This is a genomic window from Actinosynnema sp. NPDC091369, from assembly GCF_044757065.1.
Taxonomy (GTDB): domain Bacteria; phylum Actinomycetota; class Actinomycetes; order Mycobacteriales; family Pseudonocardiaceae; genus Actinosynnema.
The window spans coordinates 284,484-713,954 of record NZ_JBIVUG010000005.1 but is presented as its reverse complement, the minus strand read 5'-3'; the positions used below and the strand labels follow the sequence as shown (position 1 = coordinate 713,954).

The window sequence follows — 429,471 nt, the reverse complement described above, 5'->3', positions numbered from 1 at the left end:
TTCGGGGAATGCGGCGCGTTGGTGCGCGGCGGTCCGGCGTGGGGCGGGATCGGGCCGCCCTGCGGACGGGTGTGCGACGGATTCGACCCCGCGTGGGACGGACCCGTGTGGGGCGGTCCGGCATGCGAAGGACCCGCGTGCGGCGGGTTCGTGTGTGTCGGGCCGGTGTTCGGCGAACCTGCGTGCCGTGGTCCACCCTGGGGCGGACCGGCATGCGGCGGACCGGCGTGGGGCGAGCCGGGATGCGGCGGGCCTGCGTGCGACGGACCACTGTGCGAAGGGCCTGCGTGCGGCGGGCCTGCGTGCGAAGGGCCGGTGTTCGAGGGGCCGGTGTTGGATGGGCTTGTGCCCGAGGGTCGGTGTGAGGGTGTGACGTTCTCGGGACCGCGTGCGGCCGGGATGCCGGAGCCGAGGTCGCCCCGGCTGCCGGGAGTCCCGGTCCAGCCCGCGCCGCCGCCCGGACGACCACCGCCAGTACCGCCGCCGGGTGCGCCGCCACCCGGCGCGCCACCCCCGCCGGGCATGCCGCCGCCGGCCGGCGGAGGAGTGCCGCCCGCGCCCGGACCGGCAGAAGGACTGCTGCCGGTGGGGTTGTTGCCGGTGTGGGGCTGGTCGGGGCGGGACGGGGCCTGGGGAGCCGCAGCCGTGGCCGCGGAGGTCTGGTCGACCCGATGAGAAGGAGCAGCCGGACTCGGCGCGCCACCACTGGGGCTGCCGCCACCGTGCGAACCGACGCCACCCGTGCCGCCACCGCCAGTGCCGCCACCGCCAGTGCCACCGCCACCAGTCCCGCTGCTGCCAGTGCCAGGGCTGCCGGCGTTGCCGTGACCGCCCGGCGCGGGCTGACCGCCAGGACCACCCCGGTGCTCGCCGAGAGGTGCGTTGCCGCCCGGTGCGGGCTGGCCCCCGGGTCCGCCCCGGTGTTCACCGAGAGGCGTGTTGCCGCCCGGTGCGGGCTGGCCGCCGGGGCCGCCCCGGTGTTCCCCGAGGGGTGAGTTGCCGGTGGGCCTGGAGCTTGGAGTGTTGCCGCCGGGTGCGGTGGTGCCCCGGGGTGGCTCGCTGTCCGGGCTGTTCGGGTCGCGGCCCGGGCGGGGTGCGGACGGTGGCAGGTCGGTCGGGTCGCCGCGGCCCGGGCGGGAGGTCGGGGGTGCGTCGGTGGCGGCGCTGCCAGAGGTGGAGGTGGTGTCGGTGGGGCGGTTGGACGGGGTGTCGCCGTCCGGGTTCGTGTCCGGAGTGCTCGAAGTGTCCGAAGTGGACGAGTTGCCGGTTCCGGGGGTTTTGCCGCCGGACGGGGTGTCGATGTCGGCCTTCCCGGTCTGCAGGAAGCCGCCCTTCTTGACGTTGCTCGGGTCCAGCACGTCCAGACCGGTCACCTTGCCGGCCAGCTTGCCGACCACCTTCATGATCTTCTCGAAGACCTCCACCAGACGCTTCAGCATCGGCGAGACCTTCTTGATCGTGCTCAACAGGTCCTGGATGATCTTCGCGATCTTCGCGGCCCACTTCGAGATCGCCGTCACGGCCTGAGCCACGATCACCGGCGTCCCGAACCCCAGCGAGAACACCGCCTCCAACACCCACGCGATCAGCTTGCCCACCAGATCGGCGATCAGGTCGCGCACCATCTCGCGCACGAACCCCACCACCATGCCCATCAAGCCGACCACGGTCCCGACGGTCCCCGCGGCCGACGCCGCACCCGTCAGAGCGTCACCGTGGACCTTCGAGTTGGTCAGGTAGGACTCCGCAGCCGAACCCGTCCACCCCGCCGTGCCCCGCTGGACCCCTGCGTTGTACTCCTCCGCGATCTTGCCCAGCTCGGTCGCGACGTTGTTCCACGTCGTGGAGTACGACTCGATCACGGGAGGGTTGCCGGCCAGCCAGTCCAGCATGTCCTTCAGCGGCTGCATGTGTTCCATGAGGAACGACGCCGCCGACGACATCAACGTCCCGAACGGGTCGATCGCCATCGCCGCCGCGTCCGCGGCCAACCCGACCATCCCCAGGCCCGCCTCGACCCAGTTCCCGTCCTTGATCCCGTTGAACGTGTCCATCGCCGACTCCGCGATGGAGATCCCCGTCGCCCAACCGTTGTCACCCGTACCGGCGTTGAAGAACGAACCCGACTCCGCCGGCGGCGCAGCCACCAGCGGGTTTTCCCCCGCCATCCGTCATCCTCCCCGCGACATCTGTCCGACAGATGATGACGCATTGGAGCCCCGCTCGGTTCCGTAACGCTGGATCAGCGTGTCGGAGCTCGGTGTCCTTCGTCCGATTCGGACCGCTGACCTGCGCTGATCCGCGACGCGTCAGCGGCGGGCCGGGTCGGGGACCTGGGCCACCACGTCCTCGGGCGCGGACAGGCGCCAGGCTTCGAAGACCAATTCGGACAATTCGTCGGCCTCGATGCCCGCCAGGTAGACGACCACCCAGCCGAAGCCGCCGGACGTGAACTGCTCCTCGAACACGTCGGGCCGCTCGGCGACCAGCGCCTGCTGCTCGGACAGCAACTGCTTCAGGCCGACGGTCTGCGTGCGCGGCCAGTAATAGCCGAACTTCCGGCCCCGCACGCTGAACGAGCTGTAGTCCCTGCCCTCCGCGCGCTCGACGTCGACGAGCGCGTTCACCATGCGAAAGAAGTCGTCACTGCCCACTGCCACCGCGTGCCCCCACAGAAGTCTCACCCGGAGTGTAGTGCGGCACGGACTTGAGCGAGACCACCGCCGCGACCACGCCCAACGCGGCCAGCACGGCGAACACGGCCGGGTACCCGCCCAACTGCCCCGCGAGCGCGGCGGCGGCCCAGGGGGCGACGGCCGAGGTGACGGACAGCGGGGCGTGGAGGATGCCGCTGAGCCGGCCGTAGTGCGCGGTGCCCCAGCGGTCGGACACGGCGGTGGCCTGGATCAGCGTGAAGATGCCCCGCACCACGCCCGCCAAAACGGCGGCGCCGACGAGGGCGAACGCCGGGCCGGGCACCAGTCCCAACAGGAGGGTGGTGACCGCCGCCGCCAGCAGGACGCCCGCGGTCCTGTTCCGCACGCCGGCCCTCGTGATCAGCGGGCCGTAGCCGAGGCGGCCGAGGACCTGGCCGACACCGCCCAGGCCGAGCGCCCACGCGGCCGTCGTCGTGGACAGGCCGCGTTCGGCGAACAACGGCACCAGGGCGACCACGATCGCGTACACGGCCAGCGCGCCGAGGCTCATCGCCGTCACGAGCAGCACGAACGGCCGGCTGCGGGCGATCGCGGTCGGACCGCGCGTGTCCGCGTCGGCGGGTTGCCCGGGCCACGGCAGCCGCAGGCCGAACAGGTGCGCGGGCACCGTGATCACGGCCAGCAGCCCGGCGAGCACCAGGTACGTCTGCCGCCAGTCCAGGTGCGCGGCCAGCCCCGCGGTGAGCGGGGCGAACACGGTGCTCGCCAGCCCGCCCGCCAGCGTGACGACGGTCAGCGCGGCCACCCGCCGCTCGGGGGCGTGCCAGCGGGTCAGGGCGGCGAACGCCGGCTGGTACAGCACCCCGGCCATCGCCACGCCGACCAGCACCCACCCCGCGTAGAACCACGGCAGCGACCGCGCCGACGCGACCACCGCCAGCGCACCGACGGACAGCAGCGAACCGGTCGTCATCACCACCCGGGGCCCGTGCCGGTCGAGCAGCCGGCCGACGGGCACGCCGACCACCGCGTTGACCAGTTGCGCGACCGAGAACGCGCCGATGACCGCCGTGCCGGACCAGCCGGTGCCCGCACCGATGGCGGGCGCCAGCACCGGGAAGCCGTAGAACAGCACGCCCCAGCCGGTGATCTGGGTCAGGCACAGCACCACCAGCACGCGGCGGGGGGCCGGGGGGGCCCCCCCCCCCCCCCCGCCCGCCCCGGGCCGGCCCCGCCCCCCCGCCCGGGGGGGGGGGGGGGGGCCCCCCCCCCCCCCCCCCCCCGGGGGCGCGCCCGGGGGCCCCCCCCCCCCCCCCCGCCCCGCGCCAGGTCAGGCCCGGGCACCCGGGCCGGTGAGCGTCAGGTCGGCCACCTGCGGGGTGGCGCAGCAGCCGCCGGAGGACGCGGGCTCCACGTCGAACACGCCGGACCCGCCGCAGACGCCGGTCTCGGGCAGCGTGAGCTCGACCTCGGTCGCGGACTCGTGGTCGCCGGCGATCTCGGCGACGACGCTGCGCACCTGCTCGTAGCCGGTCAGCGCGAGGAACGTGGGCGCGCGCCCGTAGCTCTTCATACCCACCAGGTACACGCCGGGCTCGGGCTGCCGCAATTCATTTGCGCCGTGCGGGTAGACGGTTCCGCAGGAGTGGACGTTCGGGTCGACCAGCGGCGCGAGCCGGGTCGGCGCCTGGAGCACCGGGTCCAGGTCCAGCCGCACCTCCGACAGCCACGAGTGGTCCGGCCGGAAGCCGGTCAGCGCCACGACCTCGTCCACCGGGTCGAGCCGGTGCCCGTCCTCCGACACCAGCACCAGGCGCTCGCCGGCGCGCTCGACCGCCGCGGTGCGGAAGCCGGTGACCACCTCGACGTGCCCGGCCTTGACCGCGGCCCGCGCGCGCAGCCCGAGCGCGCCCCGCGCCGGCAGCTGGTCCGCCTCGCCGCCGCCGAACACCGCGCCCACCGCGCCGCGGCGCAGCAGCCACGTGACCTTCGTGCCGGGGTGCCGCTCGGCCAGGTCCGTCAACGCGACCAGGGCGGTCAGCGCGGAGTGGCCGCTGCCCGCGACGGCGATCCGCTTGCCCGCGTACCGCTCCGGCTCGGCCACGACGTCCGGCACGCGGTAGCCGATCCGGTCCGCGGCCTCCCGCTCACCGGCGGCGGGCAGGCCGTCGCCGCCCAGCGGGTTCGGCACGCCCCACGTGCCCGACGCGTCGATCACGGCCCGCGCGGTGATCCGCTCGCCGCCCTCGACGTGCACGGTCAGCGGCTCGCTGTCGCGGCCCGCGTCCACGACCCGGTCCCGTCCCCGGCGCGCCACGCCGACCACGCGGGCGTTCACCCGCACGTGGTCGCCCAGCGCCTCGGCCAGCGGCACCAGGTACTCGGCCGCCCACTGCTCGCCGGTCGGGTAGCCGTCGGGGTCCGGTGCGCTCCACCCGGTGGGCTCCAGCAGGCGGCGGGCGGCCGGGTCGACCAGCTCCGACCACTGCGAGAACAGCCGCACGTGCCGCCACTGGGCCACCGCCGCCCCCGCCTGCGGGCCCGCTTCCAGCACCAACGGCCGCAACCCGCGTTCCAGCAGGCGGGCAGCCGCCGCCAACCCGACCGGCCCGGCGCCGACCACGACCACGGAGAGCTCGTCCACCACAGACCTCTTTCATCGGTGTTCCTCGATCGAACGTCGAGCAATGTATCGAGGAACATAGATTGATGCAACCATCGGTGTTTGTCGATAGTCTGGGTGTCATGACGACGACGCTGCCTGCGGTGGGCCTCGCGCCCGAGGACGCCTCGACCTACGCCGAGTGGTTCGCCTGCCTGGCCGACCCGACCCGCGTGCGCCTGCTGCACACCGTCGCCACCCACCCCGGCGAGCTCACCGTCGGCGCGCTGACCGAGGCCGTCGGCATCAGCCAGTCGACCTGCTCCCACCACCTGCGCAAACTCGCCGACGTGGGGTTCGTCCGGCTGCGCAAGGAGGGCACCGCGACCCTGGTCTCGGTCAACCAGGCGTGCTGCACCGGCCTGCCGCACGCCGCCGACGCGGTCATGGGCACCATCGTGACGCGGCCGTGCTGCCCGGCCGACCTGCCCGCCGACGTCACCGTCCGCGCCCTCGGCGAGGACGACTGGGCCGACGTCCGCCGCATCTACGCCGAGGGCATCGCGACCGGCAACGCCACCTTCGAGACCGAGACGCCCAGCCGCCGCACGCTGGAGTCCAAGTGGCTGCCCGGGCACCGCTGGGTCGCCGTGGTCGACGGCCGGGTCGCGGGCTGGGCCGCCGCCACGCCCGTGTCGACCCGCGAGTGCTACTCCGGCGTGGCCGAGACCTCGGTCTACGTCGGCGAGGGCTTCCGCGGCCGAGGCGTGGGCAAGTCCCTGCTCCACCGGCAGGTCACCGCGGCCGACGAGGGCGGCCTGTGGACGTTGCAGACCGCGATCTTCCCGGAGAACCGCGCCAGCATCGCCCTGCACCACTCGGCCGGCTACCGGACCGTGGGCGTTCGCGAGCGCATCGCCCAGCACCACGGCGTGTGGCGCGACACGGTCATGCTGGAGCGCCGCGCGTCCGCCGGCTCCGCCTGCTGAGCGCGCACGAGCTGAGTGCGCACGATCGGGGCCGCCGATGTGCGGCCCCCGGTGGCGCGGGTGACACTGGGCGTGCCGTGGTCCGTCTACAAGGGACGGTCGCATGCCGTTGCGCGCCGAGTCCGGGTTCCCCGAGCTGATCCGACCCATGCTGGCCTCGCCCGGGCAGCTCCCGACGGGCCCCGGGTGGGCGTTCGAGTTCAAGTGGGACGGTGTCCGCGCGGTCACCTACGTGCGTGGCGGGCGGGTGCGGACGATGACCCGCAACGACCTGGAGGTGTCCGCGACCTACCCGGAAGTGCGGGCGCTGTCCACACTTCCGGGTGACCACGAGGTCGTGCTGGACGGGGAGATCGTCGCCCTCGGCGCGCAGCGGCAGCCGGACTTCGGCCGGTTGCATTCCCGCATGCACGTCGCCCGACCCGGTGACGAGCTGCCGGCCCGCGTGCCGGTCGCGTACTACGTGTTCGACCTGCTGCACGTGGACGGCCGGTCGCTGCTCGGCGCGCCGTACTCGCGGCGGCGGGAGGAGCTGGCCGCGCTCGGGCTGGGCGACGTGCCGGGGGTGCGCGTGCCGCCGTCGTTCACCGAGGTGGACGGTGAGGACGTGCTCGCGGTGGCCTCGGACTACGGGCTCGAAGGCGTCGTCGCCAAACGGGTCGGCTCGCGCTACGAGCCGGGTCGGCGCTCGACGGCGTGGGTGAAGGTGCCGCTGGTGCGCACGCAGGAGGTGCTGATCGGCGGGTGGCGGCCCGGTGACGGTCGCCGCGCGGGCACGATCGGGTCGCTGCTGCTGGGCGTGCGGTCCGACGACGGCCTGCGTTACGTGGGCAAGGTCGGCACCGGGTTCACCCACTCGGCGTTGCTGGACCTCCAGCGACGGCTGGAGCCGTTGGCCCGCACCGGGTCGCCGTTCGTCGACCCGGTCCCGGCCGACCACGCCCGCCGCGCGCACTGGGTGCGGCCGGAGCTGGTCGGCGAGGTCGAGTACCGCGCGTGGACCACCGAAGGGCGGCTGCGGCACTCGTCGTGGCGCGGGCTGCGGACGGACAAGGACCCGGACGAGGTCCGCCTGCCGTGAGTTGTCGGTGCCCGCTGTTAACGTCCCCGCCAGTCGATCGACAAGGGGGGACGGACCGGTGGACGAGGAGAAGGCGGCGCTGTCGTTGTTCCTGGAGGCGCAGCGCGAAGCCGTGCTGGCGATCCTCGAAGGACTGGACGGGGAGGCGTTGACGACGGCGGTCCTGCCGTCGGGGTGGACGCCGCTGGGCATGGTCGAGCACCTCGGCCACGCCGAGCGGCACTGGTTCCAGGAGATCGTCCAGGGCCACGCCGAGCCGCTGCCGTGGCCGGACGACGCCCCACCCCTCACCACGCCGCGGTCGCGCGAGGAGGTCTTCGCCTTCTACCGGGCCCAGTGCGAGCGGTCGAACGCCGTCCTCGCCGCCACACCGCTCACGGCCCGGCCGGTCGGCAGGCACCCGGACCCGCTCGGCGCCGAGACCACCGACCTGCGCCGGATCGTGCTGCACGTGATCGAGGAGACCGCCCGGCACGCGGGCCACCTCGACGCCGCGCGTGAGCTGCTGGACGGCAAGACCGGGCTCGGGCCGCGCTGACGCCGGGGCGCGCACGGCGGTGGGCAGGTCCGGCAACCGGTCGACGGGGGTGACTCGACCGGCTACCGGACCGCCGCGGTCTGCCCACGGGTGGTTCGGTCGCACGGCCAGGGGGCGCGCTGCCGATCGTCACGGCGGTCGCGGCACGGGCTGCGAGCGGCCCGGTCGTCGGCGGTCTCCCGCGCGGCCACGACTGCGCCGGTTCCGCGAGGGCTCAGCACCGCCGGGCGCGGCGGATCGTCAGCGTGGGCGCGAACAGGCTCGGCAGCACTGGGTTCGGCGCCGGGGCCCGTTCGGTTCGACCACTCGATCAGGTGGCTGACGGGCGGGTGGGGGAGGAGCGGCCTAGCGTGGCCGGGTGTCGGTGCGGATGAGCGAATCGATCATCACGCTGGTGCTGTTCGCGCTGGTGGTGCCGGTGGCCGTGCTGCCGTGGGTGCACTGGCAGTACCGGCGGCGCGGCCGGCTCACCGGGTGGGCGGCGGTCGTCGCGGCGGGCAGCGCGCTGTACGGGTGCGGGCTGGTGGCGTTCACGCTGTTCCCGCTGCCGGACGTGACGGGCGCGTTCTGCGAGAGCCGGGCGCTGCGCGACTACTGGCAGACCCGGCCGTTCGCGTCGCTGGACGACATCGCCGCCGCCGGGTACTCGCCGACGAGCCCGGAGTTCCTCCAGGTGGCGCTGAACGTGGTGCTGTTCGTGCCGCTGGGCTTCCTGCTGCGCTACCGGTTCGGCCGGGGCGTGGTGGCCGCGACCGCGATCGGGCTGCTGGTGTCGCTCGTCGTGGAGACGACCCAGGGCACGGCGGTGTTCGGCCTCTACCCGTGCCCCTACCGGGTCGCGGACGTCGACGACCTGATGACGAACACGGCGGGCGCGCTGCTCGGCTGGCTGCTGGCCCGATGGGCGGGCCGGTTGCTGCCCGCGGCCGTGCCGGAGCCCGTGCCCGACACCGGGCGGCCCGGACTGCTGCGCCGGGGGTTCGCGTTCGCGGGCGACCTGCTGACCCTGTCCCTGATCCAGTTCGCGTGCCGGGTGGTGCTCGTGCTCGTCGGCGAGGGGACCGGCACGCCGAGGCTGACCGAGCTGGCCGTGTCGGACTGGTTCGGCGCCGCGCTGGGCGTGCTGGTGCCGGTGGTCGCCACGGTCGTCGTGCCGCTCCTGCGCGACGACCGGGCCACGCCGGGCCAGATCGCGTTCCACCTCGCCCTGGCCGACGCGCGCACGGGCGGCAAGGCCCCGGCCCGCGCGGTGGTGCTGCGGTTCGTCCTCTGGTGGCTGCCGGTCCTGCTGCTGATCTCGACCGGGCACGGCGGCGTGGTGTTCTTCGCGGCCGTCGTGATCGGCCTCGCCGCCCGCTCCCGCACCGACCGCCGCAGCCTGCCGGGCCTGATCTCGACCACCGACACCACCACCACACGCGTCCTACGTTCGGAACACCCGTCCCCCACGCCCGGAACGCCCGAGTTGAACGCCCAGCACGAGCCGGAGCCCTAGAGCGGGGCGTTGCCGTGCTTGCGGCGGGGCGGCTCGGCCCGCTTGTCCCGCAGCACGGCCAACCCGCGCGCGATCGCCGCACGCGTCTCCACCGGGTCGATCACGTCGTCCACCAACCCGTGCTCGGCCGCGTGGTACGGGTGCATCAGCTCCGCCCGGTAGTCCGCGACCAGCGCCGCACGCAGCCGCGCCGGGTCCGCCGCCGCCGCCAGCTCCCGCCGGTGCAGCAGGTTCACCGCGCCTTCCGCGCCCATCACCGCGATCTCGTTCGTCGGCCACGCCAACGACAGGTCCGTGCCCACCGACCGCGAGTCCATCACGATGTACGCCCCGCCGTAGGCTTTGCGCAGGATCACCTGCACCCGCGGCACGGTCGCCTCGCAGTACGCGTACAGCAGCTTCGCCCCGTGCCGGATCGCGCCACCCAGCTCCTGCTCCGTCCCCGGCAGGAACCCCGGCACGTCCACCAGCGACACCAGGGGGATGCCGAACGCGTCGCAGAACCGCACGAACCGCGCGGCCTTCTGCGACGCGGCGATGTCCAGCACACCGGCCAGCACGATCGGCTGGTTGCCCACCACGCCGACCACCCGCCCGTCCACCCGCGCCAACGCGCACACCACGTTGCGCGCCCAGTGCTCGTGCACCTCCAGGAAGTCGCCGTCGTCCACGACCTCCGCCAGCACCGACCGGATGTCGTAGGGCTTGTTCGGCTCCACCGGCACGATCTCCGCCAGCCGCGGCCGGTGGTCCGTGCTCGCGCCGCACGCGGGCAGCGCCGGCGGCGGCTCCAGGTTGTTCGACGGCAGCAACGACAGCAGCTCCCGCACACCCGCCAGGCAACTCGCCTCGTCGTCGTGCACGAACGACGCCACGCCCGAACGCGACCCGTGCACGTCCGCGCCGCCGAGGTCGGCGTGGCTGACCCGCTCACCGGTCACCTGCGCGACGATGTCCGGTCCGGTCAGGTACATCTGCGCGGTGTCGCGGACCATGAACGTGAAGTCGGCCAGGGCGGGGGAGTACGCCGCACCGCCCGCGGACGGCCCCAGCACCACCGCGATCTGCGGCACCACGCCCGACGCGGCCACCTGGCGGCGGAAGATGCCGCCGTAGCCGTGCAGCGCCAGCACGCCCTCCTGGATGCGCGCGCCACCGCTGTCGTTCAACGCGACGATCGGCGACCCGGTCGACACCGCGAGGTCCATCACCTTCTGGATCTTCGCCGCGTGCGCCGCACCCAGCGACCCGCCGGAGATGGTGAAGTCCTGCGCGTAGACGAACACCCGGCGGCCGTCCACGGTGCCCGACCCGGCGACCACGCCGTCGGTGTGCGCGCCGGTCGTGCCCCGCCGGTAGAGGTCGACCTCGACGAACGAGCCGACGTCCAGCAGCAGGTCGAGCCGTTCCCGCGCGGTGAGCTTGCCCAGCTTGTGCTGCCGGGCCACGGCTTCCGGCCGCCCGGCGGCGATGCGCGACCGCTGCCGGCCGTGCTCCTCGCGCAACCCGGCCATCGACCGCTCGGCGGTCGCGGCGTCGGGCTCCGCGGTCCGCCGGACCGCCACGACATCGAGTTCCGAAGTGCTCATCCGGACACCCCCTGGCGTCGGTCGGGAAGATTCGAATGTAGTCGGGGGCGTCTATACGCCCTCCATCTTCGAGCAATGCCGAAGTGACGGACAATCATTTTCACCGCCCCGACGGCGAAAGGCCCGTGAGCCGGAATTCGGCTCACGGGCCGGTGCTCCGCCCCAGGTCAGAACGCCTGGTTCGCGAATCCCTTCCGAGCCGCCGCGGACAGGAACGACTGCCACGCCGCGCTGCTGGTGTGCGGGTCGCCGGTGGTGCCGAGCCGGGACTTCGCGGTGGTGAACGCGCTCTGCGTCTTCGGGCCCCAGATGCCGTCCACCACCAATCCGGAGCTCATGAAGTTGTTGCACAGCGCCTGCACGAACTTCGTGTCGCTCTCCGACCCCGTCACGCACCGGACCGGCAGGCCGCCGAAGTCGGAGTGGATGTGGTCCTCGTGGGCGGCGTTGTACCAGCCGTCCAACGCGTACCGGAACCGGCGACGGCACACCGCGTCCACCGCCAGGTAGCGGCGGCGCGTGGCGAGAGTGCCGGACGCGTGGTCGCGGTCCAGCGGCGAGCTGACCTGACCACCGCTCCACCGGACGTGGTCGAGGTCCATCGCGGTGCCGGAGCCGTGCTCGCCGGGCTTGTTGACGTAGAAGCCCGCCGAGACCAGGTACGTGATGCTGCCGTACGCCGACGACAGCGACCGCAGGTCCCTGATCCACAGCACCAGGGAGTCGTAGAACTCCTGCGTGACCTGCCAGTTGCGCAGCGTCGTGTCGCCGCGGCCGGACCGCCAGTAGTAGACGGGGGTGCCGTCGATCCGCTGGAACGTGATCATCGGGTCGCCTCCGCGGTGATCAGCCGGCCGCCGGTCAGCCAGCCGGAACGGGCGCCGGCCAGGCCGAGCGCCTTCGCGTCCTGCGGCACGGCCGGACGGGTCCGGTCCGCGTCGAGCACGCCGGTGAGCGGAGTGGCGTCGACCATCTCGTTGCCGACCCAGCGCACCCGGCCGTCCACCGCGACCAGGCCGCGCACGGCGACGCCGTCCAGGCGCGGGCGGGCGGTCCAGGTGACGCCGTCGCGCGAGGTGTGCAGGACCGTGCCGGAGACGTCGACGGCCGCCACGACCCAGCCGTCGGGGGTGGCCGCGACGGCGGTGGCGGACAGGGCGTCGGTCCACTCCAGACCGCGGGCCGGGACGGTGTTCCAGCCCGACGGGGTGCGGCGGGCGGCGATGCGGACGGCCGAAGCGCGCTCGTGCTTGAGCACGGAGCCGAACGCCAGGCCGCCACCGACCGCGGTGAACTCCGAGCGCACGCCGTGGAGCCGGCGGGCCTCGCGCCACGTGACGCCGTCGGTGGATTCCCAGATCGTGGCGATCGGGTCGCCGCGCAGCGCGCCGACCGCGTGGCACGTGGCGCCGTCGCCGGTGACGTCGACCAGGTCGGCACCGGTGAGGCCGTCGGTGATGCGCACCGAACCGCCCTCGTCGATGACGACCCACTGGCCGTTCTCTTCGGTCAACATGAGGGGGGTGCCGTCGGGCGCGAGGAACACGCCCGCGGCCTTGCGCGGGTTCTTCGCGGCGTCCGACGCGGGCGCTGCGGCGCCCGCGTGGGCCGGTAGTGCGCTGGCGAGCGCCGCGGTCGCGGCGGCACCCAGCACGAACGTTCGCCGATCGAGCACGTCAGTCCTTTCGAAGGCAGGGGGAAGTGCTGACGTGGCACAGGGCCGGTTGGAAGTTTTCCAACCCACAAAGTATGGGCGACCGCCCGTTCCGGCAATGGTCCGTTCCGCCCAAAACCGGGAGCGCGCCCGAAGCGCTGGGGTAGCATTCCCGGTGTTCGCGACTGGCGTGCCGAGGGTGGGAACGACCACCGGGGAGCGTTGAAGCCGAATCGCACCGCGCGCCTGGGTGCTACGGCAGCGCCCCCGCGCGCGTGGAGGTCGTCGTGCACGAACCCGCGATCCCGTCGTTGACCGGAGCCGACCCCGAGGTCGCCCGCCTGGTCCAGGCCGAGGCGCGCCGCCAGTTCGAGAAGGTCCGCCTGATCGCCTCGGAGAACTACGTCTCGACCGCCGTGCTCGAAGCCACCGGCTCCGTGCTGACCAACAAGTACTCCGAGGGCTACGCCGGCCGCCGCTACTACGAGGGCCAGCAGGTCGTCGACCCGGTCGAGGAGCTCGCGGTCGGCCGGGCGAAGGCGCTGTTCGGCGTCGACCACGCCAACGTGCAGCCCTACTCCGGCTCCCCGGCCAACCTCGCCGTCTACCTGGCGTTCCTCGAGCCCGGCGACACCGTCATGGGCATGGCGCTCCCGGCGGGCGGGCACCTGACCCACGGCTGGGGCGTCTCGGCCACCGGTAAGTGGTTCCGCAGCGTCCAGTACGGCGTGGCCAAGGAGACCGGCGTGGTCGACCTGGACCAGGTCCGCGACCTGGCCCGCGCCGAGCGCCCCAAGGTGATCTTCTGCGGCGGCACGGCCATCCCGCGCACCATCGACTTCGCCGCGTTCGCCGAGATCGCGAACGAGGTCGGCGCGGTGCTCGCGGCCGACATCGCGCACATCGCGGGCCTGGTCGCGGGCGGTGCGCACCCGTCACCGGTCGGGCACGCCCAGGTGATCACCACGACCACCCACAAGACGTTGCGCGGCCCGCGCGGCGCGATGATCCTCACCGACGCCGAGCACGCGAAGGCGATCGACAAGGCGGTGTTCCCGGGCTTGCAGGGCGGGCCGCACAACCACACGACGGCCGCCATCGCGGTGGCGCTCGGCGAGGCGTCGGAGCCGTCGTTCGGCCTCTACGCGCACGCCGTCGTGCAGAACGCCCGCGCGCTGGCCACCGCGCTGCTCGACCGCGGCTTCGACCTGGTCTCCGGCGGCACCGACAACCACCTCGTGCTGGTGGACCTGACCAGCAAGGGCATCGGCGGCAAGCCCGCGGCCAAGGCCATGGACCGGGCGGGCCTGGAGGCCAACTACAACACGGTCCCGTTCGACCCGCGCAAGCCGTTCGACCCGTCCGGCGTCCGCCTGGGCACGGCCGCGATCACCACCCGCGGCCTCACCGGGGAGCACATGCCGCAGCTCGCGGAGTGGATCGACCGGGCCGTGCGGTCGGCGGACGACGAGCAGGCGCTGGACCGCATCGCGGCCGAGGTCGCCGACCTGATGGCGGGCTACCCGATGCCCGGCTGGGCGTAGCGGACCACGTCGGCCAACCGCGCCACGTCCGCCCGGAACGTCTCGTGCCGCACGGTGACGTGGTCGGCGACGTGACCGGTCTCCGGCAGCTGGTCGACGGGCAGCACCGCCCCGTCGACCAGCACCGGGACCACCGGCACCGAGCGCCGCGCCGCCCGGGCCACCTCGGCTCGCATCAGCTCCGTCGGCGCCCAGTCCGGGCCCACCACGGCCAGCAGCACGTCGCACTCGCCGACGTCGCCCACCACCGACCGGCCGAAGTCGTCCAGCCGGTCGGCGATGCGCCCGGCGAGGTGCAGGTCCTGCGGACGCCGGTAGCTCAGGAACAGCCGCGCCGCCCGCGGCCCGGACAGGTCGATCCCGGCCAGCGCGGCGAACGCCCGGTCGCGCACGTCGACCGGGTCGACCCCGCACCGGACCAGCACGTCGAGCGCCCCGCCCTCGTCGGCCGCGAGCAGTCCCAGCAACAGGTGCTCGGTGACCACCTGCCGGTGCCCCAGCGCCAACGACTCGCGCACGGCCGCGGCCAGCGCGCGCTTCGCGCCGGCGGTGAACGGCAGGTGTCCCGGCACGGGCGGGTTGCCCGTGCCACCCAGCTCCCGCACCCGCGCCCGGCACCCCGGTAGCGACAGGCCGACCGACGCCAGCACCGACGCCGCCGCGCCACCTTCGCCGAGCAGCCCCAGCAGCAGGTGCCCGGTGCCGATCGAGGCGTGGTCGAGCCCCCGGGCCTCTTGGAGGGCCATCACGGAGACCCGGCGCGCGTCCTCGGTGAACCGTTCCACCACCAGTCCCCCGCCACGTCCACCAGCCCCGGGTTCGGGCTGTCACCAGTGCATCGCACCGAGTTTCCGGGTGTTACCGGAATTTGTCAGTAGCAGCGCGGCGCAACCGGGTCATCTCGTCACTGCCGCCGTGCGCGGTCTCGCCGACGAGGGCCAGGTCGGCGTCCGGCCACGCGTGCGCCAACTCGAACGGGGTGCCGATCAGATTGCCCAGGTCGAGCGTTCCTTGAACGATCACGCCCTGGATGCCCGCGAGCTTCCACGCCTCCTCCAGCACGATTCCTTCGGACAACCACGACCCGTGCGCCCAGTAGTGCGTGACGAGCCGGGCGAACGCCAGGCCGTGCTCCGGGAGGTCGAAGCGCAGCCCGCCGGTGGACAGCGGCTGCAACGCGTCCTCCCACCTGCACCACTCCTGCGCCGCCCGGTGGTGCACGGCCGGGTCGGGGGACAGGAGCAGCTCCAGGTATCCCGCGGCGGGATCGCCGGTGGGCGCCAAAGCGCGGAACCGGGCGTGCGCCTCCGGGAACATCGGCGCCAACCCCGTGGTCAGCAGGTCGGTCTCGGCCCGGCGGCCGGTGGCCACGCCCGCGTGCACCATCTCCGACACCCGGTGCGGGAACCGCTCGGCGTAGACGAGGCCGAGGACCGAGCCCCAGGACGCGGCGAACACCAGCCACCGGTCGATCCCCAGGTGCTCGCGCAGCCGTTCCAGGTCGCCGACCAGGTGGTCGGTGGTGTTGGTGGACAGGTCCACGACCGGGCGGCCCGCGTGCGGCGTGCTCCGACCGCAGCCGCGCTGGTCGAACAGCACCACCCGGTACGCCTCCGGGTCGAAGTACCGCCGGGCGCGGGGGGTGCAGCCCGAGCCCGGCCCTCCGTGCAGCACCACGGCCGGTTTGCCGTCCGGGTTGCCGCAGACCTCCCAGTACAGGCGGTGCCCGTCGCCGACGTCGAGCATGCCGTGGTCGTACGGCTCGATCTCCGGGTACAGCACGGTTCCTCCTCGCTAATACAACAGTACTGTTATATTAGTGCTTACGCAGTTGCGGGGAACATCGCCCTCACGTCCGAGCCCCCGACCCACAGGCCGATGGCGAACGCGGTCGTCGCCTCCAGCAGCTCGGCCCGCTCCAGCGGTCCGGCGTGCACCGGCACGCACCCGATCGACCGCGCCAGGTCCGCCACGACGTCCAGCGCCTCGGCGGAGTCGCCGCACATCGGCACGCCGAGCGGTCGCCCCTCGAACGTCAACGACGGTCGGCGCCACACGTCCACGTGGCACAGGTTGAACGCCTTCACCGCGTGCGCGCCCGACGCCGCCGCGAGCCGTGCCGCGGCACGAGGCTCGTCCAGCACGAACCGGCCCGGCACCACCGAGTTGGTGCAGTCGACCACCACCCGGCCCGGCGCGTGGCCCAGCACCTCCGCCGCGACCGCCGCCGGCACGGCGAGCAGCACTGCGTCCCCGAACGCCACCGCGTCCTCCGGGGTCCCGGCCGCGGCCCCCATCCTGGACGCCAGCTCCTGCGAGCGCTCGCGCGAGCGCCCACCGATCAGGACCTCGTGCCCCGCCTCGACCCACCGACCGCCCAACGCGTCGGCCATCCCGCCCGACCCCAGCACACCGATCCGCACGTCTCTCCTCGATTCCCGGCAGAAGTGATTGGCTGGGACCGACGCTAGAGAGCTCGACGGGCACCGAATGGTGTCCACCGCACAGGGGGACCGCTCGTGACCTTCCTCGCCGACTGCCGCGCCAGGCAGGCGTTCGACCTGCTCGCCAACACGTGGAACCCGGTGGTGCTGCACGCGCTGCGGCACGGCCCGCGCCGCCCGTCCGACCTGCGCCGCGAGATCGGCGGCATCCGGCCGAAGGTGCTCACCGAGACCGTGCGCAGGTTGGAGGCGTCCGGCTTGGTGGCCCGCCACGCGGGGCGCGACCGCGTCGAGTACGAGCTCACCGACCTCGGGCGCAGCCTGCTCGACCCGATCGACGCCCTCGGCCGCTGGGCGCACGAGCGCGGTGACGAGGTCGTCCAGGCTTGACGCCTCAACCAAAACGATGTTTTATAACATTGTTGTGCAACGCCGTCGAGGAGAGGGGTCGTGAGGGGCGTCCGAGCCGGGTTCGAGACCCTCGGCCAAGAGGTCGACGTCGAGCTGGAGGTGCGCGGCGAGCTGCCACCGTGGCTGCCGGGCACGTTGGTGCGCAACGGGCCCGCGAAGTTCGAGACCGACAAGGGCTCGTTCCGCCACTGGTTCGACGGGCTGGCGATGCTGCACCGGTTCGGCTTCGCCGAGGGCGTGGTCACCTACCGCAACCGGTACCTGGAGACGCCGTCCTACCGCGCCGCGCGGCGGGACGGGCACATCGCGTACGGCGAGTTCGCCACCGACCCGTACCGCTCGATCTTCAGCCGCTTCTTCACCCACCCCCGGCTGCGCCGCACGTCCAACGCCAACGTGAACGTGACCTCCGACGGGGACCGGGACTTCGCGCTCACCGAGACGCCGATCGCGGTCGAGTTCGACCGGACCACGCTCGCCACGGTCGGCCTCGTCGACCACGACGACGCGCTCGACGGCCACGTCACCACCGCGCACCCGCACCGCGCGCCGCTGTCCGGCGACCTGGTCAACTACGTGCTGAAGTTCGGCAGGCGCAGCGCCTACCGGCTCTACCGGCAACGCGGCCTGACCCGCGAACCGCTCGCGTCGCTGCCCGTCGACCGGCCCGGCTACCTGCACAGCTTCGCCGTCACCGAGCGGCACGTGGTGCTGGCCGTGTTCCCGCTCGTGGTCAACCCCCTGTCACTGCTGCTGCGCGCCCGGCCGTTCATCGAGAACTACCGGTGGCGACCGGAACTGGGCACCCGGTTCCTGGTCGTCGACCAGCGGGACGGCTCGGTGGTGGCGGACGAGCGGACCGACGCGTTCTTCGCCTTCCACCACATCAACGCCTACGACGTGGACGGCGAGGTGGACCTGTCCGGTGGTGGCGTCCGGTCGCGGCGGCTCGCGGAGGACTCGCTGGAGCTGCCGCGCATCGCCTACGGGTCGCACAACGGCCGTGACTACCGCTACGCCTACGGCGTCGGCGCCCACGACAACGGCACGCGCGACTTCCTGAACCAGCTGATCAAGGTGGACGTCCGGAGTGGACGGACGACCCGCCGGCACGAGCCGGGCCGCTACCCGGGCGAGCCGGTGTTCGTGCCCGCCCCGGACGCCCGGTCGGAGGACGACGGCGTGGTGCTGTCCGTGGTGCTCGACGCCGAGGCCGGGAGGTCCGGGCTGGTGGTGCTCGACGCGGCGACGTTCACCGAACTCGCGCGGGCCGACGTGCCGCACGCGATCCCGTTCGGCTTCCACGGCCAGTTCCGCGCGCGGTGACCCTCAGGTCGCTTCGACGGTGAGCACGCACCCGTCGGGGTCGACCGTGGGCACGTCCGGCTCGTCGAACCAGAGGCCACCGTCGCCGAGGTAGCGGAACCGGTGCGTGCCGGGGGAGAGGATCACGGTCACCGTGCGCGTGCCGTCACGGCGGGGCACCAGCTCGTGCACGCCGGGGGTCCAGTCGTTGAACGTGCCGACCACGCTCACCGGCCCGCGCGGGTCGTCGAGGGGCAGTGAGAAGGTCACGCGGCGCTTCGGGCCGAACAGGCGAGTGCTGCGGAGCATCTTTCTCCCTCGCGAGTCGATCTTTGCCATGCCTTCGGGGGCCTCAGCGTCGCGGTGCGGTGCCCGCGTTTCAAGCCGGCGCGCCTGTTCGAAGTGGACGGTCACCCGTTGGGGTGACGCAGGCGTGGCAGAGGTCGCTCGGGCCGGCAACCATAGACGAACGTCTATTCAGTGCGCCTCATTGCATCGACGAGATTCGATTGACTGGCGCTCGGTGCGAGTCGAACAATCGCGGTCATGCCCCCTGTCTCGACACCCCTGGCGGTCGACCGGGCCGCCGCGTACGCCGAGCGCTTCGGCTGCCTGGCCGACCCGACCCGGATCCGCCTGCTGCACGCCGTCTCGGCCGGCGAGATCGCGGTCGGCGCGCTGGCCGACGTGCTCGGCGTGAGCCAGCCGACCTGCTCGCACCACCTGCGCAAGCTCGCCGCCGCCGGCTTCGTCCAGCTCCGCCGCGCCGGCACCACCACCCTGGCCTCGGTCGACCCGTCCGGCCGGACCGTGCTGCCGCAAGCGGTGGACGCGGTGCCGGGCGCGATCCCCGCGACCGCGCTCGAACCGCCCGCGGACGTCGCCGTGCGGGCCATGGCGGAAGGCGACTGGGCCGACGTGCGCCGCATCTACGGCGAGGGCATCGCCACGGGCGACGCCACGTTCGAGACCGAGACGCCGAGCCGGCGGGCACTGGACGTCAAGTGGCTGCCCGACCACCGGTGGGTCGCGGTGGTCGACGGGCTCGTCGCGGGGTGGGCGGCGGCCACGCCGGTGTCGCCGCGCGAGTGCTACGCCGGTGTCGCGGAGACGTCGTTGTACGTCGACGTGCGGTTCCGGGGTCGCGGCGTGGGGAAGGCGTTGCTGCACCGGCAGGTCGCGGCGGCGGACGCGGCCGGGTTGTGGACGTTGCAGGCGGCGGTGTTCCCGGAGAACCGGGCCGGCATCGCGCTGCACCGGTCGGCCGGGTTCCGCACGGTCGGGGTGCGGGAGCGCATCGCGGTCCACCGCGGGGTGTGGCGGGACACGATCATGCTGGAGCGCCGCGCCTGAGCGCTGGGGGCTGCACTCGTTCCCACTTCAACGTATAGCGCACCGGGGTCTTGCGGCAAGACCCCGGTTGTCCCGCAGAATCTCCCGCCTAGGCGCTCAACCAGGGGAAACGGGGTCGTCACATGCGGGAGAGCGGAATCACAAACCGTGCAGTCTATGCAAACTTGCAGTGAGTGCAGGATTTTCCCTACGCTGATCCCGTGACCACGCAGGCGGCCGAAGGGCTCCGCGACCGCAAGAAGCGGCAGACGCGCAAGGCCCTCGGGCACGCGGCCGTCCGCCTGGTCGCCGAGCACGGGCTCGACCACGTGACCGTCGAGGACATCAGCGCCGCCGCCGACGTCTCACCGCGCACCTTCTTCAACTACTTCCCGAGCAAGGAAGACGCCGTCCTGGGGCCGGACCCGGAAGCGGGGGCCCGGATGCGGGCCCGCGTCCTGGCCCAGCCCGCGCACCTGTCCGCCGCCGCGGCGGTGCGCGAGGCGTTGCTGGCGGAGGTCGCGGCGGAGCTCGCCGACGACCGCGAGCACTGGTTGCTGCGGATGCGCGTGGTGCAGCAGCACCCCGTGCTGCTGGCCAAGGTGTTCTCCGGCGGTGAGGCGCTGGAGCGCGACCTCGTCGCGGGCATCGCCGAACGGGTCGGGCTGCCCGCCGACGACACCTACCCGCTGCTGCTCGGCGCGGCGGTGGGCGCGGCGTTCCGGGTGGCGGTGACCCGCTGGTCCAGCACCGCCGCGCCGCTGCACGACCTGCTCGCCGAAACGCTCGACCTGCTCGCCGCCGGGCTGGCCGACCCGCCCGGCACCTCCCGAGCCCGCCAGGGCTGACCCACGGCTTCGAGCCACCGCGAACACCTACTGGGGGATCCGATGTCCACCGAAACCGGCACGACCTCGCGCCGGGACGTCATGCAAGCCATGTCCGGCCTCATGCTGGGCATGTTCATGGCCATCCTGGCCTCGACCATCGTGTCGAACGCGCTGCCGCGCATCATCGCCGACCTGCACGGCTCGCAGTCGGTCTACACGTGGGTCGTCACCACCGAGCTGCTGGCCATGACGGCGACCGTGCCGCTGTGGGGCAAGCTCGCCGACCTCTACAGCCGCAAGCTGCTGATCCAGCTCTCGCTGGGCCTGTTCGTGGTGGGCTCGCTCATCGCGGGCTTCTCCCCGAACGTCGAGGTGCTCATCGCGAGCCGCATCGTGCAGGGCCTCGGCGCGGGCGGCATGACGGCGCTGGCGACGATCGTGATGGCGGCGATGATCCCGCCGCGCGAGATGGGCCGCTACGCGGGCATCTTCGGCGCGGTCTTCGGCGTCGGCACGGTCGCCGGGCCGCTCATCGGCGGCCTCATGGTGGACACCTCGTGGCTGGGGTGGCGCTGGTGCTTCTTCATCGGCGTGCCGTTCACCCTCGCCTCGATCGTCCTGCTCCAGCGCACGTTGAAGCTGCCGATCGTGCGCAAGGAGGTCAAGATCGACTACTTGGGCGCGGTGCTCATCGTCGGCGGCGTCTCCACGCTGCTGGTGTGGTCGACGCTGGCCGGCCACCAGTTCGAGTGGGCCTCGGCGTGGACCGCGCTGCTCGTCGCGGTCGGCGTGGTGCTGCTGGGCCTGGCGGTGTGGGTGGAGTCGCGGGCGGCCGACCCGATCGTGCCGCTGACGATCTTCGCCAACCGGACGGTGGCGCTGACCACGTTGGCCAGCGCGCTGGTCGGCGTGGCGATGTTCGGCGGCACGGTGTTCCTGTCGCAGTACTTCCAGATCGGCCTGGGCAAGACGCCCACCCAGGCGGGCCTGATGTCGCTGCCGATGATCTTCGGCCTGCTCGTGTCGTCGACCGTCGCCGGTCAGCTGATCACCAAGTGGGGCAAGTGGAAGGCGTTCCTGGTCGCGGGTGGCGTGATCATGGTCGGCGGCATGCTGCTGCTGGCCACGATCGACGCGAACACCAGCGTGTTCGTGGTCAGCGTGCACATGGCCGTGCTCGGTGTCGGCGTCGGCATGCTCATGCAGAACCTGGTGCTGGCCGCGCAGAACGACGTGCCGGCGCGCGACCTCGGTGCCACCACGTCGACGCTGACGTTCTTCCGCAGCCTCGGCGGCGCGATCGGCGTGAGCGCGTTGGGCGCGGTGCTGGCGAACCGGGTGACCGCGTTGAGCGAGGAGAAGTTCGGTCCCGCTCCCGCCGGCGCGGAGAACACGGTGCCCGACCTGTCGCTGCTGCCGGAGCCGGTGCGGGTGATCGTGCGCGAGATCTACGCCACGGCCACCGCCGAGCTGTTCCTCATCGGCGCGCCGATCGCGGCGCTGGCGCTGGTGGCGGTGCTGTTCATCAAGGAGAAGCCGCTCAAGACGCTCAGCGGTGACGAGCGGTTGGCGGCGGAGATGACCGCGGGGCACTAGCGCGGGGAGACACGGTGTCGCACCTGTCCGGCTCACGGCTCGGGCAGGTGCGACACTTTCGCGCGTGTCAGGACTGCGCGAACGCAAGAAGCTCGCCACGCGGACGGCGTTGGCCGACGCCGCCCTGCGGCTGTGCGTGGCCCGCGGCCTCGACGGCGTGACCGTCGAACAGGTGGCCACCGAGGCAGGTGTCTCGCTGCGCACGTTCTTCAACTACTTCTCCTCCAAGGAGGAGGCCGTCGTCGCGGGCGACGTCGCCACCGCCGCCGCGTTCGTCCGGGCTTTCGCCGACCGGCCGCGCGAGGAGCCCGTGCTGCGGGCGCTGCACGCCGCCCTGGTCGACGTGGTGCCCGACCGGATCGACCCGGAACGCGTGGCGCAGCTGCGCGCCCTGCGCCGCACGCCCGCCCTGCTGCCGCACCAGATCGCCGCGTTCGCCGTGCAGGAGCGGGAACTCGCCGCCGCCGTCGCCGCGCGGGTCGGCGTCGACCCGGCCACCGACCTCTACCCGACGATGTTCGCGGCCACGGTGATGGCAACGCTGCGGGTGGTCGTCGGCTGGTGGCTGGAGGCCGCCGAGCGCCCCGAGCTGTCCGAGCTGATCGGCGTGATGATCGCCCGGCTGGACGCGGGTTTCGCCACCGCCGGGCTCGACCGGGGGTAGGTCCGGGGCCGGTGGTCGTGGTGGTGCACGTCCGGGTGGTCCCGGTTGACAGGCAAGTGGCCACTTGCCTATAAAGGTCCGGTGGGCGCAGAACCCGACCTGTTCAAGGCCATCGGCGACGCGACGCGACGCACCATCCTGGACGAGCTGACCGACAAGGACGGTCAGACGCTGTTCGAGCTCTGCGGGCGGCTGACCATGAAGCACGGCCTGGCCTCCTCGCGGCAGGCCATCTCGCAACACCTCGCGGTGCTCGAACAGGCCGGGCTGGTGCACACCCGCCGGCAGGGCCGGTACAAGTTCCACCACCTCGACACGAGCCCGCTGCGCTCGATCGTCGAGCGGTGGCCCATCGACCGAGAGGCACCGAACCGGTGATCCGCATCAACGTCACCAGCGTGTTCGTGGACGACCAGGCCAAGGCGCTGGCGTTCTACACCGAGAAGCTCGGCTTCACCAAGAAGACCGACGTCCCGGCGGGCGAGCACCGCTGGCTCACCGTGGTCTCGCCCGCCGACCCGGACGGCGTGGAGCTGCTGCTGGAGCCGTCGGCCCACCCGGCGGCGGGTCCGTTCAAGGAGGCCCTGGTGGCCGACGGCATCCCGTTCACCTCGTTCGCCGTGGACGACGTCCACGCCGAGGTCGAGCGGCTCAAGGCGCTCGGCGTCGAGTTCACCCAGGACGCGACCGACTTCGGCCCGGTCGTCACCGCGGTCCTGGACGACACCTGCGGCAACCTGATCCAGCTCGCCACCATGAAGTAGCGGGGTCACGCGTCCCGGGTTGCCGGGAGGCAGTCGTCGCGGGCGGTCACGCGTCCCAGGTGATCGGGAGCGCGTGCACGCCGTAGACGAGCATGTCGTCCCGCATCGGCACGTCCCCGGCCGGCACGGCGAGCCGCAGGCCGGGGAGCCTGCCGATCAGCCCGGTGAACCCGACCGTCATCTCCACCCGGGCCAACTGCTGGCCGAGGCACTGGTGCACGCCGTGCCCGAACGCCAGGTGCGGCCCGCGCGGGCGGGTCACGTCCAGCTCGCCCGGCCGGGGGTACTGGTACGGGTCGCGGTTGCCCGCCGGCACGGAGACCAGCACCGTGGAGTCCGCCGGGACCACCTCGCCCGCGATCTCCACCTCCTCCCGCGTGGTGCGGACGACGCCGAGGTGGACGATCGAGAGGTAGCGCAGCAGCTCCTCGACCGCGCCGCCGATCAGCGCCGGGTCCGCGTGCAGGGCGGCGAGCTGGTCGGGGTGCTCCAGCAGCGCGAACGTGCCGAGCGCCAGCATGTTGGCCGTGGTCTCGTGGCCCGCGACCAGCAGCAGGTTCGCCATGCCGATCAGCTCGTCGTCGGTGAGCGTGGGGTCGGCCTCGATCAGACCGGACAGCATGTCGTCGGTCGGTCGCGCCCGCTTGTCGCGCACCAGGCCGTGCATGAACGCCCGCAGCTCCTCGGCCAGTCGCATCACCTCGGCCACCGGCATGTCGAGCTTGAGCAGCTTCCCGGTGCGCTCCTGGAACTCGCCGCGGTCGGCGTACTCGACGCCCAGCAGCTCGCAGATCACCAGTGAGGGCACAGGCAGCGCGAAGGACTGGACCAGGTCGGCGCCCGGCCCGGCGGCGATCATCGCGTCGAGGTGGTCGTCGACGATGCGCTGGACGCGGGGTTCGAGCCGGCGCATCCGGCGCACGGTGAACTGCCCGGTGAGCAGCTTGCGGTACCGGGTGTGCTCGGGCGGGTCCATGGTGATGAAGCTGCCCGCGCGGGCCCGCGCGTCGGTCATCCGGGCGCGGACCGGCGCGGGCAGCTTCTCCAGCACGCGCCGGCTGCGGAACCGGTCGGAGCTCAGCCGCGGGTCGCCGAGCAGGGTGCGGGCCAGCTCGTGGCTGGTCACGATCCACGCCGGGTCGCCGTCGAGCATGGTCACGCGGTGCACGGGACCGTCCTCGACGAGGCGGGTCAGGGCGCTCGGCGGGTTGAACGGACCCACGTCCCGGGTGGTGAACTCGGGCGGCAGCGGGACGGTCGGCCGACCGGCGCCGGGGCGTTTCTGCTGGGAAGCGGTGGTCATCGACGGTCCGTTCCCGACCCGGTGCGTGACCGGGTCGATGCTCAGCGTGGTGGTGACCCACGGTACCAAAACGTGCACAGCGTGCAGCTTTGTTCGCTGTAACTCACTGCACACCGAGCAAACTTGCACGACGTGCAACTTGGAACGATAGTTGTATGTGGCAAGCAATGCGAGGAGATGGGGGGACGGCATGGACGCCGTCGCGCGGGAGCTGGAAGACCGGGTGCGCGACCTGCTGAGGGTCGTGCGGATGGTCAAGCAGCGACCGCAGGCACTGCCTCCCGGCCTGATCGGCACCCTCGGCCTGATCGACCGCGCGGGTTCGAACACCACCGGCTGCCACGCCAAGGAACTGGCCGCCAGCGCCGGGCTCGACCCGTCCACGGTGAGCCGGGCGGTGGCCGCGCTGGTCGCCAACGGGCTGGTCGAACGACGTGCCGATCCCGCCGACGGCCGCGCCAGCATCCTCGTGGTCACCGAGCGCGGTCACGCCGCGCTCGCCGACGCCCGCGACTGGTACGACCGGTTGCTGGGTCGCGCGCTTGCCGACTGGAGCCCTGAAGAGGTCGAGGCGCTGACCCGAGCACTGGGGCGCCTGACCACCGACGTCGAAGGAGCCCTCGGCTCCACCTTGGAGGCCGCGCGATGAGCGCACCCGCCACCACCGACAGCAGCGTGATGAGCCACCGCCAGGTGCTGGAGGCTCTGAGCGGTCTGCTGTTGGTGCTGTTCGTCGCGATGCTGAGCGGCACCGTCGTCTCGACGGCGCTGCCGCAGATCATCGGCGCGCTCAACGGGTCGCAGACCCAGTACACCTGGGTCGTCACGGCGACCCTGCTGACCGCGACCGCCACCACCCCGATCTGGGGCAAGCTCGCGGACCTGTTCGACAAGAAGACCCTGGTCCAGGTCGCCATCGTGATCTTCGTGGTCGGCTCGGTGGTCAGCGGGTTCGCGCAGAGCGCGGGCCAGCTCATCGCGGCCCGCGCGTTCCAGGGCATCGGCGTCGGCGGTTTGCAGGCGCTGGTGCAGGTGGTGATCGCGGCGATGATCCCGCCCCGCGAGCGCGGCCGGTACAACGGCTACCTCGGCGGCGTGATGGCACTGGCCACGGTCGGCGGCCCGCTGCTGGGCGGCCTCATCGTGGACACCTCCTGGCTGGGCTGGCGCTGGTGCTTCTTCATCGGCGTGCCGGTCGCGGTGATCGCGCTGTTCGTGCTCCAGGCCACGCTGAAGGTCAAGACCGTCCGGCGGGACGACGTGAAGATCGACTACCTGGGCGCGAGCCTGATCGCGATCGGCGTGAGCGTGCTGCTGGTGTGGATCTCGTTCGTGGACAGCTCGTTCGCGTGGCTGTCGTGGCAGAGCTTCGCCATGGTCGGCGCCTCGGTGGTGCTGCTGGGCGCGGCGGTCGCGGTGGAGGCCCGCGCGGCGGAGCCGGTGGTGCCGCTGCGGATCGTCAAGCAGCGCACGACCGCGTTGGCGATCCTGGCCAGCGTCGCGGTGGGCATGGCGATGTTCGGCGGCGCGGTGTTCCTCGGCCAGTACTTCCAGATCGGCCGCGGCTACAGCCCGACCGAGGCCGGCCTGCTCACCATCCCGATGATGGTCGGCGTGCTGGGCTCGTCCATCGTGTCCGGGCGGCTGATCACCAAGACCGGTCGGGTCAAGCCCTACATCGTGGTGGGCGCGGCCACGTTGGTGCTCGGGTTCCTGGCGCTGGGTCAGATCGACCACGACACGTCCCTGGTGCTGGTCGGCGGCGCGATGCTGCTCGTCGGCATCGGAGTCGGTTCGAGCATGCAGAACCTGGTGCTCGCGGTGCAGAACACCGTGCCGCTCAGGGACATCGGCGCGGCCAGCTCGACCATCGCGTTCTTCCGGTCGCTCGGCGGCACGATCGGCGTGTCGGTGCTGGGCGCGGTGCTGGCCCGGCGGGTGGAGGACCACATCACCCGCGACCTGGCCGCGGCGGGCATCCCCGTCGGCGGCGCGGGCGGCGGCAACCTCAACCTGAACGTGCTGCCGGACGCGGTGCGGCACATCGTCCGCAACGCCTACGGCGACGCCACCGGGCACATCTTCCTGATCTCGGCGGCCATCGCGGTGGTCGGCGTGGTCGCGGCCCTGCTGCTCAAGCCGATCACCCTGCGCACGAGCCTCGACCTGGCGGAGGAGAAGCCGAAGGCCGACGTGGCCCCCTGACCGGAGGCCGGGCGCGGCGCGTGGCCGGAGTTGGCGAGAACCCGTTGGGGTCTGGCACTCCGGCCACTGCCGCGTCCGCCGCGGTGCTCCTAACGTCCAGGGCGACCTGATCTCCTGCGACGACAAGGACCGCCAACCATGGTCGTGGTCTCGGCACTGCTCATCGGCGTGCTGTACGTGCTCGTGAACTCGTTCATCCCCGACCGGCACCGCCGACCGTTCAACGCGGTCATGGTCGGCGGCGCCGGTGCGGCGTACCTCAGCGGCGGCGGGCTGGGGCCGTGGGAGTTCGCCATCACCGCCGTCATCACCTTCTGCGCCTACCGCGGGCTGTCGTCGTGGACGTGGATCGGCATCGGGTGGCTCGTGCACACGGCCGCCGACGTGGCGCACCACCTGCACGGCAACCCGATCGTGCCGTTCGCCGAGCACTCGTCGCTCGGGTGCGCGATCTGCGACCCGGTGATCGCCCTGTGGGCGTTCGCGGGCGGTCCGGGCTTCAGGTCAATGACCCCCGCAGCACTCGTGCGGGCGCTCCGCCTCCGCCGGTCGCAGCACGCCGCCGACGGCGGGCTCCACCAGTAGCAGCAGCTCGCCGTCCCGGCAGACCGGGCGCAGGAAGCCCAGCGTCCGCACGGGGTCGTCCGGCGCGACCTCGACGCCGATGCCGACCACCCGGTCGATCGCCGACACCGCCACCACCTCGGCCGCGGGGTGCGTGCCGGTGAGCAGCGACTGGCCGGGGAACCGGACGCACCGGCCGTCGGCGCGGTCACGGCCCGCCCTGGCGGCGCGGGCGGCCGGCGTGTCGGAATCGTCGGGCAGCGCCACGGGCCCGCCCAGGGCCTGCGCCAACCGGTCCACGTCCACCTCACCGGTCACGTGGGCCGACAGTGTCGTGAGGGCGACGGGCCCCGACCGGTCGACGTGCGTGCAAACGAAGTCCGCGGCCACCCCGTCGAACGCCGCCAGCAGCAGCGCGTCGCCGTGCGCCGCGCCGTGCTCGCCGACCAGGGCGGGCACGGCGCCGAGCCACGTCATCAGATGACGTCCACGAACACCGGGTTGGCGTAGAACCACAGGTCCGACCACGGGTCGGCGTCACCGACCACGTCCATCACCGGGTGGCCGTCCGAGGTCAGCCGGTTGCCGTCCGAACCGCGCAGCCGCAGGTAGAACGCGCCCTCCACGCGGCGGAACACGTGCGTGAACCGGACCGTGCCGCGCGCGGTGCGGGCGACCTCGAACGACTTCGCCACCGTCGTGGCGGGCGCGGTGAACGCGTCGCGGTCCGCCGCCGGGCCGGTGACCGGACCCGCGATCAGGTCCACCTTCGCCAGGCGCGGCACCACGCCCGCGAAGTTCGCGCCGCGCGCCAGGTCGACCTCGATCACCACCTCGACGTCGTCGCCGCGCCGGACGAACGTGCGGCCGCCGATCGTGACGCCCCGGTTGTCGCCCTCGCCGAGCGAGCGGACCCGCACGGTCAGCCCGTCGACGATCCGCCCGTGCACCGCGACGACCTTGCCGGCCTGCATGCCGCGCATCACGTCCACATAGGACTTGGAGTCCGCCCCGACCAGGGTGGAGCTGTAGAAGCCGGGCCAGTAGTCGCCCTCGACCTGCGGCACGCCGGTGTCGATGGGCGCGCCCTTGCTGCCGGTCTCGTTGTGGTTGCCGGTGCCCTGGACGTGCGTGTCCCGGTGCACCCGGTGCGCGTCGGAGGTGGCGGTGACCCACCACGGCCTGCCCTCGGCCAGCAGCGAGTCCCACAGCCCGCCGACCTTGGCGGTCATCCAGTCGAAGCCACCGTAGGTGCGGTACGGGTTCTCCGTCGCGGTCGGCGCGAAGCCGGGGAAGCTGTCCTGGTTCGGCGAGGCGTCGTAGAGCCCCCGGGCGGCACCGCGGCCACCGTTCGCGGCCGGGATGCCCGCCGCCTGGTGGCCGGGCGCGCCCTCCATGCCGACCGCCACGCCGGGGGCCGCGTCGCGCCAGCCGCGGAACTCGTGCGGGCTGTCCACACCGCGCCGGGACGGGTGGTTGGCGAACATCAGCGCGATCTCCGTGCGGCCGGCCAGCACCTGCGCCTCCAGGTACCGCAGCGCCGCCAACGCGTACGGCTCGCCGTCGGCCGAGGTCGAGCGGGTGATCAGGCCCTTGCCGCCGTTCGCCGCCGGCGTGGAGAGCACGCCGCCGTCGTAGGCCGCCTCGAACGCGCGCAGGATGTCCACCGCGGACCGGCCGGGCGGCAGGAACACCGTGGCGTGCTCCGCGCCCGGGATGTTCCACTCCAGTCCCTGGTAGACCAGCACGTCCCGGTGCGCCTGGCGGGCCTGCTCGATGTCCGGTGCGACCTGGCCCACGGAGAACTTCTCGTGCGCCACCCCGCCGTGGTCGGTGATGACGACCCAGTCCAGCCCGTGCTCGCGGGCCTTGGCGACCTGCTGGGCCACCTCGTACTGGCCGTCGGAGGAGTACTTGGTGTGGATGTGGTGGTCGCCGGCGAACCACCGACCGCGCCCGCCCCACGGGTTGGCCGGCACGACCGGTCGGTCCCCGTGGGCGTGGGCGGGGAGCGCGCCGAGCGTGGTCGCCACCCCGGCCGCCCCCAACCCGGCCAGGAACCGGCGCCGCGCCACCGAGAGCGGCCGGTCGTCCTCCGCGTCGCGCCAACTGCCCTCCACGTCCTCGTGGTGGTGTTCGTGGGTGTGGTGGTGGTCGTGCGACATGCGGTACTCCGATCATGACCCGAACGGCGGCAGGCCGAAGTATCGTTTTGCGCCGCCGCGCCGGGTGGTGCGCGGAGTCGAACTCCGGGTGAACACTTCGGCGCGCTCCCCGGGGCTCGTCAAGACGGCGTAAAGGTCCGGGGGCGGCCCGCGCGGGCCGGTGGGCGCGCGCACACTGTGGGCCGTGGAAGGCAAGCGCAAGCGCGGTGAGCTGAGGATCTACCTCGGTGCGGCGCCCGGTGTCGGCAAGACGTTCGCCATGCTCGGCGAAGCGCACCGGCGACGTGACCGGGGCACGGACGTGGTGGTCGGCCTGGTCGAGACGCACGGCCGCGAGAACACCGCCGCCCTGCTGACCGGCCTGGAGCAACTGCCCCGCAGACAAGCCGACGCGGAGCTGGACGTCGACGGGCTCCTGGCGCGCGAGCCGGAAGTGGCGGTGGTGGACGAGCTCGCGCACACCAACGCCGCGGGCTCCCGCAACGCGAAGCGGTGGCAGGACGTCGAAGAGCTGCTGGAAGCGGGCATCGACGTGCTGTCCACGGTGAACGTGCAGCACCTCGAATCGCTGAACGACGTGGTCGAGCGCATCACCGGCGTGCGGCAGCGCGAGACCGTGCCCGACGAGGTGGTGCGGCGGGCCGAGCAGGTCGAGCTGGTCGACATCACGCCCGAAGCGCTGCGCCGCCGGCTGGCGCACGGCAACGTCTACGCCGCGCACAAGATCGACGCGGCGCTGGGCAACTACTTCCGGGTCGGCAACCTGACCGCCCTGCGCGAGCTGGCCCTGCTCTGGGTGGCCGACCAGGTCGACGTGGCGTTGCAGCGCTACCGCTCGGAGCAGAGCATCACCGACACCTGGGAGACCAGGGAACGGGTGGTCGTCGCGATCAGCGGCGGCCCGGAGAGCGAGACGCTGATCCGCCGCGCCCGGCGGGTCGCGGCCCGCGCGGGCGCGGAGCTGATGGTCGTGCACATCATGCGCGGCGACGGGCTGGCCGGGGTGTCGCCGCAGCTCGTGGCCGGGTTCCGGCGGGTGACCGAGGACGTCGGCGCGACGTTCCACACCGTGGTCGGCGACGACGTGCCGACCGCGCTGCTGGACTTCGCCCGCGGCGTGAACGCCACTCAGCTCGTGCTCGGCACGTCCCGCCGCTCGCGGCTGGCCCGGGTGTTCGACGAGGGCATCGGCGCGGCGACCATCCAGGCGTCCGGGCCGATCGACGTGCACATGGTCACCCACGACGAGGCGCGGCGCGGTCGCCGGTGGCGGTGGGGCGGCGTCCCGCGCGACCGCGCGCGCAAGCCGCTGGGGTGGGCGCTGGCCGTGCTGCTGCCCGCCGCCGTGACCGCGATCGGCCTGTTGGGCCGGGACAACCTGTCGCAGTCCACCGACCTGGTCGGGTTCTTCCTGGCCACGGTGGTGGTGGCGCTGGTCGGCGGCCTCGGTCCGGCGCTGGTGGCGGCGTTCCTCGGCGCGGGGCTGCTGAACTTCTTCTTCACCCCGCCCTACCACAGCCTGACCGTGGCCACCCCGACGAACCTCGTCACGCTGGTCGCGATGCTGGTGGCGGCGGGCCTGGTCGCGCTGGTGGTGGACCGGGCCGCGCGGGTGGCCGAGCAGGGCGCGCGGGCCCGCACCGAGGCCGCGTTGCTCGCCTCCTACGCGCGAACGGTGCTGACCAGCCCGTTCCCGCTGGCCCGGATGCTGGAGAAGGTGCGGGAGAACTTCGGGCTGGAGTCCGTGGCGCTGCTGGAGCGGCGGGACGGCGGGTGGGAGCGGGTGGCGTGCGTCGGGCCGCGGCCCTGCGACGAGCCGGACGAGGCCGACGTGGACGTGCCGGTGACGGCGGACGTGCACCTGGCGCTGCGCGGTCGCGCGCTGCCCGCCGCCGACCAGCGGGCGCTGGAAGCGGCGGCCGGCCAGGCGCTGATGGCGTTGCGGCAGCAGCGGATGGCCGCCGAGACCGCCGAGGCGCAGCGGCGCGCGGAGACCACGGAGCTGCGCACCGCCCTGCTGTCCGCCGTCGGCCACGACCTGCGCACGCCGCTGACCTCGATCAAGGCCGCGATCGGCAGCCTGCGCGACACCGACCTGACTCTGTCCGAAGAGGACGTCGCCGAGCTGCTGGAGACCGTCGAGGTGTCCGCGGACCGGCTCGCCGGCCTGATCGACAACCTGCTCGACTCGTCCCGGCTGGCCACCGGCGCGGTCGTGCCGCAACTGCGCGCGGTGACCTACGACGAGGTGGTGGCGCGCGCCCTGGCCGGCATCGACGAACGCGGCACGGTGTCGGTCGACGTGGCCGAGCACCTGCCGCCCGTGCTCGCCGACCTGGGCCTGCTGGAACGCGTGGTCGCCAACGTGGTCGACAACGCCCTGCGGCACGGCAGGCTCACCCCGCGCCGCAGGGTCGACGTGGACGGCGACGGCCGGATCAACGCCGACGAGCCGGAGGTCGCGGTGCGGGCCAGCGCCTACCGCGACCGGGTCGAGCTGCGCGTGGTCGACCACGGGCAGGGGCTGCCGAAGAACACGGCGAGCGCGGTGTTCGCGCCGTTCCAACGCCTCGGCGACCGGGACGCCACGCCGGGCATCGGGCTCGGGCTGAGCGTGGCCAAGGGGTTCGTGGACGCCATGGGCGGCTCGCTCACGGCCGAGGACACCCCCGGTGGTGGCCTCACCATCGTGATCTCGCTGCCGATCGCGGCGGTGACGACGGCGTGACCGCGGGGGCCGACCCGGGGCCGGCCCCGCGGCCGCGGTCAGCGCCGCGGCGTGGTGGTGATCAGGTTCCACTTCACGGCCTTGAGCGTGCCGTCGGCGGTGGTGCTCTCGCCGACGATCGTGCCCCGGTCGTTCAACGCGGTCGGCAGGCTGTGCGCGCCGCCGAGCGAGCCCAGGTAGGTCACCCGCCCGTCGCGCCACAGGAACGCCCGGGGCGCGTCGGGGTTGTCCGCGGAGGTCCAGCCGATCACGTCACCGCGCTCGTTGACCGCGACCGCCTCGGACGGGCTCGGCACCCCCAGGTCGACCGCCTTGCCGCCGGCGGGCCACAGCGCCGCCTTGCGCACGCCGGTGAACTCGGTGGTCCAGCCGACGACGTCACCGCGCTCGTTGATCGCCTGCGGGCCGTTCGCCACGCCACCGGACGCGCTCAGCACCGTGACGCCGGCGCCCTCCCAGCGCAACGCCTGCGTGCCCTGGTTGCCGACGACCACGCCCGCCTCGTTGATCGCCTCCACGGAGTACAGGGTGCCGCCGGGCACGGTGGCCAGCCGCTCGCACGAGGTGGTGTCCACGCAGCGGAACGCGTACGCGTCGCCGCTGAACATGGGCAGCTTGTTGCCCGCGACGACCCCGGCCTCGTTGACGGCGCTGAGCCACAGGTGCGGCCCGGACAGCGGCAACGCCGTGTGCTTGCCGTCCCGCCACACGACCGCGTTCTCCTGGTGGTAGCCCGAGGACGAGCTGGAGTACGTCATCGGGACCACGCCGCTGTTGTTGATCGCCGACGCGATGACCCAGCCGCCACCCGGCGAGATGTCGGTGACCGTGCCCGACTGCCAGATCCGCGGCCGCTGGACGTAGGGCCCCGCGCCGCTGACGGCCTGCTGGATCAGCACCTGGCCGACCTGGTTGATCCCGGACGGCGTGCCGGGGCCGAGGTCGGTGGCCGCGCCGGCGGGCGACCAGTGCACGGTGTGCGGCGCGCCGTTGCCGGAGGTGGCCCCGACGACCTGGCCGAGGTCGTTGACCGCGACCGCGCGGTGGGTGGGGTAGCCGGGCAGACCGGGCAGTTCGGTGATCAGGGCACTTGCCTGCGCGGCGGGCGCGGTCACCAGCGGCAGGGCCGCGGCCAGCGCGAGGACGACGGCGGGCGTGCGTGACTTGGGCATGGTCGCTCCATTGCGAGATGTCCGCTGAATCGATTCGAACGGTAGCCTCGGCGGCTCGGCGCCGGCGTCGGCCGGACAGTGGAATCGGGGGAACCCGGTGACCGCGCACGAAGTCCTGTCCCGGTTGGGCCACGGTGATCATCGGGTTGCCGGGAACGGCTGGGCCAAGTGGGTGTCGCGCCCCGGATTCGCCCTCCCGAAGCAACGCGGTGGCTCTCCGAGGTGTCTTAGTCACTGAGGGCAGTGGCGGTCACACCGAGCACCGCCACGGTGAGGGGGATCCACATGTCCCGCAGGACCAAGGCATCGGGGCTGGTCGCGGCGGTGGTGATGGTCGCCGCGACCGTCCCGGCCGCGGCCGAGCCGACCGAGGCGACCGGGGCGCGGCCGGGCGGCGCGCGGCCGGAGGGCACGGTCACGCTGGTGACCGGAGACGTCGTCACCGTGCGCGCCGACCGCGCTCGGGTGCGACCCGGTCCCGGACGGGCCGACGTGCGGTTCGTGCAGCAGGTGGACGAGCACGGCGACCTGCACGTGCTGCCGACCGACGTGCTGGCCGACGTGCGGTCCGGCCGGCTGGACGACCGGTTGTTCGACGTCACGGGCTTGATCCGGGCCGGCTACGACGACCGCTCGACCCGCGTCACGCCGCTGATCGTGACCACGACCGGACCGGCCGTGGCGGGGGAGCCGCTGCCCAGCATCGGCGGGTACGCGGTCAAGGCGGCCAAGGACGGCGCGTTCTGGTCGGGCGCGCGGGCCGCCGGCGTGGCGAAGGTGTGGCTGGACGGGCCGGTCCGCGCCACCCTCGACCGCAGCGTCCCGCAGATCGGCGCGCCGCGGGCGTGGCAGGCCGGGCACACCGGGACCGGCGCGAAGGTCGCGGTGCTGGACACCGGTGTCGACGCGACGCACCCCGACCTCGCGGGCGCGGTCGTGGAGTCGCGCAACTTCAGCGACAGCCCCGACACCGACGACCGCGTCGGCCACGGCACGCACGTCGCGGCGACGATCACCGGCTCCGGGAAGTACCAGGGCGTCGCGCCGGACAGCGCGGTGCTCAACGGCAAGGTGCTCGGCGACCAGGGCGGCGGCTACGAGTCCGACATCATCGCGGGCATGGAGTGGGCCGTCGCGGCGGGCGCGGACGTGGTGAACATGAGCCTGGGCAGCTCGATGCGCACCGACGGCACCGACCCGATGTCGCTGGCCGTCAACGAGCTCACCAGCACCGGGGGCGCGTTGTTCGTGGTCTCCGCGGGCAACAGCGGCCCGTCCGAGCAGACGATCGGCAGCCCCGCCGCGGCCGACCTGGCGCTCACCGTGGGCGCGGTGGACCGGGCGGACGGGCTCGCCGAGTTCTCCTCGCGCGGACCGCGCTGGGGCGACGACGCGATCAAGCCGGACATCACCGCGCCGGGCGTGGACATCGCTGCGGCCAAGGCGAAGAACGGCCGCATCGGCGCCCCGGTCGACGACGGGCACGTGGCGCTGTCCGGCACGTCGATGAGCGCCCCGCACGTGGCGGGCGCGGCGGCGATCGTCGCCGCCCAGCACCCGGACTGGACGCCCGCGCGGATCAAGGGCGCGCTGATGGCGAGTGCGAAGCCCCACGCCGACCTGACCGCGGACGAGCAGGGCGCGGGCCGGGTGGACGTGGCCGCGGCCGTCGCGCAGTCGCTGACGTCCGAGCCCGCGTCGTTGAGCCTGGGCGTGGCGCAGTGGCCGCACCAGGACGACCAGCCGATCGAGAACAAGATCGTCTACCGCAACTCCGGCACCGGCCCGGTCACCCTGACGCCGAGCGCCGACCTGCGCGGCCCGGACGGCAACCCCGCCCCCGCGGGCATGGTCGCGTTCTCGCCGTCCTCGCTCACCGTGCCCGCCGGCGGTGAAGCCGCCCTCACCGTCACGGTCCTCACCTCGCTGGACGCGCCGGACGGCCGGTACAGCGGGGCCGTGGTGGCGACCGGAGGGGCCACGCCGCTGCGCACGCCGGTCGGCGTGACCAAGGAGGTCGAGAGCTACGACGTGAAGCTCACGTTCCTCGACCACACCGGCGCGCCCACCCCGGACTACTCCTTCCGGCTGGTGGACATGAACCACCGCAAGGCGTACCTGGCGCACGACCCGTCCGGCACGGTGGTCGCCCGCGTGCCCAAGGGCACGTTCTACGCCGACGCGTTCATCCAGACCCGGGAGACGCAGCAGCTCACCCAGGTGCTGGAGCCCAGCACCGTCATCACCGGCCCGGCCGAGTTCGTGTTCGACGCCCGCGCGGGCAAGCCGATCGCCCTGTCGGTGGACGAGCAGGGCGCGGAGGTCGGCTACACGGAGGTGTTCTTCAGCCGGACCGCGTCGTGGGGCGAGACGGGCACCGGCTTCATCGGCTTCCCGCCGGGCGCGGTGCTGTTCGTGCCGTCGAAGACGTCCGCGCCCGGCGCGGCGAGCTTCGAGGTGGCCGGGCGGCTCGCCAAGCCCGACGGCAGCGGCGGTTACGTCGGCAGCCCTTACCAGTACTCGGTCGCGTGGCGGCACGACGGCGCGGTGCCCGAACGCCTCGACCGCGCGTTCCACCGCCGTGACCTGGCGAAGGTCAAGTCGCTGGTCGCCTCCGCCGGACCGGGCACGACCGGCTTCCGCGACCAGATGGCGGGCGGTCCGCTGCCGCTGGAGATCACCGAGTACTACACGCCGGGCGTCGACTGGTACGGCGACTTCCTCCAGATGCCCGAACCGCAGGCGTTCCCGCCGCAGAGCTTCCAGAGCACCGCGCAGCCGCGTCGCTTCACCGCGGGCCGTGCGGTGGCCGAGAAGTGGAACGCGGCCGTGTTCGGACCGGCGTTCCCGAGCACGGGCCGCGCGTACGAGTGGGGCGGGCGGCTCGGCGACGAGGTCGTGGTCTCGCTGCCGATGTTCACCGACCAGGACTCGAACCACTACGGGTTCTCCGACGTCACGGCGGCCAGGACGACGTTGCACCGGGACGGCGTGCTGCTCGCCGAGTCGCCCTACGACGGGTACGTGTCGGGCGTCGTGCCCGCGGGCCGGGGCGTCTACCAGGTGCGCGCCGAGGCGGAGCGGTCCGGCGTGGCCGAGCTGTCCACGCGCGTGGTGGCGGACTGGTCGTTCACGTCCGAGCACGTCGCGGGCGAGGACCCGGCGGCGCTGCCGCTGCTCGCGGTGCGGTTCGCGCCGTCGTTGGACGCCGGGAACCGCGCGGCGGCCGGGCGGCCGTTCGCGATCCCGGTGTACGTGCAGCGCAACGGGGCGGCCGACGCCAAGGGCGTCGCCAAGCCCGCGGTGCAGGTCTCGTTCGACGACGGCGCGACGTGGCGGCCCGCGCCGCTGGTCAAGGTCGGCGAGCGGTGGCTCGCGGCGGTCGTGCACCCGGCCGGCGCGCAGTTCGTCTCGCTCAAGGCCCAGGCGCGCGACGCCGAGGGCAACGCGGTCGACCAGACGATCATCCGGGCCTACGGCCTGAGGTGACCGACCCCCGGACGCGCCCGGTCACCGGCCGGGCGCGTCCAGCGGGTTGCTCGTCACGCGCTCCGCCCAGCCGTCGCGCACCAGCCCGGCGGCGGCGCAGCGCGGCTTGCGCTCGGCCTGGTCCCGGGCCCGCAGCAGGAACGCGTCGGCGAACCCCAGCCGGGGGTACCGGGTCAGCACCGCGTCCACCACGGGCTCCGGGAACCGGTCGAGCCCGCGCCCGGACACGTCCGCGCTCACCGCGACCTGCAACAGGTGGCTCTCCGGGTCGTCGTCGGCGGGCACGTCGTCGCGCATGTGCAGCACGATGACCTCGGCCAGCCGGTCGCGCCGCACCCGTCCCCACCCGGCGCCGGCCGCGAACACCCACGCCACGTGCCCGCCCGCCTCCTCGAACGGCAGCGTGTGGCTGTCGAACGGCGGGGTGAGCGCGAGGTCGTGCAGCAGCGCGGCCACGTACAGCAGCTCGCCGTCGTGGGGGATGTCCACGTCGGACGCGTGCGCGACGGCCCACGTGTAGGCGCGCAACGAGTGGTTCAGCAGCCAGGGCTCGGCGTACTCGTGGCACACCTCCAGGGCCGCCGCGGCGGCTCTGGAGTCGGGCCGGGTGAAGATGAAGTCCACGTCGGCGAGCCTAGGGGAGGGCGAATGCCGGTGCGACACCGAAGCGGCGTGTTCCGCAGGCGGCTGCCGGTCGACCGGGCTACGACACGACGCCGTCGGCGACCAGGCCCGCCCAGATGGCCTCGCCGACGGTCGTCAGCGCGGACTGCGGCCGGATCATCACGGTGAACGTGCCGATCCGGCCGTCGGCGTCGAGCTGGATCAGGTCGATGCCCTCGACCTGCTTGCCGTCGACGACGGTGCGGAAGTGCAGCACGTGGCCGTCGGGCCCGTCGTACTGGCCGACGTACCGGAAGTCCTGGAACGTCCGCTGGAGCACGCCGAACAGGGCGCGCACGGTGGCGATGCCCTCGAACGGCCGGAACTTCACCGGGCTGTGCAACGTGATGTCGTCGGCGAAGAACTCCGTGGCGCCGACGATGTCGCCCGCCTCGACCGCCGCCTTGAACCGCAGTGCCGCGTTCACCCTTGCCTCCTGGTCAGATCGTGGCCGCGAGTCGCGTGCCCTGGTCGATGGCGCGCTTCGCGTCGAGCTCGGCGGCGACGTCCGCGCCGCCGATGACGTGCGTGACGACTCCGCGGCCGGTGAGCGCGTCCACCAGGTCGCGCACGGACTCCTGACCCGCGCACACCACGACCGCGTCGACGTCCAGCACCCGCGGCCGTTCGCGCCGGGGCCCGAAGGTGATGTGCAGCCCCGCGTCGTCGATCCGCTCGTAGTTCACGCCGGTCAGCTGCTCGACGCCCTTGGCGGCGAGCGCCGCCCGGTGCACCCAGCCCGTGGTCTTGCCCAGGCCCTTGCCGATCCGCGACGCCTTGCGCTGCAACAGGTACACCTGGCGCGCGGGCGCGGCGGGCCGGGGCGCGGTGACGCCGCCGCGGACCCGCTCCGGGTCGGTGACGCCCCACTCGGCACGCCACTCGTCCACGTCGAGGGCGGGGGAGGAGGCGTGGGTCAGGAACTCGGTGACGTCCACCCCGATCCCGCCGGCACCGATCACCGCGACCCGGTCGCCGACCGGCGCGCCGTGGCGGACCACGTCCACATAGGACAGGGCGCGCTCCACGCCCGGGATGGCGGGCACGCGCGGCGCGACACCGGTGGCGATCACGACCTCGTCGAAGTCGGCCACGTCGTCGGCGGTGACCCGGACGCCGAGGTGAAGCTTCACTCCGGTCAGCTCGATCCGCCGCCGGTAGTAGCGGATCGTCTCGGCGAACTCCTCCTTGCCCGGGATGCGGCGGGCGATGGCGAACTGGCCGCCGATGTCGTCGTCGGCCTCGAACAGCTCCACGTCGTGCCCGCGCCCGGCCAGCGCGGTCGCCGCGGCGAGCCCCGCCGGTCCCGCGCCGACCACGGCGACCCGCTTGGCGCGGCGGGTCGGCAGCAGCCGCAGCGTGGTCTCGTTGCCCGCGCGCGGGTTGACCATGCAGGACGCCTTCTTCATGGAGAACGTGTGGTCCAGGCACGCCTGGTTGCACGCGATGCAGGCGTTGATCTCGTCGGCGCGGCCGGTCTCGGCCTTGCGCACCCAATCAGGGTCGGCCAGGAACGGGCGCGCCATCGACACCATGTCGGCGTCACCGCGCGCCAGCACCTCCTCGGCGACCTCCGGCATGTTGATCCGGTTCGAGGTGACCACCGGGATGCCGACGTGCGGGCGCAGCTTGGCGGTGACGTTCGCGAACGCCGCGCGCGGCACGGACGTGACGATCGTCGGCACGCGCGCCTCGTGCCACCCGATGCCGGTGTTGATGATCGTCGCGCCCGCCGCCTCGACCTCCTGGCCGAGCGCGACGACCTCGTCCCACGTCTGGCCGTCCTCGACCAGGTCGATCATGGAGAGCCGGTAGACGAGAATGAAGTCGGGCCCGGCGGCCTCGCGGCAGCGGCGCACGACCTCGACCGCGAGGCGTCGCCGGTTCTCCGCGCTGCCGCCCCAGCGGTCGGTGCGCTTGTTGGTGCGCGGTGCGAGGAACTGGTTGATGAAGTAGCCCTCGGAGCCCATGATCTCGACCCCGTCGTACCCGCCTTCGCGGGCCAGCTCCGCGGCGCGGGCGAACGCGTCGATCTGCGCCCGCACGCCCCGGTCCGACAGCGCGCGAGGGCGGAACTTGCTGATCGGGGCCTTGAGCGGGGACGCGGACACGCTGAACGGGTGGTAGGCGTACCGGCCCGCGTGCAGCAGCTGGAGCGCGATCTTGCCGTCGTGCTCGTGCACGGCCTGCGTGACGACGCGGTGGCGGCGCGCCTCGCGGTGCGTGGTGAGCTTGGACGCGAACGGGTAGAGCGAGCCCGCGCGGTTGGGCGCGAAACCGCCGGTGACCATGAGGGCGACGCCGCCGCGGGCCCGTTCGGCGAAGTAGGCGGCCAGCGCGTCGAAGTCCTTGGCGCGGTCCTCCATGCCGGTGTGCATCGAGCCCATGAGCACCCGGTTGCGCAGGGTCGTGAAGCCCAGGTCCAGGGGTTGGAGCAGGGTGGGGTAGGCGGTCATCGCCGGTCGTCCTCTCGCATCGCGGCCAGCACCTCGTCGCACCACTCGACCAGCGCCCGCTCGGCCCGGATGCCGCCGCGCAGGACGAGGTACTGGTGCAACCGCCGGCCGGACAGGGCCGACGGGTCGGGGAAGTCCTTCTTCTCGATGGCGAGGTAGACGTCGAGGCGTTCGGTGTGCAGGTCGCGGTGCCGGGCGATCTCGCCGAGCAGCGCGGCGGCGTCGCCCAACGACGCGCCGCGCACCTTCACCGACAGGTCGTGCCGGATGGTCTCGGGCTCCCCGGGCGCGGCCAGCCAGCGGGCCAGCTCGTCCCGGCCCGCTTCGGCGACCTCGTAGACCTTCTTGTCCGGGCGGCCGTCCTGGGCGACCTCGTGGCACGACACCCAGCCGAGCTCGACCATGCGCTTGAGCGTGCGGTAGATCTGCTGGTGGGTGGCGGCCCAGAAGAAGCCGATGGACTTCTCGAACCGCTGGGCCAGCTCGTAGCCCGAGCCCGAGCGCTCGTCCAGCGACACCAGGATCGCGTGCTCCAACGCCATGGCGGTGACGGTAGCTGTGCAACGGGGTGCAGTGCAACTAGTTGCATAGGGCGGCACTCCCGGTAGACGACGGAGCCGTCTGCCGGGAGTGCCGGGGGACCGGAGGTCAGGCGTCCTTCACGCAGGCGCTCGCCACGTAGCCGTCCCACGAGATGTCGTCGCGGAAGTCGACCGGGATCCAGCCGGTGGCGTTGGTGGCGCCGCAGGCGGTGTACTTCCCGCCGGACTCCACCGGGTAGCAGGACAGCTTGTCGTTCTTGCTCACGGTCTTGAGGGTGCTGAAGTTGGTGCCCTTGCCGGATCGGATCCGCAGCTTGTCGGCGGTGACGATCACGGAGCCGTAGTCGGAGCAGGTGGCGGCGGGCAGCGGGGCCTGCCGGTCGGGCGAAGGACTCGGTGCGGCGCCGGCGACGCCCCCGAACGTCACGCAGCCCAGCAGCGTCGCGCCGACGGCGATCACGGCTTTTGCTTTGTTCATCACTACCGCCTCGTTCGATGGGTCTCTGGTCCGGCGGGGACCGGCGGCGCGGGCCGACCGCGAGGGCGTTGCCCACCGTGGTGGTCGCCGTGCCGGTGCTCACGATGGCGCACCCATGGTGTGAACCTCTTGCAGAGTTGCTGCACGCCGCAGGTGCAGGCGCTATGCCTGGTGTCGGGGAGAGGTTCCGGCTCACGGGGGGTGGGTGGCGTGGCGGTGGTGTTGCGTCTGCTGGGGGAGGTGTGCGCCGAGGTCGACGGGCGACCGGTGGACCTGGGCGCGCCCAGGCAGCGGTGCGTGCTGGTCGCGCTGGCGGTCGACGTCGGCCGGGCGGTGCCGGTGGACCGGCTGGTGGAGCGGGTCTGGGGCGCGCAGGTCGCCAGACGGGCGCGGGCGACGTTGCACAGCTACATCTCGCGGCTGCGCCGGGCGTTGGCGGGCGCGGGCGGGCCGGTGATCGTGCGCCGGTCGGGCGGCTACGCCCTGGTGGCCGACGTGGTGGTGGACCTGCACCGGTTCCGCGAGCTGTGCGGCGGCGGCGACGACGTCCGGGCGTTGACCGAGGGGTTGGCCCTGTGGCGCGGCGAGGCGTTGACCGGCTTGGCCGGCGAGTGGGTGCAGGCCGTGCGCGACCGGTTGCGGCAGGAGCGGTTGGCCGCCGAGCACGACCTGGTGGACGCCCGGCTGCGTGCCGGGCAGGGGGCGGAGCTGGTGGCCGAGCTGTCCGCGCGGGCCGCCCGGCACCCGTTGGACGAGCGGGTGGCGGGCCAGTACCTGCTGGCCCTGCACCGGGCCGGGCGGACGCCGGACGCGCTGGCGCACTACCGGGGGGTTCGCGCCCGGTTGGTCGAGGAGCTGGGCACCGAGCCGGGCGCCGCGCTGCGCGAGCTGCACCGGCGGGTGCTGGCCGCCGACCCGGCCCTCACCGCGTCACCGGCGCGGGCCGCGGTGGTGCCGCGCCAGCTGCCGGCCGCGCCGGTGCCGTTCGTCGGCCGCCGGGACGAGCTGGACGCCCTGGACGCCACGGGCACGGCCCCGACGGTCGGGATCTCGGCCGTCGTCGGCGCCGGCGGGATCGGCAAGACGTGGCTGGCGCTGCACTGGGCGCACCGGCGGCTGGACCGGTTCCCGGACGGGCAGCTGTTCGTGGACCTGCTGGGCGACGCGCGCGAGCCGATGGACCCGGTGGTGGCCGTGCGCGGGTTCCTCGACGCGCTCGGCGTCGACCGGCAGCCGACCGATCCGCACGCCCGTGCCGCCCTGTTCCGCAGCCTGGTCGCGGGTCGGCGGATGCTGCTGGTCCTGGACAACGCCGCCGACACCGCCCAGGTCACCCCGCTGCTGCCGGGCGGCCGGTCGTGCGCGGTGGTGGTGACCAGTCGGCACAGCCTGCCGGGGTTGGTGGTCGGCCACGGTGCGGCCCACGTGCCGCTGGACGTGCTGTCCGGGGCCGAGGCGCACGCGTTCCTGGTCGCGCGGCTGGGCGCGGCGCGGGTGTGCCAGGAGCCCGCGGCGGTGGAGGAGCTGATCGCGCTGTGCGGCGGGGTGCCGCTGGCGCTGGGCATCACCGCGGGCCACGCCTGCACCCGTCCCCGCCTGCCGCTGAGCGCCCTGGCCGCCGAGCTGCGCCCGTACGGGCCGGCCGCTCCACCCCGCGCGTATCGGACTGCCACCGACCACGGCCGGGTGATGGCGCTGCCCGCCCTGGCCCCGGCGCACACCCGGCCGGACCACCGCTCCGCGCCCTCGGAACCGACCTACGCCACCTGGCACCGTCACCGCTGAGCCGCCGCGCCAGTCGGGTCGCCGGGTGGGGTCAGCGGGACGGGTCCTGGCGACGGGTGGCGATGAGGACTTCCAGGCCGTCCAGGATGCGGTCCAGGCCGAACTGCCAGCCGTTGTCGCGGGGCTCGTCGTCGATCGACCGCGCCGCCTCGTGCAGGGCCGGGAACCGGTCGCGGTGGTCGTGCAGGACCGTCCGCAGCCGCTTCTCCGCCGTCCACGGCTGCGTGCCCGCCGTGGCGGCCGACTGCGTGTTGCGGATGTGGCCGCTGAGCAGGAACACCGCGTCCATCCGCTCGCCGCCGTCCAGGCCCGTGCCGTCGAGGGTGGCCACGGCCGACTCCGTCCAGCCCACCTCGCGCGGACCGGTCGGGCGCTCGCCCGTGGTCGCGGCGGGCAGCCACGGGTGGCGCTGCCAGGTCCGGCGCATCAGCTCGGCCCACCGGACCAGCGCCGGTCGCCACCCGCCCGGCACCGACCGCAGGTCCGGCGGCTCGCCGACGGCCGACTCGATCATCACCGCGACCAGCTCGGCCTTGCTCGCCACGTGCCGGTAGAGCGCCATCTTGGTGACGTCCAACCGGGCCGCGACCTGCTGCATGGACACCGCCGCCATGCCTTCCGCGTCGGCCACCTCGATCGCCGCGGCGGCGATGCGGTCGACGGTGAGCGCGAGCCGGGGTGGCCGGGTGGGCTTGTCGCGCGAACCCCACAGCAAGTCCACGCCCTCGTCCTCGCTCGCCATCCGCTCACCGCATCTCGAAATCGGGTGTTGCTCACTTTGTCGATCTGTGTCTATCGTACACCCAGTGTCCGCCGGACACTCAAGTATCCGCAGGACACAGCGTGTCCGACCATGCCACCTGGGGGCCCACCATGTCCGTGAAGATCTTCGTGAACCTGCCGGTGACCGACCTGGCCAAGTCGATCGGGTTCTTCGCCGCGCTCGGCTTCGCGCATAACCCGAAGTTCACCGACGAGAACGCGTCGTGCGTCGTGTTCAGCGACACCGTCTACGCGATGCTGGTCACCGGGCCGTACTTCAAGACCTTCACCACCAAGGAGATCGCGGACTCCGCCACGACCACGGAGGTCATCGTGTCGCTGGCCCTGGACAGCCGCGAGCAGGTCGACGAGCTGGCGGACAAGGCGCTGGCCGCGGGCGGCGGGTTCGTCAAGGAGGCCGAGGACCACGGCTTCATGTACGGGCGCAGCTTCGAGGACCTCGACGGCCACGTGTGGAACGTGTTCTGGATGGACGAGTCCGCCGCGTGACGATCGTCGAACACCGGGCGGCGGGGGAGCGCAAGGTGCTCCGCCGCCGCCCGGTGCGCGTCAGAACTGCAAGGACCAGCCGTTGATCCGGCCGGTGTCCGCGGACGCGACGTCCTGCACGCGCAGCTTCCACGTGCCGTTGGCGACCTCGGCGGACGCGTTCACCGTGTACGTCGTCACGACGTTGTCCGCGCTGTCGCTGCTGGAGCTCTTCACCCGGTACGCCGAGCCGTCCGGCGCGACCAGGTCGATCACCAGGTCACCCCGGTAGGTGTGGGTGATGTCCACGCCCACCGCCAGCGCCGACGGCGCGTTGCCCGCCACCCCGGACACCGTGATCGGGCTCTCGACCGTGCTCAGGTCGGGGATGGTCACGTCGGTGGCGTTCTCGAACCGCGGCCCCGGCGGGGTGTCGCCCGAACCGGCCAGCGTCCACAGCGCGTAGGCGATGGCGTCGCTGTTGCGGTCCAGCGCGGTGACGTCGATGTTGCTGATCGTGTCGCACGAGCGGTGGTAGCAGCGGTCGAAGGCGACGCCCGCCGTGCCGCCCCACTTCTGCGCCTGCGCCGAGGTCTTGGTGGTCTCCGCGCCGGTGAACGTGCCGCCGACCGGGATGCCCGCGCGCGCGAACGCCGCGTGGTCGGAGCGACCGCCCACCGAGGTGAGCTCGGTCGGCACGCTGAAGCCCGCCTGCAACGTCTGCTGGAGCTCCAACGACCCGGTCGGCTGGCCGGAGGCGCTGTAGACGAAGTAGCCCGGGTTCGGCGAGCCGATCATGTCGAAGTTCAGGTACGCCTTGATCCTGGACCGCTCGGTCGTCGGCAGGTTGTTCACGTAGTAGGTCGAGCCGACCAGGCCCAGCTCCTCCGCGCCCCACCAGCCGAACCGGATGTGCTTGCGCGGCGCGAGGCCCTGCCGCGCCACGGTCAGCGCGATCTCCAGCAGGCCCGCCGAGCCGGTGCCGTTGTCGTTGATGCCGGGACCGGCGCTGACGCTGTCCAGGTGCCCGCCGAGCATCAGCACGTCGTTCGGGTCGCCGCCCGGCCAGTCCGCGATCAGGTTGTACCCGGTCGCGCCGCTGCTGGTGAACTGCTGCACGGACGTCTGGTACCCGGCCGCGTCGAGCTTCGCCTTGACGTGGTTGACCGACGCCAGGTAGCCGGGTCGGCCGTGCGCCCGGTTGCCCCCGTTGTTGGTGGCGATGGTCTGCAGGTCGTTCAGGTGCGCTTGGACGTTGGCCACCGGGATGTCCGGCACGGCCACCGCGCCCACCGGGGTCGCGGTCGCGACGGGTGGGCTCAGCAGGGCCGCGACGAGCAACAGGGCGCTCGCCGCGGGGGTCGTCCTTCGCAAGGACATGGCTGCCTCCGCAGGGTGTTAGGGAAAGCCATGCCCGAGCGTGCGGGCTGCGACACCACGGCGGTAGCGACTTTCGTCGTGGCGCGTTCGGACGCAGACCAGTCGGTTCTACACGCTCGATAACTTCAGTGGTGGCTGAAACTCACTGTCCGGCGCGCTGGGCGCGTGCCCGGCGCTTGCCCTCGTGCATGGCCTGGACGCGGGCCACCGGGATGGTGTGCCCCTCGGCCACCAGGTCCTCGGGCAGCTCCTGCGGGGCGGGCATCCGCGAGTGCCACGGGTCGTCGTCGCCCAGCAGCGCGGGCGCGGTCTTCACGGTGAAGTCGGCGGGCGTCACGGAGTCGAGGTCGTCCCAGCCGACCGGGAACGACACGGTGGCGCCGGGCCGGATGCGGGGGCTGTAGGCGGCGGCCACGGTCGCGCCGTAGGCCCGCGTCGAGTCGAGGAACACCCGGCCGCCCCGGTCGTCCTTGATGAACGCGGTGGTCGCCAGCTCCGGGTCGAGCCGTTCGGCCCGTGCCGCCAACGCCCGGGTCGCGGCGGCCACGTCGTGGTCGACGCCGGTCACCGGCACGAACACGTGCACGCCCTTGGAGCCGCTGGTCTTCACCACGCCCGACAACCCGTCGGCGGCCAACGCCCGCCGCACCAGCTTCGCCGCCGCCACGACCACGTCGAACCCCGCGCCCTCCGGCGGGTCGAGGTCGAGCACCAGGTAGGTGGGCCGGTCGAACGCGTCGGCGGGCGCGAGCGTCACGTGGTACTCCACGGCGCGCTGGTTGGCGAACCACAGCAGCGTGCGCCGGTCCTCGCACAACGCGTACCGGATCTCCCGCTTGGACGTCTCCGCCCACAGCGGCACCGATCGCACCCACGGCGGCGTGTACTTGGGCAGGTTCTTCTGCGTGAACGGCTCCTGGCCCGGCCGGACCCGCACCACCGACAGCGGTCGACCCGCCAGGCCGGGGATGATCCGGTCCGCCACCGCGTCGAGGTAGTCGACGAGGTCGCCCTTGGTCGCGTCGGCGCCGTCGAACAACGGCTGGTCGAGGTTGGTCAGCGCCACGCCGTCCCGCTCTTCACCCATCGCACCACCCTTGCGGTTGGCGGTGCCGCGGGCAAGCCGGGCACGGCCCGCTCGCGCGCGGAGCGGGCCGTGCCGACGTCGATCAGGCGGGGAGCCGCCAGACCTGGTTGGACGCCGCGAAGCAGTCCCAGATCTGCAACCGGGTGCCGTCGGCCGAGCTGGGGCCGGTGGCGTCGAGGCAGCGGCCCGAGGCGGGGTTGCGCAGCGTGCCGTCGGAGGCGGCCTGCCACTTCTGCGCGCCCGTGCCGTTGCAGTCCCACAGCTGGATGGCGGTGCCGTTGGCGGTGCCCGCGCTCGACACGTCCATGCACTTGCCGAGGGCGCGCAGCGAGCCGTCGCCGGCGACGGTCCAGCTCTGCGCGGCGGTGCCGTTGCAGGTCCACAGCTGCACCGCGGTGCCGTTGGCCGTGGAGGCACTGGCCACGTCGACGCACTTGCCCGCGATGCCGGTGATGGGACCGGTGCGGCCGGGCGGGGTGGTGCCGCCCATGACGGTGTCGTAGATGGCGCTGACCAGGGAGGTGCTGCCGGTGGTGTCCTGCGACAGCTCCCAGTTCATCACGCCGCCCGCGTTGGCCACGGCCCACTGGGTCTTGCGCTTGATCGTGGGGACGCCGTTGTAGCACTGCTGCACGCCGCTGACGGTGACGCAGTCGCGGTTGGCGTTGGCCGGGTCCATGGCGACCAGCTGCGCGTAGGTGTAGTAGGTCGGCCGGCTGTAGAACGGCACGCCGAGCACGGCCTTGGCGGCGGGCAGGCCGCGCGACTTCCAGTAGTTGACCGTGCCGATGGACCAGTCGTAGTTGGCGTGGGGGCTGCCGCCGTCGTAGGCCATGATGTTGAGCCAGTCGACGTGGCCGAACACGGCGGTCTGGACGCCTTCCGCGGTGCCGCCGCCGGACACGACCGCGGCGGTGAGGAGCTTGCCGCGGCTGTGCATGGCGGTGCTGAGCTGTCCCATGAGGGCGGTGAAGTTGGTCGCCGACGCGCCGGGGTCGGGGTACTCCCAGTCGATGTCGACGCCGTCGAGGTTGTACTGGTTGACGGCGTTGACGACGCTGTTGACGAACGTGGTGCGGCTGGTGGCGTTGGCGGCCAGGGCTTCGAACGCCGAGTCGTTGCCGTCGTTCCAGCCGCCGATGGCGAGCGAGACGCGCACGCCGTTGTTGTGGGCCAGGGTGACCAGGGACGAGAGCTTGCCCGGGTCGGGGATGGCCTGGAGCGTGCCGTTGGAGTTGGGCAGGGCGAACGCGTAGTTGACGTGGGTGAGCTTGGTGTACTGGACGGCGTTGACGCTGCCTGCCCAGGACGGCAGGTAGCCGACGCTCTTGAAGCCGTTGGGCAGGGTGGTGGCCTGTGCGGCCGGTGCGGCGGCGACGGCCACCACGAGGCCGGCCGCGGCGGTGGCGAGGGCGAGGCCCGCGGCGCCCCACCGTGATCGTGCGGGGGACTGCATGGACGTGGTCCTTTCGCAGGGAACGGATGCCCGTGGCTTTGCGCCCGCGTGAATGGCGGCGGATTGTCACGTGGTCGCTCGGCAGGGGACTGGCAGCCGCGGCCGACCTTACTAGCGCACTTGATTCAAGTCACGATAAAAGTCGACGGACAGGGTGAGCCGACGCAACCGGGCGGGTTCTGCGATGACTTCGTAGGCGGCGATCCGGTCGTCCCGGACGGTGACGGCGAGGGCGAACCGGAGCCGCCCGCCGGGCGCCACGACGATGCCGACGCGTCCGTCCACGAGGGCCGGTGCGGCGTGCCGGGCGTTCGCGGTGAGCAGGACGGTCTCGGCGGCCACCGCGTGCGCGCCGCGGACCTCGACCGCCGCGCCGGGCGGGAGGGCGGCGGGGTCGGCGCGGCGGACCACGTCGGGGTCCAGCACCGCGAGCAGGGCGTCGAAGTCGCCCGCGCGCGCGGCGGCGAGGAACGCGTCCACGACGTGCCGCTGACGGGCCAGTTCGAGCCGGGGCAGCGCGGTGGTGCCGCGGACCTTGTGCCGGGCGCGGCTGGCCAGCTTCTTGGTGGTGGCGCTGCTGCGGCCGAGGATCGGCGCGATCCGGTCGAACGGCACGGCGAACGTGTCGTGCAGGACGAACGCGACCCGTTCGGCGGGGGTGAGGGTGTCGAGGACGACCAGGAGCGCCCGGCCGACCGAGTCGGCCAGCAGCGCCTCGGTCTCGGGGTCGTCGTCGGCGGTGGGCGCGTCGGGCACGTGGTCGACGACGTCCTCGCGGCGCGTGCGACGGCGGCGGAGCGCGTCCAGGCACACCCGCGAGAGGACGGTGCGCAGCCAGCCGGCGAGGTTGTCGACCCCGTCGGCGTCCACCCGGCACAGCCGCAACCAGGTCTCCTGGACGGCGTCCTCGGCCTCGGCCGCCGAGCCCAACATCCGGTGGGCGACCGCGCGCAGGTCCGCCCGGTGCGCCTCGAATCGGTCCGCCAGCTCGTCGTGCATCGGTCCCCTTCCGCTCGTCCCACCCGGTAGACGACGCGGACGGGCGAAAGGTGACGGGAATAAGTCTGCGCGGACCCCGGGAAGTTCCCTATTTCACTCCCGTGAATCGCTGCGGGGAATTCGTTGACCACTCGTCGGGACGGGCCCTATAAAGAGCCCGTCCCCGGGGTGGGCCGCGACACCCCCGGCCTCGGCGAAGGGTTCGGCATGAGGAGACGGGTGTCGGCGCTGTGCCTCGCGGTGGTGTGCGCGGTCGGCGTGGCGGGGTCACCGGCGCGGGCGGCCGCGGCGGAGCTGTCCGCCGCGTTCAGCCAGTCGTCGGTGTGGAGCACGGGGTACGGCGGTCAGGTGGTGCTGACCAACACCGGTGACGCGGAGAGCACCGGTTGGGTGGTGGAGTTCGACCTGCCGCCGGGGTCGTCGGTGACCAACGCGTGGAACTCGGTGCTCACCCGCGACGGGCAGCACTTCCGGTTCGCCAACGCGGGCTTCAACGGCCGCGTGCGACCCGGCGGCACGGCGAGCTTCGGGTTCAACGTCACGGGTCTCGGCCTGCCGACCGGCTGCACGGTGGACGGTGCGCCGTGCGACGGTGGCGGTACCGCGCCGGACACGTCCGCGCCCACCGAGCCGGGAGGGCCGCGGGTGACGGGCGTGACGGCCGGGTCGGTGTCGTTGGCGTGGAGCGCGTCGACCGACGACGTCGGCGTCACGTCGTACGAGGTGCTGCGCGGCACGACGGTGGTCGCGTCGGCTGCCTCCACCGCCGCGACCGTCGGTGGTCTGCTGCCGGGCACGGCGTACGCGTTCACCGTCCGGGCTCGTGACGCGGCGGGCAACGCCTCCGCCCCGAGCGCCGAGGTGACCGCCACGACCGCCGCCGGCGGGTCCGTCGTGGACGTGTCCACCGCGCCGCAACTCCAGGCGGCGCTCGCCTCGGCGGTGCCGGGGCAGACCATCCGGATGGCGGCCGGCGTGTACCGGGGCGCGTTCGCGATCACCCGACCGGGCACCGCCGCGGCTCCCGTCACGCTCACCGGCGCGGCGGACGCGGTGCTGGTCAACGACGGGCCGTCGGGTATCGGGCCGGGCTGCCCGGCGCCGACGCCCGGCTGGGACCCCGGCTACGGGTTGTGGCTGCACGACGCGCCTTACTGGAACCTGACCGGGTTCACCGTGCGGGAGTCCAAGAAGGGCATCGTCGCGGACAACTCGCACCACACCGTCATCGACCGCGTGCACGTGCACCACGTGGACGAGGAGGCCGTGCACTTCCGGCGCTCGTCGGCCGACAGCGTCCTGCGCGACTCGACGATCAGCCACACCGGACTGGTGCAGCCCGGGTACGGCGAGGCTGTCTACATCGGGTCGGCCGGCTCGAACTGGGACTGCCACGGCAACTCCGGCGGCGTGGACCGCAGCGACCGGGTGCAGGTGCTGGGCAACCGGGTCGGGCCGGGTGTCACGGCCGAGCACGTCGACGTCAAGGAGGGCACGTCCGGCGGCGTGATCCGGGGCAACGCGTTCGACGGGACCGGGATCTCGGGGCAGAACTCGGCGGACTCGTGGGTCGACGTGAAGGGGATCGGCTACCTGGTCGAGGGCAACACCGGCACGTTCGCCGCGCCCGGCACGTTCGCCAACGGCTACGAGACGCACAACCCGGCCACGACGCCGTCGTTCGCGAACGGCTGCGGGAACGTGTGGCGGGACAACCGCTCCGACCTCGGCGGGGTGGGGCAGTACGCCATCCGCATCACGTCCACGTCGAAGTGCGCGGGCGTGCCGAACGTCGTGCACGCGTCGAACACCGTGACGCGGGCGGTGATCGGTCTGACCAACGTCGCCGTGACGCCGTGAGGCGAAATCCGGGTGCGGCCGGTCGGCGCGGTGGTGTGTGATCGGGGCATGGCGATCACGGTGGCCGAGCCGGGTGTCGACGGGTGGGGTGCGGCCGTCGCCGCGTTGCGGGCGTGGCAGCACGAGGGCGCGCCGATGCAGCTGCACCCCGGCGACCTGGGCTGGTTCCGGCGGTTCGGCGCGGAGGCGACGGCGGCGGCGGTGCGGACCTGGAGCCGGGACGGCCGGGTGCTCGCGGTGGGGCTGCTCGACGGCCCCGGCCTGGTCCGGCTGACGACCGCGCCGGACGTGCGGCGGGACGAGGAGCTGGCGCGGCGGCTGGCCGAGGACGTGGCCTCGCCGGAGCGCGGCGTGCTGCCCGCGGGTGAGGTGGCGGTCGAGGCGCCGGCGGACGCGCTCGTGCGGGACGTGCTGGCCGGGGACGGCTGGCACGCCGGTGAGCCGTGGACGCCGCTGCGCCGCGACCTCGCCGAGCCGGTGGAGGAGCCGGGCGTGCGGATCGAGGTGGTCGGGCCGGAGCGCGCGGGTGTGCGGGCCGCCGTGCAGCGCGCGTCGTTCGACGGGTCGACGTTCACCGAGGTGGCCTGGCACGCGATGGCCGTCGGATCTCCGTACGCCGACGCGCGCTGCCTGGTCGCGTACGACGGGGACGACGCGGTGGCGGCGGTGACGGTGTGGTCGGCCGGTCCGGGACGGCCCGGGTTGCTCGAACCGATGGGCGTGCACCGGGACCACCGGGGCCGCGGCCACGGTAGGGCGATCTCCCTCGCTGCGGCGGCCGCGCTGCGGGAGCTGGGCTCGTCCAGCGCGGTGGTCTGCACCCCGAGCGCCAACGTCGGCGCGGTCGCCACCTACCTGTCGGCGGGCTTCGAACCGCTGGCCGAGGTCCGGGACCGGTGCCGCGGGTAGGTCCCGGACCGGGCGGCACGTAGGTTTCGGGCGTGACCGAACCGAACGCGCGGGCGCACGTCGACGTCGAGGCCCCCGCCGACGTGGTGCACGCCCTGGTGACCGATCTGCGCGGCCTGGCGGGCGTGGCCGAGGAGTACTCCGGTGGGCGGTGGCTCGCCCCGGCGACGGGTCCGGCCGTGGGCGCCCGGTTCGTCGGGGCGAACCGGCGCGGCTTCCGCGTGTGGCGCACGGTGTCGACCGTGACCGACGCGTCGCCCACCCGGTTCGCCTTCGAGGTCCGCTCGCTCGGGTTGCCGGTGTCGCGCTGGCAGTACGACGTCGAGCCGACCGGCACCGGGTGCCGCGTCACCGAGAGCACCTGGGACCGGCGCCCGGCGTGGTACCGACCGCTCACCGTGCTGGTGACCGGCGTGCGCGACCGGGACGCGCGCAACCAGCGCAACATCGAGCGCACCCTCGCCCGGTTGAAGGCCGCCGCCGAGCGTTGATCGCTGCCTCGGCGACCGCCGCGGGCAAACCTCGAATCGCATTTCCGGCTATTGATACGAAACGTTTTCCGGCTTTTAGGTTAGGCTCGCCTCAATGGTTTCGTGTTGCGGCGCCGGGTGGTCGGTGGCACCGTTCCGGACAGCGGAACTGCTGCCCAGAGGAGCGGTCATGACCACCACGGAAATGCCGGCCGTCAGCGAGTGCACCGTCACGGGTTGTTCGTACAACCACGACGGTTGCCACGCTTTCGCGATCACCGTGAGCGGTGCGAACGGCGCCGCCGACTGCGGAACGTTCATCCCGCTCGCCCGCAAGGGCGGCCTGCCGAAGGTCGTCGCCCAGGTCGGCGCGTGCTCGCGCACCGACTGCGTCCACAACTCCCGGCTGGAGTGCACCGCCTCCGGTGTGCGCGTCGGGCCCGGCCAGGGCGACCACGCCGCCAACTGCCTGACCTACACCCGGGCGACGGACGCGCCGAGCCCCGGCACGGCCTGACCGCCCGGCACGACCGCCGCCGGCCGGTCAGCACCCCTCAGAGCTGACCGACCGGCGGGCGGGACGGCGTCGTCAGCGCCGTCGGCGGTGCTGCCGCGCCACCACGAGCGCGGCGGCCAGCAGCACCAGGTTCTTCAGCACGAACTCACCGGTGACGCTGAGCAGCAGCGGGTTGCCGTGGCGGAACGCCAACCCCGGCTGCACCACCAGCACGAGGAACGTGCCGAGCAGGTGCAGCGCCGTCAGCGCCGCGACCGGCCGCACCGCGACGCCCACGACCAGCGCCATCCCGGCCAGCACCTCGAACGCGCCCACCGCGGGCACGAACCAGGACGCGGGCAGGAACGGCACGGTGTCGGCGACCAGGTCGCGCACCGGTGACGTGCCCGCGACCTTCAGCACGCCGAACCACAGGAACACCACACCGAGAGCGATCCGCAGCAGCGGGGCGCTCCGGTCCAGCACCGCGTCCACCGCGCGTGACGCGGACCGGGAGAACGCCGTGCCGGCCCGCTCCGCGCGCGACGACCCGGCGGGCTCCGCCCGATCGGCCTCCGGCGGCCCGGTCAGTTCCGTGCTCATCGTTCTTCCCCCCTCGTCGGTCACCCGTGTTCAGCCCCGGGATCAGTCGCCGGACCGACGGGCGGTCGTGAGCGTGTCCCCCAACGACCGCAACCGCGCGTCCGTCCGCTGCACCTGCTCGGCGACCACGTCGAGCGCCCGGTCCAGGTGCGGGCGCACCGTGGCCGCCCAGTCGACGGCGCCCGCCCGGTCGCGGGCGTCCCGGGTCGGCTCCGGGAACGCCGAGGCCACCGCGTAGACGACGGCGCCGAGCACCGCGTCGAGCACCAGCTCCGGCAGCAGCGACATCACCAGGTTCGGCAGGTGCCCCGCCTCCTCGTCACCGGCCCGCGACCGCCACGGGTCCAGGTGCGGCCGGACGGTCTCCCACAGGCCCGCGTCGACCGCGCCCACGCCGAACCTGCCCGCCCACTGCAACGTGTCCGCCCTGGTCACGGTGGCCGTCAGCACCTGGCGCACGTCCGTGCCGATGCGCAGCAGTTCGGCCAGGTCCAGCCGCTCCGGCGCGCCCATCAGCGCCGGCCGCAGGTCCATCGCGACCTGGTGGTGCCAGCGCGTCGCCCACACCGCGCGCCACCACATCGCCTCCTGGGTCGCCGGCCGGGCCAGCCACACCGCGATGTTGCGGTAGTAGGTCTTGATCTCCTCGTACGCGGCCCGCCCCGACTCCGACGCGGCGAACCCGACGCTCTTGATCGGGTCCTCCGGCACGGTCGGGTCGCCGACCAGGTTGACGTTGAAGAAGTGGTGCCAGGTGGCGTCCACCGACACCCGGCCCACGCCGACCTGGTGCCCGTCGTACGCGCCGATCGCGCCGAACGTGCTCGCGTCCAGCCGCCCCTTGCGCGGGTCGAGCTCCGCGGCGCGGGCGTTGAGCGTGGACCACGCCACGACTTCGGGGGCCAGGCCCGCCGGGTACTCGGTCATCTCGTACCCGTCGAAGGTGAACGACCTGGTCAGGTCGTCCGGGACGTAGCACTCGCCCTCGTGCGGGTGGTCCGGCAGCACGCGGATCGTGCCGCGCGGACCGCACAGCAGCGGGTGCGGGTAAGCCTGGTGGGCCCACTTCGGCGAGTCCGATGTGGCGTACATCCGGGGCGTGATGACCTGGGGGATGTCGTCGGACTGGTCGTTGAGCTGGAACAGCGGGTCGTGGCCCTCCGACAGCGTGTCGTTGCGGTCCGGCCCGTCGATCGACGGCGCGACCGGCTCGCCGTTCGGGCCGGGCTCCGGCCAGTGCCACCTGCGCATGCTGCGCACCCGCGGCAGGTCGCCGCACATCGACACGCCCAGGTCCTCGTGGTCGCCGGTGGCGAACACGCCACCACCGCCGTCCATGAACTCCGCCAGCGCCCGCAACTCGGTCTGCTCCAGCGGCGGACGCGGCGCGCGGGCCACGCCGAACAGCCAGATCTGGTCGTACCGGGCCAGGTCGTGCTCGTCGAACCGGAACGCGGGGAGGTCGGCGGTCAACGCGGGCAGGTTGGCCTCGCGGTGCGCCTTCGTCACCTCGAACCGGACCCACGGCCCGGGCGGCGCCTCCAGCACGTCCACGAGCGCGGCCAGGCCGAAGTCGGCCCGGTCGAAGCTCGCCGTGCTGTCGGTCACCATCAGGATCTTGACGGCGGCGGGTTCGGCCAGGACCGACGTGTTCGGCATCTGTCGTCCCTCTCGGTTCACGGTGTCATCCCTTCGATCTCCACCAGCAGGTCCGGACGGCAGACGTCGACGGTGAACACCGCGACCTCCGCGCGCCGGGAGAACTCGTCGCGGCACAGCCGCGTCACGATCGGCACGTCCTCGGGGCGCTTGACGTAGACCTTGACCGCCCGCAGGTCATCGAGGCGGTAGCCGCCGCCGACGCCGTGCCGGGCGAGGTTGTCCGCGCCGATGAGGGCGGCGATGTTGGCCAGGGTCACCTGGACCTGGCGGGCCACGTCGCCGGGCGCGACGGTGGCGTGGTCGAGGATGCTCGCGGTGCCCGACACGTACAGCGAGCCCCGGCCCTGTTCCGGCCTCAGGTACGTCGCCCGCGCGAAGCTCGGCGGCCTCGGCCCGTACTGCGGCGGGTACTCGTGCGCGGGCACCTGCAACGGGTTCTCCAGGTGCACGGCCTCGTGCGACCGGTGCGCCAGGAAGTAGAACGCGACACCGCCGCCCAGCGAGCCGATCCCCGTGGACGCCGGCATGGCGTGCCCGCGCCCGTCGAACGCCTTGCCGCGGCCGACGCAGAAGTCCCGGTACACCTCGGTGCCGCGGGCGGTGCGGTCGGTGATGCCTTCGAGCATGTTCCACATGCGGAACACGTTCCGGTAGCCCAGGCCCTCGACCAGCTCGAACGCCGCCAGGTACGCCCGACGCGCCGCCTCGCCGCAGTCCGCCGACGGCCCGATCCACCCGGCGCAGAACAACACCTCGCCGTCGTGCGCGTAGAGCAGCCCCTTGTGCTCGCCGGTCCGCACCACGTCGCCCTCGGTGTGCCAGACCTCCACGACCTCGGGCTCACCCGGCCGCACCATGTGCAGCGGGAGGACCGGCAGGCCGTGCTCCCACCGCGGCGGACCGGCCGCGGTGGAGAAGCGGACGGCGCCCAGCACGGTGTCGCCCGCCAGGTCGGCGAAGCGCTCCGCCGATCGGAACGTGCTCGGCGGCGTCGCGATAACGTTGCCACGCAATGGTTTCCCCCTCTAGTGGTGGACCGGGCGCCACGCCGCGACCACGGCGAGCGCCTGTCCGGGATTGAGCCGGGGGTCGCAGAGGCTCTCGTACGAGCCGGTCGGGAACTCGTCCCACCCGCACTCCTCGACCTCGTCCGGCGTCGTCTCCAGGTGCAGTCCGCCGGCCACCCCACCGGCGTCGTGCACGGCCGCCCGGAAGCCCGCGACCTCGCGGACGACCGTGGTGACCAGTCGTGCCTTGCGCCCCCGCGCGTCGGTGACCGTGTTGCCGTGCATCGGGTCGCACAGCCAGATCACGGGGTGACCCGCCGCGCGCACCGCCCGCACCAGCGGCGGCAGCAGGTCGGCCACCCGGTCCGCGCCGAGGCGGGCGATCAGCGTCAACCGGCCCGGCTCCCGCTCCGGGTCCAGCCGCGCGCACAGTGCCCGCAGCTCCTCCGGCCGCATCCCCGGGCCGACCTTGCAGGCCACCGGGTTCGCCACCGACGCCAGCAGCCGCACGTGCGCGCCGTCGACGTCCCGGGTCCGGTCGCCGACCCACGGCCAGTGCGTCGAGGTCAGCAGCGGGACGCCCCGTTCGTCCCGCCGCACCAGCGGCAGCTCGTAGTCCAGCACCAGCGCCTCGTGGCTGGTCCGCAGCCACGGGTGGTGGTGGCGCAGCAGCTCCGTCGCCGACCGCGCCGCGTGGTAGCCCGCGACGAGCCGGGCCGGGTCCGGCTGCCGCGCCGGCACGTGCGGCTGCGGCGCGTTGACCAGGTCGCCCCGGTACACCGGCAGCTCGACGCCCCGGACGACCTCCGTGGGCTGCGAGCGCGGTTTGGCGAACTGCCCCGCCATCCGGCCCACCCGCACCACCGGCTCCCCGTCGCCCAGGACCGCGGCCAACCGGTCGACCAGCGCCGCCTTCGGCGTCACGTGCCGCGGACCGCACTCGGCGAACGGCTCGGCGCAGTCCCCGGCCTGCACGACCAGTCCCCGCCCGGTCGCGACTCCCGCCAGCTCCGCCCTCAGCGCCGCCACCTCGGCCGGCGGCACCAGGCCGTCCCACCGCGCGAGCCTGGCCCGCATCGCCCGCGCCCGGCGGTCCGGCCAGGACGGCTGCTGCGCGGCCGGCAGCGATTTCCAGTGCGCCGTCTCCCATTCGGACAAGACCCTGGCGTGGCCGCGCGTAACGGGCTCGCTGGACACTCGCGCCTCCGTTGATCCGGTTTCCCCCACTGCTTTCGAGAGCAATACTGCTGAATCGGGCCGTGGCTTTTCGTCGGTCCGCGGGTGGATTCGCCGTCTGCGCTTTCCCGTGCTGCGTCGCCCGATCGAGGTAAACCGGGAGGGGGATCGTCAAGCTCCGACGCAGGGTGGACGATAGATCCGGGAGGGGGTGGTCCCATTGTCCTGGGCGCGCGGAAATGAGCGCGCGGCGAACGCGGGGATCGCGTGACAAGGGGAGGGAATATGGCGTCCAGTTCCACCGTGCGGCTCGTGGTGTCGGTCCAAGGGCACGGATTCGAGGAGAAACCCTGGGAAGGCCACCTGGCCACCGGGTTGCTGACCGAACCCGGGGTGGTGCTCGTGCCCGTCGCGACCGACGGCATCGCCGAGGCCACCGACGGCATCGATCTGCTGGTGCTGCCGCTGCCGCTGGGGGAGGGCGGCCGGGTCGAGCGGCTGGTCGCCGAGCGGGTCACGTTCTGCCTGCTGCCCGGCGGCAAGGGCCACCGGTTCGCGCTGATCCGGATGGCGAACGACTCGCGGCACGAGCCGAACGTCGGCGAGTTCACCGAGTGCCGGCTGGAGGAGGCGCTCGAGGAGCACGACGGCGACCTCTGGGCGGCCCTGGAGTCCCTGGGTGTCATCGAGCCCGGCTCGCGCGACGCGATCACGCCGGAGCTGCTGCGCCGGGTGCCCGAGGTCGAGGCCGCGCAGCGCAGGCCGGAGTTCGAGGAGCCCGAGGACGGCCTCGTGCCGGGCGACCCGTGCGACCTGCTGCCCACGTGCCGGAACGGGCCGGCCTGATGGACCGCGGGGGACGGCCACTGCGGTTGTCCCGTGCCACGGCGGTCGACATCGCCCTGGCGGCGTCGGCCGCCGTGGTGGACGTGTTCCTGTTCTCCGCGGTCAGCAGCCGCAAACCCGAGGGCGCGGGGCTGTGGCTGTTCGTAGCCCTGGTGGCGGTCGGCTTCACGGCGCTGCTGGTGCGGCGCCGGTACCCGGTGCTGGCGTTCGGCGTCATCTGGGTGTGGGCGGTGCTCGTGACGCCGACGAGCGAGCAGGAGTTCCAGCCGACCGCCATCCCGTGCGTCGCGCTGTTCACCGTGGCGCTGCGGTGCGAGCGGAAGGTGTCGGCGGGCGCGCTGCTGGCGTGCGGGGTGCTCGCCGTGCTGGCGGGGCTGCGGGAGGCCGCGTCCCGGCCGCCCGAGGCGCGGCTCGTCGCCACCTACGCCACGCTGGTGTTCTACCTGCTCGTGTACGGGTGCGTGTGGGCCGGCGGGCGGTGGGCGCGGCTGAGCCGCCAGCACGCCGAGGACCTGGAGTTCCGTCGCCGCGTCGAGGCGCACGAGGCCGTGATGGGCGAGCGGACCCGCATCGCGCGCGAACTGCACGACATCGTGGCCCACTCGGTCACCGTGATGGTGCTCCAGGCGGCGGGCGCGCGGCGGGTGCTCGACAGCGACCCGGTGCGCGTCCGGGACGCGCTCGGCCACATCGAGGAGGCGGGCGAGCAGGCGATGGGCGAGCTGCGGCGGATGCTGACCGTGCTGCGGCTCAGCGACGACGACGAGGCGGGCGGCGGGGTCACCGGCCGGCCGCAGCCGGGCCTGGCCGACGTCGAGCACCTCGTCGGCACGGTCACGGCGGCCGGGGTGCGGGTCCACACGCGGGCGGAGGGGGAGCCGCGGCGGCTGGCCGCCAGCGTCGACCTGGCCGCGTACCGGGTGGTGCAGGAGGCGTTGACGAACGTGACCAAGCACGTGGGGCCGGGCGCGGAGGTGGACGTGCGGCTGCGGTGGGAGGACGACGAGCTGACCGTCGAGGTGACCGACGACGGCCGGGGCCGGCGGCCGGAGTGGGCCGTGTCCACGAACCACGGCCTGGCCGGGTTGCGGGAGCGGCTGGCGATCGTGGGCGGGCGGTTGGAGGCCGAACCGCGGGCGCCGGGCGGGTTCCGGGTGACGGCCGTGCTGCCGGTCACCGGTCCGGTGCCGGGCGAGCCGGTGCGGGAACACCGGTGATCCGGGTGATGCTGGTGGACGACCAGCCGCTGGTGCGGGCGGGGCTCGCGATGCTGCTCGACGCCGAACCGGACATCGAGGTGGTGGCCGAGGCGGACGAGGGCGCGGGGGCCGTGGCGCGGGCCGGCGAGCTGCACCCCGACGTGGTGCTGATGGACGTGCGGATGCCCGGAGTGGACGGGGTGGAGGCGACCCGGCGGATCATCGACTCCGACCCCGCCGGCGAGGACCACGCCACCAAGATCATCATCTTGACGACGTACCACGTGGACGAAGCGGTGTACGCGGCGCTGCGGGCGGGCGCGTCCGGGTTCCTGCTGAAGGACGCGGTGCCGCGCGAGCTGGTCGACGCGGTGCGCACGGTGGCGTCCGGCGAGGCGTGGCTCGATCCGACCGTCGCCAAGGGGCTGATCCGGGAGTTCGCCGCCCGGCCGCGCCACCACATGCCCACGTCGGCGGACATGGGCGAGCTGACCGCGCGCGAGCGGGAGGTGCTGGTGCTGGTGGCGCACGGGTTGTCGAACCCGGAGATCGCCGCGCACCTGGTCGTCGGCGAGGCGACGGTGAAGACGCACCTCGGGCGGATTCTGATGAAGCTCGGGCTGCGTGACCGGGCCCAGGCCATCGCCGCCGCCTACCACAGCGGACTGGTCGTGCCGGGCAGCAGCCCGCCCCCGCCCGCCGGTCGGCCGTCTTGATCGTTACGGTCGGCGGGGCGGGCCGGGTGCGCGGTACCGTGCGGTGGTGCGCATCCTCCCGCGCCGGGCACACAGCCGTGCCGAACCGACGAGCGTGGTGCTCGACCCGGCGACGGCGGAACTCGTGCGGCTGACCGCGCTGCTGGAAGTCGTGGTCCAGGCCGTGGCGTTGCAGGACCGGGCGGAGGCCGTCATCTCCCGCTGCGCGCAACCCGGCGAGACGCCGTGGGAGGTCGCGCGCAGCGGCCGTGCCGTGGCGGGCCAGTACGGCAGGCTGTCCGGCTGGGCGGCCGACCTCGCGTGGCAGACCGACCGCCCCCCGCCACCGCAGCGGATCGTCGAGCTCCTCCGCTACCACCTGGGCATGCTGGACTGCGCCCTGAAACTGGCCTTCCCCCGCTACCGCACCGAACGCCTGGAATCCCGGCGCCTCTCCATGACCGGCCTCGGCCCCCCGGCCCGCGAACTGCGCGACGTGGAATCCGCCCTCCGCCACCGGATCACCACCCTGACCACCTGAGCCACTCCCACCCCCCCGTGAGTCGAACGCTCAGGACCCGAGTGTCGAACGCTCAGGACCCCCGAGTTCGCCGTTCGGGTACCGCTGGGCGGTCGCCCGCCGTACCTGAGCGTTGAATTCGGGGGTCCTGGAGGTTCGACTCGCGGGACCTGAGGGTTCGACTCGCGGGTTAGAAGGTGGGGAGGCCGGAGGCGAAGGGGTAGAGGGGGTTGCCGTAGGTGGAGGGGACGGGGGTGCCCGCGTCGATCCTGGCGCGGATGTCGGCGCGCTCGGCGGCGGTCGCGCCCAGGTCGTAGGGCAGGTCCCAGTGCTCGGTGGCGTCGGCCGGGACGTCGGTGCCGCCGGGCCGCAGCACGTCGGACAGCGAGCGCGGCAGTTGCCACGGCAGCTTGCCCGTCGGGGTGTGGTCGCCGAACAGCAGTGACGCCAGCGCCGGACCCATCTCCTCACCGCCGCGGTACGTCACCACGATCGCACTGGCCAGGTCGTGCCACTCCGTGATCACGTAAGGCCGGGGCAGCACCAGGGCGACCACGACCGGAACGCCTTGGCGGTGGAAGTCCTGGATCAGGGCCAGCTGGTCCGGCGGCAGGTACGGCTGCTCCTTCGGCCAGCTCGTCGCGTGGGTGTACGACGTCTCGCCCACCGCGACGATCGCCAGCTTCGGTGACGGCCCGGTGTCCTTATGCACGGTCACCCCCGCCTGCGCGGCCCGCGCGCGGATCGCCTGCAGCATCGTCTGCGACCCGTACTCCTGGTGGAAGTAACTGGTCCAGATGCAGCACGCGGCCGTGTCGTCGGCACGCGGACCGGCCACCACGATGTTGTCACCGCGGTTGAGCCGTACCGGCAGCACGCCACCGGTGTTCTTCAGCAACGTCATCGCCTCGCGCGACGCCTGGTTCGCCAACGCCGCGTACTCCGGCTTGTGGAACCGGTACGGTCCGTTCACCGGGTCGCCGTACGGGTTCTCGAAGATCCCGAGCTTGAACTTCAGCCGCAGCACCCGCCGCACCGCGTCGTCGATCCGCGCCGCCGGCACCGCCGCGGTGAACTGGCCGATGGTGAACCCCGGCGCACCCGGGTCCGCGCCACCCATCACGTCCGAACCGGCGTTCGCCGCGCCCACCCACGAGCCGGACGGCAGCCAGTCGGTCGTGATCAACCCGGTGTAGCCGAGGTTCTGCCGCAGGTACGCGAGGATCTTGGCGCTGTCCCCGGCGCCCGGCCCGCCCGGGTCGAGCAGCGAGCTGCCCGCGTACCCCGGCATGACGTTCACCGCGCCAGCCTCCATCGCGGCCCGGAACGGCGCCACGTGGTACTTGATCGTCACGTTGTCGTACACGATCAGCGCCTCACCGCCCGCACCCTCGCCCGGCCAGTGCTTCACCGTCGCCAGCACGGACGCCGGGTTCAGCTCCGGCCCGCCCTGCAACCCGGCCACCAGCGCCCGCACCTGCGCCTGGGCGACCTCGGTGCTCTCGCCGTTGCCCTCCTGGATGCGCGGGTACAGCACCTTCGTGCCCACCTCGGCCAACGGTCCCAGCACACCGCGCGTGCCGACCTCCAGCTGCTCCCGCCGCTGCATGTCGCCGAGCTTGTAGTCCAACGGGTAGTTCCGCGCCGCCGCCAACGCGCTCTGCAACGGGTACGTCGTCTTGTACCCGGCGATCGTGTCACCGGCCGACACGAACGGGATGCCGAGCCGCGTCCCGCTCGACGCGAGCAGCGCGGTGTGCAGGTCCTGCGCCTCCGCCGGCCCGAAGTGCCACCCCGAGCGCGGGAACGCCTGGGCGTTGTAGAACATCTGGTACGCCTTCTCCTCGATCGTCATCCGACCGAGCAGGTCGTTCACCCGCGTCTCCATGGGCTGCCGCCAGTCCTCGTACGGCTCGACCGCGCCGTTCTTGTTCAGGTCGCGGCTGCCGTTCACCACCCGCACGCCGTCGGCCACCGTCGACACCGTCGGCAGGTACAGGCTGAACGTGCGGATCGCGGACGCGCTGGTGCCGCCCGAACCGTCCACCGCCACCACGAACCACTTGTAGGTCCACCGGTCGGAGATGTCCCAGGACGGCGTGTACGTGGTGCCGGTCGGTTCGGCGACCTTGGTGTAGAGGTCGATCAGGTTGCCCGAAGCGGTGAAGTCGTAGTCCGTGCGGCTGATGTTGAGCCAGACCTGGTAGCGCACCGCGCCCGGCACGGCCGCCCACGAGAACGCCGGCCGCCGGGTGGACGTGATCATCGCGTGGTCGGCGGGAGCGGACAGCGCGAACCGGCCCGTCACCGCCGGCGGCCTGGTCGGCGGCGACAGCAGCGGCGGGGTGGCCGCCGAGGTGTCGACCGTGCCGAAGACCTGGAACTCCCACAGCGACACCCCGTAGCCGGTGGCCCGCGCGGTGGCGAACAGCCGCAGGTAACGGCCCGTGCCGGTGACGTCGAGCCGTTCGGTGCCGCCCGCGCCGGTGGTGGTCGAGTGGATCGGCGTCCAGTTCACCGCGTCGTCGGACACCTCCAGCCGGTACCCGCGCGCGTACGCGCCCTCCCAGTTCAGCACGACCTGGTTGATCGCGGCGACGCCGCCGAAGTCGACCCGCAGCCACTGGTCGTCGGCGAACTGGCTGGACCAGCGGGTGGTGGTGCGGCCGTCGAGCGCCGCTGCGGGCGCGTTGCCACCCTCCCAAGTGGACGCCGCGACCTGCTTGTACGCCGAGATCGGGGTGCCGGAGGCGGAACCGCCGGTCGTGCCGTAGACCTGGAACTCCCACAGGGAGTACCCGTAGCCGGTGGCGCGGGCGGTGCCGAACACCCGCACGTGCCGCCCGCTGCCGGTGACCGGGATGCTCTGCGTGCCGCCGGTGGCGTTGGCGGCGGTGTGGATCGTGGTCCACGTGACGCCGTCGGCCGAGGTCTGGAGCTGGAACGCGGTCGCGTAGGCCGCCTCCCACGTCAGCACGACCCGGTCGAGCGCGGCGGTGGCTCCCAGGTCGACGCCGACCCACTGCGGGTCGGCGAACGCGCTGGACCAGCGAGTGCCCGCGTTGCCGTCGGTGGCGGCCGACGCGGGGGTGCCGGCGTTCTCGGTGGACGACGCGGTGGTCGGTTTGCCCTGGGACAGCAGGACTCCGGCCGCTCCGGCCGGAACCGGGGCGACGAGCTGCCCGGCGATCAGGGCGGCGAGGACGGCGAGCAGGGGCAGGGCCCGGCGGCGGTGCCGGGGTGGCGCTTCGGGCATGGCGACTCCAGGCAGGGGTGACCCGCGGCCGGTGTGCCGCCGGCCGCGGGTCGTCGACAAACTCGGAGAGCGCTCTCCCACAGCGAACTTCACCGCCGTGCCGCCGTCAAGACCGCGGCGGACCGGTTCTCCCGACCGCGGTGGCCCCGTTCCGGTCCCGTCCGGGAGCGGCGCATAGGATCGACGGGTGACGATCACGATTCCCGGTTTCGGCGAGCTGACGCCGGTGGACCACGTCCCCGACGGGGTGGCGTGCTGGAATGCGACCGTCGCCGACACGGCGGTGAGCGTGCTGGTGGAGCAGCCGGCCGGCACCGCCGACCTCGACCTGGCGTTCATCGGCTCGGTCCTGGCGGACCGCGAGCGGCTGCTGGTCGTCGCGCACGAGGCCGCGGCCGACCACCTGCGCGGGCACCCCGGCTACGGCCCGGACGCGGTGGCCGACCCCGAGTTCACCTTCCACCCCGGCCGGGACTGGCTGGTCCGGTTCGCCGAGGTCCGCGTTCCCGGCTTCACCGAGCTGGGCGTGGTGGTCGTGTTCCACGGCGAGGACGTGGTCGGGGTGGACGACCTCGCGGACGTCGACCTCGTGGACGACTGACCGCTCAGCCGGGCCCGTGGCCCGCCGTCACCGCACCCGGTCCGCGTGCACGAAGCGGTCCGGGCGCAGCACGACGGCGTCAGTGCGGTGGCGGGCGAACCAGGCGGTGAGGGCACCGGTGACGTCCACCAGGTCGTCCTCGGTGTGCGGCGCGCCGTCGGCCACCACCCGGAGGAACCGCGCGCGAGGACCCGACCAGTCCCGCTCGGTCCCGGCGCCCACTCCCGGTCCGATGACGGCGAAGTCGGGACCGAGCACGTCGTCGAGCAGCCGCCGCACGCCGCCGACGACGACCTCCGGCTGGGGGAACATCACGCGCCCGTCCGGCAACGCGGGCAGCGGCTTGAACTCGAAGTGCCGCACCAGGCGCCGCACCCGCGGCACGGTCTGCACGGCCCGCAGCACCACGTCCCGCGCGAACGCGGCGACCCTGTTGCGCACCAGGAAAACCCGGCCCAGCCGCACGCTGGTGCGGGCCATCTCCTCGGTGTGCGGGCGGCGTTCGGCCTCGTAGCCGTCCAGCAGGGCGTCGTGGTCGCCCGGACCCAGTGCCAGCGCGAGCTTCCAGGTCAGGTTCGCCGCGTCCCGCAACCCGCTGCACAGGCCCTGCCCCAGGAACGGCGGCATCTGGTGGGCGGCGTCCCCGAGCAGGAACACCCGCCGGTCGCGCCACCGCTCGGCGACGAGGTGGTGGAACGTGTAGACCACGGCACGCGTGACGGTGAAGCGGTCCGGGTCGACGTAGGGCGCGACGAGTCGCGCGACGGTCCCGGGTTCGGTCATGGCGGCCGGGTCCTCGTCCGGGCGCAGCATGAACTCCAGCCGGTAGGTGTCGAACGCGCCGGGGGAGACGAACGCGGGCCGCCGCCAGTCGCACACGAACGTGGTGTCCGGCACGCGCACCGCACCGGGGGCGACGTCGCCGGAGACCGCCAACCACGGTTCGGCGTAGGACGTGCCGGTGAGCGTGATGCCGGCCGCGACCCGGGTCGTGCTGCGGGCGCCGTCGCACCCCAGCACGTACTTCGCGCGCACCGCGGTCTCCTCGTCGGTGCCGACGTCGCGCAGGACGACGGTGGCGGCTTCGTCGTCCTGGGTCAGCCGCATCAGCTCGACGCCGGTGCGCAGGGTGACGTGCGGGAACCGGTCGAGACCGGCGCGCAGGGCGGCTTCGAGGCGTGGCTGGTCGAAGAAGTGCAGGGGACCGCTGCCCAGGCCGAAGTCGACCTCGTCCAGGGCGATGGTGGCGAAGGCGCGGCCCTTGGCGTTGACGTACTCGGCGCGCCGCGGCGCGTGCATGTCCTTGGCGACCTCGTCGAGCAGACCCGCCTGCTGGTAGATCCGCAACGCCTCGTCGTCGCACGAGAACGCGCGCGGCTGCCGGTGCGGCGCGGTGTCGCGCTCGACCACCAGGGTGCGCACGCCCCTGGCGCCGAGCAGGTTGGCGGTGAGCGCGCCGACCGGCCCGCACCCGACCACGACGACGTCGAACTCCATGCGTCCTCCTCCTGGTGTGTCGGGTGACATGCCAGCGGAGCGCTGTTGGAGTTCTGTGGGATCAGCGTGGGAAGCGGGCCCGCACCAGGTCCGCGCCCTGCGCCTCGGCCAGCCGCACGCCGGTGTCCAGGTCGGCCGGGTCGTCGTTGGCCAGGCCGCGCACGCGGTGCAGCTCGGCGGCGAGGACGCGTTCGCCCACCGCGTCGGCGAGGGCGAGACCTTCGTCCGCCAGCGCCGCCGCCGCGGCCCGGTGCCCGGTGACCAGGTGCGCGTCGGCCATCGCGGCGAGGGTGATCGTGCGGGTCGAGCGCAGGCCGAGCCGGTGCACGTCCTCCCTGGCCGCCCGCAGCGCGGTGAGGCGGCTGTCGTCCCCGCCCCGCGCGGCGGCCCACTCGGTGACGAAGTCGGCGGTCGTGACGAAGTGCGGCAGGTGCCGGCGCACGCCGATCTCGCGGCACCGGCGGGCGGCTGCCCGCGCGGCGGTGACGTCGTGCTCCTGCAACGCGGTCCACGCGGCGAACAGCGCGGCGTTGGCCCGCCCGTACGGGTCGCCGGTGCGCTCGGCCAGGGCGTGCGCGGCGGCGAGGTCGGCCCGCGCGGCTTCGGCGTCACCGCGCAGGGACCGCACGAGGGCGCGGAAGTCGTGGGTCGCGAGCGTCGGGGTGCGGCCGACCTGCCCGACCAGGTCGTGCGGGTCCAACCGGTCGACGGCGGCGGTCAGGTGGTCCTCGGCCTCGGCCAGGCGACCGGTGAAGTAGCCGACCACGCCCAGCAGGTAGTGGCCCGCCGCGCCGATCACGCCACCGTCGGCGGCGAGGCGTCCCGCGAGGTCTTCCGCGATGGCGAACTCGGCGCGGTTGCAGGCCAGTTCGCCGAGCGTCCACAGGGCGGGCCGCACGTCCGTGCCGGGGCCGACCCGGGTGAGCAGTTCGCGGGCGCGTGCCGCGGCGGAGTCGACCGCGTCGCTGCCGATGCCGACGGTGATCTGGAGCAACGACGTGCGGCGCAGGTGCACGGCCAGCTCCCGTTCGGGCTCGGTGAGCAGGGCGGCGGCCCGGTCCAGGTGCGCCAGCGCGTCCTCGTAGGCGAGGCGGCGGGTGGCGTCGTCAGCGGCTTCGAGGGTCCAGCGCAGGTGATCGTCGTCCCGACCGCGCGCCCGGCCGTAGTGGTGCGCCAGCTCCGCCGGGGTGAGGGTGCGCCCGCCCGCGTCCGCGAGCCGGGCGTGCAGGTCCGCGCGGCGGGTGGGGGACAGGTCGGCGTAGGCGGCCTCGGCGAACAGCGGGTGCCGGAACCGCACCACGCCCGCGGCGGGCTCGGTGACCAGGTGGCTGACCCGCGGGGTGAGCCGGACCTCGGCGGACGTGACGGCTTCGAGCAGGTCCACGTCCAGGTCGCGGCCCGCGACGCTGAGCACGTCCAGCCAGTCGCGGGTGCGGTCGTCCAGGGCGTGCAGCCGGAGGCGGACGGTGTCGCGCACGCTCGGCGGCGGCGCGCCGGTCCCCTCGGCGGAGGTGAGCAGCTCGGTGAGGAAGAACGGGTTGCCGCCGGTGCGGGTGAGCAGGTCGAGCACGAGGTCGGCCGGTGCGGGCGCGCCGGTGTGCTCGCGGACCAGCGCGGCGACCGCGTCGGCGTCCAGCCCCGCCGGTCGGAGCTGCCGGTGGCCGGGGCTGCGGGCCAGGTCGGCGAGGGTGGCGACCAGGGCCGGGTCGTGCTCGTACGGGCGCAGGGTGGCGATCACCAGGGCGCGGGACGCGTGGACCGTGGTGGCCAGGTAGCGCAGCAGGAGCAGCGAGTCCGCGTCGGCGGCGTGCAGGTCGTCCAGCACGAGGACGAGGCCGTGGGGACGGGCGGCGGCGTGCACGAGCGCCGAGACGGCGTCGTAGGTGCGGAAGCGGGCCGCGGGGTCGATGTCGGCGCTCGCCGTGCGGCCGTCGCGGAACCCCGCCAGCGCCGGGTCGTCCGCCTGCGGCGCCAGGGCGCGCACGACCTGGGTCCACAGCCAGAACGGCGGGGCGTGGCCGAGGTCGGGGCAGCGTCCCCACACGACCGGGATGCCGGCCGCGGTGGCTCGTCGGGCGACGGCGTCGGCCAGCGTGGTCTTGCCGATGCCCGCTTCGCCGACGATGGCCACGAACCGGCCGCCGGTCCGGCCCGCCGCCGCCAGGAGGTCGCCGAGGACGCCGATCTCCGCCTGGCGACCGACCGGGTCGGGTGCCGGCGGCGGCTGCTCGGGCGCGGTGGCGACGATCGTCGGCACGGAGTGCGTCAGCACCCGGCGGTGCAGGTCGCGCAGGAGTTCGCCCGGCTCCACACCGTGCTCGTCGGCCAGCACCCGGCGGCCCTCGTCGTACACCGCCAGCGCCTCGGTCTGCCGTCCCGCGCGGTACAGCGCGAGCATCAGCTGGGCGCGGGCGTTCTCCCGGTCCGGGTGGGCGGCCACGAACTGGCGCAGCTCCGGCAGCACGGCCAGGTGCCGTCCGGCGGCCACCGCGGCGGTGAAGCGGCCTTCGCCGGCCGCGGTCCTGGCCTCCGCGAGCCGCACCGCGTCCGGGCGCACGGCGGCGAGGTCGGCGGCGGCCACCTCACCGCGCCACAGGGCCAGCGCGTCGGCGTAGTGGCGTTCGGCCGCCTCCCACCCACGCTCGGCGAGCGCCCGTGCGCCCGCACCGGCCAGGGACGTGAAGCGGACGGCGTCCACGGCGTCCGGCGGCACGCTCAGCTCGTAGCCACCGGTGTGGCCGCGCACCAGCTCGGCGGGCGCACGGCGTCCCCGCTCCGGCTCCAGGGCGCGGCGCAGCACCGCCACGTACGAGCGCAGGGTGACCTGCGCGCCGGCCGGCGGCCGACCGTCCCACAACGCGTCGACCAACCACTCGGTGCTGACGAACCGGTTCGCGCGCAGCACCAGCAGCGTCACCAGGTCCCGCTGCCGGGGACCGCCCAGTGCCACCGGCTCACCGTCGCGTTCCACCCGCAACGGCCCCAGGACGCCGAACCGCACGGTGCCGAGCACCAGCAGAGGGTAACCGGGTGCGCCCGCCGTCCCGGCGCGAACGACAATGTGGACATGACGACACCTCAGGTCGCCAGGCCCTCGATCCTGACCGTGGACGACGACCCGGGCGTGTCCCGGTCCGTGGCGCGCGACCTGCGCCGGAAGTACGGCGAGCGGTACCGGATCGTGCGCGCCGAGTCCGGGCCGCAGGCCCTCGACGCGGTGCGCGAGATCAAGCTGCGCGGCGAGGAGGTGGCGGTGCTGCTGGCCGACTACCGCATGCCCGGCATGAGCGGCATCGAGTTCCTGGAAGCCGCGATGGACCTGTTCCCCGCCGCACGGCGGGTGCTGCTCACCGCGTACGCGGACACCGACGCGGCGATCCGCGCGATCAACGTCGTCGACCTCGACCACTACCTGCTCAAGCCGTGGGACCCGCCGGAGGAGAAGCTGTACCCGGTGCTGGACGACCTGCTGCTGGCCTGGTCGGCGGCCGACCGCGGGCCCGTCCGGCAGGTCCGGGTCGTCGGGCACCGGTGGTCGTCGCGGTCCTACGAGGTGCGCGACTTCCTGGCCCGCAACTCCGTGCCGTTCCGCTGGCACGCGCTGGACGACGGCGACGCCGAGGCGGGCCGGCTGCTCACCGCGTGCGGCGAGGACGGCGCGCGACTGCCCGTGGTGATCACCGCCGACGGGGACGCGCTGGTCCAGCCGACCGACGCCGAGCTGGCCGCCCGGGTCGGCCTGACCACGCGTCCGTCCACCGACTTCTACGACCTCATCGTGGTCGGCGGCGGCCCGGCCGGGCTGGGCGCGGCGGTCTACGGCGGCTCCGAGGGGCTGCGCACGGTGCTGGTCGAGCGGCGCGCCACCGGCGGCCAGGCGGGCACCAGCAGCCGGATCGAGAACTACCTCGGCTTCCCCGACGGCGTGTCCGGCGAGCAGCTGACCGACCGGGCCCGCCGGCAGGCGCTGAAGTTCGACGTCGAGGTGCTGACCGCGTGCGACGTGGTCGGCCTGGAGGCGCGCGGCGCGGCCCGGGTGGTGCGGCTGGACGACGGCACCGAGCTGGCCGCGCACACCGTCATCCTCGCCACCGGCGTGTCCTACCGGATGCTGGACGCCCCCGGCCTCGCCGAGCTGACCGGCCGGGGCGTGTTCTACGGCGCGGCCACCACCGAGGGGCCGGGCTGCGCGGGCGAGGACGTCTACCTGGTCGGCGGGGCGAACTCGGCGGGCCAGGCGGCGCTGTACTTCGCAGCGCACGCCCGCCGCGTCGTGCTGGTCGTGCGCGGCGACTCGCTGACCACGTCCATGTCGCACTACCTGGTCGAGCAGCTCGCCCGGGTGGACAACATCGAGGTGCGCACGTGCACCGAGGTCGTCGGCGGCACGGGGGAGCAGCACCTGGAGACCGTGACGCTGCGGCACAACAAGACCGGTGAGACCACGACCGTGCGCACGTCGTGGCTGTTCGCGTTCATCGGCGCCGCGCCGCACACCGACTGGCTGGCGGGCACGCTGGCCCGGGACGAACGCGGGTTCGTCCTGGCCGGACCGGACCTGGTCGCCGACGGCGGGATGCCGGCCGGCTGGGACCTCGACCGGCCGCCCTACCACCTGGAAACCAGCCTGCCGGGCGTGTTCGTCGCCGGTGACGTGCGCGCGGACTCGGTGAAGCGGGTCGCCTCGGCGGTCGGCGACGGCGCGATGGCCGTGTCGCTGGTCCACCGCTACCTGGAGAGGTCCTGACGTGGAGAACCTGACGGTCGACGACCTGCGCGGGCTGTTCCTGTTCGAGCACCTGTCGGAGGAGCAGCTGGCGTGGCTGGTCGCGCACGGCCAGGTGGAGACGCACGCGGCGGGCACGCAGGTGCTGCGCGAGGGACAGCCCGCGACCTGCTTCTTCGTGCTGCTGGACGGCACGGTCGCGCTCAGCCGCGTCATCGGCGGGCAGAGGGTGGAGACCAACCGCACCGACCACCGCGGCGCGTACTTCGGCGCCACCCAGGCTTACCTGGGCGCCGACGCGGAGGCCACGACCGCCTACCAGATGACCGCCGACGCGGTGACCGACGTGCGGCTGTACCAACTGCCCGCGCACGACTTCGGCGCGATGTTCCGCTCGTGGTTCCCGATGGCCATCCACCTGCTGGAGGGCCTGTTCTTCGGCATGCGCAACACCGAGCGGATCGTCAGCCAGCGGGAACGGCTGCTCGCGCTGGGCTCGCTGTCGGCCGGGCTGACCCACGAGCTGAACAACCCGGCCGCCGCCGCGGTGCGGGCCACCGGCGCGTTGCGGGAGCGGGTGGCCGGGATGCGGCACAAGCTCGCCCTGCTGGCGAGCGGGTCGATCGACCCGGCCACGCTGCCGGTGCTGGTGAAGCTCCAGGAGAGCGCGGTCGAGCAGGTGGCCAAGGCGCCGAAGCTCGGCCCGATGGAGACCGCCGACCTGGAGGACGAGGTCGCCGACTGGCTCGACGCGCACGGCGTGGCGGGCGGCTGGGACCTCGCGCCGGTGCTGGTCGCGGGCGGGCTGGACGTCGAGTGGCTCGACCGGGCGGCGGCGCTGTGCCCGCAGACCGCCACCGAGGCCGCTGTGCGCTGGCTGGCGTACACGGTCGAGACCGAGACGTTGATGAACGAGATCGAGGACGCCACCACCAGGGTGTCCACGCTGGTCGGGGCGGCCAAGCAGTACTCGCAGGTCGACCGGGCGCCGTTCCAGGTGGTCGACGTGCACGAACTGCTCGACTCCACGCTGGTGATGCTGGGCGGCAAGCTGGGCGACGGCGTGCGCGTGGTCAAGGACTACGACCGGTCGCTGCCGCCGCTGCCCGCCTACCCGGCCGAGCTCAACCAGGTGTGGACGAACCTGGTGGACAACGCGGTGGCCGCCATGGACGGCCGCGGCACGTTGACCGTGCGCACGTCCCGGGTCGGCGAGGACCTGGTGGTGGAGGTCGGCGACACCGGCACGGGCATCCCGCCCGAGGTGAAGCGGCGCATCTTCGAGCCGTTCTTCACCACCAAGGCGGTCGGCGAGGGCACCGGGCTCGGCCTGGACATCTCGTGGCGGATCGTGGTCGACCGCCACCACGGCGACATCCGGGTGGAATCCGAGCCCGGTGACACCCGCTTCCGGGTCCACCTGCCGCTGGCGCCGCCGTCAGCAGTGCTTGCGCAGGACGGCGCCGGAGGTGCCGGCTAGCGAGACCTCGGTGACCGACGTGCCGCGCTCGGTGACGTGCCCGCCGTCCAGCGGCACGGTGACGGACCTGCTGTCGGTGCGGTTGGCGTTGACCACGACCGTGCCGCACGCGAAGTCGCGGACGAACAGGTTCGTGCCCACCGACCGGTACGGTCCGGACGGCGCGCCCAGGTCCCAGTCGTACTCGGTGCGCCACGGCGTCGGGTCGCCGTAGCCGTCGGTCTGCTCGATGCTCGCGATGGCCGCCAGGTCGCCCGCCGCCATCAGGTAGCTGGCCAGCGCGTACCGGTACGCCCGGTCACCGCCCTCGCTGTGGTGCGGCTGCACGAGGGTGATCTTGCCCCGGGCCTCGTTGGCCGCGATCTCGGCGACCTGCTTGCTCCACCCGTCGGCGTACTCCGACAGCAGGTTGTCGTCGCCGAACGCCAGCCACCACTCGTCGAAGCCGCCGTCGAGGTACTCGGTGTAGGTGTTCCAGGCGTCGCCGTGCAGGCGGGCGTTGGACAGGTTCGCGACCGTCTTCAACCCGGACGCGAGGAACTCGTCGCGGGTGTTGGCCAACATCGACCGGTACGCGTCCTGCAAGGCGGCGTCGGTCGGGTACTTCGCCGGGCAGACGCCGGGGTGGTAGGCGTCGCACGGGAACAGCGCGTTGTCCATCCACACGCCGTCGAATCCGGTGGCGACGCTGCTCTTGATCACGTTCGCGGCCCAGGTGTCCTGGTAGGCCGGGTTGCCGACGTCCATCTGCCAGTGGCCGGGATAGCCGTCGTACTCCAGCCGGTTGCCGCCCTGGTCGAGCAGGAACCACTCCGGGTGGTCGCGCTCGGCGGCGCAGTAGCCGACGCCGGCGGGCAGGTCCGCGTCGTCGACGCCGTCGCGGCACGCGTACGAGCGGGTGGACGACAGGTCCTTGTAGACGAAGACCCGCACGGCGGGGTTCGCCGCCTTGAGCTTGCCGAGCAGGTCGCCCTGCCAGGCGTTGAGCACGATGTAGGAGCGTCGGCGGGCTTCGGTGGCCAGCATCTCGTCGCTCACCGGCGTGTCGCTCATGTGCAGCCAGAACGACTTCACCCGCCCACCTCCTCCCGGGTCCTCGCCGGTGCTCGCCGTGCCCGAGGGCGCGAGCAGGGCCGCCGCGGCGGCGACGGCGGCCAAGGTCGACAGCAGTATGCGGCCTCGGCCGCTTCGGGTGGGCCGGTGGCGGCCGCGTTCATTCCGATGGGGGGACATGCCGGACTCCCGGTTTTACGGCAGGCGGCACCCACTGGGGATCACGACGGCACTGTCGCGCACAACGGGGAGAAAGGGGCGCGCCCGCCCTGGATTCGGTCGCGATGATCGCCTACCGGTCAGTAGGCGAATGCGCGACCGCAGTAAAACCGCTGGTCTCCGGGCAGGTCAAGTAACGTGCGCCACATTACGCACGAAATCGTTCGTCTCTATTGGTCGCGTCTATTCCGGTCAACCGGCGAGAAGATCATGGCGACTTCGCGCGCGAGGTCGTGGCGATCGGCGGCGCACCTCGGCGCAGCCGATGATCGCCACGCCCGCCAGCAGCGGAAGAACCATGGCCCCCTCGACCGCCAGCGCGCACGTGAGTGCGATCCACAGCAGCAGTCTCATGGGGGAAGGCTAGGGAGACGCCGGTCACATCCGCACCTGATTTGGGCAAGACTTGAGGTAGAGGCAGGCGTCGGGCGGCGCGCCGCTGGTCACGGCGAGGCGACGAACCCGCCGATGCTGATCGTTTTGTCGGACCCCCTCGCTAACCTCCGCGCCACACCGTCGTGAACGACCCGCAGGAGGAACAGTGAGCTGGCTCGATGTCCGATCTCAATCCGGGCACGCTCCGGGGTACCAGGTGCGGCTCGGGGAGAACGGGCGCGTGCAGTGCCGCAACGGCAAGGGCAAGCTCCTCTCCTCGGTGCCCGCGTCGCTGAAGGACGACCCGGGCGTCGTCCAGTTGCGCCAGCTCGCCGAGTGGCTGACCAGGCACCGGGCCGAGTGCCTGGCCGCCGTGGACGGCTGGATGGTGCGCTCGCTGCCGGTGCCCGCGGCGCTGGTCGCCGAGGTCTGGGCGGACGCCGCGTGGGCCGAGGCGCTGCGCGACCTCGTCGTCACCGCCGACGACGGCACGGGCGCGGAGACGGGGTTCCTGCGCGACGCCGACCCGGAGCGCGGGCTGGGCGTGGTCACCCTCGACGGCGACACCCGGCGGCTCAAGCCCGAGGTGGTGTCCATCCCGCACCCGGTGCTGCTGGAGGACCTGGAGGAGCTGCGCGAGTTCGGCGCGGAGCTCGGCGTCGAGCAGAAGGTGCAGCAGCTGTTCCGGCAGACCCACACCCGGCCCGCCGGGCTCGCGGGCAAGACCTCGGTCGACGACTTCGCGGGCGGCAGGTTCGAGCAGCTCACCCACGCGCTCAGCCGCTGCCGCACGCTCGGCTACCCGGTGCGCGGCGGTGACGCGGTCTACTCCGCGTTCGAGGACGGCCGGGTCGTGGAGGCGCGGTACTGGCTCGGCTCGGACTACCCCGAGAGCGAGACCTGGACCGGGGACCTGAGGTGGGCGCTGGCGGACGGAACCGCCGTGCCGCTCGCCGACGTCGGACCGGTCGCGTGGTCCGAGGGGATGCGCATGGCGGCGGCGATCCACGCCGGTCGCGTCGTCGAGGAAGCGGTGGTGGCCCCGTGAACGCCCTGAGTCCGAAAGCCCTGATCGCCGCGGGCGCGGTGCTGCCCGGCACCGCCGAAGCGGGCGACGACCGGGACACCGTCACCGCCCGCCACTACGCCCACCCCGGGCTGGACGGCCGCGTCGTGGTGCGGCTGGTGCCCGCCGTGCTCGGCCGCGCCGAAGACCTGACCTGCGAGTACCTCGGTTTCGAGGCGCCCTCCCGCGTCGCCGAGGTCGGCACCGGCAAGCGCAGCGCGATGGGCTTCCCCGCGTGGGCGCTGGTCCACGACCCGGCCAACGCCCACCACGCGCTCAACCTCGTCAAGGACGTCGAACGGCTCGCCCGCACCGCCAAGTCCAAGGCGGGGTCGGCCAAGGACGGCTTCACCCGGCTCGGCACCATGCTCGGCCGGTCCGCGCCGCACTTCCTGCCCACGTTCTACGAGCAGGCCGGGCGGATCTTCCTGGAGCACGGCAACACCACCTACGCGGCGAGCATGTTCGGCAAGGCCCGCGAGGCGGAGGAGGTGCACGACCTGGCGGTCGACCCGGAACGCACCCGCGAGGTGTTCCTGGAGTTCGCGTTCGCCGGGGCGCTGACCGCCAAGGCGCTGTCCGCGCACGCCAAGGGCCTGGCCCGCAAGCACGACCCGGACGCGGCCTACGACCTGTTCTTCACCCTGTGCGTGGAGCGCACGCGGGGCGGCCTGCCGCCCTACACCGGGATGCCGGAGGACCTGCGGCGGCTGGCCAAGGCCGCCAAGCGCGACCTCGCGGCCGAGGACCGGCGGCTGCTGCGCGCGATCCTGGACAGCTCCTCGATCAGCCGCGCGAGCGGCGCGTTCTGGAAGTCCTACCGCGCCTCGCTGGTGGCGCTGGCCACCGAGGACGCGCAGGTGCGCGGCCGGCTGCTGTCGTTCGTGCCCGACTCCGAGTCCGTGCTGGACACGTGGCTGGAGATCCTGACCGACTGCGGCGCCACGCGTGCCCTGATCGGGCCGGACGAGGTCGAGGCGAACCCGGCGGAGTGGCTGTCGTCGGTCATGGCGGTGCGCGCGTCGGGGTGGCGCGGCACGGCCCGCTCGGTGCGGCTGCTGGAGCTGGTCGAGGCGATGGCGGGCCGGCTCGTCGCCGACGCCGTGCCGGTGCGCGCGCTGCGCTACTGGCGTCAGGGCGACCTGGACGTGCTGGACCTGATGGTGGCGCGGGACGTCCCCATCGCGGACGCCGACCGGGACCAGCAGCTCGACGTCGGCGGCTGGCTGGCCGACGACGCGCCGGGCCGGCGCGCCCTCGCCGCGCTGGCCGCGTCCGACCGGTTCGGCCGCGCGCTCGGCGAGGGCGTCGTCGCGCACGCCCGCTCCCACACGCGATCGGGCACGGTCGCCCTGGACGTGCTGTCGTCGGTGATGGCGGTGCCGGGGCTGCGCGCCGCGCTGGGCTCGTGGATCGGCTCGCACGTCGGGCGCGTGGCGGTCACCGGCCTGCCGGACCTGTCCGACCACCTCGACAGGCTGGGCGTGCTGCGGGTGCCCGAGGCGTACGCGGACGTGCCCGAGGCGGCCGAGTCGCTGGCCGGCACCGACGTCGCCGCCGCGCTGCACACGACGCTGCGCGCGGGTCTGCTCGACGAGCTCGGGTGGCCCGCCCTCGAGGAAGCCCTCGAACGCCTGGCGGACGCGGGCACGCCCAAGGACAACGGCGTGGCGGTGTGCGGCGAGGGCTGGCCCGCGCTCGTGCTGCGGCGCGGCGAGACGTTCGTGGTGGTCGGCCCGGACGGGGTGCTCGCCGAGCACGTCTCCCGCATCCCGGCCGACGCGCGGCACCGCTGGGGCTTCGCGCCGAGCGCGTCGTGGTTCGACGGCGTCCTGCTGGTGCGCTGGCAGGGACCGGACGGCGAGCTGGCGTACTGGAGCGACGCGCCGGACCGGGTCTTCGCGATCGGCGAGAGCGGGCGCAGCTACTACCGGAACAACACGCCGACGGCCTCGATCGCGCTGGCGGACGGCGGTCGGACCGCCGGCGGGCGGGTCGTGCACCGCGGCGACACGGTCGTGCCGGAATCCGGTGAGGTGCACGGTGACGGCACCACGGTGTGGACCGGCATGTGGCACGACCACGCGTGGCGCTGGTTCGAGGTCGACCCGGCCACCGGTCAGCGCGGCCGGGCGAGCCTGCCCCGGTTCGTGGAGGACTTCGCCGCCGACGGCACGACCCTGGTCCTCGGCAGCTGCGACCTCAGGCCCGTGGCGGCCGGGACGGCGAGCAGCCCGCTCGGCGCGGCGGACGGCCTGCACGGCTGGCGGGTGCGCCGGGAGGCGGACGGCTCGCACGTCGGCGAGGGCGTCGACGGCCGCCGTGCGCGGCTGGCCGGCTGCCCGACCGGTGTGCTGCGGCTGCCCGGTGGCGCGGAGGTCACGCTCACCGGCGGGCGCGAGTCGATGGTGCTGCACGACCCGGACGGCACCAGGTTGGCCTTCGTGTCGTCCGCGGCCCAGCACCCGTTGTACGCGACGGCCACGCCGTTCGTGCCGCCGCTGGACTGGTGGCACCTCCTGCGGCCGCGGGACGAGGCCGGTTCGAAGGCGTTGCGCGGCGTGACGCGGGAAGCGGTGGAGCGGATGCTCGCCGCCGCCCGCGCGGAGGCCCGGGACAAGCGCACCGTGCGGGAGCGGCTCAAGGCGCTGGTGAGCGGTGAGCGCGGCGGCCTCGCGGGCGTCGTCACCGCCGTCCTGCCCGGCCTCACCCATCCCGCCCTGCTTTCCGGCGTGGTGGACGTCGTCCGGCGCGCCGCCGAGCTGGAGCGCTCCTTCCGGGGCTACGCCGACATCGCCGCGGCGGCCCGCGAGGTCGACCCGGTCCTCGCGCCGGTCGGCCCGGAGGTCACCGAGGACGAGGTCAACGCCGCGCTGAACTGGTTCGGCGGCTACCGTTCCTACAACTCGCGCGGCCCGGTGCCCACCGCGCTGCCCGCACTGCTGGCCGCGCTCACCGAGGCGGTCCTGCGGCCCGAGGGCCGGTCCCTGCCCATGTCGAACGCTCCCCGCTGGTTCGACGTGCTGCCGCACCTGCCCGCCCTGGCCCACCGCGCCGCGTCCCCGCTCACCCCGGACGACCAGCGGGCCGCGCTGGCGCTCGTGCTGCGGGCGATCGCGGACAGCGGCCTGGCCGATGCCGCCGGGCACTGGCGCACCGTCGCCGTGACCGTCCCCAAGGGACAGGCGAGCCCGAAGGACTTGGTCACCCCGGTCGGCGACGGGTTCATCGCCCTGTTCGAGACGATGTGGCGGCACGACCCGGGCAGCCGGTTCGACGGCCTGCAGTTCAGCCGCACGCCCGGTGCCTTCCAGCTGCCGAAGGACTGGACGCTCGACTCGGCGCAGGAGGTGCGCACGTCGTTCGGGCCGCAGCGGGTGGCCCGCTTCCTGGAGCTGCTCGCCGAGCGCGGGCCCGCGCCGTGGTTCCCCGAGGCGGTGTCCGCGCTGGTGGAGCTCACCGGCCTGGGCACGGCCGAGGCGACGTTGCTGCTGGCCGGCATGCCCGGCGTGAACCGGCGGGACGCGAACTTCCTGGCCACCGCCGACCGGCAGCTGCTCGGCCTGTCCGCGGCCGGCGCGAAGGCTGCCAGGGAGCGGTTCCGCCGGTTGAACGACTGGTACCGGCTCGCGCTGGTCGCCGCCGCCGTGCCCGACGACCCGGCCGAGCTGTGGACGACCGGCCCGGACGTGGCGGCGGTCGCGCGGGTGTGGGTCGCCGAGCACGGCCACCGGGTCGCCCTGCCCGACGACGTGCTGGTGGACGCGGCGAAGCTGCTGCCCCTGCACAACGCGGGCGAGTACGTGACCGGCGTGGTCAACCCGGACTCCACGCCGTGGCTCGCCGTCGACGCCGACCTGACGTTCACCGGCTCGACCTTGACGGCCCGCAACCGGGACGGGTTCGACCGCGCGGCGCTGTGGGCCGTGCCGGAGGCGTTGCTGTGGCTGGCGCACCGGCTCCCGGCCGGCTCGCCGCTGCGCGCCCGGCTGCCGGAGGCGTTGGAGATGGCGCGGCAGCGGGTCGCGCACCCCGGCTTCGCGGTGGACCTGGGCCGGTGGATCGCGGCGGACAAGCTCGCCGCGCTGCTCGGTGTCGACCTGCCCGAGGACGACGGGCTCTACCAGTACGGCGAGTGGCTGGAGCTGACCCGGGCGGGTGACTCGCACTACCGGCTCGTGATCCGGCCCGGCCTGGTGGGACCGGCCGACCGGGATCTGCTGGAGGCCGTCACGGCGTTGAGCGGCCGGCAGGACGTGCTGCGGATGCTGGACCGGCTGGCCGACGACCGCCTGACCGCCGTGTGCTCGGTCCCGGCCCCCGAGGGCGTCGACCCGGCCGCCTACCACCAGGACCCGACCGTGTCCGTGCCCGAGCTGGTGGCGCAGGTCGCGACCCGGTTCGACCTGACCGAGGACGCCGCCGCGCTGTACCTGCAACTGCTGGCGCTGCCCGACCCCACGGACGCGAACGTGACCCGGTGGACCGGGTGGAAGCCCGCCCGGCTGCGCCAGGCCCGCGCCGCGCTCGCCGAGACCGACCTGGTGCTCACCGCGAAGCGGGCCCGTGCCGGACGGTCGCTGTTCCTGCCCGGCGGCTGGTTGGCGCTGGCCGCGCCGCACCTGCCGCTGGAGTCGTGGAAGGCCCCGATGTTCGACCACAGCGCCGACCACTCCGGCGTGATCGTGCCGCGGGAACCCGTGGCCGACCTGTTCGCCCGCGCCTGGCAACGGGTGCTCGACGGCGACGCCCCCGCCTACGAAGAGCTCAAGACCGGAGGACGCAGGTGACCGCACCCAGGCAGGTCGAACCGGCCGAGGACGCCCACCGCGAGGAGTTGGCGTTCCTGGCCGCCTACGACAGCGGCCCCCGCCCGCCGGGGTGGCGGCTCACGCCGCGCGCCGTGGTCACGTTCGTGATGGGCAGCGGCGAGCCGTTGGCGCTGCCCAAGGGCGTCTCGGTGGACGGCGTGCCGTCCCGGTTGGCGATCAGCCCCAAGTTCGTCGGCGAGCGGGCCCTGGTCGAGCGGGCCGTGGTGACGCTGGCCGGTGAACGCGGGCTGCTGCTGGTCGGCGAACCCGGCACGGCCAAGTCGATGCTGTCCGAACTGCTGGCCGCCGCCGTGTCCGGCAGCAGCCAGCTCGTCGTGCAGGGCACCGCGGGCACCACCGAGGACCAGTTGCGCTACGGCTGGAACTACGCGCTGCTGCTGGCCGAAGGCCCGAGCCCGCGCGCGCTCGTGCCGTCGCCGGTGCTCACCGCGATGCGCGGCGGCGGCGTGGTGCGGGTCGAGGAGGTCACCCGCTGCCTGCCCGAGGTGCAGGACGCGCTGGTCTCCATCCTGTCCGACCGGCGCATCGCGGTGCCCGAGCTGTCCGGTACGGACGGCGCGACCGTGCACGCCGCGCCCGGCTTCACCGTGATCGCCACGGCGAACCTGCGCGACCGGGGCGTGTCGGAGATGTCGGCGGCGTTGAAGCGGCGGTTCAACTTCGAGAACGTCGGGCCGATCGGCGACCTGGCCGCCGAGACGGAGCTTGTGCGGCGGCAGGCCGTCGCCGCGCTGGACCGGGTCAGCGCGCCGTTCGCGGTGGACGACGTGGTGCTGGAGGTGCTGGTCACGGCGTTCCGCGACCTGCGCAACGGCGTGTCGGAGGAGGGCTGGGCGGTCGAGCGGCCGTCCACGGTCATGAGCACGGCGGAGGCCGTGTCGGTCGCCACCTCGCTCGGGTTGGCGGGCGCGTACTTCCCCGGCGACCGCGACCCCCTGTCGCTGCTGCCCGGCCACCTGCTCGGCGTGGTCCGCAAGGACGACCCGAGCGACGCGGCCCGGCTGCTCGGCTACTGGGACGGCGCGGTGCGTCGGCGGGCCGAGTCCGGCGCGCGCACCTGGCGACGGCTGTGGGAACTCCGTGACGTCCTCGATGCGTGAGCTGGCCGACCACCGGCACCCGTACCTGATCGGGGTCCGGCACCACTCGCCGGCGCTCGCGGCCGTGGTGCCGGCCCTGCTGGACGCGTTCGCGCCCGAGGTGCTGCTGGTGGAGCTGCCGCAGGAGCTGGGGGAGTGGCTGCCGTTCCTCGCCGATCCCGACCTGGTCGCGCCGGTCGCGCTGTCCGGCGCCTCGCCTGGCGGTGAGCTGGCGTTCTACCCGTTCGCGGACTTCTCGCCGGAGCTGGCCGCGATCCGCTGGGCGCGCCGCAACGGCGTGGAGGTCCGGCCGTGCGACCTGCCGTTGGCGATGCGCGGCGAGGGGCACCGGGCGGGGGAGCGGGGCGCGTCGCCGTTGACCGACGCGTTGCGCGCCGCGACGACCGGCCGGGACGGCGACGACCTGTGGGACCGGCTGGTCGAGGCCGCCGCGCCCGGCCAGACGCCGGAAGCGGTGCGGCGGGCGGCGTTGCTGGTCGGCTGGGCGTTCCGGCAGGACGCCGTCGTCGACCCGTACGACCTGCGCCGGGAGGCGTGGATGCGGCGGGCCGTGCGGGACGTGGACGGGCGGCGGTGTGCGGCGGTCGTGGGCTCGTTCCACGCGGCGGCGCTGCTGGACGGGCCGGTGGAGTCCGCGGAACCCGGGCCCGCCGACATCGCCACGTCGTTGGTGCCGTACGGGTTCGCGCTGCTGGACGAGCGGTCCGGCTACCCGGCCGGCATCCGCGACCCCGAGTGGCAGCAGGCCGTGCTGGAGGCGGCGGGCGACCCGGGCGCGGTGGAGGCCGCCGCCGCCGCGCTGATCGTGCGGATCTGCGCGCGGGTGCGGGAACTGGGCCACCCGGCCGGTCCCGGCGAGGCGCGGGAGGCGTTGCGGCTGGCGGTCGACCTGGCCCGGCTGCGCGGCCTGCCCGCACCCGGTCGCAGCGAGCTGGTGGAGGCGGTGCAGACCGTGCTGACCCACGCCGAGCCGTTGGGCCGCGGCCGGGTGGTGGCGCGGGCCGCCGGTGACGTGCTGGTCGGGCGGCGGACCGGGGTGCTCGCGCCCGGCACGCCCCGGTCCGGTCTCGCGCCCGCGGTGGAGTCGCTGGTCGCCGCGCTGCGGTTGCCGGGCCCGGACTCGCGGGAGCCGGTGTCGCTGCGGCTGGACCCGTTGCGGTCGGAGCTGGACGCGCGGCGCGAGGTGGCGCTGCGGCGGCTGACCGTGCTGGGCGTGACCTACGCCGAGGAGACCGCGACCACGGGTGTCGGCGGCGGTGAGGCGCTCACCACCCGGTGGACGGTGGCGTGGACACCGGCGACGGCGGCCACGTTGCCGGTGGCGGGGATGTGGGGCGCGACGCTGGAGCTGGCCGCGTTCGGCCGGCTGCGCGCGCGTCGCGGTGAGCGCGAGCAGACGCCCGGTGCGGTGTTGCGGGACCTGGTGGACGCGTCGCTGTGCGGGTTGCCCGCGATGGTGGACGTGCTGCTGGGCGACGCGGCGACCGTGCTGCCGTCGTCGGCCACGCTGCGGGAGCTGCTGGCCGCGCTCGACCTGCTCGACCGGTTGCGCGCCGGCCACGTGCCCGGGACGCCCGGTGACGTGCTCGACGGGCACCCGCTGCTGGCCCGGGAGCTGGAGACGGCGGCCGTGGCGCAGCTCGACGGGCTCGCCGGGTCCGACGACGTGGCCGACGCGCGGGCGCTGGTGGAACTGGGGATGCGGCCGGAGGTGCACGGGTTGCGGCTCTCCGCGTGCCTGCGGTCGCTGGCCGACTCGGGCGCGCCGCTGATCGCCGGTGCGGCCGGTGCGGCCCGGGTGCTGCTCGGGTTGACGCCGGCCGCGGTGCTGGGTGAGCGCGTGGCGTCCTGGGTGGACGGTGCGACGACACCCGAGGGGCGCGGCGTGCTGCGGCGCGGGTTGACCGGCGTGCTGGCGGCGGCCGGGCCGTTGCTGGAGACGCCGGAAGCCCTGACGCCGTTGCTGGACCGGGTGGAAGGGCTGGGGGACCGGGACTTCCTGGACCGGTTGCCCGCGTTGCGGGGCGCGTTCACGTCGGTGGGGCCGGCGGCTCGGGCCAGGGTGCTGGCGGTGGTGGAGGAACGCACGGGCGAACGGGTGGACGCGGTGGGCGCGCCGGACCCGGAGCTGCTGGCGGGCTGGCTGGACGCCGAACACTCCGCGGTGGCAGTGCTGCGGGCCCATGGCCTGCAGTCCCCGCGCGGTGAACGGGCTGTGGCGCCGGGCCGGGCCGGGTTGTCGGTCGCGGTGGCCGGTGGTGGTCCTGCACCGGTCGGGACGGATGGCCGGGGCCGGGTGTCGGTCGCGGCGGCCGGCGGTGCGGTGTCGGCGGGTGTCGCAGGGCCGGTGTCGGCGGGTGTCGCGGGGTCGGTGTCGGCCGGTGTCGGTGAGGTGGCCGAGGGGCACGAGGTGTTCGCCGGGGCGGCCGGCATGTCGTCGGCGCCCGGTGGGCAGGGCGCGTCCGGCGTGGACGGGTTGTCCGATGCCGGTGCGTTGACCGCGGGGGTCCGGTGGCGGCTCGTGCTCGGCGCCAACGGGGAACGCCCGGCGGGGGCCGGGCGGTTCGCGGCGGCGTTGGACGAGTTGTACGGGCGTGACGGGGGTGAAGGCGCGGCGCGGGGCGATCTCGGGGCCGATCGGTCCTCCCCGTTCCCCGACGTGCGCGAGTGGTCGGAAGAGCTGCGCGACCTGTTCGGCGAGGGCGTCCGCGAGGAAGTCCTGGCCGCGGCGGCGGAAGGTGGGCGGTGGGAGGCGGCGCTGGAGATCGACCCCGGGTCGGTCCGGCCGTCGGTGGACCTGCTGCGCAACGTGCTGTCGTTGGCGGGCGGGCTGTCGGAGTCGACGCTGACGCGGCTGCGGCCGTTGGTGGCGCGGCTCGTGCGTGAGCTGACCGAGCAGTTGGCCAACCGGGTGAAGCCCGCGTTGACCGGCATCCAGCTCCCGCGGCCGACCCGGCGGCCCGGTGGCCGGTTGGACCTGCCGCGCACGCTGCGGGCCAACCTCGCCACCGCCCGCCGTGACGCCGACGGCCGGGTGGTGGTCGTGCCGGAACGCCCGGTCTTCCGCACCCGCGGGCGCAAGGCGAACGACTGGCGGCTGGTGCTGGTGGTGGACGTGTCGGGCTCGATGGAGGCGTCCACGGTGTGGTCGGCGCTGACCGCGTCGGTGTTCGCGGGCGTGTCCGCGCTGTCCACGCACTTCCTCGCGTTCTCCACCGAAGTGGTGGACCTGACCGACCGGGTGGCCGACCCGTTGTCGTTGCTGCTGGAGGTCCGGGTGGGTGGCGGCACCCACATCGCGGGAGCGTTGCGCCACGCCCGTTCCCTCGTGACCGTGCCGGAGAGGACGATGGTGGTGCTGGTCAGCGATTTCGAGGAGGGCGGTCCGGTCGGGCCGCTCGTCGCGCAGGTGCGCGAGCTGGTCACGTCCGGCGTGACGGTGCTCGGCTGCGCGAGCCTCGACGACCGCGGCGTCGCCCGCTACTCCACGTCGGTAGCGGGCGCGCTGGTCGCGGCGGGCATGCCCGTCGCCGCGCTGAGCCCGCAGGAGCTGGCCCGCTGGGTGGGGGAGAAGGTGCGCGGATGAGCGTGCCACCGGTGTTCCCCGCGGTGGTGGGCGACGTGCTCGACGCCCTGCCGCCCCGGCTGCGCAAGCGGGTCGACGCGTCGCTCGGACGCGTGGCCGAGTGGACCGTGACGGTGGACGCCGACACGGCCGGCGCCACCCTCGACGCCGAGACCACACTCACCTGGACGTTGCGCCAAGGCGCGCTGACGGCGGCCGACGACCTGGTGTGCAGTTGCCTGCTCGCGCCGAAGTGCCTGCACCGGGGCATCGCGGTGGCCGCGGCGGAGGTCGCGGACGGTGTGCCGGAGACGGTCCCGGACGAGCCGGTTCCCGACGCCGCCCCGGTGGTCGACGCGGTGGCCGACGCGGTGGACGAGACGCCGTCCGAGGCAGAACGCGCGGCGGCGGGCGTGCTCTGGCAGGCGTGCGCGACGGTGCTGCGGGCCGGTGCCACCGGCAGCGGGGCGGTGGTGCGGGCCGAGCTGCTGCGCGCCGTGCACACCGCGCGGGTCGCGGGCCTGCACCGGGCCGCCGCGAACGGCCTGCGCATCGCCGCCACCCTGGCCGCCGCACGGGCGGGCGATCCGTCGTTCGACCGGGAGGTGCTGACCGCCGAACTGGTCGAGCTGATGCTGCTGTGCCACGACCTGCGCACGTCCACCGGCCCGGTGGCCGAGCTGCGCGGCACCGCCCGCCGCGAGTACCGCCCCATCGGCTCGCTGCGCCTGTACGGCCTGTGCACCGAAGTGGTGGTCGCCGCGTCGGGCTACGCCGGCGTCGTCACGCACCTCGTGGACGACAGCGGCGTGCTGTGGACCGTGCCCGCGATCATGCCCGGCGGCGCGGAACGGGTCGCCGCCGCCGCGAGCGGGCCGGTGGCGATCGGCGAGTCCGGCCTGAGCCAGCGCGCACTGGGCCGCGGCGGTCTGCTGCTGTCCGGCGGCACGGCGTCACCGGACCACCGGCTCGGCGCGGGCAAGGCCGTCCGCGCGGTGGCCGCGTCCGCCGCGCCGTGGCACGAGGCGCCGTTGGCGGGGCTGTGGGCGCAACCGCTGCCCGACCAGGTCGCACGCGCTTTCCACGCGCGCACCAGACCCGACTCGCACCGCCCGGCCGGCGCGGACCTGCTGTTCGTGACGGGGACCGTGCTCGGCGCGGCGGGCGACGCGGTGCGGTTGGCCGTCGGCGAGGGCCACCTGGACCTGGTCGGCGAACGCGACCGGGCGCGGGAGAACCTGCGGGTTCTCTCGAACGCACCCGGCCTGCGGCTGCGCGCCGTGGCACGTCTGCTGCCCGACCGTCCCGGCACCGCCGTCGCCCTGGCCGTCGAGGGCGACCTGGCGCTGCCCGACGAGCTGCGCCACCACGTCGACCTCGGCTTGGACCAGTTCCAGCGCTCGCACGTCGCCGGGGACGGCACGCGGGAGCTGCCGCCGCGGCCCGACCCGGTCGACCGGGTCCCGCGCCCGGTCCGCCCGCTGGAGAACGTGGTGCACCGCATCGCGCTCGGTGGACGGGCCGTCGCCGCCGTCGCCTCCGCCGAACGGGAGGTAGCCGCCCTGACGCGCAACGGCCTCACCACCACCGCGGGTCTGCTGGCCGACCTGGCGGACGCCTCGCGCGACCGCGGCCGTGACGCGTTCGGCCGGGTCGTCCGCGACGAGGGCGACGACTTCCCGCTCGCGTGGCTGCGCGCCGGCCTGCACGTCCGCGAGTTCACCCGCGCCGCCGCCCGCCGCGCGTGGCTGGCCGCGGTCGAGCAGGGATGACCTCGTCGACGTGGTCCCCACCGGTTGTCACAAACCGGTGGGGACCGGCGTCTGGTGGTGACGCAGTGGAGGCTGAGAGGACCACCATGACCTCCACCCGGACCGCGCGCGGGCACGGTGGGCCGGCGCAGGGAGTCCTACGTCGCCGGACGTGGCACCGACAGCGTCTCGATGACGATGCTGCTGGCGCTGAAGACGTTGACGTCGGCCGCGGTGTCCGCGACGGCCACCCGTGATGCGATCCGGGCGTTCCAGCGGGCGGTCGACACGGGCGACCTGCGAGGTCTGCTGGACGTCCTCGCGCCGGACGTGGTTTTCCGGGGTAACGGCGGCGGTGTCGTCCACGCGGTGCCGCGGCCGGTCGTGGGCGCGGACGAGGTGGCCCGCGTGCTCGCCGCCGGGCTGGCGAAGCTCGCCACCGGGTCGGTCGAACCGGCCCACGTCAACGGCCACCCGGCGCTGCTCCTCCTGTTCGACGGCCAGATCGACAGCGTGCTGGCGGTGCGCGTGGACGACGGCCTGGTCACCGGGCGTCTACGCCGTCCGCAACCCGGCGAAGCTCGGGCACCTGGACCGCGAGACGCCGCTCGGCCGCTGAATCCCGTGGCGTGGGCGCGGTGGTCGTTCCTACCTTGCGGCGATGTCGAAGTCCCGCCGTTCCCGTGTGCACGCGGGAGTCGATCAACGCCGAACTCGGCCTGGGGCCCGGCGAGACCGTGCTGGTGCACTCGTCGCCGAGCTCACTCGGCCGGGTCTGTGGCGGCACCTGCCCGTGCCCGAGTCGTGGTGGGCGGAGATCGACGCCACCGTACGATTCGCGCACGCCGCGGGCGTGATCGCCGGGGAGCGTGCCGACCTGGGCGGGCGCAGGCCGCAGCGCCCACCCACAGACGTCGTTCGCCGCCTGAAGGCGATGGGCGCACGCGTCCCGCTTCCGGGCGCGGGCTTCGACTGCCGCACCGCGCTTCCCGTGGCCGGGTACCGGATTCCGGCGCCGCAGGCCGACAACTCTTCCGCTGCCACCACCTCGGCGGGCCTGCGGTGGGAGGCCGTCCGCGACGTCGCCCTGCACGACGACGACTTCGCGGAGGTGGGCGCGGCCTTCGCGTGGGGATGTGCGGTCGCCCGCGGGCGGGTGGGCTCGGCCGACATCCGGTCGTCCGGGGTGGCGCAGGCCGCCGCGAGCGCCGTCAGCGGTGCTCGTAGCCGATGTTCGTCCCGGTCACGGCGCGTTCCGCGGTGATCACGGTGTCGCCGACGAGCAACGCGCGGTCGTCCACCAGCGGGCTGCCGTCCTCGCCCCGGCTGAGCCGGATGCTCAGCAGGGCCGGGGAGCCCGGTTCACGCTTCAGCGCGCGAGCCTGGTCCGCGGTCAGCGCCACGGCCCGGATCGTCTCGCTCGCCTCGCGCACCGGCCGTCCCATGTCCTCCAGCAGCCGGTACAGCGACCGGCCGCGCAGGTCGTCCGCGCTGATCCGCGACCCGATAACCTCCGGCAGGTAGGACGTCTGCAACAGCAGCGGAACCGACCGGGTGCTGCGCAGCCTCTCGACCGCCAGCGCCCGGCCTCCCGCGCCGACGCCCAACCGAGCGGCCACGTCCTCCGGCGGCCGGACGACCCGCGCGTCCAGCACTTCGGTCTCCAGCTCGATGCCCTGGTCCACCAGGTCCTGCGACAGGCTCCGCAACCCGGTGAGGCCGTAGGCGAACGAGGGCTGCCGCACGAACGTGCCGACACCGTGCCGGGTCTCCAGCAGCCCGTCGGCCTCCAACGCCTGGATCGCCTGCCGCACCGTCATCAACGAGACGTCGAACTCCTCGACCAGCTCGCGCTGCGCGGGCAGCGGCGTGTCCGCCGGGTAGCGGCCGGTCACGATCCGGTCGGCGAGCACCCGGTAGATCGCCAGGTACTTGGGCACGCGCGACTCGTACTCGCGGCCCGTGCGCCGCCCGTCGTTCACCGGTGGACCCTCCGAGCGTCAGCCCCCGACCGGGGAGTGCTGAAGGGAGGATAGCGCCCGGCGGAACGTGGCCACCTCCTCCACGACCTCCGGGACGGGCGCGCCGTCGACCAGCATCCGCATCAGCACCGAGCCGATCACGACCCCGTCGGCGTCCGTGCACGCCTGCACCGCGTGCTCCACCGTGGAGATGCCGAAACCGGTCACCACGGGCAGCTCGGTCACGCGCTTCACCCGGCGCGCGGTCTCGCGGGCCGTCACCGCGAGGTCGGCCCGTTCACCGGTGATCCGCATGGAACTCATGCAGTACACGAACCCGGACGACGCCCGTGCGATCTCACGGCACCGGTCGTCGCCGCACGCGGGCGCGACCAGCAGCACGGCGTCCACCCCGGCCTCCGCCGCGCGGGCCCGGTACTCCGCCGACTCCTCCAGGGGCAGGTCCGGCACGATCACGCCCCGCACGCCCACCGACGCCAGGTGGTCGACGAACCCGCCGACACCGCGTTCCGGCGCCAACGTCATCGCCACGTTCGCGTAGGTCATGACGATCAGCGGCACGTCCAGGTCGAGCCCGGCCAGCTCGTCCAGCAGGGGTCTCGGCCGGCCGCCCCGACCGGCGGACAGCGCGGCGGCCCGCTGCACGGTCGGCCCGTCCAGCATCGGGTCGGAGAAAGGCAGGCCGATCTCGATCGCGTCCGCCCCCGCCTCGGCCGCGCCCCGGACCAGGTCGAGCCAGTCCGGCACGACGCCCGCCATCACGTACGGGATCAACAGCCGACGCCCGTCGGCCCGCAAGCCCAACCCCACGCTCATGCCAGGTGCTCCCTGATCTGCTGGATGTCCTTGTCACCGCGGCCGGACAACGTGACGAGCACCGTCGACCCGGCCGCCAGCTCACCGGTCGCGGCGGCGTCGACCACCCACGCCAGCGCGTGCGCCGACTCGAGCGCGGGCAGGATGCCCTCGGTGCGGGTGACCAGCTTCAACGCCCGCAGCGCCTGGTCGTCGGTCACGCTGGTGTACCGCACGCGCCCGGTCTCGGCGAGGTGCACGTGCTCCGGCCCCACACCCGGGTAGTCGAGCCCGGCGGAGATCGAGTGCGCTTCGAGCACCTGGCTGTCGTCGTCCTGGAGGAAGTGGGACATGAAGCCGTGCAGCACGCCGGGCTTGCCCTTGTCGACCGCCGCGCCGCCGGCCGCCTCCACGCCGACCAGCCGTGCCGGCGTGTCCACGAACCCGGCGAACGTCCCCGCCGCGTTCGACCCGCCGCCCACGCAGGCCACCACCACGTCCGGCGGTTCGGCGCACTGGGCGCGGGCCTCGTCACCGATGACCCGCTGGAACTCCCGCACCATCCACGGGTACGGGTGCGGGCCCATCGTGGAGCCGATGCAGTAGTGCGCGTGGTCGGTCTCGTTCACCCACGCGCGCAGCGCGCCGTTGGTGGCTTCCTTCAACGTGCCGACCCCGTTGGCCGACGTCACCGGCACCACCTCCGCGCCGAGCAGCTCCATCCGGAAGACGTTCACCGCCTGCCGCCGCACGTCGGTGTGTCCCATGTAGACGGTGCAGGCCAGTCCGAGCAGCGCGGCCGCGGTCGCCGTCGCCACGCCGTGCTGCCCGGCCCCGGTCTCCGCGATCAGCTTGCGCTTGCCCATGCGCCGGGCCAGCAATGCCTGCCCCAGCACGTTGTTGATCTTGTGCGACCCGGTGTGCGCGAGGTCTTCCCGCTTCAACAACACCCGCACGCCCAACCGCTCCGAGAGCCGCGCGCACTCCGTCAACGGCGTGGGCCGTCCGACGTAGGTCGCCAGCAGCCGCCGGTACTCCGCCGTGAACGCGGCATCGGCCCACGCCTCGCGGAACGCCACCTCCACCGCCCGCGCCGCGGGTATCAGCGCTTCCGGCAGGTAACGCCCACCGAACCTCCCGAACCGACCGGCCGCGTCGGGCTCGCGCATCACGCCGGTAACCTCGTCAGTGAACACTTCTAGAACTCTAGAACTCATCGGTCGCGGTGGCAAGCGGGTTGTCCGACGGAGGCGGGATGTCCGCGTCCCTGCGACCTGCTCGCACGGGAGGCTGGGCAAGTCGTTCCCGACCGCTGTCGCGCCGGCGCGCCGACGGCCCGCTGCCCGCACTTCGCCCTCGGGAGTTGCGACAGGTCGCATCTACCGCGAACCGCGACTGCATTACCCGCGGGGCCGAATCTTCGACCGATGACAGGGCCATAACGTTGTTCGGTGCGGACCTCGTCCGGCTGCGGGGGTGCGTAACGACGCTCTTCGGTGTGCGATAGAACAATACCGACGCCGCCGAATCCGCATTTGTGCGGAAACCGTGTCGGGAAAGGAGAACCGCCATGCTCCGAATCGTCTCCGTCCTCGCCGCGGTCCTGACGACTGTCGCGTCCGCCCTGCTCGCCACGTCCGGCACGGCCGCCGCCGCGGGTCCGGACATCACGTGCACCCCGCCCAGCAGCGCGAGCCTGCTGTTCGACCCGCCCGCGACCAACTACCCGCAGGACATGACGCTCACGGTGTCCCGGCAGTACGGTCCGTGCGTCTCGACCACCCGACCGGACATCACCTCGGGCCACTCGGCCGCCACCGGCACCTCCTCGGGCAAGACCTGCCTGAGCCTGCTCGGCGCGAACGCGCTCACCATCCCCATCACCTGGAACACCGGTGAGACGTCCGTCCTGTCCGGCAACAACGTGTCGAGCCTGAGTGGTGTCACCCTCACCGTCGTCACAACCGGCACGGTTACCTCGGGCGTATTCGCCGGAGCGACCTTCGTGCACACCATCGTCTACCCGAGCACGAACATCCTGTTGTGCAACCTGGGCCTGGGCACCTTGTCCGGTCTGTACGGCCAGGTTGTCCTGGAGATCATCACCCCGTAGTCGGAAGCCCGCCGTTCGACGGTAACGGCCACCCGGCGGTGCGCCATGATGGGCTGATCCTGTCGATGATCGCCCATTCGACTCGGGGCGCCACAGGGATCCATCGGCTAGTGTCGCCTCGACCACTGATCGTCACTTGTGACAGGGACAACAGCAGTGACGCATGAAGGTGAACACCGTGGGGAACCGGGGACGGCTTCGACGTCTCCCGGGGTTCGCAACGAGTTTCACGGCGTTGCTGACTTCGTGGTGATGGCGCGTGACATCAGTGGTGGGATCAGCTACTCGCCGACCTTCGCCACGGCCGCAGCGGACCCCCTTGATGTGGCCGGCCAGGAACTCACCCGAATGGTGGGCGCCCAATGGAGGTCGGAAATCGGCTTGCGGGGGCTGTTCACCATGAATCCGTTGGCGATCCGCTGGACCACGGACGACAGCGGGCTCTCGGACCACGCACAGCTCGTCGGTGGCCATGTCGACGGCGAGCGGGGTGACCTGAAGTCGTTGACCGATTCGTTCCTGCACTTGCCGCACCGCAGGCTCGTCCTGCTGGGCGGGCCAGGGTCCGGGAAGACCACACTGGCCACATTGCTCCTGCTCGCGCTGCTCGAGCGATCCTCACCGGATGACCCGGTGCCGGTGCTGCTTCCCCTGGCCTCGTGGGATCCCGCCCAGCAGCACCTGAACACGTGGCTGGCCGCGAGGCTCGACGAGAACTACCCGCGCCTGCGTGATCACCAGTTCGGCAAACGTGCCGCCCAACGCCTGGTCGAGGCCCGGCGCGTGCTGCCCGTCCTCGACGGCCTCGACGAGATGCCGACACACCGCCGGGTACTGGCGCTGCAACACCTCAACAGCGCGTTGGCCGGAGGCTCTCCCGTCGTCCTCACCTGCCGCACCAGCGAGTACGAACTCACCGTGCGCGACGCCGGCGTGTTGCGGCATGCCACGGCGATCCACGCCAACCCCCTGGAGCCCGCGGAGGTGCGCCATCACTTGTCGATGACGATAACTCCGCAGTGGCAACCGCCATGGCAACCTGTGTTCGAAGCACTGGCGGAGGACCCCGACGCTCCGTTGGCGGTCGCGTTGCGATCACCGCTCATGATCAGTTTGCTTCTCTCCGTCTACGCCGGCCCGAACGCACAGCCCGGTCGGCTGCTCGACCCGGACCAGTTCCCGGATGCGACGGCGATCGAGGAGCACCTGCTCGACCGGCTCGTGCCGACGGCCTTCACCGGTGGCCCGCCACCGTCCGAGGTGCCCTGGCGTCACCGCCGGTGGGACAGCCGGAGCGCGCAGCGCTGGCTGCGGCAACTCGCGGTCGACCTCACCCGGCGCGGCGCGGCGGACGTGACGTGGTGGCAGTTGCATTGGCGTTCGCCGGCCTGGCTCAGAGCGCTGACCACCGGACTCATCTCGGGGATGTCGTGTTTCGTCTTCCTCGTGGTCCTGGCGCAGGCGGGGCTGTTCGGCCGCACTGACCAGTCCGGTCTGTTGGCGGTCGCCGGTCTCGCGGGCATCACCGCGGTGTTCGCCGGGTGGATCCTCTCCGGCGCGTCCGGCCCGTACGAACCCGGACGCCCTATGAGCGGCTCCGAGGAAATGTGGTGGTCCGCCGTTCGGTTCCACCTGCAGACCCCGGTCAGAGGTCTCGTCCGCTCCGCGCGCCTCATGATTCTCGCTTGGACGGGTTTCTGGGGAGTTCTCTGTGTTGTCGGACTCGCTTGGATGGCCTGGCGCCGGCTACACGGCAATCCCGTGCCCCGCCTGTCGGGCGATGTGACCATGGGCCAGGTGGTGGGGTCCGTGAGGTTCTTCGTGGCGTTTCCCGCGGCCCTCGGCGTACTGTTGTGGCTGCTCGCCTGGCTGGCGCGGCCGTTCAGCTCTGAGGATGCCGCGACCATGCGGAGTGGTCTGCGGATCGCGCGCCGGCAAGCGGTGGTGCTGTTACCGGTGTTCTGCCTGCCTGCCGTGGGGATGCTGTCGCCCGGCATGGCGGTGTGGGGCTTGTTCGTCGGCTATCTGGCGATCTTTCGCACGGCGTGGGGATGCTATTCGAGAAGTCGGCTCTGGTTGGCCGTGACGGGGCGACTGCCGTGGCGGCTCACGGCGTTCCTCGAGGACGCGCACCGACTCGGGGTGCTGCACCAGTTCGGGACTGTGTATCAATTCCGGAACTCGAAACTGCGCGACCGTCTCGCTTCGGCCCGGTGACGGGGGACGGCGGGTAGGGCGCGTGCGGCGGGAGCCCCGAGCGGCACCACTGCCGCGGCACGTTGGAGGGGCCTGATGACCTGGTCGATCAACCGGGACGGGTCGCGGAGCCGGATGTTCGGTGACAACGTGAGGGCGTCGCAGGGCAGCTGAACCCGGCCCGGCCTGAGGGCCGGCCGGGTTACCGTGCACGCGTGAAGATCCGCCGAGGGGGCCTGGACGACCTGGCCGCGATCGTGGCCATGCTGGACGGTGCGGTGGCGTGGTTGGACGCCTCCGGGCGCTCGGGGCAGTGGGGGAGCGAGCCGTTCTCCGACCAGCCCGGCCGGGTCGAGGGCATCGCGGAGAAGGTCCGCGAGGGCACGGCGTGGATCGCCGAGGTCGACGGCACGCAGGCGGGCGCGATGACGCTCGCGCCCCGGCCACCCCGGTACGTCGAACCGGCCGGCGAGCCGGAGGTGTACGTGACGCTGCTCGTCACGTCGCGGTCGCACGCGGGGCTGGGTGTCGGCAGCGCCCTGCTGGCGCACGCCCGCGAGGAGACCCGCCGGGCGAACGTCGAACTGCTCCGGGTCGACTGCTACGCGGGCTCGGACGGCGCGCTGGTCGACTACTACCGGCGCAACGGGTTCGAGCCGACCGAGCCGTTCACCGTCGGCTCGTGGCCGGGGCAGGTGTTGGCGCAGCGGGTCCGCACTTCGCCGGAGTAGCCACCCGACAGGTGGACGGGCCGCCACGTTCGGCCCTGCGCCGCCCACCCGGGAAACCGCCGTTCTGCGTTTTCCGACCCCGCGGCGACGCATTCGGCGACAATCCGCCTCACCCCATCAGGGCGTTGGCCGCCGGTTTCCGGCCGAGTACGGTTCGGTCTACCGAAGGTGGCCACCTCCGCTGTCAAGCAGTCCGCGGCGTGACCGCGGCTTTCGATCCGTGTGAGGTGGTCCCGATGACGTTGGACGTTCTCGACCTGCTCAAACAAGGTTTGCCGGACAGTTCCGCGCCGCGCCGGCGGGTCGTCGTGGTCGGCGCCGGAATGGCCGGGCTGACCTCGGCCATGCTGTTGAAGGAAGCGGGCCACGAGGTGACGATCCTCGAGGGCCAGAACCGGTTGGGCGGGCGCATCCTGACCCACCGCGATTTCGCGGGCGACATGTACGGCGAGTTCGGCGCGATGCGGTTCCCGCAGCAGCACCCGCTGGTGTCGTGGTTGATCGAGGAGAAGTTCAAGCTCGCCACCAAACCCTTTCCCATGTACGACGAAGACACGTTCGTGTACTTGCAGGGAAAGGGCGTGCGGCGGCGCGACTTCACCGCCGACCAGTTCTCGTTCGACCTGCTGGCCGACGAGAAGGACAAGGCGCCGCACGAGCTGCTGCGGCACACCGTGCAGCCGCTGATCGACATCATGGAGCAGGAGGACGAGGCGAAGGCGTGGCACCGGCTGCTCACCGACTACGACCGGTACACGCTGCTCGGCTACCTGAAGGAACGCGGCCTCAGCGACGGCGCGCTGTCCATGCTCGGGCCGCTGTTCAACCTGGAGGGCCGCTACCACTTCTCGCTGGTCGAGTGGTTCTCCCACTTCTACGAGGACGTGTTCGGCCACCTCGTCTACATCGTGGACGGCGCGGACTCGCTGCCGCGGGCGTTCGAGCCGACCCTGATGGACGACATCCGGTTCGGCGCGCTCGTGCACGGCATCGACCAGGACGACGCGGGCGTGCGGGTGCACTACCGCGCCGGTCGCCGCACGCAGACCGTCACGGCCGACGAGGTGATCGTGACGGTGCCGTTCGCGAGCCTGCGGCACATGGAGATCCAGGGCCTGGACCCGGACAAGTGGTACGCCATCCGCAACACCTACTACGGCCGGGCGCACAAGCTCTTCATGCAGTTCAGCGAGCGGTGGTGGGAGACCGCGTACGGCATCACGCACGGCCTCACCGTGACCGACCTGGCGATCCGCAACATCGTCTACCCGCCCGCCGGCCAGGACACCCGCTTCGGCAAGGGCGTGATGATCGCGTCTTACTGCTGGGAGCAGGACAGCATGCCGTACACGCCGCTGGCCGGCGAGGAGAGCGTGATGCAGGCGTTGGAGGACCTGGTCAAGATCCACCCGGAGGCGCGCGACACGTTCGAGTTCGGCGTCTACAAGGACTGGGCGCTGGACTGGTTCGCGTGCGGCATCGGCCCGCTGTTCCGGGCGTTCGAGATGAGCGAGACGTTCTACGAGGACGTGATCCGGCCGGTGAACCGGGTGTGGTTCGCCAACGACGCCTGCGACCGGCGGCACCGGCGGTGGGTGGAGGGCGCGCTGAAGGCGGCGGTGAAGAACGCCTACGCGATCCACGAGGGACTGCGCGACGAGATGCCCTGGAAGGACTGAACCTCAGCGCGGTGAGGCGGACGCCAGCGGCACCGGTGTCTCCTGGCCGGCCCACGTGCCGGTCAGGACGGCGCCGGTGAGCTCGGCGGCCGGGTCGAGCCGGCGCACCACGGTGAGCTCGGCGGTTTCCGCCACGATCAGCGTCCGCTCGCCCTCGGTCACCCGCTCGACCGCACCTGCGGCGGCGACGTCCGCGAGCCGGGTGCCGGTCACCGCGATGCCCATCGTGAGCTCGCGCCGCTGGAGCCGGCCGTCGACCTCCCAGAACTCCTCGACCTGCCCCTGGCCGGTGAGGACGGCCTCCGCGAGCACCGCCGCGTACACCGGGTCGCCGACCGCGTCGTAGACCCAGCGCTTGCCCAGCGTCGAGTGCTCGGAGGTGCCGATCAGCCACTCCTCGGCCCCGTCCAGCGGCGCGTCGCGGTAGGTCAGCGGCACCTGGTGGACCGGCCCGTCGCCGACCTGGACCAGCATCGTCTCGATCCCGACCGCGCCGGCCGGGTCGTCGAAGCGGTAGCCCGCCACCCGCCGCACCTCGCCGGACGGGCCGGTGTGCCAGTCGCGGCCGGGCAGCCAGCCGGCCAGCAGCTCGGCCTTCGTGGGGGTCAGCGTGGCTTTGTGGATCAGGGCCATGCGGTCATGGTAAACGACCAAGATCGCGGCTTCACCGCGTGATGACCTGCGCGGCGTCGTGCACCGCGTGGGCGACGCGGTCCGGCGGCCAGCCCAGTTCGGTGGCGAGCCGGGCGGCGGCGTCCGGGGTGACGGCGCGGACGAGCGCGGCCAGCACGGTCACCACGTCGCCGGCGACCGAGCTCGGCCCGCCGGACATGTCGTCGCTGAGCTGCGCGAAGAACCGGCGCATGTGGTCCAGCCGGGCGCCGGCGGGCGTGGCCGGGTCGAGCACGTCGACGCCGCGCCGGGCCGTGTCGGCGAGCAGCGCGTTGGCCCGCGCGCTGGTCAGCCACGTCCGCAGCCACATGCCGTCGTCGATGGAGTACGTCTCCCGCCGCCGGGCGCCGCGCTCGCGGTGCAGCAGTTCCAGCCCTTCGAGGTAGCCGACGGCCTTGGACACCGACGCGGGGCTGACCCGCAGCCGGGCGGACAGCTCGGCCGCGGTCAGCGCCCCGGCGTCCGTGGTGACCAGGCTCGCGAGCACACGGGCGGCCATCCGCGGCAGACCCATCCGGGACATCGCCGCGGCGAACTCCTCCGCGAACGCGAGCACCGCCCGCGGGTCGCGGCCCTCCGCGCCGACGACGACCGGCGGCTCGGGCGGCGGGGCGGACTTGCGTCGGCGAGCCCGTCGGCGGGTGGCCAGGTGGGCGCGGTCGGCCCGGTAGTCGCGGGGCCCGCCGTTGCGGCCGACCTCGCGGGTGACGGTGGACGTCGGCCGGCCCAGCCGTCGCGCGATCTCGGCGTACCCCAGGCCGAGCGTCAGGCCCGACGCGATGTCGCGGCGGTCCTCGTCGGTCAGCCTGCCTCCCGGCACGTCCGGCCCTTTCGTCGGCGGTGCGCCCAGTGTGCGTTCACGGGCAGAGCATTGCAACGGCCGCGCCCGGATCATTGCATTTCGCGTCAACACCAGTGCAACGATATGAACTCTTTTACCAGGTAAAACGGCTGAAACGTGGGTCCATTCCGTTGTCGCCGTTCGAAACGCAACGTAGCTTCACGCCTCTGTGAAGATCGACTCAACGGAACGAGGGGGAGGAATGACGAGCGAGCAAGTCGTGCTCGACGTCGAAGGTCTGCGCATGCGGTACGGCACGACCGACGTCCTGCACGACGTCACGTTCCACGCCCGCCACGGCGAGGTGCTGGCCCTGCTCGGCCCGAACGGGGCGGGCAAGACCACCACCATCGAGGTCCTGGAGGGCTTCCGGATGCGGTCGGCGGGCCGCGTGTCGGTGCTCGGCGCCGACCCGGCCCACGCCGGCGAGGGGTGGCGGGCCCGCGTCGGCGTCGTCCTCCAGTCGTGGCGCGACCACGGCAAGTGGCGCGTCCGCGAGCTGCTGGACCACCTGGGCACCTACTACGCGTGCTACGCCACCGACCGGATCGCGCGACCGTGGGACGCCGACGAGCTGGTCGCGGCCGTCGGCCTGACCGCGCAGGCGGACGCGAAGGTCCGGACGCTGTCCGGCGGTCAGCGGCGCAGGCTGGACGTCGCCGTGGGCATCGTCGGCCGCCCCGAGCTGCTGTTCCTGGACGAGCCGACCACCGGCTTCGACCCGGTGGCCCGGCGCGAGTTCCACGACCTGGTGCGCCGGCTCGCCGCGCAGGACGCCACCACGATCCTGCTCACCACCCACGACCTGGACGAGGCCGAGAAGCTCGCCGACCGGATCGTGGTGCTCGACGGCGGCCGGATCGTCGCCGACGGCACGGCAGAGGAGCTGGCGGAGCGGATCGCGGGCGAGGACGAGGTCCGCTGGACCCACGTCGGGCGGCGGCACGTGCGGCACGTGCGGGAATCCACGGCGTTCGTGCACGACCTGTTCCGCCGCCACGGCGACGGCATCGCCGAGCTGGAGGTCCGCCGGGCCTCGCTGGAGGACACCTACCTGGCGCTCGTGCGCCGGGTCGAGGCGGGAGGAGCGGACCGGTGAACCCCACCACGACGGCGTTGCGCGCGGGGTGGCGACGCGGCCTGATCGAGCTGCGGCAGTCGCTGACCAACGGCGCGGACCTGTGGAACCACGCGTTCTGGCCCGTGCTGATGCTGGTCGTCACGTACTTCCTGCGTGACGTGTCGTTCGGGCGGACCGGGTTCTCCGTCGGCGCGCTCGCCCTGCCGGGCATCCTCGGCATGAACGCCGCGATGGCCATGGTCACCATGAGCCAACTGCTCACCGCCGACCGCGAGGACGGCACGCTCCTGCGCGCCAAGGCCACGCCCAACGGGATGCTCGGCTACCTGATCGGCAAGATCGTCTCGGTGGCCGGCGGCCTGCTCGTGGACCTGGCGATCTTCCTGGTGCCGGGGATGTTCCTGGTGTCCGGCCTGGTGACCGGCAGCGCGGACGCCTGGCTGACGCTCGCATGGGTGCTGGCGCTGGGCATGGTCGCCGCCCTGCCCATCGGCGCGGTGCTGGGCTCGGCGTTCCCCAGCGCGCGCGGGCAGGGCCTGCTGGTGCTCCCGATCCTCGGCATGATCGCGATCTCGGGCATCTTCTACCCGGTCACGGCCTTGCCGGTGTGGGTGCAGTGGGTCGCCCAGGTCTTCCCGGTCTACTGGCTCGGCCTGGGCATGCGCTCGGCCCTGCTGCCCGACGCCGCCGTCACCGTCGAGGTCGGGGAGTCCTGGCGGCACCTGGAGACGGTCGGCGTGCTCACCGCGTGGGCGGTCCTCGGGCTGGTCCTGGCACCGGTCCTGCTGCGGCGGATGGCGCGGCGGGAGTCCGGGTCGAGCGTGGCGGAACGCCGGGAGAAGTCACTCCAACGGGTCCGATAGGCGGACAGGCGGCAACGGGGCGCAACGAAAGGGCGTCCGGGCACGACCAAACAGACGAGAGCGACGTGCCCGGATCGGAGGGGCGTGACCGATGACCGTCTTCGTCAGCTACACCCGTGCCGACGAGAGCCTGGTGCGCGCCCTCCGGCAGGACCTCGACCGGATGGGGCACCAGGTCTGGCTCGACCACGAGATCCACGGCGGCGAGCTGTGGTGGCGCGAGATCATCCGCACGATCCAGGCGGCGCGGGTGTTCGTGTTCGCGCTGTCGGAGGCGTCCTGGAAGTCGGTTCCCTGCCACGCGGAGTTCGACTACGCGCAGCAGCTCGGCGTGCCGGTGCTCCCGGTGCAGGTCGGGCCGCTGGACCACCTCCGCATCCCGATCATGGAACGCCAGCTGGTGGACTACCGGGAGCGCAGCGCCGACGCGGTCGTGGCGCTGGCGGGCGCGCTGGCCGAGCTGACGGCCCGGCCGCGCGTGCTGCCGAACCCGCTGCCACCGCCGCCCAAGGTGCCGTTCGAGTACCTGTACCGGATCGCCGAGCTCCTCGGGCCGCAGCCGATCCCGCCGGAACGGCAGGAGATCATCATCGGCCAGCTGCGGCGGCACCTGCGCACCGAGCGCGACGAGGTGGCCCGAGCCGACATCGTGAAGCTGCTGCGCGAGTTCCGCGAGCGGGGCGAGATCACGAACATGAACTCGCGGGAGATCGACGAGATCCTGGCGAACGTCGAGCTGGGGGAGGGCGAGGAGCTGCCGGAGGGCGTCACCTGGCTGTCGGGGGCGGACTACTGGGAGAAGAACCCGGTGGTGATCGGTCCGCCGGAGCCGGAGGCGGAACCGGCCCGGCCGCCGAGCGCCCCGCCGTCCCAGGACCCAGGGGCCACGGGACCGGCGACCACCGCACCGGAGACCGCCGGACCCGCGACGACGCCCACGTGGCTGCGTGACGTGCTGAGGGCCGAGGCGCAGCCGACCACCGAGGAACCGAAGCCCGCCACCCCGCCGTCGACCCCGCAGTGGTGGCAGGGCGGCAGACCGCCGCGCACACCGTCCTCGACGGATCACCCGGCGCCGCCGCAACCGCGCCCACCGGAACGGCTCTGGTCCGCGCCCGCGGAGTCCGCACCCGAGTCCGCACCGGAGGAGGGCGAGCCGGAACCGCCCGCGTCGCGGTGGGACGCCCGCCGGTTGACCCGCCTGGGCGTGGTGTGCGGCGTTCTGGGGCTCGTGTTGCTGGTGGCGGCGCTGAACGTGCCCGCGGTCGGGGTCGTGGCCGTGCCCCTGCTGATCGCGGGAGTGGTGTTCGGTGTGCGGGCCAGGCGGCGCGAGTCGTGAGCGCGGTGTCCTAACCCGGCTTCCGCAGCCGGGCCCTCCAGACGACGAACACGACCAAGGCCGCCACCACGACGCCCAGCGCCGCGCCCCCCTGGGACTCCGACACGAGCGCTACGGCCAGCAGCGCGACCAGGGTGGCGATCACGAGCACCCCCGCCGTCGCCGGCCGCTTGCGCGCCGGCTGCTCGACGGGCGCGTTCGGCGTCGGGGGTTCCACCGCGCCCCACCAGTTCCCGCCCGGCGCCACGGCCGGGCGGCGGGGAGCAGGCGGTGGCGGCGCGGGAACGCGCACCGGCTGCGGCGCGACCACCCCGGGCGTCCGCTCCCACCACGGCACGACCCTGGGCGCGAGCAGGTCGTCCAGGCCCGAACCCGCGACCCACCCCGGCGTGCAGCACTGCTTGAGCCGCCACGCCACCTCGGCCACGTGCGGGTCGCCGATCGCCGCCAGGCGCGCCCACGCGGGCGTGTCGAACGGCGGCCGGAAGTCCTCCCGCCGCAGCAGCAGGTTCTCGCCGGTGTAGCAGGCGCGCCACCCGGTCGGGTCCTTCGCCAGCGCCAGCAGCGACAGGTAGATGACCACCCCGGAGAACGTGTCCATCCACCGACCCCACGGGCGGTGTTCGGGCTGGTAGTTGCGGTGCCCGGTCTCGCTCGGCGCGAGCGCGCCGGAGAACCGGGCGATCCACGAGCAGTCGAAGTCGACCAGCCGCAGCTCCCCGCGACCGCCGACCAGGACGTTGCCGTGCTGGAGGTCGCCGTGCGCGAACTCGGCCCGCTGGATGCGCGTCACCAGGTTCCGCCACGAGCCCGCCAACGCCGACAGCGACGTGGTGTCGCGGCGCTCCACCAGCTCGTCCACGTGCCGGTTCAGCGTGTGCCCCTCCACCCACTGCATCCGCACCACCGGCCACACGCGCCCGTTTACGCGGACACCTTCGTCCACCCACCGGGGCAGGGCGACCACGCTCTCCAACCCGTGCGACGTGAAGTGCTCGTGCAACGCGCCGTAGCGCTCGCCGCTCGACACGTCGTCCCGGGTGAAGAACCGCAACGCCTGCGGCTCGCCGTCCGCGACCGCCTTGAACACCACGGCGCTCGTGCCCGCCGCCGGCATCGGTATCCCGTACAGCGGGTGCACCACGAGCTCCAGTCCGCGCAGCTCGTCGGCGACGAAGCAGTCCGGGTGCTGCACCGCCTTCATGTACTCGTCGGGCGTCGGGTACCGGATCACAGGCACACCACCAGGTGCGTGGCGGGCGTCCGGGCGAACCGCACCCGCATCAACGTGACGTCGTCGTTGACCATCTCCCGCGCCGCGCGCCGACCCCGGACCAGTTCCCGGAACGCCTCGGGGTGGTCCAGGCGCGCCAGCGCCGTCCACAACGCCCGCCCGTCGCGCAGGTCGGCCGCGGCGACCCACTGGGCGAACGCGTCCGTGGCCAGGTACAGCAGATCACCGTCGGCGAGGTCGCCCTCCGCGAACACCGCCCGGCCGAGCATGTCGGTCAACGCGGCCGAACCGGTCGGCAGACCGTCCGGGTTGGACCCGAACCCGTCCGGCGCGATCGGCGGGAACTGCGCCACGACCCGGTCCCCGCGGACGTGGAACAGCACCGCGTCGCCGAGCGCGACGGCCGCCCAGCGCGGTCGCCGACCCGTCAGGTCGCGCAGCTCGCAGCCCAGGAACGTGGCGAACGAGCCGATCGTGGCCTGCTTGAGCCGTTGCAGGTCCGTCGCGCCGGCCAGCCGGGGGTCGTCGTGCCACCTCGCCTGCATGTCCGACGCCCACCGGTGCAACGCCTCCACCGTCAGGTCCGGCGCCGCGCCCTGGTCGCCGACGAAGCCCGCGACGAGCTGCTGGGCCCACCGGGCGGAGCCGAAGCCCTGCGTCGCGCCGTCGGCCACGGCGAACCGCGGCCCGTGCCCGGCGCCGTCGGCGGGGGCCGAGGCCGCGCCGTCCTCCCACTCGGCCTCGGCGTTGCCGTGCTTGGGCGCGTAGAAGACGACCTGGCGGGTGTGGCTCACGGCGCTACCTCGCGCGATCCGGGACCCTGGTGCCGATCTGCAGCACCCGCAGCAGGGTCGAGCGGCCGACGTTGAACGCGAGGCCGCGCGCGCCCGGCCGGACGTCGTAGCCGTCGACCCGGGCGTTGTCGACCATCGGCGGCGGCAGCGGGCTGCTCAGCTCGAACAGGTCCGGGCCGGGGGAGGGCAGCCCGTCCGGGTCGGACGGGAACACGATCTCGTTGACCTCGAACGGGGAGAGGAAGACGTTGAAGAACAACGTCGCGCCGTCGTTGGTCTCGATCGACGTCAGCCGTCGCACCCAGTCCTGGAGGGTCGCGCCGTCGTACGGGCTGTCGGTCACCATTCCGTCGGTGATGTTGACGACGATGGGCGGGAACGAGTCCGGGTGCGCGGCGGCCCAGTCGAACACGTGCGCGCCGGCGACCGCGATGGCCTGGCACATCGGCGTGCGGTGGCCGTGCACCGGGTCGACCCAGACCGGCATGCGCGCGCTCACCGGCATCACGTCGATGGACGGCTCCTCCCGCACCGCCACGGGGTGCTCGGCCAGCTCCGGCAACGGCACCAGACCGCGACCGGCCAGCGCGCCGCCGAACGCCGACTCGACGCCCTCGCCCGGCTCGGTCAGGCGCGCGCCGTAGCTGAAGATGCCCACGTCGAAGTAGTGCCGCACCGGGGAGTTGACCTCGGTGGTCGCTTTGATGCACATGTCCAGCAGGATGTTGTTGACCGCCAGCGCCGCGCCCTCCGCGAGCGACGCGCCGGTGCGGCCCCAGGCGAGCTTCATCGAGTCCGAGCGGTCCAGCAGGATGACCACGCACCCCGGCTCGGACCGTGACACGGACTGCCGGTACTTCTCCACATCGCACCCCCCTCTTCGTCGGTCGTCAGGTCATCCGGTCAGGTTGCGGCGGACCACCGTCGTCGGCCACGGCGCGCCCGCGCGCCACTCCCACCGGTGCCCGCACCTCGGGTTGCGGCAGTGGAAGGCGTAGGTGTCGGCGTCCTGCTCGAGGTCCAGGCGGAAGTCGCCGCAGCGCGGGCACTGCGCGACGACCGCGTTGTCCACGTCGTAGCCGTCGCGCGACGGTCCGCGTTCGGCCGAGGCGGTCGTGGGGCGCGCGGGCGTTTCGGTCCACCACGTCCGGTTCGCCGCCGGTTCCGGTTCCGGTTCCGGTTCCGCATGGGCTCGCACCGGCTCCCGTTGCGGGGCGGGCACCCGGTGCGGCGTCGGACGCCGGTCGACGGTCAGCAGCCCGAGCGCGACGCCGACCCCGAAGACCGCGCCGACGAGCACCACGGCCACGGCGCGCCAGAACCCCAGGTCGAGCAACCGGAGGCCGACCAGCGCGCCCAGCGCGGCGCACACCGCGGTCAGGGCGGGCACGACCGGTGTCCTCGCGGTCATCGGGGGACCTCCGACCGGGTCACGGGCAGCTCGACCGGACCGTCGGCGGCGACCCCCGGCCAGCACGTGTAGTCGCCGAGCCGCTGCGCGGGCGCCGGGGCGGACCAGCCCTTCGGCAGCCGCACGCAGATCGTGAGCGCCCCGTCCGCGGGGACGTCGTCGATCCCGCCCCCGGCGTTCACCACGAGGTCCGATTCGGTCCCGGCGAACACCTCGACCCGGGCGTTGTCCAGCGAGGCCCGGTCCTGCCCGTTCGTCACGAACCGGATGTCGACCGACCGGCCGGCCGGGGCGGCGGGCTCGCGCACGACCGCGCCGAGCAGCAGGACCGCCAGGAACGAGACGACCAGCGCGTAGACCGGGGCCAGCCAACGGCTGCGCAGGCCGTCCGACATCGCGGTCCGGTTGCCGGTGGTGCCTCCCGACGTGTGCACCTGAACCTCCGCGCGGAGTGGTGGCGTGTACTCCGGGTATCGCGAAGGATCATGCGGTCGTGTCGTTGTGTCCCCCGGACGGGCGAACGGTCAGGGCAGGTTGCCGGTCGAGGCCAGGAACAGGGCGACGGCCGGGAGGAAGTTGTTGACCTGGTGCGCGACCACGCTCGCGAGCAGGTTGCCGGTGAGCAGCCGGGCCAGTCCGATGGGGATCGACAGCACCAGCAGCAGCGGTGTGCGCAGCAGCTCCAGGTGCGCGACGGAGAACACCAGGCTGGTCGCCGCGAACACGATCCAGCGGTTCCAACCCAGGTGCTCGAACGCTCGCCACAGCACGCCGCGGAACAGCACCTCCTCGGCCAGCGGCGCGATCAGCCACACGGCGAGGAACGCGACCACAGCCGCCACGGGCGTCAGCTCGCGCCCGGCGAACGCGTCACCCACCGCCGAGGAGGCTTGGTCCTCGCCCACCCACGCGGCCCACACCGCCGCCGCGGGCAGCGTCAACGCCAACCCGCCCAGCCCCAGGGCCAAGCCGATGGCGACGTCCTTGACGTTCCACCGGACCGCGAGCTCCCGCCACACCCGACCGGCCCTCGGCCCGGCACCGACCCGGCCGGTCCCGATCGCGGCGACCAGCGCGCCCACCGACGTCGGCACGACGAGCAGCGCGAGCAGCCGACCGTCCTCCAGCAGCGCGGTGTCCGCCGAGCCGTACGACAGCAGCACCACCACGGACACGAGCAGCATCGTGAGCTGCCCGACGAGGAACACGGCCACCAACGAGAACCCGACCCGCCGCTGCCGGATGGGCGCGGGCCCGACCGGCGGCACGGCCGGGCGGTCGTCGTGCGGCAGCGGCCCGATCTGCTCTTCGCTCACAACCGTGGATAACCCGGCCCGCCGACGAGGTCAACCCGACACAGCCGTCGTGCGACGGATCGAGACCAACGCGCGGCTCAGGCCGAACCCCGCCCGCCCGTCGACCGGCGGTGACGCCAGCGCTGCTCGCCGTCGTCGCGGAACTCGCCGGTGGCCCGCATCCCGATCCGCCGCGCGACCGCCTCGCTGGACAGATGCTCGGGCGCGATGTGCGCGTGCACGTCCACCGCGCCGTGCTCGACCAGCCACCCCACCACCGCCCCGGCGGCCTCGGTGGCGTAGCCGTGCCCCTGGAACGGGACGCCGACCACCCACGCCACCTCGGCGGCCAACCCCTGAGCCCCGGCCGTGACCGTCGCCTGCAAGGTCCCCACGGCGGTGTCGTCCGACGTCCGGCGCACGACCCAGTTGAGCCGGCCCTCCCGGCCGTCGTCGGAGGACGGCCGCTCCCACCGCCGGTACCGCGACGCGAGTTCGGCGGCGGTGGGCGGTGTGCCGCCGATGATCGCGTAGAGCGCGGGATCGCCCAGCACCACCGCCATCTCGTCGGCGTCCTCGACCCGCACGGGCTCGACGCGCAACCGCGCCGTGCGCACCACGGCGTCCTGCGGCCACCGGGCCGGCACCACCATCGGTCGACCCACGTGTCGCCCCCCCAACGTCACGTGCACAGTAATCACTCCGCACCGGCCGGCCACCACGGGATTCCGGCGTGCGGCAATCCTCACGTCGAGGAGGGCATGATCGGGAGGTGACCACTTCGCGGCGTGCCCGGCACGAGCGGCTGTCGGCTCTTCTCGCGTCCCTCGACGATGACGCCCTCACCGCCCTGGTCGGCACGTGCGAGCACGTCGGCGTGGGTGGCGGCTCGACGGTGGTGGACGTCGGGGGCACGCCGGTGTTCGCCAAGCGCATCCCGTTGACCGATCGGGAGCTCGCCCGGCCGCACGCCACGGCGAACCTGTTCGACCTGCCGGTGCGCTGCCAGTACGGCATCGGCGGCCCGTCGTTCAACGCCTGGCGCGAGCTGGCCGCGAACCTGGTCGTCACCGACGCGGTGCTCGCGGGCGGCACGGCGGCGTTCCCGTTGCTGCACCACTGGCGGGTGCTGCCCGGCCGCCCGCCCGTCGCCGCCGAGCACGCCGACGTGGACGCCACCGTCGCCCTGATGGGCGGCAGCCCGGCCGTCCGGGTCCGGCTCGAAGCGCTGGCCGCCGCGTCGCACAGCCTCGTGCTGTTCTGCGAGTACGTCCCGCACCCGGTGGAGGTCCTGCTGGCCGAGGACCCCGCGGCCAAGGCCGAAGAGGTGGAGCGGCAGGTGACCGGGATCGCCGCGTTCCTGCGCGAGCACGACCTGCTGCACATGGACGGGCACTTCGGCAACATGCGCACCGACGGCGAGCGGCTGTACCTGACCGATTTCGGGCTCGTCACGTCACCGGCGTTCGACCTGTCCGACGCCGAACGCGACTTCGTCCGCCGCAACGCCGCCCACGACGCCGACTACGCCGCCATGCGGCTGGTGAACTGGCTGGTGACCGACGTGTGCGGCGTGACCGTGCCGCCCGGTGACGTCCCCACCGCCCGCAACGCGTTCGTCCGCCGATGCGCCGCGGGTGACGTCCCGGACGACGTGCCGGCCGCCGTGGCGGCGATCCTGGCCCGTCACGCGCCCACCGCCGCGCGGATGAACGACCTCTACTGGCGGTTGTTCGACGGTGACGTGGACGCGGAGTACCCGCGCGCGTCAGGGTGAGCGCATGCCCCTCAGGTAGGCCACGGCCGCCCACGGGCGGCGGCCGAACGCGACGACCTTGCCCGTGGCGACGGCCCGCGCGAGACGGGTGCGGCGGAAGATCGTGAGCATCAGCGTGGCCGGGTCGAACCGGACCTGCGCGTCGCTGCGCCGCCCGTCGGCCGCCTCGACCTGTAATCGCCCGTTGTCGCTGGTCAGGACGACCGGCGTGGTGTGCTTCGAGCGGAATTCGAGGGTCACGCGCCCGCCCGCGCCGCCGCCCGCGAGCAGCCGGCCCGACCGGCCGCCGAGCATCGGCATGAGGAACAGGTCGAACGTGAGCGCGGCCTCGCGGGTGGAGATCGGCCACGGCACGTCCAGCGCACGGGCGATGTCCAGGCCGTGGATCAGGATCTCGTTGAGCTGGTGGGCCACGTGCGCGGCGGCGGGCAGGTGAGCGCTGCCCAGCCACGGCCGCAGCTCGCGCGGGTCGACGTCCCTGGCCCTGGCCAGCAGCAGGTCGACCTCTTCGAGCAGGGTGTTCGACACCACGTCCAGCGCGCGCTCGGGGAAGTGCTCCAGGGTCCGCGCGTTGAGCCGCGCGAACCCGCCCAGGCTCGACTCCTGCCAGCCCCGGTCCAGGTCGGGCTCGTCCAGCGGGGCCAGGTCGCCGCCGATCAGGCCGGCGTTGAGCCGCGCCACGACGGCGACGTGCGCGGCGGTGTCGGCCACCGACCAGTCGCCGATCGCGCGGCGGTCCGGCGTGCGGCAGTCCAGGAGCATCCGATTGAACCGCTGCGCGGCCTCGGTGAGGGCGTCCCGCGCGTCCTGCCACCGCCGATCGGTGATCTGCAGCTCCACGAGTCGCCTCCCGCGCCGTCCGATGTCACCTCACCGAACGTAGTGAGCGGGCCGGCGGCGAACTACCGCGTGAATGCTCTAAAACGGCGACCGGGCGCGGTCGGCCACGTGGCGCAACCCCGGGTTCACCGGGTCGGCAGTTCACCCGTGCTGGTGAGCTGCTCGGCCAAGGCGCGCAACTTCATGTTGGCCTGCTGGCTGGCCCGCACGAGCACGGCGAACGCCTGGTCGGCGGTGAGCTTGTGGCGTTCCATCAGGATGCCCTTGGCCTGCCCGATCAGGTCACGCGTCTGCACGGCCTCGGCCATGTGGTCGCGCTCCTGGGCAGTCGCCAGCGCCACGGCCGCGTGCCCGGCGAACAGCAGCCCCACGTGCTCGGACTCGTCGTCGAACGCGTGCGTGTCCGGTGAGTACAGGTTGAGCGCCCCGAGGTCGTCGCCCGCCACGAACAGCCGGAACGACAGCATGCTGGCCACGTCCAGCTTGATCGCCCGCTTGGCGAACACCGGCCAGCGCGTCTCCTCGGCCAGGTCGGGCGCGCTGACGATCTTCTGCTGGTAGAGCGCGGTCAGGCACGGTCCCTGGCCGGTGTCGTACTGGACCTGGTCCACGTCGTGCGGCACGTCGCCGGTCGCCGCGACGGTCTGCACGTCGCGCTTGCCGACGATCGTCATGATCCCGGCGTGCCACGCGCCGGGGATGGTGCCCACCGCGGCGCGCACGATTTCGTCCAGCGTGTCCTGCGCGTTGCCCTGCCGGTGCAGGGCGCGCGCGACCTCGTTGAGGCGCGCCGCCAGGTCGTCGCTGGTCGTGTCCTCGGCCACTGGCCCACCTCCGCCGAACGTCGTCGGTCAACGCAACCACAGCATGGTCCGGTGTGCCCCGTCACGTCCACGCGCACACCACCGGGTCGCGTGGAATACGAGCCGGAGATGTTCCGTTGAACCGGGTGTCGGCCCTGCCCGAGGTGCGCGGGGCGAAGTCGTCCGAAGCCGCTGCGTCGGCGGACGACCTCACCAATTCCCCAGGTCATCCCGCACGATCACCCGTGCGCGGGTGCGATCCGGCAAGGAGACGACATGTCGTTGACGGTGCAGATGCCCCGCCAGACCCGCCCGACCCGCGAGGCCCGGCCCGCCGCGACCACCCGGGAAGGTGCCCGCGAGGCCGACCTCGTCGGCCGGTACCTGCACGAGCTCACGTCGACGCCCCTGCTCACCGCGGACGACGAGGTCGTCCTGGCCAAGCGCATCGAGGCGGGCGTGTACGCGGCCGAGCTGGTGCGCCGTGCCGAAGCGGGCGAAGGGCCGCCGGTGGACGCGCAGCGTCAGCGTGCGCTGCGGACCGTGGTGGACGAGGGCGCGCGGGCGAAGGACCACATGATCCGGGCGAACCTGCGCCTGGTGGTGTCGGTGGCCAAGAAGCACGCGTTCCGCGGCCTGCCGCTGCTCGACGTCGTGCAGGAGGGCAACCTCGGCCTGATCCGCGCGGTCGAGAAGTGGGACTACGTGAAGGGCTTCAAGTTCTCCACGTACGCGGTCTGGTGGATCCGCCAGGCCATCGAGCGCGGCCTGGCCGAGCAGACCCGCAGCATCCGGCTGCCGATGCACGTCCACGAGGAGGTCGGCAAGCTGCGCAAGGCCGAGCAGCGGCTGCGGCTGGAGACCGACCGGGAGCCGACCGCCGAGGAGATCGCGGAGGTCGTGAAGATGCCGGTGACCAGGGTGGTCGACCTGCTGGCCGCCAGCCGCGCCGCGCTGAGCCTGGAGACCCCGATCGGCGACGACGGCGGCGCGTCCGTGGCCGACCTGATCGAGGACACCGAGGCCGTGGACGCCCAGGAGGTGGTCGAGCAGCGTGAGGTCGCCGAGCAGCTGAGGGCCCTGGTCGGCACGCTGCCCGAACGCCAGGCGCGGATCGTCACCCAGCGCTACGGCCTGTCCGACGGGCGTGCGCGCAGCCTCCAGGAGCTGTCCGAGGAACTCGGCCTCACCCGCGAGCGCGTCCGCCAGCTGGAGAAGGAGTCCCTCCGCCTGCTGCGCGACCCCGAGCGCAACCGGGTCCTGCTCGCCCTGGCCGGGTGAGCCCGTCCGGGCCAGGTTTTGCGGCCGAGGCCCCCGGGTAGCAGTCTCGGTGGTCTCCGACCGCGAGGAGTGGCCGCCATGACCGAGCCCGCCCACCGCCTGACCACCACCGAGCTGGACCGCGGCATCCTCCTGGTGGCGGTGTCCGGCGCCCTCGACGCCGCCACCCACCGGCCGGTCGTGTCCGAGCTCGACGTCGTGTTCGAGGCGCGCCCGCCGGGGGTGGTGCTGGACCTGGGCGCGGTGGACTTCATGGGCTCGGTCGGCATCGCGATGCTGGTCAACTCCCACCACCGGGCCAACCGGCTGCGCATCCCGTTCGCCGTGGTCGCCAACAGCCGCGCGGTGCTGCGGCCGTTGCAGATCAGCCAGGTCGACTCGGCCCTGCCGCTGCACGCGTCCGTGGACGAGGCGGTGGCGGCGCTGCGGCTGGTGTCGACCTGACCGCACGGCGTGCGCGCACCAGCCGGAGCAGGCCGAACGCCGCCAGGACGCCGAGCAGGGCGAGCGCGAGCGGCCGCAGCGTCCGGGTCCACGGCCAGGCCGGGCCGCTGAGCGCGAGGTGGTCGACCGGGTACTCCAGCACCCTGGCCGTCCACGTCGCCGTGGCCACGTCCGTGGTGCGCGCGAGGTCGAGCAGCACGCCGTCGAACGGGAAACCGCCCTCCCGGTGCGGGTGGACCGGGTCGGCGAGCCCGGCCGCCGCACCCCGTCGCGCGGCGTCCGCGCCCGGCACGACCAGGCGGTCCAGGTCGGCGGACGGCTCGGCCCTCGGCGCGAACGTCAGCCCGTGCCGCGACCGCACCGGCTCCGCCCCCGGCGCGACGGCCACCGTGCGGACGGCCAGCGACTGGCCGTAGGTGTCGAAGACCGAGGCCAGCTCGATCTCACCGACGCCGTCGGTGAGCAGCACCCCCGTCGTGTCGCGGTCCCAGCCGAACGCCGTGTTGAACCCGACGACGGCGTCCGCCGGTCGCACGTGCGCCTGCTCGATCGAGGCCGCGGCGCCCGGGTTGTAGTGCGGCCACCCGGTCCGCTCCGCCGCGCGGGCCGCGGCTGCCGGACCGACCAGCCGTTCGACCACGCGCAGCGTGCCGTCGACACCGGACAGGATGCCCGCCGTGCTGATCACGTCCCCGTCGTCCACGTACCGGGTGCCGGGCACCCAGTCGACCGCCGGGTAGTCCTCCTCGAACGTGTCGAAGCGCAGCCAGTGCGCGGTCGCGCGGCGTCCGTCGAGCAGCCCCGCCGAGGCGAGCACGCCGGCCCCGTTGCACACGCTCAGCAGCAGCGACCCGCCCGCCGTCTGTCGGGTCAGCCAGTCCGTGACCGGCTTGGACGTGCGCTGCCCGACGTCGGGCATGGCGGGCACGACCACCACGTCCGGGGCCGCGCCACCGAGCAGGGCGTCCAACCCGGCGAACGTCAGGTCGGGCACCAGGTCCAAGCCGCCGGTCAGCGGCGCGGGCCGGCTCGACGGCGCGACCGCGTAGACGTTGAACGCGCCGGTCGTGGCCAGGACCTCGTAAGGGGCGAGCGTGTCGGACACGACGGCCCCGTGGTCGCCGACCACGACGACCGCGGTCGGTTTGCCGGGGTCGTGCGCGACCGGTGCCGGTGTCGGGGTCGCGCCGTCCGTCCGCGGCGCGTTCAAGTCGTCGAACGCGGCGCGGACGGTCGGCGCGCCGAACGCGGTCGGCAGGACCAGGGCGGCGAGCAGGAACACCAGGGTTCGGGTGAGGACGCGCATGGCCGGTCAGCACCCGTACTCGTGGCGGCGACGCCACATCGCGACCAGCATCGCCGGGACCATCAGCACGTGCCCGGCGGTCATCAGCGCCATCCCGGACAACGCGCCCGCCCAGTGGAACGGCAGCAGCACGACGAACGGCGCGTACATCGCCACCGACATCTCGGCGATGCCGGCCCGACCGTGCCGCCGGACCCGCATCCACAGCCCCATGCCCAGTGCCATGTTCGTGGCCATCACCAGCACGTGCGCGGTGACGTTGTCGGCCAGCCCCGGCCACGCGAACGACCAGACCGGCTCCAGGGCCACCATGCCCACCACCATGGACACGGCCATCTCCACCGCGTGCCGGGCGAAGCGCCCCCACTGCCGGCGGCCCGTGCGGGCGATCGTCTGCTCCGAACTCATGTCGGCTCCTCCGTTGCGATCCGTTGTGCGCAACGAAGATCCTGGGCCGCCCGGGGGAGCGCGGTCAGGTGCCGAAGGTCATGCGTGAGGTCACATGACCTTCAGCAGAGGCCGAGTTCCCGCGCCCGCAACGCGGCCTGCGTCCGGTCGCGGACCCGGAGCTTGGCCAGCACGCCGGTGACGAGGTTCTTCACCGTGCCCTCGGCCAGGTACAGCGCGCCGGCGATCTCGCGGTTGCTGCGGCCCTCGGCGAGCAGCCGCACCACGTCGAGCTCCCGTTCCGACAGGGGCACGGGCGGTCGGCGCGGCGGCGCGTCGTCGTGGGGCAGCTGCGCCACCCGCGCCACGAGCTTCGCCGCCACCGACGGCTGCAACACCGACTCGCCGCGCCGTGCCGCGACCAGCGCCTCGACCAGCCGGGCCGACGAGACGTCCTTCAGCAGGTAGCCGAGCGCGCCTGCGCGGACCGCGGCGAACACGTCGGCGTCGTCGTCGAACGTGGTGAGCGCCAGTACCCGCACCCCGGGCTGCTCGACCCGCAACCGGTTGGTGGCCGCGATGCCGTCCAGCACCGGCATCCGCAGGTCCATCAGCACGACGTCCGGCTCCAGCTCGGCGCACAGCCGCACGGCCTGCTCACCGTCGCCGGCCTCGCCGACCACCTCGATTTCGGGCTGGACCTCCAGCAACGTCGCCAGCGCCTCGCGGAACAACGCCTGGTCGTCCACGATCAGCACGCGCACGGGGGAGTCGGTCACGCCGGCACCTCCACGGTCAGCGTCACGCCGTGCCCGGCCGTCGAGTCGACCGACACCCGCCCGCCCAGCCCGGCCACCCGCTCCTCCAAGCCCACCAGTCCGAACCCGCCGCCCGGCTCCTCGGCCATGCCCCGGCCGTCGTCACGGACCTGCAAGCGGACCGTGTCACCGCGACCGTAGTCGAGCAGGAGGGTCGCGGCGGTCGCCTGGGCGTGCTTGCGCACGTTGGTCAACGCCTCCTGAGCCGCCCGGAACAACGACTCCTCGACCTCCGCGCGGGCGTCGCGGGCCGCGCCGCGCACCTCGAACCCGGTCGGCACCCCCGCCTCGGTGACCTCGGACGCCAACGCCCGCAACGCGTCCACCAGCGGCTCGGAGCGCGGCTCGCGCAGCGCGGCGACCGAGCGGCGGACCTCGGCCAGCGCCTGCTTGGCCTGGTCCTGCGCCTTGGCCAGCATCGCGTCGAGCCGGTCGCGCTCGGCCGTGTCGATGACCGCGCGGGCGGCCTGCACCAGCATCTGCACGACGGTCAGGTGGTGGCCGAGCCCGTCGTGGATGTCGCGGGCGACCCGGTTGCGCTCCTGCGTGGTCGCTAGCTGCTCGGCCTGGGCGGCGTACCCGCGCAGCCGTTCGTGGGCCACCGCGAGTTCCGCGCGGGCGCGTTGCTCGCGCACCAGCAGCTCGGTGATGACGACCGTGAACGCGGTGACGGCCAACGTGCCCAGCCCTTCGCGCAGCCCGTCGGGCCACGCCATCTCCACGTGGTTCAGGGGGATGACCGCGGCCACCGCGGCGGCGGCCGGCAGCGGCAGCAGCAGGACGCTCTGCGCCACCAGCACGACCAGCAGCAGCACCGCGCCGATCGCCGCGCCGGACAGCGAGAACAGCAGGAACCCCAGCGGCAGCTGGACCACGACGTAGGCCGCGGCGAAGGCACGGCCCCGTCGTTGCGCGAACGGGAAGCCGAAGATCGCGAGCAGGCCGTAGGCCAGCCCGACGAGCAGCGTCGGCACGAGCGACTGCTCGAAGCTCTTCGACCCGAGCGGCAACGTCACGTACGCCACCGCGGTCAGGATGCTCAACGCCCTCTGCACGCACCCACTGTGCGTGACCGCGAACACCATGGTCAACCGAGTCGGACACGTCCGCCGCGGTCGTCGAGGGGTACGTCACCTGAATCGGAACAGTAGTGGTCGGAGGGTTCGTCGCTCACCCGGTCGGGGTATCTGCGGAAGGCGTCAAACAGTCGGCGCATCGACACCCCGCGAGGCGGGGGAAAAGGTGGCGATGCGCGGTGGAACTGGATTTCGACGACGCTCTGACCTGGGGCCTGCGCGGCTACGTGCGCCGGGTCACCGAGGAACTGGGGCTCACCGGCGAGTGCTCGTACGTGCAGGCCGAATGGCCCGCCGGCGCGTACCTGGCCCTGGACGGCAGGTTGCCCGGGTTCCCCGACCGCGACGTGGCGCTGCTGTGGGACGAGGAGCGCGGCTGGGCGGCCGCCGTGGAGACGCACAGCGGTGAGGACGTCCTGGTGCAGGCGCGCTTCGGTCCGGACGTGGTGCCGCCGCCGCGAGCGGTCGCGCGGTGGGTCCGCGGCCTCCTGGACGGTGAGCGGACGCGCGAGCGGGGGACCGTGACGAAGAGCGGTGACCTGGTGCACCGCCTGGCGCCTTACACCGCCGCCGCCCTCGTGCCGATGCCGCGCGGCGCCGACGCCTGACCGTCCACAGGGGATGAATGCGCAACGTTCCAGCGGGGTACGTGGCGGCCATGGGAACCCAGCCGAACGTCGCCGCGTCGAGCCAGTGGGTGGACGAGGACGGGGTCCGACAACCGTCCGGTGACGTGCACGCCTGGCACCCCGGCACGAACCAGACCCTGTGCGGCCAGGCCCTCAGCCGCAGCCGGCTCGGCCGGTTCCGGCACGTGCCGTGGGCGGACGCGGTGTGGCTCGCCCAGACCGCCGAGCAGAACCTGTGGCTGTGCCCCCGCTGCGTCGCCGCCACCACCCCGCGCGCCGAGCGCGACGGGCGCAAGTGGACCCGCCACCGCCCGCGTCCCTAGCGGGTCGTCCGCCGACGGGCGTCGGTCGTGGCGCTGCTGGACGGCGACCGAGGCGGTGGGATGATCTCCCCGACGGGGGGAGGACCTGTGGACGACGTGGTGCCCGTGCAACGCCCGGCGGTCCGGTCGGACGTGACGCGGATCGGCGAGCTCATGCGCCGGTCGGTGCTGGAGCTGTTCCCGCACTTCCACGACGAGCGCGAGACCGCGAGCGCGGCCCGCTACCTCACCGAGCCGGACGTGGCGCTCATCGACGACGGCACGTACTTCGTCCACGAGGTGGACGGCGCGATCGTGGCGTGCGGCGGGTGGAGCAAGCGGGACAAGCTCTACACCGGATCCGGCAGCCGACCCACCGACGGCCGACTGCTCGACCCGGCCACCGAGCCCGCCCGGGTGCGCGCGATGTTCGTCCGCGACGACTGGACGCGCCGGGGCCTCGGCCGCGCCACCCTCGCCGCGTGCGCCCGTGACGCCAGGACCGCCGGCTTCCGCTCCCTGGTGCTGATGGCCACGCTGCCCGGCGTGCCGCTGTACCGGTCGTTCGGGTTCCGCGAGGTGAACCACACTCGGGTTCCGCTACCCGATGGGGTGACATTGGCCGGGGTGGAGATGGCCTACTCGCTCGACTGAGCGAAGCGCTTCTTCCACGGTCAGGTGACCCGACGGCACTACTCGGTGATAGAACCGCCGGCCGTCCCGGCCGCTCCTACTCTCGGCATGTCCCCCGCGTGCAGAGAGTTGATGATCCTCATGACCGGGTCCACCATCCTCATCGCCACCGAACGGGCGGCCGAGGACAACACCGTGCCGGCCGCGAAGGTCGAGCAGGTCTGCGCCCACCTGCGGGAGTGCGGCCACGACGTGATGGTCGTGCACTCCACCACCGACGCCGCCTCGGCGATCACCGCCCAGGCCGACCTCGCCGCCGCCGTCGTGAGCTGGGAACTCGCCGGCGGCGCGCTCCGGTCCTCCGACAGCGGCACCCTCGTCGAGGGCGGCGTGCTGCGGATGCTGCTGGACCGGTTCTCGTCGCGGCTGCCGGTGTTCCTGCTGACCACCGGCGACTACAGCGACGAGACGCCGCTGTGGGTCTCCGAGGTCATCAACGGCTGGATCTGGCTGCTGGAAGACACCCCGGACTTCATCGCGGGCCGGGTCGACTTCGCCGCCAACCAGTACCTCGACCACATCCTGCCGCCGTTCTTCCGCGAGCTGCGCCGCTTCGACGACACGCACCCGTACTCGTGGCACACGCCGGCCCACGCGGGCGGCATCGCGTTCCTCAAGTCACCGGTCGGCCGGTCGTTCTTCGACTACTTCGGCGAACGGCTGTTCCGCACGGACATCTCGGTGTCGGTCGGCGAGCTGGGCTCGCTGTTCGAGCACACCGGCCCGGTCGGCGAGGCCGAGCGCAACGCCGCCCGGATCTTCGGCGCCGACGAGACCTACTTCGTGCTGCACGGCACGTCCACGTCGAACCGGATGATCATCCACAGCGCGGTGGCCAACGACGAGATCACCCTGCTGGACCGCAACTGCCACAAGGCGATCAACCACGGCGTCACGCTCGCCGGCGCGCGGCCGGTCTACCTGGTGCCCACCCGCAACGGCTACGGCATCACCGGCCCCATCCCGCCCGAGCGGCTGACCGCCGAGGCGGTGCGCGCCCAGGTCGAGCGCACGCCGATCGCGGCGGGCGCCGTGAGCCCGGACGCGGCCTACGCGGTCATCACGAACTCCACCTACGACGGCCTGTGCTACGACACCGTGCGGGTGACCGAGCTGCTGGGCGCCTCGACCCGGCTCCTGCACTTCGACGAGGCGTGGTTCGCCTACGGCCGGTTCAACCCGCTCTACGCGCGCCGCTACGGCATGGCGGTCGACGGCGACGGGCTGCCGGACGCCGAGCGGCCCACCGTGTTCGCCACCCACTCCTCGCACAAGCTGCTGGCCGCGCTGTCCCAGTCCGCCATGCTGCACGTGCGGTCGGGCGGCAAGGCGCCGTTCGACCGGTCCCGGTTCAACGAGACGTACATGATGCACGGCACCACGTCGCCGCTGTACCCCATGATCGCCTCCTGCGACGTCGCCGCGGGCATGATGGACGGCCCGGCGGGCAACTGGCTGACCACCGAGGCGATCACCGAGGCGGTCCGGTTCCGGCAGGCCATGATCCGCCTCGGCCGGCGGCTCGCCGACGCGGGTGACCGTCCGCCGTGGTTCTTCGGCGTGTGGCAGCCGGCGGAGGTCGCCGACCCGGCCACCGGCGCGCGGGTGGCGTTCCACGAGGCGCCACTGGACCTGCTGCGCACCGAACCGGGCTGCTGGACGTTGGAACCCGACGCCGCGTGGCACGGCTTCGGCGACCTGGAACCCGGCTTCTGCCTGCTCGACCCGGTCAAGGTGACGATCACCTGCCCCGGCGTGGACGCGCTGGGCGACGTGACGGCGTTCGGCGTCCCGGCCCGCGTGGTCACCGCGTACCTGGAGACCCGTCGGATCGTGGTGGAGAAGACCGACGTCTACACGTTCCTCGTGCTGTTCTCCATGGGCATCACGAAGGGCAAGTGGGGCACGCTGCTCGACGCGCTCACCGACTTCAAGCAGTTCCACGACGAGAACGCGCCGCTGAGCGAGGTGCTGCCGGACCTGGTGAAGGCGCACCCGGAGCGGTACCGCGGGTTGACGCTGCCGCAGCTGTGCGAGCAGATGCACCACAGCCTCGCCGACAGCAAGGTGGTGCAGCTGCTCAACGAGGCGTTCACCAGCCCGACGCCGCCCACGGCCGTGATGACACCGGCCGAGGCGTACCAGCGGTTCATCCGCGGCCGCACCGAGCTCGTCGGCCTGGACGACCTGGCCGACCGGGTGGTGGCCACCCAGGTCACCACCACGCCGCCCGGCATCCCGGTGCTGGTGCCCGGCGAGCGCGTCGGCTCGCCCGACGGCCCGCTGCTGAGCTACCTGCGCGTGCTGGAGGCGTTCGACCAGCGGTTCCCGGGGTTCGCCGCGGAGACGCACGGCGTGCACCACGAAGGCGGCAAGTACTGGATCTCCTGCATCACCGGGTGACGGGAGCCGGCACGCGGTTCGGGGTTCCCGGGCGGTCCCACGGGGTGCCCCACCGTGCTCGTGGTCCCGGTCCTGCTGACCGTGCCGCTCAACGCCCTGCTGTGAACGGCGGCGCGGCCGTGTAGTGGTGGGCCCGGGTCGCGGTGGCGGCCGACTCGCCGAGGTGCACCACGACCCGGCAGCCGGGGTCGCCGATCGCGATGCGCTCCTCGAGCGTGACGGCGGCGCGGCCGGTGTTGCGCGCGGCGATCCCGCCGAACACGGCGGTCGTCATGCGGCACAGCGACGGCGACTGCCGCACGTCGGGCCCGAACGGGCAGCGGCTGTTGACCAGCACGATCCGCTCGCCGGTCACCTCGACCACGCGGAAGCGGCCCCCGATCGCCGCCTTGAGCCGGATCACGCACTCGGCGATCTGCTCGGCCGACAACGACGCGTCGGTGATGCCGGTGGCCTGCCGGAACTCCCGTTCCGCCTGCCCGCCGACGTCGACGGCGACCTGCGCGATGGCGCGCTGCGCGGCGTCCGGCCCCTGCTGCGCCTCGACGGCGTTGGCGAGCTGCACGACCAGCGCGCGCAGGAAGCTCTCCCGGCCGAAGCCACCGGTCGGCACGGCCTCCGACAGGTGCGGCAGCGGGTTGACGGTGTGCCGCGGCGGGTCGATGGGTTCCACCGGGCGGGTGACCGGCAGCACCGATTCGACGACCTTGCCGACCCGGCGGGCGGCGACGCTGAACTCCGGCGCGAGCTGGGAGATCAGCCAGAGCCCGCGACCGCGCGGCTGGGCGGTGTCGGGGACTTGCTCGGGCAGGGTGAAGGTCGTGCCCATGTCGCGGACGGTGAGCACGGGGTGGGTCCGGGACCACTCCAGCGACACCCAGATGGGGCCGTCGCTGTGGTCGATGGCGTTGGCGAGCATCTCCTGGGCGATCAGCTCGGCGTCGGCCAGCTGCTCGGCCTCGGTGTCGGCGTGGCGGGCCAGGTAGTCCCGGATGTCCCGGCGCAGCGCGGACGGCACCCGCCGGTCGTTTCTGTCCAGGAACCAGTCCACAGGCCGCACGTCTTCCGTGGTCGTGGTGGGCCGCTTAAGGCGGGCCGCACCGGAGGGGAGGGTGTCGCTAGATGCGCAGCAGGGCGCGCACGGTGGTGCCGTCCGCCGCGGTGTGCAGGCGCACGAGGTCGGCCAGGTCGTTGACGAGCAGCAGTCCGAGCCCCGACGTCCCACCGGCCTCCGGCGGTCGCCGCCCGACCAGCGGGTCGGTCAGCCGGCCGCCGTCGCGGACCTCGCACACCACGTGGCCGTCCTCGGCCCAGACGCCGAGCCGGCACGGACCGGCGGTGTGCACGAGGCTGTTGGTGACCAACTCGCCCGTGATGAGCTCCAGGTCGGCCAGGCGCGGCCCGGTCAGCCCGAGCAGTCGGCCGCGCTGCGCGGCGAACCGCCGGGCGGGCGAGACGTCGGCGGGCCCGGCCACGGCGAACGCGTCGTCGTCGGCGACGGGCAGCGGCGCGTTGTAGCGGGCCACGACCCGGTCGGGCGCGTAGTGGTCGCTGGTATAGCGCCGCTCACCCTCCCAGACCACCGGATGGGTCTCCCGGGCGTCCGCGATCACGGCGGCGTCCAGCGCGACGGTGTCGTAGGGGCACAGGATCGTCACGTCGCGGCCGGTGAACGCGGCGTTGATCAGCGCTTCGTGCTGCGCGCACGCGGGGTACTCGACACCGGACCGGCCGGCCCAGATCGGCTCGCCGACGATGCGCACGTGGCGGTCGGTGCGGGCGTCGGCGAACCGGCGCAGCACCCGCGGGATGATCCGGCCGGGGTTGCGGCCCTCCTCGGCCATGTCGAGCATGGTCACGTGCCGCGCGGCGTCGCCCAGGGCGTCGCGCAGCAGGTCCAGCCGGGGACCGGGCACGGCCACCGCGACGGGGTGGTCGAGGTCCAGGCCGTCGGTCACGAACGGCACCAGGCCCGCCAGGTACTCCGCGTCGGAGCCGTAGAACAGGGCCGGGTGGACGAACAGGGGATCGGGTTCGGTGCTGATGGCGTTCACGCTACCGGCTCCACCCGCACGCCGGGCAGGTCGAGCAGGGCCGCGATGCGCGACGCGCCCGGGAACGCGGTGCGCAGGACCAGCGTGGTGTCCCGGCCGCGGGCGTACCGGTCCAGGCCGATGAGGCCGCGGTGGTCGATGAATGTCAGCCCGGCGGCGTCGAGCACGAGCTGCCCGCCGCGCGCCGGTGGCCGGATCCGGTCGAGCACCTGCACCAGCACGTCCCGGTTGAACATGTCGACCTCCCCGCTGAGCTCGGCGCTGTGGCCCGGTCTGGCCGAGGCGTGCAGGCGGAAGCCGACGCCCGGCAGGTTCGTGCTGGGGTGGACGCTGGCCAGCTGCTCCAGCGCCTGCTCGCTGACCAGGGTCCGGTCGTAGGCGCACAGCGCGGAGAACGGGTGGTCGGCCATGTAGTGGTCGACCAGGTGCTCGTAGTGCAGGAACGCGGTCAGCTGGTCCTGGCTGCGCACCAGCGCCGTGGCCTCCGCGGCCACCCGGAACCCGCGGTACCCGGCCGCCAGGGCCTGCTCGGTGGCCGCCGCGTACGAGCGGACCTGGCCTTCCGGGTCGATGACCGCGCCACGCGGGTCGAGCGAGGAGACCTCGGCCGCCCCGTCGGCCAGCGCCGCCGCGATCCCGTCGACCGAGCGGACGGCGTCGACCAGCGCCCCGGCGTCCCCGGCGGCGACGTAGCGGACCCGCTGCCCGCGCTCCAGCCCGTCGAGCAGGAACTCGGCCACGCGCAGCCCGACATCGGCCCGGTCGTCGTACGACCAGCAGACGTGGTCGTGACGTCCCAGGTCCCGAGTGTGCTGCACAATTCCCGACCTGCGCATACGCACCAACTTAGCGGTGCCCCCCGACCGGGGCACCCCATGGTGCCCACCACCGACCGCGCCGAAGCCGTGCCATGGTCTCCGACCGGCCGATAGCGTCACGCGGGTGCACAGCAACAACGTCGACGGTGTCGTGTTCGGGTCGGTCGTCCAGGTCCGCGACGTGCACAACGACATCCAGGTCGACGGCTCGCACCCGCTCTACCTCGCGCTGGCGAACGCCGTGGTCGACCTCGGCGACCGCAAGGGCGTCCGGGTCGCGCCGGACCTGGCGCTGACCACCGGCGAGACCGGGCCCGAGCTGCGCCCCGCGCCGACTGCGGGCCCTTATGCCTGCGTGGGCGTCGAGCAGGCCGAGCCGTTCCTGCTCCGCCACGTGGACCGGTCGCCAGGCGCACCGGTGCTGAACCGGCGCACGGGCGCGGTGTGCGGGGTGTTCGACGCGAGCGGCGCGGTGCAGCCGATCGTCGAGGTCGACCCGGCGGTGGCGGAGGCGGGCCGGGCCAACACGGCGTGGCTGGACCTGCTGGACCCGGAGCAGCTGGTCGCGGGCGACTGGCGGCACCGCGGGCCGGCCCTGCGCCTCTACCTCGCCGCCATCGCCGCCGCCGACCGCGTGCACGAGAACCCGTGGGCCAGCCACTCCGCGCCGCCGCTGTCGCGGATCCACCTCAAGCGCAAGGCTTCCCAGCGCAACTCCGGCGAGGACGAGCCGGTCGACGTGATCGCCGCCGACCGCCTCGCCGACTTCCCCGGCGCGCAGGTGGTCGCGGGTCCGGGCGCGGGCAAGTCGAGCCTGGTGCGCACGCTGGCCGCGGAGAGCGCCCGGCGGTGGATCGAGCACGGTGACGGCGAGTACGTCCCGGTGCCGATCAGGGCGGAGGACCTGGCCCACGGCGAGACCCTGCCCGACGCGCTGGCGCACGGCGTGGCGCGGGTGTACGGCCTCCAACTCGGCCACGACCAGTTGGTGACCCTGTTGCGGGACGCGCCACTGCCCGGTGTGTCGTGGCTCGTGCTGGTGGACGGCCTGGACGAGGTGTTCGCGCCGGACGTGCGCGAGCGCGTGATCCGGCAGATCCGCGGGCACCGCGAGCACGGGACGCACCGGTTCCTGGTCACCAGCAGGCCGCTCGACCCGCACGAGCTCGTGCCGCTGGTCGACCGGGAGACCTCGCCGACGTACTGGCTGGAGCTGTTCTCCGACGCCGACCTGCGCGAGTTCGCGGTCCGCTACCTGCGCGAGGACGGGCATGCGGACCCGGAGACCGCGGCGGACGACCTGCTGGCCCGGATCGCGCGCACGAAGCTCGCCAGGCTCGCGCACGTGCCGCTGTTCGCGACCATGCTGTGCCACCTGCACTCCGCGACCGGCGGCGGGGAGCTGCCCGCCGACCAGACCCAGCTGTACCGGCAGTTCGTCACCCTGCAACTGGCCAAGCTGCACACGTCCGAGGTGATGGCGACGGTGCGCGGCCGGGTGGCCGGGTGGGGCGCGGAGGCGGAGGACGCGTTCGTCCGGTTCACGGGCCGGCTCACCGACGTGCTGGCCGACATCGCGCACGACGCGCTCGTCGGTGGCGTGCGGGCGTCCCCGCTGGAAGCGGCGGTGCGGTGGCTCGGCCCCACGCCGGTCGCGGACCGGACGTGGGAGGAGTGCGTGACCGACGTCCTGCGGCTCAGCGGCCTGTTCATCCAGTACGGCAAGCGGTTCGACTACCTGCACCACACCTTCGAGGAGTACTTCGCGGCCGCCCGGATCGCCCGCGACCACCCCCGGCCGACGGTGCGCAAGCTGTTCCCGCGGTTGAAGTGGCCGTGGCACGACGTGCAGATCAAGGTGTTCCTGGCCGCGCACTGGGCGCAGGAGGGGCACGACCTGGGCCCGGTGCTGCGCCGGCTGCTGTGGTGGCCGTACGCGGCGGCGAACGTCGGCTTCCTCGCCGAGCTGGTCAACCACGGCGTCGCCCTGCCCGAGGACGTGACGCGCAAGGCGGTGCGGTGGCTGACCGGCGAGCTGCGCAGAACCTCCGACGTCGCCGCGTGGCAGGACCGCGCGCGGTGGCTGCACGACATCGACCGCGGCCGGGCGGTCGCCGTGCTGCGGGAGGCGGTGCTGAGCGGCGGCGGGAACGACGACCGGTTCCAGGCGCTGCGGTTCCTGATCGACGTGGAGCCCGAGGTCGCGGCCGAGGTGGCGCCCGCGTTCTTCGCCGACCGCCGGATCGGGCCGCAGGCCCACGCGGCTGCCGGCGCCCTGCTGCACCAGCGCGATCCCGAGGCGGGGCTGGCGCTGTTCGCCGGGTTGGCCGAGGCCGAGGACGTCGACGCGCAGCTGATGGCCGTGCGGTTGCTCGCGCCGCACCGGCCGGGGGACGCCCTCGACGTGGCGCGGCGGATCGTCACCGGTTGGCAGGCGTCGGACGGGCAGCGGCTGTTCGCGGCTTCCGCGGCGGTGGGGCTGGACGCCGCTCGCGGCACGGACCTGATGTGCCACGTGCTCCGCCACACCACGTCGACCGGGGTGTTCGGGCAGGCGGTGGAGGTGGTCGCCGGCCGGGACGCGCCGCGGGCGACCGCCCTGTGCGAGGAGCTGTCGGGCGACGCGACCGCCGACGCGGGCGTGCGGTACGCGGCCGCCCTGTTCCTCATCGACCGCGCGGGACGGCCGAACACCCTGCTGCTGGACCTGGTCGCGAGCCGCGACTTCCCGCCCAAGAAGCGGGTCGATGCGGCGTTGCGCAACCGGGGTCTCCCGGCCGCCCGGACCGTCCTCCTGGACGTCGTCGAGTCGTTCGCCGACAACGACCGCAAGAAGCTGTGGGCCGTCGAGCAGCTCATGGTCGTGGCGCCGGAGGACGCAGGTCCGTACCTGACGACGTTGGCGCGCGACGAGGACCAGGACCCCACCGCCCGCATGAAGGCCGCGACGCTGGCCGCACGGCACGTCCCGCGTGCCGAGCTGGTCGCCGTGTACGCCGCCCTGGCCGAGTCGGAGTCGATCGACGCCCGGGACCGGTTCGCGTTCGCCGTGCACGCGTTGAAGTCGGACCGGTCCGTGGGCGCGGAGCTGGTGCTGGCCATCGCGCGCGGCACGGGCGCGCCGGATCGGCGGCTGAAGGCCGCCGCGGAGCTCGGCCGGGCGGGGGAGTCGCAAGCCGAGTTCGCCGCCTACCAGGCCATCGCCCGGGACGACCTCGTGCCGGACAAGGATCGGGCCAAGGCCGCGTTGAGCGCGCGCAAGGCCCAGCGCGCGGAGGGCACGGAACTGGTCCGCGAACTGGTCGCCGGGCGCGTGCACGGCAAGGCGCGGCTGCGGTTGGTCGACGCCCTGCCCGCGCGGGAACGGGTGAAGCTGCTGGAGGCGTTCGCGGGCGACCGCGAGGAGCACGACGAGCTGCGGTTGGACGCCGCCGAGCGCCTGCTGGCCCTCGACACCGCGGCGGGCCGTCGCGCGCTGACCCGGCTCGCCGACGACACGCGGCTGAAGTCGTGGGTCCGCACCAGGGCCCGGCTGGTCGCCGACCAGTGACCGGCGGCGGCACGTCCGCCGCCGGCCGGGTCGACCGCGTCCTCCGGCGTCCCGCCGGTGCCGGCTAGCCGGACACCGTCGTGCTGCCGAGGTTCGCGGGGTGGCGCCCGTAGGGGACGGCGTCGAGCAGCGTGACGCGGACGGTGCCGCCGGCGGGCACGCCGTAGGTGCGCTGATCACCCGGACGGGCCCCGGTCAGCGCGGTGCCCAGTGGTGAATCGGGGGAGTAGACCTCGATGTCGCCGTGCTCGGCGGCGCGCGCGCCCAGCAGGAACGTCTCCGTGTCGCCGGTGTCGTCGTAGCGGACGGTGAGCACCATGCCGGGTTCGGCGATGCCGTCGTCGGGCGGGTCCTCGCCCACCACCGCGTTGGCCAGCAGGTCCTGGATCTCGCGGACGCGGTCCTGCCGCTGCCGGCGCAGCGCGGCGCGGTCGTCCTGGTCGGCGGGGTCGTCGGTGCCGCCGGTGCGGTTCAGCTCGGCCAGTTCGGCGCGCAGGCGCTGGTGGGCGTGCGGCGTCAGCCAGGTGCGCCGGGGTCGGGTGTCGGTCATGGTGGCCCTCGGGTGCTCGTGGGTGGGTGCCGTCAGGGCGGCCGGGGAGGTGCGGGCCGCCCTGACGGCTCGGGTGTCCGCGGTGCCGGGCGTCCGGCTGCGCCGGCCCCTCGGACGGGGTGGTTGGCTCGTGGTGTCAGCCGTGCGCGCGCAGGCGGAGCATCCTGTCGACGTCACGGGCGTAGCCGGTGGCGATGTCGGTCAGCACGTCGAGCTGCACGCGCAGGAACGCGTTCTCCTTGCGCAGCCAGTGCAGCTCGGCGCGTTCGTCACCGTCGATCGGGTCGCGGGTGGCTTCCACGGGCGCTCACCGCAGCGGGTCGAACGCGCGCAGCGCGTCGGGCTGCTTGCCGGTGGTGATCTGCTCGGCCAGCAGGCGTCCGGTGATCGGGCCGTGGGCCAGCCCCCACATGCCGTGCCCGCCGGCGACGTACACCCCCGGTGGTCGCACCTCGCCGATCAGCGGGCGGCCGTCGGGCGTGACCGGGCGCGAGCCGACCCACACGTCACGGCGCTCCTCCCAGCGCACGCCGTCGAGCAGCGGCCGGGCCGAGGCGATGATCGCCTCCAGCCGCGCCACCACGCCGGGCGCGTCGGGGTCGCGGAACTCCATCGTGCCCGCGACCCGCAGCGCGCCCTGGTACGGCGTGCACGCCACCCGTGCGGCGGGCAGGTAGACCGGGCCGGGCACCGGGCGGTCCACCGGCACGGTGAACGAGTAGCCGCGGCCCGCGCGCACCGGGACGCGCACGCCCCACTTCGCCGCCAACCGCGACAGCCACGCGCCGGTCGCCACGACGGCCACGTCGGCGGTCACGACCTCGCCCTGCCGCGTGCGCACCGAGACACCCCGGCCGCGCGGGTGGACGTCGACCGCCTCCAGCACGCGGATCGTCGCGCCGCGGTCCTCCACGGACCGGGCCAGCGCCCGCACGAAGGCGCCGGGGTCGAGGTGGCGCTGACCGTCGATCCGCACGCCGGCGGTGAGCACCGGCGACGCGAGCGGCACGAGGTCGCGCAGCCGCTCCCCGTCGAGCTCGGCGTGCTCGACGGGCTGGCCGGCGTCGGCCATCCGGCGCAGCTCGTGCAGCAGCGCCTGCGCCTGCCGGGTGTTCTCGAAGCCGGCGGTGATCGGCGCGTCGACCGTGGGCGCGTCCACGCCGTTGGCGGTCAGCACGTCGAACGCCTCGACGCACTCGGCGTTCAACGACCGGTTGGCGCGCACCGCCCGCGTCCACGACGACCAGCGGCACTGCGCGGCGAACCGCAGCAGGAACGACCACAGCCCCGGGTCGACCGACAGCGGGACGTGCAGCGGCGCGGTCGGGTTGAGCAGCGACCGCAGGCCGTAGCGCAGCACGGACGGCTCGTTCAGCGGGATCGTGAGGCCCGGCGCGAGCCATCCGGCGTTGCCCCAGGACGCGCCCGCGGCCACCCCTGTGCGGTCGAGGACGGTCACCTCGACTCCGCGCTCCTGGAGGAACCACGCGGTCGACAGGCCCACGATGCCCGCGCCGATCACGACCGCCGACCGCGGCCCGCCGTCGCTGCGCCCGACGTCGACCATGACCACCTCCACACCCGCCCGAACTGCTTGTCGAAGCCAGCATCGCGCGGCCGGCCCACCAGGCTGTTGTCCGCTGTCGACAATTCGGCTGGGTGGTCTTGTCGGGAACCGACAGCTAGTCGGTCGCGGCCAGGTCGATGATCATCGCCAGCCGCTTGCGCGGGTCGTCCAGGTCGAGCGCGGTCACCTCGACCATCTTGCGCAGCCGGTAGCGGATGGTGTTCGGGTGCACGCCCAGCCGTTCGCCCGCCTGGGCGAGGTCGCCCTGGGCCTCCAACCAGGCCCGCAACGTCGGCACGTAGTGGGTGGCGTGGTCGCGGTCGTGCCGGCGCAGGTCGGCGACCGGACCCCGGGCCGGCGCTCGTCCCGCCCGGGCGGCGGCGCGCAGGCGTTGCAGCAGGATGTCGTCCCACGACTCGTCGTAGGCGGGCGGCACGGTGCCCGGCGGGCGTGCCTCGTGCAGCGCCAGGCACTCGTCGGCCTCCTGCCGGCTCGCGGGCAGGTCGGCCGCCGCGGCGGTGCCGCCGATCCCGGCGGTCACCGTCACCTGCGCGGGCAGCGCGGTCCGCAGCGCGGCCACCCAGTCCCGCGCCGCGCCCACCGGCTCACCGGGCAGGACGGTGTAGAGCGTGGTGCCCGACAGCGTGCTGCGGCCCGGCCTCGACCAGCCGAAACCGGTCGTGGCGCGGTCGAACGCGAGCAGCAGGGCCGCGTGCCGCTCGGCGGCGATGTGGGCGCGGACCGCGATGACCCGCGCCGGCCCCTGCGGCAGCCCGAGCCGGCTGACCACGGTCGCGGCGTCCGCCGTGCCCTCCAGCAGCCGGATCACCAGGTCCGACTCCACCTGCCGCTCCAGGTCGGCGCTGGCCCGCGAGCGCAGCAGGTGCAGCGCGACGGTCCGGGCGCCGTCGGCCAGCGCCGTGCACCGCGCCCCGGTCAGCGGCACGCCGCAGGTGACCCACACCGACCCCAGCAGCTCCCGGCCGGCGCGCACGGCTACGACCATGCGCCCGGTCAGCCCGTGCTCCGGGTCCTCCTCGACGAACAGCGGCTCGTCGTAGGCGGCCAGGTACGCGGACACCCCGCGCCGGTCGAACAGGTCCCGCAGCCGTTGCGGCGCCTGCCGGCCCAGGATCGTCTCCAGCCGCGCCGGGTCGGCGCCCTGCTGCGAGCTGGAGTACGCCAGCACCCGCGCCTGCCGGTCCTCGATGGTGACCGACCCGCCCACCGCGCCCGCGAGGCTGTCGGCCAGCGCGAACAGGTCCGTCGGGCCGCGACCCGACTCGGTCTCCCGACCCTCCAGCACCAGCCCGTAGACGACGCCGGCCAGTTGGCTCCACGACACGGCCGGATCGACCAGCATCACCGCGACGCCCTCCGCCTCGCCGACCGCGGCGGCCTCCCGCTCGGCCTCGCCGTGCAGCAGGACGACCGCCGCCTTCGCCGTCGCCGCCCACTCCACCGCCTGCGCCACCGACCCGGCCCCGACGGCGAGGAACACGTCGCCGCCCACCGCCCGCGCGTCGTCGGTCTCGCGCATCACCACGCTGCGCAGCTCCGTCGACCGCGGCACCGGGCAGCACGCCAACCGCACGCCGTAGCCGCCCAGCACGTTCACCAGGCGGTCCAACCTGATCACGAGCCCACCTCCCGGTCAGCCGCCCTCGGCCTCGTCACGCCTGCGGATGGTGACCAGCTCGCTCGCGTCCTCGCGGCGCAGCCTGCGGATCATCGACCACGCGATCCGCTCCGCCTGCGACTTCGCCAGGTCCGCCTTCTCACCCGCGAACAGCTCGTCCACGGTGTCACCCCACAGCGCCAGCCACCGGGTGAAGTGCTCCGACGTCAGCGGGAAGCGCTCGTGCAGGTCGAGGTGCACGCGCAGCAGGTTGCGGCGGTAGGTGCCCGCGCGGAACAGCACGGTGGCCCAGAAGTCCGCGATCACCGGCAGGTGCGTGGCGAGGTCGAGCCGGGCCACGTCCCGGAAGACCGGGCCGAGCAGCGCGTCCTCGAACGCCCGCCGGTAGAACTCGGTCACCACCGCCAGCGCGTCGTCCCGGCCGGCCAGGTCGCGGCTCACGGGGTGCCGCCCGCGCGCTGCCGCACCAGGTCGAGCAGCACGGGACCGGCGGGTTCGGCGACCAGCGCCCGGACCGTGACGTCGTCCAGCACGGCCAGGAACGCGAGTTGAGCGGTGCGCAGCGCGCGGCGCAGGTGGCAGCCGCCGCGCAACGGGCACGGCGGCCCGTCGCAGTCCACCACCTCGCGGTCGCCCTCCAACGCCCGCACGACCGCGCCGACGGAGGTGTCCAGCGTCGTGGGCGGGACCCCGACGCCCCCGGCCCGGCCGCGCGCGGTGGCCACGAAACCGTGCCGTTGCAGGCGCTGCACGACCTTGGCCATGTGGTGGCGCGGCACGTCGAGCGCGTCGGACAGCTGGTCGACGGTGAGCCGACCGCCGCCGGTGGCCAGGAGCATCACCACGCGCAGCGCGACGTCCGTGGACCGGATGAGGTGCATGGTCGCGACCGTAGCAAAAGCGGTATTCTCCATTCCTGTTTAGGGTCGGGACGAGGCTGGGGGCGACGTGGAGTCCGAGGGCGGCGGTCGTCCGGAGCCGGTCGGAGACCCGGTGTGCTGGTTGTCGCGGGTGTGCCCGGAGTGCGGCGCCCTGGACGAGGGCCCGGCGCGGGCGGTGTGCCCCCGGTGCGGCGCGGAGATGCCGGAGAGCGAAGACCGGAGCTGAGCCCGGTAATCGTTCATTGCCTGACCTTTTGTTCACGAGTGTGACCCGGGTCGGCCGATTCTGTTCACGAATATGACCGGCCGCATTTGCGCCGCAGTCCGTGGTGATCACTTCGACCGCCGATTACCTCGGTGTTCGACGGAATTCGACACCGGGGCCGCCGCAGTCTGGAAAAACCGTCGTTGACCTGGTGGTTCCGCAGCCTCTAACATCCCGCTGGGAAAGCGGTTTCCCCGAATTCTCACCCTGCCATTCGAGTGTTCGGGAAACGCGCTGTCGGAATCCGTGACCGCCGACCTCGGCGTTCCCGGGAAGTGAGAAGTGGAGTGTTGATGAGCACAGCGGATCACCGTCGATCCACGCGACCCGCACCCTCGCGTGGCACACGATGGCGCCTGAGCCTGGCCGCGGCGGCGGGCGCCACGGCGTTGGCCGCCGGCCTGCTCGCCTGGCCGGGCGCGACGCCGGCGGACGCGGCGGTCGGCGCGGGCACGTACACGATCAAGAACGCGGGCAGCGGCCTGTGCCTGGACGTGCCCAACGCGAGCGCGGCGAGCGGCGTGCAACTCCAGCAGGCTTCGTGCGGCGGCGGCAGCCAGGCGTGGACGCTGACCTCGGTCAGCGGCGGTTTCAAGATCACCTCCGCCGCCGGTCTCTGCCTCGGCGTCCGGGACGCGTCCACGTCGGCGGGCAAGGCGATCGAGCAGCAGTCGTGCGCGGGCACCGCCACCCAGACCTGGTCGTTGACCGCGAGCGGCAGCGACTACCGCGTGGTCAACACCAACGGTGGCAAGTGCATGAACACCCAGGACAACTCCACCTCGGCCGGCGCGCTGGTGCAGCAGAACTCCTGCGACAGCGTCGCCACCAAGCAGTGGACGTTCACGCCGACCAGCGGCGGCCCGACGTCGACCACCACGTCGACCTCGACCACGTCGCGCACCACCACCACCACGACGACGACCACTACCACCACCAGCAACCCCGGCAGCGGTGACGGCAGCGGTCCGTGGCCTTCGGACACCGGCAGCGTGCACCAGACCACGACGCGCAACGTGGGCACGTACTTCAACGGTGGGATGAAGAAGTACTACGGCATCGGCGACGGTGGTCAGGGCGAGAGCCAGGACCCGATGTTCGTGGTGGCCAACGGCGGCACGATCGAGAACGTGATCATCGACGCCCCGGCGGGCGACGGCATCCACTGCGAGGGCTCCTGCACCATCCGCAACGTCTGGTGGAACGACGTGGGCGAGGACGCGGCGACGTTCAAGTCCTCCAGCTCCTCGGCGACCTACCTGGTCGACGGCGGCGGCGCGAAGTCGGCGTCGGACAAGGTGTTCCAGCACAACGGCGCGGGCACGCTGACCATCCGCAACTTCCAGGTCAACGGCGCGGGCAAGCTGTACCGGGCGTGCGGCAACTGCGCCACGTCCTACCAGCGGCACGTGGTCATGGACGGCGTCACGGCGCGGTCGACCAAGGTGCTGGCGGGCATCAACACCAACTGGGGCGACACCGCCCGCTTCTCCCGCATCACGGTCTACGGCAGCGCCGTGATCTGCGAGAAGTACCAGGGCGTCCCGAAGGGCTCCGAGCCCAAGAAGATCGGTGAGGGCGCGGACGGCAAGAACTGCTTCTACTCGGCGTCGGACATCACCTGGCGCTAGGCACGACCGTTCGTCGGCGGGGCCGCGACCACCCGGTCGCGGCCCCGCTGCCGTGCGGTGGCCGCCCGTTCTCGTGCGGCTCGACGACCTCGACGACCTCGACAGCCGGTTTGGCTGCGGATCTCGCGAACCGGCCACCGTCGCGTGACCGGATGACTACACTGCGACGCGGTCCACCCGGGGCGAGCCGTGAAGCGAGGTGTGATGCCCGAGCCGTTGTCCGGCCGCGCCACCGTTGTCAGAGCCGGGCGTTAGCCGCCGCATGGACCCGGCGACCCGGCCGTTCGAGGACCTGGTGCGCGACCGCACCGCCGCGGACTTCGTCCGGCGCGGCTGGCTGCACGAGCGGATCGAGCGGGCCCTGGCCGACGGGGCCGCCCGCTACGCCCTGGTCACGGGGGAGCCGGGCGCGGGCAAGACCAGCCTGCTGGCCGGGTTGGCCGACGCGCACCCGGACTGGCTGCGCTACTTCGTCCGACGGGACAGCCGGACCGCGTTGGCCGGCGGGGACGTCGCGTCGTTCCTGCTGTCGGTCGGCCACCAGCTCGCCCGCCAACGGCCGGAGATCTTCGCGCAGGACCGCCTGGAGATCGTGGTCCGGCAGCACGTGGACGCCGTCGAGGCCGGCGGCAGCGCGGTCGGAATCCGGATCGGCGACCTGACCGCTTCACCGTTCCACCGCACGGCGACGCTCGCCCTGGAGCAGCGGGTCACCGGCAGGGTGTCGGGCCGCGTCAGCGGCATCGAGATCGGCACGGCGAACCTGGAACCGAGGCTGCTGGAACCGGACAACCTGGCCCACCTCGCGCTGCTCGGCCCGGCCGAGGTGCTGGCGGCCGAGGACCCGGACGCCCGGATCGTGGTCCTGGTCGACGCGCTGGACGAGCTCGCGGTCGAGCGGGCGAGCCTGCTCGACTGGCTCGCCCGCGGCCCGGAACTGCCGCGCAACGTCCGCTTCGTGCTCAGCTCCCGACCGCACGCCGTGCTCGAACCGCTCCGGTCGTCGCGGGCGGGCCGGCTGCACGAGATCGCCATCGACCCCACCTCCCGCCAGGTGGTGGACGACCTGGTCGGCTACGCCGAGCGCGCGTTGGGCACACCGGCTGTCACGCGCGCCGCGGCGGCGGCCGGACGTGACCCGGAGCAGGTGCGCCGTGACGCGGTCGGCCGGGCCGCCGGGAACTTCCTGTACCTGGCGACGTACGCGCGGGCGCTGGACGAGGCCGCGTCCGCGGGCGACGACCACGAGCTGGTGGCCGCGCTGCTCTCCTCGGCCGACCTCCCGCCCGGCCTCGGCGGGCTGTACGCGTTCTTCGTCGCGACCCTGCACTCCGACCTGGACCGGCTCGGGATGCTGGAGGTCCGCGATCCGACCGGCGCCGCCGACGCGCTGACGCCCGCGTGGGAAGGCGTCGGCCAGCCGATCCTCGGCCTGCTCACCGTGGCGCGCGAACCGCTGGCGGTGGAGGAGCTGACCGCGCTCGCCGGCATCCGGGTGTGGCCGCGCGCGGTGCGCAACGTGCTGGCGCGGCTGCGCTGGCTGCTGGACGAGCGGGACGGCCGGGTGGCGTTCTACCACGCCTCGATCGGCGAGTTCCTGGCCGCGACGCGGCACCCCGACCACGCCGTGGACGCCCTGGAGTGGCACGAGCGGATCGTGCGGCACTACCGCGGCACGGCGGCGACCTGGGCCGAGGTCGACTGGTCCGCGGTGGACCGCTACGGGCTGGTCCGGCTCGCCGAGCACGCCGTCCGCTGCCGGGACGCGGTGGCCGACGACGCGGTCGGGCTGGTCTGCGGCGGGCTGCGTCGCGCGGTCCGGGCGAGGCTCGGCTCCGACCGCCACTTCCTGCGGCTGCTCGACCTCGTCACCGACCGGGTCGTGGCCCGGTTCCCGGTGGCCACCGGCCTGCCGACCACGCTGTACCTCGGGGTGGTGCGCCGCCAGGTGCTGCGCGGCGGGCGCACCCTGGCACCGGCCGTGCTCGGCCTGATGGCCCGGCTCGGCCGCACCGAGGAGGCGCTGGAGCACCTGGCCGCGCTGCCGCCGTCGCTGGAGCAGTTCGAGGCGGCGGCGGCGATGGCCGAGCACCGCCCGGACCTGCTGGAGCTGGTGGTGGAGACGGCGTTGACCGTGCCGCCGCACGAGGCCGGGGGACGGCGGCCTGACGGGGGAGTCCCGGCACCCGCTGAAACGGGCCGCCCGGTTGCTCGCGCCGCACGACCTGGGCCGCGCGCTGCGGCTGTGGGAACGCGCCGACAGCCGTCCCGAGGAGCCGGACCCGCTCTACCGCGCCGCCGCGGCCGCCGCCGACCCGGCACGCGCCCGCGAGCTGATCCCGTCGATCCGCGCCGACCGGGCCGGCGCGTGGCTGGACCTGGCGGCCAGGGCCGAGCCCGCCGACGTGCCGGAGCTGCTGCGGCTGGCGGAGGAGAGCCTGCCCGACGCACCGATCGCCGACCGGTTGCGCGCCCGCGCGAGGCTGGCGGTGGCGTCGGGTGAACGGCACCTCGTCGCGCTGCGCGCCGAGGTCGACCACTCCGCCGAAGACCCGAACGAGCTGGTCAAGGGCGTGGTCGGGGCAGCCGCCGAACTGGTCGCGCACCACCGCGCGACCGCACGCGCCCTGCTGGACCGGGTCGACGCCGCCGAGCTGAACGGCCTGGTCGACGACGCGTTCCTGCGCGCGGCGACGTCGTGGGCGGAACTCGGTGAATTCGGCCGGGCGGACGCCGTGCTCGACCGCCTGCTCGCCTGGAACAACACGGTGTGGACGGTGGTGCGGGTCAGCGCGGTGGTCGCCCGGTTCGACCCGGACCGGGCGCGGCGGCTGGTCGACCGCGCGTACGCCATGATCGGCCCCGCGGCCGCCGACGACGGCGTGGTCAGCCGGGACTTCCGCGAGTCGTACCTGGACACGGTCGCGGTGGAGCTGGCCGGGTACGACCCGGACCGGGCGGTCGCGGTCGCGGGCGAGCTGACCGGCGTCGGCTGGTCCGCGGTGGGCCACGACCGGTACACGACCCTGGCGCGCGTCGCGCACCGCCGGCTCGACGTGGGCGACACCGGCACGCCGCGCTCGATCCTGGACGACGTGCTGCGGTCGGCGGAACTGGCGCCGCCACTCGTGGACGGCCCCCGGCTCGGCCCCTACTTCCCGGTCGACGGCCGCACCGACCGGCCGCGGTCCGCGCGGGACGGGTTCGAGCACCTGCCGTACCTGATGAACCACACCCGCGACTGGCGGTTCCTCAGCGAGCGGCGCTTCCACCGCGACCCGGCCGACGTCATCCGCGCCATGACACCCGGCTCGTGGTCGACGGGCAACCCGTACGGCCTGGCCCGCACCGTCCGCGTGTTCGCCGAGGTCGTCGGCGAGCGCGACCTGGCGCACGCCGCCGCGCTGGTCAACGCGCTCACCGACGGCGGCGAACGGCTGATCGCGGTGGCCTCGCTGTTCCGGTCGGCCGCCCACGCCGGTCTGGACGAGGCCGCCCGGCACCTCTGGGACTCGTTCACCGGGTCACTGGCCCACGTCCCGAGGTACGAGTGGGCGGTCGACGACCAGGACCCCTACGCGTTCGCCTACGTCCGCCCGGACCACCGGGCCCGCTTCGAGGCCGCGCTGCGGTTGATCCCCTACCAAGCCGACCCCGGCATGGCGTTGCTGGCGGCGAGCGGCGCGGGGTTCCTCCAGTACGCCTTCCAGCTGTCGTTCGGGGCCTTCGCGTCGGGCGCGTACGTCGACAGCGTCCTGCACGGCGTCGAGCCGTTCCCGGCGTTCCGGGACATGCACGAGAACGCGCTCGCCCGGACGCCCCGGCCCGCCGGCGAAGACCCGCTGCTGGACGTGACCCTCGCGGCGGTGGCGTTCCACGAGTTCCGCCGCTCGCCGGAACGGCACCGCGCCGCCGCGATCAGGATCGGGCACCCCGTGTACGCGGCCGTGGTCGACCTCGTGACGGCGACCGACGGGCCGGCCGGCGCGGCGTTCACCGAACGGGTGCGCGGCCTGCTGCCCGGCGAACGCCTGCCGGCGGCGGCGGGGCTGGTCGCGTTCGCCGCCGAGCTGTGGCCGGGGCACGAACGGGTCGAGCGGCTCGCCGCCGAGGTCGTCGCCGCGAGCGAGGGTCGCGCCGCCCAGCGCGTGGTGGCGCTGCTGCCGCTGGCCGCCTCGCCGGCGCTCGGGCACCTGGTCGACCCGGTCGGGCTGCTGGCCGAGGCGCAGCGGCTGCCCGACGACCCGTTCAGCCGGGTGGAGCAGGACGAGGTGCTGTTGAACCTGTTCCCGGTCCTGCTCCGGCAGCACCCGCCGACCGCCCTGCGCCTGCTGGCCGACACCGTGCCGGAGAACTGGGAACGGGCCATGGCGATGCTGGAGCACGCCGCCCGCCCCCTGGTCGCCGCGTTCGGCACGGAGGTGGTGGACTGGTTGGTCGACGCGGTCCGCCGAGGGCTGGCCTGCGCGTCGCCGGACGACACCGCGCCCGCCGAGGTCGACGGCGTGCTGATCGGCTCCTGACCGATCTCCCCGGCGCCGCGGGCGAGTTCGGATACCGTGTGGAGCGACCGGGCGGCGTGGCGTGAGCAGGGCGAGGGGCAACGACGGTGACCAGCTGGATCGACGTGATCAACTATGTCCGGACGCGGTACGAGGTGCTGGAGGAGACCGACAGCTGGCTGCGCTTCCGGCTCGACCTGGACCAGGACCGGACCCAGCAGGTCTCGGTGCACCACGTGCCGGAGTCCGACGGCGTGGCGTGGGTGGAGATCTCCTCGCCGGTCGGCCGGGTCGACGCGATCGACCTGGAGCGGCTGCTCCGGCTCGCGGGCACGGCGGCCGTCGGCGGTGCCGCCGTGGTGGACGACGTCGCGCTGCTCAAGCACACCGTGCCGCTGGAGGACCTGAGCGTGCGCGAGGAGTTCGAACGGCCGCTGATGTTGCTGGTGTCGGCCGCCGACCGGTTCGAGCACGAGCTGACCGAGGGCGACAGCTTCTGAGACCGCCGCGTCGCGCATCGCTGTTGTACGGTGGAATTCCACCGTGCCGCGACGGAGGGACGCCATGACGGCCGAACGGCTCGAAGGTCACCTCGTCCGCGATCCCCGCACCCTGCGCGCCGACGTCGAAGCGCAGCTGGACCAAGCCGCGGAGGAGGTCTCCCGCCGGCTCGGCGGCAAGATCGACCACCGGGTGGTCCGGGCCGCCGTGGCCGACGCCTACCGGCGGCTCGCCGCGCGGGCCACGTTCCCGAACTTCCTGCCGATCCTCGCCGCGCGGTCCGCCCAGCGGACCCTCCAGGCCACCTGATCGTCAGGACAGGGGCAGCTCGGCCCACACCGTCTTGCCGTCCTCGCCCAGGTGGGTGCCCCACTGCCGGCGTGACAGGTTGTCCACCATGATCAGGCCGCGGCCGCGGAACGAGCCCAGGCGTGAGGCCCCGGCCACCGGCAGGCGGTCCGGGCTGCCGTCGTCCACCTCGATCCGCAGCGCGTCGCGGTCACGCGAGCGGTGCACGCGCAACCTGCGTGGTGCGCTGGCGTGGTCGTAGGCGTTGGACACCAGCTCGGTGCACACCAGCATCAGGTCCTGGAGGACGTCCTCGGCCAGGTCGGCCAGGACGGTCGCCAGCCACTGCCGGATCTGCGCCAACGGCGGCACCGGCATGCTGAGGTCGACGCTGATTCTGGCAGCGAGTGCGTGGTCGGACTGAGTCATGGGCCGTTCCCCCAGTGCGCGTCCAGCCGCCCTGTCTGTTCAAAACGGCCCTTGGCGTCATCGGGTACCCCGATCGTGGCGGACGCACACATCTTGTCCTCCGGACGCGCTGAGCACATGCCGCGTCACGGATCGTGATCTACCCTGGCTTTCCGTGAGTGAGCACAAGGTTCAGGTGGAGGGCGATCCGGTCGCCGTGCTGCGGGTGGCCGTCGACTGCGCGGTGCAAGCGGTGCTGCGCCTCGACCCCCGGCACGTCGACGCCCGGCAGGAGATCAACCGGGTGCTGGCCGGGTACGCGGCGACCGTCGCCCCGGTGCTGGACCACCTGCGGGATCTCGCGGACCGCACGCCGAACGGTCCGGTGTCGGCCGCGCTGGGGTTCCTGGACGACGCGGGCGACCAAGCCGCCTCCGGTGACGTCCAGGCCGCCCGGGTCTTCCTGCTGGCCGGGAGAGCCGCGCTGTTCCGCCTCGCCCGGGCCGGGCCCGCCGGCGGCTGATCAGGCGCTGCGCCGGAACGGCCCGCCGGTCCACGTCTCGGAGCCGGAAAGCGTGTCGCGGGCCAACCGGTCCAGCACGTCGGACATCCGGCCCGCGCGGGCGAAGGCGCGCCGCTGCCGGTCCGTGCCACCGCCCTCGGCGTCCAGAGTGGACAGCAGCCGGCGCACGTGGTCGACGTCGTCGAGGTGGTCGTGGACGCGGTGCAGCAGCCGGTCGAGCAGCAGGCGCGTGGGCACCAGGCGCCCGGACAGCACGTCCAGGGAGAGCCCGGTGATGCCGTCCCGCGCGGCACGCCACGTGGCGGCGCGCAGCACCTCCGCGGGCACCGGTGACGCGTGCAGGCCGCGTCGGAGGTCGGCCAGCGCGGTGGTGACGAGCGCGCGCACCAAGGCGGCGAGCAGGACAGCTTCGTCCACAGTGGCCGCGACGTCGGCGACCCGGACCTCCACGGTCGGCAGGTGAGCGGAGGGCCGGACGTCCCAGTAGATCATCCGCCGGTCGCGCGCCGCGCCGCAGGCGAGCAGCATGTCGCACGTGGACTCGTAGTGCGCCGCCGACTCGAAGTGCGGCGGCGGGCCCGCCCCCGGCCACCGCGACCACACCACCGACCGCCAGCTCGCGTAGCCGGTGTCCAGGCCGTGGGCGAAGGGGGAGTTCGCGGTGACCGCCGCGAGCACCGGCAGCCACAGCCGCACGTGGTTGCACACCTGCACCGCCGTCTCCGGGTCCGGCACGGCGACGTGCACGTGGCAGCCGCAGATGGACTGCTCGGCGGCGAGCAGCCGGTAGTCCTCGGCGAGCCCGCGGTAGCGGTCCTGGCCGTCGGTCGGCAGGTCGGGTCCGCCGACGGGCGGCGCGCCGACGGCCAGCAGGCGCAGGCCGAGCGAGTGCGCGGCCTCGGCGGCGACCAGGCGCAGGCCGAGGAGCTGCCGGCGCACGTCGGCGAGGTCGTGGCAGATCGGGGTCCGGGTCTCCACCTGCGCTCGGACCAGCTCGACGTCGAGGTCCACGCCGAACCGCGCCCTGGCCGCGTCGACCACCTCGCGCCCGCGCGGCACCGGCATCCCGGTCCGGGCGTCCACCAGCAGGAACTCTTCCTCGACTCCGAGCGTCGGAGCGTGCGCGCCTGCCAGGCTGCCCATCGCGGCCTCCGGTGGCTGTTCGATCAGGGGCCGTGGGATACCCCCGATCGGATGTACCAACCCCTCCCCGCGGCGGTGCCTCCCGGCCCGCTCTGATGGTCCGATCGGGTGAAGCCGGACGCGGTCGCTCAAGTGATCGGCTCGTCGTGCCGAAGAGGAAGGTGAGCACCGGCACCGGAACTTCGGTCCGGTGCCTTTTCGCGTCGCCAAGCGCGCCGAACCCTTTCGCAAGCTCCTGCTCCACGGTCGGCGACCGGTGGACTTTCTCGATCTACCTGATCTGCACATCTGTGCTGTGCGGGGCGCTCGCCAACTGAGACTCGCGGGTTGCCGAGGTGCATCCGGAGCATTGACATGTTTCGTGGAGCAGATCGAAACTTTAGGTCATCGTTTCGGCTGTCGATCGGTGTTGCCGTCTCCACCACCCTGTCTCAAAGGAGAGCCCTGGTGATCATCAGTTCAGGCCGCTTGAAAGTCCGTTCGGCGGTGCTCGTGTTGGCGGTCGCGGCGTTGGCGCTGGCCGGGACGTTGACCGCGGTGGCGCGATCCAGCACACCCGCGGCGGGTGGTGTGGTGGCGTTGGCGGGTGTGGAGGACGACGGGGCGGATTGCCCGGTGAGTCTCCCCGGGTCGTTCCCGTCGAACTCGCGTCTGCCGGACCCGTTCACGAAGCTCAACGGTCAGCGGGTCGGGTCGCGGTCGGAGTGGCGTTGTCGTCGGGCGGAGATCCGCGAGTTGGCGGAGCGGCACGTGTTCGGCGACAAGCCGGCGAAACCGGCGTCGGTGACGGGCACGGTGACGGCCGGTAGCGTCACGGTGAACGTGTCGCACAACGGCCGTAGCGCGAGTTTCTCGGCGAGCGTGCAGCTGCCGTCGGGTTCGGGCCCGTTCCCGGCGGTGATCGTCTACGGCGGGTTCGGCGGTGACACGGCCACCATCCGCGCCGCGGGCGCGGCGATCATCAGCTTCGACCCGTACTCGGTGGGGCGTGAGGGCACGCCGCGCACCAACAAGCAGGGCGCGTTCTACACCCTGTACGGCAACACCAGCCCGACCGGGCTGCTGATGGCGTGGGCGTGGGGCGTGTCACGGATCATCGACGTGATCGAAGCCTCCGGCGGCAATGTCCTGCGTGCCGACATCGGCGTGACCGGCTGCTCCCGGTTCGGCAAGGGCGCGTTCGCCGCCGGCGTGTTCGACCAGCGCGTCGCCCTGACCATGCCGATCGAGTCCGGCACCGCCGGCGTGCCGATCTACCGCGGCGTCAACGCCGAAGGCGGCCAGACCCTGGCCAGCGCCTACGGCGAACAGCCCTGGTTCGGCGACCCCTTCAGCCCTTACACCGCCAACCCCAACGCCACCCCGATCGACACCCACTCCCTGGTCGCCATGGTCGCCCCACGCGGCCTGTTCATCATGGACAACCCCCACATCGCCAACCTCGGCCCCCGCTCCGCGAGCGTGGCGGCACTGGGCGGCGCCGAGGTGTACAAGGCGCTGGGCGCGGGCGCGAACATCACCTACCACTCCAACGTCACCGACGGCAACCACTGCGCCAACCGAACCGAATGGCGCACCCACATCACCCAAACCGTGCAGAAATACCTCACCAAAACCGGCAACCACACCGGCACCATCACCATGCACACCAAAGCCACCGGCAACCTCACCCAATGGCGCGACTGGACCACACCCACACTGACAGACAGCCCCACCACCACCACCACCGGTGACACGACCACGACGACCACCACCAGCACGACGACCACGACCACCACGTCGCAGCAGCCGGGCCCCGGCACCACCCTGGCCACCGCGGCGAACCGGACCGGTCGGTACTTCGGCACCGCGGTCGCGGCGAACAAGCTGGGCGATTCGACCTACGTCGGAATCCTGAACCGCGAGTTCGACATGGTCACGGCCGAGAACGAGATGAAGATCGACGCGACCGAGCCGCAGCAGAACCAGTTCAGCTACGCCAACGGCGACCGGATCGTCAGCCAGGCGACCGGCCAGGGCAAGCGGGTGCGCGGCCACACCCTGGCGTGGCACTCGCAGCAGCCGGGCTGGATGCAGAACATGTCCGGTTCGGCGTTGCGGTCGGCGATGCTGAACCACGTCACGCAGGTGGCCACGCACTATCGGGGCAAGATCTACGCGTGGGACGTGGTGAACGAGGCGTTCCAGGACGGCAGTTCGGGTGCGCGTCGTGACTCGAACCTCCAGCGGACGGGCAACGACTGGATCGAGGCGGCGTTCCGCGCCGCACGGGCCGCCGACCCCAACGCCAAGCTCTGCTACAACGACTACAACACCGACGACTGGACCCACGCGAAGACCCAGGCCGTCTACCGGATGGTGCAGGACTTCAAGCAGCGCGGTGTGCCGATCGACTGCGTCGGCCTCCAGTCGCACTTCAACAGCCAGAGCCCGGTGCCGTCCAACTATCAGACCACGCTGTCGAGCTTCGCGGCCCTGGGCGTGGACGTGCAGATCACGGAGCTGGACATCGAGGGTTCCGGTTCGGCCCAAGCGTCGAGTTACGAGCGGGTCGTGAAGGCGTGCCTCGCCGTTGCCCGCTGCACCGGCATCACCGTGTGGGGCATCCGTGACACCGACTCGTGGCGCGCGTCGGGCACCCCGCTGCTGTTCGACGGTTCGGGCAACAAGAAGGCCGCCTACACGTCGACCCTGAACGCCCTCAACGGCGGTGTCGTGCCGACTTCCACCACCACGACCACGCCGACCAGCACCACCACGACGACCACCAACCCGCCCGGCGACGGTTGCACCGCGACGTACTCGGAGGGCACGAAGTGGAGTGACCGCTTCAACGGCCAGGTGACCGTCACGGGGACCGACAACTGGGTGGTGACGGTCACGGTGAGCTCGCCGCAGAGGATCATCGCCACCTGGAACACCAGCGCCACCTGGGACAGCTCGGGCAACGTGATGACCGCCCGCCCCAACGGCAACGGCAACGTGTTCGGCTTCACCATCCAGCACGGGGGCAACTGGAACTGGCCCAGCCTGACGTGTCGCGTCGGCTGATGCCGTGACCGCACGGGAGGCCCGGCGCCAGTCGCCGGGCCTCCTCGTCGTTCAGCCGACGGTGACGGGTTCCCGTTCGGGGGTGGCGGTCCGGCCGGGCCGACGAGCAGCGTCGACCTAGTGGCCTCCGGCGGCCATGGCGAACAGCATGAGCGACAGCAGGAGTTGCAGGACGGCGACGCAGGTGCCCGCGACCGCCGTCCAGTCCAGGCGGTACTCGGTCTTGGTGGTCATCGAGCGCACGCCGCAGGCCACCGCGCCCAGCGCCAGCACCGGGCCGCCTGCCGGGATCGGCCAGCTGAGCAGGGCGAGGCACAGCGAGATCGGCCCGAGCCAGGCGTCCCGGCCGGGGCGGTCCTTCGCGGGGAACTGCCGCATCATGCCGTCCATACTGCCGTGCCCGGGAACGCCCGCGTCCGTCACAGCCACCGGTTGCGCTTGAACAGCCGGTACAGGCCCACGCAGACCGCCAAGGTCATCGACACCACCAGCGGGTAGCCGTACTTCCAGCGCAGCTCGGGCATGTGGTCGAAGTTCATGCCGTAGGTGCCCGCCACCATGGTCGGCACGGCGATGATCGCCACCCACGCCGACATCTTGCGCATGTCGTTGTTCTGCTGCAACGACACCTTGGCCAGGGTCGCGTCCACCAGGGTCGTCAGCACCTCGTCGAACGCGGCGACCCGCTCGGCGGCGGCGGTGAGGTGGTCGTCGACGTTGCGGAAGTAGGACCGCACCTCCTCGGGCACCAACGGGCCGCAAGAGCCGTCGCTGAGCTTGCGCAGCGGCCCCGCGAGCGGCATCACGGCCCGCCGCAGCTCCATGATCTCCCGCTTCACCAGGTACATCTGCTCGACGCTCAGCTCGCTGCGCGGCGCGAACACCGCGGTCTCGACCAGGTCGATGTCCCCCTGGAAAGCCTCGATCACCTCGCCGTAGCCGTCCACCACCCGGTCGGCGATCTCGTGCAGCACCATCGCGGGCCCGGCGGCCAACAGCTGCGGCTCGGCCTCCAACTGGCGGCGCACGTCGCCCAGCTCCGAGTGGTGCCCGTGGCGGACCGTGACGACGTAGTCCCGGCCGAGGAACACCATGATCTCGCCGGACTCGACGATCTCGTGCGCCGTGGTCGGCGACTCGTGCTCGATGAACCGCAGGGTCTTGAGCACCATGAACAGGTTGCCGTCGTAGCGGTCGAGCTTGGGGCGCTGGTGGGCGTGCACCGCGTCCTCGACGGCCAGCTCGTGCAGCCCGAACGCGTCGGCCACGTCGCGGATGCGGTCCTCGTCGGGCTCGAACAGGCCCACCCACACGAACCCCGCGCCCCGGATGCGGACCTCGGCGACGGCGGCGGCGGGGGACCAGTCGCCGGGCAGCCGCACGCCGTCCACGTACACGGCGCAGGCCACCACCGCGTCCCGCTTCCGGTCCGCGGCCGGTTCGGGGACGCCATCGCCGGCAGCGCTCACCATGGTGATGATCCTGCCCCACTCCGCCCTCTGACGGGTGACGACACGAATGCGCGTTCGAGCCGCCGGTTCGGGGCGTGCGGACGCCTGGCTCGTGTGCGTGCCCCGCGGGGCGAAACAGTGAGATCGCCAACCCCGGCGGCGGACCGGGACGCGAGAGCCACGATCGGCGGCGGTGCCGTGCTGGTGCTCGCGTCGGCCGGGGCGACCGGTTCCCACACGCCGAGCCCCCGAAGCGTCACGGACCTGAACGGGTGGTTTTCCGGGACCGGGGCTGCGCGGACGGGTTAAGTTGCCCGGTGTGATGCGATCCGCGTGGGTTGTGGTGCTGGCACTGGTGGCCGGGTTGGTGGCGCCCGTCCCGGCGATGGCGGTGGTCCGGTCGCCGGGGGAGTGCGCGGCGTCGTTGGACTGCACGGCCGCCGAGATCGACCGGATGACGGTGGCGCAGCGGCTGGAGTTCCTGCGCCTGGTGCAGAGCGGTCCCGCCGCCGGGCTGGGGGCGGTGGACCGGTGGCGCAACATCGAGGGTGTCCTCGCGTTCTTCCACGACCACGGGCTCGGTGCGCCGGGCACGTGGATCTCGCACGTCGACGCGGCGATCCTGGAGGGGGCCGAACGCGGCGTCGCGCTGGCGCTGGGCCGGTCGGCGGACGGGTTCGGCAACCCGGGCTCGGCGCGGTGGGCCGCCTACCTGACCCGGCTGCACCGGGGTGAGCTGACCGTCCGCAACGAGCACGACCGGGCGTGGAGCGAAGCCGAGCAAGCCTCGACCGAGCACGGCGTCGCGATGGCCGAGCAGCTGCACGGGTTGCGCCCGACGGACGTGGAGCGCCGGTTCTTCCTGTTCTCCGAGTTCTACCGCTGGTCCCTGCGCAACCGCCCGGTCGTGCTGGACCTGCTCCTGGTCTACGGCGCGCTGCTCAACCCCGTGCTGATCCTGCGCCGCGTGCCGTTCGTGGACTGGCTGACCGACGTTCGCGAGTCCACCCCGTCCCGCAAGGGCTCGGAGATGGCCTACGCCTACGCGCAACTGGACCCGGTCAACGGCGCGTTCAGCACGGTCGACCTGCTGTTCGCCTACATCCCCGAGCTGTTCGAGGAGTTCCAGGCCACCCGCTAGCGGCGGTCGTGCCGCGGTGTCCACGGCAGCGGCAGCGGCAGCCCGTCGCCCTCCGCGCGCGGGACCACGTGCACGTGCAGGTGCCGGACGCTCTGGGTGGCGTGCACGCCCTTCGAGGTGATCACGTTCGCGTCGGGGAGGTCGGCCGCCAACTCGGCCGCGCGGGCCATCACCGCGGCCGTGACCACGAGGTCGGCGCCGACGTCGGGGACGTGCACGCGTGGCAGGACCAGCAGGTGGCCGGGGTGGACGCCGCCGGTGTCCGGCCGGATCGCCACCGCGTCAGGCCAGGACCGACGCACGTCGGCCGGCGCGTCACCGGCGACGATGAGGCAGAAGACGCAGGTCATGGCGTCGACACTGGCCGGCTCGTCGGGCCGCGACCAGGTGCTGCCCGTTTCCCGGGCGGTGGGAAACGGGCAGCACGGCTCACTGCGGCACGGGAGTCCGCGGCGGACCCGGTCGGTGCGCCATCAGGCGCGGAGCGGTTTCGCGCCCACCGGGGTCGGGTGGCCGGCGGCCACGTCGTCCACCGCCGCCTCGTCCAGGAAGCCGCCCGACTGGTGGCGCCACAGCTTGGCGTATGCGCCGTCCACGTCGAGCAGCTCGGCGTGCGTGCCCTGTTCGACGACCCGGCCGCGGTCGAGGACGATCAGCTGGTCCATGCGCACGACGGTGCTCAGGCGGTGGGCCACGACGAGCGCGGTGCGGCCCTCCATGAGCTGCCACAGCGCCTCCTGGACCAGCACCTCGCTCTCCGAGTCCAGCGCGCTGGTCGCCTCGTCCAGCAGCAGCACCGGCGCGTCGCGCAGGATCGCCCGGGCCAGCGCGACCCGTTGCCGCTGCCCGCCGGACAGCTTGATGCCGCGTTCGCCGACCATCGTGTCGAACCCGTCGGGCAGCCCTTCGGCGAACTCCGTCACGTGCGCCGCACGGGCGGCGCGCAGGATGTCCGCGTCGGACGCGCCCGGCCGGGCGAAGGCGATGTTCTCCCGCAACGTCCGGTGGAACATGGCCGGGTCCTGCGGCACGTAGGCGATCAGGCTGCGCAGGTCGGCCTGGCGCATCCGGGCGATGTCCTGGCCGCCGATGAGGATGCGGCCCTCGTTCACGTCCACCAGCCGCAGCAGCAACCGGGTGAGGGTGGTCTTGCCGCCACCGGAGCGGCCGACCAACCCGACCCGCGTGCCCGCCGGGATGTCCAGGTCCAGCCCGGTGAACAGCGGCTCGCCGCCCGCGTGCGCGAAGACCACGCCGGCGAACCGGACACCGGAGTCCTTGACGCGCAGCGGCTCCGGCTCCTCCGGGTCGAGCACGGTCGGCTCTTCCAGCAGCAGTTCGGTGAACTGCGCGGCCTCGGTGAGCGCGCTCTCGAACCGCCGGTAGATCTGGTTGAACTCGAACATGATCCGGGTGGCGTTGTTGAAGTAGGCGAACGTCACCACGATCGCTTCCACGCCGAGCCCGCCGCTGACCCCGACCGCGACCGCGAGGCCGAGCACGTTGGTCAGCACCGACAGCGGTGCGACCACCGTGTCGATGCGCAGGTTGCCGTAGTCCCACGACCGCAGCGCCAGCACCCTGGTCTCCGCGGTGCGGGTGCGGTGCTCGGCGCTCTCGCGGTCCTCGGCGGCGAACGCCCTCACGGTCTCCATGTTCGCCAACGTGTCGGCGACGTGGCCGGACACCCGGGCGTAGGCGGCCTCCCGCTCGTCGACCAGGCGCTGGCGCCGGCGGATGAGCGGCGCGACCACGAAACCCGTGACGGCGATCAGGCCGAGCAGCACCACGACGAGCAGCGGGTGGTAGGTCCACAGCACGACGCACGCGAAGCCGAGCGGTATCAGGTTGGCGACGATCCGGAACGCCACCGTGTCCACGAACTCCTCGAAGCGCCCGGCGAAGCTGAGCACCCGCTTGGTGAGCGAGCCGGCGAAGTTGTCGTGGAAGAACGCGGCGTCCTTGCCGAGCAGGGCGTCCACGCCGAAGACGGACAGGTGCTCGATGCCGCGCCCGTCGGTGCGGTTGAGGCAGTGGACCCCGATGCGCCACAGCAGTTCGGCGAACAGCGCCAACCCGGCGAACGCGAGCAGGTAGGGCAGCACGGTGGCGAAGTCGGCGGCACCGTCCTCGGCGAGGCGGCCCGCGAGCGCGCCGATCGCCAGCGGGGCCAGGTAGAGCAGGCAGGTGTTGCCGAGCGCGGGCAGCACGAGCGCGCCCACGCCGAGGAAGCGGTGCCGCCTCAACTCCCGGCCGTAGAGGCGCAGGACGAGCAACACCGCCTTTTTGCGGTTGTTGACGGGTTTTTCGGACCTTGGCGCAGCCATCCGACTCCTTCCGGGGGCACCTTGGCGTCGCCGATGGTGCCGCACCGGACCGGGTGACGGCGATCGAATAAACGGCCCCGCGCCCGTTCCGGTGGTCGAATGCTCCTGCGCGCCAAGGAATTCGTCGTCGGAATCCCGGAACCACCGCCCGCGCCGGATCTCGACGCGGGCGGTGGTGGTGGAGTCAGTCGCGGGCGCAGCGGTAGCTGGACGCCACCGCGGGATCGCCGTACCCCCGGTACCGCGAAACCCGCGGGTACGCGCAGAGGTCGCGCGTGCGGCCGTCGGCCGTCACCGCCGGCAGGGTCGCCGGGGCCTTGCCGTGCTCGACCCAGTCCACCAGCGCGCCGAGCGGGTTCGTCGGGGACGGTCCCGCACCGCCACCGCAGTGCGCCGCGCCGGGTGCGAGGAACAGGCGGTAGAAGTCGTTCACCCGGTCGGGGCAGCCGAGCAGGCGGTCCACCCGGTCGCGGTAGGCGAGGGTGCCGCCGGGCGGGATCAGCTGGTCGGCCGTCCCGACGACGGTGACGAGCTTGCCGCCCGCCCGCCGGAACCCGCCGAGGTCGGCGTCCGAGGTGCCGATGACCCGGTCGTACTCGCGCACCGACTGCTGGAACAGCTCGGTGAACCGCTCGTAGGTGATCGTGGAGGTGTCGAACGCGGGCTGCTTGGCCAGGAAGGTCCGCACCCACGCCGTGGCCACCGGGAAGCCGGGCGCGAACGGCACGCCGTGCTCGTCGACCCGGGTGGCGGCGAGGCCGGTGAAGTCCGCGCCCTTCGGCAGGCCCGGCCACAGGCGCGCGCCGCCCGCGTCGGTCGGGCCGGCCCAGATCTTGCGCGCCACGTCCGCGTCCTGCGCCGTCACGGTGACCTGCCGGCCCTCGCAGAGCACGGTGGCGCCGACCAGCGCGCTCGGGTCGTAGTCGCACTCGTCCGGCCGGTCGACCACGCCGTCGGTGACGCCGTCCCGCGCGTCGCAGACCTCGACAGCCGCCTGCCGGAACGCGCCGAGGACGCAGTCGGTGGGGAAGTGGCGGTCGTTGTGCATCACGGTCTGCGGCCACAGGGTGGCGACCGCGAACCGCGCCCAGTCGATTGCAGGCGCGTCGGCGAGGATGCCGTCGAAGTCGCGCGGGTGGTCCTGCGCCTCGGCGTAGCCCTGGCGACCGCCGGTCGAGCAGCCGTTCCAGTACGAGCGCGTCACCGGGCGGCCGTAGAACGCCCGGACCACGTCCTTGCCGACCACCGCCGACTCGTGCACCGAGCGGGTGGCGAAGTTCGTGACCGGGGTCCGGTCGATCCGGCCGTCGGCGGTCAGGGCCCAGCCGGTGTCCAGGAACGTCAGCGGCACGCCGGCGTCCGTGGTCACGCCGACGTAGCCGTCCTTGACGGCCTGCACCAGCGGCGCGCCGAAGTCACCGGCGGTGTAGGCGCTGCCGCCCACGGCTTGCAGCCGGCCGGTCCACCCGGTGCCCGGCAGCGCCACCGCCACCGCGACGTGGTCGTTGCCGTCGTGGGTGAGCGTGACGGTGACCTCGCAGTACGGCGGCACGTCGGTGATGGGCGCGGGCTGCGAGAACGGGGTGGGCGGGAACGTGATGGTCCCGCCGGTCCGGTGCTCCGCCCGCACCGACTCGATCCGCGCGCCCGCCGGAGCGGGGACGGTGACCGGGGCGCAGGTGGTCTCGCCGACCTGGTGCGCGGGTTCGGCCGAGGCCGGCGCCACGAGCGCCACCGGCGTTATCGCGGCCAGAGCAATTTCGTCCAGAGCCTCATCGACTTCCTCATGGGTGTGCACGACCCCGAGCGGGGTCGTAGTGCGTGGTGAGGGAGTCGTCGGGCCCGAGACCGGGCCCGTCCGAGTGACGGCCGGGCCACCCTGTCACAGCTGTTCGCAACCTGTCAAACCGGTTATGCATTGTGCGGCTATTCATCACCTGTCAGACTGGTTACGTGGAGCACGCCTTCCCCTGCGGGGACCTCGCGCTGGATTTCGTGGGTACCCTCCGCGCCCGGCGCAACGCCGAGCCGCGGGAGGCGCTGGGCACGCCCGGTGCGCTCGACGCGTGGTTCGTCCAGGCCGGGGTGGTCGACTCCGCCCCCGGCAGCGGGCCGGGTGACCTGGCCGCGGCGGTGGCCCTCCGCGAGGCGATCTACGACCTCGTGCGGCGCCGGATCGTCGGTGAGCCCGGCGACCCGGCTTCGGTCGACCTGCTCAACCGGGTGGCAGCCCGGCCGCCGGTGGTGCCCCGGTTGGGTCCCGGCGGGCGGGTGACGACGGCGGGGACGGCGGAGCAGGCGTTGTCGTCCGTGGCGCGGCACGCGGTGGGGGTCCTGGGCGGCCCGGCGGCGGACCTGCTCAAGGAGTGCGGCCGGCCGGAGTGCACGCAGGTCTACGTCGACTCGTCCCGCGGGTTCCGCCGGGAGTGGTGCGCGATGGCGACGTGCGGCAACAAGATGAAGGCGCTGGCACACCGCGCGCGGCAACGCGGCAACCGACCGCTGCGGCCGGCGCGGCTGGGTGCCCGGTGACGGCGCTGCTCGGGCGGGAAGCCGAGCTGAAGGTCCTGGCGGAACTCGTGGACGGGCCGTGCGGGCACCGCGGCGTCCTCCTGCGCGGTGAACCGGGCATCGGCAAGTCGGCGCTCGTGGCGTCGGCCGTCGCCGCGGCGTCCATCGCGGGGCTGCGGGTGCTGGAGACGACCGGCACCGAGGCCGAGCGGCACTTCCCGTACGCGGGGTTGCACCAGCTGCTGTACCCGGTCCGGGCCGGGGTGGACGGGCTGCCCGCTCCTCAGCGGGACGCGTTGCGCACCGCCCTCGGACTGGCCGACGGCGTCGCGCCGAGCGTCTACCTCGTCGGTCTGGCCGCGTTGACCCTGCTGGCCGACGAGGCCACGACCAAGCCGCTGCTGGTCGTGGCCGAGGACGCGCACTGGCTCGACCGCGCGACCCTCGACGTGCTCGCCTTCGTGGCCCGCCGGATCGAGTCGGAACCGGTCGTGCTGGTGGCGGCGGTCCGGGACGGCGAGCGCTCGCCACTGGAGGACGCCGGCCTGACACCGCTGCCGGTCCAGCGGCTGTCCGACGACGCCGCCGCCGAGTTCCTGGCCTCGACCGCGCCCGGTCTCGCTCGTGCGGCCCGGGAACGCGTGCTGGCCCAGGCGGCCGGGAACCCGCTGGCGCTGGCGGAACTGCCCGCGGCGGCGCAAGGGGACGGCGCGGACGTGCCGCTGACCGACCGGCTGGAACGCGCGTTCACCGCACGGGTCGCGGCTCTGCCTGCGCGGACTCGGGCGGCCCTGCTGGTGGCGGCGCTGAACGACAGCGGTCTGGTCGCCGAGACGCTGACGGCCACGGGCCTGTTAGCCGCCGGGACCGGGGCTGCTCCGCCTGCCGGGCCCGAGCCGGGGTCAGGTGTGATCGGGTCGGATGTCCTCGCGCCCGCGGTCGAGGCGGGGTTGGTCGAGGTGATCGGTGCGGCGGTGGTGTTCCGGCACCCGCTGGTCCGGTCGGCGATTTCCGCCGGGGCCGGGGGTGGGGAGCGGCGGCGGGTGCACTGGGCGTTGGCGGAGACCGTTGGCGCGCAGGAGGACCGGCGGGCGTGGCACCGGGCCGCCGCGACCGCGGGGACCGACGAAGACGTGGCGATCGAGTTGGAGCGGACCGCCGAGCGGGCCCGTCGACGGGGTGGTGCGACGGCCGCGATCGCCGCGTTGGAGCAGGCGGCCAGGGTGAGCGGGTCCTCGGACCGGCGGGCGGCGCGGCTGTTGCGGGCCGCCGAGTCGGCGGTCGAAGCCGGTCGGCGGGACACCGCGGAACGGCTGGTGCGCGAGGCGGAGGCGCTGGACCTCGCGCCGCACCGGAGGGCCACCGCCGCTTGGCTGCTCAGCGGCTTCGAGGACGGCGTGCGAGAAGACGTCTCCCGCGTGGCCGAACTCGGCGCGCTGGCCGCGTCCATCGCGGACACGGGCGAGGTCGACGCCGCGTCCCGCATCCTGTGGGGTGCGGCGATGCGGTGCTTCTGGGTCGAACCCGGTCCGGACGCGCGCCGACAACTGCTGGACCTGGCCGACCGGCTGCCCCGCGGGCCCGCCGCGGTCGCGATCACCGCGTACGTCGCGCCGCTCGAACGCGGTGAGGCCGTGCTGGCCGCCCTGCGCGACCTGGTCAAGGACACCGGCGTGGACCCGGAGGTCGACCGTTACCTGGGCAGTGCGTCGGTGCAGATCGGCGCGTTCGACCTGGCGGCGCGCTTCTCGTCGGCGGCCGTGCCCGGGTTGCGCGCCCGGGGTCTGCTCGGCCTGCTGACCCGGGCGTTGGCGGTGCAGGCGTGGTGCCGGGCCCGGCTCGGCGACCTCACCGCGGCGGTGGGCCTGGCGCAGGAGACCCGGCAGCCGTTCATGGCCGGGCTGGCCGTGGCCGTCCAGGCGGAGATCGCGGCGCTGCGCGGTGACCACGGGCGGGCCGCCGCGCTGGCGGGCGAGGCGGAACGCATCGGGCTCGCCGCCGGTGCCCGCCCGGTCCTGGCGACCGCACGGCTCGCCACCGGCATCTCGGCGTTGGGCGAGGGCCGCTTCGAGGACGCGTTCACCGACCTGATCCGGGTGCACGACCCCGCGGACCCGGCCCACCACCTGGCCCTGCGCGCCTACTGCCTGCCGGAGCTGACCGAGGCCGCCGTGCGCGCCGGTCGGGCCGACGCCGCGCGGGACGTCGTGCACGACCTGGAGCGGTCGGCGACGCCGTCCCCGGCGCTGCGCATCGGGCTGCGCTACGCGCGAGCCGTCCTGGCGTCGAACGACGAGGCCGAACCGCTGTTCACGGCCGCGCTGCGGGCCGACCTGACCGGCTGGCCCGCCGAACGGGGCCGCGTGCACCTGGCGTTCGGCGAGTGGCTGCGCCGGCAACGGCGGGTGGTCGAGTCCCGGGCGCACCTGCGCACCGCCCGGGACGCGTTCGACGCGCTCGGCATGACCGCGTGGGGCGAGCGCGCCCGGCGTGAGCTGCGCGGCGCGGGGGAGTCGAGCCCGAACCGGGACCCGGACGCGCGGGAGAGGCTCACGCCGCACGAGCTGGGCATCGCACGCCTGGCCGCCGAGGGGCTGACCAACCGGGAGATCGGGCAACGGCTGTTCCTGTCGCACCGGACCGTCGGCACCCACCTGCACCGGATCTTCCCGAAGCTGGGCGTCACCTCCCGCGCCGACCTGGCGGAAGCCCTCCGAGCGCTCCCGTGACGTACACCGGGGACGTCACCCGACGGTCGCGGCGGCACCGGCGGCGTCCCTAGCGTCGCCACCGTCCACGGGTTTCGCACAGGGAGCTGGAAATGATCAGCAGGAGATCGTTCACCCGGGCCGTCGCGGTGAGCGCGGTCGCCACGTCGCTGCCCGCCGTGACGGCGACGACCGCCACCGCGACCGGGAACACCTCGCTCGGCCGGATCAAGCACGTCCGGGCCGGTGTGCTCGACATCGCGTACGCCGAGTTCGGCCCCCGCACGGGCCAGGCCGTCGTGCTGCTGCACGGCTGGCCGTACGACGCGCACAGCTACGTCGACGTCGCACCGCTGCTGGCCGCCGAGGGGTACCGCGTGCTGGTGCCGTTCCTCCGGGGCTACGGCGGGACCACCTTCCTGTCACCGGACGCGGTGCGCAACGGCCAGCAGTCGGCGGTCGCGCTCGACGTCATCGCGTTCATGGACGCGCTGCGGATCGACCAGGCGGTGCTCGGCGGGTTCGACTGGGGCGCGCGGACCGTCGGTGTCGTCGCCGCGCTCTGGCCGCGGCGCTGCAAGGCGATCGTCTCCGTGAGCGGGTACCTCGTGACGAACCTGAAGCGGAACCTGGAGCCGTTGCCGCCCGCCGCCGAGCGGGGTTGGTGGTACCAGTACTACTTCGCCACCGAGCGCGGCGTGCTCGGCTACCGCCGCGACCGCCACGGGTTCAACAAGTTGATCTGGCGCGAGGCGTCGCCGCGCTGGGACTTCGACGACGCCACCGTTCCCGCCATCACGATCGGTAGCGACTTCGACGGCGCGGCCGCGGACGGGTCGTCCTACCGGGACAAGTTCACCGGCCGGTACGACCACCGGGTCTTCGAGGGCATCGGGCACAACGTCCCGCAGGAGGCGCCGGTGCCGTTCGCGCGAGCCGTCGTGGACGCGGATCACCTCTGAACCGCGACGCACGCGCCCGGGGGGAGTCGGGCGCGTGCGTCCACCGCGGTCAGCCGACGGTGGCGTCGAGCGTGACCTCGATGTTCCCGCGGGTGGCCTTCGAGTACGGGCACAGCTGGTGCGCGCCGCGGACCAGCTCGTCGGCCGTCGCCTGGTCCACACCGGACGCTTCGAGGTGCAGCACCGCGCTGAGCTTGAAGTCGCTCGCGACGGCGTCGTGGTGCAGGGTGATCTCCGCGACCACGGCGAGGTCCGTCGGCCGGACCTTCTTCTCGGCCGCCACCCGGCGCACCGCGCCGACGAAGCAGGACGCCCACCCCGCGGCGAACAGCTGCTCGGGGTTCGTGGCGCCGCCCGCGCCGCCGAGCTCCTTCGGCACGGCGAGGGCGACGTCGAGCGCACCGTCGTCGGAGACCGCACGGCCCCCGTTGCGCCCCTCCGCGGTGGACGTGGCGACCGCGGTGTAAGTCACTTCAGACATGGCTTTCCTTCGTCGTTCCGGGAGTTCCTGGGCGGGCACCGCGGCGCTCGGACTTCATCGCGGTGCCCGGACCGAACAGTAGGAACGCGGTGGGAGGCGCGGCGAGCGTCGGACGACGTCATGCGTGTACGTCACCGGCCGCGTCAGCGCGCTCAGCCCGGTGGCACGTCCCGGAGCAGGGCGCGGGCGTGCTCGCGGAACGCCTCCGTGGCCGGGTGCGTGGCGGCGCGCGGCCAGACGATCCGCACCGCCACGGACCCGCCGTCGGTGATCGGCACGTAGCGGACGGCGGGGTGCGGGTGGCTGTGCGCGGTCGCCGACGCGGTCACGCCCACCGCGTCACCGGTGGCGATGGCGGTCAGCCACTCGTCGGTGTTGGCCACGTCGATGGTCGCGGGCCGCTGCCCGACGGGCCACAGCGCGGCGCTGGAGCTGCACGCGGCGGCGCAGAACACGACCGGGCGGTCGGCGAGCTCGACCAACCGGACACCCGGAGCCGACGCGAACGGGTGATCTTCGGGCACGGCCGCCACCCGCGGTTCGCGGTAGAGGTCCACCGAGGCGAGGTCGCGGTCGGGCGTGTGCGGCGAGCGCACGAACGCCACGTCGATCTCGCCGTGCCGCAGCGCGGTTTCCGGGTCGTCCAGGCGGAACATCCGCGCCTCGGTGTCCGGCCGGGCATCGCGCCAGCCGCGCAGCAACGGCACCGTGTGCCGGCCGAGCGCGGCCCACGCGAACCCGACCCGCAGCTCCCGCGGACCGGCCGTGACCTCGGCCAACGCGTCGTCCACCTGGGTCAGGATGCGGTGGGCGCGGGCGAGCAGGCGGGTGCCCGCCTCGGTCAGCGCCAGGCTGCGGGTCGTGCGCTCGACCAACCGGGCGCCCAGCCTGCGCTCCAACTGGTCCAGGGTCCGGGAGAGCGCGGGCTGGCTGATGCGCAGCGCGGTGGCCGCGCCGGTGATCGTGCCCTCGTCGCCGATCGCCGCGAACGCCCGCAGGTGCCGCAACTCCACGTTCATAACCGCGGAGCATAAGTGCTGCGCAATCGGCATTTCGCGAGTGGTGCGGATCGGCTCTAGCGTGATCGCCATGAAGATTGTTCTGATCGGTGCCGGTGGCACCCTCGGCACCGCCGTCCACACCGCCCTCACCGCCCGAGGCCACGACGTCGTCACGGTCGGGAGGTCCGGCGGCGACCTGCGCCTGGACTTCACCGACCCGGCGCAGACCACCGAGCTGTACGAGCGGGTCGGCCGGGTCGACGCGGTGGCGTGCGCGGCGGGCGGCGTGCCCTGGAAGAAGATCACCGAGATGACCGCGCAGGACTACCTGGACGCGTTCCGGGGCAAGGTCGCGAGCCAGGTCGAACTCGTCCGGCAGGGCGTCGGCCGGATCGCCGAACGGGGCTCGTTCACCCTGATCACGGGTGTGCTGACGCGTGAACCGGTGGTGACCGGCACCGCCGCGTCGCTGGCCAACGGCGCGGTGGAGGCGTTCGTGCGGGCCGCGGCGGTCGAGATCGCCCCGCAGCGCGTCAACGCCGTCAGCCCGACCGTGTTCACCGAGAGCCTGGAGGCGTACGGCGACCTGTTCACCGGCATGGAGGCCGTCGACGTGGCGAAGGCGGCCCAAGCCTACGTCCGGTCGGTCGAAGGCGCGCAGACCGGTCAGGTGTACGCGCTGTAGGACCGGTTCGGAGGTGCCCTCGGCGCGGCCACAGGCCGGGGCTCCGCGACTCAGGGACCCTGGTGGGCCACGTGCCCGGGGTCGGCGGCACGGTTCGCCCCTCGGCCTGGGCCCCGCTCAGCTCCTCCCGATCCGGCGCAGGGTGGCCGGCACCCCGTGCTGGTCGATCCGGCGCACCGCGTCCGCCAGCAGCGCGCGGAACGCGCGCGACTCGCGCAGCGGCAGCGGCAAGGTCAGCACGGGGAAGTCCTGCTGGTGCAGCAACCCGGCCACGGCCAGGCAGATCAGCCTCGGCTCGATCCCCGCGACCAGCAGGTCCACCGCCGGGTCCAGGAGCCGTTGGGGCACCTTGCGCAACGCGTCGGCGGCGATCTGGTCGAGGCGGTGCGTGAGGCGCGGGTTGGCCAGCCGGGTCAGCAACGCCTCGACCTCGCGCTCGTCCGGGCCCAGGCCGAACCGGCGCAGCGACGGGCCGGTCTCGGTGCGCAGCAGGCGTTCGGCGAAGTGGGCGAACTCGGGGCGGCCCAGGGCGTCGGCGGTGCTCGTGCAGCCGGCGAGCAGACCGAGGTGGGCCAGCGCCGTGTGCGTGCCGTTGACCAGTCGCAGCTTCGCGGCCTGGTGCGGCGCGATGTCGGCCACCAGCTCGACGCCCACCGCGTCCCACGCGGGGCGTCCGGCGGCGAAGTCGTCCTCCACCACCCACCGGCGGTGCGGCTCGCCGACCACGGCGGCCCGGTCCTCCAGGCCCAGCACCTCGGCGACGTGCGCGAGGTCGGCCCCGGTGGTGGCGGGCACGACCTGGTCCACCACGCTGGACGGGAACCGCACGTGCTCGTCGACCCAGTCCACCAGGTCGTGCTCGCCGCGGTGGGCGCAGAACTCGCGCACCAGCCGCCCGACCAGGCGGCCGTTGTCGGGCAGGTTGTCGCACGACACCACGGTCAGCCCGGGGTGCCCGCGCTCGCGTCGGCGGCGCAGCCCGCCGACGAGCTGGCCGATCGGCGTGCGGGGCGGCCCGCCCGCGAGGTCGGCCACCACGTCCGGGTCCTCGACGCGCAACCGGCCGGTGGCCGGGTCGTGCCGGTACCCGGACTCGGTGACGGTCATCGTGACCACGCGGGTGGCCGGTTCGGACAGCACGGTCGCCAGCCGGTCCGGCTGCTGCGCGGCCGGCAGCACCTCCCGGATGCTGCCGACCACGCGCAACCTGTCGTCCTCGGCTCCCCGCTCGGTCACGGTGAACAGGTGGTCCTGCTCGACCAGCGCGTCGACCAGCCGCCCGTTGCGCTGCGCCACCGCGCAGATGCCCCACGGCCCGGGCTCGACCCGCAGGGCCTGCTGCGTCAGCACCGCCTGGTGCGCCCGGTGGAACGCGCCCAGTCCGATGTGGACGATGCCGACCGGGGCGGCGGGCAGGTCGTCCGACAGCCACCCGGGCAGCCGGGCCGCCGACAGGCGGGGGTGCGTCACCGCGGCGCCACCCCCGCGGCGTCGGGGGCGGTGATGTCGACGTCCTTGCCCTCCGCCGACAGCAGGAACGCCACGAACGACACAGCCGCCGTCCCGATCATCCACAGCGCCACCGGCCGGCCCGCGCCGTCGGCCCCCGCGACCAGCGCGGCGGCCACCAGCGGGGAGAACCCGGCCAGCGCCGCGCCGATCTCGCGGGACGCGGCGAACCCGGTGTACCGGACGCGCGCGCCGAACAGCTCGGCGTAGAACGCGGGCTGCACGGCGATCATCGGCGCCAGGCCGAACGCCGTCGCCACCACCAGCGCGACCCAGATCAGCACCGGTTCGCGCGTGTCGAGCAGCAGGAAGAACGGGAACGCGAACGCCGCGGTGAACACCACGCCGAACAGGTTGAGCGGCCGTCGCCCGATCCGGTCGGACAACGCGCCGTAGACCGGTTGCAGCGCGATCACGACCACGCCGAACGCCACCACGCCGGTCAGCCCCACCCAGCGCGGCAGCTCCAACGACTTGGTGATGTAGGCCAGGCTGTAGGTGGCGTAGATGTAGACGATCGCGGTGTCGCAGATGTGCGCGCCGATGCCGATCAGGAAGTTGCGCGGGTAGCGGCGCAGCGCGTCGAACACGGGCAGCTCCACCGTCGTCCGCTGCCGGGCCATGCGCTGGAACACCGGCGACTCGGCGACCCGCAGCCGCACGTACAGCGCGACCGCGATCAGCGCGAAGCTGAACCAGAACGGGATGCGCCAGGCCCAGTCCAGCACGGTCTCCCGGGGCAGCGTCTCCACCAGCAGGAACACCAGCGTGCCGGACAGCAGGCCGAGCTGCACGCCGGTCTGCGCGAACGACGTGAAGAACCCGCGCCGGCGCGCGGGCGCGTGCTCGGCCAGCAACGTGGACGCGCCACCGAACTCCGCGCCCGCGCCGAGGCCCTGGCACATCCGCAGCGCGGTCAGCAGGATCGGCGCGGCCACGCCGATCGAGTCGTAGGTCGGCAGCAGTCCGATCAGGCCGGTCGAGACACCCATGACCAGGGTCGTGACCACCAGCGTGGAGCGGCGGCCGATGCGGTCGCCGAGGTGGCCGAACACGAAGCCGCCCAGGGGCCGGACCGCGAAGCCGACGCCGAAGGTCGCGAACCCGACGATCACGCCGGTGGCCGGGTCCTCGGTGACGAAGAACAGCTCGTTGAACACCAGCGTGACGGCGAAGCCGTAGATGAAGAAGTCGTACCACTCCAACGCGGTGCCGACCACGGACGCGCCGACGACCCGGCGCAGCCGCCTCCCGTCGGACGGGTGCGCCCGCACCGCGCCGTCCTCGTCCGGAGCTTCGGCGCGGTCGGCTTCGGCGCGGTCGGCTTCGGCGCGGTCCGCGGCCCCGGTCATGTCGTGCCCTCCTTAGCCTTGAGCAGGCCGTGCAGCTCCCGCCAGGTCTCGTCGTCGATCGGGATGCCGTCGCGCAGTCGCGCGCGGCGGGTGCGCGCCTCCGGTTCACCCGGCACCAGCACCTCGTGGCCGCCCTCGGCGGGCGGCGTGCGGGCCAGCTCGCGGCAGAACAGCTCGGCCTGCTCGCGGAACCGCTCGACCGGGGTGAGCGCGCCGATGTCGACCGCCACCAGCACGGTTCCGAACCCGCCGCGGTAGCCGGGCAGGCTGCCGATGCCCATCCCGGTGAGCAGGCCGCCGACCACCTCGATCAGCACGCTCAGGCCGTAGCCCTTGTGCCCGCCGAACGGCAGCAGCGCGCCACCGGCGTAGAAGTCGCCGGGGTCGGTGGTCGGCCGGCCGCCCGCGTCCAGGACCAGGCCCTCGGGCACGCGTTCGCCGCGGTCGCGGGCCACCGCCAGCTTGCCCTCGGCGACGCCCGACGTGGCCCAGTCGACCACGATCGGCGGGCGGTCCGCGGCCCGCGGCGCGGCCCAGGCCAGGGGGTTGGTGCCCAGCCGCCGCTCCCGGCCGCCGTGCGGCGCGACGGTCGGGTCGGCGTTGCCGAACGCGAGCGCGACCAGGTCGTGCTCGGCCAGGAAGCCGACGTACTCGCCGAGCCTGCCGACGTGGTTGCAGTCCTGGATCACCGCGACGCCGCTGCCGTGGGTGCGGGTCAGGGCGCGCAGCTCGCGGGCCGCGACACCGGCGGCGATGCGGCCCAGCGCGCGGTTGCCGCGCACCACGACCGTGCCGGGGCGCGGGTGATCGACGTCGGGGCGGGCGCGGGGGTCGATCCGGCCGTCGCGGATGCGGGCGACGTAGTCCACGAGCCGGCGCACGCCGTGCGAGTCGTGGCCGGTCAGGTTCGACTCCACGAGCGAACCCGCGACGGCCTTGGCGTCGACGAGGTTCGTCCCGGCGTCGAGCAGGACCCGGATCGCGAGCTTGACGAGTTCGCTCGACGTCACCTTCACGTTCCGCCTGACGGAATGAGGTTCCATCGTCATGCCTCCACCATGACACGGCTCGCCCGCTTTGTGAAGCGGGTCACAGGGTGGTCCGGTTCAGCAGGCGCCCAGCGCCCGCGACACCTCGGCGGCGGCGCGCACCACCAGCTGCGGCAGGTCGTGGGGCTCTTCGGCCAGGTCCACCAGCGCCGCCGCCGACACACCGCCGACCACCTCGCCGGTGTGGTCCACCACGGCCGCGCCGTACGCCCGCACGCCGGCCTCGTTCTCCTCGTGGTCCTCGGCGTACCCGCGTCGCCGGACCGCGGCCAGCTCGGCGAGCAGGGCGCGTTCGTCGGTGATCGTGCGCTCGGTCCGGGCGGGCAGGCCCGTGCGGCGCAGCAGCGACCGGACCTCGTCGTCGGGCAGGGCGGCGAGGATCGCCTTGCCGATGGACGTGCAGTGCAGCCGCAGCCCCATGCCCACGCGGGAGGCCAGGTGGTAGGGCCGCACGCCCTCCTCCTTGGCCACGTACACCGCCTCGTCGCCGGACCTCAGCGCCAGGTGGACCGTCCACCCGGTCCGCTCCTGGAGGTCGCGCAACGTCGGGCGGACGTGCCCGGCGACGTCCAGGCGCTGGAGGAACCGGCCCGCGAGGCTGAGGATGCGCGGGCCGCCGAGGTAACCGCCTCGCCCGTCGGCCCGCGCGAAACCGCGGTGCACCAGAGTTTGCAGGATCCGGTGCACGGTCGGCTTGGGCAGGCCGGAGGCGTCGGCGATGTCGGCGATGCGCGAGTGGTCGGCCAGCGCTTCCAGGACGCTCAGCGTCTTCTCGGCCGCGGACAGCGGTGCGTCGCCACTCATGGCCTCAATGTAAGCCAGGTCCGATCACGTGCCGCGGACCCGCGGGAGCCCGGCGGGCCGGTGCACGTCGATCACCGCGGTCAGGCCGTCGAGCAGGCGTTCGAGGCCGAACGCGAACAGCGACTCCAGGTCGAGCTCCGTGCCGGGCGCGGTGACCTGGGCGATCAGCGGCGCGTCGACGGCGAGCCGGGCCGTGATCCACTGCCTGCTGGTCATCCCGGTGTCCAGCTCGGCGCCGGCCTCGCTCTCGATGTTCACCGCCGTGCCGCGCACGTGGTTGACCAGAGCGGCGTAGACGTGCAGGCGGGTGCCCTCGTCGAGGTCCAGGCCGTCGAGCGCGCGCAACGTCCACCGCGCGTACGCGAGCATGCCCGGCAACGTCGCCGGGCGGACGATCGACACCAGTCGCGGCAACCAGGGGTGGCGCTGGTAAGCCGCCCACTGCAACCGTGCGGCGACCCGCAGGTGGGAACGCCACCCCGGCGGCGGGTGCGGGTACTCGATCTCGGCGAACGCGGCGTCGGCGATGAGCTGGGCGAGGTCCGCCTCGGCGTCGAGGTGGCGGTGCAGCGCCACGGTGGCGACGCCGAGCCTGGCCGCGAGCGCCCGCGGGGACAGCGCGGCCAGGCCGTCAGCGTCGGCGATCTCCGTGGCCACCCGGATCACGCGGTCGCGGTCGAGACCGCCGGCCGACCGCGACGGGAGCCTGCGCCGGGCGACCACCGCGCCGACCCGGGTGGTGGACTCGATGGCGCCCGCCTGCTTCAGCGCGGCCAACGCCTTGGTCGCGGTGGCCATGGCGACGCCCCACTCGCGCATGATCGCCCTGGTGGTGGGCACCGGGTCGCCGGGGCGCAGCTCGCCGTCGGCGATGCGGCGTTCGAGGTCGGCGACGATCCGGAGGTACGGCGGTCGCGGATCGGTCACGACGGCATCCTGCCGGCTGTCAGCGGTCGGGCAGCCAGTTGCCGTGCAGGCCGAGCGGCACCCGGACCGGCAGGTGGACGCGGGCGACCGGGGCGCCGGTGAAGTCCTGGGCCGAGAGGATCACCAGGTCGCTCGCGTTCCGCACGGGGTCGTGCACGTAGGTGAGCAGGTACCCGTCGTCCTCGCCCGCGCCCGCGGCGGCGAACACGGCCTCGCCGACCGCCTCGTCCCGGCCGAACCCGTGCACCTCGGTGGTGCCCCGGTCGAAGTCGTGCTTGACCAGCGCGTTGGTGAAGGCGTCGTCGGCCGGCGTGCCCTCGGGCGTGAACGGGATGCCGTACAGCGCGGTCGCGGCGGAGTAGCCGTACCGGTGGGGACGACCGGTGCGGGACTCGTTCAGGCGCGGGAAGTCCTGCGGCCGGTCGTCGAGGCGCCGTTGCCCGACCCCGTCCGGCGTGATCGTCCAGCGGTCCAGCGCGGGGCGGATCGCGCCGGGGTCGGCTGGGTCGAAGGGCCCCTCGGCCGTGACCACGTCCACCACGACCGAGTCGCCGTCGTCGTAGGCGTTGAGGGTGTGGCTGACGTGGACGGGGTCGATGTCCAGCCAGCGCACGTCGCCGCCGGTCCGCGGCATGACGCCGACCCGGGTCGGGTGGTCCGGCAGCCAGCGGCACCCGAACCCGTCGAAGCCGATCGGCGTGTCCCACAGGACCACGTGCTTCCCGGTGAGCGCGAAGTCGTGCATGAACGGCGTGCGCGTCATGGGGACGGTGGTGCTCCTCGCGACGCCGCCGCCCGCGTCCACCACGATGTGCTGCACGAAGTGGTGGCCGGGCATGTACGACAACGAGTGCAGCTCACCGGTGACCGGGTCGTGCTTGGAGTGGGCACCCACCGTGAAACCCGCCGGCGTCGCGCCGAGGGCGCACGGGCCCACGGTGTTCAGCTCCTCGTCCAGCTCGGCGGGTGGCAGGCCGCCCTCGGCCAGCGCGAACGTCCGCCCCGCGTGCTCGATCACGTGCACCATGGGCGCGAAGCCCGGTGTGCGCACGAAGCGGTTGCGGTACCACTCCGCCCGGCCGTCGCGCAGCCGCACGCCGTGGACCATGCCCTGGCCCATGCCCCACAGGTGCACCGCGGGGTCCTCGACGCCCAGCGGGTTCGGCCCGTTGCGCAGGTAACGACCGCGCAGGTCGGCCGGGATGCGCCCGGTGACGGGGAGGTCGTGGGCGGTGACCTCTTCGGTGACGGGCGCGAAGGGCCCTTCGAGATACCTCATGCCGACAACGTATGAGGGAGATCGTCGGAACCCTTCGACGTCACGGCGAACGCCCGCCCGTGCACTAGTGCAGCGGGCGGGCCGCGGCGTCAGCGCGACTGGAGGGCGTCCACGGCGACGGCCTGGGCGATCACCACGCGGCGGTCCACGTACGGGTCGTCGATCCGGATCAGGTAGTGGTCGCGGATCCAGGTCTTCTTGTCCACGCTGAACACCGGCTGACCGTTGCGGGTGAAGTCGAAGTGGTAGCGGAACGGGAACGGCAGGTCGTTGACCAGGGGGAGGAAGCCCCACAGCCGGCGCAGGACGGCGATGCCGTGGTTGCGCTCGCGGCCGGTGGCGGTCGGCGCGCCCGGCTGGTCGAGGTGCCAGGTGGAGTTCGTCAGCGACTTGCCGAAGTCCTTGCGGAACAGGCCGATGGGCTGCCCCGCGCCGTCGGTCACGTCGTAGCCGCTGCCGAGGTCGATCACCTTGCGCGCGCGGAACCCGGCGAGCACCTGGTTGCGGCTCGCGTCGGTGTAGATGGTGACCTGCTCCTTGAACGCCATCCGCTTCTGCTCGACGAACGCCACGAGCGGCCCGGGCTCGCCGCCCTGGTCGGCGAAGATCTCGTAGCGGTTCACCATCAGGGTGACCTTCTGGTGCATGTGCAGCAGGTTCATCGACGGCGAGAGCATGGTGGTCCCCCTGGACTCCGGTGGTCCCGAAGTTTCTCACCCGACCGGATGAAGATCACCACAGGGGACCGCGGTGGTGGGCCGGTCGCCCGGCCCACCGACCCGGGTCAGGCGGCCTGCGCCTGGTTGTAGAGGTTCTGGGCGTCCGCGCCGAAGTACGGGCCGAACATCCAGTTCGGGAACAGGTTGATCTTGTAGCTGTTCACCGAGTTGACCGTGCCGGTGCCGGTCGCCTCGGAGAACGCGCGGAACCACGGTCCGCCGCTCGCGCCACCGGTCATGTCGCACGTCATGCCGATGCCGTTGCTGAGGAAGGCGTTGAACGTCCGCCCGCTGCAGTAGACGAGCTTGGTGCCGTCGTACGGCGCGGCGGCGGGGTAGCCGAACGCGTAGGTGTTGTCCGCCTTCGGCAGGTTGAACGCGATGCCCTGCGCGCCGACGACGTCGGTCAGGGACTGGCCGTTGAGCTGGCCGACGACGATGGCGCCGATGTCGTAGTTGATGTCCTCGCTCGCGTGCCACTGCGGCGTGGCGAACGTGGCGCGGGCGGCCCACGTGCCGTACGGGGCGTTCCCGTTGTCGTAGGCCGGGACGAAGGCGACGTTGGTGTGGTAGGCGCCGTCCAGCTTCACGCAGTGCCCGGCCGTGACGACCGTGCTCTTGTTGGCGCTGGTGACGGCGTTGCCGCTGCACGAGGCGTTGCGGCCCTGGTAGGTGAAGAACACCCGGCCCGCGGTCTTGACGACCGCGCCGCCGCCCGTCCACGCGCTGCCCCCGCTGGGGAAGGCCAGCGGAGCCACGGTGGTCGGCTCACCGGTGCGGACGGTGGGGCGCACGGCGGACAGCGGCGCGGTGCGGATGTCGAGCGGAACGGCGGCGCGCATCCGTTCCGGTGTCCAGTAGGCGTCGGCCGAGGGCGCGGACTGGGCCGGCGGGACGGCGATCAGCGACAGGGTCAGCGCGCTCGCCAGGGTGAGCAGTCGTGTCACGGCACGGTTCATGATCTTCCACCTTTCGTGGGTCGATCAACGGCAGGGACCGTGCACTGGAAATTACTCAGCGCAACGCCCCCGCGTTTCCGGCGAACGGGTGAGAACTTTTCGTATTAACCGTGGACGGCCGCGAAGTTCCGCCCGGAATGCGCGGCAATACTCCGGTCGGGTGAAGTGCCGGCGTGCGGAAACCCCGCGGCCGCGCGGTTCGTTCGGCGGATGTCAGCCACTCGGGAGGTGAAAGACCGTGGCCGACCGCGACCACTACGCGACGCTCGGGGTGTCCCGGAGCGCGAGCCAGGACGAGATCCAGCGCGCCTACCGCGCCCTGGCCCGGCGCCACCACCCCGACCTCGATCCGGAGCCCGGCGCGGACGAGCGGTTCCGGGCGATCTCCGAGGCGTACCGGGTGCTGTCCGACCCCGGGCGGCGGCGCCGCTACGACGCGTCGAGGCGGGTGTCCGCGCCGGGGCGTCCCGGGCGCGGACCGGTCGGCGACCAGCTGTGGGTCAGCGCGGGCGCGGGCTTCGGCACGGGGTTCGGGTTCGGCGTGGACGACCTGTTCGGCGGCGGGCGGTCGGTCCGGGGCGTGGACCACGAGGCCGACCTGGAGCTGACCGTCGAGGAGGTCTGCCGGGGCGGGCGGCGTGCCCTCACCCTGCCCGGGGGCCGCACGTTGCGGGTCGAGATCCCGCCCGGCGTCACCGACGGGCAGCGGATCAGGCTGCCCGGTCACGGCGGGGCCGGTGTCGGCCGGGGCGCGGCGGGCGACCTGTACCTGGTGGTCCGGGTCGCGTCGCACGACCGCTACCGCGTCGAAGGTCGGGACGTGCTGGTGGAGCTGCCGCTGACGCCGTGGGAAGCGGCCCTGGGAGCCACCGTCGGGATCGACGCGCCGGGCGGGCCGACCGAGGTCGAGGTGCCGCCCGGGACGTCGAGCGGGCAGCGGCTGCGGTTGCGCGGCCAGGGCCTGCCCGATCCGCGCGGCCCGGCCGGTGACCTGTGCGCCGAGGTGCGCATCGAGGTCCCCGCCGCGCTCGACGAGACCGAACGGCGGCTGTTCGCCGAGCTGGCCGCCACGTCGACCTTCAACCCGCGCGCCTGACGTGCCACCCGGCTATTCGGTCGAGTCCGCTGTACGGCGAACGGCGCACGTCGTAGCGTGAAGTGGCATTGCCCGAACCGCATTCGCAGGCCGGGCGGCAACACGATTCTGCCCACGGGGAAGTGGTCGAAATGGCTTACGCACAAGGGGAGTCGCATGACTTCATGACGCTGGACGAACTGGCCGAAGCGGCGCCGGTCCCGGCCGAGGAGGACATGCCCGAAGAACTGAGAGAAATGTTGCACGCCAATTCCGGGCCGTTCCTGCGCTCGGCGGCACGGCCGCGGGCGGAGTTCGGCACCGTCGAGGTGCCCGGCGCGCCCGGGACGTGGCGGATCGTCGACGACGAGCGCGAACGACTGCACACCACCATCCCGGGACGCGAGCAGACCGAGCTCACCGCGGCCGACGTGGCCGAGGCCGAAGCGGCGTCCGAGACCGCGGGCCACCGGCCGCCGTGGGTGCCGCTGGAGCACATGCCCCGGCTCACGCCGTTCCGCGCGGACGGCCGGCTGTTCTTCGAGCCGAGGGCCGTCGAGGAGACCAACCGGCTGGCCTACCCCCAGCGGACCGTCGGCATCGTGCTGAGCAGCACCGGGTTCCGGGGCAGCGGAGTGCTCGTCGGCCCGAACCTGATGCTCACCGCCGGGCACGTCGCGCCGTGGGGGCAGAGCTCGTGGAGCATGGAGTTCATCCCGGCGTTCCGCGAGGGGGACCGGCCGTTCGGCAGCTCGTTCGTCGAGGCTTACCGGGGTTTCAACACCGGCAGCGAGGTCAGCGGCAAGGACTACGTGATCTGCAAGCTCTACAACCCGCTCGGCACCGCGATCGGCTGGATGGGCACCAAGTCGTTCGGCAACGAGGACGAGTACTACCGGCGCCGCTACCTCACGTCGGGCTACCCCGGCTCGTTCGGCACCCGGCCGGCCATCGAGTTCGACCTGGGCGTGCGGGACATCGACAACGACAGCCCCGGCCTCGAGCTGGAGTTCGCGCTGCGCGCCGACGTCGGCCCCGGCTGGTCCGGCGGTCCGCTCTGGCTGCCCGCCGAAGGACCGGCCGTGGCGGGCGTCTACAGCGGCCGGGAAACCGACGAACTGGACCCGAGGCGGCACGTCTTCGGCGGCGGAGGGGGGATGGTCGACCTGGTGAAGTTCGGTTTGGCGAACTGGCGCCCGTAGTCCGCGAGTTTGCCCCCGGCGGGGACGGGGCACCTGAGGGAGTCCCGTGTCCCCGGCCGGAAGGTGTCGCCGTGTCGCTCCCTGTCAGTGGCGAGCTGTTGGCCGGGCGGTACGAGCTGGCCGGGACGCTCGGCGTCGGTGGGATGTCCGAGGTGCTCCGGGGGTGGGACACGGTCCTGCGGCGAGCCGTCGCGGTCAAGGTGTTCCGCCCCGAGGCCGACGACGACACCGGCCGGCGGTTCGACAACGAGGCGCGCACCCTCGCCCGGCTGTCGCACCCCGGACTGGTCGCCGTGCACGACGCGGGCGTCAGCGACGGCACGGCGTTCGTGGTGCTGCAACTGGTCGAGGGGCGCACCCTGCGCGACCGGATCGCCGAGGGGCCGCTGTCGGTGGCCGAGGTGCGCGAGCTGGGCGCGCGGCTGGCCGACGCGCTGGCCTACGTGCACGAGCAGGGCGTCGTGCACCGGGACGTCAAGCCCTCCAACATCCTGCTCGACGCCGATGGCACGCCGCACCTGGCCGACTTCGGGCTGGCGCACCTGGCCGACACCACCCGCTTCACCCGCACCAACCAGATGGTAGGCACGGCCGCCTACCTGGCCCCGGAACAGGTCCGGGGGGACGAGTTCGGCCCGGCCGCCGACGTCTACTCGTTCGGCCTGGTGCTGCTGGAGTGCCTGACCGGTCGCCGTGAGTACCCGGGCGGTGACGTGGAGTCCGCCGTGGCGCGCCTGCACCGCCCACCGGCCGTGCCCGACGACCTGCCCGCCGACCTGGTGCGCCTGCTGTCGTTGATGACCTCCCTGTCGGCGCGCCGCCGACCGTCCGCGGCCGACTGCGCCCACGTGCTGCGCACCGGCGAGACGACGACGCTCGTCACCGCGCCGCCGCCCCGCCGGCACGCGACGGCGCTCGCCGTGTCGGCCGCCGGGCTGCTGGGCGCGCTGGGCCTCGCCTGGGCGATGGTGCCCGACCAGGCCCCGGCCACGTCCGCGCCCGTGGAGACCACGCCGCAGACCGTGGTCCAGAGCACGACGCCACCGCCGAACGTCCCGGTGGCCGCCACGGTCACGACCGAGGTCGTCGTGGAACAGCCAGCCGCCGGCCCGCAGGAGAGACCCGTGCCGCCCGGCCAGGTCAAGGGGGAGAAGGGGAAGGGTCCGGGCAAGACCGGGAAGGGCAAGCCCTGACCCGGAGCACCCGCGATCAGGTCCGGGGAACCCGTCGGGGTCCGGCCGCGTCGGTCCTGGAGTGGCGGCGTGGTGGAACCCGGGGGAGTGATGGCGGAGGCGTTCGGGCCTTATCGTGTCGGCGAGCTGCTGGGCCGCGGTGGCATGGGCGACGTGCACCGCGCCTACGACACGGTCCACGACCGGGTGGTGGCGTTGAAGCGGCTGTCCGCCGTGCACAACGACGACGAGGAGTTCCGCGCCCGGTTCCGGCGTGAGTCGCGGATCGCGGCACGGCTGCGCGAGCCGCACGTCATCCCGATCCACGCCTACGGCGAGATCGACGGGCGGCTCTACCTGGACATGCGGCTGGTCGAGGGCCGTGACCTGGCGGCGGTCGTCGAGGACGGTCCGCTGGATTCGGCGCGGGCCGTGCGGCTCATCGCCCAGGTCGCGGGCGCGCTGGACGCCGCGCACGCGGACGGCCTGGTGCACCGGGACGTCAAGCCGTCGAACGTCCTGGTCACGCCGGACGACTTCGTGTACCTGGTGGACTTCGGCATCGCCCGCAGCGCGCTGCCCGCCGGCACCCACCTGACCGCGTCCGGCGCGGTGATCGGGACCCTGGACTACCTGGCCCCGGAGCGGTTCGGCAACGGTGCGGTGGACGGCCGCGCGGACGTCTACGCCCTGGCCTGCGTGCTGCACGCGTGCGTCACCGGCCGCCGCCCGTTCGAGGCGGACAGCGCCGCCGCCCTGCTCTGGGCACACCTGCAACAGCCACCACCCGCCGCCTCCACCGCCAACCCTGCCGTGCCACGTGCGCTGGACGACGTGATCCGCCAGGGCATGGCCAAGGACCCGGCCGACCGCTACCCGACGGCAGGCGCACTGGCCACGGCCGCCGCCCAAGCACTCACCGCACCACCGCCGCCCTCGCCGCAACCCGCTCCGGCTCCCGGCACGGCGTCCGCCAGGCCACCGGCCCCGGCCTCGGTCCCGGCTTCACCTGCGGGTCCGGGCCAGGCACCGGCCCTGGGCTCGGCTTCCGGTGCGGCTGCCGCTCCGCACCGGGCGTCGGCCCCAGTTCTGGCCCCGGCTCCGGCCTTCGCCACCGCTTCAGGTCCGGTTCGGGCTCCGATGCCGATCTCCACGCCGACCCCGGCTCCGCTCCCGACCCCGCCGTCCGGCACGGCTCGGGCTCGGGTTCCGGTCACGATTCCGGGCCCTCCCGTCCCGCCGCCGCGCAGCCGGAAGGTCGCGCCGCTCGTCGCCGGGGCGGTGGGGCTGCTGCTCGTGGCGGTGGTGCTGGTCTGGTCCGTGGACTGGAAGCGCGGCGGGGGACTGGCGAACCCGACCACCACCACCGCCACCACAACGCCGACCACGAAAGTCACCACTACGACAACCGCCACGGCGGTGACCTCGAAAACTACAACCACCACGAAGGTCGACCAACAGGTCACGGTCCTGCTGGGACGGCTCCCCGCCGTCTACCGGGACAACCCGAGCTGCGTGCCCACGCCGTCGAGCGCGGGCGTCGCGGCGACCGTCACGTGCGCCAAGGCGAACTCCGCGCACTTCCGCTTCCCGCCCCCGGACCAGGCGGTGTTCCACCTGTTCGCCGACCGGGCCGCGCAGGACGCCCACTTCAAGGCCCTGGTCGACGCCCACGGCATCCCGCGCGACGACAGCCAGGGCGGCTGCCGCCCCCTGACCAGGTCGGCGCACTACGCCCTGTACTACCGGCCCGAGCGCGACCCCGCACCCGGCGAGTACACGACCTGCTTCGTCGCCGACGGCGTCGGCCAGGTGTGGTGGGTCGACACGCGGACCACGACCACGGGCGTGCTGCAATCGTCGACGGCGCTCGAGCCGGACGCGCTGGACCAGCTCGGCTACTGGTGGAACGGCATGATCCTCAGCTCGACGTCGTGAGGTCGGCGATCTTGCCCGCCAGCACCGCCCGTTCCCGCTCGTTGCCGCACAACCGCACGGCCCGCTCCAGCTCGACCCGCGCCTCGTCCACCCGGCCGAGGCGGCTCAGCAGCTCGCCGCGCACGCTGGGCAGCAGGTGCGAGTTCGCCAGCGCCTCGGACCCGACCAGATCGTCCACGATCGCCAGCGCGTCCGCCGGCCCCCGCGCCATGGACACCGCCACCGCCCGGTTCAGGTCGACCACCGGCGACGGGACGAGCCGGCCCAGCGCCTCGTACAGCAGCACGATCCGGTCCCAGTCCGTCTCCTCGACCGACGGCGCGACGGCGTGGCACTCGGCGATGGCCGCCTGAAGTCCGTAAGCGCCCAGCCCCCGGCCCGCCTGCTCGGCACGGGCCAGCGCGGCGCGTCCGCGGCGGATCGCGGCGTGGTCCCAGCGACGGCGGTCCTGGTGCTCCAGCAGCACGGACTCGCCGTCCGGACCCGTGCGGGCGGGGAACCGCGCGGCGGTCAGCTCCAGCAGCGCCAGCAGGCCGTGCACCTCGGGCTGGTCGGGCACCAGCCGGGCCAGCACCCGGGCCAGGCGCTGGGCCTCGCCAGCCAGGTCGAACCGGATCAGGTCGTCGCCCGAGCTGGCCGTCGAGCCCTCGGTGAAGATCAGGTAGATGACGTTGAGCACCGAGCCGAGCCGCGCGGTGCGCTCCTCGGCCGTCGGCACCGCGAACGGCACGCCGGCCGCGCCGAGCGCCTTCTTGGCCCGGGTGATCCTGGCCTGCGCGGTCGCCGTCGGCACCAGGCACGCCTTGGCGATCTCGTCGCTGGTCAGGCCACCGACCACGCGCAGCGTCAACGCCACCCGCGCCTCCCGCGACAGCACGGGGTGGCACGAGATGAACATCAGCGCCAGCACGTCGTCGTCGATCTGGTCCGGGTCCCACAGCACGTCGTCGGCCGCGGTGGTCTCCCCGCCGGTGACCGCGCCGCCCTCGCCCAGGTCGCGGGCGAGGACGGCGTACTTCTCGTCCAGGGTGGACCGGCGGCGGAACGCGTCGATCGCACGCCGCTTGCCGACGGTGAGCAGCCAGCCCGCCGGGTTGCGCGGCACGCCGTCGCGCGGCCAGGTCACCAGGGCCTCGGCCAGCGCCTCCTGCGCCAGGTCCTCGGCCAGCGCGAAGTCGCCGGTGTAGCGGGCGAGCGCACCGACGATCCGCGCCGACTCGATGCGCCAGACGGCGGCGACCGCACCTCGGCCGGTGGGGTCGCTCGCCGTCGTGCCGCTCAGAGCTGACCGGTGGCTTCCCGCCACGCCCGCTCCTTCTGGATCCACTCGTTGTCCTGGGGGAACTCGTCGATGGTGGTGACGCGGCGGACCTCGGTCTTGAAGCCGGGGCCGGTGATCGGCTGGCGCTTGGCCCACTCGACGGCCTCCTCCTTCGAGGCCACGTTGAGGATGTAGAAGCCGTTGAACAGCTCCTTCGTCTCGCCGTACGGGCCGTCGGTCACGACCGGAGGCTCCGACGAGTAGTCGACCACCACGCCCTCGGAGGCGTCGGCGAGCCCTTCGGCGGCGACCAGCACGCCCGCCCGGATCAGCTCGTCGTTGAACCTGCCCATGGTCTCCAGGATCTCGTCGAAGTCGATCTCGCCCATGCCCGCGAAGGCTTCGTCGGTCGCGCGCATGATCAGCATGTACTTCATGGTCGAAAGTCTCCTCGGCCGTCATCCGGGCCCGCTCCGGACCCCGTCACCCCTGGGTCGAACGGGCCGTGCCGCGGATCGACACACCCGCCGAACTTCCTCCGGGAGAACGCGGGCAGCCTACTTCGGGAAGTGCTCCACACCGTCGCACGGCGCGCCCGTGGCAAGGGCGCTTGCCGGTTTGGCAAGCTGTGCGGGTGGACGACGACCTGGACGGTGTGCTGACCGCCGTGGGCCCGCGGTTGCGCGCGGTGCGCCGGGCTCGCGGGGTCACGCTGGCCGAGCTGGCCGAGGCCACCGGCATCTCGGAGAGCACGCTGTCGCGGCTGGAGAGCGGCCGGCGGCGACCGAACCTGGAGTTGCTGCTGCCGCTGGCGCGGGCGCACGGCGTGCCGCTGGACGAACTGGTCGGCGCACCGCCCACCGGCGACCCGCGCGTCCACCTGCGGCCGGTCCGCCGCCACGGCATGACGTTCATGGCGCTCAGCCGCCGTCCCGGCGGCACGCAGGCGTTCAAGATGGTCATCCCCGGCGCCCTGCACGACGCCGTGCCGGAGCCGAAGACCCATGAGGGGCACGAGTGGCTCTACGTCCTGAACGGACGGCTGCGCCTGGTGCTCGGTGAGCGGGACCTCGTCCTCGCGCCCGGCGAGGTGGCCGAGTTCGACACCCGCGTCCCGCACTGGCTGGGCACGGCGGACGCCGCACCGGTCGAGCTGCTGATCCTGTTCGGCCCGCAGGGTGAGCGCGTCCACCTGCGCACGCGGACCTGACCCGGGGACGGCGAAGCGGGCCGGTGTGCCCCTCACTTCGCTGTGAGGGGCACACCGGCACGCGTCACGGGGTCCGGCAGCTCACGGTCGGCGCGGCCCACTGGCCGTTCGCCATCACGGTGAAGCCGAACGTCGTGCTGGCGCCCGCGGCGAGGTTGCCGTTGCCGTTGGGCTTCATCGTCATCACGTTGCCGCTGGAGTCCCAGCTCGGCGTGCCGTTCCACGTCGACGAGATCTTCTGCGGCGACGTGACGGTGACGGTGGCGGTCCAGCTGGTGATCGCCGAGGAACCGGCGCGGATCGTCACCTCGCCGTTGAACCGGTCACCCCACTGCTGGCTCGTGCGGTAGGTCGCGGTGCAGGAGCCGGTGCCCGGCTGGGGCGTCGTGGTGGTGGTCGTCGGACCGGTGGTCGGCGGGGTGTCCGTCGGCGCGACGGCCCGGCCGGTCGACGGCGAGATCATGCCCGCGCACAGGCCGCGGCTCGCCAGGTTCGCGGCGATCTGCGGCACGGCGTTGATCGTGGTCTGGTAGCCGTCGTGCATGAGGATGACGCCGCCGTTCTGCAACGTCGACGCGGCCTGCACGATCTGGGCGGTGCTCGCGCCGTTCCAGTCCTGGGAGTCGACGTTCCACAGCACCTCGGTCAGGCCGAACTGCGCCTCGACCGACTTCAGCGTGGCGTTGGTCTCGCCGTACGGCGGGCGGAACAGCTTCGGCGCGACGCCCGTCGCGGACTGGATGACCTGCTGGGTCTGGGAGATCTCCGACTGCATCTGGGACTGGCTCAGCTGCGTCATGTGCGGGTGCGACCAGCTGTGGTTCTCCACCCACATCCCGGCGTCGCGCTGGCTGCGCGCGAGGGCCTGGTTGTTCGTCACCTTGTTGCCCTGGTTGAAGAACGTGGCCCGCAGTCCGGCCGAGCGCAGCGCGTTGAGCAGCGTGGTGGTGGTGCCGGCGATCGGGCCGTCGTCGTAGGTGAGGGCCACGTAACCGTTGGCGCAGTCGGCGTTGTTCGGCGGCGGCGTGGTCGTCGTGGTGGTCGGCACCGGCGTGCCGGCGGCGTTGAGGGCGTTGAGCACCGACGTGTAGGCGGCCTTCTTGTTGCCGGAGCTGTCGAACAGCAGCGGGGTGCCCGACGCGCGCCAGGAGTCGCTGTCGCGGATGCCCCAGACGGTGATGCCGGTGCAGCGGGTCACGGCCAGGCAAGCCTGCGTGACGCCTTGGTACTGCTGGGCCTGCGAGGAACCCGAGCCTTCGATGTCGAGCTCGGTGATCTGCACGTCCACGCCGAGGTCGGCGAAGTTCTGGAGCGTGGTGTGGTAGTTGCTGGGCACCGGGTTGCCGCTGTTGAAGTGCGCCTGGAAGCCGACGCAGTCGATCGGCACGCCCCGGGACTTGAAGTCCTGCACCATCCGGTACACGGCCTGCGTCTTGGCGTGCGACCAGTTGTCGGTGTTGTAGTCGTTGTAGCAGAGCTTGGCGCCGGGGTCGGCGGCTCGTGCGGCGCGGAACGCGGCCTCGATCCAGTCGTTGCCGGTGCGCTGGAGGTTGGAGTCACGGCGTGCGCCGGAACTGCCGTCCTGGAACGCCTCGTTCACCACGTCCCAGGCGTAGATCTTGCCCCGGTAGTAGGTGGCGACCTGGGTGACGTGGTTGAGCATCGCGTTGCGCAGCGCGGTACCGGACATGTTCTGCATCCAGCCGGGCTGCTGCGAGTGCCACGCCAACGTGTGCCCGCGGACCCGCTTGCCCTGGTTGCGGGCGTGGTTCACGATCCGGTCGGCGTTGCCGTAGCTGAACTGGTTCTGGTTCGGCTCGGTCGCGTCGATCTTCATCTCGTTCTCGGCCGTGACCATGTCGAACTCGCGGTTGAGGATGCCCACGTACGTGGAGTCGCTCAGCTTGTTCGCCGCGACCGCGGTGCCGAAGTACCGCCCGCTCTCGGCGGCGGACGCGGCCAACGTGGTGCCGGCGCTCGCCACGCTCGGCAGCACGACGGCCAGCGCGCCGAGCAACCCGACCGCGCCGGCCAGCGCCGCGACGCGACGCGGCCCTCCTCGTGCCACCGGCCTGCCGGCAGCGGTGACAGCAGTTCTGGACATCACTTCCTCCAAGGGGTCGAACCGGACCGGCACTGCTTCCGGTGCCGGTCGAGCGCCGATGTCGGACCGAAAGTTGCGATACGACCGGCTGACGCTTTCGAAAACTAAAGCGGATGATCGTCGGAGTCAAGGATTGAGATTCACCTATAGAGACGCAAGAACGCAGGTAGAGCCGTAGGCGCGGCCAATCGCACTACCTTCTGCGGCTTACGAAAGTATCGGAAGCGACGTCCGGTGCGCACCGACCAGATGATGACGCCGTGCGTGCGCCCACCCACGCGGTGTGGCGGCGTCACACACCGGTGCGCCGCGAAGAGTGGCGTGGTCCACCAGCGACGAACAGCGGCGACGGCTCCTAGCGTCGCGGTATCGAACGTGACCGCCATCACTCAACGTGGAGGATGCGCCCATGTCGGATCGTCACCCCGCCCCGGCCGTTCGCGGTCCCGTCGCGACGCTGGTCGCCGTGCTGGCCGTGCTGTCGGCCGCGGCGGTCTTCGTGGTCTCGTCGCCGCGGCCGGCCGCCGCGGCGACCTTGCAGGAGGTCACGGGTTTCGGCTCGAACCCCGGCAACCTGCAGATGTTCCGCTACGTGCCCGCCGGCCTGCCCGCGGGCCGCCCGGTCGTCGTCGCGCTGCACGGCTGCACGCAGAACGCCACCGGCTACGGCACGGCCACCGGCTGGTTGCAGCTCGCCGACCGCTGGAAGTTCACCGTCGTCGCGCCGCAGCAGCGGTCGCAGAACAACGCCAACTCATGCTTCAACTGGTTCGAGCCGGGCGACACCCGCCGCGGCTCCGGCGAAGCGTTGTCGATCAAGCAGATGGTGGACCGGGTCAAGCAGGACAACGGGGCCACGTCGGCGTACGTCAGCGGCCTGTCCGCGGGCGGCGCGATGACCGCCGTCCTGCTCGCCACCTACCCGGACGTGTTCTCCGGCGGCGGCATCGTGGCCGGGCTGCCGTACCAGTGCGCCACCTCGGTGGGCGCGGCGTTCGGCTGCATGAACCCCGGCACGGACCTCACGCCCGCGCAATGGGGTGACAAGGTCCGCGCCGCGTTCGGCTACTCCGGCCCGCGGCCGAAGGTGTCCATCTGGCACGGCACCGCCGACACCACCGTGCGGCCGCTCAACGGCACCGAGCTGGTCGAGCAGTGGACCAACGTCAACGGCACGGACCAGACGCCGGACGTCAGCGACACGGTGGCGGGCTACCCGCACCGCGTCTACGGCGGCACGGTCGAGCACTACTCGATCACGGGCATGAACCACGGCCAGCCCGTCGACCCCGGGACCGGGACCACCCAGTGCGGCGGCACGGCCGCGTACATGCTCGACGTCAACGTCTGCGCCGCCTACCACCTGGCCCGTTCCTGGGGGCTCGACGGCGGCACCACCCCGACCACCACCAGCGGCACGCCCACCACGACGACCGCGCGCCCGCCCTACTCCGAGACGGTCACCGCCACCGCCACCGACCACTACGTGGCCCAGCGGATCGACGTCGGCGAGTACAACACCCTGGGCGCGCGCTACGGCTACACCACGCCCTTCCCGCTGTACCGGTGCGGCACGGACTGGACCGACAAGGCCGACTGCTCCGCGATCTGACCAGCCGTTCCACCCGGCGGAGCAACCTCGGAGCACTCCCACGAGTCTCCTTCGCCGAAAGCGCTTTCACCACCGGGGAGGACACGTGCGTCGAGCACGATGGTTGGCGGTGGCCGTGCTGGCCGCCGGGCTGGTGAGCCCGGTGGCCGCACAGGCCGCGCCGGTGGCCGGGGGAGACGCCCGGACCATCACGTTGATCACCGGTGACAAGGTGGTCGTGGACGGCCAGGGTGCGGTCGTCCGCGTCGAAGGGCGGCCGGGGGCGCGGTTCGTCCGGTACGTGGAGCAGGACCACCAGTTCGTGGTGCCGGAGGACGCGCTCGACGAGCTGGCGCAAGACCGGGTCGACAAGCGGTTCTTCGACGTCACGGCCCTGCTGGACTTCGGCTACGACGACGCCGCGACCGACCGGATCCCGCTGCTGGGCCAGGGGCTCCGGGCGTCGGCCGCGATCGTGAAGGCCGAGGCGGCACGGCGGTGGGCGGAGCGCCAGGTCGGCGTGCAGGCCGCCGGGAAGGTCTGGCTCGACGGCAAGGCCAGGGTCACGCTCGACCAGAGCGTGCCGATGGTCGGCGCGCCGGACGCCTGGCAGGCCGGGTTCGACGGCAGCGGGGTCACCGTGGCCGTCCTGGACACCGGCTACGACCAGGCCCACCCGGAGCTGGAGGACGTCGTCGTGGCGGCCCGGGACTTCACCGGCGAGGGCATCCAGGACAACGTCGGCCACGGCACGCACGTCGCGGCCACCGTCGCCGGGCGGGGCGGCCGGTACGCGGGGGTCGCCAAGGGCGCGAAGCTCGCCATCGGCCGGGTGTGCGGCACCTACGGCTGCCCGGAGAGCGCGATCATCGCGGGCATGGAGTGGGCTGCGCGCGACGTCAAGGCGAAGGTCGTCAACCTCAGCCTCGGCGGAGACCAGAGCGACGGCACCGACCCGCTGTCGCTGACCGTGGACCGGCTCACGGCGGAGACCGGCGCGCTGTTCGTGGTGGCGGCGGGCAACGACTACACCTACCGCAAGGTCTCGACACCCGCCGCCGCGAACGAGGCGCTGGCCGTCGCGAACCTCACCAAGCAGGGGCAGCTACACGAGTCGTCCTCGCGCGGACCCCGGTTCGGCGACTACGCGGTCAAGCCCGACCTCGCCGCACCCGGCACGGACATCGTGGCGGCACGGGCGAGCGGCACGTTGCCGGACGAGGCCGTCGGCGACCTGCACGCGCGGCTGACCGGCACGTCGATGGCCGCGCCGCACGTGGCGGGCGCTGCCGCGATCCTGGCGCAGCGCCACCCCGCCTGGACCGCGCCGCAGCTCAAGGCGCAGCTGATGACGTCGGCCAAGCCGGTCGCCGACACCCCCGACCACGTCGGCACGGGGTTGCTGGACGTGCGGCGCGCGGTCGGGCAGCAGGTGCGCGCGGACGTCGGCAGCCTCTCGTTCGGGCTGGTGGCGTGGCCGCACACGGAGGTGCACGAGAAGACGATCACGTACCACAACGACGGCGACCAGGCCGTGACGCTGGACCTGCGGCACGACCTCGGCGCGGACTTCACGGTGCCCGCGAGCGTCACGGTGCCCGCGCACGGCAGCGCGCCTGTGGCCGTGCGGCTCGACCCGCGCAAGGGGCTCGGCACGTTCTTCGGCCACGTCACGGCCGGCGCGGACGGCGTCCTCCTGACCACGTCGGTCGGCGCGTACGTGCAGGAAGAGCGCCACGCGCTCACGGTCGAGGTCACCGGCCGGGACGGCAAGGCGCCGTTCAGCGAGGTCCTGCTCCTGGTGGACCTGAAGACCGGGCAGTCCGGCACGCTCCTGCTCGACGCCGAGGGCCGCGGCACGGTCAAGCTGCCGGTCTCCGACTACGCCGTGCTGGGCCGGATCGAGCAGCACTCCGCGCTCGCGAGCTGGTTCACGCCGGTCTCGGTCACCGAGATCGCGGGCAGGGTGTCGATGACCGCCCCGGTGGACGTCGAGCTGAACGCCGCGGACGGCAAGCCGATCACGATCGACCTGAACGACGACCGCGTGCGACCGCTGGAGCGCGAGGTCGACCTGAGCGTGCCGATGGCGCCCGGCAAGACCTCGGGTGTCACCGGGCCCGTCGAGGGCGCCACCCCGGTGTACGGCCTGTCCTTCGGCGACCCGCTGCCGCAGCTGTCGTACGCGACGACGCTCAAGGCGGCGCAACCGCGCGTGGCGCTGGGCGGGTTCGACCTGCCGGTGCGCTACGCCGACGGGAGCCCGTACTTCACGCCGGGCGCGCACCGGTTCCGCACCGCCCGGCCCGACGGTGACGTCAAGGACGCGCTCGTGGTGCTGGAAGGCACGGACGAGGACCTGTACGCGGTGGCGCAGCGGCTGAAGGACGCGGGCGCGGCGGCCGTGCTGCTGCTCGGGCCGCAGCCGTTGCCGTGGACCGAGCAGACCGCGCTGCCGGTGCTGTCGGCGTCCGACCACGGCGCCGAGGAGCTGGTGGCCCGGCCCGGCCGCGAGGTCGAGGTCCGCGCCGTCGACTCCTCGCCGGTCAGCTACAACCTGCACTTCCCGGAGCAGGGCGCGCTGCCGTCGGGCAAGACCTACGAGGTCCGACGCGGCGAGCTGGCCGAGGTCAAGGCACGCTACCGGTCCTCCGGCCACGACGGGCTGGTCCGCCAGCGCCTGTACGCGGTGGTCCGGGGCACGGCGAACCTCGGCATCGTGGTGGACGAGGGCCTGGTCGCGCCGGTCGCCCGCACCGAGTACTACAGCGCGGGCAACGGCATCGGCTGGTACCAGGAGGGCTTCATCGGCCGCATGTTCGGCGTGGACGCGCGTGACCCGATGGTCGGCGTCTGGTCGGACCTCGAACCGGTGGCGTTCGAGCCGGGCCGGGAGTACCGGCGCGACTGGAACGCGGCGGTCGCCGCGCCGAGGCTCGGCGGCACCTCGGTGGTGCAGTGGGCGGCCGGCGGCGGCGTGACCCGGACCGGCAACGGCATCGAGGCGAGGGTGTCGCCGTTCGCGACCGCCACCGCCGTCGAGTCCTGGCTGTCCACCGGCTACGGCAGCATGGAGCTCAAGCGGGACGGAGTCTCGCTCGGCTTCACCGGTGACCCGCGCCTCGGCCGGTGGGAGGTGCCGGCCGAGTCCGGCCGCTACGAGCTCTCGCTCGACGCGGCACGCGGCGCGCCGCAGGTGGAGCTGTCCACGAACGTGCACACCACGTGGGGGTTCACCAGCGCGGGCACGGCGGAAGGCAGGCTGCCGCTGTTGCAGGTGGGCTACGACATCCCGCTCGACCTGCGCAACAGCGCGCGGGCCGGGGTGCCGCTGCCGGTGCGGTTCACCGCGGCGCGGCAGGCGGGCGCGGGCAAGGCGACCGTGCGGGAGGTCAAGGCGTTCGCGTCGTTCGACGACGGCGCGACCTGGACCCCGGTGACCCGGATCGTCCCGGCCGGCGGCGAGCCGGGCGGGTACGTCTCGCTGCGGGTCGTCGCCTCCGACACCGACGGCAACACGGTCGACCAGACCGTCCTGCGGGCCTACCGGCTCCGGGGCTGACCGCGGCGGTGGGGATCGCGGCCCCGCGTCGGGTCGCGATCCCCACCGGCGCTCACCGCCGTCGCGCCCGGCGGTTGACCAGGGCGGCGACGCCCACGACGACGGCGCACCCGGACAGCAGGAGCTTGCGCTTCGCGGTCATGGGCGTGATGTCCGCCTTGAGCCCGTGCCGCCCGGTCCAGCTCAGCAGGTGCCTGCCCAGCACCTACTCCCGCACCAACCACCACGCCGTCAACGGCCCGGTGAGCGTCTCGCGAACCAGCTGGGCAGGCACTCCCCACCCACGTGAGGCTCCACCAGCGCCACAGGGCCGTGACGCCGTGACGGGTGATGAACGGCACGAACGAGAAGGTGGCCAGCCCGCCGACCACCCCGTCGACCACCTGGGTCGCCACGACCACGAACGACGACGCGTCGCCGGGAACGCCCGGTTCGACCAGGCGGTGTTCGCCGACGCCGTGGCGTGGACCGAGGCGGGCCCGGCCCGCCGCGCGAACCCCGACTGCACCGACGCCGCGTTCGCCGAGGCGCCCGACGACCTGGCCGCGTTCCTGCCGCCCGCGGACCGGCCGTCGTGACGCCCCGGCGACGCGCCGTCACCAGCGGTCGGAGGTGGCGATCGAGACCAGCTGCTCGACCGTCAGCGGGGGGTGGGCGCCGAGGAGGGGTCCGAGGCCCTTCGGCGACTGGCGGTTGCTGACGTGCATGATGAACACCAGCCCGTCCGGGCGGACGAGCTTGACCTCGTTGGTCACGCCGGAGCCCTCCAACGCCACCTCGCCGGTGCGCAGCTTCGAGCCGTCGGGCAGGTCGCGCACGGTGCAGCCCGGCTCGTCCGACGCGCACCAGGCTTGGTCGCCCGCCGTGCCGGGGTACAGGAGCAGGTCGAAGCCACCGGTGACACCGGCCGAGGTCAGCGTGCCGCCGATCGACGCGCCCACGTTCGTCCCCTGCCGGGGGGCGGCGTTCGCCGACGGGCTGTTCGGGGAATCGGGCAGCGTCATCCTCGTCGCGCCGGGGCCGCGTTCGGTCACGACGAACGTCGCCAGGTCGCCGAGCACGGCCTGGAACCGCTCGGCCAGCGCCTCGGGGCTGTCGTGCGCGGCCGGTGGCGCGGTCGTGACGACGGGCTCCGGCGCGGAGGTCGACGCGCCGGGCTGGGTGGTGGGCGGGCCGGGGTCGGCGTTCGGCGTCAGCAGGACCGCGCCGGTCGCCACCCCGGCGACCACGGCGGCGGCGAGGGCGATCGGCACCAGCCTGCCGGCCGGCCGCGACGCCGGGGCGCGGGGCAGGTCGAACGGCCGGGCCGCGGTCACCGCGTCGGCCCGCCGCTCCAGCTCCGCGAAGGCGTCGTCGAGCGCGCGCAAGTCGGTCATCTCGTCTCCTGGTAGGTGTGGGGGTTGGCGGCCAGGTCGAGGCGGAGGGTGGCGAGCGCCCGCGAGATCTGGCTGCGCACCGTCGGCACCCGGCAGCCGAGCTCCGCCGCGATCTCGGCGTCGGTCAGCCCGGCGTAGTAGCGCAGCACGACCGCCGCCCGCTGCCGCCGCGGCAGCCGCGCCAGGCGGCTGATCAAGGCGTCCCGCCGGGCCCGCTCGTCGGCGCCGTCGCCGATCCGCGCCGACTCCGGGTCGACCTCCGCCCTGGGCGTCGTGCGGGCCAGCCGCCTGCGCCAGGACAGGTACTCGTTGACGACCATGCGCCGCACGTAGGCGTGCGGCTCGGCCATCGCCGAGATCCGGTCCCACCGCTCGAAGGCGCGGCCGAGCACGTCGCTGACGATGTCCTCGGCCAGCCACGGCCGGCACGTCAGCACCGTGGCGAACCGCATCAGCGCCGGGCGCCGCCCGACCACGTACTCACCGAACTCCATCGACTCTCTCCCGATCGGCCAACCGGCTTGTGATCACGCCCCTCAACGGGGGAGCGGGCCGATCCGTTGCACGCAGTGAAGAAGAACTCGTCCCGCGCACCGGAGCAACAAGATCACCTCCCGTGGCGTCTCCAGGTCGAGGGGGCGCACCCGCCCCTTCGACGGAGGAGGGTGTCACGTGAGAGCAACGCTGTCCGGGCTGGTCGTCGCCGCACTGGTGTTATCGGCCACGCCCGCGCACGCGTCCGACCCGCTGCCCGGGTTGGGCGACCCGTACTTCCCCCGGGCCGGCAACGACGGCTACGACGTCCGGCACTACGACCTGGACCTGTCGTACGAGCCGACCACGGACGTGCTGACCGGCACCGCGACCATCCGGCTGACCACCACGCGGGAGCTGTCGGGGTTCTACTTCGACTTCTGGCTGCCGGGCCGCTGGGCCAGGGTGGACGGCCGGGACGTCGGCGCGGCGCAGCACAACGGCCAGCTGCTGGTGGGCGCGGGCCGCGACGTGCCGGCGGGCGCGTCGGTGACGGTGGAGGTGGGGTACTCGGCGTCGCCGTCGTGGACGCACGCGGAGTCGCCGACGACGAAGTGGCGGCAGACCGCGGACGGGGCGCTGGCGATCGCCGCGCCGACCATGTCGCCGTGGTGGTACCCGGTCAACGACCACCCGAGCGACAAGGCCACCTACGACGTGTCGATCTCCGTGCCGACCGGCGTGGAGGCGGTGTCCAACGGCGCGCTGGTGGGCACCGAGCCGCAGGCGGGCGGCCGGACCAGGTGGAACTGGTCGAGCGACCGGCCGCAGGCGCCGCACGTGACGTTCCTGGCGATGGGCCAGTTCGACATCGTGAGGTCGACGACGGCCGACGGCAAGCCGGTGGTCAACGCCTACTCGACCGCGTCGGCCGGCACCGCGGCCCGGGCGAGCGTGGAGCGCACGCCCGAGGTGGTGCGGTTCCTGGAAGACCGGTTCGGCCCGTACCCGATGGGCGAGCTGGGCGGCCTGGTCACGCCGTACCGGTCGCTGCCGCTGGAGACGCAGACCAGGCCCGCCTACCCGGCGGGCGCGTTCCGCGACGGACCGAACACCTACGTCGTCGCGCACGAGATGGCGCACCAGTGGTTCGGCAACTCGGTGTCGATCAGCCGGTGGAGCGACATCTGGCTGAGCGAGGGGTTCGCCACCTACGCGGAGTGGCTGTGGTCGGAGGCCAACGGCGAGGGCACGGCCGACGAGATCGCGGACTGGACCTACCGCCACTACCCGGCCGACCACGAGATCTGGACCGTGCCGGTGGCCGACCCGACGACCCGGTACCTGTACGGGGCGGCGGTGCACGAGCGCGGCGCGCTGGCGCTGCACGCCGTGCGGACCGAGGTCGGTGACGAGGTGTTCTTCCGGACGTTGCGGACGTGGGCCGAGCGCAAGGCGCACGGCAACGCCACGTCGGCCGAGTTCGCCGCGCACGCCGAGCAGGTCGCGGGCCGCGACCTGGACGACGTGTTCCGCACCTGGGTGTTCACCGCGGGCAGGCCCGCCGTCGCGGCGAAGGCGACGGCGGCCCGCGAACCGGCGTCGTTCGACCGGATCAACCGCCGGTGAGACCGGCCCGGTGCGGCGCTCCGTCGACCGGAACGCCGCACCGGGCTCGCTCACGGCGCGTAGGTGGCGTCCTGCGCCGTGGCCACCACCTTCTGCGCGTCGGCTTCGGTGAGCAGGCCCGCGGACACCCACGTGGCCGCGGTCGCCCTGACGTGCCGGATCAGGTGGCCCTTGGCCCGGAACGGCGCGGCGGCCCACACCTCGTCCAGGAACGTGGTCCCGTCCGCCCGGCTCGGGTTGGCCACCCCGGCGTCCCGCCCGCCGAACGCGATGACCGGCTCACGGCGGTGGAAGTACACGTGCGTCGGGTCCTCGGTGCCTTCGAGGAACGGCGCGAACTCGACCCCGTCCAGGGTGAGGTGCAGCGGCCTGCCGGGCACGGGCGCGAGGCTGGGCCGCAGGTCGCCGGACAGGCCCGCGTTGCGGTAGAGCCCGAACTCGGGGAACGTGCGGCGGGCGTCGCGCGCGACCAGGTTGACCGGCCCGTGGAACAGCGTCTGCGTCGCCGGGGCGTCCAGCGCACGCTCGACCCGCAGGCGGAACGGGATCGACACGCGCACGGTGTCGCCGCTGCGCCACGCCCGCGACACCGCGAAGTACGAGCCGGGCACGGCCTCACGCGGCACCCGCTCGCCGTTGACCTCGACCCGGAACCCGGTCGCCCACCCCGGCACGCGCAGGAGCAGGTCGAACCGGCCGCTGCCGTGCACGCTGATCGTGGTGCCCTGCTCGACCGGGTAGTTCGTGCTCTGCGTGACCGTGACGCCCTTGTCCTCCCACTTCAGGGTGGACGCGGTGTACAGGTTGACGTACAGCGCGCTCCCGTCGGCCTTCGCGAAGTACACCGAGTCCTGGTACTTCGTCGCGCTCTCCATGCCGGTGCCCTCGCAGCACGTGGTGCCCTGCTTGGGCGTGTAGTCGCGCACGTGGCCCGGCGTCAGGCCGATGAAGTAGGTGACCAGCGGCTTCTCCGCGTCCGCCCGGTCCTGTTTGGACCCCAGCACCTGGTTGTAGAGCGCGCGCTCGTAGTAGTCCATGTACTTCGGGTCCTGCTCGTGGAAGAACAGCACCCGGCTCAGCTTGAGCATGTTGTAGGCGCAGCACGTCTCGGCGTTCGTCTCGCTCAACGTCCCGACGATGCTCCCGCGCGCCCGCCAGAACTCGCCCGTGCTGGTGCCGCCGATGCTGTACATCCGGGTGGGCACGACCATGTCCCAGAAGTTGCGGGCCGCGGTCAAATAGCGCTGCTCGCCGGTCTCGTCGTGCAGCCGCACCATGCCGGTGAGGATCGGGATGTGCTGGTTGGCGTGCAGGCCGTCGAGGATGTCGGCGCCCGCCGCGCACGAGTCGATGAGCCGGTCCAGGTCGAAGAGCCTGGCCAGCGCCAAGTGCTCGGCCTTGCCGGTGAGGGTGTGCAGGTCGCAGATCGCCTCGACGATGCCGCCGAACTCGCCGCTGGAGAAGATGCCCCACATCCGCTGGAGCGTGGTCTTCGGCAGCTTCGACAACCGCGAGTGCATCCAGTCGCACATGCCGCTCGCCAGGTCGAGCGCGCGCTCGTCACCGGTGTTGAGGTAGGCGTCGAGCAGACCGCGCAGGATCTTGTGCGCGGTGTAGTACGGCGCCCAGACCACGGTGTAGTTGCCGCTGGTCATGGACTCCAGCGTGATGAACTGCGTCTCCGGGTAGGCGGCGAGGAAGCCGGGGTGGCTGGGGCCGCCCCAGGTGCGCCGCAGGGTGGCGTGCTGCCCGCGCCCGGACGCGTCGGCGATCGTCGCGCCGCCGGTCTCGTCGAACGAGTAGGACGCCAGGTCGCCCCGGCCGGGGGTGTGCTGGAGCGCGGCGACCTCCTCGGCGCTCAGCGCCCGCGACCACAGGTCGACCTGGTCGAACGCGCCCGCGAACGTCGGGTCGGCGGCGAACTGCGAGTTGCCCAACCAGTAGTTGCGCAGCCTGCCCAGCGTGGCCGGGTTGTGCGTCATGTCCGGGTTCACGCCGACGCGCTCGCCGTTGACGTAGAGCGAGCCGGTGGTGCCCTCGATGGTGACCGCGACGTGGCTCCAGCGGCCCACCGGCAGCGGCGCCGTGCCGTCGATGACCTGCTCCGCGCCGGGTCCGTTCGGGGTGATCGCGAAACGGGGCCGGTTGAGGTGGCTGCGCGGCGTGAGGAACATGTAGCGCGAGACGTCGTTGCCGAAGTCGAACACCCGCGCCCACGTGGTGTCGTGCTCCGGCTTCACCCACGCCGAGATCGTGATGGCCGGCGATTCGGCGAGCACGGTGGGCGGCAGGTCGACCACCCGGTACGAGCCGCGCGGGTTCTCCACGGCCGTGCCGAACCGGCCCGGCGCGGACAGCACGACCGGGTCGCGCCGCAGCGCGTCGCGCACCTCGACCAGCGCGCCGATCATGTACCGGATCCTGTCCGCGTAGACCGGGTCACCGGTGCCCGCGTACGCCTGGGACAGCATGGTGAGGAAGTGGCCGGTGTAGTGGCCGCGCAGGTTGCCGTTCGCCTCGCCGTCCAGGCCCTCCCAGCCGCCGGGCGCCACCGCGCCGCGCGTCGACAACCCCGCGTTGGCGCGGAAGACCTGCAACAACCGGTCCACGTCGTACCCGCGGCCGTAGGCCAGCACCAGGTCCCGCTTCGCGGTGAAAACGCTCTCGCCGAGCGAGACGTCGTCCAGCGCGAACGGCCGGACGCGCCACGCGGACGGCGCCGGCAGGGCGGAGGCCGCGGGCTCGGCCGCCGCTGCCCGTCCCGCGAGGGTGGACGCGACGACGGGCGCCGTCGCCACCAGCGCCGTGGCGCGCAGGAACGCTCGTCGGTCTACGGGTTGTGCCATGAGGTACCTCTTCGGGACGGGGGAGTGGGGGAGCGGGCTGTCGGCGGCACGCCGGGGCGCGCCGCCGACAGCCGGACGGGCGTGGGTCAGGTCAGCTGGATGTAGTCCAGCTCCGCGTACCCGGTGCCGCCGGCGAAGTGGGGGGAGCCCTTCGCCAGGCGGATCACGTTGTAGCCGGCCCTGAGGCTGACCGCGGTGTTCACGGTGCCGAACTGGGCCCACCCGGACGTCGCCGGGTAGCTCACCGTCGACCAGGCGCCGCCGTTGTAGGCCAGCCCCTGCGTCGCGGTCGCCCCCGTGCCGTTGGCGTACCCGATGGTCATCGTGTAGCTGCGGGCCGTGGGCACGTTGACGACGAAGTCGACGTAGCTGGCGCTGCGCGGGTCACCGCTGTTGTCGATCCGGCCGACGTAGCCGCCGTGCGACGCGTTGGCAGCGGACAGCCGCTCCGCGCGGAACACCGACGCGTTCTCCGCCTCGTACCGCTGCTGGTAGGACGGCACGCCGCTGGTCGGCTCGACCACGAGGTGGTACGACGCCGTGGCCGACATGTTCGCCACCGGCACGGTGATCTCGCCGTTGGTCACCGCGTAGGTCGTGTTGGAGATCGTGGTGGGCGCGGACACGGTGGTGAAGCGGCCGGAGCCCGGTGTGGACTCCAACCGGACGCGGACGCTGCCGCCGAGCCCGCCGAGGCCCGTGACGCGCACGGTGTTCGTGCCGGACTCGTCGCCGAACACGACGTCGACGCGGCGGCGGGTGCTGTCGTAGGAGGCGAAGCCGTCCAGGCCGGTCTGGGCGCGCGGGGTGGTGCGCACCATGTTGCCCGCCATGTCGCCGTACCACTTGTAGAGCCACCAGGAGGCGGTCGGCTGGCTGTTGTTGGTCAGGCCGTTGACGGTGCCGTACTCGTACCAGAACGCCCGGTCGGCCGCCCAGACGCCGGCGCGCTCCAGCTTGGCGATGTAGTTGGTGACGCGGCCGGGCACGTCGATCTCGTCGGTCCACGCGTACTCGTTGATGAAGATCCGGCGGGGGCTGATGCCCAGGGACGCCTCCAGCGACCGGTAGGCCGCCACGTTCGCCGCGATCTGGGCGGACGTGTGGTTCAGCTCGTGCCAGACCACGAGGTCGGGCAGCACGTTGTTGTCGCGGGCGACGGTGAGGAAGCCCCGCATCCGGTCGGTGTTCCAGGACGCGAAGCTCGGGCCGGCCAGCGGCGTGACCGCGTCCCGGGTGCGGATCCGCTGCACGGTGCGCACCCAGCCCGCGTTGAAGTCACCGGCCGCGGCCGTGTTCCAGGTGTAGTCCGGCTCGTTCCACACCTCGTACGCGGTGATGTTGCTGACCGTGGTCGCGGCCAGCCGGTCGTTGACCATCTGGTCGACCTTGGCCAGCCAGTCGGCCCAGCCCACCCACTGGTACGGGAAGTTCGGGTAGATGTCGGGCAGCCGCACGACCTGGGCCGCGCCCACCCGGTCGGCCTGCGGCGCGACGAGCAGCGCGTCACCACCGGGCGGCTGGCCGTTGGGGCGCTGGCCGACGCGCGGCGGCGGCTGGGTCAGCGTGTGCATCTTGATGGGCAGCAGCATCGAGTCCGGCGGCCGGTTGTTCTCGGCCAGCGCGTACAGGCCGCCGGAGGCCGCGTGCGTGACCGGCCGGAACGGCACGCCCGCGTCGACGACGAGCGTGCTGCCCGCCGCCTGGGCGGGCTGGAGGGGTAGTGCCACCAGGGTGGTGGCGGCGAGGGCGGAGACCGCTATCGCGGTCCGCAGTGTCGGCTTTGGCACCGTGCACCTCGTTCGGGGGTTGGGGAGTGTGTGTCATCCCGTGGTGGTGGTCGGGATCCAGACGCGCATCGGACCGGGTGACCGGTTGCCCCACAGGAAGTACGGGACGGCGGTGAGGTGGAACGGGGTGGCGGCGGGTCCGGGGGCGTCGGTCCGGTACAGCGCGTCGTCGCCGGGCGGCACGACGGCGGCGCGAGCGGTCAACGCGACCGGGACGTCGGGCAGCCCGGTCGGCTCGACGGCGGTGGCCGGGTCGATCCGCACGTCCTCCAGCACGACGTCGGCGGGCAGGTCGGCCTGCTCCACGCAGTACACGAGCGGGCCGCGGGCCAGCGCGACGCAGCCCCGCACGGCGTCCACCCGCGGGTGCGCGGTGACCACGCGGACCGGCATGGCGAGGTCGAGCGTCACGGTCGCGCCGTCCGACCAGTCCCGGTGCAACCGCAGGTAGCCGTCCTCGGGCGTGACGTCGACCGGCACGCCGTCGACCAGCGCGGACGTCTCGGCGCACCAGCCGGGGACGCGCAGGGCGAGCGTGAACGGGCCCGACCCGGTGACGTCCAGCTCCACCCGCCCGTGCCACGGGTACTCGGTGCGGGTGACGACCTCGGCCGACCCGGTGCGCACCACGCCCGCGGAGTACAGGTGCACCTGCAGGCCGGTGTCGTCGGTCGTGACGGCGTAGCCGTGCAGCGACGCGACGAGCCGCGCCAGGTTCGGCGGGCAGCACGCGCACGTGTACCAGGGCAGGCGCTGCGACGGCGCGTCCTCGTGCGAGCCGTCGTGGCCGGTGCGCAGGTGCAGCGGGTTGGAGTAGAAGAACCGCGTGCCGTCCGACGAGGTGGAGCCCGCCACCGCGTTGTAGAGCGCGCGTTCCAGCTCGTCGGCGTACCGCGCCTCGCCGGTGGCCAGCAGCATCCGCCAGTTCCACTGCACGCTCGCGATGGCCGCGCACGTCTCGCCGTACGCCCGGTCGGCGGGCAGCTCGTACGGGTCGCCGAACGCCTCGTCGCGGTGCCGGGAGCCCTGCGCGCCGGTGAGGTGGGTCTTGCGGCCGAACGCGTCGTCCCACAGCCGGCGGGCGGCGTCGAACAGCTCGTCGTCACCGGTCTCCACCGCGACGTCCACCATGCCCGTCAGCAGGTACAGCTGCCGCACGACGTGCCCGGCCACCTCCTCGGCCCGCCGCACCGGCACGTGGTCCTGCAGGTAGGCCGGGCCGAAGCGCTCGCCGTCGAGCAGGCCGTGGCCGCGCAGGTCGAGCATGCGCCGGGCCAGGTCCAGGTACGGCCGGTGCCCCGTCACCCGGTACAGCTCGACCAGTGCGGTCTCCACGCCGGGGTGCCCGTCGATCCCGGGCGGGTCGTCGGGGCCGCCGAAGCGGTCGACCAGCAGGTCCGCGAACCGCCGGGCGACCGCGACCAGCTCGTCGCCCACGCCGGCCCGCGCCGCGGCGACGGCGGCCTGGATCAGGTGCCCCGCGCAGTACAGCTCGTGGCTGTAGTGCGGTTCCTGCCACCGCTTCTCGGGCTTCACGGCGGTGTAGTACGAGTTGAGGTAGCCGTCGTCGCACTGCGCCTTCGCCAGCAGCTCGGCGGTCGTGTCGACGAACGCCCGCAGCCGCTGGTCGTCCGGGGTCGAGGTGAGCTGCCAGGCGGCGGCTTCCAGCGTCTTGTGCACGTCGGAGTCCGCGAACCACATGTTGCGGAACTCGCCGGTCGCCTCGCCGGTGACCAGCCGCAGGTTGCCCAGCGCGCCGGAGGTCTCCAGCTGCTCGACGCAGTGCGGCAGCGTGCCGGTGGCGTTGCGGTGCTGCCAGTGGCCGAGGAAGCCGTCGGCGGCGAAGGCGACGCCGTCGAGCGCGACCGGGCGCAACGCGGACTTCGCGGTCGGGGTCGGCCGGACGGGGCCTTGGTGTGCGGTCATGGGGTGTTCCTTCCAAGCCCGTGAGGTCAGCCCTTGAGGGCGCCCGAGGTGAAACCGCGTACGTAATGCCGTTGCAGCAGCAGGAAGACGACCACGCACGGCAGCGCCGACGTGACCACGCCCGCTTGCAGCGCCTCGAAGTCGACCGACCCGAGGCTGCCGGACTGGAGGTTGAACAGCGCGACCGGCAGCGTGAACTTGGCGCCGTCGGTGAGGAAGATCAGCGGTGCGACGAACTCGTTCCAGGCGGCGAGGAACGAGAACAGGCCGACCGTGACGACGCCCGGCAGCACGCCGCGCAGCAGCACCCGCCACAACGCGCTGCCCGGCGTGCAGCCGTCGATCAGCGCCGCCTCCTCCAGCTCGCGCGGCAGCGCCTCGAACGAGCTGCGCATCATGAACAGCCCGAACGGCAGCTGGAACATCGCCAGCACCAACCCGAGACCGATCAGCGAGTTCTGCAGGCCGATCCAGCCGAGCAGGATGTACAGCGGGACCAGGATGGTGGTGTAGGGCACCATCAGGATCGCCAGCGTGACGATGAACAGCAGGTTGTGGCCGGGGAACCGCAGCCGGGCCAGCGCGTACCCGCCGAGCGTGGTCGCGACCACCGTCACCGCGACCGCGACCAGGGCCACCACCAGCGTGTTGGCCAGGTACGCGCCCACGCCGCTGCCGTAGTCGGCCAGCCGCTCGTAGTTGTCCAGGCCCCAGCCCGGCTCGCCGTCGGCGGCACGCCTGCTGTGGACCGACGAGTACAGCGTCCACAGCATCGGCAGCAGGAACAGCACGGCCAGGGCGGTGCCCGTGACGTGGAAACCGGCGGTGCGCGCGCGTGACATGGCGCCCAACCTCCTTGCGGTGGGAACGGTCACCGGCCGCGGCGCAGCAGCCGCAGCTGCGCGCCGTTGACGACGATGAGGACGGCGAGGATCGCCACGGACACCGCCGCGGCCCGGCCGAGGTCCTGCGACAGGAACGCCTCGCGGTAGATGCTGATGACCACGGTGGCCGTCTCGTGCCTGCCCCCGGTGAGGATGAAGAACTGGTCGAACGCCAGCAGCGAGCCGGTCAGCGACAGCACCATGGTCAGCGCGAGCGTCGGCCGCAGCAGCGGCAGCGTCACGCGCCACAGGATCTGCCACCGGTTCGCCCCGTCGGCCCGTGCCGCCTCGTAGAGCAGCGGGTCGATGCTCTGCAAGCCGGTCATCAGGATCAGCATGTAGAAGCCCGCGAACCGCCAGGTGATCATCCCGACCGTGGACGCCAGCGCGTTGTCCGTCGAGCCGAGCCAGTCGACCGGGCCCAGCCCGAGGAAGTCGACCAGCTCGTTCAACGGCGACGCCTCGGTGTTGAACAGCCCGTAGAACAGCAGGCTGGTCGACGCGAGCCCGACCACGCTCGGCAGGAACAACGCCGTCCGGTAGGCGCCCACGCCCGGCCTGGTCTCCTGCACCAGCAGGGCCAGGCCGAACGCGACGAGGCCGAGCACCACCGTGGTAACCGCCGTGTACTTCAGCGTGAACCCGATCGCCCGCAGGAACAACGGGTCCCGCAGCGCGCTGTAGTTCTCCACCCCGTTCGGCGACGACGCGCCCAGCAGGGGCCAGTGGTTGACCGACATCCACACCATCAGCACCAGCGGGATGACGAACAGGACGACCACCAGCAACGCCATCGGACTGGCGTAGAGGACGCCGAGCCGGCGCCGCGCGCGGGCGATGGTGGGACGGCGGCGGTCCGGCGGCGCGGTCCGGGGCGGCGTGCGGGGTCGGGCCCGCGTGACCGTGGCCATCGTCAGCTGCCCGCCAGGGACTCGGTGATGGTCCCGTTGTGCTGCTTCAACGTCGCGCCGACGTCCTGGGAGCCGAACAGCGCGTCGGTGACGGCGGCCGTCCACGGCCCGTTGGTGTCGTTGAACGTCTTGCCGAAGTTCACCGAGATCGGCGTCTGGCCCTCGCCCGCGAGCAGGTTGAACACCCGCAGCCGGTTGTCCTGCTTGGCGTAGGCGTTGTCCGCGAGGTCGCTGCGCACGGTGATGTTCTTGTTCTTCGCCAGCACCTCGACCTGGGCCTGCTCGGACAGCGTCCAGGAGATGAAGTCCCAGGCCGCCGCGGCCTTGGTGGAGTTGGCGCTGATGCCCAGCACGTCACCGCCGACGAACGAGGACCGGCCGCCCTTCGGGCCGGGGATCGGCGCGACGCCGATCTGCAGCTCCGGGCCTTCCTCCATGCCCTGCAACGCGGTCGCGCCCATCGGCTGGATGCCGATCCTGCCCTCGGCGAACAGCTGGGTCCAGGTCGGACCGGACTCGTTCTTCGCCGACGCGGGCACGATGCCCTCGGCGTACATCCGGCGCAGGGTGCCGTAGACGTCGGCGGCCGCGGCGCTGTCCAACGTCGCGGCGGTGCCCTTGTCGTCCAGGACGGTGCCGCCCGCGGCCCAGATCATCGGCCAGGTGGTGAACAGCATGCAGCCGGGGCACGCGCCGCCGAAGAAGTAGCCGTCCGCGTCGCCCAGCGCGTCGACCTTCTTGGCCGCCTCGTACAGGCCGTCCAACGTGGACGGCGGGTTCTCCGGGTCCAGCCCGGCCCGCTTGAACAGCACCTTGTTGTAGAACACCGCGGACAGGTCGATGTCGTGCGGCACGCCGTAGACCTTGCCCTGGTGCGTGGCGGCCTCCATGTGCGCGGGCGCGAGCTTGCCCTTGAAGTCCAGCGTGTCCACCCTGGCCGTGAGGTCGAGGTAGACGCCCTTGGCCGCGTAGTTCGGCGCGTACACCACGTCGGCGGCGAGGACGTCGGGCAGCTGCTTCGCGCCCGCGGCCGTGCCGACCTTCTGCTGGTAGGAGTCGGCCGGGAAGACGGTCAGCTCGACCTTGTTCCGGTGGCCGGCGTTGTAGGCGTCCACGAGGGTCTGGCTGAACGTGGCCGTGGGCGACCGGGTCCACATGGTGATGGTGGTGCCGTCGTCCACGGCGGTGGTGTCGCCCGCCGAGGCGGTGGACGGGCCGCTCTGGCACGCGGTGAGGAGCAGCAGGGCCGCCGCCGCGGTGGCGAGCCGCCGGCGTGCGCGGGGCGGTGGAAGTGAACTCATCTGGGCTTGTCTCCTCGTGCGACCACGCGCCCGGCGGGGCAGGACGGCGTGGGACGGAAAATTAGGAAACCGGTTGCCTTGAGAACGTAGGGACGGTGCCGACCCGTGTCAAGAGCGAGTTAAGGCGCTGTGACGTGCTGATTCGTCGTTCGGCTCAGCAGTGCGAACAGCGCGCGGTAACCTTCGCCCATGCCGCCGAGGAAAACGAAGGACAACGCCGGGTCGTTGGCCCGCCCGGCCACGATCAGCGACGTGGCCCGGCTGGCGGGCGTCTCGGTCGGCACCGCCTCCAAGGCGCTCAACGGGCGCGGGTCGCTGCGCGACGAGACCCGGCGGCGGGTCCGGGCCGCCGCCGACGAGCTGGGCTTTCAGCCGAACACGGCCGCGCTCACGCTCAACTCCGGGCGCACCTACACCGTCGGCATGATCACCACCGACACCATCGGCCGGTTCAGCATCCCGCTGATGACCGGCGCGGAGGACTCGCTGGGCGCGGGCCGCATGTCGGTGTTCCTGTGCGACGCGCGCGACGACCCGATCCGCGAGCAGTACTACCTGCGCACGCTGCTCAGCCGCCGGGTCGACGGCATCATCGTCACCGGCCGCCGCACGCAGGCCCGCGCGCCCATCGGCGTCGACCTGCCCGTGCCGGTGGTCTACGCGTTCATCAGCTCCACCGACCCGGACGACTGCTCCGTGGTGCCCGACGAGGCGGGCGGCGCGCACAAGGTCGTCGACCACCTGCTGGCCGTGGGTCGGCGGCGGATCGCCCACGTCACCGGTCCGGAGCACCACCATTCGGCGGCCGTGCGCGCGTCCGCCGCGGTGGAGCGGTTGGCGGAGTCCGGGTTGGACCTCGTCGGCCCGCCGCTGTTCGGCGAGTGGAGCGAGGCTTGGGGCAGGCAGGCGACCGGCATCCTGCTCGGCACGGCCGAGGAGTTCGACGCGGTGTTCTGCGGCAGCGACCAGATCGCACGGGGCGTGGCGGACGCGTTGCGCGCGGCGGGGCGACGGGTGCCCGACGACGTCGCCCTGGTCGGCTTCGACAACTGGGACGTGATGGCCCTGGCCTGCCAGCCGCCGCTGACCAGCGTCGACATGGGGCTGGAAGGGCTGGGTCGGACGGCCGCGGACCTCCTGCTCGCCGCCATCAACGGCGAACCGGCCCCGGGTCGGCACGTCAGTCCGTGCCGGCTGGTGCTCCGCGAGTCCACCGCCGTGTCGGTCCGGCCGGGTGCGACCCGGGTCGAGCAGGTCTAGCGCCACGGGCGCGGTCGGCTGGGCATCGTCGCCGCTCCTTGGACGTCCGCACGGTCGTTGCGGTGGTGACGCAGGTCTCTTCTGTTAACGCTAACAGGCGGCATGCGCCCAGCTCAACCCCTCATGGATGCCGGGTTGGATCTGAACGCGCTGAGCGGTGTTAGCGATAACAGGAACCGGGTTCGGGAAGCGCGGGCGGCCGTCCACCCGAACGGGCGATTACGACGCGATGCAGTGGATCTTGCACGCGCGGTGGGCCAGGATGAGGCCGACACGAGCGACGTGTCGCTCCCCGAGGCGGCCCGACGCCCTGGCACGAACGGCAGGCCACCATGACCTCTGTCGCGAGCAACCTGCTGTCGCCCTCGACCGGCGACACCACCGCCCTCCCGCTCTCCGTCGAGGCGGACGGTCCGGTCCCGGTGGCCGACCTCGGCGCCGGCCGCGGACCGAGGTGGCTGGACGAGTGGCTGGCCGCGAACCTCGCCCTGGTGATGTCGTGGCGGCGCACCCTGCACGCGAACCCGGAGTTGAGGCGCGAGGAGTTCCGCACCACGGCGACGATCGTCGAGGTGCTGCGCTCCCTCGGCCTGCGACCCCGCGTGCTGCCCGCGGGCACCGGCGTGATCTGCGAGGTGGGCAGCGGGCCGCGGTGCGTCGCCCTGCGCGCGGACATCGACGCGCTGGCCGTGTCGGAGACGACCGGCGAACCGTGGGCGTCACGCGTACCGGGCGTCTCGCACGCGTGCGGCCACGACGTGCACACCGCGATCCTGCTCGGCGCGGCGGCGGCCCTGGCGTCCGCGCCGTCGTTGCCCTGCCGGGTGCGGCTGCTGTTCCAGCCGGCGGAGGAGGAGCCGGGCGGCGCGCACGACGTGATCGCGGCCGGCGGCGTCGAGGGCGTGGAGCGGATCTTCGGCCTGCACTGCGACCCGAAGGTGCTGGTCGGGCGGATCGGGACCAGGGTCGGACCGGTCACGTCCGCGTGCGACATGCTCGACCTGCGGGTGGTCGCGTGCGGCACCGGCCGGCGCAACGAGCTCAGCTCCGACGTGGTGCACGCGCTCGGCGTGGTCGCGACCGGGCTGCCCGCGATGCTGGCCCGCCGCGTCGACCCCCGGTCCGGCACGGTGCTCGCGTGGGGCCTGATGGACGCGCCGGACACGACCGGCGGCACACCCCGGGCGGGCGTCCTGCGCGGCACCCTGCGCACCGGCGACCCGGTGGTGAACGGCCAGCTGCCCGCGCTGGTGGAGGAGATCGTCGGCTCGCTGCTGCGGCCCACGGGCGTGCGGTTCGAACTCGACCACGTGCGGGCCGTACCGGTGGTCGACAACGACCCGGAGAGCACCGCCCTGTTGCGGCGGGCGATCGCCGAGGCGCTCGGACCGCAGGCGGTCGCGTCGACGACCCAGTCCACCGGCGGCGAGGACTTCGGCTGGTACCTGGAGCACGTGCCGGGCTCGTACGCGCGGCTGGGCATCTGGTCGGGCGAGGGCCCGCAGGGCGACCTGCACCAACCGACGTTCCACGCCGACGAACGCGCCCTGCCGGTCGGTGTGCGCGCCATGGTGCACGCCGCGCTCGCCGCGCTGACCGCCGGCTGAACGGGCGCGCCGGACCTTCAGCGGCTTGTCCTGGCTGCCACCGGGGCCGGCGGATCGTGCCGCGCCGCCACCGACGCCGCGCGAGCGGCGGTGCCGTGATCACCAGTCGAACCTGAACTCGTACCAGGGGCCGTCGAGCGGCGCGTACTTGTACCCGTCGCCCGCGGCGCTCACCGGAACCCGGTCCGGGCAGTGGGCCCAGCCGGTCGGGCCGAGCAGGCCCGCGTCGGCCACGGTGAGCACCGTGCACCCGTTCGGCCGGTCCACGTCCACGTCCACCACGAACAACCCGACCCGTCGGTCGCCCGGCCGGCGGTCCGGCTCCGCGACCAGCGCTTCGAGGGCCGACCGGTGTGCCTCGAACGCACCACGCTCCACCAGGTCCCGGCCGACCGCGGCGTGGGTCGCCACCAGCACCGCCGGCACCAGCAGGAACGGCCACAGCCGCCCGGCGTGCCGCAGCCGAGGCAGCGCGATCACCGCGGCACCCGCCGTGACCAGCCACCCGACGCCCACCGCGAACCAGCACAGGGACGCGACCACCGCCGTGGTGAAGTAACCGCCCGGCGGGGTGGCCGCCCACAGCGTCAGCACCACGGGCACCAACGCCGCGGTGGCGGTCCACCAAGGGGACCGCCACCGCGCCACACGTCCGACCATGCAACCCCCCTCGTCGATCAGGGGGACGTCGCGCGCAGGTCTCAGGTTCCGCTGTCGAGGTAATCCTTGAACTGCACGGTGACCGCGTGGGTGTCCGACGGCCAGTTCGGCACGGCGATCGTGCGCGTCCGGCCGCCGCTGCCGCGCGCGGTCTGGGTGACGCGGATGGTGCGGGCCCCGTCGGCCTGCGCGGGCAGGTAGGCGTCGACCGCGGTCAGGAACGGCAGCGTGGTGAACGGCGGCAGCACGACACCCGGCGTGGACGCCCGGTCGCAGTTGTCGTCGAACGCGAACGCCGCGAGGACCTGGCGCAGCTTCGGCGAGACGGCCGGTTCGAGCACGTTGACGCCGTCGAGCTCCAACCGGTCGCTGTCGGGCTGGTCGGACCACCACTCGCGGTTGCGGATGACGGTGAGCGCGCTGTGCCCGGGGCACCGGTCGATGTTGTCGGTGATGCCGCCGGGACGCGACACCTGCAACCGCACGAACCGGTCGCTGCGCTCGAACGGCTCGAAGTAGGAGTGGTAGGGCACCTGGCCCTCGCGCAGCACCACCAGCTCGTAGTGCTCGCGACCGTTGACCGGCAGGGGGCCGAACGAGCCGTCCGGGCCGGTCCGGACGCTGTGCCGCGGCGCGCCGACCCGCGCGCCGGTGCGGCTGTCGAGCTGCCAGACCTGCACCACGCCCTCGACGCCCTCGTTCTGCGGGTAGTACGTCGCCCGGCCCGCGATCCGGACCAGCGCGGGCAGCTCGGGCACCACGCGGGTGGTCCACGCCGACCTGCCGCGCAGGAACCGGTGCATGTGCGCGAAACCGTCGGCGGACGTGGTCGTCTCGGTGTGGCCCAGGCTGGTGAGGTGGACGTTCGTCGCGCCGCCGATGGAGCCGTTGGGCTGGAGGCTGCCCCACAGCGCCAACGTGGGCACGCCGCCGGGCAGCGCGGCGCTGGACCGCCCGTCGACGTTGACGTACTTCCGCACCGACGCGGCCCGTTCGGGCACGGACAGGTAGGTGTGCATGACGGTCGTGCCGCGCGAGTGCGCGATGACGTCCACCGCGGGCGAACCGGTCCTGGCCTTGACGCCCGCGATGAACGACTCGAGGCCCGCGATGGCGTGGTCGTTGGTCGGGATGCTCGTGTCGTACTCGAAGGCGTGCAGCAGCGCGTCGGGGTAGCCGTTGCCGGAGAACCGCTTGGCGTTGGACTGCCACTGCTGCGCCGAGCCCTGCTGGCCGTGGACGAAGACGATCGGGGTGAGCGCGTCGGCCTGGGCGGGCACGGCCGCCGCGGTCGAGACCAGCGCGACGACCAGCGCCACCAACGGGATCCTCATCGGTCGCCCCCGATCGCGTCGGCGAGGTTCTGCCGCGCGTCGGCGGGCTGGAGGAAGCCCGCGCGCACGTTGGCGACGTCGGCGGCGACGACCTGGTGCACGTAGTCGGCCCGCTCCGGGTAGAGCCGGGCCAGCGTCGCCTCGTCGAACGGCACGTGCGTGCCGAACAGGCGGCAGAACGTCTCGCCGGAGTTGTCGCCGGTGTTCAGCGCGCGCGGCGCGGCCAGCTGCGACAACCGGATGCCGCCCAGGGCGAGGCCCAGCGCGTCCCGCTTCTTGGTGACGCCGTCCGCTTCGAACTCCAGCGGCCGGGCGGTCGGCGGCGGCGTGCCGCGCTCGACCCAGCGGCGCAGGTGGTCGTAGGAGGCGGCGGTGACGTGGTGCATCGGGATCCGGCTGAACGGCGGCTGGTCGCAGTCGTACTGGGGCGCGCCGCCGAGGTCGCGTTCGGAGATCGGGGCGCGGTAGGACTGGCCCTCGTAGCCGGAGTGGGCCGCGCCCGCGACCTCCCAGCGGCGGAAGCGGTCGGTGTCGGTCGGGCGTTGCGCGGTCCGCACGTCGGTCTCGGACAGCACCTGGAAGACGGGTTCCGCGCCGACGCGGGTCGGGGCCGGGCCGACGATGAAGCCGTACCCGTCGAACACCGGTTGCTGCTGCGGCAGGACCCGGTCGTACAGCACGGTCATCCGCCCGGCGGACTGGGACGCGCCGACGGCCAGCAGCGTCCTGGTCCGCAGCCCGCCCATGACCGCACCCGAGTCGATCGCGCGACCGGCCTGCGTGAACACGTCGTAGGACAGCTCGTCGGCGGTGAACCGGCCCGCGCCGGTCACGTCCAGGGTGCCGTACCGGGCCGGGCTCCAGGTCTTGAGCTGGTCGACCCCGACGCGCTGCGCGGACACGCCGACCCAGGCGTGCCCGGCGCGGGTGACGGATTCGGCGTTCCACAGGGCGTCCAGGTCGTACCCGGCGGTGACGTTCTGCCACTCGACCAGCGTGGTGCCGGTGAAGTTCCGGGCGTGCGCGGGGCGGCGCACGATCACGCGGGTCGTGTACGGCACGGCGGTGGCGACCTTCGTGCCGTCGGTGGCGAACCCGTCGGCGGTGCCGGTGAGGTGGAACTCCTGCTCGACGTAGCCGTCCGCGGCGAAGTCGTCGGGCGTGGAGAAGAACGGGTAGGTGTCCTCGATCCGGTCGGCGAGCCGGTCACCCGGCACGGTGCCCGGCAGCGGGCCGACCACGCGGGGCACGGGCGCGGCGGGGGCGGCGGAGGCGGGGACGGACGTCGGGAGGACCAGACCGAGCACGGCCGCGGCCAGGCCGAGGCGGCGCCAGGGTGAACGGGGCATACCGGCTCCCACAGCGATGGGGGATGGGACCATCGCCGACCGTAGCCGGCCGTGCACGGGGCGCACCAGCACGCGGGCCGATCGTGAGACCGCTGTCGCAGCGGGGTTCCGGGCCGGGGTCAGCGGTGCTGGAGCAGCACCGTGCGGGCGGCCGTCTCGGCGAGGGCGGGGTCCAGCGGAGCGCCGGTGAGCAGCTCGGCGTAGAGGGCGGACTCCACGATCCGCACGTACAGGAACGCCACCTGGTCGAGGGCCGCCGTCGACCACGACCCGCCGTCGACTTCGTGCAGGATCTCCTTCTGCGCCGTCACGGCCCGCCGGTGCACGCCGCCGGAGGAGTGGAACAGCACCCGCGCCGCCGTCTCCGGCTCACCGCGCAGGAACGCCCGGAACGGCCCGGCCGCGCGCAACTCCGCCACGAACCGGCGCGTCACCTCCAGCACGCCCTCGACACCACCGTTCGTGCGCTCCCGGCGTGCCCGCTCCAGCAGCCGGTCGGCCAACACCCACAGCACGTCGGCCAGCAGCACGTCCCGGCTGTGCACGACCCGGTACAGCGTGGCCCGGCTGATGGCGAGGCTGGCCGCCAACGCGTCCATCTCGACCCGGCCGTGCCGCAGGAAGAACCGGCAGGCCCCGCGCAGCACCTGGTCCTGGCTCACCACCCGCCGGGTGCCGGTCGCCCCCACCGCTCGCCTCGCTCCCGCCGGCGCGCCCGTCCGGCCCACCGGCATCATCGCGCTCGCCCCGGCCCACCGCGAGACCCGTCCCGGTGTGCGCCACCTCACGACCGCCGGCGGACCGTCGCGGTTCGGCGTGCGGGGGCCGGTGACGGCCTACTTCGAGCTGGAGGCCGGCTCCTGGAACAGCACGGGCGGCGCGTCGCCGGCCGGGCGCGGCGAGGTCGGTTCCTGGCGGGGCGCCCACTCCTGGACGACCGGCTCCAGCACGGGCACGGGCACGTCCTCGACCTTGGCCTCCAGCACCGGCGCGGCGGTCTGCTGCACGGCGAGCTGCTGCTGGACCTGGCCAATCCACATCAACCACATGGCCTCGTCGCGGTGACCGCGGTACTCGGCCTTCAGCCCCGCCAACGCACCGCGCACGCGGGCGGCGATCACGGGGTCTTCCCGCACCGCGGACCAGACGGCGCGCGCGGCGGCGTCACGGGCCTTGACCAGGAGGCGGACCTGGTCGGTCAACTCGGGTGCGGGCAGGCTCGCCCACGCCGCTGCGATTCTCTGTGCCTTGGTCACGGTGCCATCCTTGTCGAGCGGACGGCGCGCGGTGGCCGTGACACGATGTTATCAAGCTCTCGTTTTTCCTGGTCAGCCTCCGGGCACCGGTGACGGTCGGACACCGCTCGGATACGTCCCGGGTTCGAGCGCGTCCACCCGGCGCGTGGGCAGGGGCCGCAGCGCCGTGCTCCGGTCGACCCAGACGAACACGTCGTAGCGCTCACCGAGCACGGTCGACACGTAGTTGCCCCAGCGCTCCCGCTCCGGGTGGTAGACGACGCCGATCGCGCGGTGCGGCAGCACGTCGGTGAGCAGGTCGGGCCGGTCGTCGCGCGGGAACACGAACAGCGCCCGGTCGGGCGCGGTCCGGTGCAGCACGTCCTCCAGCGAGCCCGGTCGGGCGGGCGGCACCGCCATCTCCTGCATGCTCGCACCCCACGCCTCACCCGCGACGACGGTCCCGCGGTGGGTGCCGAACCCGACCAGCACCACGTGGTCGGGGCCGTACCGCTCGCGGGCGAGCTGTCCGGTGTTGACCAGGCCGGAGACCGCCATGTCGGTGGCGCGGGCGTCGCCGATGTGGGTGTTGTGCGCCCACACGACCGCCTTCGACCCCGGTCCGTGGTGGTCGAGCAGCCGGTGCAGGGTCTCGTCCATGTGCCGGTCCCGGACGTTCCACGACGACTGCCCGCCGACCATGGCCCGGTAGTAGCGCTCGGCTCCGGCGACCACCTCGGCGTTCTGCCACGCGCCGAACCGGCCCGTGCCGTCGGCCGCCGCGTGCCGTCGCAGCCGCACGAGCAGGTCGACCACCTCGTGCTCACAGCCCCGCGGCACGAACCGGGTGGAGATCGAGTACTCCTGCGGGTCCTCGCCGTGCGGCTCGAAGCACCGGTACGCGGCCAGCGCCGCGGGCACCTCGCCCGGGTCGTGCTCGCGCAGGTGGGTCAGCACCTCGCGCAGCGACTCCCACAGCGAGTAGACGTCGAGCCCGTGGAACGCCACCCGCTCCTCGGGGGCCAGTGCGGCGTTGTGGGCGCGCAGCCACCGGCAGAAGTCGACGACCTCCTCGTTCGCCCACATCCACGTCGGCCACCGGTCGAACGCGGCCAGTGCGGCACGCGGGTCCGCGGGCGCGCCCGGCAGGCCCCGCACGGCCCGGTCGACCCGGTCGCACGCGGGCCAGTCGCCCTCCACGGCCACGAACGAGAAGCCGCGCTCGACGATCAACCGCCTGGTCAGCTCGGCCCGCCACCGGTAGAACTCGTGCGTGCCATGGCTGGCCTCGCCCAGCATCACGACCCGGGCGTCACCCACGCGGTCCAGCAGCACGTCGAAGTCGCCCGCGTCGCGCAACGGCGCGGCCATCGCCGCGACCTCGTCCCCGTAACGGCTCATGGCTCCCTCCGCACCCTCGGCCTACCCGACGCCCGGCGGGGCAAACCGCTCGGCGATCGCAAGGCAGTCGTCAGGCGCACCGGGGCGCGGTGGTGGGACGCTCGGGGCGTGACGGCCGGCCACGACACGGTTGTCCTGGTCGTCCAGGACGAGGACGCGACTTCGCCCGACGAGGTCGCGCGGTGGTTGCGCGACCACCTGGAGGGGTGGCCCGCGTTCGACGTGCTGCTGGTCGGCCTGGTGGTCGGCGAGCTGTACGACAACGCCCGGCGGCACGGCTCGCCGCCGTACGTGCTCGAACTCGTGCTGGACCGGTGGCGGCAGGCGCTGGTGGTCAGCGTGCGCGACCGGGCCGTCCGCCGCGGCGCGCCGTGGTCGTCGTCGGCCGGGTTGTCTCTGGTCGACGGGCTGTCCGAGCGCTGGGGCGTGCTGACGCAGGCGAGCTTCACCACGGTGTGGGCGGAGCTGGTGTTCGAGGACTGAGCCCGCGCGCTCCCACCGCCCGATCGTGACGCATAGGTCGCCGTCCGATCGGGACGAGAGGCACGGTGGAACTCCTCGGCATCGACCCCGTGCGCGTGGCAGGCGACATCGCCAAGGGGCTGGTCGGCCTCGCCCTGGCCCCGCTGGAGCAGACGGCGGTGCTGCGCCGAGAGCGGCGGAAGGTGTGGTCGTGCCCGGGACGCCTGCACATCGAGGCGCACGGCGTGCACGGCCCGCGCGGCAAGCAGGTGGCCGTCCGCGTCGAAAGCGCCCTGGAGAACCACCCCGGAGTGCTCTGGGCCCGCGTCAACGCGCCGTCCGCCCGCGTGATCGTCGCCGTCGAGGAGCCCGCGCCGCCGACGAAGGACCTGGTCGAGCTGGTGCGCCGGGCCGAGTCCGAGCCCGCGACCGAGGACGAGCGGCTGGTCGAGGACGAGCTGCACCACCCGGCGGACGGCCTCAAGGGCACCCGGTTGCTGCCCACGCTCGCCGCCGACGCCGCGGGCCTGGGCTTGGCCGCCATCACGAGGATCGCACCCTGGGCGCCGATCCCGGGTGAGCTGGGTGCGCTGATCGCGGCCGTCGACCTGCACCCCGAGCTGCGTGAGCTGGCCGCCGGACGGCTCCAGGGCCGGGAACGGGCGGACACCGCCACGTCGGTGGTGGCCGCCCTCGTGCACGGCCTCTCGTCACGCAGCGAGGGGACGTCGCTCGACATCGCCCAACGCGTGCAGCAGTGGCGCGAGGTGAAGGCGCACGAACGGGCGTGGTGCGCCGCCGAGGCCGACCTGTCGCCGCCGCACCCGCCGCCAACGCCCGGCGCGCGTAGCGGTCGGCCGGGCCCTCGGGGAGCGGGCGCGGCCGTTCGACCACGATCGGCTCGGCCTCGGCGTCGTCCGGGCGATCCCTGCCGAAGGCGCCGGCGGTCGGCGAGTCCGCGTTCGCCGCGCAGCTGGGCCGCGTGCTGGCCGGCCGCAACGCCCTGGTGATGGAACGCTCGGTGCTGCGCCGGCTGGACGCGGTCGACGTGCTGGTGCTCGACGAGACCGCGCTCGGCTCGGGCCGGTCGGTGCTCAGCGACCTGGTTCCGCTGCCCGACACCGCGCCCGCGGACGCCGCCGAGCGGGCGTTCGCCCTGTTCGACCCCGAGGACGTGACGGCGGTGCGCCGCGACGGCGGGTGGGCGCTCGGCCCGGTCGACCGCCTCGACCCGCAGGGGCGCAAGGGCGTGCGCGAACAGCGCAAGCTCGCCGGGCACGCAGGTGTGCTGGGCCTGACGAAGGACCGCAGGCTGCAAGCCGTGCTGGCGTTCGACGTGGAGACCCCGCCTGCGGTGGACGCGCTGGTGTCGGCGGCGAGGGAGGCCGGGTTGCGAGTGGTGGTGGCCGCGGACCGCGACCGCCCGCCGGTCCGGTTCGCCGACCAGGTCGTGCCGTCCGGTCACGGCCTGGTCGGCGCGGTGCGGGAACTCCAGGGCGACGGGCACGTGGTGCTGGTCGTCTCCGACAACCGCCGTGCGCTCGGTGCGGCGGACTGCGGCGTGGGCGTGCACCGGGATGGCGGGCCGCCACCGTGGGGCGCGCACGTCGTGGTCCGCGACCTGGACGCGGCCGTGCTGCTGGTGGAGGCGGTGCCCGCCGCGCGCCGGGTGAGCCGGGACGCGATCATGCTCGCCCAGGCGGCGAGCGGCATCGGCGCGGTCAGCGCGTTGAGCACGCGCGGCCCGGCGCCCGCCCGGAACGCGGCGCGCGCGGTCGACGGCGCGTCGGCCCTCGCGTTCGTGGACGGCGTGTGGCGGGCGAAGCGGCTGCCCGGCGGCCGGGGTGCCGTCGCGCCCGCGACGTCCCAGCCGTGGCACCTGATGCCGACGGCCACCGTGCTGGACCGGCTCGGCTCGGACCGCGACGGGTTGACCGAGCGCGAGGCGCAGCGCAGGCAGCGCACGTCCACCGGGCGCCAGGCCGTCGGCACGAGCCTGGGCAGCGCGTTCCTGGCCGAGCTGGCCAACCCGCTCACGCCCGTGCTCGCGGGCGGCGCGGCCGTGTCGGCGGCGGTCGGGTCGCCGGTGGACGCCGCGCTGGTCGCCGGGGTGGTCGGCGTGTCGGCGCTGATCGGCAGCGTGCAGCAGGTCGTCACGGACCGGGCGCTGGCCACGCTGCTCGGCCGGTCCGCGGTCCGCGCCACCGCGGTCCGGGACGGCCGGGACCGCGAGGTGACCGCGGACGAGCTGATGACCGGCGACGTGGTGCGCCTGGCGGCCGGCGACGTGGTGCCCGCCGACTGCCGCCTGCTCGACGGCGACGGGCTGGAGGTGGACGAGTCGTCGGTCACCGGCGAGTCCCTGGCCGTGACCAAGGACCCGGCCCCGGTGGTGGCCGCGGAGCTGGCCGACCGGGCGTCCATGCTCTACGAGGGCACCACGATCGCCGCCGGCGAGGCGCTGGCCGTGGTCGTCGCCACCGGTGACGCCACGGAGGTCGGCCGCGGCATGGCGGCGGCCCGCCGCAGCTCGCCGACCACCGGCGTGGAGGCGCGGTTGGCCGACCTGACCCGCAAGACGCTGCCGATCGCGCTCGGCTCGGCGGTGGCGGTCACCGGCGCGGGGCTGCTGCGCGGCGTCCCGCTGCGGCAGAGCATGGGCGCGGCGGTGAACCTCGCCGTCGCCTCGGTGCCCGAAGGGCTGCCGTTCCTGGTGAACGCCGCCCAGCTGGCCGCGGCGCGGCGGCTGGCCGAGCACGGCGCGCTGGTCCGCAACCCGCGCACCATCGAGGCGCTGGGCCGCGTGGACGTGCTGTGCTTCGACAAGACCGGCACCCTGACCGAGGGCAGGCTGACCGTGAGCCGGGTCGACAACGGCCGCCGCGGCGCCGACCTCGACGAGCTGAACGACGAGCTGCGCCGGGTCGTGGCCGCCGCGGTCCGCGCCACGCCCGCCGCGGACGACCCGGCCGAGCTGGCCCACCAGACCGACCGGGCCGTGCTGGAGGGCGCGCGGCGGGCGCGCGTGGGCCCGACGACCGGCGCACGCGGCTGGACGCTGGTCGAGGCGCTGCCGTTCGAGCCGTCCCGCGGCTACCACGCGACCGTCGGCCAGGTCGGGAGGAAGCGGGTGCTCAGCGTGAAGAGCGCGCCGGAGACGGTGCTGCCGCGCTGCGACGCCGACCCCCGCGAGCTGCGGCGGCTGGGGGAGCGGGTGGAACGGCTGGCCGGTCGCGGGCACCGGGTGCTGGCCGTCGCCGAACGCACCGGCTACGAGGCGGACTCGATCACCGACGACGACGTGAACGGCCTGACGCTGCTGGGTTTCGTCGCGCTGGCCGACCCGGTGCGCGACGGCGCGCCCCCGGCGGCGGCGAAGCTGCGCGAGGCCGGGGTGCGGATCGTGATGATCACCGGCGACCACCCGGCCACCGGCGAGGCCATCGCCGGCGAGGTCAGCGGTGACGACGACCTGACCGTGGTGACCGGCTCGCGGCTCGACGAGCTGGCCGACGACGAGCTGGACGCCCTGCTGCCCTCGGTGGACGTGATCGCCCGCTGCACCCCGGCGCAGAAGGTGCGCATCATCGACGCCTACCAGCGGCTCGGCCGGGTGGTCGCGATGACCGGTGACGGCGCGAACGACGCACCGGCGATCCGGCTCGCCGACGTCGGCATCGCGCTGGGCAGGCGCGGCACGCCGGCCGCCCGTGCCGCAGCCGACCTGGTGGTCACCGACGACCGGGTGGAGACGATCATCTCCGCGCTGGTGGAGGGCCGGGCCATGTGGGCGTCGGTGCGGGAGGCGTTGGCGAGCCTGCTCGGCGGCAACCTCGGTGAGATCGCGTTCAGCGTGCTGGGCTCGGCGATCACCGGCCGGTCGCCGCTCACCGCGCGGCAGTTGCTGCTGGTGAACCTGCTGACCGACCTCGCGCCCGCGCTGGCCATCGCGTTGAGCAGGCCCGCCCGCGAGTCCGTGCCCGACCTGCTGCGCGAAGGCCCGTCGTCGTCGCTGGGCAGCGCGTTGACCAAGGACATCACGGCCCGCGCGGTCACCACGACGCTCGGCGCCACGGCGGCGTGGACCGCGGCCCGCCTCACCGGCCGCGCCCGCCGGGCGAGCACCGTCGCGCTGGCCGCGCTCGTCGGCACCCAGCTCGGCCAGACCCTCGTCACCGGCGGCCTGGACCGGTCGGTGCTGGCCGCGAGCCTCGGGTCGGCCGCCGCGCTCGGCGCGGTGATCCAGACCCCGGGCGTCAGCCAGTTCTTCGGCTGCACGCCGCTGGGCCCGGTCGGCTGGGGCATCGCGCTGTCCAGCGCCACCGCCGCGAACCTCCTCGGCCTGGTGCTGAACCCGCTCGTCACTCGACGTGCTGGGTGACCGTGCCGCGCACGAAGTGCCGCTGGGCCACCAGGAACAGCAGGACCATCGGCACGGTCGCGACGGCGCTCGCGGCCAGCACCAGCTCCCACTGCTCCTCGCCGCCCTCGCCGAACCGGTCCAGCACCGCCTTCAGCCCGCGCGGCAACGTGTACAGCTCCGGCTCGCGCAGGTAGATCAGCGGTTTGACCAGGTCCGTCCACGCCGCCTTCAGCTCGAACACGAACACCACGACCAGGCCCGGTTTCGCCAGCGGCAGCGCCATCGACGTGAACAGCCGCCACGGGCTCGCGCCGTCCACCTTCGCCGCGTCGAACACCTCGCTCGGCAGGCCGAGGAAGAACTGGCGCAGCAGGAAGATGTAGAACGCCGAGCCGAACAGGTTCTGCGCCCACAGCGGGATCTGCGTCGTCGCCAGGCCCAGCGCGTGCCACTCCAGGTAGACCGGCACCATGGTCACCGCCGCGGGTAGCATCATGGTCGCCAGCACCACGCCGAACAGCGCGTTCCGGCCGGGGAACCGGAACATCGCGAACCCGAAGGCCACCAGCGCGCTGGTCGCCGTGGCCGCCACCGCCGCCGCCAGGCCCACGGCGACGCTGTTGCCGATCCACGTCAGCAGCGGCACCGCCTGCCACACCTCGACGTAGTTGCCCGGCGAGAACGGCCGGGGCAGCAGCGCGTTGTCGAACACGTGCGCCCGGTCCTTCAGCGACGCGCTGACCAGCCACCAGAACGGGTAGCCGAACGCCACCGTGACGACCAGCAGCGCCACCCACACCCCGACGCGCTTCACGACCGGTCACCCTCGTAGTGCACGTACCGGCGCGACAACCGCACCTGCACGGCCGTGATGACGGCGATCACCGCGAACAGGCCCCACGCCAACGCCGACGCGTACCCCATCCGCAGCGAGCCGAACGCCTCCTGGAACAGGTGGATCACGTAGAACAGCGCGGCGTCGCCCTCGGCGGAGGCTTTCGCCCGCGCCCCGAAGAACATCGCGTACGCCTCGGTGAACACCTGGAGGGACGCGATCGTGTTGACCACCGCGGTGAAGTACACCGTGCCGCTGATGCCGGGCAGCGTCACGTGCCAGAACTGCCGCCACGGGCTCGCGCCGTCCAGCCGCGCCGCCTCGTACCGCTCCGCGGGGACGCGGGTCAGCGCCGCCAGGTACAGCACGGCGGTGCTACCGACCGTCCACAGGCTCATCACCACCAGCCCCGGCTTGATCCACGCGGGGTCGGTGGTCCAGTTCGGGCCCTGGAACCCGAACCAGCCGAGGAACCCGTTGATCGCGCCGTGCTGGCCGTTGAGCAGCAGCAGGAACATCGCCGCGAGCGCCACCGGCGGCGTCATCACGGGCAGGTACAGGATCGTGCGGAAGAACCCGCTCCCGCGGCCGGCGCGGCGCAGCAGGCTCGCCAGGCCCAGAGCCAGCACGATCTGCGCGGGCACGTGCAGCGCGGTGAAGAAGACCGTGTTCCACAACGCGGTGCCGACCCGTTCGTCGCCGATGGCCTCGCGGTAGTTCTCCAGGCCGATGAACGTCGGCGGCTTGAGCATGTCGTAGTGCGTGAGCGACAGCCAGAGGCTGAACAGCATGGGCCCGGCGGTGAACGCCAGGAACCCGACCACCCACGGCAGCAGGAACAACCACCCCGCCCGCGCCTCACGTCCGCTGACCGTCACGGCTGTGCCTCCCGCCCGCCCCGCGCGCCGACCACCGCGGCCCTGCCGCCGGTCCACGCCCACCCCTGCGCCCCGGCCGCACTTCCGGCCCGCGACGTCCGCCCGACCACCACGGCCCTACCTCCCGCCCACCCGTCTGAGCGCCCGCTCCGCCTCGCGCTGCGCCTGCGCCATCGCCTCCTCCGGGCTCTGCTGCCCGACCAGCACCCGGTTCACCGCGCCCTCCCAGGCGCGCACCAAGTCGCTCGCCGCCGGGCTCGGCGGCAGGGCGAAGGCCCTGTCCTGCAACGACAGCACCACCGGCACACCCCGCGCCAGGATCGGGTTGCCCTTCGGGTCGAACACCTCGCGGAAGATCCGCTCGTCGGCGACCCGGTCGGCGGTGAACGTGCCGCCGTAGGGCCGCCCGGCCTTGGCCAGCGCGTCACGCCGCGCCTTCGCCGCGGTCACCCAGGTCTCCGTGTCCGTCATCGTGACCAGGAAGCGGCAGGCCAGCTCCGGGTGCCTGGCGCCCTTGGGGATCGCCCACGCCTGCCCGCCGGACTCGGTCAGCACCTGTCCGTCCCGGTCGGTGAACGGCGTGATCGTCACGTCCGCGTCGGGCGAGTTGGTCGCCAGGGTGTTGACGTACCAGGAGTCCATCGGCATCGCGGCCAGCTGCCCGGCCACGTACTGGTTGTTCGCGCCGAACTGGTCGAACGTGTCGCGGAACGCCTTGAACGACGCCCAGCCGCCCTGCCGCGCCACGAGGTCCGTCGTGTGGCGGACCGCCTCGACCACGCGCGGGTCGTCCAGCCGCGCGTCGGGCCCGATCAGCTCCGCGCCGTTCGCCTTGGCCCACAGCGGCAGGAACTCGGGGATCTTCGGGTCGAACCCGATGCGCTCCACCCGACCGCCGCCGACCTCGGCCAGCCGGTCGGCGAGCGCGCCCATCCCGGCCCAGTCGGCCGTGGACAGCGCCGCCGGGTCCAGGCCCGCGGCGCGCACCACCGGGTTGTTGATGATCATCAACCGGACGCTGGAGAACTCCGGCAGCCCGTAGACCTCGCCCTCGTAGGTGACCTGGCGCAGGGCCGCCTCCCGGAACCGGCCGAGGTCGACGCCGTGCTCCCGCAGGCAGCCGTCCAGGCCCTGCACCGCGCCGCGCGCCGCGTAACCGCCGAGCTTGCGCCGTTCCGCGTAGACCAGGTCGGGCGGGTCGCCCGCGGCCACCGCGGACAGGAACTGCTGCTCGTCGAACGCCCCCTCGCTGATCCGCAGGTCGACCCCCGGGTTGGCCTCGCGGAACACGGCCACGCGGGCCGTGGCGTGCTCGTCCGGGAGCCCGAAGCCCATGGTGACCAGCGCACCGGAGGTGTCCGAACCCAACCCGCCGCACCCGGCGATCACGAGCGCCGCCGTGACCAGCACCGACGTGCCCAGGAGCCCCCGCATGCCGCCTCCCCGCGCCCGACGTCGCCGACGACGTCACCGGGACGGTTCCCACCCCGGCACCCCGTCACACCAGGGTCGCCCGCTTGGCGCAAGGCGGCACCGAATGCGACCGGAGGAGGGGGCGCGGCCCCGTTCCCGGGAGGTTGGCGGGAACGGGGCCGCGCGGTGGCGCTCCGCGTCCGGCACGGGGCCGGTCGGGGGATGGCGCGGAGGCCGGTCGGATGGCACCGAGGTGCCAGAGCTGGTGGGGCTCGCGGTCGACAGCGAACTCACCGCGTAGTGATGGGTGCCGTTACGTGATCCAGGTGGCCTGGCCGGCACTGCCCCCGATCACCTACGAACCGCCGTTCGTGATCGGGTCGTCGAACGCGGAAACGGATGGCGTGGTCGGCCGAAGACGTTCTCGACTTCACCGCGTGATGATTGCGTCAGGTGTCGGCGGGAATCGCCCGGCACTCGTCCGGTGTTCTTCGGCGCGCGATGCGCGGTATTCCGTCCCGGGAAATCCGGTCACCTGGTCACGATCAACGCCGTAATGGTCGACCGGACTTCGCCCACCGGGTGTGACAGGCGTGCAGCGCCTGCCGGAAGTCCTCTCGGCGGGCGCGGGCGACCTCGGGGTCGACCGGCCGGTCGCGCACGTGGTCGGCGGCGATGCCCACGAGCAGTTCGAGGAGGTCGGCGGGCAGCCGCGGGCACCGGAGCACGCGGCGGACGTGTTCCGCGGTGCCCGCACGGGTCATCGACCACGCCAGCACCCGCCTCCAGGTCCGGCCGGCGGCGCACGCCGACACCGCAGTCACCAGCAGGTGGCGCAGCGAGGCGGTCGGAGGCCCGTCCGGTGCGGGTGCCTCGTCGCCGAACGTCGACCCGCCCCACGGGATGACCAGGGGCGTCCGGCCGTCGCGGCGGACCGCGGCGAAGTCCGGGATCGTGCACAGGGCCCGCAGGACGTCGGCGGCGGTGCCGCGCTCGACGACCTGGCGCCACCGGGTGACGACGCAGAACACCGGCCCGCCGCGGTCGTGCGCGGCCTGCCGGAGCGCCGCCAACTCGGGCCCGAAGTGCCCGCCGGCGCCTCCGTCGAGGAGAGCGGCGACCCGGTCGCCGTCGAGGACGCAGAGCACGGCGTCGGCCCGCGGTGACCGCACGTCGCCCAGCACGGCGACGCGGAGGACCGCCGCTTTCACGGCCGGCGGCGGAGCACGACGACCGTGCCCGTGACCGTCACCGGGTCGAACCGGTCGTCACCGCCCAGCTCGTCGACGAACCGGACGACGTCGAGCCAGCGGTCCGGGCGGTGGTCGTGCAGCACGACGAGCCCCCCGGGCGCGACCGACGGGCCGAGGCGCTCGAAGTCCTCCCTGATCCGCGCGCGGTCGTGCAGGCCGTTGAGGAGCAGCAGCCCGATCCGGCGGCCTTGGACTGCGTCGGCCGAGCGACCGCGGACCACCTCCACCCAGTCGAGCAGGCGTGTGTCGACCAGGCTGTCCCGGAACCCCTCGTGGCCCGGCGTCCCGTTGGCGGCGTGGCCGGGGTCGGGACGTTGCCGGTCCTGCGGGTCGGTGGACACCAGCATGTCACTGGGGCGCAGCGCGCGCATCGCACTGGCCGGCACGACCGTCGACCGGCCGCCGCGGCTGCCCACTTCGACCAGCGCCGGGTCGTTCGGCAGCGCGGTCAGCACGTGGCAGGCGGCGCGGTGCGGCACGGCCCCGTCGTCCTCCGACAGCCCGTCCTCGGTCGCCTCGACCCGCGCCCAGACCTCGTCGAAGTCCTCCGGGGTCCTGATCGGATCTTCGTCGTCCATCGGCTCCTCCTCTCGTGTCCCTCCGGCGTGGCCCTGCGCCCCGGTGCGACTCTGCGGGTCCGGTCCCCGCGTCGGCGGTCCGCTGCCCGCAGTCCGCGAGCCGAGGGTGTCGACGCCGCACTTGAGCAGGGCGGCCGCGGTGAGCACGATCGAGCCGACCCCGGTGTAGCTCAGCAATGACACAGGACATCTCCTCTGTTCGGTGACCGCATTCGGGCGACTGTTCATCGAAGTTATTCCCCGTGGTCGGGTCGGCACAATTCGAAAAGCGCCTGTCCCGGGTTTTTCGGAGACCGTTGCGCACGTCGGTGAAGTGATTGGTCGCGGTTGTCCCGGAAAACCGGTGTGCTGACCCGGACCGGTGGCCGGATCGGGTTCGACCGAGTGGTCCGGCTCGTTCCGGTGCTATCCGCCGGAGGACGTCTGCGCGCCCGGCCGGCGGCGAGCGGGGCGCGTGCCGGTGGGTTCGGGGCCGTTCGGGTGGGGTGGGCGGGGTGCCGTCGCCGAGCCGCAGTCGGTGCCGCAGCGAACAGGTAGCGTCCCACCGGAATCCGTGTTCACCCGCAAGAGTTGCGGAGGTCCGCCCGATCATGAGTTTCAGCGCATCACCCGTCGGTCGTTGGGTCCACACGTGGGTTTCCGCACCGCAGCTGACCGAGCAGGGCAACCTGCCGCCCGCGCCGTTCACCCGTGACGGTCTCGTGCTCGCCGACGCCACGCTGCGGCAGACGGCGCGCGTCACGATCGGTGGCGACCGGCTGCGGCTGCGGTTCTCCAACGCGTTCGGCGGCGCGGTGCTGCCCATCACGGCGGTGACCGCGGCGCACCCGGTCGGCGGTCGGGCCGGGGTGGCCGCGGTCGAGCCGGGCTCGGTCCGGCCGGTCACGTTCCACGGCCGCGCGAGCGTCGTCGTGCCGGTCGGGGCGCAGGTCGTGTCGGACCCGCTGGACTTCCCGGTCGGGCCGGAGGCGAACGTGACCGTGACGGTGCACCTGGCCGACGGGCAGGCGTCCGACCTGGTGACCTCTCACCCGGGCTCGCGCACGACGTCCCACATCCTGGCGGGCGACCACGTGGCGGCCGACGACCTGCCGGGTGCGACGACTGCGGACCACTGGTACTTCCTCAGCGGCATCGAGGTGTGGTCCGAGCGGGGCGGCGCCGCCGTGGTCGCGCTGGGTGACTCCCTGACCGACGGCCGGGGCTCCACCACGAACGGCAACGACCGGTGGCCGGACCGGCTGTCGGCCCGGCTGAGGGCGCACGCCGCCACCGCGGACGTCGCCGTGCTCAACCAGGGCACCGGCGGCAACCGGGTGCTGGGCGACGGGATCGGACCCAGCGCCCTGGCCCGCTTGGACCGCGACGTGCTGGCGCAGACCGGCGTGGCGTGGCTGGTGCTGTTCGAGGGCATCAACGACATCGCCACCGCGCCCGCCACGGCCGTCGCGCAGAAGCAGGTGGCCGACGACCTCTGCGCGGCCTACGAGCAGATCGTGGTGCGCGCCCACGCGCACGGCATCGAGGTGTACGGGGCGACGTTGGCGCCGCTGGGCGGCAACGAGACCTACGACGACCCGGACGGCCACCGCGAAGCGGCACGTCAGGCGGTCAACGAGTGGGTCCGCGCCGCCGGGGCGTTCGACGCCGTGCTCGACTTCGACGCGGCGGTCCGCGACCCGGACGACCCGCGCCGCCTGCTCGCCGCCTACGACGAGGGCGACCACCTGCACATGACACCGGCCGGCTACCAAGCGCTCGCGGACGCGGTTCCGCTGGAGCTGTTCCACCGGTCCATTTGAGACAGCCTGCGCGGACCTGTTGCCGCGCAAAAGTTTCGTAGCGGCGAAACGCCGTGAAAGTCGACAGTGGACACCGGTTTTCCTTGCCCGGCCAGGAGGAGCGGCATAGGTTTGACGACGTCACCGATCCCGCACCGGGAGGAACCTGTTCATGATCGGCGTGCACCCCGCCTGGCTCCCCGCCTCCGCGTTCCGGGCGATCGGCTCGCGGCGGACCCGCGTCACCGGGGAAGGGCCGGTCGTCGCCACGGTGCGCGGCGAGGTCGAGGCCGCGGCGGCCGAGCACGGTGGTGCGCTGGTCGAGGACGGTCCGGTGGACCTGGAGCTGGTCTGCGCGCCCGATGACGGGGAGACCGACCCCGAGGCGTTCGTGGTGGGTCGCGAGGGCACGACCACGGTGGTCCGCGCGATCGACGGAGCGGGGCTGCTGTACGGCTTCCACCACGTGGTGCGGCAGGGCGAGTCCGCGTTCACGGGCGGGACACCGCCGCGGCGGCACGCGCCGCGCCAGCCGGTGCGGATGCTGGACCACTGGGACAACGTCGACGTGCACCCGGTGATGGGGCAGGTCGAACGCGGGTACGCGGGCGGCTCGATCTTCTACGCCGACGGCGCGGTCCGGGCCGACCTGTCCCGGGCGCGCGCCTACGCGCGGCTGCTCGGCTCGATCGGCGTCAACCGGGTCGGGTTGAACAACGTCAACGTGCACCGCACCGAGGCGAGGCTGCTGACCGACCTGCTGCCCGAGGTGGTGCGGCTGGCCGAGGTGTTCCGCCCGCACGGCATCAGGGTGCACCTGTCGGTGAGCTTCGCCGCGCCGATCACGCTCGGCGGCCTGCCCACCGCCGACCCGCTCGACCCGGCCGTGCTGGACTGGTGGGCGCGCACGACGGCGCGGGTGTACGCGGCGATCCCGGACTTCGGCGGGTACGTCGTCAAGGCCGACTCGGAAGGCCAGCCCGGCCCGTTCGCCTACGGCCGTGACCACGCCGACGGGGCGAACGCGCTGGCCCGCGCCCTCGCGCCGTTCGGCGGGACGGTGTTCTGGCGGGCGTTCGTCTACAACCACCGGCAGGACTGGCGGGACCGCTCGACGGACCGCGCCCGCGCGGCGTACGACCACTTCGCCCCGCTGGACGGCGCGTTCGACCCGAACGTGGTGGTGCAGGTGAAGGCCGGTCCGGTGGACTTCCAGGTGCGCGAGCCGTTGTCGCCGGTGATCGCGGCGATGCCGCGGACGCGGCTCGCGGTCGAGTTGCAGGTGACGCAGGAGTACACCGGGCAGCAGAAGCACGTGTGCTACCTGGTGCCGCAGTGGCGGGAGATGCTGGGCTTCCGGCCTTGGGGCGAGGGCGGCGGTGACGGTGACAGTGACGGCGGGGACCGGTCGACGGTCGCGGACATCGCCGCGGGCCGGGTCGCCGCGCCGGCGGGCGGGGTGGTCGCGGTGTCGAACGTCGGTGAAGACCCGTTCTGGACGGGGCACCCGTTGGCGCAGGCCAACCTGTTCGGGTTCGGGCGGCTCGCGTGGGACGAGCGGGTCCCGCCGGAGGTCGTGCTGGACGAGTGGATCGGGCTCACGTTCGGCGAGGGGACGACGATCCGGGAGGCGCTGCACGACGCGATGGCGGGCTCGTGGGCGACGTACGAGCGGTACACCGCGCCGCTGGGGGTCGGCTTCATGGTGAACCCGGGTGACCACTACGGGCCGAGTGTCGACGGCTACGAGTACTCGCCCTGGGGCACCTACCACTTCGCCGACCGGGACGGGGTCGGGGTGGATCGGACGCGGGCCACGGGCACGGGTTTCACCGGGCAGTTCCCCGCCCCGTGGCGGGACGTGTACGAGTCGCTGGAGACGTGCCCGGACGAGCTGCTGCTGTTCTTCCACCACGTGCCGTACGGGCACGTCCTGCACTCCGGGACGACGGTGGTCCAGCACATCTACGACACCCACTTCGCCGGGCGGGACGAGGTGGCGCGGATGGTCGGGACGTGGGCGGAGGTCGAGGGGCACGTGCCTGCCGACGTGTTCGAGCGGGTGGCCGGGTTGTTGGCGGAACAGCTGCGGTGTGCGACGGAGTGGCGGGACCAGGTGAACACGTACTTCTGGCGCAAGTCGGGGGTGCCGGACGCGCACGGCCGCACCATCCACTGACCCCCGGCCGCGCGTGTCCCGCGTTCAGGACCCCTGGGTTCACCGTTCGCGATCGCAGCGGATCACGAGGACGGCGGTTGGGGCGAGGTCCAAGGGCTCGCCGGGGTGCAGTCGGCGGTCGGTCAGGAGGTCGGTGCCGGGGACCGGGGCGGGGACGGTGCGGGCGGGCCCGTGGTTGAGGATGAACAGGTAGCGGGTGCCGTCGTCGGTGATGCGCTCGGTCACCTCGACGTCCGGGGTGTCGGCGAGGGGGCCCAGCAGGTCGTGGTGGGTCAACGCCGAGCGCACGACGGCGGCCACGCCCGGGTCGTCCAGCAGGGTCGCGACGTACCAGGCGTGGCCGCGGCCCCGGGTGGACCTGGTCACGGCGGGGGTGCCGGCGTAGAAGTCGGAGCCGTAGGTGCCCAGGACCTCGGCGTCGTCCGGCACGACGACCTCGAACACGTGGCGGGCGTCGTACTCCGCGCCGAACAGCGCCACGGGGTTCACCACGTCGGGTTGTCGGGCGTCGGTCTCCTCGACCCGCAGACCGAGCAGGGACGCGAACGGTCCGGGCACGTCGGTCGGGAACGCGTTGTCGTCCTCGTCCACGCGGCCGGACAGCGCGGTGGTGATGAACGTGCCGCCCCGCTCCACCAGCGCGGTCACGCGGTCGGCCAGGTCGCCCTTCACCATGTGCAGCAGTGGCGCGACGACGACGTCGTAGCCGGACAGGTCGGCGGTCACGGGCACCACGTCGAGCGGGACGTTCGCCTGCCACAGCGCGCGGTGGTAGCTGGTGAGGACGTCCAGGTAGCGCACGTTGCGGTTGGGGCCGTCGGACATCTCGACCGCCCACCAGCTGTCCCAGTCGACCAGCAGCGCGGCACGCGCCGGGGTGCGTCCGCCCAGCACCGCGTCCCCGACGCGGCCGAAGTCGGCGCCCACCTCGGCGACCTCGCGGAACACGCGGGTGTCCGTGCGGCCCGCGTGGTCGAGGACGGCGCCGTGGTACTTCTCGCACGCGCCGCGGGACTGCCGGAGCTGGAAGTACAGCACCGCGTCCGCGCCGTGCGCGACCGACTGCCACGACCACAGCCGCAGCACGCCGGGGCGCTTGACCGGGTTCACGTCACGTGAAGCGGTGACCGAGGGGGTCTGCTCCATCACCCAGAACGGGGCGCCGTCGCGCAGGCCGCGCATCAGCCCGTGCGCCAACGCCATGCGCGCGGCCGTGCGGGTGGAGGAGCGGTCCTCGGGCGGGTAGTTGTCCCACGACGCGAAGTCCAGGTGGGGTGCCCAGCGGTGGTAGTCGATCGGCTGGTAGAGGCCCATCATGTTCGTCGTCACGGGCTTGTCCGGCGAGTGCTCGCGGATGGCCGCCTTCTCCGCCAGGAACCCTTCCAGCAGCTGGTCGGACATGAACCGCTTGTAGTCCAGCGTGATGCCCTGGAACGCGGTGTGGTCGGGCCCGCGCCAGTGCTCGGACAACGCGTTCGGCGGCTGGATCTCCGCCCACTCGGTGAACGTGTGCGACCAGAACGTGGTGTTCCAGGCGTGGTTGAGGCGGTCGAGGTCGCCGTACCGCTCGCGCAGCCAGTCCCGGAACGCCTCACCGCACGCCGGGCACCAGCACGCGCCGCCGTACTCGTTGCCGACGTGCCACGCCACGACCGCCGGGTTGTCCCCGTACCGCCGCGCCAGCCGCTGGGCCAGCCCGACCGCCGCGCCGCGGAAGGCGGCCGAGGAGGGGCAGGCGTTGTGCCGCTGACCGTAGACGTGCCGCCGGCCCTCGAAGTCGACCCGGCACACGTCCGGGTACTTGCGCGCCAGCCACGGCGGCATCGCGCCGCTCGGGGTGGCCAGCACGATCCGCATGCCCTCGGCCGTCGCGCGTTCCACGATCGCGTCCAGCGTGGAGAAGTCGTAGCGGGCCTCAGCGGGTTCCAGGTGGGCCCACGCGAACACGCCCACCGTGACCGTGTTGATGCCGGCGAGCTTGAACGCGGCGTAGTCGTCGTCCCAGACCTCCCGGGGCCACTGCTCCGGGTTGTAGTCGCCGCCGTAACCGGTGCTCGGGGGCACGATCCGCTGGGTCACGCGGTGAACCTTTCGGTGGCGTCGCGCAGCACCGGTTCGGCGTTGCGCAGCAGGAGGAGGGTGAAGGGTGCGGCCAGCAGCGCGAGCACCCAGTCCGAGCTGAGCACGACGAGCCCGCCGGCCGCGATGAGCAGCGAGAACGCACCGAGCGCGCTCGCCGGCCGTGCGGCCAGGTAGTACGACGCGAGGCGTGCGGTGTCACGGGTGCGCAGGGACAGCGTGGACGACAGCACCAGCGCCTGCGTCGACCACACGAGGACGACCACGGCGACGACGACCAGCACGAGGCCGTACCCGGCGGGCACGGCGGCGAGCTCCAGGTTGGCCAGGCTGAAGCCGATCACGGTGAGCACCGCGAGGGCGGGCAGCCACCAGCGCAGCACGTCGAGCCAGTTGAGCCGGTAGCCGCGCCGGAAGTGCCGGGCGGGGGAGAGGTCCCGGTCGGCCAGGAACACCCGCCAGGCGTAGACGGCGGCCGACAGCGCCGGGCCGACCGGGGCGAAGCACAGCCCGATCAGCGGCGCGTTGCCCGCGCTGCGGTCCAGGAACAGCAGTGCGAGGAACCCTGGGGCCGTGGTCAGCACGATCATGGCCTCGATGACGACGAACCAGTACACGACCGACGCGATGCGCGACAGGATGCCCGCCCCGATCTCGGCGGCGGGGTCACCCCGTCGTGGCGCGGCCACGGTCACGGCCTCTCGTGCGGCGCCACGAGCCGGTCGTCGGACGCGCCGAGCAGCCGCCGGTCGTCCAGCCCCTCGTGCTCCTCGGCGCGCACCCCGACGAGCTCGACGAACGTGACCTCGTGCCGGGCCAGTGCCAGGTCCAGCGCGACCCGCCCGCCCACGACCTCGACCGACCGGTGCTCCACCGCCGGGCGGGCGCAGTCGCGCAGCACGTCGAGCGTGCGCGGGTCGGGTGAGCGGGGACGGCCCAGTTCGCGCCACGCGCCGAACGCGTTGCCGTCGTGCTCGTTGACCCGTTCCCGGCGGACGAACGCGCGCGGTCCGGTCATCGGGATCGACAGCCGCACCTCGTGCCGCTCGGGCGCGTCGGGGCCGTCCGTGCCGCCGACCGGCTGCCAGGCCAGCGCGGTGACCCGGCCGTCGTCGGTCGCGCACACCAGGTGGTCCGCGCCGCGGGCCAGCACGTGCGCGCCCATCCGGGCCATGAACGCGTACAGGTGGTAGGTCGGCTTGGGCACCTGCCGGTGCGTCAGCAGGCCGAACCCGCCGTGGAACAGCGAGGTCGGCACGTTCTCCTCCTCGAAGACGTCGCAGAACGTCCAGTAGGAGTACGAGTCCACCAGGTCCGTGCCGCCGGTGAGCACCGGTGCCAGGTACGCGGCGTGGTAGGCGGTGTCGTGGATCGGGTTGTCGGGCCGGTAGGAGCTGTTGAACTCGGTGATGTGCACCGGCAGCCCGGCCAGCGCGGTGCCCGCCAGGTGCTTGCGGGGCGCGTCGAACTGGTCCAGCAGGTGCCGCGGGTCGGTCAGCGTCTGGTAGGTGCCGAACGGCACGTGCTGCGCCGGGCCGGACGTGTAGGCGTGCCTGCTGACGAAGTCGACCGGCACGTCGCGGCGGGCGACGAACTGGGCGAACGGCTCCCACCACTCGTCCGAGCCGGGGGAGATCGCCGGGCCGCCCACCTGGAGCCCGGCGTCGACGTCCTTGATGGTCCGCGCGGTGACCTCGTAGAGGCGGAAGTAGGCTTCCTGGTCGGCGTCCTTCCAGAAGTTGACCAGGTTCGGCTCGTTCCACACCTCGATCGGCCAGGTGCGCACCTCGGCCGGGCCGTAGCGGTCGACCAGGTGGCGCACGACGGCGCGCACCAGGGCGGCCCACTCGTCCCAGTCCCTCGGCGGGGTGATGTTGCCCTTCCACCAGAACACGGTGTCGTCGCCCGAGGCGAGCGCGGTGGGCATGAACCCCAGCTCGACGAACGGCCGGATGCCCAGCTCCAGGAACCGGTCGAAGACCTGGTCGACGTAGGTGAACGAGTACCGGGTCACCCCGTCGTTCGAGCGGCGGTGCACGCCCATGTCGTCGGACAGCAGGCCGTGGCCGCGGATGTGGCGGAAGCCGATGTCGCGCTGCACGCGGGCCAGGGACTCCTGGTAGTCGGCGCGCAGCGCGAGGTTGAGCCGGCCGGTGCCCACGCAGTGGCGCCACGACTCGGACAGGCGGCCGATCGGCTCGCCCGGGACGGTGATGCGGTTCAACTGCCCTCCAGTGCCACGGTCTCCGGGCCGCGTCGGTCGCCCGCGACCCGGTTCCCGGCGATCACGCTCGTCGACCGCCGGGAGGTCGGGCTCGACCGACCTCCCGGCGACCCGCCCGACTCAGCCGTTCTTCTCCTTGTAGCGCTTGTGCGCGTTGTTCACCAGCTCGATGTAGTCGTTCATGCCCTTGGCCTCGAGCTCCTTGACGTAGGCGTCCCACGTCGAGAGGTCGCGCTGGCCGAGGATGAACTGCAGCGTGGACTGCGTGACGAGGTCCTTGAGCGGCGTCTCCCACAGGCCCGCCCGCTCGCGCTCCTCCTCGTTGAGCGGCGCGGGCGGGGCGAGCGGGAGCTGCTTCTTGTCCGCCAGCGTCTTCTGGAAGGCGAGCTCCTCGTCGGTGTACATCGACTGGACCAGCTCGGTGGCGCCGCCGTAGCTGAACACACCGCCCTGGAAGCCGAAGTCGCGCTGGAGGTTCTTCGGCGCGCCGACGTTGATGCCGCCGAACGCGACCTCGGGCTTGAGGGCCCGCTTGCCCGAGGCGTCCTTGTCGTAGGTCGTCCCCTTGACGCCCCACTTCGTGAACTCCTGGGCCTCGTCGGCGTACCACAGCCAGTCGATGAACTGCATGGTGGCGACGAACTTGTCGCTCTCGGCCAGCTTCGCCGACACCATCAGGCCGTTCTCCAGCCGGGAACCGCGCAGCACGTCACCCTTCGGGCCCGCGGGCACGGGGATCTTGGCCACGGTCGCGCCGGGGATCTTGGAGACGTTCGGCCGGTAGTCGTTGATGATGTTCTGCGCGTTGCTGCTGATCGCGTACGACTTGCCGCTGGCGAACTTCTGGATCGCCGCGTCGTCCTTCTGGGTGAAGCTCTCCGGGTCCATCAGCCCTTCCTTGACGAGCTTGCTGAAGAACTCGATCAGCTGCTTGTACTCGGGCGTGGCGCCGGCGAACTCGAACTGCTTCTTGTCCTCGTTCCAGATGGAGTTCTTGACGTAGCCCCACCCGGCCTGCGCGCCGAACGTCTGGGCCGCGATGTTGAGGATCGACTTGCCCTCGAACCGGTCCGACAGCGGGTAGACGTCGGGGTGCGCGGCCTTGATGGCCTTGAGGACCTTGTAGACGTCGTCCCAGTTCTTCGGCGTCTGGAGGTTGAGGCGCTGGAGCTCGTCGGTGCGGAACGCCAGCGTGTAGTCCTGCTGGACCTTCTCGTGCAGGCCGGGCAGCACGTAGAACTTGCCGTCCTCCTGGCGCAGCGTGTTCAGCTCCGGCTGGAGCTTCCACTTCTCGACCTTGTCCTTGAAGTTCGGCATCAGGTCGATGTAGTCGCTCACCGGGAGGATCGCGCCGGAGGAGACGAACGGCTCCTCCTGGCCCGGGTAGGTCTTGGAGATGATCGTCGGCGCGTCACCCGAGCTGATCAGCAGACCGCGCTTCTGGTCGTAGTCGCTGTAGGGGACGACCGTCGGCTTGATCGTGATGTTGGTGCGCTGGCTGATCTCCTTCCAGAGCAGCCAGTCCTCCTTGAGCGGGTAGTGCGACTGGTCCAGGAACAGCAGGCTCACGTCGAGCGGCTCGGTGGCCTTGAACTGCGCGCCCGCCTTGTAGTCGGCCATCGACGCGGTCTTCTTGCCGTCGAGGTCGACCCCGCTGCCGGTGTCCGCGCCCTCCTCGCTGCACGCGGCCAGACCGACCACGAGGCTGCCGGCGACGGCAGTCAGAAGCGTGCGCTTCCACTTGGTTCTCATCGTGCTGTCTCCTCAGGTGATTGACGCCGTCGTCAACTGGAGCGGACGCACTACTGCTTGACCGCGCCGAGCATCACGCCCGACACGAAGTAGCGCTGGATGAAGGGGTAGACGGTGATGATGGGCAGCACGGTGAGCACCATCGTCACGGCTTTGATGTTCGCGGAGATGGCCACCGCGTTGGACTCGATGGCGCCGACCGACGTCGCCGAGGTGGCGCCGGCGATCATGTTCCGCAGGTACACGGTGACCGGGAACAGGTCCGCCCGGTCGAGGTAGAGGAAAGCCTGGAACCAGGAGTTCCAGTTCGCCACCGCGTAGAACAGGATCATGGTGGCGAGCACGGCCTTCGACAGCGGCAGCACGATGCGCAGCAGGATGCCGTAGGTGTTGAGGCCGTCGATCGCGGCGGCCTCCTCCAGCTCCGCCGGCAGGCTCTCGAAGAACGCCTTCATCACCAGCAGGTTGAACACGCTGATCGCGTTCGGCAGCACGATCGCCCAGATCGTGTTGGTCATCCCGAGGCCGTTCACCAGCACGTAGTTCGGGATCAGGCCGCCGTTGAAGAACATGGTGAACACGGCGATGCCGACGAGCAGGCCCCGGCCCTTGAGCCGGTGCTTGGACAGCACGTACGCGTAGACCGTGGTGAGCACGATCGAGATCGCGGTCGCCGTCACGGTGTAGATGACGGTGTTGAGGTAGCTGTTCCAGAACGCCGGGTCGGACGCCACCAGCTTGTACGTGTCGAGGTTGAACCCGCGCGGCACCAGGTTGACCTGGCCGGTGCGGATGTAGACCTCGCTGCTGAACGACTGCGCCACGATGTTGACGAACGGGTACAGCGTCACCGCGACCACGCCGAGCAGCACGATCGCGTTGACCACGCGGAACACCCGGTAGCCGGGGGAGTCGTCCAGCGACGTGCGGCGCGCGCCCGCGGGCTTGTCCAGCCGCTCCAGGACGTGCGAGGGGTCGGTGGTCACCACAGGCTCGTCCCCACTGTGCGGCGCGAGATCGCGTTGGCGGACAGGATCAGCGTCAGGCCGATGATCGACTCGAACAGGCCGATGGCGGCGGCGTAGCTGAAGTTGTTGGACACCAGTCCGACCCGGTAGAGGTAGGTCGAGACGACGTCCGCGGTGGGGTAGGTGAGCGGGTTGTAGAGCAGCAGGACCTTCTCGAACCCGACCGCCATGAACGTGCCGATGTTGAGGATCAGCAGCGTGATCATCGTCGGCCGGATCCCGGGCAGCGTCACGTGCCAGGTCTGCTGCCAGCGGTTCGCGCCGTCGATCCGGGCCGCCTCGTAGAGCTGCGCGTCGATCGTGGTCAGCGCGGCCAGGTAGAGGATCGTGCCCCAGCCGACGGTCTGCCACACCTCGGACGAGACGTAGATCGTGCGGAACCAGCTCGGGTCCTGGATGTAGGACACCGCCTCGCCGCCGAAGGCCCGCACGATCTGGTTGACCGTGCCCTCCAGCGACACCAGCTGCATCACCATGCCGGCCACGATCACGATCGACAGGAAGTGCGGCAGGTAGGACACCGTCTGCACGAACCGCTTGAAGTACCGCGAGCGGACCTCGTTGAGCAGCAGCGCCAGCACGATCGGCAACGGGAAGGTGAACACCAGCGACAGCGCGCCGAGCGCCATCGTGTTGCCGAAGACCTCCCAGAAGTTCGGGTCGTTGATGAACATCTTGACGTACCGCAGGCCGACCCACGTCTCGCCGTAGATGCTGCCGCCCGGCACGAACTTGCGGAACGCGATGACGTTGCCGAGCATCGGCGCGTACCGGAAGACGAGGAAGAACAGCAGCGGGACGATGACGAGCGTGTAGAGCTGCCAGTCGCGCTTGAACGCCTTGCGCCACGTGGTCTTGTACTGCGGCGCCTTGGCCGCCTTCGGCGGTTTCCCGGGCCGGTCCGGCGCGGTGTCGGCCGGCGGTTCGCTGATCTGGGTGGTCATGCTCGCTCCACCTCCTCGTGGGTGACCGACACGGCGGTGAGCCACTGCCGCGTGTGGTCGACTTCGCGCAGCGGGCCGCCGAGTTCGAGGTCCACCGCTTCGTGCACGTCCGCGCTCGACCGGGACACGCGCAGCTGCACCGCGCCCGGTTCGACCACGCGCCGCCCGCCGAGGCCGGTGAACGACGTGGCGTCGGCCGGCACGCGGAACGTCACGCGCGCCGACGCGCCGCCGGCCAGCTCCACCCGGGCGTAGCCGATCAGCCGCACGACCGGGCGGGTCACCTGCGCGACGGGGTCGTGCAGGTAGAGCTGCACCACGTCCGCGCCGGCGCGCGTGCCGGGGTTGCGGACGTCCAGTTCCAGCTCCACGTCGCCGTCGGTGGTCCACGGCCGGTCGCCGGGGACCAGGCGGACGGGCGACCAGGTGAACGCGTCGTAGCCCAGGCCGTGGCCGAACGGGAAGACGTGCGTCGGGTCCACGTTGGACACTTCGGTGCGCCGCCCCAGCGGTGCGGACAGGTAGGTGCCCGGCTGGCCGGAGGGGTCGCCGGGGATGCCGAGCGGCAGCCGGCCCGACGGCGACACCGCGCCGGTCAGCACGTCGGCGATGGCCCGGCCGCCGAGCTGGCCGGGGAAGAACGCCTGCACGACCGCCGCGGAGCCGTCGGCCAGGTCGCCGATCGCGTACGGGCGGCCGGTGACGAGCAGCAGCACGACCGGCGTGCCGGTGGCCTGGACCGCGCGGACCAGGTCGGCCTGCGCGCCGGGCAGGTCCAGGTCGGTCGCGTCGCACCCCTCGCCCGACGTGCCCCGCCCGAACAGCCCCGCCAGGTCGCCCACGGCGACCACGCACACGTCCGCGTCCCGTGCCGCGGCGACGGCCGCCGCGATGTCGTCGGCGTCGGGTTCGGCGGACACCTCGCAGCCCTTCGCGTGGGTGATGTCGCCGCCCACGGCGTCGCGCAGCGACGAGAGCACGGTCGGGATCTCCAGGCCCAGCCCGGCGTCCGGGTGGTGCACGCCGATGTGCGCGGGGAAGGAGTAGCAGCCCAGCATAGCCATCGGGTCGTCCGCGAGCGGGCCGACCACGGCCAGCCGCACGTCGGGCCGCAGCGGCAGCACGCCGTCGTTGGCGAGCAGGACCAGCGACTCGCGCGCGAGCCGCAGCGTGACGTCCTGCGCCTCCGGCGAGTCCAGCCGCAGCTCGTCGACGCCCGCCGGCAGCGGTGTCCAGTCCGGGTCGAGCAGGCCCAGTTCGACCTTCTGGCGCAGCACCCGGCGCAACGCCCGGTCGACCAGGGCTTCGTCCACGTCGCCGCGCTCGACCGCGTCGCGCAGCGGTTTCCCGTAGCAGCGCACGGTCGGCAGCTCGACGTCCACGCCCGCCGCGAGGGCCAGCCCGGCGGCGTGCGCCTCGTCCTCGGCGACGCCGTGCAGGGTCTCCAGGAACTTGACCGCGAAGTAGTCGGCGACCACCGTGCCGTCGAAGCCCCACGTGTCGCGCAGCAGCGTGGTGAGCAGACCGGCGTCGGCGGCGGACGGCACGCCGTCGATCTCGGTGTAGGACTGCATGACCGACCGCACGCCGCCGTCGCGCACGGCCATCTCGAACGGCGGCAGGATCACGTCGGCGAACTCGCGGGGTCCGATGGCCACGGGTGCGAGGTTGCGCCCGGCGCGGGAGGCGGAGTAGCCGGCGAAGTGCTTGAGCGTGGCCACGATCCCGGCCTGCTCCAGACCCCGCACGTACGCGGTGCCGACGGTGCCGACGAGGTACGGGTCCTCGCCGATGGTCTCCTCGGTGCGGCCCCAGCGGTAGTCGCGGGTGACGTCCAGGACCGGCGCCAGCCCCTGGTGCACGCCCGCCGCGCGCATCGAGCGGCCGATCAGGCCGGACATCTCGGCCACGAGCTCCGGGTGGAAGGACGCGCCCCAGGCGGGCGGCGCGGGGAAGGCGGTGGCCTGCCACGCGGCGAAGCCGGTGAGGCACTCCTCGTGCACCAGGGCCGGGATGCCGAACCGGTTGGCTTCGGCCACCTCGCGCTGCGACGCGGCCAGGGACCGGGCGCCGGCGACCGGGTCGACCGGCCGGGTGCCGAACGGGCGGGTGAGCTGGCCGAGACCGGCGGAGATGACCTCCGCCCAGACCACGGGCTCGCTCGTCATGTCGTGCTGGTGCGGTGCCACGCCGGCGCCGGAGGGGTCCGCGCCGACCCAGACGCCGACGAGCTGCGCGAGCTTCTCCTCGAGCGTCATCGCGGCGATGAGCGCGTCGACCCGTTCGGCGGCGGGCAGTGAGACGTCCCGCCACACCGCGTTCGGCTGGTCGGCGGCAGTCGGGACGGCGTCGCCCACCGGCGTCGTCGCGACCTCCGTCGTCCTGTTCATCATCGACCAGGTACCCCCGCTCACATCCGCGTGAAGACCGAAACTATCGAAGTACTTTCCGACATGCCGATCCGGTGGGGAGACCGTAGGAGGATCTCCGCAAGACGTCAACAGTCCGTATCCGTCCTGTGTCTTCGCAGTTCACAGGTATGAACAGGGCGGATTTACTGGACCGCTCCCGTCGCCATTCAACCGTTCGGAACTGTCATGCTGGTGATCGGAAGGTCGAACCTTTACGCTCGGCCGTCGAAACTTTAGATCCGGTGTGCGGGGCGCGGACCGCGGCGCGGACAGGGGGCAGCATGAGTTCGTCGACCGATCGGGACGCCGCCGGCGCGGTGCCGGAGAAGACGGTGAAGGGCGCGGCGTCGATCTCCTCGATCGCCGCCGAGGCGGGCGTGTCGATCCCGACCGTCTCGAAGGTCCTCAACGGACGGCCGGACGTGGCACCGGACACGCGCGCCCGCGTGGAGAGCATCATCGAGCAGCACCGGTACCGCCGACGACGAGCACGGCAGTCGTCCCGGCCCGCGCTGATCGACCTGGTGTTCCACGAGATGCACTCGGCGTGGTCGACGGAGATCATCCGCGGGGTGGAGCTGGCCGCGGCCAACGAGCGCGCCGCCGTGGTGCTGTCGGAGCTGGGCGGCGAGCACCGGCCGCGCCGCGAGTGGTTCGACGACCTGCTGGCCCGCCGTCCGCTCGGCGTGATCCTGGTGCTGGCCGGGCTCGACGCGGAGCAGCGCCGTCAGCTCACCACGCGCAACATCCCGTTCGTGTTCGTGGACACCGCCGGCGAGCCGCCGCCGGGCGTGCCGACCGTGGGGTCGGCGAACTGGGCGGGCGGCCTGGCCGCGACCCGGCACCTGCTCGCGCTGGGCCACCGCCGGATCGCGGTGATCTCCGGCCCCACCACCATGTTGTGCAGTCGGGCGCGGGTCGACGGGTACCGCAGCGCGCTGGAGGACGCGGATGTCGTCGTTGACCCCGATTTCGTGCGGTACGGCGACTTCTACGTGCAGGGCGGGTACAGCCACGGGATGGCGCTGCTGAGCCGTCCCGACCGGCCGACCGCGATCTTCGCGGGGTCGGACTTCCAGGCGCTCGGTGTGATGCGGGCGGCGCGCGAGCTGGGTCTGTCCATTCCGGACGACCTGTCGATCGTCGGCTACGACGATCTGTCGGTCACCGAGTGGATAGGGCCTCAGCTGACCACGGTGCGGCAGCCGTTGCGCGAGATGGCGACCACGGCGGCGCAGATGGTGTTCAGCCTGGCTCGCGGGGAGCGCCCGCCGAACGAGCGCATAGACCTCGCCACGGAACTCGTCGTGCGCGAGAGCACCTGCCCACCCCGCCCGCCGAACGCCCAGGCCTCGTGAGTCGAACGCTCAGGTCCCGCGAGTCGAACGCTCAGGTCGGGTGAGTCGAACGCTCAGGCCCCCCGAGTTCCACGTTCGGGTCGTGCGGGGCGCAGCCGGGGGAGCGGGTCCCCCGGCCCGCTTCACCGCAACGGCGTGTGCGCCGGGTTCACCCGTTCGCCGTCACGCACCGGACCGGGCGGCGTGCCGTCGCCGAACGGCCGCCCGCCCAGCGCTTCCCGCCCGTGCGGCGTGACCCAGCCCGACAGGTCCGGCCCCTTGGGCACGATCCCGTTCGGGTTGATGTCCTTGTGCACCAGGTAGTAGTGCTGCTTGATCTGCGTGAAGTCGACCGTGTCGCCGAACCCGGGCGTCTGGAACAGGTCACGCGCGTACGCCCACAGCGCCGGCATCTCGGCCAGCTTGTTCCGGTTGCACTTGAAGTGCCCGTGGTAGACCGGGTCGAACCGCACCAGCGTGGTGAACAGCCGCACGTCGGCCTCGGTGATCGTGTCGCCGACGAGGTACCGCTGCCCGCTCAGCCGCTCCTCCAACCAGTCCAGCGCGGTCCACAGCCGGTCGTACGCGTCGTCGTACGCCTGCTGCGTGCCCGCGAACCCGCACCGGTACACGCCGTTGTTGACCTCGGTGAACACCCGCTGGTTGACGGCCTCGACCTCGTCGAGGTGCCGTGGCGGCAGCAGGTCCGGCGCGCCGTCGCGGTGGTGCTCGCGCCACTCGGTGGACAGGTCCAGCGTGATCTGCGCGAAGTCGTTGGTCACCACCGCGCCGGTCGTCGTGTCGACGATCGCGGGCACGGTGATGCCGCGCGGGTACTCGGGGTCCAGCTTGAAGTACGCCTCCTGCAACCGCTCGATGCCCAGCACGGGGTCCCGCCCGCCCGGGTCGAGGTCGAACGTCCACGACCGCTCGTCGTGCGTGGGTCCGGGCAGCCCGAGCGAGAGGACGTCCTCCAGCCCGAGCAGCCGCCGCACGATGATCGACCGGTTGGCCCAGGGGCACGCCCGCGCCGCCACCAGCCGGTAGCGCCCGGCCTCGACCGGGTAGCCGTCGCGCCCGTCCGCCGTGATGCGCGTCGTGACGTACCGCGTGTCGCGGGTGTACTCCTTCCCCTTGACCGAGTACGTGCCACCCCGCTCGTGCTCGGGATTGCCCTGGTCCGTCGCGGATGCCGAAGTGTCACTCACGTTCGGAGAGCCTACGTCCCCGTCCCGCCCGCGGCCTCCCGGCGAGCGGACCGGACCGCGAGGGCGGTGAGCGCGGCCTGGCCCGGACGCCAGTCGGGTGTCGACACGGCGACGTACCGGGCCGTGACGTCGAGGTCCAGCCCGGCACGACGACGCCGGGGCGCGGTGGTCGGCGGCCCGTAGGTCCGGCCGTCCGCGCTGGTGCTGATCGTGCACTCGGGCACCGGGCCGGCGGTCCACGTCAGGTCCACCTGCGCGATCGGCCGGTCCGCGCCGAGGTCGACCACCATCCGACCCGCCGGTCCGGGCGTCCACGCGGTGCCGGGGTCGTCGTCCACGGCGGCGGACGGCGACGTCATGCCCGGCGGCAGCGGAGAGGTCGGGAACGTCGTGCGGCCCAGGGCCAGGTCGTCGAGCGGGTACGGGCGCGTGTGCGGCAGCGTCACGTCCCGCCGCACGCCGGGCGGCAGGGTGACCGGCACGCGACGGCCGTCCGCGGACACGAGGGTCAACCGGGCGACCCGCCCCGCGCCGGTCAGGGTGACCTCCGCGCCGTGGTGCACGACCGCGACGACGCCGACCGGCACGTCCCCTTCCAGCGTGAACCGGGGTGGCTCGACGCGGGCTGTCGCGGCCTCCACCCGCAGCTCGTAGTCGGTGCCGGTCGCCGTCACGACCTGCCGGCCGAGGTAGAGCCGCACGGCGCCACCGCCCCGGTGCACGGAGACCGTGCCGCTCACCGGCGCGTCGGAGAGGTTGAACAGGCTGAGGAACCCGTCGGCGGCACTGGCGCGGACGGCGGGGGAGGAGCACGTCGGGGGCGGTGAGGCGGCCAGGCCCGGCAGGTCGGCCGGACCGGCGTACCCCTCGACCACCATGGCGGCGGCGGGTCCGTCGGACAGCACCGCGGTGTCGCCGGAGACCGTGATCGGGTTCGGCGAGCCGTGCACGACGAACCCCGCGCGGCCGTCCACGTCGAGCCAGCCGCCGGTGCTGCGCAGGTCCGGCCGGGGGTACTCGGCAGCCGTCGACCACGTGACGCCGTCCGGTGACGTCTCGACCCGGTACGCCCGCCCGGCCGCCGCTTCCCACTCCAGTCGCACCCGGTCGACGGTCACCGGGCCGCCGAGGTCCACCGCCAACCAGCTGTCGGCGCGGCCCCGGTCCGCCCGCGACACCGCCCACCGCGAGGTGCGGCTGCCGTCCGTGGCCGACGCGGGCTCACGGCCGGTGTCCCAGGACGACGCCGTCGTGAGCCGGCCACGCGCGAGGTCCGGCCCGTCCGCAGCCCGAACCTCCAGCGTGAACAGCGAGTACCCGTAAGTCGGGTGGGGCGACACGCCGACCACGCGCACGTGCCGCGCCGTGACCGGACCGAACACGACGTCGTCGACCCGGGCGACACCGGGAGGCAGGACGCGTGCGTCGGCGGATGCCACCGTGACCACGCCTTCGGCCGCCGTGTACGTGCGCGAACCGTCGAGACCGGGCACGCCGGGCATGGTCAGGTTGTGCACGTCCACCCGGCCCTCGCCGGCCGCCAACCCCGACGTCGCGTACACGACGGTCCCGGTCGGCAGGGTGGCCGTGCCGACGTGGCCGCCCGCGAACGACAGCAGGCTCGCCGTGCCGTCGAACCCGTCGCGAACCCGCTCGTACACCACGACCGAACGCCCGCGCACGACCAGTGACGTCGACGGGACGAACATCGGGGTGTCGCCGCTGACCACGAACAACCAGTCGTCGTGCCCCGGCTGCCAGGCGAACTTCACGAACCCCGGCTTGGTCACCGTCCCCGCCCACGCCCGCGCCGACTGGTGCGCCACCAGACCGGGCTCGACGCCGTAGTCCGTCACGGCGGCGGCCGACGAGAAGAACTCCTCCTCCGACACCGGCTCCACCACCGGCCCGGTGCGGCCACGCCACTCGTGCAGCAGGTAGCTGATCGCGAGCTCCGCCCGCGCCTCCGGCTCGTACTTCGCCTCACCGGAGAACTTCGCCAGCCGGTGCACCGGCGGGTACGCCTGGTACGCGGCCAGGCGCGCGGCCAGCGCCGCCTCCGCACGCGCCGCCAACCGGTCGCCCAGCACCTGCGACCGGAACGCCAACGGGATCACGTCCCGGCCGTAGAGGTGCTCCCGGTCATCCACCATCGGCATCAGCGGCTCGCCCGCGTCGCTCATCGTGGCCAGGATCGTGCGCCACAGGCGCTCACCGTTGGGCTGCGCGGTCAGCACCTCCGGCAGCGGCACGCCGGCCAGCAGGAAGTGCACCGCGTTGCGGCCGGACGTGCGCCACAGCTCCTCCTGGTAGTGCGGGCCGTAGGAGCCGTGGTTCTCCACGATGAACGTGTCGTAGAGGTTCGCGGCGGTGTTCGCCGATACCGGCACGCCGTCCACCGGCGTCGGGTTGGCCAGGTCGGCGGCCGGCAGCCCGGCCTCGTTGCGGCTCCACCGGCCGAACGCCGCCCGCCACGCGCCCGCGCCCGGATCGTCGGCCGCCCAGGCCAGCCCCGGCGCGAGCGCCTGGGCGTAGACGCCCATCTCCTCCAGCTTCGTGTCGCCCCGGTGCCCGCCGGCCAGGCCGTTCGGCGTCCACCCGCCAGAACGCGGGTCGTCCGCCGTGCCCAGTCCGGCGGTGTAGGCGGCCTGACCGCGGGCGATCGCGTCGACGGCGGACCGCGTCGCCGGGTCGAGGTCGGCCCAGAGCAGCCGGGCGGCCAGCACGAAGTACGACTGGAACGTGGTGTCCCAGAACAACGTCCTGCCCCACTCCGAGCCGCCCGCCAGCACGTTGCTCGCGGCGAAGTGCCGGATCGTGTCGACGGTGTGCGCGTGCAGCACCGACTTCGCCACGCCGGTGCTCTCGGCGTCGTAGTCGCCCCGGGTCAGCAGGACCGCGTTGCCGAGCACGACGGCGAACCCGAAGTCCGTCCGCCGGTACCGGCCCGCCACCGGGTCGTACTGCTGCTCGGCCCACCGCGTGTGGCGCGACAGCACCTCGTAGTAGACGCGCGCCACCGGGTCCGCTCCGACCGAGGGCTCGGCGACCGCGAACCGGGGCGCGAGCGCCAGCGCGCCGCCGACACCCACCGCCCGCAGCAACTGGCGACGGTTGATCCGCATGCCCGGTGCCCTTCTCACGCGCAGGCCAACCGGGCGTCGGCCCAGTCGGCGTGGTCGAAGTTGCGGCCGTCGCCGCCGTCGGTCACGCGCAGGCTGAGCATCCGCACGCCGGTGGTGTCCACCGAGACCGGCCGCGCCGGGTCGCCACCGCGCACCACCCCGCTGTCGAACAGCGGCCGGTCGTCGCCGAAGACCTGGAACACCACCGACCCCGGCTCCGTCGTCTCGTCGTCCAGCCCGACCACCGCCGTGAACGCCCGGCAGCCGCCGCCCAGGTACACCGACAGTTCGGACGGCGCGTGCACGCCGATGCCCTTCTCGTGCACCACGCCGCCGATGGTCAGCGGGCCGCCGTCACCACCGGCGTTCTCGCCGTTGGACCGGTCCCGCTCGACCGGGCCCCACCCGTTGCTCTCGCTCATGAACGGCAGGTCGCTCACGTGCGGGTCACCGGTGGGCGCGGACGGCGGCACGAACGCCCGCACCGCCTGCTCCACGTGCACCCGGTCGTGCCCCGGCGCGCGGAACTCCGCGAACACCGGCACGTCCACCGCGCCCACCGGGCTGTCACCGCCCACCCGCGCGGTCCACCGGCCGGTGATCGCCTCGCCCGCCCGCAGCGAGCGTCGCTCGACCGGCGCGCCGGTGATCGTCCAGCCCTCGGGCGCAGCCGCGGTCAGCACGACGTCCTCGACGTCGGCCCGGGCGGTGAAGCTGCCGGTCACCTCGAACTCCGAGCCCGGCGCCGCGTCCACGACCCCCGACGGCGTGACGGTGAGCGTGGTGGCGGGCACCGGCACCACCGGCCGGTCGCACGTCAGCACCCCCGGCAGGTACGGGCAGATCACCGCCGCGAACCCGCCGTTGCGCGGCACCGGCACCTCCAGCGTCGCCGACGACCGCGCGATCCGGCCGTCCCGTCGCACGTCACCGCGCTCGACGCCGTCCCGGACCACCTCGACCAGCCACTGGCCACCGCCCAGGAACGCCAGCGACGCCCGCAGCGTGCGCGCGTCCCCGGCCGACACCGCGCCGACGAACCAGCGGTCACCGGACCGCCGCGCCACCACGGCGTGCTCGGACGGGTCGCCGCCCAGCACGCGGGTCTCGTCCCACACCGTCGGCACCTGGTTCAGGTAGCGCAACGCCTCCGGGAACCGCTCGTAGGCTTCCGGCTTGTCGGCGAAGTGCGTCCACCCCGACTCGTACAGCACCGGCAGCGCCACCTCGTGCGCGACCGACGCCTCCTTCGGGCCGACCTCCAGTGACACCGGCGTGTAGTCCATCGACCCGACCGCGTTGCGGGTGAAGAACTGCACCGGGTTGTTCGCCGCCGGCGGCGAGTTCTCCGCGCCGCGCACGGCTTCCATCGTCATCACGTGCGGCCACGTGCGGGCCAGGCCGTGCGGGATGGTCGAGCCGTGGAAGTTCACCATCAGGCGCAGCTCGGCGGTCTTGGCCAGCACCGCGTCGTACCACTGGTAGCGGGCCCGGGAGTCGGACTCCATGAAGTCCAGCTTCACGCCCCGCACGCCCCACTGCCGCACCCTGGGCAGCACGGTGTCGCGCTCGACCTGCGTGTCCAGGGCGGACCAGTGGAACCACAGCAGCACCTCGACACCCCGCGCGCGGGCGTACCGGACCAGCTCCGGCACCCACGCGTCGCGCCACCCCTCGTCCACCAGCACGTACTCCCAACCGTTGCGGGCGGCGAAGTCCACGTACTGCTTCTGGCGGGCGAAGTCACCGGGGCTGGAGTGCTCGCTCAGCCACGACCACGCGACCTTGCCCGGCCGCACCCACGACGTGTCGGCGACCTTCGAGGGCGACGCGAGGTCGTCCACCAGGGTGGACTGGCCGACGGTCGCGAGGGAGCCGACGATCGCCGTGCGCCACGGCGTGCGCACCACGTCCGTGACCTGCTCGTCGGCGAGCACGACCTGGTAGTCGGCCGACCCGGCGGCGTGCCGCAGCCTGCTGCCCGCGTACCGGCCGTCCACGTCGGACTCCGTCAGCAGCGCGTAGTCCTCGCCGACCCGGAACAGCGAGGGGTGGCCGAAGTCGCCCTCGGCCGCGCCGGCCGTCGTGCGCACCCGGTTCGCCTCGTACCAGGCGTTGTAGGGCAGCAACCACGCCGGGGCGTCCGCGGGCAGCCGGTACGACGACGCCTCACCGGTCACCGTGACGGGGTCGGGCACGACGTACCGGTAGGCCACGCCGTCCGGCGCGACCCGCACGACGAGGTCCAGCCGCGCGCCGCCCGCGCCCGCGAACGCCAGCGTCGTCTCGGTCATCCGGCTCTGCCGCTCCAGCCGCTTGCCGGTGGTCATCGCGTACCGCTCGGTCACCAGCCGGTCCGCGCGGCCGACCGCGCGCAGGCCCCGGGTCAGGTCGGCGCCGGTGGTGCGCAGCCCGACCGACGCCGGCGCGAGCACCGTGCGGCCCTGCCGGGAGACGGCGAACGTCAGGCCGCCGGTGCCGGGGTCGAGCCTCACGTGCGCGGCCAGGGCCGCCGTGCCCGGCGCGGTGATCACCCAGTCGGCGGGGGCCGCCGCCGCCGGCGTCACGGGCACGAGGACGGAACCGAGGACGGCGAACAGGGCCACGAGCCGCGCCGTGATGACGCGGCGAAGCGATGACATCGTTGTCAACTCCCACTGCTGGTCGCGCCGGATGATGTTGTTCCGCCATCGTGGGTGTCCGTCGAACGCGCGGTCAAGGTCGCGGACCGGACAGGTTTTGTCCTGGTGCGGGCCTTGACAGCGGGCGGGGCGGCACGACCGGCGCGGCCGGCTCTGGCAGGCTGCCGCACAGGCGCCGCGAGGCGCGACGCGGTGGAGGGGATGGGAAGACGTGAGCGCTGAAGACCGCCGCTGGGCCGACCGGGGTCAGGCGATCGGGCACGGGGTGACCTGGCTGGCCCGGTGGAGCGCCCGGCTGGCGCTGGTCGCGATCGGCTTCTGGCTGCTGTGGACGCTGATCGGCAGGCTGTGGGTGGTGGTGATGCCGGTCCTGCTGGGCCTGCTCATCACCACCGTGCTGTGGCCGCCCGCCCGGTGGCTGCGCTCGCGCGGCGTGCCGGCCGCGCTGGCCGCCACGATCGTGCTGCTCGGCGGCCTGGTCGTGCTCGGCGGCGTGGTGGCGCTGATCTCGACCTCGATCGCGTCCGGCGTGCCCGAGATCGCCGACAGCGCGACCCGCGCGCTCCAGCAGGCGCTGGACTGGGCGGCGGGCCCGCCGCTCAACATCGGCGAGGGCCAGCTCGACCAGTTGCTGCAACAGGGCATCGACCAGCTGCGGTCCAGCGTCGGGTCGATCGCGAACAGCCTGATCACCGGCGTCGGCACGGTGACCTCCGGTCTCGTCACCGGCATCGTCGCGCTGCTGCTGGCGTTCCTGTTCGTCAAGGACGGCCCGCGGTTCACGCCGTGGCTGCGCGGCGTGATCGGCGAGCGCGCCGGCGGGCACGTGACCGTCGTGCTGGACCGCGTCTGGACGACGTTGGGCGACTTCATCCGCACGCAGGCGATCGTGAGCCTGGTGGACGCGGTGCTGATCGGCCTCGGCCTGGTCGTGCTGGGCGTGCCGCTGGCCGTCCCGCTGGCGGCGCTGACGTTCCTCGGCGGGTTCGTGCCGATCGTCGGCGCGTTCATCGCGGGCGCGCTGGCCGTGCTGGTGGCGCTGGTCAGCAACGGCCCGACCACCGCGCTGATCATGCTGGTGATCGTGGTGGTGGTGCAGCAGGTGGAGGGCAACGTGCTCCAGCCGGTGCTCCAGTCGCGGAGCCTGCGGCTGCACGCCGCCGTCGTCCTGCTCGCCGTGACGGCGGGCAGCACGCTCTACGGCATCGCGGGCGCGTTCCTCGCCGTGCCGGTCGTCGCTGCGGTCGCGGTGGTGCTGCGCTACCTGGGCGAGGTCATGGACCGGCGCACCACGACCGCGGGCGAGGTCCCCGACCGCCCCGACGACCCGGACCACGTGCCGGACGCACGACCGCCGGGCGCGGCGGACGGCGCCTGAGCGCCGGGCCGGCTGCGGCATCGGTATGCCGCAGCCGGCCCGGCGGCACGGGTGGAACCGCTCCCGGCGCGGTGACGTCCCGGTTCCCGCCGAACCGCCTGCCGGCACACCGGAATCCGCGTGCCGACAGGGAAGTTCCTTGCCGAAATGCCTGGTTATCATGCGCGGATGCTCCGACGCACGTACGACGGCCAGGTCTGCTCGATCGCGCGTGCGCTCGAGGTCGTCGGCGAGCGCTGGACGCTGTTGATCGTGCGGGACGCGCTGTCGGGCGTCACCCGGTTCGACGGGTTCCTGCACCGCATGCCCATCGCGCGCAACGTGCTCAGCGACCGCCTCAACGGGCTGGTCGAGCACGGCGTGCTGGAACGCGTGCGCTACCAGGACCGCCCGCCGCGCCACGAGTACCGGCTCACCGCCCGGGGACGTGAGCTGACCCCGGTGGTGCTGGCGCTCATGGCGTGGGGCGACCGCCACCTGCCCGCGCCGACCGGCCCGCCGAGCGTGGCCGAGCACGCGGGCTGCGGCGGCAGCGTCCACACGTGCCTGGTCTGCGACTGCTGCGAGCGGCCGGTCCCGCCCGGCGCGGTGGTCAGGCGGTCAGGCGGCGTTGCCACACCACCAGGACCGGCGGCACGATGAGCTCGACGCCCAGCAGGACCAGCATCAGCGGGTGCGGCTGACCGACCGTCGACCACGAGACGACCCGTGCCAGGCCGCCGGCGAACACCGCCGCGCTGACGAACCGCAGCACGGTCGTGGCCTCCCGGACCCGCGGCGCCACCGACAGCAGCGCCACCCCGATCGCCAGCCACATCACCGCGAAGAACCGGTAGTTGCTGTCCAGCGTCGGCTCGGGCCGCGGGCTGCCGGGCAGCAGCACCGCCGGGCCCAGCACGACCTCCAGCAACCCGGTGCCCGCGGCGAACAGCCCGAGCACCACCAGCACCACCTGGAACGCCTTCATCACGACCCCCGTCGTCCGCGGCGCGCGGATCACCGCCGAGCCGCCGGACCGGCCGGACGCCGTGCGGCGGAAGGAAATCCGCGCGACAACGATCTCGCTCCCCGGCCTGACGGTACCACCGGGTAACTTAAGGGGCTGGTCGTGTTGATCAGTGACGGCCGGCGTCACCCGGGGGTGGGGCCGGTGTCCGCGAGCGCGCGTTCGACGCGTGACGCTGGGGGTTGGGTGTGACGAGCCGGTTCGGCGCTCTGCTGCGGCGATGGCGGCAGCGTGCCGGGTTGAACCAGGACGAGCTGGCCGATCGCGCGGGGCTCGGTGTCCGCACCGTCCGCGGCCTGGAGACCGGCAAGCGCGGCAACCCGCAGGTGCGCACGGTGCGGCTGCTGGCCGACGCGCTGCACCTGGACGGAGCCGAGCGCGCCGAGCTGTTCACCGCCGCGGGCCACGCCGAACCCGCCGACCCGGACGACGACGCGCCGGTGCGGGTGGTCGGGCCCGGCGGCGACCACCGCCGGCCCTCACCCGGACCGGTGCTGGCCGCCGACCCGCTGGCCGAGGCGACCGACGCGCTCGCGTCCGCGGTGCACGGCCGGTGGCTGCGGGAGGAGGAGCAGCAGCAGGTGCACGACCCGGTGCCGCTGCCGGTGCGCTGGCAGCCCGCGCCCGAACCGCTGCGCGACAGCTGGGCCAACATCCGGCAGGCGCAGCCCGGTCAGGCCGCGCGCCCCCTCGACCTGACCGGGCGGCTCGACCAGGTCGTGGAGGTCTACCGGCGGGTGCCGTCCGCGCGGCTGATCGTGCTCGGCCGGGCCGGGGCGGGCAAGACGATCCTGACCACGCGGTTCGTGCTCGACCTGCTGGCCACCCGCGCGCCCGTCGACCCGGTGCCGGTGATCTTCGGCCTCGGCTCGTGGAACCCGGTCCGCACCGAACTGCGGGACTGGCTGGCCGACCAGCTGGTGCGCGACCACCCCGGCCTCGCCGCGCCCGGACCCGGCGGGTCGACGCTGGCCGCCGCGCTGGTGGACGCGCACCGCGTGCTGCCGGTGCTGGACGGGTTCGACGAGGTGGCGGGCGGCCTGCACCGGGCGGCGCTGGCCGCGTTGAACGCGACCACCCTGCCGCTGCTGCTGACCAGCCGGGTGGACGAGTACCGGGCGGCGGTCGCGGCCACCGGCGTGCTGCGGGCGGCCGGCGCGGTCGAACTGGTCGACCTGACCGCGGCCGACGTCGCCGACTACCTGCCGCGCACCACCGGCCACGCGAGCAGGGCCTGGCAGCCGGTCCTGGACCACGTGCGGGAACACCCGGACAGCGCGCTCGCGGCCGTGCTCACCACCCCGCTGATGGTTGCCCTGGCGCGCCGCATCTACAGCGACACACCCGGCCACGACCCGGCCGAGCTGGTCGACACCGACCGGTTCACGGACCGGGAGGCCGTCGAACGGCACCTGCTCGGCGGTTTCGTGCCCGCGGTCTACCGGCAACGCCCCGGCGTCCGGGCCTACGACGTCGACCACGTCCGGCACTGGCTCGGCCACCTCGCCGACCACCTGAGCCGGCTCGGCACGCACGACCTGGCGTGGTGGCAGCTCGGCACCTCGATGCGCCGGCGCACCAGGGCGCTCGCGGTCACGCTCGTCGTCTTCGCCGGTGTCTGGCTGGGTGACGTGGTGCTGGAGAGCGCGGTGCTCGGCGGGGTGACCGGCCCGGTGGTCGGGCTCGGCGCCGTGGTCGGCGCGCTCACCGGCGTGTCGTTCGGGCTGGTGCACGGGCACCTCGCCCGGGTCCAGCCGCTCGAACCGGTCCGGTTCCGGCTGCGGCTGCGCTCGGGCGCGGGGTCGAGGTGGCCGCGGGTGCGGGTCCGGGCCCGGATGGGGCTGCTGTTCGGCGCGCTGGTCGGCTGCTCCTACGGCATGCTCATGGTCCTGGCGAAGTGGCTGGTGGGGAACTTCCCCATCGGACCGGCGATGGTCGTCGTGGACGCGGGCGTGTTCGCCGCGGTGTTCGGGTCCGGCGCGGCGCTCGCCTTCGGGCTGATCGCCGCGGGGGAGTCGCCGCAGGACATCCGGTCGGCGGCGAGCCCGGCCGGCCTGCTGGACACCAACCGGCGGACCGTGCTCGTCCAGATGGGGTTGTTCGCGCCGCTGTTCGCGGTGTTCTTCTCCGTCATCACCTGGCTCATCGCCACCGCGCTGATGTCGCTGCCCGGCGGAGGTCCGTTCGGCGTCGTGATCGCCTGGCCCGGCCTGGCGGGGGTGGTGCTGGGCGTCGTCGGCGGCTTCGGCGGCGGGTTCGGCTACCTGATCAGCATGACCGCGTGGGGCCAGTGGCTCGTGTTCGCCCGGTTCTGGCTGCCGCTGACCGGCCGGATGCCGTGGGCCGTCCAGGCGTTCCTCGACGACGCCTACCGGCGAGGTGTGCTGCGCCGTGCGGGCGCGGTCTACCAGTTCCGCCACGCCCGCCTGCAAGATCACCTGGCCGAGGGCCATCGCGCTCTTCACTGATTCGTTCCCGCAGGTCAGCGCAACCGGCCATACATGGCCGCCGCACGGCCTGTCCATGGCCGCCTCCGTCCCCCGAGCATGGGTGGCATTGGCGAGGCCGGCTGTGGGAGGGGGATCACCAGGGTGTCCGGAGAGGAACCGGCGGCGGCCGGCGCGGTCAACTGGGAGGCGTACAGCCACGAGGAGCTGTACCGGATGCTGTGGCAGGACGCGGACGTCGCCGACGTCAGCACCGTCGCCGCCGAGTGGGCGGAGCACCGGGCCGCGCTGGCCGCGCACGCGCAGGTGCTGCGGGAGGAACGGGTCGCGCTGCTCGGCGACTGGGACGGCGCGGCGGCGGAGGAGGCGGCCGACCGGCTGGCGGCGCTGGCCGCGCGGGTGGAGAAGATCAGCGAGCTGGCGCACGCCGGGCAGGTCGCCGCCCAGGACGCCGCCGACGCGCTGGCCAGGGCGAGAGCCATGATGCCGCCACCACCGGGCCTACCCGCGGGTGACCGGGGGACCACCACGCAGTCCGCGTTCGGCCTCGCGCCCATGAGCCTGCCGAGCGCACCGCCCCCTCCGGTACTGCCGACGATGTCACCCTCGTCCTTCTCGTCGATCCCGAACCACGGGTACTCCTCGATCCCGAACTACGGCTCGATGTTCGCCCCCACCGGCACCACCACGTCCGGCGTGGGCACGGCGTTCGGCGCGGTCGGCGGAGCGGGGTTCAGCTTCTACTTCGGCGCGGCCGGCGCGGACCGGCAGAAGGCCGAGGCCGTGCGCGCCATGCAGACCTACGAGTCGAGCCTGACCGGCGGCGGCAAGCTGCTCGACGGGGCCCGGGACGCGATCCCGCCGGCCTCCCGGACGACCCGCGTGGTCGGACCGGCGGCCGGAGGGGTGCCGACCGGCCCGACGACGGGGGTGCCGTGGACCCGTCTCCTCGCGGGCGGCGGTTCGGGCGTGAGACCGGCCCCCGGCGGTCCCGCGCCGTCCACCGGGCACGGCGTGCCGCTCGCACCGGGACCGCGCGCGGGCGTGCTGCCCGGCGCGCCCGGTGTGCTCGGCGTACCGGGCGGACCACCCGCCGGTGACGCGTCCGGGGCGAGGGGAGCGGCGCAGGCCGCTATGGCGACACCGGTCGGCGGCCACGCCGACGACGGCGACGACGAGCCGCACGAGAACCGCATGCCGACCGTCGACCACGGCCTGTTCAAGGTGGACGACCAGGGCAGCCCGGCGGTCATCGGCGAGCTGACGGGAGCGCGATCGTGAAGCCGGGGTACCAGGTCGAGCTCGACCTGATCGGGAACCGGATCACGGCGCTGACCGGGTTGGGCGACCTGACCGCGGACCTGGTGGCGGCCGTGGGCCGGCTCGCCGAACGACAGCCCAAGCTCGGCACCGCCCCACCCGCCGTGGAGCTGGCGGCGCGGCTGCGCGAGGCGGCGGGGGAGTCCGGCCTGGCGGGCGAGGTCAGCGCGGCCCGGCACGAGGTGGAGGAGTTCCGGCAGCTGCTGTCCGACGCCCAGTCCTCCTACACCGAGGCGGACGCCGACGCCGGGTCGTCCGTGCGGGCCGCGGGCGAGCGGTCGGACGGGTCGGCGACGTGACCGCCGCGATCCGGCACGAGACCGTCTTCGACCCCGTCGAACTGGACCTGCTCGCCACCCACGCCGGCGTCCCGTTCCCGTTCCCCATCCGGGTGCCGTCGTCCGGCCGGTTCACCGACGAGCGGGACGCCCTGCTGGCCGACGCCGGGCACGCGCTGCGCGCCCGCGGCCTCGCCACCGCCACCGGGCCGGTGGGCGTCACGGCCGAACTGGTCACCGCGCTGCGGGAGCACCGCGGCGCGGTCGACCTGGTGGTGATCGGCACCACCGAGGTCACCGGCGCGGTCGCCATGGTCCACGAGGACCGCGCGGTGGTGTGCCGCCAGTCGCTGCACCCGGAGCACGGCGGCGACGTGGCGGTGACCGCCGTCCCCGCCACCGAACTGGCCGACCGGTTCGCCCTCCTGATCCCGGCGGCGCGTGCGGCGGCCACCCTGCCGATCACGTTGCCGCCCGGAGTGGTCGAGGGCGCGTTGCGGATCCTCGGCGACCCGGGGTGCGAGCCGGTCACCCGCGGCCACGTGCGCGAGCTGGTCCGCGCGTGCGGCGGCGACGAGGCCGTGGTCGACCGGCTGGTCGACCTGCTGCCCGGCGTGTCCGGCCGGGGCCGGCTCGGCGTCGTCCGCCGCACCGGCGGCCCCGCCACCCGACCACCCGAGGTGTCGTGGCTGGACAGCGCACGCGGCCGGGTCCGGGTGGACCGCGACGACCGCGGCTGGACGAGCGTCAACCCGTTGCGGCACGACCGACTCCTCCGCCTGCTCGGCGAGACGGCGGCGGTCGCCCGTGCCTGACGGACCGGGGGAGAACCACGAGTGGAACGAGGGAAGGGGAGGACCATGGATCCAACGCTGTGGCCGGTGAGCACGAGTGCACGAGGTGATGACCGACCACCTCGCCGACGGCGAGGCGCCCACCAGGCCCGACGCTTCGTCACCGGAGTCGTCGTCCTCGCCGTCGCGACGGCGGTGACGACACCGGTCACCGCCGTCGCGGCCCAGGACGACCACACCGCCACCCGGGCCGTGCTCGACCGCTACCAGGCCCAGGCCGGACCCGGCGCGGCCGTCTACGCCGGGAACGGCACCGGGTCGTGGACCCTGAGCAAGGGCACGGCCCAGATCAACCAGGTCCGCCCGATCACCCCGACCCAGCACTTCCGGATCGGCAGCCAGACCAAGACCTTCACCGCGGCGGTGGTGCTCCAGCTCGTCGACGAGGGCCGCATCGCGCTGGACGCCCCCATCGGCCAGTACCTGCCGGGGGTGTTCACCGGCAACTACGACGGCGCCGTCATCACCGTCCGCCAGCTCCTCCAGCACACCAGCGGCATGGTCCGCGACGTCCGCGACGCCGCCGCCAACCCGGACGGCAGCTACTCGCTCGCCGAACTGGTCCGCTCCGCGATGGACGAGCCCGCCCAGTTCGCACCCGGCACCGGCGTCGGCTACTCCAACGCCGCCTTCCTGGTGCTCGGCCTGCTCGTCGAACGGCTCACCGGCAGCACCATCCGCGACCAGATCACCACGCGGATCACCACCCCGCTCGGGCTGACGAGCACGACGTTCCCCGCGCCGGGGACGCGGGCGCTGGCCGACCCGCACCTGCCCGGTTACGTCGGCGGCAGGCTCGGCCCGTTCTTCTTCTGGACCGAGGGCACCACCAACACCGAGCTGACCTTCTGGAGCTCCGCCGGCGCGATGGCGTCCACCATGACGGACCTGGCGAAGTTCTTCCGGGCGCTCCTCGACGGCCGCCTCATGTCACCGGCGGCGCTCGCCGAGATGCGCCGGACCGTCGCGCCCGACCACAACTCCGGGCTCGGGCTGGCCCGGGTGCCGCTCCCGTGCGGCGGCGAGGCGTGGGGCCACAACGGCGCGCTGTCCACGGGGCACTACTCGATCACCCTCACCACCGACGACGGCCGGTTCGCGGCCCTGGCGACCAACGGGAACATCGTCGAGTCCCGGACGCTCTCCATCGAGGTCCTGACCACGGCGTTGTGCGAGGAGGCGGCATGATCCGGCGACTGACCGCGGTGGCCCTGGCGGGCGTGCTCGGCCTGTCCGGTGCGGGTTCCACCGCCTCGGCCGCCCCGACCGCCGCCGCACCGCCGGTGTTCGTGGACGGTCACGGGCTGACCGTGGTGAGCCAACCGGCGTGGGTGGACGACAACCGGCGGACCTTCGTGTTCACCGTGCGCACCGCCCACGTGCCGGCGTACTCGGTGATGGAGGGCCAGGTTTCCGGCGAGCACGTGATCATGGTGACCCTGCCCGAGGGCTACCACGACTCCACCGCCCACTACCCGGTCCAGTACCACCTGCACGGCCACCCGGACCGCCCGAACACCGTCGCGAACCTCCGGCTGTTCGAGGAGACCACCGCCGGCGTCCCGCTGATCACCGTGGCACCCAACGGCTCGGGCCGCGGCTGGTACACCAACTGGGTCAACCCACCGGCTGCGCTGGGCCCGCAGAACTGGGAGACGTTCCACCTGGACCAGGTGATCCCGTTCGTGGACGCGAACCTGCGCACCATCCCCCGTCGGGACGGACGGGCGATCTCGGGTCACTCGATGGGTGGGTTCGGCGCGTTCCACTACGCCGAACACCGACCGGACCTGTTCGCCTACGTCGGAAGTTTCTCGGGTGGGCTCGACCTGCTCAGCCAGGAGCAGCGCGCGGCGGTCGTCGCGACCACCCAGCTGGCGGGCAGCGGTACGCCCACGGTGCCGTTGGAGTCCATCTTCGGTCCCCCGATCTGGCCGCTGGACGGGGTGTGGAACCGGGAGAGCCCGGCCCAGCACGTCGGGTCGCTGCGCGGCATGGGGGTCGCGATGTACACGGGCAACGGTGGGAACCTGACCGGGAACCCGGCCCAGGCCGTCATCGAGAACCGGGCGTGGGCGACCAACATCGTCACGCGGGATCACCTGATCGCGTCGGGCATCCCGCACACGTTCATCGACTACGGTGATGGCACCGGTTGGGCCGAGAGCTGCACGGGCAAGCACGCTGAACTCCCGTGCCTGCTGGCCGACATGAACCACTTCGTCGACCTGCTGATGGACACCCTGGCCCATCCGTGACCTGCGGTTCTGTCGATCACCCGCTCCACGATCGAGTGAACCTGCCAGAGCCACTGAACAAAAACGCCGTTTCCGCCTCCCTGAAACGTCGGAAGGAAAAAAGAACGCCATCCCCGCCCGCCCACTCCGCCACCCCTGACCCGCACCAACCCACCCCCCTGCCCCGCACCGCCCCCGGACAGGCTGACGGACATGGCAGGACAGGGCAGCAGGGGGAGTCCGGCACTTCGTGAGTCCGGCAGTCCAGCAGCCCGGCACTCCGGCACTTCACGCGAGGAAGTTCAACAGCCGCGCGAATGGGTACCCGCAGGACATGGGTATCGACGACAAGTTCGACGCCAAGGCCGATGAGCTCAAGGGCAAGGCCAAGGAAACGGCCGGCCGGGCGACCGACGACCCGGACCTGGAAGCCGAAGGCCGGGGCGAGCAGGTGAAGGGCAACCTCAAGCAAGCTGCCGAGAAGGTCAAGGACGCGTTCAAGAACTGACCCACATCGCACGCGGCGGGTGTCGCGGACCGGGATTCCGGTCCGCGACACCCGCCGCAGCGCTGCGGTAGCAGCCATCGCCCCCCGCCGTTCAGGCGAAGCGGCTCCGCTCGGCGTCACGCCGCCGCAGTGACTACGCCGCCGGGGCCTTCGTGCCGCGTGACGTCGAGCGGATGAGCCCGCGCCACGTTCATCCTGGCCTCGGGAGGGGCCGGCGCGGTGCTCAGCGTCAGCGGGCTCATGGACGAAGCGACGATCCCGCCCGGACCGCTCGGCTTGCTCGTGCTGGTGACCGCCGCAGTGACGTGGTGGGCCGTCAACTACTCCCTGGTGGTCCTTGTCCTGCGCGTGAGCAACCCGGACGCCCCGATCCGCGCGCCATTCCGCGAGCTCACGGACCAGCTCGTCGTCGCAGCGGCGCTGTGCCTGGGCATCGGCATGGCCGCTCTGCTGATCTACACGCCGTGGCTCGTCCTCGTGCCCATGGCGACCGTCGTCGTGCTGCACCAGCAGTTCATCCTGTCGCAGCTACGCCGCCAGGTGCGGGCCGACCCCAGGACCGGCCTCCTCGACCCCGTGTTCTTCGCCCCAGCTCGCGTCCGCGCTCCTGCACCGCATCCGGGAGCAGCTTCAGCCCGCGGCCCTGATCATGATCGACCTCGACCGGTTCAAGCGGATCAACGACGAGTTGGGCCACCCGGCCGGTGACGACGCGATCCACGCCGCCGCCAACGTCTTGCGGCAGGAACTCCGCGGCAGCGACCTGGTCGCCCGCTCCGGCGGCGACGAGTTCGTGCGCCTGCTGCCAGGAGTCGGCCAGGAGCAGATCGCCGACATCAGCACCCGCTTGCTCCAGGCGCTCCGGACCCACCGCACGCGCGCTCATCGGCAACGGTCCGCCGCTGCGCAGCCAGTGATCAGTTCGACTGAGTTGCCGTGTCGCTTCGCTTGCGGCGCGAGGCGGTTCGAGGGCGCCCCATGCGCGAGGACGCCCTCACCGACCGGTTCTGGGCCGCCGCGTGGAGCCGCTGATCCCGGCGCATCCGAGGCGTTCCCGGCGACCCGGGAGACCGCGGAGGACTCCCGGGTCCACGGCCGCTGCGTGTCCTACGTCGATCTCCACCCGGTCCGAGGCGGATTCACGGTCACCGGCCGCGCAGCGGCGTCGCGAAGACCAGCCCCTGGCTCTTCGGGGACGAGAAGCCGTACGAGTCCTTGGTGGTGACCTTGACGCGGTGCTGGGTGTCGGGGCTCAGCCCGGTGAGCGTCGCCTGCTCGTCGGTCACGAAGGCGACCTTCACGTTGTCCAGGAACACGTCGTAGCCGATCGTGGGGAACCACCACGAGGTCGAGTACCAACTCAGCGAGACACTGGTCGGCGTCACGGCCGTCACCTGCAGCTGCGACGGCCGCACCGGGTGCTCGATGATGCTCGACTCGGACTTGACCACGGTCAGCAGGTCGTTGGGGCCGGAGTGCCGGCAGGTCACGGTGGTGGAGGCACCCGCAGGCGTCCCGTCCGCGTGTTCCGGCCGCAGGGACAGCGTGAGGTCGCCCAGGTGGATCGCGTAGTCCCCGGCCGGGTAGAGGCCCAGCTGCGGGAACCCGCCGGCGGCCTTCACCGGCCCGCCGGACGAGGTGAGCAGGGTCGGCGCGAAGCTCAACGCCGCCGCGGTCGTCGTGGTCCCCGCGGGACCGACGACGGTCGCCGCCAGCGACGCGGTGCTGTCGCCGTCGATCCGGACACCGGCCGGCGCGCGGTCGAGGGCGAACGTGACGTCCACGTCGATGTACGCGGGTTCGAGGTACGGGACGTTCCCGCCGGCCATTCCCTCGTCGGGCACGACGGCCGTGACGTCGGCGTGCACGACGACCCCGGGTCCGCAGGTGTAGTCGAGCCCCAGCCCGACCGTTCCCGCGGACGCCGTCCCGACCGTGACGCCGCCGGATAACACCGCGGCGACCGCGGTCCCGATCACAAGTCTCCCCAGCACGATTACCCTCTCGCCTTCGTTGATGGCACGGTCACCTGACCGGGTTCCAGCCGTCGGAACCCGCCAGGTACTTCTGCGGCGTGTGGTTCGCCGCTGCGGTGGAGCTCAGCTGCGGCCGGTTGGCGTTGACTCCGGCGCCCGGGCCGGTGTTGGCGTACTCGAAGAACCGCGCGCTGCGCCACGACGTGGAGCCCATGTCGGTCCACGGCTGCGAGGTGCGGATGTGCGCGCCCAGGTAGGACTCGCGGATGACGACCTGCGCGTTGCTGTTCGCGTCAGGGCTCCACGGCCGGCCCAGGGACACGGTGCCTGCGGTGACGGCGCCGCCGAACGTGCAGCCGCGGAACAGGAACCCGTATGGGTTGTTCCGGTCGGTCGACGCGGCGGTGACGTACCCGTTGTTGCTCGAGGAGCCGCGGGAGAGGGAGGTGATGGTGCAGCGGTCGAACACCACCGAGCCCAGGCCGAAGATGAAGTCCACGTCCCCTTCCACGTGGCAGTTCCGGAAGTACTGCCGGTACCGCACGGCGTACGACGGCCCCCACGACAGGAGTGTGTCCTGGTTGCCCAGCACGCGGACGTTGTCGTAGACCTGCCGGTCGCCGTTCGCCGCCAGCGCGACGGCCTGCTCCGACCCGGAACCCGTTTCCACGTAGTCGTTCTTGACGGTCAGCGCCCGCACGGTGGTGTTGGCGGCGTTGATCGTGACGGTGGCGGTGGTCAGGGTGCTTCCGGTGTTCTTCGCCGCCTTGTCGCCGACGATGACGACGTCCGAGGCCACGCCGGTCGCGCCGACGAGCGTGAGGCCGGTCTTGGCGCTCGGGATCGTCACCGTCTCCCGGTAGGTGCCCTTGCCGATCGAGATCGTGGTGCCGGCCGGGACCGCGTTCACCGCGGCCTGCACGGTCCGGTAGTTCCCGGTGCCGTCTGCCGCGACGACGACGGTGGCGGCCTGGGCCGGGACCGTCGTGGCGGCCGTGATGAGCGCCGCCGTGAGGACGGCACGGGGCAGTGCCTTGACCATGTGCTGCTCCCCATCGAGTCGCATGGCGGCGGCGCGTGTCCCGATCTTGCCATCAGGCGGTTTTCCGTTCAACCGCCGAACGAATGCGCCAGTCGCAGCGCATCGCCCCCCGGAACGTGCGGCTGAACTCCGCGCAGGGGATGATCGGCTGCGGCCGGGCCTGCTCCACCGCCGTCCGCGTCGAGCCAGTTCCCCTTGGACAGGGCGGCGAACCAGACCGGTCCGCGGGCTCGAAGCGGACAGGACCCGTCAGTTGCCGGCGAAAACCGCGTTCTCGTGCCGGAGCACCAGCGCTCGGCGTCCTTCGCCGCCTCGCAGCGCAGCCGCACCGACGGAGCTGACAGCGACTTCCGGGCCACCCCGTACATCAGGGACACGATCACCCGGCCACGCTCTCAAGGCGGTGGTGCCCCGGCTCTACCAGCGACGATGACTTTTCGAGCGGCACAGCTTGCGAACGGGGCCCGATGCGGCATACGTTCTTCGCCTTTTGTCGAACTGCGAGGGAGCATACCCGTGGAACTGCGCAACAAGGTCGCGCTCGTCACCGGCGCTACAGCCGGGATCGGCCACGAGACCGCGAAGGTGTTCGCCCGCGAGGGCGCGAGCGTGATCGTCCACGGCCGGGACGCCGCGCGCGGCGCGGACGTCGTCGCCGAGATCGAGGCGGACGGCGGGACCGCGCGGTTCGTCCGAGCCGACCTGTCCACCGCGGACGGCGTGCGGGAGCTCGCCTCGGCGGCGGGCGAGGTGGACGTGCTGGTGAACAACGCGGGCATCTACCCGTTCGCGTCAACCGCCGAGCAGACCCGCGAGGGCTTCGAGGAGTTACTCGCGGTCAACGTCCTCGCGCCGTTCCACCTCACCGCGGCGTTGGCACCCGCCATGGTGGCCAAGGGCGCAGGTGCGATCGTGAACGTCTCGACCGTGGCCGCCGTCACACCGGTCTACAACGCCGCCGCCTACGGCGCGACGAAAGCCGCCCTGGAGTCCCTGACCCGCAACTGGGCCGTGGAGTTCGGCATGAGCGGCGTGCGGGTCAACTCCGTCGCGCCGGGTGGGGTGACCACCGAGACCGTGATGAACCTGTTCGGGGACGCGGTCCACGACAACGCTGCCACTACCACGGCACTGCGGCGCATGAGCGAGCCGAGGGAGATCGCCGAGGTGATCCTCTTCCTCGCCTCGCCGCGGTCCAGCTACGTCACGGGTGCGCTGCTGCTGGCCGACGGCGGGTACACGATCGTCTAGTGGGACGTCGTCAGGTTGAGTGATGGGGTGTGGCGGTGACTGGATCTCCTGATGCTGCGTTTGAGCCGACCGCTCCCGTGGTACCGGTCAAGACCATTGCTGTTCTGCTGCGGAGGTGCGGATGCAGATCCAGGTCAACACCGACCACAACATCAAAGGTGGCGAAGGACTGGCCACCTTTGTCACCGCCGACCTGGAGAGTGGTCTGTCCCGGTTCAGCGGCTGGTTGACGCGGGTTGAGGTGCACCTCAGCGAGGACGGGGGCAGCAAGCCGGAGGACAAGAAGTGCGTCATCGAGGCGCGACCGGGGGGTAAGCAGCCGGTGGCGGTCACCCACCACGCGACCACTGTGGATGAGGCGTACGCGGGAGCGGCGCACAAGTTGGGAAGGGTGTTGGATTCCCGATACTCCCGCGCCCACGACCACAAGGGCAGCGACAGCATCCGTCACATGCCCGCTCCGGAAGACCCGGAGCGGGTCGGCGCGATCGAGGACGAGTCCCGGGGCTGATCAAGGCGACAGGACGCGGTAGGCGGCACCGGTCGAGGCTCCGGTCGGGTTTGCCCGGCCGGAGCCGACGCTGCGCTTGCCGGGAGTGCCGTCCGGGCAGGTCAGGTCGCACGCTGGTAGGCGTCGAGGAGGCCGTGGCGATTGACCTGCGCGCCATCCACCAACGCAACGTTGCGCAACTCACCACGGAGCCGGTTGTCATTGACGGTCGGTGCCGCAGCAGAACATCATGAGTCTGCTCGTGGTGGTGGTGCGTGCCGGGTGGGTGAGGCGCGAATCGGCCGCACGGCGGTTCGCGGGCGATGCCGGCTTTCAGGCGGGACTGGAGATTCACATGTCCGCGGTGCGCAAACTCGGTGTCGTGCTGGCAGCCGCGTCGATGCTGGCGGCCGGTGTGCCTGCCGCGGTCGCCGCGCCACCGGACGCAACGCCGTGCCTGGGAACGGCGGCTTGCGCGTCCGGGCAGCTCCCCGACGGCACCCCGTACCAGTTCGTCAAGCCGAACCGGTGGAACGGCGTGGTGCTGGTGGACATGGACTTCGCCGACGGCGGGCTCACCGCGCCGCTGACCGCGAGTCTCGTCCAGCGCGGCTACGCCGTGGGCGGCACGACCAGGGCTTTCACCGGGTGGCGCATCGCCCTGGCGATCGACGACCAGGCCGCCGCGCTTGGGCGGTTCGAGGCGGCGTTCGGGCCCGCGCGGTGGGCGGTCGCCGAAGGCCGCTCGATGGGCGGGTTCGTGGCCGCGGGCGCCGCGCAGGTCCACCCCGACCTGTTCGACGCCGCCATACCGTTCTGCGGCGGGCTCGGTGGTTCGGTGGGGCAGTGGAACCAGAAGCTCGATACCGTGTTCGCGCTGAAGACGTTGCTGTTCGACGGCAGCGCCTTGCCCGTGACCGGGATTCCCGCTGACGTCGCCGGTGCGCGTCAGCAGTGGGTCTCGGCCCTCGCCGGAGCGCAGTCCACGGCGGAGGGGCGGGCGCGCATCGCGCTCGCCTCCGCGATCGGTCAACTCCCGGGCTGGGGGCTCACGGCGGACGGCACCGCGCCGCCGGTGCCGGCGTGGTGGGACGCAACGGGCATCGAGAACGGCATGTACCAGGCGTTGGCCGGAGGTCCGCTGCCCTACATCGGACAGGCGATGAGCAGCAGGCGCGCCATCGAGCAGATCTCCGGCGGGAACCCCTCGTGGAACACGGGGGTCGACTACGAGCGGCAACTCGCGTCGGCCGAGCCCGGCCAGCAGCTCACCGTCGTGCGGCTGTACGCCCGTGCCGGGTTGGACCTGCGGGCCGACCTCGGGCGGTTGGCCGCGGCTCCCCGCGTCGCCGCCGACCCCGCTGCCGTGTCGCACCTGTCCAGGGGAATCGTGTTCACGGGCGACGTGCGCGTGCCGGTCCTCACGGTCAGCGGCCTCGGCGACCAGATCTCCACCGTGGCGCAGCAGCAGTCCTACGAGGCGCTGGCCAACCGCGAGGGCAACGGCCGGTTCGTGCGTCAGACGTACGTGCGGACAGCGGGGCACTGCACGTTCACCGTCGACGAGCAGGTCGCCGCGATCGACCGGATGTGGCAGCGGTTGCGGACGGGCGTCTGGCCCGACCTCTCGCCTCGCACCATGAACGGGCTTGCTGTCGATGGCCGTTACGTCGACTACGTCCCGCCCGTGTTCAACCGACCGTTCGCGGGCTGACGAACACCCGTCGACCACGTCGGCCTCGGTTTCTGCTTCGTGGTGACCGCCCTGGCGTTCGGGATCGCGGCGCTGACCTCGGTGCGACCGCGCGGCCTGACGACGCCGAGCGCCTGGTCCCCGGGTTCTCGCCGGTCGCGCCCAGGTGGGGTCCGACCGGGTGGGTCCCAGCCGCTGACCGGACCAGGTGCGGGTCCAGCGCTGGTCGGTCTGGCCGTTGCAGTCCCAGGTCTGGGCCAGGGCGCTGTTGGTCGGTGTGCTGCCGGGGGTTGGACAGGCGCTTGGCCAGGACGCGTCGGGTCTGCGTGGCGGCGTCCATGTTGCGCAGGTCGTTGCCCGCGATGAGGGACGAGGCCATGACGGCCCACAGAACGTCGTTAGCGGCGCTAACACGCTGAGCAGTGCGGGCGATGCGGTGAACCGCACGATCGTCAGCACGTACTTCCCGGACGGCAAGCTGCGCAGCAGTGCGCGCGGCCCCTGGCCGGTGACTCGCCCACGGCCGACCTCACGCTCTTCGTGGCGACCGACCGTCCTCCCGTGGTCCGAACGGACCACCGGTTTGCGAAGGGTGACTGCGGGTTATCCCCCGGTCCCCACCGGTGGTGATCAAACATGTGAGCGAGGCAGGCATGGCGTCGTTTTCCCCTGTGCTGTGGTCTGCGGACCCGGGTGCGCCCGGTGTGCCGACCGTCGGTGTGGAAGAGGAGTTCCTGCTGGCGGACCTGTCCACCGGGCACCTGCTCCCGATCAGCGCGCACGTCGTCGAGGTCGCCCGCGATCTGGGCGGTGCGCTGGAGTTGGAGCTGACCAGGGCGCAGGTGGAGATCAACACGGCGGTGTGCCGGACCATGGCGGAGGTGCGCGAGCAGCTGACGCTCCTGCGCTCTACCGCCGCCGAGGCGGCGTCGCGGTGTGGCGGCAGCCTGCTCGCCGTGGGCACCGCTCTGGCCGATGACGCACCGGGACCGCCGATCACCGACGACCCGCGGTACCACAGGATCAACAACGCATACGGGCAGCTGGCACCCGAGAACGTCGTGTGCGGGTGCCACGTCCACGTCGAGGTGCCCGACCGGGAGACCGCGGTCCAGGTCTGCAACCACGTCCGGCCGTGGCTGCCCGTGCTGCTGGCGCTCACCGCGAACTCGCCGATCCACCACGGCGTCGACACCGACTACGCCAGTTGGCGGTCGGTGATCGTCGGCCGCTGGCCGTGTGCCGGCGCCCCGCCGTACTTCGAGACGCTCGCGCACTACGAGTCGGCCGTGGACATGGCAGTCGGCTCCGGCAGCGTGCTCGACGAGAAGATGGTGTACTGGGACATCCGCCCCTCCTCGCACCTGCCCACCGTGGAGGTCCGGGTAGGTGACGTCCAGGCCACTGTGGACGAGGCTGTGCTGTTCGCCGCCCTGGTGCGGGCGCTCGTCATGACGTCGTTGCAGTCCATTAAGGACGGTGTCGCGGCACCTCGCGTCAGCGACGACGCGCTGCGCATGGCGTATTGGCGCGCGGCGCGTGACGGACTGGACGGGATGGGCGTCGACCTCGACACCATCCGGCCCGTTCCGGCCGTCGATCTGTTGCACCGGCTGCTGCGCCACGTCGAATCCGCGCTGACCGCGACGGGTGAGCTGCGGGCCGTGAGGGCGCTCGTGGACGAGTTGATCACCAGTGGCAATGGTGCGAGCCGGCAGCGACGAGCCTTCCGCCACGACCACGCCGTGACCGACGTCGTGCCACTGGTCTCCCAGCACACCGAGCACGCCGACCACGACCGTTCACCGGACAACGTCGCCTGATGGCGTCGGTTGGGGAGTGGACGTCTGCTGGTCGGCTCGCGCGTGGCGGCGACGGGTTCGGGTGGGGGACTGCCGGGAGCCTGGCCCGACGTTCCGACCAGGACCAGGATCAGGACCAGGGCGACGGATCACCGGGTGACCGGCTCGTCAAGCACCAGGGCCGAGTCATTTCTTGCTGGAAACCAGGAGGGCCGACCGCGGAGGTCGTGCTGAAGGTCAACAAGCGCTGATGCCCGCGGAGAGCGGCCGTCCCGACAGTTGCCGGAGCGGCTGCTCGCCGCTGCCCGGAGCAGTGAACCTCCTGTCCAACATGGACAGTCATCCTGTGCGGGCACGCCGTCTGTCCCGCCGGCGGGATCTGCGCTCATCGGTGTGACTGCCCACGATGGTGACCGTGCGTGGCGCGGCGTTGCTGCGTTGGAGTGACCTCCCAATACCGAGGTGCGGTTCACAGGGCCCGTCGCTAGCTTCGAATGCGCCGGGGCCAGAGGGCCGCCGGCGTGCGCCGGACGCCGGGGGGCGTCCGGTTCGTGAGGGGGAATCGTTGTGAGACGCAGTGTTCTGCGTGGGTTGCTGCTGCGCGCGTTGGGCAGCACGGTGGTCGCCGTGGTGGCGGCCGGTGTGGTGAGCGGCATCGGGCAGGCCGCGCCCGAGGCCGTCGGGGCGGTGGAGGCGCCGGAGACGTGGACCCCGTCGTCCGACGTGAACCGGACGCCGGTGGGCGGTCCACCGCCCGACCGGGAGCGGTGGCCCTCGGGCGACGGGGACGTGCAGGCACAGCGGCTGACGTGTGCCGGGGCCGACTACGGCGTCCTGCCGTCGTACCCCATGGAACGGCACCGGATCAGCGACCGGCTGGAAGTCCTGGTCAACCTCAACACCCGCAACGCGGTGCTGGCCTACCGCGAGCTGACGGTCAAGGGCACCGGGCTGAACCTGACGGTGGACCGGTTCTTCAACACCTACGACGGCGCCAGCCCGGGCGGCGACTGGCTGCTCGGCTACGACAACACCAGCCTGGAGGTCTTCGACGGCCAGGGCGTCATCCTCCACGGCCCCAACGGGTACTGCGAGTGGTTCGACGACAACCTCGACGGCACGTATGCTCCTGCACCCAAGGTGGACGCCAAGCTGACCAGGACGCCCGACGGCGGCTTCGTGGTCTCGTTCGACGGCTCGAGCGAGCGGTGGCTGTTCACCGCGTCGGGCTGGCTCGTCTCGCAGACCGACCGCAACGGCAACACCGTCACCAACCGGTACAGCCCTGAAGGCAAGCTGACGTCGGTCGTGGACACCCGCAACCGGGTCGCCCGGTTCGACTACGACGCGCAGGGCCGGCCGCGGTCGATCACCGACCCGTCCGGGTTGACCTTCGGCGACTACGCCTACGCGGGGAACGGTCTGATCAGCGAGTTCACCGACCGGAACGGCGCGAAGACCAAGTTCGGGTACGCCGCCGACTACCCGAACCTCCTGACGTCGGTCACCGACCCCCGCGGCGGGACCTACCGGTTCGAGCACGACGACCTGGGGCGGTTGACGAAGTTGACGAAGCCGACCCCGGACGGCGTCGGCGTCAGCACCACCTACGCGTGGAACGCCGCCTACGACACGATCGTCACCGACGCCAACGGCAACGCCTCGACCCACGAGTTCGACGACGAAGGCCGTCAGGTCAAGGCCACGGACGCGTTGGGCCACAGCCAGTCGCAGACGTGGACGGCGGCCAGTGACGTCAACGTCACGACGAACGCGCTGTCGCACTCGACCACGTACCAGTACGACTCGTTGAACAACCTGATCGGCACCAAGCTGGCGACCGGGGCGCAGAGCGTGGTCGGCTACACGAGCTCGGCGCACCCGCACCTGCCGACGCAGGTCACCGACGCCTCGGGCAACCGGGCGACCAAGGGGTACGACACCAACGGCAACGTGACCAAGGTGCGCTCGACCGGCCTCGGCGTCGACATCGAGACCTACACCTACTCGTCGCTGGGCCTGGTGAGGACGCGCAAGGACGGCAAGGGCTCGATCACGTCCTACGAGTACGACCAGGACGGGAACCTGACCAAGATCGTCCCGCCGGCGCCCGCGGGCGCCACCGCGTACACGTACGACTCGTTGTCGCGGGTGACGAGCGTGACCGACGGCAACGGCGTGCGCGTCGACTACGGCTACGACAGGCTGGACCGGGTCGTGTCGGTCAGGCACGGGGCGACGGTGGTGCAGGCGAACACCTTCGACGCCAACGGAAACCTCACCCAGACGCAGGCGCCCGGTGTGACGCGGACGCTGGAGTACGACCCGCGCAACCAGCTGACCAAGGTCACCCGCGGCACCGAGGTCGTCGGCTACACCTACGACAAGGTCGGCAACCTCAAGACGTTGACCACGCCGACCGGCACCGCGACCTACGGCTACGACGCCGCAGACCGGTTGACGTCGCTCGCGGACGCCTACGGCGGCACGACGACGTTCGGCTACGACAACGCCGACCGGCGCACCACCACCAACTTCCCGGGCGGCGCGGTGCAGACCACCGGCTACGACAACGCCGGCCGCCCCACTTCCATCACGGTCACCAAGCCGGGCGCCGAACTGGTGAAGGCAACCTACCGCTACACCCGGCCGGACGGCGTCGACACGGACAAGATCCAGTCGAAGACGATCAAGGGCGTGGCCACCGACTACACCTACGACGCCCTGGGTCGCCTCACCAAGGCGGGCACGGGCGCCTACACGCTCGACAACGCCACCAACCTGCTCACCGGCGAAGGCCGCACCTACACCGTCAACGCCGCCGACCAGTACACCAGGATCAACGACACGACGGCCGCCTTCGACGGCGCGGGCAACTACAAGTCCACCACCAACCCCGACTCCAGCTTCACCTTCAGCCCGACGAACCAGGTGCTCACCGGCAACCTGGGCACCACCAAGGTGCTGGACTACGCCTACGACACCGCGGACCAGACCCAGCCCCGCACCATCACCGAAACCCCCACCGGCGGCACGGCCGTGACGCACGTGTTCACCCGCACCGCCCTCGGGGTAACCGAAACCGTGGACAACGGGACGCGTTCCAGCTACACCCGCGACACCAAGGGCCGGCTGATCGGCTTGAGGGACAAGGCGGGCGCACGCCACGGCGCGGTCACCGACCACCAGGGCAGCGTGCTCGCGCTGGTCGACACCAACGGCAACGTCTCCGCCGAGTACACCTACGCGCCCTACGGCGCCGTCACCGCGACCGGTGCCGCAGCGGCGTCCAACCCGTTCCGCTACCTGGGCGCCTACCAGCTCCAACGAGGCCAGTACCTGCTGGGCTACCGCGTCTACGACAGCGCGTACGCCCGCTTCCGCTCGCCCGACCCGACCGGCCAGGAGGCCAACCCGTACAACTACGCCGGCGGCGACCCGATCAACAACAGCGATCCGACCGGTGCCAGCTTCAGCTCCACGGGCGGGGCCACCGTCGGCGGGCTCGCGGGCACGCTGGCCGCTTCCGCGTTCGTCGGAGCGGCGTGCGGCACGGGCGTCGCGTGCCTGCCCGCCTTGGCGCTCATGAGCGGTTTCTTCACCGGAGCGGGGGCCGCGCTCGGTTCGCAGATCGCCGGCGGCAGCCGGGACGACGTCGCCGCGGACGGGTTCTGGGGCACGGTCGGCGGCACGGTGTCGGGTCCGCTGGGCAAGCTGGTGTGAAGGGAGCTGATCACTGATGGTTGTCAGGCGCCTGGTCATCGCGGCGTTGTGGCTGGTGGCACTGGTCCTCGCGCTGGTGTTCCGCGACCGGGCACCTGGCGCCCTGTCGGCGGTCGTCGCGGGTGGTGCCGCCATCCTGCTGGTGGGACCCGTCATGCGGGCGGTCGACCGGCGCAAGCGGCGCACGCCGGGGGAGTGATCGGGCCAGGCTGCCCGAACACCTCTTCCGGGCGGCAGTTCATGACGACTGCGCCGTGGCGGTAGCCACCGGCAGCCCGTCCCCGGTTCAGCGGCAGTGACGCCGCACGGCCTCCCGCGCCGGCCCACGTTCGCGGAGCTGCCCGGTGCCGCCGCGGTCGTCCGACCGCGGCGGCACCCGCACGCAGAACGCCGATCGGCGCCGGGGTCACGGCCGCCGATCGGACGGCGGGTTTCGCCAGATCGAGCTTCGAGCCCACATCCTGTGGGGTGTCAAGAGTCGGGTACGCGGTCTGACCTGCGGTCAGGTTGCTACGGGTTCATATTTGTCGATCAGTCCGCCGAGGATTGCTCGGCGGCGTGTTGAGGTGCAGTCCGGCTCTGCGATCAGTCGGACTGTGCCGACGAATCGTTCGGCGTGGGCGTTGGCTCGTGGGCACGGTGGTGGGATCTTCGCGACCACGCGTCGGTGCCATCACAGGAATGTCTCCGGTGTCACCAGCCGGTGTTCTCGTGACCAGCCGGGGAGGCGTCGGACCAATGCGGTGAGCACTGCGCGATCGGCCCGGTCCAACCGCGCTTGAGAGCTGGTTCGGCGCAGCACGGCGACTTCGTGCCGCAGCATTTTCCCTCCACCACAAGTGTGCGGTGGTCAGCCCGCGCGGCGCTCCGCCGGTGGCAGGGCCCAGCGGACGGCGTTGGTGACGCCGTGACCCGCCAGCCGGACGGCGGTGTTCTCCAGGACCGGCAGGAAAGGCAGCCGCAGCGGCAGGCGGGCCCACACCGGCAGCGACCCGACTGCCGCCGCCGCCACCGCCGCGTAGGGCACCCGCACCGCCAACGGCACCGGTGGTGTCACCAGGAGGAACCTGGCGGCTTCACGCGCCTCCCCGGTGCCCCGCAGCTCGGGCCGGAACGCGGCGAGCCGGGAAGCCAGCTCCGCCACCGTCGTCGGAGCGTCGGGTATGCCCAGCGCCGCCCCGATCCGCGCCGTGTCGGCCACGTAGCCGTCGCACTCGCGCGGTGTCAGCCGCCCGGTCCCGTAGCGCTGGTGGCAGCGCAGGAAGCTGTCAACCTCGGCGACGTGTACCCACTCGAGCAGGTGTGGGTCGGCGGCGTGGTAGGGCGCCCCGTCGGCAGTGGTGCCGCGGATGCGCTGGTGGATCCCGCGCACCTTGTCCACGGCGCGCCGCGCGTCCTCAGCCGTGCCGAAGGTCGTGGTGGCGAGGAACAGGCTGGTGCGCTGCAACCGGCCCCACGGGTCGGTGCGGTAATCGGAGTGACCGGCGACGGCGGCCATGGCCACCGGGTGCAGGGACTGCAGCAGCAACGCTCGCAGGCCGCCGATGAACATGGCCGCGTCGCCGTGCACGCGCCGGATCGGCCGGTCCGGGTCGAACCATCGGGGGCCGGGCGCGTGGTGGATGCGGACGCGGCGCGCTTCGCCCTCGGGCCCGGCGATGCGGCCGAACACGGCGTCGGCGACGTAGCGCCGCAACGGTTGCAAGTCCACCATCGTTACCTCCGGACATGGGGTTGAGACCAATCCAGGCGCTCCTGGGCGCCGTGGCACGGCAGGCGTGCCGTCGCCGACCGTGCCTCCTACGGGCGGTGGCTCATCCGCGGCCCCGCGCCGGCTGTCGTGCAGCTGGTCGTCGTAGGAACCGGGCCGCTGGTCGCGGCGGCGAAGATCGACGGATTGGTACCCATCCCTCCGGCCATCGTCGTCGGGACCGCTCTAGTGGTGGAACGTCGTGACGCACCGGTGTGGCCGGATCACAGCCGCCGGCTCATGCGCCGCGGCGGAGCCACCGCACCTGCTTGCCGGACATCCCGTCCGCCTGCCGATCCGGCCGCAGCTGCTCTCCGGCCAGGGCCGTGAGCACCGAGATCCCGCCGGTGAGGACCGGGATCAGCCATTGGCAGATGTCCAGCTGCCGCTGGGCGTGCGCGATCTCCGGCGGGGTGGATTCCGCCGGGGTGGTGCCGCCCTCGACCGCGACGCCGTCGGCAGCCTGCAACTTCTTGCCCAGTGCCCTGCTGTAGCCGGTCACCACCAGCGCGGCTCCGGTCAGGACGAGCTTGACCCCGGTCTGGGCCGCTACTCCGCGCTGAACGGCGACCCTGTCCCTGTCAGCCCGCAGCAGCGCTGTCCCGCCCACCAGGTGCATGCCGATGGCCACGGCGTTCACCGGTGTCCAGCGCGCCCAGCCCGCGTTGGCCACTTGCAGCCGCCGCCTGTGGTCCGGGATGTCAGCGGCAGCCCCGTTGACGGCCACCGCCCCGGCGAGAGACCCGCCGAACCAGGCGGCGAGGCCGATGTCGTGCATGGCTCGGACGAGAGTGTTGCGCTGGGACATGGTCTTCCTTCGGCTCGGGCCGCGTGCGTCGGCGCGCGGGGATTCACACGATCGAGGTGACACGACCGACACCTTGTGGCGGGACGTGGTCAGCCGGGGCGACGAGCCGGCGACGCGGGCGCGACCGCAGTGGGACCGCATTCCCGCCTGTGTCGGCCACCCCAGAGATTGCCGCCCAATCCGCAGATGGGGTGCCTGCGGCAATGTCGAGTTCGGCCGGCGAGAGAGGTTCTTCGTGCGTCGGTGAGGCGCGCTCGCCACTTCTTCGGTTTGATCTCCTTGATGTTGTCCTCCCGGTACCGTGCACGATGGTGCTCTTCGCGGTGCACCTGAGAGTGGAACATCCCCGCTCTTTCCGCGAGTGGTGGAAGCGGTCCGCGGTGCGGGCGTGCGGTGGGCTGGATGCATCGGAGAATCCCTGGTAGATCCGTCCAAGAGGGGTTCCCCTCGGTCGGCTCCCGAAACGCACGGCCGGGTGCCGCTCGACCGCACGTTCGACGCCCTGGACCGAAAAGACTCGGCCTCCCAGTAGCCCAGGCCGAGCAGGTAACTACTCTCTGCGCACGAATGTCCGTCATTGGCTTCGCTGAAGTGGGATTTCCACCCCCGACGAGCGCTTCGGGCCGGCGGTCGAGACCGACAACCCGGACCTCGACCACCCACGGTCGACACAGATGAACGGAAAGTGTTCCCGCGAATTCACTGCGTCCCCCGGAAGTGTGTATTTCCGGGTCCGCTACACCCTGCGCGGCGTCGGGCGAAAGGTCAGCGGCCGAGCGGGCGCGGATCTGCTTCTCCGTGACGCCGCCGCGCCTCGTCGGTCAGGACTGGGCGCGGCGGGCGTTCTCGACGATCGCGTCGATGATGGTCGGCCATGCGCCACGCGGGAGGTCGTGCCCCATACCAGGGACGAGCACGAGCCGCGCACCGCTGATCGCGGCCGCGGTCGCCTCGCCTCCGGAGTGGTGGCACATGCGGTCCGCGGTCCCGTGGATGACGACCGTCGGAGCCGTGATCAGTGCCAGCTGGTCGGTTCGATCGCCCGCCGCGCGCACTGCCCGGTACTGCCGGCGTCGACCTCCGCGGTGGTCGGGGTCGCGGTGGAACGCGAGCGCGGTCGCCCGCCTGATCTCGTCGACGTCCTGCGCGAAGCCGGGGGAGCCGATGGTCTCGAACAGCCGCACGCGCCGTTCGACGGCCTGCTGCTCGGTGCGGGCAGGCAGGGTGAACAGGTTGCGGAGCAACCGCGCGGAGGTGCGTCCCTGGCCGCGGCGGCCGGTGGTGGACATGAGCGACGCCAGGCTGAGCACCCGTGACGGGTGCAGCGCGGCCACGACCTGGGCGATCATTCCGCCCATCGACGCTCCCACGACGTGAGCGCGCTCGGCACCGAGCGCGTCGAGGAGCCCGACGGTGTCGGCGGCCATGTCGGCCAGCGCGTACTCGGCCCCGGGCAGGTGCGTCGAGCGGCCGGCATCGCGGTTGTCGAAGCGGACGACGTGGAAGCCGCGCTCGGCGAGCCGTCGGCAGAACGCGTCGGGCCAGTGCACGAGTTGGAACCCCAGGCCCATGATCAGCAGCAGCACGGGCTGCCGTTCGTCGCCGAAGGTCTCGTAGCAGAGTTCGACATCGTTGGCTGGAGCGATGCGTTCCGCGGAGCCGACCGTGTGGTCCTGCATGGGTGTTCCGCCGTTCAGGATGAGTGCCACACGGTGTACCACTCGATGTCGGCGGCGTCGACCGAGTTATGCGAGGTCGGGCGGGCCGTTGGCTCGCGGACTCTGCGGCGGGATCGTCACGACCTCGGCGCCGGCGAGGACGGCGTCGGACACCTCTTCGCGCGGATCTCCCCGCGCGTTCAAGGTAGGACGTGGGTCAGTCGCGGCCTTGTCCGCTCGGGAAGTCAGCCGCCCCGTAGCTGGACGGGTCCGTGGTCCTCGATCACGTCAGGCTCGCGGTCCGCCGGCCCGACCGGAGCAACGACCGACGCGGGTGCTGCTCGACCTCGACGCGGTGCAGGAGCCGCGCGGCGCACCGCCCCTGGGCACTGCCCACCTCGGCGCCATCGCGACGACGCCGCTCACGGCTACCGCAGCCGTGAGCAGAGCGCCGAAGCTGGATCTCCGTTGCCGCCTACCGCTCTCCTTTGAGGGTGTTCGCAACGTTCTGGGAGTGCTCCCAGAGGGGGAGTGGTTACGGCGGTCATGCGGCACAAGGACCAGATTTCCGGTGGTCAGCGCACTCCGCGGGGCCGGAACTGGATGCTGATGCGCGGTCCGACCGCTTTGCCCGCTTTCGGCACGGCGTGCTCCCACGTCCGCTGGCACGACCCGCCCATCACGATCAGATCGCCGTGGCCCAACGCGTACCGGACGGTCGTCCCGCCGCCGCGCGGGCGCAGCGCCAGGGCGCGCGGCGTGCCCACCGACACGATCGCCACCATCGTGTCCTCGGTCGAACCTCGCCCGATCGTGTCACCGTGCCAGGCCACGGAGTCGCGGCCGTCGCGGTAGTAGCACAGCCCGGCGGTGCGGAACGGCTCGCCCAGCTCCTCGCCGTACCAGGCGCTCAGCTCGTCGCGCGCCCGCGTCAGCACCGGATCGGGGAGCGGCGCGCTCTCGTCGTAGAAGCAGAGCAGGCGCGGTACGTCGACCACGCGCTCGTACATCTGCCTGCGCTCGGCGCGCCACGGCACCTCGTCGGCCAACCGGCGGAACAACGCGTCCGCGCCCGTCAGCCAGCCGGGGAGCACGTCGATCCACGCGCCGTCGCCCAGCTCCGTCCGCCGCACACCGGTCAGCGGGCGCAGCGCGGGCGCTTCGGCGCCGTCGTCGAACAGCGACACCTGCATGCGTGCAGCATAACCCGGGAGTCGAACGCGCGTTCGACTCCAATCGCCTCTATAGCTTCAGTGCAGACTGAAAAGAGTTAGGCGTCCGGCTCGGGCTTGCGCCTCCGGCCACCGGTCCTGACCTGCTTGGACGGCTCTTCGGCAGGCTCGGCCTGCGCCTTCCCGGCGACAGCCGCATCGGCGGTACCCGGGTGGTCGGCGAGCAGGATGGCGGCCAGCTCGTCGTAGATAGGTGTGCTGCTCATGGAAGATCCTCTACCCCGTTTGGACGGAAACTACACGCGTGTTCTTCAGGGGGTACGGCCAGGGTTGCGAAAACGATCGACACGGACCGGTTTAGATCCGATTTGTCCGTTTCTCGACGCTCCGGGTGACCCGTCGCACAACACGCTCCTACTTCCGATAGACGGATGTCCTAGTAATCTGGAGGGCAGTTCCGCCTGCCGAAGGAGCCAGTCGTGACCGCTGCCCCGCTGCACCCCCCGCAGCACCCGGTTCGCTTCGTGACCGCGGCCAGCCTGTTCGACGGGCACGACGCCGCGATCAACATCATGCGTCGCATCCTGCAGTCCCAGGGCGCCGAGGTGGTGCACCTCGGCCACAACCGCTCGGTGCGCGAGGTCGTCGCCGCGGCCGTGCAGGAGGACGTGCAGGGCATCGCGATCAGCGCCTACCAGGGCGGCCACGTCGAGTACTTCAGCTACCTGGTGGAACTGCTCGCCGAACGCGGCGCCGAGCACATCAAGGTCTACGGCGGCGGCGGTGGCGTCATCGTGCCGGAGGAGATCGAGCTGCTGCACTCGCGCGGCGTGGCGCGCATCTTCTCCCCGGCCGACGGCCAGCAGCTCGGCCTCGCCCGCATGATCAACACGATGGTGGCCGCCTGCGACTACCCGCTGGCCGAGCGCGCGCCGTCGTCGTGGGACGGCCTGTTCACCGGCAGCGAGGACGTGCTGGCCCGCGCGATCACGCTGATCGAGGCGGACGCGCTGCCCGCGGACGTGCGCGACCGGATGAACCACGTCGCCGCCGAACGTTCCGTGCCCGTCCTCGGAATCACCGGAACGGGTGGTTCCGGCAAGTCGTCGCTGACCGACGAGCTGGTGCGCCGGTTCCGGCTGGACCAGCAGGACAAGCTGCGGGTGGCCGTGCTGGCGGTCGACCCGACCCGGCGCAAGGGCGGCGGCGCGCTGCTCGGCGACCGGATCCGGATGAACTGCCTGGACGGCGACCGGGTGTTCTTCCGCTCGCTGGCCACGCGCCGGGCGGGCTCGGAGGTGCCCGACGGGCTGGCGGACGCGATCGTGGCGTGCAAGGCGGCCGGGTTCGACCTCGTGGTGGTGGAGACGCCGGGCATCGGTCAGGGCGACGCGGCGATCGTGCCGTTCGTCGACCTCTCGCTGTACGTGATGACGCCGGAGTTCGGCGCCGCGTCGCAGCTGGAGAAGATCGACATGCTGGACTTCGCCGACGTGGTGGCGATCAACAAGTTCGAGCGGCGGGGCGCGGAGGACGCGCGGCGGGACGTGGCCAGGCAGCTGGTGCGCAACCGGGAGGCGTTCGGGGCGTCGTGGGAGGACATGCCGGTGTTCGGCACGTCCGCGGCGACGTTCAACGACGACGGCGTGACCGCGCTGTACCAGCACCTGCGCGGTGAGCTGGCGCAGCGCGGGCTGGACGTCGCGGAGGGCGCGCTGCCGGTCGTCACGGGCAGGGTGTCGACGTCGGCGGCGACCGTGGTGCCCCCGACGCGGGTGCGGTACCTGGCCGAGATCGCCGAGACGGTGCGTGGCTACCACCGCGCGACCGAGACGCACGTGGACGCGGTGCGGCGGGTGGCGCACCTGCGGGCGGCACGGGCGGAGCTGGAGGCGGTCGGGCACGACACGGAGGCGATCACGTCGCTGCTGGAGTCGGCGGAGAAGCAGGTCGACGCGGTGTCGGCGGAGCTGCTGGTGTCGTGGCCGGAGGTGGTGGAAGCCTACAGCGGTGACGAGATGGTCGTGCGGGTGCGGGACCGGGAGATCCACACCAAGCTGACCCGGGAGACGCTGTCGGGCAACAAGGTGCGGCGGGTGTCGTTGCCGCGCTACGACGACGAAGGCACGTTGCTGCGGTTCCTGCGCAAGGAGAACCTGCCGGGTCGCTTCCCGTACACGGCGGGGGTGTTCCCGTTCAAGCGGGACGGCGAGGACCCGGCGCGGATGTTCGCGGGCGAGGGCGACGCGTTCCGGACGAACCGCCGGTTCAAGTACCTGTCGAAGGGCTCGGAGGCGACGCGGCTGTCCACGGCGTTCGACTCGGTGACGCTGTACGGGCGCGACCCGGACACCCCGCCGGACGTGTACGGCAAGATCGGCACGTCCGGGGTGTCGATCGCGACGCTGGACGACATGAAGGCGCTCTACGCCGGGTTCGACCTGACCGCGCCGACCACGTCGGTGTCGATGACGATCAACGGCCCGGCGCCGACGATCCTGGCGTTCTTCCTGAACACGGTGGTCGACCAGCAGGTGGACAAGTTCCGCGCCGAGCACGGCCGGGAGCCGTCGGCCGCGGAGGCGGAGGAGCTGACGGCCTGGGCGCTGGCGACCGTGCGCGGCACGGTGCAGGCGGACATCCTCAAGGAGGACCAGGGGCAGAACACCTGCATCTTCTCCACCGAGTTCTCGTTGCGGATGATGGCCGACATCCAGGAGTGGTTCATCGCGCGGAAGGTGCGCAACTTCTACTCGGTGTCGATCTCGGGCTACCACATCGCCGAGGCCGGGGCGAACCCCATCAGCCAGCTGGCGTTCACGCTGGCCAACGGGTTCACCTACGTCGAGTCGTACTTGGCGCGCGGCATGGACATCGACGACTTCGCGCCGAACCTGTCGTTCTTCTTCTCCAACGGCATGGACGCGGAGTACAGCGTGATCGGCCGGGTGGCGCGGCGGATCTGGGCGATCGCCATGCGGGAGCGGTACGGGGCGAACGAGCGGTCGCAGAAGTTCAAGTACCACGTGCAGACCTCCGGTCGGTCGCTGCACGCGCAGGAGATGGACTTCAACGACATCCGCACCACGCTCCAGGCGTTGTGCGCGCTGTACGACAACACCAACTCGTTGCACACCAACGCCTACGACGAGGCGATCACCACGCCGACCGAGTCGTCGGTGCGCCGGGCGATGGCGATCCAGCTGATCATCAACAAGGAGTGGGGCCTGTCGGCGAACGAGAACCCGTTGCAGGGCTCGTTCGTGATCGAGGAGCTGACCGACCTGGTCGAGGAGGCGGTGCTGGCGGAGTTCGACCGGCTCTCCGAGCGCGGCGGTGTGCTGGGCGCGATGGAGACCGGCTACCAGCGCGGCCGGATCCAGGACGAGTCGATGCGCTACGAGCAGCGCAAGCACGACGGTTCGCTGCCGTTGATCGGGGTGAACACGTTCCTGCCGGAGGGCGGCGAGCGCGAGCACGTGACGATCGAGCTGGCGCGGGCGACCGAGGAGGAGAAGCGGTCGCAGGTGGAGCGGACGCGGGCGTTCGCCGCCGCGCACGCGGCCGAGGCGGAGCCCGCGCTGCGGCGGCTGAAGGAGGCCGCGGCGTCGGGGGAGAACGTGTTCGCGGTGCTGATGGACGCGGCGCGGGTGTGCACGCTGGGTCAGATCACCGAGGCGTTCTTCGAGGTCGGCGGCCAGTACCGGCGCAACGTCTGATCGGCTGAACTCCGCCGCCGGGTCCTTGCCCCGCGCGGCGGAGCCCGGTACTACCCTCCTGATCACCAGATCGGGGAGGGGGCGGCATGACGGATCCGCTCGCGCTCTCGGTGCTCGGCGCCGCCGCGCTGACCGAGGGCATCAAGTTCCTGTACGGCCAGGCGACGGAACTGCTGCGGCGGCGCCGGGAGCGCCGGGACGAGGCGGGCGCGCTGGAGGTCGAGCCGGCGGAGGTGCCCGAGCTGGACGGGGAGCTGCGGTTGCCGCTGCGCGCCGACGACGCGGTGCTGGAGCGGGTCGGGCCGGATCTGAAGGAGTTGCGGCGCAAGCTCCAGGACTACGCCGACGGCGTGGAGGAGGTCGTTCCCGACGACCGGGACCTGCTGGAGTCGGCGGACGCGGTGCGGCGGCTGCTGGAGGCGGTGTACGGGCAGCGCATCACGTTCCGCGGTGAGCGGCGCGCGGCGTCCGGGCCGGTGGTCGAGGGTGAGATCGACGTGGACGTGGTCGCCGGGTACGCGGCGGCGGTGCGGGCGCGGGCCATCACGGGTGGCGCGACCGTGCGCGCGTCGGTGCGGGCCAACGAGGTCGCGGAGGGCGCCGAGGTGATCGGCGTCGACGTGGATCGGATCGGCGGTTGACCGATCCGGGGTTATCCCGGCTGACCGGGGCCGAGCTGCTCTTCGAGGACGTGGTGCGGGAGCACCTGGCCCGCGGCCTGGTCGAGCGGACGTGGTTGCTGGACCGGGTCGAGCGGCACTTCCGGGACCCGGGTTGCCGGTTCGTGCTGCTGCTGGGCGGTCCGGGCACGGGCAAGAGCACGGTGCTGGCGTGGCTCGCCCGGCGCTACGGCTTGTCCCCGCGGTACTTCCTGTCCGGGCTGCGCAGCGGACCACTGGTCGGTGGTGACGCGAAGTCGCTGCTGATCCGGCTGGGCAACCAGCTCGCCGCGCTGAAACCCGGGGTGATGGGCGCGGACCTCGACGTGCGGGTCGAGCAGACCGTGGGGGAGGTGCGCGGCCGGGCGGTCGGCGTGCGGGTCGACGTGCTCAAGGTGTCGCCGTTCCGGCACACGGCGATGCGGGTGGCGCAGCGGGCGGAGGTCGTGTCGGGCGAGGTCGTCGGCGTCGAGGTGGGGCTGGTGGTGTCGGAGACCCGGCTGCTCCAGGTGCCCGATCTGCAGGAGTTCGCGCTGCTGGACCCGGCGCGGCGGCTGGCCGAGCAGGAGCCGGACGCGCTGGTGGTCGTGCTGGTCGACGCGTTGGACGAGCTGCGGTTCCGGGCGACCGGCGCGGGGACCGCGGACGTGCTGGACTGGCTGGCCGAGGTGCCGGAGCTGCCCGCGAACGTGCGCGTGGTGGCGACCGCGCGGCCCGACGACCGGCTGCTGGAGCGGTTCCGGCTCGGGCAGGGTCGCTGGATCTGCGAGGAGCCGATCGAGGCGGCGGCCGAGGAGGTCCGGCGTGACCTGGTCGAGCACGCCCGCGCGCTGCTCTCGGACCCGGTGGTGGCCGGGCTGCCGGTGGTGCGCGCGACCGGCGTGGACCGGCTCGCGCGGCGGATCGCCGGTCGGTCGGACGGCAACTTCCTGTACCTGGCGCTGTGGGGCGCGGCGCTGCGGGAGGCGGCCGAGGCGGGTGACGCCGTCCGGGTGGCCGCGTTGGCGGACTTCGAGGTGCTGCCGGCCGGGCTGGACGGGTTCTACGAGTACTTCCTCGCGCTGGTCGTGCGCGCGGTGGAGAAGCACGAGGCGCCGGGCGGGCTGCGGTTCTGGGACGAGGTGTGCCGTCCGCTGCTGGACGTCCTCGCGGTGGCCTTCGCGCCGCTGCCGCCCGCGGCGCTGTTCGCCCTGTCCGGGGTGGCGCGCCGGCGGCGGGAGGCGGCGCGGGCGCTGGACCACCTCGGCGGGCTGCTGGCCCGCGACGGTGACGGGGTGCGGTTGTGCCACCTGAGCTTCGCCGAGTTCCTGACTTCGGCGGAAGATCAACGGTTGGTGGATCATTGGCACGTGGACGCCGACGAGAACCACTACTTGATCGCGGACCGGATGATCGACCGCTGGGGGTCGGACTGGGCCGCCTGCACGGACGACTACGCCCTCGACCACACCGTGGCGCACCTGGTCTCGGGCATCCGGTCGGCCCGGTCGCCCGAGGTGCGGGCCGACTGCGTGCGCGCGCTGACGGCGTTGCTCGCCGCCCCGGACCACGGGCTGGCCAAGGCGCACCGGCGCGGCCTGGACGCGGTGCTGACCGACTACGTCGACGCCTGCGCGGCGCTGGACGGCGCGGCGACACCGGCCGGGTCGGCGATCGCCGGCGGGCTGAGCGGCGTGGTGGCGCGGCTGGTGGACGAGGGCGTGCCGGACCTGGCGGGCGTGCTGCACGCGGTGCTGGGGTACCGGCCGGTCGCGGCCGGGCTGAACCGGGACGTGCTGGCGAGGCTCACCGACCCGGAGTACCTCGCGGACGCGGTGGCGGACGAGGAGCGCCGGTCCACCGCGCTGATCGCGTTCTCCCACGGCCAGGCGACCAGGCTGCGCCGCACCGGCGTGCCCGCCGACCTGGAGGAGGCCCGTCGCCTGTTGCTCGACTCGGTCGCGGCGGTGCGGGACATCGACCGGATCACGTCGACGCGGCAGCGGGCGCTGCTCTACTACGAGCTGGCCTACCTGGAGTTCCTGCACGGCGAGCACGAGCAGGCGGCGTCGTGGTTCGCGCGGTCCGTCGAGGCCGCGGAGCAGTCGGGGGACCGGGTCGGCGCGGCCTTCACGCGGTTGGTCGCGATGCGCGTGGCGCTGTTGAGCGGCACGGTGGAGCACGACGTCTACCGGGCCGTGCACGAGGAGGCGCTGGAGTTGTTCGCCGATGGCGGAGTGAGCAGCCCGCACCTGTCGCGCTGGACGACCTCGGCGCACGCGCAGCTGCTGGACCTGGCGCTGTTCACCGAGGACCGGGACCGGGTGGTCGAGCGGCTGGGGACGCTGGCCGAGGACCGGTGGTACAGCGACAGCGGCCGGTCGGACATGTTCGACCGCTACCGGGCGCGGGCGGCGGTGGTGACGGGGGACTGGGCGACCGCGGCGGAGCTGTTCGGGCGGCTGCTGGTCGACGAGCTGGGCGACCCGCCCGCGCACCGCGAGGAACTGGCCCGCGACCTGTACTACTACGGCCGCGCGCTGGCCGGCCTCGGCGACGCCGACCGGGCGCGGCAGGTGTGGGAGCTGGCGCTGCGGTGCCCGGACAACGCGGCCAACTGGCCGTGGAAGCCGCGGGTGGCGGAGGTGCTGCGCGACCTGGGTTGACCGGTCCGCGTGCGGGCACCCCGCCGCCATGAACTCGCTGTTCTTCGTCGGCAACGCGACCACGGTGCTGAGGTTGGGGCCGTTCACGCTGCTCACCGACCCCAACTTCCTGCGCCGCGGCCAGTGGACCCACATCGGTCAGGGCGTCCTGGCCCGGCGGCTGGCGGACCCGGCCGTGGGGATCGGCGAGCTGCCACCGGTGGACGCGGTCGTGCTGTCGCACTTCCACGGCGACCACTTCGACCGGATCGCCGCCCGCCGCCTGGACCGCGACCTGCCGGTCCTGACCACGCCGCACGCCGCGCGCAGGCTGGCGCGGCGCGGGTTCCGGGAGCCGGTCGCGCTGTCCACGTGGGCCGACCTGAGCCTGCGCAAGGACGACGCGAGCCTCACCGTGACGGCGCTGCCCGGTCGGCACGCGCGCGGCCGGCTGGCCCGGCTGCTGCCGCCGGTCATGGGCAGCATGGTCGAGTACCGGGCCACGCCCACCGCGACGCCGTTGCGGCTCTACATCAGCGGCGACACCCTGGTGCACGACGACCTGCGCGAGATCCGCGAGCGCTACCCGTCCATCGACGTCGCGGTGCTGCACCTGGGCGGCACCAGGGTGCTCGGGGTGCTGCTCACCATGGACGGCGAGCAGGGCGTGGACCTGGTGGAGATGCTGCGGCCCCGGCAGGCGGTGCCGGTGCACTTCGACGACTACAGCGTGATGAAGTCCCCGCTGTCGGAGTTCGTCGCCGAGGTCGAGCGCCGGAAGCCTCCGGTCGCCGTGTCGTACGTCGACCGGGGCGCGACGTTCACCCTGCCCGGCTGACCCCCGCGCATCATGACGGGATGTATCCAGGCGCTGCTCCGAAACTCCTAACGGGTGAACCCATAAGGAGTAACAGGGGTGGTGAGGCCCATGAGGTGGCTGACCGGAGGATCGTTCACGATCCTGGCTTGCGCAGTGGTGGTCGGGTGCGCCGGAGTGCCCGGCACACCGACGTCGCAACAGGGTGAGGGCAACCGGCCCGCCGACTCGACGACACCGGAGCACCCCACCCACGGCACAGCGCACGCGCCCGGCACGCAGCCCGTGCCGCCCCAACCGCAGATCCCCAGCCCGCGCGTCCCGCCGAGGACGACCGACGCCCTGCCCGGCGTGCCCGGCAGCCCGATCAAGTACGACACCACCGAGCTGCTCGGCACCGACGCGGCGGGGACGAAGGCGACGATCGAGGAGAGGATCCGCGGCAACCGGGGGTGCGACCGGGACCTGTGCGGCGTCACCGTCGTCGTCACCCCCCGGCCCGGCGGGAAGTGCGTCTCGGAGATCTCGCCGGGCGGGCCTCCCGGCGGCGGTCCCGCGAGCGTGCAACCCGGTGGAACGGTGCGGGTCTACCAGGGCACGCCGTGCTTCGGCGAGACCATCGGGGAAACGACGTCGTCGGAGGGGGCCACGCCCGTCCACCCGACGCCCGAGGTCACCCCCGAGTCGACCCCTGAGCCGACCACCGGGACGACGGGCAGCGGGCCGTGGCCGCGGTGACCGCCCGCCGGAGCGCGAGCCCGGCGCAGCCCGTGACCGACCCGGTCGTGCCGCAGACCGGGCCGGCGCGGGCGTTGCGGATCCTGGCGTCGGTGGTCGCCAACACCACGCTGCTCACCGCGCTGCTGTACTTCTTCGGCCTGGTCGCCACGCAGGTCTTCTTCGCCCACTTCCGGGTGCACTACACGCTGCTCAGCCAGACACCCGACGAGGTGCTGGCCCGCGGGGCGGACGGGTTGTTCCTGCCGCTGGCCGGCATCGCGATCGCCGTCCTGGCCGTCACGTTCCTGGTCCGGTACGTGCGCACCCGGCTGTCCGCGCGGCAGTGGGCGGCGTTGCTGCGGGTGTGCACGCCGACCGCCGCCGTGCTCGGCCTCGCCCTGCTCGCGGTCACCGCGCCGATCACCGTCCACCCCGAGCCGTTCCGCGTCTACCCGGGCGTGCCGGGCCTGGGGTTCGCGGTCGGCATCGTGCTGCTGGCGTTCGCGTGGCGGCGGTGGAGCACGACCGCCGGACGCGGTCGCAAGCGCGCGCGGTTCGGCGTCGCGGAGTCGGTGGCCGCGTTCCTGCTGGTCAGCATCGGCCTGTTCTGGGCGGTCGGCGACTACTCCAGCGCGGTCGGCACGCGGCGCGGGTTCGAGGTCGAGGCCCGGGTGCCGGACATGCCCGGGGTGGTCGTCTACAGCGGGGACGGCCTGAACCTGACCGGCGACGGCGTGCGCCAGGTCGCGTGCGGGCAGCCCGACGGCGCGTACAAGTACCGCTACGACGGGCTGAAGCTGCTGTTGCAGTCCGGCGGCCAGTACGTGTTCCTGCCCGCCACCTGGCGGTCGTCGGAGGGCACCGCGTTCGTCGTGCCCCGCACCGACTCGCTGCGGTTGGAGTTCGGGCCGCCGGGGAGCACGCCGCCGCCGCTCTGCTGACCGCTCACCGACTGGAGGAGCGCACCACCAGCCGGGTCGGCAGGAACGCGGGCGCGGGCTTCTCCCCGCCGTGCACCATGGTCAGCACGGCTCGCGCCGCGGCCACCCCGATCCCGGCCTTGTCCTGCGCCAACGTGGTCAGCGGCGGGTCCACCAGCGCGGCCAGCTCAATGTCGTCGAACCCCACCACCGCCAGGTCCTCCGGCACCAGCAGCCCCGCGTGGCGCGCGGCCAGCAGCGCGCCCACCGCCATCTCGTCGCTCGCGCAGAACACCGCCGTCGGCGGCTCCGGCAACGCGATCAGCGACCGCATCGCCGACTGGCCGCTGGGCCGGTAGTAGTCGCCCTCCACCACGTACTCCGGCGGCACGGCCAGGCCCGCCTCGGTCATCGCCGCGCGGAAGCCGTCCAGCCGGTCCACCGCCGGCCGGTTGGCCCGCGGCCCGGTGATCGTGGCGATGCGGCGGTGGCCCGCGTCGACCAGGTGCCGCACCGCCATCGCCGCGCCGCCGACGTTGTCCGACGTCACGTACGTCGCCCGCGGCCCGTCGACGTCCACGTCCACCGCCACGCACGGCAGCCCGGACTGGGCGAACGCGGCGAACGCCGGGGCGTCCGAGCCGCTGTCGATGAGCACCAGCCCGCCCAGGTGGTGCCGCCGGGTCATGTTCACGTACGCCACCGGGTCCGCCAGCGACGCGCCGACCGCCCGCAACGCCGCCGACCCGCTCGTGGCCAGCATCAGCAGGTGGTAGCCGTGCGCGCTCAACGCCGACTTCAACCCGATCAGCAGCTCCTGGAGGTACGGGTGCCGCCAGCCGGGCCTGCGGTGGTCGGTGTCCCACACCAGGCCGATCAGCCCGGACCGCTTCGTGGCCAGCGCGCGCGCCGACTCGTTGGGCCGGTAGTCCAGCTCGCGGGCCACCCGCTCGACCACTTCGCGCTTTTCCTTGCTCACCGTCAGCGGCCGGTTGAAAACGCGTGAAACGGTCGCCACGGACACCCCGCACAGCTGGGCGATCTCACGGATCGTGGTCATCTCCCGCCCTTTCTTTGTAACCGGTTTCAAGCGTTCAGCCGGTGCGTCCTGACCAGGGTGGACACGGTATCACCTGCGGAAACGCCGAAGGCTCGGAACGGCCCGGTTATCGGTTCGTTACTTGACGGTGTCGCGGACCGGGGCTGTCATGTACACCACACCGGCCGGACGCACGTCCCGGTCGAATTCGCCGGAAACCCCCGGAACAACCCCGTGGGTCTCCGGCGTGCCCGAAAACGGCCCGCTTAGTGATGGAGAGGGAGAGCCGCGTTATGAAACGAACTCCGACCTTGGTCGGCGCCGGCCTGCTGGCCGCCGCCCTGGTCGCCGCCGGCTGCGGCAGCGGCGCGAGCGACGGCAAGACCAGGATCACCATCGGGCTGTTCGGCAACTTCGGCTACCAGCAGCTGTTCGAGGAGTACGAGAAGGCGCACCCGGACGTCGACATCACCGACCGCACCGCCTCCTACTCCGACCACCACAAGAACCTCGCCGCCCACCTCGCCACCAACAACGGCGCGGCGGACATCGAGGCCGTCGACGTCGGCTACATCAACCAGTTCAAGGCCAACCCCGGCCAGTTCGTCGAGCTGAGCGCCGACGTCAAGGACCGCTGGCTGGACTGGAAGTGGGAGGGCTCGCTGTCCAAGGACGGCAAGCAGATCGGCTACGGCACCGACGTCGGCGGCCTGGCCATCTGCTACCGCCGCGACCTGTTCGAGGCCGCCGGCCTGCCGTCCGACCGCGACCAGGTCTCCGCGCTGTGGCCCACGTGGGAGCAGTTCATGGCCACCGGCAAGCAGTTCGCGGCCAAGGCACCGGCGGGCGCCAAGTTCTTCGACGGCGGCCCCACCGTGCTCAACGCGATCGTCGGCCAGGCGCCCACCGGCTACTACGACAAGAACGACAAGATCGTGGTCGGCGACAACGCCGACATCAGGAAGGGCTGGAACCTGGTCGCCCAGGGCGTGGCCGACGGCCTGTCCGCCGGGCTGCTGCACAGCACCCCGCAGTGGAACACCGGCTTCAAGCAGGGCCAGTTCGCCACCCTGGCCTGCCCGGCGTGGATGATGGCCAAGATCAAGGACCAGGCGCCCGACACCGCGGGCAAGTGGGACCTCGCGGCCGTGCCCGGCGGCGGCGGCAACTGGGGCGGCTCCTACCTGACCGTGCCCAAGCAGGGCAAGAACACCGACAAGGCCGTCGCGCTCGCCGCGTGGCTCACCGCGCCCGAGCAGCAGGCCAAGGTCTTCGCCAGCGCGGGTCTGCTGCCGTCCGCGCCGAAGCTCTACAGCGAGGAGTCGGTGGCCAAGAAGCAGGACCCGTTCTTCAACAACGCGCCCGTCGGCAAGGTCTTCACCGACGCCGCCCGCGCGCTGAAGCCGCAGTACCAGGGTCCCAAGGCCGGTGACGTGCAGACCGAGATGGGCAACGCCATGCAGCGCGTCGAGCAGGGCAAGCAGAGCCCGGACGAGTCGTGGAACCAGTTCGTGGGCGACGTCAAGAGGCTCGAGAGCTGATGAAGACGGACTGGCGCGAACGCCGCCACCGGTGGGACATCCGGTACGCGCCGTACGCCTACATCGCGCCGTACTTCCTGCTGTTCGCGGTGTTCGGCCTGTTCCCCCTGCTCTACACCGGCTGGGTGTCGATGCAGGACCGCAACCTGCTCGACGGCGACGCGGCCACGTTCGTCGGCGTGGACAACTACGTCCAGCTGCTCACCGCGGACCCGTACTTCTGGAACGCGATGGGCAACACGCTGAGCCTGTGGCTGCTCACCACCGTCCCGCAGATCCTGTTCGCGCTCGGCATCGCGCAGCTGCTCAACCGGCGGCTGCGCGGCCGGACGTTCTTCCGGATGGGCGTGCTGCTGCCGAACATCACCTCGGTGGCGGCGGTCACGATCATCTTCGCGCAGCTCTTCGGCCGTGACTTCGGCCTGATCAACTGGGTGCTGGAGCTGTTCGGCGCGGGCCGGATCGACTGGCAGGCGGGCACCGGCAGCTCCCACACCGCCATCGCCGCGATGGTGGTGTGGCGCTGGACCGGCTACCACGCGCTGATCTTCCTGGCCTCCATGCAGGCCATCCCGACCAGCGTGTACGAGGCGGCCCGGCTGGACGGCGCGAGCGCGTGGCAGCAGTTCTGGCGCATCACCGTGCCCATGCTGCGGCCGCAGATCATCTTCTCCACCGTGATCGCCACCGCGGGCAACATGCGGCTGCTGGCCGAGCCGCTGCTGTTCAACCCCGGCGCGGCCGCCGCGACCGGCGGCTCGGACCGGCAGTTCCAGACCGCCGCGCTCTACCTCTACGAGCAGGGCTTCGCGAAGTTCGACTTCGGCTACGCGTCGGCCATCGCCTGGCTGCTGCTCATCGCGACGGTCGTCATCACCGGGTTGAGCTACCTGGCCGCACGCCGCATCCGGACGGACTGAGAGGACACCATGACCACCGTGCTCGAACCGCTGGCGCCCGACGCGCCCGCGCCGTCCGGGCGGCGCAGGGCGTTGCGGATGCCCGGACCGTGGACCTACGCGGCGCTGATCGCGGTGCTCGCCGGGTCGGCGTTCCCCGTGTACTGGTCGCTCGTGGTGTCCTCGCAGACGCCGGACAAGGTGGACAGCGTGCCGCCCGTGCTCGTGCCGGGCGGCAACCTGTTCGCGAACATCGCGCGGGTGTTCGACCAGTCGGACTTCGCGCTGGCGATGATGAACTCGCTGATCGTGTCGGGGACCATCACCGTGTCGGTGGTGTTCTTCTCCACCCTGGCGGGCTTCGCCTTCGCCAAGCTGAAGTTCCGCGGCCGGTCGGCGCTCATGCTGCTCGTCGTCGCCACCCAGGCGGTGCCCACCGAGCTGGGCGTCATCCCGCTCTACATGATGATGAGCGACTTCGGCTGGGCCGGCGAGATCCACGCGGTCATCGTGCCCGGCCTGGTGACGGCGTTCGGCGTGTTCTTCATGCGGCAGTACTTCGAGCGGGCCGTGCCCGACGAGCTGCTGGAAGCGGGCCGCATGGACGGGTGCAGCTCGTTGCGCCTGTACTGGAACGTGGTCCTGCCCGCCGCCCGCCCGGCCGCCGCCGTCCTCGGCCTGTTCACCTTCATGCAGGCGTGGAACGACTTCTTCTGGCCGCTGGTCGTGCTGACGCCGGAGAACCCCACCGTGCAGACCGCCCTGTCCACCCTGGCCAGCGGCTACACCACCGACTACACCCTCGTGCTCACCGCGGCGACCATCGGCACCGTGCCGGTGCTCGCGGTGTTCCTCCTGTTCGGCCGGCAGATCGTCGGCGGGATCATGCAAGGAGCTCTCAAAGGATGACCGACTTCCCCCAAGGATTCCGCTGGGGCGTCGCCACATCGGCCTACCAGATCGAAGGGGCCGTGGACGCCGACGGGAGAGGACCGTCGATCTGGGACGCGTTCGGCTCGGTGCCGGGCGCGGTCGCCGGCGGCGACACCGGTGCGGTCGCGTGCGACCACTACCACCGCGTGCCGGAGGACCTGGCGCTGCTCGGCGAGCTCGGCGTGGACGCCTACCGGTTCTCCGTGGCGTGGCCGCGGATCCTGCCCACCGGCGCCGGCCGGGTCGAGCAGCGCGGCCTGGACTTCTACCGCCGGCTGGTCGACGGCCTGCTGGAGCGGGGCATCGAGCCGTTCCTCACCCTCTACCACTGGGACCTGCCGCAGGCGCTGGAGGAACTGGGCGGCTGGCGCTCGCGCGACACGGCGCACCGGTTCGCCGAGTACGCCGCCGTCGTGCACGACGCGCTGGGCGACCGGGTCACCAAGTGGACCACGTTCAACGAGCCGTACGTGTCCTCGATCGTCGGCTACGGCGAGGGCAGGCACGCGCCCGGCGCGCGGGAGGGCCACGGCTCCCTCGCCGCCGCGCACCACCTGATGGTGGCGCACGGGCTCGCGGTCCAGGCCATGCGCGGCACCGCCGGCCACGAGTTCGGCATCGTGCTCAACCAGTCGCCGTCGACCCCGGTCACCTCGTCGGACGCCGACGTCGCCGCCGCGCGCCGGCACGACCTGCTGCTGCGCCGCCAGTTCACCGAACCGCTGTTCGCGGGCCGCTACCCCGACGACTACGAGGAGACGTTCGCGGGCGTCACGGACCTGTCGTTCCGACAGGACGGCGACCTGGAGCTGATCTCCACGCCGCTGGACTACGTGGGCATCAACTACTACTACCGCCAGCACGTGGCCGACGCGCCGCACCGCGACCCGGACCCGGCCACCCGCACGTCGATCGACATCGGCATCGACACCACCCGCCTGCCGGACGTGCCGCGCACCGCGATGAACTGGCCGGTCGAGCCGGACGGCCTCACCCAGACGCTGGTCGGGCTGAAGGAGCGCTACCCCGACCTGCCGCCGGTGTACGTCACCGAGAACGGGTGCGTGTACCCGGACAACCCCGGTTTCGTCGACCAGGAGCGCATCGAGTTCCTGCGCACCCACCTCGCGGCGGCGCACGACGCGCTCACCGCCGGGGTCGACCTGCGCGGCTACTTCGTGTGGTCGTTCCTGGACAACTTCGAGTGGGCGCACGGCTACAAGCACCGGTTCGGCCTGGTGCACGTCGACTACGACACGCTGGTCCGCACGCCCAGGGCGAGCTTCCACTGGTACCGCGACCTGGTCGCCGAGCAGCGGGCCAGGACGGCCGCTGCGGGGTGACCCGCGTGGCTGCCGTCGCGCGGAGGCGCGTCCGCGCGACGGCAGTCGTGCCCCCGGGTCGTGCCCACGACCCTCACGGCCACGGGTTCGGCGCGCACGCCTTCCCGTCGGGGGTGACCGCGACGCCCTGGTCGCTGCCGGTGGTGATCGAGGCCAGGCCGTCGTTGTCCACGCTCAGCGTCTGCTGCATCATCACGGGCGCCGGCGCGCCGTCGGCCGGGCACACCTCGTGGCCGTGGCCCAGGAAGTGCCCCACCTCGTGGTTCACCGCGTAGATCCGGTAGCCGCGCAGGTCACCGCCGTAGGTGTGGGCGCCGCGGAACCAGCGCGCCGTGCTCAGGTGCACGATCGACCCGATCCGGCACGACGTGTCGTAGGGCAGCTCGAACCCGCACAGCGACCGCGCCGTCCGCTGCGACGTCAACCGGATGCGCAGCTCCGGCTCCTCGTCGCCGCCCACCCGCCGGAACGAGTGCCGCGCCGACCACCCGCGCGGGTGCCGCAACGCGTGGTCCACCACCGCCGCGAACGAGTCGTCGCCGTGCGGCAGCACCACCCCGTCCTCCACCTCGATGGCGTACGGGGTGCCGGACTTCCCACCCGCGCCGGACGGCGGCACCACGTGCCACGTGCCCGAGCCGTGCTCGGGGAACGGCGGGCCGGGCGGCAGGTCGGCGCCGGAGCGCAACGCCTCGACCCGCGGCGCGCTGCCGTCGCGGTCGGCCGGGGCGGGCGTGGTGGCCACGACGCCGGACGCGGGCCACGCCACGGTCGTCGTACGCGCCTCCGTGCCGACGTCCAGCGCCACCACCGCGGTCGCCGCCAGGCCCAACCCGGTCAGGTAGGGCAGCAGGGTCATCGACCTCATGCGGGCTCCAAGCCGGCCGAGCCGTAGGCGCAGGCGGCGTTCCACAGCAGGAACGACGGCGCGCCCGCGTCCGCCGACGCCCGCACCTGCGCCTGCACCTCACCCGGGCCGTAGTTGTGGCCCAGCGAGAACGCCTGCAACCACGGGATCACCGTCGCGCCGGTGTCCTTCGTCATGCCGACGAAGTCCGCGACCGACGCCCGCACGATCTCGTACGGCTGGGCGTTCGGGTTGGGCACGCCGTACTCGTTCGGCCCCCAGTGCGACGGGTAGACCATCGGCGAGACGTAGTCCACGTGCGCCGCGATGGCCGGGATGTCCTGCGCGACGTCCGTCGGGCTGTGCGCGGCGATGCCGAACACCGACGCGCCCAGGTACGCGCCGTGCTTGCGCACCGCCGCCCGGTTCTCCTTCAGGAAGTCCACGATGGACTGCTCCGGGCTGGTGGCCAGGCCCGGGAACACCATCTGCCCCAGCGGGCCGTCCGGCCGCCGCACGTAGTCGTACAGGACGTCGTCGAAGCCCAGCGCCGCGGCCTCCTCGGCGATCGCCGTGTTGTACGCGCGCACCTCGGGGTTGGCGAAGTTGGTGAACGCGTACTCGCCGTAGTGCGCCGACCAGGGCGCGCCGGACGAGTTCTGCGCCACGCGGTCGCGCGCGCCCGACTGCCACGACGCCTTGCCCAGCACCGGGTCGCGGAACGCCACCAGCCGGCCGACCACCCGCAGGTTCAGCTTGTGCAGCTCCTCGACCGCCGCGCGGGCGTCGTAGTAGTTGCGGGTCGCGCCGATCTGCCGGGCCAGCGGCACCTGCGAGTCGTAGCCGATCTCGCCGCTCTCGTCCTTGATGTCGAGCTGCACGGTGTCGATGCGGCCCTCGCGCGCCATCGCCAGCACCGGGTCGCGCAACGACGCCGTCGCCCACGCGGCGGCGCTCATGTGCACGCCGCGCATCCCCGGGTGGGTGACCTTCACCGGGACCTCGTGGCGCTGCGCGTTGCCCGCCGCGTCGGTGGCCTCGACCCGGACGCTGGCGGGCACCTCCCGCAACGACGCCTCGAACCGGCCGTCGCGCAGCTCCACCCGCTGGTCGCCGACCTTGACCGAGTCCGCGCCGTCCGCGCTGCCCTTCACCGTCACCGGTCCGCGCGGCGACGCGGCCTCCACCACGTCGACCTTCAACGCGGGCGGTGTCGCGTCCACGGTGAACTCGCGCAGCACCTCCACGTCGGGCATCCACGGCAGCGGGTTGGCCGCCCGCACGGCCAGCGTGTGCCTGCCCTCGGCGAGCTTCACCCCGGTCAACGTCATGCGGCCGTCACCGCGCCGCGCCTGCACCGGCTGTCCGTCCACTTGCACGGTGACACGGTCGAGCCCGCCGACCTCCGCGGTGGTGATGGACACGCGCTCTACACCCGAAGGAGTGACAGCGCTGCCGTCGCCCAGCTCGGCGACGGCGAGCCCGACGCCGCGGCCGTGCACGATCGTCGTGACGACCCCCGCGATCAGCAGCAGCACCACCACGCCGACCACGGGGATCAGCACGCGCTTGAGCTTCCGGGGCGAATCCGACATCGGGCGACTCCGATCTGGGCACGGCTGCGGTTACCAGCGACTTGACCGGGCGACACCGGACCAAACCGAAGGTCATCCGAAGGGGTGTACCCCGGTGTCGACCCGCCCGCCACGCGGAACCATCCGGTGGTGAACACCACGTCGCGGAGGCCGGTCCGGACCCTCGTGGCGCTGCTCGCGGCCGTGTGCTGCGGGTGCGCCACCCACCCCGCGGCGGAGCCGCCCGACCAGGCCGCGGCGCAGCTGCCCGCGCCGTCCTCGGCCGCCCCGCCGTCGTCCTCAGCGCCGCCCGACCCGGCGGCCGTGGGCGCGAACGAGCTCGGCCAGGTGCCGATCCTGATGTACCACCGGCTGGTGGAGCGGACGTCGTCGGTCTACGACCGGACACCCGCCGCGTTCCGGGCCGAGCTGGAGCGGCTGGCCGCCGAGGGGTACGTGCCGGTGACGACCGCCGAGTACGCGACCGGGCGGATCGACCTGCCGGCGGGCGCGCACCCGGTCGTGCTGACCTTCGACGACGGTGACGCGACCCAGTTCGCGCTGGGACCGGACGGCCGACCCGCGCCCGGCACGGCCATCGCCATCCTGCTGGACGTGGCCGCGCGGCACCCCGGCTTCCGGCCGGTGGCGAGCCTGTACGTCAACGCCGGCCCGTTCGCGTCACCGGACGGCGCGGCGCTGCGCTGGCTGCGCGACCACGGCTTCGAGATCGGCAACCACACCCGTGACCACACCAACCTGGCGTCGGCCGGCGACCGGGGCGTGCAGGAGGCGATCGCGTCCGGGCAGCGGGAGATCCAGCGGGCCCTGCCCGACTACCGGGTGTCCAGCCTGGCGCTGCCGTTCGGCGCGATCCCGGCGAACGGCGCGCTCGCCCTGCGCGGCGGCGCCGACGGCACGTCGTACGAGTACGCGTGCGTGCTGATGGTCGGCGCGGGACCCGCGCCGTCACCGTTCGCGGCCGACTTCGACCCGGCCCTCACGCCCCGCATCCGCTCGCAGGACCCGACCGGCGAGGACGCCCGCTACGGCTCCGCGGTGTGGCTGGACCAGCTGGCCGCCGCGCCGGGGCAGCGCTACACCTCCGACGGCGTGCCGGACCGCATCTCCTACCCGGCCTCGGCCGGCGTCACGCCCGCACCCCGGTTCGCCGACCGGGCGGTCGCCTACTGAGCTCGCGCACCGGCCCGGTCGGGGGGCGGCCCGACCGGCGCGGCACGCCGAGCCGGACTCCCGACCGACCCGGCGACCTGCCGAGACCTACCCGCGTCGGGCCGACGCGTTCGCCTGCCGACCCGGCCGGCACCACCCGACGCGTCCGCCGGCCGAACCTGGGTCTCACGCCGTGGCGCGGGCGTGGTTGCGCAGGGCCACGGCGGCCCGTTCCAGGCTCCCCAGCACGCCCGGCGGCAGCTCGTGGTGGCGGCCCACGACCTCCTGGGCCATCACCTGCATCGGCGCGGACTCCTCCGCCTCCACCACCGCGAGCACCTTGAACGCCGTCCCCGGCGCGAACACCACCCGCTCCTGGATCACGCTGCCGAACGAGTCGACCACCGACACCCGCCGACCCGTCACCGACCAGAGCAGGAACTCCACCCGCCCGTCGACCGGCACCGCGGGCCCCGCCACCGTGTTGAGCAGACCGTGCTCCACCAGCACGTCACCCGTGCGGAACCGGCGCTCGTCACCCCAGCACACCGTCACGCCCTGGTGCACCGGCAGCCGCCGCAGCCCCGACACGACCGACGCCGCGTAAGGCCACAGCCGGCCCAGCTTCCCGCTGCGCAACGCCTCGACCAGGATCTCCTCGTCGTTGCGCAGGCACGCCGACACCGCCGCGAGGTCCGTCACCACCGCCTCGAACGCCTCCGGGTCGTCCGGGCGCTCCACGATGTGCCGGCACGCCACCGCCGCGTGCTCGCCGTACCGCTCGCCCAGCATCCGGCGCAGCGCGTCGCGCTCCGGCTCGGTGCTGCGGTGGTCGACCGGCACGACCTCCTCGCCCGCCCGCTCGCCCCACTCCGGCGCGGGGGAGTCCGCCAGCGGGCCGTCGACGCTCAGCGGCACCGGCTCGTCGACCGCCACCAGCGGCGGCGGCTCCTCGGCCACCGGCGGGCGCGGCATCGGCGTCGGGTCGCAGAACACGACCTTCAGCAGCCGCCGCACCTCCGGCTCCAGCCGTTCCACCAGCGACGCGCCCGCCACCGCGACGGCGCCCGCCGTCGTGCGACCGGGCGTGCCGACGGTCAACCGGGCCCACTCCGGGTCCACCGGCAGCGACCGCACCTCGGGACCGTTGTCCTCCGCCTCGCGCACCCACAGCCCGGACGGCACGACCTCCAGCACCACGCCGCCGCCCAGGTCGTACACGCCCGGGTTGCGCTCCACCAGCCCCGGCACCGGCACCCGGTACCCGGAGACGACCGGCGCGCCGGCCGGCGGGTAGCGGACCTCGGTCACGTACGGCCGCCACGTCTGCTGCCCGCGCGGGTTCACCGCGACCACGGCCGCGCCGTGGCGCTGCGACCCCACCGGCAGGCCCGTGTACAGCGAGATCGGCTCGCCGAGCTGGTCGGCCACCGCCTGCGCCTGGTGCTCGCCGCCGTACCAGACCAGCCGCACCCGCGACCGCGCCGCCGACGGCAGCCCGCCCAGCAGGCGGCACACCTCGTCCACCGGGATCGGCGGCTGGCCCGGACCGCCGACCACGACGGTCAGCACGTCGTCCCGGCACGGCAGCCCGATCACCGCCCGCGCGTCCGGCGCCTGCGGGTCGAACTGCGCCCGTTGCGCCCGCAGCCACAGCCCCGCCGGGATCGGCTCGGAGATCCCCACGTCACCCGTCGGCCACGGCGAGTTCGGGTCGATCGCCTCCCAGTTCGGCACCGGGAACCGGCGACCCATCGGCACCGGCGACGCTCCGGGCAGGAACCGCAGCCAGCAGCCGTACCCGCCGGTGCCGGCGACGAACGCCACGCCCGGCACCGAGGTGACCGCGCCGTCCGGCGCCACCACCTCGGTCTGCAGCTGCTCGGACAGCCACTGCGCGGGCGCGGTCGGCCGCATCGAGCCGGAGTGCGGCGTCATCAGCCGCACCGGCCCCCTGCCCTGCAACGCGGCGGCCACGACCGGCCAGAACGACGTCTCGTCGCCGTGGGGCGGGTCGACGACCACGACCGTGCGACCGCGGTCCACCGGCAGGCCGCGGGCGAGCGCCACCGCGGCCGGACCGGCCCCACCGGGCGGCCCCACCACCAGCGTCGCCCCCGCGAACGAGGCCGAGAACTGTGCCGGCGGTGGTGCGGGCGGCGCGGTCTGGACCATGGGCTCTCGCTCGACCACCGGCTCCACCTGCGGGGCACGCTCCTTCGGTGCGGCACGTCGGAACTTCAAGGCGCCCGATCACCTCCATGCACGACAGTGCGGGAACGGCAGCACTCTACGCGGGTGGCACCCGATCGGGGGAAGCCGCACTCCGCCCGCGCTCGTCCACAGTGGACCGCAGCACGGCGCCGACCAGCGCGCCGAACGCCACGTGGTCGGCCCACTGCGCGGCCCGGTGCAGCTCCCGGACCGCCGGGAACCGCCGCCCGAGCACCTCCAGGTCCACCACCGCGATCACCGCCCCGGCCACCGCGCCCGTCCGCGCGCCCAACGGCCACCGCCGGTCCACCGCCGCCAGCACCGCCGTCCAGAACGCCGACACGCCGAGGTGGACGATCGCGCCGCGGATCACACCCGTGCCGCCGAGCAGGGACGCCGCGGCCCGCGTCGAACGCAGAACGTCACCACCGGTCGACAGCGCGTGCACGGTCGACGGCACGCCGCTCAGCGCCGACGCGACCAGCCACGCCCGCACCAGGCGTGATCCGGACCCGCACCGGGTACCCGGCACCGGCGAATCCGGTCGGGCGCTCTTGCTCCGTTCTGATTCCATGTTCGAACCTGTGTTCGAGTATGACAAGATCACGGGTGCACCACCGACACCGTAATCGGTCACGGGGACCCGCGCGGCCCGCCCGCGTTCCTCGGCTACCGTGAACGCCGCTCGACACACGCCACGACCTGGGGAGAACGACCCGGTGACCGCTGAGATCCTGTACGGGGCCGACGACCTGACCCACCTGGAGGGTCTGGAGGCGGTACGCAAGCGCCCCGGCATGTACATCGGGTCCACCGACAGCAGGGGCATCAACCACCTCTTCACCGAGGTGGTCGACAACTCCACCGACGAGGGCGTGGCCGGCCACGCGACCAAGGTGGTCGTCACCCTGCACGCCGACGGCAGCGTCCAGGTCGACGACGACGGCCGCGGCATCCCCACCGGCATCCACGCCAAGTCCGGCCTGTCCGGCGTCGAGCTCGTGCTCACCCGGCTGCACGCGGGCGGCAAGTTCGGCGGCTCCGGCTACAAGACCTCCGGCGGCCTGCACGGCGTCGGCGCGTCCGCCGTCAACGCCCTGTCCCACCGCTTCGACGTCGTCGTGCGCCGCGAGGGCAAGACGCACGAGATGTCGTTCGCCCACGGCGTCCCCGGTGTGTTCGACGGACCCGGCCCCGATGCCGCCTTCACCCGCCAGTCCGGCCTGCGCGTCACCGGCCGCACCAAGCGCACCGGCACGTCCATCCGCTACTGGTACGACTCGCGCTACTTCGAGAACGGCGCCGCGCTCGACGTCGAGGCCGTCCGCACGAAGCTGCGCAACACCGCGTTCCTCGTGCCCGGCGTCACCTACGTGCTGCGCGTCGCCACCGACGACGCGATCAGCGAGGAGACGTTCCACTACCCGGGCGGCCTGGTCGACATGGTCGACTTCCTCGCCCCGAGCAGCGACAAGCCGGTCACCGGCACCCTGCTCATCACCGGGGACGGCGTCTACCACGAGAACGCGGCCGACGAGAACGGCGTGATGCGGTCCAAGGTGGAACGCCACGCCGAGGTCGAGATCGCGCTGCGCTGGGGCACCGGCTACGAGCGCACCGTCGAGTGCTTCACCAACACGATCCGCAACGTCCACGGCGGCACCCACCGCCGCGGCTTCGAGCGCGCCGTGCTCAAGGCGATACAGGACGCCATCGGCAAGACCAGGGGCCTGCTCAAGCCCAAGGAGGACCCGCCGACCCTGGACGACGTCCTCGAGGGCATGACCGCCGTCGTCCACGTCCGCATCCCGGAACCGCAGTTCACCTCCCAGACCAAGGACGAGCTGTCCACCGCGGGCATCACCAAGGTGACGCTCGGCGTGGTCGAGAAGCACCTCAAGACCTGGACCGAGGACCGCCGCACCAAGGGCGAGGCCAAGATCGTCCTGCAGAAGGTCGTCGACGCCTCCCGCGTCCGCCTCACGCAGAAGCAGCAGAAGGACGCCGCGCGCCGCAAGACCGCCCTCGAAGGCGCCGCGATGCCCGCGAAGCTGGTCGACTGCCGCACCACCGGCGTGGCCCGCAGCGAGCTGTTCCTCGTGGAGGGCGACAGCGCCCTCGGCTCGGCTCGCATGGCGCGCGTGTCGGAGTACCAGGCGCTGCTGCCGCTGCGCGGCAAGATCCTCAACGTGCAGAAGGCCAGCCTGGCCGACACCCTGCGCAACGCCGAGATCGCCAGCATCGTGCAGGTCCTCGGCGCGGGCACCGGGCGGACGTTCGACCTGGGCACCATGCGCTACGGCCGGGTGATCCTGATGGCCGACGCGGACGTCGACGGCTCGCACATCCGCACGCTGCTGATCACCCTGTTCGCGAAGTACATGCGGCCGGTCATCGAGGACGGGCGGCTGTACGCGGCGATGCCGCCGCTGCACAAGGTGATGACCAAGGGCCGCAACCCGGAGACCCACTTCACCTTCAGCCAGCGCGAGATGGAGCAGAAGGTCGCCCGGCTGGAGAAGGCCGGCAAGACGGTGGTCAAGCCGGTGCCCCGGTTCAAGGGCCTGGGCGAGATGGACGCGGACGAGTTGTGGGAGACCACGATGAACCCCGCCACCCGCTCGGTGCGCCGCATCACCATGCACGACGCCGAAGCCGCCGAGGCCGCGCTGGAGCTGCTGATGGGGGAGAAGGTCGAGCCGCGCCGGGCGTGGCTCGTCGAGTCGGCCGCCCGGGTCGACCAGTCCGCGATCGACGTCTGACACGCCTGACACACGAGGGAACGACCGACCATGGCACGCCGCAAGACCCCCACGACCAGGGTCGACCCGTCCGCCTTCGACCGCGCGGGCGCCCAGGTCTTCGACAACTCCCTGACCACCGAGATCGAGGACTCCTACCTGGAGTACGCCTACTCGGTGATCCACTCGCGGGCGCTGCCCGACGCGCGGGACGGCCTCAAGCCGGTGCACCGCCGGATCCTGTTCTCCATGAACGAGCAGGGTTACCGCCCGACCAGCGCGTACGTGAAGTCGTCGCGCGTGGTCGGCGACTGCTTCGTGCGCGGCGCGCTCGTCTCGACGCCCGAGGGCCTGCGGCCGATCGAGCGGATCGAGGTCGGTGACCTGGTGCTGGACGGCCGGGGCGAGCCGGTCGCGGTCGCCGAGGTCTACGAGAACCCCGTGTCGGACCTGGTGCGCGTCACCTGGTCGGACGGGCACTCGATGCTCGTCACGCCCGGCCAGCGGTTCCACACCGGTGCCGGCTGGGCCGACGCCGACTGGACCGCGGCCCGCGACCTCGCGGGCGTCCGCACGGCCGGGTTCGGCGCCGAGCGGCACGCCACCCTGCTCGCCGACGGCGACGCGACCGGGTTCGTGCTCGGCCTGCTCGCCGCGTCCGGCGAGGCGCTGGCCGACGGGCGGGTGCGGCTGGAGTCCGACGACGTCGACGCGATCGACACCGCGCACGGCTGGGCCATCGCGCACGACGTGACCACCTCCCGGGAGAAGGACGGTGACCGGCTCGCGCTCACCTTCGCCCGGCACCCCGCGCTCGCCGCGGCCGTGACCGGCCGGCTGGACACCGTGCTGCGCGACCGCTCGGCGTGGACGCCGTTCCTCGCGGGCCTGTTCGTCGCCGCGGGCCGGGTCCGCGACGGCATCGTGCTGCCCGGCGGTGACGCCGAGTACGCCGTGCTGGCCGACGCGGGCATCCGGGCCCGGCGTGACGCGACGACCCTGACGGTCACCGGCCGGGACGCGGCGGCGCTCGCCGTGGCCCTGCTGCGCTGGACCGGTGTCGGCCCGCGCCAGGACGGCCTGGTCCGGGTGATCCGCGCCGCCCGCCACGCCGAGGACGAGCCGTTCCCGCACGTGGTGTCGGTCGAACCGGCCGCGCCGGACACCACCTACGACATCCAGGTCGCGAGCCCCGAGCACGCGTTCGTGGTCAGCGGGTTCGTCGTGCACAACTGCATGGGCAAGTACCACCCGCACGGCGACACGGCGATCTACGACGCGATGGTCCGCCTGGCACAGGACTTCTCGCTGAACACCCCGTTGATCGACGGGCACGGCAACTTCGGTTCCCCGGACGACGGACCGGCGGCCAGCCGCTACTGCGTCGTGGGTGATACCCGAATCCGGCTCGCCGATGGTGGCAGCCCGCGCATCGCCGACTTGGTGAACCTTCCCGCGGATTCCGAAGCCGATGCCGATTTCGAGGTGTTGGACAAGGACGGCAAGGCCGTGCGGGTCGACAAGGTGTTCAACTCCGGTGTGCACCCGACCCTCCGGATGACGACCAAGTCCGGTTTCTCGGTGCGGGGAAGCGAGAACCACCTCGTCCTGTGCCTGGAAGCCCCGATGGGTGTGCCGATCTTCCAGTGGCGGCGGCTCGACGAGTTGCGGCCGGGAGCGGTCGTCGCGGTCGCCCGGAACGCGTGGTCGCAGGTGGTGCCGACGGCGCAGGAGTACATGCTGGGTGTGCTCGGCGGAGCCTGGGTGTCGGAGGGTTTCGCCAGTGTGAACCGGGCCGGGTTCAACAACACCGACGAACACTTCTTCAACGAGGTGCTCCATGCCTACGACCAGGTGGTCGGGGGCAAGCGTTACGTGTCCGAACGTCAGACCCGTCGGGATCGCAAGCTGATCCGGGAACTCGACGTGCAGGAGCACGCGGGCGGTATGGAGGCGTTCCGCAACAGTCCGCTGGCGGAGTTCATCGGACACCAGGCACGCGACAAGTTCGTGCCCGAGTTCGTGTGGACCGGTGGCTGGGGGGTCAAGCGCGCTTTCCTGATGGCGGCGTTCGAAGGTGACGGCGGTTGTCGTGAGGCGGACAACGGCTTCACGATCCAGTACACGACCTACAGCGCCACACTGGCCGCGCAGATGCAGGAATTGCTGGCGGAGTTCGGCGTGATCGCCGTTCAGCGCCAGTACCGGCGTCCCAGCGGTTCGGTCGAGCACCGCCTGGTGGTGTCCGGGCTTCGCAATGTCCGCGCCTTCGCCGAACGGGTCGGCTTCCTCAGGACCAAGCAGGCCAAGCTCGACTCCTTGCTCCGGCGGTCTCCGCTGCGGACGCACCGGTTGAGCGCCGACCGGGTGCCGTTCGTCGCCGAGTACGTGCGCGCCGCCCTCGACTTCGACCGCCGGGGCAGTGGCCGCAAGTGGCTGACCCAGCACAACTTCGACCGCGTCGAGCGGTGGGAGACCGAGCGCTTGAGGATCATCGACCGGATCGAGGACACCGAGGTCCTGGCGACGATCCTGCCGATCATGGACTCGGGATACCGCTTCGAGGAGGTGACCGAGGTGGTGGCGTGCGCGCCGGCCGAGGTCTACTCCGTTCGAGTGGAGTCAGAGGACCACTCGTTCCTGGCCGGTGGGTTCGTCAACCACAACACCGAGGCCCGCATGTCGCCGGCGGCGATGTTGTTGGTGGGGGAGCTGGACGAGGAGACGGTCGACTTCCGGCCCAACTACGACGGTTCGTTGCAGGAGCCGTCGGTGCTGCCCGCGGCGTTCCCGAACCTGCTGGTCAACGGCACGTCCGGGATCGCGGTCGGGATGGCGACGAACATGATCCCGCACAACCTGGGCGAGGTCGTGGCGGCGGCGCGGCACCTGGTGACGCACCCGGACGCGACGCTGGACGAGCTGATGGAGTTCGTGCCGGGTCCGGACCTGCCGACCGGTGGCGTGCTGCTCGGGTTGGACGAGGTGCGCAAGGCGTACGAGACCGGGCGCGGTGTGGTGCGGATGCGGGCCAAGGTCGAGACCGGGTTGCTGGAGGGCAGTCGGGGCAGGCAGGCGATCACGGTCACCGAGCTGCCCTACGGCGTCGGCCCGGAGAAGATCATCGAGAAGATCACCGACGAGGTGACCAAGTCCAAGCGGCTGACCGGGATCTCCGACGTCAAGGACCTCACCGACCGGGAGAACGGCACCCGCGTGGTGATCGAGTGCAAGGTCGGGGTGAACCCGCAGGCGCTGCTGGCCGACCTGTACCGGCTCACGCCGATGGAGCAGTCGTTCGGCATCAACAACCTGGTGCTGGTGGACGGGCAGCCGCGCACGTTGGGGCTCAAGGCGCTGCTGGAGGTGTTCCTCAAGCACCGCTACGAGGTGGTCACCCGGCGCACCCGGTTCCGGCGGCGCAAGCGCGAGGACCGGCTGCACCTGGTCGAGGGCCTGCTCAAGGCGCTGCTGAGCATCGACAAGGTGATCAAGCTCATCCGGGGCAGCGAGAACGCCGCCGCCGCGAAGGAGGGCTTGATGAAGACGTTCAAGCTCTCCGAGATCCAGGCGACCTACATCCTGGACACGCCGCTGCGCCGGTTGACCCGCTACGACTCGCTGGAGCTGGAGGCGGAGCAGGAGAAGCTGCGCAACGAGATCGCCGAGCTGAGCAAGATCCTGGACGACCCGGCGGTGCTGAAGAAGGTCGTCTCGACGGAGCTGGCGAAGGTGGCCAAGGACCTCCAGCAGGAGCGCCGGACGACGCTGCTCGACGGTGACCTCAAGGAGGTGCTGGCGGCGTCGAAGCCGGCCGGGCCGCTGGAGGTCGCCGACGATCCTTGCCAGGTGATCCTGTCCGCGACCGGGTTGGTGGCGCGGACGGCGGCGGAGTCGGAGGAGTCGTCGGAGGCGCGGCGGCGCAACGGGCGGACCAAGCACGACGCGGTGGCGGCGACCGTGCACACGACGGCGCGCGGCCAGGTGCTGCTGGTGACGAACCGGGGCCGGGCGTTCAAGACCGACGTGCTGCCGCTGCCGGTGCTGCCCGAGCAGAGCGGCACGGTGTCGTTGAGCGGCGGCATGGCGGCCGGTGAGCTGGTGGACCTGCAGGCCGGTGAACGGGTGGTGGGCATCGCGCCGCTGACGGACACCGGGTCGCCGGGGCTGGCGCTGGGCACCCGGTCGGGCACGGTGAAGGTGTGCGCGCCGGAGTGGCCGGTGCGGTCGGACGAGTTCGAGGTGATCACCCTCAAGGAGGGTGACGAGGTGGTCGGCGCGACGTGGTTGCGCGGTCCGGACGAGACGTTGGTGTTCGTGACGTCGGAGGCGTCGCTGTTGCGGTACCCGGCGTCGTTGGTGCGCCCGCAGGGTCTGCGCGGTGGTGGCATGGCCGGGATCAACGTGGGGTCGGACGCGAGGGTGGTGTTCTTCGGCGCGGTCCGCACGGACGACGACGAGCACGGTGAGCCGATGGTGGTCACGTCGACCGGGCAGAGCGTGAAGGTGACGCCGTTCTCCGCGTACCCGGCGAAGGGTCGGGCCACGGGTGGCGTGCGGGCGCACCGGTTCCTCAAGGGCGAGACGGCGTTGGCGCTGGCCTGGGTCGGGCCGAGGCCGGCGGGCGCGGCGCGCAACGGGTCGCCGGTGGAGCTGCCCGTGCCGGACGAGCGCCGGGACGGGTCCGGGCACGCGCACCCCGGTCCGGACGTGGTGGGGCACCTGATCGAACGCGATTGACAATCGTTGTCGGTAAGCTCGGCGGTGTGACGACACCGCTGAGCACCGCCGACGCCGAGGAACTCCGCCGTGGTTGGGACGTGCGGCAGGAACCGTTCCTGCCGCACCGGAACGAGGCGTTCGCCGTGCTGGTGGCCGCCGCCACCGGCCGTCGGGCGCTCGACCTCGCGGGCGGCACGGGGTCGATCGCGGCCCGGCTGGGCAACGCCGAGGTGACGGTGCTGGACGTCGACCCGGTGCTGCTGGCGATCGCCCGTGCCGCGCTCGGCGACCGGGTGGCGGTGGTGTCGGCCGACCTGGGCGCGCCCGGCTGGGACGCCGGCCGGGAGTTCGACGCCGTGGTGGCCGGGGCGGCGCTGCACTGCTTCGGCCCGGACCGGCTGCGGGCGCTGTACCGGGAGGTCCACGACGTGCTCGCGCCCGGTGGCGTGTTCGCCAACGCCGACCGGATGCCCGAAGGGCCGGTGGCGGGGGAGGGCGGCGGCCTGGCCGGGTGGCGCGAGTGGTGGGCGACGGCGCTGGCGCACCCGGCGTTGGCCGAAGCCGCGCGGGAACGGGTGGAGGGCGTCTCGGCCGACTTCTACCCGCCTGCCTCGTGGCACGTCGACGCCCTGCGCGCGGCCGGGTTCGACGAGGTCGGGGTGCGGTGGCGGCAGGACGACACGGCGGTGGTCGTGGCCCGCCGGACCCGCTGAGGGGCGAAGCTGTCCCGCTGACGGGTGACTGCCGTCCGTGGCAGAGTCGGGGCGTGATCACCGAGAGCGAAGTGCTGGTGCCGGCCCGGTTCAACGGGCCGCCGCAGTCGGGGCAGGGCGGTTACGTGTGCGGGATGCTGGCGGGCCTCGCGCCGCCCGCCCAGGGCACCGCCGTGGTCTCGCTGCTGCTCCCGCCACCGCTGGAACGGCCGATGCGGCTGGAGGTCGGCCCCGACCAGGCCGTGCTGATGCTCGGTGAGCTGGTCGTCGCCGCGGTCACCTCGACCACCGAGCCGGTGCCGGCCGTGCCGCCGGTGTCCCCGGCCGAGGCCGACCTGGCGATGGAGGGCTTCCTCGGCTGGGAGGGCCACCCGTTCCCGACCTGCTTCGTGTGCGGTCACGAGCGTGACGACGGCCTGTTCCTGGCGCCGGGGCCGGTGCCCGACCGGGCCGACACGGTCGCCTGCACGTGGGTGCCGGAGGAGGTCTCGCCCGAGGTGCTGTGGGGGGTGCTGGACTGCCCCGGCGGGTGGACCACCGACCCGCGCGACGACCCGATGGTGCTGACCCGGATGACCGCCGACCTCGTCGGCCCGGTGCGGCTGGGTGAGCCGCACGTCGTGGTGGCCCAGCAGGTGAGCCGCGTCGGCCGGGTCGCCACCAACCTGACCTCGGTCTACGGCCCGGACGGCGCGCTGGTCGGCACGTCGTCGACCGAGTGGACCGCGCTGCAACCGTGACGCCGGGCCGGCGTCAGCCCTCGGGTCGGGCGCCCAGGAACACCGGGCCGTAGCGCTCGGCGTTGGCGTTGGGGTGCAGGACGGCGTGCAGGTTCAGCGCGTGCACGTCCCGCCGGATGCGGTGCAGCGCCGGGCCGCCCGCGCCGAGCACGTCGACGGCGTCCCGGGCCCGCAGGCACGCCTCGCCGAGGTCGCGCCGCACGCCGGCGCGGTCCTCGGGCGTCCACTCCTCGCCGCCCGCGGCCTTGAGGTCGACCAGGGCGGCGGTGCGGCGGGCGTGGAACTCGGCCTCGTCGGCCAGCACGGTCGCCTCCCGCAGCGCGGACGCCGACGCCGAACCCCGGGCCGCGTCCACCGCCGCGCGGGCCAGGCCGACCGCGGGCGCGCTGACCGTGGCGCAGGCCGCGGGCATGAACGGCGCGCGGAACATCGGCTCGGCCGCGTCGGGGTGGGCCCGCAGCACGGGCGCGAGCCGCAGCACCCGTTCCGCCGGCACGAACACGTCCCGGGCGACCGTGGTCACGCTGCCGGTCGCGCGCAGCCCGGTGGTGTGCCAGTCGTCCACGACCTCCAGGTCGACCAGCGGGATCGCCAACGCCACCGGCGCCGCGTCCGGCAGCAGCAGCGCGGCGTTGGTGGTCCAGTGGCTCTGCGGCGCGCCCGTGGTGAACGCCCACCGACCGTTGACCAGCACCCCGCCGCCGACCGGCTGGGCCGTCGCGGTGGGGCTGAGGATGCCGGTGACCCGCACGTCCGGTTTGGCGAACACCTCGCGCCGCACCTCGGCCGGGAACTGGCCGACCACCCACGTGGAGATGGCCCACACCGCGGCCGTCCACGCCGCCGACCCGTCGCCGCGCGCGAGCTCGGAGATCACGCCGACCACCGTGGCCAGGTCGGCCTCGTGGCCGCCGTGCTCGGCGGGCACGCGCAGCCGCAGCACCCCCGCGTCCGCCATCGCCTCCACCGCGCCCTCGTGCAGCCTGCGGTTCTCGTCACCCCAGGCGGCGTGGGCGCGCAGGACCGGGACGATCTCCGCGGCGCGCCGAACCAGCTCGTGCTGCCCCGAACCGTGCACCACCGTGCCGTGCCTCCCCCATCGGTGACCCGTGACACACACCTTGGCGTGCTCCGCGCCACCAGACAACACCGGAATAGCCGATCACCCGGTACCGTTGTGCGGGTTAGTTGAAAGCGCAACTACTTGAGGAGTGGCCATGCAGTTCGGTGTCTTCACCGTCGGCGACGTGACGCCCGACCCCACCACGGGCCGGACGCCGACCGAGGCCGAGCGCATCAAGGCCATGGTCGCCATCGCGCTCAAGGCCGAGGAGGTCGGCCTGGACGTCTTCGCGACCGGCGAGCACCACAACCCGCCGTTCGTGCCGTCGTCGCCGACGACCATGCTCGGCTACGTCGCCGCGCGCACCGAGCGGCTGATCCTGTCCACCGCGACCACGCTGATCACCACCAACGACCCGGTGAAGATCGCCGAGGACTACGCGATGCTCCAGCACCTGGCCGACGGCCGGGTCGACCTGATCATGGGCCGCGGCAACACCGGCCCCGTGTACCCCTGGTTCGGCAAGGACATCCGCGACGGCATCGACCTCGCCATCGAGAACTACGCCCTGCTGCACAAGCTGTGGCGGGAGGACGTCGTGGACTGGGAGGGCAAGCACCGCACGCCGCTCCAGTCGTTCACCTCGACCCCGCGCCCGCTCGACGACGTGCCGCCGTTCGTCTGGCACGGCTCGATCCGCAGCCCGCAGATCGCCGAGCAGGCCGCGTACTACGGCGACGGCTTCTTCGCCAACCACATCTTCTGGCCCAAGGAGCACTTCCAGCGGCTGATCGGCTTCTACCGCGAGCGCTACGAGCACTACGGGCACGGCGCCGCGCACCAGGCGATCGTCGGCCTGGGCGGTCAGGTGTTCATGCGCCGCAACTCGCAGGACGCCGTGCGCGAGTTCCGGCCGTACTTCGACAACGCCCCGGTGTACGGGCACGGCCCGTCGCTGGAGGAGTTCACCGAGCAGACGCCGCTGACCGTCGGCAGCCCGCAGGAGGTCATCGACAAGACGCTGACCTTCCGCGAGCACTTCGGCGACTACCAGCGCCAGCTGTTCCTCATGGACCACGCGGGCCTGCCGCTGAAGACGGTGCTGGAGCAGCTCGACCTCCTCGGCGAGATCGTGCCCACGCTGCGCCGCGAGTTCGCGGTCGGCCGCCCGGCCGACGTGCCCGACGCCCCCACCCACGCCTCGCTGCTGAAGGCCGGTGTCCGATGACCACGCTCGCCGTCGTGCAGGCCGGGCTCGGGTCGCCCTCGTCCACCCAACTGCTGGCGACCCGGCTGGCCGAGGCCACCGAACGGCTCGTGCCCGGCCTGGAGGTGCGCACCACGCACCTTCGGGACGTCGCACGGGACATCGCGGACAACCTCGTCACCGGGTTCCCCAGCGCGCGCTTGCGCGAAGTGGTGGAGTCGGTGGTCGGCGCGGACGCGGTGATCGCCGTGACGCCGACGTTCAACGCGTCCTACAGCGGGCTGTTCAAGTCCTTCGTGGACGTGCTGGAACCCGGGTCGCTGGCGGGCAAGCCGGTGCTGATCGGCGCGACCGGCGGCACCGAGCGCCACTCCCTGGTGCTCGACCACGCGCTGCGCCCGCTGTTCGCCTACCTGCGGGCGGTCGTGGTGCCGACCGGCGTGTACGCCGCATCGTCCGACTGGGGCGCGGAAGGGCTGCCCGGCCGCGTCGACCGGGCCGCGGGCGAACTGGCCGACCTGCTGGTCGGCCGGGCGCCGGCCACGCCCGCCACCGACGGCTTCGTGCCGTTCGACCAGCTGCTCGCCGGGCGCTGAGCGGCCCGCGCGGCGAGGCGGAAATGACGCGACCACCGGCACGCGTGCCGAATAGGGTCGGCCCATGTCCGCCTCGCTGCAGCTCGCAGTGCGCAACGCCGCCGCCCTGACCACCGGCCTCGCCCGCACCCGCGGGCACGACCTGATCAGCCGACCCGCGTTCCTCGCGATGAGCGGGCCGACGCTGCTGCGGGTGCTCGCGGTGCGCCCGGACCCCGACCCGGACGACTTCGCCGAGCTGGTGCTGCTGGTCAAGCGGGCCGAGGCGCGGGTGGTGGTCGAGGACTCGTTCGGCACGATCGACGGCGCGGCCCTCGGGCTCACCGCGCGGTACCTGCCGGTGATGGTCCGGCCGCCCGAGCCCGTGCCGCCGCCCGCCCTCGAGGTCAGGCCGGTGCGCACGGCGCAGGAGTGGGCCGTCGCCGAGCAGGTCGTGGTCGACGGCTTCCCGATGCCGGGCTTCCCGACCGGCAACGCGCTGCCCGTGGCGCTGAAGGACCGCGAGGGCTTCCGGATGCACACGGCGTGGCGCGACGGCGTGGTGGTCGGGGCGTGCCTGACCGTGGGGCAGGACGACGCGGCCGGCGTCTACTGGGTGACGACCCTGCCCGAGCACCGCTCGCGCGGCGTCGGCCGGGCGCTGATGCACGCGGTGCTCGCCGAGTCCTCCGTGCCGATGACCCTCACGGCCGCCAAACCGGGCCTGCCGCTGTACGAGTCGCTGGGCTTCTCGGTCGTCACGCAGGCCACGTGGTGGTCCAACGCCGACTGACGCGATTTCCGCGCTCTGCTCCCGGTCCGCAGCCGCTACCTTGGGTTTATGACCGCAGAGGTGGGGCAGCGGTCCCGGCTGGCCGCGGTGGACAACCTGAAGGTGCTGCTCGTCGCCTGGGTGATCGGCGGGCACGCGCTGCTCGGGTACTCGGCGGTCGGCGGGTGGCCGTACGACGAGGTCAACGAGGTCACCTTCGAGCCGCACGTCGAGGCCGCGCTCGCCGCCGTCCTCGGCCCGTCCGGGCTGTTCCTGATGGGCACGTTCTACCTGCTGTCCGGTCTGTTCACCCCCGAGTCGCTGGCGCGCAAGGGCGCCGGCCGGTTCGTCCGCGACCGGCTCGTCCGCCTCGGCGTCCCGTTCGCGCTGTCGGCCCTGCTGGTGTGGCCGCTGACGCTGTGGGTCGCCTACCGGGCCGCCGGGCACGACGTGACGCCGTGGTGGGTGTTCGCGCACCGCGACCCGCTGCTGGACTCCGGGTCGCTGTGGTTCGTCGAGATCCTGCTGCTGTTCTCCATCGCCTACGCGCTGGTCGGCAGGCCGCGCCCGGAGCCGTTCGAGCTGACCGGCCGCCACCTCGTCGCGGTCACGGCCGGTGTCGCGGTGAGCACGTTCGCGGTGCGGCTGTGGTTCCCGGCGCGCAGCGGCCAGATCGGCGACCTGCACGTCTGGTGGTGGCCGCAGCTGATCGCCATGTTCGGCGTGGGCATCGTGGGCGCGCGCTCGGGCCTCGCCCGGCGGGTGCCGGACCGGGTGTGGCGCGGCAGCCGGGTGGTCGCGGCGCTGACCATCGTGTCCGTGCCGGTGGCCGCGGTCGCGCTGGGCGTGTCCGACCTCGCCGGACAGGCGGGCCCGTTCCTCGGCGGTTGGCGCTGGGAGGCGTTGCTGTTCGCCGTCGTGGAAGCCGTGCTGGTGGTCGGCGGGTCGGTGTGGCTGCTCGGCCTGGCGCAACGGCGGCTGACCCGTGACGGCCCGCTGGCCGTGGCGCTCGCGCGGGGCGCGTTCGCCGCGTTCTTCATCCAGGGGCCAGTGCTGGTCGTGCTCGCGGTCGCGGCCCGGCCGCTGCCGTTCCCGGCCGAGGTGAAAGCATTCCTGGTGGCCGCGGTGGCCATCGCGGTGTCTTTCGGGGCCGGCTGGCTATTGACCACCCGCACCCGGCTCGGTCGCTTTCTCTAATGCGTTTGACTGTCGGCGTTTAATGCGTTGACCAAGTGTCCTGTGTTCACGTGGTGGGACACGGACGGGTGACGTCGTCGCCACACCGCGTGGTTTCCACACCGTGGGACAGCCGGGCATGCCCGAGACGTGGTCACACGCCCGCGTGTGGAAGACTGCGCGCCATGGCTCCTCTTCGCTTCGCCCTGCCCAACAAGGGCTCGTTGAGTGCTCCCGCGGCCCAAATGCTGGCCGAAGCGGGTTACCGGGTGAACAGGTCCGGCCGTGAGCTGATCGTGGCGGACCCGGCCAATGATGTGCAGTTCTTTTTCCTGCGGCCCCGCGACATCGCGGTGTACGTGGGCGAGGGGTCTTTGGACGTCGGCATCACCGGTCGTGATCTGCTGCTCGATTCCACCGTGTCGGCGAAGGAAATCCTGCCGCTCGGCTTCGGTCGGGCGTCGTTCTACTTCGCGTCCAAGCCCGGCGGCATCCACGACGCCGCGGGCCTGGAAGGCAAGCGGATCGCGACCAGCTACCCGAACCTGGTCGAGCACCACCTGTCCGACCTCGGCATCAAGGCGCACCTCGTGCGGCTCGACGGCGCGGTGGAGACCGCCGTGGAGCTGGGCGTGGCCGACGCGATCGCCGACGTGGTGGAAACCGGCATCACGCTGAAGACCTCCGGGCTGGAGACGTTCGGCTCGCCGATCCTCAAGTCCGAGGCCGTGCTGATCCAGGGCGACACCGTCGCCGACGCCCCGGACGCCGTGCGCGCGGTCGAGATCCTGCACCGCAGGCTCCAGGGCGTGCTGATCGCCCGCCGCTACGTGATCCTCGACTTCGACTGCCCCGTGGAGGCGCAGGAGGAAGCCTTCAAGCTGGTGCCGGGCATCGAGTCCCCGACCGTCTCGCCCCTGGCCCGCGAGGGCTGGGTCGCCGTCCGCTCGCTCGTCCCGCGCGACGACGCGCCGTTCATCATGGACGAGCTGTGGCGCGTGGGCGCCCGCGCGATCCTGGTCAGCTCCCTGGACACCTGCCGCATCTAGCAACCCCGACCCGGACTCCACGTTCCCGCACGTCACCGCGTGCGGGGACGTGGAGTTCGTCGTTCCGAGCGTTGAACTCACGCGTTCCGAACGTAGGACTCGCGCGTGCTGAACGTAGGACTCGCGCGGGTGCTAGATCCGGTCTGGCGGGGATCTCGCGCCTCCTCGGTGAGAGGAGGTGGCCGATGCAGCGGTCGCGCATCGCGGTGATCGTCGGCAGCACCCGGGAGGGACGCGTCGGCGACGGCGTCGGTCGGTGGGTCGCGGAGGTCGCGGCGCGGCGCGTCGACGTCGAACCGGTCGTGCTCGACCTGGCCGACTACGACTTCCCGCCCTGCTACCCGAGCCGACCGACACCGGAGATCCGGCGGTTCACCGGGCAGGTCGCCGACGCGGACGGGTTCGTCGTCGTCACGCCCGAGTACAACCGCAGCTTCCCGGCCTCCCTCAAGCAGGCCATCGACTACGCCTACGACGAGTGGCACGCCAAGCCCGCCGGGTTCGTCTCCTACGGCTACCGGTCCGAGGGCGGCCACGCGGTCGAGCACCTCCGCTCAGTTTTCACCGAGTTGCACGTCATGACAGTGCGGACGAACGTCGGCGTCGACCTGCGCGCCGACGAGCCGCTCGACACCGAGCACCGCCGCCGCACCGCGGACGCGATGTTCGACCAGCTCACCTGGTGGGCGTCGGCCCTGAAAGCTGCCCGCACCCGACGCCCGTACGTCTCCTAGGGGAAGGATTTCCATGAACGCCATCGAAACGTCGGGCCTGGTCAAGGTCTTCGGCGACACCCGAGCGGTGGACGGCGTCGACCTGACCGTGCCCGCCGGGACGGTGTACGGCCTGCTCGGCCCGAACGGCGCGGGCAAGACGACGACGGTCCGCATGCTCGCCACCCTCCTGCGGCCCGACGGCGGCGAAGCGCGGGTGTTCGGCCACGACGTGCGCGCCGACCCGAACGCGGTCCGCCGGCTCGTCAGCCTCACCGGCCAGTACGCCTCCGTGGACGAGGACCTGACCGGCACCGAGAACCTGATCCTGCTGGCCAGGCTCCTCGGCCACACCCGCGCCCACTCCCGCGCCCGGGCCGCGCAGCTGCTGGAGGCGTTCGGCCTCACCGACGCCGCCGCCAAGCAGGTCAAGCACTACTCGGGCGGCATGCGCCGCCGGTTGGACATCGCGGCCAGCATCCTGAACACGCCGAAGCTGCTGTTCCTGGACGAGCCGACCACCGGCCTGGACCCGCGCAGCCGCAACCAGGTGTGGGACATCGTCCGCGCGGTCGTCGCGCACGGCACCACCGTGCTGCTGACCACGCAGTACCTGGACGAGGCCGACCAGCTCGCCTCCCGCATCGCGGTGATCGACCACGGCAAGGTCATCGCCGAGGGCACCAAGGGCGAGCTGAAGGCGTCCGTCGGCGTCGGCGCGGTGCACCTGCGGCTGCGCGACGCCGACCAGCGCCCCCAGGCCCAGCAGGTCCTGGCCCGCGCCCTGGCGACGGACGTGCAGCTCGACCACGACCCGGTCGCCCTGACCGCGCGGCTGTCCGGCCGCGCCACCGAGCAGGCCGCCGAGGCGTTGGCCCAGCTCGCCCGCGAGGGCATCACCGTCGACACGTTCTCCCTCGGCCAGCCCAGCCTGGACGAGGTCTTCCTGGCCCTGACCGACAAGAAGGAGGCGGCGGCGTGACCGTCACCAAGGAAGTCGAGCTCCTGCCCGCGCCCACGGCGGAGGACTTGGCGGCGGTGCTGCTGGAGACCGAGCAGCCACGCCGGCCCAGCGCGCTGTCGGCGTCGCTCACGTTCGGCTGGCGGGCCGTGCTCAAGATCAAGCACGTGCCGGAGCAGCTGTTCGACGTCACCGCGTTCCCGATCATGATGATCCTGATGTTCACCTACCTGTTCGGCGGCGCGCTAGCCGGGTCGCCGGGGGAGTACATCCAGTACCTGCTGCCCGGCATCACGGTGACCAGCGTCGTGATGATCACCATGTACACGGGCGTCGCGGTGAACACCGACATCGAGAAGGGCGTCTTCGACCGGTTCCGGACGCTGCCGATCTGGCGTCCCGCGCCGATGGTCGGCTACATCCTCGGCGACCTGCTGCGGTACGTGCTGGCGTCCACCGTGATCATGGTCGTGGGCCTGGTCCTCGGGTTCCGGCCCGGCGGCGGGGTCGTCGGCGTCGTGCTCGGCGTGGCGGTGCTGGTCGCGTTCTCGTTCGCGTTCTCCTGGGTGTGGACGATGTTCGGCCTGCTGATGCGCAGCGAGAAGTCCGTGATGGGCATCAGCATGCTGTTCCTGTTCCCGCTGACGTTCCTGTCCAACGTCTACGTCAACCCGGAGACGATGCCGGGCTGGTTGCAGGCGTTCGTCAACGTCAACCCGATCAGCAAGCTGGTCGCCGCGGTCCGCGCCCTCATGGCAGGCGACTTCGACCAGGACGCCATGCTCTGGACCCTCGGTTACGGCATCTTCTTCACCGCCGTCTTCGGCGCGTGGACGATGCGCCTCTACAACCGCAAGTGACCTGAGTAGACGCACGTCGCCCCGGTCGACACGGTCTCCCGCAGGTGGGCCGCGAGACCGGGGTGGCGTCCGTCCAGCTTCCGCAACGCGTCCCGGATCCGGGCGGTGACCGCCTTGCGCGCCCGTTCGGCCTCGTCTCCGAGCCTGCGCGTGCGCCCCGCCAACCCCGCCGCGGCGCGCAGCTCGTCCAGCAGGGCGGCGCGCTCCCGGTCCAGCACCGCCGCCCGCTCGTCGTCGACCGCCCGGTCGATCTCCTCGTCCAGCCGCGCCAACCTGCGCCGGTACCGCGCCTTCGCCTCGTCGTCCAGCACCGGGTCGCCGCCCAACCTCGCCGACGCCACCGCCTCCGGCGCGAGCAACGCCACCGCCGCCACCGGCTCACCCGGGTTGCTCACCAGCACGTGCAGGTCGCGCAACCCCTTCGAATCCGGCATCCGCACCGTGACCCCGTCGTACGACAACGCCCACACGTCACCGTCGCGCCGGAACTCCACGCCCCGCACCTCGGACGGCACCTCCGCCAGGTGCCGCCGGGCCCGCTCCGCCCACGGCCGCGCCCGCATCCGCTCGGCCGACCACTGCGCCGCCGCCAGCTCCTCGGCCGCCTCGTCGCACCGGCCCAGCGCCAGGTCCACCACCCCGAGCCACAGGTCCACCGGCCCGCTCACGTCACACCCGTACAGCGACACCAACCACTTCCCCCGGTGCGGCGCCAACCGCTCCCGCACCCGCACGGCCAACTCCCGATCACCCGCCGCGTGCGCGAACTGCGCCAGGAACCGCAACCACAACGGCTCGAACGCCGGCTGGTGGCGGTCCTCGACGTACGACCGCGCGGTCGACACGTCACCCCGTTCCAGCGCCGCGATGCCCGCCAGCACACCGGGCGACGGGTGGCTGCTCGCCAGGATCTCGGGCGCCAACCCGTCCACCTCGGCGAACCGCCCCTGCAACACCAGGACCGCCCACCGCAGGTGCAGGTACATCATCCGGAAGCCGGCGTGGCTGCTCGCGCCCATCTCCGTCGCCCTGGCCAGCAACGCCTCCGCCTCGGCGAACCGCCCCTGCATCGTCGCGATGATCGACTGGTCGATGGCCGCCGAGAAGTGGAACCGGGTCATGCCCAGCCGCTCCGACAGCGCGACGAACGCGTGCACCTGGTCGATGTACCGCGGATCGCCCAGCTCCACCAGCGCCACCCACCGGAACGACGTCGCGAAGTGCTCGACCGAGTGCGAGCCGCTGCGCCGCGACACGGCGATGAGCTCCTCGGTCAACGCCAACCGCTGGTCGGCGTTCCCGATGCCCACCGTGGTGTCGTGCATCGCCCACAACCCGGAAACCAGCGCGTCGTCGTCCCCGCCACCCCGCGCCGCTTCCGTCGTGCGCAGGCTGATCTCCCGCGCCAACACCTCCGCCGGCACGTCCGGCGGCGGCCCGATCACCAGCCCGTACGCCTCCCGCACCAGCCCCTCGTCCTCCGCGAACCGGTACACCGCCAACGCGACCCGCGCGAACGGCTCGGGATCCGCCAACCCCCGCGCCTGCACCGCCGCCTCGTCGAACACCCGCCGCGCCTCCACGGGCTCCGCGCAGTGGTACAGCTCGTTGCCCAGCTCCAACGCCACCGCCACCCGCTGGCGCCCGACCTCCGCCCGCTCCAACGCCCGCCGGTAGTGCCCGGCGGCCTCCTCGACCGCCATCCGCCGACTGGCGTCCCGCGCCGCCGCCACGATCAGGTCCACCGCGCGACCAGCCGCCAACCTCTCACCGGCCAGGTACGCGTGCCGGGCCAGATCCGCCGGCAACACGTGCTCGGCCAACTCCCCGTCCAACGCGCCCACCACCGCCGCGTGCCGCGCGTCCACATCCGACAACGCCCCGTACAACGTCTCGCGCACCAGGTCGTGCGCGAACGAGAACCTGCCCCCGCCCAACCCCAGCACCAACCGCGCCTGCGCCGCCTGCTCCAGCAACCGGTCCACCACCGGCACCGGCAACGACGCCGTCGCCGCCAACACCTTCCGGTGGAACTCCCTCCCCAGCACGGCCGCCGTGGTCAACAGCTCGCCGACCTGCCCCGGCAGCAACGACAACCGCCGCCGCAACGCGTCCCGCACCCCCGGCGCGACCGCCGTCACCGGCCCACCACCGTGCCACAGCCGAGCGGTCTGCTCCACGAAGAACGGATTGCCACCGGTCCGCCGGTGCACCTCCGCCACGAGCCCCGCCTCCGGCTCACGCCCCGCCGTCCGCGCCATCAGCTCGCCGACCTCGCCCGGCGCCAACCCCGCCAACGCCACCGTCGCCGCCCGCCCGAGCAACGGCGCCATCAACGGCCGCAACGGGTGGTCCTCCGCGTCCACTTCGCTGTCGCGGTACGTGCCGACCAGCAACACCCGCTCGAACCACGTGTGCCGCGCCGCGAACTCCAACAACTTCAACGACGCCGGATCCGCCCAGTGCAAGTCCTCCAGCACGACCACCACCAACCGCCGGTGCGACACCGCCACCAACGCCGACGTCACCGCGTCGTACAGCGGAAAGCTCTCCGGCGTGTGCTCCGACCGCGCCTCACCCAACAACACCGCCAACGGCCCGGACCCGACCTCACCCCACTCCTCGACCGCCACCGCCCGCCGCAACCCCCGGATCACCTGCACCCACGGCCAGTACCCCGGCGCGCTGTCGGAGTCCCAACACGATCCCCCGAGCACCAACGCCCCCAACCGCCGCGCCTGCTCCGCCGCCGCCGTCACCAACGTCGTCTTGCCGATCCCCGCCTCACCGGCCACCAACACCAACCCACCATGACTCGCCACCGCACGCTCAACCTCCGCGCGCAGCACCCCCACTGCGTGATCACGTCCGATGAGTCTCATGGCAGGGGAAACCTAACCCATCACCCCGACACAAACCCCCCAAACCGCCCCGGTCACCCCACCCCCGACCCGCCCAACTCGCCCAACCGCTCAAACGCGGCATCCACCGCCCCGGCCAACTCCGCCGGATCCCCATCTGCCAACGCGTTCCCCGCCGCGTAACAAGCCAACGCGATCTGCGGCGCCAACACCGCGACCTCCGCCGACGCCCCCCGCTCCACCAGCGTCGCCCGCAGCACCTCCCCGAGCCGGGCGAACTTCCGCCCCGCCCGGTCCCGCAACTCCGGGTTCTCCCGCAGCAACCGCTCGTGCGCCCGGTAGTGCTCACCGTCCGCCGTCAGCTCCCGGCACAACCCCACCGCGACCTCGCGCAACTGCGCCACCGCACCCGCGAGGTCGGTCACCGGCGGCAGCGCCCGGTGCCGCTCCGTCAACCCCTCCACGATCGCCTGCTCATCGGAGAAGACGACTTCCTGCTTGTCGCCGAAGTACCGGAAGAACGTCGTCCGCCCCACCTCGGCCCGTTCGGCGATGTCGGTGACCGTCACCGCCGCGAACCCGCGCTCGGCGAACAGCTCGAACGCCGCCTCCACGATTTGCTCCCGCGCTCGCTGCTGCTTGCGCTCCCGCAGCGGCACCCGTTCCGACATGCCCTGAGCATAGCGCCCCGGCACGAAGTCCTATACGGTACTGAGTACCACTTCGAACTCAATACCACCCGGAGGCGCCCGTGAGCACGACCCGCACGACCTTGATGACAGGCGCGAGCCGAGGTCTCGGCCGCCACGCCGCCGAACACCTGCTGCGCCACCACCCCGACCGCCACCTGCTGGTCTTCAACCGCCGTCCGGGCCTCGCCGCCGAACTGGCCGCGAGCACCGGCAACCGCAACGTCTCCGAGGTGATCTGCGACCTGGCCTCGTTCGACGACATCCGCCGCGCCGCCGCCGAGGTGGACCGGCCGCTGGACGGCTTCCTGGGCAACGCGGGCCTCCAGATGGCGACCACCCGCAAGCTGACCGCCGACGGCGTCGAGATGACGTTCGGCGTGAACGTGCTGGCCTACCACCTGCTGCTGAACCTGCTCCGACCCCGCTTCACGAACCCGGCGCGGATCATCGTCGTCGGCAGCGACGTGCACGACAGCGCGCACAACAGCATGGGCCTGATCCCGCCACCGCGCTGGGACGACCCGCGCGAGCTGGCCAAGCCGGGGGAGGGCACCCCGAAAGCGGGCCGGCGCGCGTACGCCACCAGCAAGCTCGGCGTGATCTACCTCGTCCACGCCCTCCAACGCCGCCTGCCCGACGGCGTGGACGTCTACTCCTACAACCCGGGCCTGGTGCCCGACACGGAACTGTCGCGCGACGCCGGCCGGTTCGGTCGGACCGCGTTCCGCGCCATCGGCAGAGCGCTCGTCTCCCTCCCGGTCGCGACCACCGCCGCCAAGGCGGGTCGACTGCTGGCGGAGACGATGACGGGCCCCCGCCCCGGCGACAGCGGTTCCTACATCAGCCGGGGCGAGGTGATCCCGTCCTCTCCGGAGTCCTACGACGAGCAGCGCGAGGAGGAGCTGTGGGCCGCCGCCACCGCGCTCACCGGCCTCAGCCGCACGCCACACCGTTCAGCGTGAACCCACCGGGTGCGGCCGACGACGAACCACTCGCCTGATACCCGACCGTCACGCTCTGCCCGGGCGCGAGGTTCGGCGCCCAAGTCGGCGCGACCGCCGTGACGGTCGACCCGCTCTGGCTCACCGTCGCGTTCCACCCGCTGGTCACCGTCACCCCGGACGGCGCGGTCCAGGTGGCACGCCAGTTCGACACCTGCCCCGACCCGGTGTTCGTGATCGTCGCCTCCGCCGTGAACCCGCTGTTCCACGAGTTCGTGACCCGGTGCGTCGCCCTGCACGCCCCCGGTCCGTTGTTCTGCGACGTCGTCGTGGTCGTCGTTCCGGTCGTGGTCGTCGACGTGTTCGTGCCACCCGACGCGCTGAACCCGAACGAGTTCACCGCCAACCCGGGCCCGCCCTGCCACGGCTCGAACCCGAACTGCGCGCTCGTCATGTACCAGGAGCTCTGCACCTGACCACGCCGCACCGCGTCGTTGGTGAACTCGGCCAGGTTGAGGTTCAACGAGTTCGTCGTCTGCTGGCGCACGTACGAGATGACGTTCCACCCGACGTTGCCGATCCACACGTCCCACGTGGCGCCCGCCAGCGACGCCGTCCCGACCTTGCTGCCGATCGGCTGCGGCGGCCCCTAATGGCTGCCCCAGATCATCAGCTCCGCCGCGTTCTGCCCGGCCTGGTTCGGGTTCGGGTCGTACCACAGGTCGTACGACGCGTTCCAGTACCCGTTCGCCGTCGTGTAGCTGACGTTGCTCGACACCGTGCCCATCCGGCTGACCTGCAGCGGCAGCCCGCTGCCGGACGAGCAGTTGCCGTAGTGGCAGCCCGCGTAGATCGACGGGTAGCCGGCCGGCGCGCCGTTCGTCGGCACGTTGTGGCTGCCCGCGGTGATGGTGAAGCCGGTGTCGGAGACGCTGATGCACTGACCGTCGCTCGCGCCCCACTCGTTGTTCTGGACGACGTACCGACCGCCCTGGATCTTCGTGGAGCCGTACTTCTCGCAGATGGTGGTCGCGGCGGAGGCTTGCGGCGGGCTGACGGCGACCGCCGGCCCGGCCACCACCCCGGCGACGGCCAGTCCCAGCGCGGCCAATCGGGGAACTCGTGGATGCATCGACGAACAACTCCTTTGTTGATCGTGTCGTGCGGCCTATGCTCCTGGGAGCGCTCCCAGAAACGTGGGACGAGGCTAGCGCCCAGACCAACGACGGTGAAGGGACCACTCGACGTGAGGTTGTTGCTGCTCGTCCCGCTGCTGACCCTGGCCCTCGCCCCACCGCCCACCGCCGCCGCTCACCCCACCGCCACATCCACCACCGCAGCCGACCGGATCGAGGCCGAAACCGGCACCCTCACCGGCACCGCCGTCGAGACGTCCGTCGAGGGCTTCTCCGGCACCGGCTACGTGACCGGGTTCGACGAGCCCACCGACAGCTTGACCATCACGATCCCCGACAGCCCCGGCGGCCTGCACGACCTCACCGTCCGCTACGCCGCCCCCTACGGCCCCAAGCACACCGCCGTCACCCTCAACGGCACCTCCGTCGGCGAGGTCGCGCTGGCCGAGAGCGCCACCTTCACCGAGGCCACCGGCGCGAAGCTGGTGCTGGCCGAGGGCGACAACACGCTCACCTTCACCACCGCCTGGGGCTGGTACCTGATCGACGCGATCGAGGTGACCCCCAGCGCGCCTCCCGCGCCGGGCGTCCACGAAGCCGAGGACGGCGTGCTCAACGGCACCGCGGTCGAGTCGAGCGTCGCGGGCTTCTCCGGCCGCGGCTACGTGGCGGGCTTCGACACCGGCACGGACAGCGTCACCATCACCATCCCGGACAGCCCTGGCGGCCTGCACGACCTCACCATCCTGTACGCCACCCCGTACGGCCCGAAGACGGCCTCCCTCTCGCTCAACGGCACGGGCCTGGGCGACGTCCAGTTCCCCGAGCACCCCACCTTCACCTCCATCCCGGCGGGCAAGGTCCTGCTGGTCCCCGGCGACAACACGATCACCGTCACCAACAACTGGGGCTGGTACCTGATCGACGCGATCAAGGTGACCCCCAGCGCGCCGCGCGGCCCCCACCAGGTCACCGGCGCGCTCACCGACCCGGCCGCCACCGCCGAGGCCAAGGGCCTGATGCGCTACCTGGCCGACAACTACGGCACCACCACCCTGTCCGGCCAGCAGGACCAGGCGAGCATCGACTGGGTCGAGCAGAACACCGGCAAGGCCCCGGCCATCGGCGGCTACGACCTGATGGACTACTCGCCCAGCCGGGTCGAGCGCGGCACCGCGGGCCGCGACGTCGACCACGCCCTGGCCTACGACCGGCGCGGCGGCATCGTCACCCTGGCCTGGCACTGGAACGCGCCGTCCGGCCTGATCGACCAGCCGGGCAAGGAGTGGTGGCGCGGCTTCTACACCGACGCGACGACCTTCGACCTCGCCGCCGCGCTCGCCGACCCGACCTCGACCGACTACCGGCTGCTCATCCGCGACATGGACGCCATCGCGGTGCAGCTCGAGCGCCTGGCCGACGCCAACGTCCCGGTGCTGTGGCGACCGCTGCACGAAGCCGAGGGCGGCTGGTTCTGGTGGGGCGCGAAGGGCCCCGAACCCGCCAAGCGGCTCTACCGGCTCCTGCACGACCGCCTGGTCGGCCACCACGGCCTGCACAACCTGATCTGGGTCTGGAACTCCGTCTCACCCGACTGGTACCCCGGTGACGACGTGGTCGACGTGGTCGGCATGGACTCCTACCCGCCGCAGGGCGACCACGGCCCGGTCATCGGGCCCTACGAGCGCCTGGTGGCCCTGGGCGGTGACAGGAAGCTGGTCGCGCTGGGCGAGGTCGGCTCCATCCCGGACCCGGACCTGGTCCGCGCCTACGAGGCCCGCTGGTCCTGGTTCGTCACCTGGTCCGGCTCGTTCATCCAGGACGGCGTGGTCAACCCGCGCGACTTCGTGCAGCGCGTCTACGACCACGCCGACGTCGTCACGCTCGACGAGTTGCCCGACTTCAAGAAGACCCCGGGTGACTGCACCGCGACCATGCGCGTGGTGGCGCAGTGGGGCACCGGCTACCACGTCGAGATCACCCTGCGGCACCGGGAGAACTCGCCGTCCGCGGGCTGGCAGGTGACGTGGCCGTTCGCGGACGGTCAGGTCCGGCACGCCTGGGGCGCGACCATCACCACCGACGGCACGACCGCGACGGCGAAGAACGTCCCGTGGAACGCGGCCGTCAAGCCGGGGGAGAGCACCACCTTCGGCTACCTCGCCAGTGGCTCCCCGACAGCGCCTGCCTTGACTTGCGCTATCGGGTGATCACGTCCGGTGGACCGGCGGGAGCGAACAGGGGACCGGACGCGGTGTCCGCACCCACCTCCCGCCACCACCGGGCTTGTTCCCGTGTCGTGACGCCGGCAGCGGTCAACCCGATGCCGGCGTCACGCACCACGCCCAGCACGCCGGCCAACGCCCGCGCCACCGCCGACCCCGGCCGCGCCGCAGGCGACTGGGTCACCCGCACCGCCCGCACCGGCACGCCGTCGAGCAGCCGCACCAGGTCGTCCGGCGCGGCGGTGAAGTCCTCCACCTCGATCCCGACCCGGTCCTCGGCCAGGTACTTCAGTTTGTCGGCCGCGTCGCCGCGCTCCCCGAACAGCGCCTGACGGGGCACACCCAGCCGCAGCGACGCCGTCGGCAGCCCCCTGTCGGACAACGCCTCGCGCACCACGCCGTGCAGGTCCGGGTCCGCCGCCTGGCTCGGCGTCAACGCCCACCGCACCGGCAGGTCGCGGCCCGCCTCCCGCCACGACCGGGCCTGCTCGCACGCCGCCCGCAGCGCCCACGCGCCCAGCGGCACGACCAGCCCGGTGTCCTCGGCCAGTGCCAGGCACTGCTCGTGCGGCAGCGCGCCCAACGTCGGGTGGTCCCACCGCAGCACCGCCTCGGCCGACTCCGCCCGACCGTCCGCGAGCCGCACCACCGGCCGGTACAGCACCCGGATCTCGCCGTTCTCCCACGCGCCCGGCATGGTCGCGGCCAGGCTGAACGCGCGCCGGTCGCGGCCGTCCTGCGCCCGGTCCGACAGCTCCCACTGCCTGCGCCCGTTGCCCCTGGCCCGCCGCAGCGTCAGGTCGGCCGAGTCGAGCAGGTCCGACGGCGTCGCGTCGCGCGGCGGCCGGTGCACCACGCCGATCGTCGCCGACACCGCCACCCGCTCGCCGTCGGCGTGGAACGGCGCGGCCAGCAGGTCGTTGATCCGCCGGACCAGGGTGATTACGTCGGGCGTGGCCGGGGAGTTCTCGACCAGGATCGCGAACTCGTCGTGCCCGAACCGGGCCACCATCGCGTTCTCCTCGGCCATCACCGCCTCCAGCCGGCCGGCCACGACCTTGAGCACGTGGTCGCCTGCCGCGCGGCCCAGGCCGCCGGTGATGCGGGAGAACCCGTCGAGGTCGAGGTGGAACACGCTGACGCCGGCACCGGGCTCGGCCGTGCGCAGCGCCTGCTCCAGCCGGCTGGTGAAGTACTGGCGGTTGGGCAGCCGCGTGAGCACGTCGTGCAGCGCCTGGTGGTTGAGCTGGCCCTGCAGCAGGTTGACGTCGGTCGCGTCCTCGGCGAGCACGATCACCTGGGGTCGACCTTCGAGCCGGCGCAGCGGCGACAGGGTGAGCACCACCCAGGCCGGTTCGCCGTCGGCGCGCAGCAGTTGGCGCGGCTGCGTGGTCGACCCCGTGCCTCCGTCGACCAGCCGCGCGAAGTCCGCCCGCAACGCCACCCTCTCGTCGGGGTGCGCCAGGTCGAACAACGACGACCCGGCCAGGTCCTCGGGCGTGCGGTCCACGATCCGGGCCAGCGCGGCGTTCGACCGCACCAGCCCGCCGTGCTCGTCGGCCGTCGCGATGCCGGTCGACAGGTGGTGCTCCAGCAGCTCGAACCTGGCCTCGCTGTACTGGAGCTCCACCTGCGCCTCGCGCATGGCCTTGTACAGCGAGCGGCCCAGCTGCTCCTGCTGCGCCAGCACGGACGCGCGGGCCCGGTCGGCGAACCCGGCGGCGAGCGAGGCGACCACGTCGACCACGCGTTCGCGCAGCTTGTCCGGCGGCACGAGGGCGGGCATGCCCAACAGGCCCTTGCCCACGACCTCCAACGACACCTGCAACGCCTCGGCCGTGGTGCAGTTCAGGCCGACCAGCGCTTCACCGACCTCGCGGCCCGCGCGCTGCGCCAGCGCCTCGGTCGCCACCCCGGCGCACAGCCGCTCGACCAGGCCGAGCAGCTGCCGTTCCAGCTCGGTGCCGGCCAGCGGCACGAACGTGCGGGAGCTGAGCAGGTAGGCCCACTTCTTGGCGAGCTTGGTGCGGGCCCGCACCCCGTCCGCGTCCTGGGGGAGCGCAGCGGTCATCAACGGCCTCCGGTCACCGGCTCGCGACCCGGCTTCCGGCCCACGCCGGCCCACACCTGGGTGTTGTCCTCCGCCTGGTCGGCGATGTCGCCCGCGCCGCCGGGATGCCACAGCGCGTGCCCCACCACGCCCGGCGGCACCAGCTCGTAGCCGTCGAACAGCTCGGTCACCTCCGCGCGCGTGCGGTACACGAGGTTGTCCTTCGACCTGCTCTCCCGCACGGTGTCCGCGGCGCGGCGCATGGTGTCGGCGCGGTCGTCGGCGGTGGCGTGCGAGATCACCACGAAGCTGCCCGGCGCCAGCCGGTCGCGGTAGCGGGCCAGCAACCTGCCCGGCTCCCCCTCCGGCCGGACGAAGTGCACGACCAGCAGCAGCAGCAACCCGACCGGCTCGTCGAAGTCCAGCAGCCGGCTCACCTCGGGTCGGCTCAGCACGTCGTCCGGCTCGCGCAGGTCCGCCTGCACCGCCGTGCAGTCCGGGTCGTCGGCCAGCAGCAGGCGGCCGTGCGCGGTGGCCACCGGGTCCTTGTCGACGTAGACCACCCGGCAGCCCGGCGCCACCTCCTGCGCGATCTCGTGCACGGCACCCGCGGTCGGGATGCCCGAGCCGATGTCGAGGAACTGCCGCACCCCGCGCTCGGCCAGGTGGGTGACCGCTCGGCGGAGGAACGACCGGTTCAGCCGGACCAGGTCGCGCGCGCCGGGCAGGACCTGGAGCATCGCCTCGCCCATGGCCCGGTCGACAGCGAGGTTGTGCGCGCCGCCGAGCAGGTAGTCGTAGGTCCGGGCCACGCTCGGCACGGTGGTGTCGATGCCTTCGGGCACCCAGTCCAAGTCGCTCATCGGGGGCGCTCCGGGTCTTTTCGCGGATTCGGGTTCGGGGACGGGCGGACCAGGACATCCAACCGCCTGGGCGGCGCCGGCACCAGCGGATCGGACAACTTAACTCCAATGCGCGATCCCATCCGGCTCCGAATGGCGCATAGAGTGCACGCCGATGACTCGCCGTTCGAAAGCCGGGCACACCGGGAAAGTCGAGCCGCCCACGGTTCCCGGGCGATTACCGCTGCTCGGCCACACCGCGGCCTTGTTGCGCCACCGGCTGGCCTTTACCGCTGACCTGCGGGAACACGGCCCGGTCGTGCTCCTGCGCCTGGGTTCGCTGCCGCTGCACTTCGTCACCACCGCCGAATTGGCGCACCAAGTGCTCACCGGCGAGACGGACAAGTTCGACAAGGGCATCTTCGTCGACAAACTGCGCCGCGCGTTCGGGAACGGGCTGGTCAGCACCAACGGCGATTTCTACCGCCGGCAGCGCCGGATGATCCAACCCGCGTTCCACCGCCGTCCGCTCACCCGCTATTCGGAGACGATGACCGCGCTGTCCGCGGACTTGGCGAATTCCTGGCGGGATGGACAAACCCTGCGCCTGGACCGGGTGATGCAGGACCTGGCGATCACCGTGGTCGGCCGCACGCTGTTCTCCGCCGACTTCGGGCCGGCGGTGAGCGCGGAGATCCGGGCGCACACGCCGACGTTGATCCGGCTCGGCGTGGTCCGCGCGCTGTCGCCCGCCGCGCTGGAGAAGCTGCCGATCCCGGCGAACCGCCGCTTCGACCGGGCGGTCGCGCACGTGCACCGGGTCGTGGACGACGTGGTCGACTCCTCCCGCGGCGACCGGGACGACCTGCTGTCGGTGCTGCTGAACGCGCGCGACCAGGACACCGGCGCGGCCATGGACCGGCAGCAGGTGCGCGACGAGGTCGTCACCCTGCTCACCGCGGGCACCGAGACGACCGGCATCGCGCTGTCCTGGCTGTTCCACGAGCTGGCCCGCAACCCGGAGGTGGAACGGCGGGTGCACGCCGAGGTGGACGACGTGCTCGACGGCCGTGCCGCCACCGTCGAGGACCTGCGCCGACTGCCGTACCTGCACCGCGTGATCAGCGAGGTGCTGCGCCGCTACCCGCTGTGGCTGGTGCTGCGGCGCACCAACACGTCGGTGTCGCTGGGCGACGTGCGGGTGCCGGCGGGCACGGAGGTCGGGTTCAGCCCGCACGCGCTGCACCACGACCCGCGCTACTACGACGACCCGGCCCGCTTCGACCCCGACCGCTGGCTGCCCGACCGCGCCGCCGCCCTGCCCACGGGCGCGTACGTGCCGTTCGCCGGCGGCCTGCACCACTGCCCCGGGCACGCGTTCGCGCACATCGAGATCGCGATCGTGGCGGCCACCCTGGCCGCCCGCTGGCGGCTCGTGCCGGTGCCGGGCGTCACCGTCCGACCGAAGGTGATCGGCCTGCTCTACCCGAACCGGCTGCCGATGACCGCCCGCTCCCGCCGGTGCACCGCCTGACGATGGAGGTCGTCCTTCTTGCGCAACCCACTCGCCGCCGGGGTGGTGGCGCTGCTGCTGGCGTCGCTGACGCCCGCGCCCGCCTCGGCCGCCGCCCCGCGCCGTGACGTCGACGCGCCGGTGACCGTCCTCGGCCACACCGAGGTCGTGCACGGCACGCTGTGCGTCCCGGCGCCCGGCGCCACCACCGTCCAGCTGCTCGTCCCCGGCTCGACCTACAACAGCTCCTACTGGGACTTCCCCGACGGCAGGCACTCGTTCCGCGCCGCGCAGAACGCCGCCGGGATCGCCACCTTCGCCGTCGACCGGCTCGGCACCGGTCGCAGCTCGAAGCCGCTCGCCGTGGCGCTGACCGCGTTCGTCCAGGCCGACGCCCTGCACCAGGTGGTGCGGGGGTTGCGGTCGGGGGAGTACGGGCCGCGGTTCAGCCGGGTCGTCATCGGCGGCCACTCGCTCGGCGCGGCGATCAGCGCGGTCGAGGCGGCCACCTACCGGGACGTGGACGGCGTGCTGCTGACCGGCATGACGCACCGGGTGAACCCGGTCGGCGTGGCCGCGGCGTTCGCGAACTTCCGCCCGGCCAACCTGGACCCGAAGTTCGGCCTGCTGTACCCGCCGGGCTACCTGACCACCGCTCCCGGCACCCGGTACGCGAGCTTCCACGCGCCGGGCCCGCTCGTGCCGGACGTGGCGGAGCTGGAGGAGGCCACGAAGGACGTGGTCTCGCCGACCGAGGCGGCCGACGGGCTCGGCGTGGCCGTGCTGCTGCCGTACACGCTGCTGATCGACGTGCCGGTGATGACCGCGGTCGGTTCCCGGGACGGCGCGGTGTGCGGTCCGCTCGCCACCGACTGCTCGACGGCGCAGACCCTGCACGCGGCCGAGTCGCCGTACTTCGGCGGCCCGCTGCGGGCTTACGCGCTGCCCGACTACGGCCACTCGATCAACCTCGCGCCCAACGCGCGGGACTACTACTCGGCGGTCTCCTCCTGGGTTTCGCAGGAGGTGGACCGCTGACCGGTGGTGCGGGGTCCGCACGCGCCGCGGACCCCGCACCACCGCGGCGTCACCTGGCCGGCACCTCGGCCCACACCACCTTGCGGTCCCCGTGGTGGTCGAACCCCCAGTGCACGGACAGCCGGTTGACCAGCAGCAGCCCGCTGCCCGCGGTGGGGTCGTCCGGCCGGCCGAGCACGGGCAGCAGGCTGGGGCTGCGGTCCTCCACCTCGACCCGCAGCACGTGCCGCTCGTGCACCCGCGTCAACCGCATCCGCCACGGCCCTTCGGCGTGCTGCCTGGCGTTGCCGACCAGTTCGGCGGCGATCAGCGCGAGGTCGGTGACGCTGCGCTCGTCCACCTCGTAGCCGACCTGCCGCACCAGGCCGGCGATGTCTTCGGGTGTTCGGACACCGCCCAGCGCCAGGTCCAGCCCGTCGTCAGGCAGGTCCACCATGTTCACGGCACGCTCCTTCGGCACCCTGTTGGCTCAAGGCGCAGCCACGAGGTAACCGTTCGGCGGACGCGCCAAACCACGATTTCGATCTCTTTTTCGCCGGCCTCGACGCGACCCCGCCCGCTGTTAGGCTCCGCCCGTGGTGACGGAGATCGACATCCGCCTGGACGACGGCAGCACGCTGCACGCCTACGACGCCGTCGAGGGCGACCTGGCCGTCCTCTGGCACCACGGCACGCCGAACATCGGCGCGCCTCCCGCACCGCTCTTCCCCGCCGCGCGACGGCTCGGCCTGCGCTGGGTGTCCTACGACCGGCCCGGTTACGGCGGGTCGACACCGCGGCCCGGCCGGGACGTCGCCTCCGCCGCCACCTGCGCCGCCGCCGTCGCCGACGCGGTGGGGATCGACCGGTTCGCGGTGTTCGGCCACTCCGGTGGCGGGCCGCACGCCCTCGCCTGCGGCGCGTTGCTGCGGGACCGGGTGCTCGGCGTGGTCAGCGTCGCCGGGCTCGCGCCCTTCGCGGCGGACGGGCTCGACTGGTTCGCGGGCATGGCGGCGTCCGGCGTGGCGTCGCTGCGCGCGGCCCAGGCGGGACGGGCGGTGAAGGAGCGGTTCGAGGCGTCGGGCGTGGTGTACGACCCGGAGTTCACCGAGGCGGACCTCGCCGCCCTGGAGGGCGACTGGTCGTGGTTCACCGAGGTCGTCGGCCCGGCGGTGCAGGCGGGACCGGCCGCGTTGATCGACGACGACCTGGCCTACGTCTCCCCGTGGGGTTTCGACCCCGCCGACGTGACCGCGCCGGTGCTGCTGCTGCACGGTGGACGTGACCGCGTCGTGCCCAGCTCGCACGCCGAGTGGCTGGCCGGCCGGTGCCCGGCGGCGGAGTTGCGGCTGTCGCCGGACGACGGCCACCTCTCCATCGTCACCTCGGCTCCGTCGGCTCTGGAGTGGCTGCGCGCACGGGCGTGACCGCCGCGGCACCGATGGTCCGCGGCGCGAGTTCCTGCGCCAGCTCGACCGCGGCCCGCGCCGGGTCGTGGCCGAAGCGGCTCGGGAACGCGTCGTGCACCCGCCAGCCCGCGCCGCGCAGGGCGCGCCACCGGGCCAGGTGCGCCGCCGCGCCCTCCGGGTGCGGTCGGGTGTCCACGGCGACCGCCGACGCGCGGTCGCCCACCACCAGGTCGACCCGCCACCGGCCGACCGGGTAGCCGGTGCGCGGCGTCAGGTCGAGCGCCGTCAGCTCGGCCGCCAGCCGGGCGGTCCACTCGTCGGACGGCACGCAGCCCTCCGTCTCGGTCGGCGGCACCTCCGCGTGCCGCAGGTAGTCCCCGACGAGCCCGACCGGTCCGGCGGCCGACGTGATCACGTGCACCAGGCGCCGCGCCCTCGTCGTCAGCACGGCCAGCAGGTTGGGGTCGTTGGCGAAGCGCCAGGCGGCGGGCCGGTCGGCGTCGGTGAGCGCCAGGCTGATCACGACCTCGTCGAACTCCGAGCCCTGGACGCCGTGCACGGTGCCCACGCGCACCCCACCCGTGGTGATCTCGTCCAGGCTCAGCCGGTCGAGCAGGGCCTGCTCCAACGCGTCGGCCTGCGCCCGGAACGGCGTCACGACGCCGATCGAGCGGACCCCCGCGGCGATCCGGCGGCGCAGGTGGGCGAGCACGGCGTCCACCTCGACCTCGTTCACGCCCTTGTCGTCGCGCGTGCCTTCGACGTTCTCGACGTCGATGCAGTCGACGTCCGCGATCGACGGGTGCGTGGTGAGCAGCGAGATCCGACCCTCGTAGAACCGGGTCGCGGCGAACCCGATCAGGTGCGGCGCGCAGCGGTGGTGCTCGGTGAGCCAGTGCACGCCGGCCGCCGCCGCGCCCGCGTCGAACAGGCTGACCTTCGGCACGTCCAGCCGGTCCGCCAGCGCCGTCGTGCCCTCCGCGGTCACCGCCTCGCGCACGGCCTGCTCGCCGACGAACGACACGTGCCGCAGCTGGCGCGGGTCGCCGCCGATCACGACCCGCCTGCCGCGCAGCAGCGCGGGCGCGGCCAGCGGCTGGTCGACGTGGCTCGCCTCGTCGATCACCACCAGGTCGAACACGCCCGGCACGGCGGGCAGGATGTCCTCGACGTCGGCCAGCGTGCCCACCCACAGCGGCAGGGCCTGCACCAGGTGCTCGGCGGAGACGTCGCTCAACGCCCGCCGTCGCGCCGCCCGGCCCGACCGCAGCGCCGTCGCCAACGCGGCCACCGCCCGCCGCGGGCCCGCGCCGCGCCGGCTGACCGCCAGCACCGCCAGCCACGCGGCGGTCGCGGCGTGCCCGCGCGCGTCCTCCTCGGCGAGCAGGCCGCGCAACGCCTCCAGCGCCGTGCCGCCGTTCGCGGCGACCCGCACCTGGGCGGCGGACTGCTCGGCCGCCCGCACCGCCGCTTCCAGGTCCGCCACGTCCACGTCGTCCGCCGCGCCGGTCAGCTTGCGCGCCGACCGCAGGGCCCACCGCGTGCGCACCCCGCCGAGCACGCCGTGACGCGGGCGCAGCAGCCCGTGCAGCCGCTCGAAGTCCGCGCCGTCGTCGAACGCGCGCGGCGCGACCGCGCGGTGGGCGGGCATCAACGCCTCGAACCGCACCGCCGCCTCGACCAGCTCCTCGTCCCGCAACGCCGCCCCGACCGCGCGCTCGACCCGAGCCACCGCCGCGACGGCGCTCCGCCGGGTCCGGTCGAGCCGGTCCAACTCGCCCTTGGCGCTGGTGGCGGCCAGCCCGGTGCTCAGCTCCCGGGCCATGTCCCGGCGCAGCTCGGAGTCGCCGAACAGGACCGGCACCGGGCCGCCGGCGCGCCGCAACGCCTCGCCGAGCACGTCGGCGGCGTTGCGCGTCCGGCTGGCCAGCAGCACCGAGCGACCCGACGCCACCGCGTCCAGCGCGATCGCGGCCAGCGTGTGCGTCTTGCCGCTGCCCGGCGGCCCGCCCACCACGGTCACCGGCGCGGTGCGGGCCGCCACCACCGCCGCCCGCTGGCTCGGGCTCAACGGCACCGCGCCGTGCACCACCTCGTCGACCGCCGGCTCCGCCGCGTCCTCGACCGCCGCGTCCTCCGCCGACGAGTACAGCCCGGACAACGCGGTCGCCTCCACACCGGACCGGCGGGCCCACGCGTAGAGCGCCGCGCCGCGCTCGGTGCTGACCACCGGCTCGCCCGCGTGCAGCCCGGCCCCGGCCACCACGACCAGCTCGTCACCGCCGATCAGCGCGCGCGGGTCCCGCTCGGGCCCGAGCACCGGCACGTCGGCGAACCCGCTCGCGGCCAGCGTCGCCCCGATCCACTCCCGGCCCCTGGCCAGCCGGGTCTCCAGCTCCGCGGCCCGGGACCAGTCGGCCAGCAGCGGGAACATCGCCACGTCGCCGGCGACGTGGAACACGTAGCCGCGCCCCGAGGGGTGCAGCCGGACCGGCCGTGACACCAGCGGCAGGCACACCCGCCGGCGCTGGCCGTTCACCGTCGCCGGTCCGCACAGGAACGCCCACCCCAGCCGCAGCAGCCGGTCTTCCTGGTGCAGCGCGTCGAACGACGCCAGCCGGTCGACGGCCTCGCGTTGGCCGTGGCGCGGCGTCCACGACACCGGTGTCCAGGCCGGTGGCTCCAGCTCCTGGGTCAGGGTCCGCCAGGCGGGCTCGTCGGCACCCAGCCACACCAGCCCGGCCGTCCTGGTCAGGTCGAGCTGCACCCGCTGCGGCTGCTCGGACGCGCTGAGCCGGGCCAGCGTGCGCAGCACTGCGGGAACGGTCACGGGGAAATCCTGCCATCCGGGTCCGACAGCGGACCGGGGATCGCGCGCACCCGGTGCACCGCGAGGAACGCGGCGACGCCGAACGGCCGCTCGCCGGGCGGGCACACCTCGCGCCGCCCGCCCGCGACCTCAGGCGCGGCCGTAGAGGCCGGGGTAGCCGGCACCGGCGAAGTGGTCGGTGAACGGGCGGATCGCGGTGGTGAGCCGGATCAGCGCGCCGTCGCGTTCCAGCGCCTGCTGGATCACCGGCCGGTGCCCGGGGTGCGCACCGAGCACCACGATCACCTCGGCGACGTGCTCGGCCTTCACCGCCTCGCCGATCGGGGCCAGGCACTCGCGCACGGCCAGCGCGTCGGTGCGGGCGATGCGGCGGCCCAGGCCCGCCATCCGGGCCGGGGCGGCGGCCGGCGCCGCGGTGAAGCCGACCACCGCGACCTCGTCCCGGGCCAGGTCGCCGAAGTCGGCGAGCAGCGCCAACGACAGCATCTCGTACCCCGTGCGGAGCCGTTCGGCGCCGATCGAGCGGGGGTCGACGCGGAACGCCCGCACCAACCGCTCGGCCGCCGCCACCACGTCCCGCCGCCGGACGACGCCGTCGGCGTTGGAGTCGAACATCCGCAGCCGGCGCGCGAATCGCCCGACGAGGTCACCGTCCTGCATGAGGAACCTCAATGCGCTGCATGGCGCCCCCTGCGACCGATGTTATCGGCCGTGGACCGCCGCTCTCACTGCCCGAAGGGATGAACGCCGTCGCACCTCGTGATCCCCTCCCGGGGTTCGCCGAGCGCGGGCGGGGTAGGATTTCCGCCGGTGGTGCGGCTCGGCCGCCCCCGCGACCGGTGTCGACGACGTCCCGGCGGCAGATCCCCTCCTTCCGGACAGGAGACGACGCGTGCCCGTCCCGCCTCGTGCCCTGTCCTGCCCGCCGTAGCGGGCCGTTCCCCCTCAGCTCCCCGAACCGCCGCGGCACGCCCGGCGGCCCCACGCCCGCGCGCCCGAACGGCGTGCCCGACCACGACAGGGTGGTTGTGAACCCCTCCGCACCGACCACGGCACCACGCCCGACCTGGCCGACGCTGCGCGCGTTGCGCGACCCCAAGACCCTGCGCACCGAGGTGCTGGCGGGCCTGGTGGTGGCGTTGGCGCTGATCCCCGAGGCGATCTCGTTCTCGATCATCGCCGGGGTCGCGCCCAGCGTCGGCCTGTTCGCCTCGTTCACCATGGCCGTGGTCATCTCGGTGGTCGGCGGGCGGCCGGCGATGATCTCCGCCGCCACCGGCGCGGTCGCGCTTGTGGTCGCGCCGCTCGTGCGCGAGCACGGCCTGGGCCACCTGCTCGCGGCCGTCATCCTCGGCGGGCTGGTCCAGGTGGCGCTCGGCGCGCTCGGGGTGGCCGGGCTGATGCGGTTCGTGCCGCGCTCGGTGATGGTCGGGTTCGTCAACGCGCTGGCGATCCTGATCTTCCTCGCGCAGGTCCCGGAGCTGGTCGACGTGCCGTGGGCGGTCTACCCGCTGGTGGTCGGCGGGCTGGTGCTGATGGTGCTGTTCCCGCGGCTGTCCAAGGTGGTGCCCGCGCCGCTGGTGTCGATCGTGGCGCTGACCGCGCTGACGGTGGGCGCGGGCATCGCCGTGCCCACCGTGGGCGACCGGGGCGAGCTGCCGTCGTCGCTGCCGACGCCCGGCCTGCCGGACGTGCCGCTCACGCCGGAGACGCTGCGGGTGGTCGCGCCCTACGCGGTGGCGTTGGCGCTGGTCGGGCTCATGGAGTCGCTGATGACGGCGAAGCTGGTGGACGACCTCACCGACACCGGCTCGGACAAGCGGCGCGAGTCGATCGGCCAGGGCGTGGCCAACGTGGTGACCGGGTTCTTCGGCGGCATGGGCGGCTGCGCGATGATCGGCCAGACCATGATCAACCTCAAGAACGGCGCGCGCACCCGGCTGTCGACGTTCCTGGCGGGCGCGTTCCTGATGGTGCTGTGCGTGGCGTTCGGGCCGGTCGTGTCGCAGATCCCGATGGCGGCGCTGGTCGCGGTGATGGTGCTGGTGTCGTTCGCGACCTTCGACTGGCACTCGGTCGCGCCCGCCACCCTGCGCCGGATGCCCGCCGGCGAGATCGGCGTCATGGTCGTCACGGTCGCCGTCGTGGTGGCCACGCACAACCTGGCGATCGGCGTCGTGGTCGGCTCCGTCGCCGCCCTGGCGGTGTTCGCGCGCCGGGTCGCCCGCGTGGCCACCGTGGAGGCGCGCGGCGACGGCGACCGGGTCGTCTACACGGTGACCGGCGAGCTGTTCTTCGCCTCCACCAACGACCTGGCGCACCGGTTCGACTACGCGGGCGACCCGGACCGGGTGGTCATCGACCTGTCGGCCGCGCACGTCTGGGACGCCTCGTCGGTCGCCGCGCTGGACGCGGTCACGGCCAAGTACGCCGACCGGGGCAAGACCGTCGAGATCACCGGCCTCAACCCGCACAGCGCGCGGCTGCACGGCACCCTCACCGGCCGGCTAAGCGCTCCCTGAGCGGGCGGCGCGCACCTCGGCGAGCGCGGGCGAGTCGCCGCCGCGGCGGTCGAGCTCGGCCAACGCCTCGCGGTGCGCGCGGTCCAGGGCGTCCGCGGCGGGCACGGCGATGTCCGGCGTCACGCCGACCAGCTCCCAGTTCGTGCCGGACACGGGGTTGACCGCCCGCGCGGTCGGGATGGTCGCCTCCAGGTGCGGGTGCACGGTGAAGCCGCGCCGCGGGTGCGCGCCACCGCCCGTGCGCTCGCCGACGACGGTCGCCCGGCCGAGCTGCTGCAGGTCGTAGGCCAGCTCCTCGGCGCCGGAGAACGTCTTGCCGCTGGTCAGCACGTACACCGGTTTCGTGCCGCCGAACCGCCGGCCCGGCACGTGCGCCTGGCTCCAGAACTGCCGGGACACCTCGCCGCTCCGGTCGTGCATGGTGTTGAGGTGCGTCGCCTCGTCCAGCAGGTAGCCGCACACCAGCGCGACGGTCTGCGGGTCGCCGCCGGTGTTCGCGCGCAGGTCGATGATCAAGGCGTCGCCGCGCGACGCCAGGGTGAACGCGGCGGTGATGCCCTCGGCCGCCCACTCGACCGGGAACAGCGACGGCGCGAGCTCCAGGTGCACCACGTTGCCCGCCAGCCTGCGCAGCTGCGGCACGCCGCCCAGGGACAGCTCGAACGACCGGCCGACCTCCTGCATCAGCGCCGAGTCGTCGCCCTCGGGCACCCGGTCTGGGTGGAACTTCAGCCGCAGGTGCCGGTCGCCGTTGACCGACTGGAGGTCGGCGGTGACCGCGGCGCCCAGCTCCTCCGGCGTGGCCACGTCGTACGCGCCGGCGGCCAGCCGCGCGGCGAGCAGCGCGTCCAGCTTCTCGGCCACGTCGGCGAAGACGTAGTGCTCGACCAGCAGCGCGCGGGTGCGGTCGACGACCGCCGCGATGTCCATGCCCGCAGTAGAGCAGCGGCGTTGCCAAAGCGTCAAGAGAAACAGACACTTGGCGGGTGGAGGAGATCCTGGAGGTCGGGTCGCCCGCGCAGTACAAGGCGCTGGCGCACCCGCTGCGGCAGCGCCTGCTGTTCGCGCTCGGCCGTGCGCCCGCGACGACCAGCCAGCTCGCCGTGGCGCTGGGCGCGCAGAAGGGCAACGTCGGCCACCACCTGAAGGTGTTGCGCGAGGCGGGGCTGGTGCGGGTCGCGGAGACGCGGCGGGTGCGCGGCGGCACGGAGCAGTACTACCAGCGCACGTTCCGCCGCCTCTCGGTGCCGGGACCGGCGGCCGAGCACGCGGAGGCGTTGTTCGGCGCGGTCGCGGAGGAGCTGCGGCGGTCGCCGGAGGAGCCCGTGCTGGTGTCGCGCCACCTCCGGCTCACCGAGGACGGCGCGCGGGAGCTGGGCGAGACGTTGCGCCGGCTGGTGGACCAGGCGCGGGACGCGGGAGGTGACGAAGCCGTGCACGGCGTCCTGGTGGCCCTGTACCGGCAGACCTGACCCCGGCACACTGGACCTCGGCGGCGCTTCCCCCGTTGCCCGACATCAGGGGGAACGAGCATGACCAGGTACCGGGCGGCGCTGGCCGCCGCCGCACGAGGCTGGCCGGTGGTCCCGTTGCGCCCGCACGGCAAGCAGCCCGCGCTGCGCGGCTGGGACGACGAGGCGACCCTGGACCGCGACCGGATCCGGCACTGGTGGTCGCGCCGGGCCTACAACGTCGGCATCTCCTGCGGTCCCGCCGGGCTGCTGGTGGTCGACATCGACGTGCCGCACGGCCGCGAGGCGTTCGCCCGCCGCGCCTGGCAGCACGGCGAGGACGACCCGCGCGACACCTACACGGTGGTGACGCCCAGCGGGGGAGAGCACCGCTACTTCCGGGCGCCCGACGTGCCGCTGGGCAACAGCGTGGGCCGGATCGCGCCGCACGTGGACACGCGCGGCGTCGGCGGGTACGTGGTCGCCGCCGGTTCCGCGCTGGGGCGCGACCGCTACCGGGTGGTGCGGGACGCGCCGGTCGCGCCCGCGCCCGAGTGGCTGGTCGCCGTGCTGACCCCGGAGCCGCCGGAGGACCTGCCGATCCCGACCCAGCGGCCCTCGCCGCGCCGGGTCGACGCCTACCGCGCCGCCGTGGTGGAGGGAGAGGCGGACCGCGTCCGCGACGCCCGGCCGGGCACGCGCGCGCACGTCGTGTTCACCGCCGCGTGCCGCCTCGGCGAGCTGGTCGGCGCGGGCTGGCTGGACGAGGGCACCGCGATGGCCGTGCTGCTGACCGCCGCCTCGCACCACGACGGCGTCGACGGCTGGACCGCGCGGGAGGCGCTGCGGCACGTCGAGAACGGCCTCGCCCTGGGCCGGCGGCGACCGCGCGTGCTGCGCTAGGGCTCGGGCACGTCCACCCCGTCGCGGTCGGCCCGCTCCAGCAGCGGCTCCAGCGAGAACACCGCGTCGTCGATCCCGGCGTGCAGGTCGCCCAGCTCGGCGAACCGGGCGGGCACGGTGGCGATGGTGAAGTCGCGCGGGTCCAGCGAGTCGATCTCGTCCCACCGCACCGGCGTGGACACCGTCGCCTCCGGCACGCCCCGCACCGAGTAGGCGGAGGCGATCGTGTGGTCGCGCGCGTTCTGGTTGTAGTCGACGAACAGGCTGCGCGGGTCGCGGTCGCGTCGCCACCACGCCGTGGTCACGTCGTCGGGCGCGCGCCGCTCCACCTCGCGGGCGAACGCCAGCGCCGCCCGCCGCACGTCGGCGAAACCCCACTCGGGCTTGATCCGCACGTAGATGTGCAGCCCGGACCCGCCGGACGTCTTCGGCCAGCCCACCGCGCCCAGCTCGTCGAGCACCTCGTGCGCCACGTGCGCGACCCGCCGGACCCGGTCGAACGGGCAGTCCGGCATCGGGTCGAGGTCGATGCGCCACTCGTCGGGCTTCTCGGTGTCGGCGCTGCGCGAGTTCCACGGGTGGAACTCCACCGTCGACATCTGCACCGCCCACACCACGTCCGCCACGTGCGTCACGCAGAGCTCGTCGGCGTGCCGGTCGTACCGCGGGAAGTGCACCCGCACGGTCCGCACCCACGGCGGCGCGCCGCTCGGCAGCCGCTTCTGGTGGACCTTCTCGCCCGCCACCCCGGACGGGAAGCGGTGCATCATGCACGGCCGCTCGCGCAGCGCGCGCACGATCCCCTCGCCGACCGACAGGTAGTAGTGGGCGAGGTCCAGCTTGGTCTCCCCGCGCGCGGGGAAGTAGACGCGATCCGGGTTCGAGATCCGCACGACGCGGTCCCCGACCTCCAGCTCCACCGAAGGCACCTTTCCGGCCATGCGGGCAACCTAACCCGGATCGCGCCGATCAGCGCGTCACCAACCTCCTTCCGCGGTTCGTGGCCGCGATCGCGGCGGCCGCGACGGCGACGGCGGCGCCCACGAGGGGGACGGCCGGGGCGTGCACCGCGCCGCCGAGCACACCCGCGCCCGCGATGCCGGTGTAGATGGCGGAGGCGTTCAGGGCGAGCAGGAGGTTCGCCCGGTCCGGGTCCACCGCGACCAGCGCCGCGAACAGGGGCGGGTTGAACGCCCAGAACAACGCGCCCCACGCGGCCATCACGACGACCGCCGTCGCACCGGCCAGCATCGTCGGCAGCACCACGAGCACCGCCGCGCAGCCGCCCAGCGCCACCAGCAGCGGTGTGCGCGGCCCGTGCCGGTCCGCGGCCACACCTCCGATCGCGTTGCCCAGCACCCCGCCGAGGCCGTAGGCCAGCAGGTGGCCGCCGTCCGGTGGGCGGCCGGTGATCGGGCCGAGGTAGCCGTAGACGCTGAACGTGGCCAGGCACGCCAGCAGCGACACGGCCAGCAGCCGGCGCACCGGGGGATCGGCCAGCGGCGCGAGCCGTTGCCGCAACGCCACCGCCGGCCCGGGTCGCACCGTCGGCACGGCGGACCGCACCACCAGCGCCGCCACCACGCACAGCGCCGCCACCAGCACGAACGCCGCCCGGTAGCCGTAGCGGTCGGCGACGAACCGCCCGGCGGGCACGCCCAGCAGCGTCGCGGCCGTCAACCCGGCCGTCACCACCGCCATGGCCTTCGCCCGGTGCGCGGGGTTGAGCTGCGCGGCGACCGCGGTGGCCGCCGGTGTGGCCAGCGCCGCGCCGCACGCGGTGAGCACGCGGGCGACCAGCAGCAGGTCCAGCGTGGGCGCGAGCGCCGCGCCGACGTTGCCCACCGCGGCGACCAGCAGCGCCGCGACCAGCAGCGCCCGTCGCTCGAACCGGGCCGTGAGCATCGCGAGCACCGGCGAGCCGACCGCGTAGGCCAAGGCGAACGCGGTGATCGTCCGGCCCGCGGCCGCGGTGGTGACTCCGAGGTCGGCGGCGACCTCGGTGAGCACCGCCGCGACCACGTACCCGCTGGACCCCGCCGCCACGGTCGTCGCGGCGAGCGCGGCGGTCCGGGCGCGCATCAGGACACCAGTCGGGGCGGCGCCGGGGTCAGGTAGCCGGTGAGGTCGGGTGGGCGGCGGCCGGTGAACGCAACCCGGTAGACGGTCTCGCGGACCAGCGCCACGGGTCTGCCCGCGCTGAGCAGCGTGGCCTGGCACCACAGGGCGGGCACGTCGGCGGGGTCGTCGGGCAGCGGGTCGGCGAAGTCGGGGTCGTCGGGGGCGCGGGTGGTGGTGGCGTAGTGGGTGGCCCGGCGCGCGCCGGTGACCAGCACGCCGAGCGGGGTGTAGCCGCGGTCGAGCTCGTCGCGCGCGGGTTCGTCCAGGTCGAGGCCGCGCTGGTGCACCAGCGCGGTGATCGCGGCCAGGCGCGGGCCGTGGTCGCCGAGGTGGGGCACCAGGTAGCCCTCGCGCCGGGTCACCTCGGTGTGCGGGGGTAAGCCGAGCAGGCACGCCTGCCGGGCGGTGAGTCGGTGGCGGGTGTCGGGTTGCCGGGGGTCGCGGCGCAGGCGGTAGCCCACCCACAGGGACAGCACGCGGGTGAAGGGGACGGGTACGTCGCGCAGGAACCGGGCCATGGTCTCGGCCCGCGCGCCTGCCTCGTCCGCGTGCTCGGCGGGTACGGAGTGGATCATCGGGGTGCACCTTCCGTGAGGGCCGCACAGGTCGTTGTGCGGGCGTCGGTGCGATGGACACCACGATGAGGCCGCACTGATGCGGAAACATCGGTCGGGTGACGGAGAAGATCGCACCCGAGTCCACTGTGGACTGGTGAGGGGTGCTCGGTTTCACGCCGGTGATCCACCGTTGACCAGCGGGTCGCCGCGTGGGTATTCCCGTCCTACGGCGGAATCCCCGTACGCGCCCGCCGAGCGCCCCCTGGTCATCGACACCGCCGCGTACGGCGCGAACACCGGGAAGCTGCTCGCCCGGCTCTCCCGCTGACGACCCGACCCCATCGCGCCCGACCGTCGGACCGGTCACCCGTCCGGGGGAACTCAGCTCTCGACCGGCCGGGACGCCAGCCACAACCGGTGCTCCCGGCCCATCGACTTCTCGGCCTCCGCCACCGCGTCGGCCCACGACGCCTCGTCCGCGTCCAGCAGCCTCACCCGCACCATCGCCAGCTCGCGCGCGGCCATCGAGTAGCTGGTCGCGAGCGTCGAGTGCCGGCGCGTGCCCAGCCACGCCGCGCCGCTGGCCACCACCGCGGCCAGGACGCCGGACATCTCGACCGGACCCACGCCGGACGCCTCCAGCCCCGCGAGCACGATGGCCGCGACCTCGCCCGCGATCAGGGCGCTGCGCCACTGCAACGCGCGCTTGCGGTTGTGCTGCGCCCGGCCCGAGTACCAGTCCCGCTGCTCCTGGAGCCGGTGTTCCAGGTAGGCCGCCCGCCGCTGCTCGAACGGCGCCGCCCGCAACGCGGTCATCGCCGGCGTGGGCGACGGGTCGTCGCCCACCATCGCCAGCCGCTCCTCACTCGCCGCGACCACCTCGGCCACCCGGTCGCGGTACAGCGCCTGCGCCCCCGGCGCGTCGGCCGGGAACGGCGCGCCGGCCACCGCGTACCGCCAGGCCAGCGTCTTGATCGACTCCGCGACCGCGCGCCCGGCGTACCAGTCCCGCTCCGGCTGCTGGGTCCACAGCAGGATCTCCACCACGAGCGCCACCGAGAACGCCACCATCGCCAGGGCGCCGCCGGGGGACACGCCCCCGAAGACGTTCCACGTCATCGCGCCGCCGATCGCCGCGAACACGGCGCTGATCAGGCGGATCCTGCTCCACGACAGAGCCTGTCGCTGACCGCGCCGCGACGCGCCCTCGGCGTCGTGGAAGAGCGCGGGCAGGTCGGCGTCGGTCATGACCCTCCCTCCGTGGTGCGCGTCGGGACCACCGCCCGCACCACGGCGTCCACCCCGGTGTCGGCGGAGGCGATCCTCCCACCGGACGAATCCCACACCGCCGAACGACCCGCCGTGGAGTCGTACCCTTCACCCGTCGGGCCGGCGAAGCTCGCCACCGCCACCCACACACCGTGATCGGCCGCGACCCGACGCGCCCGCGCCTCGACCACGCCCGCGTCCCACGCGTGCTCCACCACCCCGGCCACGTACCCGTCCACGCCCAACGCCGCCGTGTCCGCCGCGTGCCGCGGCACGCCGGTGTCCTTGCACACGGCCAGCCCGAGCCGCGCCCCGTCCACCTCGACCACCGCGGGCGCGCCACCGGGTCGGAAGCGCGCCGGCTCCCGGCCACCGAGCCACATCTTCCGGTAGGCCACCCGCACCCCCGCGCCGGACACCTCCAGCACGCCGATGTGCGGCCCGGCGACCGGCGCGCCCGCGAACGCCACCGACCCCGACGCGGCGCACGCCGCCACCAGCGGCTCCACCAGCTCGAACGGCACCACCGGCGCGTCCAGGTGGTACCCGGTCAGCGACAGCTCCGGGAACACCACCACGCGCGCACCAGCCGCGCGCACCGCCCGGACGTGCGCCGCCACGTTCGCGGCCACGTCGTAGGGGGTGCAGCGCGGCTGGGCGACAGCGATCGTGATCACCCGCCGACCCTAACGCGGCACCTCCGCCCACTCGACGTCCGAAGCCAGGTAGAAGCCGGTGTACGCGGGCTGGTTGTAGGCCGTCTGCTGACGGGCCACGTCCACCCGGTACTGCGGGTCGTGCATCAGCGTGTAGAGCTTGTGGCCGGTGACCTCCGTGCTCAGGTAGACCCGCAACGCCGAGCTGTCCGCCGTGCGCACCACCAGCTCCTCGCGCCAGTCGCCCAGCACGTCGGCGACCAGCGCCGGGTTGCCCTTGGTGCCGTTGTTGGTCCGCGTGCCGGTCGCGGTGAGCAGCGTGCCGCGCCGCCAGTCCTTGACCGTCGGCGTCACGTCCTGCGCGCCGTCGACGATCTGGGTGGTCAGGTCGGCCGCCCAGCGGATGCTCGCGTTCGTGCCCGGGATCGCCGTCGACAGCGGGCGGCCGTCCGCCGACCACAGCCCGGCCGCGTCCGTGCCACCCGGCAGCGACGCCCACGTCTCCAACCCGGGCTCGTCCGGCAGCACGTCGCCCACCATGCCGCGCCCGGTGTCCCGGCCGGTGTACCCGCCGTAGATCACCTCGCCGGTGGCCGCGTCGCGCAGCGCGTAGCCGTAAGGCGCGGACGTCGCGCCCTCGTGCACCATGTAGATCTCGAGCCCCGGGCGGGCCGGGTCGATGTCGGTCACGTGCAGCGCGTCGCCGTGCCCGAGCCGCGCCACCGCGCCGGGGTTCGCGCTGCCCGGCGGCAGGACACCCGACGAGTGGTAGAGCACCGTGCCGTCGTGGTCGAGGGTCGACGCGCCGTAGACGATCTCCTGCTTGCCGTCGCCGTCCACGTCCGCCGCGCTCAACGAGTGCGCGCCCTGCGTGGCCAGGCCGCCGTGCGTCGGCGACGTGCCGTCCCGGCCGTGCACCGGGAAGTTGAACGGGTTGCTCATCGGCACCCAGCCGCTGTCCACGAACCAGTCCTCGACCAGCTTGCGGCCGTTCCACCGGTACGCCGCCAGCGTCGTGCGCGTGTAGTAGCCGCGCGCGAAGACCGCCGACGGCCGCTTGCCGTCCAGGTACGCGACCCCCGCCAGGAACCGGTCCACCCGGTTGCCCGGCTCGATCCGGCCCAGCGCGTAGTCGCCCCACATGAGCCCGTCGTCGTGCCGGCCCGGCTCGTAGCGCACCGTCTCCAGCTCGCGGCCCGACTTGCCGTCGAACACGGTCAGGTACTCCGGGCCGTCCACGACGAACCCGGCGAACGCCCGCAGGTTGTTGCGCGCGCTGCGACTCGGCGCGTAGACGTCCATGAAGTGGTCGGCCAAAGCCCGCGCGTCCACGTCGGACAGCGGGTAGGCGTAGCGCGGCTCGATGCCGAACGCCTGCTCCAGCGTCGCGGGCCACCGACCCGCCACCACCTCGGGGTGCCGGTGCCAGCCCCGGAACATCCCGACGACGTGCTCGTAGTAGCCCGCGGCGCTGAGCCGGTAGTCGTCGCTGTGCGAGTACCCCGCGCGCACGTCCTCGCGGGGCATCGTCACGTACCGCTCGGACACCGCGTTCCCGCGCCGGTCGTACGTCGTGACCTTCGAGCCCGGCGCGGTCTTCATCATCATCTCCGAGCGGCCGTCGCCGTCGAAGTCGTAGACCAGGAACTGCGTGTAGTGCGCGCCGGAGCGGATGTTCACGCCCAGGTCCACCCGGTGCAGCAGGGTGCCGTCGAACCGGTAGGTGTCGACGTAGGTCGGCCCGGTGTAGCCGACCTGCGAGACGTCCTTGGAGTTGGACGGGTCCCACTTCACGACGTACTCGTAGGCGCCGTCACCGTCCACGTCGCCGACGCTGACGTCGTTGGCCGAGTACGTGTACGTCTCGCCGGCGGGCGTCGCGCCGTCGGCGGGCTTGCGCAGCGGCAGGTCGTAGGACCCCGCGGCCCACGGCGACACGGGCTCGCTCGCCTCGCCCTGACGACCCCGCACCACCGGCGCCACCCGGTACTCCGAGCCGCCCTCCGGGTCGAGGTAGTTGGTGCTGTCGGTGACCGTGGCGATCCGGTGGCCGTCGCGGTAGACCGCGAACGCCGGACCGGCCAGGCCCGTGGCGGTGTGGCCGGTGACCTCGTGGCGGAGCAGCCGCCAGCTCAGGAACACCCCGCCGTCGGTGCGCGCGGCGACCAGGCCGCGGTCGAGGCGTTCGAGCCGCGGCCCGTCGGGCGTCGCCGAGGCGGGGGACGTGCTCAGGACTAGCGCTAGGGCCGCCAGGACGGCGGGCAGGGGGCTGACGCGGGTCATCGGCTGCCTCCAAGGAGCGCGACGGTGCGCGAGGTGCGTGACGACGCCACACGATGAACCGTTTCAACGCGAAAGGCAAGAGCGGGCGACGGTGGGGTTTCGACGGCGGAACACGAGTCTTGACGGCGTGATAGGGCTCACCTACGTTGGTTGAACCGATTCAATCGAGAGGTGAGGGTGATGGGACGAGTGTCTCGCCGCGGCGCGGCAGGTCTGCTGGTCGGGCTGGTGTCGCTGACCGCCGCCCTGTCCGGCTGCGGTAGCGATTCGGCCGACGGCCCGGTGACGCTGCGGTTCGTCTGGTGGGGCAACGAAGACCGCGCCAAGGTCACCCGGGCCGCGGTCGACGAGTTCCAGGAGCGCAACCCCGACATCAAGGTCGAGACCGAGTACAGCGGCTACGACGCGTACTTCCAGAAGCTGTCCACCCAGGTCGCGGGCGGCGCCGGACCGGACCTGCTCCAGCTGGACCGGGCCACGGTCGGCGAGTACGCGGGCCGCAACGTGCTGGCCGACCTCGGCGAGTACACCGGCCAGGACCTCAAGCTGGACAAGATCCCGGCCAACCTGCTCGAGGGCGGCAAGGTCGACGGCAAGCAGTACGCCGTCGCCGGTGGCGCGACCACCCAGATGCTGATCTTCGACCCGACCCGCTTCGAGGCCGCCGGCGCGACGGTGCCGACCGCGCCGGGCGAGAAGTGGACGTGGGCGCAGTTCGCCGAGGCGATGGGCAAGGTCGGCGCGGCCGGCCAGGTCGCGGGCACCACCGACTTCGGCTGGGCCGTCGACTGGTTCGAGGTGTGGCTGCACCAGCACGGCAAGTCCCTCTACACCCCCGACGGCAAGCTCGGCTTCACCGCCGACGAGCTGGCCCGGTACTGGGAGGTGATCGGCGCGATGCGGCCGACCAAGGGCGTCTCGCCCGCCGAGGTGACCACCAAGATGGACGGCTCGGTGCAGAACTCCGGCATCGTGACCAAGCAGGCCGCCTCCGAGATCGGCTACGACTCCGCGGTCACCGGCTACTTCGGCGCGTTCGGGCCGAACCTGAAGCTCGCGCCGCTGCCCAGCGACGTGGCCGAGAGCGGCATGGCCGCGATGCCGCCGGTGTCGTTCGCGGTGTCGCAGCGGTCCAAGCACAAGGCCGCGGCCGTGAAGCTGCTCGACTTCCTGCTCAACGACCCCGAGGCGGGCAAGCTGCTCGGCGCGTCGCGCGGCGTGCCGCCGAACGAGGAGATCCGCGCGCAGGTGTGCTCGTCGGCCGAGGGCGGCACGAAGGCCGTGTGCGACTACGAGGTGGCGCAGCAGGACAAGATCGGCCCGGCGTTCGGCGCCTGGCCCACCGGGTCCTCGGCGATCAAGCGCGACTTCCAGCGCACCTACGACGACGTGATCTTCAACCGGGTGAGCGTCGCCGACGCCGCCGAGCGCGTGGTCCAGGACGCCGAGCAGTCGCTGGGGTCCTGAGCATGACCCAGTCCGTGCTGAGCCGGCCCGAGCTCGACGCCCCGCCGTCGACGACCGCCCGCGGCGGTCGCCGACGGCGGGGCCAGGGCGTGGCGTACCTGTTCCTGTCGCCGTGGATCATCGGCGCGGCGCTGCTGACCATCGGCCCCATGGCGGCGTCGCTGTACCTGTCGTTCACCGACTACGACCTGTTCGAGGCGCCCGGCTGGATCGGCGTCGAGAACTACGTGACCATGTTCACCGGCGACGAGCGGTTCTGGCACGCGGCCTGGACCACGACCAAGTACGTGCTGATCTCGGTGCCGCTCAAGCTCGGCCTGGCGCTGGCCGTGGCCATGCTGCTCAACCGGGCCCGCAAGGGCGTCGGCCTGTACCGGTCGGCGTTCTACGCGCCGTCGCTGCTGGGCGCCAGCGTGAGCGTGGCGCTGGCGTGGCGGGCGATGTTCTCCACCGACGGCACGGTGGACCGGGTGCTGTCCTCGATCGGCCTGGACCTGGGCGGGTGGGTCGACCAGCCGCAGTACGCCCTGCTCACGCTGGTGGCGCTGGCGGCGTGGCAGTTCGGTGCGCCGATGGTCATCTTCCTGGCCGGGCTCAAGCAGGTGCCGCGCGAGCTGTACGAGGCGGCGGCCATCGACGGCGCGGGCCGGGCGCGCCGGTTCCTCAGCGTCACGCTGCCGATGCTGTCCCCGGTGATCCTGTTCAACCTGGTGCTGGAGACGATCCACGCGTTCCAGGCGTTCACCGGGGCGTTCGTGGTGAGCAGCGGGCGCGGCGGTCCCAGCGACTCGACCCTGCTGTACCCGCTGTACCTGTACCAGCGCGGGTTCACCGACTTCCGGATGGGCTACGCCTCGGCGATGGCCTGGGTGCTGCTCGCCGTGGTCGCGATCCTGACCGCGCTGGTGTTCCGCAGCGCCCGGCGCTGGGTGTTCTACGCGGGGGAGGACCGTTGAGCGCGTTGACCGCGTCCCGCAAGCCGTTCGCGCCGGGCCGGGTGGTGTGGCACGTCCTGGTCGTCGGTGTGCTGCTGGTGCTGCTGTACCCGGTGATCTGGCTGGTGTCCACGTCGTTCAAGCCCGCGACGGAGGTCATCTCGACGCTCGCGCTGCTGCCGCGGAACCCGACCGGCGGCAACTACGCCGAGGTGTTCGACGGCGTCGGCGAGTTCGGGGTGCTGCACTACTTCTGGAACTCGCTGGTGATCTCGGTCGGCGCGGTGGTCGGCAACGTGCTGTCGTGCTCGCTCGCGGCCTACGCGTTCGGGCGGTTGCACTTCCGCGGCCGGGGGCCCATGTTCGGGTTCATGATGATGACGATCATGATGCCGCAGCACGTGGTGCTGATCCCGCAGTACGTCATCTTCCAGCAGCTGGACATGGTGAACACGTTCTGGCCGCTGGTGCTGCCGAAGTTCCTGGCCACCGACGCGTTCTTCATCTTCCTCATGGTGCAGTTCATCCGCTCGCTGCCGCGCGAGCTCGACGAGGCGGCGACGCTGGACGGCTGCGGGCCGGTCGGCGTGTTCCGGCACGTGATCCTGCCGCTGCTGCGGCCCGCGCTGATCACCACGGCGATCTTCACGTTCATCTGGACCTGGAACGACTTCTTCAGCCAGCTGATCTACCTCAACGACCCGGAGAAGTTCACCCTGCCGCTGGCGTTGCAGCTGTTCATCGACCAGGCCACGCAGTCGGCGTTCGGCCCGATGTTCGCCATGTCGGTGCTCGCGCTGCTGCCGATCGGCCTGTTCTTCCTGGCGTTCCAGCGCTTCCTCGTGGACGGCGTGGCGACCTCCGGGATCAAGGGGTGAGCGCCTGGGCGCGGCCCCTGGCGCTACTGGCCGAGGTGCTGCTGATCGGGGTGCTGGTGACGGTCGCGGCTCTGCCGGTGCTGACCGCGCTGCCCGCCGCGGCGGCCGGCGCCGTGCTGCTGCGCGAGCTGGTGGACGAGGGCCGCACGCCGACCGCGCGCCGGTTCGCCGCGTTGCTCGGGCAGGCGGTGCGCGACCCGCTCGCGCTCGCGCTGCCCGCGGCGGTGCTCGTGGTCGGCGCGCTGGACGTGCTGGCGTTGCTGGGCGGGCTGCCGGGCGCCGCCGCGCTCGGCCCGGTCATCGGGGTGGCGCTGGCCGCGGTGGTGGTCGTGCTGTTGCGGACGGCGGCGCGGTGGCGGCCGGGCGACCGGTGGGCCGCGCTGGTGGCCGAGCCGTCGCGCGACTGGGTCGGGCACGCCTACCTGGTGGTCGCGCTCGCGGTGGTCGGCCTCGTGGTCGCGCAGGCGCCCGCGTTCGCCGTGGTCGTGCCGGGCCTGCTGGTGCTCGCCGCGGTCGCGGTGGAGCGCCGGTGACGCCGCGGGTCGTGCTGGCGGGCGCGTCCGGCTACGGGCGGCTGTACCTGCGGGAGATCGCCGCGCTGGAGGCCGAGGGCCTGCTGCGCCTCACCGGCGTGTGCGAGGTCCACCCGCTCGACGCCGAGGCGCGACGGCTCGTCGGCGACCGGCCGGTGGGCGACGACCTGTCGGCGCTCATGCGTGGCGCGGACATCGGCATCGTGTCCACACCCCTGCACACCCACGTGCCGCTGGCGCACCGGGTGCTGGACGCCGGCGCGCACCTGCTGCTGGAGAAACCGCCCACGCCGACGTTGGTCGACTGGCACGACCTGGTCGCCCGGTCCGAGGGCCGGGTGGTCCAGGTCGGGTTCCAGAGCCTCGGCTCGCACGCGGTGCACCGGCTGGCCGAGCTGATGCGGTCGGGCGCGTTGGGCGAGGTCCGGGGCATCGGCGTGCGCGGCACGTGGTCCCGTGACGACACCTACTACACCCGTGCGCCCTGGGCGGGCCGTCGCACGCTCGACGGCGTGCCGGTCGTGGACGGCGCGCTGACCAACCCGTTCGCGCACGGCATCGCGACCGCGTTGGCGCTGGACGGCAGCACCGGCGTGGACGACGTGCACGACATCGAGCTGGAGCTGCTGCGCTCGCGCGACATCGAGGCCGACGACACCTCGTGCCTGCGGCTGCGCACCCGCAACGGCACGGTCGTCGTGGTCGCGGTGACGCTGTGCGCCGAGGTCGTGCGCGACCCCGTGCTCGTCGTGCACGGCAGCCGCACGCGCGCCGAGCTGCACTACGCCGAGCACCGGCTGGTGATCGACGGCATCGAGGAGCGCCACCGGCACGTCTCACCGCTGCGCAACCTGCTCGACCACCTGGCCGACCCGGCCGTGCCGCTGCACGCGCCGCTGACCGCGACCGGGGCGTTCACCCGGGTGCTGGAAGCGGTCCGCACCGCGCCCGACCCCACCCCGATCGACCCCTCCTGGCTGCGCCGCAACGGCAAGCGGGTGGACGTCGACGGCGTCGACCACGTGGTGGCCAAGGCCGCCGAGCACCTGCGCACCTTCGCCGAGCTGGAGGTGCCGTGGTCGCCGCTGGCCGGGGTGGCCCGGTACGGCTGGGACGGCGTCCGGCTGCCGCTGGTCGTGCCGCGGCCCGCGCTGCACCCCGTGCGCACGCTCGGCGGGGTCGTCGTCACCGGCGAGCACCCCGACGACCACCCGTGGCACCGGGGGATCGGTCTCGCCCTGCCCGACGTCAACGGCGTCAACCTGTGGGGCGGGCGCAACTACGTGCCCGGTCGCGGGTACGTGCCGGGGGAGCTGGGTCGGGTCGAGGAGACCGGGCCCGGCGAGCTGGCCTGGTGCGACTCGGCGGGGGAGGTGCTGCTCCGGGAGCGCCGCCGGGTCCGCAGGCGCGTGGTCGACGGCGGCTGGGAGCTGGAGTGGACCAGCGTGCTGACCGCCGAGCGGGACGTGGTGCTGCACAGCCCCGGCAGCAAGGGCCGGGAGGGCGCGGGCTACGGCGGCTGGTTCTGGCGGCTGCCCGACCTCGACCCGCTGTCCGTGCGCGTCCACACGCCCGACGGCGCGGGGGAGGCGGAGGTCAACGGGCGGACCGCGCCGTGGCTCGCGGTCGTGGTCGCCGACCCGGCGCACCCGTGGACGGCGGTGGTGTCCGGCCCGACCGACCCGTGGTTCGTGCGGGTCGGTCAGTACCAGGGCATCGGCTCGGCCCTGGCCTGGGCCGAGCCGGTCGTGCTCGCGCCGGGTCAGGATCGTGAGATCGCGGTGAAGGTCGCGTTGTACGACGGCGTGCGGCCGCCGTGACCGCGAATAGTCCAGACCATTGACAAGCGTTGCGGCGCAACCATAGCGTCGCTGTGAAACGTTTCATTTTCGGAGGTCGGCGTGCGACGTGTCTGCTTCCTGCTCCGGGTCCGCCCGGAGCGGCTGGAGGAGTACCGGGAGCGGCACCGCGAGGTGTGGCCGGAGATGCGGCAGGCGCTGCGGGAGACCGGGTGGGGCAACTACAGCCTCTTCCTGGCCGACGACGGGCTGCTCGTCGGCTACCTGGAGACCCCGGACTGGGACGCCGCCCAGCGCGGGATGCGCGACCGCGAGGTGAACGACCGGTGGCAGGCCGAGATGGCCGAGTTCTTCACCGCGCTGGACGGCAGGCAGCCCGACGAGGCCATGAGGCCGCTGACCGAGGTCTTCCACCTCGACTGAGCAGGTAAGGAGTCCGGAGTGGACACCAACACAGGAGCACCCGGGACGGGCGCGGTGGCCGAGGCCCTGGCCGGGCAGCGGATCGAGCTGCCGTCCTGGGCGTTCGGCAACTCGGGCACCCGGTTCAAGGTGTTCGCGCAACGCGGAGTGCCGCGCACACCGCACGAGAAGGTCGCCGACGCCGCGACCGTGCACCGGTTCACCGGCGTGGCGCCGTCGGTGGCGCTGCACATCCCGTGGGACGCGGTCGACGACTACGCCGAACTGGCCAAGTTCGCGCAGGACGAGGGCGTGTCGATCGGCACGATCAACGCCAACGTCTTCCAGGACGACGCCTACGTGCTCGGCAGCGTGTGCTCGCCCGACCCGGCGGTGCGCCGCAAGGCGGTCGACCACCTGCTGGAGTGCGTCGACATCATGGACGCGACCGGGTCGCGCGACCTCAAGCTGTGGTTCGCCGACGGCACCAACTACCCCGGCCAGGACAGCATCCGCGCCCGCCAGGACCGGCTCGCCGAGGCGCTGCGCGAGACCTACGACCGGCTCGGCCCGAACCAGCGCATCCTGCTGGAGTACAAGCTGTTCGAGCCCGCGTTCTACACCACCGACGTGCCGGACTGGGGCACGGCCTACGCGCACTGCCTGGAGCTGGGCGAGCGGGCGCAGGTCGTGGTCGACACCGGCCACCACGCGCCGGGCACCAACATCGAGTTCATCGTCGCGGTGCTGCTGCGGGCGGGCAGGCTGGGCGGGTTCGACTTCAACTCCCGCTTCTACGCCGACGACGACCTGATGGTCGGCTCCGCCGACCCGTTCCAGCTGTTCCGGATCATGGTCGAGGTGGTGCACGGCGGCGCGCTCGCGGTCGAGTCCGGGGTGGCGTTCATGCTCGACCAGTGCCACAACATCGAGCCGAAGATCCCCGGCCAGATCCGGTCGGTGATGAACGTGCAGGAGGCCACGGCCAAGGCGCTGCTGGTCGACCGCGAGGCGCTGGCCGCCGCGCAGGCGGCCGGTGACGTGCTCGGCGCGAACGCCGTGCTGATGGACGCCTTCAACACCGACGTGCGGCCGCTGGTGGCGTCCGTGCGCGAGGGCATGGGGCTGGACCCGGACCCGATGGGCGCCTACGCCCGGTCGGGGTACGGCGAGCGGATCGTGGCGGAACGGGTGGGCGGCGAGCAGGCGGGATGGGGCGCGTGACGAACGACCAGGTGCGGGCACTGCTGGCCCGCTCGCACGAGCTGGGCGCGGACCCGGCGACCACGAACTACGCGGGCGGCAACACCTCGGCCAAGGGCGTGGAGACCGACCCGGTCACCGGCGCGCCGGTCGAGCTGCTGTGGGTGAAGGGCTCGGGCGGCGACCTGGGCACGTTGACCGAGCGCGGCCTGGCCGTGCTGCGGCTGGACCGGCTGCGCGCCCTGGTCGACGTCTACCCCGGCGTGGACCGCGAGGACGAGATGGTGGCGGCGTTCGACTACTGCCTGCACGGCAAGGGCGGGGCCGCGCCGTCGATCGACACCGCCATGCACGGCCTGGTGGAAGCCGCGCACGTCGACCACCTGCACCCCGACGCGGGCATCGCGCTGGCCGCGGCGGCGGACGGCGAGGCGTTGACCAAGGAGGTGTTCGGCGACCGCGTGCTGTGGGTGCCGTGGCGGCGTCCCGGGTTCCAGCTCGGCCTGGACATCGCCGCGATCGCCCGGGAGCACCCTCAGGCGATCGGCGTGATCCTCGGCGGGCACGGCATCACCGCGTGGGGCGCGACCTCCGCGCAGTGCCAGGAGCGGTCCCGGGAGATCATCCGCCGGGCCACCGAATTCCTGGCCGAACGCGGCCGGCCGGACCCGTTCGGCGCGAAGCTGCACGACCCGCTGCCCGCCGACGAGCGCCGCGCCCGTGCCGCCGCCCTGGCACCGCTGCTGCGCGGACTGGCGTCCACGGACCGGCCGCAGGTCGGCCACTTCACCGACGCCGAGGTGGTGCTGGACTTCCTGGCCCACGCCGAGCACCCGCGGCTGGCCGCGCTGGGCACGTCCTGCCCGGACCACTTCCTGCGCACGAAGGTCCGGCCGATGGTGCTCGACCTGCCGCCCACCGCGCCGCTGGACGAGGTGGCGGCACGGCTGCGCGAGCTGCACGCGGCCTACCGCGAGGACTACCGCGCCTACTACGAGCGCCACGCCACCCCGGACTCGCCGCCGATGCGCGGCGCGGACCCGGCGATCGTGCTGGTGCCCGGCGTCGGCATGTTCTCCTACGGCAAGGACAAGCAGACCGCGCGGGTGGCGGGCGAGTTCTACGTCAACGCGATCAACGTGATGCGCGGCGCGGAGTCGGTGTCGCGGTACGCGCCGATCGACGAGGCGGAGAAGTTCCGCATCGAGTACTGGGCGCTGGAGGAGGCCAAGCTCCGGCGCATGCCCGCGCCGAAGCCGCTGGCCACCCGCGTCGCCCTGGTGACCGGCGCGGGCTCGGGCATCGGGAAGGCCATCGCCCTGCGGCTGGCGGCCGAGGGCGCGTGCGTGGTCGTCGCGGACGTCGACGCCGACGCGGGGCGGGCCGTGGCGGACGAGCTCGGGCCGGACACCGCGGTGGCCGTGGTCGCGGACGTGACCGACGAGGACGCCGTGACGGCGGCCGTGGCCGAGGCGTGCCTGGCGTTCGGCGGGGTCGACCTGGTGGTCAACAACGCCGGCCTGTCGATCTCCAAGCCGCTGCTGGAGACCACGACCCGCGACTGGGACCTCCAGCACGGGGTGATGGCGCGCGGGTCGTTCCTGGTCGCGAAGGCGGCGGCGAAGGCGATGGTCGAGCAGGGGATGGGCGGTGACATCGTCTACATCGCTTCGAAGAACGCCGTCTTCGCCGGGCCCAACAACGTCGCCTACGGCGCGGCCAAGGCCGACCAGGCGCACCAGGTCCGGCTGCTGGCGGCCGAGCTGGGCGAGCACGGCATCCGGGTCAACGGCGTCAACCCCGACGGCGTGGTGCGCGGGTCGGGCATCTTCGCCGGCGGCTGGGGCGCCCAGCGCGCCGCGGTGTACGGGGTGCCGGAGGAGGAGCTGGGCGCGTTCTACGCCCAGCGCACGTTGCTCAAGCGGGAAGTGCTGCCCGAGCACGTGGCCAACGCGGTGTTCGCGCTCACGGCGGGGGAGCTGTCCCACACGACCGGCGCGCACATCCCGGTGGACGCGGGCGTGGCCGCGGCGTTCCTGAGATGACCGGGCGGGCCGCGGCACCGGATCAGGGGGTGAAACGTTTTAACGCAGGGTTGGGCGGGCTAGGATCGGAAGTGTGCCGTCGCCGGACCGGGAGCGGTACCGGCCGATAGAGTCCACTTCTCCACACCTTCAGTCCGCCGAGGAGGCGCGGTGGTGTCACCGGTGAGCATCCGCGACGTGGCCACGCGCGCGAAGGTGTCCGTCGGCACGGTGTCCAACGTGCTGAACCGTCCCGAGGTCGTCGCACCGGCGACCCGGGACCGGGTCATGGGCGCGATCGAGGAGCTGGGCTTCGTCCGCAACGACGCGGCGCGCCAACTGCGCTCGGGCACGCCGCGCGCCATCGGGCTCGTGGTGCTCGACGTGGGCAACCCGTTCTTCACCGACGTCGCTCGCGGTGTCGAGGACACCGCGAGCGAGGCCGGGCACGCGGTGATCCTGTGCAACAGCGACGAGTCGGCGCAGCGCGAGGCGCGGCACGTGGAGCTGCTGGCCGAGCAGCGGGTGCACGGCGTGCTGATCACGCCCGTGGACACGGACCTCGCCGCGGTGCGCCGGCTGCGCGACCGGGGCATGTCCGTGGTGCTGCTCGACCACCCGACCAGCGACCCGGACCTGTGCGCGGTGGCCGTGGACGACCGGGCGGGCGGCGAGCTGGCCGTCACGCACCTGCTGGCCGAGGGCTACGAGCGGATCGTGATGGTCAACGGGCCGTCGCGCATCCACCAGGCCCGCCAGCGGCACGAGGGCGCGGTCGACGCGGTGCGCAAGGCGGGCCGTGACGAGGGCGTGCTGGAGGAGCTGGGCGTCCCGGCGCTCAACGTGGCGTCCGGGCAGCGCGCGGCCGAGCAGCTGCTGGCCCGCTCCACCCGTCCGGACGCGGTGTTCTGCGCCAACGACCTGCTCGCGCTCGGCGTGCTCCAGGTGCTGGTGCGGGCGGGCGTCCGGGTGCCGGAGGACATCGCCATCGTCGGCTACGACGACATCGACTTCGCCGCCGCGGCTGCCGTGCCGCTCACGTCGGTGCGGCAGCCGCGCCAGCTGATCGGCCGCACGGCCGCCGAGCTGGTGATCGCGGAGACGATGACGCCGGCCGAGCACGAGCACAAGCACGTGCTGTTCGCGCCGGAGCTGGTCGTGCGCGAGTCGAGCCGCCGGGTGCAGCGGCCGCGGCGTCGATCACGGGATTGAACCTTTTCAGTCCGTCTTCGTCCAGCTAGGCGTCCTTTCGGACGTCGGCGGGTCGAGACGCGGATGAATCGTTTCACCTTGACACCCGTTCCGGCGTGGTGCTGTCATGTGCCGGGCGAGGGCGTTACCCGGATCCCGTCTGGGAGCGCTCCCAGAACTGCGATGGAGGAGCAACGGTGCTCACCAACTCGTTCCGCGTGCGCGCGCTCGGCGCCGTCACGGCGATCGGCGCGCTGACCGGCGGCCTCGTGGTCGCCGGGGTGGCGTCGGCCGCCCCGGGCTGCGGGGTCGACTACGTGGTGTCGAACAAGTGGCAGGGCGGGTTCTCCGCCACCGTCACGATCAAGAACCTGGGCGACCCGCTCGACGGGTGGGCGCTGCAGTGGGCGTTCCCCGGCTCGGAGCGGTTCGCCCAGGGCTGGAACGCGGTGTTCACCGCTTCGGGTGCGAGCGTGACCGCGTCCAACGTGGACTACAACCGGCAGATCGCCACCGGCGGTACGGCGTCGTTCGGGTTCAACGGCACGATGACCGGTGACGTGGTCGGCACGCCGTCGTCGTTCACCCTCAACGGCACCACGTGCACCGGAGCCCCCAACCCGACCACCACCACCAGCACCACCACGACGACCACCACGACAACGACGGACCCCAATCCCGGAGCCGGTGATCCGACGGGCCGCAAGCAGGTGGAACGCCTGGACCGCGGTCTGATCAGCGTCCGGTCGGGTACCGGCAACCTGGTGAGCTGGCGGCTGGTGGCGGGTGACTCCCCGTCGACGGGCTTCAACGTCTACCGGGGCGGCACGAAGCTCAACGCCACTCCCATCACCGCGTCCACCAACTACCTGGACGGCGGCGCGGCGGCGGATGCCTCCTACACCGTGCGCGCCGTGGTGAACGGCGTCGAGCAGCCCGCTTCGCCGGTGTCGCTGGCGTTCGGCGCGGGTTACCGGGACGTGCCGATCCAGTCGCCGGGCTCCGGGTACAGCGCGAACGACGCGAGCGTGGGCGACCTGGACGGTGACGGCGACTACGAGTTCGTGCTCAAGTGGGACCCGGACAACGCCAAGGACAACTCGCAGTCCGGTGTGACCGGGAACGTGTTCATCGACGCCTACCGCTTGGACGGCACCCGGTTGTGGCGCATCGACTTGGGTCGCAACATCCGGGCGGGTGCGCACTACACGCAGTTCCAGGTCTACGACTACGACGGTGACGGTCGGGCCGAGGTCGCCATGAAGACCGCGGACGGCACCCGGGACGGTCGGGGCACGGTGATCGGCAACGCCTCCGCCGACTACCGCAACTCCGACGGCTACATCCTGTCCGGCCCGGAGTTCTTGACCATGTTCAACGGTCAGACCGGGGCGGCGATGTCCACGGTCAACTACGACCCGCCGCGCGGCACGGTCTCCTCGTGGGGCGACAGCTACGGCAACCGGGTGGACCGGTTCCTGGCGGGCACCGCCTACCTCGACGGCGCCCGCCCCAGCCTGATCATGGCGCGGGGCTACTACACCCGCGCCGTCATCGCCGCCTGGGACTTCCGCAACGGCACCCTGACCAAGCGCTGGACCTTCGACTCCAACGCGTCCGGTAACGGAACCTACGCGGGCCAGGGCAACCACTCGTTGACCATCGGGGACGTGGACGCCGACGGCCGCGACGAGATCGTCTACGGCGCAGCCGCGATCGACGACAACGGCCGCGGGCTGTGGACGACGGGTCTCGGCCACGGTGACGCGGCCCACTTGGGCGACCTGGACCCGTCCCGGCCGGGCCTGGAGTACTTCAAGGTGTCGGAGGACTCCTCGAAGCCGGGTTCGTGGTTCGCCGACGCCCGCACCGGGCAGCGGCTGTGGACCACGGCGTCGGGCAGCGACAACGGCCGCGGCGTGTCGGGCGACATCTACGCGGGCAGCCCGGGCGCGGAGTCGTGGTCGTCGGCGGACGGCAGCCTGCGCAGCACCAGCGGCGCGAACGTCGGCCGCAAGCCGTCGTCGGCGAACTTCCTCATCTGGTGGGACGGCGACCCGACCCGCGAGCTGCTGGACCAGACCCGGATCGACAAGTACGGCACGAGCGGTGACACGCGCCTGCTCACCGGCTCCGGCGTGGCGTCGAACAACGGCACCAAGGCGACTCCCGCGCTCAGCGCCGACCTGTTCGGCGACTGGCGCGAGGAGGTGGTGTGGCGGACGTCGGACAACTCGGCGCTGCGGATCTACTCGACGCCGAACCAGACCGACCGGCGCATCCCCACTCTGATGCACGACACCCAGTACCGGGTCGCCATCGCGTGGCAGAACACCGCCTACAACCAGCCGCCGCACCCGAGCTTCCCCATCGGCGACGGCATGGCCACCCCGCCGTGGCCGGACGTGCACTACGCCGGCTGACCACTCCCGATCACGCTGCGTGCCGATGGTCTACCTCACTCGGGGGTCGGCCATCGGCCATTCGAGGTGTGGAGTGCCCGGCGAGTGGGTATCAGTCCGGGGATCGGAGGAGGTCACACCATGGGCAAGCACAGACTGGGCCAGGCCGAGGGACGTCAGTGGGGCGGTCCCGACCTGGTCAACGGCGCGGAGGACGCGCTGGGCCGGTCCGACGGCGAGCAGGCCGAGGCGGCGGCGGAGCGCGCGGAGGACGACTAGAACCCGATGTCGGGGTCCTCGGCGACCGACCGCAGCGGTGTGACGGTCGGCCGGCCGTCGGCCAGCAGCGCCGCGTCGGTGCCGGGGGACAGCTCGTCCTCGACCAGCACGGCGGCGAGGGCGATCGTGCCGTCGTCGCTGTCCTTGATCCTGGTCCGCACGGCGCCGAACTCGGCGAGCCCGGCCCGTTGCGGCTCACCCACCTCGGCCCGGTTGGGCACGTTCAGGTTGAGCACCGCCCCGGCGGGCAGGGCGGCGAGCCGGTCGAACAGCGTCGCGGCGACCGCGACCGCGGTGTCCCAGTGGTGCGGCACGTCCAGGTCCAGCCCCACGTCCAGCGACACCGCCAGGGCGCGCGCGCCGTTCACGGCGGCGGTCAGGGCCGCGCCGACGGTGCCGGAGTGCAGGACCGCGCGGCCGACGTTCGCACCGCGGTTCACCCCGGACAGCACGAGGTCGGGCGGGTCGCCGAACGCGCCCTGCGACGCGACCAGCGCGATGAAGGCCGGGTGGGCGGCGACCGCGTAGGCGGGCACGTCGACCAGCCCGGGCAGTTCCCGTCGCTCGACCCGGACGCGCCGGTCGTCCTCGGCGGCGGTCAGGCCGGCGCTGGTGCCGCTGGACTCGCGCGCCGGCGCGGCGACGACGGTCGTCCAGCCGTGCGCGACCGCGCCGCGGGCCAGCGCGGCCAGCCCCGGCGAGTCGATGCCGTCGTCGTTGGTGATGAGCACCCTCATGCGTCCTCCCACGGCACCAGCTTCACCCGGTCGACCAGCTCGCGCACCACGTCGCCGCTGCCGGTGCCGAGCCCGTGCCGGGTCACGTTGACCACTCCCGCCGCCGCGCCCAGCTTCAGCGACTCCGCCAAGGACCGGCCCAGGGCGAGCCCGGCGGCCAACCCGGCGGTCATGGAGTCGCCGCCGCCGCGCGTGTCGACCGGGCTCAGCTCCGGCGTCTCCACCAGGACCAGGTCGCCGTCGAGCCAGGCCAGGGTTTCCTCCGCGGCCCGGGACACCACGACCGCGCTCGCCCCGCACTCGGCGACCTTGCGGCAGCCGTCGGCCAGGTCGGGCAGGGAGTCGGACGCGGCGAGCCCGTCGGACACCAGTTCCTCGTGGCTGACCTTCACCACGGTGGGCCCACCCGCGAGCGCGGCGGCGAGCCGGTCGCCGGACAGGTCGACGACGACCTGGCAGCCGTTGCCGCGCAGGTCCTTGGCGAGCCGTTCGTAGACGGAGTCGGGCACCGGCGTGTCCTGCCCGGCGGGTCCGCTGAGCACGGCGACGCCCGCGTTCAGCGCCTCGACCAGGGTCATCTCGTACAGGTCGTCGAGCTCGTGGCGGGACAGCGCGTCGGCGGGCATCCGCACCACCTGGTCACGGCCGCCGTCGCGCCGGTCGTGCACGTACCCGCCGTTGCGGGCGGCGACGTCGCGCGCCCGCAGCTCGACGCCGATCAGGTGCCGCAGCACCTGCCCGGTCTCACCTCCCAACGCCGAGCACAGCACCACCTCGGCGCCCAGCGACTCGATCATGCGCGAGATCCACACGCCCTGCCCTCCGGCGTGGATGTGGATGTCGGGCGAGCCGTCCAGCTCTTCGACCGTCACCGTCAACTCGGGGGAGGGCGCGAACACCGCTACTTGACCGGGCATAACGGACATTTACCCACTATGTCGTGATCGAATCCCCGGTGGGAGCGGTGTCACCGCGCGGGCAGGCGCGGTTCGGCCAGCCAGGCGCGGAAGAACCCGGTCAGCGGCCCGGAGGCGTGGCGCTGGGCCAGCGCCACGAAGTCGCTCGTGGTCGCGGTGCCGTGCCGGTGACCGTCGGTCCACTCGCGGAGGACGCCGAAGAACGCCGCGTCACCCAGCTCCCCGCGCAGGCCGTGCAGGGTCAGCGCGCCCCGCTTGTAGACGCGGTCGTCGAACAGGTCGGCCACGCCCGGGTCACCGACGCGGAGGTCCTGCGGCGAGCGGGACAGCCGCGCGTGCGCGCGGTCGGCGTGCGCGGCGGCGGACGGGCCGCCGGACCGCTCCGACCACAGCCACTCGGCGTAGCAGGCGAAGCCCTCGTTCAGCCAGATGTCGCGCCAGTCGGCCAGGCCGACGCTGTTGCCGAACCACTGGTGCGCCAACTCGTGCGCGACCAGCCGCTCGTGCCCGCGCCGCCCGTCGACGTGGTTGGCGCCGAACACCGACATGCCCTGCGCCTCGACCGGCACCTCCAGCTCGTCGTCGGTCACCACGACCTGGTAGTTCCGGAACGGGTAGGGGCCGAACAGCTCCTCGAACACGGCCATCATCCGCGGCTGACGGGCGAAGTCGTGGCGTGCCGCGCGCAGCAGCCGCGCGGGCGCGGCCACGTCCTGCCCCTCGGCCAGCGGCAGCCGTTCGTAGCGCCCGACCTGCACCGAGGCCAGGTACGTCGCCATCGGCTCGGCCTGCTCGTACACCCAGGTCGTGCTGCTGCCGCCCGCGCGCACCTCGACCGGCACGCCGTTGGCCAGCACGGTGTAGGGCGACGGCGCGGTCACCGAGACGCGGTAGGTCGCCTTGTCCCGCACCAGGTCGTTGCACGGGAACCAGGACGGCGCGCCGATCGGCTGGCTCGCCACCAGCGCGCCGTCGGTCAGCTGGTCCCAGCCCAGCTCGCCCCAGTGCCGGGAGCGGACCGGGCGGGCCACCCCCGAGTACCGCACCTCGACGGTGAACGGGCCGTGCACCGGCCGGGCCGGGCGCACCCGCAGCTTGCCCCCGCCGTGGACGTGCCGGGCGGGCCTGCCGTCCACCAGCACCCGGTTCACCGTCAACGTGCCGAAGTCCAGCACGACCCGCGCGCACGGGCCGTCGGCCACGGCGGACAGCGTCGCCCGCCCGGCCAACCGGCCGGTGTGCGGTTTGTAGTCCAGCTCCAGGTCGTAGTGCGCGACCCGGTAGCCGCCATCGCCGTGCCCGGGCAGGTAGGGGCCGGTCATCGCCAGGCGGAGATCGGGTTGCCCAGCCAGCGCGTGCCCTCGGGCACGTGCTCGCCGCGCATCACCAACGACGCCGGGCCCACCGCCGCGTGCGCGCCGACCGTCGCGCCCGGCAGCACGATGCCGTGCGGTCCGAGCGTGGCGCCGGCGGCCAACTCCACCTGGTCCATGCGCAGGATCCGATCATGGAACAGGTGGGTCTGCACCACGCACCCCCGGTTCACCGTCGCGCCGTCGCCCAACCGCACCAGGTCCGACTCGGGGAACCAGTACGACTCGACCCACGTGCCGCGGCCGATCCGCGCGCCCAGCGACCGCAGCCACGCGGCCATCACCGGCGACCCGCCCGCCCGGCCGACCAGCCACGGCACGGCCAGCACCTCGACGAACGTGTCCGCCAGCTCGTTGCGCCACACGAACCCGCTCCACAGCGGGTGCTCCCGCGCCCGGAACCGGCCCACCAGCAGCCACTTCGCCGCCGCGGACACCGCGCACGCCAGCACACCGGCCGCGAGCAGCACCGGCCCGGCCAACCACGGCCCCACCTCGCGGATCGCGAAGAGCACGCCGACGACCAGCGCCACGTGGCACATCACCGGCACGACCCGGCACAACTCGACCAAAGCGCGCGCCACGACCAGCCGCCGCGGCGGGTCGAACGTGCGGCTCTGGTCGCCCTGCTCCGCCGCGCGCGGCAGCTTCATCGGCGGCATGCCCAGGTACGAGCTGCCCGCCTTGGCCCGCTTCGGCGTCGCCGACAGCACGCCCACCAAGCCCCGGTTCGGCACCGCGCGACCGGGCGCGGTCATGCCCGAGTTGCCCAGGAACGCCCGCTTGCCGACGCGTGCCGCGGCGATGCGCAGCCAGCCACCGCCCAGCTCGTAGGTGGCGACCATGGTGTCGTCGGCCAGGAACGCGCCGTCGCCGATCGTGGTCATCTTCGGCAGGGCGAGCACGGTCGACGCCTCGACCCGGCGGCCGACCCTCATCCCGAGCATCCGCAGCCACACCGGCGTGAACAGGCTGGCGTACAGCGGGAACAGCGCGACCCGGGCGGTGTTCATGAGCCGTTCGGTGGTCCAGGCTTGCCACGCGACCCGGCTGTGCACCGGGTACGTCCCGGCGCGCAGCCCGAGGCCGAGCAGCCGCACGGACACCAGCACCAGCAGGGCGTGGCAACCCAGCCACGCCACCGTCGCCGGCGGCACCGCGAGCATCGCCGACCCGAGCGTCAGGGGCTCGCGCACGACCAGCAGCGCCGGCGGCACGGCCGCCGCCACCGGCAGCAGCCCCAGCGCCGACGTGGTCACCGCGTAGACGAGCTGCCACCACCGCGACCGCGGCGGGCGCGGACCGGGCCGGCCCGCCTTGCCCTCGCGCTGCGCCGGGACGCCCGCCCACCGCTGGCCCGTCGGCACCGAGCCGAGCACGCCCGACCCGGGCGCGACCTCCGCCCGCTTGCCGACCCGCGCACCCGGGAACAGGGTGCTGCGCGCGCCGACGACCGCGCCGCCGCCGACCCGGATGCGGCCGACGTGCAGCCGGTCGCCGTCCACCCAGTGCCCGGACAGGTCCACCTCGGGCTCGATCGCGCAGCCCTTGCCGAGCTTGAGCAGGCCGGTCACCGGCGGCGCGGAGTGCAGGTCCACGTCCGGGCCGACCTTCGCGCCCACCGCGCGGGCGTAGTGCGTGAGCCAGGACCCGGCCAGGTCGGTCGCGCCGCTGAACTCCGCCAGCCGCTCGGCGGTCCACAGCCGCAGGTGCACGCCGCCGCCGCGCGGGTACGTGCCGGGGCGCAGCCCGCGCAGCAGCACCCGCGCGCCGCCGGCGGCGATCAGGACCTTGCCGGGCGGGCTGACGAACAGCAGCCACCCGGCGGCGATCCACCACCACGACACGGGCGTGGTGAAGCCGACGACGTTGCCGACCGCGGCCAGCGCCACCGACCACCGCAGGCCGACCAGGCTCATCAGCGGCACGAGCAGCAGCGACTGGACCAGGCCGGTGCGCCGCGGCGTGGGCGCGACCTCGCGCGTGGCGCGGCGGTGGCCGCTCAGCTCGTCCAGCCGCGCGGCCAACGCGCGCAACGTCGGGTGCTGGTAGACGTCGTGGACCGAGCCGCTGGGGTGGCGCGTCCGGATCGCGGTGACCAGCTGGGCCGCGGCCAGGCTGCCGCCGCCGTGGGCGAAGAAGTCCGCGTCGCGGTTGCCGACCCGGGTGCCCAGCAGCCGCGACCACTGCTCGGCCAGCCACCGCTCGGTCCCGGTCAGGTCGTCGACCGGCGTGGCCGCGTCCAGCTCGGGCAGCGGCCACGGCAGCGCGGCCCGGTCCACCTTGCCGGACGTGCGGGTCGGCAGCGCGTCCACGCCGGCCAGCAGCGGCACCAGGGCCGCGGGCAGCGCGGAACGCAACTGGGACAGCGCGTCGGCCTGGTCGAAGCCCTCGGACGCGACGACGTACCCGACCAGGACCTGGTTGCCGGCCCGCGTGGTGCGCACCGCGGCAGCCGCACCCGCGACCCCGGGCAGCGCCTGGAGGGCCGCGTCGACCTCGCCCAGCTCGATCCGCCGCCCACCCAGCTTCACCTGCTCGTCCGCCCGGCCCAGGAACACCAGGCCCTCGGGCTCGGCGCGGACCAGGTCACCGCTGCGGTAGGCGCGGTCCCACCCCAGGGCCGGCAGCGGGGCGAACTTGTCCGCGTCCTTGGCCGGGTCCAGGTAGCGGGCCAGGCCGACACCGCCGATCACCAGTTCGCCGGAACCGCCCATCGGCACCGGCACGCCGGCCGGGTCGACCACGGCCAGCTCCCAGCCGTCCAGCGGCAGCCCGATCCGCACCGGGCCGCGGCCGGTCAACGGCGCCGCGCACGCCACCACGGTCGCCTCGGTCGGTCCGTAGGTGTTCCACACCTCGCGACCGTCGACTGCCAGCCGCTCGGCGAGCTCCGGCGGGCACGCCTCGCCGCCGAAGATCAGCAGCCGCACGTCGTCCAGCGCGTCCACCGGCCACAGCGCGGCGAGCGTCGGCACGGTGGACACCACCGTCACCTCGCGCTCGACCAGCCACGGACCCAGGTCGAAACCCGTGCGGACCAGGGCGCGCGGTGCGGGCACCAGGCACGCGCCGTGCCGCCACGCGAGCCACATCTCCTCGCAGGAGGCGTCGAACGCGACGGACAGGCCCGCCAGCACCCGGTCGTCCGGCCCGATCGGGTCGTCGGCGAGGAACAGGCGCGCCTCGGCGTCCACGAACGCGGCGGCCGAGCGGTGCGAGACCGCGACGCCCTTCGGCTTGCCCGTGGAGCCGGAGGTGAAGATGATCCACGCGTCGTCGTCCGGTCCCGGAGCCCCCACGAGCCCCATGGGCGTGCCGCGCGGCCGCAGGCCGTCGGTGAGGACCGCGCACACGCCGGCTTCGCCGAACACCAGCTCCGCGCGCTCGTCCGGGTCGTCGGCGTCGACGGGCACGTACGCCGCGCCCGCCGTGAGCACGGACAGCACCGCGAGGTAGAGGTCGACGGTGCCGGACGGGACGCGCACGCCGACCCGGTCGCCGACGCCGATGCCGGCCGCGGCCAGGGCGCGTGCCCGCGTCGCTGCTTCGTCCACGAGTTCCCGGTACGTCAACGAGGTCGTGCCGTCGTCCAGCGCGGGGGAGTGGGGGTGCCGGCGCGCGGTGTCGGCCAGCACGTCGACCAGGGTGCGCTCAGGGGCGGCGGAGCCGGCGCGGAACACCGCCGGCGTGTCGATCAGCGTGGGCAGTGCGGTGTCGGGGGCGAGGGTCACCGACTGGCACCGGGGGAACGAAATCGCACAGTGAAGTCCTCCAAGAAAACGCCGACCTGCGACTTTACCGGGGATTCACGTGCCCGTCGCGCCCACGCGACCGCGAGTGGGTGGTGTCACACCCTGCAACACCACCGGATCTCCGTCGATCACTCCACAGTGGATGGACCAAGTTCTTTGCGCACCAACGGCATGATCTCGGTGCCGAGCAGCTCGATCGCCTCCATCACCAGGTGGTGCGGCACGCCGGACCAGTCCATCTGCAGGGCGTAGCGGTCGGCGCCCACCAGGCGTCCCACCGAGATCAGGCGTTCCGCGACCTCCTGCGGGCTGCCCGCGAAGATCGACCGCGCCCCGCGCGTCCACGCGTCGTACTCCGCCCGCGACGGCACGGGCCAGCCGCGCGCCCGCGAGCCGTACTTCATCGTCTCCAGCCAGTACGGGTAGAACGCGTCCTTGGCGTCCTGCGAACGGCGCGCGACGAGGCCGATCGCGCTCATCGTCACGTTCAGCCCACCGGCGTCGTGCCCGCCCGCCTCGCCCGCCTGCCGGTACACGTCGACCAGCGGCGCGAACCGCTCCGGCTCGCCACCGATGATCGCGTACACCACCGGCAGCCCGAGGAGCCCGGCGCGGATCGAGGACTCCGGGTTGCCTCCGGTCCCCACCGAGATCCGCAGCCGCTCGCCGTAGGGGCGCGGGTGCACGTGGGCGTTCTCCAGCGGGGCCCGGAACTTCCCCGACCACGTGATCGGGTCCTCCCGGTCCAGCCGCAGCAGCAGTGCGAGCTTCTCCTCGAACAGCTCGTCGTAGTCCTCCAGGCTCGCGCCGAACAGCGGGAACGACTCGGTGAACGACCCGCGCCCGGCCAGCAGCTCCGCCCGGCCCCGGCTGAGCTGGTCGAGCGTCGTGAACTGCTGGTAGACCCGCACCGGGTCCTCGGTGCTGAGCACGGTGACCGCGCTGCTCAACGTGATCCGCGAGGTGACGCTCGCGGCGGCGGCCAGCACCGTGCCGGGGTTGGAGATCGAGTAGTCGGCCAGGTGGTGCTCGCCCAGCCCGTAGAAGCCCAAACCCAGCTCGTCGGCCAGCCTGATCCGCTCCACGGTCTGCGCGAGCTTGTCCGCGACCGGCACGCGCTCGCCCGTCACCGGGTCGGGGTGCCGGTCGCCGAAGCTGTAGACGCCGAGCTGCATTCCTTTTGTGGACACATCAACAATCTAGCGCGGACATTGATGACGCGTCAACATCTTGCTAGCGTGGCGGACATGGGCGAACCGCGGTGGCTGAACGAGCGGGAGGCGCGGGTGTGGCAGGTCTACCTGGCGGTCAACCGCGAGCTGCACAGCGCGGTGGAGCGGCAGCTCGTGCGCGACTCCGGGCTGTCCAACGCCGACTACGCCCTGCTCGTGCCGCTGTCGGAGGCGCCGGACGGCGTGGTGCGCTCGCGTGAGCTGGGCGCGTTGGTCGGCTGGGAGCGCAGCAGGCTGTCCCACCAGATCGGGCGGATGGAGAAGCGCGGGCTGATCGTGCGGGAGGAGTGCGCGGAGGACGCGCGCGGGTCGATGGTGCGGCTGACGGCCGCCGGCCGTGCCGCGATCGAGTCCGCCGCGCCGGGTCACGTGGAGACCGTGCGCCGCTACGTGTTCGACGACCTGTCGGACGAGGAGGCGGACGTGCTGGACCGCGTGTTCCACCGGGTGCTCGACCGGATCGCCGCGGACGGCTGACCAGCCGGACGGCTGAGCGGGCGGGTCCGGCATCTCCCGCGGGTCGTTCGGGTCGTGCGGGTCCTGCGGAAGTCCGCATCGACGCGCCCCGGTACGTGGTGCCGTATCCACGATGACCCGGTCGTGTCCACCGATCTCCGTACGCTGTCACCCGGAATACGGAGAGCGGTGGATGCGCGGCGTGCGGCGTTGACACGAAGGTGGACGCCGCAGCACCCGATCGCACCACGAGGAGACGACGTGCAACTGGCCGCGGGGTTCGCCCCGGACCGACAGGCCCTCGTCGGCGGACCGCTGCGCGGCTGGCAGCACCACGCCCACGAGGACGCGCTGGCCCGCGTGGGCCCCGTGCACCACGCCGAACTGCCCAACGGCCTCGACGTCGTGGTCACCACCGTCGGCCTGGAAGCGACCCGCGCGCTGCTCGGCGACGACCGGCTGGCCAAGGACGCCGCCGGGCTGCGCGCCGCGATGCAGGACCAGCTGGCGCGCAAGGGCAGGCCGACCGACCTGTCCCGGGTCATCGGCCCGTCGATGCTCAACACCGACCCGCCGCACCACCGCAGGCTGCGCGCGCTCGTGTCCCAGGCGTTCACCCCGCGCCGCGTCGAAGCCCTGCGGCCCGCCGTCGAGCGGACCGCGCGGGACATGGTGGCGGCCCTGCCGAACGACGCCGACCTGATCGAGGGCCTGGCCTTCCCGCTGCCGCTGGCGGTGATCTGCGACCTGCTCGGCGTGCCCGCCGAGGACCGCGACCAACTGCACCGCTGGACCACGGCGATGATGACCGAACGCCCCGAACTCGTCGTGCCCGCGTCCGACGCCATGGTCGGCTACCTGGCCGGGTTGATCGAGTACAAGCGGGGCCGGCCGGACGACGCGCTGCTCAGCGGCCTCGTGCGGGCCCAGGTCGACGGCGAGCGCCTGAACCCCGAGGAACTGCTGACCACCGCGATTCTGCTGGTCGTCGCGGGCCACGAGACCACCACCGGCCTGATCGGCAACGCCGCCGTCGCCCTGCTGTCCACGCCCGGCGCGTGGGAAGCGCTCACCGAGGACACCGTCGGGACCGCGGTCGAGGAGGCGGCCCGTTGGGACCCACCGGTCCGCGTCACGCCGCACTACCGGGCCAAGGCGGACATCGACCTGCCCGGCGGCGTGATCCCGGCCGGCTCGGTGGTGATGCTGAACCTGGGCACCGCCGGCCGCGACCCGTCCGTCCACGGCCCCACCGCCGACCGGTTCGACCCCACGCGGATGCCGGTGGGCGGCAACGCTGCGCTCGGTCACGCGACGTTCGGGCACGGGGTGCACTACTGCCTGGGGCACCACTTGGCACGGATCGAGGCGCGGGCCGCGTTGACGGCCCTGCGCGCCCGCGCCCCTCGGGCCCGGCTGGCGGTGGAGGCCGGTTCGCTGGAGCGCGGGGACAAGGTCGTCACCAACACGTTCGCCACCGTGGACGTCGTGCTGGAGCCCGCGGACCACTGACCTGACCTGGCATTTCACCGGGGTTCTGCGACGCTCGAACCACCCGGTCGGGCGAAGCGTGCAACCCCTGACAACCCCAACCGCATTTCTCACGTTAGCCGGAGAAAACGGCCGGCCCGGTGGCGACCAGGACTCGGGCGGCAGCCACCCAGGCTCGGGGCAGCTGCCATCGGGACTCGATGAGCTCCCACGACCAGGGGCAGCTCACGCCGCGGGAGCAGCGTCCACGCGGGTGCGAAGGGGGCGGCGGGGGACGATGTGCCCACGCCGGTGGGCCAGCCACAGGAACAAGACGGTCAGCGCCGCGCCCGCCGCCACGGCGTAGACGCTCCCCTCGGGGCCGAACTCGCCGCCGCTGAACAAGGTCGGACCCGAGAGCGTCGCGTCCAGCAGGCCCTGGGCCGTGTCGTTGCCCGACACCTCGGCGCCGAACACGCCCGCGAGGGCGAAGTTCCAGCCGAAGTGCAGCCCGATGGGCAGCCACAGGGTGCGGGTGGCGGCGTAGGCGGCGGCGAGCATGAAGCCCGCCTCGATCGCGATGGCGGTCGCGCCCCAGAAGGTGGCGTTCGGGTTCGGCAGGTGCGCCAGGCCGAACACCGCACCGGTCAGCGCCAGCGCGATCCACGTGCCGGTGCGCTGCTCGACGATCCGGAACAGCACCCCGCGGAACAGCAGCTCCTCCGTCACCGCCGCCGCGGCCATGAAGCCGAGCAGGGCGACCGCGCCCGTCACCGAGCCGAAGCCGTCGATCCGGTAGCTGCCGAGGAACGCGATGTTCGCGATGACGGCCCCGCACATCGCCACCCCGATCAGCAACCCCCGACCGGTCGCGGCGACGGCGCCGACCGGGGCGACCTCGGTGGGCGCGCGGCGTTCCGTCCGCCGCACCACCCACGCGTAGGCGAGCACGCCCAGCACGGCGGTCGCGACACCGAACAGCAGCGTGAGCCACGGGTTGCCCGCCACCGCGGCGACGGCCTGGTTGCCCGCGAAGGCGACCGCGGCCACGACCACGAGCTGAAGCACCAGACGCATGAAGACCTCTCCTCCCGGTCCGCGACCGTTCGATCGCGGACCGGGAGGACGCTACGGATCCGGCGTCCCCGGCACGTCACCGTGCGGTGGACACTCGCGTGTAGCTCGCACGGGGGACAAGCGGGCTCAGTCGGCCATGCCGGCCAGCAGCGTGATCAACTGGTGCCGGCTGGTGATGTCCAGCTTGCGGTAGATGCGCGTCAGGTGGGTGTGCACGGTCGCGGGGGAGATGACCAGCCTGGTGGCCACCTCCGGGTTGGACAGGCCGTCGCCCACCAGCCGGGCCACGTTCCACTCGGCCGGGGTCAGCCCGCCGGGGCGGCGGTCCGCTTCCGCCGAGGGCACCTCGTCCAGCACGACCGCCAGCGCCTGCTCCACCGACTCCGCCGGCCCGGCGTACGCCCGCGCGTACTCGTCCTCCCCGAGCACCGCCTTCGCCCGTGCCACGGCCTGCGCGGTCATCCACGCGAACGGCACCAGGCCGTCCACGCGCACACCGGTCACCCGGTGCAGCCCGTGCGCCAGCCCCAGCATCCGGGCGGCGGCGGAACCGTCGCCCGCCCGCGAGTGCGCCCAGCCCAACGCCTCGATCGACCACAGCGGTCCCCACTTGTCGCGGATCTCCCGCTGCACCCGCAGACCTTCGATCAGCACGTCCAGCGCGCCCACCGGGTCACCCCACCGCGCCTGCACCACGCCGCGGCACCAGTGCGCCCAGCTGATCCCCCACAGCGCGCCGAGCCGCTGGCACTCCGCGTGGAACTCCTCCGCCGCGGGCTCGGCCTGCTCGCGCGAACCCAGCAGCACCAACGACACGGTCAGCATGATGTGGGCGAGGTGGTGGTCCACCGCGAACGCCGGCCCGAGCGCCCCGAACTCCTCGTGGGCCTGCCGCAACAGCTCGACCCCGTCGACCGCGCCCAGCGCCAGCACGGCGTACGCGCCGCGCACGAACGTCACCGCGGGCACCGGCCCGCCGACCTCGCGCGCCATGGCGTCGGCCTCGTCCACCCGCCGCGCGACCAGCTCCCGCTCCACGCCCAGGCACAGCGCGATCCACGCGTCGAGGGCGATGGCGCTGGCCCGCAACGGGTCCGCGGTGGGCGGCGTGGCGGCCAGCGCGCGGCCCAGCCACAGCCGTTCCTCGGGTAATCGGCCGGCGTAGGTGTACCAGCGGGTGCGGGCCAGGTCGACGCTCATCTGGAGCCCCGCCTGCGCGGTGGCGGGGTCGCGGATCAGGTCGTTGAGCACCACGCGGTGGTTGGCCATGTCCGCGTCGACCGCGGCCAGCAGCGCGGCCTCGTTGTGCCCGGCGAACGACTCGGCCAACCGGGCCGCCTCACGGCGGAAGTGGTCGCGGTGCCGCTGCCGCACGCCGTCCTCCTCGCCGGCGGACCGCAGCCGGGCCGCGCCGTGCTGCCGCAACGGCTCCAGGAGGTGGTAGCGGCTGCGGTCGGCGGACGGCAGCGCGATCGACTTGTCCAGCAGCCCGGCCAGCGCGTCCGCGACCTCGTCGACGGCCAACCCGTCGCCCGCGCACACGTCCTCGGCCGCGGTGAGGTCGAACCCGCCCTCGAACACCGACAACCGCGCCCACAGCAGGCGTTCGGCGGGTGTGCAGTGCGCGTGGCTCCAGTCGATGAGCGCGGCCATGGTCTGGTGGTGCTCGACCGCGGTGGTGTCGTTGGCGGTGAGCACGCGCATCACGTCGTCGAGCCGGTCGGCCAGCAGCGACACCGGCATGGACCGCATCCGCACCACGGCCTGCTCGATCGCCAGCGGGATGCCCGAGACGCGGCGCAGCACGCGCACCACGTGCGGCCAGTTCTCCGGCGTCACGCGCCAACCCGGCACGCTCGCCTCGGCCCGGTCCACCAGCAGCGCCACCGACTCGTGGTCCAGGTCCAGCGGCGCGTCCTCGGCGGGCACGTCCAGCGGCGGCACCATCACCAGCACCTCGCCCGGCACCCGCAGCCGGGCCCGGCTGGTGGCCAGCACCCGCACGCCGGGCGCGGCGCCGAGCACCGCGCGCACGAGCTGCGCGACCGGCTCGACCAGGTGCTCGCAGTTGTCGAGCACCAGCAGCACCCGGCGCGGCCGCAGGTAGTCGACCAGCGTCTCCAACGGCGTGGTGGTCGCCTGGTCGGGCACGCCGACGGCGCTCAGCACCACCTGCGCCAACAACTCCGGGTCACCGCCGCGCGCGGACGCCAGCTCGACCACCCGCACGCCGTCGTCGTACGCGCGGTGCACCTGCGCGGCGAGTTCCAGCGCCAGCCGGGTCTTGCCGCCACCGCCCACGCCGGTGAGCGTGATCAGCGGGGCGACCCCGATCCGCCGGCGCAGCTCGGCCAGCAGATCCTTGCGGCCGACGAACGAACTCAGCGCCCGCGGCACCACACCGCCTCCCGCTGCCCGCTCGGTCATCCGGACACCGTACGACATCGGCCTGTGCGCGGACCGTGAGATCCACGAAGCGATGTGCGAGCGTGCAGGCTTGCAAAGCCTTGCAAAGATCGCTCGCCGTCGCGCCTAGTCAAGCCGTTTACACCTGTGCCGCACCCGGTCTAGCCTGCAAAGAATTGCACGACCTTGCGCAATGGAGCGTGACGGGAGCAGTGATGCGAGCGAGATCGCGACGACTGACCGCCTTACTGGTGGCCCCGGTCCTGGCCGGGACGACGTGGGCCGCGCCGGGCGGCGCCGCCGAGGAGCGGACGACCGCGCCGTCCGCCGCCGCGGCGGGCAACACGACTACGGTCTTCTACCGCCTGCCTTCGGGGTGGCCGGTGGCCAACATCCACTACCAGCCGCGCAACGGTCCGTGGACGGCCGTGCCGGGTGAGCGCATGGAGCCGGCGGCGTGCGCGGGCTGGGTGCGCAAGTCCGTGTCGCTGGGCGACGCGACGGGGCTGGTCGCGGTGTTCAACAACGGCTCGGGCACGTGGGACAACAACAACGGGCGGAACTACAGCCTGGGCACGGGCACCGCGACCGTCGCCGGGGGAGTGACCGGCGTCGGCGACCCGTGCGGCACGACACCCGGCCCCGAACCCGGTCCGACGAACAACGCCGAGGTCTACTACTTCACCAAGACCCGGAACTGGGCCACGACCCGCATCCACTACCAACCGACCGGCGGCACGTGGACGGCCGTGCCCGGCGTGCCCATGGAGCAGGTCTGCGCCGACTGGGCCCGCGCCTCGGTCGACCTGGGCCAGGCCACCGGTCTCAGAGCGGCGTTCAACAACGGCACCGGCCAGTGGGACAACAACAACGGCGCCGACTACGCGTTGCGCACCGGGCGCAGCACCGTGAAGGACGGCGTCGTCACGCCGAACGCGACCGACCCCTGCGGACCCCCTGCCCCGCAGGACACGATCGCGCCGAGCGCGCCCACCGACCTGCGCGCCGCCGCGTCCGCGCTCACCGTCTCGCTGTCGTGGACGGCGTCCACCGACAACGTCGCCGTCGCGGGCTACGAGATCACCCGCGCCGGGGGAGCGCTGGGCACGGTCGTGCGCAACACCGGCGCGGTGGGCTTCGCCGACGGGCCGCTGACCGCGAACACGACCTACACCTACTCGCTCAGGGCCTACGACGCGGCGGGCAACAAGTCGACCTCCACCGCGCCCGTCTCCGTGACGACGGGCGACGCCCCGCCCGCGCCCCGGGGCGGCACCCCGCTGGGCGGCGACCCGCGCGAGGACTCGATCTACTTCGTGATGACCGCCCGCTTCAACGACGGCGTCACGGCCAACAACCGGGGCGGCAGCCAGCACGTCCGCTCCGGCAACGCCGCCGCCGACGACCCGATGTTCCGCGGCGACTTCCAGGGCCTGGTGGACAAGCTCGACTACGTCAAGGGCCTGGGCTTCTCCGCGATCTGGATCACGCCGGTCGTGCTCAACCGCTCCGACTACGACTTCCACGGCTACCACGGCTGGGACTTCCACCGCGTCGACCCGCGCCTGGAGACGCCCGGCGCGACCTACCAGGACCTGATCGACAAGGCGCACGCCAAGGGCCTGAAGATCTACCAGGACGTGGTCTACAACCACAGCTCGCGGTGGGGCGCGAAGGGCCTGTTCCAGGCGAAGGTCTTCGGCGTCCGCGACAACCAGTGGTCCTGGTACTACGACCAGCCGGTGCAGGGCTTCGAGTACGACGGCCTGACCATCGACCCGAACACCGGCAAGTCCTACTACAACGGGGACCTGTGGTCGACCACCGAACCGGCCGGGAACACCTGCGTCGACTGGGGCAAGCCGACCCAGCACACCAGCCCGGAGGGCTACCGGATCTACAGCTGCCAGTGGCCGAGCCCGACCTCCGGAACGTTCCCCGCCCAGCTGTACCACCGCTGCTGGATCGGCAACTGGGAGGGCGAGGACTCGCGGTCGTGCTGGCTGCACGAGGACCTGGCCGACTTCAACACCGAGAACCCGATCGTGCAGAAGTACCTGATCGACGCCTACAACCGGTTCATCGACATGGGTGTCGACGGCTTCCGCGTCGACACCGCCGTGCACGTCCCGAGGGTGACCTGGAACCGCCGGTTCCTGCCCGCCATCCAGCAGCACGCCACCGCGAAGTTCGGCGAGAAGGGCCGCGACTTCTTCGTCTTCGGCGAGGTGGCCGCGTTCGTCAACGACAAGTGGAACCGCGGCTCGGTCAACCACTCGGCGCAGTTCTTCACCTGGAAGGAGCGGCGCGAGTACAGCGCCGACGACGCGGCGGCGGCGCTGGAGCAGTACGAGTACGAGCAGGGGATGGGCACGGTCGGGCAGCCGACGAGCCGCAACGCGTTCCTCGACGGCAACGCCTACCACGCGCCGGACCACTCGAAGTCCTCCGGCATGAACATCATCGACATGCGCATGCACATGAACTTCGGCGACGCGAACAACGCGTTCTGGAACGCGAAAGACTCCGACGATTCCACCAACGACGCCACCTACAACGTGACGTACGTGGACTCGCACGACTTCGGGCCGAACAAGTCCAGCGTGCGCTACGCGGGCGGCACGGACGCGTGGGCGGAGAACATGAGCCTGATGTGGACGTTCCGGGGCATCCCGACGCTCTACTACGGCTCGGAGGTCGAGTTCCAGGCCGGCAAGCCGATCGACTGCGGCCCCACGTGCCCGCTGGCCACGACCGGCCGGGCGTACTTCGGGGATTACCTCGCGGGTCAGGTGACCGCGTCGGACTACGGCGTCGTGTCGTCGGCGTCCGGCACCGTCGCGACCACCTTGCAGAAACCGCTGGTGAAGCACGTGCAGCGGCTCAACCAGATCCGCCGGGCCGTGCCCGCGCTGCAGAAGGGGCAGTACTCGACGGAGGGCGTGTCGGGCGGGATGGCGTTCAAGCGCCGGTACACGTCGGGGTCGGTGGACAGCTTCGCGCTGGTCGCGATCTCGGGTTCGGCGACGTTCACCGGCGTGCCCAACGGCACGTACCGCGACGCGGTCACCGGCGACACGCGGACCGTCACCACCGGCTCGCTGACCGCGAACCCGGGCGGCAAGGGCAACGCCCGCGTCTACGTCCTGGACCTGCCGGGCAACCCGGCCCCGGGCAAGGTCGGCGTCGACGGCCCCTACCTGAGGTGACCACCGGCGGGCGGGCGTGCCTCTCCCACCGCCCGCCCGCCGGCCCTCACTCCTTCACCCTTGCCACCGACGGGAAGACCAGCCTGCTCGCGTGGTCGGCTGTCCTGGTGCTGACCGTGCCCGTCGCGCTCAGATCCAGGCCAGGACCGATTCGACCTCGGCGTCGAGCTCGGACACGGGGATGTGGCCCAGCTGCTCCACGACCACCCGGCCGTCACGGCGGCGCCACGTGCCGCGCACCTGGCCGTCGACCACGACGTGCGGGCCCGCGGTCTGGACGTGGGGCGCGTGCAGCGGGTCCAGCAGCAGGGTGCGGTCGGCGTAGCCGAGCAGGAAGGTGTCGAACGGGCCGAGGAGGCGGACCGTGCCGTCCAGGTCGGCGGCGTCGGTGGCGGGCAGTTGCCAGCCGTGCTTGCCCTCCACCAGGTCGTCGAACGGGAACGCGGCGCGCACCTCCAGCTCCGGCAGGCCGCTCCACGCGGTGAAGTCCTCGACGGTCGCCGGGCCGTGTGCGCGCAGGTAGCGGCGGACCAGTTCGGCGACGCCGCGCGGTTCGTGGTCGGCGCGGGGGAGCAGCCGGTAGGTCGACTCGCCCGCGACGACCACGCCCTTGTTGGCGGCGTAGGCCAGCAGGTACGCGGGCGCGGCGGTGGCCGGGTCGAGCGCCACGCCGACGTCGGCGAGCCGGGCGACGACCGCTGGCTTGGTCAGCGGTTCGGTCAGGACCTCCCGCAGCGCGCCCAGCGCCCGCGCGCAGACCTCGTCGGTGAGGCCGAGTTCCCGTCGCCGACGCCGGGACCGGGCCACGTTCACCGGGCCCAGCAGGCCCACCAGCCAGCCGACGTCCTCACGCCGCAGCAGGTGCACGGCGCCGCGCATGGCGCACGTCCGCACCACGTCACCCGCGTCGAGCGCCGCGCGCAGGTCGGCGGGCGTGACGCCGGAGGTTCGGGCCCGCACGGCGAGACCGGCGGCGGTGACGTCCTGCGCCTGCACGGCCAGCACGTCGTGCAGCAGCTCCGACAGCGAGCGGGCGGGGGTCGTCAGGCGTTGCGCCCGCATGCGCAGCGCCCTGGCCCGACCGGCGGTCACCGGGGCCCCGCGCCCGTCGAACCGCGCACCACGAGCTCGGGCAGGAAGACGAACTCCGCGTGCGGTGCGGGCGTGCCGCCGATCTCCTCCAGCAACGCGTTGACCGCGGCCTGGCCCATCGCCTCGACGGGCTGCCGCAGCGTGGTCAGCGGCGGGTCGGCGAACACGATCAGCGGCGAGTCGTCGAACCCGACCACGGACACGTCCTGCGGCACGCCCAGCCCGCGTTGCCGGGCCGCCCGGATCGCGCCGAACGCCATCAGGTCGCTGCCGCAGATGATCGCCGTGCACCCCTTGTCCAGCAGCGCCGTCGCCGCGGACTGCCCGCCCTCCACGGTGAACAGCGAGTGCTGCACCAGCGCCTCGGCCTGCTCGGCGGTGTAGGGGAGCGCGGTGCGCATGTGCTGCACGAAGCCCTCGATCTTGCGCAGCACCGGCACGAACCGCCGCGGCCCGACGGCCAGGCCGATGCGCTCGTGCCCCAGCTCCACGAGGTGCGACACCGCCAGCCGCATGGCGGCGCGGTCGTCGGTCGACATGAACGGCGCGGAGATCTTCTCGGTGTAGCCGTTGATCATGACGAACGGGATGCCGCGGCCCGCGAGCTTGGTGTAGCGGCCCATGTCGGCGGTGGAGTCGGCGTGCAGGCCGGAGACGAACACGATCCCGGCCACGCCCCGGTCCACCAGCATCTCGGTCAGCTGGTCCTCGGTCGACCCGCCCGGTGTCTGGGTGCACAGCAGCGGCGTGTAGCCGGCGCTGGTCAGCACCTGCTCCACGACCTGCGCGAGCGCGGGGAAGATCGGGTTGTTCAGCTCGGGCGTGATCAGCCCGATGAGGCCGGCGCTGCGCTGCCGCAGCCGGGGCGGGCGTTCGTAGCCGAGCAGGTCCATCGCGGCCACCACCGCCTGCCGGGTGGCCGTCGACACGCCCGCCTTGCCGTTGAACACCCGGCTGACCGTCGCCTCGCTGACCCCGGCCTGCGCGGCGATGTCGCTCAGCCGGGCGGTCACGCCGTCCATGTCGGTCCTCTCCGTCGCGGCGACCACGCGCACCCGAGGAAAGACCTTGCAAAGGCTTTCAGCAAGCACTTGACAGTCACATTTCGGGCGCCAACCCCGCTGAACCGAGGCAGAGGGCCGCCTGGCGGGCTCCGGCGGCCATCGCCGAGGGCACGTCGGCCCCCGCGAGGTGGGCGACCAGGAAGCCGGAGAAGAAGGCGTCGCCCGCGCCGTTGGTGTCCACGATCTCCTCGATCGGCTCCGCGGGCACGCGGTGGACGGTCCCGTCGACCAGGGCCAGCGCACCGTCCGCACCGAGCGTGGCCACCGCGGGCTTGCCGAGCGAGCCGAGGAACGCGAGCAACGCCCCGCGGTCCCCGCTGTGCTCGTTCCTGAAGGCGTCGTCGTTGAGGAACACGTGGTCGGCGGCGTCGAGGAAGTCGCGGTGGAACTCCGCGACGCCGTCGTAGTCGTGCACGTCGCACCACACCGGCACCCCGGCGTCACGGGCGGCGCCCAGCAGGGGACGGGCGTGGTCGGCGAGGTCGATCACCGCCGCGTCGGCCGACGCCAGTGCGGCCAGCGCCCGGTCCTCGTGCTCGGCCCGGCGCAGGTGGGGGAGTTCGAGGTAGATCGACACCCGCCCGCCGTGCGGGTCCATCAGGTTGAGGTGCTGCTCGGTGGCGGCGTCGACCACCTCGGCGATCACCTCGACCCCGGCCCGGTCGAGCACGTCGAGCACCGACCGCCCGGCGTCGTCGTTCCCGACGACGGTCCGCAGCGTTACCTGCGCGCCGAGCGAGGCGAGGTTCAACGCCTTGCCGGCCGACGTGCCGCCGACCGCCTCCCGGTGGCCGGTCGCGAACGCGGTGTGCGGCCTGGCCTGCGGCAACCGGTCCAGCAGCACCAGGCGGTTCCACGACACCGGCCCCGCGACGAACACCTTCGGCTTGTGCATGGCCGCCATTGTGCGGGGAGATCAACAAAGCGGCCAACGGCGGGCACGTCACCTTGCAAGTTCTGTCATGTTCCACTCTATAGCTTCAGTGTTGACTAAGACGTAACCCTGACCGATCGGGGTCGTAGTGGAGTGGTGACCGCACGATCTCAGTCTGTAACGGCCGCACGGACCGTGATCGCGTCGCACCGTTCCCGCGCTCGAGAGGTTCTTCAATGCAGCAGCGCAAGAAGCCCGGCAGGTGGTCGTTCGCACCCGTCGCCACGGTGGTCGCCACGGCAGGGGCGGTCATCCTGCCCGCAACGCCTGCGCACGCCGCCGTCATCACCGTGCCCTGCGACCCGGTCGCGCTGGTCGAGTCGGTCGCCGCGGCCACCGACTCGCCGGGTGAAGACACCTTGGCCCTGACGCCGAACTGCGTCTACACGCTCCCGAGACCGGCCGTCGAGGCGGGGGAGGAGGGGCTGCCCCGCGTCCGGGGCAGGCTCGTCATCCGCGGCAACGACGCCACCGTCCGGCGCGCCCCGGACGCGCCGCAGTTCCGGCTCATCTCCAACTGGGGCGATCTGACCCTCGACCGCGTCACCCTCACCGGCGGTCACGCGCCGGACGGCGTCGGCGTCGACACCTGGGGGCAGGGGATGTCGGGTGGCGACGGCGGTGCCATCGAGAACTGGGGTCCGCTGACGATCACCGACAGCGTGCTCACGGGCAACAGCGCGGGCGCTCCCGGCGCCGACGTCACGGCCACGTCGGAGGCGGGCCGGGGTGGGCTCGGCGGCTTCGGCGGCGCCCTCTCCTCCTACCTCTCGACCTCCGGTGCGGTCACCATCACCGACAGCGTGATCAGCGACAACCGCACGGGCGCCGGTGGCCGGAGCGGAAGGCGGCCGGGGTGGTGACGGTGGTGGTGGCGGCCTGGGTGCAGGCGTGTTCCTGTCCACCCAGGAGGGCAGTCCGCTGCACCCGGTCCTCACGTCGACCGTCGTCAAGCGCAACCGGACGGGTGACGGCGGTGACTCCGGCACCCCGGGGATCGGCGGTTTCGAGGGGTGGGCCGGTACGGGCGGCGGTGGCGTCTACACCCTGAAGGGGCAGGTCACGTCGACCAACGGCTCCTACGTGCTGGCGAACCGGCCCGACAACTGCTCTCCCGTCGAGTACGTGCAGGGCTGCGTGAACACCCGGACCGCCCCTCGCGCGCACAGCCCCTGGGACGCTGCCGCCGTCGACCGCCGGGCCGAAGAGCTGGCGATGGCGCTGCGCGCCGCGTCGGCGCTGTCACGGTGACAGCGGTTCAGACATTTTAATAACTTCAGTGTTGACCAAATTCAAACACCCAACCGGGTCCGGTTGACGAGTACAGAGAAAAACGGCACGGAAGCCCCAGGCGTGCACGCGTGCCCAGGGCTTCCGTGGGTGGATCAGACCTGCTCCGACCACCAGCGACGGCCGGCGTCGCCGAGGGTGGAGATCGGGTCGTAGTAGGGGTAGCGGCGGTCGAGGGCTTCGGGGTCGTCGAGCTCGATGCCGGTGCGGTAGTTCTTGGTCCAGTAGGAAATGCCGAGCTCGCGGTCGTACTCGTGGAGCTGGTGGACCCAGCGCTTGCCGACGTAGGGGACGTCGCAGACGATGCGGGGCGTGGCGTAGCCGGGGAGGTAGCCCATGATCGCGTGCTGGAGCTCCTGCGCTTCCCAGACGGCGACGCGCCAGTGCTCGGCGTTGGGGATCATGTCGCACATGTAGAAGTAGTACGGCAGGATGTTCGCCTCGCCCTGGAGCGCGAAGCACAGGTCGAGCAGGTCGTCGGGGGTGGCGTTGACGCCCTTCATGAGCACGCCCTGGTTGCGGACGTCGCGGACGCCGATCTCGAGGGCGGTGCGGGCGGCTTCGGCGACGAGCGGCGTCACCGACTGCACGTGGTTGACGTGGGTGTGGATGGCGAGGTTGACGCCGCGGCGGCCGGCGGTGCGGGCGACGCGTTCGAGACCTTCGACGACCTTGGGCTGGAGCCAGTGCTGGGGCATGCCGGCGAGGGCCTTGGTGGCGAGGCGGACGTCGCGGACGGTGTCGATGTCGAGCAGTCGCATGAGGAACGACTCGAGTTGGGGCCAGGGGACGTTGGCGACGTCGCCGCCGGAGACGACGACGTCTCGCACGCCGGGTGTGCGTTTGAGGTAGTCGATCATCTGGTCCTGGCGGTCGACGGGTTTGAGGGTGAGCTTGTGCTTCTGGACCAGGGGTGTGGAGTTGCCGACGAGGTCCATGCGGGTGCAGTGGCCGCAGTACTGGGGGCAGGTGGAGACGAGCTCGGCGAGGACCTTGGTGGGGTAGCGGTGGGTGAGACCTTCGACGACCCACATCTCGGCTTCGTGGAGGGAGTCGCGGGAGGAGTGGGGGTGGCTGGGCCAGTCCGGGTCGCGGTCTGATCGGACGGGGATCATGTAGCGGCGGACGGGGTCGGCGAGGAAGGCTTCGGTGAAGGTCTCGGGGTCGAGGTCGGCGTGCGGTGCCATGGTGTTGAGCATCTGGGGTGGCACGAGCATGGACATGGTGGCGGTGTGCTGCTGGTCGGCGGCGAGTTCGTCGTAGAACCGCTCGGTGAGCAGGTCGCCCATGAGGGTGCGCAGTTGTTTGGGGTTCTTGACGCAGTTGACGCGTTGCCACTGGGCGTCGCGCCACTGGGTGTCGGTGACGTGGCGCCAGCCGGGGAAGCGGCGCCAGTCGGGTTCGACGAGTTGTTGGCGCGCGTAGGTGTAGGGCTGGAGGTCGGCCCTGTGCTGCGTGGGTGTGACCTCGTGCAGCGCGGTCATCCATGCTCCCTGTCGGTCGAGTGGCGTGAAGATATGCTGCCAGATGGCCGGTTGGGCGTAAATATTTCGGCGGGGAGCGTTTCGGGGCGTTCGTTCGTTGGGTGGGGTATGCGCGTGTTGGCGGTTGTGCTGGTGGGTTTGGCCGTGGAGGTCACTGCTCTGGTGGCGGCGTTCGGGGCGTGGGGTCTGTTGCCGACCCTGGGTCTGCTGGTGCTGGGTGGGGTGGTGGGTTCGGTGTTGTTGCGTCGTGAGGGTGTTCGGGCGGTGGCGGCGTTCTCGGAGGCGTTGCGGACGCGTCGTGCGCCGCACCGGGAGTTGGCGGACGGGGTGTTGATCGCGGTGGCGGGGGTGTTGATCGTGCTGCCGGGGTTCGTGAGCGACGTGGTGGGGTTGTTGCTGTTGTTCCCGCCGGCGCGGCGGTTGGTGAGCGGGCGGATGGCGCGGCGTGCGGCGGAGCGTGAGCGGTCGGTGGTGTTGAACCTGCGGTACGGGCAGCACCCGATGGCGGGTGGTGTGGTGGTCGACGGTGTGGTGGACGGTGACGTGGTGGACGTGCGGTCGGAGTCGTCGGGGGAGCGTCGCGAGTTGCCGTGATCGGCTGGTGGGCGTGTCGGGCGGGGGTGGGGTGGGTACGTGAAGCGGCATGACCGTCATCGGTGTGCACGCTTCGCATGAGCAGATTCACCCGTCGCGGCTGTTGGCGGCGGTGCGGCGGGCGGAGGAGGTGGGGTTCGACGCCGCGATGAGTTCGGACCACTTCTCGCCGTGGAGTGCGCGGCAGGGGCAGAGCGCGTTCGCGTGGTCGTGGTTGGGTGCGGCGCTGGAGGCGACGGGTTTGCCGTTCGGGGTGGTGAACGCGCCTGGTCAGCGGTATCACCCGGCGATCATCGCGCAGGCGATCGGGACGTTGGGCGCGATGTACCCGGGTCGGTTCTGGGCGGCGTTGGGCAGTGGTGAGGCGAGCAACGAGCACATCACGGGTGGGGGTTGGCCGCGCAAGGAGGTGCGCAACGCGCGGTTGTTGGAGTGCGTGGAGGTGATTCGGGCGTTGTTGGCGGGGGAGGAGGTCAGTCACGACGGTTTGGTGACGGTGGACCGGGCGCGGTTGTGGACGAGGCCGGATGAGCCTCCGTTGTTGATCGGGGCGGCGGTGAGCGAGGCGACGGCGCGGTGGTGTGCGGGGTGGGCGGACGGGTTGATCACGGTGAACGCGCCGAGGGGGCGGTTGGAGCGGGTGGTGGGGGCTTATCGGGATGCGGGTGGTCGGGGGAAGTTGCACCTTCAGGTGCACTTGAGCTGGGCGGGCAGTGAGGACGAGGCGCGGTCGATCGCGCACGAGCAGTGGCGGAGCAATGTGTTCGCGCCGCCGGTGTGCTGGGACTTGGACACGGCGGAGCACTTCGACGTGGTGTCGGAGGGTGTGTCGGTGGAGCGGGTGGCCGAGGTGGTGAACGTGTCGTCGGATCTGGGGTTGCACGCGAAGGTGATCCGGGAGTACGCGGAGTTGGGGTTCGAGGAGATCTACCTGCACCACGTGGGGCAGGAGCAGGAGCGGTTCCTGGATGCGTTCGGTGAGCGCGTGCTGCCGGAGGTGCGGTCGTGAAGTTGACCAGGACCGCGGACCTGTGGTGGAAGAACGCTGTCGTGTACTGCTTGGACGTGGAGACGTTCCACGATTCGAACGGTGACGGGTTCGGTGATTTCCGGGGGTTGATCGACAAGATCGACCACTTGCACAGGATGGGTGTGACGTGTTTGTGGTTGATGCCGTTCTTCCCGACGCCGGACCGGGATGACGGTTATGACATCACGGATTTTTACAGCGTGGACCCGCGGTTGGGGACGTTGGGTGATTTCGTGGAGTTCGTGCGGACGGCTCGTGATCGGGGTATGCGGGTGATCGCGGATCTGGTGGTGAACCACACGTCGGATCAGCACCCGTGGTTCCAGGCGGCGCGGGATCCGGGGAGTCCGTTCCACGACTGGTACGTGTGGCGGGACGAGCCGCCGGCGGACGCGGCGGAGGGGGTGGTGTTCCCGGACAAGGAGAAGTCGCTGTGGACGTACGACCGGAAGGCGAAGCGGTACTACTTGCACCGGTTCTACCGGCACCAGCCTGATCTGAACGTGGCGAACCCGGCGGTGCGGGACGAGATCGCGCGGGTGATGGGGTTCTGGATGGAGTTGGGGTTGTCGGGGTTCCGGGTGGACGCGGTGCCGTTCTTGTTGGAGGCGCCGGTCGACGCGTTGCCGGATCCGCACGACTACCTGGCGGATTTGCGGGCGTTTCTGTCGCGGCGCAACGGTGAGGCGGTGTTGTTGGGTGAGGTGAACCTGCCGTACACCGAGGCGATGGCGTTCTTCGGGAAGTCGGATGGTGTGGGTGACGAGCTGCACATGTGTTTCGACTTCATCGGGATGCAGCAGATGTATTTGTCGTTGGCGCGGGGGGACGCGAGTCCGTTGACGCACGCGTTGAAGGAGCGGCCGAATCCTCCGCGTGATTGTCATTGGGCGACGTTCGTGCGCAACCACGACGAGTTGACGTTGGACAAGTTGACGGAGCCGGAGCGGCAGGAGGTGTTCGCGGCGTTCGGTCCGGACGAGGACATGCAGTTGTACGGGCGGGGTTTGCGGCGGCGGTTGCCGTCGATGCTCGGCGGGGACCTGGGGCGGATCAAGATGGTCTACAGCCTGTTGTTCTCGTTGCCGGGTACGCCGGTGTTGTTCTACGGCGAGGAGGTCGGGATGACCGAGGACTTGTCGTTGGAGGGCCGGTTGGCGGTGCGGACGCCGATGTGGTGGGACGCGGTGGACGAGCAGCGTCGTGAGCCGGATTCGTTGTTGGCGTGGGTGCGGTTGTTGGTGGAGCGGTATCGGGAGTGCCCGGAGTTGGCGTGGGGGAAGTTCACGGCGATCGACACGGCGGTGCCGTCGGTGTTGGCGCACCGGTGTGAGATCGATGGCGGGGTGGTGGTGGCGGTGCACAACTTCGCGGGTGAGGAGGTGTCGGTGGAGGTGCCGAAGGTGGACGGTGTGCTGACGGACCTGTTGGTGGACGGCACGGTGGAGGCGGGGAAGGACGGTACGGCGGTGGTGGAGCTGGGGCCGTACGGGTGTCGGTGGTTCCGTCAGGTGAGCCGGTAGCCGTGGGCGGGGCGGTTGGCCATGCCGTAGCGGGGTTGGACTTCGGCTTTGCCGGTGGTGACGAGGTGTTCGAGGTAGCGGCGTGCGCTGACGCGGGAGAGTCCGGCGCGGTCGCCGACTTCTTGGGCGGACAGGTCGTGGTCGGTGGTGCGGAGGGTGTCGACGACGAGTTTGAGGGTGACGGGTGACAGCCCTTTGGGGAGGGCGGTGCGGGGTCGGTGTTGGAGTAGTTGGTCGACTTCGTCCTGGTCGAGCCAGGGGCCGAGGCGTTGGACCTCGGTGCGGCGGGCGAGGTATTCGCGCATGCGGTCGAGGAAGGCGGTGCGGGTGAAGGGTTTGACGAGGTAGTGGTCGACGCCGCGGGACATGGCTTGGCGGACGGTTTCGCGTTCGCGGGCGGCGGTGACGGCGATGACGTCGACGGGTGGTCCGGGGCGGGCGCGGAGTCGGGCGAGGACTTCGAGTCCGGAGATGTCGGGCAGGTGGATGTCGAGCAGGACGAGGTCGGGGTGGAGGGTGTCGACGGCGCGGAGGGCTTCGCCGCCGCCGTGTGCTTCGCCGATGACGGTGAAGTCGGGGAGTGCTTCGAGGAAGCCGCGGTGGACGGCGGCGACGGCGAAGTCGTCGTCGACGACGAGGGTTCTGACGGGGGTGGTCATCGGGCGGCCTCCGGGAGCCAGACGTCGAACGAGGCGCCGCCGAGTTCGGAGTCGGTGAGGTGGACTCGGCCGCGGCGTCGGGTGACGACGCGGGAGACGAGGGCGAGGCCGATGCCGCGTCCGTGTGCGCCTCGGGGTGCTTTGGTGCTGACGCCGAGGGTGAAGATGTGGTCGCGTTGGGTGTGGTCGACGCCGGGTCCGTCGTCGTCGACGACGACGCGGACGCCGGTGGTGTCGGAGTGGACGAGGACGCGGACGGTGCCGCCGGGGTCGACGGCGTCGACGGCGTTGTCGACGAGGTTGCCCAGGACGGTGAGGGCGTCGTCGCCGGTGCGGGCGTGGACGGTGGTGGCGGGGTCCAGGCGCAGGGTGACGCCGCGTTCGTGGGCGGTGGAGGACTTGGCGAGCAGGAGTGCGGCGAGGGCGGGGTCGGTCATGGCGCCGCCGATGATGTCGGAGGTGGGGGAGCCGGCGCCACCGACGCGTTCGATGTAGCGGACGGCGTCGTCGCGTCGGTCGAGTTCGACGAGGCCGCTGATGACGTGCAGGTGGTTGGTGAACTCGTGGGCTTGGGCGCGGAGGACTTCGGTGACGGTGCGTTGGCCGTCGAGTTCGCGCAGGGCGTCGTGGAGTTCGGTGCGGTCGCGGAGGGTGAGGACGACGCCGACGGGGCGGCCGTGGGTTTTGGCGGTCATGCGGTTGGCGACGAGGACGCGTTCGCCGGCGAGGACGAGGCGGTCGGCGACGTCGTCGTGGGTGCGGGCGAGGTCGAGCAGGCCGCCGTCTTCGAGGATGGTTTCGGCGGGTTGTCCGGTGGGGTCTTCGGTGAGGTCGAGGAGGCGGAGGGCTTCGTCGTTGACCAGGACGAGGCGTTCGTGGTCGTCGACGGCGACGACGCCTTCGCGGATGCCGTGGAGCATGGCGTCGCGGGTTTCGAGGAGGTGGGCGATCTCGTCGGGTTCGAGGCGGAAGGTGCGTTTGCGGACCATGCGGGTGACGAGGGTGGCGCCGAGGACGCCGACGAGGGCGGCGGTGGCGAGCCAGCCGATGAGTTCGGGGAGGTCTTCGGCGAGGTCGGCGGCGAGTTCGCTTTCGAGGATGCCGACGGAGGCCATGCCGATGATGGTGCCGGTGGTGTCGCGGATGGGGACCTTGGCGCGGAGGCTGGTGCCGAGGGTGCCGGTTTCGGTGCCGACGAAGACGTGGCCGGACAGGGCGGTGCTGGGGTCGGTGGAGACGGGTTCGCCGATGCGGTCGGGGTCGGGGTGGGCGTAGCGGACGCCGGTGCGGTCGGTGACGACGACGTAGGTGACGCCGGAGGCTTTGCGGAGCAGTTCGGCGAGGGGCTGGATGGTGGCGGCGGGGTCGGGGGAGGTGAAGGCGTCGACGACGGTGGGGAGGCGGGCGACGCTTTCGGCGACGGAGAGCATGCGGTCCTTGTACGCCTCGCGGATGCGGTCGCTTTGGAGTTTGGCCGCCAGCAGGCCCGCGGTGCAGGTGGTGGCGAGGACGATGACGACCTGCAGGACGAGCAGGGTGACACCGAGGGGGACCGAACGGCGGCGCATGGCAGAGCATTCTGGCTTAACGCGTGTGAGCCCGGCCACGACCAAAACGACCAATACGTGTTTTACGACCTTTGCCCGTGGGTGTGGTGGGTGTGCTCCTACCGTTCCGGCCCACCGGGGCGAGAGCGCCGCGGTGTTGGTGTTGACCGTGGAGGACCTGATGGCAGGACAGCACACCCGACTTCTCGCGGCCGTGGCCGCCGCGGGCCTGGTGCTCGCGGGGTGTGGGGGCGGTGGCGGCGCGAAGGGCGACGACATCGGCAGGTTGGAGATCATGGCGCCGGCGGATCCCGGGGGTGGGTGGGATCAGACGGCGCGGGCGATGCAGGCGGCGATCGACGCGGCGGAGCTGGCCGATTCGGTGCAGGTGAGCAACGTCGGTGGCGCGGGTGGCACGGTGGGGTTGCAGAAGTTGGCGACCGAGAAGTCCGAGAGCTACCTGATGGTGACCGGTCTGGTGATGGTCGGGGCGGTGGAGACCAACGGGGTGGACAAGCGGTTGGAGGACACCACGCCGATCGCGCGGTTGACGGCGGAGGACGAGGTGGTGGTCGTGCCCGCCGAGTCGCCGTACCGGACGATCGAGGACTTGTTGGCGGCGGTGGACGCCAAGGGGCAGGGTGTGACGATCACCGGTGGTTCGGCGGGCGGCACGGACCACATCCTGGCGGGGATGCTGTTGCAGGCGTTGGACATCGACCCGGCGAAGTTGAACTACGTGCCGTACTCCGGTGGCGGTGAGTCGTTGGCGGCGTTGTTGGGTGGGAAGGTCGACGCCGGGATCTCCGGGGTGGGCGAGTACGTGGAGCAGATCAAGGCGGGCAAGCTGCGGGCGTTGGGCACGTCGGGTCCGAAGGAGCACCCGGAGCTGAAGGCGCCGACGTTCAAGAAGCTGGGCAAGGGCGTGGAGCTGATCAACTGGCGTGGTGTGGTGGCGCCGGGGTCGATCTCGGTGGCGGCGAAGGACCGGCTGGTGAAGCTGGTGACCGACATGCACGCCAGCCCGCAGTGGCAGGAGGAGTTGAAGAAGAAGGGCTGGACGGACACGTTCCAGACCGGGCACGACTTCTCGACGTTCCTCACGGTGGAGATCGGCCGGATCAAGCCGGTGTTGCAGGAGATCGGCCTGGTCAAGTGACCTCTCCCGACACGCCGGTGGCCGGTCCGGGTGGGTCGGCGGAGCCTCGGTCGCGGTCGGCGAGGGTGGAGGAGTTCGTCTTCGCCGGCCTGGTGGTGGCGTTGGGCGTGTTCACGCTGGTGGACGCCACCACGATCGCGACGCGGGGTTCGCTGGGCACGGTGGGGCCGCGGGCGTTCCCGTACGCGGTGGGGGCGCTGCTGGTGGCGACGGGGGTGGCCACGGTCGTGGCCACCCTGCGTGGCCGGTTGGGCCCGGCGGAGGACGCCGAGGACGTGGACAGCACCGTGCGCACCGACTGGGTGACGGTGGCGAAGCTGGTCGCGGTGCTGGTGGCGCACCTGGCGTTGATCGACGTGGTGGGCTGGCCGGTGGCGGCGGTCGTGCTGTTCTTCGGCGCGGCGTGGACGTTGGGCGCGGTGTGGTGGAAGGCGCTGGTCGTCGCGGTGGTGCTGGCGCTGGTGGTGCAGGCGCTGTTCGCGTCGGGGCTGGGCCTGTCGCTGCCGGCCGGGGTGGTGGAGGGGGTGCCGTTGCTCGATGGGTAGCCTCACCGCTCTGCTGGAGGGCTTCGCGACCGCGGCGCAGCCCGAGTACCTGCTCTACGCCCTGCTGGGCGTCACCCTCGGCACCGCCGTCGGGGTGCTGCCGGGTATCGGGCCCGCGATGACGGTGGCGTTGCTGCTGCCGTTGACCTACTCGCTGGAACCCACCGCCGCGTTGATCATCTTCGCGGGGATCTACTACGGCGGCATGTACGGCGGGTCGACGACGTCGATCCTGCTCAACACGCCGGGTGAGTCGTCGTCGGTGGTGACGGCGCTGGAGGGCAACCGGATGGCGCGCGCCGGGCGGGGCGCGGCGGCGCTGGCCACGGCGGCGATCGGGTCGTTCGTGGCGGGCACGATCGCCACGATCCTGCTCACCGCGCTGGCGCCGAGCATCGCCGACCTGGCGGTGACGCTGGGCCCGGCGGACTACGTGGCGTTGATGGTGGTGGCGTTCACCACGGTGGCGGCGCTGCTGGGCGCCTCGCCGGTGCGCGGGCTGGCGTCGTTGGGGCTGGGCCTGTTCATCGGGCTGGTGGGCACCGACACGCTGACCGGTCAGCAGCGGTTCACCCTGGGTGTGCCGACGTTGTCGGACGGCATCGACGTGGTCGTGGTCGCGGTGGGGGTGTTCGCGGTCGGCGAGGCCCTGTACGTGGCGGCGCGGATGCGGCACGGCCCGGTCGAGGTGGTGCCGGTCGGCGGGAAGTGGATGACCGGCGAGTTCTGGCGGCGGTCGTGGAAGCCGTGGCTGCGCGGCACGGCCATCGGGTTCCCCATCGGCACCATCCCGGCGGGTGGGGCGGACGTGTCGACGTTCCTGTCCTACGCGGCGGAGAAGAAGCTGTCGAAGCGGCCGGAGGAGTTCGGGCGCGGGGCGATCGAGGGCGTGGCCGGGCCGGAGGCGGCCAACAACGCGGCCGCGGCCGGGGTGCTGGTGCCGCTGCTGACGCTGGGGTTGCCGACCACGGCGACCGCGGCGGTGATCGTGGCCGGGTTCCAGAGCTACGGCATCCAGCCGGGGCCGCTGCTGTTCACCAACGACGCGGCGCTGGTGTGGGCGTTGATCGCGTCGCTGTACATCGGCAACGTGATGCTGCTGGTGCTGAACCTGCCGCTGGTGAAGATCTGGGTGAAGGTGCTGCAGATCCCGCGTCCCTACCTGTACGCGGGGATCCTGCTGTTCGCGGCGTTGGGCACCTACGCGGTGAACTTCGTGGTGGACGACCTGGTCGTGCTGCTGGTGATCGGCGTGGCGGGGTTCTTCATGCGCCGTCACGGCTACCCGGTGGCGCCGCTGGTGGTGGGGCTGATCCTGGGGCCGATGGCCGAGGAGCAGGTGCGCCGCACGTTGCAGATCAGCGAGGGCGACCCGGCGGCGCTGGTGGCGAGCCCGTTCGCGGCGGTGGCCTACGGGCTGCTGGCCGTGGCGCTGGTGGCGACGCTCGTGCTGCGGGTGCGCCGCAAGGTCTGATCGTCGCGTCCACGATGCCCGGCCCGGGTGCGTCCCGGGGCCGGGCATCGTCGCGTCCCGGCATCGTCGCGTCCCGGCATCGTCGCGTCCCGGCATCGTCGTCTCCCGGCATCGTCGTCTCCGGGGTTCGTCGTGTCCCGGGTTCGTCGTGTCCCGGGTTCGCGCGTCGGCGTGTTCACGTGTTCGGGGTTCGGTCGTCCACAGCGCGTCCCTTGCGGAATCTCGTCCGTTCACGTGAAGATATCCGCGTCCTGGCCCTGTCGACCGAAGGATTTCCATGACGTCGCCGTACGGTGTGCACCGCGTCCTCGACCCCGCCGGGGTGCTGCCGCAGCAGGCGCACCGGCTGGACGCCACCCCCGTGTGCGGACCCGACGAAGTCCTGGTCGACGTCACCCGGCTCAACCTCGACGCCGCCTCCTACCGCCAGCTGCGCGATCGGCACGGCGTGCACGGCATCCGGCAGGCCGTGCTGGACATCGTCGCCGAGCGCGGCAAGATGCAGAACCCCGTCACCGGATCGGGCGGCATGCTGCTGGGCACCGTCCGCGAGACCGGCCCCGACTCGCCGCTGGGCCTGCGCCCCGGCGACCGCGTCGCCACCCTCGTCTCGCTCACCCTCACCCCGCTGCGCCTCACCGACGGCCTGGCCCGCTGGGACGGCGCCGACGAACAGGTCCCCTGCGAGGGCACCGCCGTGCTGTTCGGCCGCTCCATCGCCGCGGTCCTGCCCGACGACCTGCCCGAGGAACTCGCCCTGTCCGTGCTGGACGTGTGCGGCGCACCCGCCCTCACCGACCGGGTCGTGCGCCGACGCCACGCGCCGTCCGTGCTGGTCCTGGGCGGTGGCGGCAAGTCCGGGTCGCTGTCGCTGGCCGCCGCCCGCCGCGCCGGCGCGTCCCGCCTGGTCGCGCTCGTGCCCACCGACCGCGAAGCCGCCGCCGTGCGCGCCGCGGGGCTGGCCGACACCGTCGTCGTCGCCGACGCCCGCGACCCCCTCGCCGTCGCCGCCGCCGTCGGAGACCGGGTCGACGTGACCGTGGTGTGTGTGGACGTGCCCGGCTGCGAGCACGGCGCGATCCTGGCCACCGCCGACGGCGGCACCGTCGTGTTCTTCTCCATGGCCACCTCCTTCCCCGCCGCCGCCCTGGGCGCCGAAGGTCTCGCCGCCGACGTGGAGATGCTCGTCGGCAACGGCTACGTGCCAGGTCACGCCGCGTTCGCCCTGGACCTGCTGCGCGCCGAACCTGCCGTGCGGGCGCTGTTCGAGCACCGGCAGACTCAGCAGGCGTGACTACCGTGAACGGCACCCCCACCTCGACGCGCCTGCTCGTGGGGGGACGCATCCACTCCCCGACCGCCCCCGACGCCACCGCGATGGCGGTCACCGACGGCACCGTGGTGTGGCTGGGCCAGGACGGCGTCGGCCGCGCCCTGCACCCCGACGCCGAGGTCGTCGACCTCGACGGCGCGTTCGTCGCGCCCGCGTTCGTGGACGCCCACGTGCACGCCACCTCCGCCGGGCTGCTGCTCACCGGCCTGGACCTCACCGGCTGCCGCTCCCTGACCGAGCTGCTCGACGCCGTGCGCGCCACCGACGGCGACCTCGTGTGGGGCCACGGCTGGGACGAGACCCGCTGGCCCGAGCAGCGGCCACCCAGCCGCGCCGAGCTCGACGACGCCGCCCGCGGCGCCCGCGTCTACCTCTCCCGCATCGACGTGCACTCCGCCCTGGTGTCCACCGCGCTGCTCGACCTCGCCCCCGCCGCCCGCGACGCCGACGGCTACACACCCGACGGGCCCCTGTCCCGCGCCGCCCACCACCACGTGCGCCGCGCAGCCAAGGACGCCATCCCCCTCGCCCGCCGCCGCGCCGCCCAACAGGCTTTCCTCGCCCACGCCGCGTCCCGCGGCATCGCGTCGGTGCACGAATGCGCCGGACCCGACATCTCCGGCCGCGACGACCTGGCCGACCTGCTGGCCACCGACCTGCTCGACGTCGTCGGCTACTGGGGCGGCCTCGACCCGATCGACCTGCCCGTGCACGGCCTGGCGGGGGACCTGTTCGTCGACGGCGCGCTGGGCTCCCGCACCGCCGCCCTGTGCGAGCCCTACGCCGACGCCGACACCACCGGCGCGCTCTACCTCGACCCCGACGCCATCGCCGAGCACCTGGTCACCTGCACCCGCGCCGGGTTGCAGGGCGGGTTCCACGTCATCGGCGACGCCGCCGTGGCCGCCGTCGTCGACGGCTTCGCCCGCGCCGCCGCCATCGTCGGCGCCCCCGCCCTGGCCGCCCGCAAGCACCGCCTCGAACACCTGGAGATGATCACCCCCGACCAGGCCGCCCGCCTGGCGTCCTGGGGTGTCGTCGCCTCCGTGCAGCCCCTGTTCGACCACGCCTGGGGCGGCCCCGACGGCATGTACGCCCGACGCCTGGGCCCCGAGCGCGGCACCGCGCTCAACCCGTTCTCCCGCCTGGCCGCCGCCGGCATGATCCTCGCCCTGGGCTCCGACGCCCCCGTCACCCCCGTCGACCCCTGGGCCACCGTCAAGGCCGCCGTCCGCCACCGCACCGACGGCCACGGCATCTCCCCGCGCGCCGCGTTCACCGCCCACACCCGCGGCGGCTGGCGCGCCGCCGGCGTCGACGACGGCCTCACCGGCACCCTGCAACCCGGCGCGCCCGCCACCTACGCCGTCTGGGACGCCGGCGACCTCGAAGTCGCCGCCCCCGACACCCGCGTCCAACGCTGGTCCACCGACCCCCGCTCCCGCGTCCCCGCCCTGCCCGCCCTCGACGGCCCCACCCCCACCTGCCTGCGCACCGTCCTGCGCGGCCGCACCCTCTACGACCGGGATGGGGCGGCGTGAAGATCTTCCTTTCCTGGTCGGGCGACGCCGAGAAGACAGGCACGCGGTTCCCGCACGACCGGCCGCCGCGGGTGACCCGGTCGGCGAAGCCCGGGACGTCGGACACCGCCCAGACGGACCCCGCCGCCCCGTCGACCCGGCACCGCGAGCCCGCCACCACGTGAACGTCGAATCGGGCCCGGTGGACATCCACCTCCGCGAGCCCGGTACCACCGAGATCCGCTTCCCGACGGAACAGGAGTGAACCCGATGGCGTTGCTCGACCTCGACCCCACGGTGGTCGCCGCGGCGCGCGCACTCGCCGCCAAGGCCGCCGAACCGGTGGTGGCCCTCGCCAAGGCCCACACCACGGTGGCGGTCGAGCGCGCCACGCTCCGGCTGGCCGGCATCACCGGCGCCGACACCACCCACCGCGCCGGCGACGTGCCCTGGGTCAACCGGGTCGTCGACACCGTCCGCGAGCACTGCGGCCTCGAACACGGCGTCGCCCTGCCCGTCTTCCACGCCCTGCGCCGGCACGACCTGCCCAGCCTCACCCACCTCGCCGAAGCCACCGCCGCCGGCCAGGTCCGCTACACCCTGCCCACCGGCCGCGACCGCGACCGCGCCCGCAAAGCCGCCACCACCGCCATCACCAAGGGCCTGCGCACCGTCGACCGCAACCGCGACCGACGCGACAAACTCGTCGCCACCCTCGGCGACCCGCCCCGACGACCCTGGATCTACCTCATCGTCGCCACCGGCGACATCGACGAGGACGTCGTCCAAGCCGCCAACGCCGCCCGCGCCGGAGCCGACATCATCGCCGTCATCCGCTCCACCGGCCAGTCCCTGCTCGACTACGTCCCCGAAGGCGCCACCCACCACGGCTTCGCCGGCACCTACGCCACCCAGGAGAACTTCCGCATCATGCGCGCCGCCCTGGACCAGGTGTCCAAGGAAGTCGGCCGCTACGTCCGCCTCACCAACTACGCCTCCGGCCTGTGCATGCCCGAGATCGCCGTCCTGGCCGGCCTGCAACGCCTCGACATGATGCTCAACGACTCCATGTACGGCATCCTGTTCCGCGACATCAACCCCATCCGCACCTTCGTCGACCAGCGCTTCTCCCGCCAGGTCCACGCCCGCGCCGGCATCGTCATCAACACCGGCGAGGACAACTACCTCACCACCGCCGACGCCGTCGACGCCGCCCACACCGTCACCGTCTCCCAGCTGCTCAACGAGCACTTCGCGCACGAAGCCGGCCTGCCCGACCACCTCCTCGGCCTCGGCCACGCCTTCGAGATCAACCCCGAGGTCCCCGAGTCCTTCCGCCTCGAACTCGCCCACGCCCTGCTGGCCCGCGAACTGTTCCCCGACGCCCCGCTGAAGTGGATGCCCCCCACCAAGCACATGACCGGCGACGTGTTCCACGGCTACCTTCTCGACGGGTTCTTCAACCTCGCCGGCCTGCTCACCGGCCAATCCATCCTGCTCGTCGGCATGATGACCGAAGCCGTCGTCACCCCGTTCCTGTCCGACCGCGACCTCGCCCTGCGCAACGTCCGCTACGTCCTCGACGCCGCCGGCGGCCTGCGCGAGGACTTCCGGCCCGCCCCCGACGGCCTCATCGTCAAACGCGCCCACCAGGTCCTCGGCGAAGCCGTCGACCTGCTCACCCGCATCGTCGACGACGGCCTGCTCAACGCCATCGCCGACGGCACCTTCGGCCTGATGAAACGCCCCGCCACCGGCGGCAAGGGCGCCGACGGCGTCGTGGAGAAAGCCGACGACTACCTCAACCCCGCCGCCGAACTGCTGGAGGCACACCCGTGAAGCGCCACGTCCGCCCCTACGGCGACACCACCGGCGACGGCATGGTGCAGACCTCGTTCACCCTGCCCGTCCCCGCCGGACCCCAAGCCGACGGCGCCGCCCAACAACTGGCCAACAAGATGGGCATCGACCCCGCCATGGTCGTGCACTCCCACCCCATCGGCGACGAGTTCACCTTCTTCGTCGTCTACGGCTCCGTCCGCCACATCGTCGACCTCGACGACGTGCGCGTCGTCGAACGCGACTACCCCCTCCTGCCACCCGCCGAGATCAACACCGCGCTGCGCCGGCTGCTGCGCCGCAAACTCGTCGTCGTCGGCGCCTGCATCGGCACCGACGCCCACACCGTCGGCATCGACGCCATCCTCAACATCAAGGGATTCGCGGGGGAGAAGGGCCTGGAGTACTACCGCGAGCTCAAGGTCGTCAACCTCGGCGCCCAGGTCTCCGTCCCCGAACTCGTCCGCCGCGCCCGCGCCGAGAAAGCCGACGCCGTCCTGGTCTCCCAGGTCGTCACCCAACGCGACGCCCACCTGCTCAACACCCGCGAGATGTCCGCCGCGTTCCGCGAAGCCCTGGGGGAGCGGCGGCCCCTGCTCATCGCCGGCGGACCCCGCTTCGACCCGCTCATGGCCGCCGACCTCGGCGTCGACCGCGTCTTCGGCCGCGGCACCACCCCCGGCGAAGTCGCCAGCTACCTCGTCCACGCCGTCCGGAAGAAGAAGGAGAACGCGTGAGCCTCACCGAAGGATTCACCGTCACCCACCGCCGCTACGTGCCCCACTCCCACGCCCACTACGGCGGCAACCTCGTCGACGGCGCCTACGGACTCGGCCTGTTCGGCGACGTCGCCACCGAACTGCTCATCCGCACCGACGGCGACGAAGGTCTCTTCGCCGCCTACTCCGCCGTCGAGTTCCTCGCCCCCGTCCAGGCCGGCGACGTCATCGAAGCCACCGCCACCCTCGTCCGCGTCGGCACCCGCTCCCGCGAGATCGACTTCGAAGCCCGCGTCGTCTGCCGCTCCGCACCCGACCGCGGCCCCTCCGCCGCCGACGTCCTCGACCCGCCCGTCGTCGTCACCCGCGCCCGCGGCACCGTCGTCGCCCCACCCCGCTGACCCCCGACCGGCCGACCCCCCGACCCGACCCGTGGGGCCGCCGCTCAGCCCACGTCCCGCGGCGGCTCCTCGCACACGTCCACCACGTTCACCCGGTACTGCTGGCGCAACTCGTCCGCGAACTCCTCCACGTCCACCCCCAACGCCTCCACCACCTGCAACGACGCCGGCGTCCGATCCACCCGCGCCGCGTCGGCCAGGTCGTCGCGACCCGCCTCCCGCAACGCCGCGGTCAACCGCTCGTGGTTCTGCGCCTGCGTCCGCTCGTCGCGCACCTCCCGCACCCGACGATCACCCCGCAACTCCTCCGCCGCCCGCCACATCCGCTCGTCGGTGTCGAACAACACCTGCACCGCCGTGCAGTCCGGCGTCGGCGACCCCGCCACGTGCCGCCCGGGCGCGAACAGCACCACCGACGCGGCCACACCCGTGACCAACGCCAGCACCACGGTCGACAACAGCGGACGACGCACCACGCCCACCACCCTGCCACGCCCCGTGGCCGGCCTGCGACCCGACGTCACCACCGCGCCACGCCACACCCCGCCCGTCGCGCTCTGCCACTATCGACCCCGTGATCAGCATCGACCCCGCCTCGTCCGTGCCGCCCTACGAACAGGTCCGGTCCCAGTTCGCCCGCGCCATCACCGACCGCGACCTCGCCGTCGGCGCCCGCCTGCCCACCGTGCGGGCCCTGGCCGCCGACCTCGGCCTCGCCGTCAACACCGTCGCCCGCGCCTACCGCGAACTCGAGGAAGCCGGCCTCATCGAGACCCGCGGCCGCGCCGGCACCGTCGTCAGCGCCGCCGGGCAACGCGGCCGCGAACGCGTCCTGCGCGCCGCCCACACCTACGCCGCCACCTCCCGTGAACAGGGCCTCACCAGCGACGAAGCCCTCGACATCGTCCGCGCTGCCCTCACCGACACACCCCACCCCTAGAGTGACGTCGATGGCCGCCGAACACCCCGCCGACCCCGCCCGCACCCTCGCCGTGCTGTGGCGCACCGGCGACCGCACCGCCCGCAAGGACCTCGGCGTGGACCGCATCGTCGCCGCCGCCGTCACCCTCGCCGACACCGAAGGTCTCACCGCGCTGTCCATGCGCCGCGTCGCCGACACCCTCGGCGTCGGCACCATGTCCCTCTACACCCACGTGCCCGGCAAGGCCGAACTCCTCGACGCCATGGTCGACGCCGTGCACGCCGAGACGCCCCGCCCCGACCACGTGCCCGGCGGCTGGCGCGGCCGGCTGGAACGCATCGCCCGCGACAACCTCGACCTGCACCTGCGCCACCCCTGGCTGCTGCACGTCCCCACCCACCGCGCCGTCCTCGGCCCCCACGTCGTGGCCAAGTACGACTACGAACTGCGCGCCGTCGACGGCATCGGCCTCACCGACCTGGAGATGGACTCCGTCCTCACCCTCGTCCTGGGCCACGTCCGCGCCGCCGCCCGCATCGCCGTCGACGCCGACCTCACCCGCCGCGGCACCGGCCTCACCGACGAGCAGTGGTGGCAGGCCGCCGGCCCCCTGCTCGCCCGCGTCCTGGACCCCGCCCGCTTCCCCACCGCCACCCGCGTGGGCGCCGCCGCCGGCCAGACCCACGGCGCCGCCCACGACGCCGAACACGCCTTCACCTTCGGCCTGGCCCGCATCCTCGACGGCATCGACGCCCTCGTCGCCTCCCGTCAGTAAGGCCGCTTCGGCATCACCACCCACAACGCCAGGTAGATCAGGAACTGCGGCCCCGGCAACAAGCAGGACAACACGAACACCCACCGCACGGTGCTCGCCCGCCACCCGTACCGGGCCGCCAGCCCCGCACACACCCCCGCGATCACTTTCCGGTCCTGAGGTCTGGTCAACGTCGTCATGCCTCCACCCTCCCTCCACCGGCCACCACCGACATCGGTGGCAACCCTGAATTGCTACCCCCACCGACCCTCACCCAACCCCAGGGCAACCCCACCGCACCCCACACGTCCACCCCACCAGCCACCACCCCGGAGCCGGCCTGACAACCGGCGGGCAGGACCCGACGCGCTCGCCAACCGGCGGACACGACCATGCCCGTGGGGGAGCGCCCCGGCACCAGCCGCGGTCCCCGCGACCGCCCCGGGTCCACCGGCGGTGTGATGGCCGCCCCGACCCGGCCGGTGCCCGGCGCCACGGCCGGGAGCAGCCCCCGGCAGACCGTCGCGGCCGGGAGCGGGCCGGGGTGCCACCGGCAGGCAGCGGGGGAGGACCACACCCCCTCCGGACCGCGGCCCGCACCGCTGCCCGCGCCGGACCGCCACCACCTCCGGTGACCGCACGCGCAACGGCCTGGCTGCGGGTTCGGGAGCGGGGGCTCGTAGGCTGAACCGGTGGTCGCAGCCCCCGTGACGCCGGATCAACCCGTCGCCGACACGCCCCCCGCCCGACGTCGGGACGTGCGCGGCACGCTGCTGCGCACCCTGCTGGCCGCCGCCGGCGGCGCCGCGGTGTTCCTCAGCTTCCCCCCGCGCACCACTTGGTGGCTCGCGCCCGTCGGGTTCGCCGTGCTCGGCGTCCTGCTGCACGGTCGCCGCGCCCGCGCCGGGTTCGGCCTCGGCCTGGTGTGGGGGCTGGCGTTCATGGCCCCGCTGCTGCGGTGGACCGGCGAGTTCGTCGGCCTCATCGCCTGGCTGCCGCTGGCCCTGCTGTGCGCCCTGCTCATCGCCCTGGGCACCGCAGCCATGGCCGTGGTGTCCCGGTTGCCCGGCGCGCCCCTCTGGATGGCGCTGGTGTGGGTCGCCGACGAGGCCCTGCGCGCCGTCGTGCCCTTCGGCGGCTTCCCCTGGGGCAAGATCGCCTTCGGCCAGCCCGAGGGCTGGTACCTGCCCCTGGCCTCGATCGGCGGCGCGCCCCTGGTCGGGTTCGCCGTCGCCCTCACCGGCCTGGCCGCCGCCCACCTCGCGCGCAACTGGAAACTCGCCGTGCCCGCCCTCGTGCTGCCCGTCGCCGCGGCCCTGGCCGCCACCGCGCTCGTGCACACCGACCCCGACCAGGGCACCGCCACCGTCGCCGCCGTCCAGGGCAACGTGCCCCGCGCCGGCCTGGACTTCAACGCCCAACGCCGCGCCGTGCTCGACAACCACGTCGCCCGCACCCTCGAGCTCGCCGACGACGTCGAAGCCGGCCGCGCCGCCCAACCCGACCTGGTCATCTGGCCGGAGAACTCCTCCGACATCGACCCCTTCCGCAACGTCGACGCCGCCAACCAGATCCAGCGCGCCACCGAGGCCATCGCCGCGCCCATCGCCGTCGGCGCCGTCGTCATCGACCCCGTCGACAAGCTGCCCCGCAACACCGTCGTGCTCTACGAACCCGGCGTCGGCCCCACCGACACCTACACCAAGCGGCAGTTGCAGCCCTTCGGCGAGACCATGCCCTACCGCGAGTTCTTCCGGATCTTCACCTCGACCGTCGACCGCGCGGGCACCTTCCAGCCCGGCACCGACCCCGAGGGCTTCGCCATGGGCCCGGCGAAGGTGGCGCTCGACACCTGCTACGAGGTCGCGTTCGACGGCGTGGTCCGCGACTCCGTCACCGAGGGCGCGAACCTCATCGCCATCCCGACCAACAACGCCACCTTCGGCTACACCGAGATGACCTACCAGCAGCTGGCCATGTCCCGCGTCCGGGCCGTGGAGCACGGCAAATCGGTGATCGTCGCCGCCACGAGCGGCGTCAGCGCCATCGTCGCTCCCGACGGCTCGGTCACCCAGCGGACCGGCCTGTTCACCGCCGACGCGCTGGTGGCCACGGTCCCGCTGCGCGGGGAGGCTACGCTGGCCACCCGGCTCGGCGCATGGCCCGAGTGGGTGATGACCGCTCTGGGCCTGATGGCCGTGGCGATCGCCTTGACAGTGACACGACGACGGACGCGTCCGGCCCCTGGTGCGGGGACCGGCGAGGAGGAAACGGATGGCGGACCAGCAGGCGCAGCCTGACCGCGAGCTCGGGCCGGTGCTGGTGGTGATCCCGACCTACAACGAGCGGGACAACATCGGGAAGATCGTGAAGCGGCTGCACACCGCGCTGCCCACCGTGCACGCCCTCGTGGTGGACGACGGCAGCCCCGACGGCACAGGGCAGCTGGCCGACGAGATGGCCGCCGCCGACGACCGCGTGCACGTGCTGCACCGCACGGAGAAGGCCGGACTCGGGGCCGCCTACATCGCCGGCTTCGGCTGGGGCATGGACCGCGGCTACCAGGTGCTCGTGGAGATGGACGCCGACGGCTCCCACGCCCCCGAGGACCTGCCCCGCATGCTCGACGCCCTGCACGACGCGGACCTCGTGATCGGCTCCCGCTACGTGCCCGGCGGCACCGTGGTCAACTGGCCCAAGAAGCGCGAGGTCCTCTCCCGCGGCGCCAACCTGTACTCGCGGCTCGCGCTCGGCGCGTCGGTCAAGGACATCACCGCGGGCTTCCGCGCCTACCGCACCGACGTGCTGCGCAACCTCAAGCTGCACAACGTCGCCTCCGCGGGCTACTGCTTCCAGATCGACCTGGCCTGGCGCACGATCGAACTGGGCTACCGCGTCGTCGAGGTCCCCATCACGTTCACCGAGCGTGAGATCGGCGTGTCCAAGATGAGCGGCGACATCGTCCGCGAAGCGCTCATCCGCGTCACCAAGTGGGGCCTGCGCCGCCGCGGCACCCAGCTGCGGGACCTGCTCGCCCCCAAGAAGACCAAGACCCCCAGCAACCGCTAGACCCCGCGCGCGCCCCACCCGGCGCACGCCGAAGGGGCCCACCGGACGGATTCCGGTGGGCCCCTTCGCACGTCACGGGCTCAGGCGGTGCGGGTACGCCGCCCCTTGAGCTCCTCCAGCCGCTCGTCCAACAGCTCTTCGAGCTCCGGGATCGTGCGCCGCTCCAGGAGCATGTCCCAGTGCGTGCGCGGCGGCTTGATCTTCTTCTGCTCCGGCTCGGCGCCGTCGATGATCTTCGACTCCTGGCCGTGCAGGCGGCACTCCCAGGTGTGGGGGATCTCGGCGTCGTCGGAGAACGGGACCTCGAAGTCGTGGCCCTTGGGGCAGGCGTACCGCACCGACCGGCGCGGGGCGAGGTCGTGATTGCGGTCGGTCTCGTAGCTGACTGCTCCGAGCCGGCTACCCCGTAGAACGCGGTCGGCCATGGCGGTGTCCTTTCGCTCGGCTCAGGGCCGGGGCCCAGGCTTGTTGCTCACCGAGTGCAACGATCGGACTGCTCCGTTCGTTCCCGGCTTCACGGTCATCGTCGCCCACAGTGACGTCTTTCACCCGTCAACGAAGGCTTCCTCCTAAGGGATGCAATCGCGGCCGGTTCGTGACGCGTTATCAAGCTACCGGGCGGCCCCATCACACTGATGGAGCAGTCCTGGCAGAAGACGTGCGGCTGCGACAGCTTAGACCGACCACGCACGGCGACGTTACGGCGGGTTTAACTCGCCGGTAGTGACGTCCGTCATGGTTACGGTCACGCAAAGTCATTCCAACGGCGGGCGGGGTCGCCGCCACGCTGGGTGGCGGCACGAGTGTGTTCGGTGGCGGACATGAGGATGAATCACCCGTCCGGCCCGCACCCAAACGTCCAATCGGACGCTTTATCCGTTCGATGACTTCAGTGTCACTCGAAAGAGTGCTTTTCCTCGAGGCGATCCAGCAGCTCCCGTTGGCCCTTCACCACTTTTACCCGCGCTTCGGCCAGCGGAAACCACGCGACCCGGTCCACCTCCGGGAACTCGCGGACCGTGCCGGACCCGCGGGGCCACTCCAGGGTGAACGTGCCCGGAACCACCCGTTCGGGGTCCAGGTCGGCCTCCAGGGCCCAGGCGGTCACCACCTTGCCCCCGGACTGGCGCACCTCGCCCAGCGGCACCAGCTCGCCCTCGGGCACCGGCACGCCCAGCTCCTCGGCGAACTCGCGCCGCGCCGTGGCCTGCGGCTCCTCGTCCCCCTCCGGCTCACCCTTGGGGATCGACCACGCACCGTCGTCCTTGCGCGCCCAGAACGGCCCGCCCATGTGCCCCAGCAGCACCTCGCGCCCGCCGTCGACCACCCGGTGCAGCAGGATCCCGGCGCTGCGCCGCCCACCCGTCACGCGCACAGTGTGACCGCACCGGCCGCTCAGCCCTTGCGGCGGGTGCGCATGTGGATCTGCTCGCCCTGCTTGCCGAACAGGCTCAGGATCTCCACCGGCTCCGGGCCGACCGGGCCGAACCAGTGCGGCAGGCGCGTGTCGAACTCCGCCGCCTCCCCGGCCACCAGCACCACGTCGTGGTCGGCCAGGATCAGCCGCAACCGCCCCGACAGCACGTAGAGCCACTCGTAGCCGGTGTGCGTGCGCGGGTCCGGCTCGCCCCGGTCCGGGATGATCATCTTGAACGCCTGCAGCCCTCCCGGCTGCTGCGTCAGCGGTAGCACCGTCATCCCGTTGCGCCGCACCGGCACCGGCCGGATCCGCGGATCGCCCACCGGCGGCGCGCCCACCAGCTCGTCCAGCGGCACGCGGTGCGCGCGGGCGATCGGCAGCAGCAGCTCCAGGCTCGGCCGCCGCTGCCCGGACTCCAGCCGCGACAGCGTGCTCTTGGAGATCCCGGTCGCCGCCGCCAGGTCGGCCAGGGTCGCGCCCCGGCTGGTGCGGATGTGCCGCAGCCGCTCGCCGACCTTGTCCAGCACCTCGTCGGTCAGGTCGTCGGCGGTCACGGGGTCGGCGGTGGCGTCGTCGCTCATGTGGTGTCCCGATATCGGCAACAGGGTTTGCCCAGTGTGGGACGGCGGGGCGGGGTGCGTCCAGTCCCGGCGCGGGGCCGTCGGGTCAGGCCAGGCTGAGCTGGTGGCCGTCCACCGCGTGCGGCCCGAGGTCGCCGGTGCGGTAGTGGGTGCGGCACAGCACCTGGTAGCGGAACTCCGCGAGATCGGCGGCGACGGTGTCGGCGACCAGCACGGTGTCCCCGGCGCGCACCACGTCGCCGTCGTGGACGCGGGCGTTGAACCGGCCCGGCCGCCCGCACCAGCACAGCACCTCGACCTGGATCGCGTTGAGCTCGTCGGCCAGCTCGAACAGCCGCTGCGAGCCCGGGAACAGGCAGCTGCGGAAGTCGGTGGCCAGGCCGAAGCAGTAGACCTCCAGGTGGGCGTCGTCGGCGAGCTCGGCCAGCTGGTCGACCTGCTCGGCGGACAGGAACTGCGCCTCGTCGACGATCACGTAGTCCACCCGGCTGCCACGTGACCAGTGCTCGCGCACCAGCCCGCACAGGTCCATGTCCTCGTGCACCTCCAGTGCGGTGCGGGCCAGACCCATGCGGCTGGAGATCGTCGGCGTGCCGGACCGGTCGTGGCGCACCAGCAGCAGCCCGCGCCGGCCCTGTCGTGCTTGGTTGTGGTCGATCTGCAGCGCCAGCGTCGACTTGCCGCAGTCCATCGGCCCGAAGAAGAACCTCAGCCGCCCGGTGGGCGCGAGGCCGCGGCCCGCGCCGGCGGCGGGCACGGAGGACAGCGCGTCGGTCGGGTCCGGGGTGGGGATGATCGGCTCCACGGGCGGCCACCCTAACGGGCGAGGTCGGGGATCGGCCCGCCGGCCTTGCGCACACCCCCGACCCCGTCGGGGTGGTGGTGTCAGCGCGCGGCGACGGCGTCGACCTCGAACAGCATCCCGGGCAGTGCGAGCGCGGCGACGCCGATCAGCGTCTGCGCCGGGGGCCGGTCGCCCCAGATGCGCACGACGTGCTCGCGCAGCACGGCCAGCCGGGCGGGGTCGTGGTCCACGACGTAGGTGCCCAGGCGGGCGACGTGGCGGTAGTCCAGGCCCGCGGCGCGCAGCGCGACGCCGAGGTTGTCGTAGGCGCGGGCGACCTGGGCGGCGAAGTCGTCCGACACCAGCCGGCCGTCGGCGTCGCAGCCGTACTGGCCGGCGACGAACACCAGCTCGCCGGTGGTGGCGGCGACGTGGCTGTAGCCGTAGCCGGTGGGGTCGGGCAGCCCGTCGGGGTTGGTGAGGGTGTGCGGCACGGTCGGGTCCTTCCGGTGTGTGTCAGGTGAGCCGGGCGCGGGTGGCGGCCGGGGCGTCGGGGTCGGCGCGGCGCACGTCGGCGTCGAGGTCGGCCAGGGTGCGGCCGGCCAGTTCGCGCCGCCACGCGGTCTCGGCGCGGGTCATGGCCGTGTCGATGGCGCAGCGGGTGGTGTGCGGTCCGCCGGGGCGGATCTCGGTGCAGCGGAACGCGGGGTCGGGGCCGTCCACGGCGGTGACGACGTCCATGAGGGTGACGGTGTGCGGGGGCCGGTCGAGCAGGTAGCCGCCGCGCGGGCCGGGGGTGGAGCGGACGATGCCGGCGCGGCCGAGCGCCTGCAGCTGCTTGGTCAGGTAGGCGGGGGGCAGGCCGTGCAGCGCGGCCAGGCGGGCGGCGGGCACGGGTGTGCCGCCCGCCCAGGCCAGGTCGAGGCAGCAGTGCAGGGCCCACTCGACGCCCTCGGTCATCCTCACGGTCGCCGACCCTACCCGATCTTGGACATCAAATATCCAGATTTATTGCCGAGATATATCGCGAAGCGGTATAACCTGCGGTGTGAGAGGTATGTCGGAGCAGGTGTTCCTGGTGCTCACCGCGTTGGCGGAGGAGCCGTTGCACGGCTACGCGATCGTGCGCGCGGTCGACGGGCTGTCGGAGGGCCGCATGCGGCTGCGGGTCGGCACGCTGTACGGGGTGCTGGACCGGCTGGTCGCGGAGGGCCTGGCCGAGCGGGACCGGGAGGAGGTCCACCAGGGCAGGCTGCGCCGCTACTACCGGTTGACCGACGCCGGGGTGCGGGCGTTGTCGGCGGAGGTGGCCCGGTTGTCGGCGAACGTGCGCGCCGCGTCGTCGGTGCTCAAGGCGAGGGGTGCGCTGTGAGGTCGAACCTGGAACGTCGCTACCGGGCGCTGCTGCGGGTGCTGCCCGCCTGGTACCGCGCCGAGCGCGAGGAGGAGATGGTCGGCATCTTCCTGGCCGACCGCACCGACGACCTGGACCTGGAGCACGGCTGGCCGGGGTGGGGCGAGACGGGGGCGACGCTGGCGCTGTCGGTGCGGGTGCGGCTGGGCGCGCGGCGCGCGGCGGGCACGGTGCTGCGGGCGGTGGCGTTGACCGGGCTGCTGGGCCAGCTGGTGGCGGTGGAGCAGTCGTGGACGGTGCTCGCGCGGGTCGGGTTCTTCGGCGACGTGCAGGGCTGGTGGTACGACGTGGCGGCCGTGGTGGCGTTCGCGGCGCTGGTCGCGGGCCGGCGCGCGGCCGGGCGGGTCGTGGCGGGGCTGCTGGGCCTGATGGCGCTGGTGCCGGCGGTGTGGTCGGTGGCGGTCGGGTTCCCGTCGTGGTGGGCGCTGGTGTGGCACGGCCCGGCGCTGCTGACCGCCGCGGCGGCGGTGGCGGGGTTCCACCGGGAGGCGCCGCCGGTGTCGCGGCGCTGGTGGCTGGTCGCGCCGGTCGGGCTGGTGGCGGGGATGGCGTCGGTGGTGTTCACGCCGGCGTTGTCCACGCGGACGATGCTGGCGGCGTGGCTGATCGCCGCGGTCGTGGTGGTGCTGGTGCGGCCCTGGTCGGCGCGGGTGCCGGTGTCTGCGGCGTGAGCGGACCGGCCGCCCGGGGCGAACCCGGGCGGCCGGTCCGGGTCAGACCTTGGCGGGCATGGGGTTGCCGGAGGCGGCGATCGCCTTGCGCACCGGCACGAAGATCATCAGCACGAGACCGATGACGAAGAACGCGACCAGCGAGATGATCGCCAGGCGGAACGAGCCGGTCGCCTGCCCGACGCCCGCGAACATCGCCATCCCCAGCGGCGACGACGCCCGCTCGCCGACCTCGTAGAGGGAGAAGTACTGGGCCTCCCGGCCGGGCGGGATCATCTGGCTGAACAGCGACCGCGACAACGCGTTCGTGCCACCCAGCACCAGCCCGATGCCCACCGCGAGACCGTAGAACTGGACCTGCTGGCCCGCCTGGACGAAGTACGCCGCCGCGACCACCACGATCCACACGCACAGGCTGGCCATGATCGTGCGCTTGGCGCCCCACCAGCGGGCCACCCAGCCGTGCAGCATGCCGCCGAAGAACGCCACGAACTGCACGATCAGGATCGTGGTGATCAGCACCGTCTCGTCCAGCCGCAGTTCCTCGCGCCCGTACTGGGCGGAGACGTTGGCGACCGTCGCGATGCCGTCGGCGAAGATCAGGTAGGTGCCCAGGAACGCGAGGGTGAGCGGGAACAGGCGGGCCTGCCGCGCGGTCTGGCGCAGCTCGGCGAACCCGGCGGTGATCACCGACGCGCCGGACTCGGTGCCGTGCGGCGGCTGGTGCCGCTTGAGCCGGGCCAGCGGGATCAGGGTGAACCCGGCCCACCACAGGCCCGAGATCACGAACCCGATCCGCACCGCCGCGCCCTCGCTCACCCCGACCGCGTCGTGGCCCAGGAACAGCCCCAGCTGCACCACCAGCGCGAGACCCCCGCCCAGGTAGCCGAACGCCCAGCCGCGGGAGGACACTGCGTCGCGTTCGTCGGGGGAGGCGATCTCCGGCAGGAACGCGTAGTAGACGACGATCGACGCGCCGTAGCAGATGTTGGCCAGCACGAACAGCACCACGCCCAGGTGCCAGTCGTCGCCGCCCACCGCGGCCAGGGCGGCGGTGGCCACGGACCCGGTGAACGCCAGGACGGCGAGCATCCGGCGCTTGTTCTGCGTGCGGTCGGCGATGGCGCCCATCACCGGCAGCACCACCACTTGCACGATCGTCGCGAACGCCACGAGGTAGCCGAACAGCGACCCGGCGGGGAAGTACACGCCGAACAGCGCGATGTCGCAGCGCTCCAGCGCGCCGTCGGAGCAGGCGTTCGGGCCGTTGCGGGCGGTGTCGGCCCGGGCGGCCTCCGAGGCCACCGCCGTCAGGTAGCGGGACAGGAACACGGTGATGACCGAGGTCGGGAACACCGAGTTCGCCCAGTCGTACCAGATCCAGCCGCGTTGTTCCCGCTTGCGGTCCACGGCGGGTGCGGTGCTGTCGGCCACGCTCATGGGGGCGGACTGTATATCGCGCGCCACCCGTTGGTGGTGATCACCACCAACCTGTTGCCAACCGGCCTCCCGCGCGCCACCCCGCCCCGGTCAGCCCGCCCAGGCCCGCCGGTCCCGCAGCACGTCGCGCAGCCGGTCGGGCCGGTCGGTGACCAGCCCGTCCACGCCCAGGTCCAGCAGCCGCCGCATCTCCAGCTCGTCGTCGACGGTCCACACGTGCACCTCCAGGCCGCGGCGGTGCGCGGCGCGCACGAACCGGCCGTCGACCACCAGCAGCCGGCCCTGGTTCACCGGCACCTGCGCCACCGTGCCCCGCACCGGCAGCCCCACCAGCGGCACGCGGCCCGCCGCCCACAGCACGCCCGCCGACCGCGGCCCCATCGACGTCAGCAGCCCCGGCCCGCCCAGCCGGCGCAGCCGCGCCAGACGCTTGTCGGAGAACGACGCCAGGCACACCCGGTGCAGCGCGTCCGCGCGGCGCAGCACCTCCAGCACCGGCACCACCGCCGAGTCGGCCTTGACGTCGATGTTCACCCGCGCCTCGGGCAGCTCCTCCAGCAGGTCCTCCAGCCGCGCGATCGGCTCCCGGCCGCCGACGTTGGCCCGCCGCACCGCCGACCACGGCTGCGCCGCCACCGGCCCCGTCGCGTCCGTGGTGCGGTCCAGCGTCGCGTCGTGGTGCACGACCACCACCCCGTCGGAGGTGGCGTGCACGTCGGTCTCCAGGTACCGGTACCCCTCCCGGGCGGCGCGGCGGAACGCCGCCAGCGAGTTCTCCATCCCGGCCAGCTCGTCGAGGTGCCAGCCCCGGTGGGCGAACGCGCGGGGGTGCGGTCCGGACAGGTACGGGTGGTTCTCGGTCACACCCGGAGTCTGCCCTGGCGGCGTGGCGCGGGGGTGACCGGTGGGTAGCGGGATACCGTCGCGCGCCATGGAGTTGGTGACCGAGGCCGTCGCGGCGCGCCGTGAGGAAGCCAGGCACTGCGCCTGGTGCGGACGCCGCCTGCCCGACAGCGGCCGGATCGGGCGGCCCCGCCGCTACTGCGCGCAGCCCTGCCGGCAGCGCGCCTACGAACGCCGGGCCGCCGTGCAGCGCGGCGGGCTGCCCGAGGACGCGGTGGTGCTGTCCGCGGGGGAGCTGGCCGACCTGCAGGACCGGTTGTTCCAGCTGCGGTGCGCCGCGGAGGACGTGGCCACGGCGGCGGCCGACGGCGCGGACGGCGCGGAGTTGCGGCGGTTGGCGGGGGAACTGGTCGACACCGCCCGGGGTCTGGAGCGGTTGCGCTGAATCGTGTCGGCTTGCCCACCGCGTGTGGTCTCGACCATCATGGCGCGCGGGTGGGCGAGGAGGGGCGCGTGAACGGCAACGGCGCGTTGCACCGCGAGGTGCTCGACCGGGCCGACGTCGGTTTCGGTGTGACGGACGCGAACGGCAGGCTGGCGTGGGTGAACCCGGCGCTGGCGGAGATCCTGGGCGTGCCGGTGGACCACGTGGTGGGCCGGTCGCTGCCCGCGCTGCTGCCCGGCGCGCCCGAACGGCCCCGCTCGGGCCTGGCGCTGCTGACGCCCAGCGCCTACCGCAAGGGGCACCGCTGGCTGGAGGTCACCTGCCAGCACCTCGACCCCGCCGACACCGGCGCGGACGCCGAGCCGGGCGAGCAGCTGCTGTACCGGGTGGTGGACGTCACCGCGTGGCGGGACCGGGAGCTGGAGGCCACCCACGAGGCCGACGCGCTGCGCCGCGCGCAGGTGCTGGGCCGCATGGGCACGTGGGAGTGGCACGTCACCGAGGACCGCGTGGTGTGGTCGGACACGCTGCTGGAGATGTTCGGGTTCTCACCCGACACCGAGCTGGACTTCGACGGCTACGCCGCCCTGGTGCACCCCGAGGACCTGGCGATGATCCAGGCCACGCTGGAGGAGGCGATGCGGTCGGGCGCCGGGTTCTCCTACACCCACCGCATGCTGCTGGCCGGGGGCACCGTCGAGCGGTGGTTCGAGTGCTTCGGCGAGGTCGTGGCCGACGAGGACGGCTCGCCGCTGCGGGTGCTGGGCACCGCCCACGACATCACCCGCGCCCGCCGCGTGCACGACGAGCTGCTGGCGCTGGCCGAGCAGGACCCGCTGACGGGGCTGGCGAACCGGCGCGCGGTGACCCGCGAGCTGGAGCGGCAGCTGGCGGGCGGCGGGCCGGGCGCGATGCTGCTGCTGGACCTGGACAACTTCAAGGACGTCAACGACCTGCGCGGCCACGCCGTGGGTGACCGGCTGATGAAGACGCTGGCCTCCGCGCTGCGGTCCCGGCTGTCGTCCTCGCAGCTGATCGGCCGGCTCGGCGGTGACGAGTTCGCCGTGGTGCTGCCCGGCGCGTCCCCCGCCGACGCCGCGCGCGTGGCCGAGGGACTGCGTGATGCCGTAGCGTCGCTGCCGCTGGTGGGCGCGGCCCGCAGCCTGACCGTGTCCACCGGTGTGGCCGAGTACGGCCCCGGTGACACGTGGGAGCTGGTGCTGGCCAACGCCGACCTGGCGCTGTACGCGTCCAAGGCCGCCGGTCGCAACCGGGTCACCGTCTACGAGCCCGGCCACTACGCCGACACCGCGAAGCGGGTGTCGGTGCTGGACCGGCTGCGGGCCGCGCTGGACCACGGCGGCCTCGCGCTGCACGCCATGCCGATGGTGGAGCTGGCCACCGGCAAGACGCTGGGCCACGAGCTGCTGCTGCGCCTGGAGGACGGGCAGGACCCGTACCTGGGGCCGGCGGAGTTCCTGCCCGAGGCCGAACGCTCCGACCTGGTGCTCGACATCGACCGGTGGGTGCTGTCCACCGCGATCGACGCGCTGGTCGGCCACCCCGACCCCGACCTGCGGTTCAACGTCAACATCTCCGGCCGGACGCTGGAGGACGAGGACTTCGGCGGGTTCGTGCTGGACCGGCTGGCCACCGCGGGCGTGGCGCCCGGCCGGCTCGGGCTGGAGATCACCGAGACCGCCGCGGTGACCAACCTCGACGCCGCCCGCGCCCTGGCGTTGCAGCTGCGCGGGTTCGGCTGCCGGATCATCCTGGACGACTTCGGCTCCGGGTTCGGCTCGTTCGTCCACCTCAAGCACCTGCCCATCACCGGCATCAAGATCGACGGCGAGTTCGTGCGCGGCATCGACGAACGCTCCACCGACGCCGTGCTGGTCGCCGGGATCGTGCAGATCGCCCGCGGTCTGGGGCTGTCCGCGGTCGCCGAGTGGGTCGAACGCCCCGCCCAGGTCGACGCGCTGGTCCGCTTGGACGTGGGTATCGGCCAGGGGTTCCACCTCGGCCGCCCCCTGCCGCTCGCGCAGGTGCTTTCGGCCCAGCCGCAGCGGCCGAACGGCGCATTGTCGCCGCGCATGGCCGGTGCGGAGGATGGGGCGCGTTCCTCCAACTGATCTCCGCCGCCCGCCCCCGATGGGAAGCCACCGCCGTGCCCGGTACCCCCGACAGCCCCGCACGCGGTGTCCGCCGCGTCGAGCTGAGCACCACCAGCCCCGAACCCGTCGCCGAGTTCTACTCCCACCTGCTGGGCTGGGTGATCATCGCCGAGCCCGACGGCTCGTTCACCGGCTGGGTCGGCGACCGCCTCGCCACCCACGTGCGCCCCGGCGCGTCCGGCTGGCGCGTCGTGTTCGCGGGTCCGCGAGCCCGTGACCTCGACCCCGGGGCGGCCGTCGACACCGGCCGCGTCCTGCACGGCCCGTGGGCGCCGCAGCCCCGCCCCGGCGAACCGTGCTGGGTGGAGCTCATGGCCGACCCCGCCGCCGACGACCGCGTGCCCGCCGAACTGGGCTGGCAGGTCCGCGACCCCGGCGCCGAGTTCACCCTCTACGACGCCGCCCTGCCCGACGACCGCCGCCCCGTCGCCGGGCGCCTCACCGCCACCGGCGGCTGGACCTGCTACTTCGCCGTCCCCGACCTGGCCCGCGCCACCGCCGAGGCCACCGACATGGGCGGCACCGTGCTCATCGGGCCCCGCGACGTGCCCACCGGCTCCGTCGCCGCCGTCGCCGACCCCGCGGGCTCGGTGTTCGCGCTGCTGGAGAACCCCGTCGGCTGGGGCGGCGCCTGGTGCGCCGCCGCCCAGGCCCACGCCTGACCGCCGCCGACCCGCGCTCGACGGACACCGTCCTCGTCGGGCGCGGGGGAGCGGGGCGGGGTCAGCCGGCCAGGTCGGGCGGGAAACCACCGGTCGCGATCGGACCCCAGCGGTCGATCGTGACGCGGATCAGGGACTTGCCCTGGCGGCGCATCGCCTCCCGGTACTCGTCCCAGTCCGGGTGCTCCCCGGCGACGCACCGGTAGTACTCCACCAGCGGCTCCAGGGCCTCCGGCAGGTCCAGCACCTCGGCGCGGCCGTCGACCTGCACGTAGGGGCCGTCCCAGTCGTCGGACAGCACGCACACCGTCACCCGGTCGTCGCGGCGCGCGTTGCGGGCCTTGGCCCGCTGCGGGTAGGTCGACACCACGACCCGGCCCTCGTCGTCCACCCCGCACGTCACCGGCGAGACCTGCGGACGCCCGTCGGCGCGCCCGGTGACCAGCAGCGCGCGGTGGCGGGGACGCAGGAACGCGACCAGCTCGTCTCGGGACACGGTGTCGGCGGAGGCGATTCTCGGCATGCCACCAGCCTAGGAGAAGACGGCGCGGGAGAAGATGGGCGCGGGAGAAGATGACCGCATGCCCCGCTTCACCGCCCACGACGGCACCACCCTGGCCTACCACGAGACCGGCGACGGCCCGCCGCTGCTGTGCGTGCCCGGAGGCGCCGGCCGCGCCTCGTCCTACCTCGGCGACCTGGGCGGCCTGCACCGCCACCGCACCCTGCTGCTGCTGGACAACCGCGGCACCGGCGAGTCCGACACCCCCGCCGACCCCGCCACCTACCGCCGCGACCGGCTCGCCGCCGACGTCGACGCCCTGCGCGCCCACCTGGGCCTGGAGCGCGTCGACCTGCTCGGGCACTCCGCCGGGGCGGGCATCGCCATGGCCTACGCCGAGCAGCACCCCGACCGGCTCGCGTCGCTGGTCCTGCTCACCCCGGCGCTGCGCGCCATCGGCGCCTCGCCCACCGAAGCCGACTGGGCCGAGCACCTGCGCGCGCACGCCGACCAGCCCTGGTTCGCCGACGCCGCGGCCGCGTTGACGGCGTGGAGCGAGGGGGAGGACACCCCCGCCAACCGGCTCGCCGCCGCACCGCTGTTCTACGGCCGCTGGGACGACCGGGCCCGCGCCCACGCCGCCACCGAACCCGTCGAGGCCGCACCCGAGGCGCAGGCCGGCTACTCCGCCGAGGGCGCGTTCCAGCCCGATCACACCCGCCGTGCCCTGGCCGCGCTGGACCTGCCCGTCCTGGTCTACGCGGGCGGCGCCGACCCCGTGTCCCCGCCGCACCTGGTGCGCCGGCTCGTCGACCTCATCCCCGGCGCCACCTACGTCGAGCAGCCCGCCGCCGGGCACTTCCCGTGGCTGGACGACCCCGGGTTCCTCGTCGAGCACCTGCGCGGCTTCCCGCCCCGCTGACCGGGCTCACACGTCGAGCAGCGCGGCGACCGCGTCCGGTCCCAACGCGGCGCCGCGCGCCACCACCTCACCGAACCCCGGCTCGCCCAACGCCTCCCGCGCCGCCGACTCCACCGCCACCACGTCGGGGTCGACCACCGCGCCGGCACCGCGCAACCCGCGCGCCGCACCCGCCAGCAACGCCGCCCGCGCACCGTCGCCGTCGGCGACCGCCACGGCCGCGTGCGCGTCCACCACCCGCGCCAACACCATCCGGTTGTCCCACTCGCGCGCCACCGCCACCGCCGACCCCCACGCCCGGCCCGCCGCCGCACGGTCACCGCACGCCCACTCCACCAGCCCCGCCACCACCAGGATCGACGCCCGCACCTCCTCGGGCCCGAACCACCCCCGCGGGCACACCCGCAACGCCTCCTCACACCACCGCCGCGCACCGTCGAGGTCACCGCGCCGCCGCGCCACCTCCGCCGCGCCCAGCCACGCCTGCGCCACCGTCTCCACCGCGCCCTGCGACCGCGCCAACTCCGCCGCCTCCGCCACGTCCGCGGCCGCGCCGTCCAGGTCACCGGACCGGCACGCCCACTCCGACCGGCGGCACAACAGCGCCGCCGTGTGCTCGGTCGCCCCGAACGCCCGCGACAACACCAACGCCTCGTCCAGGAACCCCACCGCCCCCACCAGGTCCCCGTCCTCCCGCGCCGACTCCGCCAGCTGCGCCAACGCCAACGACGCACCCCACCGCTCACCCACGGCCCGGAACCCCGCCAACGCCGCCGCGAACTCCTCCCGCGCCCACCGCACCCGCCCCTCGTACCGCGACTGCATCCCCGCCCCCAGCCGGCCCAACGCCCGACTCCACGGATCCGGACCCAACAGCCGCTCCCGCACCACCGCCAACCCCGCCACGTCGACCCGCGGCGCGCCGTGCGCCATGCCCCACAACACCGTCAGGAACGGCCGCGACGGCGGACCGGCCAACCCCGACGGCCACGGCTCCCGCGGCGACGGCGACCCCGGCAACCCGGCCACCCCCGTCGACGACGCGTTCACCAGGCACAACAAGTACTCCTCGGCCAACCCCTCCGGCGGCGTCGCACCCACCGCCCGCACCACCTCCGCAGCCAACGACGCACCCTGCGACCGCAACCCCCGCAACCACAACGGCCACCCCAGGTCCGCCGCCAACCGCAACGCCACCGCGTGGTCGTGCACCACCGCCCACCGCAACGCCGCCACCAGGTTGTCGTGCTCGGCCGCCAACCGCCCCAGCCACACCAACTGCTCCGCCCCGTACAGGTGCGGCGCCGCCCGGGCCGCCAACGCCGCGAAGTATCCCGCGTGCGCCCGCAGCACCTCCCGCTCCTCACCGCGGTCCGCCAACCGCGCCGCGCAGAACCCCCGCACCGTCTCCGACATCCGGTACCGGTCGCCCACCACCTCCACCAGCGACTTGTCCGCCAACGACGGCAGCAGCTCGTCGGTGCCCGCCACCCCGCACACCGCCGCCGCCGCACCCCACGTCACACCACTCCGGAACACCGTCAACCGCCGCGCCAACGCCCGCTCGTCCTCGTCCAGCAACCCCCAGCTCCACTCCACCACCGCGTGCAACGTCCGGTGCCGCGCCACCACCGACCGGCTGCCCCGCGACAACAACCGGAACCGGTCACCCAACCGCGCCGCCACCTCCGCCACCGACAACGACCGCACCCGCGCCGCCGCCAGCTCGATCGCCAGCGGCAACCCGTCCAACGCCCGGCAGATCCCCGCCACCACCTCCGCCGTCACCGGGTCCAACCGGAACGACGGGTTCACCGCCGCCGCCCGGTCCGCGAACAACCGCACCGCCGCCGACCCCGCCCCGTCCACGTCCAACGGCGGCACCGGCCGCACCACCTCCCCGGTCACCCCCAACGCCTCCCGCGACGTCGCCAACACCCGCAACCCCGCGCACGCCGCCGACAACCGGCCCACCAACGCCGCCGCGTCGTCCACCACGTGCTCGCAGTTGTCCAGCACCACCAACACCGGCCGGTCCCGCAACGCCGCCACCAGCCGCGCCACCGGGTCCGACACCGGCGCCACCCCGTCCTCCCGCAACCCCAACGCCGCCATCACCGCCCGCGGCACATCCCCGCCCACCACCGGCGCCAGGTCCACGAAGCACACCTCACCCGGCCGCCCCGCCGCCGCCTCCACCGCCACCCGCGTCTTGCCCACACCACCCGCACCGGTCAACGTCACCAACCGCGACGAGTCCAACGCCAGCCCGACCAGCCGTACCTCCTCCTCACGCCCCACCAGACCCGTCAACTGCGCCGGCAGCACCCGCCGCGCCGCCGGCCGCTCACCCCGCACCACCTCGCCGTGCGCCGCCGCCAACACGGGGGAGGGGGCCGCGCCCAACTCCTCCACCAACACCCGCCGCGTCCGCTCCACCAGCGCCAACGCCTCCGCCTGCCGCCCCTCCCGGTGCAGCACCCGCACCAACCGCGCCACCAACCGCTCCCGCGTCGGGTGCGCCGCCACCAACTCCTGCAACAACCCCACCGACGCCCCGTCGTGCTCCTCCACCGCCCGCAGCCGCAACTCCTCCCACCGCGCCACGCACACCGCCGCGAACGGCGCGTCACCCACGTCCGGCAACGCCGGACCACGCCACAACGCCAGCGCCTCACCCGGCAGGCCCCGCGCCACCAGCTCCTCGAACCGCAGCGCGTCCACCTCACCCGGCTCCACCACCAGCCGGTACCCGGCGGGGGAGCGCTCCACCTCCACGTCCAGCACCGCCCGCAACCGCGACACCTGCGACTGGATCGCGTTCGCGACCCCCGCCGGCGGACACGGCCCGTACAGCGCCTCGCTCAACCGGTCGACACCCACCACCCGGCCCGCGTCGACCACCAACACCGCCAACAACGCCCGCAACCGCGGCCCACCGACCCGGACCTGCGTCCCGTCCGCACGCCGCACCACCATCGGACCCAGCACCCCGAACCGCACCCGCGCATCCTCCCGCACCCCACCCCGACGACGGGGGGAGCGCCCGATCAGGCCCGGCCCAGGATGTCGGCCACCACACCGGCCTTCGCGTCCGCGTACTGCTGCACGTACGTCCAGTCCCGCGCCGCCAACTCCCGCTTCGTCCGCTCGTACAGCACCCGGTCGGCCTCCGAGGCCCGCAACCGGTCCCGGAACGCCACCATCCGCGCCACCTCCGGCTCACCCGCCGTGAACACGTGCAGGTTCACGTTCACGTCCGGCCCCTTCAACATCCGGTGCTCGCACCACTCCGGCTCCCGGATCCGCAGCACGTACCCCGCCGCCTCCAACGCCGGCACGTACGACGCCTCGTCCGCCGAATCCGCCACCTCCAGCACCACGTCCACGATCGGCTTCGCCGCCAACCCCGGCACCGACGTCGACCCCACGTGCGCCAACCCCACCACCCCGGCGCCCAACGCCCCCCGGATCCGCGCCGCCTCCCGCTCGTACAGCGCCGGCCAGTCCGGGTCGTAGTCCACCAACACCACCCGGCCGCCCAGCACCGGCGCCACCCCCACGTGCACCGCCCGGATCCGCTCCTCCGACAACCCCACGACCCCGCTCCCTCCCCGCGACCCGACAGACCACGGTAGAACGCTCACCGCGGCAACGGCGACGGCTTTCCCACCGCGAACAGGTCACCGTCCGCACCCACCCGCTCCCGCACCTCGTCGGCCAGGAACACCAGATCCTCCACCACCCGGCACGCCTCCACCTCGGCCCACGACACCGGCGTCGACACCGAAGGCCGCGCCCGTGCCCGCAACGAGTACGGCGCCACCGTCGTCTTCGCCGGGTTGTTCTGCGACCAGTCGATCAGCACCTTCCCCGTCCGCTGCGCCTTCGCCATCCGCCACACCACCTCCTCCGGCCACTCCCGCGCCAACCGCTGCGCCACACCCCGCGCGTACTCCGACGTCCGCTCCGGCGACGACACCGACACCGCCGCGTACACCTGCAACCCCTTCGACCCCGACGTCTTCACCACCGGCGCCAACCCGTCGGCCTCCAACACCTCCCGCACCCGGCACGCCACCCGGCAGCACTGCACCACCGTCGCCGGCTCTCCCGGGTCCAGGTCGAACACCACCAGGTCGGGGGAGCGCCGCGCACCCCGCGCGCCCACCGTCCACTGCGGCACGTGCAGCTCCAACGCCGCCAGGTTCGCCACCCACACCAACGTCGCCAGGTCCTCCACCACCACGAAGTCCGCGTACTCCGCACCCCGCGACGACCCCGGCGTCCCCACCCGCACCGTCCGCACCCACTCCGGCGCGTGCGACGGCGCGTTCTTCTCGAAGAACGACTTCCCCTCCACCCCGTTCGGGTACCGGCGCACCGTCAACGGCCGACCCGCCACGTGGGGCAGCAGCACCGGCGCGATCCGCGAGTAGTAGTCGATCACCTCCGCCTTGGTGAACCCCACCTCCGGGTACAGCACCTTGTCCAGGTTCGTCAGCTTCACCCGACGACCCTCCACCGCCACCACCGCGTCAGACGCCACCGCGCCGCACCTCCCCGGCCACCCGGTCCGGCCGCAACCCCCGCCACGTCGGGAACCGCAACCGGCCGTCCGCCGTCCACTCCCGGAACGCCACCTCACCCACCAGCTCCGGACGCACCCACCGCGCACCCCGCGCCCGCTCCCGCGGCACCGGCGAGGTGAACGGCGACCGCCGCACCCCGGACTCCGACAACCGCGCCGTCAACCGCTCCAGCTCCGCCCGGTCGAACCCCGTCCCCACCGACCCGGCGAACACCAACCCACCCCCACCGTCCGGGATGCCCAGCAGCAACGACCCCACCAGCCCCGCCCGCCTGCCCTCACCCGGCCGCCACCCCCCGACCACCACCTCCTGCGTCGCCACCGACGTCACCTTCACCCAGTGCGGCGACCGCCGGCCCGGCACGTAGAGCGAATCCAGCCGCTTCGCCACCACCCCCTCCAACCCCTGCTCCCGACTCGCCGCCAACACCTCCGCACCCGCACCCGGGAACGCCCTCGGCGTCAACCAATGCGCCCCCCGCACCCCCAACCCCTCCAACAACTCCCGCCGCCGCGCGTACGGCAACCCCACCGTGGGGGAGCCGTCCAGGTGCAGCACGTCGAACACCAGGAACGTCACCGGAACCCGTTCCGCCAACCGCCGCGCCTGCGCCGCCGACGCGTGCATCCGCTGCTGCAACGCGCCGAAACTCGGCCGCCCGCCCTCCAGCGCCACGACCTCCCCGTCCAACAACACCTCCGTCGCGCCCAGCTGCGCACCCAACCCCTGCAACTCCGGGTACGTCCCCGTCACGTCGTTGCCCGACCGGCTCGTCAACCGCACCCGACCCCCCTCCACCCGCGCCACCGCCCGCACCCCGTCCCACTTGAACTCGAACGCCCACTCCGACTCCGGCCCCGGCAACTCCACCGCCGCCGTCGCCAACATGGGGGAGACCGACTCCGGCAACGGAACCCAATCCGCCCGCACCGCCTCGTGCCGCCGCCGCACCATCCAGTCCTTGCCCGCCCCGTCCGCCCCACCGGCCGCCGCCCGGCGGAAGAACACGAACTCACCCTCCACCCGCGCACCGTGCAACACCACGTCGACCTCGCGGTCGGACCACTTCACCGTCTCGTACCGACCCCGGTCCCAGATCACCATCCGCCCCGCGCCGTACTCACCCCTCGGGATCACTCCCGAGAACGACGCGTACTCCAACGGGTGATCCTCGGTCCGCACCGCCAACCGGATCGTCCCCGGCTCCGACGGCAACCCCTTCGGCACCGCCCACGACACCAGCACCCCGCCCCGCTCCAACCGCACATCCCAGTGCAACCGCGACGCGTGGTGCTCCTGGATCACGAACGTGTCGTCCCCACCGCGGGGCAGCACCACCCCGTCACCCGGCACCGGCTCCGGCGTCCGCCCCGCATCCCGCTTGCGCCGGTACTCCGAGAGATCCCCGCCCATCCCCGCCGCCACGCCCTCAGGCGGGCTTCGCCTTCTTCTTCGCCGGAGCCTTCCGCTCCGCACCCGACGACCCCTTCGCCGCCGACGCCGCCTTCTTCGCCGCGGGCTTGCGCCCCGCCGACCTCCCACCCCGCGCCGACTTCGCCTGCTCCACACTCCGCTCCAACGCCGTCATCAGGTCGATCACCTCACCGGCCTCTTCGACCTCCGGCCGCTCCGGCAGCTCCGCACCCTCCGCCTTCGCCTCGATCACCTTCTGCATCGCCTCGGTGTAGTCATCGGTGAAATCAGCCGGATCGAACGACCCCGCCATGCTGTCCACCAACGACGACGCCATCTTCAACTCCTGCGGCCGGACCTCCACCTCGCCACCCAGGAACTCGAACTCCGGCTTCCGCACCTCATCCGGCCACAACATCGTGTGCATCACCAACACGTCATCACGCGCGCGCAACATCGCCAACGTCTCCCGCTGACGAATCGTGATCTTCACCACCGCCAACTGCCCGCTGCGCTCCAAAGCCGTCCGCAACAACACATAAGGACGTGTCGCGGCCTTGTCCGGCTCCAGGTAATAAGACTTCTGGAAATAAATCGGATCGACCTCGTCCACCGGCACGAACTCCAACACGTCGATCGCGTGATCGGTGTTGATCGGCAACTTGTCGAAATCCTCGGTGTCCATCACCACGACCCGACCGTCGTCCAGCTCGTACCCCTTCGCGATGTCGGCGTAAGCGACCTCCTCGCCGCACACCTGGCACACCCGCTTGTACCGGATGCGCCCACCGTCCTCCCGGTGCACCTGGTGGAACCGGAAGTCGTGCTCCTCCGTGGCCGTGTACAACCGGACACCGATCGTCACCAACCCGAAGGAGATCGCCCCACGCCACACGGACCTCATGCCACGTGACTACCCGCGAACAGCACGACCCGCACCAGCACGTCACCCGAACGGGCTAACAATCAGGCGTGCCGCGACCCCTCCCCACCCTCACGCCACAACCGCCCCGACCGCACCCGCTCCACACTCCGCCGCAACACACCCAACAGATCCACCCCACCACCCACCTCCTCCGGACCCCGCGCCACCGGCACCGCCGCCGCACCCTCCGCCCGCGCCTCCACCAACCCCACCAACCGCTCCCGATGCGAGTCCGAGAACACCGACACGTCCAACGGCGCCGTCATCGACTCCACCAACGACTCCGCCACCGCCAACTCCGCCCCACCCGACACCACACCCGAAAAATCGAAACCCGGCTCCCGAACCTCCTCCGGCCACACATGCGTCTGCAACACCAACACCCCACCCCGAGGCCGCAACACACCCCACACCTCACGACCCCGCAACCCCGCCCGCACCACCGCCACCCGCCCCAACCTCACCAACACATCCCGCAACACCACATAAGACCCCACACCCACCCGCTCCGGCTCCACGAAGTACGACCGACCCACCCACACCGGATCCACCTCGTCCACCCCCACGAACTGCACCACCTCGATCGACGGCTCCACCCCGGCCGACAACCCCGCCACCTCCTCCGCCTCCACCATCACCAACCGACCATCCGGCAACACGTACCCCTTGCACACCTCCGACAACTCCACCCCCGCACCGCACACCGAACACACCCGCCGATGCCGAACCCGCCCACCATCCACCCGGTGCACCTCGTGCAACCGCACCCCCCGATCCCGCACCACCCCGAACAACCGCACCGGGAACACCACAACCCGAACGACACCGAACCACGCCACACAGCCCTCATAACCCCTGCGTACACCAGTGCGAACATCGACTCACCCCAGTCACCCGCACAGCCCAACCACCCACCACAGCCACTACTCCCGCTGCGGCAACCGCGCCAACGACACATACGTCCGATTGCCCGCCACCGCCGCCCGCCGCTCCCGCGCCGTCGCCTCGATGTAGTTCTGCGACGTCGCCAACGACGCATGCCCCAACAACGCCATGATCTCCGACGCCGACGCACCGTCCTCCGCCAACCGCGTCGCGAACGTGTGCCGCAACGCGTGCAAATTCGCCCCCGACGGCACCCGGTCGTGCAACCCCGCCCACCGGAAGCACGACCGCACCAAGTACTCCAACCCGCCCCGCCCGATCGGCTCACCGTGCCGATCCCGCAACAACGCCGACCCCCGGTCGAACCGCCCCTGCGGGAACCGCCGCCGACACGACACCAGGTACTGCTCGATGATCCGATCCATCGCCGGCTCGATCGGCACCGACCGATCCCGATTCCCCTTGCCCGCCACGTGCAACCGACGCTCACCCGGCCGACCCACCACCGACGCCAACGTCAACGTCCGCATCTCCGCCGACCGCAACCCCGCCACCAACCCCAACGCCAACACCAGCACGTCCCGCTCCGGCCACGGATCACGACCCCGCCGCGCACCCTCCGCCGCCGCCGCCAACAACCGCTCCGGCGTGTCCTCACCCCGCAACGGCTTCGGCACCAGCGGCGGCGTCTTCGGCCGCGCCACCGCACCCATCGGATTGCCCGCCACCAACTCCTCCGCCACGCAGAACGTCAAGAACTGGTTCCACGTCGACCACGCCCGCAACACCGACGACTTCGCGTGCGAATCCGCGAACACCCCGAACGCCGCCCGCAGGTTCCGCGCCGACAGGTCCGCCATCACCAACCGATCCGGGGGAGTGCCCGTCACCTCCGCCAACAACGCCGTGACACCCGCCAGGTCACGCCGGTACGCCGCCGTGGTGTGCGGCGAATCCTTCCGCGGCCGACGAGCGAGGAAGAACGACTCCTGAGCGGCAAGCACCAACATGTCGATCTTCCTACCGCACCCCACCGACAATCCCGCGCCACCCGCACCCCGACACCGACCCGAAAGAGGGCAGGGGAGCAGCACCACACCCGCCCCGCCCAGACCCGTATCTCACATATGAGATAACGTGCGCCGCGTGACGGACGACGCACCCACCACCAAGCCGTACCTCACCCAGATCGGCAACCTCATCCGCGACTCCCGCCGACACCGCGGCTGGACCCAAGCCCAACTCGCCACCGCCGTCTCCACCAGCCAAAGCGCCATCAACCGCATCGAACGCGGCCACCAGAACCTCAGCATGGACATGCTCTCCCGCATCAGCGCAGCACTCGACTCCGGCATCGTGTCCCTCGGCCACGCCGCACCCCTGCACCTGCGCGTCACCGGCGGCCGCACCCTCTCCGGCACCATCAACGTCAAGACCAGCAAGAACGCCAGCGTCGCACTCCTGTGCGCCGCACTGCTCAACGCCGGCCGCACCACCCTGCGCAAAGTCGCCCGCATCGAAGAGGTCAACCGCATCCTCGAAGTGCTCACCAGCATCGGCGTGCGAACCCGGTGGCTCGACGACAACGACCTCGAAATCACCCCACCGAGAAAACTCGACCTCGCCGCCATCGACGTCGAAGCAGCCCGACGCACCCGCAGCATCATCATGATGCTCGGCCCCCTCCTGCACCACCAGGACACCTTCGAACTGCCCTACGCAGGCGGCTGCGCCCTCGGCACCCGCACCGTCGAACCCCACATGGTCGCCCTCCGACCCTTCGGCCTGCAGATCAAAGCCGCAGCCGGCCACTACCAAGCCACCGTCGACCGCACCACCCGACCCGAACGCCCCATCGTCCTGACCGAACGCGGCGACACCGTCACCGAGAACGCCCTCATGGCCGCCGCCCGCCACGACGGCACCACCGTCATCCGCAACGCCAGCCCCAACTACATGGTGCAGGACCTGTGCTTCTTCCTCACCGAACTCGGCGTCCGCATCGACGGCATCGGCACCACCACGCTCACCGTGCACGGCGCACCACACCTCGACCGGGACCTCGACTACGCCCCCTCCGAAGACCCCATCGAGGCCATGAGCCTCATCTCGGCCGCCATCGTCACCTCCTCGGAGATCACCGTCCGCCGCGTGCCGATCGAGTTCATGGAAATCGAACTCGCCCTGCTCGAGGAGATGGGCCTGGACCACGACCGCTCCGCCGAGTACCGCGCCGACAACGGCCGCACCAGGCTCGTCGACGTCGTCGTGCGGCCGTCCACCCTGCGCGCACCCATCGACAAGATCCACCCCATGCCGTTCCCCGGCCTGAACATCGACAACCTCCCGTTCTTCGCCCTCATCGCCGCGACGGCGCACGGCTCGACCCTCATCCACGATTGGGTCTACGAGAACCGCGCCCTGTACCTCACCGAACTCACCAAGCTCGGCGGCAAGGTCACCCTGCTCGACCCGCACCGCGTCTACGTCGAGGGCCCCACCCACTGGTCCGGCGCGGAGGTGATCTGCCCACCCGCGCTGCGACCCGCGGTGGTCGTCCTGCTCGCGATGCTCGCGGCGAAGGGCACCTCGGTGCTGCGCAACGTCTACGTCATCAACCGCGGCTACGAACAGCTCGCCGAACGGCTCAACCAGCTCGGCGCCGAAATCACCACGTTCCGCGACATCTGAGCCGCTCCCAGGGGAGTGGTGCGACGAAGTGCACCCGTGCGCGCAGGCGCACCCGACACGATGACAACCGCAGTCGGGCCGGGTGCCGCGCCGGCCGGGGAGCGCATCCGGCCCGGGCGTGAGGCTCGCGGAGGCGACGTCGACGTGCCGCGCACACGATGGCCAGCTTCGGCAGAACCATGATCAACTCATGGATAATGGCAATTATCCATGAAAAGTCGGTCCGGAAGGGGTTCGGGCTCCGACCGGGGGATGCCACTCCCGGACGCCCCGCCGCCGGCCTGATCCGCCCTCCGGAACGTCGCTGTACGGGCGCGACACGCGACCGTCACGCGCGCCTGGTCGGCCTGGAGGTACCGCGCGGATTCCGGGCACCGCGGGAGCCGGGCCTGCCGTCGATGATCAACTGCTGTGGAGAACTCGCGCGTGCGTCCGTCCGACGTCCGCTGACACCACCCATGATCCGTCACTGTGACGTTTCTACGGCGGTGTGTCGGGATGGTCGACCCACGGCCGCCGTAGGCCGCACCTGCTCTGCGGAAGCCCTCGCACCGCCGGTTGCCCACCCCGGCGGTCTCCGGCGGCGTGAGGGATGCGTGGCGTGTGCGGCTGTCGCGCCGAACCGGCGGTGGGCGTGCGCGCGTCGCGTGAACGTCGTGTCGCGTCACGGCGGCTGATCGGTCCGTTCCGCGGTCGTCCCGACCCCTGCCGACCAGCCTGTCCCTAACGCCGATAATCTACATTATGTTAAGTAAGACGTTCGGGGACGACCCGGGCCGCTTCCCTGCCCACTCGCCCCGCCTCGGCCGTGATGACGTCGCCCCACGTGCCCCACAGGCCGGTGAGCCGTGACGTGACGACGACGCGCTCCACCGCGTTGTCCGGCAGCGGGATCTGCAAGCCGATGGCGTGGTGGCGTTCGTACGGGCCGGCGGCCTTCTCCAGGACGTCGGCGTCGAAGTCGATCAGCACGCTTCCTCCGGGCAGGTCCGGGATGTCGTCGCCGCAGCCGACGACGCACACCGGTCCCCCGGCGTCCGCGGTGTGCTGTTCGATCTCTGTTCGAACGTCGAGGGTGCGTGCCTGGTCGGTCCACGCGGTGAGGGTGCGGTGCTCGGCTTCGGCGATGAGCGGGTCGTCGCGTTCGAGGGCGGCCCAGACGAGTTCGACGTCGGGTTCGTGGGTCTGGTCGAGGAACTGGCGCATGGTGCGCTTGGCGCTGGCCAGCATCTCCCCCGTGTCCCGGTCGTGCGGTGGTTCGACGGCCCAGGCGGTGAGGTCGAAGTGGGTGGCGAGGCCGTGGCGGCGCAGGCGGTAGCCGAGTTCGATGTCTTCGGTGCCCCAGCTGGTGAAGCGTTCGTCGAAGCCGCCGACGGCGTCGAAGTCGGTGCGGCGCACGGAGAGGTTCATGCCCCAGGCGTAGAGCCAGGGGTAGGCGAGGCGGTCGGGGTGGAAGTCGACGGCGGCGAGGGGTTCGTGGCGGATGTCGCGGAAGCCGGGGTGGTGCCGGAAGTCGTGGTGGAGTTGCTTCGGGGTGCGGGTGGTGAGGGCTTCGGCGAGGCCGGGTGTGGGGTCCCAGGGGCGGTAGCCGTGGACGTAGCCGAGGTTGAGGACGGGGTGGGTGGTGTGGGCGTCGGCGTGGGCCCGGGTGAAGTCGGGGCCGGCGAGGGTGCCGCAGTCGAGGAAGGCGAGGACGGGTGCGGTGGTGAGGCGTGCGCCGGCGTTGCGGGCGTGGGCGACGCGTCGGCCGAGGTCGGGTTGGTGGTGGTAGTGGAGTTGGAGGCGGGTTTGGAAGGTGGTGACGACGTCGGCGGTGTGGTCGTGTGAGCCGTCGTCGGCGACGACGATGTCGTAGTCGTCGGGTGGGAGGGTTTGGTCGGTGAGGCTGTCGAGGGTGCGGCGGAGCAGTTCGGCGCGGTTGTAGGTGGGGATCACGACGGAGATCCGCGGGGGCATCCGGGCTCCTTGGGGCGCTGGTGGTGCGGGCGCTGGGAAGGAGCGGACTGTATCGGGGTTGTCGGAACCGATACAGCCCCCGCTTCGGTGGTGGGTCAGGCGGTGTGGTGGCGGGTGAGGCGGTCGAGGGTGGCGTGGTAGTGGGCGTTGGTCATGATGCCGAGGATGTTGCCGAAGGGGTCGACGACGCTGGCGGTGACGTAGCCCTCGCCGCGGACGGTGGGCTTGTCGTGGGGTGTGGCGCCGAGTTCGGTGAGGCGGGTGAGGGTGGCGTCGAGGTCGTCGACGGCCCAGTAGGTGATGGCGCCGGCGGGGCCGGTGTGGGTGTCGTGGGGTGCGTAGGTGCTGTTGGCGATGCCGAATTCGTGCTGGTAGTCGCCGATGCGGAATTCGGTGTAGCCGCCGGGGACGGTGAAGTAGGGCTCGGTGCCGAAGAGCTGGGTGTACCAGGTGGCGGCGGCGTCGAGGTCGTCGGCGAAGAACGTGGTGGTGGTGAGTCCGCGGAGCATGGTGCCTCTTTCGTGCTGTGGGTCTGTTGGGGCCTACTTTCGCGGTCAAAGTGCTCACGTTGTGAGCACTTTGGGGGTGAGACTGGGGTTATGCGTGCGGATCGGTTGGTGGCGGTGTTGTTGGTGATGCAGGCGCGGGGGCGGGTGACGGCGGCGGAGTTGGCTGCCGAGTTGGAGGTGTCGGTGGCGACGGCGCGTCGGGATCTGGAGGCGTTGTCGTCGGCGGGTGTGCCGGTGTACCCGCAGCCGGGGCGTGGTGGTGGTTGGCGGTTGGTGGGGCGTGCGCGGACGGATTTGAGCGGGTTGACGTCGTCGGAGGCGCGGGCGTTGTTCTTGTTGGTGGGGCCTGCGGCGTCGGGGTCGCCGGAGGTGCGGGCGGCGTTGCGGAAGTTGGTGCGGGCGTTGCCGGAGACGTTCCGGGAGGGTGCGCGGGCGGCGGCGGACGCGGTGGTGGTGGATGTGGCGGGGTGGGGTGGTGTGGGTCGGGAGCGGCCGGGGTTGGTGGGGGTGTTGCAGGAGGCGGTGGTGGGGCGTCGGCGGGTGGTGTTGGGGTATGAGGGGCGTGGGCGGGTGCGGTCGGAGCGGGTGGTGGAGCCGTGGGGGTTGGTGGACAAGGACGAGGTTTGGTACTTGGTGGCGGGGACGGAGGCGGGTGAGCGGACGTTCCGGGTGGATCGGGTGGTGTCGGCTCGGGTGATGGATGAGGTGTTCGTGCGGCCTGAGGGGTTCGACTTGGGGGTGGCGTGGGAGCGGGTGGTGTCGGAGGTGGAGCGGCGTCGGTCGTCGGTGTCGGCGGTGGTGTCGGTGGAGTCGCGGTTCGCGCACGTGCTGGGTGATCAGTTCGGGCGGCACTGCGAGGTGGTCGAGGAGGGTGGTGGGCGGTCGTTGGTGCGGTTGTCGGCGACGACGCCGTTGATGATCGCGCAGGTGTTGGCGGGGTGGGGTGGGTTGGTGGAGGTGGTGGAGTCGGTGGAGGTGCGGGCGGAGTTGGCGCGGTTGGGTGCGGAGTTGGTGGCGTTGAACGGGGTGGGGTGAGGGTTGCTCCTCCCCCGCGGTCCGGGTGTCACAGGCGTTCGGTGATGCGGTCGCGCAGGGGTTTGTCCTGTAGTGCTCGGAGGGCGGCGTCGATGAGGGTGGTGAGGGGGTAGGGCAGTTCGGCGTCGAGGTCGCGGGCGACGGCGGTGGTGGCGGTCCACTCGGCGTCGAGGGTGGGGAGGATGGCGCGGGCGTGGTCGGTGAGGTGGACGATGCGGGTGCGGGCGTCGTCGCCGGGTTTGAGGTCGACGAGGCCGTCGCGGCGCATCTGGTTGACGGTTTGGCTGATGGCGGAGTGGGTGACGCCGATGGTGTCGGCGAGGTCGCGGATGGACTGCGGTCCCCTGGTGTGGACGAGTCGGATGACCGGGGTGTAGCGGGGGCGGAAGTCGGGCAGGCCGAGGTCGGCGTAGACGCGGGTGACGTCGCCTTCGAGGAGGTCGAGGAGGTGGCGCAGGCGGGTGCCGAGGAATTGGCCGGCGGGTGTGTGGTCCACTCCCCTAATGTAACAGCGCTGTTGTTTCTGTGAGGAGGGGTGGATGTACCCGGAGATCGAGCCGTACGCGCAGGGGATGTTGGACGTCGGGGACGGCAACACCGTGTACTGGGCGGAGTGCGGCAACCCGGAGGGCAAGCCGGTGGTGTACCTGCACGGTGGTCCGGGCACGGGCTGCTCCCCCGGCGCGGCGCGGCAGTTCGACCCCGAGGCGTACCGGGTCGTGCTGATGGACCAGCGCGGGAGCGGGCGGAGTCGGCCGCACGCGAGCGAGTACTCGACGGATCTGTCGGTGAACACGACGGCGCACCTGGTGGCCGACATCGAGCGGTTGCGCGTGCACCGGGGTGTCGAGCGGTGGATGGTGTTCGGCGGGTCGTGGGGTTCGACGTTGGGGTTGCGGTACGCGCAGTCGTTCCCGCACCGGGTGACGGAGGTCGTGCTGGTGGCGGTCACGACGAGCCGGTACGCGGAGATCGAGTGGCTGTACCACGGGTTGGGGATGCTGTTCCCGGAGCAGTGGGCGAGGTTCCGGGCGGGTGCGGGCGAGGGTGCGACGGACCTGGTGGCGGCTTACGACGTGCTGCTCAACGACCCCGATCCGGTGGTGCGGGAGAAGGCGGCGACGGACTGGACCGACTGGGAGTCCTCGATCGTGTCGCTGGACCCGGACCACGAGCCGGGGCCGCGGATGGCGGACCCGGCGTGGCGGATGGCGTTCGCGCGGTTGTGCGCGCACTACTTCCGGCACAAGGCGTGGTTGGCCGACGGTGAGGTGATGCGGGACGTGGAGCGGTTGCACGGCATTCCGGCGATCCTGGTGCACGGTCGGTTGGACCTTCAGGGTCCGCTGGGCACGGCGTGGGAGCTGGCCCGCGGGTGGCCGGACGCGGAGCTGGTGGTGGTGCGGGGTGCGTCGCACGCGTTGTCCGACCCGGGGATGGCGGAGGCGGTGGTGGCGGCGACGGACCGGTTCGCGCGGCGGTAGCGGCGGGTCGGGCCGGGTGCGTCAGGGGCGCCAGACTGTGGTGGTGCGGACGGTGACGCCTTCCAGGTCGCGGGGAACCGGCACGGGGTAGGCGTCGACCCGGGTCCAGCCCGTCGGCATGAAGGACCGCCGGGGGTCGCCCACCAGCACGAGCGCGCCGCGGCGGTGCGCGGCCAGCAGGAACGGCTCGACGCGGGCGGCCATGTCGCGGTCGTAGAACACGTCGCCGGCGAGCAGGACGTCGGTGTCGGGTTCGGTGTCGAGCAGGTCGTCGGTGGTGATGGTGACGGTGACGTCGTTGGCTTGTGCGTTGAGGGCGATGGCGGTCGCGGCGATCGGGTCGATGTCGTTGGCGGTGACCCGTCCGCCGGCGAGGGCCGCGGCGACGGCGACCAGTCCGGAGCCGGAGGCGAGGTCGAGGACGCGGCGGCCGGCCACCAGTTCGGGGTGGTCGAGCACGTGTCGGGCCAGGGCCTGGCCGCCGGCCCAGGGGAAGGCCCAGAACGGTGGTTCGGGGGCGCCGGTGCGTTCCCACAGGGCCGTGACGTCGTCGGCGGTGCGCAGCACGATGTCGGGGGTCAGGGGTACGGGGCGGGGGGTGGTGGTCGAGCGGACGAAGTCCTCCACTACGCGGAGAGCCTCTGCGGTTCCAGGGCCCGGGACAGGCCGTCCAGTGACAGGCCGACCGCCTCGCACAGCGCGGCCACGGTGAAGAACGCCGGGGTGGGGACCCGGCCGCGTTCGATCTTGCGCAGGGTTTCCACGGAGATCCCGGCGGCCGTGGCGACCTCGACCATGCTGCGCTGCCCTCGGGCCCGGCGCAGCAGCTCGCCGAGGCGTTCGCCGCGGTCGCGGTCGGACTGGGTGAGGGGCTGTCGCACCATGTCGTGATACTAATACCGGGATAGGAATACCGGTATCGGTGTCAGGGCGGGGAGCACGCGGTGATCGAGTTGAAGAGCCCCGGCGAGCTGGACGCGATGCGCGCCGCCGGTCTCGTGGTGGCCGACGCGCTGGAGGCGGTCCGCGGGCACGCGCGGGTCGGGGTGTCGCTGCTGGAGCTGGACGAGGTCGCCCACCAGGTCATCCGCGACGCGGGCGCCGGGTCGTCGTTCCTGCACTACCGGCCCTCGTTCGCGCCGACGCCGTTCCCGGGCGTCATCTGCGCCTCGGTGAACGACCTGATCGTGCACGGCATCCCCGACGGCTACCGGCTGCGCGACGGCGACCTGGTCAGCATCGACTGCGGCGCCCACCTCGACGGCTGGCACGGCGACTCGGCCATCAGCTTCGTCGTCGGGCGCGCCGACCCCGCCGACCTGCTGCTCGTCGACACCGCCCGGCGTGCCCTGGAGGCCGGGATCGCCGCCGCCGTGCCCGGCGCCCGCATCGGCGACGTGTCCCACGCCGTCGGGGTGATCGGCCGCGCCGCCGGCTACGGCATGCCCGTCGACTTCGGCGGCCACGGCATCGGCCGGGCCATGCACGAGGCACCCGGCGTGCCCAACGAGGGCGCACCGGGTCGGGGCATCACCCTGCGTCCCGGCATGGCCATCGCCATCGAACCGATGTTCCATGCCGGCGGGCGGGACGCCTACCGCGTCGCCGAGGACGGCTGGGCCCTGCACACCGTCGACGGCAGCCGCGCCGCCCACGTGGAGCACAGCGTCGCCGTCACCGAGGACGGGCCCCGCGTGCTCACAGCCCCCCGGCGACCCGCAGCACCGCGCCCGTCGTGAACGACGCCGCGTCGCCGAGCAGCCACGCCACCGCCTCGGCGATCTCCTCCGGCTCGCCCGGCCGGCCCAGCGGGATGGCCGACGCCACCCGGTCGGGTCGGTCCGGCACCCCGGACAGCTCGTGGATCGCGGTGCGCACGGTGCCGGCGGCCACCGCGTTCACCCGGATGCCCCGCGGGCCCAGTTCCTTGGCCAGGCCCACGGTCATCGCGTCCACCGCGGCCTTGCTCGCCGCGTAGTGCACGTACTCGTTCGGTGATCCCAGGGTCGCCGCCGCCGACGACAGCGACACGATCGACCCGCCCGCCACCAGGTCCCGCGCCGCCCGCCGCGCGCACAGCAGCGCGCCCACCACGTTCACGTCGACCACCCGCCGCAGGTCCCGCACCCGCAGGTCCGCCAACGGGCCCACCGGGCTGGTGATGCCGGCGTTGATCACCACGCCGGTCACCTGCCCCAGCTCGGCGGCGGCGTCGAACAGGGAGTCCACGTCGGCCTCGTCGGACACCTCGGCCCGCACCGCGACACCGCCCACCTCGCGCGCCAGCGCCCCGGCCTCCTCGGCGGCGGCCCGGTAGCCGATCACCACCCGGTGCCCGTCCGCGGCCACCCGACGCACCACCGCCGCGCCGATGCCCCGGCTCCCGCCCGTCACCACGATCAGGCCAGCCACGCCGTCACCTCCGCGTCCACCACGTCCTGGGCCGTCACCAGCATGTGCGCCAACCCCGGCACGTCCACCAGTCGAGCGTGGGGCGCGGCCTCGCACAACGCCGCCTGCACGGGCCGGAACGCCGGGTACTCCTGCTCGCCGCGCACCACCAGCAGCGGGACGTCCAGGTCCGCCGCCCGCGCGAGCACGTCCAACGGCCGTGCCGCCGCCCGGGAGGCGTCGCTCCACGTGTAGGACTCCAGCGCGCCCACCTCCAGCGACGCCTGCACCACCGCTTCCACCCGCACCGCCGGGTTCACCACCGCCACCCGCCGCACCCCCACCACGCCCCGCAGGGCCGTGGTCAACGCCACGTGCCCGCCCGCCGAACCGCCCACCAGGTCCACCGGGCCGTCGTCGCACCCCCACCGCTCCCGTGCCGCCGCCACCAGCCCCGGCATCGCGGCCACCGCCTCCTCCACCAGCGCCACGTACCCGTCGACGACCGGGTCCGCGCCCTGCCCCCACGGCGGCAACGCCGCGTACAGCCGCCACGCGTCCACCCCCTCCAGCGGCAACGCCTCCGCCATCGCCTCCGGCGTCCCCGGCTCACCGAGCAGGTGCCACACCACCACCAAGCGTCGACCGCCCCGCGCCGGCGGTGCCGCCACGAACCGCACGCCCGACGCCTCACCCGTGATCATCATGACCCCGAACCTACGACCCCGCCGCCCCCGATGGCGTCCACCCAGCGCGAACACCACGCACCCAGCGCTACCGCAAGGCGCCCGAACGCGTGAATCCGCACCCCGGTGTCACTCGAACGGCCCCGTCAGGGCACCCTGGGTACGTGACCGAGCCGCGTTGCGCCGCGATCTCCGCGGACCTGGAGGAACCCCAAGCGGGCACCGCCGCCACCGCCGCCGCCTGGATCTGCCTCGAACAACCCGGCCCCTGGGGACGCGACGCCCTCACCCAGAGCAGGCTCGACCCCGCCCTCGGCGCCGAACTCGGCCGCCGCGCCGCCGACACCGGCGTGCGCGTCCTGCTCATCCGCCGGCCCGGCCGCCACGCCGACACCCACCACGACGCGCCCCGCCGCGTCTACCTCGCCTCCACCACCCCCGGCCGGCCCCGGCTCGAACGCGCCGACCTAGCCGACCCCGCCGCGCTGCTCGACCTGGACTTCGCCGCCCTGGCCGCCGGGGAACCCGCCGGGCTGGGCACGCCGGTCACCGACCCGCTGCTGCTGGTGTGCGCCAACAGTCGCCGCGACGTCTGCTGCGCCCTGCGGGGCCGACCGCTGGCCGAACACCTCGCCGCCGCCCGCCCCGACGCCGTGTGGGAGTGCACCCACACCGGCGGCCACCGCTTCGCGCCCACCGGCGTGCTGCTGCCCACCGGCTACACCTACGGCCGCCTCGACACCGCCTTCGCCGCCGGGCTGCTCGACCACGCCGCCCGCGGCCACGTCGTCACCGACCGCTGCCGGGGCCGCTCCACCCACACCCCGCACGGCCAGGTCGCCGAACTCGCCGTCCGCGACCTGATCGGCGAGCACCGCGACGTGCTCACCGTCCGCGGCGACACCGTCCACCACGCCGACGGCCGCGCCTGGCACGTCACCGTGCGGACCGTCGACCTACCCCACAGCCGGCCCGCCAGCTGCGGCGCGGCCCCCACCCCGGCCACCGGGCTCGTCGCCACCGCCGTGCGCCGACTCGTCCCCGTCGCCTGACGGCCCCTCGCCCGAACGCTCCTCCCCCGACTGTCCCGGGACCGCCGCGCGGAACAGGCCCAGCCCCACCGCCTCCGGGTCGTCCAGGCCCACCTCGCGCAACGCCTCCTCGGGCAGCGCCAGCAACGACACCGCCACACCCAGGAAGTAGGCGTCGAGCAGGCCCGCGTCCCGCGCCGTGCTCGACAGCCCCGCCGCCGCGTGCAGCCCGGCGCCCGCCCGCGCGTTGGACACCGCCATCCGCCCCAACGCCGCCCGCACCCCCGGTCGCCGCACCGCCTCCAGGTACAGCTCCGCCATCGCCAGCAACTGCGTCGGGTCCTCCACCACCGCGCGCCGCAGCAACGCCGGGTACAGCCGCGCCACCTCCGCCGGCGTGATCCGCTCCGGCGTCGTCTCCCGCAACCGCCGCACCGCCGCCGCGTGCAACGCCGTCATCCGCGCCGCCGCCGCGCCCAGCAACGCGTCCCGCGACGGGAAGTAGTTCTTCGTCGTGCCCTCCGGCACGCCCGCCGCCCGGTCCACCGCCCGGTGGGTCAACCCGCGGCCGCCCTCCGCCGCCAACACCGAGATCGCACAGTCGCACAGCAGGTCCCGACGGCTCGTCACGGGGACGGGACCCTAGCCGATCACACCCGGCCCACCACACCCAGGCGATCACACCCAGGCGATCACACCGGCCGTCCCGCCGCCGCGACCACCCGACCCGACTCCACCACCAACCACACCCCGCACACGCACCGCACGTAGTCCACCCTCCCGTGCGACGACACCGGATACACACGCTCGGCACTGGGCCACCCGCAACAAGGGCAACTGGTGTTCACACCACCAGCGTGATGTCATGGTTCAGTGCATTTCAACCCTTACGGCGGGGCCGCAGCCGAACTCGCCGCCGCCCTCGTCAACGCCGACCCCGACAGCACCGCCGACGACCTGCTCACCCTGCTGCGCGAGCACGGCTACAAACCCCTCGGCCACCTCGACGAGCACCAGGCCCGTGAGCTGACCGCCTGGGCCACCCGCCTCTCACCCGTCTTCGACCACACCCCCGACCAGGTCACCCTGGTCAACGACCTGCTCACCGAAGCCGCCGCCAAGCCCTACATCTCCACCCACGACGACCGGCCACCCCACCTGCACTTCGCCCCCGAGCACGCGCCCACCCCGCACCGCGTCCGAGCCTTCACCGCCGCCGGCCTCGCCCACGCCGTCTGCGAGGACCCCCGCCGCCTCGGCCGCTGCGCCCGCCCCGGCTGCCGCACCGTCTACGTCGACACCTCCCGCAACGGCCGCCGCCGCTTCTGCACCACCCGCTGCGCCAACCGCGTCCACGTCGCCGACCACCGCACCCGCACCGCCTGACCCGGCACCGCCCGACCCCGCACCGGCCGGCGACCGTCAGTGCAGGACGCGGCGACCGAACCGGGCGTTGCCGAACTCCGCCGCCTCGCCGATCAACGCCGACCCCACGTCCGTCCGACCCCGGAACCAGGCGTGCCGGAACCACGCGTCCTGGTGGAACACCACATCGGCGAACAACGCCCGACCCCCGAACCGCACGTGCCGGAAATCCGCCCGACCCGACACCTCCGCCGCCCGCAGGTCCGCCCGCCCCGACACCTTCGCCCGCGCGAACACCAGCTGGTCGGCCACCTGCGCCGCCCGCAACGACACGTTGCCCGCGAACACCGCCAACCCGAACGACACCGACCGCGCGAACAACGCCTCGGTGAACACCGCGTGCCGCAGGAACCGCGCACCCGCGAACGTCGCGTCCCCCGTCACCGTCATCGCCTCGAACCGCGCGTCACCCACGAACACCGCGCCCACCAGGTCCACCCGGTTCACCCGGCACCCCGACAGGTCGAAGTCCACCAGGATCGCCCCCGGCGCCACCACGTCCATCCCCGGCCAGAAGTCCTCACCCGGCCGCAGGTGCGACACCAGCTCCCGCTGCACCGCCACCCGCCACGGCGCGTCCAACCCCCGGCTCACCCCGCCCCGCAACGCCGCCAACCACGTCGTCACCACCGCCTGCCGCCGCTTCGGCGCCTGCCGGCCGATCTCGGCGAGCAGCAACAGCCCTTCCTCCTCGCCGGCCCGGAACAACCGGTTGGCCTCCCGCCACACCGACACCGGCGCCGGAGCGGCCGCACCCGGCCCCACCCGCCGCCGCGCGTGGTCGTCCAACAACGTCTCCGAACGCGACGCGCGCGCATGGCGCACGCCAATCCAGACGATGACCACCGCCACCGCCACCGGCATCAGCCACGACGACATACCCCGATCATGCCCGTCCCGCGTACGTCCACGGACGTACTTCCCGTCACCGCTTCGTGGCCGACGCCGAGACACGCCCCCACCCGGAGCATCGAGGACATGGAACCGACCCACACCCCGCCGCAACGCGCCTCCGACACCGACCGGGAGCACACCGCCGCCCGGCTGCGCGACGCCGTCGGCGAAGGCCGCCTCACCCTCGCCGAAGCCGACGAGCGCATCGCCGCCGCCTACACCGCCCTGCACCACCACGACCTCGCCACCCTCACCGCCGACCTGCCCGCCCCGCCACCACCACCCGCGCCGCCCGCACACCGCCGGCCACCCCTGCCGGCCGTCCTCGCGGTGCTGCTCGTCGTCGCCTGGATCGCCTCACCCCTGCCGTTCCCGTGGCCGCTGCTGCTGATCGCCCTGCTCGTGCACCGCGCCCGACGCCGCCGCACCCCACGGCACGACGCGATCACCCCCCGCCGCCTGATCCACAGCCGCCCGCCGCTGCCCTAGAGTCCGCCTCATGGACCTGACCGACGCGTGCTTCGCGGGCGCCGCCCGACAGGCCGAGCTGCTGCGATCCGGCGCGTTCACCTCGCGCGACCTGGTCGCCGAATGCCTGCGCCGCATCGACCGGCACGACCGGCACCTCAACGCGTTCCGGCTCGTGTTCACCGACCGCGCCCTCGCCGACGCCGACCACGCCGACGCCCGCCGCGCCCGCGGCGAGGACGCGCCGCTGCTCGGCGTGCCCGTCGCGGTCAAGGAAGACCTCGCCCTGGCCGGACTGCCCACCACCAAGGGCACCGCCGGCGTCGACACCACCGCGCCCGACGACGCCGAGATCGTCCGCCGCCTGCGCGCCGCCGGCGCCGTCATCGTCGGCCGCACCCGCATGCCCGAACTCGGCCTGTGGCCCTACACCGAGTCCACCTGGGCCGGCGCCACCCGCAACCCCTGGTCACCCGACCACTCACCCGGCGGATCCAGCGGCGGCTCGGCCGCCGCCGTCGCCGCGGGCCTGGTCGGCGCCGCCATCGGCACCGACGGCGCCGGCTCCATCCGCATCCCCTCCGCGTGCACCGGCCTGTTCGGCCTCAAACCCCAACGCGACCGCGTGCCGCTCACCCCCGACCGCGATGTCTGGAACGGCCTGGTCGTCGCCGGACCCATCACCCGCCACGTCGCCGACGCCGCCCTGATCCTCGACGTCCTCGCGCCCGGCCACGACCACACCGCGGCCGTCACCGACACCCGCCGCCTGCGCATCGCCGTGTCCCTGCGCACCTGGGGACCCGGCATCCCGATCCACCCCGACGTCCGCGACGCCGTCCTGGACACCGCGGGCCTGCTCGCCGACCTCGGCCACGACGTCACCCGCGTCGACCGCGACCTGCACGACATCTCCGGACCCGCCGGGTTCGCCGTGCGCTACCTGCACAGCGCCGCGACCACCGAACAGGCCCTCGACCGACCCGACCGGCTCGACGCCCGCACCCGCGCCGTCGCCGCCCTCGGCCGCGCGCTGCCCGCACCCGCCGTGCGCGCCGCCCTGGCCCACACCACCCGGCTCACCCGCGACGCCAACCGCCTGTTCACCGAGCACGACCTGCTGCTGACCCCCGTGCTCACCAGGCCGCCCCTGCGCATCGGCGAGTGGAACCGGCGCCCCACCGTCGCCGCCCTGCTCGCCGCCGCCCGCATGACCACGTTCCTGCCGCTGTGGAACATCACCGGCAACCCCGCCGCCGCCGTCCCCGCCGGCCACACCCGCACCGGCCTGCCCCTGGCCGTCCAGCTCGTCGCCGCCCCCGACGACGAGCGCACCATCCTCACCGCCGCGGGCCAACTCGAACGCGCCCGCCCCTGGACCGACCGCCACCCCTGATCCCCGCGCGCGAGTCCTACCCCCAGAACGCGAGAGTCCCACGTCCAGGACCCGAGAGTCCTACGTTCAGGACCCCCGAGTTCAACGCTCAGGACACGCCCGTCACCCCTGGCGCCGCCCCAACGCCGCCCGCAACCGCTCCACCCACCCCGGCGGGCCACCGGGCACCGCCGACTCCGCCTCCACCACCTGCCACACCACCTCGTCCGCGACCCCCACCAACCCCGCCAACACCTCCTCGCGCACCGCCGGCCAGTCACCCGCCGACGACGCCACCGACCGCAACCGCGCATACCCCTCCCACCCCGGATGCGCCACGAACGCCCGCCGCCGCAACCCCACCGCCCGCTCCACCCACCCCGCGCGCAGGCACTCGTCCACCCCGAGGTCCACCAGCCGCGTCGCCGCCCCACGCCCACCCGTCGCCGCCAACCCCCGCTCCACCCACGCCACCGCCTCCGCCGACCGGCCCGCGTCCCGCAGCACCGTCGCCACCTGCAGGTAGTGCCACCCCGACGACAGGTCCTTCGACAACACCAACACCTGCAGGTCCACGTCACCGGTGTGCTCGGCCAGCTCCTCCATCACCCGCAGCAACGCCCACCGCTCCCGGTCGTAGCGCCCGGTCTCCCCGAACCCGATCACCGGCAACCGCTCGAACCGCGCCACCGCCTCCGCCCGGTAGAACGCCAACCCGTCCTCACCCAACGCCGACGCGTACGCCGCCAACCGCACCTCCGGCGGCTCGGCGAACCCCGTCTGCAACCACAACAGCCACGCCGCCAGCTCCGGCCCGTCCACCGGCGGCTCACCACCGCACGCCACCGCGTGCAGGTCCAGCACCCGGTCCACCAACCCCGCCAACGCCGCCCGCTGCGCACCGCCCTGCGCCGCCGCCACCAGCACCTCGGCCAACTCCCGCGCCACCACCCGCGCGCCCGACCCGGCCCGCACCACCACCGACAGCTCCGCCACCACCGCGGCCAACTCGTCCCACCGCGCCGACCACGGAACGTCGACACGGGCCAGCGCGGCCGCCGCACGACCGGGTAAAGCGTCCACCGCGACATCCAACCGCACCCCGACCCACCCCACGAGACCCCACCCGGACGCCCGTCCCGTGATCACCGGCCCCGACCACGCGAAAGGGGCGCCGGCACCCGCGCCGACGCCCCACCACTGCGTCCAAGATCACCTCCCGGGGGAGCTCACTCCCGCGGCTGCCCCGCCTCCCCGGCACCCACCTCGCGCGCCACCGACCCCGGCCCCAACGCGCCGACGTCCGCGCCCCGCTCCACCGACGGCTGCTCCAACGGCCCGGGCACCTCCTTGCGCGCCACCGCCTCCGCCGCGCGCACCGCCTCGGCCACCGCCGGGTCCGGCGCCGTGTCGAACCAGTCCGCCACCGACGGGTCGTCCCGCTCCGGCGCCGACGTCACGGGCTGCTCGTAGGCGGGCGGCTCGTAGCGGAACACGCCGTCCTCGCCCGGCGCGCCCAGCATCTTCGCGAACCCCTCCAACGCCTTGCCGTAGTCCGACGGCACCAGCCACACCTTGTTCGCGTCACCCTGCGCCATCTGCGGCAGCGTCTGCAGGTACTGGTAGGCCAGCACCTCCGGCGTCGGCTTGCCCGCCTTGATCGCCGCGAACACCTTCTCGATCGCCTTCGCCTGACCCTGCGCCTGCAGGTACCGGGCCGCCCGCTCACCCTGCGCCCGCAGGATCGCCGACTGCCGCTCCGCCTCCGCGCCCAGGATCGCCGCCTGCTTCGCGCCCTCCGCCGACAGGATCTGCGCCTGCTTCTGACCCTCCGCGGACTTGATCGCCGCCTCCCGCTGGCCCTCCGCGTTGAGGATCATCGCGCGCTTCTCCCGGTCCGCGCGCATCTGCTTCTCCATCGAGTCCCGGATCGAGGGCGGCGGGTCGACCGCCTTCAACTCCACCCGCGCCACCCGGATGCCCCACCGGCCCGTCGCCTCGTCCAGCACGCCGCGCAGCTGGTTGTTGATCTGGTCACGGGAGGTCAGCGTCTCCTCCAGGCTCATCCCACCCACCAGGTTGCGCAGCGTCGTGGTCGCCAACTGCTCCACGCCCACGATGTAGTTCGAAATCTCGTACACCGCCGCCCGCGGGTCGGTCACCTGGAAGTAGACGACCGTGTCGATCGACACCGTCAGGTTGTCGCGGGTGATCACCGGCTGCGGCGGGAACGACACCACCTGCTCGCGCAGGTCGATGCGCGCCCGCACCCGGTCGAAGAACGGCACCAGGATGTTCAACCCCGGCGCGGCGGTCGTGCGGTACCGGCCCAGCCGCTCGATCACCGCGGCCGTGGCCTGCGGGATCACCAGCACCGACTTCACCATGACGACCAGCACGAACAGCACCAGGACCGCGATGACGATCAGTGTCGTGGTCAACTCTCCCCGCCTCCACTCAGGCCCCGGACAGCACCACTGCGGTCGCGCCCGAGATCTCGACGACAGTGACTTCGGCGCCGGGCTCGATGACCTCGCGGTCCAACGACCGCGCCGACCACACGTCGCCGCCGATGCGCACCCTACCCCCGTGGCCGTCCACAGTGGACACGACGATCGCCGTGCTGCCCACCAGGGCCTCCACACCCGACTTGTGCCCGGACCCCAGCGCCATCCGGCGCTTGATCGCGGGCCGGGCGCCCGCCACCAGGCCCAACGACACCAGGCCGAACACGATCGCGCTGACGACCGCGTCCGCGCCCAACGCCGAGGCCCCCGCCGCGCCGAACGCGGCCAGACCCAGCATGACCAGCACGAAGTCGCCCGAAAGGATCTCGGCCGCCACCAGGACGACACCGAGGACCAACCAGATCAGCGCGGCCACCGCTCCATCCTCGCACTTTCCGCGACCGCCGGTGGGGGTTTCAGGCCCCCGGCTCGGTCACGAAGTCGATCAACCGCTCCACCGCGCCGATCAACGGCGTCTCCAGGTCCCGGAACCCCGACACCCCCGCCAGCACCCGACGCCACCCCTCGTACGGCTCACCCCAGCCCAACGCCGCGCACACCCCCTCCTTCCACGGCACGCCCCGCGGCACCACCGGCCACGCCTCGATCCCCACCGACGACGGCTTCACCGCCTGCCACACGTCCACGTACGGGTGACCGGTGACCAGCACGTGGTCGTCGCGGATCGCCGAGACCAGCCGCGACTCCTTGCTGCCCGCCACCAGGTGGTCCACCAGCACACCCAGCCGCCGCCCCGGGCCCGTGCCGAACTCCGCGATCCGGTCGGCCAGCACGTCCACCCCGTCCAACGGCTCGACCACGACGCCCTCCACCCGCAGGTCGTGCCCCCACACCCGCTCCACCAGCTCCGCGTCGTGCAGGCCCTCCACCCAGATCCGGCTGTCCCGCGCCGTGCGGGCGCGCAGCCCCTCGACCTTCACCGACCCCGACGCCGTGCGCGCCGGTTTCGCCGCCGCGGGCGCGGGCCGCACCAACGTCACCGGCTGCCCGTCCACCAGGAACCCCGCCGGGCGCAGCGGGAACAACCGGTGCCGTCCCTGCCGGTCCTCCAGCACCACCTGGCCGTGCTCGAAGCGCACCACCGCGCCGCAGAACCCCGACGCCGGGTCCTCCGCCACCAGGCCGACCTCGGCCACCACCTCGGGCACCGTCCTGCGCTTGCGGCCCGACAGCACGTCGCGGCCGTAGTCGTGTGATCGCACGGCCGGCGACGTTACCGGCCCGCCGCCACCGAGGGGTGCCCGGGGAAGAACCCGGCGAACACCGCGCACCACGCCGCCAACCGGTCACCGTCCACCACCGCCGACCAGCGCTCGATCCCGTCACGCAGGTCCGGCGAGGCGTAGGCGAAGTCCACCGCGTCCACCGCCGGGTCGCCCACGCACGGCCGCGGGTCGATCGCCACCAGGCCGCGCGCACCGGCGTCCAGGACGTTGCCGAAGTGCAGGTCGCCGTGCAGCAGCGTGGCCGGCACCCGGTCGCGGGCCAGCTCCGCCGCCCGCGCGTGCGCCGCGTCGTGGTCACCGGCGTGCCGCCTGCGCAGCACCCCGAAGAGGAAGTCCACCCGCTCGCTCAACGGCGGGAACCCCTCCGGCGGCGCGATGTGCAGCTCGCGCAGCACCTCGGCCAACCCGGGACCGTCCGCGGCGGGCGTGCCCGGCACCAGGCCCTCCAGCAGCAACGCGCCCCGCGCCGGGTCCGCCTCCAGCACCCGCACCATCCGCGGCGACGGCTCCCACGCCCGCAGCGCCGCCACCTCCTGCGCCGCGATCGGAGGCTCCGGCGTCACCTTCAGCACCACCGGCTCACCGCCGCGCGTGCACCACACCGCGTGCGACGTGCCCCCGGACAGCGGCCGCACCACCTCCAGGCCCCAGTCCCGGCACAACCCCGCCACCAGCGCGTCCAACCCGGACAGCCACGACCGCACCCCCGGACCGAACCGCCGCACCATGCGGTCGGACAGCGACCCCGTCACCGGTCCAACCTCAGGATGAACTCCTCCACGTCCTCACCACGCCCCTCCGCGAACCCCACGTCCTCGCCCACCGCCACGAACCCGCACTTCTCCAGCACCCGCAGCGACCCCAGGTTGTCCACCGCCGCCCGCGCGTACAGCGGACGCCGCGGCTCCGACCGCAGGAACAGCTCCAACCCCGCCGTCGCCAGACCCTTGCCCCAGTGCTCCCGGTCGATCCAGCACGTCACCTCCGGCTCGCCGAACCGGGTGATCCGCGCGACGTGACCCACCACCTCGCCGTCGAACACCACCGTCCGCGCCACCGCCGAGTCGTCGGCCAGGATCCGCGCCCACCGCACCAGGAACGCCGCCCGGTCCGACGGGTCGGCCGAGGTGAACGCGGCCATCCGCACCGCCTCCGGATCGCGCTGGTGCTCGAAGAACGCCAGCACGTCGGCAGCGGTCACCTCGCGCAGTTCGACGCCCACGCGGCAAGTACACAACACCGACCCGCCCGCGAAGAAGATCCCCCGCCCCGGGATCCGCCCGGCGGGTCCGCGCCAGTCAGAACGCGGGCCAGGGGATCGCCGGCCACTCGTTGGACGGCTCCGGGTACACCCCCGCGGCCAGCAGCTTCTCCACCCGCTCGGTCAACGCCCGCACCTCCGCGCGCGTCAGGTGCTCGTGCAGCCGGTCCGACAGCGCGCCGTCCAACCCCGACCGCAGCCGCCGCAGCGCCTCCACCGCCTCCCCGGGCAGCTCCTCGCCCAACCAGCCCCACAGCACCGTGCGCAGCTTGTCGTCGGAGTGCAGGCAGATCCCGTGGTCCACCCCGTACACCGCGCCGTCGACCGCGTGCAGCACGTGACCGCCCTTGCGGTCGGCGTTGTTCACCACCACGTCGAACGCCGCCATCAACCGCACCCGCGGGTGGTCGGCGTGCACCAGCACCGCCGGCTCCCCGTACCGGTCGTGCGCCCGCAGCACCGAACGCCACCCCGGCCGCACCTCGTCCACCGGCACGATGTCCACCAGGTCGTCGTCCTCGCGGGTCTCCACCCACAACTGCACCATGCCCGACCCGAACGGACCCTCCCGCAGCACCGTCGGCGGCACCAGGTGCACCCCGGCCGCCTCCGACACCAGGAACGTCGCCACCTCGCGGCCCGCCAGCGTGCCGTCCGGGAAGTCCCACAACGGCCGCTCGCCCCGCACCGGCTTGTACACGCACTGCGCGGTCACGCCGTCCAGCGCGATCCCGCAGAACAACGTCGCGTTCGACGCGTCCACCAACCGGCCCTCGACCTCGATGCGGCCACGCCGCAGCAGCTCGAGCACCCCGTCGTCAGCCGGACCCACCGCCGCGCTCAGCCCTCGTCCGAACGACGGTAGCCGTTCTGCCGCGGGCACACGTGCCCCTCCGGGTCCAACGGCTCCGCGCACAGCGGGCACGGCTTGCGACCCGCCCGCACCACCCGGTCGGCGCGCTCGGCGAACGCCCGCGCCTCCACCGGGCTCAGGAACACCCGCACCGCGTCCGGGCCCTCCTCGGTGTCGTCGAGCACCACCGCCTCGTCGACCTCCTCCTCGGTGATCGCGAGCAGTTCGATGACCACCGCCCGGGACTCGGCGTCCCAGCCCAGCCCCATCGTGCCGACCTTGAACTCCTCCTCGACCGGCACCGCCAGCGGTTCGGTGTCCCGGAGGTCCTCGGGGACCGCGTCGGGCACCTCCGCGCCGAAGCGCCGGTGCACCTCCTCCAGCAGCGAGCCGATGCGCTCGGCGAGTACGGCGACCTGTTGCTTCTCCAGCGCCACGCTGACCAGCCGGGCCTCCTCGGAGGCTTGCAGGTAGAACGTGCGCTCGCCAGGCTGCCCGACGGTGCCGGCGACGAACCGGTCGGGCTGGCGGAATACGTGGATGACGCGTGCCATGACAACGAAGACCCTAGGCCACGCGTGCAAGATCGGCAGCCCTGCCCCCGCGCTGTTCCCCGACGGCGAACGCCGCCGCCACGCCACGGCGCCGACCGGCCCGCCGCGCGCCGGCGATAGGGTCGCCCGCGTGGTGAAGATCGCACCGTACGGAACGTGGACATCGCCCATCGGCGCGGCCGACGCCGCCGCGGCCGGCGGGGGCCTGCACTGGGTCGACCTGCACAACGGTCGCCCCTGGTGGGCCGAGGGGCGCCCCGCCGAGGGCGGCCGGGTCGCGCTGGTGCGCGACGGACAGGACCTGCTGCCGCCGCCGTGGAACGCGCGCAACCGCGTCCACGAGTACGGCGGCCGGCCCTGGGTCGTGCTGGACACCCCCGAGGGGACGCGCGTGGCGTTCACCAACTGGGACGACCAGCGCGTCTACGTGTTCGACCCCGACGACCCGCGGCCCGTCCCGCTCAGCCCCGAGCCCGAGCGCCACCACGGCCACCGCTACGCCGACCTCACCGCCGGGCCCGGCCACGCCGAGGTGTGGTGCGTGCGCGAGACCGTGACCGGTGACGCCCGCACCGACGTGCGCCGCGAGCTGGTCGCGCTGCCGCTGGACGGCTCCCCGCCGCGGGTGCTCGCCGCCAGCCACCACTTCATGACCGGCCCCCGGCTCTCGCCCGACGGCCGCCACTACGCCTGGATCGGCTGGGACCACCCGCGCATGCCGTGGGACGGCACCGAGCTGTGCGTCGCCGAGGTCGGCTCCTCCGAGCACCGCGTCCTGGCCGGCGGCCCCACCGAGGCCGTGTGCCAGGTCGAGTGGGAGGGAGACTCCCTGCTGGCGCTGACCGACCCCGACGGCTGGTGGAACCTGTTCCGCATCGGCCTGGACGGCACCGCGAAGAACCTCGCGCCGTGCGCCGAGGAGCTCGGCGGGCCGATGTGGCGGCTGGGCAACCGCTGGTTCGCCGCCATCGGCGAGGGCCGCTACGCCGTGCTGCGCTCCGGCGCGCTGGCCGTGCTCGACGAGCGCAGCGGCACCGTCACAGACGTCGACGTGGACCTGCCGGTCTGGCACGCGCACCTGGCCGTGCACGACGGCGTGGTCGTCAGCGGCGCCGCCGGGCCGCTGGCCGAGTCCGCCGTGGTGTCGCTGGACCTGTCCACCGGCGTGCTCACCGAGCACACCTCCGGCGAGTCCGCGCTGCCGGTCGACTACCTGCCCGTGCCCGAGGAGCGCGTGTTCCGCGGACCGGACGGCGACGTCCCCGCCTACGTCTACCCGCCGCGCAACCCCGACTTCGCCGGGCCCGAGGACGAGAAACCGCCTTACGTGGTGCACGTGCACGGCGGGCCCACCGGCCGCTCGGCGCCCGTGCTGGACGCGGAGCTGGCCTACCTGACCAGCCGCGGCATCGGCGTGGTCGCGGTCAACTACGGCGGCTCCACCGGCTACGGGCGGGCGTTCCGCGAACGGCTGCGCGAGCAGTGGGGCGTGGTCGACGTGCAGGACTGCGCCGCCGTCGCCCAGGCCCTGGCCGACTCCGGCGCCGCGGACGGCGACCGGCTCGCCATCCGCGGCGGCAGCGCGGGCGGCTGGACCTCGGCGGCGTCGCTGACCTCGGTGAAGACCTACCGGTGCGGCATGGTCGCCTTCCCCATCCTCGACCTGGCCGGGTGGACCGGCGAGGGCGGCGAGACCCACGACTTCGAGTCCCGGTACGTGGAGGGCCTGGTCGGGCCGTGGCCCGCGGCGGCCGACCGGTACGCCGAGCGGTCGCCGTCGCACCGGGTGGACCGGCTGGCCGGGCCGGTGCTGCTGCTCCAGGGCCTGGAGGACGAGATCTGCCCGCCCGAGCAGGCCGACCGGTTCGCCTCCGCGCTGGACGGCACCGGCATCCCGCACGCCTACCTCACGTTCGAGGGCGAGCAGCACGGGTTCCGCAAGGCCGAGACCATCGTGGCCGCGCTGGAGGCCGAGCTGTCGTTCTACGGGCAGGTGTTCGGGTTCACCCCTGCGGGCGTGCCGGTGCTGGAGCTGCGCCGGTGACGTCGGACGCGCCGGAGGCGGGCGCGGTCGCCGCCTCCGGGCCCGGTCCGCTGCGGCCGGGTGACCGGGTCGTCGTGGTCAGCCCCGCCGGACCGTGCCCGGCCGAACTCCTCGACGCGGGCACGGCGTGGCTGCGCAAGTGGGGGCTGGACGTGCGGGTCGACACCCACGCCCTGGACACCCACCCGACGCTGGACTACCTCGCCGGGCACGACGCCGACCGGGCCCGCGCGTTCGAACGGGCCTGGCTGGACCCGTCGGTGGCCGCCGTGCTGTGCGCCCGAGGCGGGTACGGCAGCCTGCGCATGGTCGACCTGGTCGACTGGACCGCCGTCGCCGCGCACCGCAAGGTGTTCGTCGGGTCCAGCGACACCACCGTGCTGCACGAGCGGTTGTGGGCGCACGGCCTGCCCACCTGGTTCGGGCCGATGGTCGGCACCAGAGCGTTCGTGGAAGACGCCGACGCCCGCGAACGGCTCCGCGCCGCCCTGTTCACCGGTGTCACGGCCTACCGCGGGGTCGGCATGGTCGGCGGTGTCGCCCGCGGCCTGGCCGTCGGCGGCAACCTCAGCCTGCTGACCGCGCCGCCGCCGCCCGGCGCGGTCGTGCTGCTCGAAGACGTCAACGAGGAGCCCTACCGGCTCGACCGGATGCTCACCGGCCTGCTGCGCACGGGGTGGTTCGACCAGGTCGCCGGGCTCGTGCTCGGCTCCTGGACCGGGTGCGGCGACCCGTCCGCCGTGCTCGCCGACCGGCTGGGCGGCCTCGGCGTGCCGATCGTCGCCGACGTCCGGTTCGGGCACTGCGCCGGCCAGCTCACCGTGCCCCTCGGCGTGACCGTCGAGATCGACGGCGACACCGGCGCGGTGACGGTCACGGGGTGAACGCTGCTCGTGTTCGGTCCGGTCACAGGCCGAACGCGAGCAGCACGTCACCGCCGTCCGGGTTCGGGTACTCCGGCGCGTACCCGGCCTGCACGTACACCATCCCGTCGGCCACGACCGCGCCACCGCCACCACCGGAGATCGTGCCGCCCCGGCCCGGCAGGCCGTTGACGCCGGTGAAGTCGCGGATCGTGTCGTAGGTCCACAGCACCCGGCCGTCGCCCGCCGAGTACGCCCGCAGCTTGCCGTCGTTGCCTCCTTCCCAGACCAGGCCGGGACTGCTGGTCACCGCCGGGCCGTGGCCCAGCGAGCAGATGTCGGGGTGGGCGGCCGCGCCACCGGTCGTGCAGCCGTCGGCCGGGTTGGGCGTCCGCCACAGCACGCGGCCCGTGGCCGGGTCCACCGCGAACACCGTGCCCGGATCGGCGAAGTACGTCGCGATGTAGAGCCGCCGGCCGTCGAAGCTCGTGCCCCACTGGATGCCCGAGATGCCGCCGCTGGGCAGCGGCACACCCAGCTGCCGACGCCACACCACCTCGCCGGTCGCCGCGTCGAACACGTGGTAGACGCCCAGCTTCTGCCCGACCCCGACCAGCGCCCGACCGTTCACGGTGAACAGGTTCGGCGTGGCGCCGATGTCGTAGTCCAGCGCCGAGCCGTCCTTCAGGCCGGGGCAGTAGCCCTCCGGGTCGGGGCTGTTGCACAACCCCCGCCACGTCTCGGCCTGCGTCACCTGGTTGCGCCACTTCACCGCGCCCGTGCGGTGGTCCAGCGCCAGCAGCGTGTCGAAGTCGCCGGCGCTGCCGGTGTAGTTCTGCCCCGTGCCGACGTAGACCGTGCCGCTGCGCGGGTCCACCACCGGCGAACTCCACACCCCGGCACCCGACGGCTCGTAGCGGGTCGCGCCACTGGGCCACGTCCCGACCGCCCGCGGTTCGGGCACGGTGTAGTGCCGCCACACCAGCTCCCCGGTCCGCGCGTCCAAGGCGTCGAGGTGCCCGCGGAACGTGCAGCACGGGTAGTTCGGGTCGTCGGTCGTCCCGTCCGGGCTGTTGGCCGCGTTCTCCCCGCTCGACGTGCCGACGTAGACCTTCCCGTCGTGCACGATCGGGGAACTGGTCACCGTCGCCGCCGGGTGCGCGTCGACCTGCTTGGCCCACACCACCCGGCCCGTGGCCTGCTCCAGCGCGTAGACGAACCCCCGGATGTCGCCGAAGTACACCCGCCCGCCCGACACCGACGGGCTGTCCCACGGGATCGCCGGCCGGGCACCCGGAGCGATCCCCGAGAGGTCGGTCGTCCACACCTGCGCGCCGGTCCGCGCGTCCCGGGCGTGGAACATCCCGTCCGGACCGCCGAAGTACACCGTCCCGTCCACCACGGCGGGCTGGCTGCGCACCGGGGCCGCCGACCGGGGAAACGCGAACGCCCACTTCACCGTCAACCCGCCCACCGTGCGCGGCGTGATCCGCCGCTCCGCCGCCGCGAACCGCGACCCGGCCAGGTCCCTCGACCACGTCGCCCAGTCACCGGACCGGTCCGGCCGTCCCGGTGACGCCGCCGTCGCCCCCGCGCCCACGAGCGCCAGTGACGACGCCACCGCCACCAACGCCACCACTCGTTTCGAGACCGCCATCCCCATCTCCCCCCTGCCACCGTGGCATCTCTCCACCGTGACAGCGGGGACCCGGAGGCCACGAGCCACGAAAGGCCCGTATCCCCTCGGGAGAAGGTTGACCCCGACCGAGCCGAACGGTTGATCCGCGCCCGTCGAAAGAGAACTACCCTCCGCCCTCACCCCCTCGTCTGTTCTCGTCGCTTTCCGGTCCCTCCCGACGCGGTCAACGATGCCGTTGACGCACCCACACCCCTGCGCCCGGCCTTCGGGGTCGTCGAGTCAGGGGTTGTCGCGCAGGGTCTGGTTGTCCCGCAGGGTCTGGGTGTCGCGGCGCACCTCCTCCGCCCGGTCGCTGACGGCCTGGACCTCGGCGGCCAGCCCGGGGTGGGAGCCCCGCAGCTTGGCCAGCG

General features: G+C 73.0%; 364 protein-coding genes, 7 pseudogenes and 1 riboswitch (1 of these 372 cut by a window edge). Of the genes and pseudogenes, 179 read left to right on the top strand and 192 right to left on the bottom strand.

The features are described from left to right. From ACIQMJ_RS23045 to ACIQMJ_RS23030, 4 genes and pseudogenes are all read right to left on the bottom strand, one after another. Positions 1–2,168 (bottom strand): annotated as a pseudogene (locus ACIQMJ_RS23045) (hypothetical protein); the annotation flags it as partial. A 141-nt stretch (positions 2,169–2,309) separates the two neighbouring features. Then, positions 2,310–2,660 carry an MmcQ/YjbR family DNA-binding protein gene (locus ACIQMJ_RS23040; RefSeq protein WP_499763058.1) on the bottom strand — a complete coding sequence of 117 codons (351 nt, stop codon included), beginning with the start codon at positions 2,658–2,660 and terminating at the stop codon, positions 2,310–2,312. Next, on the bottom strand, positions 2,644–3,834 hold the full coding sequence (locus ACIQMJ_RS23035) for an MFS transporter (protein WP_499763057.1): 1,191 nt from the start codon (positions 3,832–3,834) through the stop codon (positions 2,644–2,646). The genes ACIQMJ_RS23040 and ACIQMJ_RS23035 overlap by 17 nt, the downstream gene beginning before the upstream one ends. A gap of 153 nt (positions 3,835–3,987) precedes the next feature. Beyond that, the gene (locus ACIQMJ_RS23030) at positions 3,988–5,301 is read right to left on the bottom strand and encodes an FAD-dependent oxidoreductase (RefSeq protein ID WP_499763056.1); all 1,314 of its coding nucleotides are present in this window, start codon (positions 5,299–5,301) and stop codon (positions 3,988–3,990) included. 101 nt (positions 5,302–5,402) lie between these two features. Here ACIQMJ_RS23030 and ACIQMJ_RS23025 point away from each other — a divergent pair, with 101 nt between their 5' ends. From ACIQMJ_RS23025 to ACIQMJ_RS23010, 4 genes are all read left to right on the top strand, one after another. Next, positions 5,403–6,248: a helix-turn-helix domain-containing GNAT family N-acetyltransferase gene (locus ACIQMJ_RS23025; RefSeq protein ID WP_499763055.1), complete on the top strand. Its 846-nt coding sequence runs from the start codon at positions 5,403–5,405 to the stop codon at positions 6,246–6,248. 103 nt (positions 6,249–6,351) lie between these two features. Next, positions 6,352–7,329 (top strand): non-homologous end-joining DNA ligase, encoded by a 978-nt coding sequence (gene ligD, locus ACIQMJ_RS23020; RefSeq protein WP_499763054.1) that lies wholly within the window; start codon positions 6,352–6,354, stop codon positions 7,327–7,329. Positions 7,330–7,387: 58 nt separating this feature from the next. After that, positions 7,388–7,867 carry a DinB family protein gene (locus ACIQMJ_RS23015; RefSeq protein ID WP_499763053.1) on the top strand — a complete coding sequence of 160 codons (480 nt, stop codon included), beginning with the start codon at positions 7,388–7,390 and terminating at the stop codon, positions 7,865–7,867. 370 nt (positions 7,868–8,237) lie between these two features. Continuing rightward, positions 8,238–9,362 carry a VanZ family protein gene (locus ACIQMJ_RS23010; RefSeq protein WP_499763052.1) on the top strand — a complete coding sequence of 375 codons (1,125 nt, stop codon included), beginning with the start codon at positions 8,238–8,240 and terminating at the stop codon, positions 9,360–9,362. Here the strand turns inward: ACIQMJ_RS23010 and ACIQMJ_RS23005 are convergent. The 3 genes from ACIQMJ_RS23005 to ACIQMJ_RS22995 all read right to left on the bottom strand — a co-directional run bounded on the left by ACIQMJ_RS23005 (position 9,359) and on the right by ACIQMJ_RS22995 (position 12,626). After that, positions 9,359–10,951, bottom strand: a complete 1,593-nt coding sequence (locus ACIQMJ_RS23005) for an acyl-CoA carboxylase subunit beta (protein WP_499763051.1) — start codon at positions 10,949–10,951, stop codon at positions 9,359–9,361. The two genes, ACIQMJ_RS23010 and ACIQMJ_RS23005, sit on opposite strands and share 4 nt — an antisense overlap. Positions 10,952–11,118: 167 nt before the next feature. Further along, entirely contained in the window at positions 11,119–11,778 is a 660-nt protein-coding gene (locus ACIQMJ_RS23000; RefSeq protein WP_499763050.1) for an extensin family protein, read from the bottom strand. After that, complete coding sequence (locus ACIQMJ_RS22995; protein WP_499763049.1) at positions 11,775–12,626, bottom strand: hypothetical protein; 852 nt, start codon at positions 12,624–12,626, stop codon at positions 11,775–11,777. The genes ACIQMJ_RS23000 and ACIQMJ_RS22995 overlap by 4 nt, the downstream gene beginning before the upstream one ends. A gap of 150 nt (positions 12,627–12,776) precedes the next feature. Continuing rightward, a riboswitch (ZMP/ZTP riboswitch) is annotated at positions 12,777–12,864 on the top strand. A gap of 28 nt (positions 12,865–12,892) precedes the next feature. On the opposite strand from ACIQMJ_RS22995, the gene glyA reads away from it, so the two are divergent. Then, positions 12,893–14,149, top strand: a complete 1,257-nt coding sequence (gene glyA / locus ACIQMJ_RS22990; protein WP_499763048.1) for a serine hydroxymethyltransferase — start codon at positions 12,893–12,895, stop codon at positions 14,147–14,149. Here glyA and ACIQMJ_RS22985 read toward each other — a convergent pair. From ACIQMJ_RS22985 to ACIQMJ_RS22975, 3 genes are all read right to left on the bottom strand, one after another. After that, positions 14,125–14,934: a Clp protease N-terminal domain-containing protein gene (locus ACIQMJ_RS22985; protein ID WP_499763047.1), complete on the bottom strand. Its 810-nt coding sequence runs from the start codon at positions 14,932–14,934 to the stop codon at positions 14,125–14,127. The genes glyA and ACIQMJ_RS22985 overlap by 25 nt on opposite strands. A gap of 73 nt (positions 14,935–15,007) precedes the next feature. Beyond that, on the bottom strand, positions 15,008–15,931 hold the full coding sequence (gene pip, locus ACIQMJ_RS22980; RefSeq protein ID WP_499763046.1) for a prolyl aminopeptidase: 924 nt from the start codon (positions 15,929–15,931) through the stop codon (positions 15,008–15,010). 41 nt (positions 15,932–15,972) lie between these two features. Beyond that, positions 15,973–16,572, bottom strand: a complete 600-nt coding sequence (locus tag ACIQMJ_RS22975) for an NADPH-dependent F420 reductase (protein ID WP_499763045.1) — start codon at positions 16,570–16,572, stop codon at positions 15,973–15,975. A 96-nt stretch (positions 16,573–16,668) separates the two neighbouring features. Between ACIQMJ_RS22975 and ACIQMJ_RS22970 the strand changes: the two genes are divergently transcribed. Both ACIQMJ_RS22970 and ACIQMJ_RS22965 read left to right on the top strand, forming a co-directional pair. After that, positions 16,669–16,983, top strand: coding sequence for a winged helix-turn-helix transcriptional regulator (locus ACIQMJ_RS22970; protein ID WP_499763044.1), 315 nt, complete (start codon positions 16,669–16,671; stop codon positions 16,981–16,983). Between the two features lie 60 nt (positions 16,984–17,043). Next, on the top strand, positions 17,044–18,330 hold the full coding sequence (locus tag ACIQMJ_RS22965) for a carotenoid oxygenase family protein (protein WP_499763043.1): 1,287 nt from the start codon (positions 17,044–17,046) through the stop codon (positions 18,328–18,330). A gap of 3 nt (positions 18,331–18,333) precedes the next feature. On the opposite strand, the gene ACIQMJ_RS22960 is transcribed toward ACIQMJ_RS22965, so the two are convergent. Beyond that, positions 18,334–18,618 (bottom strand): isoamylase early set domain-containing protein, encoded by a 285-nt coding sequence (locus ACIQMJ_RS22960; protein ID WP_499763042.1) that lies wholly within the window; start codon positions 18,616–18,618, stop codon positions 18,334–18,336. A gap of 237 nt (positions 18,619–18,855) precedes the next feature. Here ACIQMJ_RS22960 and ACIQMJ_RS22955 point away from each other — a divergent pair, with 237 nt between their 5' ends. The 6 genes from ACIQMJ_RS22955 to ACIQMJ_RS22930 all read left to right on the top strand — a co-directional run bounded on the left by ACIQMJ_RS22955 (position 18,856) and on the right by ACIQMJ_RS22930 (position 23,495). Then, a complete protein-coding gene (locus ACIQMJ_RS22955) occupies positions 18,856–19,662 on the top strand; it encodes a helix-turn-helix domain-containing GNAT family N-acetyltransferase (RefSeq protein WP_499763041.1) in 807 nt (268 codons plus the stop codon). 200 nt (positions 19,663–19,862) lie between these two features. Then, positions 19,863–20,489: an acyl-CoA-like ligand-binding transcription factor gene (locus tag ACIQMJ_RS22950; RefSeq protein WP_499763040.1), complete on the top strand. Its 627-nt coding sequence runs from the start codon at positions 19,863–19,865 to the stop codon at positions 20,487–20,489. Between the two features lie 42 nt (positions 20,490–20,531). Continuing rightward, positions 20,532–22,067, top strand: a complete 1,536-nt coding sequence (locus ACIQMJ_RS22945) for an MDR family MFS transporter (protein ID WP_499763039.1) — start codon at positions 20,532–20,534, stop codon at positions 22,065–22,067. A gap of 64 nt (positions 22,068–22,131) precedes the next feature. Then, a complete protein-coding gene (locus ACIQMJ_RS22940; protein WP_499763038.1) occupies positions 22,132–22,731 on the top strand; it encodes a TetR/AcrR family transcriptional regulator in 600 nt (199 codons plus the stop codon). A gap of 81 nt (positions 22,732–22,812) precedes the next feature. Further along, entirely contained in the window at positions 22,813–23,109 is a 297-nt protein-coding gene (locus ACIQMJ_RS22935) for an ArsR/SmtB family transcription factor (RefSeq protein WP_499763037.1), read from the top strand. Beyond that, positions 23,106–23,495, top strand: coding sequence for a VOC family protein (locus ACIQMJ_RS22930; RefSeq protein ID WP_499763036.1), 390 nt, complete (start codon positions 23,106–23,108; stop codon positions 23,493–23,495). Before ACIQMJ_RS22935 ends, ACIQMJ_RS22930 begins: the two co-directional genes overlap by 4 nt. Positions 23,496–23,541: 46 nt before the next feature. On the opposite strand, the gene ACIQMJ_RS22925 is transcribed toward ACIQMJ_RS22930, so the two are convergent. Further along, positions 23,542–24,798 carry a cytochrome P450 gene (locus tag ACIQMJ_RS22925; RefSeq protein WP_499763077.1) on the bottom strand — a complete coding sequence of 419 codons (1,257 nt, stop codon included), beginning with the start codon at positions 24,796–24,798 and terminating at the stop codon, positions 23,542–23,544. A gap of 190 nt (positions 24,799–24,988) precedes the next feature. Between ACIQMJ_RS22925 and ACIQMJ_RS22920 the strand changes: the two genes are divergently transcribed. The 3 genes from ACIQMJ_RS22920 to ACIQMJ_RS22910 all read left to right on the top strand — a co-directional run bounded on the left by ACIQMJ_RS22920 (position 24,989) and on the right by ACIQMJ_RS22910 (position 27,588). Continuing rightward, positions 24,989–25,447: a MarR family winged helix-turn-helix transcriptional regulator gene (locus tag ACIQMJ_RS22920; protein WP_499763035.1), complete on the top strand. Its 459-nt coding sequence runs from the start codon at positions 24,989–24,991 to the stop codon at positions 25,445–25,447. Then, positions 25,444–27,003, top strand: a complete 1,560-nt coding sequence (locus ACIQMJ_RS22915) for an MDR family MFS transporter (RefSeq protein WP_499763034.1) — start codon at positions 25,444–25,446, stop codon at positions 27,001–27,003. Before ACIQMJ_RS22920 ends, ACIQMJ_RS22915 begins: the two co-directional genes overlap by 4 nt. A 138-nt stretch (positions 27,004–27,141) precedes the next feature. After that, on the top strand, positions 27,142–27,588 hold the full coding sequence (locus tag ACIQMJ_RS22910; protein WP_499763033.1) for a DUF6010 family protein: 447 nt from the start codon (positions 27,142–27,144) through the stop codon (positions 27,586–27,588). Here the strand turns inward: ACIQMJ_RS22910 and ACIQMJ_RS22905 are convergent. Together ACIQMJ_RS22905 and ACIQMJ_RS22900 are read right to left on the bottom strand one after the other, a co-directional pair. Then, complete coding sequence (locus ACIQMJ_RS22905) at positions 27,508–28,044, bottom strand: hypothetical protein (RefSeq protein WP_499763032.1); 537 nt, start codon at positions 28,042–28,044, stop codon at positions 27,508–27,510. The genes ACIQMJ_RS22910 and ACIQMJ_RS22905 overlap by 81 nt on opposite strands. Next, entirely contained in the window at positions 28,044–29,732 is a 1,689-nt protein-coding gene (locus tag ACIQMJ_RS22900; protein ID WP_499763031.1) for a PHP domain-containing protein, read from the bottom strand. The genes ACIQMJ_RS22905 and ACIQMJ_RS22900 overlap by 1 nt, the downstream gene beginning before the upstream one ends. Positions 29,733–29,916: 184 nt before the next feature. On the opposite strand from ACIQMJ_RS22900, the gene ACIQMJ_RS22895 reads away from it, so the two are divergent. Continuing rightward, positions 29,917–32,460: a DUF4118 domain-containing protein gene (locus ACIQMJ_RS22895; protein ID WP_499763030.1), complete on the top strand. Its 2,544-nt coding sequence runs from the start codon at positions 29,917–29,919 to the stop codon at positions 32,458–32,460. A gap of 38 nt (positions 32,461–32,498) precedes the next feature. On the opposite strand, the gene ACIQMJ_RS22890 is transcribed toward ACIQMJ_RS22895, so the two are convergent. After that, a complete protein-coding gene (locus ACIQMJ_RS22890) occupies positions 32,499–33,632 on the bottom strand; it encodes a hypothetical protein (RefSeq protein ID WP_499763029.1) in 1,134 nt (377 codons plus the stop codon). A gap of 285 nt (positions 33,633–33,917) precedes the next feature. Between ACIQMJ_RS22890 and ACIQMJ_RS22885 the strand changes: the two genes are divergently transcribed. After that, positions 33,918–37,121, top strand: coding sequence for a S8 family serine peptidase (locus tag ACIQMJ_RS22885; protein WP_499763028.1), 3,204 nt, complete (start codon positions 33,918–33,920; stop codon positions 37,119–37,121). Between the two features lie 21 nt (positions 37,122–37,142). On the opposite strand, the gene ACIQMJ_RS22880 is transcribed toward ACIQMJ_RS22885, so the two are convergent. From ACIQMJ_RS22880 to ACIQMJ_RS22860, 5 genes are all read right to left on the bottom strand, one after another. Beyond that, positions 37,143–37,745: an HD domain-containing protein gene (locus ACIQMJ_RS22880; RefSeq protein ID WP_499763027.1), complete on the bottom strand. Its 603-nt coding sequence runs from the start codon at positions 37,743–37,745 to the stop codon at positions 37,143–37,145. Positions 37,746–37,824: 79 nt separating this feature from the next. Continuing rightward, positions 37,825–38,211, bottom strand: a complete 387-nt coding sequence (locus tag ACIQMJ_RS22875) for a nuclear transport factor 2 family protein (RefSeq protein WP_499763026.1) — start codon at positions 38,209–38,211, stop codon at positions 37,825–37,827. A gap of 13 nt (positions 38,212–38,224) precedes the next feature. Then, positions 38,225–40,240, bottom strand: a complete 2,016-nt coding sequence (locus tag ACIQMJ_RS22870; protein WP_499763025.1) for an oxidoreductase — start codon at positions 40,238–40,240, stop codon at positions 38,225–38,227. Next, the gene (locus ACIQMJ_RS22865) at positions 40,237–40,782 is read right to left on the bottom strand and encodes a PadR family transcriptional regulator (protein WP_499763024.1); all 546 of its coding nucleotides are present in this window, start codon (positions 40,780–40,782) and stop codon (positions 40,237–40,239) included. Before ACIQMJ_RS22865 ends, ACIQMJ_RS22870 begins: the two co-directional genes overlap by 4 nt. A gap of 106 nt (positions 40,783–40,888) precedes the next feature. Further along, positions 40,889–41,260: an SH3 domain-containing protein gene (locus tag ACIQMJ_RS22860; protein ID WP_499763023.1), complete on the bottom strand. Its 372-nt coding sequence runs from the start codon at positions 41,258–41,260 to the stop codon at positions 40,889–40,891. 210 nt (positions 41,261–41,470) lie between these two features. On the opposite strand from ACIQMJ_RS22860, the gene ACIQMJ_RS22855 reads away from it, so the two are divergent. Next, on the top strand, positions 41,471–43,045 hold the full coding sequence (locus ACIQMJ_RS22855) for an AfsR/SARP family transcriptional regulator (protein WP_499763022.1): 1,575 nt from the start codon (positions 41,471–41,473) through the stop codon (positions 43,043–43,045). A gap of 31 nt (positions 43,046–43,076) precedes the next feature. On the opposite strand, the gene ACIQMJ_RS22850 is transcribed toward ACIQMJ_RS22855, so the two are convergent. Next, positions 43,077–43,787: a TetR/AcrR family transcriptional regulator gene (locus ACIQMJ_RS22850; RefSeq protein ID WP_499763021.1), complete on the bottom strand. Its 711-nt coding sequence runs from the start codon at positions 43,785–43,787 to the stop codon at positions 43,077–43,079. Between the two features lie 131 nt (positions 43,788–43,918). Here ACIQMJ_RS22850 and ACIQMJ_RS22845 point away from each other — a divergent pair, with 131 nt between their 5' ends. Further along, complete coding sequence (locus ACIQMJ_RS22845; protein WP_499763020.1) at positions 43,919–44,317, top strand: VOC family protein; 399 nt, start codon at positions 43,919–43,921, stop codon at positions 44,315–44,317. A gap of 60 nt (positions 44,318–44,377) precedes the next feature. Here the strand turns inward: ACIQMJ_RS22845 and ACIQMJ_RS22840 are convergent, their stop codons facing one another. From ACIQMJ_RS22840 to ACIQMJ_RS22825, 4 genes are all read right to left on the bottom strand, one after another. After that, a complete protein-coding gene (locus ACIQMJ_RS22840) occupies positions 44,378–45,676 on the bottom strand; it encodes a M28 family peptidase (RefSeq protein ID WP_499763019.1) in 1,299 nt (432 codons plus the stop codon). Positions 45,677–45,818: 142 nt separating this feature from the next. Next, the gene (locus ACIQMJ_RS22835) at positions 45,819–46,763 is read right to left on the bottom strand and encodes a DNA polymerase domain-containing protein (RefSeq protein ID WP_499763018.1); all 945 of its coding nucleotides are present in this window, start codon (positions 46,761–46,763) and stop codon (positions 45,819–45,821) included. Positions 46,764–46,845: 82 nt separating this feature from the next. Further along, complete coding sequence (locus tag ACIQMJ_RS22830; protein ID WP_499763017.1) at positions 46,846–48,219, bottom strand: glycosyl hydrolase family 18 protein; 1,374 nt, start codon at positions 48,217–48,219, stop codon at positions 46,846–46,848. A gap of 111 nt (positions 48,220–48,330) precedes the next feature. Beyond that, on the bottom strand, positions 48,331–49,218 hold the full coding sequence (locus ACIQMJ_RS22825) for a sigma-70 family RNA polymerase sigma factor (RefSeq protein WP_499763016.1): 888 nt from the start codon (positions 49,216–49,218) through the stop codon (positions 48,331–48,333). 207 nt (positions 49,219–49,425) lie between these two features. On the opposite strand from ACIQMJ_RS22825, the gene ACIQMJ_RS22820 reads away from it, so the two are divergent. The 4 genes from ACIQMJ_RS22820 to ACIQMJ_RS22805 all read left to right on the top strand — a co-directional run bounded on the left by ACIQMJ_RS22820 (position 49,426) and on the right by ACIQMJ_RS22805 (position 52,974). Beyond that, positions 49,426–51,078 (top strand): cellulose binding domain-containing protein, encoded by a 1,653-nt coding sequence (locus ACIQMJ_RS22820; protein ID WP_499763015.1) that lies wholly within the window; start codon positions 49,426–49,428, stop codon positions 51,076–51,078. A 48-nt stretch (positions 51,079–51,126) separates the two neighbouring features. After that, positions 51,127–51,987, top strand: coding sequence for a GNAT family N-acetyltransferase (locus tag ACIQMJ_RS22815; RefSeq protein WP_499763014.1), 861 nt, complete (start codon positions 51,127–51,129; stop codon positions 51,985–51,987). 32 nt (positions 51,988–52,019) lie between these two features. Next, a complete protein-coding gene (locus tag ACIQMJ_RS22810) occupies positions 52,020–52,478 on the top strand; it encodes an SRPBCC family protein (RefSeq protein ID WP_499763013.1) in 459 nt (152 codons plus the stop codon). A gap of 169 nt (positions 52,479–52,647) precedes the next feature. Beyond that, entirely contained in the window at positions 52,648–52,974 is a 327-nt protein-coding gene (locus ACIQMJ_RS22805) for a DUF1540 domain-containing protein (protein WP_499763012.1), read from the top strand. 72 nt (positions 52,975–53,046) lie between these two features. On the opposite strand, the gene ACIQMJ_RS22800 is transcribed toward ACIQMJ_RS22805, so the two are convergent. From ACIQMJ_RS22800 to ACIQMJ_RS22785, 4 genes are read right to left on the bottom strand one after another with little or no spacing between them, the layout of a single operon-like run. Then, positions 53,047–53,556 (bottom strand): DoxX family protein, encoded by a 510-nt coding sequence (locus ACIQMJ_RS22800; RefSeq protein ID WP_499763011.1) that lies wholly within the window; start codon positions 53,554–53,556, stop codon positions 53,047–53,049. A 42-nt stretch (positions 53,557–53,598) separates the two neighbouring features. Beyond that, a complete protein-coding gene (locus tag ACIQMJ_RS22795; protein WP_499763010.1) occupies positions 53,599–55,215 on the bottom strand; it encodes a hypothetical protein in 1,617 nt (538 codons plus the stop codon). Between the two features lie 17 nt (positions 55,216–55,232). Then, positions 55,233–56,231, bottom strand: coding sequence for an FkbO/Hyg5 family chorismatase (locus tag ACIQMJ_RS22790; protein WP_499763009.1), 999 nt, complete (start codon positions 56,229–56,231; stop codon positions 55,233–55,235). 12 nt (positions 56,232–56,243) lie between these two features. After that, on the bottom strand, positions 56,244–57,383 hold the full coding sequence (locus tag ACIQMJ_RS22785) for a 3-deoxy-7-phosphoheptulonate synthase (protein WP_499763008.1): 1,140 nt from the start codon (positions 57,381–57,383) through the stop codon (positions 56,244–56,246). 303 nt (positions 57,384–57,686) lie between these two features. On the opposite strand from ACIQMJ_RS22785, the gene ACIQMJ_RS22780 reads away from it, so the two are divergent. Genes ACIQMJ_RS22780 through ACIQMJ_RS22765 form a run of 4 tightly spaced genes read left to right on the top strand, consistent with a single transcriptional unit; the run spans position 57,687 to position 60,682 of the window. Next, positions 57,687–58,247, top strand: a complete 561-nt coding sequence (locus tag ACIQMJ_RS22780; RefSeq protein WP_499763007.1) for a hypothetical protein — start codon at positions 57,687–57,689, stop codon at positions 58,245–58,247. Further along, on the top strand, positions 58,208–59,464 hold the full coding sequence (locus tag ACIQMJ_RS22775) for a sensor histidine kinase (protein WP_499763006.1): 1,257 nt from the start codon (positions 58,208–58,210) through the stop codon (positions 59,462–59,464). Before ACIQMJ_RS22780 ends, ACIQMJ_RS22775 begins: the two co-directional genes overlap by 40 nt. Then, complete coding sequence (locus tag ACIQMJ_RS22770) at positions 59,461–60,162, top strand: response regulator (protein WP_499763005.1); 702 nt, start codon at positions 59,461–59,463, stop codon at positions 60,160–60,162. Before ACIQMJ_RS22775 ends, ACIQMJ_RS22770 begins: the two co-directional genes overlap by 4 nt. Positions 60,163–60,208: 46 nt before the next feature. Then, a complete protein-coding gene (locus ACIQMJ_RS22765) occupies positions 60,209–60,682 on the top strand; it encodes a hypothetical protein (RefSeq protein ID WP_499763004.1) in 474 nt (157 codons plus the stop codon). Positions 60,683–60,851: 169 nt separating this feature from the next. Here ACIQMJ_RS22765 and ACIQMJ_RS22760 read toward each other — a convergent pair whose 3' ends face one another. Next, entirely contained in the window at positions 60,852–63,917 is a 3,066-nt protein-coding gene (locus ACIQMJ_RS22760; RefSeq protein ID WP_499763003.1) for a discoidin domain-containing protein, read from the bottom strand. Between the two features lie 187 nt (positions 63,918–64,104). On the opposite strand from ACIQMJ_RS22760, the gene ACIQMJ_RS22755 reads away from it, so the two are divergent. Next, a complete protein-coding gene (locus ACIQMJ_RS22755) occupies positions 64,105–64,518 on the top strand; it encodes a hypothetical protein (protein ID WP_499763002.1) in 414 nt (137 codons plus the stop codon). Between the two features lie 27 nt (positions 64,519–64,545). Here ACIQMJ_RS22755 and ACIQMJ_RS22750 read toward each other — a convergent pair whose 3' ends face one another. Then, positions 64,546–66,015 (bottom strand): bifunctional 3-(3-hydroxy-phenyl)propionate/3-hydroxycinnamic acid hydroxylase, encoded by a 1,470-nt coding sequence (locus ACIQMJ_RS22750; RefSeq protein ID WP_499763001.1) that lies wholly within the window; start codon positions 66,013–66,015, stop codon positions 64,546–64,548. A gap of 61 nt (positions 66,016–66,076) precedes the next feature. Further along, positions 66,077–69,028: an ATP-binding protein gene (locus tag ACIQMJ_RS22745; protein WP_499763000.1), complete on the bottom strand. Its 2,952-nt coding sequence runs from the start codon at positions 69,026–69,028 to the stop codon at positions 66,077–66,079. Between the two features lie 54 nt (positions 69,029–69,082). On the opposite strand from ACIQMJ_RS22745, the gene ACIQMJ_RS22740 reads away from it, so the two are divergent. Continuing rightward, complete coding sequence (locus ACIQMJ_RS22740; protein ID WP_499762999.1) at positions 69,083–70,762, top strand: NAD(P)/FAD-dependent oxidoreductase; 1,680 nt, start codon at positions 69,083–69,085, stop codon at positions 70,760–70,762. Position 70,763: 1 nt separating this feature from the next. Then, positions 70,764–72,221, top strand: a complete 1,458-nt coding sequence (locus tag ACIQMJ_RS22735; RefSeq protein WP_499762998.1) for an ATP-binding protein — start codon at positions 70,764–70,766, stop codon at positions 72,219–72,221. Here the strand turns inward: ACIQMJ_RS22735 and ACIQMJ_RS22730 are convergent. Further along, entirely contained in the window at positions 72,180–73,379 is a 1,200-nt protein-coding gene (locus ACIQMJ_RS22730) for a putative glycoside hydrolase (RefSeq protein ID WP_499762997.1), read from the bottom strand. The genes ACIQMJ_RS22735 and ACIQMJ_RS22730 overlap by 42 nt on opposite strands. Positions 73,380–73,685: 306 nt before the next feature. Then, on the bottom strand, positions 73,686–73,847 hold the full coding sequence (locus ACIQMJ_RS22725; protein ID WP_499762996.1) for a hypothetical protein: 162 nt from the start codon (positions 73,845–73,847) through the stop codon (positions 73,686–73,688). A 187-nt stretch (positions 73,848–74,034) separates the two neighbouring features. Here ACIQMJ_RS22725 and ACIQMJ_RS22720 point away from each other — a divergent pair, with 187 nt between their 5' ends. From ACIQMJ_RS22720 to ACIQMJ_RS22690, 7 genes and pseudogenes are all read left to right on the top strand, one after another. Then, positions 74,035–74,916, top strand: a complete 882-nt coding sequence (locus tag ACIQMJ_RS22720) for a DUF4132 domain-containing protein (protein WP_499762995.1) — start codon at positions 74,035–74,037, stop codon at positions 74,914–74,916. Further along, positions 74,913–79,724, top strand: a complete 4,812-nt coding sequence (locus ACIQMJ_RS22715) for a hypothetical protein (RefSeq protein WP_499763078.1) — start codon at positions 74,913–74,915, stop codon at positions 79,722–79,724. The genes ACIQMJ_RS22720 and ACIQMJ_RS22715 overlap by 4 nt, the downstream gene beginning before the upstream one ends. Then, the gene (locus ACIQMJ_RS22710) at positions 79,721–80,866 is read left to right on the top strand and encodes an ATP-binding protein (RefSeq protein WP_499762994.1); all 1,146 of its coding nucleotides are present in this window, start codon (positions 79,721–79,723) and stop codon (positions 80,864–80,866) included. The genes ACIQMJ_RS22715 and ACIQMJ_RS22710 overlap by 4 nt, the downstream gene beginning before the upstream one ends. After that, positions 80,847–84,452 carry a DUF5682 family protein gene (locus ACIQMJ_RS22705; protein WP_499762993.1) on the top strand — a complete coding sequence of 1,202 codons (3,606 nt, stop codon included), beginning with the start codon at positions 80,847–80,849 and terminating at the stop codon, positions 84,450–84,452. Before ACIQMJ_RS22710 ends, ACIQMJ_RS22705 begins: the two co-directional genes overlap by 20 nt. Then, complete coding sequence (locus ACIQMJ_RS22700) at positions 84,449–86,203, top strand: hypothetical protein (protein ID WP_499762992.1); 1,755 nt, start codon at positions 84,449–84,451, stop codon at positions 86,201–86,203. The genes ACIQMJ_RS22705 and ACIQMJ_RS22700 overlap by 4 nt, the downstream gene beginning before the upstream one ends. A 213-nt stretch (positions 86,204–86,416) precedes the next feature. Further along, a pseudogene (locus ACIQMJ_RS22695) lies at positions 86,417–86,801 on the top strand (nuclear transport factor 2 family protein); the annotation flags it as partial. Between the two features lie 174 nt (positions 86,802–86,975). Then, positions 86,976–87,446, top strand: coding sequence for an AAC(3) family N-acetyltransferase (locus ACIQMJ_RS22690; protein ID WP_499762991.1), 471 nt, complete (start codon positions 86,976–86,978; stop codon positions 87,444–87,446). Here the strand turns inward: ACIQMJ_RS22690 and ACIQMJ_RS22685 are convergent. Genes ACIQMJ_RS22685 through trpB form a run of 3 tightly spaced genes read right to left on the bottom strand, consistent with a single transcriptional unit; the run spans position 87,394 to position 90,176 of the window. Further along, on the bottom strand, positions 87,394–88,164 hold the full coding sequence (locus ACIQMJ_RS22685) for a GntR family transcriptional regulator (RefSeq protein WP_499762990.1): 771 nt from the start codon (positions 88,162–88,164) through the stop codon (positions 87,394–87,396). The two genes, ACIQMJ_RS22690 and ACIQMJ_RS22685, sit on opposite strands and share 53 nt — an antisense overlap. Before the next feature lie 18 nt (positions 88,165–88,182). Beyond that, a complete protein-coding gene (gene trpA / locus ACIQMJ_RS22680) occupies positions 88,183–88,980 on the bottom strand; it encodes a tryptophan synthase subunit alpha (RefSeq protein ID WP_499762989.1) in 798 nt (265 codons plus the stop codon). Continuing rightward, positions 88,977–90,176, bottom strand: a complete 1,200-nt coding sequence (gene trpB, locus ACIQMJ_RS22675; protein ID WP_499762988.1) for a tryptophan synthase subunit beta — start codon at positions 90,174–90,176, stop codon at positions 88,977–88,979. Before trpB ends, trpA begins: the two co-directional genes overlap by 4 nt. Before the next feature lie 353 nt (positions 90,177–90,529). Here trpB and ACIQMJ_RS22670 point away from each other — a divergent pair, with 353 nt between their 5' ends. The 4 genes from ACIQMJ_RS22670 to ACIQMJ_RS22655 all read left to right on the top strand — a co-directional run bounded on the left by ACIQMJ_RS22670 (position 90,530) and on the right by ACIQMJ_RS22655 (position 95,678). Next, the gene (locus tag ACIQMJ_RS22670; protein ID WP_499762987.1) at positions 90,530–91,072 is read left to right on the top strand and encodes a hypothetical protein; all 543 of its coding nucleotides are present in this window, start codon (positions 90,530–90,532) and stop codon (positions 91,070–91,072) included. A gap of 252 nt (positions 91,073–91,324) precedes the next feature. Then, positions 91,325–93,289 (top strand): NACHT domain-containing protein, encoded by a 1,965-nt coding sequence (locus ACIQMJ_RS22665; protein ID WP_499762986.1) that lies wholly within the window; start codon positions 91,325–91,327, stop codon positions 93,287–93,289. A gap of 194 nt (positions 93,290–93,483) precedes the next feature. After that, positions 93,484–93,999: a GNAT family N-acetyltransferase gene (locus ACIQMJ_RS22660; protein WP_499762985.1), complete on the top strand. Its 516-nt coding sequence runs from the start codon at positions 93,484–93,486 to the stop codon at positions 93,997–93,999. A gap of 236 nt (positions 94,000–94,235) precedes the next feature. Then, positions 94,236–95,678 carry a flavin monoamine oxidase family protein gene (locus tag ACIQMJ_RS22655; RefSeq protein WP_499762984.1) on the top strand — a complete coding sequence of 481 codons (1,443 nt, stop codon included), beginning with the start codon at positions 94,236–94,238 and terminating at the stop codon, positions 95,676–95,678. A 3-nt stretch (positions 95,679–95,681) separates the two neighbouring features. Here the strand turns inward: ACIQMJ_RS22655 and ACIQMJ_RS22650 are convergent, their stop codons facing one another. Both ACIQMJ_RS22650 and ACIQMJ_RS22645 read right to left on the bottom strand, forming a co-directional pair. Then, entirely contained in the window at positions 95,682–96,311 is a 630-nt protein-coding gene (locus ACIQMJ_RS22650) for a CG0192-related protein (RefSeq protein WP_499762983.1), read from the bottom strand. 31 nt (positions 96,312–96,342) lie between these two features. Beyond that, positions 96,343–97,170: a GbsR/MarR family transcriptional regulator gene (locus ACIQMJ_RS22645; RefSeq protein ID WP_499762982.1), complete on the bottom strand. Its 828-nt coding sequence runs from the start codon at positions 97,168–97,170 to the stop codon at positions 96,343–96,345. 223 nt (positions 97,171–97,393) lie between these two features. Between ACIQMJ_RS22645 and ACIQMJ_RS22640 the strand changes: the two genes are divergently transcribed. The 3 genes from ACIQMJ_RS22640 to ACIQMJ_RS22630 all read left to right on the top strand — a co-directional run bounded on the left by ACIQMJ_RS22640 (position 97,394) and on the right by ACIQMJ_RS22630 (position 100,474). Next, positions 97,394–98,290 carry an ATP-binding cassette domain-containing protein gene (locus ACIQMJ_RS22640; RefSeq protein WP_499762981.1) on the top strand — a complete coding sequence of 299 codons (897 nt, stop codon included), beginning with the start codon at positions 97,394–97,396 and terminating at the stop codon, positions 98,288–98,290. Then, entirely contained in the window at positions 98,287–99,135 is an 849-nt protein-coding gene (locus ACIQMJ_RS22635) for an ABC transporter permease (protein ID WP_499762980.1), read from the top strand. Before ACIQMJ_RS22640 ends, ACIQMJ_RS22635 begins: the two co-directional genes overlap by 4 nt. Positions 99,136–99,226: 91 nt before the next feature. Next, entirely contained in the window at positions 99,227–100,474 is a 1,248-nt protein-coding gene (locus ACIQMJ_RS22630; RefSeq protein ID WP_499762979.1) for a toll/interleukin-1 receptor domain-containing protein, read from the top strand. Positions 100,475–100,484: 10 nt separating this feature from the next. Here ACIQMJ_RS22630 and ACIQMJ_RS22625 read toward each other — a convergent pair whose 3' ends face one another. The 7 genes from ACIQMJ_RS22625 to ACIQMJ_RS22595 form a co-directional block, all read right to left on the bottom strand. Then, complete coding sequence (locus tag ACIQMJ_RS22625; protein ID WP_499762978.1) at positions 100,485–101,708, bottom strand: protein kinase family protein; 1,224 nt, start codon at positions 101,706–101,708, stop codon at positions 100,485–100,487. Continuing rightward, a complete protein-coding gene (locus tag ACIQMJ_RS22620; RefSeq protein WP_499762977.1) occupies positions 101,705–102,502 on the bottom strand; it encodes a hypothetical protein in 798 nt (265 codons plus the stop codon). Before ACIQMJ_RS22620 ends, ACIQMJ_RS22625 begins: the two co-directional genes overlap by 4 nt. 4 nt (positions 102,503–102,506) lie before the next feature. Further along, positions 102,507–103,346: a hypothetical protein gene (locus tag ACIQMJ_RS22615; protein ID WP_499762976.1), complete on the bottom strand. Its 840-nt coding sequence runs from the start codon at positions 103,344–103,346 to the stop codon at positions 102,507–102,509. Positions 103,347–103,397: 51 nt separating this feature from the next. Further along, the gene (locus tag ACIQMJ_RS22610; protein WP_499762975.1) at positions 103,398–103,913 is read right to left on the bottom strand and encodes a hypothetical protein; all 516 of its coding nucleotides are present in this window, start codon (positions 103,911–103,913) and stop codon (positions 103,398–103,400) included. Continuing rightward, positions 103,910–104,347 (bottom strand): hypothetical protein, encoded by a 438-nt coding sequence (locus tag ACIQMJ_RS22605; RefSeq protein ID WP_499762974.1) that lies wholly within the window; start codon positions 104,345–104,347, stop codon positions 103,910–103,912. Before ACIQMJ_RS22605 ends, ACIQMJ_RS22610 begins: the two co-directional genes overlap by 4 nt. Before the next feature lie 90 nt (positions 104,348–104,437). Further along, on the bottom strand, positions 104,438–105,229 hold the full coding sequence (locus ACIQMJ_RS22600) for a CPBP family intramembrane glutamic endopeptidase (RefSeq protein ID WP_499762973.1): 792 nt from the start codon (positions 105,227–105,229) through the stop codon (positions 104,438–104,440). A 77-nt stretch (positions 105,230–105,306) separates the two neighbouring features. Next, the gene (locus ACIQMJ_RS22595; protein WP_499762972.1) at positions 105,307–105,873 is read right to left on the bottom strand and encodes a GNAT family N-acetyltransferase; all 567 of its coding nucleotides are present in this window, start codon (positions 105,871–105,873) and stop codon (positions 105,307–105,309) included. Between the two features lie 107 nt (positions 105,874–105,980). Between ACIQMJ_RS22595 and ACIQMJ_RS22590 the strand changes: the two genes are divergently transcribed. Then, positions 105,981–106,985, top strand: coding sequence for a serine/threonine protein phosphatase (locus ACIQMJ_RS22590; RefSeq protein ID WP_499762971.1), 1,005 nt, complete (start codon positions 105,981–105,983; stop codon positions 106,983–106,985). On the opposite strand, the gene ACIQMJ_RS22585 is transcribed toward ACIQMJ_RS22590, so the two are convergent. Both ACIQMJ_RS22585 and ACIQMJ_RS22580 read right to left on the bottom strand, forming a co-directional pair. Next, entirely contained in the window at positions 106,977–107,825 is an 849-nt protein-coding gene (locus ACIQMJ_RS22585; RefSeq protein ID WP_499762970.1) for a maleylpyruvate isomerase N-terminal domain-containing protein, read from the bottom strand. The two genes, ACIQMJ_RS22590 and ACIQMJ_RS22585, sit on opposite strands and share 9 nt — an antisense overlap. A 125-nt stretch (positions 107,826–107,950) precedes the next feature. Beyond that, positions 107,951–108,649: a GAF and ANTAR domain-containing protein gene (locus ACIQMJ_RS22580; RefSeq protein WP_499762969.1), complete on the bottom strand. Its 699-nt coding sequence runs from the start codon at positions 108,647–108,649 to the stop codon at positions 107,951–107,953. 255 nt (positions 108,650–108,904) lie between these two features. Here ACIQMJ_RS22580 and ACIQMJ_RS22575 point away from each other — a divergent pair, with 255 nt between their 5' ends. Together ACIQMJ_RS22575 and ACIQMJ_RS22570 are read left to right on the top strand one after the other, a co-directional pair. Beyond that, positions 108,905–109,909 (top strand): sigma-70 family RNA polymerase sigma factor, encoded by a 1,005-nt coding sequence (locus ACIQMJ_RS22575; RefSeq protein WP_499762968.1) that lies wholly within the window; start codon positions 108,905–108,907, stop codon positions 109,907–109,909. Positions 109,910–109,987: 78 nt separating this feature from the next. Next, on the top strand, positions 109,988–110,353 hold the full coding sequence (locus tag ACIQMJ_RS22570; RefSeq protein ID WP_499762967.1) for an STAS domain-containing protein: 366 nt from the start codon (positions 109,988–109,990) through the stop codon (positions 110,351–110,353). Here the strand turns inward: ACIQMJ_RS22570 and ACIQMJ_RS22565 are convergent. The 4 genes from ACIQMJ_RS22565 to ACIQMJ_RS22550 all read right to left on the bottom strand — a co-directional run bounded on the left by ACIQMJ_RS22565 (position 110,274) and on the right by ACIQMJ_RS22550 (position 113,919). After that, complete coding sequence (locus tag ACIQMJ_RS22565) at positions 110,274–111,659, bottom strand: DJ-1/PfpI family protein (protein WP_499762966.1); 1,386 nt, start codon at positions 111,657–111,659, stop codon at positions 110,274–110,276. The two genes, ACIQMJ_RS22570 and ACIQMJ_RS22565, sit on opposite strands and share 80 nt — an antisense overlap. 6 nt (positions 111,660–111,665) lie before the next feature. Then, positions 111,666–112,067: a hypothetical protein gene (locus ACIQMJ_RS22560; protein WP_499762965.1), complete on the bottom strand. Its 402-nt coding sequence runs from the start codon at positions 112,065–112,067 to the stop codon at positions 111,666–111,668. A gap of 101 nt (positions 112,068–112,168) precedes the next feature. Further along, a complete protein-coding gene (locus ACIQMJ_RS22555; protein ID WP_499762964.1) occupies positions 112,169–112,825 on the bottom strand; it encodes a response regulator in 657 nt (218 codons plus the stop codon). Further along, positions 112,822–113,919: a sensor histidine kinase gene (locus ACIQMJ_RS22550; RefSeq protein WP_499762963.1), complete on the bottom strand. Its 1,098-nt coding sequence runs from the start codon at positions 113,917–113,919 to the stop codon at positions 112,822–112,824. Before ACIQMJ_RS22550 ends, ACIQMJ_RS22555 begins: the two co-directional genes overlap by 4 nt. 200 nt (positions 113,920–114,119) lie before the next feature. Here ACIQMJ_RS22550 and ACIQMJ_RS22545 point away from each other — a divergent pair, with 200 nt between their 5' ends. The 4 genes from ACIQMJ_RS22545 (at position 114,120) to ACIQMJ_RS22530 (ending at position 117,967) form a co-directional block, all read left to right on the top strand. Further along, positions 114,120–114,548 (top strand): DUF6292 family protein, encoded by a 429-nt coding sequence (locus ACIQMJ_RS22545; RefSeq protein WP_499762962.1) that lies wholly within the window; start codon positions 114,120–114,122, stop codon positions 114,546–114,548. A 17-nt stretch (positions 114,549–114,565) separates the two neighbouring features. Continuing rightward, entirely contained in the window at positions 114,566–114,892 is a 327-nt protein-coding gene (locus ACIQMJ_RS22540; protein WP_499762961.1) for a hypothetical protein, read from the top strand. An 87-nt stretch (positions 114,893–114,979) separates the two neighbouring features. Next, positions 114,980–115,525 carry a GNAT family N-acetyltransferase gene (locus ACIQMJ_RS22535; RefSeq protein ID WP_499762960.1) on the top strand — a complete coding sequence of 182 codons (546 nt, stop codon included), beginning with the start codon at positions 114,980–114,982 and terminating at the stop codon, positions 115,523–115,525. Between the two features lie 111 nt (positions 115,526–115,636). After that, positions 115,637–117,967 (top strand): Orn/Lys/Arg family decarboxylase, encoded by a 2,331-nt coding sequence (locus ACIQMJ_RS22530; RefSeq protein WP_499762959.1) that lies wholly within the window; start codon positions 115,637–115,639, stop codon positions 117,965–117,967. 88 nt (positions 117,968–118,055) lie between these two features. Here ACIQMJ_RS22530 and ACIQMJ_RS22525 read toward each other — a convergent pair whose 3' ends face one another. From ACIQMJ_RS22525 to ACIQMJ_RS22515, 3 genes are all read right to left on the bottom strand, one after another. Beyond that, positions 118,056–119,018: a methanogen output domain 1-containing protein gene (locus ACIQMJ_RS22525; protein ID WP_499762958.1), complete on the bottom strand. Its 963-nt coding sequence runs from the start codon at positions 119,016–119,018 to the stop codon at positions 118,056–118,058. A gap of 67 nt (positions 119,019–119,085) precedes the next feature. After that, positions 119,086–120,021: an anti-sigma factor RsbA family regulatory protein gene (locus ACIQMJ_RS22520; RefSeq protein WP_499762957.1), complete on the bottom strand. Its 936-nt coding sequence runs from the start codon at positions 120,019–120,021 to the stop codon at positions 119,086–119,088. After that, a complete protein-coding gene (locus ACIQMJ_RS22515) occupies positions 120,018–120,839 on the bottom strand; it encodes an MEDS domain-containing protein (protein ID WP_499762956.1) in 822 nt (273 codons plus the stop codon). Before ACIQMJ_RS22515 ends, ACIQMJ_RS22520 begins: the two co-directional genes overlap by 4 nt. Positions 120,840–120,963: 124 nt before the next feature. Here ACIQMJ_RS22515 and ACIQMJ_RS22510 point away from each other — a divergent pair, with 124 nt between their 5' ends. Next, positions 120,964–124,389: a hypothetical protein gene (locus ACIQMJ_RS22510; protein WP_499762955.1), complete on the top strand. Its 3,426-nt coding sequence runs from the start codon at positions 120,964–120,966 to the stop codon at positions 124,387–124,389. Between the two features lie 64 nt (positions 124,390–124,453). Here ACIQMJ_RS22510 and ACIQMJ_RS22505 read toward each other — a convergent pair whose 3' ends face one another. From ACIQMJ_RS22505 to ACIQMJ_RS22480, 6 genes are all read right to left on the bottom strand, one after another. Continuing rightward, positions 124,454–124,939, bottom strand: coding sequence for a GreA/GreB family elongation factor (locus ACIQMJ_RS22505; protein WP_499762954.1), 486 nt, complete (start codon positions 124,937–124,939; stop codon positions 124,454–124,456). 136 nt (positions 124,940–125,075) lie between these two features. Then, a complete protein-coding gene (locus ACIQMJ_RS22500; RefSeq protein ID WP_499762953.1) occupies positions 125,076–125,240 on the bottom strand; it encodes a hypothetical protein in 165 nt (54 codons plus the stop codon). Positions 125,241–125,246: 6 nt separating this feature from the next. Further along, positions 125,247–126,506, bottom strand: coding sequence for an NAD(P)/FAD-dependent oxidoreductase (locus ACIQMJ_RS22495; protein WP_499762952.1), 1,260 nt, complete (start codon positions 126,504–126,506; stop codon positions 125,247–125,249). A 115-nt stretch (positions 126,507–126,621) separates the two neighbouring features. After that, positions 126,622–128,145, bottom strand: a complete 1,524-nt coding sequence (locus ACIQMJ_RS22490) for a PucR family transcriptional regulator (RefSeq protein ID WP_499762951.1) — start codon at positions 128,143–128,145, stop codon at positions 126,622–126,624. A 15-nt stretch (positions 128,146–128,160) separates the two neighbouring features. Then, positions 128,161–128,586 (bottom strand): group III truncated hemoglobin, encoded by a 426-nt coding sequence (locus ACIQMJ_RS22485; RefSeq protein ID WP_499762950.1) that lies wholly within the window; start codon positions 128,584–128,586, stop codon positions 128,161–128,163. Then, positions 128,583–129,026: an RrF2 family transcriptional regulator gene (locus ACIQMJ_RS22480; protein ID WP_499762949.1), complete on the bottom strand. Its 444-nt coding sequence runs from the start codon at positions 129,024–129,026 to the stop codon at positions 128,583–128,585. The genes ACIQMJ_RS22485 and ACIQMJ_RS22480 overlap by 4 nt, the downstream gene beginning before the upstream one ends. A gap of 558 nt (positions 129,027–129,584) precedes the next feature. Between ACIQMJ_RS22480 and ACIQMJ_RS22475 the strand changes: the two genes are divergently transcribed. From ACIQMJ_RS22475 to ACIQMJ_RS22460, 4 genes are all read left to right on the top strand, one after another. Then, positions 129,585–130,922 carry a pectate lyase gene (locus tag ACIQMJ_RS22475; RefSeq protein ID WP_499762948.1) on the top strand — a complete coding sequence of 446 codons (1,338 nt, stop codon included), beginning with the start codon at positions 129,585–129,587 and terminating at the stop codon, positions 130,920–130,922. A gap of 2,207 nt (positions 130,923–133,129) precedes the next feature. Continuing rightward, a complete protein-coding gene (locus tag ACIQMJ_RS22470) occupies positions 133,130–135,445 on the top strand; it encodes a hypothetical protein (RefSeq protein WP_499762947.1) in 2,316 nt (771 codons plus the stop codon). 86 nt (positions 135,446–135,531) lie between these two features. Continuing rightward, the gene (locus ACIQMJ_RS22465; RefSeq protein WP_499762946.1) at positions 135,532–135,924 is read left to right on the top strand and encodes a hypothetical protein; all 393 of its coding nucleotides are present in this window, start codon (positions 135,532–135,534) and stop codon (positions 135,922–135,924) included. A gap of 64 nt (positions 135,925–135,988) precedes the next feature. Then, positions 135,989–136,234: a three-helix bundle dimerization domain-containing protein gene (locus ACIQMJ_RS22460; RefSeq protein ID WP_499762945.1), complete on the top strand. Its 246-nt coding sequence runs from the start codon at positions 135,989–135,991 to the stop codon at positions 136,232–136,234. Positions 136,235–136,237: 3 nt separating this feature from the next. Here ACIQMJ_RS22460 and ACIQMJ_RS22455 read toward each other — a convergent pair whose 3' ends face one another. Next, positions 136,238–136,642 (bottom strand): ATP-binding protein, encoded by a 405-nt coding sequence (locus tag ACIQMJ_RS22455; protein WP_499762944.1) that lies wholly within the window; start codon positions 136,640–136,642, stop codon positions 136,238–136,240. Positions 136,643–136,796: 154 nt separating this feature from the next. Between ACIQMJ_RS22455 and ACIQMJ_RS22450 the strand changes: the two genes are divergently transcribed. Further along, on the top strand, positions 136,797–137,144 hold the full coding sequence (locus tag ACIQMJ_RS22450; protein WP_499762943.1) for a hypothetical protein: 348 nt from the start codon (positions 136,797–136,799) through the stop codon (positions 137,142–137,144). Here ACIQMJ_RS22450 and ACIQMJ_RS22445 read toward each other — a convergent pair whose 3' ends face one another. After that, positions 137,145–138,287, bottom strand: coding sequence for a carboxylate-amine ligase (locus ACIQMJ_RS22445; RefSeq protein WP_499762942.1), 1,143 nt, complete (start codon positions 138,285–138,287; stop codon positions 137,145–137,147). Positions 138,288–138,734: 447 nt separating this feature from the next. On the opposite strand from ACIQMJ_RS22445, the gene ACIQMJ_RS22440 reads away from it, so the two are divergent. Next, the gene (locus tag ACIQMJ_RS22440; RefSeq protein WP_499762941.1) at positions 138,735–141,338 is read left to right on the top strand and encodes an endo-1,4-beta-xylanase; all 2,604 of its coding nucleotides are present in this window, start codon (positions 138,735–138,737) and stop codon (positions 141,336–141,338) included. Positions 141,339–141,455: 117 nt separating this feature from the next. Here ACIQMJ_RS22440 and ACIQMJ_RS22435 read toward each other — a convergent pair whose 3' ends face one another. Both ACIQMJ_RS22435 and ACIQMJ_RS22430 read right to left on the bottom strand, forming a co-directional pair. Then, positions 141,456–141,767: a hypothetical protein gene (locus ACIQMJ_RS22435; RefSeq protein ID WP_499762940.1), complete on the bottom strand. Its 312-nt coding sequence runs from the start codon at positions 141,765–141,767 to the stop codon at positions 141,456–141,458. After that, the gene (locus ACIQMJ_RS22430) at positions 141,758–142,810 is read right to left on the bottom strand and encodes a magnesium and cobalt transport protein CorA (RefSeq protein ID WP_499762939.1); all 1,053 of its coding nucleotides are present in this window, start codon (positions 142,808–142,810) and stop codon (positions 141,758–141,760) included. The genes ACIQMJ_RS22435 and ACIQMJ_RS22430 overlap by 10 nt, the downstream gene beginning before the upstream one ends. Positions 142,811–143,111: 301 nt before the next feature. Here ACIQMJ_RS22430 and ACIQMJ_RS22425 point away from each other — a divergent pair, with 301 nt between their 5' ends. Further along, the gene (locus ACIQMJ_RS22425) at positions 143,112–143,930 is read left to right on the top strand and encodes a hypothetical protein (RefSeq protein WP_499763076.1); all 819 of its coding nucleotides are present in this window, start codon (positions 143,112–143,114) and stop codon (positions 143,928–143,930) included. On the opposite strand, the gene ACIQMJ_RS22420 is transcribed toward ACIQMJ_RS22425, so the two are convergent. From ACIQMJ_RS22420 to ACIQMJ_RS22410, 3 genes are all read right to left on the bottom strand, one after another. Then, on the bottom strand, positions 143,927–144,280 hold the full coding sequence (locus ACIQMJ_RS22420) for an HIT family protein (RefSeq protein WP_499762938.1): 354 nt from the start codon (positions 144,278–144,280) through the stop codon (positions 143,927–143,929). The two genes, ACIQMJ_RS22425 and ACIQMJ_RS22420, sit on opposite strands and share 4 nt — an antisense overlap. A gap of 123 nt (positions 144,281–144,403) precedes the next feature. Then, a complete protein-coding gene (locus ACIQMJ_RS22415; protein ID WP_499763075.1) occupies positions 144,404–146,209 on the bottom strand; it encodes an ABC transporter ATP-binding protein in 1,806 nt (601 codons plus the stop codon). Between the two features lie 232 nt (positions 146,210–146,441). Continuing rightward, entirely contained in the window at positions 146,442–147,992 is a 1,551-nt protein-coding gene (locus tag ACIQMJ_RS22410; RefSeq protein ID WP_499762937.1) for a tannase/feruloyl esterase family alpha/beta hydrolase, read from the bottom strand. Between the two features lie 185 nt (positions 147,993–148,177). Between ACIQMJ_RS22410 and ACIQMJ_RS22405 the strand changes: the two genes are divergently transcribed. The 3 genes from ACIQMJ_RS22405 (at position 148,178) to ACIQMJ_RS22395 (ending at position 152,438) form a co-directional block, all read left to right on the top strand. Continuing rightward, positions 148,178–148,789, top strand: a complete 612-nt coding sequence (locus ACIQMJ_RS22405) for a CGNR zinc finger domain-containing protein (RefSeq protein ID WP_499762936.1) — start codon at positions 148,178–148,180, stop codon at positions 148,787–148,789. Next, a complete protein-coding gene (locus tag ACIQMJ_RS22400; RefSeq protein ID WP_499762935.1) occupies positions 148,786–151,497 on the top strand; it encodes an AAA family ATPase in 2,712 nt (903 codons plus the stop codon). The genes ACIQMJ_RS22405 and ACIQMJ_RS22400 overlap by 4 nt, the downstream gene beginning before the upstream one ends. 92 nt (positions 151,498–151,589) lie before the next feature. Next, positions 151,590–152,438: an alpha/beta fold hydrolase gene (locus ACIQMJ_RS22395; protein WP_499762934.1), complete on the top strand. Its 849-nt coding sequence runs from the start codon at positions 151,590–151,592 to the stop codon at positions 152,436–152,438. Positions 152,439–152,487: 49 nt separating this feature from the next. On the opposite strand, the gene ACIQMJ_RS22390 is transcribed toward ACIQMJ_RS22395, so the two are convergent. Next, positions 152,488–152,919 carry an organic hydroperoxide resistance protein gene (locus tag ACIQMJ_RS22390; protein ID WP_499762933.1) on the bottom strand — a complete coding sequence of 144 codons (432 nt, stop codon included), beginning with the start codon at positions 152,917–152,919 and terminating at the stop codon, positions 152,488–152,490. Positions 152,920–153,071: 152 nt separating this feature from the next. Beyond that, positions 153,072–153,938, bottom strand: coding sequence for a LysR family transcriptional regulator (locus tag ACIQMJ_RS22385; RefSeq protein ID WP_499762932.1), 867 nt, complete (start codon positions 153,936–153,938; stop codon positions 153,072–153,074). A gap of 70 nt (positions 153,939–154,008) precedes the next feature. Here ACIQMJ_RS22385 and ACIQMJ_RS22380 point away from each other — a divergent pair, with 70 nt between their 5' ends. After that, positions 154,009–154,605: a short chain dehydrogenase gene (locus tag ACIQMJ_RS22380; protein ID WP_499762931.1), complete on the top strand. Its 597-nt coding sequence runs from the start codon at positions 154,009–154,011 to the stop codon at positions 154,603–154,605. Positions 154,606–154,722: 117 nt separating this feature from the next. Here the strand turns inward: ACIQMJ_RS22380 and ACIQMJ_RS22375 are convergent, their stop codons facing one another. The 8 genes from ACIQMJ_RS22375 to ACIQMJ_RS22340 form a co-directional block, all read right to left on the bottom strand. Further along, positions 154,723–156,075, bottom strand: a complete 1,353-nt coding sequence (locus ACIQMJ_RS22375; protein WP_499762930.1) for a mannitol dehydrogenase family protein — start codon at positions 156,073–156,075, stop codon at positions 154,723–154,725. Continuing rightward, entirely contained in the window at positions 156,072–157,466 is a 1,395-nt protein-coding gene (locus tag ACIQMJ_RS22370; protein ID WP_499762929.1) for an MFS transporter, read from the bottom strand. Before ACIQMJ_RS22370 ends, ACIQMJ_RS22375 begins: the two co-directional genes overlap by 4 nt. Next, positions 157,463–158,476: an Ldh family oxidoreductase gene (locus ACIQMJ_RS22365; RefSeq protein WP_499762928.1), complete on the bottom strand. Its 1,014-nt coding sequence runs from the start codon at positions 158,474–158,476 to the stop codon at positions 157,463–157,465. The genes ACIQMJ_RS22370 and ACIQMJ_RS22365 overlap by 4 nt, the downstream gene beginning before the upstream one ends. 96 nt (positions 158,477–158,572) lie before the next feature. Then, positions 158,573–159,319 (bottom strand): IclR family transcriptional regulator, encoded by a 747-nt coding sequence (locus tag ACIQMJ_RS22360; protein WP_499762927.1) that lies wholly within the window; start codon positions 159,317–159,319, stop codon positions 158,573–158,575. A 24-nt stretch (positions 159,320–159,343) separates the two neighbouring features. Beyond that, positions 159,344–160,246 (bottom strand): GntR family transcriptional regulator, encoded by a 903-nt coding sequence (locus ACIQMJ_RS22355; RefSeq protein ID WP_499762926.1) that lies wholly within the window; start codon positions 160,244–160,246, stop codon positions 159,344–159,346. Between the two features lie 19 nt (positions 160,247–160,265). Continuing rightward, positions 160,266–161,525: a carotenoid oxygenase family protein gene (locus ACIQMJ_RS22350; protein ID WP_499762925.1), complete on the bottom strand. Its 1,260-nt coding sequence runs from the start codon at positions 161,523–161,525 to the stop codon at positions 160,266–160,268. An 89-nt stretch (positions 161,526–161,614) separates the two neighbouring features. After that, on the bottom strand, positions 161,615–162,202 hold the full coding sequence (locus tag ACIQMJ_RS22345) for an LURP-one-related family protein (protein WP_499762924.1): 588 nt from the start codon (positions 162,200–162,202) through the stop codon (positions 161,615–161,617). 107 nt (positions 162,203–162,309) lie between these two features. Next, entirely contained in the window at positions 162,310–163,203 is an 894-nt protein-coding gene (locus ACIQMJ_RS22340) for a trypsin-like serine peptidase (RefSeq protein WP_499762923.1), read from the bottom strand. A 238-nt stretch (positions 163,204–163,441) separates the two neighbouring features. Between ACIQMJ_RS22340 and ACIQMJ_RS22335 the strand changes: the two genes are divergently transcribed. The 4 genes from ACIQMJ_RS22335 to ACIQMJ_RS22320 all read left to right on the top strand — a co-directional run bounded on the left by ACIQMJ_RS22335 (position 163,442) and on the right by ACIQMJ_RS22320 (position 168,590). Next, the gene (locus ACIQMJ_RS22335; protein ID WP_499762922.1) at positions 163,442–164,299 is read left to right on the top strand and encodes a DnaJ C-terminal domain-containing protein; all 858 of its coding nucleotides are present in this window, start codon (positions 163,442–163,444) and stop codon (positions 164,297–164,299) included. A 164-nt stretch (positions 164,300–164,463) separates the two neighbouring features. Further along, positions 164,464–165,480: a trypsin-like serine peptidase gene (locus ACIQMJ_RS22330; protein WP_499762921.1), complete on the top strand. Its 1,017-nt coding sequence runs from the start codon at positions 164,464–164,466 to the stop codon at positions 165,478–165,480. A gap of 71 nt (positions 165,481–165,551) precedes the next feature. Next, positions 165,552–166,673, top strand: a complete 1,122-nt coding sequence (locus ACIQMJ_RS22325; RefSeq protein WP_499762920.1) for a serine/threonine-protein kinase — start codon at positions 165,552–165,554, stop codon at positions 166,671–166,673. A 90-nt stretch (positions 166,674–166,763) separates the two neighbouring features. Continuing rightward, positions 166,764–168,590, top strand: coding sequence for a serine/threonine-protein kinase (locus tag ACIQMJ_RS22320; RefSeq protein ID WP_499762919.1), 1,827 nt, complete (start codon positions 166,764–166,766; stop codon positions 168,588–168,590). Here ACIQMJ_RS22320 and ACIQMJ_RS22315 read toward each other — a convergent pair. Together ACIQMJ_RS22315 and ACIQMJ_RS22310 are read right to left on the bottom strand one after the other, a co-directional pair. Then, positions 168,574–169,872, bottom strand: a complete 1,299-nt coding sequence (locus ACIQMJ_RS22315; protein ID WP_499763074.1) for an RNA polymerase sigma factor — start codon at positions 169,870–169,872, stop codon at positions 168,574–168,576. The two genes, ACIQMJ_RS22320 and ACIQMJ_RS22315, sit on opposite strands and share 17 nt — an antisense overlap. Further along, positions 169,869–170,288, bottom strand: coding sequence for a YciI family protein (locus tag ACIQMJ_RS22310; protein ID WP_499762918.1), 420 nt, complete (start codon positions 170,286–170,288; stop codon positions 169,869–169,871). The genes ACIQMJ_RS22315 and ACIQMJ_RS22310 overlap by 4 nt, the downstream gene beginning before the upstream one ends. Before the next feature lie 197 nt (positions 170,289–170,485). Here ACIQMJ_RS22310 and ACIQMJ_RS22305 point away from each other — a divergent pair, with 197 nt between their 5' ends. Then, on the top strand, positions 170,486–171,061 hold the full coding sequence (locus tag ACIQMJ_RS22305) for a helix-turn-helix domain-containing protein (RefSeq protein ID WP_499762917.1): 576 nt from the start codon (positions 170,486–170,488) through the stop codon (positions 171,059–171,061). Positions 171,062–171,125: 64 nt separating this feature from the next. Here ACIQMJ_RS22305 and ACIQMJ_RS22300 read toward each other — a convergent pair whose 3' ends face one another. Further along, a complete protein-coding gene (locus tag ACIQMJ_RS22300; RefSeq protein WP_499763073.1) occupies positions 171,126–172,049 on the bottom strand; it encodes a polysaccharide deacetylase family protein in 924 nt (307 codons plus the stop codon). A gap of 66 nt (positions 172,050–172,115) precedes the next feature. Further along, positions 172,116–173,165, bottom strand: a pseudogene (locus tag ACIQMJ_RS22295) (glycoside hydrolase family 10 protein); the annotation flags it as partial. Positions 173,166–173,574: 409 nt separating this feature from the next. Here ACIQMJ_RS22295 and ACIQMJ_RS22290 point away from each other — a divergent pair. Both ACIQMJ_RS22290 and ACIQMJ_RS22285 read left to right on the top strand, forming a co-directional pair. After that, positions 173,575–174,777: an extracellular catalytic domain type 1 short-chain-length polyhydroxyalkanoate depolymerase gene (locus ACIQMJ_RS22290; protein ID WP_499762916.1), complete on the top strand. Its 1,203-nt coding sequence runs from the start codon at positions 173,575–173,577 to the stop codon at positions 174,775–174,777. An 85-nt stretch (positions 174,778–174,862) separates the two neighbouring features. Further along, the gene (locus tag ACIQMJ_RS22285; RefSeq protein ID WP_499762915.1) at positions 174,863–178,318 is read left to right on the top strand and encodes a S8 family serine peptidase; all 3,456 of its coding nucleotides are present in this window, start codon (positions 174,863–174,865) and stop codon (positions 178,316–178,318) included. A gap of 52 nt (positions 178,319–178,370) precedes the next feature. On the opposite strand, the gene ACIQMJ_RS22280 is transcribed toward ACIQMJ_RS22285, so the two are convergent. After that, on the bottom strand, positions 178,371–178,523 hold the full coding sequence (locus ACIQMJ_RS22280) for a hypothetical protein (protein ID WP_499762914.1): 153 nt from the start codon (positions 178,521–178,523) through the stop codon (positions 178,371–178,373). Between the two features lie 115 nt (positions 178,524–178,638). On the opposite strand from ACIQMJ_RS22280, the gene ACIQMJ_RS22275 reads away from it, so the two are divergent. Then, positions 178,639–178,896: a hypothetical protein gene (locus ACIQMJ_RS22275; protein ID WP_499762913.1), complete on the top strand. Its 258-nt coding sequence runs from the start codon at positions 178,639–178,641 to the stop codon at positions 178,894–178,896. Between the two features lie 18 nt (positions 178,897–178,914). Here the strand turns inward: ACIQMJ_RS22275 and ACIQMJ_RS22270 are convergent, their stop codons facing one another. After that, positions 178,915–179,694, bottom strand: a complete 780-nt coding sequence (locus ACIQMJ_RS22270; protein ID WP_499762912.1) for a hypothetical protein — start codon at positions 179,692–179,694, stop codon at positions 178,915–178,917. Next, a complete protein-coding gene (locus ACIQMJ_RS22265; protein ID WP_499762911.1) occupies positions 179,691–180,188 on the bottom strand; it encodes a SigE family RNA polymerase sigma factor in 498 nt (165 codons plus the stop codon). The genes ACIQMJ_RS22270 and ACIQMJ_RS22265 overlap by 4 nt, the downstream gene beginning before the upstream one ends. A 178-nt stretch (positions 180,189–180,366) precedes the next feature. Here ACIQMJ_RS22265 and ACIQMJ_RS22260 point away from each other — a divergent pair, with 178 nt between their 5' ends. Beyond that, complete coding sequence (locus ACIQMJ_RS22260) at positions 180,367–181,797, top strand: M1 family metallopeptidase (RefSeq protein ID WP_499762910.1); 1,431 nt, start codon at positions 180,367–180,369, stop codon at positions 181,795–181,797. A 50-nt stretch (positions 181,798–181,847) separates the two neighbouring features. Here ACIQMJ_RS22260 and ACIQMJ_RS22255 read toward each other — a convergent pair whose 3' ends face one another. From ACIQMJ_RS22255 to ACIQMJ_RS22230, 6 genes are all read right to left on the bottom strand, one after another. After that, positions 181,848–184,643, bottom strand: a complete 2,796-nt coding sequence (locus ACIQMJ_RS22255) for a beta-L-arabinofuranosidase domain-containing protein (RefSeq protein ID WP_499762909.1) — start codon at positions 184,641–184,643, stop codon at positions 181,848–181,850. Between the two features lie 86 nt (positions 184,644–184,729). Continuing rightward, positions 184,730–186,433, bottom strand: coding sequence for a carbohydrate-binding protein (locus ACIQMJ_RS22250; RefSeq protein WP_499762908.1), 1,704 nt, complete (start codon positions 186,431–186,433; stop codon positions 184,730–184,732). 33 nt (positions 186,434–186,466) lie between these two features. Further along, complete coding sequence (locus ACIQMJ_RS22245; RefSeq protein WP_499762907.1) at positions 186,467–188,359, bottom strand: glycoside hydrolase family 127 protein; 1,893 nt, start codon at positions 188,357–188,359, stop codon at positions 186,467–186,469. Between the two features lie 26 nt (positions 188,360–188,385). After that, positions 188,386–189,201, bottom strand: coding sequence for a carbohydrate ABC transporter permease (locus tag ACIQMJ_RS22240; RefSeq protein WP_499762906.1), 816 nt, complete (start codon positions 189,199–189,201; stop codon positions 188,386–188,388). 29 nt (positions 189,202–189,230) lie between these two features. After that, positions 189,231–190,154: a carbohydrate ABC transporter permease gene (locus ACIQMJ_RS22235; protein WP_499762905.1), complete on the bottom strand. Its 924-nt coding sequence runs from the start codon at positions 190,152–190,154 to the stop codon at positions 189,231–189,233. A 2-nt stretch (positions 190,155–190,156) separates the two neighbouring features. After that, the gene (locus ACIQMJ_RS22230) at positions 190,157–191,455 is read right to left on the bottom strand and encodes an ABC transporter substrate-binding protein (protein ID WP_499762904.1); all 1,299 of its coding nucleotides are present in this window, start codon (positions 191,453–191,455) and stop codon (positions 190,157–190,159) included. 189 nt (positions 191,456–191,644) lie between these two features. Here ACIQMJ_RS22230 and ACIQMJ_RS22225 point away from each other — a divergent pair, with 189 nt between their 5' ends. After that, on the top strand, positions 191,645–192,715 hold the full coding sequence (locus tag ACIQMJ_RS22225; protein WP_499762903.1) for a LacI family DNA-binding transcriptional regulator: 1,071 nt from the start codon (positions 191,645–191,647) through the stop codon (positions 192,713–192,715). A 332-nt stretch (positions 192,716–193,047) separates the two neighbouring features. Beyond that, positions 193,048–194,322, top strand: coding sequence for an amidohydrolase (locus ACIQMJ_RS22220; protein WP_499762902.1), 1,275 nt, complete (start codon positions 193,048–193,050; stop codon positions 194,320–194,322). Positions 194,323–194,421: 99 nt separating this feature from the next. Here ACIQMJ_RS22220 and ACIQMJ_RS22215 read toward each other — a convergent pair whose 3' ends face one another. The 6 genes from ACIQMJ_RS22215 to ACIQMJ_RS22190 all read right to left on the bottom strand — a co-directional run bounded on the left by ACIQMJ_RS22215 (position 194,422) and on the right by ACIQMJ_RS22190 (position 200,301). Then, complete coding sequence (locus tag ACIQMJ_RS22215; RefSeq protein WP_499762901.1) at positions 194,422–194,982, bottom strand: hypothetical protein; 561 nt, start codon at positions 194,980–194,982, stop codon at positions 194,422–194,424. 41 nt (positions 194,983–195,023) lie between these two features. Beyond that, complete coding sequence (locus tag ACIQMJ_RS22210) at positions 195,024–196,316, bottom strand: hypothetical protein (RefSeq protein WP_499762900.1); 1,293 nt, start codon at positions 196,314–196,316, stop codon at positions 195,024–195,026. Beyond that, complete coding sequence (locus ACIQMJ_RS22205; protein WP_499762899.1) at positions 196,313–197,665, bottom strand: alpha/beta hydrolase domain-containing protein; 1,353 nt, start codon at positions 197,663–197,665, stop codon at positions 196,313–196,315. Before ACIQMJ_RS22205 ends, ACIQMJ_RS22210 begins: the two co-directional genes overlap by 4 nt. Positions 197,666–197,784: 119 nt before the next feature. Further along, entirely contained in the window at positions 197,785–198,354 is a 570-nt protein-coding gene (locus tag ACIQMJ_RS22200) for a QsdR family transcriptional regulator (RefSeq protein WP_499762898.1), read from the bottom strand. Between the two features lie 147 nt (positions 198,355–198,501). Then, a complete protein-coding gene (locus tag ACIQMJ_RS22195; RefSeq protein WP_499762897.1) occupies positions 198,502–198,921 on the bottom strand; it encodes a hypothetical protein in 420 nt (139 codons plus the stop codon). Between the two features lie 72 nt (positions 198,922–198,993). Beyond that, a complete protein-coding gene (locus ACIQMJ_RS22190) occupies positions 198,994–200,301 on the bottom strand; it encodes an erythromycin esterase family protein (protein ID WP_499762896.1) in 1,308 nt (435 codons plus the stop codon). A 108-nt stretch (positions 200,302–200,409) separates the two neighbouring features. Between ACIQMJ_RS22190 and ACIQMJ_RS22185 the strand changes: the two genes are divergently transcribed. From ACIQMJ_RS22185 to ACIQMJ_RS22175, 3 genes are all read left to right on the top strand, one after another. Then, positions 200,410–200,784: an ATP-binding protein gene (locus ACIQMJ_RS22185; RefSeq protein ID WP_499762895.1), complete on the top strand. Its 375-nt coding sequence runs from the start codon at positions 200,410–200,412 to the stop codon at positions 200,782–200,784. 65 nt (positions 200,785–200,849) lie between these two features. Beyond that, complete coding sequence (locus ACIQMJ_RS22180) at positions 200,850–201,773, top strand: heavy-metal-associated domain-containing protein (protein WP_499762894.1); 924 nt, start codon at positions 200,850–200,852, stop codon at positions 201,771–201,773. Continuing rightward, positions 201,746–205,144: a cation-translocating P-type ATPase gene (locus ACIQMJ_RS22175; protein ID WP_499762893.1), complete on the top strand. Its 3,399-nt coding sequence runs from the start codon at positions 201,746–201,748 to the stop codon at positions 205,142–205,144. Before ACIQMJ_RS22180 ends, ACIQMJ_RS22175 begins: the two co-directional genes overlap by 28 nt. On the opposite strand, the gene ACIQMJ_RS22170 is transcribed toward ACIQMJ_RS22175, so the two are convergent. From ACIQMJ_RS22170 to ACIQMJ_RS22150, 5 genes are all read right to left on the bottom strand, one after another. Beyond that, entirely contained in the window at positions 205,125–205,940 is an 816-nt protein-coding gene (locus ACIQMJ_RS22170; protein ID WP_499762892.1) for a carbohydrate ABC transporter permease, read from the bottom strand. The two genes, ACIQMJ_RS22175 and ACIQMJ_RS22170, sit on opposite strands and share 20 nt — an antisense overlap. Further along, positions 205,937–206,839, bottom strand: coding sequence for a carbohydrate ABC transporter permease (locus ACIQMJ_RS22165; protein WP_499762891.1), 903 nt, complete (start codon positions 206,837–206,839; stop codon positions 205,937–205,939). Before ACIQMJ_RS22165 ends, ACIQMJ_RS22170 begins: the two co-directional genes overlap by 4 nt. Before the next feature lie 117 nt (positions 206,840–206,956). After that, positions 206,957–208,273 carry an ABC transporter substrate-binding protein gene (locus ACIQMJ_RS22160; RefSeq protein ID WP_499762890.1) on the bottom strand — a complete coding sequence of 439 codons (1,317 nt, stop codon included), beginning with the start codon at positions 208,271–208,273 and terminating at the stop codon, positions 206,957–206,959. A 524-nt stretch (positions 208,274–208,797) separates the two neighbouring features. Then, positions 208,798–209,463 carry a hypothetical protein gene (locus tag ACIQMJ_RS22155; protein WP_499762889.1) on the bottom strand — a complete coding sequence of 222 codons (666 nt, stop codon included), beginning with the start codon at positions 209,461–209,463 and terminating at the stop codon, positions 208,798–208,800. Then, positions 209,460–210,266 (bottom strand): class I SAM-dependent methyltransferase, encoded by an 807-nt coding sequence (locus tag ACIQMJ_RS22150; protein WP_499762888.1) that lies wholly within the window; start codon positions 210,264–210,266, stop codon positions 209,460–209,462. The genes ACIQMJ_RS22155 and ACIQMJ_RS22150 overlap by 4 nt, the downstream gene beginning before the upstream one ends. A gap of 407 nt (positions 210,267–210,673) precedes the next feature. Here ACIQMJ_RS22150 and ACIQMJ_RS22145 point away from each other — a divergent pair, with 407 nt between their 5' ends. Both ACIQMJ_RS22145 and ACIQMJ_RS22140 read left to right on the top strand, forming a co-directional pair. Continuing rightward, positions 210,674–211,885 carry an SGNH/GDSL hydrolase family protein gene (locus ACIQMJ_RS22145; protein WP_499762887.1) on the top strand — a complete coding sequence of 404 codons (1,212 nt, stop codon included), beginning with the start codon at positions 210,674–210,676 and terminating at the stop codon, positions 211,883–211,885. 151 nt (positions 211,886–212,036) lie between these two features. Next, positions 212,037–214,043, top strand: a complete 2,007-nt coding sequence (locus tag ACIQMJ_RS22140; RefSeq protein ID WP_499762886.1) for an alpha-glucuronidase — start codon at positions 212,037–212,039, stop codon at positions 214,041–214,043. Between the two features lie 39 nt (positions 214,044–214,082). On the opposite strand, the gene ACIQMJ_RS22135 is transcribed toward ACIQMJ_RS22140, so the two are convergent. The 7 genes from ACIQMJ_RS22135 to ACIQMJ_RS22105 form a co-directional block, all read right to left on the bottom strand. After that, the gene (locus tag ACIQMJ_RS22135; RefSeq protein WP_499762885.1) at positions 214,083–216,122 is read right to left on the bottom strand and encodes a beta-galactosidase; all 2,040 of its coding nucleotides are present in this window, start codon (positions 216,120–216,122) and stop codon (positions 214,083–214,085) included. Then, the gene (locus ACIQMJ_RS22130) at positions 216,119–216,817 is read right to left on the bottom strand and encodes a DUF624 domain-containing protein (protein WP_499762884.1); all 699 of its coding nucleotides are present in this window, start codon (positions 216,815–216,817) and stop codon (positions 216,119–216,121) included. Before ACIQMJ_RS22130 ends, ACIQMJ_RS22135 begins: the two co-directional genes overlap by 4 nt. Next, complete coding sequence (locus ACIQMJ_RS22125; protein WP_499762883.1) at positions 216,814–218,346, bottom strand: GH39 family glycosyl hydrolase; 1,533 nt, start codon at positions 218,344–218,346, stop codon at positions 216,814–216,816. Before ACIQMJ_RS22125 ends, ACIQMJ_RS22130 begins: the two co-directional genes overlap by 4 nt. Before the next feature lie 120 nt (positions 218,347–218,466). Then, positions 218,467–220,098 carry an ABC transporter substrate-binding protein gene (locus ACIQMJ_RS22120; protein ID WP_499762882.1) on the bottom strand — a complete coding sequence of 544 codons (1,632 nt, stop codon included), beginning with the start codon at positions 220,096–220,098 and terminating at the stop codon, positions 218,467–218,469. A gap of 50 nt (positions 220,099–220,148) precedes the next feature. Then, complete coding sequence (locus ACIQMJ_RS22115) at positions 220,149–221,084, bottom strand: carbohydrate ABC transporter permease (protein WP_499762881.1); 936 nt, start codon at positions 221,082–221,084, stop codon at positions 220,149–220,151. Then, complete coding sequence (locus ACIQMJ_RS22110) at positions 221,081–222,070, bottom strand: ABC transporter permease (protein WP_499762880.1); 990 nt, start codon at positions 222,068–222,070, stop codon at positions 221,081–221,083. The genes ACIQMJ_RS22115 and ACIQMJ_RS22110 overlap by 4 nt, the downstream gene beginning before the upstream one ends. Continuing rightward, a complete protein-coding gene (locus tag ACIQMJ_RS22105; protein WP_499762879.1) occupies positions 222,067–224,460 on the bottom strand; it encodes a beta-xylosidase/alpha-l-arabinosidase in 2,394 nt (797 codons plus the stop codon). Before ACIQMJ_RS22105 ends, ACIQMJ_RS22110 begins: the two co-directional genes overlap by 4 nt. A gap of 302 nt (positions 224,461–224,762) precedes the next feature. Between ACIQMJ_RS22105 and ACIQMJ_RS22100 the strand changes: the two genes are divergently transcribed. Then, complete coding sequence (locus ACIQMJ_RS22100) at positions 224,763–225,839, top strand: LacI family DNA-binding transcriptional regulator (RefSeq protein WP_499762878.1); 1,077 nt, start codon at positions 224,763–224,765, stop codon at positions 225,837–225,839. Positions 225,840–225,961: 122 nt separating this feature from the next. Here the strand turns inward: ACIQMJ_RS22100 and ACIQMJ_RS22095 are convergent, their stop codons facing one another. From ACIQMJ_RS22095 to ACIQMJ_RS22085, 3 genes are all read right to left on the bottom strand, one after another. After that, complete coding sequence (locus ACIQMJ_RS22095; protein ID WP_499763072.1) at positions 225,962–226,909, bottom strand: glutathione S-transferase family protein; 948 nt, start codon at positions 226,907–226,909, stop codon at positions 225,962–225,964. Positions 226,910–227,037: 128 nt separating this feature from the next. Then, a complete protein-coding gene (locus ACIQMJ_RS22090; protein WP_499762877.1) occupies positions 227,038–230,151 on the bottom strand; it encodes a discoidin domain-containing protein in 3,114 nt (1,037 codons plus the stop codon). A 14-nt stretch (positions 230,152–230,165) separates the two neighbouring features. Further along, positions 230,166–232,793, bottom strand: a complete 2,628-nt coding sequence (locus ACIQMJ_RS22085) for an NPCBM/NEW2 domain-containing protein (protein WP_499762876.1) — start codon at positions 232,791–232,793, stop codon at positions 230,166–230,168. 211 nt (positions 232,794–233,004) lie between these two features. On the opposite strand from ACIQMJ_RS22085, the gene ACIQMJ_RS22080 reads away from it, so the two are divergent. Beyond that, positions 233,005–234,171 (top strand): AI-2E family transporter, encoded by a 1,167-nt coding sequence (locus tag ACIQMJ_RS22080; protein ID WP_499762875.1) that lies wholly within the window; start codon positions 233,005–233,007, stop codon positions 234,169–234,171. Positions 234,172–234,339: 168 nt separating this feature from the next. Further along, positions 234,340–234,813 (top strand): winged helix-turn-helix transcriptional regulator, encoded by a 474-nt coding sequence (locus ACIQMJ_RS22075; protein WP_499762874.1) that lies wholly within the window; start codon positions 234,340–234,342, stop codon positions 234,811–234,813. On the opposite strand, the gene ACIQMJ_RS22070 is transcribed toward ACIQMJ_RS22075, so the two are convergent. Then, positions 234,764–235,138 carry a DUF4345 domain-containing protein gene (locus ACIQMJ_RS22070; RefSeq protein WP_499762873.1) on the bottom strand — a complete coding sequence of 125 codons (375 nt, stop codon included), beginning with the start codon at positions 235,136–235,138 and terminating at the stop codon, positions 234,764–234,766. The genes ACIQMJ_RS22075 and ACIQMJ_RS22070 overlap by 50 nt on opposite strands. A 227-nt stretch (positions 235,139–235,365) precedes the next feature. On the opposite strand from ACIQMJ_RS22070, the gene ACIQMJ_RS22065 reads away from it, so the two are divergent. The 9 genes from ACIQMJ_RS22065 (at position 235,366) to ACIQMJ_RS22025 (ending at position 244,046) form a co-directional block, all read left to right on the top strand. After that, positions 235,366–237,645 (top strand): helix-turn-helix domain-containing protein, encoded by a 2,280-nt coding sequence (locus ACIQMJ_RS22065; RefSeq protein WP_499762872.1) that lies wholly within the window; start codon positions 235,366–235,368, stop codon positions 237,643–237,645. A 123-nt stretch (positions 237,646–237,768) separates the two neighbouring features. Further along, on the top strand, positions 237,769–238,905 hold the full coding sequence (locus tag ACIQMJ_RS22060) for a hypothetical protein (protein ID WP_499762871.1): 1,137 nt from the start codon (positions 237,769–237,771) through the stop codon (positions 238,903–238,905). Beyond that, positions 238,902–239,243: a hypothetical protein gene (locus ACIQMJ_RS22055; RefSeq protein WP_499762870.1), complete on the top strand. Its 342-nt coding sequence runs from the start codon at positions 238,902–238,904 to the stop codon at positions 239,241–239,243. Before ACIQMJ_RS22060 ends, ACIQMJ_RS22055 begins: the two co-directional genes overlap by 4 nt. Then, the gene (locus ACIQMJ_RS22050; RefSeq protein WP_499762869.1) at positions 239,240–240,037 is read left to right on the top strand and encodes an ESX secretion-associated protein EspG; all 798 of its coding nucleotides are present in this window, start codon (positions 239,240–239,242) and stop codon (positions 240,035–240,037) included. The genes ACIQMJ_RS22055 and ACIQMJ_RS22050 overlap by 4 nt, the downstream gene beginning before the upstream one ends. Before the next feature lie 174 nt (positions 240,038–240,211). Then, a complete protein-coding gene (locus ACIQMJ_RS22045) occupies positions 240,212–241,264 on the top strand; it encodes a serine hydrolase domain-containing protein (RefSeq protein ID WP_499762868.1) in 1,053 nt (350 codons plus the stop codon). After that, complete coding sequence (locus ACIQMJ_RS22040; RefSeq protein WP_499762867.1) at positions 241,261–242,334, top strand: alpha/beta hydrolase; 1,074 nt, start codon at positions 241,261–241,263, stop codon at positions 242,332–242,334. The genes ACIQMJ_RS22045 and ACIQMJ_RS22040 overlap by 4 nt, the downstream gene beginning before the upstream one ends. Before the next feature lie 313 nt (positions 242,335–242,647). Continuing rightward, on the top strand, positions 242,648–242,821 hold the full coding sequence (locus ACIQMJ_RS22035) for a CsbD family protein (protein ID WP_233825793.1): 174 nt from the start codon (positions 242,648–242,650) through the stop codon (positions 242,819–242,821). Between the two features lie 240 nt (positions 242,822–243,061). Beyond that, entirely contained in the window at positions 243,062–243,529 is a 468-nt protein-coding gene (locus tag ACIQMJ_RS22030) for a hypothetical protein (protein WP_499762866.1), read from the top strand. Continuing rightward, entirely contained in the window at positions 243,471–244,046 is a 576-nt protein-coding gene (locus ACIQMJ_RS22025; protein WP_499762865.1) for a GGDEF domain-containing protein, read from the top strand. The genes ACIQMJ_RS22030 and ACIQMJ_RS22025 overlap by 59 nt, the downstream gene beginning before the upstream one ends. On the opposite strand, the gene ACIQMJ_RS22020 is transcribed toward ACIQMJ_RS22025, so the two are convergent. Both ACIQMJ_RS22020 and ACIQMJ_RS22015 read right to left on the bottom strand, forming a co-directional pair. Continuing rightward, a complete protein-coding gene (locus ACIQMJ_RS22020; RefSeq protein WP_499762864.1) occupies positions 243,967–244,800 on the bottom strand; it encodes a fibronectin type III domain-containing protein in 834 nt (277 codons plus the stop codon). The genes ACIQMJ_RS22025 and ACIQMJ_RS22020 overlap by 80 nt on opposite strands. Positions 244,801–244,846: 46 nt before the next feature. Beyond that, a complete protein-coding gene (locus ACIQMJ_RS22015) occupies positions 244,847–245,839 on the bottom strand; it encodes a pectinesterase family protein (RefSeq protein WP_499762863.1) in 993 nt (330 codons plus the stop codon). A gap of 516 nt (positions 245,840–246,355) precedes the next feature. Here ACIQMJ_RS22015 and ACIQMJ_RS22010 point away from each other — a divergent pair. From ACIQMJ_RS22010 to ACIQMJ_RS21985, 6 genes are all read left to right on the top strand, one after another. Continuing rightward, positions 246,356–247,090 (top strand): SDR family NAD(P)-dependent oxidoreductase, encoded by a 735-nt coding sequence (locus tag ACIQMJ_RS22010; RefSeq protein WP_499762862.1) that lies wholly within the window; start codon positions 246,356–246,358, stop codon positions 247,088–247,090. Between the two features lie 121 nt (positions 247,091–247,211). After that, positions 247,212–247,601, top strand: coding sequence for an HPF/RaiA family ribosome-associated protein (locus ACIQMJ_RS22005; RefSeq protein ID WP_499762861.1), 390 nt, complete (start codon positions 247,212–247,214; stop codon positions 247,599–247,601). A 334-nt stretch (positions 247,602–247,935) separates the two neighbouring features. After that, positions 247,936–249,294: an alpha/beta hydrolase family protein gene (locus ACIQMJ_RS22000; RefSeq protein WP_499762860.1), complete on the top strand. Its 1,359-nt coding sequence runs from the start codon at positions 247,936–247,938 to the stop codon at positions 249,292–249,294. A gap of 683 nt (positions 249,295–249,977) precedes the next feature. Next, positions 249,978–251,096 carry a carboxylate-amine ligase gene (locus ACIQMJ_RS21995; protein WP_499762859.1) on the top strand — a complete coding sequence of 373 codons (1,119 nt, stop codon included), beginning with the start codon at positions 249,978–249,980 and terminating at the stop codon, positions 251,094–251,096. 546 nt (positions 251,097–251,642) lie between these two features. After that, a complete protein-coding gene (locus tag ACIQMJ_RS21990; protein ID WP_499762858.1) occupies positions 251,643–254,798 on the top strand; it encodes an RHS repeat domain-containing protein in 3,156 nt (1,051 codons plus the stop codon). A 16-nt stretch (positions 254,799–254,814) separates the two neighbouring features. Beyond that, positions 254,815–254,997, top strand: a complete 183-nt coding sequence (locus ACIQMJ_RS21985; RefSeq protein WP_499762857.1) for a hypothetical protein — start codon at positions 254,815–254,817, stop codon at positions 254,995–254,997. A 651-nt stretch (positions 254,998–255,648) separates the two neighbouring features. Here the strand turns inward: ACIQMJ_RS21985 and ACIQMJ_RS21980 are convergent. The 5 genes from ACIQMJ_RS21980 to ACIQMJ_RS21960 form a co-directional block, all read right to left on the bottom strand. Next, positions 255,649–256,512: an oxygenase MpaB family protein gene (locus ACIQMJ_RS21980; protein WP_499762856.1), complete on the bottom strand. Its 864-nt coding sequence runs from the start codon at positions 256,510–256,512 to the stop codon at positions 255,649–255,651. Between the two features lie 274 nt (positions 256,513–256,786). Beyond that, a complete protein-coding gene (locus ACIQMJ_RS21975; RefSeq protein ID WP_499762855.1) occupies positions 256,787–257,356 on the bottom strand; it encodes a hypothetical protein in 570 nt (189 codons plus the stop codon). A gap of 821 nt (positions 257,357–258,177) precedes the next feature. Next, positions 258,178–259,065 (bottom strand): alpha/beta fold hydrolase, encoded by an 888-nt coding sequence (locus ACIQMJ_RS21970; protein ID WP_499762854.1) that lies wholly within the window; start codon positions 259,063–259,065, stop codon positions 258,178–258,180. A gap of 524 nt (positions 259,066–259,589) precedes the next feature. Then, entirely contained in the window at positions 259,590–260,207 is a 618-nt protein-coding gene (locus ACIQMJ_RS21965) for an alpha-ketoglutarate-dependent dioxygenase AlkB (protein WP_499762853.1), read from the bottom strand. 77 nt (positions 260,208–260,284) lie between these two features. Then, the gene (locus ACIQMJ_RS21960; protein WP_499762852.1) at positions 260,285–260,452 is read right to left on the bottom strand and encodes a hypothetical protein; all 168 of its coding nucleotides are present in this window, start codon (positions 260,450–260,452) and stop codon (positions 260,285–260,287) included. A gap of 213 nt (positions 260,453–260,665) precedes the next feature. On the opposite strand from ACIQMJ_RS21960, the gene icmF reads away from it, so the two are divergent. The 6 genes from icmF to ACIQMJ_RS21930 all read left to right on the top strand — a co-directional run bounded on the left by icmF (position 260,666) and on the right by ACIQMJ_RS21930 (position 269,666). Beyond that, positions 260,666–263,905 carry a fused isobutyryl-CoA mutase/GTPase IcmF gene (gene icmF, locus ACIQMJ_RS21955; protein WP_499762851.1) on the top strand — a complete coding sequence of 1,080 codons (3,240 nt, stop codon included), beginning with the start codon at positions 260,666–260,668 and terminating at the stop codon, positions 263,903–263,905. A gap of 86 nt (positions 263,906–263,991) precedes the next feature. Beyond that, complete coding sequence (locus ACIQMJ_RS21950) at positions 263,992–264,546, top strand: hypothetical protein (RefSeq protein ID WP_499762850.1); 555 nt, start codon at positions 263,992–263,994, stop codon at positions 264,544–264,546. Continuing rightward, a complete protein-coding gene (locus tag ACIQMJ_RS21945; protein ID WP_499762849.1) occupies positions 264,543–267,209 on the top strand; it encodes a hypothetical protein in 2,667 nt (888 codons plus the stop codon). The genes ACIQMJ_RS21950 and ACIQMJ_RS21945 overlap by 4 nt, the downstream gene beginning before the upstream one ends. Before the next feature lie 28 nt (positions 267,210–267,237). Continuing rightward, a complete protein-coding gene (locus ACIQMJ_RS21940; RefSeq protein WP_499762848.1) occupies positions 267,238–268,026 on the top strand; it encodes an MBL fold metallo-hydrolase in 789 nt (262 codons plus the stop codon). 156 nt (positions 268,027–268,182) lie between these two features. Beyond that, positions 268,183–268,743, top strand: a complete 561-nt coding sequence (locus ACIQMJ_RS21935; protein ID WP_499762847.1) for a hypothetical protein — start codon at positions 268,183–268,185, stop codon at positions 268,741–268,743. Next, positions 268,731–269,666, top strand: coding sequence for a hypothetical protein (locus tag ACIQMJ_RS21930; protein WP_499762846.1), 936 nt, complete (start codon positions 268,731–268,733; stop codon positions 269,664–269,666). Before ACIQMJ_RS21935 ends, ACIQMJ_RS21930 begins: the two co-directional genes overlap by 13 nt. Positions 269,667–269,670: 4 nt before the next feature. On the opposite strand, the gene ACIQMJ_RS21925 is transcribed toward ACIQMJ_RS21930, so the two are convergent. Further along, the gene (locus tag ACIQMJ_RS21925) at positions 269,671–270,705 is read right to left on the bottom strand and encodes a LacI family DNA-binding transcriptional regulator (RefSeq protein WP_499762845.1); all 1,035 of its coding nucleotides are present in this window, start codon (positions 270,703–270,705) and stop codon (positions 269,671–269,673) included. Positions 270,706–270,977: 272 nt separating this feature from the next. Between ACIQMJ_RS21925 and ACIQMJ_RS21920 the strand changes: the two genes are divergently transcribed. The 4 genes from ACIQMJ_RS21920 to ACIQMJ_RS21905 are packed head-to-tail and all read left to right on the top strand — an operon-like array spanning position 270,978 to position 275,400. After that, on the top strand, positions 270,978–272,225 hold the full coding sequence (locus ACIQMJ_RS21920; RefSeq protein ID WP_499762844.1) for an ABC transporter substrate-binding protein: 1,248 nt from the start codon (positions 270,978–270,980) through the stop codon (positions 272,223–272,225). Continuing rightward, on the top strand, positions 272,225–273,145 hold the full coding sequence (locus tag ACIQMJ_RS21915; protein WP_499762843.1) for a carbohydrate ABC transporter permease: 921 nt from the start codon (positions 272,225–272,227) through the stop codon (positions 273,143–273,145). Before ACIQMJ_RS21920 ends, ACIQMJ_RS21915 begins: the two co-directional genes overlap by 1 nt. Positions 273,146–273,154: 9 nt before the next feature. Beyond that, positions 273,155–274,033, top strand: coding sequence for a carbohydrate ABC transporter permease (locus ACIQMJ_RS21910; RefSeq protein ID WP_499762842.1), 879 nt, complete (start codon positions 273,155–273,157; stop codon positions 274,031–274,033). Beyond that, positions 274,030–275,400, top strand: a complete 1,371-nt coding sequence (locus ACIQMJ_RS21905; protein ID WP_499762841.1) for a GH1 family beta-glucosidase — start codon at positions 274,030–274,032, stop codon at positions 275,398–275,400. Before ACIQMJ_RS21910 ends, ACIQMJ_RS21905 begins: the two co-directional genes overlap by 4 nt. A 73-nt stretch (positions 275,401–275,473) precedes the next feature. Here ACIQMJ_RS21905 and ACIQMJ_RS21900 read toward each other — a convergent pair whose 3' ends face one another. Both ACIQMJ_RS21900 and ACIQMJ_RS21895 read right to left on the bottom strand, forming a co-directional pair. Then, on the bottom strand, positions 275,474–276,268 hold the full coding sequence (locus tag ACIQMJ_RS21900) for a DUF3152 domain-containing protein (protein WP_499762840.1): 795 nt from the start codon (positions 276,266–276,268) through the stop codon (positions 275,474–275,476). Beyond that, positions 276,265–277,842, bottom strand: coding sequence for a putative glycoside hydrolase (locus ACIQMJ_RS21895; protein ID WP_499762839.1), 1,578 nt, complete (start codon positions 277,840–277,842; stop codon positions 276,265–276,267). Before ACIQMJ_RS21895 ends, ACIQMJ_RS21900 begins: the two co-directional genes overlap by 4 nt. A 129-nt stretch (positions 277,843–277,971) precedes the next feature. On the opposite strand from ACIQMJ_RS21895, the gene ACIQMJ_RS21890 reads away from it, so the two are divergent. Further along, positions 277,972–279,015: a polysaccharide deacetylase family protein gene (locus tag ACIQMJ_RS21890; RefSeq protein ID WP_499762838.1), complete on the top strand. Its 1,044-nt coding sequence runs from the start codon at positions 277,972–277,974 to the stop codon at positions 279,013–279,015. Between the two features lie 165 nt (positions 279,016–279,180). Here ACIQMJ_RS21890 and ACIQMJ_RS21885 read toward each other — a convergent pair whose 3' ends face one another. Further along, entirely contained in the window at positions 279,181–281,187 is a 2,007-nt protein-coding gene (locus ACIQMJ_RS21885; protein ID WP_499762837.1) for a hypothetical protein, read from the bottom strand. A 97-nt stretch (positions 281,188–281,284) separates the two neighbouring features. After that, entirely contained in the window at positions 281,285–281,782 is a 498-nt protein-coding gene (locus tag ACIQMJ_RS21880) for a hypothetical protein (RefSeq protein ID WP_499762836.1), read from the bottom strand. Positions 281,783–281,927: 145 nt separating this feature from the next. Here ACIQMJ_RS21880 and ACIQMJ_RS21875 point away from each other — a divergent pair, with 145 nt between their 5' ends. From ACIQMJ_RS21875 to ACIQMJ_RS21850, 6 genes and pseudogenes are all read left to right on the top strand, one after another. Further along, a complete protein-coding gene (locus ACIQMJ_RS21875) occupies positions 281,928–283,970 on the top strand; it encodes a DNA gyrase/topoisomerase IV subunit B (RefSeq protein WP_499762835.1) in 2,043 nt (680 codons plus the stop codon). A gap of 30 nt (positions 283,971–284,000) precedes the next feature. Further along, a pseudogene (locus ACIQMJ_RS21870) lies at positions 284,001–285,329 on the top strand (DNA gyrase subunit A); the annotation flags it as partial. 6 nt (positions 285,330–285,335) lie between these two features. After that, a pseudogene (locus tag ACIQMJ_RS21865) lies at positions 285,336–286,223 on the top strand (LAGLIDADG family homing endonuclease); the annotation flags it as partial. A 390-nt stretch (positions 286,224–286,613) separates the two neighbouring features. After that, positions 286,614–288,689 (top strand): annotated as a pseudogene (locus tag ACIQMJ_RS21860) (DNA gyrase subunit A); the annotation flags it as partial. 26 nt (positions 288,690–288,715) lie between these two features. After that, complete coding sequence (locus ACIQMJ_RS21855; protein ID WP_499762834.1) at positions 288,716–289,384, top strand: class I SAM-dependent methyltransferase; 669 nt, start codon at positions 288,716–288,718, stop codon at positions 289,382–289,384. A 53-nt stretch (positions 289,385–289,437) separates the two neighbouring features. After that, positions 289,438–290,124: a hypothetical protein gene (locus ACIQMJ_RS21850; RefSeq protein WP_499762833.1), complete on the top strand. Its 687-nt coding sequence runs from the start codon at positions 289,438–289,440 to the stop codon at positions 290,122–290,124. A gap of 13 nt (positions 290,125–290,137) precedes the next feature. Here the strand turns inward: ACIQMJ_RS21850 and ACIQMJ_RS21845 are convergent, their stop codons facing one another. Then, positions 290,138–291,205: an acyl-CoA dehydrogenase family protein gene (locus ACIQMJ_RS21845; protein WP_499762832.1), complete on the bottom strand. Its 1,068-nt coding sequence runs from the start codon at positions 291,203–291,205 to the stop codon at positions 290,138–290,140. A 136-nt stretch (positions 291,206–291,341) separates the two neighbouring features. Between ACIQMJ_RS21845 and ACIQMJ_RS21840 the strand changes: the two genes are divergently transcribed. The 8 genes from ACIQMJ_RS21840 to ACIQMJ_RS21805 all read left to right on the top strand — a co-directional run bounded on the left by ACIQMJ_RS21840 (position 291,342) and on the right by ACIQMJ_RS21805 (position 298,500). Beyond that, complete coding sequence (locus ACIQMJ_RS21840) at positions 291,342–292,415, top strand: LLM class flavin-dependent oxidoreductase (protein WP_499762831.1); 1,074 nt, start codon at positions 291,342–291,344, stop codon at positions 292,413–292,415. Then, positions 292,412–292,990 (top strand): FMN reductase, encoded by a 579-nt coding sequence (locus ACIQMJ_RS21835; protein ID WP_499762830.1) that lies wholly within the window; start codon positions 292,412–292,414, stop codon positions 292,988–292,990. Before ACIQMJ_RS21840 ends, ACIQMJ_RS21835 begins: the two co-directional genes overlap by 4 nt. Before the next feature lie 64 nt (positions 292,991–293,054). Continuing rightward, complete coding sequence (locus tag ACIQMJ_RS21830; protein ID WP_499762829.1) at positions 293,055–293,762, top strand: GNAT family N-acetyltransferase; 708 nt, start codon at positions 293,055–293,057, stop codon at positions 293,760–293,762. Positions 293,763–293,810: 48 nt separating this feature from the next. Beyond that, positions 293,811–294,938, top strand: coding sequence for an acyltransferase family protein (locus tag ACIQMJ_RS21825; RefSeq protein ID WP_499762828.1), 1,128 nt, complete (start codon positions 293,811–293,813; stop codon positions 294,936–294,938). A 164-nt stretch (positions 294,939–295,102) separates the two neighbouring features. Further along, the gene (hisG, locus tag ACIQMJ_RS21820; RefSeq protein WP_233825719.1) at positions 295,103–295,966 is read left to right on the top strand and encodes an ATP phosphoribosyltransferase; all 864 of its coding nucleotides are present in this window, start codon (positions 295,103–295,105) and stop codon (positions 295,964–295,966) included. A gap of 185 nt (positions 295,967–296,151) precedes the next feature. After that, positions 296,152–296,700, top strand: a complete 549-nt coding sequence (locus tag ACIQMJ_RS21815; protein WP_499762827.1) for an NADPH-dependent FMN reductase — start codon at positions 296,152–296,154, stop codon at positions 296,698–296,700. Between the two features lie 7 nt (positions 296,701–296,707). After that, complete coding sequence (locus ACIQMJ_RS21810; protein ID WP_499763071.1) at positions 296,708–297,661, top strand: ATP-binding cassette domain-containing protein; 954 nt, start codon at positions 296,708–296,710, stop codon at positions 297,659–297,661. Continuing rightward, positions 297,658–298,500 carry an ABC transporter permease gene (locus ACIQMJ_RS21805; protein ID WP_499762826.1) on the top strand — a complete coding sequence of 281 codons (843 nt, stop codon included), beginning with the start codon at positions 297,658–297,660 and terminating at the stop codon, positions 298,498–298,500. Before ACIQMJ_RS21810 ends, ACIQMJ_RS21805 begins: the two co-directional genes overlap by 4 nt. On the opposite strand, the gene ACIQMJ_RS21800 is transcribed toward ACIQMJ_RS21805, so the two are convergent. Both ACIQMJ_RS21800 and ACIQMJ_RS21795 read right to left on the bottom strand, forming a co-directional pair. Next, the gene (locus ACIQMJ_RS21800; protein WP_499762825.1) at positions 298,485–301,382 is read right to left on the bottom strand and encodes an ATP-binding protein; all 2,898 of its coding nucleotides are present in this window, start codon (positions 301,380–301,382) and stop codon (positions 298,485–298,487) included. The two genes, ACIQMJ_RS21805 and ACIQMJ_RS21800, sit on opposite strands and share 16 nt — an antisense overlap. A gap of 53 nt (positions 301,383–301,435) precedes the next feature. Further along, positions 301,436–302,032, bottom strand: coding sequence for a TetR/AcrR family transcriptional regulator (locus tag ACIQMJ_RS21795; RefSeq protein WP_499762824.1), 597 nt, complete (start codon positions 302,030–302,032; stop codon positions 301,436–301,438). Between the two features lie 80 nt (positions 302,033–302,112). On the opposite strand from ACIQMJ_RS21795, the gene ACIQMJ_RS21790 reads away from it, so the two are divergent. Beyond that, complete coding sequence (locus ACIQMJ_RS21790) at positions 302,113–303,015, top strand: SDR family NAD(P)-dependent oxidoreductase (protein WP_499762823.1); 903 nt, start codon at positions 302,113–302,115, stop codon at positions 303,013–303,015. Here ACIQMJ_RS21790 and ACIQMJ_RS21785 read toward each other — a convergent pair. Further along, a complete protein-coding gene (locus ACIQMJ_RS21785) occupies positions 302,987–303,448 on the bottom strand; it encodes a cellulose binding domain-containing protein (protein ID WP_499763070.1) in 462 nt (153 codons plus the stop codon). The two genes, ACIQMJ_RS21790 and ACIQMJ_RS21785, sit on opposite strands and share 29 nt — an antisense overlap. Further along, positions 303,437–304,126 (bottom strand): annotated as a pseudogene (locus ACIQMJ_RS21780) (GH12 family glycosyl hydrolase domain-containing protein); the annotation flags it as partial. The pseudogene ACIQMJ_RS21780 and the gene ACIQMJ_RS21785, both read right to left, overlap by 12 nt. A 114-nt stretch (positions 304,127–304,240) precedes the next feature. On the opposite strand from ACIQMJ_RS21780, the gene ACIQMJ_RS21775 reads away from it, so the two are divergent. Further along, positions 304,241–306,340: a glycosyl hydrolase gene (locus ACIQMJ_RS21775; protein ID WP_499762822.1), complete on the top strand. Its 2,100-nt coding sequence runs from the start codon at positions 304,241–304,243 to the stop codon at positions 306,338–306,340. Here ACIQMJ_RS21775 and ACIQMJ_RS21770 read toward each other — a convergent pair. Together ACIQMJ_RS21770 and ACIQMJ_RS21765 are read right to left on the bottom strand one after the other, a co-directional pair. Beyond that, positions 306,330–308,426 carry a putative bifunctional diguanylate cyclase/phosphodiesterase gene (locus tag ACIQMJ_RS21770; protein ID WP_499762821.1) on the bottom strand — a complete coding sequence of 699 codons (2,097 nt, stop codon included), beginning with the start codon at positions 308,424–308,426 and terminating at the stop codon, positions 306,330–306,332. The two genes, ACIQMJ_RS21775 and ACIQMJ_RS21770, sit on opposite strands and share 11 nt — an antisense overlap. Continuing rightward, complete coding sequence (locus tag ACIQMJ_RS21765) at positions 308,426–309,268, bottom strand: SAM-dependent methyltransferase (protein WP_499762820.1); 843 nt, start codon at positions 309,266–309,268, stop codon at positions 308,426–308,428. Before ACIQMJ_RS21765 ends, ACIQMJ_RS21770 begins: the two co-directional genes overlap by 1 nt. Positions 309,269–309,422: 154 nt before the next feature. Here ACIQMJ_RS21765 and ACIQMJ_RS21760 point away from each other — a divergent pair, with 154 nt between their 5' ends. After that, a complete protein-coding gene (locus ACIQMJ_RS21760) occupies positions 309,423–310,781 on the top strand; it encodes a cytochrome P450 (protein WP_499762819.1) in 1,359 nt (452 codons plus the stop codon). A gap of 18 nt (positions 310,782–310,799) precedes the next feature. Next, positions 310,800–311,798, top strand: coding sequence for an alpha/beta hydrolase (locus ACIQMJ_RS21755; RefSeq protein WP_499762818.1), 999 nt, complete (start codon positions 310,800–310,802; stop codon positions 311,796–311,798). Positions 311,799–311,847: 49 nt separating this feature from the next. Here the strand turns inward: ACIQMJ_RS21755 and ACIQMJ_RS21750 are convergent, their stop codons facing one another. After that, the gene (locus tag ACIQMJ_RS21750; protein ID WP_499763069.1) at positions 311,848–312,234 is read right to left on the bottom strand and encodes an ATP-binding protein; all 387 of its coding nucleotides are present in this window, start codon (positions 312,232–312,234) and stop codon (positions 311,848–311,850) included. Between the two features lie 139 nt (positions 312,235–312,373). Here ACIQMJ_RS21750 and ACIQMJ_RS21745 point away from each other — a divergent pair, with 139 nt between their 5' ends. Next, complete coding sequence (locus ACIQMJ_RS21745; RefSeq protein ID WP_499762817.1) at positions 312,374–313,204, top strand: alpha/beta fold hydrolase; 831 nt, start codon at positions 312,374–312,376, stop codon at positions 313,202–313,204. Here ACIQMJ_RS21745 and ACIQMJ_RS21740 read toward each other — a convergent pair. After that, entirely contained in the window at positions 313,158–316,016 is a 2,859-nt protein-coding gene (locus ACIQMJ_RS21740; protein ID WP_499762816.1) for an AAA domain-containing protein, read from the bottom strand. The genes ACIQMJ_RS21745 and ACIQMJ_RS21740 overlap by 47 nt on opposite strands. Positions 316,017–316,145: 129 nt before the next feature. Next, on the bottom strand, positions 316,146–316,676 hold the full coding sequence (locus ACIQMJ_RS21735; protein ID WP_499762815.1) for a hypothetical protein: 531 nt from the start codon (positions 316,674–316,676) through the stop codon (positions 316,146–316,148). A 368-nt stretch (positions 316,677–317,044) separates the two neighbouring features. On the opposite strand from ACIQMJ_RS21735, the gene ACIQMJ_RS21730 reads away from it, so the two are divergent. After that, complete coding sequence (locus tag ACIQMJ_RS21730) at positions 317,045–318,538, top strand: SulP family inorganic anion transporter (protein ID WP_499762814.1); 1,494 nt, start codon at positions 317,045–317,047, stop codon at positions 318,536–318,538. On the opposite strand, the gene ACIQMJ_RS21725 is transcribed toward ACIQMJ_RS21730, so the two are convergent. Continuing rightward, positions 318,524–319,468 carry a S41 family peptidase gene (locus ACIQMJ_RS21725; protein ID WP_499762813.1) on the bottom strand — a complete coding sequence of 315 codons (945 nt, stop codon included), beginning with the start codon at positions 319,466–319,468 and terminating at the stop codon, positions 318,524–318,526. The genes ACIQMJ_RS21730 and ACIQMJ_RS21725 overlap by 15 nt on opposite strands. Positions 319,469–319,524: 56 nt before the next feature. Between ACIQMJ_RS21725 and ACIQMJ_RS21720 the strand changes: the two genes are divergently transcribed. Next, positions 319,525–320,010 (top strand): ArsR/SmtB family transcription factor, encoded by a 486-nt coding sequence (locus tag ACIQMJ_RS21720; RefSeq protein WP_499762812.1) that lies wholly within the window; start codon positions 319,525–319,527, stop codon positions 320,008–320,010. Between the two features lie 60 nt (positions 320,011–320,070). Further along, positions 320,071–320,892 carry a bifunctional DNA primase/polymerase gene (locus ACIQMJ_RS21715; RefSeq protein ID WP_499762811.1) on the top strand — a complete coding sequence of 274 codons (822 nt, stop codon included), beginning with the start codon at positions 320,071–320,073 and terminating at the stop codon, positions 320,890–320,892. On the opposite strand, the gene ligD (ACIQMJ_RS21710) is transcribed toward ACIQMJ_RS21715, so the two are convergent. From ligD (ACIQMJ_RS21710) to ACIQMJ_RS21685, 6 genes are all read right to left on the bottom strand, one after another. Beyond that, a complete protein-coding gene (gene ligD / locus ACIQMJ_RS21710) occupies positions 320,889–321,833 on the bottom strand; it encodes a non-homologous end-joining DNA ligase (RefSeq protein WP_499762810.1) in 945 nt (314 codons plus the stop codon). The genes ACIQMJ_RS21715 and ligD (ACIQMJ_RS21710) overlap by 4 nt on opposite strands. Before the next feature lie 28 nt (positions 321,834–321,861). After that, a complete protein-coding gene (locus ACIQMJ_RS21705; protein ID WP_499762809.1) occupies positions 321,862–322,974 on the bottom strand; it encodes an MFS transporter in 1,113 nt (370 codons plus the stop codon). Continuing rightward, the gene (locus ACIQMJ_RS21700; protein ID WP_499762808.1) at positions 322,974–323,588 is read right to left on the bottom strand and encodes a hypothetical protein; all 615 of its coding nucleotides are present in this window, start codon (positions 323,586–323,588) and stop codon (positions 322,974–322,976) included. Before ACIQMJ_RS21700 ends, ACIQMJ_RS21705 begins: the two co-directional genes overlap by 1 nt. 363 nt (positions 323,589–323,951) lie before the next feature. Beyond that, complete coding sequence (locus tag ACIQMJ_RS21695; RefSeq protein WP_499762807.1) at positions 323,952–324,818, bottom strand: DUF4231 domain-containing protein; 867 nt, start codon at positions 324,816–324,818, stop codon at positions 323,952–323,954. Continuing rightward, positions 324,815–325,516, bottom strand: coding sequence for a carbon-nitrogen hydrolase family protein (locus ACIQMJ_RS21690; protein ID WP_499762806.1), 702 nt, complete (start codon positions 325,514–325,516; stop codon positions 324,815–324,817). The genes ACIQMJ_RS21695 and ACIQMJ_RS21690 overlap by 4 nt, the downstream gene beginning before the upstream one ends. 9 nt (positions 325,517–325,525) lie before the next feature. Next, the gene (locus ACIQMJ_RS21685) at positions 325,526–327,778 is read right to left on the bottom strand and encodes a rhamnogalacturonan lyase (RefSeq protein ID WP_499762805.1); all 2,253 of its coding nucleotides are present in this window, start codon (positions 327,776–327,778) and stop codon (positions 325,526–325,528) included. Positions 327,779–327,958: 180 nt separating this feature from the next. Between ACIQMJ_RS21685 and ACIQMJ_RS21680 the strand changes: the two genes are divergently transcribed. From ACIQMJ_RS21680 to ACIQMJ_RS21630, 11 genes are all read left to right on the top strand, one after another. After that, positions 327,959–329,245 (top strand): ABC transporter substrate-binding protein, encoded by a 1,287-nt coding sequence (locus tag ACIQMJ_RS21680; RefSeq protein ID WP_499762804.1) that lies wholly within the window; start codon positions 327,959–327,961, stop codon positions 329,243–329,245. A 2-nt stretch (positions 329,246–329,247) separates the two neighbouring features. Then, a complete protein-coding gene (locus tag ACIQMJ_RS21675) occupies positions 329,248–330,201 on the top strand; it encodes a carbohydrate ABC transporter permease (RefSeq protein WP_499762803.1) in 954 nt (317 codons plus the stop codon). Next, positions 330,198–331,058, top strand: coding sequence for a carbohydrate ABC transporter permease (locus tag ACIQMJ_RS21670; protein WP_499762802.1), 861 nt, complete (start codon positions 330,198–330,200; stop codon positions 331,056–331,058). The genes ACIQMJ_RS21675 and ACIQMJ_RS21670 overlap by 4 nt, the downstream gene beginning before the upstream one ends. Further along, positions 331,055–331,591, top strand: a complete 537-nt coding sequence (locus tag ACIQMJ_RS21665) for a hypothetical protein (RefSeq protein ID WP_499762801.1) — start codon at positions 331,055–331,057, stop codon at positions 331,589–331,591. The genes ACIQMJ_RS21670 and ACIQMJ_RS21665 overlap by 4 nt, the downstream gene beginning before the upstream one ends. Further along, positions 331,588–333,411, top strand: a complete 1,824-nt coding sequence (locus tag ACIQMJ_RS21660) for a DUF6807 family protein (protein ID WP_499762800.1) — start codon at positions 331,588–331,590, stop codon at positions 333,409–333,411. Before ACIQMJ_RS21665 ends, ACIQMJ_RS21660 begins: the two co-directional genes overlap by 4 nt. 81 nt (positions 333,412–333,492) lie before the next feature. Next, positions 333,493–333,813, top strand: coding sequence for an L-rhamnose mutarotase (locus ACIQMJ_RS21655; protein WP_499762799.1), 321 nt, complete (start codon positions 333,493–333,495; stop codon positions 333,811–333,813). Positions 333,814–333,831: 18 nt separating this feature from the next. Next, complete coding sequence (rhaI, locus tag ACIQMJ_RS21650) at positions 333,832–335,016, top strand: L-rhamnose isomerase (RefSeq protein ID WP_499762798.1); 1,185 nt, start codon at positions 333,832–333,834, stop codon at positions 335,014–335,016. Next, positions 335,013–337,040, top strand: coding sequence for a bifunctional aldolase/short-chain dehydrogenase (locus tag ACIQMJ_RS21645; RefSeq protein WP_499762797.1), 2,028 nt, complete (start codon positions 335,013–335,015; stop codon positions 337,038–337,040). The genes rhaI and ACIQMJ_RS21645 overlap by 4 nt, the downstream gene beginning before the upstream one ends. Before the next feature lie 150 nt (positions 337,041–337,190). Continuing rightward, entirely contained in the window at positions 337,191–338,231 is a 1,041-nt protein-coding gene (locus tag ACIQMJ_RS21640) for a LacI family DNA-binding transcriptional regulator (RefSeq protein ID WP_499762796.1), read from the top strand. A gap of 176 nt (positions 338,232–338,407) precedes the next feature. Next, positions 338,408–340,633 carry a rhamnogalacturonan lyase family protein gene (locus ACIQMJ_RS21635; RefSeq protein ID WP_499762795.1) on the top strand — a complete coding sequence of 742 codons (2,226 nt, stop codon included), beginning with the start codon at positions 338,408–338,410 and terminating at the stop codon, positions 340,631–340,633. Positions 340,634–340,753: 120 nt separating this feature from the next. Then, the gene (locus tag ACIQMJ_RS21630; protein ID WP_499762794.1) at positions 340,754–340,891 is read left to right on the top strand and encodes a hypothetical protein; all 138 of its coding nucleotides are present in this window, start codon (positions 340,754–340,756) and stop codon (positions 340,889–340,891) included. Here ACIQMJ_RS21630 and surE read toward each other — a convergent pair. The 5 genes from surE to ACIQMJ_RS21605 form a co-directional block, all read right to left on the bottom strand. Further along, a complete protein-coding gene (surE, locus tag ACIQMJ_RS21625) occupies positions 340,888–341,628 on the bottom strand; it encodes a 5'/3'-nucleotidase SurE (protein ID WP_499762793.1) in 741 nt (246 codons plus the stop codon). The two genes, ACIQMJ_RS21630 and surE, sit on opposite strands and share 4 nt — an antisense overlap. Beyond that, positions 341,625–342,545: a PfkB family carbohydrate kinase gene (locus ACIQMJ_RS21620; RefSeq protein WP_499763068.1), complete on the bottom strand. Its 921-nt coding sequence runs from the start codon at positions 342,543–342,545 to the stop codon at positions 341,625–341,627. Before ACIQMJ_RS21620 ends, surE begins: the two co-directional genes overlap by 4 nt. A 50-nt stretch (positions 342,546–342,595) precedes the next feature. Next, positions 342,596–343,867: a M1 family metallopeptidase gene (locus ACIQMJ_RS21615; protein ID WP_499762792.1), complete on the bottom strand. Its 1,272-nt coding sequence runs from the start codon at positions 343,865–343,867 to the stop codon at positions 342,596–342,598. Further along, positions 343,864–347,652 (bottom strand): Pls/PosA family non-ribosomal peptide synthetase, encoded by a 3,789-nt coding sequence (locus ACIQMJ_RS21610; RefSeq protein WP_499762791.1) that lies wholly within the window; start codon positions 347,650–347,652, stop codon positions 343,864–343,866. The genes ACIQMJ_RS21615 and ACIQMJ_RS21610 overlap by 4 nt, the downstream gene beginning before the upstream one ends. Before the next feature lie 149 nt (positions 347,653–347,801). Further along, complete coding sequence (locus ACIQMJ_RS21605; RefSeq protein ID WP_499763067.1) at positions 347,802–348,848, bottom strand: LLM class flavin-dependent oxidoreductase; 1,047 nt, start codon at positions 348,846–348,848, stop codon at positions 347,802–347,804. A gap of 72 nt (positions 348,849–348,920) precedes the next feature. Between ACIQMJ_RS21605 and ACIQMJ_RS21600 the strand changes: the two genes are divergently transcribed. After that, complete coding sequence (locus tag ACIQMJ_RS21600; RefSeq protein WP_499762790.1) at positions 348,921–349,382, top strand: MarR family winged helix-turn-helix transcriptional regulator; 462 nt, start codon at positions 348,921–348,923, stop codon at positions 349,380–349,382. Positions 349,383–349,622: 240 nt separating this feature from the next. Then, positions 349,623–350,873, top strand: a complete 1,251-nt coding sequence (locus ACIQMJ_RS21595; protein ID WP_499762789.1) for a cytochrome P450 — start codon at positions 349,623–349,625, stop codon at positions 350,871–350,873. A 204-nt stretch (positions 350,874–351,077) separates the two neighbouring features. On the opposite strand, the gene ACIQMJ_RS21590 is transcribed toward ACIQMJ_RS21595, so the two are convergent. Next, positions 351,078–351,908, bottom strand: a complete 831-nt coding sequence (locus ACIQMJ_RS21590; RefSeq protein WP_499762788.1) for a CPBP family intramembrane glutamic endopeptidase — start codon at positions 351,906–351,908, stop codon at positions 351,078–351,080. A 126-nt stretch (positions 351,909–352,034) separates the two neighbouring features. Next, positions 352,035–354,335, bottom strand: a complete 2,301-nt coding sequence (locus ACIQMJ_RS21585) for a helix-turn-helix transcriptional regulator (protein WP_499762787.1) — start codon at positions 354,333–354,335, stop codon at positions 352,035–352,037. A gap of 194 nt (positions 354,336–354,529) precedes the next feature. On the opposite strand from ACIQMJ_RS21585, the gene ACIQMJ_RS21580 reads away from it, so the two are divergent. After that, positions 354,530–357,523: a carbohydrate binding domain-containing protein gene (locus ACIQMJ_RS21580; RefSeq protein WP_499762786.1), complete on the top strand. Its 2,994-nt coding sequence runs from the start codon at positions 354,530–354,532 to the stop codon at positions 357,521–357,523. A 129-nt stretch (positions 357,524–357,652) separates the two neighbouring features. Here the strand turns inward: ACIQMJ_RS21580 and ACIQMJ_RS21575 are convergent, their stop codons facing one another. The 3 genes from ACIQMJ_RS21575 to ACIQMJ_RS21565 form a co-directional block, all read right to left on the bottom strand. Then, entirely contained in the window at positions 357,653–358,615 is a 963-nt protein-coding gene (locus tag ACIQMJ_RS21575) for a winged helix DNA-binding domain-containing protein (RefSeq protein WP_499762785.1), read from the bottom strand. Further along, positions 358,612–359,637, bottom strand: a complete 1,026-nt coding sequence (locus ACIQMJ_RS21570) for a LacI family DNA-binding transcriptional regulator (RefSeq protein ID WP_499762784.1) — start codon at positions 359,635–359,637, stop codon at positions 358,612–358,614. The genes ACIQMJ_RS21575 and ACIQMJ_RS21570 overlap by 4 nt, the downstream gene beginning before the upstream one ends. 76 nt (positions 359,638–359,713) lie before the next feature. Continuing rightward, complete coding sequence (locus ACIQMJ_RS21565) at positions 359,714–360,574, bottom strand: carbohydrate kinase family protein (protein ID WP_499762783.1); 861 nt, start codon at positions 360,572–360,574, stop codon at positions 359,714–359,716. A 215-nt stretch (positions 360,575–360,789) separates the two neighbouring features. Here ACIQMJ_RS21565 and ACIQMJ_RS21560 point away from each other — a divergent pair, with 215 nt between their 5' ends. Then, entirely contained in the window at positions 360,790–361,476 is a 687-nt protein-coding gene (locus tag ACIQMJ_RS21560; RefSeq protein ID WP_499762782.1) for a hypothetical protein, read from the top strand. A 28-nt stretch (positions 361,477–361,504) separates the two neighbouring features. Further along, on the top strand, positions 361,505–361,864 hold the full coding sequence (locus ACIQMJ_RS21555; protein ID WP_499762781.1) for a hypothetical protein: 360 nt from the start codon (positions 361,505–361,507) through the stop codon (positions 361,862–361,864). A 134-nt stretch (positions 361,865–361,998) separates the two neighbouring features. Here ACIQMJ_RS21555 and ACIQMJ_RS21550 read toward each other — a convergent pair whose 3' ends face one another. After that, complete coding sequence (locus ACIQMJ_RS21550) at positions 361,999–363,387, bottom strand: KamA family radical SAM protein (protein ID WP_499762780.1); 1,389 nt, start codon at positions 363,385–363,387, stop codon at positions 361,999–362,001. A 108-nt stretch (positions 363,388–363,495) separates the two neighbouring features. Here ACIQMJ_RS21550 and ACIQMJ_RS21545 point away from each other — a divergent pair, with 108 nt between their 5' ends. From ACIQMJ_RS21545 to ACIQMJ_RS21535, 3 genes are all read left to right on the top strand, one after another. Continuing rightward, positions 363,496–363,981, top strand: coding sequence for an FxsA family protein (locus ACIQMJ_RS21545; protein WP_499762779.1), 486 nt, complete (start codon positions 363,496–363,498; stop codon positions 363,979–363,981). Between the two features lie 64 nt (positions 363,982–364,045). Further along, positions 364,046–364,990 carry a TIGR03885 family FMN-dependent LLM class oxidoreductase gene (locus ACIQMJ_RS21540; RefSeq protein ID WP_499762778.1) on the top strand — a complete coding sequence of 315 codons (945 nt, stop codon included), beginning with the start codon at positions 364,046–364,048 and terminating at the stop codon, positions 364,988–364,990. Further along, on the top strand, positions 364,987–366,534 hold the full coding sequence (locus tag ACIQMJ_RS21535; RefSeq protein WP_499762777.1) for an alpha-amylase family protein: 1,548 nt from the start codon (positions 364,987–364,989) through the stop codon (positions 366,532–366,534). Before ACIQMJ_RS21540 ends, ACIQMJ_RS21535 begins: the two co-directional genes overlap by 4 nt. On the opposite strand, the gene ACIQMJ_RS21530 is transcribed toward ACIQMJ_RS21535, so the two are convergent. After that, entirely contained in the window at positions 366,519–367,193 is a 675-nt protein-coding gene (locus ACIQMJ_RS21530) for a response regulator (RefSeq protein WP_499762776.1), read from the bottom strand. The two genes, ACIQMJ_RS21535 and ACIQMJ_RS21530, sit on opposite strands and share 16 nt — an antisense overlap. Next, positions 367,190–369,037, bottom strand: coding sequence for an ATP-binding protein (locus ACIQMJ_RS21525; protein WP_499762775.1), 1,848 nt, complete (start codon positions 369,035–369,037; stop codon positions 367,190–367,192). Before ACIQMJ_RS21525 ends, ACIQMJ_RS21530 begins: the two co-directional genes overlap by 4 nt. On the opposite strand from ACIQMJ_RS21525, the gene ACIQMJ_RS21520 reads away from it, so the two are divergent. The 9 genes from ACIQMJ_RS21520 to kal all read left to right on the top strand — a co-directional run bounded on the left by ACIQMJ_RS21520 (position 369,036) and on the right by kal (position 377,730). Continuing rightward, entirely contained in the window at positions 369,036–369,899 is an 864-nt protein-coding gene (locus ACIQMJ_RS21520) for a Bug family tripartite tricarboxylate transporter substrate binding protein (RefSeq protein WP_499762774.1), read from the top strand. The two genes, ACIQMJ_RS21525 and ACIQMJ_RS21520, sit on opposite strands and share 2 nt — an antisense overlap. Positions 369,900–369,964: 65 nt before the next feature. Further along, positions 369,965–370,444, top strand: a complete 480-nt coding sequence (locus ACIQMJ_RS21515) for a tripartite tricarboxylate transporter TctB family protein (protein WP_499762773.1) — start codon at positions 369,965–369,967, stop codon at positions 370,442–370,444. Continuing rightward, on the top strand, positions 370,437–371,918 hold the full coding sequence (locus ACIQMJ_RS21510; protein WP_499762772.1) for a tripartite tricarboxylate transporter permease: 1,482 nt from the start codon (positions 370,437–370,439) through the stop codon (positions 371,916–371,918). Before ACIQMJ_RS21515 ends, ACIQMJ_RS21510 begins: the two co-directional genes overlap by 8 nt. A gap of 277 nt (positions 371,919–372,195) precedes the next feature. Beyond that, positions 372,196–373,212: an L-erythro-3,5-diaminohexanoate dehydrogenase gene (gene kdd, locus ACIQMJ_RS21505; RefSeq protein WP_499762771.1), complete on the top strand. Its 1,017-nt coding sequence runs from the start codon at positions 372,196–372,198 to the stop codon at positions 373,210–373,212. After that, positions 373,209–374,792 (top strand): amidohydrolase, encoded by a 1,584-nt coding sequence (locus ACIQMJ_RS21500; protein WP_499762770.1) that lies wholly within the window; start codon positions 373,209–373,211, stop codon positions 374,790–374,792. The genes kdd and ACIQMJ_RS21500 overlap by 4 nt, the downstream gene beginning before the upstream one ends. After that, the gene (locus tag ACIQMJ_RS21495) at positions 374,789–374,956 is read left to right on the top strand and encodes a hypothetical protein (RefSeq protein ID WP_499762769.1); all 168 of its coding nucleotides are present in this window, start codon (positions 374,789–374,791) and stop codon (positions 374,954–374,956) included. Before ACIQMJ_RS21500 ends, ACIQMJ_RS21495 begins: the two co-directional genes overlap by 4 nt. Positions 374,957–375,041: 85 nt before the next feature. Further along, complete coding sequence (gene kamD / locus ACIQMJ_RS21490; protein ID WP_499762768.1) at positions 375,042–376,610, top strand: lysine 5,6-aminomutase subunit alpha; 1,569 nt, start codon at positions 375,042–375,044, stop codon at positions 376,608–376,610. Then, the gene (gene kamE / locus ACIQMJ_RS21485; protein ID WP_499762767.1) at positions 376,607–377,347 is read left to right on the top strand and encodes a lysine 5,6-aminomutase subunit beta; all 741 of its coding nucleotides are present in this window, start codon (positions 376,607–376,609) and stop codon (positions 377,345–377,347) included. Before kamD ends, kamE begins: the two co-directional genes overlap by 4 nt. Next, positions 377,344–377,730, top strand: coding sequence for a 3-aminobutyryl-CoA ammonia lyase (gene kal, locus ACIQMJ_RS21480; protein ID WP_499762766.1), 387 nt, complete (start codon positions 377,344–377,346; stop codon positions 377,728–377,730). The genes kamE and kal overlap by 4 nt, the downstream gene beginning before the upstream one ends. 44 nt (positions 377,731–377,774) lie before the next feature. Here the strand turns inward: kal and ACIQMJ_RS21475 are convergent, their stop codons facing one another. Next, positions 377,775–378,206: a hypothetical protein gene (locus ACIQMJ_RS21475; protein ID WP_499762765.1), complete on the bottom strand. Its 432-nt coding sequence runs from the start codon at positions 378,204–378,206 to the stop codon at positions 377,775–377,777. 98 nt (positions 378,207–378,304) lie between these two features. Here ACIQMJ_RS21475 and ACIQMJ_RS21470 point away from each other — a divergent pair, with 98 nt between their 5' ends. Together ACIQMJ_RS21470 and ACIQMJ_RS21465 are read left to right on the top strand one after the other, a co-directional pair. Then, a complete protein-coding gene (locus tag ACIQMJ_RS21470; RefSeq protein WP_499762764.1) occupies positions 378,305–378,670 on the top strand; it encodes a GntR family transcriptional regulator in 366 nt (121 codons plus the stop codon). 10 nt (positions 378,671–378,680) lie between these two features. Continuing rightward, a complete protein-coding gene (locus ACIQMJ_RS21465) occupies positions 378,681–379,427 on the top strand; it encodes a TetR/AcrR family transcriptional regulator (RefSeq protein WP_499762763.1) in 747 nt (248 codons plus the stop codon). Here ACIQMJ_RS21465 and ACIQMJ_RS21460 read toward each other — a convergent pair. Next, entirely contained in the window at positions 379,421–379,606 is a 186-nt protein-coding gene (locus ACIQMJ_RS21460; protein WP_499762762.1) for a PspC domain-containing protein, read from the bottom strand. The two genes, ACIQMJ_RS21465 and ACIQMJ_RS21460, sit on opposite strands and share 7 nt — an antisense overlap. A 492-nt stretch (positions 379,607–380,098) precedes the next feature. Here ACIQMJ_RS21460 and lnt point away from each other — a divergent pair, with 492 nt between their 5' ends. Further along, positions 380,099–381,706, top strand: a complete 1,608-nt coding sequence (gene lnt, locus ACIQMJ_RS21455) for an apolipoprotein N-acyltransferase (protein WP_499762761.1) — start codon at positions 380,099–380,101, stop codon at positions 381,704–381,706. Continuing rightward, positions 381,681–382,475, top strand: coding sequence for a polyprenol monophosphomannose synthase (locus tag ACIQMJ_RS21450; RefSeq protein WP_499762760.1), 795 nt, complete (start codon positions 381,681–381,683; stop codon positions 382,473–382,475). The genes lnt and ACIQMJ_RS21450 overlap by 26 nt, the downstream gene beginning before the upstream one ends. Positions 382,476–382,555: 80 nt before the next feature. Here the strand turns inward: ACIQMJ_RS21450 and ACIQMJ_RS21445 are convergent, their stop codons facing one another. The 6 genes from ACIQMJ_RS21445 to ACIQMJ_RS21420 form a co-directional block, all read right to left on the bottom strand. Then, positions 382,556–382,900: an RNA polymerase-binding protein RbpA gene (locus ACIQMJ_RS21445; RefSeq protein ID WP_073887511.1), complete on the bottom strand. Its 345-nt coding sequence runs from the start codon at positions 382,898–382,900 to the stop codon at positions 382,556–382,558. A gap of 470 nt (positions 382,901–383,370) precedes the next feature. After that, positions 383,371–383,844, bottom strand: coding sequence for an NUDIX hydrolase (locus tag ACIQMJ_RS21440; protein WP_499762759.1), 474 nt, complete (start codon positions 383,842–383,844; stop codon positions 383,371–383,373). A 26-nt stretch (positions 383,845–383,870) separates the two neighbouring features. Next, positions 383,871–384,476, bottom strand: a complete 606-nt coding sequence (locus ACIQMJ_RS21435) for a helix-turn-helix domain-containing protein (RefSeq protein ID WP_499762758.1) — start codon at positions 384,474–384,476, stop codon at positions 383,871–383,873. Positions 384,477–384,561: 85 nt separating this feature from the next. Beyond that, positions 384,562–385,281 carry a thymidine kinase gene (locus ACIQMJ_RS21430; RefSeq protein WP_499762757.1) on the bottom strand — a complete coding sequence of 240 codons (720 nt, stop codon included), beginning with the start codon at positions 385,279–385,281 and terminating at the stop codon, positions 384,562–384,564. Between the two features lie 80 nt (positions 385,282–385,361). Beyond that, positions 385,362–385,754: a RidA family protein gene (locus ACIQMJ_RS21425; RefSeq protein WP_499762756.1), complete on the bottom strand. Its 393-nt coding sequence runs from the start codon at positions 385,752–385,754 to the stop codon at positions 385,362–385,364. Positions 385,755–385,776: 22 nt separating this feature from the next. Beyond that, entirely contained in the window at positions 385,777–386,226 is a 450-nt protein-coding gene (locus tag ACIQMJ_RS21420) for an RrF2 family transcriptional regulator (RefSeq protein ID WP_499762755.1), read from the bottom strand. A 91-nt stretch (positions 386,227–386,317) separates the two neighbouring features. On the opposite strand from ACIQMJ_RS21420, the gene ACIQMJ_RS21415 reads away from it, so the two are divergent. After that, on the top strand, positions 386,318–386,632 hold the full coding sequence (locus tag ACIQMJ_RS21415; RefSeq protein ID WP_387496931.1) for a PadR family transcriptional regulator: 315 nt from the start codon (positions 386,318–386,320) through the stop codon (positions 386,630–386,632). After that, on the top strand, positions 386,629–387,345 hold the full coding sequence (locus tag ACIQMJ_RS21410; RefSeq protein ID WP_499762754.1) for a hypothetical protein: 717 nt from the start codon (positions 386,629–386,631) through the stop codon (positions 387,343–387,345). The genes ACIQMJ_RS21415 and ACIQMJ_RS21410 overlap by 4 nt, the downstream gene beginning before the upstream one ends. A gap of 42 nt (positions 387,346–387,387) precedes the next feature. On the opposite strand, the gene ACIQMJ_RS21405 is transcribed toward ACIQMJ_RS21410, so the two are convergent. Together ACIQMJ_RS21405 and ACIQMJ_RS21400 are read right to left on the bottom strand one after the other, a co-directional pair. Further along, the gene (locus ACIQMJ_RS21405; RefSeq protein ID WP_499762753.1) at positions 387,388–388,785 is read right to left on the bottom strand and encodes an MFS transporter; all 1,398 of its coding nucleotides are present in this window, start codon (positions 388,783–388,785) and stop codon (positions 387,388–387,390) included. Between the two features lie 90 nt (positions 388,786–388,875). Then, entirely contained in the window at positions 388,876–389,649 is a 774-nt protein-coding gene (locus ACIQMJ_RS21400; RefSeq protein WP_499762752.1) for a glycerophosphodiester phosphodiesterase family protein, read from the bottom strand. 67 nt (positions 389,650–389,716) lie between these two features. Here ACIQMJ_RS21400 and ACIQMJ_RS21395 point away from each other — a divergent pair, with 67 nt between their 5' ends. The 3 genes from ACIQMJ_RS21395 (at position 389,717) to ACIQMJ_RS21385 (ending at position 392,909) form a co-directional block, all read left to right on the top strand. Next, positions 389,717–390,073: a hypothetical protein gene (locus ACIQMJ_RS21395; protein ID WP_141974896.1), complete on the top strand. Its 357-nt coding sequence runs from the start codon at positions 389,717–389,719 to the stop codon at positions 390,071–390,073. A 68-nt stretch (positions 390,074–390,141) separates the two neighbouring features. Beyond that, the gene (locus ACIQMJ_RS21390) at positions 390,142–392,205 is read left to right on the top strand and encodes a putative bifunctional diguanylate cyclase/phosphodiesterase (RefSeq protein WP_499762751.1); all 2,064 of its coding nucleotides are present in this window, start codon (positions 390,142–390,144) and stop codon (positions 392,203–392,205) included. A gap of 35 nt (positions 392,206–392,240) precedes the next feature. Next, positions 392,241–392,909: a VOC family protein gene (locus ACIQMJ_RS21385; RefSeq protein ID WP_499762750.1), complete on the top strand. Its 669-nt coding sequence runs from the start codon at positions 392,241–392,243 to the stop codon at positions 392,907–392,909. A 61-nt stretch (positions 392,910–392,970) separates the two neighbouring features. On the opposite strand, the gene ACIQMJ_RS21380 is transcribed toward ACIQMJ_RS21385, so the two are convergent. Then, positions 392,971–393,432 (bottom strand): PPOX class F420-dependent oxidoreductase, encoded by a 462-nt coding sequence (locus ACIQMJ_RS21380; protein WP_499762749.1) that lies wholly within the window; start codon positions 393,430–393,432, stop codon positions 392,971–392,973. Positions 393,433–393,490: 58 nt separating this feature from the next. Here ACIQMJ_RS21380 and ACIQMJ_RS21375 point away from each other — a divergent pair, with 58 nt between their 5' ends. Next, positions 393,491–394,333 (top strand): alpha/beta fold hydrolase, encoded by an 843-nt coding sequence (locus tag ACIQMJ_RS21375; protein ID WP_499762748.1) that lies wholly within the window; start codon positions 393,491–393,493, stop codon positions 394,331–394,333. Between the two features lie 6 nt (positions 394,334–394,339). Here the strand turns inward: ACIQMJ_RS21375 and ACIQMJ_RS21370 are convergent, their stop codons facing one another. From ACIQMJ_RS21370 to ACIQMJ_RS21340, 7 genes are all read right to left on the bottom strand, one after another. Next, the gene (locus ACIQMJ_RS21370; protein ID WP_499762747.1) at positions 394,340–397,354 is read right to left on the bottom strand and encodes an AfsR/SARP family transcriptional regulator; all 3,015 of its coding nucleotides are present in this window, start codon (positions 397,352–397,354) and stop codon (positions 394,340–394,342) included. Positions 397,355–397,383: 29 nt separating this feature from the next. After that, a complete protein-coding gene (locus tag ACIQMJ_RS21365) occupies positions 397,384–397,932 on the bottom strand; it encodes a GrpB family protein (protein WP_499762746.1) in 549 nt (182 codons plus the stop codon). Positions 397,933–397,976: 44 nt separating this feature from the next. Then, the gene (gene ligD / locus ACIQMJ_RS21360; RefSeq protein ID WP_499762745.1) at positions 397,977–398,882 is read right to left on the bottom strand and encodes a non-homologous end-joining DNA ligase; all 906 of its coding nucleotides are present in this window, start codon (positions 398,880–398,882) and stop codon (positions 397,977–397,979) included. After that, positions 398,872–400,338 carry a non-homologous end-joining DNA ligase gene (ligD, locus tag ACIQMJ_RS21355; protein WP_499762744.1) on the bottom strand — a complete coding sequence of 489 codons (1,467 nt, stop codon included), beginning with the start codon at positions 400,336–400,338 and terminating at the stop codon, positions 398,872–398,874. The genes ligD (ACIQMJ_RS21360) and ligD (ACIQMJ_RS21355) overlap by 11 nt, the downstream gene beginning before the upstream one ends. Positions 400,339–400,354: 16 nt before the next feature. Then, positions 400,355–401,203, bottom strand: coding sequence for a non-homologous end joining protein Ku (gene ku, locus ACIQMJ_RS21350; RefSeq protein WP_499762743.1), 849 nt, complete (start codon positions 401,201–401,203; stop codon positions 400,355–400,357). 101 nt (positions 401,204–401,304) lie between these two features. Beyond that, a complete protein-coding gene (ku, locus tag ACIQMJ_RS21345; RefSeq protein ID WP_499763066.1) occupies positions 401,305–402,030 on the bottom strand; it encodes a non-homologous end joining protein Ku in 726 nt (241 codons plus the stop codon). A gap of 156 nt (positions 402,031–402,186) precedes the next feature. Then, positions 402,187–403,158 (bottom strand): tyrosine-type recombinase/integrase, encoded by a 972-nt coding sequence (locus ACIQMJ_RS21340; protein ID WP_499762742.1) that lies wholly within the window; start codon positions 403,156–403,158, stop codon positions 402,187–402,189. 136 nt (positions 403,159–403,294) lie between these two features. Between ACIQMJ_RS21340 and ACIQMJ_RS21335 the strand changes: the two genes are divergently transcribed. Further along, positions 403,295–404,839: a helix-turn-helix domain-containing protein gene (locus ACIQMJ_RS21335; RefSeq protein WP_499762741.1), complete on the top strand. Its 1,545-nt coding sequence runs from the start codon at positions 403,295–403,297 to the stop codon at positions 404,837–404,839. A gap of 747 nt (positions 404,840–405,586) precedes the next feature. Here ACIQMJ_RS21335 and ACIQMJ_RS21330 read toward each other — a convergent pair. Continuing rightward, positions 405,587–406,795 carry a glycosyltransferase gene (locus ACIQMJ_RS21330; RefSeq protein WP_499762740.1) on the bottom strand — a complete coding sequence of 403 codons (1,209 nt, stop codon included), beginning with the start codon at positions 406,793–406,795 and terminating at the stop codon, positions 405,587–405,589. Between the two features lie 95 nt (positions 406,796–406,890). Beyond that, positions 406,891–407,304, bottom strand: coding sequence for a VOC family protein (locus ACIQMJ_RS21325; RefSeq protein WP_499762739.1), 414 nt, complete (start codon positions 407,302–407,304; stop codon positions 406,891–406,893). Positions 407,305–407,394: 90 nt separating this feature from the next. Here ACIQMJ_RS21325 and ACIQMJ_RS21320 point away from each other — a divergent pair, with 90 nt between their 5' ends. After that, positions 407,395–408,339 carry a helix-turn-helix transcriptional regulator gene (locus tag ACIQMJ_RS21320; RefSeq protein WP_499762738.1) on the top strand — a complete coding sequence of 315 codons (945 nt, stop codon included), beginning with the start codon at positions 407,395–407,397 and terminating at the stop codon, positions 408,337–408,339. 28 nt (positions 408,340–408,367) lie between these two features. Here the strand turns inward: ACIQMJ_RS21320 and ACIQMJ_RS21315 are convergent, their stop codons facing one another. Further along, positions 408,368–408,835 (bottom strand): MarR family winged helix-turn-helix transcriptional regulator, encoded by a 468-nt coding sequence (locus ACIQMJ_RS21315; protein WP_499762737.1) that lies wholly within the window; start codon positions 408,833–408,835, stop codon positions 408,368–408,370. Between the two features lie 43 nt (positions 408,836–408,878). Here ACIQMJ_RS21315 and pip (ACIQMJ_RS21310) point away from each other — a divergent pair, with 43 nt between their 5' ends. Continuing rightward, positions 408,879–409,823, top strand: a complete 945-nt coding sequence (gene pip, locus ACIQMJ_RS21310) for a prolyl aminopeptidase (RefSeq protein WP_499762736.1) — start codon at positions 408,879–408,881, stop codon at positions 409,821–409,823. Positions 409,824–409,844: 21 nt separating this feature from the next. Here pip (ACIQMJ_RS21310) and ACIQMJ_RS21305 read toward each other — a convergent pair whose 3' ends face one another. Together ACIQMJ_RS21305 and ACIQMJ_RS21300 are read right to left on the bottom strand one after the other, a co-directional pair. Further along, entirely contained in the window at positions 409,845–410,450 is a 606-nt protein-coding gene (locus tag ACIQMJ_RS21305; RefSeq protein ID WP_499762735.1) for a class I SAM-dependent methyltransferase, read from the bottom strand. Beyond that, positions 410,450–410,707 carry a helix-turn-helix domain-containing protein gene (locus tag ACIQMJ_RS21300; RefSeq protein ID WP_499762734.1) on the bottom strand — a complete coding sequence of 86 codons (258 nt, stop codon included), beginning with the start codon at positions 410,705–410,707 and terminating at the stop codon, positions 410,450–410,452. The genes ACIQMJ_RS21305 and ACIQMJ_RS21300 overlap by 1 nt, the downstream gene beginning before the upstream one ends. A gap of 60 nt (positions 410,708–410,767) precedes the next feature. Here ACIQMJ_RS21300 and map point away from each other — a divergent pair, with 60 nt between their 5' ends. Then, positions 410,768–411,562: a type I methionyl aminopeptidase gene (map, locus tag ACIQMJ_RS21295; protein WP_499762733.1), complete on the top strand. Its 795-nt coding sequence runs from the start codon at positions 410,768–410,770 to the stop codon at positions 411,560–411,562. On the opposite strand, the gene ACIQMJ_RS21290 is transcribed toward map, so the two are convergent. Then, positions 411,522–412,235 (bottom strand): SDR family oxidoreductase, encoded by a 714-nt coding sequence (locus tag ACIQMJ_RS21290; RefSeq protein ID WP_499762732.1) that lies wholly within the window; start codon positions 412,233–412,235, stop codon positions 411,522–411,524. The two genes, map and ACIQMJ_RS21290, sit on opposite strands and share 41 nt — an antisense overlap. Next, positions 412,223–412,921, bottom strand: a complete 699-nt coding sequence (locus ACIQMJ_RS21285; protein ID WP_499762731.1) for an alpha/beta hydrolase — start codon at positions 412,919–412,921, stop codon at positions 412,223–412,225. Before ACIQMJ_RS21285 ends, ACIQMJ_RS21290 begins: the two co-directional genes overlap by 13 nt. A 143-nt stretch (positions 412,922–413,064) precedes the next feature. Here ACIQMJ_RS21285 and ACIQMJ_RS21280 point away from each other — a divergent pair, with 143 nt between their 5' ends. After that, complete coding sequence (locus ACIQMJ_RS21280; RefSeq protein ID WP_499762730.1) at positions 413,065–413,952, top strand: ferredoxin family protein; 888 nt, start codon at positions 413,065–413,067, stop codon at positions 413,950–413,952. Here the strand turns inward: ACIQMJ_RS21280 and ACIQMJ_RS21275 are convergent. Beyond that, entirely contained in the window at positions 413,857–414,561 is a 705-nt protein-coding gene (locus ACIQMJ_RS21275; RefSeq protein WP_499762729.1) for a TetR/AcrR family transcriptional regulator, read from the bottom strand. The two genes, ACIQMJ_RS21280 and ACIQMJ_RS21275, sit on opposite strands and share 96 nt — an antisense overlap. Positions 414,562–414,804: 243 nt before the next feature. Here ACIQMJ_RS21275 and ACIQMJ_RS21270 point away from each other — a divergent pair, with 243 nt between their 5' ends. Further along, complete coding sequence (locus ACIQMJ_RS21270; protein ID WP_499762728.1) at positions 414,805–415,317, top strand: CGNR zinc finger domain-containing protein; 513 nt, start codon at positions 414,805–414,807, stop codon at positions 415,315–415,317. A gap of 36 nt (positions 415,318–415,353) precedes the next feature. On the opposite strand, the gene ACIQMJ_RS21265 is transcribed toward ACIQMJ_RS21270, so the two are convergent. Further along, entirely contained in the window at positions 415,354–416,235 is an 882-nt protein-coding gene (locus ACIQMJ_RS21265) for a pentapeptide repeat-containing protein (protein WP_499762727.1), read from the bottom strand. A 99-nt stretch (positions 416,236–416,334) separates the two neighbouring features. Between ACIQMJ_RS21265 and ACIQMJ_RS21260 the strand changes: the two genes are divergently transcribed. Both ACIQMJ_RS21260 and ACIQMJ_RS21255 read left to right on the top strand, forming a co-directional pair. Then, positions 416,335–416,739 (top strand): DUF1707 SHOCT-like domain-containing protein, encoded by a 405-nt coding sequence (locus ACIQMJ_RS21260; protein ID WP_499762726.1) that lies wholly within the window; start codon positions 416,335–416,337, stop codon positions 416,737–416,739. Between the two features lie 10 nt (positions 416,740–416,749). Then, positions 416,750–418,114: an amidase family protein gene (locus ACIQMJ_RS21255; RefSeq protein ID WP_499762725.1), complete on the top strand. Its 1,365-nt coding sequence runs from the start codon at positions 416,750–416,752 to the stop codon at positions 418,112–418,114. A 102-nt stretch (positions 418,115–418,216) separates the two neighbouring features. On the opposite strand, the gene ACIQMJ_RS21250 is transcribed toward ACIQMJ_RS21255, so the two are convergent. The 8 genes from ACIQMJ_RS21250 to ACIQMJ_RS21215 all read right to left on the bottom strand — a co-directional run bounded on the left by ACIQMJ_RS21250 (position 418,217) and on the right by ACIQMJ_RS21215 (position 424,515). Continuing rightward, positions 418,217–419,194: a hypothetical protein gene (locus tag ACIQMJ_RS21250; protein WP_499762724.1), complete on the bottom strand. Its 978-nt coding sequence runs from the start codon at positions 419,192–419,194 to the stop codon at positions 418,217–418,219. Between the two features lie 128 nt (positions 419,195–419,322). Then, entirely contained in the window at positions 419,323–420,480 is a 1,158-nt protein-coding gene (locus tag ACIQMJ_RS21245; protein ID WP_499763065.1) for an SPFH domain-containing protein, read from the bottom strand. A gap of 70 nt (positions 420,481–420,550) precedes the next feature. Continuing rightward, positions 420,551–420,976, bottom strand: coding sequence for an NfeD family protein (locus ACIQMJ_RS21240; protein WP_499762723.1), 426 nt, complete (start codon positions 420,974–420,976; stop codon positions 420,551–420,553). 40 nt (positions 420,977–421,016) lie between these two features. Continuing rightward, a complete protein-coding gene (locus ACIQMJ_RS21235) occupies positions 421,017–421,823 on the bottom strand; it encodes a DUF3097 domain-containing protein (protein ID WP_499762722.1) in 807 nt (268 codons plus the stop codon). An 11-nt stretch (positions 421,824–421,834) separates the two neighbouring features. Beyond that, the gene (locus ACIQMJ_RS21230; RefSeq protein ID WP_499762721.1) at positions 421,835–422,599 is read right to left on the bottom strand and encodes an aminoglycoside phosphotransferase family protein; all 765 of its coding nucleotides are present in this window, start codon (positions 422,597–422,599) and stop codon (positions 421,835–421,837) included. Beyond that, complete coding sequence (locus ACIQMJ_RS21225; protein WP_499762720.1) at positions 422,596–423,069, bottom strand: GNAT family N-acetyltransferase; 474 nt, start codon at positions 423,067–423,069, stop codon at positions 422,596–422,598. The genes ACIQMJ_RS21230 and ACIQMJ_RS21225 overlap by 4 nt, the downstream gene beginning before the upstream one ends. Positions 423,070–423,145: 76 nt before the next feature. Next, positions 423,146–423,940, bottom strand: a complete 795-nt coding sequence (locus tag ACIQMJ_RS21220) for an SCO1664 family protein (protein WP_499762719.1) — start codon at positions 423,938–423,940, stop codon at positions 423,146–423,148. Between the two features lie 8 nt (positions 423,941–423,948). Then, entirely contained in the window at positions 423,949–424,515 is a 567-nt protein-coding gene (locus ACIQMJ_RS21215; RefSeq protein WP_073893192.1) for a DUF3090 domain-containing protein, read from the bottom strand. Between the two features lie 130 nt (positions 424,516–424,645). On the opposite strand from ACIQMJ_RS21215, the gene ACIQMJ_RS21210 reads away from it, so the two are divergent. Continuing rightward, the gene (locus ACIQMJ_RS21210) at positions 424,646–426,559 is read left to right on the top strand and encodes a S9 family peptidase (RefSeq protein WP_499762718.1); all 1,914 of its coding nucleotides are present in this window, start codon (positions 424,646–424,648) and stop codon (positions 426,557–426,559) included. Further along, entirely contained in the window at positions 426,556–427,443 is an 888-nt protein-coding gene (locus ACIQMJ_RS21205; RefSeq protein WP_499762717.1) for a S66 peptidase family protein, read from the top strand. Before ACIQMJ_RS21210 ends, ACIQMJ_RS21205 begins: the two co-directional genes overlap by 4 nt. 22 nt (positions 427,444–427,465) lie before the next feature. Here the strand turns inward: ACIQMJ_RS21205 and ACIQMJ_RS21200 are convergent, their stop codons facing one another. Both ACIQMJ_RS21200 and ACIQMJ_RS21195 read right to left on the bottom strand, forming a co-directional pair. Then, entirely contained in the window at positions 427,466–429,079 is a 1,614-nt protein-coding gene (locus ACIQMJ_RS21200; RefSeq protein ID WP_499762716.1) for an outer membrane protein assembly factor BamB family protein, read from the bottom strand. A 261-nt stretch (positions 429,080–429,340) separates the two neighbouring features. Next, a protein-coding gene (locus ACIQMJ_RS21195; protein ID WP_499762715.1) for a hypothetical protein crosses the window boundary here: on the bottom strand, positions 429,341–429,471 show its end. It continues 439 nt past the right edge of the window; the window shows 131 of its 570 coding nt (coding positions 440–570); the start codon falls outside the window, past its right edge; its stop codon occupies positions 429,341–429,343.

Bases quoted from the DNA above. Each gene is read 5' to 3' on its own strand.
- ACIQMJ_RS22920 (WP_499763035.1), top strand. From the start codon at position 24,989: ATGGACGCCGTCGCGCGGGAGCTGGAAGACCGGGTGCGCGACCTGCTG.
- ACIQMJ_RS22740 (WP_499762999.1), top strand. From the start codon at position 69,083: ATGACGACACCTCAGGTCGCCAGGCCCTCGATCCTGACCGTGGACGAC.
- ACIQMJ_RS23010 (WP_499763052.1), top strand. From the start codon at position 8,238: ATGAGCGAATCGATCATCACGCTGGTGCTGTTCGCGCTGGTGGTGCCG.
- ACIQMJ_RS22815 (WP_499763014.1), top strand. From the start codon at position 51,127: ATGGCGATCACGGTGGCCGAGCCGGGTGTCGACGGGTGGGGTGCGGCC.
- ACIQMJ_RS22640 (WP_499762981.1), top strand. From the start codon at position 97,394: ATGACGAGCGAGCAAGTCGTGCTCGACGTCGAAGGTCTGCGCATGCGG.
- ACIQMJ_RS21715 (WP_499762811.1), top strand. From the start codon at position 320,071: ATGACCAGGTACCGGGCGGCGCTGGCCGCCGCCGCACGAGGCTGGCCG.
- pip (WP_499762736.1), top strand. From the start codon at position 408,879: ATGTACCCGGAGATCGAGCCGTACGCGCAGGGGATGTTGGACGTCGGG.
- ACIQMJ_RS21550 (WP_499762780.1), bottom strand. From the start codon at position 363,387: ATGACCGCGCTGCACGAGGTCACACCCACGCAGCACAGGGCCGACCTC.
- ACIQMJ_RS21980 (WP_499762856.1), bottom strand. From the start codon at position 256,512: ATGGTGGACTTGCAACCGTTGCGGCGCTACGTCGCCGACGCCGTGTTC.
- ACIQMJ_RS22360 (WP_499762927.1), bottom strand. From the start codon at position 159,319: ATGAGTGGCGACGCACCGCTGTCCGCGGCCGAGAAGACGCTGAGCGTC.
- ACIQMJ_RS22495 (WP_499762952.1), bottom strand. From the start codon at position 126,506: ATGGTCGACGTCGGGCGCAGCGACGGCGGGCCGCGGTCGGCGGTCGTG.
- ACIQMJ_RS22565 (WP_499762966.1), bottom strand. From the start codon at position 111,659: ATGCGCGTCCTCACCCGAACCCTGGTGTTCCTGCTCGCCGCCCTGGTC.
- ACIQMJ_RS21910 (WP_499762842.1), top strand. From the start codon at position 273,155: ATGACCACCGTGCTCGAACCGCTGGCGCCCGACGCGCCCGCGCCGTCC.
- ACIQMJ_RS21560 (WP_499762782.1), top strand. From the start codon at position 360,790: ATGCAGCAGCGCAAGAAGCCCGGCAGGTGGTCGTTCGCACCCGTCGCC.
- ACIQMJ_RS21795 (WP_499762824.1), bottom strand. From the start codon at position 302,032: ATGTCGGAACGGGTGCCGCTGCGGGAGCGCAAGCAGCAGCGAGCGCGG.
- ACIQMJ_RS21330 (WP_499762740.1), bottom strand. From the start codon at position 406,795: ATGCCCCCGCGGATCTCCGTCGTGATCCCCACCTACAACCGCGCCGAA.
- ACIQMJ_RS21680 (WP_499762804.1), top strand. From the start codon at position 327,959: ATGGGACGAGTGTCTCGCCGCGGCGCGGCAGGTCTGCTGGTCGGGCTG.
- ACIQMJ_RS22925 (WP_499763077.1), bottom strand. From the start codon at position 24,798: ATGACCACCGCTTCCCAGCAGAAACGCCCCGGCGCCGGTCGGCCGACC.
- ACIQMJ_RS22630 (WP_499762979.1), top strand. From the start codon at position 99,227: ATGACCGTCTTCGTCAGCTACACCCGTGCCGACGAGAGCCTGGTGCGC.
- ligD (WP_499762810.1), bottom strand. From the start codon at position 321,833: ATGGCCGGAAAGGTGCCTTCGGTGGAGCTGGAGGTCGGGGACCGCGTC.
- ACIQMJ_RS21830 (WP_499762829.1), top strand. From the start codon at position 293,055: ATGTCCGCCTCGCTGCAGCTCGCAGTGCGCAACGCCGCCGCCCTGACC.
- ACIQMJ_RS21735 (WP_499762815.1), bottom strand. From the start codon at position 316,676: ATGCAGGACGGTGACCTCGTCGGGCGATTCGCGCGCCGGCTGCGGATG.
- ACIQMJ_RS21585 (WP_499762787.1), bottom strand. From the start codon at position 354,335: ATGACCGAGCGGGCAGCGGGAGGCGGTGTGGTGCCGCGGGCGCTGAGT.
- ACIQMJ_RS22610 (WP_499762975.1), bottom strand. From the start codon at position 103,913: ATGACCGCGAGGACACCGGTCGTGCCCGCCCTGACCGCGGTGTGCGCC.
- ACIQMJ_RS22190 (WP_499762896.1), bottom strand. From the start codon at position 200,301: ATGAGCCGTTACGGGGACGAGGTCGCGGCGATGGCCGCGCCGTTGCGC.
- ACIQMJ_RS22265 (WP_499762911.1), bottom strand. From the start codon at position 180,188: ATGGAGTTCGGTGAGTACGTGGTCGGGCGGCGCCCGGCGCTGATGCGG.
- ACIQMJ_RS21725 (WP_499762813.1), bottom strand. From the start codon at position 319,468: ATGGACATCGCGGCGGTCGTCGACCGCACCCGCGCGCTGCTGGTCGAG.
- ACIQMJ_RS21840 (WP_499762831.1), top strand. From the start codon at position 291,342: ATGCAGTTCGGTGTCTTCACCGTCGGCGACGTGACGCCCGACCCCACC.
- ACIQMJ_RS22140 (WP_499762886.1), top strand. From the start codon at position 212,037: ATGATCGGCGTGCACCCCGCCTGGCTCCCCGCCTCCGCGTTCCGGGCG.
- ACIQMJ_RS21905 (WP_499762841.1), top strand. From the start codon at position 274,030: ATGACCGACTTCCCCCAAGGATTCCGCTGGGGCGTCGCCACATCGGCC.
- ligD (WP_499763054.1), top strand. From the start codon at position 6,352: ATGCCGTTGCGCGCCGAGTCCGGGTTCCCCGAGCTGATCCGACCCATG.
- ACIQMJ_RS21445 (WP_073887511.1), bottom strand. From the start codon at position 382,900: ATGGCCGACCGCGTTCTACGGGGTAGCCGGCTCGGAGCAGTCAGCTAC.
- ACIQMJ_RS22850 (WP_499763021.1), bottom strand. From the start codon at position 43,787: ATGGCGAGCGAGGACGAGGGCGTGGACTTGCTGTGGGGTTCGCGCGAC.
- ACIQMJ_RS22820 (WP_499763015.1), top strand. From the start codon at position 49,426: ATGAGGAGACGGGTGTCGGCGCTGTGCCTCGCGGTGGTGTGCGCGGTC.
- ACIQMJ_RS22225 (WP_499762903.1), top strand. From the start codon at position 191,645: ATGCCGCCGAGGAAAACGAAGGACAACGCCGGGTCGTTGGCCCGCCCG.
- ACIQMJ_RS21200 (WP_499762716.1), bottom strand. From the start codon at position 429,079: ATGGCGGTCTCGAAACGAGTGGTGGCGTTGGTGGCGGTGGCGTCGTCA.
- ACIQMJ_RS21325 (WP_499762739.1), bottom strand. From the start codon at position 407,304: ATGCTCCGCGGACTCACCACCACCACGTTCTTCGCCGACGACCTCGAC.
- ACIQMJ_RS22570 (WP_499762967.1), top strand. From the start codon at position 109,988: ATGACCGAGCCCGCCCACCGCCTGACCACCACCGAGCTGGACCGCGGC.
- ACIQMJ_RS21395 (WP_141974896.1), top strand. From the start codon at position 389,717: ATGGAGTTGGTGACCGAGGCCGTCGCGGCGCGCCGTGAGGAAGCCAGG.
- ACIQMJ_RS21545 (WP_499762779.1), top strand. From the start codon at position 363,496: ATGCGCGTGTTGGCGGTTGTGCTGGTGGGTTTGGCCGTGGAGGTCACT.
- ACIQMJ_RS22865 (WP_499763024.1), bottom strand. From the start codon at position 40,782: ATGGCGTTGGAGCACGCGATCCTGGTGTCGCTGGACGAGCGCTCGGGC.
- ACIQMJ_RS22390 (WP_499762933.1), bottom strand. From the start codon at position 152,919: ATGTCTGAAGTGACTTACACCGCGGTCGCCACGTCCACCGCGGAGGGG.
- ACIQMJ_RS21615 (WP_499762792.1), bottom strand. From the start codon at position 343,867: ATGACCGGCCCCTACCTGCCCGGGCACGGCGATGGCGGCTACCGGGTC.
- ACIQMJ_RS22340 (WP_499762923.1), bottom strand. From the start codon at position 163,203: ATGAACCGTGCCGTGACACGACTGCTCACCCTGGCGAGCGCGCTGACC.
- ACIQMJ_RS22330 (WP_499762921.1), top strand. From the start codon at position 164,464: ATGACGCTGGACGAACTGGCCGAAGCGGCGCCGGTCCCGGCCGAGGAG.
- ACIQMJ_RS22110 (WP_499762880.1), bottom strand. From the start codon at position 222,070: ATGACCACCCAGATCAGCGAACCGCCGGCCGACACCGCGCCGGACCGG.
- ACIQMJ_RS21380 (WP_499762749.1), bottom strand. From the start codon at position 393,432: ATGCCGAGAATCGCCTCCGCCGACACCGTGTCCCGAGACGAGCTGGTC.
- ACIQMJ_RS22035 (WP_233825793.1), top strand. From the start codon at position 242,648: ATGGGTATCGACGACAAGTTCGACGCCAAGGCCGATGAGCTCAAGGGC.
- ACIQMJ_RS21700 (WP_499762808.1), bottom strand. From the start codon at position 323,588: ATGATCCACTCCGTACCCGCCGAGCACGCGGACGAGGCAGGCGCGCGG.
- ACIQMJ_RS21825 (WP_499762828.1), top strand. From the start codon at position 293,811: ATGACCGCAGAGGTGGGGCAGCGGTCCCGGCTGGCCGCGGTGGACAAC.
- ACIQMJ_RS21800 (WP_499762825.1), bottom strand. From the start codon at position 301,382: ATGAGACTCATCGGACGTGATCACGCAGTGGGGGTGCTGCGCGCGGAG.
- ACIQMJ_RS21450 (WP_499762760.1), top strand. From the start codon at position 381,681: ATGGCGGACCAGCAGGCGCAGCCTGACCGCGAGCTCGGGCCGGTGCTG.
- ACIQMJ_RS21605 (WP_499763067.1), bottom strand. From the start codon at position 348,848: ATGCAGCTCGGCGTCTACAGCTTCGGCGACCGGCACCCCGACCCGGTG.
- ACIQMJ_RS21265 (WP_499762727.1), bottom strand. From the start codon at position 416,235: ATGTCGTCGTGGCTGATGCCGGTGGCGGTGGCGGTGGTCATCGTCTGG.
- ACIQMJ_RS21900 (WP_499762840.1), bottom strand. From the start codon at position 276,268: ATGAGGTCGATGACCCTGCTGCCCTACCTGACCGGGTTGGGCCTGGCG.
- ACIQMJ_RS21770 (WP_499762821.1), bottom strand. From the start codon at position 308,426: ATGACCGCTGCGCTCCCCCAGGACGCGGACGGGGTGCGGGCCCGCACC.
- ACIQMJ_RS22760 (WP_499763003.1), bottom strand. From the start codon at position 63,917: ATGCCCGAAGCGCCACCCCGGCACCGCCGCCGGGCCCTGCCCCTGCTC.
- ACIQMJ_RS22455 (WP_499762944.1), bottom strand. From the start codon at position 136,642: ATGACTCAGTCCGACCACGCACTCGCTGCCAGAATCAGCGTCGACCTC.
- ACIQMJ_RS21695 (WP_499762807.1), bottom strand. From the start codon at position 324,818: ATGACCGACGCCGACCTGCCCGCGCTCTTCCACGACGCCGAGGGCGCG.
- ACIQMJ_RS22290 (WP_499762916.1), top strand. From the start codon at position 173,575: ATGTCGGATCGTCACCCCGCCCCGGCCGTTCGCGGTCCCGTCGCGACG.
- ACIQMJ_RS21580 (WP_499762786.1), top strand. From the start codon at position 354,530: ATGCGAGCGAGATCGCGACGACTGACCGCCTTACTGGTGGCCCCGGTC.
- ACIQMJ_RS21895 (WP_499762839.1), bottom strand. From the start codon at position 277,842: ATGTCGGATTCGCCCCGGAAGCTCAAGCGCGTGCTGATCCCCGTGGTC.
- ACIQMJ_RS22960 (WP_499763042.1), bottom strand. From the start codon at position 18,618: ATGCTCCGCAGCACTCGCCTGTTCGGCCCGAAGCGCCGCGTGACCTTC.
- ACIQMJ_RS22655 (WP_499762984.1), top strand. From the start codon at position 94,236: ATGACGTTGGACGTTCTCGACCTGCTCAAACAAGGTTTGCCGGACAGT.
- ACIQMJ_RS21565 (WP_499762783.1), bottom strand. From the start codon at position 360,574: ATGCACAAGCCGAAGGTGTTCGTCGCGGGGCCGGTGTCGTGGAACCGC.
- ACIQMJ_RS22825 (WP_499763016.1), bottom strand. From the start codon at position 49,218: ATGCACGACGAGCTGGCGGACCGATTCGAGGCGCACCGGGCGGACCTG.
- trpB (WP_499762988.1), bottom strand. From the start codon at position 90,176: ATGAGTTCTAGAGTTCTAGAAGTGTTCACTGACGAGGTTACCGGCGTG.
- ACIQMJ_RS21300 (WP_499762734.1), bottom strand. From the start codon at position 410,707: ATGGTGCGACAGCCCCTCACCCAGTCCGACCGCGACCGCGGCGAACGC.
- ACIQMJ_RS22145 (WP_499762887.1), top strand. From the start codon at position 210,674: ATGAGTTTCAGCGCATCACCCGTCGGTCGTTGGGTCCACACGTGGGTT.
- ACIQMJ_RS22210 (WP_499762900.1), bottom strand. From the start codon at position 196,316: ATGAGGATCCCGTTGGTGGCGCTGGTCGTCGCGCTGGTCTCGACCGCG.
- kamD (WP_499762768.1), top strand. From the start codon at position 375,042: ATGGCGTTGCTCGACCTCGACCCCACGGTGGTCGCCGCGGCGCGCGCA.
- ACIQMJ_RS21600 (WP_499762790.1), top strand. From the start codon at position 348,921: ATGGGCGAACCGCGGTGGCTGAACGAGCGGGAGGCGCGGGTGTGGCAG.
- ACIQMJ_RS22805 (WP_499763012.1), top strand. From the start codon at position 52,648: ATGACCACCACGGAAATGCCGGCCGTCAGCGAGTGCACCGTCACGGGT.
- ACIQMJ_RS22945 (WP_499763039.1), top strand. From the start codon at position 20,532: ATGTCCACCGAAACCGGCACGACCTCGCGCCGGGACGTCATGCAAGCC.
- ACIQMJ_RS22560 (WP_499762965.1), bottom strand. From the start codon at position 112,067: ATGAGTTCGGAGCAGACGATCGCCCGCACGGGCCGCCGGCAGTGGGGG.
- ACIQMJ_RS22025 (WP_499762865.1), top strand. From the start codon at position 243,471: ATGATCGACCTCGACCGGTTCAAGCGGATCAACGACGAGTTGGGCCAC.
- surE (WP_499762793.1), bottom strand. From the start codon at position 341,628: ATGAGGGTGCTCATCACCAACGACGACGGCATCGACTCGCCGGGGCTG.
- ACIQMJ_RS22075 (WP_499762874.1), top strand. From the start codon at position 234,340: ATGCTCCGACGCACGTACGACGGCCAGGTCTGCTCGATCGCGCGTGCG.
- ACIQMJ_RS22665 (WP_499762986.1), top strand. From the start codon at position 91,325: ATGGCGCGTGACATCAGTGGTGGGATCAGCTACTCGCCGACCTTCGCC.
- ACIQMJ_RS22085 (WP_499762876.1), bottom strand. From the start codon at position 232,793: ATGTCATCGCTTCGCCGCGTCATCACGGCGCGGCTCGTGGCCCTGTTC.
- ACIQMJ_RS21590 (WP_499762788.1), bottom strand. From the start codon at position 351,908: ATGCGTCTGGTGCTTCAGCTCGTGGTCGTGGCCGCGGTCGCCTTCGCG.
- ACIQMJ_RS22245 (WP_499762907.1), bottom strand. From the start codon at position 188,359: ATGACCGCACACCAAGGCCCCGTCCGGCCGACCCCGACCGCGAAGTCC.
- ACIQMJ_RS21880 (WP_499762836.1), bottom strand. From the start codon at position 281,782: ATGGAATCAGAACGGAGCAAGAGCGCCCGACCGGATTCGCCGGTGCCG.
- ACIQMJ_RS21460 (WP_499762762.1), bottom strand. From the start codon at position 379,606: ATGACGACGTTGACCAGACCTCAGGACCGGAAAGTGATCGCGGGGGTG.
- ACIQMJ_RS22725 (WP_499762996.1), bottom strand. From the start codon at position 73,847: ATGAGACTGCTGCTGTGGATCGCACTCACGTGCGCGCTGGCGGTCGAG.
- ACIQMJ_RS21525 (WP_499762775.1), bottom strand. From the start codon at position 369,037: ATGATCTCCAACCTGCCGATGTCGTCGCCCTTCGCGCCGCCACCGCCC.
- ACIQMJ_RS22540 (WP_499762961.1), top strand. From the start codon at position 114,566: ATGCGCAACGTTCCAGCGGGGTACGTGGCGGCCATGGGAACCCAGCCG.
- ACIQMJ_RS21950 (WP_499762850.1), top strand. From the start codon at position 263,992: ATGACGGATCCGCTCGCGCTCTCGGTGCTCGGCGCCGCCGCGCTGACC.
- ACIQMJ_RS22220 (WP_499762902.1), top strand. From the start codon at position 193,048: ATGACCTCTGTCGCGAGCAACCTGCTGTCGCCCTCGACCGGCGACACC.
- ACIQMJ_RS22445 (WP_499762942.1), bottom strand. From the start codon at position 138,287: ATGGGCAGCCTGGCAGGCGCGCACGCTCCGACGCTCGGAGTCGAGGAA.
- ACIQMJ_RS21685 (WP_499762805.1), bottom strand. From the start codon at position 327,778: ATGACCCGCGTCAGCCCCCTGCCCGCCGTCCTGGCGGCCCTAGCGCTA.
- ACIQMJ_RS21570 (WP_499762784.1), bottom strand. From the start codon at position 359,637: ATGGACGGCGTGACCGCCCGGCTGAGCGACATCGCCGCGCAGGCCGGG.
- ACIQMJ_RS22350 (WP_499762925.1), bottom strand. From the start codon at position 161,525: ATGAGGTATCTCGAAGGGCCCTTCGCGCCCGTCACCGAAGAGGTCACC.
- ACIQMJ_RS22425 (WP_499763076.1), top strand. From the start codon at position 143,112: ATGCGATCCGCGTGGGTTGTGGTGCTGGCACTGGTGGCCGGGTTGGTG.
- hisG (WP_233825719.1), top strand. From the start codon at position 295,103: ATGGCTCCTCTTCGCTTCGCCCTGCCCAACAAGGGCTCGTTGAGTGCT.
- ACIQMJ_RS22100 (WP_499762878.1), top strand. From the start codon at position 224,763: ATGAGTTCGTCGACCGATCGGGACGCCGCCGGCGCGGTGCCGGAGAAG.
- ACIQMJ_RS21960 (WP_499762852.1), bottom strand. From the start codon at position 260,452: ATGAGCAGCACACCTATCTACGACGAGCTGGCCGCCATCCTGCTCGCC.
- ACIQMJ_RS22420 (WP_499762938.1), bottom strand. From the start codon at position 144,280: ATGACCTGCGTCTTCTGCCTCATCGTCGCCGGTGACGCGCCGGCCGAC.
- ACIQMJ_RS22475 (WP_499762948.1), top strand. From the start codon at position 129,585: ATGAGCACAGCGGATCACCGTCGATCCACGCGACCCGCACCCTCGCGT.
- ACIQMJ_RS21940 (WP_499762848.1), top strand. From the start codon at position 267,238: ATGAACTCGCTGTTCTTCGTCGGCAACGCGACCACGGTGCTGAGGTTG.
- ACIQMJ_RS21245 (WP_499763065.1), bottom strand. From the start codon at position 420,480: ATGGTGAAGTCGGTGCTGGTGATCCCGCAGGCCACGGCCGCGGTGATC.
- ACIQMJ_RS22255 (WP_499762909.1), bottom strand. From the start codon at position 184,643: ATGGCACAACCCGTAGACCGACGAGCGTTCCTGCGCGCCACGGCGCTG.
- ACIQMJ_RS22240 (WP_499762906.1), bottom strand. From the start codon at position 189,201: ATGTCACGCGCGCGCACCGCCGGTTTCCACGTCACGGGCACCGCCCTG.
- ACIQMJ_RS21520 (WP_499762774.1), top strand. From the start codon at position 369,036: ATGGCGCCGGCGGATCCCGGGGGTGGGTGGGATCAGACGGCGCGGGCG.
- trpA (WP_499762989.1), bottom strand. From the start codon at position 88,980: ATGAGCGTGGGGTTGGGCTTGCGGGCCGACGGGCGTCGGCTGTTGATC.
- kdd (WP_499762771.1), top strand. From the start codon at position 372,196: ATGACGTCGCCGTACGGTGTGCACCGCGTCCTCGACCCCGCCGGGGTG.
- ACIQMJ_RS22905 (WP_499763032.1), bottom strand. From the start codon at position 28,044: ATGACGTGGCTCGGCGCCGTGCCCGCCCTGGTCGGCGAGCACGGCGCG.
- ACIQMJ_RS22380 (WP_499762931.1), top strand. From the start codon at position 154,009: ATGAAGATTGTTCTGATCGGTGCCGGTGGCACCCTCGGCACCGCCGTC.
- ACIQMJ_RS22845 (WP_499763020.1), top strand. From the start codon at position 43,919: ATGTCCGTGAAGATCTTCGTGAACCTGCCGGTGACCGACCTGGCCAAG.
- ACIQMJ_RS21405 (WP_499762753.1), bottom strand. From the start codon at position 388,785: ATGAGCGTGGCCGACAGCACCGCACCCGCCGTGGACCGCAAGCGGGAA.
- ACIQMJ_RS22385 (WP_499762932.1), bottom strand. From the start codon at position 153,938: ATGAACGTGGAGTTGCGGCACCTGCGGGCGTTCGCGGCGATCGGCGAC.
- ACIQMJ_RS21465 (WP_499762763.1), top strand. From the start codon at position 378,681: ATGGCCGCCGAACACCCCGCCGACCCCGCCCGCACCCTCGCCGTGCTG.
- ACIQMJ_RS22160 (WP_499762890.1), bottom strand. From the start codon at position 208,273: ATGCGGGGGCTCCTGGGCACGTCGGTGCTGGTCACGGCGGCGCTCGTG.
- ACIQMJ_RS22215 (WP_499762901.1), bottom strand. From the start codon at position 194,982: ATGGTCGGACGTGTGGCGCGGTGGCGGTCCCCTTGGTGGACCGCCACC.
- ACIQMJ_RS22840 (WP_499763019.1), bottom strand. From the start codon at position 45,676: ATGTCCTTGCGAAGGACGACCCCCGCGGCGAGCGCCCTGTTGCTCGTC.
- ACIQMJ_RS21215 (WP_073893192.1), bottom strand. From the start codon at position 424,515: ATGGCACGCGTCATCCACGTATTCCGCCAGCCCGACCGGTTCGTCGCC.
- ACIQMJ_RS21975 (WP_499762855.1), bottom strand. From the start codon at position 257,356: ATGTCCCAGCGCAACACTCTCGTCCGAGCCATGCACGACATCGGCCTC.
- ACIQMJ_RS21815 (WP_499762827.1), top strand. From the start codon at position 296,152: ATGCAGCGGTCGCGCATCGCGGTGATCGTCGGCAGCACCCGGGAGGGA.
- ACIQMJ_RS21530 (WP_499762776.1), bottom strand. From the start codon at position 367,193: ATGACCACCCCCGTCAGAACCCTCGTCGTCGACGACGACTTCGCCGTC.
- ACIQMJ_RS22235 (WP_499762905.1), bottom strand. From the start codon at position 190,154: ATGGCCACGGTCACGCGGGCCCGACCCCGCACGCCGCCCCGGACCGCG.
- ACIQMJ_RS22070 (WP_499762873.1), bottom strand. From the start codon at position 235,138: ATGAAGGCGTTCCAGGTGGTGCTGGTGGTGCTCGGGCTGTTCGCCGCG.
- ACIQMJ_RS21620 (WP_499763068.1), bottom strand. From the start codon at position 342,545: ATGCCCGGTCAAGTAGCGGTGTTCGCGCCCTCCCCCGAGTTGACGGTG.
- ACIQMJ_RS22205 (WP_499762899.1), bottom strand. From the start codon at position 197,665: ATGCCCCGTTCACCCTGGCGCCGCCTCGGCCTGGCCGCGGCCGTGCTC.
- ACIQMJ_RS22780 (WP_499763007.1), top strand. From the start codon at position 57,687: ATGGCGTCCAGTTCCACCGTGCGGCTCGTGGTGTCGGTCCAAGGGCAC.
- ACIQMJ_RS21285 (WP_499762731.1), bottom strand. From the start codon at position 412,921: ATGATGATCACGGGTGAGGCGTCGGGCGTGCGGTTCGTGGCGGCACCG.
- ACIQMJ_RS22870 (WP_499763025.1), bottom strand. From the start codon at position 40,240: ATGACCGCCTACCCCACCCTGCTCCAACCCCTGGACCTGGGCTTCACG.
- ACIQMJ_RS22795 (WP_499763010.1), bottom strand. From the start codon at position 55,215: ATGCCGAACACGTCGGTCCTGGCCGAACCCGCCGCCGTCAAGATCCTG.
- ACIQMJ_RS21435 (WP_499762758.1), bottom strand. From the start codon at position 384,476: ATGAGCGACGACGCCACCGCCGACCCCGTGACCGCCGACGACCTGACC.
- ACIQMJ_RS22955 (WP_499763041.1), top strand. From the start codon at position 18,856: ATGCCCCCTGTCTCGACACCCCTGGCGGTCGACCGGGCCGCCGCGTAC.
- ACIQMJ_RS23005 (WP_499763051.1), bottom strand. From the start codon at position 10,951: ATGAGCACTTCGGAACTCGATGTCGTGGCGGTCCGGCGGACCGCGGAG.
- ACIQMJ_RS22005 (WP_499762861.1), top strand. From the start codon at position 247,212: ATGCAGATCCAGGTCAACACCGACCACAACATCAAAGGTGGCGAAGGA.
- ACIQMJ_RS22750 (WP_499763001.1), bottom strand. From the start codon at position 66,015: ATGGAGTTCGACGTCGTCGTGGTCGGGTGCGGGCCGGTCGGCGCGCTC.
- ACIQMJ_RS22030 (WP_499762866.1), top strand. From the start codon at position 243,062: ATGGACGAAGCGACGATCCCGCCCGGACCGCTCGGCTTGCTCGTGCTG.
- ACIQMJ_RS22800 (WP_499763011.1), bottom strand. From the start codon at position 53,556: ATGAGCACGGAACTGACCGGGCCGCCGGAGGCCGATCGGGCGGAGCCC.
- ACIQMJ_RS21375 (WP_499762748.1), top strand. From the start codon at position 393,491: ATGCCCCGCTTCACCGCCCACGACGGCACCACCCTGGCCTACCACGAG.
- ACIQMJ_RS21965 (WP_499762853.1), bottom strand. From the start codon at position 260,207: ATGCAGGTGTCGCTGTTCGACGACGGCGCCGAAGCGCCCGCGCTGCGC.
- ACIQMJ_RS21510 (WP_499762772.1), top strand. From the start codon at position 370,437: ATGGGTAGCCTCACCGCTCTGCTGGAGGGCTTCGCGACCGCGGCGCAG.
- ACIQMJ_RS22575 (WP_499762968.1), top strand. From the start codon at position 108,905: ATGTCGTTGACGGTGCAGATGCCCCGCCAGACCCGCCCGACCCGCGAG.
- ACIQMJ_RS22230 (WP_499762904.1), bottom strand. From the start codon at position 191,455: ATGAGTTCACTTCCACCGCCCCGCGCACGCCGGCGGCTCGCCACCGCG.
- ACIQMJ_RS22670 (WP_499762987.1), top strand. From the start codon at position 90,530: ATGCTCCGAATCGTCTCCGTCCTCGCCGCGGTCCTGACGACTGTCGCG.
- ACIQMJ_RS22885 (WP_499763028.1), top strand. From the start codon at position 33,918: ATGTCCCGCAGGACCAAGGCATCGGGGCTGGTCGCGGCGGTGGTGATG.
- ACIQMJ_RS22320 (WP_499762919.1), top strand. From the start codon at position 166,764: ATGGCGGAGGCGTTCGGGCCTTATCGTGTCGGCGAGCTGCTGGGCCGC.
- ACIQMJ_RS22860 (WP_499763023.1), bottom strand. From the start codon at position 41,260: ATGAACAAAGCAAAAGCCGTGATCGCCGTCGGCGCGACGCTGCTGGGC.
- ligD (WP_499762744.1), bottom strand. From the start codon at position 400,338: ATGGGCGGGGATCTCTCGGAGTACCGGCGCAAGCGGGATGCGGGGCGG.
- ACIQMJ_RS21260 (WP_499762726.1), top strand. From the start codon at position 416,335: ATGGAACCGACCCACACCCCGCCGCAACGCGCCTCCGACACCGACCGG.
- ACIQMJ_RS22650 (WP_499762983.1), bottom strand. From the start codon at position 96,311: ATGGCCCTGATCCACAAAGCCACGCTGACCCCCACGAAGGCCGAGCTG.
- ACIQMJ_RS22530 (WP_499762959.1), top strand. From the start codon at position 115,637: ATGATCCTCATGACCGGGTCCACCATCCTCATCGCCACCGAACGGGCG.
- ACIQMJ_RS22430 (WP_499762939.1), bottom strand. From the start codon at position 142,810: ATGGTGAGCGCTGCCGGCGATGGCGTCCCCGAACCGGCCGCGGACCGG.
- ACIQMJ_RS21785 (WP_499763070.1), bottom strand. From the start codon at position 303,448: ATGACGAGCGCGCAGTTCGGGTTCGAGCCGTGGCAGGGCGGGCCCGGG.
- ACIQMJ_RS21920 (WP_499762844.1), top strand. From the start codon at position 270,978: ATGAAACGAACTCCGACCTTGGTCGGCGCCGGCCTGCTGGCCGCCGCC.
- ACIQMJ_RS21675 (WP_499762803.1), top strand. From the start codon at position 329,248: ATGACCCAGTCCGTGCTGAGCCGGCCCGAGCTCGACGCCCCGCCGTCG.
- ACIQMJ_RS22310 (WP_499762918.1), bottom strand. From the start codon at position 170,288: ATGAAGTACATGCTGATCATGCGCGCGACCGACGAAGCCTTCGCGGGC.
- ACIQMJ_RS22830 (WP_499763017.1), bottom strand. From the start codon at position 48,219: ATGCAGTCCCCCGCACGATCACGGTGGGGCGCCGCGGGCCTCGCCCTC.
- ACIQMJ_RS22505 (WP_499762954.1), bottom strand. From the start codon at position 124,939: ATGACCGACACCCGACCCCGGCGCACCTGGCTGACGCCGCACGCCCAC.
- ACIQMJ_RS22910 (WP_499763033.1), top strand. From the start codon at position 27,142: ATGGTCGTGGTCTCGGCACTGCTCATCGGCGTGCTGTACGTGCTCGTG.
- ACIQMJ_RS22270 (WP_499762912.1), bottom strand. From the start codon at position 179,694: ATGACCGACTTGCGCGCGCTCGACGACGCCTTCGCGGAGCTGGAGCGG.
- ACIQMJ_RS22915 (WP_499763034.1), top strand. From the start codon at position 25,444: ATGAGCGCACCCGCCACCACCGACAGCAGCGTGATGAGCCACCGCCAG.
- ACIQMJ_RS21320 (WP_499762738.1), top strand. From the start codon at position 407,395: ATGCGTGCGGATCGGTTGGTGGCGGTGTTGTTGGTGATGCAGGCGCGG.
- ACIQMJ_RS22000 (WP_499762860.1), top strand. From the start codon at position 247,936: ATGTCCGCGGTGCGCAAACTCGGTGTCGTGCTGGCAGCCGCGTCGATG.
- ACIQMJ_RS21750 (WP_499763069.1), bottom strand. From the start codon at position 312,234: ATGGTGGACCTGCCTGACGACGGGCTGGACCTGGCGCTGGGCGGTGTC.
- ACIQMJ_RS21985 (WP_499762857.1), top strand. From the start codon at position 254,815: ATGGTTGTCAGGCGCCTGGTCATCGCGGCGTTGTGGCTGGTGGCACTG.
- ACIQMJ_RS21705 (WP_499762809.1), bottom strand. From the start codon at position 322,974: ATGCGCGCCCGGACCGCCGCGCTCGCCGCGACGACCGTGGCGGCGGGG.
- ACIQMJ_RS22460 (WP_499762945.1), top strand. From the start codon at position 135,989: ATGACGGCCGAACGGCTCGAAGGTCACCTCGTCCGCGATCCCCGCACC.
- ACIQMJ_RS22015 (WP_499762863.1), bottom strand. From the start codon at position 245,839: ATGGTCAAGGCACTGCCCCGTGCCGTCCTCACGGCGGCGCTCATCACG.
- ACIQMJ_RS23000 (WP_499763050.1), bottom strand. From the start codon at position 11,778: ATGATCACGTTCCAGCGGATCGACGGCACCCCCGTCTACTACTGGCGG.
- ACIQMJ_RS22900 (WP_499763031.1), bottom strand. From the start codon at position 29,732: ATGTCGCACGACCACCACCACACCCACGAACACCACCACGAGGACGTG.
- ACIQMJ_RS22835 (WP_499763018.1), bottom strand. From the start codon at position 46,763: ATGGGTGAAGAGCGGGACGGCGTGGCGCTGACCAACCTCGACCAGCCG.
- ACIQMJ_RS22120 (WP_499762882.1), bottom strand. From the start codon at position 220,098: ATGAGAACCAAGTGGAAGCGCACGCTTCTGACTGCCGTCGCCGGCAGC.
- ACIQMJ_RS21925 (WP_499762845.1), bottom strand. From the start codon at position 270,705: ATGACCACGATCCGTGAGATCGCCCAGCTGTGCGGGGTGTCCGTGGCG.
- ACIQMJ_RS22890 (WP_499763029.1), bottom strand. From the start codon at position 33,632: ATGCCCAAGTCACGCACGCCCGCCGTCGTCCTCGCGCTGGCCGCGGCC.
- ACIQMJ_RS22480 (WP_499762949.1), bottom strand. From the start codon at position 129,026: ATGCACCTCATCCGGTCCACGGACGTCGCGCTGCGCGTGGTGATGCTC.
- ACIQMJ_RS21630 (WP_499762794.1), top strand. From the start codon at position 340,754: ATGGGCAAGCACAGACTGGGCCAGGCCGAGGGACGTCAGTGGGGCGGT.
- ACIQMJ_RS21255 (WP_499762725.1), top strand. From the start codon at position 416,750: ATGGACCTGACCGACGCGTGCTTCGCGGGCGCCGCCCGACAGGCCGAG.
- ACIQMJ_RS23025 (WP_499763055.1), top strand. From the start codon at position 5,403: ATGACGACGACGCTGCCTGCGGTGGGCCTCGCGCCCGAGGACGCCTCG.
- ACIQMJ_RS21765 (WP_499762820.1), bottom strand. From the start codon at position 309,268: ATGAGCGACTTGGACTGGGTGCCCGAAGGCATCGACACCACCGTGCCG.
- ACIQMJ_RS21415 (WP_387496931.1), top strand. From the start codon at position 386,318: ATGTCGGAGCAGGTGTTCCTGGTGCTCACCGCGTTGGCGGAGGAGCCG.
- ACIQMJ_RS22395 (WP_499762934.1), top strand. From the start codon at position 151,590: ATGATCAGCAGGAGATCGTTCACCCGGGCCGTCGCGGTGAGCGCGGTC.
- ACIQMJ_RS22090 (WP_499762877.1), bottom strand. From the start codon at position 230,151: ATGCGGATCAACCGTCGCCAGTTGCTGCGGGCGGTGGGTGTCGGCGGC.
- ACIQMJ_RS22345 (WP_499762924.1), bottom strand. From the start codon at position 162,202: ATGCTCTCGCCGTCGATGAACCTGCTGCACATGCACCAGAAGGTCACC.
- ACIQMJ_RS22370 (WP_499762929.1), bottom strand. From the start codon at position 157,466: ATGACCGGGGCCGCGGACCGCGCCGAAGCCGACCGCGCCGAAGCCGAC.
- ACIQMJ_RS22105 (WP_499762879.1), bottom strand. From the start codon at position 224,460: ATGAACAGGACGACGGAGGTCGCGACGACGCCGGTGGGCGACGCCGTC.
- ACIQMJ_RS22700 (WP_499762992.1), top strand. From the start codon at position 84,449: ATGAGCGTGCCACCGGTGTTCCCCGCGGTGGTGGGCGACGTGCTCGAC.
- ACIQMJ_RS21760 (WP_499762819.1), top strand. From the start codon at position 309,423: ATGACTCGCCGTTCGAAAGCCGGGCACACCGGGAAAGTCGAGCCGCCC.
- ACIQMJ_RS21340 (WP_499762742.1), bottom strand. From the start codon at position 403,158: ATGTTGGTGCTTGCCGCTCAGGAGTCGTTCTTCCTCGCTCGTCGGCCG.
- ACIQMJ_RS21835 (WP_499762830.1), top strand. From the start codon at position 292,412: ATGACCACGCTCGCCGTCGTGCAGGCCGGGCTCGGGTCGCCCTCGTCC.
- ACIQMJ_RS22040 (WP_499762867.1), top strand. From the start codon at position 241,261: ATGATCCGGCGACTGACCGCGGTGGCCCTGGCGGGCGTGCTCGGCCTG.
- ACIQMJ_RS21915 (WP_499762843.1), top strand. From the start codon at position 272,225: ATGAAGACGGACTGGCGCGAACGCCGCCACCGGTGGGACATCCGGTAC.